The sequence below is a fragment of the Streptomyces sp. FIT100 genome, assembly GCF_024584805.1.
Lineage (GTDB): Bacteria > Actinomycetota > Actinomycetes > Streptomycetales > Streptomycetaceae > Streptomyces.
In genome coordinates, this window is the sequence record NZ_CP075715.1 from 4,915,025 (window position 1) to 5,376,397 (window position 461,373).

400 protein-coding genes, 2 tRNA genes, 6 pseudogenes and 1 riboswitch (2 of these 409 only partly in view) are annotated in these 461,373 nt (G+C 71.1%); of the genes and pseudogenes, 251 read left to right on the forward strand and 157 right to left on the reverse strand.

Annotation, left to right across the window (positions count from 1 at the left end):
• A protein-coding gene (locus KK483_RS22285; protein ID WP_262006970.1) for a hypothetical protein crosses the window boundary here: on the forward strand, positions 1-827 show its 3' portion. 271 nt of this gene lie to the left of the window's left edge; only the last 827 of its 1,098 coding nucleotides appear in the window; the start codon falls outside the window, past its left edge; it ends in the stop codon at positions 825-827.
• On the opposite strand, the gene KK483_RS22290 is transcribed toward KK483_RS22285, so the two are convergent.
• Together KK483_RS22290 and KK483_RS22295 are read right to left on the reverse strand one after the other, a co-directional pair.
• On the reverse strand, positions 814-936 hold the full coding sequence (locus tag KK483_RS22290) for a hypothetical protein (RefSeq protein ID WP_262006971.1): 123 nt from the start codon (positions 934-936) through the stop codon (positions 814-816). The genes KK483_RS22285 and KK483_RS22290 overlap by 14 nt on opposite strands.
• A gap of 248 nt (positions 937-1,184) precedes the next feature.
• Positions 1,185-1,805 (reverse strand): L,D-transpeptidase family protein, encoded by a 621-nt coding sequence (locus KK483_RS22295; RefSeq protein WP_399014499.1) that lies wholly within the window; start codon positions 1,803-1,805, stop codon positions 1,185-1,187.
• Between KK483_RS22295 and KK483_RS35535 the strand changes: the two genes are divergently transcribed.
• Positions 1,804-2,118: a hypothetical protein gene (locus KK483_RS35535; protein WP_399014502.1), complete on the forward strand. Its 315-nt coding sequence runs from the start codon at positions 1,804-1,806 to the stop codon at positions 2,116-2,118. The genes KK483_RS22295 and KK483_RS35535 overlap by 2 nt on opposite strands.
• Positions 2,119-2,262: 144 nt before the next feature.
• Positions 2,263-3,843: a methylmalonyl-CoA mutase gene (locus KK483_RS22300; RefSeq protein WP_262006973.1), complete on the forward strand. Its 1,581-nt coding sequence runs from the start codon at positions 2,263-2,265 to the stop codon at positions 3,841-3,843.
• 13 nt (positions 3,844-3,856) lie between these two features.
• Here KK483_RS22300 and KK483_RS22305 read toward each other — a convergent pair whose 3' ends face one another.
• Positions 3,857-5,272 (reverse strand): FAD-dependent monooxygenase, encoded by a 1,416-nt coding sequence (locus KK483_RS22305; RefSeq protein ID WP_262006975.1) that lies wholly within the window; start codon positions 5,270-5,272, stop codon positions 3,857-3,859.
• 37 nt (positions 5,273-5,309) lie between these two features.
• Here KK483_RS22305 and KK483_RS22310 point away from each other — a divergent pair, with 37 nt between their 5' ends.
• Both KK483_RS22310 and leuE read left to right on the forward strand, forming a co-directional pair.
• Complete coding sequence (locus KK483_RS22310) at positions 5,310-5,948, forward strand: TetR/AcrR family transcriptional regulator C-terminal domain-containing protein (protein WP_262006976.1); 639 nt, start codon at positions 5,310-5,312, stop codon at positions 5,946-5,948.
• Positions 5,949-6,593: 645 nt separating this feature from the next.
• The gene (gene leuE / locus KK483_RS22315; RefSeq protein WP_262006977.1) at positions 6,594-7,259 is read left to right on the forward strand and encodes a leucine efflux protein LeuE; all 666 of its coding nucleotides are present in this window, start codon (positions 6,594-6,596) and stop codon (positions 7,257-7,259) included.
• A 78-nt stretch (positions 7,260-7,337) separates the two neighbouring features.
• On the opposite strand, the gene KK483_RS22320 is transcribed toward leuE, so the two are convergent.
• Entirely contained in the window at positions 7,338-8,711 is a 1,374-nt protein-coding gene (locus KK483_RS22320) for an alpha-2,8-polysialyltransferase family protein (protein WP_262006978.1), read from the reverse strand.
• Entirely contained in the window at positions 8,711-9,712 is a 1,002-nt protein-coding gene (locus tag KK483_RS22325; RefSeq protein WP_262006979.1) for a glycosyltransferase family 2 protein, read from the reverse strand. Before KK483_RS22325 ends, KK483_RS22320 begins: the two co-directional genes overlap by 1 nt.
• Positions 9,713-9,899: 187 nt before the next feature.
• Between KK483_RS22325 and KK483_RS22330 the strand changes: the two genes are divergently transcribed.
• From KK483_RS22330 to KK483_RS22385, 12 genes are all read left to right on the forward strand, one after another.
• Entirely contained in the window at positions 9,900-11,213 is a 1,314-nt protein-coding gene (locus KK483_RS22330) for a DUF6716 putative glycosyltransferase (RefSeq protein ID WP_399014508.1), read from the forward strand.
• Positions 11,214-11,236: 23 nt separating this feature from the next.
• A complete protein-coding gene (locus KK483_RS22335; protein ID WP_262006981.1) occupies positions 11,237-12,628 on the forward strand; it encodes an N-acylneuraminate cytidylyltransferase in 1,392 nt (463 codons plus the stop codon).
• A gap of 11 nt (positions 12,629-12,639) precedes the next feature.
• Positions 12,640-13,560, forward strand: a complete 921-nt coding sequence (locus tag KK483_RS22340) for an N-acetylneuraminate synthase family protein (protein ID WP_262006982.1) — start codon at positions 12,640-12,642, stop codon at positions 13,558-13,560.
• A gap of 5 nt (positions 13,561-13,565) precedes the next feature.
• Positions 13,566-14,693 carry a hypothetical protein gene (locus tag KK483_RS22345; RefSeq protein WP_262006983.1) on the forward strand — a complete coding sequence of 376 codons (1,128 nt, stop codon included), beginning with the start codon at positions 13,566-13,568 and terminating at the stop codon, positions 14,691-14,693.
• A 242-nt stretch (positions 14,694-14,935) separates the two neighbouring features.
• The gene (locus KK483_RS22350) at positions 14,936-16,171 is read left to right on the forward strand and encodes an amidohydrolase (RefSeq protein ID WP_262009638.1); all 1,236 of its coding nucleotides are present in this window, start codon (positions 14,936-14,938) and stop codon (positions 16,169-16,171) included.
• Between the two features lie 149 nt (positions 16,172-16,320).
• Entirely contained in the window at positions 16,321-17,367 is a 1,047-nt protein-coding gene (locus KK483_RS22355) for a BMP family protein (protein WP_262006984.1), read from the forward strand.
• A gap of 177 nt (positions 17,368-17,544) precedes the next feature.
• A complete protein-coding gene (locus tag KK483_RS22360; RefSeq protein WP_399016144.1) occupies positions 17,545-19,185 on the forward strand; it encodes an ABC transporter ATP-binding protein in 1,641 nt (546 codons plus the stop codon).
• Positions 19,182-20,291 (forward strand): ABC transporter permease, encoded by a 1,110-nt coding sequence (locus KK483_RS22365; RefSeq protein ID WP_262006985.1) that lies wholly within the window; start codon positions 19,182-19,184, stop codon positions 20,289-20,291. Before KK483_RS22360 ends, KK483_RS22365 begins: the two co-directional genes overlap by 4 nt.
• Before the next feature lie 121 nt (positions 20,292-20,412).
• Positions 20,413-21,684 (forward strand): ABC transporter permease, encoded by a 1,272-nt coding sequence (locus tag KK483_RS22370; protein ID WP_262006986.1) that lies wholly within the window; start codon positions 20,413-20,415, stop codon positions 21,682-21,684.
• Positions 21,681-22,133, forward strand: coding sequence for a cytidine deaminase (locus tag KK483_RS22375; RefSeq protein ID WP_262006987.1), 453 nt, complete (start codon positions 21,681-21,683; stop codon positions 22,131-22,133). The genes KK483_RS22370 and KK483_RS22375 overlap by 4 nt, the downstream gene beginning before the upstream one ends.
• Before the next feature lie 73 nt (positions 22,134-22,206).
• Positions 22,207-23,484, forward strand: coding sequence for a thymidine phosphorylase (locus tag KK483_RS22380; RefSeq protein WP_262006988.1), 1,278 nt, complete (start codon positions 22,207-22,209; stop codon positions 23,482-23,484).
• 56 nt (positions 23,485-23,540) lie between these two features.
• The gene (locus KK483_RS22385; RefSeq protein ID WP_262006989.1) at positions 23,541-23,948 is read left to right on the forward strand and encodes an STAS domain-containing protein; all 408 of its coding nucleotides are present in this window, start codon (positions 23,541-23,543) and stop codon (positions 23,946-23,948) included.
• Here the strand turns inward: KK483_RS22385 and KK483_RS22390 are convergent.
• From KK483_RS22390 to KK483_RS22400, 3 genes are all read right to left on the reverse strand, one after another.
• On the reverse strand, positions 23,932-24,960 hold the full coding sequence (locus tag KK483_RS22390; protein ID WP_262006990.1) for a sigma-70 family RNA polymerase sigma factor: 1,029 nt from the start codon (positions 24,958-24,960) through the stop codon (positions 23,932-23,934). The two genes, KK483_RS22385 and KK483_RS22390, sit on opposite strands and share 17 nt — an antisense overlap.
• A 68-nt stretch (positions 24,961-25,028) precedes the next feature.
• The gene (locus KK483_RS22395; protein ID WP_262009640.1) at positions 25,029-25,676 is read right to left on the reverse strand and encodes a L,D-transpeptidase family protein; all 648 of its coding nucleotides are present in this window, start codon (positions 25,674-25,676) and stop codon (positions 25,029-25,031) included.
• A gap of 193 nt (positions 25,677-25,869) precedes the next feature.
• Complete coding sequence (locus KK483_RS22400; protein ID WP_262006991.1) at positions 25,870-27,174, reverse strand: MFS transporter; 1,305 nt, start codon at positions 27,172-27,174, stop codon at positions 25,870-25,872.
• Between the two features lie 63 nt (positions 27,175-27,237).
• Here KK483_RS22400 and KK483_RS22405 point away from each other — a divergent pair, with 63 nt between their 5' ends.
• Positions 27,238-28,191 carry a LysR family transcriptional regulator gene (locus tag KK483_RS22405; protein WP_262006992.1) on the forward strand — a complete coding sequence of 318 codons (954 nt, stop codon included), beginning with the start codon at positions 27,238-27,240 and terminating at the stop codon, positions 28,189-28,191.
• Positions 28,192-28,265: 74 nt separating this feature from the next.
• Here the strand turns inward: KK483_RS22405 and KK483_RS22410 are convergent, their stop codons facing one another.
• Positions 28,266-28,940, reverse strand: coding sequence for an alpha/beta hydrolase (locus tag KK483_RS22410; RefSeq protein WP_399016146.1), 675 nt, complete (start codon positions 28,938-28,940; stop codon positions 28,266-28,268).
• Positions 28,941-29,184: 244 nt separating this feature from the next.
• On the reverse strand, positions 29,185-30,423 hold the full coding sequence (locus KK483_RS22415; RefSeq protein ID WP_262006994.1) for a transposase: 1,239 nt from the start codon (positions 30,421-30,423) through the stop codon (positions 29,185-29,187).
• A 251-nt stretch (positions 30,424-30,674) separates the two neighbouring features.
• On the opposite strand from KK483_RS22415, the gene KK483_RS22420 reads away from it, so the two are divergent.
• Complete coding sequence (locus KK483_RS22420) at positions 30,675-31,862, forward strand: adenosine deaminase (RefSeq protein ID WP_262006995.1); 1,188 nt, start codon at positions 30,675-30,677, stop codon at positions 31,860-31,862.
• Between the two features lie 134 nt (positions 31,863-31,996).
• Positions 31,997-32,299 carry a hypothetical protein gene (locus KK483_RS22425; protein ID WP_399014516.1) on the forward strand — a complete coding sequence of 101 codons (303 nt, stop codon included), beginning with the start codon at positions 31,997-31,999 and terminating at the stop codon, positions 32,297-32,299.
• A gap of 141 nt (positions 32,300-32,440) precedes the next feature.
• On the opposite strand, the gene KK483_RS22430 is transcribed toward KK483_RS22425, so the two are convergent.
• The 5 genes from KK483_RS22430 to afsQ1 form a co-directional block, all read right to left on the reverse strand.
• Positions 32,441-32,641, reverse strand: coding sequence for a PspC domain-containing protein (locus tag KK483_RS22430; RefSeq protein WP_262006996.1), 201 nt, complete (start codon positions 32,639-32,641; stop codon positions 32,441-32,443).
• A 91-nt stretch (positions 32,642-32,732) separates the two neighbouring features.
• Complete coding sequence (locus KK483_RS22435; RefSeq protein WP_262006997.1) at positions 32,733-33,359, reverse strand: VanZ family protein; 627 nt, start codon at positions 33,357-33,359, stop codon at positions 32,733-32,735.
• A 502-nt stretch (positions 33,360-33,861) separates the two neighbouring features.
• Entirely contained in the window at positions 33,862-34,569 is a 708-nt protein-coding gene (locus KK483_RS22440) for a hypothetical protein (RefSeq protein WP_399014519.1), read from the reverse strand.
• Positions 34,566-36,200, reverse strand: a complete 1,635-nt coding sequence (locus tag KK483_RS22445; protein ID WP_399014522.1) for a HAMP domain-containing sensor histidine kinase — start codon at positions 36,198-36,200, stop codon at positions 34,566-34,568. Before KK483_RS22445 ends, KK483_RS22440 begins: the two co-directional genes overlap by 4 nt.
• Positions 36,098-36,775 (reverse strand): two-component system response regulator AfsQ1, encoded by a 678-nt coding sequence (gene afsQ1, locus KK483_RS22450; RefSeq protein ID WP_003954923.1) that lies wholly within the window; start codon positions 36,773-36,775, stop codon positions 36,098-36,100. The genes KK483_RS22445 and afsQ1 overlap by 103 nt, the downstream gene beginning before the upstream one ends.
• A 220-nt stretch (positions 36,776-36,995) precedes the next feature.
• Between afsQ1 and KK483_RS22455 the strand changes: the two genes are divergently transcribed.
• From KK483_RS22455 to KK483_RS22475, 5 genes are all read left to right on the forward strand, one after another.
• Positions 36,996-37,814, forward strand: coding sequence for a SigE family RNA polymerase sigma factor (locus tag KK483_RS22455; protein ID WP_262006999.1), 819 nt, complete (start codon positions 36,996-36,998; stop codon positions 37,812-37,814).
• A gap of 149 nt (positions 37,815-37,963) precedes the next feature.
• Positions 37,964-38,149, forward strand: coding sequence for a hypothetical protein (locus tag KK483_RS22460; protein ID WP_262007000.1), 186 nt, complete (start codon positions 37,964-37,966; stop codon positions 38,147-38,149).
• A gap of 19 nt (positions 38,150-38,168) precedes the next feature.
• The gene (gene deoC / locus KK483_RS22465) at positions 38,169-39,116 is read left to right on the forward strand and encodes a deoxyribose-phosphate aldolase (RefSeq protein WP_262007002.1); all 948 of its coding nucleotides are present in this window, start codon (positions 38,169-38,171) and stop codon (positions 39,114-39,116) included.
• Between the two features lie 6 nt (positions 39,117-39,122).
• The gene (locus KK483_RS22470; RefSeq protein ID WP_262007003.1) at positions 39,123-40,556 is read left to right on the forward strand and encodes an aldehyde dehydrogenase family protein; all 1,434 of its coding nucleotides are present in this window, start codon (positions 39,123-39,125) and stop codon (positions 40,554-40,556) included.
• Positions 40,549-41,436: an aldehyde dehydrogenase gene (locus KK483_RS22475; RefSeq protein ID WP_262007004.1), complete on the forward strand. Its 888-nt coding sequence runs from the start codon at positions 40,549-40,551 to the stop codon at positions 41,434-41,436. Before KK483_RS22470 ends, KK483_RS22475 begins: the two co-directional genes overlap by 8 nt.
• A gap of 57 nt (positions 41,437-41,493) precedes the next feature.
• Here KK483_RS22475 and KK483_RS22480 read toward each other — a convergent pair whose 3' ends face one another.
• Positions 41,494-41,847, reverse strand: a complete 354-nt coding sequence (locus tag KK483_RS22480; RefSeq protein WP_262007005.1) for a hypothetical protein — start codon at positions 41,845-41,847, stop codon at positions 41,494-41,496.
• Between the two features lie 86 nt (positions 41,848-41,933).
• Between KK483_RS22480 and KK483_RS22485 the strand changes: the two genes are divergently transcribed.
• From KK483_RS22485 to KK483_RS22495, 3 genes are all read left to right on the forward strand, one after another.
• Positions 41,934-42,653, forward strand: coding sequence for a uridine kinase (locus tag KK483_RS22485; protein ID WP_262007006.1), 720 nt, complete (start codon positions 41,934-41,936; stop codon positions 42,651-42,653).
• A gap of 52 nt (positions 42,654-42,705) precedes the next feature.
• Complete coding sequence (locus tag KK483_RS22490) at positions 42,706-43,437, forward strand: PH domain-containing protein (protein ID WP_262007007.1); 732 nt, start codon at positions 42,706-42,708, stop codon at positions 43,435-43,437.
• A gap of 321 nt (positions 43,438-43,758) precedes the next feature.
• Positions 43,759-44,055: a hypothetical protein gene (locus tag KK483_RS22495; RefSeq protein WP_262007008.1), complete on the forward strand. Its 297-nt coding sequence runs from the start codon at positions 43,759-43,761 to the stop codon at positions 44,053-44,055.
• A gap of 199 nt (positions 44,056-44,254) precedes the next feature.
• On the opposite strand, the gene KK483_RS22500 is transcribed toward KK483_RS22495, so the two are convergent.
• Positions 44,255-45,019: a calcium-binding protein gene (locus KK483_RS22500; RefSeq protein WP_262007009.1), complete on the reverse strand. Its 765-nt coding sequence runs from the start codon at positions 45,017-45,019 to the stop codon at positions 44,255-44,257.
• A 768-nt stretch (positions 45,020-45,787) separates the two neighbouring features.
• Between KK483_RS22500 and pstC the strand changes: the two genes are divergently transcribed.
• The 13 genes and pseudogenes from pstC to KK483_RS22560 all read left to right on the forward strand — a co-directional run bounded on the left by pstC (position 45,788) and on the right by KK483_RS22560 (position 60,224).
• Positions 45,788-46,786, forward strand: coding sequence for a phosphate ABC transporter permease subunit PstC (pstC, locus tag KK483_RS22505; protein ID WP_262007010.1), 999 nt, complete (start codon positions 45,788-45,790; stop codon positions 46,784-46,786).
• A gap of 37 nt (positions 46,787-46,823) precedes the next feature.
• Positions 46,824-48,101 (forward strand): phosphate ABC transporter permease PstA, encoded by a 1,278-nt coding sequence (pstA, locus tag KK483_RS22510; RefSeq protein WP_262007011.1) that lies wholly within the window; start codon positions 46,824-46,826, stop codon positions 48,099-48,101.
• A complete protein-coding gene (locus tag KK483_RS22515; RefSeq protein WP_262007012.1) occupies positions 48,098-49,858 on the forward strand; it encodes a phosphate ABC transporter substrate-binding protein PstS in 1,761 nt (586 codons plus the stop codon). Before pstA ends, KK483_RS22515 begins: the two co-directional genes overlap by 4 nt.
• On the forward strand, positions 49,842-52,304 hold the full coding sequence (locus tag KK483_RS22520) for a hypothetical protein (protein WP_262007013.1): 2,463 nt from the start codon (positions 49,842-49,844) through the stop codon (positions 52,302-52,304). The genes KK483_RS22515 and KK483_RS22520 overlap by 17 nt, the downstream gene beginning before the upstream one ends.
• 160 nt (positions 52,305-52,464) lie before the next feature.
• Positions 52,465-53,451 (forward strand): hypothetical protein, encoded by a 987-nt coding sequence (locus tag KK483_RS22525; RefSeq protein WP_262007014.1) that lies wholly within the window; start codon positions 52,465-52,467, stop codon positions 53,449-53,451.
• Positions 53,452-53,622: 171 nt separating this feature from the next.
• The gene (locus KK483_RS22530; RefSeq protein ID WP_262007015.1) at positions 53,623-55,077 is read left to right on the forward strand and encodes an Ig-like domain-containing protein; all 1,455 of its coding nucleotides are present in this window, start codon (positions 53,623-53,625) and stop codon (positions 55,075-55,077) included.
• A gap of 111 nt (positions 55,078-55,188) precedes the next feature.
• The gene (locus KK483_RS22535) at positions 55,189-56,145 is read left to right on the forward strand and encodes a sortase (RefSeq protein WP_262007016.1); all 957 of its coding nucleotides are present in this window, start codon (positions 55,189-55,191) and stop codon (positions 56,143-56,145) included.
• Between the two features lie 16 nt (positions 56,146-56,161).
• On the forward strand, positions 56,162-56,995 hold the full coding sequence (gene pstB, locus KK483_RS22540; protein ID WP_262007017.1) for a phosphate ABC transporter ATP-binding protein PstB: 834 nt from the start codon (positions 56,162-56,164) through the stop codon (positions 56,993-56,995).
• Positions 56,996-57,683: 688 nt separating this feature from the next.
• The gene (locus tag KK483_RS22545) at positions 57,684-58,064 is read left to right on the forward strand and encodes a hypothetical protein (RefSeq protein ID WP_262007019.1); all 381 of its coding nucleotides are present in this window, start codon (positions 57,684-57,686) and stop codon (positions 58,062-58,064) included.
• 111 nt (positions 58,065-58,175) lie between these two features.
• Entirely contained in the window at positions 58,176-58,793 is a 618-nt protein-coding gene (locus KK483_RS22550; protein ID WP_262007020.1) for a hypothetical protein, read from the forward strand.
• A pseudogene (locus KK483_RS35540) lies at positions 58,714-59,037 on the forward strand (hypothetical protein); the annotation flags it as partial. The gene KK483_RS22550 and the pseudogene KK483_RS35540, both read left to right, overlap by 80 nt.
• Before the next feature lie 42 nt (positions 59,038-59,079).
• Positions 59,080-59,256 (forward strand): hypothetical protein, encoded by a 177-nt coding sequence (locus KK483_RS22555; RefSeq protein ID WP_262007021.1) that lies wholly within the window; start codon positions 59,080-59,082, stop codon positions 59,254-59,256.
• Between the two features lie 308 nt (positions 59,257-59,564).
• Positions 59,565-60,224 (forward strand): bifunctional 2-polyprenyl-6-hydroxyphenol methylase/3-demethylubiquinol 3-O-methyltransferase UbiG, encoded by a 660-nt coding sequence (locus tag KK483_RS22560; RefSeq protein WP_262007022.1) that lies wholly within the window; start codon positions 59,565-59,567, stop codon positions 60,222-60,224.
• 21 nt (positions 60,225-60,245) lie between these two features.
• On the opposite strand, the gene KK483_RS22565 is transcribed toward KK483_RS22560, so the two are convergent.
• Entirely contained in the window at positions 60,246-61,502 is a 1,257-nt protein-coding gene (locus KK483_RS22565; protein ID WP_262007023.1) for an MFS transporter, read from the reverse strand.
• 274 nt (positions 61,503-61,776) lie between these two features.
• Here KK483_RS22565 and KK483_RS22570 point away from each other — a divergent pair.
• From KK483_RS22570 to KK483_RS22585, 4 genes and pseudogenes are all read left to right on the forward strand, one after another.
• A pseudogene (locus KK483_RS22570) lies at positions 61,777-61,881 on the forward strand (DJ-1/PfpI family protein); the annotation flags it as partial.
• 298 nt (positions 61,882-62,179) lie between these two features.
• Positions 62,180-62,917, forward strand: coding sequence for a hypothetical protein (locus tag KK483_RS22575; RefSeq protein ID WP_262007025.1), 738 nt, complete (start codon positions 62,180-62,182; stop codon positions 62,915-62,917).
• A gap of 116 nt (positions 62,918-63,033) precedes the next feature.
• Positions 63,034-63,708, forward strand: a complete 675-nt coding sequence (locus tag KK483_RS22580; protein ID WP_262007027.1) for a response regulator transcription factor — start codon at positions 63,034-63,036, stop codon at positions 63,706-63,708.
• The gene (locus KK483_RS22585) at positions 63,705-65,099 is read left to right on the forward strand and encodes a cell wall metabolism sensor histidine kinase WalK (protein WP_262007028.1); all 1,395 of its coding nucleotides are present in this window, start codon (positions 63,705-63,707) and stop codon (positions 65,097-65,099) included. The genes KK483_RS22580 and KK483_RS22585 overlap by 4 nt, the downstream gene beginning before the upstream one ends.
• 78 nt (positions 65,100-65,177) lie before the next feature.
• On the opposite strand, the gene KK483_RS22590 is transcribed toward KK483_RS22585, so the two are convergent.
• Entirely contained in the window at positions 65,178-65,600 is a 423-nt protein-coding gene (locus tag KK483_RS22590; protein ID WP_262007030.1) for a hypothetical protein, read from the reverse strand.
• Complete coding sequence (locus tag KK483_RS22595) at positions 65,597-66,427, reverse strand: IS5 family transposase (RefSeq protein ID WP_262007031.1); 831 nt, start codon at positions 66,425-66,427, stop codon at positions 65,597-65,599. The genes KK483_RS22590 and KK483_RS22595 overlap by 4 nt, the downstream gene beginning before the upstream one ends.
• 248 nt (positions 66,428-66,675) lie before the next feature.
• Here KK483_RS22595 and KK483_RS22600 point away from each other — a divergent pair, with 248 nt between their 5' ends.
• Both KK483_RS22600 and KK483_RS22605 read left to right on the forward strand, forming a co-directional pair.
• Positions 66,676-67,665 (forward strand): terpene synthase family protein, encoded by a 990-nt coding sequence (locus KK483_RS22600; protein WP_262007032.1) that lies wholly within the window; start codon positions 66,676-66,678, stop codon positions 67,663-67,665.
• A gap of 52 nt (positions 67,666-67,717) precedes the next feature.
• A complete protein-coding gene (locus KK483_RS22605) occupies positions 67,718-69,070 on the forward strand; it encodes a cytochrome P450 (RefSeq protein ID WP_262007033.1) in 1,353 nt (450 codons plus the stop codon).
• A 132-nt stretch (positions 69,071-69,202) separates the two neighbouring features.
• Here the strand turns inward: KK483_RS22605 and KK483_RS22610 are convergent, their stop codons facing one another.
• The 4 genes from KK483_RS22610 to KK483_RS22625 form a co-directional block, all read right to left on the reverse strand.
• A complete protein-coding gene (locus KK483_RS22610; RefSeq protein ID WP_262007034.1) occupies positions 69,203-70,408 on the reverse strand; it encodes a mannosyltransferase family protein in 1,206 nt (401 codons plus the stop codon).
• Positions 70,409-70,713: 305 nt separating this feature from the next.
• Complete coding sequence (locus tag KK483_RS22615) at positions 70,714-72,387, reverse strand: phospho-sugar mutase (protein ID WP_262007035.1); 1,674 nt, start codon at positions 72,385-72,387, stop codon at positions 70,714-70,716.
• 409 nt (positions 72,388-72,796) lie between these two features.
• Positions 72,797-73,609, reverse strand: coding sequence for a purine-nucleoside phosphorylase (locus KK483_RS22620; RefSeq protein WP_262007036.1), 813 nt, complete (start codon positions 73,607-73,609; stop codon positions 72,797-72,799).
• Between the two features lie 285 nt (positions 73,610-73,894).
• Positions 73,895-74,332, reverse strand: coding sequence for a gamma-glutamylcyclotransferase (locus KK483_RS22625; protein ID WP_262007037.1), 438 nt, complete (start codon positions 74,330-74,332; stop codon positions 73,895-73,897).
• Between the two features lie 183 nt (positions 74,333-74,515).
• On the opposite strand from KK483_RS22625, the gene KK483_RS22630 reads away from it, so the two are divergent.
• Both KK483_RS22630 and KK483_RS22635 read left to right on the forward strand, forming a co-directional pair.
• A complete protein-coding gene (locus tag KK483_RS22630) occupies positions 74,516-75,955 on the forward strand; it encodes an NAD(P)H-quinone dehydrogenase (protein ID WP_262007038.1) in 1,440 nt (479 codons plus the stop codon).
• A 166-nt stretch (positions 75,956-76,121) separates the two neighbouring features.
• Positions 76,122-77,069 carry a DeoR/GlpR family DNA-binding transcription regulator gene (locus KK483_RS22635; protein ID WP_262007039.1) on the forward strand — a complete coding sequence of 316 codons (948 nt, stop codon included), beginning with the start codon at positions 76,122-76,124 and terminating at the stop codon, positions 77,067-77,069.
• A gap of 21 nt (positions 77,070-77,090) precedes the next feature.
• Here KK483_RS22635 and KK483_RS22640 read toward each other — a convergent pair whose 3' ends face one another.
• Both KK483_RS22640 and KK483_RS22645 read right to left on the reverse strand, forming a co-directional pair.
• A complete protein-coding gene (locus KK483_RS22640) occupies positions 77,091-77,660 on the reverse strand; it encodes a TetR/AcrR family transcriptional regulator (RefSeq protein WP_262007040.1) in 570 nt (189 codons plus the stop codon).
• A gap of 240 nt (positions 77,661-77,900) precedes the next feature.
• Positions 77,901-79,664 (reverse strand): biotin carboxylase N-terminal domain-containing protein, encoded by a 1,764-nt coding sequence (locus KK483_RS22645; RefSeq protein ID WP_262007041.1) that lies wholly within the window; start codon positions 79,662-79,664, stop codon positions 77,901-77,903.
• 493 nt (positions 79,665-80,157) lie between these two features.
• Here KK483_RS22645 and KK483_RS22650 point away from each other — a divergent pair, with 493 nt between their 5' ends.
• A complete protein-coding gene (locus KK483_RS22650) occupies positions 80,158-80,622 on the forward strand; it encodes a hypothetical protein (RefSeq protein WP_262007042.1) in 465 nt (154 codons plus the stop codon).
• A 53-nt stretch (positions 80,623-80,675) separates the two neighbouring features.
• On the opposite strand, the gene KK483_RS22655 is transcribed toward KK483_RS22650, so the two are convergent.
• The 4 genes from KK483_RS22655 to KK483_RS22670 all read right to left on the reverse strand — a co-directional run bounded on the left by KK483_RS22655 (position 80,676) and on the right by KK483_RS22670 (position 83,479).
• Positions 80,676-81,293 (reverse strand): nucleoside triphosphate pyrophosphatase, encoded by a 618-nt coding sequence (locus tag KK483_RS22655; protein WP_262007043.1) that lies wholly within the window; start codon positions 81,291-81,293, stop codon positions 80,676-80,678.
• A 44-nt stretch (positions 81,294-81,337) separates the two neighbouring features.
• Positions 81,338-81,466: a morphogenic membrane protein MmpB gene (mmpB, locus tag KK483_RS22660; protein WP_262007044.1), complete on the reverse strand. Its 129-nt coding sequence runs from the start codon at positions 81,464-81,466 to the stop codon at positions 81,338-81,340.
• A 142-nt stretch (positions 81,467-81,608) separates the two neighbouring features.
• A complete protein-coding gene (locus KK483_RS22665) occupies positions 81,609-81,821 on the reverse strand; it encodes an acyl-CoA carboxylase epsilon subunit (protein WP_262007045.1) in 213 nt (70 codons plus the stop codon).
• A gap of 47 nt (positions 81,822-81,868) precedes the next feature.
• Entirely contained in the window at positions 81,869-83,479 is a 1,611-nt protein-coding gene (locus KK483_RS22670) for an acyl-CoA carboxylase subunit beta (protein WP_262007046.1), read from the reverse strand.
• Between the two features lie 179 nt (positions 83,480-83,658).
• Here KK483_RS22670 and KK483_RS22675 point away from each other — a divergent pair, with 179 nt between their 5' ends.
• The 5 genes from KK483_RS22675 (at position 83,659) to hutH (ending at position 89,904) form a co-directional block, all read left to right on the forward strand.
• Positions 83,659-84,516 (forward strand): biotin--[acetyl-CoA-carboxylase] ligase, encoded by an 858-nt coding sequence (locus KK483_RS22675; protein WP_262007047.1) that lies wholly within the window; start codon positions 83,659-83,661, stop codon positions 84,514-84,516.
• Positions 84,517-84,655: 139 nt separating this feature from the next.
• On the forward strand, positions 84,656-86,011 hold the full coding sequence (locus KK483_RS22680; protein ID WP_262007048.1) for an adenylate/guanylate cyclase domain-containing protein: 1,356 nt from the start codon (positions 84,656-84,658) through the stop codon (positions 86,009-86,011).
• Positions 86,012-86,271: 260 nt separating this feature from the next.
• Positions 86,272-87,066: an enoyl-CoA hydratase/isomerase family protein gene (locus tag KK483_RS22685; RefSeq protein WP_262007049.1), complete on the forward strand. Its 795-nt coding sequence runs from the start codon at positions 86,272-86,274 to the stop codon at positions 87,064-87,066.
• Positions 87,067-87,096: 30 nt separating this feature from the next.
• On the forward strand, positions 87,097-88,230 hold the full coding sequence (locus tag KK483_RS22690) for a sensor domain-containing diguanylate cyclase (RefSeq protein ID WP_262007050.1): 1,134 nt from the start codon (positions 87,097-87,099) through the stop codon (positions 88,228-88,230).
• Positions 88,231-88,356: 126 nt separating this feature from the next.
• Positions 88,357-89,904, forward strand: coding sequence for a histidine ammonia-lyase (hutH, locus tag KK483_RS22695; protein WP_262009645.1), 1,548 nt, complete (start codon positions 88,357-88,359; stop codon positions 89,902-89,904).
• On the opposite strand, the gene KK483_RS22700 is transcribed toward hutH, so the two are convergent.
• Positions 89,901-90,278 (reverse strand): LAETG motif-containing sortase-dependent surface protein, encoded by a 378-nt coding sequence (locus tag KK483_RS22700; RefSeq protein WP_262007051.1) that lies wholly within the window; start codon positions 90,276-90,278, stop codon positions 89,901-89,903. The two genes, hutH and KK483_RS22700, sit on opposite strands and share 4 nt — an antisense overlap.
• A 121-nt stretch (positions 90,279-90,399) precedes the next feature.
• Here KK483_RS22700 and KK483_RS22705 point away from each other — a divergent pair, with 121 nt between their 5' ends.
• Both KK483_RS22705 and KK483_RS22710 read left to right on the forward strand, forming a co-directional pair.
• On the forward strand, positions 90,400-90,714 hold the full coding sequence (locus KK483_RS22705; protein ID WP_262007052.1) for a hypothetical protein: 315 nt from the start codon (positions 90,400-90,402) through the stop codon (positions 90,712-90,714).
• A gap of 310 nt (positions 90,715-91,024) precedes the next feature.
• Positions 91,025-92,287: an Ig-like domain-containing protein gene (locus KK483_RS22710; protein WP_262007053.1), complete on the forward strand. Its 1,263-nt coding sequence runs from the start codon at positions 91,025-91,027 to the stop codon at positions 92,285-92,287.
• Positions 92,288-92,398: 111 nt separating this feature from the next.
• Here KK483_RS22710 and KK483_RS22715 read toward each other — a convergent pair whose 3' ends face one another.
• Complete coding sequence (locus KK483_RS22715; protein WP_262007054.1) at positions 92,399-93,289, reverse strand: helix-turn-helix transcriptional regulator; 891 nt, start codon at positions 93,287-93,289, stop codon at positions 92,399-92,401.
• A 129-nt stretch (positions 93,290-93,418) separates the two neighbouring features.
• On the opposite strand from KK483_RS22715, the gene KK483_RS22720 reads away from it, so the two are divergent.
• Both KK483_RS22720 and KK483_RS22725 read left to right on the forward strand, forming a co-directional pair.
• On the forward strand, positions 93,419-94,492 hold the full coding sequence (locus KK483_RS22720) for an NAD(P)-dependent alcohol dehydrogenase (protein ID WP_262007055.1): 1,074 nt from the start codon (positions 93,419-93,421) through the stop codon (positions 94,490-94,492).
• Positions 94,493-94,596: 104 nt separating this feature from the next.
• Entirely contained in the window at positions 94,597-94,956 is a 360-nt protein-coding gene (locus KK483_RS22725) for a DUF1330 domain-containing protein (RefSeq protein WP_262007056.1), read from the forward strand.
• 92 nt (positions 94,957-95,048) lie between these two features.
• Here KK483_RS22725 and abc-f read toward each other — a convergent pair whose 3' ends face one another.
• From abc-f to KK483_RS22745, 4 genes are all read right to left on the reverse strand, one after another.
• Complete coding sequence (abc-f, locus tag KK483_RS22730; protein WP_262007057.1) at positions 95,049-96,704, reverse strand: ribosomal protection-like ABC-F family protein; 1,656 nt, start codon at positions 96,702-96,704, stop codon at positions 95,049-95,051.
• 269 nt (positions 96,705-96,973) lie between these two features.
• Positions 96,974-97,807 carry an MBL fold metallo-hydrolase gene (locus tag KK483_RS22735; protein ID WP_262007058.1) on the reverse strand — a complete coding sequence of 278 codons (834 nt, stop codon included), beginning with the start codon at positions 97,805-97,807 and terminating at the stop codon, positions 96,974-96,976.
• 172 nt (positions 97,808-97,979) lie between these two features.
• The gene (locus KK483_RS22740) at positions 97,980-98,615 is read right to left on the reverse strand and encodes a hypothetical protein (RefSeq protein ID WP_262007059.1); all 636 of its coding nucleotides are present in this window, start codon (positions 98,613-98,615) and stop codon (positions 97,980-97,982) included.
• Between the two features lie 302 nt (positions 98,616-98,917).
• Positions 98,918-99,487 (reverse strand): DUF6461 domain-containing protein, encoded by a 570-nt coding sequence (locus KK483_RS22745; protein ID WP_262007060.1) that lies wholly within the window; start codon positions 99,485-99,487, stop codon positions 98,918-98,920.
• A gap of 167 nt (positions 99,488-99,654) precedes the next feature.
• On the opposite strand from KK483_RS22745, the gene msrA (KK483_RS22750) reads away from it, so the two are divergent.
• Complete coding sequence (gene msrA / locus KK483_RS22750; protein ID WP_262007061.1) at positions 99,655-100,167, forward strand: peptide-methionine (S)-S-oxide reductase MsrA; 513 nt, start codon at positions 99,655-99,657, stop codon at positions 100,165-100,167.
• A 447-nt stretch (positions 100,168-100,614) separates the two neighbouring features.
• On the opposite strand, the gene KK483_RS22755 is transcribed toward msrA (KK483_RS22750), so the two are convergent.
• Both KK483_RS22755 and KK483_RS22760 read right to left on the reverse strand, forming a co-directional pair.
• Positions 100,615-101,409, reverse strand: coding sequence for a hypothetical protein (locus tag KK483_RS22755; RefSeq protein ID WP_262007062.1), 795 nt, complete (start codon positions 101,407-101,409; stop codon positions 100,615-100,617).
• Entirely contained in the window at positions 101,406-102,788 is a 1,383-nt protein-coding gene (locus tag KK483_RS22760; RefSeq protein ID WP_262007064.1) for a nitrous oxide reductase family maturation protein NosD, read from the reverse strand. The genes KK483_RS22755 and KK483_RS22760 overlap by 4 nt, the downstream gene beginning before the upstream one ends.
• Positions 102,789-103,137: 349 nt before the next feature.
• On the opposite strand from KK483_RS22760, the gene KK483_RS22765 reads away from it, so the two are divergent.
• Positions 103,138-104,154, forward strand: coding sequence for a Dyp-type peroxidase (locus KK483_RS22765; protein WP_262009646.1), 1,017 nt, complete (start codon positions 103,138-103,140; stop codon positions 104,152-104,154).
• Between the two features lie 86 nt (positions 104,155-104,240).
• Here the strand turns inward: KK483_RS22765 and KK483_RS22770 are convergent, their stop codons facing one another.
• A complete protein-coding gene (locus tag KK483_RS22770) occupies positions 104,241-106,430 on the reverse strand; it encodes an SdrD B-like domain-containing protein (RefSeq protein WP_262007065.1) in 2,190 nt (729 codons plus the stop codon).
• 662 nt (positions 106,431-107,092) lie between these two features.
• On the opposite strand from KK483_RS22770, the gene KK483_RS22775 reads away from it, so the two are divergent.
• From KK483_RS22775 to KK483_RS22790, 4 genes are all read left to right on the forward strand, one after another.
• Positions 107,093-107,959, forward strand: coding sequence for an AraC family transcriptional regulator (locus KK483_RS22775; protein WP_262007066.1), 867 nt, complete (start codon positions 107,093-107,095; stop codon positions 107,957-107,959).
• A 1,015-nt stretch (positions 107,960-108,974) separates the two neighbouring features.
• Positions 108,975-112,619 carry a LamG domain-containing protein gene (locus KK483_RS22780; RefSeq protein WP_313879472.1) on the forward strand — a complete coding sequence of 1,215 codons (3,645 nt, stop codon included), beginning with the start codon at positions 108,975-108,977 and terminating at the stop codon, positions 112,617-112,619.
• 209 nt (positions 112,620-112,828) lie between these two features.
• Complete coding sequence (locus KK483_RS22785) at positions 112,829-119,767, forward strand: polymorphic toxin-type HINT domain-containing protein (RefSeq protein WP_262007067.1); 6,939 nt, start codon at positions 112,829-112,831, stop codon at positions 119,765-119,767.
• A gap of 92 nt (positions 119,768-119,859) precedes the next feature.
• Positions 119,860-120,216 carry an SUKH-3 domain-containing protein gene (locus tag KK483_RS22790; protein WP_262007068.1) on the forward strand — a complete coding sequence of 119 codons (357 nt, stop codon included), beginning with the start codon at positions 119,860-119,862 and terminating at the stop codon, positions 120,214-120,216.
• Between the two features lie 456 nt (positions 120,217-120,672).
• Here the strand turns inward: KK483_RS22790 and KK483_RS22795 are convergent.
• The 5 genes and pseudogenes from KK483_RS22795 to KK483_RS22815 form a co-directional block, all read right to left on the reverse strand.
• Positions 120,673-121,888, reverse strand: a pseudogene (locus KK483_RS22795) (tyrosine-type recombinase/integrase).
• 33 nt (positions 121,889-121,921) lie between these two features.
• Positions 121,922-122,341: pseudogene (gene msrA / locus KK483_RS22800) on the reverse strand (peptide-methionine (S)-S-oxide reductase MsrA); the annotation flags it as partial.
• Between the two features lie 87 nt (positions 122,342-122,428).
• A complete protein-coding gene (locus KK483_RS22805) occupies positions 122,429-123,505 on the reverse strand; it encodes a hypothetical protein (RefSeq protein WP_262007069.1) in 1,077 nt (358 codons plus the stop codon).
• A gap of 77 nt (positions 123,506-123,582) precedes the next feature.
• On the reverse strand, positions 123,583-124,716 hold the full coding sequence (locus KK483_RS22810) for a hypothetical protein (RefSeq protein ID WP_262007070.1): 1,134 nt from the start codon (positions 124,714-124,716) through the stop codon (positions 123,583-123,585).
• Positions 124,717-124,719: 3 nt separating this feature from the next.
• Positions 124,720-126,333, reverse strand: a complete 1,614-nt coding sequence (locus KK483_RS22815) for a M48 family metallopeptidase (protein WP_262007071.1) — start codon at positions 126,331-126,333, stop codon at positions 124,720-124,722.
• A 338-nt stretch (positions 126,334-126,671) separates the two neighbouring features.
• Here KK483_RS22815 and KK483_RS22820 point away from each other — a divergent pair, with 338 nt between their 5' ends.
• The gene (locus KK483_RS22820) at positions 126,672-127,844 is read left to right on the forward strand and encodes an acyltransferase (protein ID WP_262007072.1); all 1,173 of its coding nucleotides are present in this window, start codon (positions 126,672-126,674) and stop codon (positions 127,842-127,844) included.
• 154 nt (positions 127,845-127,998) lie between these two features.
• On the opposite strand, the gene KK483_RS22825 is transcribed toward KK483_RS22820, so the two are convergent.
• On the reverse strand, positions 127,999-129,102 hold the full coding sequence (locus KK483_RS22825) for a hypothetical protein (protein ID WP_262007073.1): 1,104 nt from the start codon (positions 129,100-129,102) through the stop codon (positions 127,999-128,001).
• A 59-nt stretch (positions 129,103-129,161) separates the two neighbouring features.
• Here KK483_RS22825 and KK483_RS22830 point away from each other — a divergent pair, with 59 nt between their 5' ends.
• Positions 129,162-130,343, forward strand: coding sequence for a cystathionine gamma-synthase (locus tag KK483_RS22830; protein ID WP_262007074.1), 1,182 nt, complete (start codon positions 129,162-129,164; stop codon positions 130,341-130,343).
• A 79-nt stretch (positions 130,344-130,422) separates the two neighbouring features.
• On the opposite strand, the gene KK483_RS22835 is transcribed toward KK483_RS22830, so the two are convergent.
• Positions 130,423-130,743, reverse strand: coding sequence for a hypothetical protein (locus KK483_RS22835; protein ID WP_262007075.1), 321 nt, complete (start codon positions 130,741-130,743; stop codon positions 130,423-130,425).
• Entirely contained in the window at positions 130,736-131,617 is an 882-nt protein-coding gene (gene mca, locus KK483_RS22840; protein WP_262007076.1) for a mycothiol conjugate amidase Mca, read from the reverse strand. Before mca ends, KK483_RS22835 begins: the two co-directional genes overlap by 8 nt.
• Before the next feature lie 97 nt (positions 131,618-131,714).
• Here mca and KK483_RS22845 point away from each other — a divergent pair, with 97 nt between their 5' ends.
• Together KK483_RS22845 and greA are read left to right on the forward strand one after the other, a co-directional pair.
• The gene (locus tag KK483_RS22845) at positions 131,715-132,119 is read left to right on the forward strand and encodes a DUF4307 domain-containing protein (protein WP_262007078.1); all 405 of its coding nucleotides are present in this window, start codon (positions 131,715-131,717) and stop codon (positions 132,117-132,119) included.
• A gap of 185 nt (positions 132,120-132,304) precedes the next feature.
• Positions 132,305-132,802, forward strand: a complete 498-nt coding sequence (greA, locus tag KK483_RS22850) for a transcription elongation factor GreA (RefSeq protein WP_262007079.1) — start codon at positions 132,305-132,307, stop codon at positions 132,800-132,802.
• 71 nt (positions 132,803-132,873) lie between these two features.
• On the opposite strand, the gene KK483_RS22855 is transcribed toward greA, so the two are convergent.
• The 3 genes from KK483_RS22855 to ilvA all read right to left on the reverse strand — a co-directional run bounded on the left by KK483_RS22855 (position 132,874) and on the right by ilvA (position 136,495).
• Positions 132,874-133,740 carry an ABC transporter permease gene (locus KK483_RS22855; RefSeq protein WP_262007080.1) on the reverse strand — a complete coding sequence of 289 codons (867 nt, stop codon included), beginning with the start codon at positions 133,738-133,740 and terminating at the stop codon, positions 132,874-132,876.
• A complete protein-coding gene (locus tag KK483_RS22860; RefSeq protein ID WP_262007081.1) occupies positions 133,737-134,747 on the reverse strand; it encodes an ATP-binding cassette domain-containing protein in 1,011 nt (336 codons plus the stop codon). Before KK483_RS22860 ends, KK483_RS22855 begins: the two co-directional genes overlap by 4 nt.
• A 518-nt stretch (positions 134,748-135,265) precedes the next feature.
• Entirely contained in the window at positions 135,266-136,495 is a 1,230-nt protein-coding gene (ilvA, locus tag KK483_RS22865; protein WP_262007082.1) for a threonine ammonia-lyase, read from the reverse strand.
• Between the two features lie 147 nt (positions 136,496-136,642).
• Here ilvA and KK483_RS22870 point away from each other — a divergent pair, with 147 nt between their 5' ends.
• From KK483_RS22870 to KK483_RS22885, 4 genes are all read left to right on the forward strand, one after another.
• Entirely contained in the window at positions 136,643-137,158 is a 516-nt protein-coding gene (locus KK483_RS22870; protein ID WP_262007083.1) for a MarR family winged helix-turn-helix transcriptional regulator, read from the forward strand.
• 111 nt (positions 137,159-137,269) lie between these two features.
• A complete protein-coding gene (locus tag KK483_RS22875) occupies positions 137,270-137,758 on the forward strand; it encodes a sigma factor-like helix-turn-helix DNA-binding protein (protein ID WP_262007084.1) in 489 nt (162 codons plus the stop codon).
• A complete protein-coding gene (locus tag KK483_RS22880) occupies positions 137,755-138,006 on the forward strand; it encodes a hypothetical protein (protein ID WP_262007085.1) in 252 nt (83 codons plus the stop codon). The genes KK483_RS22875 and KK483_RS22880 overlap by 4 nt, the downstream gene beginning before the upstream one ends.
• A 51-nt stretch (positions 138,007-138,057) precedes the next feature.
• A complete protein-coding gene (locus KK483_RS22885) occupies positions 138,058-138,249 on the forward strand; it encodes a DUF1059 domain-containing protein (protein WP_262007086.1) in 192 nt (63 codons plus the stop codon).
• Positions 138,250-139,043: 794 nt separating this feature from the next.
• Here KK483_RS22885 and KK483_RS22890 read toward each other — a convergent pair.
• Positions 139,044-142,271, reverse strand: coding sequence for a tetratricopeptide repeat protein (locus KK483_RS22890; RefSeq protein WP_262007087.1), 3,228 nt, complete (start codon positions 142,269-142,271; stop codon positions 139,044-139,046).
• Positions 142,272-142,565: 294 nt separating this feature from the next.
• Between KK483_RS22890 and KK483_RS22895 the strand changes: the two genes are divergently transcribed.
• The 8 genes from KK483_RS22895 to KK483_RS22930 all read left to right on the forward strand — a co-directional run bounded on the left by KK483_RS22895 (position 142,566) and on the right by KK483_RS22930 (position 155,271).
• The gene (locus KK483_RS22895) at positions 142,566-143,402 is read left to right on the forward strand and encodes an SAM-dependent methyltransferase (protein WP_262007088.1); all 837 of its coding nucleotides are present in this window, start codon (positions 142,566-142,568) and stop codon (positions 143,400-143,402) included.
• A gap of 235 nt (positions 143,403-143,637) precedes the next feature.
• Positions 143,638-144,711: a terpene synthase family protein gene (locus KK483_RS22900; RefSeq protein ID WP_262007089.1), complete on the forward strand. Its 1,074-nt coding sequence runs from the start codon at positions 143,638-143,640 to the stop codon at positions 144,709-144,711.
• Positions 144,708-145,994, forward strand: a complete 1,287-nt coding sequence (locus tag KK483_RS22905) for a cytochrome P450 (RefSeq protein WP_262007090.1) — start codon at positions 144,708-144,710, stop codon at positions 145,992-145,994. Before KK483_RS22900 ends, KK483_RS22905 begins: the two co-directional genes overlap by 4 nt.
• Before the next feature lie 350 nt (positions 145,995-146,344).
• Positions 146,345-148,420 carry a thioredoxin domain-containing protein gene (locus tag KK483_RS22910; protein WP_262007091.1) on the forward strand — a complete coding sequence of 692 codons (2,076 nt, stop codon included), beginning with the start codon at positions 146,345-146,347 and terminating at the stop codon, positions 148,418-148,420.
• A gap of 203 nt (positions 148,421-148,623) precedes the next feature.
• Positions 148,624-149,967 carry a glycosyltransferase gene (locus KK483_RS22915; RefSeq protein ID WP_262007092.1) on the forward strand — a complete coding sequence of 448 codons (1,344 nt, stop codon included), beginning with the start codon at positions 148,624-148,626 and terminating at the stop codon, positions 149,965-149,967.
• Positions 149,964-151,598 carry a glycosyltransferase family 39 protein gene (locus KK483_RS22920; protein ID WP_262007093.1) on the forward strand — a complete coding sequence of 545 codons (1,635 nt, stop codon included), beginning with the start codon at positions 149,964-149,966 and terminating at the stop codon, positions 151,596-151,598. Before KK483_RS22915 ends, KK483_RS22920 begins: the two co-directional genes overlap by 4 nt.
• Positions 151,595-152,824 (forward strand): glycosyltransferase family 2 protein, encoded by a 1,230-nt coding sequence (locus tag KK483_RS22925; protein WP_399014571.1) that lies wholly within the window; start codon positions 151,595-151,597, stop codon positions 152,822-152,824. Before KK483_RS22920 ends, KK483_RS22925 begins: the two co-directional genes overlap by 4 nt.
• Positions 152,821-155,271 carry a galactose oxidase early set domain-containing protein gene (locus KK483_RS22930; protein WP_262007094.1) on the forward strand — a complete coding sequence of 817 codons (2,451 nt, stop codon included), beginning with the start codon at positions 152,821-152,823 and terminating at the stop codon, positions 155,269-155,271. The genes KK483_RS22925 and KK483_RS22930 overlap by 4 nt, the downstream gene beginning before the upstream one ends.
• On the opposite strand, the gene KK483_RS22935 is transcribed toward KK483_RS22930, so the two are convergent.
• Positions 155,261-155,887 carry a TetR/AcrR family transcriptional regulator gene (locus KK483_RS22935; protein WP_262007095.1) on the reverse strand — a complete coding sequence of 209 codons (627 nt, stop codon included), beginning with the start codon at positions 155,885-155,887 and terminating at the stop codon, positions 155,261-155,263. The two genes, KK483_RS22930 and KK483_RS22935, sit on opposite strands and share 11 nt — an antisense overlap.
• A 170-nt stretch (positions 155,888-156,057) precedes the next feature.
• The gene (locus KK483_RS22940; RefSeq protein ID WP_262007096.1) at positions 156,058-156,735 is read right to left on the reverse strand and encodes a hemolysin III family protein; all 678 of its coding nucleotides are present in this window, start codon (positions 156,733-156,735) and stop codon (positions 156,058-156,060) included.
• Positions 156,736-156,970: 235 nt separating this feature from the next.
• Here KK483_RS22940 and KK483_RS22945 point away from each other — a divergent pair, with 235 nt between their 5' ends.
• The gene (locus KK483_RS22945; protein ID WP_262007097.1) at positions 156,971-158,806 is read left to right on the forward strand and encodes a phosphoenolpyruvate carboxykinase (GTP); all 1,836 of its coding nucleotides are present in this window, start codon (positions 156,971-156,973) and stop codon (positions 158,804-158,806) included.
• Positions 158,807-159,202: 396 nt separating this feature from the next.
• Here KK483_RS22945 and KK483_RS22950 read toward each other — a convergent pair whose 3' ends face one another.
• The 5 genes and pseudogenes from KK483_RS22950 to KK483_RS22970 form a co-directional block, all read right to left on the reverse strand.
• Positions 159,203-159,796 (reverse strand): hypothetical protein, encoded by a 594-nt coding sequence (locus KK483_RS22950; protein WP_399016151.1) that lies wholly within the window; start codon positions 159,794-159,796, stop codon positions 159,203-159,205.
• Positions 159,797-159,812: 16 nt separating this feature from the next.
• Positions 159,813-160,613: pseudogene (locus KK483_RS22955) on the reverse strand (VWA domain-containing protein); the annotation flags it as partial.
• Between the two features lie 303 nt (positions 160,614-160,916).
• Entirely contained in the window at positions 160,917-161,303 is a 387-nt protein-coding gene (locus KK483_RS22960; protein ID WP_262007099.1) for a hypothetical protein, read from the reverse strand.
• A gap of 175 nt (positions 161,304-161,478) precedes the next feature.
• Positions 161,479-162,690 (reverse strand): pyridoxal phosphate-dependent aminotransferase, encoded by a 1,212-nt coding sequence (locus KK483_RS22965; RefSeq protein WP_262007100.1) that lies wholly within the window; start codon positions 162,688-162,690, stop codon positions 161,479-161,481.
• Between the two features lie 123 nt (positions 162,691-162,813).
• Positions 162,814-163,170, reverse strand: coding sequence for a septum formation family protein (locus KK483_RS22970; protein WP_262007101.1), 357 nt, complete (start codon positions 163,168-163,170; stop codon positions 162,814-162,816).
• A gap of 303 nt (positions 163,171-163,473) precedes the next feature.
• Between KK483_RS22970 and KK483_RS22975 the strand changes: the two genes are divergently transcribed.
• On the forward strand, positions 163,474-164,682 hold the full coding sequence (locus tag KK483_RS22975; protein WP_262007102.1) for a cytochrome P450: 1,209 nt from the start codon (positions 163,474-163,476) through the stop codon (positions 164,680-164,682).
• Positions 164,683-164,699: 17 nt separating this feature from the next.
• Here the strand turns inward: KK483_RS22975 and KK483_RS22980 are convergent, their stop codons facing one another.
• The 3 genes from KK483_RS22980 to KK483_RS22990 form a co-directional block, all read right to left on the reverse strand.
• Positions 164,700-165,023 (reverse strand): helix-turn-helix domain-containing protein, encoded by a 324-nt coding sequence (locus KK483_RS22980; RefSeq protein WP_262007103.1) that lies wholly within the window; start codon positions 165,021-165,023, stop codon positions 164,700-164,702.
• Positions 165,020-165,400, reverse strand: coding sequence for a type II toxin-antitoxin system RelE/ParE family toxin (locus KK483_RS22985; protein ID WP_262007104.1), 381 nt, complete (start codon positions 165,398-165,400; stop codon positions 165,020-165,022). The genes KK483_RS22980 and KK483_RS22985 overlap by 4 nt, the downstream gene beginning before the upstream one ends.
• A gap of 122 nt (positions 165,401-165,522) precedes the next feature.
• Complete coding sequence (locus tag KK483_RS22990) at positions 165,523-167,031, reverse strand: right-handed parallel beta-helix repeat-containing protein (protein WP_262007105.1); 1,509 nt, start codon at positions 167,029-167,031, stop codon at positions 165,523-165,525.
• Between the two features lie 187 nt (positions 167,032-167,218).
• Between KK483_RS22990 and mptB the strand changes: the two genes are divergently transcribed.
• Together mptB and KK483_RS23000 are read left to right on the forward strand one after the other, a co-directional pair.
• Positions 167,219-168,712, forward strand: a complete 1,494-nt coding sequence (gene mptB, locus KK483_RS22995; protein ID WP_262009649.1) for a polyprenol phosphomannose-dependent alpha 1,6 mannosyltransferase MptB — start codon at positions 167,219-167,221, stop codon at positions 168,710-168,712.
• Positions 168,713-168,936: 224 nt separating this feature from the next.
• Positions 168,937-169,368, forward strand: a complete 432-nt coding sequence (locus KK483_RS23000; RefSeq protein WP_262007106.1) for a hypothetical protein — start codon at positions 168,937-168,939, stop codon at positions 169,366-169,368.
• A gap of 52 nt (positions 169,369-169,420) precedes the next feature.
• Here KK483_RS23000 and KK483_RS23005 read toward each other — a convergent pair whose 3' ends face one another.
• A complete protein-coding gene (locus KK483_RS23005; protein ID WP_262007107.1) occupies positions 169,421-169,927 on the reverse strand; it encodes a DinB family protein in 507 nt (168 codons plus the stop codon).
• 135 nt (positions 169,928-170,062) lie between these two features.
• Between KK483_RS23005 and KK483_RS23010 the strand changes: the two genes are divergently transcribed.
• The 3 genes from KK483_RS23010 (at position 170,063) to KK483_RS23020 (ending at position 173,401) form a co-directional block, all read left to right on the forward strand.
• On the forward strand, positions 170,063-170,548 hold the full coding sequence (locus KK483_RS23010) for a hypothetical protein (RefSeq protein ID WP_262007108.1): 486 nt from the start codon (positions 170,063-170,065) through the stop codon (positions 170,546-170,548).
• Positions 170,545-172,695 (forward strand): bifunctional polysaccharide deacetylase/glycosyltransferase family 2 protein, encoded by a 2,151-nt coding sequence (locus tag KK483_RS23015; RefSeq protein WP_262007109.1) that lies wholly within the window; start codon positions 170,545-170,547, stop codon positions 172,693-172,695. The genes KK483_RS23010 and KK483_RS23015 overlap by 4 nt, the downstream gene beginning before the upstream one ends.
• Before the next feature lie 67 nt (positions 172,696-172,762).
• The gene (locus KK483_RS23020) at positions 172,763-173,401 is read left to right on the forward strand and encodes an alpha-ketoglutarate-dependent dioxygenase AlkB (protein WP_262007110.1); all 639 of its coding nucleotides are present in this window, start codon (positions 172,763-172,765) and stop codon (positions 173,399-173,401) included.
• Between the two features lie 39 nt (positions 173,402-173,440).
• On the opposite strand, the gene KK483_RS23025 is transcribed toward KK483_RS23020, so the two are convergent.
• Entirely contained in the window at positions 173,441-174,106 is a 666-nt protein-coding gene (locus KK483_RS23025) for a nitroreductase (RefSeq protein ID WP_262007111.1), read from the reverse strand.
• 148 nt (positions 174,107-174,254) lie between these two features.
• On the opposite strand from KK483_RS23025, the gene KK483_RS23030 reads away from it, so the two are divergent.
• Positions 174,255-174,905, forward strand: a complete 651-nt coding sequence (locus KK483_RS23030) for an FMN-dependent NADH-azoreductase (protein ID WP_262007112.1) — start codon at positions 174,255-174,257, stop codon at positions 174,903-174,905.
• 78 nt (positions 174,906-174,983) lie between these two features.
• Here KK483_RS23030 and KK483_RS23035 read toward each other — a convergent pair whose 3' ends face one another.
• From KK483_RS23035 to KK483_RS23050, 4 genes are all read right to left on the reverse strand, one after another.
• On the reverse strand, positions 174,984-175,469 hold the full coding sequence (locus tag KK483_RS23035; protein WP_262007113.1) for a MarR family winged helix-turn-helix transcriptional regulator: 486 nt from the start codon (positions 175,467-175,469) through the stop codon (positions 174,984-174,986).
• 61 nt (positions 175,470-175,530) lie between these two features.
• A complete protein-coding gene (locus KK483_RS23040; RefSeq protein ID WP_262007114.1) occupies positions 175,531-176,901 on the reverse strand; it encodes a cytochrome P450 in 1,371 nt (456 codons plus the stop codon).
• Complete coding sequence (locus KK483_RS23045; protein WP_262007115.1) at positions 176,898-177,200, reverse strand: DUF397 domain-containing protein; 303 nt, start codon at positions 177,198-177,200, stop codon at positions 176,898-176,900. The genes KK483_RS23040 and KK483_RS23045 overlap by 4 nt, the downstream gene beginning before the upstream one ends.
• Positions 177,197-177,991 carry a helix-turn-helix transcriptional regulator gene (locus KK483_RS23050; RefSeq protein WP_262007117.1) on the reverse strand — a complete coding sequence of 265 codons (795 nt, stop codon included), beginning with the start codon at positions 177,989-177,991 and terminating at the stop codon, positions 177,197-177,199. The genes KK483_RS23045 and KK483_RS23050 overlap by 4 nt, the downstream gene beginning before the upstream one ends.
• A 99-nt stretch (positions 177,992-178,090) precedes the next feature.
• On the opposite strand from KK483_RS23050, the gene KK483_RS23055 reads away from it, so the two are divergent.
• The gene (locus KK483_RS23055; protein WP_262007118.1) at positions 178,091-179,209 is read left to right on the forward strand and encodes an ATP-binding protein; all 1,119 of its coding nucleotides are present in this window, start codon (positions 178,091-178,093) and stop codon (positions 179,207-179,209) included.
• Positions 179,210-179,257: 48 nt separating this feature from the next.
• On the opposite strand, the gene KK483_RS23060 is transcribed toward KK483_RS23055, so the two are convergent.
• Both KK483_RS23060 and KK483_RS23065 read right to left on the reverse strand, forming a co-directional pair.
• Complete coding sequence (locus KK483_RS23060) at positions 179,258-180,835, reverse strand: amidohydrolase family protein (protein ID WP_313879473.1); 1,578 nt, start codon at positions 180,833-180,835, stop codon at positions 179,258-179,260.
• 23 nt (positions 180,836-180,858) lie between these two features.
• Positions 180,859-182,148 carry an amino acid deaminase gene (locus KK483_RS23065; RefSeq protein ID WP_262007119.1) on the reverse strand — a complete coding sequence of 430 codons (1,290 nt, stop codon included), beginning with the start codon at positions 182,146-182,148 and terminating at the stop codon, positions 180,859-180,861.
• Between the two features lie 157 nt (positions 182,149-182,305).
• Between KK483_RS23065 and KK483_RS23070 the strand changes: the two genes are divergently transcribed.
• The 4 genes from KK483_RS23070 (at position 182,306) to KK483_RS23085 (ending at position 186,298) form a co-directional block, all read left to right on the forward strand.
• Complete coding sequence (locus KK483_RS23070; RefSeq protein WP_399014588.1) at positions 182,306-183,598, forward strand: sugar kinase; 1,293 nt, start codon at positions 182,306-182,308, stop codon at positions 183,596-183,598.
• Positions 183,595-184,344, forward strand: coding sequence for an IclR family transcriptional regulator (locus KK483_RS23075; RefSeq protein WP_262007121.1), 750 nt, complete (start codon positions 183,595-183,597; stop codon positions 184,342-184,344). The genes KK483_RS23070 and KK483_RS23075 overlap by 4 nt, the downstream gene beginning before the upstream one ends.
• A complete protein-coding gene (locus tag KK483_RS23080; protein WP_262007122.1) occupies positions 184,341-184,754 on the forward strand; it encodes a RidA family protein in 414 nt (137 codons plus the stop codon). Before KK483_RS23075 ends, KK483_RS23080 begins: the two co-directional genes overlap by 4 nt.
• Before the next feature lie 98 nt (positions 184,755-184,852).
• Entirely contained in the window at positions 184,853-186,298 is a 1,446-nt protein-coding gene (locus KK483_RS23085; protein ID WP_262007123.1) for a GntP family permease, read from the forward strand.
• A gap of 415 nt (positions 186,299-186,713) precedes the next feature.
• Here the strand turns inward: KK483_RS23085 and KK483_RS23090 are convergent, their stop codons facing one another.
• Both KK483_RS23090 and KK483_RS23095 read right to left on the reverse strand, forming a co-directional pair.
• Complete coding sequence (locus KK483_RS23090; protein WP_262007124.1) at positions 186,714-187,586, reverse strand: TIGR04222 domain-containing membrane protein; 873 nt, start codon at positions 187,584-187,586, stop codon at positions 186,714-186,716.
• A 71-nt stretch (positions 187,587-187,657) separates the two neighbouring features.
• Positions 187,658-189,004 (reverse strand): M14 family metallopeptidase, encoded by a 1,347-nt coding sequence (locus KK483_RS23095; protein WP_262007125.1) that lies wholly within the window; start codon positions 189,002-189,004, stop codon positions 187,658-187,660.
• A gap of 161 nt (positions 189,005-189,165) precedes the next feature.
• On the opposite strand from KK483_RS23095, the gene KK483_RS23100 reads away from it, so the two are divergent.
• Together KK483_RS23100 and KK483_RS23105 are read left to right on the forward strand one after the other, a co-directional pair.
• Positions 189,166-190,440, forward strand: a complete 1,275-nt coding sequence (locus KK483_RS23100) for an Nramp family divalent metal transporter (RefSeq protein WP_262007126.1) — start codon at positions 189,166-189,168, stop codon at positions 190,438-190,440.
• A gap of 58 nt (positions 190,441-190,498) precedes the next feature.
• Positions 190,499-190,930: a hypothetical protein gene (locus tag KK483_RS23105; protein WP_262007127.1), complete on the forward strand. Its 432-nt coding sequence runs from the start codon at positions 190,499-190,501 to the stop codon at positions 190,928-190,930.
• Positions 190,931-190,963: 33 nt separating this feature from the next.
• Here the strand turns inward: KK483_RS23105 and KK483_RS23110 are convergent, their stop codons facing one another.
• Entirely contained in the window at positions 190,964-192,676 is a 1,713-nt protein-coding gene (locus KK483_RS23110; RefSeq protein WP_262007128.1) for a chitinase, read from the reverse strand.
• A 470-nt stretch (positions 192,677-193,146) separates the two neighbouring features.
• Here KK483_RS23110 and KK483_RS23115 point away from each other — a divergent pair, with 470 nt between their 5' ends.
• From KK483_RS23115 to KK483_RS23180, 14 genes are all read left to right on the forward strand, one after another.
• Entirely contained in the window at positions 193,147-194,049 is a 903-nt protein-coding gene (locus tag KK483_RS23115) for a hypothetical protein (protein WP_262007130.1), read from the forward strand.
• 121 nt (positions 194,050-194,170) lie between these two features.
• On the forward strand, positions 194,171-194,890 hold the full coding sequence (gene cpaB, locus KK483_RS23120; protein WP_262007131.1) for a Flp pilus assembly protein CpaB: 720 nt from the start codon (positions 194,171-194,173) through the stop codon (positions 194,888-194,890).
• A gap of 7 nt (positions 194,891-194,897) precedes the next feature.
• Positions 194,898-196,169 carry an AAA family ATPase gene (locus KK483_RS23125; protein ID WP_262007132.1) on the forward strand — a complete coding sequence of 424 codons (1,272 nt, stop codon included), beginning with the start codon at positions 194,898-194,900 and terminating at the stop codon, positions 196,167-196,169.
• A gap of 3 nt (positions 196,170-196,172) precedes the next feature.
• Complete coding sequence (locus tag KK483_RS23130; protein WP_262007133.1) at positions 196,173-196,604, forward strand: TadE family protein; 432 nt, start codon at positions 196,173-196,175, stop codon at positions 196,602-196,604.
• Between the two features lie 5 nt (positions 196,605-196,609).
• Complete coding sequence (locus tag KK483_RS23135; protein WP_313879474.1) at positions 196,610-197,041, forward strand: TadE/TadG family type IV pilus assembly protein; 432 nt, start codon at positions 196,610-196,612, stop codon at positions 197,039-197,041.
• Positions 197,042-197,057: 16 nt separating this feature from the next.
• Positions 197,058-198,395, forward strand: coding sequence for a CpaF family protein (locus tag KK483_RS23140; RefSeq protein ID WP_262007134.1), 1,338 nt, complete (start codon positions 197,058-197,060; stop codon positions 198,393-198,395).
• Positions 198,396-198,406: 11 nt separating this feature from the next.
• Complete coding sequence (locus tag KK483_RS23145) at positions 198,407-199,348, forward strand: type II secretion system F family protein (RefSeq protein ID WP_262007135.1); 942 nt, start codon at positions 198,407-198,409, stop codon at positions 199,346-199,348.
• A gap of 16 nt (positions 199,349-199,364) precedes the next feature.
• Positions 199,365-200,252, forward strand: a complete 888-nt coding sequence (locus KK483_RS23150; RefSeq protein ID WP_399014599.1) for a DUF5936 domain-containing protein — start codon at positions 199,365-199,367, stop codon at positions 200,250-200,252.
• 27 nt (positions 200,253-200,279) lie between these two features.
• Positions 200,280-201,611 carry a sensor histidine kinase gene (locus tag KK483_RS23155; protein WP_399014602.1) on the forward strand — a complete coding sequence of 444 codons (1,332 nt, stop codon included), beginning with the start codon at positions 200,280-200,282 and terminating at the stop codon, positions 201,609-201,611.
• Between the two features lie 46 nt (positions 201,612-201,657).
• Positions 201,658-202,725 (forward strand): response regulator transcription factor, encoded by a 1,068-nt coding sequence (locus KK483_RS23160; RefSeq protein ID WP_262007136.1) that lies wholly within the window; start codon positions 201,658-201,660, stop codon positions 202,723-202,725.
• Positions 202,726-202,955: 230 nt separating this feature from the next.
• Positions 202,956-203,195: a hypothetical protein gene (locus KK483_RS23165; RefSeq protein ID WP_215178435.1), complete on the forward strand. Its 240-nt coding sequence runs from the start codon at positions 202,956-202,958 to the stop codon at positions 203,193-203,195.
• Between the two features lie 5 nt (positions 203,196-203,200).
• Entirely contained in the window at positions 203,201-203,794 is a 594-nt protein-coding gene (locus KK483_RS23170) for a pilus assembly protein TadG-related protein (protein ID WP_262007137.1), read from the forward strand.
• Positions 203,795-203,825: 31 nt separating this feature from the next.
• Positions 203,826-204,404 carry a hypothetical protein gene (locus tag KK483_RS23175; protein ID WP_262007138.1) on the forward strand — a complete coding sequence of 193 codons (579 nt, stop codon included), beginning with the start codon at positions 203,826-203,828 and terminating at the stop codon, positions 204,402-204,404.
• Between the two features lie 8 nt (positions 204,405-204,412).
• On the forward strand, positions 204,413-205,072 hold the full coding sequence (locus KK483_RS23180) for an OmpA family protein (protein WP_399014607.1): 660 nt from the start codon (positions 204,413-204,415) through the stop codon (positions 205,070-205,072).
• A 143-nt stretch (positions 205,073-205,215) separates the two neighbouring features.
• On the opposite strand, the gene KK483_RS23185 is transcribed toward KK483_RS23180, so the two are convergent.
• From KK483_RS23185 to KK483_RS23195, 3 genes are read right to left on the reverse strand one after another with little or no spacing between them, the layout of a single operon-like run.
• Positions 205,216-205,665, reverse strand: a complete 450-nt coding sequence (locus KK483_RS23185) for a DUF3592 domain-containing protein (protein WP_262007139.1) — start codon at positions 205,663-205,665, stop codon at positions 205,216-205,218.
• Between the two features lie 13 nt (positions 205,666-205,678).
• Positions 205,679-206,260 carry a hypothetical protein gene (locus tag KK483_RS23190; protein WP_262007141.1) on the reverse strand — a complete coding sequence of 194 codons (582 nt, stop codon included), beginning with the start codon at positions 206,258-206,260 and terminating at the stop codon, positions 205,679-205,681.
• Between the two features lie 13 nt (positions 206,261-206,273).
• The gene (locus KK483_RS23195) at positions 206,274-208,307 is read right to left on the reverse strand and encodes a hypothetical protein (protein WP_262007142.1); all 2,034 of its coding nucleotides are present in this window, start codon (positions 208,305-208,307) and stop codon (positions 206,274-206,276) included.
• A gap of 609 nt (positions 208,308-208,916) precedes the next feature.
• On the opposite strand from KK483_RS23195, the gene KK483_RS23200 reads away from it, so the two are divergent.
• The 8 genes from KK483_RS23200 (at position 208,917) to KK483_RS23235 (ending at position 216,373) form a co-directional block, all read left to right on the forward strand.
• Complete coding sequence (locus tag KK483_RS23200; protein WP_262007144.1) at positions 208,917-210,215, forward strand: Hint domain-containing protein; 1,299 nt, start codon at positions 208,917-208,919, stop codon at positions 210,213-210,215.
• On the forward strand, positions 210,212-211,048 hold the full coding sequence (locus KK483_RS23205) for a hypothetical protein (RefSeq protein WP_262007145.1): 837 nt from the start codon (positions 210,212-210,214) through the stop codon (positions 211,046-211,048). The genes KK483_RS23200 and KK483_RS23205 overlap by 4 nt, the downstream gene beginning before the upstream one ends.
• Before the next feature lie 40 nt (positions 211,049-211,088).
• A complete protein-coding gene (locus KK483_RS23210; RefSeq protein WP_262007146.1) occupies positions 211,089-211,220 on the forward strand; it encodes a hypothetical protein in 132 nt (43 codons plus the stop codon).
• Positions 211,221-211,251: 31 nt separating this feature from the next.
• Positions 211,252-212,409 (forward strand): hypothetical protein, encoded by a 1,158-nt coding sequence (locus tag KK483_RS23215; protein ID WP_262007148.1) that lies wholly within the window; start codon positions 211,252-211,254, stop codon positions 212,407-212,409.
• 85 nt (positions 212,410-212,494) lie between these two features.
• Positions 212,495-213,307, forward strand: a complete 813-nt coding sequence (locus KK483_RS23220; protein WP_262007149.1) for a hypothetical protein — start codon at positions 212,495-212,497, stop codon at positions 213,305-213,307.
• 230 nt (positions 213,308-213,537) lie between these two features.
• Positions 213,538-215,106 (forward strand): Tox-REase-5 domain-containing protein, encoded by a 1,569-nt coding sequence (locus KK483_RS23225; RefSeq protein WP_262007150.1) that lies wholly within the window; start codon positions 213,538-213,540, stop codon positions 215,104-215,106.
• An 80-nt stretch (positions 215,107-215,186) separates the two neighbouring features.
• Positions 215,187-215,888 carry a hypothetical protein gene (locus KK483_RS23230; RefSeq protein WP_262007151.1) on the forward strand — a complete coding sequence of 234 codons (702 nt, stop codon included), beginning with the start codon at positions 215,187-215,189 and terminating at the stop codon, positions 215,886-215,888.
• Positions 215,885-216,373, forward strand: a complete 489-nt coding sequence (locus tag KK483_RS23235) for a hypothetical protein (protein WP_262007152.1) — start codon at positions 215,885-215,887, stop codon at positions 216,371-216,373. Before KK483_RS23230 ends, KK483_RS23235 begins: the two co-directional genes overlap by 4 nt.
• Before the next feature lie 86 nt (positions 216,374-216,459).
• On the opposite strand, the gene KK483_RS23240 is transcribed toward KK483_RS23235, so the two are convergent.
• Positions 216,460-216,837: a DUF192 domain-containing protein gene (locus tag KK483_RS23240; protein ID WP_262007153.1), complete on the reverse strand. Its 378-nt coding sequence runs from the start codon at positions 216,835-216,837 to the stop codon at positions 216,460-216,462.
• A gap of 104 nt (positions 216,838-216,941) precedes the next feature.
• Here KK483_RS23240 and KK483_RS23245 point away from each other — a divergent pair, with 104 nt between their 5' ends.
• From KK483_RS23245 to KK483_RS23255, 3 genes are all read left to right on the forward strand, one after another.
• A complete protein-coding gene (locus tag KK483_RS23245; RefSeq protein WP_262007154.1) occupies positions 216,942-217,865 on the forward strand; it encodes an A24 family peptidase in 924 nt (307 codons plus the stop codon).
• Between the two features lie 375 nt (positions 217,866-218,240).
• Positions 218,241-220,016, forward strand: a complete 1,776-nt coding sequence (locus KK483_RS23250; RefSeq protein WP_262007155.1) for a DUF2079 domain-containing protein — start codon at positions 218,241-218,243, stop codon at positions 220,014-220,016.
• A 30-nt stretch (positions 220,017-220,046) separates the two neighbouring features.
• Positions 220,047-220,421: a helix-turn-helix domain-containing protein gene (locus KK483_RS23255; RefSeq protein WP_262007157.1), complete on the forward strand. Its 375-nt coding sequence runs from the start codon at positions 220,047-220,049 to the stop codon at positions 220,419-220,421.
• A 243-nt stretch (positions 220,422-220,664) separates the two neighbouring features.
• Here the strand turns inward: KK483_RS23255 and mgrA are convergent, their stop codons facing one another.
• Positions 220,665-221,702, reverse strand: a complete 1,038-nt coding sequence (gene mgrA, locus KK483_RS23260) for an L-glyceraldehyde 3-phosphate reductase (protein WP_262007159.1) — start codon at positions 221,700-221,702, stop codon at positions 220,665-220,667.
• Positions 221,703-221,828: 126 nt separating this feature from the next.
• On the opposite strand from mgrA, the gene KK483_RS23265 reads away from it, so the two are divergent.
• The 4 genes from KK483_RS23265 (at position 221,829) to KK483_RS23280 (ending at position 226,867) form a co-directional block, all read left to right on the forward strand.
• Positions 221,829-222,590 carry an isoprenyl transferase gene (locus tag KK483_RS23265; RefSeq protein ID WP_262009655.1) on the forward strand — a complete coding sequence of 254 codons (762 nt, stop codon included), beginning with the start codon at positions 221,829-221,831 and terminating at the stop codon, positions 222,588-222,590.
• Positions 222,591-222,919: 329 nt separating this feature from the next.
• Positions 222,920-224,242, forward strand: a complete 1,323-nt coding sequence (locus tag KK483_RS23270) for a PhoH family protein (RefSeq protein ID WP_242329589.1) — start codon at positions 222,920-222,922, stop codon at positions 224,240-224,242.
• Between the two features lie 394 nt (positions 224,243-224,636).
• Positions 224,637-225,326, forward strand: a complete 690-nt coding sequence (locus KK483_RS23275; protein WP_262007160.1) for a lytic transglycosylase domain-containing protein — start codon at positions 224,637-224,639, stop codon at positions 225,324-225,326.
• Positions 225,327-225,466: 140 nt separating this feature from the next.
• Positions 225,467-226,867 (forward strand): AI-2E family transporter, encoded by a 1,401-nt coding sequence (locus KK483_RS23280; RefSeq protein ID WP_262007161.1) that lies wholly within the window; start codon positions 225,467-225,469, stop codon positions 226,865-226,867.
• On the opposite strand, the gene KK483_RS23285 is transcribed toward KK483_RS23280, so the two are convergent.
• Entirely contained in the window at positions 226,827-227,504 is a 678-nt protein-coding gene (locus tag KK483_RS23285; protein ID WP_262007162.1) for a Uma2 family endonuclease, read from the reverse strand. The two genes, KK483_RS23280 and KK483_RS23285, sit on opposite strands and share 41 nt — an antisense overlap.
• A gap of 173 nt (positions 227,505-227,677) precedes the next feature.
• On the opposite strand from KK483_RS23285, the gene KK483_RS23290 reads away from it, so the two are divergent.
• Entirely contained in the window at positions 227,678-231,031 is a 3,354-nt protein-coding gene (locus tag KK483_RS23290) for a PQQ-binding-like beta-propeller repeat protein (RefSeq protein WP_262007163.1), read from the forward strand.
• Positions 231,032-231,046: 15 nt separating this feature from the next.
• Positions 231,047-232,369, forward strand: a complete 1,323-nt coding sequence (locus KK483_RS23295; protein ID WP_262007164.1) for a hypothetical protein — start codon at positions 231,047-231,049, stop codon at positions 232,367-232,369.
• Between the two features lie 69 nt (positions 232,370-232,438).
• Here the strand turns inward: KK483_RS23295 and KK483_RS23300 are convergent, their stop codons facing one another.
• Together KK483_RS23300 and KK483_RS23305 are read right to left on the reverse strand one after the other, a co-directional pair.
• A complete protein-coding gene (locus KK483_RS23300; protein ID WP_262007165.1) occupies positions 232,439-232,972 on the reverse strand; it encodes an alkyl hydroperoxide reductase in 534 nt (177 codons plus the stop codon).
• Positions 232,973-232,974: 2 nt separating this feature from the next.
• A complete protein-coding gene (locus tag KK483_RS23305; RefSeq protein ID WP_262007166.1) occupies positions 232,975-233,529 on the reverse strand; it encodes a peroxiredoxin in 555 nt (184 codons plus the stop codon).
• A gap of 140 nt (positions 233,530-233,669) precedes the next feature.
• Between KK483_RS23305 and KK483_RS23310 the strand changes: the two genes are divergently transcribed.
• Positions 233,670-234,647, forward strand: coding sequence for a hydrogen peroxide-inducible genes activator (locus KK483_RS23310; protein ID WP_399014624.1), 978 nt, complete (start codon positions 233,670-233,672; stop codon positions 234,645-234,647).
• Positions 234,648-235,665: 1,018 nt separating this feature from the next.
• Here the strand turns inward: KK483_RS23310 and KK483_RS23315 are convergent.
• The 5 genes from KK483_RS23315 to KK483_RS23335 form a co-directional block, all read right to left on the reverse strand.
• A complete protein-coding gene (locus KK483_RS23315) occupies positions 235,666-237,993 on the reverse strand; it encodes an FtsX-like permease family protein (RefSeq protein WP_262007168.1) in 2,328 nt (775 codons plus the stop codon).
• Positions 237,990-238,676, reverse strand: a complete 687-nt coding sequence (locus KK483_RS23320) for an ABC transporter ATP-binding protein (RefSeq protein ID WP_262007169.1) — start codon at positions 238,674-238,676, stop codon at positions 237,990-237,992. Before KK483_RS23320 ends, KK483_RS23315 begins: the two co-directional genes overlap by 4 nt.
• On the reverse strand, positions 238,673-239,197 hold the full coding sequence (locus tag KK483_RS23325) for a PadR family transcriptional regulator (RefSeq protein ID WP_262007170.1): 525 nt from the start codon (positions 239,195-239,197) through the stop codon (positions 238,673-238,675). The genes KK483_RS23320 and KK483_RS23325 overlap by 4 nt, the downstream gene beginning before the upstream one ends.
• 69 nt (positions 239,198-239,266) lie before the next feature.
• The gene (locus tag KK483_RS23330) at positions 239,267-239,494 is read right to left on the reverse strand and encodes a hypothetical protein (protein ID WP_262007171.1); all 228 of its coding nucleotides are present in this window, start codon (positions 239,492-239,494) and stop codon (positions 239,267-239,269) included.
• Positions 239,491-240,408 carry an SPFH domain-containing protein gene (locus KK483_RS23335; protein ID WP_262007172.1) on the reverse strand — a complete coding sequence of 306 codons (918 nt, stop codon included), beginning with the start codon at positions 240,406-240,408 and terminating at the stop codon, positions 239,491-239,493. Before KK483_RS23335 ends, KK483_RS23330 begins: the two co-directional genes overlap by 4 nt.
• Positions 240,409-240,624: 216 nt before the next feature.
• Between KK483_RS23335 and KK483_RS23340 the strand changes: the two genes are divergently transcribed.
• Positions 240,625-242,922 carry a transglycosylase domain-containing protein gene (locus KK483_RS23340; RefSeq protein WP_262007173.1) on the forward strand — a complete coding sequence of 766 codons (2,298 nt, stop codon included), beginning with the start codon at positions 240,625-240,627 and terminating at the stop codon, positions 242,920-242,922.
• A 73-nt stretch (positions 242,923-242,995) separates the two neighbouring features.
• Here KK483_RS23340 and KK483_RS23345 read toward each other — a convergent pair whose 3' ends face one another.
• From KK483_RS23345 to KK483_RS23360, 4 genes are all read right to left on the reverse strand, one after another.
• The gene (locus tag KK483_RS23345) at positions 242,996-244,459 is read right to left on the reverse strand and encodes a catalase (RefSeq protein WP_262007174.1); all 1,464 of its coding nucleotides are present in this window, start codon (positions 244,457-244,459) and stop codon (positions 242,996-242,998) included.
• 116 nt (positions 244,460-244,575) lie between these two features.
• On the reverse strand, positions 244,576-246,534 hold the full coding sequence (locus KK483_RS23350) for a SpoIIE family protein phosphatase (protein ID WP_262007175.1): 1,959 nt from the start codon (positions 246,532-246,534) through the stop codon (positions 244,576-244,578).
• Positions 246,535-247,025: 491 nt separating this feature from the next.
• Positions 247,026-247,700, reverse strand: a complete 675-nt coding sequence (locus KK483_RS23355) for a DUF402 domain-containing protein (RefSeq protein ID WP_262007176.1) — start codon at positions 247,698-247,700, stop codon at positions 247,026-247,028.
• A gap of 45 nt (positions 247,701-247,745) precedes the next feature.
• Complete coding sequence (locus KK483_RS23360) at positions 247,746-249,161, reverse strand: aspartate ammonia-lyase (RefSeq protein WP_262007177.1); 1,416 nt, start codon at positions 249,159-249,161, stop codon at positions 247,746-247,748.
• A gap of 104 nt (positions 249,162-249,265) precedes the next feature.
• On the opposite strand from KK483_RS23360, the gene KK483_RS23365 reads away from it, so the two are divergent.
• Positions 249,266-250,798: a ricin-type beta-trefoil lectin domain protein gene (locus tag KK483_RS23365; RefSeq protein WP_262007179.1), complete on the forward strand. Its 1,533-nt coding sequence runs from the start codon at positions 249,266-249,268 to the stop codon at positions 250,796-250,798.
• 332 nt (positions 250,799-251,130) lie between these two features.
• Here KK483_RS23365 and KK483_RS23370 read toward each other — a convergent pair whose 3' ends face one another.
• Complete coding sequence (locus KK483_RS23370) at positions 251,131-252,798, reverse strand: fumarate hydratase (RefSeq protein WP_262007180.1); 1,668 nt, start codon at positions 252,796-252,798, stop codon at positions 251,131-251,133.
• 180 nt (positions 252,799-252,978) lie between these two features.
• Between KK483_RS23370 and KK483_RS23375 the strand changes: the two genes are divergently transcribed.
• The gene (locus KK483_RS23375) at positions 252,979-253,770 is read left to right on the forward strand and encodes a DUF1707 domain-containing protein (protein ID WP_399014634.1); all 792 of its coding nucleotides are present in this window, start codon (positions 252,979-252,981) and stop codon (positions 253,768-253,770) included.
• 163 nt (positions 253,771-253,933) lie between these two features.
• Complete coding sequence (locus tag KK483_RS23380) at positions 253,934-254,287, forward strand: WhiB family transcriptional regulator (protein ID WP_262007181.1); 354 nt, start codon at positions 253,934-253,936, stop codon at positions 254,285-254,287.
• A gap of 181 nt (positions 254,288-254,468) precedes the next feature.
• Here the strand turns inward: KK483_RS23380 and glpX are convergent, their stop codons facing one another.
• On the reverse strand, positions 254,469-255,500 hold the full coding sequence (gene glpX, locus KK483_RS23385; RefSeq protein ID WP_262007182.1) for a class II fructose-bisphosphatase: 1,032 nt from the start codon (positions 255,498-255,500) through the stop codon (positions 254,469-254,471).
• A gap of 134 nt (positions 255,501-255,634) precedes the next feature.
• Between glpX and KK483_RS23390 the strand changes: the two genes are divergently transcribed.
• Positions 255,635-256,150 (forward strand): DUF4245 domain-containing protein, encoded by a 516-nt coding sequence (locus tag KK483_RS23390; RefSeq protein WP_399016155.1) that lies wholly within the window; start codon positions 255,635-255,637, stop codon positions 256,148-256,150.
• Positions 256,151-256,358: 208 nt separating this feature from the next.
• Here KK483_RS23390 and KK483_RS23395 read toward each other — a convergent pair whose 3' ends face one another.
• The 4 genes from KK483_RS23395 to KK483_RS23410 all read right to left on the reverse strand — a co-directional run bounded on the left by KK483_RS23395 (position 256,359) and on the right by KK483_RS23410 (position 260,113).
• Positions 256,359-256,949, reverse strand: coding sequence for a malonic semialdehyde reductase (locus tag KK483_RS23395; protein ID WP_262007184.1), 591 nt, complete (start codon positions 256,947-256,949; stop codon positions 256,359-256,361).
• A gap of 152 nt (positions 256,950-257,101) precedes the next feature.
• Complete coding sequence (locus KK483_RS23400) at positions 257,102-257,419, reverse strand: exodeoxyribonuclease VII small subunit (protein ID WP_262007185.1); 318 nt, start codon at positions 257,417-257,419, stop codon at positions 257,102-257,104.
• A gap of 10 nt (positions 257,420-257,429) precedes the next feature.
• A complete protein-coding gene (gene xseA / locus KK483_RS23405) occupies positions 257,430-258,644 on the reverse strand; it encodes an exodeoxyribonuclease VII large subunit (RefSeq protein WP_262007186.1) in 1,215 nt (404 codons plus the stop codon).
• Between the two features lie 59 nt (positions 258,645-258,703).
• Complete coding sequence (locus tag KK483_RS23410; protein WP_262007188.1) at positions 258,704-260,113, reverse strand: APC family permease; 1,410 nt, start codon at positions 260,111-260,113, stop codon at positions 258,704-258,706.
• Positions 260,114-260,217: 104 nt separating this feature from the next.
• Between KK483_RS23410 and KK483_RS23415 the strand changes: the two genes are divergently transcribed.
• Together KK483_RS23415 and ppgK are read left to right on the forward strand one after the other, a co-directional pair.
• The gene (locus KK483_RS23415) at positions 260,218-261,207 is read left to right on the forward strand and encodes a 4-hydroxy-3-methylbut-2-enyl diphosphate reductase (RefSeq protein ID WP_262007189.1); all 990 of its coding nucleotides are present in this window, start codon (positions 260,218-260,220) and stop codon (positions 261,205-261,207) included.
• A 127-nt stretch (positions 261,208-261,334) separates the two neighbouring features.
• Positions 261,335-262,081 carry a polyphosphate--glucose phosphotransferase gene (ppgK, locus tag KK483_RS23420; RefSeq protein WP_262007190.1) on the forward strand — a complete coding sequence of 249 codons (747 nt, stop codon included), beginning with the start codon at positions 261,335-261,337 and terminating at the stop codon, positions 262,079-262,081.
• Positions 262,082-262,306: 225 nt separating this feature from the next.
• On the opposite strand, the gene KK483_RS23425 is transcribed toward ppgK, so the two are convergent.
• On the reverse strand, positions 262,307-263,026 hold the full coding sequence (locus tag KK483_RS23425; RefSeq protein WP_399014641.1) for a DUF6542 domain-containing protein: 720 nt from the start codon (positions 263,024-263,026) through the stop codon (positions 262,307-262,309).
• A 232-nt stretch (positions 263,027-263,258) separates the two neighbouring features.
• On the opposite strand from KK483_RS23425, the gene ychF reads away from it, so the two are divergent.
• From ychF to KK483_RS23450, 5 genes are all read left to right on the forward strand, one after another.
• The gene (gene ychF, locus KK483_RS23430; RefSeq protein WP_262007191.1) at positions 263,259-264,347 is read left to right on the forward strand and encodes a redox-regulated ATPase YchF; all 1,089 of its coding nucleotides are present in this window, start codon (positions 263,259-263,261) and stop codon (positions 264,345-264,347) included.
• A 169-nt stretch (positions 264,348-264,516) separates the two neighbouring features.
• Positions 264,517-264,801 carry a hypothetical protein gene (locus KK483_RS23435; protein ID WP_262007193.1) on the forward strand — a complete coding sequence of 95 codons (285 nt, stop codon included), beginning with the start codon at positions 264,517-264,519 and terminating at the stop codon, positions 264,799-264,801.
• Positions 264,783-265,196 (forward strand): DNA-binding protein, encoded by a 414-nt coding sequence (locus KK483_RS23440; RefSeq protein WP_262007195.1) that lies wholly within the window; start codon positions 264,783-264,785, stop codon positions 265,194-265,196. The genes KK483_RS23435 and KK483_RS23440 overlap by 19 nt, the downstream gene beginning before the upstream one ends.
• 371 nt (positions 265,197-265,567) lie before the next feature.
• Positions 265,568-266,161 (forward strand): ArsR family transcriptional regulator, encoded by a 594-nt coding sequence (locus KK483_RS23445; RefSeq protein ID WP_262007197.1) that lies wholly within the window; start codon positions 265,568-265,570, stop codon positions 266,159-266,161.
• Positions 266,158-266,625 (forward strand): hypothetical protein, encoded by a 468-nt coding sequence (locus KK483_RS23450; protein WP_262007198.1) that lies wholly within the window; start codon positions 266,158-266,160, stop codon positions 266,623-266,625. The genes KK483_RS23445 and KK483_RS23450 overlap by 4 nt, the downstream gene beginning before the upstream one ends.
• Here KK483_RS23450 and KK483_RS23455 read toward each other — a convergent pair.
• Entirely contained in the window at positions 266,619-267,794 is a 1,176-nt protein-coding gene (locus KK483_RS23455) for a threonine synthase (RefSeq protein ID WP_262007199.1), read from the reverse strand. The genes KK483_RS23450 and KK483_RS23455 overlap by 7 nt on opposite strands.
• A 199-nt stretch (positions 267,795-267,993) precedes the next feature.
• Between KK483_RS23455 and KK483_RS23460 the strand changes: the two genes are divergently transcribed.
• Both KK483_RS23460 and KK483_RS23465 read left to right on the forward strand, forming a co-directional pair.
• Positions 267,994-269,574, forward strand: coding sequence for a S8 family peptidase (locus KK483_RS23460; protein ID WP_313879475.1), 1,581 nt, complete (start codon positions 267,994-267,996; stop codon positions 269,572-269,574).
• A 276-nt stretch (positions 269,575-269,850) separates the two neighbouring features.
• A complete protein-coding gene (locus tag KK483_RS23465) occupies positions 269,851-271,077 on the forward strand; it encodes a DUF4190 domain-containing protein (protein WP_262007200.1) in 1,227 nt (408 codons plus the stop codon).
• 107 nt (positions 271,078-271,184) lie between these two features.
• Here KK483_RS23465 and KK483_RS23470 read toward each other — a convergent pair whose 3' ends face one another.
• Complete coding sequence (locus KK483_RS23470; RefSeq protein ID WP_262007201.1) at positions 271,185-272,537, reverse strand: glycoside hydrolase family 18 protein; 1,353 nt, start codon at positions 272,535-272,537, stop codon at positions 271,185-271,187.
• A 250-nt stretch (positions 272,538-272,787) separates the two neighbouring features.
• Between KK483_RS23470 and KK483_RS23475 the strand changes: the two genes are divergently transcribed.
• The 6 genes from KK483_RS23475 to KK483_RS23500 all read left to right on the forward strand — a co-directional run bounded on the left by KK483_RS23475 (position 272,788) and on the right by KK483_RS23500 (position 279,954).
• Positions 272,788-273,540 carry a GntR family transcriptional regulator gene (locus KK483_RS23475; RefSeq protein ID WP_262007202.1) on the forward strand — a complete coding sequence of 251 codons (753 nt, stop codon included), beginning with the start codon at positions 272,788-272,790 and terminating at the stop codon, positions 273,538-273,540.
• Positions 273,541-273,838: 298 nt separating this feature from the next.
• Entirely contained in the window at positions 273,839-275,533 is a 1,695-nt protein-coding gene (locus tag KK483_RS23480; protein ID WP_262007203.1) for a cytosine permease, read from the forward strand.
• Positions 275,534-275,743: 210 nt separating this feature from the next.
• Positions 275,744-275,926, forward strand: a complete 183-nt coding sequence (locus KK483_RS23485; RefSeq protein ID WP_262007204.1) for an SPOR domain-containing protein — start codon at positions 275,744-275,746, stop codon at positions 275,924-275,926.
• 34 nt (positions 275,927-275,960) lie between these two features.
• A complete protein-coding gene (locus tag KK483_RS23490; RefSeq protein WP_262007205.1) occupies positions 275,961-276,401 on the forward strand; it encodes a (deoxy)nucleoside triphosphate pyrophosphohydrolase in 441 nt (146 codons plus the stop codon).
• Between the two features lie 304 nt (positions 276,402-276,705).
• On the forward strand, positions 276,706-277,134 hold the full coding sequence (locus KK483_RS23495) for an ATP-binding protein (RefSeq protein ID WP_262007206.1): 429 nt from the start codon (positions 276,706-276,708) through the stop codon (positions 277,132-277,134).
• 159 nt (positions 277,135-277,293) lie between these two features.
• Positions 277,294-279,954, forward strand: coding sequence for a SpoIIE family protein phosphatase (locus KK483_RS23500; RefSeq protein ID WP_262007207.1), 2,661 nt, complete (start codon positions 277,294-277,296; stop codon positions 279,952-279,954).
• Between the two features lie 38 nt (positions 279,955-279,992).
• Here KK483_RS23500 and KK483_RS23505 read toward each other — a convergent pair whose 3' ends face one another.
• Together KK483_RS23505 and KK483_RS23510 are read right to left on the reverse strand one after the other, a co-directional pair.
• On the reverse strand, positions 279,993-280,703 hold the full coding sequence (locus KK483_RS23505) for a PspA/IM30 family protein (protein ID WP_262007208.1): 711 nt from the start codon (positions 280,701-280,703) through the stop codon (positions 279,993-279,995).
• 32 nt (positions 280,704-280,735) lie between these two features.
• Complete coding sequence (locus tag KK483_RS23510; protein WP_262007209.1) at positions 280,736-282,856, reverse strand: TPM domain-containing protein; 2,121 nt, start codon at positions 282,854-282,856, stop codon at positions 280,736-280,738.
• Positions 282,857-283,092: 236 nt separating this feature from the next.
• Between KK483_RS23510 and KK483_RS23515 the strand changes: the two genes are divergently transcribed.
• Complete coding sequence (locus KK483_RS23515) at positions 283,093-283,998, forward strand: class I SAM-dependent methyltransferase (RefSeq protein WP_262007210.1); 906 nt, start codon at positions 283,093-283,095, stop codon at positions 283,996-283,998.
• Positions 283,999-284,162: 164 nt separating this feature from the next.
• Here the strand turns inward: KK483_RS23515 and KK483_RS23520 are convergent, their stop codons facing one another.
• The 4 genes from KK483_RS23520 to KK483_RS23535 are packed head-to-tail and all read right to left on the reverse strand — an operon-like array spanning position 284,163 to position 287,965.
• The gene (locus tag KK483_RS23520; RefSeq protein WP_262007211.1) at positions 284,163-284,942 is read right to left on the reverse strand and encodes a succinate dehydrogenase/fumarate reductase iron-sulfur subunit; all 780 of its coding nucleotides are present in this window, start codon (positions 284,940-284,942) and stop codon (positions 284,163-284,165) included.
• Entirely contained in the window at positions 284,939-286,873 is a 1,935-nt protein-coding gene (locus tag KK483_RS23525; protein WP_262007212.1) for a fumarate reductase/succinate dehydrogenase flavoprotein subunit, read from the reverse strand. The genes KK483_RS23520 and KK483_RS23525 overlap by 4 nt, the downstream gene beginning before the upstream one ends.
• Before the next feature lie 15 nt (positions 286,874-286,888).
• A complete protein-coding gene (locus KK483_RS23530; RefSeq protein WP_262007213.1) occupies positions 286,889-287,716 on the reverse strand; it encodes a hypothetical protein in 828 nt (275 codons plus the stop codon).
• 18 nt (positions 287,717-287,734) lie between these two features.
• Positions 287,735-287,965: a hypothetical protein gene (locus tag KK483_RS23535; RefSeq protein WP_262007214.1), complete on the reverse strand. Its 231-nt coding sequence runs from the start codon at positions 287,963-287,965 to the stop codon at positions 287,735-287,737.
• Positions 287,966-288,283: 318 nt separating this feature from the next.
• On the opposite strand from KK483_RS23535, the gene KK483_RS23540 reads away from it, so the two are divergent.
• The 19 genes from KK483_RS23540 to KK483_RS23630 all read left to right on the forward strand — a co-directional run bounded on the left by KK483_RS23540 (position 288,284) and on the right by KK483_RS23630 (position 316,056).
• Complete coding sequence (locus tag KK483_RS23540) at positions 288,284-290,851, forward strand: ABC transporter substrate-binding protein (RefSeq protein ID WP_262007215.1); 2,568 nt, start codon at positions 288,284-288,286, stop codon at positions 290,849-290,851.
• A gap of 366 nt (positions 290,852-291,217) precedes the next feature.
• Positions 291,218-293,125, forward strand: a complete 1,908-nt coding sequence (typA, locus tag KK483_RS23545; RefSeq protein ID WP_262007216.1) for a translational GTPase TypA — start codon at positions 291,218-291,220, stop codon at positions 293,123-293,125.
• 449 nt (positions 293,126-293,574) lie between these two features.
• Positions 293,575-295,215: an ABC transporter substrate-binding protein gene (locus KK483_RS23550; RefSeq protein ID WP_262007217.1), complete on the forward strand. Its 1,641-nt coding sequence runs from the start codon at positions 293,575-293,577 to the stop codon at positions 295,213-295,215.
• A 174-nt stretch (positions 295,216-295,389) separates the two neighbouring features.
• Positions 295,390-296,322: an ABC transporter permease gene (locus tag KK483_RS23555; protein WP_262009659.1), complete on the forward strand. Its 933-nt coding sequence runs from the start codon at positions 295,390-295,392 to the stop codon at positions 296,320-296,322.
• A complete protein-coding gene (locus tag KK483_RS23560) occupies positions 296,315-297,268 on the forward strand; it encodes an ABC transporter permease (protein ID WP_262007218.1) in 954 nt (317 codons plus the stop codon). Before KK483_RS23555 ends, KK483_RS23560 begins: the two co-directional genes overlap by 8 nt.
• A 14-nt stretch (positions 297,269-297,282) precedes the next feature.
• Positions 297,283-298,341, forward strand: coding sequence for an ABC transporter ATP-binding protein (locus KK483_RS23565; protein ID WP_262007219.1), 1,059 nt, complete (start codon positions 297,283-297,285; stop codon positions 298,339-298,341).
• On the forward strand, positions 298,334-299,491 hold the full coding sequence (locus KK483_RS23570; RefSeq protein ID WP_262007220.1) for an ABC transporter ATP-binding protein: 1,158 nt from the start codon (positions 298,334-298,336) through the stop codon (positions 299,489-299,491). Before KK483_RS23565 ends, KK483_RS23570 begins: the two co-directional genes overlap by 8 nt.
• A 581-nt stretch (positions 299,492-300,072) precedes the next feature.
• Positions 300,073-301,146 (forward strand): 3-oxoacyl-ACP synthase III family protein, encoded by a 1,074-nt coding sequence (locus KK483_RS23575; RefSeq protein WP_262007221.1) that lies wholly within the window; start codon positions 300,073-300,075, stop codon positions 301,144-301,146.
• A 1-nt stretch (position 301,147) separates the two neighbouring features.
• The gene (locus KK483_RS23580; RefSeq protein WP_262007222.1) at positions 301,148-302,092 is read left to right on the forward strand and encodes a hypothetical protein; all 945 of its coding nucleotides are present in this window, start codon (positions 301,148-301,150) and stop codon (positions 302,090-302,092) included.
• Positions 302,092-304,059, forward strand: a complete 1,968-nt coding sequence (locus tag KK483_RS23585) for a fatty acid CoA ligase family protein (RefSeq protein ID WP_262007223.1) — start codon at positions 302,092-302,094, stop codon at positions 304,057-304,059. The genes KK483_RS23580 and KK483_RS23585 overlap by 1 nt, the downstream gene beginning before the upstream one ends.
• Positions 304,056-305,093 carry an NAD(P)-dependent oxidoreductase gene (locus KK483_RS23590; protein WP_262007224.1) on the forward strand — a complete coding sequence of 346 codons (1,038 nt, stop codon included), beginning with the start codon at positions 304,056-304,058 and terminating at the stop codon, positions 305,091-305,093. The genes KK483_RS23585 and KK483_RS23590 overlap by 4 nt, the downstream gene beginning before the upstream one ends.
• Positions 305,093-308,581 carry a non-ribosomal peptide synthetase gene (locus tag KK483_RS23595; RefSeq protein ID WP_262007225.1) on the forward strand — a complete coding sequence of 1,163 codons (3,489 nt, stop codon included), beginning with the start codon at positions 305,093-305,095 and terminating at the stop codon, positions 308,579-308,581. The genes KK483_RS23590 and KK483_RS23595 overlap by 1 nt, the downstream gene beginning before the upstream one ends.
• Positions 308,578-309,273 (forward strand): formyltransferase family protein, encoded by a 696-nt coding sequence (locus tag KK483_RS23600; protein WP_262007226.1) that lies wholly within the window; start codon positions 308,578-308,580, stop codon positions 309,271-309,273. Before KK483_RS23595 ends, KK483_RS23600 begins: the two co-directional genes overlap by 4 nt.
• 62 nt (positions 309,274-309,335) lie before the next feature.
• Positions 309,336-310,289 (forward strand): GNAT family N-acetyltransferase, encoded by a 954-nt coding sequence (locus KK483_RS23605; RefSeq protein WP_262007227.1) that lies wholly within the window; start codon positions 309,336-309,338, stop codon positions 310,287-310,289.
• Between the two features lie 100 nt (positions 310,290-310,389).
• Positions 310,390-312,015, forward strand: a complete 1,626-nt coding sequence (locus KK483_RS23610; RefSeq protein ID WP_262007228.1) for an ABC transporter substrate-binding protein — start codon at positions 310,390-310,392, stop codon at positions 312,013-312,015.
• Between the two features lie 87 nt (positions 312,016-312,102).
• Entirely contained in the window at positions 312,103-313,026 is a 924-nt protein-coding gene (locus tag KK483_RS23615) for an ABC transporter permease (protein WP_262007229.1), read from the forward strand.
• Complete coding sequence (locus tag KK483_RS23620; protein ID WP_262007230.1) at positions 313,019-314,008, forward strand: ABC transporter permease; 990 nt, start codon at positions 313,019-313,021, stop codon at positions 314,006-314,008. Before KK483_RS23615 ends, KK483_RS23620 begins: the two co-directional genes overlap by 8 nt.
• 13 nt (positions 314,009-314,021) lie before the next feature.
• Complete coding sequence (locus tag KK483_RS23625) at positions 314,022-314,996, forward strand: ABC transporter ATP-binding protein (RefSeq protein ID WP_262007231.1); 975 nt, start codon at positions 314,022-314,024, stop codon at positions 314,994-314,996.
• The gene (locus KK483_RS23630; protein ID WP_313879476.1) at positions 314,989-316,056 is read left to right on the forward strand and encodes an ABC transporter ATP-binding protein; all 1,068 of its coding nucleotides are present in this window, start codon (positions 314,989-314,991) and stop codon (positions 316,054-316,056) included. The genes KK483_RS23625 and KK483_RS23630 overlap by 8 nt, the downstream gene beginning before the upstream one ends.
• Before the next feature lie 28 nt (positions 316,057-316,084).
• Here KK483_RS23630 and KK483_RS23635 read toward each other — a convergent pair whose 3' ends face one another.
• Positions 316,085-316,699, reverse strand: a complete 615-nt coding sequence (locus KK483_RS23635; protein WP_262007233.1) for a GNAT family N-acetyltransferase — start codon at positions 316,697-316,699, stop codon at positions 316,085-316,087.
• On the reverse strand, positions 316,689-318,758 hold the full coding sequence (locus KK483_RS23640; RefSeq protein ID WP_262007234.1) for a penicillin acylase family protein: 2,070 nt from the start codon (positions 318,756-318,758) through the stop codon (positions 316,689-316,691). Before KK483_RS23640 ends, KK483_RS23635 begins: the two co-directional genes overlap by 11 nt.
• Positions 318,759-318,819: 61 nt before the next feature.
• Here KK483_RS23640 and KK483_RS23645 point away from each other — a divergent pair, with 61 nt between their 5' ends.
• On the forward strand, positions 318,820-319,548 hold the full coding sequence (locus KK483_RS23645) for a siderophore-interacting protein (RefSeq protein ID WP_262007236.1): 729 nt from the start codon (positions 318,820-318,822) through the stop codon (positions 319,546-319,548).
• A gap of 843 nt (positions 319,549-320,391) precedes the next feature.
• Here KK483_RS23645 and KK483_RS23650 read toward each other — a convergent pair.
• On the reverse strand, positions 320,392-320,697 hold the full coding sequence (locus KK483_RS23650; protein WP_262007237.1) for a hypothetical protein: 306 nt from the start codon (positions 320,695-320,697) through the stop codon (positions 320,392-320,394).
• A gap of 12 nt (positions 320,698-320,709) precedes the next feature.
• On the opposite strand from KK483_RS23650, the gene KK483_RS23655 reads away from it, so the two are divergent.
• Positions 320,710-321,000, forward strand: a complete 291-nt coding sequence (locus KK483_RS23655) for a hypothetical protein (RefSeq protein ID WP_262007238.1) — start codon at positions 320,710-320,712, stop codon at positions 320,998-321,000.
• Positions 321,001-321,090: 90 nt separating this feature from the next.
• On the opposite strand, the gene KK483_RS23660 is transcribed toward KK483_RS23655, so the two are convergent.
• Positions 321,091-323,241, reverse strand: coding sequence for a S9 family peptidase (locus KK483_RS23660; protein ID WP_262007240.1), 2,151 nt, complete (start codon positions 323,239-323,241; stop codon positions 321,091-321,093).
• 167 nt (positions 323,242-323,408) lie between these two features.
• Here KK483_RS23660 and KK483_RS23665 point away from each other — a divergent pair, with 167 nt between their 5' ends.
• From KK483_RS23665 to pip, 5 genes are all read left to right on the forward strand, one after another.
• Positions 323,409-323,603, forward strand: a complete 195-nt coding sequence (locus KK483_RS23665) for a hypothetical protein (protein ID WP_262007242.1) — start codon at positions 323,409-323,411, stop codon at positions 323,601-323,603.
• A 48-nt stretch (positions 323,604-323,651) separates the two neighbouring features.
• Positions 323,652-324,563 (forward strand): N-acetyl-1-D-myo-inositol-2-amino-2-deoxy-alpha-D-glucopyranoside deacetylase, encoded by a 912-nt coding sequence (gene mshB / locus KK483_RS23670; protein ID WP_262007244.1) that lies wholly within the window; start codon positions 323,652-323,654, stop codon positions 324,561-324,563.
• Positions 324,560-324,961 carry a DUF6113 family protein gene (locus KK483_RS23675; RefSeq protein WP_262007246.1) on the forward strand — a complete coding sequence of 134 codons (402 nt, stop codon included), beginning with the start codon at positions 324,560-324,562 and terminating at the stop codon, positions 324,959-324,961. Before mshB ends, KK483_RS23675 begins: the two co-directional genes overlap by 4 nt.
• Positions 324,962-325,133: 172 nt before the next feature.
• Complete coding sequence (locus KK483_RS23680) at positions 325,134-327,278, forward strand: hypothetical protein (RefSeq protein WP_262007247.1); 2,145 nt, start codon at positions 325,134-325,136, stop codon at positions 327,276-327,278.
• Positions 327,279-327,353: 75 nt separating this feature from the next.
• A complete protein-coding gene (gene pip / locus KK483_RS23685; protein ID WP_262007248.1) occupies positions 327,354-328,352 on the forward strand; it encodes a prolyl aminopeptidase in 999 nt (332 codons plus the stop codon).
• On the opposite strand, the gene KK483_RS23690 is transcribed toward pip, so the two are convergent.
• Entirely contained in the window at positions 328,312-329,154 is an 843-nt protein-coding gene (locus tag KK483_RS23690; protein ID WP_262007249.1) for a transglutaminase-like domain-containing protein, read from the reverse strand. The two genes, pip and KK483_RS23690, sit on opposite strands and share 41 nt — an antisense overlap.
• A gap of 17 nt (positions 329,155-329,171) precedes the next feature.
• On the reverse strand, positions 329,172-330,206 hold the full coding sequence (locus KK483_RS23695) for a GNAT family N-acetyltransferase (protein ID WP_262007251.1): 1,035 nt from the start codon (positions 330,204-330,206) through the stop codon (positions 329,172-329,174).
• A 139-nt stretch (positions 330,207-330,345) separates the two neighbouring features.
• Here KK483_RS23695 and fdxA point away from each other — a divergent pair, with 139 nt between their 5' ends.
• Together fdxA and dapC are read left to right on the forward strand one after the other, a co-directional pair.
• Positions 330,346-330,666: a ferredoxin gene (gene fdxA / locus KK483_RS23700; RefSeq protein WP_242329678.1), complete on the forward strand. Its 321-nt coding sequence runs from the start codon at positions 330,346-330,348 to the stop codon at positions 330,664-330,666.
• Between the two features lie 152 nt (positions 330,667-330,818).
• Positions 330,819-331,937 (forward strand): succinyldiaminopimelate transaminase, encoded by a 1,119-nt coding sequence (dapC, locus tag KK483_RS23705; RefSeq protein ID WP_262007254.1) that lies wholly within the window; start codon positions 330,819-330,821, stop codon positions 331,935-331,937.
• A 124-nt stretch (positions 331,938-332,061) separates the two neighbouring features.
• Here the strand turns inward: dapC and KK483_RS23710 are convergent, their stop codons facing one another.
• Positions 332,062-332,514, reverse strand: a complete 453-nt coding sequence (locus KK483_RS23710; RefSeq protein ID WP_262007256.1) for an ATP-binding protein — start codon at positions 332,512-332,514, stop codon at positions 332,062-332,064.
• Positions 332,515-333,289: 775 nt separating this feature from the next.
• Positions 333,290-334,246: a hypothetical protein gene (locus tag KK483_RS23715; protein ID WP_262007258.1), complete on the reverse strand. Its 957-nt coding sequence runs from the start codon at positions 334,244-334,246 to the stop codon at positions 333,290-333,292.
• Between the two features lie 87 nt (positions 334,247-334,333).
• Here KK483_RS23715 and dapE point away from each other — a divergent pair, with 87 nt between their 5' ends.
• Together dapE and KK483_RS23725 are read left to right on the forward strand one after the other, a co-directional pair.
• Positions 334,334-335,413, forward strand: a complete 1,080-nt coding sequence (gene dapE, locus KK483_RS23720) for a succinyl-diaminopimelate desuccinylase (RefSeq protein WP_262007259.1) — start codon at positions 334,334-334,336, stop codon at positions 335,411-335,413.
• A gap of 175 nt (positions 335,414-335,588) precedes the next feature.
• Complete coding sequence (locus tag KK483_RS23725; RefSeq protein WP_262007260.1) at positions 335,589-336,371, forward strand: TIGR00730 family Rossman fold protein; 783 nt, start codon at positions 335,589-335,591, stop codon at positions 336,369-336,371.
• Between the two features lie 152 nt (positions 336,372-336,523).
• On the opposite strand, the gene folP is transcribed toward KK483_RS23725, so the two are convergent.
• Positions 336,524-337,396 (reverse strand): dihydropteroate synthase, encoded by an 873-nt coding sequence (gene folP, locus KK483_RS23730; protein WP_262009661.1) that lies wholly within the window; start codon positions 337,394-337,396, stop codon positions 336,524-336,526.
• A gap of 169 nt (positions 337,397-337,565) precedes the next feature.
• On the opposite strand from folP, the gene KK483_RS35545 reads away from it, so the two are divergent.
• Positions 337,566-338,108: a DivIVA domain-containing protein gene (locus KK483_RS35545; RefSeq protein ID WP_399014677.1), complete on the forward strand. Its 543-nt coding sequence runs from the start codon at positions 337,566-337,568 to the stop codon at positions 338,106-338,108.
• The gene (locus tag KK483_RS23740) at positions 338,105-338,695 is read left to right on the forward strand and encodes a DNA-3-methyladenine glycosylase I (RefSeq protein ID WP_262007261.1); all 591 of its coding nucleotides are present in this window, start codon (positions 338,105-338,107) and stop codon (positions 338,693-338,695) included. Before KK483_RS35545 ends, KK483_RS23740 begins: the two co-directional genes overlap by 4 nt.
• Before the next feature lie 29 nt (positions 338,696-338,724).
• Here the strand turns inward: KK483_RS23740 and KK483_RS23745 are convergent, their stop codons facing one another.
• The gene (locus tag KK483_RS23745) at positions 338,725-339,525 is read right to left on the reverse strand and encodes an enoyl-CoA hydratase/isomerase family protein (RefSeq protein WP_262007262.1); all 801 of its coding nucleotides are present in this window, start codon (positions 339,523-339,525) and stop codon (positions 338,725-338,727) included.
• Positions 339,526-339,573: 48 nt separating this feature from the next.
• Between KK483_RS23745 and KK483_RS23750 the strand changes: the two genes are divergently transcribed.
• A complete protein-coding gene (locus KK483_RS23750) occupies positions 339,574-339,729 on the forward strand; it encodes a hypothetical protein (protein WP_262007263.1) in 156 nt (51 codons plus the stop codon).
• Between the two features lie 126 nt (positions 339,730-339,855).
• Positions 339,856-340,023: a DUF3117 domain-containing protein gene (locus KK483_RS23755; RefSeq protein WP_003966491.1), complete on the forward strand. Its 168-nt coding sequence runs from the start codon at positions 339,856-339,858 to the stop codon at positions 340,021-340,023.
• A 115-nt stretch (positions 340,024-340,138) separates the two neighbouring features.
• Here KK483_RS23755 and KK483_RS23760 read toward each other — a convergent pair whose 3' ends face one another.
• Entirely contained in the window at positions 340,139-340,804 is a 666-nt protein-coding gene (locus tag KK483_RS23760; protein ID WP_242329689.1) for an O-methyltransferase, read from the reverse strand.
• A 141-nt stretch (positions 340,805-340,945) separates the two neighbouring features.
• Between KK483_RS23760 and sigE the strand changes: the two genes are divergently transcribed.
• The 5 genes from sigE (at position 340,946) to KK483_RS23785 (ending at position 345,809) form a co-directional block, all read left to right on the forward strand.
• Positions 340,946-341,710 carry an RNA polymerase sigma factor SigE gene (gene sigE / locus KK483_RS23765; protein ID WP_262007264.1) on the forward strand — a complete coding sequence of 255 codons (765 nt, stop codon included), beginning with the start codon at positions 340,946-340,948 and terminating at the stop codon, positions 341,708-341,710.
• Positions 341,707-342,573: an anti-sigma factor gene (locus KK483_RS23770; RefSeq protein WP_262007265.1), complete on the forward strand. Its 867-nt coding sequence runs from the start codon at positions 341,707-341,709 to the stop codon at positions 342,571-342,573. Before sigE ends, KK483_RS23770 begins: the two co-directional genes overlap by 4 nt.
• Positions 342,574-342,692: 119 nt before the next feature.
• The gene (locus KK483_RS23775; RefSeq protein ID WP_262007266.1) at positions 342,693-344,387 is read left to right on the forward strand and encodes a S1C family serine protease; all 1,695 of its coding nucleotides are present in this window, start codon (positions 342,693-342,695) and stop codon (positions 344,385-344,387) included.
• Positions 344,388-344,521: 134 nt separating this feature from the next.
• Positions 344,522-344,962 (forward strand): sec-independent translocase, encoded by a 441-nt coding sequence (locus KK483_RS23780; protein ID WP_262007267.1) that lies wholly within the window; start codon positions 344,522-344,524, stop codon positions 344,960-344,962.
• 184 nt (positions 344,963-345,146) lie between these two features.
• Entirely contained in the window at positions 345,147-345,809 is a 663-nt protein-coding gene (locus tag KK483_RS23785; protein ID WP_262007268.1) for a hypothetical protein, read from the forward strand.
• A gap of 105 nt (positions 345,810-345,914) precedes the next feature.
• Here the strand turns inward: KK483_RS23785 and KK483_RS23790 are convergent, their stop codons facing one another.
• The 3 genes from KK483_RS23790 to KK483_RS23800 all read right to left on the reverse strand — a co-directional run bounded on the left by KK483_RS23790 (position 345,915) and on the right by KK483_RS23800 (position 349,038).
• Positions 345,915-347,048: an Mrp/NBP35 family ATP-binding protein gene (locus tag KK483_RS23790; protein WP_262007269.1), complete on the reverse strand. Its 1,134-nt coding sequence runs from the start codon at positions 347,046-347,048 to the stop codon at positions 345,915-345,917.
• A 63-nt stretch (positions 347,049-347,111) separates the two neighbouring features.
• The gene (locus KK483_RS23795) at positions 347,112-347,777 is read right to left on the reverse strand and encodes a DUF1003 domain-containing protein (RefSeq protein ID WP_262007270.1); all 666 of its coding nucleotides are present in this window, start codon (positions 347,775-347,777) and stop codon (positions 347,112-347,114) included.
• The gene (locus KK483_RS23800; protein ID WP_262007271.1) at positions 347,767-349,038 is read right to left on the reverse strand and encodes a magnesium transporter MgtE N-terminal domain-containing protein; all 1,272 of its coding nucleotides are present in this window, start codon (positions 349,036-349,038) and stop codon (positions 347,767-347,769) included. The genes KK483_RS23795 and KK483_RS23800 overlap by 11 nt, the downstream gene beginning before the upstream one ends.
• A gap of 181 nt (positions 349,039-349,219) precedes the next feature.
• Here KK483_RS23800 and KK483_RS23805 point away from each other — a divergent pair, with 181 nt between their 5' ends.
• A complete protein-coding gene (locus KK483_RS23805; RefSeq protein WP_262007272.1) occupies positions 349,220-350,005 on the forward strand; it encodes a hypothetical protein in 786 nt (261 codons plus the stop codon).
• A gap of 155 nt (positions 350,006-350,160) precedes the next feature.
• Here KK483_RS23805 and KK483_RS23810 read toward each other — a convergent pair whose 3' ends face one another.
• Positions 350,161-350,685 carry a hypothetical protein gene (locus KK483_RS23810; RefSeq protein ID WP_399014686.1) on the reverse strand — a complete coding sequence of 175 codons (525 nt, stop codon included), beginning with the start codon at positions 350,683-350,685 and terminating at the stop codon, positions 350,161-350,163.
• A 12-nt stretch (positions 350,686-350,697) separates the two neighbouring features.
• The gene (locus tag KK483_RS23815) at positions 350,698-351,828 is read right to left on the reverse strand and encodes a magnesium and cobalt transport protein CorA (RefSeq protein WP_262007273.1); all 1,131 of its coding nucleotides are present in this window, start codon (positions 351,826-351,828) and stop codon (positions 350,698-350,700) included.
• A gap of 427 nt (positions 351,829-352,255) precedes the next feature.
• Between KK483_RS23815 and KK483_RS23820 the strand changes: the two genes are divergently transcribed.
• On the forward strand, positions 352,256-352,840 hold the full coding sequence (locus KK483_RS23820; RefSeq protein ID WP_262007274.1) for a suppressor of fused domain protein: 585 nt from the start codon (positions 352,256-352,258) through the stop codon (positions 352,838-352,840).
• A gap of 132 nt (positions 352,841-352,972) precedes the next feature.
• On the opposite strand, the gene KK483_RS23825 is transcribed toward KK483_RS23820, so the two are convergent.
• A complete protein-coding gene (locus KK483_RS23825; protein WP_262007275.1) occupies positions 352,973-354,265 on the reverse strand; it encodes an MFS transporter in 1,293 nt (430 codons plus the stop codon).
• Between the two features lie 172 nt (positions 354,266-354,437).
• On the opposite strand from KK483_RS23825, the gene KK483_RS23830 reads away from it, so the two are divergent.
• The 3 genes from KK483_RS23830 to KK483_RS23840 all read left to right on the forward strand — a co-directional run bounded on the left by KK483_RS23830 (position 354,438) and on the right by KK483_RS23840 (position 356,855).
• Positions 354,438-355,076 (forward strand): DUF6758 family protein, encoded by a 639-nt coding sequence (locus KK483_RS23830; RefSeq protein WP_262007276.1) that lies wholly within the window; start codon positions 354,438-354,440, stop codon positions 355,074-355,076.
• A gap of 122 nt (positions 355,077-355,198) precedes the next feature.
• Positions 355,199-356,071 carry a PHP domain-containing protein gene (locus tag KK483_RS23835; RefSeq protein ID WP_262007277.1) on the forward strand — a complete coding sequence of 291 codons (873 nt, stop codon included), beginning with the start codon at positions 355,199-355,201 and terminating at the stop codon, positions 356,069-356,071.
• A gap of 178 nt (positions 356,072-356,249) precedes the next feature.
• The gene (locus KK483_RS23840; protein ID WP_262007278.1) at positions 356,250-356,855 is read left to right on the forward strand and encodes a MarC family protein; all 606 of its coding nucleotides are present in this window, start codon (positions 356,250-356,252) and stop codon (positions 356,853-356,855) included.
• A gap of 108 nt (positions 356,856-356,963) precedes the next feature.
• Here KK483_RS23840 and KK483_RS23845 read toward each other — a convergent pair whose 3' ends face one another.
• A complete protein-coding gene (locus KK483_RS23845) occupies positions 356,964-357,116 on the reverse strand; it encodes a hypothetical protein (RefSeq protein ID WP_262007279.1) in 153 nt (50 codons plus the stop codon).
• Between the two features lie 140 nt (positions 357,117-357,256).
• Between KK483_RS23845 and KK483_RS23850 the strand changes: the two genes are divergently transcribed.
• Positions 357,257-358,153, forward strand: coding sequence for an NYN domain-containing protein (locus KK483_RS23850; protein ID WP_262007280.1), 897 nt, complete (start codon positions 357,257-357,259; stop codon positions 358,151-358,153).
• 6 nt (positions 358,154-358,159) lie between these two features.
• Here the strand turns inward: KK483_RS23850 and KK483_RS23855 are convergent, their stop codons facing one another.
• Together KK483_RS23855 and KK483_RS23860 are read right to left on the reverse strand one after the other, a co-directional pair.
• Entirely contained in the window at positions 358,160-359,011 is an 852-nt protein-coding gene (locus KK483_RS23855; RefSeq protein ID WP_262007281.1) for an alpha/beta fold hydrolase, read from the reverse strand.
• 134 nt (positions 359,012-359,145) lie between these two features.
• Positions 359,146-360,804, reverse strand: a complete 1,659-nt coding sequence (locus tag KK483_RS23860; protein ID WP_262007282.1) for a DEAD/DEAH box helicase — start codon at positions 360,802-360,804, stop codon at positions 359,146-359,148.
• Between the two features lie 462 nt (positions 360,805-361,266).
• Between KK483_RS23860 and KK483_RS23865 the strand changes: the two genes are divergently transcribed.
• Positions 361,267-362,040 (forward strand): ferritin-like fold-containing protein, encoded by a 774-nt coding sequence (locus KK483_RS23865; protein ID WP_399014694.1) that lies wholly within the window; start codon positions 361,267-361,269, stop codon positions 362,038-362,040.
• 51 nt (positions 362,041-362,091) lie between these two features.
• On the opposite strand, the gene KK483_RS23870 is transcribed toward KK483_RS23865, so the two are convergent.
• The 4 genes from KK483_RS23870 to KK483_RS23885 all read right to left on the reverse strand — a co-directional run bounded on the left by KK483_RS23870 (position 362,092) and on the right by KK483_RS23885 (position 364,040).
• A complete protein-coding gene (locus KK483_RS23870) occupies positions 362,092-362,361 on the reverse strand; it encodes a hypothetical protein (protein ID WP_262009664.1) in 270 nt (89 codons plus the stop codon).
• Between the two features lie 219 nt (positions 362,362-362,580).
• The gene (locus KK483_RS23875) at positions 362,581-362,808 is read right to left on the reverse strand and encodes a DUF3107 domain-containing protein (RefSeq protein WP_262007284.1); all 228 of its coding nucleotides are present in this window, start codon (positions 362,806-362,808) and stop codon (positions 362,581-362,583) included.
• Between the two features lie 165 nt (positions 362,809-362,973).
• Positions 362,974-363,627, reverse strand: a complete 654-nt coding sequence (locus KK483_RS23880) for a TetR/AcrR family transcriptional regulator (protein ID WP_262007285.1) — start codon at positions 363,625-363,627, stop codon at positions 362,974-362,976.
• 161 nt (positions 363,628-363,788) lie between these two features.
• Positions 363,789-364,040, reverse strand: a complete 252-nt coding sequence (locus KK483_RS23885; RefSeq protein ID WP_262007286.1) for a hypothetical protein — start codon at positions 364,038-364,040, stop codon at positions 363,789-363,791.
• A gap of 189 nt (positions 364,041-364,229) precedes the next feature.
• Between KK483_RS23885 and KK483_RS23890 the strand changes: the two genes are divergently transcribed.
• From KK483_RS23890 to moeZ, 8 genes and pseudogenes are all read left to right on the forward strand, one after another.
• The gene (locus KK483_RS23890; RefSeq protein WP_262007287.1) at positions 364,230-365,192 is read left to right on the forward strand and encodes an alpha/beta fold hydrolase; all 963 of its coding nucleotides are present in this window, start codon (positions 364,230-364,232) and stop codon (positions 365,190-365,192) included.
• Between the two features lie 8 nt (positions 365,193-365,200).
• Positions 365,201-366,577 carry a DUF3152 domain-containing protein gene (locus tag KK483_RS23895; RefSeq protein WP_262007288.1) on the forward strand — a complete coding sequence of 459 codons (1,377 nt, stop codon included), beginning with the start codon at positions 365,201-365,203 and terminating at the stop codon, positions 366,575-366,577.
• A gap of 31 nt (positions 366,578-366,608) precedes the next feature.
• Positions 366,609-367,112 (forward strand): annotated as a pseudogene (locus KK483_RS23900) (ATP-binding cassette domain-containing protein); the annotation flags it as partial.
• 192 nt (positions 367,113-367,304) lie between these two features.
• On the forward strand, positions 367,305-368,954 hold the full coding sequence (locus KK483_RS23905; RefSeq protein WP_262009665.1) for a DUF3492 domain-containing protein: 1,650 nt from the start codon (positions 367,305-367,307) through the stop codon (positions 368,952-368,954).
• On the forward strand, positions 368,947-370,230 hold the full coding sequence (locus KK483_RS23910) for a hypothetical protein (protein ID WP_262007289.1): 1,284 nt from the start codon (positions 368,947-368,949) through the stop codon (positions 370,228-370,230). The genes KK483_RS23905 and KK483_RS23910 overlap by 8 nt, the downstream gene beginning before the upstream one ends.
• Before the next feature lie 151 nt (positions 370,231-370,381).
• Positions 370,382-371,353 (forward strand): NAD-dependent epimerase/dehydratase family protein, encoded by a 972-nt coding sequence (locus KK483_RS23915; protein WP_262007290.1) that lies wholly within the window; start codon positions 370,382-370,384, stop codon positions 371,351-371,353.
• A complete protein-coding gene (locus KK483_RS23920; protein ID WP_262007291.1) occupies positions 371,341-372,099 on the forward strand; it encodes a spherulation-specific family 4 protein in 759 nt (252 codons plus the stop codon). The genes KK483_RS23915 and KK483_RS23920 overlap by 13 nt, the downstream gene beginning before the upstream one ends.
• Before the next feature lie 63 nt (positions 372,100-372,162).
• Positions 372,163-373,341: an adenylyltransferase/sulfurtransferase MoeZ gene (moeZ, locus tag KK483_RS23925; protein ID WP_262007292.1), complete on the forward strand. Its 1,179-nt coding sequence runs from the start codon at positions 372,163-372,165 to the stop codon at positions 373,339-373,341.
• Positions 373,342-373,435: 94 nt separating this feature from the next.
• Here the strand turns inward: moeZ and KK483_RS23930 are convergent, their stop codons facing one another.
• The 3 genes from KK483_RS23930 to KK483_RS23940 all read right to left on the reverse strand — a co-directional run bounded on the left by KK483_RS23930 (position 373,436) and on the right by KK483_RS23940 (position 379,713).
• On the reverse strand, positions 373,436-374,983 hold the full coding sequence (locus KK483_RS23930; protein ID WP_262007293.1) for an alpha/beta hydrolase: 1,548 nt from the start codon (positions 374,981-374,983) through the stop codon (positions 373,436-373,438).
• A gap of 120 nt (positions 374,984-375,103) precedes the next feature.
• Positions 375,104-376,768: an alpha/beta hydrolase gene (locus tag KK483_RS23935; protein ID WP_262007294.1), complete on the reverse strand. Its 1,665-nt coding sequence runs from the start codon at positions 376,766-376,768 to the stop codon at positions 375,104-375,106.
• Positions 376,769-376,953: 185 nt separating this feature from the next.
• Positions 376,954-379,713: a lysylphosphatidylglycerol synthase transmembrane domain-containing protein gene (locus KK483_RS23940; protein ID WP_262007295.1), complete on the reverse strand. Its 2,760-nt coding sequence runs from the start codon at positions 379,711-379,713 to the stop codon at positions 376,954-376,956.
• A gap of 131 nt (positions 379,714-379,844) precedes the next feature.
• On the opposite strand from KK483_RS23940, the gene KK483_RS23945 reads away from it, so the two are divergent.
• From KK483_RS23945 to nudC, 5 genes are all read left to right on the forward strand, one after another.
• Entirely contained in the window at positions 379,845-380,360 is a 516-nt protein-coding gene (locus KK483_RS23945; protein ID WP_262007296.1) for an MGMT family protein, read from the forward strand.
• A 221-nt stretch (positions 380,361-380,581) separates the two neighbouring features.
• A complete protein-coding gene (locus tag KK483_RS23950; protein ID WP_399014704.1) occupies positions 380,582-384,151 on the forward strand; it encodes an ATP-dependent DNA helicase in 3,570 nt (1,189 codons plus the stop codon).
• Positions 384,152-384,284: 133 nt separating this feature from the next.
• Positions 384,285-387,890 (forward strand): UvrD-helicase domain-containing protein, encoded by a 3,606-nt coding sequence (locus KK483_RS23955; RefSeq protein WP_262007298.1) that lies wholly within the window; start codon positions 384,285-384,287, stop codon positions 387,888-387,890.
• Between the two features lie 89 nt (positions 387,891-387,979).
• The gene (locus KK483_RS23960) at positions 387,980-389,377 is read left to right on the forward strand and encodes a dipeptidase (protein ID WP_262007299.1); all 1,398 of its coding nucleotides are present in this window, start codon (positions 387,980-387,982) and stop codon (positions 389,375-389,377) included.
• Positions 389,378-389,411: 34 nt separating this feature from the next.
• Positions 389,412-390,374, forward strand: coding sequence for an NAD(+) diphosphatase (gene nudC, locus KK483_RS23965; RefSeq protein ID WP_262007300.1), 963 nt, complete (start codon positions 389,412-389,414; stop codon positions 390,372-390,374).
• 9 nt (positions 390,375-390,383) lie between these two features.
• Here nudC and KK483_RS23970 read toward each other — a convergent pair whose 3' ends face one another.
• Entirely contained in the window at positions 390,384-390,626 is a 243-nt protein-coding gene (locus KK483_RS23970) for a mycoredoxin (RefSeq protein ID WP_262007301.1), read from the reverse strand.
• Positions 390,627-390,827: 201 nt separating this feature from the next.
• On the opposite strand from KK483_RS23970, the gene KK483_RS23975 reads away from it, so the two are divergent.
• From KK483_RS23975 to KK483_RS23995, 5 genes are all read left to right on the forward strand, one after another.
• Positions 390,828-393,005, forward strand: a complete 2,178-nt coding sequence (locus KK483_RS23975) for an ATP-dependent DNA helicase UvrD2 (protein WP_262007302.1) — start codon at positions 390,828-390,830, stop codon at positions 393,003-393,005.
• A 165-nt stretch (positions 393,006-393,170) separates the two neighbouring features.
• A complete protein-coding gene (locus KK483_RS23980; protein ID WP_262007303.1) occupies positions 393,171-393,503 on the forward strand; it encodes a hypothetical protein in 333 nt (110 codons plus the stop codon).
• 170 nt (positions 393,504-393,673) lie between these two features.
• Positions 393,674-394,042, forward strand: a complete 369-nt coding sequence (locus tag KK483_RS23985) for a WhiB family transcriptional regulator (protein ID WP_262007304.1) — start codon at positions 393,674-393,676, stop codon at positions 394,040-394,042.
• The gene (locus KK483_RS23990; RefSeq protein ID WP_262007305.1) at positions 394,039-394,365 is read left to right on the forward strand and encodes a hypothetical protein; all 327 of its coding nucleotides are present in this window, start codon (positions 394,039-394,041) and stop codon (positions 394,363-394,365) included. The genes KK483_RS23985 and KK483_RS23990 overlap by 4 nt, the downstream gene beginning before the upstream one ends.
• Before the next feature lie 113 nt (positions 394,366-394,478).
• Positions 394,479-394,676 carry a hypothetical protein gene (locus KK483_RS23995; protein WP_262007306.1) on the forward strand — a complete coding sequence of 66 codons (198 nt, stop codon included), beginning with the start codon at positions 394,479-394,481 and terminating at the stop codon, positions 394,674-394,676.
• 19 nt (positions 394,677-394,695) lie between these two features.
• On the opposite strand, the gene KK483_RS24000 is transcribed toward KK483_RS23995, so the two are convergent.
• Positions 394,696-396,147: an AarF/ABC1/UbiB kinase family protein gene (locus tag KK483_RS24000; RefSeq protein WP_262007307.1), complete on the reverse strand. Its 1,452-nt coding sequence runs from the start codon at positions 396,145-396,147 to the stop codon at positions 394,696-394,698.
• A 42-nt stretch (positions 396,148-396,189) separates the two neighbouring features.
• Positions 396,190-397,341: a ThiF family adenylyltransferase gene (locus KK483_RS24005; RefSeq protein ID WP_262007308.1), complete on the reverse strand. Its 1,152-nt coding sequence runs from the start codon at positions 397,339-397,341 to the stop codon at positions 396,190-396,192.
• 240 nt (positions 397,342-397,581) lie between these two features.
• On the opposite strand from KK483_RS24005, the gene KK483_RS24010 reads away from it, so the two are divergent.
• From KK483_RS24010 to KK483_RS24025, 4 genes are all read left to right on the forward strand, one after another.
• Positions 397,582-398,178 carry a M48 family metallopeptidase gene (locus tag KK483_RS24010; protein ID WP_399014712.1) on the forward strand — a complete coding sequence of 199 codons (597 nt, stop codon included), beginning with the start codon at positions 397,582-397,584 and terminating at the stop codon, positions 398,176-398,178.
• A gap of 110 nt (positions 398,179-398,288) precedes the next feature.
• Positions 398,289-399,821 (forward strand): TerD family protein, encoded by a 1,533-nt coding sequence (locus tag KK483_RS24015; protein ID WP_262007309.1) that lies wholly within the window; start codon positions 398,289-398,291, stop codon positions 399,819-399,821.
• A gap of 8 nt (positions 399,822-399,829) precedes the next feature.
• A complete protein-coding gene (locus KK483_RS24020) occupies positions 399,830-400,507 on the forward strand; it encodes an AIM24 family protein (protein ID WP_262007310.1) in 678 nt (225 codons plus the stop codon).
• An 11-nt stretch (positions 400,508-400,518) separates the two neighbouring features.
• A complete protein-coding gene (locus KK483_RS24025) occupies positions 400,519-401,271 on the forward strand; it encodes an AIM24 family protein (protein ID WP_262007311.1) in 753 nt (250 codons plus the stop codon).
• A gap of 81 nt (positions 401,272-401,352) precedes the next feature.
• Here the strand turns inward: KK483_RS24025 and KK483_RS24030 are convergent, their stop codons facing one another.
• Complete coding sequence (locus KK483_RS24030) at positions 401,353-401,895, reverse strand: NUDIX hydrolase (RefSeq protein ID WP_262007312.1); 543 nt, start codon at positions 401,893-401,895, stop codon at positions 401,353-401,355.
• Positions 401,892-403,358 (reverse strand): zinc-dependent metalloprotease, encoded by a 1,467-nt coding sequence (locus KK483_RS24035; protein WP_262007313.1) that lies wholly within the window; start codon positions 403,356-403,358, stop codon positions 401,892-401,894. Before KK483_RS24035 ends, KK483_RS24030 begins: the two co-directional genes overlap by 4 nt.
• 191 nt (positions 403,359-403,549) lie before the next feature.
• On the opposite strand from KK483_RS24035, the gene KK483_RS24040 reads away from it, so the two are divergent.
• The 4 genes from KK483_RS24040 (at position 403,550) to KK483_RS24055 (ending at position 406,855) form a co-directional block, all read left to right on the forward strand.
• Positions 403,550-404,686 (forward strand): SDR family oxidoreductase, encoded by a 1,137-nt coding sequence (locus tag KK483_RS24040; protein ID WP_262007314.1) that lies wholly within the window; start codon positions 403,550-403,552, stop codon positions 404,684-404,686.
• 143 nt (positions 404,687-404,829) lie between these two features.
• On the forward strand, positions 404,830-405,291 hold the full coding sequence (locus KK483_RS24045) for a molybdenum cofactor biosynthesis protein MoaE (protein WP_262007315.1): 462 nt from the start codon (positions 404,830-404,832) through the stop codon (positions 405,289-405,291).
• Positions 405,292-405,500: 209 nt separating this feature from the next.
• The gene (locus KK483_RS24050) at positions 405,501-405,671 is read left to right on the forward strand and encodes a hypothetical protein (protein ID WP_242329752.1); all 171 of its coding nucleotides are present in this window, start codon (positions 405,501-405,503) and stop codon (positions 405,669-405,671) included.
• Between the two features lie 95 nt (positions 405,672-405,766).
• Entirely contained in the window at positions 405,767-406,855 is a 1,089-nt protein-coding gene (locus KK483_RS24055) for a PDZ domain-containing protein (RefSeq protein WP_262007316.1), read from the forward strand.
• A 149-nt stretch (positions 406,856-407,004) separates the two neighbouring features.
• Here the strand turns inward: KK483_RS24055 and KK483_RS24060 are convergent, their stop codons facing one another.
• Positions 407,005-407,562, reverse strand: a complete 558-nt coding sequence (locus KK483_RS24060) for a PPA1309 family protein (RefSeq protein WP_262007317.1) — start codon at positions 407,560-407,562, stop codon at positions 407,005-407,007.
• Between the two features lie 180 nt (positions 407,563-407,742).
• Here KK483_RS24060 and KK483_RS24065 point away from each other — a divergent pair, with 180 nt between their 5' ends.
• The 4 genes from KK483_RS24065 (at position 407,743) to KK483_RS24080 (ending at position 413,280) form a co-directional block, all read left to right on the forward strand.
• Complete coding sequence (locus KK483_RS24065) at positions 407,743-410,670, forward strand: UPF0182 family protein (RefSeq protein WP_262009667.1); 2,928 nt, start codon at positions 407,743-407,745, stop codon at positions 410,668-410,670.
• Positions 410,671-410,783: 113 nt separating this feature from the next.
• A tRNA-Met gene (locus tag KK483_RS24070) sits at positions 410,784-410,857 on the forward strand.
• Between the two features lie 215 nt (positions 410,858-411,072).
• A complete protein-coding gene (locus KK483_RS24075) occupies positions 411,073-413,142 on the forward strand; it encodes a tetratricopeptide repeat protein (RefSeq protein ID WP_262007318.1) in 2,070 nt (689 codons plus the stop codon).
• Positions 413,143-413,206: 64 nt separating this feature from the next.
• Positions 413,207-413,280 (forward strand) — tRNA-Met (locus tag KK483_RS24080).
• Positions 413,281-413,403: 123 nt separating this feature from the next.
• On the opposite strand, the gene KK483_RS24085 is transcribed toward KK483_RS24080, so the two are convergent.
• Positions 413,404-413,820 (reverse strand): Fur family transcriptional regulator, encoded by a 417-nt coding sequence (locus tag KK483_RS24085; RefSeq protein ID WP_262007319.1) that lies wholly within the window; start codon positions 413,818-413,820, stop codon positions 413,404-413,406.
• Between the two features lie 163 nt (positions 413,821-413,983).
• Between KK483_RS24085 and KK483_RS24090 the strand changes: the two genes are divergently transcribed.
• Positions 413,984-415,435, forward strand: coding sequence for a catalase (locus KK483_RS24090; RefSeq protein WP_262007320.1), 1,452 nt, complete (start codon positions 413,984-413,986; stop codon positions 415,433-415,435).
• Positions 415,436-415,580: 145 nt separating this feature from the next.
• On the opposite strand, the gene KK483_RS24095 is transcribed toward KK483_RS24090, so the two are convergent.
• Together KK483_RS24095 and hisN are read right to left on the reverse strand one after the other, a co-directional pair.
• On the reverse strand, positions 415,581-415,985 hold the full coding sequence (locus KK483_RS24095; protein WP_262007321.1) for a cyclic nucleotide-binding/CBS domain-containing protein: 405 nt from the start codon (positions 415,983-415,985) through the stop codon (positions 415,581-415,583).
• A 132-nt stretch (positions 415,986-416,117) separates the two neighbouring features.
• Entirely contained in the window at positions 416,118-416,918 is an 801-nt protein-coding gene (gene hisN / locus KK483_RS24100) for a histidinol-phosphatase (protein WP_262007322.1), read from the reverse strand.
• 177 nt (positions 416,919-417,095) lie between these two features.
• On the opposite strand from hisN, the gene KK483_RS24105 reads away from it, so the two are divergent.
• Positions 417,096-417,788 carry a TetR/AcrR family transcriptional regulator gene (locus tag KK483_RS24105; RefSeq protein ID WP_262007323.1) on the forward strand — a complete coding sequence of 231 codons (693 nt, stop codon included), beginning with the start codon at positions 417,096-417,098 and terminating at the stop codon, positions 417,786-417,788.
• Here the strand turns inward: KK483_RS24105 and KK483_RS24110 are convergent.
• From KK483_RS24110 to KK483_RS24125, 4 genes are all read right to left on the reverse strand, one after another.
• Complete coding sequence (locus tag KK483_RS24110; RefSeq protein WP_242329761.1) at positions 417,754-418,077, reverse strand: multidrug efflux SMR transporter; 324 nt, start codon at positions 418,075-418,077, stop codon at positions 417,754-417,756. The genes KK483_RS24105 and KK483_RS24110 overlap by 35 nt on opposite strands.
• Positions 418,078-418,268: 191 nt before the next feature.
• The gene (rsgA, locus tag KK483_RS24115; RefSeq protein WP_262007324.1) at positions 418,269-419,279 is read right to left on the reverse strand and encodes a ribosome small subunit-dependent GTPase A; all 1,011 of its coding nucleotides are present in this window, start codon (positions 419,277-419,279) and stop codon (positions 418,269-418,271) included.
• A 16-nt stretch (positions 419,280-419,295) separates the two neighbouring features.
• Positions 419,296-420,645, reverse strand: a complete 1,350-nt coding sequence (gene aroA / locus KK483_RS24120) for a 3-phosphoshikimate 1-carboxyvinyltransferase (protein WP_262007325.1) — start codon at positions 420,643-420,645, stop codon at positions 419,296-419,298.
• A 47-nt stretch (positions 420,646-420,692) separates the two neighbouring features.
• Positions 420,693-421,385 carry a M50 family metallopeptidase gene (locus KK483_RS24125; protein ID WP_262007326.1) on the reverse strand — a complete coding sequence of 231 codons (693 nt, stop codon included), beginning with the start codon at positions 421,383-421,385 and terminating at the stop codon, positions 420,693-420,695.
• Between the two features lie 49 nt (positions 421,386-421,434).
• Between KK483_RS24125 and KK483_RS24130 the strand changes: the two genes are divergently transcribed.
• From KK483_RS24130 to KK483_RS24170, 9 genes are all read left to right on the forward strand, one after another.
• Positions 421,435-422,250 carry an SOS response-associated peptidase gene (locus KK483_RS24130; RefSeq protein ID WP_262007327.1) on the forward strand — a complete coding sequence of 272 codons (816 nt, stop codon included), beginning with the start codon at positions 421,435-421,437 and terminating at the stop codon, positions 422,248-422,250.
• Between the two features lie 192 nt (positions 422,251-422,442).
• Positions 422,443-423,078 carry an alpha/beta family hydrolase gene (locus KK483_RS24135; RefSeq protein WP_262007328.1) on the forward strand — a complete coding sequence of 212 codons (636 nt, stop codon included), beginning with the start codon at positions 422,443-422,445 and terminating at the stop codon, positions 423,076-423,078.
• Positions 423,079-423,487: 409 nt separating this feature from the next.
• A complete protein-coding gene (locus KK483_RS24140) occupies positions 423,488-424,138 on the forward strand; it encodes a sigma-70 family RNA polymerase sigma factor (RefSeq protein ID WP_242329767.1) in 651 nt (216 codons plus the stop codon).
• Positions 424,135-424,452 (forward strand): mycothiol system anti-sigma-R factor, encoded by a 318-nt coding sequence (rsrA, locus tag KK483_RS24145; protein ID WP_262007329.1) that lies wholly within the window; start codon positions 424,135-424,137, stop codon positions 424,450-424,452. Before KK483_RS24140 ends, rsrA begins: the two co-directional genes overlap by 4 nt.
• A gap of 179 nt (positions 424,453-424,631) precedes the next feature.
• Entirely contained in the window at positions 424,632-426,086 is a 1,455-nt protein-coding gene (locus KK483_RS24150; protein WP_262007330.1) for an HD-GYP domain-containing protein, read from the forward strand.
• 11 nt (positions 426,087-426,097) lie between these two features.
• Positions 426,098-427,387: an HD-GYP domain-containing protein gene (locus tag KK483_RS24155; RefSeq protein WP_399014728.1), complete on the forward strand. Its 1,290-nt coding sequence runs from the start codon at positions 426,098-426,100 to the stop codon at positions 427,385-427,387.
• Positions 427,388-427,535: 148 nt separating this feature from the next.
• Positions 427,536-428,516, forward strand: a complete 981-nt coding sequence (locus KK483_RS24160) for a hypothetical protein (protein ID WP_262007331.1) — start codon at positions 427,536-427,538, stop codon at positions 428,514-428,516.
• A 65-nt stretch (positions 428,517-428,581) separates the two neighbouring features.
• Positions 428,582-429,235: a peptide deformylase gene (gene def / locus KK483_RS24165; protein ID WP_262007332.1), complete on the forward strand. Its 654-nt coding sequence runs from the start codon at positions 428,582-428,584 to the stop codon at positions 429,233-429,235.
• Between the two features lie 189 nt (positions 429,236-429,424).
• On the forward strand, positions 429,425-430,162 hold the full coding sequence (locus KK483_RS24170; RefSeq protein WP_262007333.1) for a D-Ala-D-Ala carboxypeptidase family metallohydrolase: 738 nt from the start codon (positions 429,425-429,427) through the stop codon (positions 430,160-430,162).
• A 48-nt stretch (positions 430,163-430,210) separates the two neighbouring features.
• On the opposite strand, the gene KK483_RS24175 is transcribed toward KK483_RS24170, so the two are convergent.
• The 5 genes from KK483_RS24175 to KK483_RS24195 all read right to left on the reverse strand — a co-directional run bounded on the left by KK483_RS24175 (position 430,211) and on the right by KK483_RS24195 (position 437,562).
• Complete coding sequence (locus KK483_RS24175; protein WP_262007334.1) at positions 430,211-431,236, reverse strand: ribonucleotide-diphosphate reductase subunit beta; 1,026 nt, start codon at positions 431,234-431,236, stop codon at positions 430,211-430,213.
• Positions 431,237-431,292: 56 nt separating this feature from the next.
• The gene (locus KK483_RS24180; protein WP_262007335.1) at positions 431,293-433,713 is read right to left on the reverse strand and encodes a ribonucleoside-diphosphate reductase subunit alpha; all 2,421 of its coding nucleotides are present in this window, start codon (positions 433,711-433,713) and stop codon (positions 431,293-431,295) included.
• Between the two features lie 155 nt (positions 433,714-433,868).
• Positions 433,869-433,949, reverse strand: a riboswitch (cobalamin riboswitch).
• A 202-nt stretch (positions 433,950-434,151) separates the two neighbouring features.
• Positions 434,152-434,367 (reverse strand): YbdD/YjiX family protein, encoded by a 216-nt coding sequence (locus KK483_RS24185; RefSeq protein WP_262009669.1) that lies wholly within the window; start codon positions 434,365-434,367, stop codon positions 434,152-434,154.
• Positions 434,368-434,372: 5 nt separating this feature from the next.
• The gene (locus KK483_RS24190; protein ID WP_262007336.1) at positions 434,373-436,589 is read right to left on the reverse strand and encodes a carbon starvation CstA family protein; all 2,217 of its coding nucleotides are present in this window, start codon (positions 436,587-436,589) and stop codon (positions 434,373-434,375) included.
• 205 nt (positions 436,590-436,794) lie between these two features.
• Positions 436,795-437,562 carry a GntR family transcriptional regulator gene (locus tag KK483_RS24195; protein ID WP_262007337.1) on the reverse strand — a complete coding sequence of 256 codons (768 nt, stop codon included), beginning with the start codon at positions 437,560-437,562 and terminating at the stop codon, positions 436,795-436,797.
• Between the two features lie 284 nt (positions 437,563-437,846).
• Here KK483_RS24195 and KK483_RS24200 point away from each other — a divergent pair, with 284 nt between their 5' ends.
• From KK483_RS24200 to KK483_RS24240, 9 genes are all read left to right on the forward strand, one after another.
• Positions 437,847-439,139: an extracellular solute-binding protein gene (locus KK483_RS24200; protein ID WP_262007338.1), complete on the forward strand. Its 1,293-nt coding sequence runs from the start codon at positions 437,847-437,849 to the stop codon at positions 439,137-439,139.
• Between the two features lie 230 nt (positions 439,140-439,369).
• Entirely contained in the window at positions 439,370-440,392 is a 1,023-nt protein-coding gene (locus KK483_RS24205; protein ID WP_262007339.1) for a carbohydrate ABC transporter permease, read from the forward strand.
• Complete coding sequence (locus KK483_RS24210) at positions 440,389-441,258, forward strand: carbohydrate ABC transporter permease (protein WP_399014737.1); 870 nt, start codon at positions 440,389-440,391, stop codon at positions 441,256-441,258. Before KK483_RS24205 ends, KK483_RS24210 begins: the two co-directional genes overlap by 4 nt.
• 6 nt (positions 441,259-441,264) lie before the next feature.
• Positions 441,265-442,809, forward strand: coding sequence for a glycoside hydrolase family 3 protein (locus KK483_RS24215; RefSeq protein WP_262007340.1), 1,545 nt, complete (start codon positions 441,265-441,267; stop codon positions 442,807-442,809).
• A 147-nt stretch (positions 442,810-442,956) separates the two neighbouring features.
• Positions 442,957-443,694: a response regulator transcription factor gene (locus tag KK483_RS24220; protein WP_262007341.1), complete on the forward strand. Its 738-nt coding sequence runs from the start codon at positions 442,957-442,959 to the stop codon at positions 443,692-443,694.
• On the forward strand, positions 443,691-445,250 hold the full coding sequence (locus tag KK483_RS24225) for a HAMP domain-containing sensor histidine kinase (protein WP_262007342.1): 1,560 nt from the start codon (positions 443,691-443,693) through the stop codon (positions 445,248-445,250). Before KK483_RS24220 ends, KK483_RS24225 begins: the two co-directional genes overlap by 4 nt.
• Positions 445,251-445,306: 56 nt before the next feature.
• Complete coding sequence (locus KK483_RS24230) at positions 445,307-445,726, forward strand: hypothetical protein (protein ID WP_262007343.1); 420 nt, start codon at positions 445,307-445,309, stop codon at positions 445,724-445,726.
• A complete protein-coding gene (locus tag KK483_RS24235) occupies positions 445,723-445,905 on the forward strand; it encodes a hypothetical protein (protein WP_262007344.1) in 183 nt (60 codons plus the stop codon). The genes KK483_RS24230 and KK483_RS24235 overlap by 4 nt, the downstream gene beginning before the upstream one ends.
• A gap of 339 nt (positions 445,906-446,244) precedes the next feature.
• Positions 446,245-447,471, forward strand: a complete 1,227-nt coding sequence (locus tag KK483_RS24240; RefSeq protein ID WP_262007345.1) for a CehA/McbA family metallohydrolase — start codon at positions 446,245-446,247, stop codon at positions 447,469-447,471.
• 250 nt (positions 447,472-447,721) lie between these two features.
• Here KK483_RS24240 and nagB read toward each other — a convergent pair whose 3' ends face one another.
• Positions 447,722-448,507, reverse strand: a complete 786-nt coding sequence (nagB, locus tag KK483_RS24245) for a glucosamine-6-phosphate deaminase (protein ID WP_262007346.1) — start codon at positions 448,505-448,507, stop codon at positions 447,722-447,724.
• Positions 448,508-448,669: 162 nt separating this feature from the next.
• Between nagB and KK483_RS24250 the strand changes: the two genes are divergently transcribed.
• Both KK483_RS24250 and KK483_RS24255 read left to right on the forward strand, forming a co-directional pair.
• Positions 448,670-449,749, forward strand: coding sequence for an SIS domain-containing protein (locus KK483_RS24250; RefSeq protein WP_262007347.1), 1,080 nt, complete (start codon positions 448,670-448,672; stop codon positions 449,747-449,749).
• Positions 449,750-450,149: 400 nt separating this feature from the next.
• Positions 450,150-451,616, forward strand: coding sequence for a sensor histidine kinase (locus KK483_RS24255; RefSeq protein WP_262009671.1), 1,467 nt, complete (start codon positions 450,150-450,152; stop codon positions 451,614-451,616).
• Positions 451,617-451,765: 149 nt separating this feature from the next.
• Here the strand turns inward: KK483_RS24255 and KK483_RS24260 are convergent, their stop codons facing one another.
• Positions 451,766-452,023, reverse strand: a complete 258-nt coding sequence (locus KK483_RS24260; RefSeq protein ID WP_003953983.1) for a WhiB family transcriptional regulator — start codon at positions 452,021-452,023, stop codon at positions 451,766-451,768.
• A 317-nt stretch (positions 452,024-452,340) separates the two neighbouring features.
• Positions 452,341-453,309, reverse strand: a complete 969-nt coding sequence (locus KK483_RS24265; RefSeq protein WP_262007348.1) for a diacylglycerol kinase family protein — start codon at positions 453,307-453,309, stop codon at positions 452,341-452,343.
• A gap of 103 nt (positions 453,310-453,412) precedes the next feature.
• Between KK483_RS24265 and KK483_RS24270 the strand changes: the two genes are divergently transcribed.
• Positions 453,413-453,829: a hypothetical protein gene (locus KK483_RS24270; RefSeq protein WP_262007349.1), complete on the forward strand. Its 417-nt coding sequence runs from the start codon at positions 453,413-453,415 to the stop codon at positions 453,827-453,829.
• Between the two features lie 50 nt (positions 453,830-453,879).
• On the opposite strand, the gene KK483_RS24275 is transcribed toward KK483_RS24270, so the two are convergent.
• The 3 genes from KK483_RS24275 to KK483_RS24285 form a co-directional block, all read right to left on the reverse strand.
• On the reverse strand, positions 453,880-454,839 hold the full coding sequence (locus tag KK483_RS24275; protein ID WP_399014744.1) for an RNA polymerase sigma factor SigF: 960 nt from the start codon (positions 454,837-454,839) through the stop codon (positions 453,880-453,882).
• Positions 454,836-455,249 (reverse strand): anti-sigma regulatory factor, encoded by a 414-nt coding sequence (locus KK483_RS24280; protein ID WP_067163834.1) that lies wholly within the window; start codon positions 455,247-455,249, stop codon positions 454,836-454,838. Before KK483_RS24280 ends, KK483_RS24275 begins: the two co-directional genes overlap by 4 nt.
• A 240-nt stretch (positions 455,250-455,489) precedes the next feature.
• Entirely contained in the window at positions 455,490-455,750 is a 261-nt protein-coding gene (locus KK483_RS24285; RefSeq protein WP_262007350.1) for a UBP-type zinc finger domain-containing protein, read from the reverse strand.
• A 47-nt stretch (positions 455,751-455,797) separates the two neighbouring features.
• Here KK483_RS24285 and KK483_RS24290 point away from each other — a divergent pair, with 47 nt between their 5' ends.
• Positions 455,798-457,393 carry a Na+/H+ antiporter gene (locus KK483_RS24290; RefSeq protein ID WP_262007351.1) on the forward strand — a complete coding sequence of 532 codons (1,596 nt, stop codon included), beginning with the start codon at positions 455,798-455,800 and terminating at the stop codon, positions 457,391-457,393.
• Positions 457,394-457,405: 12 nt separating this feature from the next.
• On the opposite strand, the gene KK483_RS24295 is transcribed toward KK483_RS24290, so the two are convergent.
• Positions 457,406-458,317 carry a 1-aminocyclopropane-1-carboxylate deaminase/D-cysteine desulfhydrase gene (locus KK483_RS24295; protein WP_262007352.1) on the reverse strand — a complete coding sequence of 304 codons (912 nt, stop codon included), beginning with the start codon at positions 458,315-458,317 and terminating at the stop codon, positions 457,406-457,408.
• Positions 458,318-458,434: 117 nt separating this feature from the next.
• Complete coding sequence (locus KK483_RS24300) at positions 458,435-459,025, reverse strand: N-acetylmuramoyl-L-alanine amidase (protein ID WP_262007353.1); 591 nt, start codon at positions 459,023-459,025, stop codon at positions 458,435-458,437.
• A 277-nt stretch (positions 459,026-459,302) separates the two neighbouring features.
• Here KK483_RS24300 and KK483_RS24305 point away from each other — a divergent pair, with 277 nt between their 5' ends.
• Positions 459,303-460,745 carry a family 2B encapsulin nanocompartment shell protein gene (locus tag KK483_RS24305; protein ID WP_262007354.1) on the forward strand — a complete coding sequence of 481 codons (1,443 nt, stop codon included), beginning with the start codon at positions 459,303-459,305 and terminating at the stop codon, positions 460,743-460,745.
• A 107-nt stretch (positions 460,746-460,852) separates the two neighbouring features.
• Positions 460,853-461,373, forward strand: partial view of a family 2 encapsulin nanocompartment cargo protein polyprenyl transferase gene (locus KK483_RS24310; RefSeq protein ID WP_262009672.1) — the 5' portion only. Its footprint extends 520 nt past the window's final position; only the first 521 of its 1,041 coding nucleotides appear in the window; the start codon lies at positions 460,853-460,855; its stop codon lies beyond the right edge, outside the window.

Here is a 461,373-nt window from a genome sequence, read left to right on the forward strand (position 1 = left end):
TGCCCCCGTCACCCCCGGCCGACCGGCCCCGCTGGGGCCGGACCATGCGCTGGGGACTGGCCGCCTCGCTGGCCGGGATCGCGGTGGGCGGCGTGGCCGTCGCCGCGGGGACCGGAGTGCTGCCCGCGCCCTTCGGCGACGACCGCGACCCGTCGCCCGCCGCCTCCGTATCGGCCGCCGCCACGCCGGGACCGCCGGCCTCCGGCTCACCGACGGGTCCTGACGGGGCGACGACCCCGGCCGCGCCGCCGAGCGGTACGGGCAGCCCGCCGGCGTCCCCGTCCAGCGGTGCCACCGGGGCGACGGGCGGCTCGGGCCCGGCCGACACGGCCGGCGGCGGCGACGCGCGTGGCGACGAGAAGAGCGGCGACGGCACATGGGACCGCTACGGGAGCGGTGACCGGTACCGCAGGACCCTCGACGCCTGCCGCGACTACCGCAGCGGGCGGCTCGACGAGGAGCGCAGGCGCAAACTGGAGTCCGCGGCCAACGGCCCGGAGCGGATCAAGCGGTTCTGCGACCGGCTGCTCTCCGGCGACGGCTCGGGCGACGACCGCTCGGACGGCGACGGCGCGGACGGCGGCGGTGACCACGACGGCAGCGGCGGCGGTGACGGAGACGGCAGTGGCGGCAGCGGTGGTGACAACAGCGGTGACGGCGACGGTGACGGTGGTGACTGGGGCGCTGCCGCAGGCCCCGGCTTTCCGCTGAGCCCCGTCCGTCCGGTGCTGCCCGTGCTGCCCGTCGTTCCGGACCGCCCGCTGACGCCGCTGCTCGGTCCGGCGTCCGTCTCGCTGACGGTGCCCTCGCCGCTCACGCCTCGCTGACGGCGCCCCGACCGACTCGCCGCGCCGCCTCGAACCCGGCCTCGAACCCGGCCTCGAACCCGGCCTCGAACCCGGCCTCGAACTCTGCCGTGACGACGGCCCTCTTCACGGCCGTTAAGAGGGCGCGCAGACTTTTACGCACCCACCCTGACCTGCGGTTTTCCTCCTTGCTGGAAAAACTTCCGGCCAGGTGTGACGTTTTTCGGCGCTACGGCGCAGTAAGAAGTGAGCCGACTGGTCATCGGCCGCGCCTGAGCCGGGGTTCCCCCCGTACCTACGGCTCGGCGCACATGGCGCGGGCGGGACACGTTCCCCCGGTCCCGCCCGCGCCACTCTCTCTCCCGCTGCCGCCGGTGCTCACCAGTGGACGACGACCTTGTCGCCGACCTGCACCTGGTCGAAGACCGCCGAGATCTTCGCCTTGTCCCGGACGTTGACGCAGCCGTGCGACGCACCGCTGTAGCCGCGGGCCGCGAAGTCCGCCGAGTAGTGCACCGCCTGGCCGCCGCTGAAGAACATCGCGTACGGCATCGGCGTGTGGTAGATCGTCGACGTCCACTTCCGCGCCTTCCAGCCCACGCCGAACGTGCCTTCGCGGGTCGGGGTGTTCTCCGATCCGAAGCGCACGTCCATCGCGGCGACGACCCGGCCGTCGATCATCCAGGCGAGCGTCCTGCTCTCCTTGCTGATGCAGAGCACCCGGCCCGTCATGCACCGCGCGTCGGGCCTGTCCAGCGTGTTGGTGGTCGCGGGCCGCAGCTCGTCCGCGGTCGGCCGGCGCGTCATGCCGAGCAGCGCCGCCCAGGTGGCCTCGTCCACCGAACCGGTCACCGGCAGCCCGCGCCTGCCCTGGAACTCACCGACCGCTTTCGCCGTCATCGAGCCGTAGAACGCGGTGGGCGAGCGGTGGAAGTAGCCGATCTGCCGCAGCCGCGCCTGTAGTTCGCGTACCTGCTCGTTCTCCGTCCCCTCCGCCATGAGCACCCTCGGCGCCGCCGACGGCGTGGCCCCGGGGGCCGTCGGCGACACGGGCGGGGAGGCGGACGCCGACGCCGACGGCGACGCGGGGTCGCTCGGCTTGGCGTCGGAGACGCTGTCGGCCGAAGCGCCGGGCGAGGTGGAGGACGCGGAGCTCGGGGCGCGGTTCTTCCCCGAGGTCCCGTCGTCCTGCACGGCCTGGGCCGAGCAGCCCGCGGCCAGGGCGACGGCCAGTGTGGTCACGAGCGATCTGCGCAAGACGGACGTACGGTTCATAGGTGCCCCCCGGGGTCGTCGTGTGTGTCAGTACTGATGCTTTTCGGCCGTGTTTGGTTGCGAACAGGACGGCGTCCTGTGAGCAAGGTCCCAGCGGCCGGCTCTCCACGCGCCGAACGCCCGCCGCTACAGTCCGTCGCGAATGGGGGTACCACGGAGTAACCAGTGGGAGGCACAGCACATGGCGCGCGAGTCGGAATCGGGTCTGCCCATCGAGCCGGTCTACGGACCGGACTCCCTGGAGGGGTGGGAACCGGCCGAGAAGCTGGGGGCACCGGGTTCGTACCCCTTTACTCGCGGCGTGTATCCCTCGATGTACACCGGTCGGCCCTGGACGATGCGCCAGTACGCCGGTTTCGGCACCGCCGTCGAGTCCAACGCCCGTTACCGTCAACTGATCGAGCACGGCACGACGGGGCTCTCGGTCGCCTTCGACCTTCCCACCCAGATGGGCCACGACAGCGATGCTCCGATCGCGCACGGCGAGGTCGGCAAGGTGGGTGTCGCGATCGACTCGCTCGACGACATGCGGGTCCTGTTCGGCGGGATTCCGCTGGACAAGGTCTCCACCTCGATGACGATCAACGCCCCTGCCGCCCTTCTGCTGTTGCTCTACCAGCTGGTGGGCGAGGAACAGGGCGTGCCCGCCGACAAGCTGACCGGAACCATCCAGAACGATGTGCTCAAGGAGTACATCGCACGCGGAACGTACATCTTCCCGCCGAAGCCGTCATTGCGGCTGATCGCCGACATCTTCAAGTACTGCCAGGCCGAGATCCCGAGGTGGAACACCATCTCGATCTCCGGGTACCACATGGCCGAGGCCGGGGCATCCCCGGCGCAGGAGATCGCTTTCACCCTTGCGGACGGTATCGAGTACGTCCGAACGGCTGTAGCGGCGGGCATGGATGTGGACGACTTCGCCCCCCGGCTGTCCTTCTTCTTCGTGGCGCGCACGACGATCCTGGAGGAGGTCGCGAAGTTCCGCGCCGCGCGGCGGATCTGGGCGCGGGTGATGCGGGACGAGTTCGGGGCGAGGAACCCCAAGTCGATGATGCTGCGCTTCCACACCCAGACCGCGGGCGTGCAGCTGACGGCCCAGCAGCCCGAGGTGAACCTGGTCCGCGTCGCCGTCCAGGGCCTCGCCGCGGTCCTCGGCGGCACCCAGTCGCTGCACACCAACTCCTTCGACGAGGCCATCGCGCTCCCGACGGACAAGTCCGCCCGGCTGGCGCTGCGGACCCAGCAGGTCCTCGCCTACGAGACGGACGTGACGTCGACCGTCGACCCGTTCGCGGGTTCGTACGTCGTGGAGGCGATGACCGACGACGTGGAGGCCGCGGCGCTGGAGCTGATGGAGCGGGTCGAGGACCTGGGCGGCGCGGTCAGCGCCATCGAACAGGGCTTCCAGAAGAACGAGATCGAGCGCAACGCCTACCGGATCGCCCAGGAGACCGACAGCGGCGAGCGCGTCGTGGTCGGCGTCAACCGCTTCGCCCTCGACGAGGAGGAGCCGTACGAGCCGCTGCGCGTCGACCCCGCGATCGAGGCCCAGCAGGCGGAGCGGCTGGCGAAGCTGCGCGCCGGACGCGACGGGGCGGCGGTGGACGCGGCCCTCGCCGCGCTGAAGCGTGCGGCCGCCGGCACGGACAACGTGCTCTACCCGATGAAGGACGCGCTGCGGGCGCGGGCGACCGTCGGCGAGGTGTGCGACGCGCTCCGGGAGGTCTGGGGGACGTACGTGCCGGCGGACGCCTTCTGAGCCATGGGCGGCGTCAGCCGGTGACGCGCGCGAGGTGGTCGACCAGGCCCGTCGCGTCCTCGCCCGCCCAGCCCACGTAGCCGTCGGGTCGGACCAGGAAGAGGCCCTTGCCGTAGGGCTCGTACGGGCCGGTGCGGTGGACGTGCACGAGGCCGGGCAGCCCCGGCGGCAGTTCGGCGTCCGTGCCCACCGCGAGCAGGGTGAAGTGGGGGCCGCGGAAGGCGTCGAAGAGGCGGGAGCCGTCCCGGAGGCGTCCGTCGGGGGCGCGGTCGCCCGCCGTCAGGGCGCCCGCGGCGCCGGTGGAGAGCGGGCCGCCGCGGTAGCCGATGCCGAGCTGCTGGGTGGTGCGGCCGCGCTGCTCCTCGCCGCGGTGGACCCGGGTGGACAGGCCCAGCATCTCGGCCGCGACGGGCCGCCGTTCCTGCTCGTAGGTGTCGAGGAGCGCGGGCGGTGCCCCGTGGCGCAGCACCTGGCCGAGCTTCCAGCCCAGGTTGTAGGCGTCCTGCACGCTGGTGTTGAGGCCCTGGCCGCCGGCGGGGGAGTGGATGTGCGCGGCGTCCCCGGCGAGGAAGACGCGGCCCTCGCGGAACCGGTCGGCGAGGGCGGCGCGCGGCCGGAAGTCCGACACCCAGCGCACCTCGGTGACCTGATCCGCCGTCAGATGGGTGCGGGCGGCGACGACGGCCCGTACCGCCTCGGCCGAGGTGCCGGGGCTCTCCCCGTCGGCGTACTGGGCGACGAGCTGGAAGTCGTCGGTGCCGGGCAGGGGTGCGACGGAGACGAAGCCATGGCCGTCGGCGGGCGGGAACACATGCCAGTTGTCGCGGTCGAGCGCCGGGATGCGGACGTCCGCGACCAGCATCGGCTTCGGGTCGACGGTCTCGCCGGTCATGCCGATGCCCAGCAGACCGCGCACGGTGGAGCGGCCGCCGTCGGCCGCGACCGCGTACCGGGCGAGGACGGTGGTGCCGTCCGACAGGGCGGCGGTCACCAGGTCGGCGTCCTGGCCGAGCCGGGTGAGCCCGGCGCCGAAGGCGACGCGTCCGCCGAGCTCGGTGAGGCGGGCGTGCAGGATCTCCTGGGTGCGCCACTGGGGGAGCAGCCAGGGGCCGGTGTACGGCTCGGCCTCCGACGGCTCGATGCGCGCGAACATCACGTGCTCGCCGACACGTCTGCCGTCCTGCCAGACCGCCCCGGTCGGGGCCGGGCCGCCCGCTGCCCGTACGGCGTCGACGACCCCGAGGTCGTCGAACACCTCCATCGTGCGCGGCTGGATGCCCTTGCCCCGCGAGCCGGGGAAGAGGCCGTCCGCCCGCTCCACGACGAGGGCGGGGACGCCGCGGCGGGCGAGGTCGACGGCGAGGGCGAGGCCGGTGGGGCCGGCGCCGACGATCAGCACGCCGGTTTCCTTAACGCTGTTAAGTTCCATGGCTTCAGCGTGCCCTTAACGGCGTTAAACTGTCAAGGTGGGACCTACGAAGATCGATCGCGCCAAGGTCGCCGAGACCGCGCTGCGGCTGCTGAACGAAGTGGGCCTGGAAGGGCTGACCCTCCGGGCCATCGCCAAGGAGCTCGACGTCAAGGCGCCCGCGCTCTACTGGCACTTCAAGGACAAGCAGGCGCTGCTCGACGAGATGGCGACGGAGATGCTCCGCCGGATGAACGCGGACCTGCCGCAGGAACGCCCCGCGGACTGGCGCGACGGGCTCGCCGACGCGATGCGCGGACTGCGGGCGCATCTGCTGCGCTACCGCGACGGCGCCAAGGTCTACAGCGGTACGCGCTTCACGGACACGAGCTACGCCGGACCGATGGAGGCGCATCTGCGCATGCTGGTCGACCGCGGCTTCACGCCGGGCGCGGCTGCGCGGGCATGGCTGACCGCGTACAGCTACACGATCGGCTACGTGATCGAGGAGCAGGCGATGGGGCCCGACCCGGCCACGGGCGCGGAGGGCTACGACCTGGCCGCGCGCGCCGAGCGCCTCGCGGCGTACCCGCTCGCCGCGGCGGCCGGCGAGGAGCTCTTCCGCGGCCACGACGCCGGCTTCGAGTCCGGGCTCAAGGCGGTGGTAGCGGGCGTCGCGGCGGTACTGCGCCCGTAACCGGCCCGTGACTGCCGGACCCTCCGGGACGGGGCCCCGGGCCCCGTCCCGGGAGAGTGCGGCTTCCGGCGACCGGGCGTCGACGGCTTGGTGTCGGGCTCGGTTCCGCCGGTGGCTTGGTGTCGGGCTTGGCTCCGGGGTGCCAGCTTGGGGGCTGGTCTCCGGGGTTTCGGTTTCGGGCGGTTGGGCGCTGGCGACCGGCACCGGGCGCGGGTCCGGGGTTCCAGTCTGGGGGCTGGTCTCCGGGGTTCGGTCTGGGGCGGGTCGAGTGCCGGCGACTCGGCGCCGGGCGCGGGTCCGCCGGGGGTTCGGTCTCGGGCGGTTGGGCGTCGGTGGCTTGGTGTCGGGCTTGGTTCCGGGGTGCCAGCTTGGGGGCTGGTCTCCGGGGGTTCGGTCTCGGGCGGTTGGGCGCTGGCGACCGGCACCCGGTGCGGGTCCGGGGTTCCGCCCCGGGACCCCGTCGGGGACGCGGCATCCAGTGGTCGTGACGGCGCTCCTGCGCCGGGGTGGTGTTGTTCCGGGGACGCGTCCCGGGCCCTCCGGCAGGCGTCCCCGCCAGGCCGCTGTCTCCCGTACGCGTGGGGGAGATTTCGGGATGTGGAATGCGAGCGCGGAGTGTCGTACCCCTGTGCGAGACTCCGGTCCATGCTGGGTGTGACCGATCTGCCGACCTACCTGGTCGGCCTTGTCCTCATCGTTCTGCTGCCGGGGCCGAACTCGCTGTACGTGCTCTCCGTCGCCGCGCGCCGCGGGGTGCGCACGGGATATACGGCCGCGGCGGGTGTGTGGTGCGGCGACACGGTCCTGATGACGCTGTCGGCCGCCGGAGTGGCCTCGCTGCTCCAGGCGAACGCCGTGCTGTTCGGGATCGTGAAGTTCGCCGGTGCGGGCTATCTGACCTGGCTGGCGATCGGGATGCTGCGGGCCGCGTGGGGCATGTGGCGCAGCCGCCACGAGCGCGCGGCCACCGTGGACGAGACGGCGGCGGCGACGGGCGCCCCCGCCGCCGCCGAGCGGCCGTTCCGGCGCGCCCTGGTGATCAGCCTCTTCAACCCCAAGGCGATCCTCTTCTTCGTCGCCTTCTTCGTGCAGTTCGTCGATCCCGGGTACGCCTACCCGGCGCTCTCCTTCGTCGTGCTCGGCAGCCTCGCCCAGCTGGCCAGCGTCCTCTATCTCACGCTGCTGATATTCACCGGCACGCATCTGGCGTCCGCGTTCCGCCGCCGTAAGCGGCTCTCGGCGGGGGCCACGTCCGCGGCGGGCGCGCTGTTCCTCGGCTTCGCGGTGAAGCTGTCGCTGAGCAGCACCTGACCGGGGCCCGGTGGACCGGCGCCTGGTGGATCGGGGCCCGGCGGTCGCGTCCGGCGACGCCGGGCCCGGGCCCGGACGTCAGCCCAGGGCCACCCGCTTGAGGCGGCGGACGCGGCGGGCAACGCGGCGGACCGCCGCGTTGCGGGGGACGGGGATGCCGCCCGGCAGACCGAGGACCGTCAGGCGCCGGCGCTTGAAGTAGCGCCAGGTGCGGGCGGAGAGATGGGCCGTCAGATAGGACACCGCTGCCTCGCGCAGATCCGGGCGGATCTGCGGCTGCATCGCGAATCCCACGGTCTGTACGAGCCCGGACAGCTCCTCGTCCGCCGTGACCGGAGCGCCCGCCGCGACCGCCGTACCCGGAGCGCCCGGAGCGCCCGCCGCGCCGGAGCCGCCCTCCTCCAGGTCGGGCAGGAGCGCGTCGACGATCGTGAGGGGGACGCGGTTGCTGTTGTGGTACGGGGTGAGCCGGTCCAGCAGCGGCTCGGTGCCGAGCTTCGCGACCGGCAGGCCGTAGAACGTGCTCGCCGTCAGCAGCGCCGTCGAGAAGCACCCGACCACGAGCGCGGGCGTGAGCTCCCGGTACAGCACCTCCGCGAGCACCGGCCGGTCAAGGACGGTCAGTTCCGCGCCGTGCTTCTCCGCCTCCCGCTCCAGCGCCCGCGACCACGCGGCCGGCGCCGTCGGGTGGGGCTTGAAGACGAGGCGCCGGTGGCCGAGCGCGACCGCACCCCGGACCATCCGCAGGTGCAGGTCCTCTTCCTCCTCGGCGCTGATGATCTCCAGCGCCGCCAGGTACTGCCCGAGCAGCAGGGCCGGGGGCTCACCGTCCGGGTCCGCAGGGCCGGGCAGCTCGCCCGCGTCCTGCGCCAGCTCGCCGACCACCTTCGTGAACGCCTCCGTCGGCACGAGCCGCGGCTCCGCCCCGAACTCCCCGAGCAGCAGCGGCCGCAGGCCCGGCACCAGGTCCAGGTGGAGCAGCCGCCGCACCCGCTCGCCGACCAGCGGGTCGATCTTGTTGCGGGTCGGGCCGTAGCTCATCAGCCCGTCCGCGTACACATCGAGCCGCGCGTCCGGGAACAGCTGGGCCAGTGCCAGCGACGGGTTGACCTGGATGGACTCCACGGCCAGTTCGAGCCGGTCGTCGCCGAGCCCCCACAGCGCCCGCAGGTACCGCTCCCACATCGGGACGTCGTCCGGCCGCGGCAGCCAGCCGGCGGGGTGGAACGGGGAGATCGTCTCGTTCCAGGACAGCACGCCGTCGAAGCGGCCGCGCAGCCGCTCGAAGCCCGGGAGCGCGTCGAGGGCGGGCGTGGTCTCCGGGTTCGCCGCGTTGTTGGCGACCAGCAGCAGCCGCCGGTCGGCAGGGCCGAAGCAGCCGCTGTCGAGCGCCGCGGCGAGCGTCGCCGCTCCGTACAGGGTGGAGGCGAAGAAGATCTGGGTCGTACGCATCAGGCCGCGGCCCCCGCGGAAGCCACCGACGGGACCGGCACACCCAGCGGCCTGCGCCGCACCCGGCGCAGCCGGGTCGCCCGCTCGGCGTCCATCGAGCCGACCGCGTCCTTCAGAATGTCCTGCGGCATACGGCGCAAGGCCGCCGCACTCATCGATCGCAATTTCCGGGCCACTGCCGGTTCGAACCTCTCCACCGAGCCGAGATGATGGGAAATGACGGCGCAGTAGGTGCGCACGGCCTTGGGCAGCAATTGATCGGCATCCGGGTCCTTTGCCGTTTCTTCGAGTACCTCGTCGAAGGCCCTGATGAAATCGAGCTGGCGGATGTCACCGATCTGGGTCAGCGACGAGGCGACACCGCGCCGGTAGAACGTACCGAGCAGGCCCACCGCCGCGAAGGATTCCGCCTCGCGGTGCAGCCGCCAGATCCACGGCCGGTCCTCGGCCGTCCGCAGCCCGTCCGTGAAGTGCAGCAGACCCTGGTCGAGCAGGCGCCGCTGGTAGATGCCGGCCCAGGCCATCGGGTAGTCGACGGAGGTCGAGCGGTCGGCGGGCAGGATCGCGTCGCGCGGCCGCAGCACCTCGCCGCGCCGGCCGACCGGGACGCGGTGGATGGCCCGGGAGCGCCCGGTGAACTGGACATGGTCGGTACGGACGAAGTCGACGTCCAGCTCCTCGATCGAGGCGAGCAGTCGCTCCAGGTGGCCGGGGGCCAGCCAGTCGTCGCCGTCGAGGAAGGTCAGGTACGCGCCGCGGGCGGCGTCGAGTCCGGTGTTCCGGGCGGTGGCCAGTCCTCCGTTCTTTTCGTGTCTGAGCAGGACTGTGCCCGGAATCTCCCGTTCCGCCTGCTCCAGGAGTTCCACGGTTCCGTCCGTCGAGCAGTCGTCGACGAGCAGGAACTCGAAGTCTTCGCGCGTGTTCGCGCGCAGACTGCGGAGCGTTTCCGGAGCGTAGGACAAGACGTTGTAGAAGGGCACGATGACGGAGAGCTTGACCACCCGCCGGACGTTAGGCGCAGGCGCGCCATGAACTCTGTCGACAAGGAGGACGACAGGTGAACAGGGTGCGGCGGAATTGTTAAGCGGTACGACTGATAGGCCCTTTCGCCAATCGTCGACTTGCTGTTAACCATCTGTTGCCGTCCCGTTGGGCCATCAACCGGAATGCCTTCCTAACGTCCTGGACGTGCCATCAAGTACCAGCCAGGCGCTGCGCGTCGCCGTGCTCGCCGACTCCGACACCCGGTGGAAGTGGGGGGCGCTCACCGCGCGCCGCATCACCGAGGACGAAGCCGAGCTCACCGGCTTCCTCCTGCGCGGCCGAGCCACCCCCACCGCCCGCCAGCTCGCCGAAGTCGGTGTGGAAGCGGACGATCTACGCGAAGTGACCGGCGTCGAATTCCTCCGCGCGATACGTGACGAGGGCTACGACCTCGTCGTCCTCGCGCTGGTCGGCGGCGCCGTCCAGGCCATGCTGCACGGCCTCGCCGCGCTGCGTATGCCGCGTCGGCCCGTGCTGGTCACCGGCTACGTCGGCGTCGTCTACGAGAAGCTCGCCGACGGTCTGCTGCTCCGCCACGGCGCGGACGTCGTCCTCGCCAACTCCCGCCATGACGCCGACCGCTTCCGCGCGGTCTACGAGGGCGTCGGGGCGGACGCCTCCGCCGTGACCGAGGCGGCGCTGCCCTTCCTCGGCGGCGCCCCGTACGAGCAGGAGGAGGGCCGCGACACCGTCGTCTTCGCGGCCCAGCCGTCCGTACCGGAAAGCCGCGCCGACCGTACGTACCTGCTGCGCAGGCTCGTCGAGCACGCCCGGCTCCACCCCGGCCGCGAGATCCTGCTGAAGCTGCGCTCCAAGCCCGGCGAGCACACCACGCACCTGGAGGAGCTGCCGTACCAGAAGCTGGCGGACAAGCTCCCCGGCGGGCTGCCGGCCAACTTCCGCCTCGTCTACGGACACATGGGCGAGGTCCTCGACCGCACCGACCTGCTGGTCACCGTCTCCTCGACGGCCGCCCTGGAGGCGCTGCACCGCCGCATCCCGACGGTCGTGCTCTCCGACCTCGGCGTGCGCGAGGCGCTCGGCAACCACCACTTCCTCGGCTCGGGTCTGCTCGCCTCCTGGGACCAGCTCGACGCCGGCCACCGGCCGCAGCCGGACGAGGAGTGGCTGGCCCGCCAGGGCGTCGCCGCCGACGGCACCTACGCCACGGCTTTCGACGAGGCGCGCAAGCGGGTCGCCGAACTGCTGGGCCGCCCCGAGCTCCCGCCGGTCGCCCCCTACTACACGACCACCACCGCGCCCGGCTATCTGCCCGGCATCCTCGCCCGCCACCACCTCGCCGCGGACGGCACCCCGCTGCCCGGCGCGGCCGTGGAGAAGGAACCCACCGGCGTGCGCCGACTGGTGCGCGATGCGGTGCGGGGGGCGGCGCGCGGCGCGTACCGCCACGGCGTGCAGCGCGTCGCCCCCGTCATCCGCCGCATGGGCGCACTGTGACCCCTTCGAAGGAGCCCTCCGCCATGTCCACCGTCCTCGCCGTGATCCCCGCAAGGGGCGGCTCCAAGGGCGTGCCCGCGAAGAACCTGGCCCAGGTCGGCGGCGTCCCGCTGGTCGCCCGCGCCGTGCGCGCCTGCCTCGGATCGCGTCTCGTCACCCACGTCGTCGTCTCCACCGACGACGCCGCGATCGCGGGCGCGGCCCGCGCCGCCGGTGCCGAGGTCGTCCAGCGCCCGCCGGCCATCGCGGGCGACACCGCCACCAGCGAGTCCGCGGTGCTCCACGCGATGGACGCCCACGAGGCGATCCACGGCGCCGCGGCCGAGGCGGTGCTGCTCGTCCAGTGCACCAGCCCGTTCCTGACCAGCGCCGACGTCGACGGCGTCGCGTCGGCGGTCGTCGAGGACGGCGCGGACACGGCCGTCACCGTCGCCCCGTTCCACGCCTTCGTCTGGCGCCGCACCTCCGAGGTCACGGAGAGCCCCGAGGACGCCCAGGGCGTCAACCACGACAAGTCCTACCGGCCCCGCCGCCAGGACCGTCCCGAGGACTTCGTGGAGACCGGCGCCGCGTACGCCATGAACGCCGCCGGCTTCCGGGTGCACGGGCACCGTTTCTTCGGGCGTACCGCGCTCGTGGAGACCGACCCGGCCCGCGTCCTGGAGATCGACGACCACCACGAGCTGGCCCGCGCCCGCGCGCTCGCTCCGCTGCTCGACCCTCCCCGGCCGGTCAGGCCGGATGAGCGAGCGGGGTCTGGTGCGTGCAGCTGCAAGACGGAGGAGGAAGTCGACGCGGTGGGGGCACCTCCCGTGCCCGAAGGGCTACGGGGGAGTCGGCGACCGACGACAACGCCGCAGATGCACGTGCCAGGGCACGCGAGCCCGGCAGGACCGACCGGGGAGGGTCGAGACCCCGCGCCCGTGCCCACGCGGTCCGATGTCGACGCCGTCGTGCTCGACTTCGACGGCACCCAGACCGACGACCGCGTCCTGATCGACTCGGACGGCCGCGAGCTCGTCGCCGTGCACCGCGGGGACGGCCTTGGTATCGCCGCGCTCCGCCGCGCCGGTCTGAAGCTGCTGATCCTCTCCACCGAACAGAACCCCGTGGTCGCCGCGCGCGCCCGGAAGCTCAACATCCCCGTTCTGCACGGCATCGACCGCAAGGACCTCGCCCTCAAGGAGTGGTGCGAGGAGAACGCGGTCGAGCCCGAGCGGGTCCTGTACGCCGGGAACGACGTCAACGACCTCCCCTGTTTCGGGCTCGTCGGCTGGCCCGTTGCCGTCGCGAGCGCGCACGACTCCGTGCGCGCCGCAGCCCGCGCCGTCACCACCACCCCAGGTGGCGCCGGCGCGATCCGTGAGATCGCCGCATGGCTCCTCGGTCCCACCCTCAACACCCCGACCCTGTAAGGAATCCCCAGATGAACTCCCGTCTGCGCACCCTCGGCAGCAAGACCGCGGGCCCCGGCCACCCCGTCTACGTCACCGGCGAGATCGGCATCAACCACAACGGCGACCTGAACAACGCCTTCGCGCTGATCGACGCCGCCGCCGAGGCCGGCTGTGACGCGGTCAAGTTCCAGAAGCGCACCCCGGAGATCTGCACCCCGCGCGACCAGTGGGACATCGAGCGCGACACGCCCTGGGGCCGGATGACGTACATCGACTACCGCCACCGCGTCGAGTTCGGCGAGGACGAGTACCGCCAGATCGACGAGCACTGCAAGAAGCGCGGCATCGACTGGTTCGCCTCCCCGTGGGACACCGAGGCCGTCGCCTTCCTGGAGAAGTTCGACGTCCCGGCCCACAAGGTCGCCTCCGCCTCGCTCACCGACGACGAGCTGCTGCGCGCCCTGCGCGCCACCGGCAAGACGGTCATCCTCTCCACCGGCATGTCGACCCCGAAGCAGATCCGCCACGCGGTCGAGGTCCTCGGCAGCGACAACATCCTGCTCTGCCACGCCACGTCGACCTACCCGGCCAAGGCCGAGGAGCTCAACCTGCGCGTGATCAACACCCTGATGCAGGAGTACCCGAACGTCCCGATCGGCTACTCCGGCCACGAGACGGGTCTGCAGACCACGCTCGCCGCCGTCGCCCTCGGTGCCGCCTTCGTCGAGCGCCACATCACCCTCGACCGCGCCATGTGGGGCTCCGACCAGGCCGCCTCCGTCGAGCCGGGCGGTCTGCAGCGCCTCGTCCGCGACATCCGCATCATCGAGGACGCCCTCGGTGACGGCGTCAAGAAGGTGTACGACTCCGAGCTCGCCCCCATGAAGAAGCTCCGCCGCGTCGCGGGCGTCGTCGCGGAGACCGAGCAGACCGAAACCGCCGCGGTCTGACGAGCATGGACCTCGCCTTCGTCGAGAGCCCCGTCCAGCTGCTGAACGTCCTGGAATGGGCCCACAGCAGGCCGGCGGAGCCGCTGCCGGGAGTCCCGGCGCAGCCCGCCGGCCCGGACCCGGACGAGCATGTCCGGGCCGGCCGGACGGGACCGGGCGGGCGCCCGGACGGCGCGGCGGCGATACGGGACCTCACCGTCGTCGTCCTGTCGCCCACCGACCCCATGTCGCGCGGTCAGCTGCGCCGCATGGCCGAGCTCGCCCGCGACGAAGGCTTCAAGGTCCGCTGGCAGGAGGCGCGCGACAACGCGGGCGCGCCCCTGCAGACGATCAGGGAGCTCGTCCCGCTGCTGCGCGCATCGGAGCGGGTCGTCATAGGCGATCCGTTCTCCCGCTATGTGCAGCTGCTGCTCACGCTGGCGGGGACGAAGGACCTGACCGTCGTCGACGACGGCACCGCCACCATGGAGTACGTCTCCCAGGTGGCCAGGGGCGAGCGGCTGGTCCGCTGGCACCGGCGCGGGCGGCGGGGGGCGCGTGAGCTTGTGCTCGCGCCGGTCTCCGCCGTCGCGCGCCGCCGTCTCTCGCCGTCACCCACCCGCGAGGTCGAGGTCTTCACCTCGATGCCCGTGGATCCGCCGGAGGGGATCACGGTCACCGCGAACACGTTCGCCTGGACCCGCTCCCGCTTCGGCCCGCCGCGCCTCACCCGGGGCGCGGACCTCGTCGGCACCTCCCTCGTGGAGACCGGGGTGGTCGACCCCGGGCAGTACGAGGAGGCGGTCGCGGCGCTCGCCGCCGAGCACGGCGCCACCCGCTACTTCGCGCACCGCCGTGAGAGCGCGGACAAGCTGCACAAGCTCGCCGAGCGCACCGGCCTGGAGATCGTCCGGCCCGATCTGCCGCTGGAGCTGATCGCCAGGCGCGGCCCGATAGGGCGTACCGTGCTCAGCTTCCCGTCCACCGTGGTGCACACCCTGCCGCTCGCCCTTGCGGGCACCGGGATCACGATCGCGGTCTGCGACATCGCACCCGAATGGCTCAGGGAGTCGGCGTCGCCGCGGGCCGAGGGCTTCCTGGCGGTGGTCACGGGCACGGCCCGGGACGTCCACCGCATCCCCGCCCCCGCCTGACCGGGACTTCCGCACGGCCCGACGCCGTGCGACCGCGCCCCTGTACGACCGGACCCGGCACCCGCACTGCCGGTGAGTTCCCGTCGTGTCCGCATCGTGGTACAGATCGCGTGAGCTTACCCACACCGGCGCACCGCTATGCATCGTCAGGCGATTTTTCTTACCCTAACGGGCTGAACTTTTGTTGATCTCGAGTTAGTTGGGACTCAAAGGGGCCTACCCTTCAACGGGTGAGCCAGTTGATGTCCCGCGACCCCGACGCCGTTCCCGATCTGGCCGGCGATGCCGGTGCCCTGCTGCCCGGCACGCTGCCCGACGCCCTGCGCGCGGAGCTGATCGCCTTCCGCCGGGACCTGCACATGCACCCCGAGCTCGGCAATCAGGAGTTCCGCACCACCGCCGCGCTCATGACGCGGCTGGAGGCCGCCGGGCTGCGGCCGCAGGTGCTCGCCACCGGCACCGGGCTCATGTGCGACATCGGGACCCCGGACGCCGCGCGCCCCATGCTCGCGATCCGCGCCGACATCGACGCCCTTCCCATCCCGGACACCAAGACCGGCGTGCCCTACCGCTCGACCGTGCCCGACCGCGCCCACGCCTGCGGCCATGACGTGCACACCACCACCGTCCTCGGCGCCGGTCTCGTCCTCGCCGAACTGGACAGGCAGGGTCTGCTGCCCGGCGCCGTACGGCTGATCTTCCAGCCCGCCGAGGAGGTGCTGCCCGGCGGCGCCGCCGACGCCATCGAGTCCGGCGTCCTGGACGGGGTCGGCCGGATCATCGCGGTCCACTGCGACCCCCGGGTCGACGCCGGCCGGATCGGGCTGCGCATCGGAGCCATCACCTCCGCCTGCGACCGGCTGGAGGTCACGCTCGACGGCCCCGGTGGCCACACCGCCCGGCCGCACCTCACCACCGACCTGGTCACCGCCGCCGCCAAGATCGTCACCGAGGTCCCCGCGGTGCTCTCCCGCCGCGTCGACGCCCGCGCCGGGCTCGCCGTCACCTGGGGGCGTATCGAGTCCGGCCACGCCTGCAACGTCATCCCGCAGCACGCCGAGCTCTCCGGCACCGTGCGCTGCCTGGACCTGCACGCCTGGCGCGAGGCCCCCGACCTGGTGCACGCCGCGATCGACGAGGTCGCCACCCTCCACCGCGCCAAGTCGCAGATCAACTACGTGCGCGGGGTCCCGCCCGTCGTCAACGACCCCGCCGTGACCGAGCTGCTGCGCGACGCCCAAGCCGCCCGCCGCGGACCGGATGCGATCGAGGACACCGAGCAGAGCCTCGGCGGCGAGGACTTCTCCTGGTACCTGGAGCACGTTCCGGGCGCCATGGCCCGGCTGGGAGTGCGCCCGCCGGGGTCGGGTGCGAGGCTGGATCTGCACCGGGGGGACTTCGATGTCGACGAGGACGCCATCGCGGTGGGCGTGGAGCTCTTCACCGCCGCGGCCTTGCTCGATGTGCACCGTTCGTAATCGGACAGTTCACCTTTCGTTCGCCGTTCGCGACGATCCGATAACAGCTGTCGAACTCATCTTTACCTGACATCTACGCGCGTTACGATCGCCCGCGAACCCAGCGCCGGAAGTGGCGCTTTCGGACAGGTTTTCAAAGGAGCCTCCCAGTGCGCCGGATCACCAGGATCGCCACCGTGGGCGTCGCGTCCGCGGCTCTCGCACTGTCCGCCACCGCGTGTGGCGGCAAAACGTCTTCCGAGGCCGGCTCGGAGAAGGGCGGCAGGGCCGCCATCGCCTACGACATCGGTGGCCGCGGCGACCAGTCGTTCAACGACGCCGCCTTCGCCGGCCTGGAGAAGGCCGAGAAGGACCTCGGCGTCAAGGGCACCGAGGCCGAGCCCAGCGAGGGCGAGGGCGACCCGGACAAGGTCCAGCGCCTCACGTCGCTGGCCCGCGCCGGCAACAACCCCGTGATCGGTGTCGGCTTCGCCTACGCCCCTGCCATCGCCGAGGTCGCGCCGAAGTTCCCGAACACCACCTTCGGCCTCATCGACGACACCTCGAAGACCGGCAAGAACATCGCCAACCTGGTCTTCAACGAGGAGCAGGGCTCCTACCTGGCCGGCGTCGCCGCCGCCAAGGTGACCAAGTCCAACACCGTCGGCTTCATCGGCGGCGTCGAGACCCCGCTGATCAAGAAGTTCGAGGCGGGCTTCGTCCAGGGCGTCAAGGACACCAACAAGGACGTCAACGTCAAGGTCCAGTACCTGACCCAGCCGCCGGACTTCGGTGGGTTCTCCAAGCCCGACCTGGGCAAGGCCGCCGCGCAGGGCCAGCTCGACGCCGGCGCCGACGTGATCTACGCCGCCGCCGGCCTGGCCGGCTCGGGCTCCATCGAGGCCGCCGCCAAGGCCAAGAAGTGGGCCATCGGCGTCGACTCCGACCAGTACAACCAGGCGGGTCTCGCCGAGTACAAGGACCACATCCTCACCTCGGTGACCAAGGACGTCTCGGACTCCGTGTTCAACCTGATCAAGTCCGTCGAGGACGGCAAGCCGCAGTCCGGCGAGGTCCGCTACGGCCTCGCCAAGGACGGCGTCGGCCTGGCCACCTCGAACCCGGCCTTCACCAAGATGACCGACGTCATCGCCGCGGTCGACAAGGCCAAGGCCGACATCACCGCCGGCAAGATCACGGTCAAGACCGCTCCGTAAGCGAGCGGCCGGAACCAGCGGTACGGGGTCCGGTCGGGTGGCGTGCAGCCGCCCTCCGGGCCCCGGGCCGGATTCCGGTTTCCGCATTTTGCTATTTGGGATCGCTACGCGCGTAGAACACTCTTGGGCGCGATACCTTCGCCCCCACCCCCTGCCCGCGAACGCCCCGGCCCCGCCCTGCCCACACCGCTTCCTGCTTCCCGCTTCTCGCTCCTTTCCCGCCAAGGAGAGTGCGTCATCAACGCGTCCAGTCCGTCATCGCCGCCGGCTGCTGCCGTAGAGCTGCACGGCATCACCAAGCGCTTCCCCGGCGTCGTCGCCAACCACGACATCGACATCACCATCCGCAAGGGCACCGTGCACGCCCTCGTCGGTGAGAACGGTGCCGGCAAGTCGACCCTGATGAAGATCCTCTACGGCATGCAGAAGCCGGACGAGGGCACCATCACCATCGACGGGAAGCAGGTCAGCTTCCACAGCCCGGCCGACGCCATCGCCACCGGCATCGGCATGGTCCACCAGCACTTCATGCTGGCCGACAACCTCACCGTGCTGGAGAACGTCGTCCTCGGCGGCGAGAAGCTCCACGGCATCGGCGCGAAGGCCCGCAGGAAGATCCAGGAGATCTCGGACGCGTACGGGCTGAACATCCGCCCCGACGTCCTGGTCGAACAGCTCGGCGTCGCCGACCGGCAGCGCGTGGAGATCCTCAAGGTCCTCTACCGCGGCGCCCGCACCCTCATCCTCGACGAGCCGACCGCCGTCCTGGTCCCGCAGGAGGTCGACGCGCTCTTCGACAACCTGCGCGAGCTCAAGGCCGAGGGCCTGACCGTCATCTTCATCTCCCACAAGCTGGGCGAGGTGCTGTCCGTCGCCGACGACATCACCGTCATCCGCCGCGGCACCACCGTGGGCACCGCCGACCCGCGCACCACCACGCCCAAGCAGCTCGCCGAGCTGATGGTCGGCAGCGAGCTGCCCTCGCCGGAGACCCGCGAGTCGACGGTCACGGACGTACCGATGCTCCAGGTCGACCAGCTGCACCTCAGCGAGACCGACCCCGACGGCGTCGTGCGCGCGGTCCTCGACCGCATCACCTTCACCATCCACAAGGGCGAGGTCATGGGCATCGCCGGAGTCGAGGGCAACGGCCAGACCGAGCTCATCGAGGCGCTGATGGGCATGCGCGACCCCGACGGCGGCGTCATCACCCTCGACGGCACCGACATCTCGCACGCGCCGACCCGCAAGCGCCGCGAGGACGGCATCGGCTACATCCCCGAGGACCGCCACCGGCACGGCCTGCTGCTGGAGTCCTCGCTCTGGGAGAACCGCATCCTCGGCCATGTCACCGAGCGCCCCAACAGCAAGCGGGGCCTGCTCGACCCCAAGGCCGCCCGCCGGGACACGGAGCGGATCGTGCGCGAGTACGACGTCCGCACCCCCGGCATCGAGGTCACCGCCGCGTCCCTCTCCGGCGGCAACCAGCAGAAGCTGATCGTCGGCCGCGAGATGAGCCACGCACCCAAGCTGCTCATCGCCGCCCACCCCACCCGCGGTGTGGACGTCGGCGCGCAGGCGCAGATCTGGGACCAGATCCGCGAGGCCCGCCGGGAGGGCCTGGCGGTGCTGCTGATCTCCGCCGACCTGGACGAGCTCATCGGGCTCTCCGACACCCTGCGGGTGATGTACCGCGGCCGTCTGGTCGCGGACGCCGACCCCGCCACGATCACCCCGGAGGAGCTGGGCTCGGCCATGACCGGCGCCGCCACCGGCCACCTTGAGCACCACGAGAACGGAACCGGTGAGGGCCGATGAAGAAGTTCGACAAGGACCGGCTGATCCTGGGCTTCGCCGGGCCGGCGCTCGCCCTGGTCGTGGCCTTCCTGCTCACCTCGGTGGTGCTGCTGCTCTCCGACCGCAACCCGGTCGAGCCGTACCAGCTGATGTTCGACACGGCCCAGTACACCGACGTGCAGGTCAACATCATCAACCAGACCGGCACGTACTACCTCGCCGCGCTGGCCGTCGCCATCGGCTTCCGGATGAACCTGTTCAACATCGGCGTCGACGGCCAGTACCGCCTCGCGGCGATGCTCGCCGCCGTCGTCGGTGCCAGCGTCGAGCTGCCCGGGCCGCTGCACGTCCTGCTGATCGTGCTCGTCGCCATGTTCGTCGGTGCCTTCTGGGCCGGCATCGCCGGAATCCTGAAGACCACCCGCGGTGTCAGCGAGGTCGTCTCCACGATCATGCTGAACGCCATCGCGACCAGCCTGATCGCCTGGATGATCCTGCCGGCCAACCTCGGCGTGCAGCCGGAGGGCTCCAACGACCTGACCACCGGCGAGATCGCCGCGTCCGGCTGGGCCCCCGGTGTGGAGCTCGAAGGCGGCACCATCTACGGCTTCACCTTCGTCGCCTTCGCGCTCGGCCTCGTCTACTGGTTCGTGCTCAACCGCACCCGCTTCGGCTTCGACCTGCGCGCCACCGGCGCCAGCGAGTCCGCCGCCCAGGCGAGCGGCGTCGACGCCAAGAAGATGGTCCTCACCGCCATGCTGATCTCCGGCGCGGTCGCCGGACTCGCCGGTATGCCGCTGCTGCTGGGCCAGACCCACACGTACAGCCTGAGCTTCCCGGTCGGTGTCGGCTTCACGGGCATCACCATCGCCCTCCTCGGCCGCAACAACCCGATCGGCATCTTCTTCGCCGCGCTGCTCATCTCCTTCCTGGAGAAGACGTCGGCCGACCTCGACCAGTACGGCTACGAGAAGGAGATCGCCACGATCATGCAGGGCCTGATCGTGATCTCGGTCGTCGTGTCCTACGAGCTCGTCCGCCAGTACGGGCTCCGCCGTCAGCAGCAGAAGGTCGGCGAGGAGCTTGCCGCCCAGGCCCGCATGAAGAAGGAGGACGTGGTCCTGTGAGCGACGCACGCAAGGCCGCCGGGCCGCTGACTACCACGAAAGCCGCACCTCTGCGCCGCGCGGGCGGAGATGGGGGCCCCTCCCAGGCGTCAGCTCTGGGGGAGAACGAGATGAGGACGGCATGAGCGAGTCCACGAGCACTGTTTCGGCCGCGGCGACCGCGCCGAAGATGGGCGGCGGACGCCGCAAGCTGTCCCTGCCCGTCGTCCTGCTGATCATCGCGGGCGGCCTCGCGCTGTTCTCACTGGTCCGCGTCATCAGCGGGGCCAACGACCTCACCTCGGTCGGCCAGGTCTCCGGCGCGCTCCAGCTGGCCGTGCCGATCGGCCTCGCCGGTCTGGGCGGTCTGTGGGCCGAGCGGGCGGGCGTCGTCAACATCGGCCTCGAAGGCATGATGATCCTCGGCACCTGGTTCGGCGCCTGGGCCGGCTACCAGTGGGGCCCCTGGACGGGCGTCCTCATGGGCATCGTCGGCGGTGCGCTCGGCGGTCTGCTGCACGCGATCATCACGGTGACGTTCAACGTGAACCACATCGTCTCCGGTGTGGCCGTCAACATCCTCGCCGTCGGAGTCACCCGCTACCTGTCGAACTTCACCTTCGCCGAGGCCGCCGGCGGCTCCTCCAAGCAGTCCCCGCGCATCGACCGCATCACCGACATCACAGTGCCAGGACTCTCGGACTGGCTGGCCGAACTCCAGGCCAAGCACTGGTTCTTCGTCTCCGACCTGGCCGGTGTGCTGGGCGGTCTGGTCACCAACCTGTCGGTGCTGACCATCCTGGCGATCCTGCTGATCCCCGCCACCTGGTGGATCCTGTGGCGCACCGGCTTCGGCCTGCGGCTGCGGTCCTGCGGTGAGAACCCCGTCGCCGCCGAGTCCCTCGGCGTCAACGTCTACAAGTACAAGTACATCGCCGTCATCGTCTCCGGCGGTCTCGCCGGTCTCGCCGGCGCGTTCCTGGTCATCGTCTCCACCGGCATCTACCAGGAGGGCCAGACCGGAAACCGCGGCTACATCGGCCTCGCCGCGATGATCTTCGGCAACTGGATGCCCGGCGGCATGGCGCTGGGCGCGGGCCTCTTCGGCTTCACCGACAGCCTCAAGCTGCGCGGCGGCGCCGAGAACGTCCACGCGATGCTCCTGCTGCTGGCGATCCTGCTGGCCGCTCTGGTGGTCTGGCAGCTGTACAAGCGCAAGTACTGGCAGGGGGCCATCGCCGCCGCCGTGTCGGCCGGCCTCTTCGTCTGGTACACGCTCACCGAGTCGCTGCCCAGCCAGTTCGTGGACGCCGCGCCCTACGTGACGACGCTGCTCGTCCTGGCGCTGTCCGCGCAGCGGCTGCGCATGCCCAAGGCCGACGGTATGCCCTACAAGAAGGGCCAGGGCAAGTGACGGCCCGCGCCGACTGGGAGGCCCTGCGCGAGGCCGCGCGGGAGGCGATGTCCCATGCCTACGCCCCGTACTCGGGCTACTCGGTCGGCGCGGCGGCCCTCGTCGACGACGGCCGCACGGTCAGCGGCTGCAACGTCGAGAACGCCTCCTACGGCCTGTCGCTGTGCGCCGAGTGCGGGCTCGTCTCCCAGCTCCAGGCCACCGGCGGCGGCCGGCTCACGCACTTCGTCTGCGTGGACGGCAAGGGCGACGTGCTGATGCCCTGCGGGCGCTGCCGCCAACTGCTGTACGAGTTCGGCGGGCCCGGTCTGCTGCTGGAGACCGCGGCGGGCATCCTCCCGCTGTCCGACATGCTTCCCCAGGCATTCGGCCCGGAGAAGCTGGGTCCGGAGAAGCTGGGTCCGGAGAAGCTGGGTCCGGAGAAGCTCGGCCCGGACACGCTCGGTTAGACCCGCGGCCCCTCCGATCCCCCACGGCGGAGGGGCCGCGACATTTTCGTACCTGGAAGGAATCCGGAAACACATGGACGCCATCTCCGTCATCCGCACCAAGCGCGACCGAGGCGAACTCACCCCCGAGCAGATCGACTGGGTCATCGACGCGTATACCCGCGGCGAGGTCGCCGACGAGCAGATGTCCGCGCTGGCCATGGCGATCCTGCTCAACGGCATGAACCGGGCCGAGATCGCCGGCTGGACCGCCGCGATGATCGCGTCCGGCGAGCGCATGGACTTCTCGTCGCTGTCCCGCCCCACCGCCGACAAGCACTCCACCGGCGGCGTCGGCGACAAGATCACCCTTCCGCTGGCGCCGCTCGTGGCCGCCTGCGGCGCGGCCGTGCCGCAGCTCTCCGGCCGCGGGCTCGGTCACACCGGCGGCACCCTCGACAAGCTGGAGTCCATCCCCGGCTGGCGCGCCCTGCTCTCCAACGAGGAGATGCTGGACGTCCTCGACTCCACCGGCGCCGTCATCTGCGCGGCGGGCGACGGCCTGGCCCCCGCCGACAAGAAGCTGTACGCGCTCCGCGATGTCACCGGCACGGTCGAGGCCATCCCGCTGATCGCCTCCTCGATCATGTCGAAGAAGATCGCCGAGGGCACCGGCTCCCTGGTGCTGGACGTCAAGGTCGGCAGCGGCGCCTTCATGAAGACCGTCGAGGACGCCCGGGAGCTCGCCTCCACCATGGTCGGCCTCGGCACCGACCACGGGGTGAGGACCGTCGCCCTGCTCACCGACATGGCGACCCCGCTGGGTCTGACCGCGGGCAACGCCCTTGAGGTGCGCGAGTCGGTCGAGGTGCTGGCGGGCGGCGGCCCGGCGGACGTCGTCGAGCTCACCCTCGCGCTGGCCCGCGAGATGCTCGACGCGGCCGGGATCAAGGACGCCGACCCGGCGAAGGCGCTGGCCGACGGTTCGGCCATGGACGTCTGGCGGCGCATGATCGCGGCCCAGGGCGGCGATCCCGACGCCGCCCTCCCCGTCGCCCGCGAGCAGCACGTCGTGACGGCGCCGCGCTCCGGTGTCCTCACCCGTCTTGACGCGTACGGCGTCGGCGTCGCGGCCTGGCGTCTCGGTGCGGGCCGCGCCCGCAAGGAGGACCCGGTACAGGGGGGTGCGGGCATCGAGCTCCACGCCAAGCCCGGTGACACGGTCACCGCGGGCGCCCCGCTGCTGACGCTCCACACGGACACCCCGGAGAAGTTCGACTACGCCCTCAAGTCCCTGGACGGCGCCTACGACATCGCCCCGGCGGGCACGGCGCACGAGGCGACTCCGGTGGTGCTGGAGCGCATCGCCTGACCGACGGTGTGTGACGACGGCCGATGAGTTCCCCCGGCCTCCTCGGTCTTCTTGATGTGGACAGCCCGCGGGAGCCGATCGTTCTGGAGCTCATCGGCCGGATCAGCCCGGCCGATGTGCCGCTGCTGTGCGCACAATTGCGGCAACAGGCGGTCACCGGCGACGGATCCGGCAGGGCTGCCGGGGCCGACACCGAGGCTGATGCTGACGCCGATACCGATACCGATACCGATACCGATGCCGAAAGCGATGCTGCCGGTGAGGTGATCTGCGACGCCGGCCGGCTCATGGTCGCCGACCTCACCGCCGTCAACGCCATCGCCCGGCTGCGGCTCACGGCCCGTCGGCTCGGCCGGTGCCTGCTGCTGAGGAACGCGGCGCCCGAACTCCTCGCCCTGCTCGACCTCGTCGGGCTCGGCGAGGACGGCCCGGACCGCCCGGCCGTGCTCACTCCTCCGGGCTGACCTCCTCAGGGCTGACCTCCACCGCGTGCCCCTCCCGGTCGAGCCGCCCCGGCAGATCGAACAGCGGGAACCAGCGCTTGGTGTCCAGGAAGAAGTCCATCGCGCCGACCCGGCCGCCCGAGACCTCCAGCACGATGAGCGCCCACGGCTCGTATCCCTCGCCGTCCTGGCTCGGGTGGTAGTGCGCGAACGCCGGCGATCCGTTCGCCACGGCGGGCAGCAGCTTCGAGCCCCGGCAGACCTCGCCGACGCCGAGCATCCAGCCCACGATGTCGTCGTGGCCGCGCAGCCACAGGTCGTACGGCGGCATGGACATCGTCGCGTCCTCGTGGAGCAGCGCGGTCAGCGCCTTCATGTCGTACCCCTCGAAGGCGGCGACATAGCGCTCCAGCAGCTTCTGCTGGTCCTCGTCGAGCGGGTCGGCCGGATCGGACTCGGCCGGCGCGGACTCCGCGAGCGTGGCGCGGGCGCGCTGCAGCGCGCTGTTGACCGAGGCGACCGAGGTGCCCAGCAGCTCGGCGACCTCGGCGGCCTTCCAGGCCAGCACCTCGCGCAGGATCAGCACGGCCCGCTGCTTGGGCGGCAGGTGCTGGAGCGCCGCGACGAACGCCAGCCGGATCGTCTCCCGCTCCACCGTCCGGTCGGCCGGATCGGCCACCGACGGCAGTACCCGCCCGTCCGGCACCGGCTCCAGCCAGGTGATCTCCGGACGGGCGGTGAGCTGAGCCTGCGCCACCGGCGTCGCTGCGGTCAGATCCATCGGGCGGGCCCGGCGGTTGCCCGCGCTCAGCATGTCCAGGCAGACGTTCGTCGCGATGCGGTACAGCCACGAGCGCAGGGACGACCTCCCCTCGAACTTCTCGAAGCTCTTCCAGGCGCGCACCAGCGTGTCCTGGACGGCGTCCTCCGCCTCGAAGGCGGAGCCCAGCATGCGGTAGCAGTAGCCGGTCAGCTCCGTGCGGTACTGCTCCAGCCGGGATTCGAGGTCCTGCGTCGTTGCCAGATCACTCATCGGGTCCACCCCTGTCGCCCATCGGCACCAGCCCTTCGGACGCTACAGGAGGGGACTGACAGCGGGGGTCAGGTTCCCGGCTTGCGGCCGTAGACGAAGACGTCGTCCCCCTTCTTCAGCAGGTTCCAGTACGCCTTCGCGTGGGTCGGGGTCATGTTGACGCAGCCGCCCGAGCCCGGCGGGTTGTACATCGACTTGGTGACCGAGTGGAAGGCGATCCCGCCGTCGAAGAACTGCGAGTACGGCATCCACACCTTGTAGATCGTCGACCAGTGGTTGACGCTCCGGTAGTAGATCTTCTTCGAGCCGGTGCGGGTCTCCGCGCCGTCCCGCCCCGTACGCACCGGCACCGGTCCGTACGTCAGCCGCGAGCCGTCCTGGATCCAGCTGAGCTGCCGGGTCAGGTCGACACAGGCGATCCGGCCCCGGTTGGTCGGGCACGTCCCCGCCTTGTTCGGCGTCTTGCCCGCGGCGCGCTGGGCGATCATCGTGCCCATCGTGCGCCAGGTGACCGGCCCGGCGTAGCCCATCGTCGGCGTGATGCCGTGCTTGGCCTGGAACGCCTTGATCGCCTGGCAGTCCCCCGCCGACTGCCGCCCGTCCACCGGGCGACCCAGGAACTTCTCCACCGCCTTCTGGTGCGGCCCCGTGCTCATGTTGCAGGACGCGGCCTGTGCCGGGGCGGCGCCGAGTGCCAGGGTCAGTGGCACCACCATCCCCGTGATGCCGAGGACGACGCCGCCCCGTCTGCCTATGTTCCCTGTGCGCTGTGTGTGCTGTGTGCGTTCCACGGTCCCAACTCCCCAGTGCCCGCAGAGCGGTTGCTCTGACCATTGGACGCGCGGAGGGGTACCGCTGGTTGTAGGGGAGCGGGAGGAAATTTCCCTGGTGCCGTGGCCCGTGGCGCGGTCAGTGCTGGGGAACGAACCGGCGCTCCTGCGCGCGTGCCGCGTAGGAGCCGACCAGCGTGATCGACACGACGCCGAGGACGGCGAGCAGCCCCAGCAGCACCGTGGCCGCCCAGCCGCCGGAGTGGAACGCGATCGCGCCGAGCGTGCCGCCCGCGCTGCTGCCCAGGTAGTACGCCGACTGGTAGAGCGCCGACGCCTGCGCACGCCCGGTCTTCGCGGTACGGCTCACCGACGAGGAGGCGACCGCGTGGCCCGCGAAGAAGCCCGCCGTGATCAGCACCAGGCCGAGCAGGACCGCGGTGAGCGAGTCCGCCAGGGAGAGCAGCAGGCCCGCCGCCGTCGTGCCGACGGCGAGGTAGAGCGCGCCGCGCCGGCCGAGGCGGCCGACCAGCTTCCCGGCCGCGGCGGAGGAGACCGTACCGACCAGGTAGACGAGGAAGACGGAGCCGGCGACGCCCTGCGGAAGGCTGAAGGGGGCGTCGACGAGGCGGTAGCCGACCACCGTGTAGACCGCGCCGAAGACCGTCATGAACAGCGCGCCGATCCCGTACAGGCGCAGCAGCAGCGGGTCGGCGAGGTGGCCGCGGACGGTCGCCGCCAGCGCGCGCGGGTCCAGCGAACCCGGCGTGAAGTGGCGGGCCTTCGGCAGCAGCAGCCGGAAGGCCACCGTGCACACGACGGCCATCAGGCCGACCGCGGCGAGCCCCGCGCGCCAGCCCCACAGCTGCGTGACCCAGCCGGTGACGACCCGGCCGCTCATACCGCCGATGCTGTTGCCCGCCACGAACAGGCCGATCGCGGCGACGAGCGCCTTCGGCCGTACCTCCTCCGCGAGATAGGCCATCGCCGAGGCCGGGATCCCGGCCAGCGCCGCGCCCTGGACCGCGCGCAGCACGACCAGCCACTCCAGGTTCGGTGCGAGCGGCACCAGCAGCCCGACCAGGGACGCCACCACCAGGGACACCGTCATGAGCCGCACCCGCCCGAAGCGCTCGGAGAGCGCGCTCAGCGGGAGTACGCACAGGGCCAGCGCGCCCGTGGCCGCGGAGACCGTCCAGCTGGCCGCGCTCGCGGTCACGCCGTAGCCGGCGGATACGGCGGGCAGCAGCGCCTGGGTCGAGTAGAGGAGGGCGAAGGTCGCGACGCCCGCGGCGAAGAGCGCGAAGCTCATGCGGCGGTAGCCGGGCAGGCCGGGGGCGAGGCCGTGCCCGGCCGGTCCTGCCGGGCTCGCGGGGTCTTGCTGACGGGACGGCGGAGTGAGGGCACCCACGGTGGTGGGCGCCCCGGTACTTGCGGAAGGCATGTCTTCGACCGTAGGCACATCCTTTTGATGCGTCCAATGCATGGAACGGCTTTAATCGTTCCCATGGCGCATGAATACAGCTCACAGGCGCGCGTGTCACTGAACAGTTACGAAGAAGACATGCGGCTGCTGCTCGCACCGCGCCTCGCGTACTTCGCGGGGGTGGCCCGGCACGAGCACGTGACCAGGGCGGCACAGGAGCTCGCCGTACCGCAGTCGACGCTGTCGCGGGCGATGGTCCGGCTCGAACAGGACCTGGGCGTCGCGCTGTTCACCCGCAAGGGCCGCACGGTGTCGCTGACCGCCGCCGGCCGCACCTTCCTCACCTCCGTCGAGCGGGCCCTCGCCGAGGTCGAACGGGCCGCGGAGTCGGTGCGGGCCGACGCGGACCCCTCCGGGGGCAAGGTCGCCTTCGGCTTCCTCCACACGATGGGCTCCGAGACGGTGCCCGAACTGATCCGCGCCTTCCGCGTCGACCATCCGCGGGTCCGCTTCACGCTCGTGCAGAACTACGGCGAGGCGATGATCGAGCGCCTGCGGGCCGGTGAGCTCGACCTGTGCCTGACCTCGCCGGTGCCGGACGCGCCGGACCTCGTGGCCCGCCGTCTCGACGAGCAGCGGCTGCGGCTGGTCGTCCCCGACGACCACCGCCTCGCCGTGCGCAAGCGGATCCGGCTGGCCGAGGCCGCCGACGAGACCTTCGTGACCCTCGAACCCGGCTACGGCCTGCGCCGCATCACCGACGCGCTGTGCGCCGAAGCCGGTTTCACCCCGCGCGTCGCCTTCGAGGGCGAGGAGGCCGAGACCCTCCGCGGCCTCGTCGCGGCGGGCCTCGGCGTGGCCCTCCTGCCCCCACCGGCCGTCCCCCGCCCGGGCGTCGTCGAACTCACGGTCACGGCGCCGCGTGCCGTCCGCGAGATCGGCGTCGCGTGGCTGGACGGGCACCCGGACACGGCGCCGGTGGCGGCGTTCAAGAAGTTCCTGCTGTCGCGGCGGGGCAAGCTGCTGCCGGACTGATCCGTCCGGCGGCGGGCGCGCGTCCCGCCGCGGCTCACACCGCCCGGCTCCGCCGGAGGGGCCCGCCGCAGGCGTCAGCGTCTGCGACCGAAGCCCGCCGCCAGCGGCATGCGCAGGCCCAGCGGCGGGGGAGCCGCCAGCGCGTCCGCGACAGGGCGGGCGTAGGCGTGCGTGAAGAGGGAACCGAGCACGAAGTCCGCGGCCAGGGCCAGGACTTCGTCCTGGTACTGCCGCAACCCGTGCCCGTCCGTGTGCACCTCGAACCGGCACGTGTCCCGGTTCGTCTGCTTCGCCCGCTCCGCCAGCCGGTACGACAGCTCCGGGTCCGTCCGCGCGTCGTTCGTGCCGTGCACGATCAGCACCCGGCGGCCCGCGAGCTGTTTCACCGGTTCGGGTTGTGCCGCGACATCGTCCTCCGGCAGCCAGGGGGCAAGGGCGAGCACGGAGTTGACGGCGCCGTGCCCCGCGGCGTGCAGGGCGGCGCGGCCGCCCATGCCGTGGCCCGCGAGGCAGACGGGGACGTCCCCGTAGCGGCGTACCGCCTCGTCCGCCGCCCACCGGGCGTCCGCCGCGAGCCGTGCGTCGGGGCCGTTCCAGCCGCGGCCGCGGTAGCGCACGACGTGCGTGACGAGGCCCTCCGCCCGCCCCGCGCGCGCCAGGGAGCGTGCCAGCGGCAGCGCGGCGGCGTGCGAGACCGTCGAGGGGCCGCGGGCGGACTCCGGTTCGCCGTCCGGGAGCAGCAGCACCACCCCGCTCACGGCGCCGGTCGCGGCCCCCCGCACGGGCCGGCCGAGTCCCGCTCGCGCCACTGAGTGGCGCCCTCGAGTGGAGGACGCGACCGCTTCGGCACTGGCACGTGCGCGTCCGGCGTCGTCGGCTGGACGCCCCCACCACTGGAGCAATGCGTTTGCCATGACAGAACAGTCTCAGACACCTCGGTGAACTCCACCTGTCTGGACGGTCACTGTTACGTGTGACGTTCCTCCCCCTCGGTCATGGCCGGGGGATTCCAGCCTCGTGGCTGAGGCTACTGTCCACCGGGTTGCCCCGGCTACCGGTTGGCGATTCACGGACCGGGCAACCCCGAGGTCTCCACGCCCTGTAACCCGTATGTCCACGGGCCAATGTGTTCTGTGCGCCTACGACGTCGGCATGCTCGGCGTATCCGCAGGTGGTGCACACGAAATCCGCTTGGCTCTGACGTGAGTTCGCATCCACCTTTCCGCAGGTCGGGCACGTTTGTGACGTGTACGCGGGCGGGACCTTCCGTACCACCGTGCCGGACTTACGGGCACGGTTGCGGATGGCCAGTTCGAGCCCGTGCCAGCCCTTGTCCAGGATGGCACGATTGAGGCCGGCCTTGGCGCCTACGTTCCTTCCGGGCTCGGCGACGGTGCCCTTGGCAGAGGCGCTCATCTTCTTTGTCGACAGGTCTTCGAGGGCGACGAGTGCGTTGCCGTCGACGATCCTGCAGGCGGTCCTGGCATGGAAATCCCGGCGGCGATTGCGTACTCGGCGCATGATGACCCTCTGCTTGCGTATGCACTCCCGCCGCCTTTTCGAGCCCCGTTCGGTGCGGTTTCTCTGTTTCTCCAGGCGCCGGTAGCGCTCGGCTTCGCCAGGTCTGATGAACTTACGCTCGAAGAGCCGCCCGTCGTCTGTCGCGGCCAGTACGGCCACGCCACGGTCCACCCCTACTCGGCCACGCTCAAGATTCACGGCGGGCGCGGGTGCACCGGTTTCCACGAGAAAGCTGATGTGCCAGCGTTCTCCGTCGCGGGTCATGGTCGCCGATCTGATGGCGCCGCCGAGGGGACGGGTCCAGCGGAAGGTGATCCAGCCGATCTTCGGAAGTCGGGCCTGTGCCCACTTCCTGCTGATCCGCTTCACTGGAATCTTCGACCCCTCGGGAAACCGAAACGAGGGGGACCAACGGGTCTTCGATCTCCATCGGATCATGAACGGGCCGTGCGTCCGGCACGCCACGTCCAAGTCCATGAGTGCCTGCTGCAGACAATGCCCGGGAACGGCCTTCAGCCAGGGGAAGTCCCCTTTCGCCTCGGCCATCTCGCGAGACTGCTCGCGGTAGCCGATCCACTTCCCGCGACGGCGATACTCCCGGCGCTGCTCCAGCGCAGTGTTCCACACTGATCGAATCGCGCCACCGATCTCTTCAGCGAACGTCGCTTGGTCTTCCGTGAGGGCAGCCACGTATTTGCGACCCGTCAGCATGCTCCCCTCCCAGCGACTCGTCCACTCTCGGCGTCCCCGGAGTGCCCCGCGTTCGGCCCGACTGTCAGATCAACGACAGGGGCGAGGAAGGGTCACATGCTCGACTCTTGCTTCTCTGTGTGAATTCCCGACCCGAGCCGCTCGTGGGTAGTGAGGTGCCATGCCCGGTGGAATCATGCATCCCTGGATTGCCGGGGTCGGCGGGGAGCGCCACCAGTGCCCTCTACGCGCGTAGGGATTAGAGTGCGCAGATGACGAGCCAGACCACCCATGTCCCATCCCGGGGCGCCGCCCCCGGGCCCGAGGGGCCCACCGCGGACCAGATCCGCCGTGCCCCGAAGGTGCTCCTCCACGACCACCTCGACGGCGGGCTGCGCCCCGGCACGATCATCGATCTCGCCCGGGAGTCCGGCTATGAAGCCCTTCCCGAGGCGGAGCCCGACAAACTCGGCATCTGGTTCCACGAGGCCGCCGACTCGGGCTCGTTGGAGCGGTACCTGGAAACGTTCGCGCACACCTGCGCCGTCATGCAGACCCGCGAGGCCCTCAAGCGCGTCGCCGTCGAGTGCGCCGAGGACCTCGCCGAGGACGGCGTCGTCTACGCGGAGGTGCGGTACGCCCCCGAGCAGCACCTCGAAGCGGGCCTGACCCTCGAAGAGGTCGTCGAGGCCGTCAACGAGGGCTTCCGGGAAGGCGAGCGGCGCGCCCGCGCGGGCGGCCACCGGATCAGGGTCGGGGCGCTCCTCACGGCCATGCGGCACGCCGCCCGCGCCCTGGAGATCGCCGAACTGGCCAACAACTACCGCGACTCGGGCGTCGTCGGCTTCGACATCGCGGGCGCCGAGGCGGGTTACCCGCCCACCCGCCACCTGGACGCGTTCGAGTACCTCAAGCGCGAGAACAACCACTTCACCATCCACGCGGGCGAGGCGTTCGGGCTGCCGTCGATCTGGCAGGCCCTCCAGTGGTGCGGCGCCGACCGCCTGGGCCACGGGGTCCGCATCATCGACGACATCGAGGTCGCCGCCGACGGCTCGGTGAAGCTCGGCCGGCTCGCCGCGTACGTGCGCGACAAGCGCGTCCCGCTGGAGCTGTGCCCGACGTCGAACCTGCAGACCGGCGCGGCCGCCTCGTACGAGGAGCACCCCATCGGACTGCTGCGGCAGCTGCACTTCCGGGCCACCGTCAACACGGACAACCGGCTGATGAGCAACACCAGCATGAGCCGTGAATTCGAGCTGCTGACCGAGACTTTCGGCTACACGCTCGACGACATGCAGTGGTTCACCGTCAATGCCATGAAGTCCGCGTTCATTCCTTTCGACGAACGCCTCGCGATGATCAACGACGTGATCAAGCCCGGCTACGCGGAGCTGAAATCCGAATGGCTGTTCCGGCAGACCGCCGCGACCAGCGCATCCTCACGCGGCGAGGGCTGAGTGCCGGATCGCGGAAAGGGCCGGGAGCGTCAACTTCCGGTCCTGTCCGTGTCGCGTGAGTGTTTGCGGCGCGGAGCGCGCGCTGGCTAGTTTGCCAATTCCGCTCATATTCCCTCCCCAAGGAAAAGTCGCTGATGAAGCACGCTGCCAAGACCCTCGGTGCCGCCGCGCTCGGCGCTGTCGCACTCGGCGCCGCCGGTGCCGGTACCGCCGCCGCCGCGCCGCAGGCCCCCCAGCTCGGCACCCCGCTCGGGCTGCTCTCCACCCTCCAGGGCCCGGCCGCCACCTCCGCCGCCGGCCAGGCCGCCCAGGGTCTCGGTGCGAACGCGCTGCCTCCGGGCGCCACCGATCAGGTGACCCGCCTCCTCGGTGGTCTGTCCGTGGCCGAGCTCGCGGGCAGCGGCCTGGCGGGCAGCGCACTGCCGCTCGCGCAGTAGCTCCCGACATCACCGCGGTACCCCGACGCACGTGGGGCGCGCACCCGGTCCGGGTGCGCGCCCCACTGTGCTGTCGGTGCTCGGTGCGCGGTGCGCGGTGCTCGACAGCTCCGTGCTGTCACCGCTCCGTCGTGATGGCCTTCACCAGGCCGTCGACGCGGACTTCTCGGCCGGCAGCAGCAGCCACAGCGCCAGGTACAGCAGGAACTGCGGCCCCGGCAGCAGGCACGAGACCAGGAAGATCACGCGCATCGTGGTCGCGGAGGTGCCGAAGCGCCGTGCCAGCGCTGCGCACACTCCGCCGATCATGCGTCCGTCACGGGGGCGGGCAAGTGCGGCCATGGTGGGCTCCTCCGAGTCCGTTGCCGGGAGCCGCTCCTCCGGGCTCCCGATGACTCCATACTCGCGCCGCGAACGGGGACGAAGCGTCGCTCTACGGGGCGATCCCGACCCTGGGAATCGTCGGGGTCGGCCCCTGAGAACCCTTGGCCGTCTGAGCGCCTCCGGCCGTCCGGGACCCCCTGGGCCCCTGCGCCGCGCCGCCCCGCCGCAGGCCCCCCGGCCGCTTCCCCGAACCGGCGTCCGCCGACCGCCGGGCCCGCCTGCGCCGCAGCCGGGCCCGGCCCGCCGGGACGACCGCGAGATGGGCCAGCGCCACGCCCGCCGTGTTCAGCAGCAGCGAGTCCACGTCCACGACCCGCCCGGGCACCCCGGTCTGGAGCAGCTCGATGCCGAGCGACAGCAGCGCTCCCGCCGCGACCGTACGGGCCAGCGAGGCCAGGGGGGAGACGACGAGCCGCCCGCCCGCCATGGGCAGCAGTATCCCGAGCGGGGCGAGCAGGAGCAGTCCCTCGCCGATCCGGCGGGCTGCCTGCACCGGGCCGAGGGCGAGGTCCGCCTTGATACCCGCGAGTGGCTCCAGATTCGCCGCCGTCACCCACATCACGTCGAGGGGGCGGAGCGTCAGCCATCCCACGAGTGCCAGATGCGCGAGGACGAGGACGCCCCCCGCCACGCGGAAGCGGATGGCGGCACTGCCGCCCGAACCTTGACGCTGCACGATCCCCAAGACGATATGACCGGCGGGATCGGTTCCGCCTACCCGCGCGGTGTTGCTCGCTCGGGTCGCCCGTGTGGTGTTGCCCGTGCCGGTTGGCCGTGCGGTGTTGCCCACGAGGTGTTGCCCGTGCCGGTTGGCCGTGCGGTGTTGCCCACGAGGTGTTGCCCGTGCCGGTTGGCCGTGCGGTGTTGCCCACGAGGTGTTGCCCGTGCCGGTTGGCCGTGCGGTGTTGCTCGCGCGGTGTCACCCACGCGGGTCGCCCGTGCGGAGTTGCCCACGCGGGTTGCGCGTGCGGTGGCGCACACGGCCTCGGCCGCTGCCGTTCGGCGAAGCCCCGCAGCGTGCACGCACCGGACCCCGCTCGCCGATCCGGGCCCGATCTGGGCCGATCCGGGCTCGCTCCGGGCCGGGCTGACTCGCTCCGGGCCGATCGCGGCCCGCTCCGGCCCGCTCCAGGCCGGGCGTCCGGCTGCCCGGGCTGATCCGGACGACAGGCCCTACGTCACGCGCCGCCCGCGCCGCCCAGCGGGCCGACCGTCGGCAGCACCGTCTCGGGCCGCTCCTTGGCCGCGTCCGTGCAGCGGTAGCCGCGCGGGGCGTAGTCCCCCGGCCCGCCCAGGACCACCGTCCCGCCGTCGGCCGCGGCCTCGCTCTCCGCGAAGGTGCACACGAGCTGCGCCAGTGCCGCCGGCGGCAGATCCTCCGGCTGCCGGCTGAGCCGCAGGGTGCCCCGGGGGTCGTTCTCCCGTGCCGGCCTTACGGACAGCGGGCTCCGCAGGTTCGTGACGAACCCGGCCTCCCGCTCGGCCGCCGACGGATCCGCGAGCAGCTCGTTCAGCAGCGCCCCGGCGATCAGCCCCCGGTCGCCCGCGGCCTTCTCGGGGAGCGGGACCGTACGGTCCACCGCCACCAGCGCCGACGCGCACAGCAGATACACCCGCACCGGCAGCAGCCCCGGCTGCGCCTGCGCGGCCGTCTCCTTCCCGCCCAGCGAGCAGGGCATCCGCGACGGGGCCTCCCCGGCGTCGACGGGGACGGACGTGGTCCTGATCCCGCAGCCGGCGGCGACGGCCGCCGCGAGCGCGGCCCCGGCGAGCGCCGCACCGGCACGCCGCACCCGGCGCCGCGTGCCCGCGGCCCCGTCCCGGGACGGGGCCCGGTCCTCGTCGTGCCCGCGGGCGGGCGTCCCTGCTTCACGTACGGTCGTCACTGCGCGTCGCCAGCCTCTCCCCGGCCGTTCCGGTCGCCGCCCGCGGGCGTGATGCCCGAGGCGTCGCGCGGCAGGCGCAGCACGAACACCGCACCGCCGTCGCCGTCCGTCGTGTTGGCCGCGCTGATGCCGCCGCCGTGGATCAGGGCGTTCTCCATCGCGATCGACAGGCCCAGGCCGCTGCCCTCCGAACGCGGCCGTGAGGCGCTCGCCTTGTAGAAGCGGTCGAAGACATGCGGCAGCACGTCCTCGGGAATGCCGGGCCCGTGGTCCCTTACCTCGATGACCAGTTCGTCCCCCTGCGCGCCGCCGGAGTCCGTGTGCACCGAGACCCGCACCGGGGAGCCGCCGTGCTTGAGCGCGTTGCCGATCAGATTGGCCAGGATGACGTCGAGCCGGCGCGGGTCCAGCCGGGCCACGATGCCGCGCTCCGCGTCCAGCTCGACCGCGTCCAGCCAGGCCCGCGCGTCGATGCAGGCGGTGACCTGGTCGGCGACGTCGACCTCGTCGAGGACGAGCCGGGCGGTGCCCGCGTCGAAGCGGGTGACCTCCATCAGGTTCTCGACCAGGTCGTTCAGCCGCCGGGTCTCGCTCACCACGAGGGCGACGGCCGGCGCGACCATCGGGTCGAGGCTCTCCTGCTCGTCCTCCAGCACCTCGGTGACCGCGGTCAGCGCGGTCAGCGGGGTCCGCAGCTCGTGCGACATGTCGGCGACGAAGCGGCGGCTCGACTCCTCCCGCGCGCTCATGTCCGCGACCTGCTTCTCCAGCGACTCCGCCGCGCTGTTGAACGTCCGCGACAGTTCCGCCAGTTCGTCCGTGCCCGAGACGTTCAGCCGGGTGTCCAGCTTGCCCTCGCCGAGCTGCCGGGCCGCCTCGCCGAGCCGCCGTACGGGTCTGAGCACCGTCGTCGCGGCGGCCTGCGCCAGCAGCGCGGAGCCGACCAGCGCCAGCGCCGTGGCGATCCCCAGCGACCAGGCGAGCGAGTTGAGGTCCGCCCGCTCCTGCTCCAGCGACTTGAACATGTAGCCCGTCGGCCCGCCGCCGACGATTCTCGTACCGCCCACCAGATAGGGCGTGTTGCCGCGCTGCGTCCGCACCCAGAACAGATGGTCCTTGTCGGCGACCGCGTCACGCAGCGCCCTCGGCACGTCGTCGACCGCGAACCGGTCCGGGTCGGAGGCCCCGACGATCGGCTTGCCCGCCTCGCGCTCCCCGATCAGCACCACGCTGTACCCGGCGGTCCCGGCCGCCATCTGCTCGGCGGTCGTCTGGAGTTCGTCCTGCGTCGGCCGCACGGGCAGGGAGGCGGCCCTGTTCTGCATCTCCTGCCGGAAGTCGTTCAGTGCCGCGTCCTGCGTACGGGTCAGCACCGCCTCGCGGTTGAGCCAGTACGCGATCCCCGACGCCGACACCGCGGCCGTCAGCGCGACCAGCCCGAACACGACGACGAGCCGCAGCCGCAGGCTGCTCAGTCCGAGCCCCGCGAGTATCCCCCTCTTCGCGGGCCCCTTGTCCTCGCCTTCGCTCACTGAGGAGCATCCAGTCTGTAGCCCACGCCACGGACCGTACGGATCAGCGTCGGCGAGGACGGCACGTCCTCGACCTTCGCCCGCAGCCGCTGCACGCACGCGTCCACCAGCCGTGAGTCGCCCAGGTAGTCGTGCTCCCACACGAGCCTGAGCAACTGCTGGCGCGAGAGCGCCTGGCCGGGCCGGCGGCTCAGCTCCAGCAGCAGCCGCAGTTCGGTCGGGGTCAGCTGGAGGTCCTCGCCGTTTTTGGTGACCGTCATCGCGGAGCGGTCGATCACCAGCGAGCCGAACGTCGCCGAGTCCGTCGCCTCGCGCTCACCGCGCCGCAGCACCGCTCTGATCCGGGCGTCCAGCACCCGTCCCTGCACCGGTTTGACCACGTAGTCGTCCGCGCCGGACTCCAGCCCGACCACGACGTCGATGTCGTCGCTGCGCGCGGTCAGCAGGATGATCGGCAGCTGGTCGGTGCGCCTGATGCGCCGGCACACCTCGAAGCCGTCGATGCCGGGCAGCATCACATCCAGCACGATCAGGTCCGGCCGCTGCTCGCGCAGCAGTTTCAGACCGTCCTCGCCGGTGGCCGCGGTGGCCACGCGGTGGCCCTGACGGGACAGCGAGAGCTCGAGGGCCGTGCGGATGGCGTCGTCGTCCTCGATCAGCAACAGGAAAGGCACAGAGGTCATTCTGGCGCATGGGGCAGCCGGAGTTCGACAGTTGCGGGCCGGTCCCGTGCGGACGCGGGTGCCGAAACGGGTGCGGACACGAGTGCGGACGGCCCCCTGTGACACCCCTGTGACAGTCGGCGGACAGTGGCGTGAAGGTGCCCGGGCAGTCTTTTCCCAGCGGCCGGACACCGGCCGACGCCAGCAGACTCCAACCGACGGGGGGCGCGAGATGAACGCACTGCACAGCACGACCTCAAGCGCAGTTGTCACGCGTCTGCACGACGTCACCGTCGGCAGGAGCAGTGAGAAGTCCGGCGCCGTGAACGGGCGGGGGTGCGTTCGCGGCGCCGGGCGCCAGCACAAGCCGTCGCCGCAGCCGTCGTACATGACGGTCATCGACGCGACGTCCGTGCTGCCCGCGCCGGGCACGCCCGGCACGCAGGACACGCAGTTCGAGGGGGGACACGGGGGAAGCGCGTACGGGGAGGCCACGGGGGAGCGGACCGGCCGCTCGGAGGCTGCGGACGCCGAAGCGGCGTTCACCGCCTACGTGCAGGAGCGCCGCGCCTCCCTGTACGCGACCGCGTACCACCTGACCGGTGACCGGTTCGAGGCGGAGGACCTGCTCCAGAGCGCGCTGTTCTCCACGTACCGGGCCTGGGACCGGATCAGCGACAAGGCCGCGGTCGGCGGCTATCTGCGCCGGACGATGACGAACCTGCACATCAGCGCGTGGCGCCGGCGCAAGCTCAACGAGTACCCGACCGAGGAGCTCCCGGAGACGGCGGGCGACACGGACGCGATGCGCGGCACGGAGCTGCGCGCGGTGCTGTGGCAGGCCCTGGCCCGCCTGCCCGAGCTCCAGCGCACGATGCTGGTGCTGCGCTACTACGAGGGCCGGACGGATCCCGAGATCGCGGAGATCCTGGACATCAGTGTCGGCACGGTGAAGTCGAGCATCTGGCGGTCGCTCCGCCGGCTGCGCGAGGACCAGGTCCTCAGCTTCGGCCGTGACGAGGAGGAGTCCTTCGGCGAGCTGGTGGCCTGAGGGCGGCAGTAACGGGGATCCACGGGGGAACGTACGGATCCAAGGGGGATCGCGCGGGCGGACACGGGGGATCGCACGCGGGACACGGGGGAAGACGCGAGGGGCCGGCCGGGACCGAGAGGTCCGGGCCGGCCCTCCGCTCGTTCCGGATGCGGGCGCATGTGACGGGCGCGATCGTGCGGCCGGATGCGACGGATACGCTCGATGCGGCCGATGCGGCCGATGCGGCCGATGCGGCCGATGCGGCCGATGCGGCCGATGCGGCCGATGCGGCCGATGCGGCCGATGCGACCTGGGCGCCGGTCCACCGGGCTGTACAGTCGCTACGCGCGTAGATATGCTCCCCTGGTGACCATGCCCACCATTGCACCTGCATTCGCTGACGTGACCTCGTCCGACAGCGCACTGCGCCGCTTCCTGCACGGGCTCCCCGGTGTCGACGCCGTCGGCCTGGAAGCGCGCGCCGCGTCCCTCGGCACCCGTTCGATCAAGACGACGGCCAAGGCGTACGCCATCGACCTGGCCATCTCGATGATCGACCTGACGACGCTCGAAGGCGCGGACACCCCGGGCAAGGTCCGGGCGCTCGCCGCCAAGGCCGTCAACCCCGATCCGACCGACCGCACGACCCCGAAGACGGCCGCCGTCTGCGTCTACCCCGACATGGTGGCCACCGCGAAGGCCGCGCTCGGCGGGGCCGACGTCAAGGTCGCCTCCGTCGCCACCGCCTTCCCGGCCGGCCGCGCCGCGCTCGACGTGAAGCTCGCGGACACGCGGGACGCCGTCGCCGCCGGGGCCGACGAGATCGACATGGTGATCGACCGGGGCGCTTTCCTCTCCGGCCGCTACATGAAGGTCTTCGAGGAGATCCGCGCCGTCAGGGAAGCCTCCGGTGCCGCCCGTCTGAAGGTCATCTTCGAGACCGGCGAGCTCTCCACGTACGACAACATCCGCCGCGCCTCCTGGCTCGGCATGATGGCCGGGGCCGACTTCATCAAGACGTCGACCGGAAAGGTCGCGGTCAACGCCACCCCGGCGAACACCCTGCTCATGCTCGAAGCCGTCCGCGACTTCCGGGCGCAGACCGGAGTGCAGGTGGGTGTGAAGCCCGCCGGCGGCATCCGCACCAGCAAGGACGCGATCAAGTTCCTGGTGCTGGTCAACGAGACGGCCGGCGCGGACTGGCTGGATAACCACTGGTTCCGTTTCGGCGCGTCCAGCCTGCTCAACGACCTGCTGATGCAGCGCCAGAAGCTGGCGACCGGCCGCTACTCCGGCCCCGACTACGTGACGGTGGACTGATTCACGATGACTGCCTTTGAATACGCACCCGCACCCGAGTCCCGGTCCGTCGTCGACATCGCGCCGTCGTACGGCCTCTTCATCGACGGCGAATTCACCGACGCCGCCGACGGCAAGGTCTTCAAGACCGTCTCCCCGTCCACCGAGGAGGTCCTCTCCGAGGTCGCCCAGGCGGGCGCCGAGGACGTCGACCGCGCCGTGAAGGCGGCCCGCAAGGCGTTCGAGAAGTGGTCGGCGCTGCCCGGCTCGGAGCGCGCCAAGTACCTCTTCCGCATCGCCCGGATCATCCAGGAGCGCAGCCGCGAGCTGGCCGTCCTGGAGACCCTCGACAACGGAAAGCCGATCAAGGAGACCCGCGACGCGGACCTCCCGCTCGTCGCGGCGCACTTCTTCTACTACGCGGGCTGGGCCGACAAGCTCGACCACGCCGGCTACGGCCAGGACCCCCGCCCCCTCGGTGTCGCGGGCCAGGTCATCCCCTGGAACTTCCCGCTCCTCATGCTCGCGTGGAAGATCGCCCCGGCGCTCGCCACCGGCAACACGGTGGTGCTGAAGCCCGCCGAGACGACCCCGCTGTCCGCCCTCTTCTTCGCGGACATCTGCCGCCAGGCGGGCCTGCCGAAGGGTGTCGTCAACATCCTCCCGGGCTACGGGGACACGGGCGCCGCGCTCGTCGAGCACCCGGACGTCAACAAGGTCGCGTTCACCGGCTCCACCGCCGTCGGCAAGGCCATCGCCCGCTCCGTCGCGGGTACGGACAAGAAGCTCACCCTGGAGCTGGGCGGCAAGGGCGCCAACATCGTCTTCGACGACGCCCCGATCGACCAGGCCGTCGAGGGCATCGTCGGCGGCATCTTCTTCAACCAGGGCCAGGTCTGCTGCGCGGGCTCGCGCCTCCTCGTCCAGGAGTCGGTCCAGGACGAGCTGCTCGACTCGCTCAAGCGGCGCCTCACCACGCTCCGCCTCGGCGACCCGCTCGACAAGAACACCGACATCGGCGCGATCAACTCGGCCGAGCAGCTGGCCCGGATCACGGCCCTCGCCGAGACCGGCGAGGCCGAGGGCGCCGAGCGCTGGACCGCCCCGTGCGAGCTGCCCTCCTCCGGCTACTGGTTCGCCCCGACGCTCTTCACGAACGTCACGCAGGCGCACACCATCGCCCGCGACGAGATCTTCGGCCCGGTCCTCTCCGTGCTGACCTTCCGCACGCCGGACGAGGCCGTCGCCAAGGCCAACAACAGCCAGTACGGCCTGTCGGCGGGCATCTGGACGGAGAAGGGCTCCCGCATCCTCGCGGTGGCGAACAAGCTCCGCGCCGGTGTGGTGTGGGCCAACACCTTCAACAAGTTCGACCCGACCTCGCCCTTCGGCGGCTACAAGGAGTCGGGCTTCGGCCGCGAGGGCGGCCGCCACGGTCTGGAGGCCTACCTCGATGTCTGAGCGTCTCAACGTCTTCAAGACCTACAAGCTGTACGTGGGCGGGAAGTTCCCGCGTTCCGAGAGCGGCCGGGTGTACGAGGTGACGGACTCCAAGGGCAAGTGGCTGGCCAACGCGCCGCTCTCCTCCCGCAAGGACGCCCGTGACGCGGTCGTCGCGGCGCGCAAGGCGTTCGGCGCCTGGTCGGGCGCGACGGCGTACAACCGGGGCCAGATCCTCTACCGCGTCGCCGAGATGCTGGAGGGCCGCAAGGACCAGTTCGTCCGGGAGGTCGCCGAGGCCGAGGGCCTGTCGAAGTCCAAGGCGGCCGCCCAGGTCGACGCCGCGATCGACCGCTGGGTCTGGTACGCGGGCTGGACGGACAAGATCGGCCAGATCGTGGGCGGGGCGAACCCGGTCGCGGGCCCGTTCTTCAACCTCTCCACCCCCGAACCGACCGGTGTGGTCACGGTCCTCGCGCCCCAGGAGTCGTCGTTCCTGGGCCTGGTGTCGGTCATCGCCCCGGCGATCGCGACCGGCAACACGGTCGTCGTGGTCGCCTCCGAGAAGGCCCCGCTGCCCGCCCTGTCGCTCGGCGAGGTGCTGGCCACGTCCGACGTGCCCGGCGGTGTCGTCAACGTCCTCTCGGGACGTACGGCCGAACTCGCGGCCCCGCTCGCCGCGCACCAGGACGTCAACGCGATCGACCTGACCGGCGCGGACGAGCAGCTCGCCAAGGAGCTGGAGGTCGCGGCCGCCGACAACCTCAAGCGGGTGCTGCGCCCCCGCGCGGGCGAGGACTGGTCGGCCGACCCCGGTACGGGGCGGATGACCGCGTTCCTGGAGACGAAGACGGTCTGGCACCCCACGGGTTCGCTGGGCGCGTCCGGCTCCGCGTACTGACGTATCGGCGTGTCCGCGGGGGCCCTCAGGCCGATGCCTGAGGGCCCCCGCGGGGCATCAGCCGGGAATTACGCCGCCCAGCAGCGGGCCGGCGACGGGCAGTTCCGACGGACGGCCCAGGGAGCCGGTGAGGGTGCGGGTGTCGAGCGAGCGGAAGTCGGCCACCTGCGTGCTGACGCCGTTGTCGAGCGGGTTGACAGGGGTCCCCGCGAGCGGGTTCAGCGAAAGGGACTTGACCGCGGCGCCCGTGTACCCGATGGCGTCCGTCGTGGGCCCCACGGCTGCCGCCGGGTCGAGGTCGCCCACGTGCGGCGTTTGCGCCGCCTGGGCCGTGCCCCCACCGCCGCCGAGCGCCGCGCCCACCGCGGCGAGGCTGAGGCCGGCGGCCCTCAGCAATGTGTGACGTGCCATCAGCGCCATGAGCATCCTCAATCCTGGCCGGCCACTCCCGCGGCCGCCGAAGTAACCGAATGGACACGAAGCGTAGTTCTGCTGTGATGCTCGATACCAACCGGATCCCCGGGGGGTCCCCCGCAGGGGTCAATGCCTCACACTGGTGTCCCGTGAGTTCCCAACCCCTTCCGACGCGCGTCGTCCTGCTCGCCGGGCCCTCCGGCTCCGGAAAGTCGTCCCTCGCCGCCCGTTCCGGTCTCCCGGTGCTGCGCCTCGACGACTTCTACAAGGAGGGGGACGACCCCACGCTCCCGCTGATGGCGGGCACCACGGCCGTCGACTGGGACTCCCCGGCCTCCTGGGACGCGGACGCGGCGGTCGAGGCGGTCGTGGAGCTGTGCCGCACGGGCCGTACGACCGTGCCCGTGTACGACATCGCCACCAGCTCCCGTACGGGGCGCGAGTCCCTCGACATCGAGCGCACACCGCTCTTCGTGGCCGAGGGCATCTTCGCGGCCGACATCGTCGCCCGCTGCCGGCAGCAGGGCGTCCTCGCCGACGCGCTCTGCCTGCGCGGGCGGCCGTCCACGACCTTCCGCCGCCGGCTGCTGCGCGATCTGCGCGAGGGCCGCAAGTCCGTCCTCTTCCTGCTGCGCCGCGGCTGGCGCCTGATGTGCGCCGAACGCGGCATCGTGGCCCGCCAGACCGCGCTCGGCGCCCACCCCTGCGGCAAGAAGGAGGCCCTCGGCCGCCTCGCCGCGGCGGCGGCGGGCCGCTGCCGCCGCCCCGCGGTCACCTCGGACGCGGTGTCCTCGGGGGCCTGATCGCCCGCACCGCCGGCGGGGCCGGGCGACGGCGTGAGGCAGAATCGGACGCATGACGAGCCCCACCCCCGGCCAGGACCCCGAGCAGCAGCGACCGCGCGCGAAGTCCCAGCGACAGCCGCAGCCGCAGTCGCAGCCCCGGTCGCCGTCGCAGCCGGCGGCGCCGTCGTCGGCCGAGCCGGCGAACGCCGACCGTGTCTTCCGGTCGAACTCCGGGATCGCCACCGGCGTGCTGCTGCTCGCTCTGGTCGCCTGGGTGGGCGGGGACGCGCTCATCCGCGGTCAGGGGCGCGCGCCGTGGCTGGGGCTCGCGGCGATGCTGTTCGTCGTGCCGCTGATCGTCGCCTTCACGCTGCGGCCCGCCGTGTTCGCGGGCGACGACCGGCTCCGTGTCCGCAACCCGTTCCGCACGATCACCATCCCCTGGGCGGCGGTCGCCGATGTGCGAGCCGGGTACTCCAGCGAGGTCTTCACACAGCAGGGCGCGAAGTACCAGCTGTGGGCGATCCCGGTGTCGCTGCGCCGGCGCAAGCGCGCCGCGCGCCGGCAGGCGACCGCCGCACAGGACGATCCCCACGGCCGTACGTCCGTGACGGCGCGCGTCGACGACGCCTCCCGCCTTGCGCCCGCCGACCGGACGGTCGCGGACCTCAGGGACCTCGCCGAGCGCAGCGCCTCCCGGCCGGGCGCACAGGGCGAGCCGCGGGTGCAGTGGGCGTACGAGATCCTCGCCCCGATCGTCGCGGGCCTGGTCTTCCTGGTGGTCCTGCTGGCCACCCGCTGACCGCGGCCAAACCGGAACCAGTTGGTCCGCAGTAAGCCCTTTCGTGTTCGCTTAGTACGCGATGCGTATACCGTCCGTACTTCCACGGACAGTCAACGGACCCTTGGTACCCAAGGGGTAACCGCGGGGCAACGGTCGTATGAAGCATGCTCAGTTGAATTGGTTTAGACCCCAAGCATCACGCGCGTCTCAATAAATTGCTCCTGCCGACACAGTGGGGGTGGGGGCGACATGAAGCAGCCCGGGGAGGGCGGCAGAGCAACCGCTTCCGGCATCAGATGTCTTATTGACATCGATGCCAGGGGTGCCTACGGATGGAGGTTGATCGCCCAGAACGGGCGCATTGTGGCCGTTTCGGCGGAAGTGTTCCATGACTACGCGGCCTGCCGCGACGCGTTCGGGGTGCTCTGCACCGGCCACGCCGACATGGCCGGTGGAGTGCAGCACGCACCGGACGGTACCGGCTGGATGTGGCTGCTGCGGGACGCGGAGGGGGCCGCGACCGCGGTCTCCGGCCGTGCCTACGAGCGTCACTCCACGTGCCGATCTGCATACGAGCGGTTCAGGTCGCTGCTCGACGCGGACGGGGAGGTGCTGTTGTCGATCACTCCGCCGTAACCGGAAGTGCGCCGACGGCTGCATGCCGACACCGGCAAACCCGGATCGGTGATCCGGCCCATCGCCCGGCGGCGGTGGGCCGGACCGTCGGGCCTTCTCCGTGGTAAACGGTGGCGCCGGGCCGGCCATGAGAGGCCGACCCGGCGCCGATTGCGTTGCGTGCCCCAGGGTGTAGGGCTCAGAGGTCGTGGCTCAGAGCTCAGCGCACGTCGACGAAGTCGTCCGCGGAGACCGCGGCCGCGGTGCCGGCCGTACCCGCGTAGGACCAGCGGTAGGAGCCGTCCAGGTACGCGCGGACGGTGGTGGAGACGGTGCCGTCCGCGGCGGTCGGGACGGTCTTGACGGTGAAGTACTCCTCGCAGTCCTCCGGGCGGAACTGCAGCTCGACGGGCTGGCCGGCCTCGGCGCCCGCGTACGCGCCGGTCGCCCAGCTCGCGTGCTGCACACCGCCCGTGACAGTGAGGGTCTTGCCCCACTTCACCGTCTCGGGGGCGGCCTCGGCGGTCACCTGGGTGTCGCGCTGCATGGTGAACGTGGCCGCGTTCTCCAGGAACACCGTGTCGCCGTCGTTGGCGAGGGCGTTGGCGGTGACGTTCCAGGTGCCGGCCAGTGCGTCGTCGGTGAGGGCGGTGCCGGGCTTGAGGTTGAACGTCAGGGTGCACGTGGTGGTGGCGGCGGTCGTCGGCCTGCAGGCAGCCGTCGAACGCACACTGCCGTCCGGGCTGTTGACCGAGCCGTGGTACAGGGTGGCGTTGATCTGCCAGAAACCGGACGGGTCGGTCGCGGTCACATCGACGGTGACGGTTCTGTCGGTCGTGCCGACGACGACGGGCTCGCTGCCGTTGACGGCCACGCTGGTGATGTCGGCGTCGCCGGTCTTCACGTCCGCGTGAGCGGCCGGGACGGCGAGGGCGGAAAGGGCCAGGACGCCGGACGCGGCGACGACAACTGACTTGACACGCATATGAATTCCCCAAGGTGAGTGCCACGGCCTGCCAATAACCCCCCGTCAGGCCCGAATTGACGCGGGCAGCGTACTCATCATGTGGAGAGTTCGGGAAGATTCCCTGTAGGTGGGAAGCAGTCCGAGTCATCCCCGAAAGGGTCGAAGCCGAATATCGGTTACGCCCTCTTTCCGGGCGGCCGAAGGAGAAACTCGGCCGGAATTCCAGACGACTCGGCGGCCACGGATCCGTACCACCCGTGCACCCGTCCGCCGCCCCGTCCGCCGACGCCGCTCGCGGGGCCCGGGCCGCGCACCAGCAATTCTGCACTCGAAGCGCGGATTCGGGTGCCTCCGCTGCCGGTGTCCGAGTCGTTGCGGGCAGAGGTCCCGAGCCGGACCCATGGGCATCCGCAACACCCGGTCCGACGCGCACGGGCTGACATGGTCCGGTCACCCGAGGTTGCCCCTTGGGCACACCTCGTTCACATCTTGGTGCGCCCACGTCAACGATCCGCCAGGACTGTCGCAGCCGTGACGACTGAAACGACGGGTGCGCCGGGAAGTCGGGACACCGGCATCGGACTGCCCGGCCGACCTGGACCGGTCCACCGCCCGCGTGGGCGGTGGACCGGTTGTTGCGTGCCTGCCGCCGGGCGGTGGCCGGACGTTCCCCCCAGGGCGCCCCTCGTTCACAGTGGCTTGCTCGCCGGTACGCCGGATGCCGACAGCTTCTGAGTCGCGCAGGTATTCGCACCGTGCGAATGCGTTGTAGGGGAGGGGACTTCAGTGGCAACCGCGACTGGCGTCGAGGACGCGCCACGCCAACTGCATGCCGACTCGGGCCTGCCTGACCGGCTGTTCAGGGGCACACTGCGGGGTGGCGGGGCCGCCGTTCTGGTGGTCATGCTCCTGGTGGGCGGCTTTCTGACGTACCAGGCACTGCAGGCGCTGAAGGTGGCGAAGTTCGACTTCCTCACCACCGAGGCGTGGGAGCCCAGCTCAGGAAACTTCGGCATCGCCGCTGTACTGACGGGCACGGTGCTGATCGCGACGGTGGCCGTCGTCATCGCCGTACCGCTCGCCACCGGTACCGCCCTGTATATCTCCGAGTACGCGCCCGCCCGCTTCAAGCGGACGCTCATCAGCGTGGTCGACCTGATGGCTGCCGTGCCGTCCGTGGTCTACGGCCTGTGGGGCATGTTCTTCCTGGAGGCATACGCCGTCGACGTGGCCCGCTGGCTGTCGACGTACCTCGGCTGGTTCCCGCCGTTCAAGGTGGTCGGCGCCGATCCCCGCGATCCGCTGGCCGCCGGATCCATCTACACCTCGTCCACCTTCATCGCCGGCATCGTGGTCGCGATGATGGTCGCGCCGATCATCTGCTCCATCATGCGCGAGGTCTTCTCCCAGGCCCCGGTCGGCGAGCGCGAGGGCGCCCTGGCCCTCGGCGCCACCCGCTGGGGCATGATCCAGTCCGTCGTCCTCCCCTTCGGCAAGGGCGGCATGATCGGCGGCACGATGCTGGGCCTTGGCCGGGCGCTCGGCGAGACGATCGCCGTCTTCCTCGTGATCTCGCCGAGCTTCGTCATCCAGCCGCACATCCTGCAGGCCGGGACCAACTCGGTCTCGGCGCTGATCGCCCTGCGCTACGGCGAGGCCAACCCCTTCGACATGTCGGCGCTGATGGCCGCGGGCCTCGCGCTCTTCCTGATGACGCTCGTCGTCAACTTCATCGCTTCGACGATCGTGGCCCGGAGCCGCTCCGGTGAAGCTTCCGATGCCTGATCCCACCATCCAGACAGTGAAAGGGGGCGGCAACCGCATGGGTACGCTCGCCACCGAGTCGATCCCCGGCACGGAACCGGCCGCGGAGTCGAAGGCGGCAACCACCGCCGCCGCCACCAGCTTGCCCGCCGCCGTCAAGAGCATGCGCCCGGAGACGCGCCGCAGCACCTCGGGCCTCCGCGCGACCGACGTGTACGCCGCCGTCGGCGCGGCGGCGGCCTCGCTCAGCATCACCGGCCTGCTGTACACACGACTCACCGGATTCACCGGATTCGTGGGTTTCGTCGTCATCGCGTACGTGCTCTTCATCGGCCTGTACGCGCTGTTGATCTCGTTCGACGAGTCCGGGCCCGCCGTGCGGGACCGCATCGTGTCCGCGTTCGTCCACAGCATGGGCGTGCTCCTGCTGATAGCCCTGGTCTCTGTCGTGCTCTACACGCTGTGGGAGGCCCGGAGGGCACTGCCGCACATGAACTTCTTCATCGAGGACATGACCAATGCCGGGCCACTGGAGCCGCTCTCGGTGGGCGGCATCCGGCACGCCGTCATCGGTACCCTGATCCAGATCGCCCTGGCCCTGGCCGTCACCGTGCCGGCGGGCCTGCTGTGCGCGGTCTTCCTCAACGAGGTCCCGGGACGCTACGCGCGCTTCGTGCGCACCATCGTCGAGGCGATGACCGCGCTGCCGTCCGTCGTGGCCGGCCTGTTCATCTACGCCCTCGCCATCGTGGCTCTCGGCGTGGACAAGTCCGGACTCGCCGCGTCGCTGGCCATCACCGTGATGATGCTGCCGATCGTCATCCGGGCCTCCGACGTGGTCATCCGGCTGGTGCCCGGGACTCTGCGCGAGGCCTCCTACGCACTGGGCGCGCCGCGTTGGCGGACGGCCTGGCACGTGGTCCTGCCGACCGCCCGGTCCGGTCTGACCACCTCAGTGATCCTCGGCACCGCGCGCGGCATCGGCGAGACGTCCCCCGTGCTCCTCACCGCGGGCGTCACCACCGTGACGAACCTCAACCCGCTGTCCGGGCCGATGATCTCCCTGCCACTGGCCACCTTCCAGTTCGTGAAGTCCCCCGAGCAGACCTTCATCGACCGCGGGTTCGGCACGGCCGCCACCCTGCTCCTGCTCGTGCTGGTCCTCTTCGTCATCGCCCGTGTCATCGGTGGACGCGGGCCAGGCCAGCTCACACGACGTCAGCTGCACCGCAAAGTCCTCGGATCGCGCAAGGACCTGCGCCGGATCGAGGGCCGACGCTCCACCGAACAGCTCTCCACCGCACTCGCCCAGGAACCCACGAGGAGTGAGCAGTGACATCCGCAAACGTCCCCACGAGCAGCGGCCCGCCGGGGTGGCGGCAGGCAGGGATCCTGCCGCGCTGGATGCGCGTGCCCGCCCTGGTCACCGGCATCGTCCTGGTGCTGTGCTCGATGCTGGCCGTCGACCCGCCGCGCGCGTACGCCGCGACGTACACCTCGATCAACGGCGTCGGGTCCACCTGGAGCGCCAACGCCATCCAGCAGTGGATCCGCAACGTCTCGCACCAGATGACCGTCACCTACGACGACTCCGGCTCGTCCCGAGGGCGTCAGGAGTTCACCAGCGGCACGGCGGACTTCGGTGTGTCCGAGATCCCCTACGGCCTCGTCGAGAACGGCGTGGTCGAGCCGCGCCCGACGCGAGGCTTCGCCTACATGCCCATCGTGGCGGGCGGTACCTCGTTCATGTACAACCTCAAGGTCGGCGGCAAGCGGGTCACCAACCTGCGGCTGTCCGGTGAGGTCGTCACCAAGATCTTCACAGGGAAGATCACCCGCTGGAACGACGCAGCCATCAAGGCGGACAACCCCAGCCTGAACCTCCCGCCGGTGAAGATCACTCCCGTCTACCGGTCCGACGGCTCCGGTACCACCGCGCAGTTCACCCTGTGGATGTCCAAGCAGTACCCCAGTCTGTGGAACGACTACTGCAAGCGGGCTGGGCGGAAGTCGAACCCCTGTGGTCTGACCTCGTACTACCCCAATGTCAATGGCTCCGGCTTCTACGGCAAGAGCGGCTCGCTGGGTGTGTCCGGGTTCGTGAAGCAGGACCACAACCACGGATCGATCACCTACGTCGAGTACTCCTACGCGCTCAACGAGGGCTTCCCCGTCGTCAAGATGCTCAACAAGAGCAACTACTACGTGGCCCCGACCGCCCAGGCCGTCGCCGTCGGCCTGCTGAAGGCTCGGATCAACACGGACAAGAAGTCGAAGGACTATCTGACCCAGATCCTCGACGGCGTCTACAACAGCAACGACAAGCGTGCCTATCCGCTGTCCAGCTACAGCTACATGATCCTCCCGACGACGACCGAGGGCAGTTTCACCACTGGCAAGGGCCGCTCGCTGAGCGCCTTCTCGTACTACTTCCTGTGCGAGGGGCAACAGCAGATGGCGGAGCTGGGGTACTCGCCACTGCCGATCAACCTGGCCAGGGCGGGGCTTGAGCAGGTCGCGAGGATTCCGGGCTCGGAGAAGCGCAGTGTCAATCTCAAGGGCTGCAACAACCCCACCTTCGCCCCGGACGGTGTGACCAACACCCTGGCCAAGAACGCGCCGAACCCGCCGGAATGTGACAAGAAGGGCGGCCCGACGCAGTGCACCAAGGACGGCAAGCCGGCGCCCAGGAACGGCGGTTCGGCCTCCGGTGGTTCGGGCGGCGCGTCCTCCTCGGGCGGCGCGAACGGTTCGGGCGGCGCGTCCTCCTCGGGTGGCGCGAACGGTTCGGGCGGCGCAACCGGTGGTGCTGACGGAGGGGCCACGGAAGGTGCGACCGGCGGGGCCGACGGAGGCACCGAGGGAGCGGTCATCGACCCGGACACCGGGGAGATCCTCGACTCCGGCACCGATGCCGGCGGCGGCGAGCAGGTCTACGGCACCAACGTCGCGATCGGCGCCGAGTCCACCTTCGGTCTGCGCATGGCGCTGATGCTCCTGTCCGGCGCGATGCTCATCGGCGTCGTCGTGGCCCCGCCCATCGCTTCGCGGTACCTGAACAGCCGAGGGAGGCGTCGTGCGCGCACATCGTAGGGTCCGCCTGATATCGGGGCTCACGGCCCTGCTCGCCGCCGTCGGCCTGGTGGTGCTGCCGCCCACCGGAGGCGCGGGTCAGGCGCGGGCGGCCGAGCTGGAGGATTCGGCGATCACCGTCAACGGCAAGGAGGGGGCGTACGAGGACTTCTCCGGGCTTCGGGTGACGGTTCATCAGACGAAGGGGCTTCGGAGTCAGGGTGTCAAGGTTTCCTGGGAGGGGGGGAAGGAGACGGCAATCGGGTTCCCCGCCAACTACCTGCAAATCATGCAGTGCTGGGGGGATGACCCGGAAGGGCCGGAGCGCGAGCAGTGCCAGTTCGGATCTGCGGAGAAGTCGAACGACGCCCAGTACACGGGCGATCGGATCGTCGGAATGGAAAGCGCTGCAAGTTCGGCTTTCGACCCGAATGAGACCGAGTATCCACACTCGGGAACTGTCGGAGGGTTCGGCTGGGTGCCCTTCCGTCCGGCCACTGGTGAGCCACCGACAACGGCCCCCAACGACGCCACGTACTTCAGCAAGTACACGACCAACGAGCAGCCGTGGCTGAACACCGGTCCCGACGGGACTGGCGAGACCGTCTTCGAGATGCAGACAGCCCTCCAGGCCGCCCACTTGGGCTGCGGGGCCGTGGAGGCGGGCAAGGTGGGGCGGTGCTGGCTCGTCATCGTGCCCCGCGGCGAGTACGAGGCGAGCGGTGCGCACCTGCCCGACTCCCGACTGAAGAGCTCGGCGCTGTCCACGTCCAACTGGGCCAACCGCATGGTGGTCCCTTTGGAGTTCGAGCCCATCGGAACCGCCTGCCCACTGGAGCTTCGTTCGCGCCCCACCTACGGTTCGGAAATGGCCCAGGAGGCCACCGGCTCCTGGCAGGCCGCGCTGTGTGACGCCGAGAACCTCAGCTACAACCACGTCGTCATGAGTGACAGCCAGGCTCGCGTCAAGGCGGCTACCGGCCTCTCCCTCACCCAATTGCCGGTGACCACCGGGGAGGATGAAGCGCCTGTCGTCCACGCGCCCCTGACTGTCTCCGGTCTTGTCGTCGGCTACAGCATCGAATACCCGGGGTCGACGAAGCAGGTCCCGCGGCTGCGGCTCACGGCCAGGCTCGTTGCCAAGCTGCTGACCTACTCGTACCACGAGGACCTGCCCGGACCCAACGGAGTGCCGCGAGAGGGGCTGTCGGAGGGAAATCCTCGCCGTCTGCGTCTGGACCCTGAATTTCTGGACCTTAATCCGGAAATGCGGCAGTGGTCGGAAGTCAATTTGGACGTCGGGATAATGCTGCCCGCGGGGAACTCGGATTATGGGCAAATGTTGTGGAGCTGGTTGCGCAGCGACAAGCAAGCCCGGGAATTCCTGGCCGGTGAGGCGGATCCGTGGGGTATGACGGTGAATCCCTACTATCTGGACCTGCATCTGGACAATGACGAGGAGCGAACCGACTTCCCCAAGGCCGATCAGTACGAGTACCAGCCGCCACGGGGGTGCACGGGACTGAAGATCAGCTTGCTCGATCACCGGCCGTACACGGGAAGTCTGCACAATGCCGCGCTGCGAACGCGCAGGGGCTACAACGGGATGCTGGAAGGAGAAGACTGCACCGCCACGCCGCCCAAGCTCATCGGCAATCCGCAGCGCTCCGGTCAGCGCTTCCAGCTCTCCCTCGTCGACTCTGCGACAGCGGCCCTCTACGGGCTCGGCACCGCGGAGTTGCGCAACGCCAACGGCGAGTGGGTCGCTCCCAGCACCGAGTCGTTCACCAAGGCCGTCGCCGGTATGAAGAAGGGCCCCGAAGGGGTCCTCGATCAGGACCCGGGCCTTGAGACCAAGGGCGCATACCCGCTCACCGCGGTGACCTACGGTGCCGCTTCGACCGGCATGGGTGCCGAACTGCGCACCGAGTACGCGGACCTGATCCGCTACGCGGCAGGCCCGGGGCAGAGTCCGGGCATCGAGCCCGGCCAGCTGCCACCGGGCTATGCCCCGCTCTCCAAGGACCTGCGGGAGCAGGCCGTCAAAGCAGCCGACGAGCTGGCCCGGAAACGGCCGCAGGACAGCGGAGGCTCCACCGCCTCCGGGGGAGCCGGCGGCAGCTCCGGGAACGGCGGCGGGACTTCCGGCAGCGACGCAGGCACCTCGGCGGGAGCGGGCGCAGGCGGACCCGAAGGCGGCTCCACCGGCGGGAACGGGACGGACAGCGCAAGCCCTTCTCCCGCGGCCGGCGGCCCGTCCCCAGGCCCATCGGATCCGGAGAACATCGCGCAGACCGGACCGGCGACTCCGGAGAAGATCCTCGGCATCATCCGCTGGGTGCTGCTGGCAACCCTGATCGCCGGAGTTGCCGGCGCTGTTGCGGGACCGATTCTCATGCGCGTAGGGGTAATGCGCGCCGCGGGGGCCCCTGGGTCTCACTTGGAAGGAAACTCCCCGATGTCTTAGAGGGGTGTTCGTTAACCAAACGACGCCGGGAATTTTGTTGCGGTCACGAAAGCTCCTCGGAATAGTCATGACTGCCCGGCCGACGGGTTTGGGTGCAGAAAAGAATCCAGGATTCTGTGCAGTGTCTCGTTTCTAGTTCCATCCGAATCACGGAGGAAAAATGAACGCGAAGTCCGTCAAGCGCGTGGGTGTCGTCCTCGGCGCCGCAGCTCTGGGTGTCGGCGTCCTCGGCGCCCCCGCGCAGGCCGACCCGACCGGTTTCCGTCCGGTCGTCGCGGTCGGTTCGGACACCACCCAGGAGGTCATGAACGGCATCAGCGCCGCTGGCAGCCTGATCGGTTCCTACGACGCGACCGGCTCGGCGACGATCGACACCCGCTCGGCCGCCGGCGTCTGTGACAGCGTGGCGCGCCCGAACGGCTCCTCGGCCGGTATCAGCGCGCTGGTCGCCGACATCGCCGCCGGCACCAACTGCATCGACGCCGCCCGTTCTTCCCGCGGCCCGAAGGACACGTCCACCAACGACCTGAGCTGGGTCAAGCTCGCCAAGGACGCGGTGACCGTGGCCGTCCGCACGGACAGCGGTCTGATCAACCACAGCTTCACCAAGGCCCAGCTGCAGTCGATCTACCAGTGCAGCACCACCGTGATCAACGTTCCCGGTGTCGGCAACATCACGCTCAACCCGCTGCTCCCGCAGGCCGGTTCCGGTACGCGCACCTACTGGGCCACCGAGATGGGCATCAACGACGTGACGCCGCCCTCCTGCGTCAAGGACACCAACGGTGGCCAGCCGGTCCAGGAGCACGACGGCCGCGCGCTGCTCAACCAGGGCGACCTGATGCCGTTCTCCATCGCTCAGTACATCGCCCAGGTCAATGGTGTCGCCCCGGACCGTCTCGGTGACGCGGACGTCCGTCCCATCGGCGGTGTGGCTCCCTACACCGCGGAGTTCAAGCTGAACACGGCGTTCCCGATCGTCCGTGACGTCTACAACGTCGTCAAGACCACGCGTCTGGGCGAGACGAACATCGCGGCGGCCTTCGTCGGCACCGGCTCCGAGGCCTGCGACTCGGCGGTCATCGAGACCTACGGTTTCGGTCCGCTCGCGGACTGCGGCTCGGTCGCCTTCACCGGCAAGAACTGACGTTGCACCAGCACCGCAACTGAACGTCCGGCCGGGCACCCTCCAGGTGCCCGGCTCCGGGCGTGTCCGCCACCGGCCTTCAGCGGCCGCAGATTCCGCGGTTCTCCAGGGAAGGCGCGGAATCCCACCACGATCCCCTGGGGGGCAGTTGAAATGAAACGCAGACTCCACATGGTCATCCTGGCGGTGATGGCGCTGTTCCTGACCGCGGGAGTGGCGGTCATCACAGCACAGCCGGCAAATGCGGCGTTGGCAGGAACCGTCACGCTGAAGGAGACCAGCGGTAACATCACCGCCAATCCGATGTTCACCGAGGCCACGGTGGACCAAGCGTGCCCCGAAGGTCACCGCGACAAGCTCTACGTATCCGTGCTCAAGCCGGACGGGAAATTGGGGTTCATCTTCAAGAGCATCAGCGGAGGGGATTACGGGCAGGCGCCATTCACATTCCAGGCTCCCACGCTGCCGCCCAATCGCAGAGCGTTCAGTTCGGCCCTTCCCAATCCGGAGAACGGCGTGTACGAGATGCGAGTCACGTGCCAGTCGGCCACTGATCTGACGCCGACAGACGCGGACGACTTGCTCGACCAGACCTTTACCTTCGCGGTTGAAATCGCCAACAACTCCACTTGGCAGGTGAAGGAGGTGGTGGTGCCCGCGGTGGAGACGTCGTCGAATCTCTCGGTGGAGCCGGCCAAGCAGTCGCGCATCGGGCAGAAGTACACGCTGACTGCGACTGTGCAGCCCGCAGACGCGGTGGGATCGTTCCAGTTCAAGGTCGGGGGTAACAACTCAGGCACTCCGGTGCCCGTGGTCGGCGGAGTCGCCTCCCTGGAGGTGACCGCGGCGCCTCTCCCGGGTAATGGCGTGCGGAGTTTGGAATTGGATGCCCTCTTCATCCCGGACGACCCTCTGAAGTTCACCGGCAGTAGTGCGCCGCAGATCGCGGACTACGCGGTCGTCGACCCCGCCTCCCTGGTCGCCCGCGACGAGAACGGCGACAGCGTCGAGCCGAACGCGACTCTCGCACCGAGGCAGAAGGTCAAACTCTCCGTCAAGGGCTTCGGCCCCGAGGAGGAAGTCGCCGTCGCCCTCTCCGGCAGCGAGGCCGCCCTCGACGGCGGCAAGGCCGACAAGCAGGGCACCCTGAACGACTACGAGTTCACCGTGCCCGAGGACGCCGCGGACGGCAACGCCACGCTCTCGTTCACCGGGGCCACCGGCGGCACCAAGGTCGACTTCGCCTTCACCGTCGGTGAGGCGGGCGGCGAGACCGAGGGCGCCACGGAAGGCACGGAAGGCACCACGGAGGGCGAGACCGAGGGCGCCACCGAGGGGGAGACGGAAGGCGCCACTGAGGGCGCGACCGAGGGCGCCACTGAGGGCGCCGTCGCCGGCGGTACCGACGCCGGTGGTGTGGACGTCGGCGGTACCGACACCGGCGGCGCTGCCGACGGCGGCACCGGCGGTAGGGAGGAGAACCCCGGTCCTCTCGCGTCCACCGGTTCCGTGGGCCTGTCCCTCGGCATCCTCGCCGCGCTGCTGCTCGCGGTCGGCGGCTTCGTCGTCTACCACGCGCACCGTTCCGGCCGGCTGCTGAGCTTCGGCCCGACTCCTCGCGACTGAGCAACCCGAACCGCGGGCTGACAGGGGCAACCGGCAACCGCCCCTGTCAGCCCGGTTCGACATCAACCGCGCCACACCAACTGATCGACATCGACCGAGGAGCGCGTCACCGTGACCGTTCTGTCGTCTCCGCCCGAGACCGACGCCGCGGCTGTATGGAAGCCGCCGACGGACGGTTCGCCGGCTGACAAGACCACCGATTCCCCGTCCGAACGCCCGCCGTCCGACCCGGCGTTCGCCATCCCCGGAGCGGCGCTGCTGATCTTCGCGGCACTGCTCCTCGGCTTCGTCGCCAACCTCACCGTCGTCGGGCACCTCCAGCACGCCAGGGCCCAGCAGATCGGCTACGCCGATCTTCGCAAGCAGCTCGCCGAAGGCGTCGCCCCCGTCGGTCAGACCGACATCAACGGCAAGTTGCTGACCCCCGGCGCTCCCGTCGCCATCCTCCGCGCCCCGGCGATCGGCCTGCGTGAGGTGGTCGTTGAGGGTACGACGTCCTCGGTTCTCACCGGCGGGCCCGGCCACAGCCGGAAGTCGGCCCTGCCGGGTCAGCCCGGCACCAGCGTCATCATGGGGCGCCAGTGGGGCTACGGCAGCCCGTTCCAGGCCATCGACCAGCTCAAGCCGGGCAATCGGATCGAGGTGACGACCGGTCAGGGCAAGCACACGTACCAGGTCATCGGCGTCCGGCGGGCCGGCGACCGCGTACCGGTCGCCAAACAGGGCCAGGGCCTGCTCACCCTCGTCACCGCCACCGGCTCCCCGTACACCCCCTCGGGGGTGCTCCGCGTCGACGCCGAGCTGACGTCCGACGTCCAGCAGCGTCCCAGCCGTGTACTCAGCCCTGCCCAGATGAGCAAGGCCGAGGAGGCGCTCGAAGGGGACAACTCCGCGTGGCTGCTGATCCTGCTGTGGAGCCAGCTGCTCCTCGTGGTCGCCGGTGCCGTCACGTGGCTGTACCGCCGCTGGGGCCACTGGCAGACATGGATCGTCGGCCTCCCCGTTCTCACGGCCGTGGGCATCGCCCTCTCCGGCGCCGTAACCCGTCTCCTCCCGAACCTGCTCTGACCCGAGGTGCCCTGACATGACCATCACCGACACCAACGTCTCCACCGTCAAGCTGCCCGCCGTCGGAGCCGCCCGGCCCGCGACGCTCGAAGCCCGCGACATCTCCGCCTGGTTCGGCGACCACAAGGTCCTCGACCGGGTGTCGCTGTCCATGCCCGCACAGAAGGTGTCGGCCCTCATCGGCCCCTCCGGCTGTGGCAAATCGACGTTCCTGCGCATCCTCAACCGGATGCACGAACTGGTCGGCTCCGCCTCCCTCGCCGGGCAGGTGCTGCTCGACGGCGACGACATCTACGACCGCGGCCGCCGCATCACCCACGCGCGCCGCGAGATCGGCATGGTGTTCCAGAAGCCGAACCCCTTCCCGGCGATGTCCATCTACGACAACGTCCTCGCCGGTCTGAAGATGAACGGCATCAAGGCGTCGCGCGCCGACAGGGACGACCTGGTCGAGGAGTGCCTCACCAAGGGCGGCCTCTGGAAGGAGGTCCGCGACCGTCTTCGCCAGCCCGGCGGTGCACTCTCCGGCGGTCAGCAGCAGCGCCTCTGCATCGCCCGTTCGCTGGCCGTGCGCCCGCGCGTGCTGCTGATGGACGAGCCGTGCTCAGCCCTCGACCCGACGTCGACGCGCCGCATCGAGCAGACCATCGGGGAGCTGAAGGGCGAGGTGACCATCGTCATCGTCACCCACAACATGCAGCAGGCCCAGCGCGTCTCGGACCAGTGCGCCTTCTTCCTCGCCGAGCAGGGCACCCCGGGCGTGATCGTCGAGCACGGCCCGACAGAGACCATGTTCAACTCGCCTCAGGATCAAAGGACGTCCGACTACGTCAACGGCCGCTTCGGCTGACGAGCCCGTCCTTGCCGACCCACGGTCACGGTCCTGCTGAATGCCACGGCCGAGGACGGCGGTCGGCTCTTGGGGGTCTTACGACCCCTCGGCAGATGCGTCGCCAAGTCCGTTGAGAGCGACTACGAGTTCGTGACTATCGGGACCTACTGCTTCGGACTCTCCTGAACTGCGGGTCCGTCGCAGCACAAGGCGAGAGCTGACGCCACAGGCACGAATGTCGATCCACCGTCAGGAGAAGAGGGAGGGCGCCGTGGTCCTGCATGCCACACGCCGCAGGGTGAGCGGACCTGGGCGACGGGGCGGCCTCTCACGCCCGCTCGCCGCCGTCGTGGGAGCTGCCGTCGTGGGGTTGCTATCCGCGTGCGCCGGCCCAGGGACTCCCTCCCGCCAGACGAACGCCGACTGGGACCGCCCCTCAAGCGCACCCCCAGCGCCGGGCGCCACCCTTACCGGTGCACCCTCCGCCCCGGCGCCGAAGCCCGCGCCCCAAGGCAGCGCCGCGGGGCGGGGCGCGGCGCGACTCCCTTCGTCCCACGCGCCGACAAAGGCCCCCAAGCACCCGCGGAGCACGACGCCGGAGAGCAGCAAGTCCCTCCCGGCCAAGCCTTCGGCGCCCGGCACTCCAACCACCGCGAAACCTGCCCCCCTCATCTCCCCGGCTCAGAAGTCGACACCCGACCCGAGCGTGACGACCATCCACATCGGCAGGTGGTCCCGCCCGCTGATCCGCGGCGGCCAGGAAGAGGTGGACGCCTGCAGCGCGGCGGTCCTGTTCGAGGGGCCGGTCCCGGGCAAGGAGAACGGGTTCGAGATGAACACCTCGGTGATCGTCGGGCACGACTTCTGCGGATTCGACCACTTCGCCGACCTGCCCGTGGGCACAGAGGTCAGGATCACCGGCCCCAAGGGCGAGCTGAAGTACCGGGTGTACGCCAACTACATCACCCCGGGACAGGGCGGTTCCAACAGCGGTCTCTACTGGGGCGACATCACGTTGCAGAGCTGCCTCGGCCCGGACACCGGATTCAGCTACCTGGAGCGTGTCTCACCGGTAATCCGGCGATGAAGTGCGGCCGTCGCGCTCGACGGCTCGGCGGCCATCGCCGCGCTGAACAACGACATCGCGCTCGGCACGCACTGCCTCGACTTCGCGGGCGTGACGCGAGGGCCGAACAACATGTCCACCAACGACTTGAGCTGGCTCCGGTTCGCCAGGGACGGTGTGACCGTGGCGGTGCGCACGGACAGCGGTCTGGTGGACCACGACTTCACCACGGCCGAGCTGCAGGACATCTACCGGTGCAAGGTCACCACGGTCGACGTGGGCGGTCGCGCCATCGCCGTGAGGCCGCTGCTCCCGGAGGTCGGTTCGGGTACGGGCGCGTACTGGGCTGCGGTGATGGGGATCAGCTCCACCATGCCGCCGTCCTGCGTCGGCGGGGCCGAGGAGCACGACGGCCGTTCGCTGGTCAACGAGGGCGATCTCATGCCGTTCTCGATCCCCCAGTTCATCGCCCAGGTCAACGGCGCCGCGACGAACCGTCTCGGTGCCGCGGACATCCGTCCCGTCGACGGCGTGGACCCGTACACGCAGTCCTTCACCTTCAACACGAGCTTCCCGATCGCCCGTGACGTCTACGTCGTCGTCGAAACGGCCCGGCTGACAGAGACGGCGATCGCCGCGGCGTTCGTCGGCCGCGGCTCGCTCGTCTGCTATGACGCGGCGATCACCGAACTCCACGGCTTCGGCCCGCTCGCCAACTGCGGTTCGGTCGCCTTCACCGGCGAGAGCTGACCGGCTGGGCGGGACCAGGTCAACCAACTGGCGGGTGCCCCGCGCGGGGCGTCCGGCAGTCAGGGCGCCGGTCCCGCCCGTCTGCTGGAATGACCCGCATGAGCATCTTCGTCCGAGCGCGGTTCGACATCCGGGACGGTCAACAGCAGGCGGCTTCGAGGCGCTGGCACTTGCGCTGCGCGACCGGGCCGCCGAGGAGCCCGGGACCCTTGCCTACCGGTGGTTCTCGGCCGGTGACGAGGGCAGTTACCTGGTGCTGGAGGAGTACGCCGACGAGGATGCGGCCATGGCCCACAACGAACGTGCCGCGGATCTGCTGACGCGGGTGGGGCAGTGCGCCGAGATGGTGTACGCGGAGATCTACGGGGACGTCGGGCCCCGGCTCCGCGAGTGGGCCCGGTCGCACCCCCAGGTCACCGCTTACGCAGACTTCCCCGGCCCCGGTCAGGGCGGAGAGGGCTGAGAGACGGCGCTCAGGGCTCAGGCGACCTGGGCGTCCAGTCCAGGGCGTCCAGGGCGGTGCGGGGCCACTCGTGGTCCGCGCCGGGGGGCGATTGCGGTGGGCCGTCGGCCGACTCGTGGCGCAAGCGCCCGGCCCGACCACGGAGTCACCGCGCCGTTCGGTTCCGCATGCGGTCGTGACCGGTCCCGTCGGACCGAACGTGCCGCGACCACGGCGGGAGAGCGGTCGGCGGCTGCCGGCTTCCGGAGCCGTCCACCCTCGGGCTGGCCCCTGGAGACCTGCTGCTCCGAGGTGATGGACTGGGCGCCATGACGACACTGCCGCACCGCGTCCTCGGCGCGCTCGAGCGGTTCAACGCCGCGCACCCCTGGGACCACAACGCCCATTACCACCGGTGGATCCTGCGGCAGGTCCCCCGGCGCTTCGACACCGCCCTTGACGTCGGCTGCGGCAGCGGTGACCTGGCCGGACTCCTGGCCGTACGCGCCGCCGAGGTGCGGGGAATCGACACCGACCCGGCGATCGTGGCCCGGGCGCAGGAGCTGACGTCCCCGGAGGCGCCGGTCACCTTCACCGTCGCGGACGCGCCGACCGGGATCCCGGCCGCCGGTCCGTACGACGTCATCACCTGCGTCGCCACGATCCACCACTTGCCGTTCGGCGATGCCCTCAGAGCCTTCCGGCGCCACTTGGCACCCGGAGGGACCCTGGTGGTCGTCGGCCTGTACCGCGCGCGGACACCCGTGGACCACCTCCTCGGCTACGCGGCCGTTCCGCTCAACGCCGCCACGGGCTGGCTCAAGAACAGGGGCCGTCCGGCGCCGCGTCCGGTCGCGATGACGGCCCGGACCCGGCCGGCGGAGATGAGCTTCCCCGACATCGTCCGCGAAGCCCGCGCCGTGCTGCCCGGGGCGCGGCTGCGGCGTCGGCTGTTCTGGCGCTACTCGCTCGTATGGCACGCCCGTTGAGCAGTGGGGGCGGCCGGCCGGTCATCCCGTGGGCACGGTCGGGTGGTGGGAGCGCGCGGCAGGCGGTGTGACCCGGACGCGGGGGAGCCGGCGCACAGGGGAGACGGCGATGAGGGCGATGGCGCAGCAGAGGGCGATGAGGGTCCCGACCAGCAGGAGGTCGCGGATGGTGAAGAGGGCGCTGACGGGGCCGGCGATGGCCTGGCCGAACGGGGCGGCGAGGATCGAGCCCGCGATCTCGTAGGCCGTCACGCGGTTGAGCCGGTCCTCGGAGATCTGGGTCTGCACGGTGGTGGCCCACTGGACGCCCCAGAACGCCCAGCCGATCCCGCTCACCCCGTACCCGAGCAGGAGCAGCGGCAGGGCGGGGACCAGGGCCGCCGCGAGCGGCATCAGCGGGAACAGGAACATCGCGAGCCCGCCGCCGAGCAGCGGGCGGGACGGGCGGACCCGGATCGCGACCAGGCCGCCGAGTACGCAGCCGGCGCCGAACGCCGCCTCGGCGTACCCGAACGCGGCCTTGCCGTGCGCGTCGATGATGGCGGCGGCGCCGAGCGGGGTGATCGGGCCCCAGACGAAGATGCCCAGGAACCACCAGATCAGGATGACCGACCACATCCAGGACCGGGAACGGAACTCGTCCCAGCCGGTCCGCAGGTTCGCGAGCGTGGAGGCCGAACGGTCCACCACGAACGGGGGCAGCCGCAGCGCCACCAGGCAGACCCCGCTCACCGCGAACGTGGCGGCGACGACCGCAAAGACGGGGGCCACCGAGACGGTGGCGACGAGCGTCCCGGCGAGCGCCGGCCCGGCCATCGTGGAGAGCCCCTGGGCGACGCGCAGCACTCCGTTGGCGTGGTGGGGGTCGGCGGCGACCTGTGGGACCAGGCTGGACACGCCGGGCTGGAACATCGCGGTCGCGGTCCCGCCGAGCGCGGCCACGCCGACGATGAACCACAACGGCGCCCGGCCGACCCAGAAGTAGGCCGCGAGCGCGCCCATGAGCAGGCTCCGGGCCGCGTCCGCTCCGATCATCAGCGGTCTGGGGTGGAAGCGGTCCGCGAACACCCCGCCGAAGACGACGAAGAGCGCGAACGCCCCCATCCAGGCGGCGAGCGCGAACCCGACCGCGCTCACCCCGTACCCGAGCGACAGCATCGCGACCGACAGCGCGACGGGGATCATCGCGTCGCCCAGCATCGACGCGATGCGGGCAGTGAAGTAGAGGCTGAAGTTCCAGGTCCAGAGGCGGGGGCGCGCGAGGTCGGGCGGGACCATTCAGGCTTCCTTCGAGCTGCGAGAAGTCCGTGCTGTGGCCTGGAGCATGCCGTCCGTGACGGTGCGGGCCGCGACACAGGGAGGCGTACGAACCCTCTGCGGGTATGCCCTGGCGGTCAAGCGAATTTCGCGCCCGGCCTCCGTCGCCCCGCGCCCGCGCCCGCAGGGCTTGGCGAGATTCCGTTGGAAGGTGTCAGTCGTGCCACTGGGACGGGCCGCGCCGCGCGCCTAGCGTCGAAGCGGCTCATCCGCTCCGGCCCCCCAAGGACACCGCATGCACGTTCAGATCGTCCTGTTCGACGGTTTCGATCCGCTCGACGCCATCGCCCCCTACGAGGTGCTGTACGCCGGTGCCATGGCCTTCGCCGTGACGGTCGACGGCGAGACCCTCACCGGCACCTCCCGCGCCGGCCGCCTCCCCGCCTCCAAGGTCACCGGCCGACGCCGCACCGCGCCGTAAGGGCCTGCCCCGGCGACAGGGCAATGCCGTCGCCGACGACGAGCGGCTCCCGGTCGGTGAGCTCGCTCGCCACCCGCGGGCCGGGCCCGCAGGTCTGTATGCGCCGGGTTCTGAGGCGTTCCTAAGGTTTCCCGAGAGTTCCGCTGAGCCGTGGATGGTCTGCTCACTGGCGGGCGACGGCAGGAGCCGCGCACCCGCACAGCGAAGGAGAACGAGCATGCGCATGAACGCCCGACGGCTCACGGCGGCGGCGGTGTTCGCCGCGGTGACCGCGTTGACGACCGGGTCGGTGGCCGCGTCCGCTGCCTCGCCGGCCGGGAGCCACGAGGACAAGGGCGACAAGCACAGGCACTGCGTCGTCGTTCCGGGGAAGCTCCGGGAGCTGAACGCCGAGGACCGCGCCAGGATCGAGAAGAAGCTGAAGGAGGCCCGTGCGGAGCGGGGCACGGTGCTCGGCGGGCTGAGCGGTGAGCCGCGTCTGAGGGTCGAGAGGAAGCTGGAGGAGGCGGGCCCGGAGCTTCCCGGGAAGCTCCGTGAGCTGATCGGCGACGAGCGTGCCGGCGTCAAGGGCAAGCTGGAGAAGCTGGACCAGCTGGAGAAGGTGCGCAAGGCGGTCCCGAGGAAGACGGTCCGCGACGGAAAGATCTGCCATGCGGCGGGCCCGGAGAAGGTGGACCGCGGCCGTGTCTCCGACGCGATGGTCAAGAGCCTCGTCTCCCGGCTCGGGGTCGGCGAGGCCGACGCCCGCAAGGCCGTCGACAAGCTGTTCGCGCTCGGCGAGCAGCAGAAGGGCATCGACCCGGAGAGCAAGGAGTTCGCGGCGTTCGCCAAGGAGTTGGGGGTCGCTCCGGAACAGCTCTCCGACGCGCTGAAGGAGGCGCGGAAGGACCTGCGCGAGGACCTGCGGGAAGGTCCGCCGAAGGATCTGCGCGAGCAGCAGCCGAACGGCAGCTGACACCGCTGCCTCGTGACGGCCGGCGCGCGGACCGGGCCACCCGTGTCCCGCCCCGGCCGTCCGTACCCCCCCCGGTCCTTATCGAACCCTGATCCCGCTGCACGGAGACTACGGCCATGCGTGTGATGGTGGTGGACGACGACGCGGCGGTGCGCCTCTCGCTGGCCCGCGCCCTGACCAGGGACGGGTACGAGGTCTCCGAGGCCGCGAACGGAAACGCGGCCATGGAGGTCTTCGCGGGCGCCCGCCCGGACGCCGTCGTGCTCGACGTACTGATGCCCGAGCCGAACGGGCTGGAGGTCTGCCGCCGGATCAGGTCCCGCGGCGATCGCACCCCCATCCTCATGCTCACCGCCCGCGACCTGGTCGAGGACCGGGTGGCCGGGCTGGACGCGGGCGCCGACGACTATCTCGTCAAGCCCTTCGCCCTGGACGAGCTGAGGGCCAGGATCCGCGCCCTGCTGCGGCGCAGCGGTGCAGGGCACGGGGAGGTGATCCGCTTCGCCGACCTCGAGTTCGACGTGGCGGCCTGCCGGGCCCGGCGCGGCGACCGGGTGCTGGAGCTGACCCGGACCGAGTACGCGCTGCTCGAACTCTTCGTACGCAATCCGCGCCGCGTGCTCAGCCGTTCGCTGATCTTCGACGCGGTGTGGGGGTACGACTTCGGCCCCTCGTCCAACGCCCTGTGGGTGTACGTCAGCTATCTGCGCGGCAAGCTGGAGGCCGGGGGCGAGCCCCGGCTCATCCAGACGGTCCGCGGCCTCGGCTACGTCCTGCGGGAGGAGCCGTGAGCCTCGGCAGCCGGGTCGCCCTCGCGGGCGGCGTCGTGGTGTGCGCGGCCCTGGTGCTCGCCTCGCTGGTCATCTACCCCCTGCTCAGCGCCAATCTGCACCGGCAGCACGACAGCACGCTGGTGTCGGCGGCCGACCACGACGCCGGGCAGTTGCTCGACACGCTGATGCGCAGGACGAAGCAGGCGCTGGACGCCCGGCAGCACGACCCCGCGGAGGTCAAGAAGCGGCATCTCACCGAGACGTTCCCCCGCAAGCCGGTGACGGTCGGTCCGACGCTGATGCAGTTCCTGCCCCGGCCCGCCGGCCGGGGGCCCACCTCGGGCTTCATCGCCGTCAGCGAGCGGGACATGCTGGTGGCCGTCGGCAAGACGGGGCCCTACTTCCAGGACGTCGAGTACCAGGGGGAGCGCTACCGGGTCTACACGACGTCGCTGAACGCGGGGGACGGGATCCTGGTGCGGACCGCCGTGCGGCAGTCGGTCGTCGAATCCACCCTCGACGAGCTGAAGGTGCTGCTCGTCGCGATCACCGCCGGCGGCAGCCTGCTCGCCGCGGTCGCCGCCCGGCTCGCCGCGGGGCGGGTGCTGCGTCCCGTGCGCCGGCTCACCGACACCGTCGAGCATGTGACGCAGACCCAGGACCTGACGGCGCGGATCGACGTCCCGGGCCGGGACGAGATCGCCCGGCTCGCCCGGTCCTTCACCGCGATGATGGCCGCGGTCGACGAGTCGGTGAAGGCCCAGCGGCGACTGGTCGCCGACGCGTCCCACGAGCTGCGTACGCCGCTGACCAGTCTGACCACCAACCTCGAACTCCTCGACGAGGCCCGGGGGGTGGCCGACCCGCAGGCCCCGGCGCTGGTCCGCGAGGCCCGCACCCAGGCCGAGGAGCTGAAGCTGCTCGTCAACGACCTGGTGGACCTGGGCCGTTACGGGCACGCACCGGTCCACACCGAGGACACCCGGCTGGATCTGCTGGCCGAGCGGGTGGTGGCCCGTGCCGCGGCCCGCTCTCCCCGTGTCGCCTTCCGTACGGAGCTGTCCGAGTGCCTGGTGCACGCGGACCCCGACGCCCTGGAGCGCGCCGTCGGCAACCTCGTCGACAACGCGGTCAAGTGGAGCCCCGACGGCGGGCGGGTGCTGGTGCGCGTGACGTCCTGCGGTTCGGTGACCGTCACCGACCAGGGGCCGGGCATCCCGGAGGCGGACCTGCCGTACGTCTTCGACCGCTTCTACCGCTCCCCGGCGGCCCGTTCACTGCCCGGCTCGGGGCTCGGCCTCGCCATCGTGCGCCAGGTCGCCGAGACATACGGCGGCGGCGTCGCCGCCGAGCCGCTGGAGCACGGGCACGGCCTGCGGATGCGGATCTCGCTGCCCGCCCTGGTCTGAGAGCGCGGTACGTGATTGATTGCCCGTTTCGCGGTTGAGCTGGGGTGAGGGTTGCTGGTTACCGGTGTGTGCTGGGGCTCAAGTGCTGGGCGGAGCGAACAAGCCGGGTTCGGGCTCGGCGAGGATGCCCCTGGCGACCAGGCGATTCAGCTTGGCGCGGATGCCTTCGGTGTTCTTCGCGATGATCGGCAGGTCGAGGGCCTGGCACACTTCGCGGGCCCGCATCGGCTGGCTGGTGTCGGCGAGAACGGTGAGGATCTGCTGGTAGTCGGGGTGATCGGGGACGTCGGGACGGTCCGGCTCGTCGGCGGACGCGGGGGTGGGCAGGGCCAGGAGGGTCTTGTGGGTGACGTGCGAGTTCTCGCTCTCCGCCTCGAGTTCGGCCGGCTGCGCGGTGAGCTCCTCAAGACGGACGCGGATCTGCCCGGCCTGTTCGGCCAGTTCGCGCTCGCGGATCTCGATGTACTCCAGGACGGCTTTGACCTGCATGTTCCTGCTCATGCGGTCCTCCAGGAGGGAAGGGCGGCGTCGGTGAGGCGGCGGGCCATGACGGAGGTCATCGCCCAGTAGACGCGGGAGCGGGACGAGGTGAGCCGGTGCTCGTAGTCGCGCACCAGGCGGCGGTAGAACATCAAGATCCCATTCGTCTGCTCCACGATCCACCGCTTTGCCTGCGGGACAAAGCCCTGGTCGGTGGGGTTGCGCTCGACGATCTCGACGTCGATGCCGAGCCTGGCGCCGTGGTCGACGACCGACTTCTTGAAGCCTTGGTCGACCAGGGCCTTGGTGACCGTGTCGGTCTGCTCGGCGACGCCGTCGAGGAGAGTGATGCCGGCGGCGTTGTCATGCGCCGAGGCCGGCAGGACGGCGATCGCGATAATCAGCCCTAAAACGTCCACGACCAGGCATCTCTTCCTGCCCGGCACTCCTTTTGCGGCATCCTTGCCGGTCGTGTCGGCTGGAACGCCGACCGCGGCATGGATGCTTTGTGTGTCCATGGCCACCAGGCTCGGGTCGGCTAACCTCCGCTTCTTCTCCCGCAGTTGCCAGCGCATCAGGTCATGGATGGTCTGGTCGGTGCCGTCGTCGCGCCAGAGGTGGAAGTGGTACTTCACCGCGCCGGGCGGCGGCAGGTCGTGGGGCAGGAACTGCCACTGGCAGCCCGTCCGGTTCTGGTACAGGATCGCGTTCACGATCTCCCGCATCTTGTACTTGCCCTGGTGGCCGCTGACCGAGGGGTGCCGGGCCTTCCACGCCGTGATCACCGGTTCGACCAACACCCACTGCTTGTCGGTGAGATCACTCGGAAATGGATTGCGCATGCTCATACCAGAACCCAAGCGGACCCCGAACCGCTGACCGGCAGCGATATGCCAACGTCACACCATCGAGCGAGGGCAAGCCGGACGGAAGATCACGTAGCGCACTCTCAAGGTCGGGGAGCGGTGTGCCGATGGACCGGGTGACGACTACGACCGTTCACTAGCGCATAAACGTTCAACGCGTTCAACGCGTTCAACCCGTTCAGGTGCTCCGGCGGGTCGCGACACGAGCCGGTGATGGTGCCTACTGAAGCATGGACCTCTTCGTACCGTCCTTTTCAACCCCGCACACCGCGCACATCAACCCTCATGCACGGCGAGCACGGGATCACCTCAGGGCATGGTCAAGGCAGATGCGGTTGGTCGGTGACGGGCCGGACGGTGAGGAGTTCGATGCCGTCCTCCTTGACCGCCTCGCCGCATGGACCTATCCCTACGCCGACGAGAACAAGATCCTGCTCATGGCCGACTGGATGGGCTGGTTCTTCGCCTTCGATGACATCCTTGACGACACCGCGGCAGGCAGGAACCAAGACTTCGCCCGCCTAGTCGCGGACAGCATCAACTCCGTGTACACCAGTTCCGGCCGCTGCCCCGCACCACATCCAGACGTTGAGCCATTCCGCGATGCCATGGATGATCTCTGGACCCGCACCACCGCCGACATGCCGGGCCCCTGGTGCCGCCGTCTGGCCACAGACTTGGTGGAGTACCTGAACTCCTACCGCACACATGCCCTCGTCAACGCTCACCGTGTCACTCTTACCGAAGACGCCTACCGGACCCACCGCTTGGCGTCGAGTGCCGTCCTGGTCTCCCTCGATATCGCAGAGGCCGCAACTGGGCACCCCCTCCCGGAATCCCTACTCGTCCACCCGTTCATCCGCATTGCGCGCGAAAGCGCGAACAACGTCGTCTCCTGGGTCAACGACCTCTACTCGGCACCCAAGGAACTGAGCCTGGGCGATCTATGCAACTACGTCGCGGTCTTGCAGTGCCAAGACGACTGTTCTCCCCAAGAGGCCGCCGAGCGGATTGCCATCCGGGTCACACAGCAGACCGAACGTTTCCTGCAAGCCGAGCAGGACATCTACGCACAGCTCATTCCACATGTACCGCCCGCCGAACAATGCGCTCTACGCCTGATGCTCAACGGACTTGCTAGCTGGATGAATGGTAACCCTGCCTGGTCCGCAGAAAGCGCCCGCTACCGCGCCCGCCAGATCCCCGCCAAAACACATTGAAGTAGCAGTACTCGGCAGACTGACACGGGCACACGGCCTAAGGAAGGCACACATGGCTACCGCCACGCGCCTCACCACTCCTCCCACCGCTCCCGGACGCCTGCCGCTGATCGGTCACGCGCTCGCAATGTGGCGGCGCCCCCTGGAGTTCCTCGATTCCCTCACCGCGTATGACCAGATCGTCGCCATCTATCTGGGACCCACACCGACCTACGTCCTCGCCGGACCCGAGGTCGTCGACCGGGTGATGGTCGCCGACGCTGGCCACTTCGCCAAGGGCCGCTCTTTCGAGAAGCTCCGCGACTACCTCGGCGAGGGTCTCGCCACCTCCGAGGGCTCCTACCACCTCCGCCAGCGGCGCCTGATGCAGCCGGCCTTCCATCACCGGCAGATCGATCACTACGCGCGAACCATGGCACGGCTGGCCGACCAACGAGTCGCATCCTGGCAGGCCGAACAGGTCATCGATGTCACCCAGGAGATGTTTGACCTCTCCCTCGCCATCGTCACCTCCACGCTGTTCTCGACCACACTCAACGAGCACATTGCCGCAGACATCCGTCACGACGTGCCCGTCGTGCTCCGCGGCGTGTACAACCGGGCCATCGATCCGACCGGCCTCTGGCAGAAGCTCCCCACTCCTGGCAACCGCCGCCTCACAGCCGCACACGACCGGCTGCGTCAGGCCATCGACCACCTCATCCGCACCCGGCGCGCCGGCCTCCCCACCGAGCAGCCGGACCTGCTGTCGATGCTCCTGCAGGCCCAGGACACCGACAGCGGCAACACCATGACTGACCAACAGGTCTACGACGAACTCATCACATTGCTGGTCGCGGGCACGGAGACAGCGGCAGGAGGGCTGGCTTGGCTCTTCCATGAGCTGGGCCGGAACCCCGCTGTCGACCGAGAACTCCACGAGGAGCTGCGGACAAGGAGCGGGGGGGCGCCTTCATTCGAACAACTCGGCCATCTCCCGTACACGCAACGGGTGGTGGACGAAGCGCTGCGCGTGCGCAACCCCGGAGGCGTCACGCTGCGACGAGCGACCACGGAGGTCGAACTTGCGGGCTACCGGTTTCCGCCGGGTGCTGAGTTCATGTTCAGCGCGCTTGTCCTACACCGGAACCCGCACCACTTCCACGACCCCTTGAGGTTCGACCCCGACCGCTGGCTGCCTGGTCAGAAGGCCGCTCCCCGCGGCGCGTTCCTTCCCTTCGGCGCTGGAAAGCACAGGTGCATCGGCGAAATGTTCGCGCGCGCGGAGATGACCACGGTGGTCGCAGCCCTGGCGAGCCGGTGGCATCTGGAGCCGCTCCCATGGGCGCAGGTACGGGGAGTCATGACATCCACCAACCACCCCGCCAACCTCCTGATGAAAGCTATTCCTCGCGAAGTGAGGTGACGGCGTTGTCCAGTCGTCGATCGTGATCCTGCCTACCAGCAGATCCTCACCGTTCTCGCCGACACCAGCCAACCGCGAAACGGGCAATCACTCACGTACCGCACTCTGAGAGCTCTCCCCCCGCAGGAGCCGTCACGGCGGTCCGGTCCACACCAGCAACTGGTACGCCCCCAGCCACGCCGACATCAGCGCCGCCCCGCCCAGCACCATCACCGCGACCGGCCGCCGCGCCCGCGCGACGGCCGCCGCGATCGGCAGCAGCAGCGGAAACGCGGGCATCAGGAAGCGCGCGCGGGGGAAGTAGACGCCACCGCTGCCGAGGACGACCAGCAGCAGGACGCCGGTGAAGACGACGAGGACCAGGGGCTGGCGGTCCATCAGGCACAGCGCGTACAGGCCCACCGAGACGATCAGGACGAGCGACACCAGGACCAGCCACAGCATGGGGCTCGCGTCGTAGGCGAGGTTCTGGCGGAGCTCCCACAGTGTGCGCCTGCCGCCGTCCCAGGGGTTGCGCCACAGCCTCTGCACGGCGAAGTAGCCGTCCCAGCGCCCCACCCGCTGCCCCACCCAGGCGACGAAGCCGCACCAGCCCAGCGGTGCGATCAGGGCCCCCGCCAATGCACGCCGCTCGCGCGCGCGGACGTACGCCAGCAGCGCGCAGACGGATACGGCCGCGGCGACCGCGATGCCGGTCGGGCGGGTCAGGCCGGCGAGGACCGCCAGCCAGCCCGCCCACAGCCAGCGGCCTTGCAGCGCCGCGAACAGCGACCAGGCCGTCAGGGCCGTGAAGAGGGATTCCGTGTAGCCCATCCACTGGACGATCCCGACCGGCGACGCGCCCCAGAGCAGGGCGAGCACGGTCCCGGTGCGCCGGCCGGCCACGCGGTCGCCGACGGCGAAGATCCCCCAGGCAGCGGCCAGGGACGCGAGCGCGGCGAGCACCAGGGCCACCGATGCCCGGCTGCCCGGTGTCACGGCCGCAGCGGCCTTGATCAGCAGGGGATACAGCGGGAAGAACGCCAGGTTGTTCGAGTCGAGTTCGGTGCCGAGCTCGCGCTGGTAGCCGTGGTCGGCGATGCCGAGGTACCAGTGGGAGTCCCAGGAGGCGGCGAGCGTCGGCCACAGGCCGTGGCCCTGGATGTGCACCCAGCGAGCGAGGACCAGTAGGCCGAGGAGCCGGACCGTGAGATAGCCGCACAGCGCCGGCGTCGCCCGGCCGAGCGCGGTCAGCAGGCGCGCGTGCCGGCCCGGTACGCCGCCGCCTCCCGGGGCCGGGGGCCGACGGGAGGCGGGGACGGTGAGACGGTGGCGGTGGTGCGTCGCGGTCGGTGGCACTGCGGCTGCTCCGGTGGCTCGGCGGGGTACCGGGGTCACCTTCGCCCCGGGGCCTCCGCCGGGCACGGGCCGCTGCGTCAACTGCCGTACGGGATTCACCCGCACGAGTCCATCGGCCGCCAGATGCCGCAGTGGTCGGATGCCGGTGGCCGGATGCTCCCGCGGTCGGATGCCGGTGGCCGGACGCCCGCGCCAGACGTCGGCGGTCGGATGCCGGCGGTCGGATGCTCCCGCGGTCGGATGCCAGTGGTCCGGACGCCCGCGTCGGATGCCGGCGGTCGGACGCCCGCGCCGGACGTCGGCGGTCAGATGCCGGCCGCCTCCGCCAGATCGCGCTTGATCGCCCCGAGGACCTCGGCACCGCGCGCCCGCGCGTCCGCCAGCTCGCTCGGGCCGCCGACCGGAACGACGACCTCCAGGTAGCACTTCAGCTTCGGCTCGGTGCCGCTCGGGCGGACGATGACGCGGGCCTCGAACTCGCCCTCCAGGTAGTAGCGCAGGCCGTCCGTCGGGGGCAGCTGCTCGCTGCCCTTCGTCAGGTCCTGCGCCGAGACGACCCGGAGCCCGGCCAGCAGCGTCGGCGGCCGCTCGCGCAGACGCCGCATCGCGTCCGCGATGACGCCCAGGTCGTCGACGCGCACCGACAGCTGGTCGGTGGCGTGTAGCCCGTGCTCGACCGCGAGGTCGTCCAGCAGGTCCGAGAGCGTACGGCCCTGCTCCTTCAGCTCCGACGCCAGCTCGGCGACGAGCAGGGCGGCCGTGATGCCGTCCTTGTCGCGCACGCCGCCGGGGTCGACGCAGTAGCCGAGCGCCTCCTCGTAGCCGTACCGCAGGCCCTCGACGCGCGAGATCCACTTGAAGCCTGTCAGGGTCTCCTCGTAGCCGAGCCCGGCGGCCTGCGCGATCCGGCCGAGAAGCGACGACGACACGATCGACTCGACGAACGTGCTGTTATCGTCGCGCGCCGAGACCCCCTTGTGCACCAGGTGCGCGGCGAGCAGCGCGCCCACCTCGTCGCCGCGGAGCATCCGCCAGCCGCCCTCGGCACCGTCGTCGGGCACCGCGACGGCGCAGCGGTCGGCGTCCGGGTCGTTGGCGACGACGATGTCCGGCCGGACCTCGCGCGCCTTCGCGAAGGCCAGGTCCATCGCGCCCGGCTCCTCCGGGTTCGGGAACGCGACGGTCGGGAAGTCCGGGTCGGGCTCCGCCTGCTCCGCCACGAGCACCGGCGCCGGGAACCCCGCCCGCTCCCAGGCCGCCAGTACCACGTCCGTGCCGACGCCGTGCAGGGCGGTGTGGACGACCCGGGCGGTGCGCGGCGAACGGGGGCTCAGGACCGCGTCCGTACGCGCCAGATACGCGTCCAGGACCTCGTCCCCGAGGGTCTCCCAGCCGCTCTCCGGGCGCGGTACGTCGTTCAGGTACCGTACGGCGTCGATCTGCGCGGCGATCTCGCCGTCGGCGGGCGGCACGATCTGGGAGCCGTCGCCCAGGTAGACCTTGTAGCCGTTGTCGCGCGGCGGGTTGTGGCTCGCGGTGACCTCGATGCCCGCGACGGCGCCCAGGTACCTGATCGCGTACGCCAGCACGGGCGTCGGCAGCGGCCGCGGCAGCAGCGCGGCGCGCAGGCCGGCGCCGGTCATCACGGCGGCGGTGTCGCGGGCGAAGTCGGCGGACTTGTGGCGGGCGTCGTAGCCGATGACGACGAGGCCGCCGGTGTGGCCCTGCGCCTTGAGGTACGCGGCGAGGCCGGCGGCGGCGCGGATGACCACGGCGCGGTTCATCCGCATCGGGCCCGCGCCGAGCTCACCGCGGAGGCCGGCGGTGCCGAACTGGAGCGTTCCGGCGAAGCGGGCGGCCAGCTCGGCCGTGTCCCCGGCCTCCGCGGACTCGATGAGCCTGCCGAGCTCGTCCCGGGTCTGCGGGTCGGGGTCCTCGGCGAGCCAGGTCTGGGCCTGGGCGATGAGCTCCTGCGCCACGGTGTGCCTTTCTGGTGTCGTTGTCGTCGCCCGCCCCAGCCGGGCGGGGCTGCGTGTGCTTGCCCGCTTGTGCCGGCCCATCACCGGCCCGGGGGCCGGACCACCGGGTTCAGCCATACCCGATGACCGCGCGAGGGGGACGCGGAGGGGTCGTGTTCCGGACGTAGAGGCGGCCGCAACCGGCGCGAAGCGCCGTGAGGACCGACAGTCCGGGATACGGCCCCGGAGCGGCACCGCACCCGGACGGCAGACGACCCGGTGCCGGCCGACCCGCTAGGGGTCACCGCGGTGCGGCCACCGCCGCTCCGGATCCGTACACGGACCACCGCTGGAGGGGGCCGCCCGGCGCGGGGTGCCCTCGTCCGGGGCGGCAGCCTCCGGCGTTTCCGGACGCGGCCCCCGGAGCGCGTCAGATCCGGTCCAGGACCTTGGTCAGCAGGTCGCCCATGCGGGACGCGGAGTCGCGACCGGCCTGGAGGACCTCCTCGTGGTTGAGGGGCTCGCCCGAGAGGCCCGCGGCGAGGTTGGTCACCAGGGAGATGCCGAGCACCTCGGCGCCCGCCTCGCGGGCCGCGATCGCCTCCAGGACGGTGGACATGCCGACGAGGTCGCCGCCCATCACACGGACCATGTTGATCTCGGCCGGGGTCTCGTAGTGCGGGCCGGGGAACTGGACGTACACGCCCTCCTCCAGCGTCGCGTCGACCTCCTTGCACAGGGCGCGCAGCCGCGGCGAGTACAGGTCGGTGAGGTCCACGAAGTTCGCGCCGACGATCGGGGACGCCGCCGTCAGGTTGATGTGGTCGCTGATCAGGACGGGCTGCCCGGGGCGCATGCCCTCGCGCAGGCCGCCGCAGCCGTTCGTCAGGACGACCGTCTTGCAGCCGGCGGCGACGGCGGTGCGCACACCGTGGGCGACGGCGGCGACGCCGCGGCCCTCGTAGTAGTGCGTGCGGCCGAGGAAGACCAGTGCGCGCTTGTCGCCGATCTTGTACGAGCGGATCTTGCCGCCGTGGCCCTCGACGGCCGGCGGCGGGAAGCCGGGCAATTCGGTGGCGGCGAACTCGGCCTCGGGAGCGCCGAGGGCGTCGACGGCCGGCGCCCAGCCGGAGCCCATCACCAGGGCGACGTCGTGGGTCTCGGCACCGGTGAGCTCGCGCAGGCGTGCGGCGGCCTCGGTGGCGGCGGCGTGGGGGTCCGGGTGGCTAACAGAAACGTTCACGGGAAAAGGGTAGCCCGTGAAACCCTACGCGCGTAGATGACGATGCTCACGACTCGGCCACTGATTCCTCGTGGCATCGCACAAGGGGGCGTGCGGAGGGGGCGCAGGGCCGCACCGGAGGCGGGCCGGGCGGCTTCCGGCTTCGGAGCGGGGCCTGGAAGCGGGCTTCGGAGCAGGGCGTCGAGCCCGGTGTCGCGCGCCCGGTGTCGCAGCACGGCGTCGCGCGCCCGGTGTCACAAGCCCGGCGTCGCAGCACGGCGTCGTCGTCCGGCGGCGCGGCCGGTGTCAGCAGGGACGCTTGCGCAGCTCCATCACGTAGTCGTGCGGTGCGCCCGCCGACTCCGCGGCGTCCGCCAGTTCGCCCAGGTAGCGGGCGGAGGGCAGACCGCCCTCGTACCCGTTCAGCACGTACACCCAGGCAGGTTCCTCGCCGTCGAGCGTGTGCACCCGGACCCGCATCCGCCGGTATATGTCGAGCCCGACGCCCTCCCAGCGGTCCATGGAGTCCTCGTCGAGCGGTGCGACGTCGTACAGCGCGACGAAGACCTGGGAGCGCGGCGCCTCCACGATCGTGGCCAGCGCTCCCTCCCAGCCCATCTGCTCGCCGCCGAACGTGAGCCGCCAGCCGCTGAGCCAGCCCGTGCCGCGCAGCGGGGAGTGCGGGGCGCGGCGGGACATCAGCCGCGCGTCGAGGTTGCCGGCGTACGCGGCGTAGAGCGACATGGGATCGAGGGTACGGGAGGGGAGGCACCGGTCGCCCGCCGCGATCCCGCGGGCCGGCCCGGCCGCCCGTTCCGAGCGCCCGTGCCGGGGTGGGCGGTGGCCCCGGCGCGAAGCACCTTGAGGCGTGCGGGACAATGGGTTCGACGGACCACCCGGCAGAGCGAGAGCACGAGGCGTACCCCAGTGACCCGGATCGTGATCATCGGTGGCGGACCCGGCGGATACGAGGCGGCCCTGGTGGGCGCCCAGCTCGGCGCGGAGGTGACCGTCGTGGACTGCGACGGCCTCGGCGGGGCCTCCGTCCTGACCGACTGCGTACCCTCGAAGACACTGATCGCCACCGCCGAGGTGATGACCAACTTCGACTCCTCGCACGAGGAGCTCGGCATCATCGTCGCGGACGACACCCCGCACGTCGAGCAGGCCGCCCGCATCGTCGGCGTGGACCTCGGCAAGGTCAACCGGCGGGTGAAGCGCCTCGCGCTCGCCCAGTCCCACGACATCACCGCCTCCGTCACCCGTGCGGGCGCCCGCGTCATGCGGGGCCGCGGCCGGCTCGACGGGCAGCAGGCCATGGACGGCTCGCGCCAGGTGGTCGTCACCGCGGCGGACGGCAGCGAGGAGCGCCTCACCGCCGACGCCGTGCTGCTCGCGACCGGCGGACACCCGCGCGAGATCCCGGACGCGCAGCCCGACGGGGAGCGCATCCTGAACTGGACGCAGGTGTACGACCTGCACGAGCTGCCCGAAGAGCTGATCGTGGTCGGTTCCGGTGTCACCGGCGCCGAGTTCGCGGGCGCGTACCAGGCGCTCGGTTCCCGGGTCACCCTCGTCTCCTCCCGTGACCGGGTCCTCCCCGGCGAGGACCCGGACGCCGCTGCCGTCCTGGAGGACGTCTTCAGGCGCCGCGGGATGAACGTCATGGCCCGCTCGCGCGCCCAGTCCGCCAAGCGCGTCGGCGACCGGGTCGAGGTGACGCTGGCGGACGGCCGGGTCATCTCCGGTACGCACTGCCTGATGGCCGTCGGCGCGATCCCCAACTCGGCGGGGATGGGGCTCGAGGAGGCCGGGGTCAAGCTCACCGAGTCCGGTCACATCTGGACCGACAAGGTCTCGCGCACGTCGGCGCCTGGGGTGTACGCGGCCGGCGACGTGACCGGCGTCTTCGCGCTGGCGTCGGTGGCGGCCATGCAGGGCCGGATCGCGATGTACCACTTCCTGGGCGACGCGGTGGCGCCGCTGAACCTGAAGACCGTCTCGTCGAACGTCTTCACCGACCCCGAGATCGCCACCGTCGGCTACTCGCAGGCGGACGTGGACGGCGGCGTGATCGACGCACGCGTCGTCAAGCTTCCGCTGCTGCGCAACCCGCGCGCGAAGATGCAGGGCATCCGGGACGGCTTCGTCAAGATCTTCTGCCGCCCCGGCACCGGGATCGTCGTCGGCGGAGTGGTCGTGGCCCCGCGCGCATCGGAACTGATCCACCCCATCTCGATCGCGGTCGACAACAATCTGACGGTTGAACAGATCGCAAATGCTTTCACCGTGTACCCCTCGCTTTCGGGGTCGATCGCGGAGGTCGCGCGGCAGCTGCACACGAGGAAGACGACGAGCCTGGCCTAGCACGGGCCGGACCCGCGGCAATCCCCGGAATCCCCGGCAAGAGGGGGCAATCCCAGGGGCCTGGCGGTGCGTTGCCATATCACGTATCGCCGCACCACGTGCGCAACTTCGCCAATTCGGCGCAAAGTGCTGAAGGATATGGGCCGGTGGGGTTACTGTCAGTTTCGTGTTCGCTGCAGAACGTCGTCAGTTGATCCTCGAAATGGTGCGCGCCAACGGGGCCGTTTCGCTCCGTGAGCTCGCCCGCGTCGTCCAGACCTCCGAAGTGACCGTACGGCGGGACGTGCGTGCACTGGAGGCAGAAGGACTCCTCGACCGCCGGCACGGCGGTGCGGTACTGCCGGGCGGATTCACGCGAGAGTCCGGCTTCCCGCAGAAATCCCATCTCGCGACCGCGGAGAAGACGGCCATCGCCGACGCCGCGGCGTCCCTCGTCGAAGAAGGCGAGGCCATCGTCGTCGGCGCGGGGACGACCACGCAGGAGCTGGCGCGCCGGCTCGCGCGGGTCCCGGGGCTGACCGTGGTCACCAACTCGCTGCTGGTGGCGCAGGCGCTGGCGCATGCGAACCGGGTCGAGGTCGTCATGACCGGCGGGACGCTGCGCGGCTCCAACTACGCGCTCGTGGGCAGCGGGGCGGAGCAGTCGCTCCAGGGGCTCCGGGTCTCGCGGGCCTTCCTCTCCGGCAGCGGGCTGACCGCGGAGCGCGGGCTGTCCACGTCCAACATGCTGTCGGCGAGCGTGGACCGGGCGCTGGTCCAGGCCGCGGCGGAGGTGGTGGTCCTCGCGGACCACACCAAGCTGGGCACGGACACGATGTTCCAGACGGTGCCGACGGATGTGATCACGCGGCTGGTGACCGACGAGCCGCCACCGCATGACGACCGGGCGGCGACGGAGCTCCAGGCGCTTGCGGACCAGGGGGTCCAGATCGCGGTGGCGGGCGCGGGTTCGGGTGCGGGTACGGGCTCCGGGGCGGGGGGTGGTGAGGGCGCCCGCCCTCGCCGTGAGGTCCCGCTCCCGGGCCAGCGCCGCACCCATCCGGCCCTGCGGCCCGCGCCCGCGGCCCTGGACCACCCGGACCGGGCGCGCGTGGCGGACCTCCGCAGGCGCTGACCGCCGCCGGGGGTCCAGGCCTCAGGGGGTGTCCGGTGGACACCCCCTGAGGCCCCGCAGGGTCAGCCGCAGGAGGCGGTCGGGGAGGTCCGGGTCGTCCGGGGCCTGTTCGGCGGCGAGGGCGATGGCGTTGGTGAGCTGCATGAGGTCGCCGATGGAGACGTCCGCCCTGATCGCGCCCGCCTCCTGAGCGCGGGTCAGCAGGCGGGCGCCCGCCTCGCGCAGGGGGATGCTGCACTGGGACAGGGACGCCGACATGAGGGCCCGCGCAACACCCCGGTACTCACCCGCATGGGTGACGACGGCGCGCAGCCACTCCACGAGCGCCCCGCAGGGCTGCTCCGCCGAGGCCAGTTCGCGCGAGCGCTCCAGGAGCGCGGCGAGCGCGTCCTGGAAGACCGCGTTCATCAGGGCGTGGCGGTTCGGGAAGTGGCGGTACAGCGTCCCGATCCCCACCCCCGCCCGGCGGGCGATGTCTTCGAGGGACGCGTCCGTGCCGTTCTCGGCGAACGCCGCGCGCGCCTCGACGAGCAGCCGGTCGTAGTTCCGGCGCGCGTCGGCGCGCATCGGGCGTGCCGTGCTCGTGGTCATGGCACCCAGCATGCCAGTGCCGTACACACGCGTGGGCCCGCCGGGTCTTGGGCCTTGCTTCCGGATCTTGCCGGGCTCGCGTGCCCTGGCACGCACGCTCGCTGCGTCGTAGTCAGTCGCCGACGCTCCGCGTCGACTCCCTCCTCCGTCTTGCGATCGCACGCACCAGACCCCGCTCACTGATCCGGCCTGACCCGGAAGCAAGGCCCACCCGGCGGGCCCACACAAAACGCATCCGCGTCAGTCCTTGATCTCGCAGATGACGGCGCCGGACGTCAGGGAGGCGCCGACCTCCGCGGCGAGGCCCTTGACGGTGCCGGAGCGGTGCGCGTTGAGCGGCTGCTCCATCTTCATCGCTTCGAGGACGACGACGAGATCGCCCTCGTTGACCTGCTGGCCCTCCTCGACGGCGACCTTGACGATCGTGCCCTGCATCGGGGAGGCGAGGGTGTCGCCGGAGGCGGCGGGGCCGGACTTCTTCGCGGCGCGGCGCTTCGGCTTGGCGCCGCCGGCCGCGGCGGTGCGGGCCAGGGTCATACCGAGCGAGGACGGCAGGGAGACCTCAAGCCGCTTGCCGCCGACCTCGACGACGACGGTCTCGCGGCCCGGCTCCTCGTCGGTCTCCTCGCCGACCGGGGCGGCGAAGGGCTTGATCTCGTTGACGAACTCGGTCTCGATCCACCGGGTGTGGACCGTGAACGGGGTGCCGTCGGCCGGGGCGAAGGCGGGGTCGATGACGACCGCGCGGTGGAACGGGATGGCGGTGGCCATGCCCTCGACCTGGAACTCGCCCAGCGCACGGGCGGCGCGCTGGAGCGCCTGCTCGCGCGAGGCGCCGGTGACGATGAGCTTGGCGAGCAGCGAGTCCCAGGCGGGGCCGATGACCGAGCCGGACTCGACGCCCGCGTCCAGGCGGACACCGGGGCCGCTCGGCGCCACGAAGGAGGTCACGGTGCCGGGCGCGGGCAGGAAGTTCCGGCCCGGGTCCTCGCCGTTGATACGGAACTCGAAGGAGTGACCCCTTATCGCCGGGTCGTCGTACCCGAGCTCCTCGCCGTCGGCGATGCGGAACATCTCGCGGACCAGGTCGATGCCGGTGACCTCTTCGGTGACCGGGTGCTCGACCTGGAGGCGGGTGTTGACCTCCAGGAAGGAGATGGTGCCGTCGGTGCCGACGAGGAACTCGACGGTGCCGGCGCCCGCATAGCCCGCCTCGCGCAGGATCGCCTTGGAGGCGCGGTACAGCTCGGCGTTCTGCTCCTCGGACAGGAACGGCGCCGGGGCCTCCTCGACCAGCTTCTGGTGGCGGCGCTGGAGGGAGCAGTCACGGGTGGAGACGACGACGACGTTGCCGTGCTGGTCGGCCAGGCACTGGGTCTCGACGTGGCGGGGCTTGTCGAGGTAGCGCTCGACGAAGCACTCGCCGCGGCCGAAGGCGGCGACGGCCTCGCGCACCGCGGAGTCGTAGAGCTCGGGGACCTCTTCCAGCGTGCGGGCGACCTTCAGGCCGCGGCCGCCGCCGCCGAAGGCGGCCTTGATCGCGATGGGGAGGCCGTGCTCCTTGGCGAAGGCGACGACCTCGTCCGCGCCGGAGACCGGGTCGGGGGTGCCGGCGACGAGGGGGGCGCCGGCGCGCTGGGCGATGTGGCGGGCGGCGACCTTGTCACCGAGGTCGCGGATGGCCTGCGGCGGGGGGCCGATCCAGGTGAGCCCGGCGTCGATGACGGCCTGGGCGAAGTCGGCGTTCTCGGAGAGGAAGCCGTAGCCGGGGTGGATGGCGTCGGCACCCGAGTCGGCCGCTGCCTGGAGGACCTTCGTCATGTCCAGGTAGCTGGCGGCCGGGGTGTCACCGCCCAGGGCGAACGCCTCGTCGGCCGCACGGACGTGCAGTGCGTCACGGTCCGGATCGGCGTAGACGGCTACGCTCGCGATCCCGGCGTCCCGGCATGCACGGGCGACGCGGACAGCGATCTCGCCTCGGTTGGCGATGAGCACCTTGCGCACGATGGCTCCCTCCTTGCTGTGTTGTCCGGGGGGATGCCACCCCCGGTCTGCGGCTACGCCGCGGGCCGGAACCCCGGTCGGACTCACTCGCCACGGCCGGAGCACTCGGCGGGTCACCGCGCCGAAGACTTCGCTCAAACACGCTGAGTTTAGGGACTACCGACACGGCCTTTCGACCCGTTCCCACTCGTGAGCTTGCCCATACGGAGGGTGATCCGGGACGTCCGTGCACCGCGAAACCCCTTGTCGCACCACGGTACGCCGGATTCCTGCTGAGCAGCGTAGCCCCCTCATGTGGTCAAGGTCTCTGCGTGGCGGGTCAGCGGCGCGACACGTTTCTTTGTGGAGTCCCTACGAATGGCCGAATGATTCTTTGCCTGTGTCCGGGCCCTTGTCCGGAGGTTTACCCGTTAGTAGCGTGCGCGGTGTCATTCGTACTGCAGGTAACAGAGGCAACAGTCGCTCGGAACGTGGGAACTGAGGGGTGGGCGCCGTGGCGCGCAGACCGGTGGCCGTGGTGGCCGCGCTCGTGCTCTTCCTGGAAGCCGTCGGGATCGTGGTGATCAACGGGATACTCGCCACCTTCGTCGGCGCCCAGAACATGTCGCTGGACGGGCTCGACCCCGATGCCATGCAGACAGGAACCTGGGTGATGGGCGGCGTCTTCGGCCTCTTCCTCGCCGTGTGCGGGCTGGTCGCGCTGCTCGCCGGCCTGCGCGACCGGGCACCCGGCCGCTTCGGGCGCATCCTGCTGATCTGCTGCGCGGTCACGCACGCGGTGCTGGGCGCGGTCAGCGTGGGCCTGGTCGGCTGGCACGCGTTCGCGTTCATGATGGTGTCGCTGGGGCTGATCGTGCTGACGCTGGTGGCGTACGGGAAGCGGGAGGAGCCGGCCGCGGCGGGCCGGGGCGACGGTCCCGTGCCGGCGGCCGCGGACGGTGGCGCCGCGCCCGCGTAGTACGGCCGCGCCCGCGTAGTAGCGGGTGCGGTGCCATGCGGCTGCGGTGCGGCTCAGGTCCAGAGATCGGTGATCCGGATCCCCAGCTCGCCGAGGAGCCGCCGCAGCAGCGGCAGCGAAAGCCCGATGACATTGCCGTGGTCGCCCTCGATCGAGTCGACGAACGGCGCCGAGCGGCCGTCCAGCGTGAAGGCGCCCGCCACGTGCAGCGGTTCGCCGCTCGCCACGTACGCGGCGATCTCGTCGTCCGTCGGCTCACCGAAGTGCACCGTCGTCGAGGCGGTGGCGGAGGCCCGGCTGCCGGTGGCGGTGTCGATCACGCAGTGACCGGTCCGCAGCACGCCCGCGCGGCCGCGCATGGCCTTCCAGCGGGCGGTGGCCTCCTCCGGGTCGGCCGGCTTGCCGAGGGCCTCGCCGTCCAGCTCCAGCACGGAGTCGCAGCCGATCACCAGCGCCCCCGCGGCCCGGTCCAGGCCCGCGACGGCGGTCGCCTTCGCCTCGGCGAGCACCAGCGCCAGCTCGCCGGGGGTCGGCGCGCTGAGCGCGTCCTCGTCGACCCCGCTGACGATCACCTCGGGGGCGAGCCCGGCCTGCCGGAGCAGTCCGAGGCGGGCGGGGGACGCGGAGGCGAGGACGACGCGGCGGCGCGGCTGATCGGTCATGCGGGCCATGGTAGGCGCCGGAGCGGAGGGTGCGGAGGGCGGTCCGGGAGCGCTCAGTGCAGTCCCACGACGATCATCGCGACGATCATGGCGAGCGCCAGCAGGATGCCCGCGCGGCGCATCATCGCCTGCATGTCCCGCATCTCCTGCGGGGGTTCGTTCTCGGGGTCGGACCAGAGCATGCGTCCGATCGTGCTGCGGCGGGTGTGCGGGGCGCCTGAGTATCCGTACTCAGGGCCCGCGGTGCCGAAGGACTAATTCACGGCACCGCGGGGGTGAACGGAACGCGGCGAGAGGGCCTAGGTGTATTGATCACGAGCGGGCCTAGCCGGGCCAGAACGTGCGCGCCCACGCCCGCGGACCCGGCCGCAGCGCCCGTGCCCGCGCCCGTACGATCCGCGCCGGATCCGACCAGTCCTCCGGCACCCGGGGCGCGCCGGACGCGGCGGAAGCCGTCGCCGCGGCGCGCGCCTGGACCACCGCCAGGGCGGCGGCCAACTCCTCCGGGGTCGGGTTTCCCCGTACGACCTTGATCACAGCGGCTCCTCTCGGCCGGGGGCTTGCAGGCTCGCGGGCCTGCGGGCTTACAGGGGGATGTTGCCGTGCTTCTTCGGGGGGAGGTTTTCCCGCTTCGTGCGCAGTTGACGCAGGCCCCGCACGATATGCGCACGCGTGTCGGACGGCATGACCACCGCGTCGATGTAGCCGCGCTCGGCCGCGATGTACGGGTTGAGGAGCGTGTCCTCGTAGTCCGCGATCAGCCGCGCCCGGGCGGCCTCCTGGTCCTCGGCCGCCGCGATGGTGCGGCGGTGCAGGATGTTGACCGCGCCCTGTGCGCCCATGACCGCGATCTGGGCGGTCGGCCAGGCCAGGTTCAGATCGGCGCCGAGGTGCTTGGAGCCCATGACGTCGTACGCGCCGCCGAACGCCTTCCGCGTGATCACGGTGATCAGGGGGACGGTCGCCTCCGCGTAGGCGTAGATCAGCTTCGCGCCGCGCCGGATGATGCCGCTGTACTCCTGGTCGACGCCCGGGAGGAAGCCGGGCACGTCCACGAAGGTCAGCACCGGGACGTTGAACGCGTCGCAGGTGCGCACGAACCGCGCCGCCTTCTCGCTCGCGTTGATGTCGAGACAGCCGGCGAACTGCATCGGCTGGTTGGCGACGATACCGACAGGGAAGCCCTCGACCCGGCCGAATCCGGTGACGATGTTCGGCGCGAACATCGCCTGCGTCTCCAGGAATTCGCCGTCGTCCAGCGCGTGCTCGATGACGGTGTGCATGTCGTACGGCTGGTTGGCGCTGTCCGGGATCAGCGTGTCCAGCTCGCGGTCCTCGTCCGTGGGCTCGATCGACGCCTCCTCGGGGAAGGCCGGCGGCTCGGAGAGGTTGTTCGACGGCAGATAGGAGAGGAGCGACTTGACGTAGTCGATCGCGTCCTTCTCGTCGCCCGCCATGTGGTGCGCGACACCGGAGGTGGTGTTGTGCGTACGGGCCCCGCCCAACTCCTCGAAGCCGACGTCCTCGCCGGTGACGGTCTTGATCACGTCGGGACCGGTGATGAACATGTGCGAGGTCTGGTCGACCATCACCGTGAAGTCGGTGATCGCCGGGGAGTAGACCGCGCCGCCCGCGCAGGGGCCGACGACCAGCGAGATCTGCGGGATCACACCGGAGGCGTGGGTGTTGCGGCGGAAGATCTCGCCGTACATGCCGAGGGCCATGACGCCCTCCTGGATACGGGCGCCGCCGGAGTCGTTGATCCCGATCACCGGGCAGCCGGTCTTCAGCGCGAAGTCCATCACCTTCATGATCTTCTGGCCGAAGACCTCGCCCAGGGAGCCGCCGAGGACCGTGAAGTCCTGGGAGAACACCGCGACCGGACGGCCGTCGACCATGCCGTAGCCGGTGACGACACCGTCTCCGTAGGGGCGGTTGTGCTCCATGCCGAAGTCGGTGGAACGGTGCCGGGCGAATTCGTCCAGCTCCACGAACGAGCCCTCGTCCAGGAGGAGTTCGATCCGCTCACGGGCCGTCAGCTTGCCCTTGGCGTGCTGCTTCTCGACCGCGCGGGCCGAGCCCGCGTGTGTCGCCTCCTCGACACGGCGCTGGAAATCCGCGAGCTTCCCAGCGGTGGTGTGGCTGCTTCGAGCTGTGGGGAGGGCGGTCTCTTGGGGCTCTGCCGGCTCGGACATCGGGATGCGGCTCCCTGCCTGGTCACGGGGGTGGTGGCGAACGGCTACTGACTCGTAGCGTATCGGCGCGGATACGGTTCGGCAGTGCGGCGTTGGCCACACACCGGCGGAGGGCGAACCGGTGTGGAAACGCGCCGCCGGTTCGCGTCCGCCGGGGGCGAGGGGCCAAGCTGGGCCGCATGACGCCTCCCGCCGCATCCGCAGGACGCTGGTCCGACCTCGACCGCCCGCCCCTCAACGCCCCCGCGCTGCGGCGCGCCCTCGTGCGCCCCGGCGGGCTGTGGACCTCGTTCGACGTCGTCGAGTCGACCGGCTCCACCAACTCCGACCTCGTCGCCCGGGCCGCCGGCCTCCCCGAGGGCGCCGTGCTCGTCGCCGAGGAGCAGACCGCGGGACGCGGCCGTCTCGACCGCGGCTGGAGCGCTCCGGCACGCTCCGGGCTCTTCCTCTCCGTACTCCTCAGGCCGGCCGGAGTGCCGGTCCGGCGGTGGGGCTGGCTGCCGCTGCTCACCGGCGTCGCCGCCGCGACCGGACTGGCCAGGGCCGCGGGCGCTGACCTCACCCTCAAGTGGCCGAACGACCTGCTGGTCAAGGTCGCCGGCGAGCAGCGCAAGACCGGCGGCATCCTCGCCGAGCGCACCGGGGACGACGGCGTCGTCATCGGGCTCGGCATCAACGTCTCGCTGCGCGAGGACGAGCTCCCGGTGCCGGGGGCCGGCTCCCTCGCCCTCGCGAACGCCGTGTCCACCGACCGCGACCCGCTGCTGCGAGCGCTGCTGCGTTCGCTGGAGCACTGGTACGGGCAGTGGCGCGCCGCGAACGGCGACCCGCATCTCTCGCGGCTCCAGGAGACGTACGCGGCGGGCTGCTCGACCCTCGGTCTCACGGTCCGCGCCGAGCTGCCCGGCGACCGGTCGCTCGTCGGCGAGGCGGTCGCGATAGACGGCGACGGCCGGCTCGTGGTGACCACGCCGGACGGCGAGGATCACCCCATCGGGGCGGGCGACATCGTCCACCTGCGGCCGGAGACTCGCTGACCCGGTCGGCCACCGGGACGTGAGCCAGGGCACACCTGTCGTATCGTTGAGGCCGCGCTGGGGGTCCGCGGCATGTGCGGGCCGGCACGGCATGACAGATCGGCAGGACAGTGCGCAGGGAACGGGCAGGAGGCGGCCGGTGACCGTCGACGACACGACTTCCGGTTCCGGCGCGGGCGCTACCGGGGGTTCCGGTGGTGGGTCGGGAACGCCCTCCGGCGGGTCCGGTTCCGGCTCGGGTTCCGGAGGCTCTGGCGGCTCCGGTGGCTCTGGCGGCTCCGGCGGGTCCGGTGGGTCCGGTTCAGGTTCCGGTGGCTCTGGCGGCTCCGGCGGCTCCGGAGGATCCGGTGGGTCCGGGTCCGGCAAGCGGTCGGAGTCCGGCGGCTACCCCACCCCCCACCACGAGGTCGACCACACGGCCGAGCCGACCAAGGACCCGCTGGCCATCCGCCTGGAGCAGCTGATCCTCGGCGCCGACCGCCGCTACACCCCCTTTCAGGCCGCCCGCACGGCCGGTGTCTCCATGGACCTCGCCTCCCGGTTCTGGCGGGCGATGGGCTTCGCCGACATCGGCCAGGCCAAGGCCCTCACCGAGGCCGACGTGCTCGCCCTGCGCCGGCTCGCCGGCCTCGTCGAGGCGGGGCTGCTGAGCGAGCCGATGGCGGTGCAGGTGGCCCGGTCGACCGGCCAGACCACGGCACGGCTCGCCGAGTGGCAGATCGACTCCTTCCTGGAGGGCCTGACCGAGCCGCCCGAGCCCGGGATGACCCGCACCGAGGTCACGTATCCCCTGGTCGAGCTGTTGCTGCCGGAGCTGGAGGAGTTCCTCGTCTACGTGTGGCGGCGCCAGCTCGCCGCCGCGACCGGCCGTGTCGTGCAGGCCGGGGACGACGAGGAGATGGTCGACCGGCGGCTCGCGGTCGGCTTCGCGGACCTCGTCGGCTTCACCCGGCTGACCAGGCGCCTGGAGGAGGAGGAGCTCGGCGAGCTCGTCGAGTCGTTCGAGACGACCTGTGCGGACCTGGTCGCCGCCCACGGCGGCCGGCTGATCAAGACGCTCGGCGACGAGGTGCTGTACGCGGCGGACGACGCGGGTACGGCGGCGGAGATCGCGCTGCGGCTGATCGACACGATGGCGAACGACGAGTCGATGCCCGCGCTGAGGGTCGGGATCGCCTTCGGGACGGTCACGACGCGCATGGGCGACGTCTTCGGCACCACCGTGAACCTGGCGAGCCGGCTCACCTCGATAGCGCCGAAGGACGCGGTCCTGGTGGACGGGGCGTTCGCGGAGGAGCTGTCGCGCACGGGGGACGCGCCGGTCTCGGAGGCGCGGGCGGCGGAGGAGGCGGCCGCGGCCGAGGAGGCCGAGAAGAACGGCGAGGAGCCGGCCGAGCGGCCGAAGTACCGCTTCGCGCTCCAGCCCATGTGGCAGCGGCCGGTGCGCGGACTGGGCGTCGTGGAGCCCTGGCTGCTGACGAGGCGCACCACCTAGGCCCATGTCGTCGAAGTCCCGCCTGCCCCGCGACGCCTGGCACGGCACTCCCCCGTAACCCTTCGGGCACGGGAGGTGCCCCCACGCTGCGTTGTCGAATCGTCCGAGTAGCCCACTGCGAGGACGACTCTCCGCCTTGCGATGCACCGCACCAGCCGCCGCTGGGCCCGCCCCTGCGGGCGGACGGCGCTACTTCGACGACAGGGCCTAGGATCCCCTGGTGAACCATCGTTAACCCGTTGACCAGGAGGGGTGTGCACATGTCCGAGGAGCGCTTCGGGGAATTCGTCGCCGTACGCCGGCACGAGGACGGCCACGTCGCCGAGCTGGTGCTCGACCGGCCCAAGGCGATGAACGCGGTCTCGACGGACATGGCACGGTCGATCGGCGCGGCGTGCCAGGCGCTGGCGGCGGACTCCTCGGTACGGGTGACCGTGCTGACGTCGTCCAACGAGCGCGCCTTCTGCGTGGGCGCCGACCTCAAGGAGCGGAACTCCTTCAGCGACGCGGACCTGGTGCGGCAGCGGCCGACGACCCGTGCGGCGTACACGGGAGTGCTGGAACTGCCGATGCCGACGCTGGCCGCGGTGCACGGTTTCGCGCTCGGCGGCGGGTTCGAGCTGGCGCTCGCCTGCGATGTGATCGTGGCCGACGCCACGGCGGTCGTCGGGCTGCCCGAGGTGTCGGTCGGGGTGATCCCGGGCGGCGGTGGCACACAGCTGCTGCCGCGGCGGGTCGGGGCCGCGCGGGCGGCGGAGCTGGTCTTCACGGCGCGGCGTGTGGAGGCGGGCGAGGCGCGGGAGTTGGGCCTGGTGGACGAGGTCGCCGAGGACGCCCGTACGGCCGCGCTGGAGCTGGCCGCGCGGATCGCCGCGAACTCCCCGGTCGGGCTGCGGGCGGCCAAGCGGGCCATGCGGCTCGGACAGGGGCTCGACCTGCGGGCGGGGCTGGAGGTCGAGGACGCGGCATGGCGGTCGGTGGCCTTCTCCGGGGACCGGGCGGAGGGCGTCGCGGCGTTCAACGAGAAGCGCAAGCCGGTGTGGCCTGGCGAGTGAAATCATCCTGATTGTCCCTAAGCTGGGGTGATGGGTGAGGATGTCCGACTGCGAGCGGTGGTGGCGCTCGCACAGTCGATGGCCGCCGCGCGTACACCGCGGGAGTCGTGGCGCGCGGCGGCGGTGGGCGCGCGCGAGGCGCTGTCCGGGAGCTTCGCCGCGCTGTCGGTCTGGGAGCGGGACCACGGCAGGCTGAAGGTGCTCGTCAACGCGGGGGAACGGGCCGCGGACGAGGAGGAGTTCCCGGACGGCGAGACATATCCGGTGCACCGCTTCCCGGAGATCACGGAGTTCCTGCACGAGCAGTGGGCGGGCGGCGGAGCGCCGCGCGCCTGGGTCGAGACGGCGGACGGCCCGGCGGCCGGCGAACACGGCTACAGCCACCAGCGCGTCGACGCGCTGCGCCGGCGCGGCCGGGGCTGCTGTGTCGTCGCCCCGATCGTGCTGCACGGGCGGGCGTGGGGCGAGCTGTACGTGGCCAGGTCCGCGGGGCGGCCCGTCTTCGACCGCGACGACGCGGACTTCGCGACCGTACTGGCGCAGGTCGTGGCGGCGGGGATCGCGCAGCAGGAGCGGCTCGAGGAGGTGCGGCGGCTCGCCTTCACGGACCCGCTGACCGGCCTTGCCAACCGGCGGGCGGTCGACGTACGCCTCGACGAGGCGCTGGAGCGGCACCGGGCGGAGGGTGCGGTGGTCTCGCTCGTGGTCTGCGACCTCAACGGCCTCAAACGGGTCAACGACACCCTGGGCCACGCGACCGGCGACCGTCTGCTCGAACGTTTCGGCTCTGTGCTCTCGCTGTGCGGGGCGATGCTGCCGGGGGCGCTGGCGGCGCGGCTCGGCGGGGACGAGTTCTGTCTGCTGACGGTGGGGCAGGCGGCGGACGAGGTGGTGAAGGTCGCGGACGAACTCTGCGAGCGGGCGGGCGAGTTGAAGCTGGGGGAGGGGGTGGCGTGCGGGGTGGCCTCGACGGGCGACCCCATCGGGCCGGTGCGCTCGGCCCGCCGCCTCTTCCGCCTCGCGGACGCGGCCCAGTACCGTGCGAAGGCCGCGCGCTCGCGCGGGCCGGTCGTCGCGGGCCGCGACGACACGGTCCTGCCCCTCGCGGACACGCCTCCCTCGACACCCCGGGACCGCCGCCGCTTCCGCGACGCGTCCCGCTGAGTCCGGGGGTGCGGGAACGAGACCGCCCCCGATTGCGGCCACCTGCTCTCGCAGAGGTGTAAGGACCGCCTCCCCGCAGGGATGGTGACAGAGAGGGATTCAATCCGTAGGGTGCTGAATATGGATATGCACACTGTCGTGGTGGGGACCTCCGGCACCACCGTCGAGGACGTCATCGCCGTCGCCCGCGCCACCGCCCGCGTCGAGCTCTCCGAGGACGCCCTCGCCGCCCTCGCCGCCGCCCGGGAGATCGTCGACGCGCTGGCCGCGAAGCCCGAGCCGGTGTACGGGGTGTCCACCGGGTTCGGCGCGCTCGCGACCCGGCACATCGGGCACGAGCTGCGCACCCAGCTGCAGCGCAACATCGTGCGGTCGCACGCCGCCGGCATGGGGCCCCGCGTCGAGCGCGAGGTCGTCCGCGCGCTGATGTTCCTGCGGCTGAAGACCGTCGCGTCCGGGCACACCGGCGTACGGCCCGAGGTCGCGCAGACCATGGCCGACGTGCTCAACGCCGGGATCACGCCCGTCGTGCACGAGTACGGCTCCCTCGGCTGCTCCGGAGACCTCGCCCCGCTGTCGCACTGTGCGCTGACCCTCATGGGGGAGGGCGACGCCGAAGGCCCCGACGGGACCGTACGCCCCGCCGGCGAGCTCCTCGCCGCCCACGGCATCAAGGCCGTCGAACTGCACGAGAAGGAAGGGCTCGCCCTCCTCAACGGCACCGACGGCATGCTCGGCATGCTGATCATGGCCCTCGCCGATCTGCACCGCCTCTACACCTCCGCCGACATCACCGCCGCGCTCTCCCTCGAAGCGCTGCTCGGCACCGACAGCGTCCTCGCGCCCGAGCTGCACGCCATCCGCCCGCACCCGGGCCAGGCCGCCGCCGCCGACAACATGCTGCGTGTCCTCGCGGGCTCCGGGCTCACCGGGCGGCACGCCGACATCACGGGCGACGCGCCCCGCGTCCAGGACGCCTACTCCGTGCGCTGCGCCCCGCAGGTCTCCGGCGCGGGCCGCGACACCCTCGCCCACGCCCAGCTCGTCGCCGAGCGCGAGCTCGCCTCCGCCGTCGACAACCCGGTGGTCCTGCCCGACGGCCGCGTCGAGTCCAACGGCAACTTCCACGGCGCCCCGGTCGCGTACGTCCTCGACTTCCTGGCCATAGCCGCCGCGGACCTCGCGTCGATCGCCGAGCGCCGCACCGACCGGCTCCTCGACAAGAACCGCAGCCACGGCCTGCCGCCCTTCCTCGCGGACGACGCGGGCGTCGACTCGGGCCTGATGATCGCCCAGTACACGCAGGCCGCCCTGGTCAGCGAGATGAAGCGGCTCGCCGTCCCGGCCTCCGTCGACTCGATCCCCTCGTCCGCGATGCAGGAGGACCACGTCTCGATGGGCTGGTCCGCGGCGCGCAAGCTGCGCACCGCCGTCGAGGCGCTCACCCGCGTCGTCGCCGTCGAGCTGTACGCCGCGACCCGCGCCGTCGAGCTGCGTCGGGGCATGGCCCCTGCGCCCGCGACCCGCGCCGCGATCGACGCGCTGCGGGCCGCCGGTGTCGAGGGACCCGGCCCGGACCGCTTCCTCGCGCCCGACCTGGCCGCCGCCGAGGTGTTCGTACGGGAAGGCAGGCTCATCACGGCCGTGGAGCCGGTCACCGGCCCGCTGGCCTAGGCGATGTCCCTGGCGCCCTGGCGGACGGAGAAGGACAGAAAACCCGCGCCGATCGCCAGGAAGACCGCGCCGCCGATCACGTACGGCGTCGTGTCCACGCTGCCCGTCTCGGCAAGGCGCAGCTCCTCGGAGCCGCCTTGCCGGGACGCCGCGGCCGAAGCCGATTCGGAGCCGGAGCCGGAGCCGGAGCCGGAAGCGGAACCGGAGTCGGAGTCGGAGTCGGAAGCGGAGGCTGCGGCCGGCTGCTGAGCGGACGGCGCCGCCTCCGCGGTCTCCGCTTCCGCCGTCGCGTTCGCCGAAGGGACGAACCAGAGCGCACAGAGCAGGGTGCCTGCTGCGGCAGCGGTCAGCAGCGGGCGGCGAGCGACGGACACGGGATCGATCCCCCTTGTGACAGCGGCGACTTGGCCGTGTTCGGTGATGCTGCGGGCGATGCTAATGAAAGGAGCGGGTCGCAGGAAAGTCGCGGTCCCCCCGGGGCCTACCCTCCGTCGTATGACTACTTCTGAGACTTCACGCTATGTGCGGCTCCACGTCGAATTGGTACTGGAGGTCGCGGAACCGGAAGCGCTGACCGACGCCGCCCTCGAACGCATCGCGGCCGACGAGTACATGCAGGACACCGAGCGTGCCCAGGCCGGTTCCGCCGTACGCGAGGACCCCGCCGAGGCCCTCGCCTATCTCGTCGATCCGGTGGACTTCGTGAGCCAGGTGCCGGGCGTCGATCTCGCCCAGGCATCGTGGAGCTGCGAGGAGATCGAGTACGACCCCGAGGCCGAGGAGTGGGACCTCGACGAGGACGAGAACTGACGGCGAGGACGGTCAGGGCTGCGGGACTGCCAGGGCTGCGGACTGTCAGAACTGAGGACTGACGGCGAGGGTCGAGGGCAGAAGCCCGGACATGGGCGGCCGGTCGCGGGCCCGGCCGCCCATGTGTGCTGGAGGTGCAACCGAAGCGGCCGGGCCTGCGTCGTTGACTGGTGGTGCCCGAGTGGTGGGCCCGGTCGCTGCGGGACCGAGTGGTGCCGGATCGAGTGGTGTTTCCCACATCTTCCGCACAGGCGGAAGCGGGCAGGTTGTTATGGATGTTCTGAACAAGAGTTGGCAGGGATCGGCGACGATGGAGAAGCGTGTGATGACGGTCAGCAAGCGGCGCAGGCGTCTCATGCCCGTGTCCGCACTGCTCGGCGGCGTACTTGTGCTCACCGGCTGCAGCAGCGACGCCGACGGTGCGACCGCTGATAGCTCGAAGACGTCGCAGGCCCAGGTCGACGAGGCGGCCGCCAAGGACACCTCGGACGCCCGAATAGTCATCTCGCCCAAGAACGGCGCCACCAACGCGAGCATCAACAACGACGCCAAGGTGACCGTCAGCAAGGGCAAGCTCACCGAGGTCACCATGACCACGGCCGACGGCAAGGCCGTCGAGGGCACCCTCGCCGCGGACGGCACGAGCTGGAAGCCCGACGGCCAGCTGGAGCGCGCCACCGTCTACAAGATCGCCGCCACCGCCAAGGACTCCGAGGGCCGTGAGGCCCACGAGAACTCCTCCTTCACCACCGTCTCGCCCGACAACAGCTTCATCGGGAACTTCACGCCCGAGGACGGCTCCACCGTCGGCGTCGGCATGCCGGTCTCGATCACCTTCAACAAGGCGATCACGGACAAGGCCGCCGTCCAGGGCGGTATCTCCGTCTCCAGCAGCAGCGGCCAGGAGGTCGTCGGCCACTGGTTCGGCGCCCAGCGGCTCGACTTCCGCCCCGACCAGTACTGGCAGGAGGGCTCCACCGTCACGCTGAAGCTGGACCTCGACGGCGTCGAGGGCGCCGACGGCGTCTACGGAGTCCAGCAGAAGACGGTCACCTTCACCATCGGCCGCAACCAGGTCTCCACCGTCGACGTCGCCACCAGGACCATGACGGTCACCCAGGACGGCAAGACGGTCAAGACCATCCCGATCTCCGCCGGCTCGCCCGACAACCCGACCTACAACGGCCAGATGGTGATCTCCGAGAAGTTCAAGGAGACCCGGATGAACGGTGCGACGGTCGGCTTCACGGACGACGACGGCAAGGGCGAGTACGACATCAAGGACGTCCCGCACGCGATGCGGCTGTCCACCTCGGGCACCTTCATCCACGGCAACTACTGGGGCGCCGACTCGATCTTCGGCAGCGCCAACACCAGCCACGGCTGTGTGGGCCTGAACGACGTCAAGGGCGCGGGCGACAAGAACCAGCCCGCCGCCTGGTTCTTCGACAACTCGATCACCGGCGACGTCGTGATCGTCAAGAACTCCAAGGACAAGACGATCGACCCCGACAACGGCCTCAACGGCTGGAACATGAGCTGGGCGGAGTGGACGGCCGGCTCGTCCGCCTGATCCGCGCCTGCACGAGTCACGAGTCGTGAGTCACGACTCACGACGACGGCGGCGGCGGCCACCGGAACACTCCGGTGGCCGCCGCCGTCGTCGTATGCGGCCAGCGTGCGGTCAGCGTGCGGGCGAGGATGAGGTCGAGGGCTCCGTCGGCTCGTCGGTGACCTGGTCGACCCCCCACTGCGCCAGCAGCCCCAGCGACTCCGCCGACGCCGAGCCCGGCTCCGCGTGGTACGTCACGAGCGACAGGTCCTGGTCACCCGGCAGCCGCAACGTCTCGTACGCCAGGGTCAGTTCACCGACCAGCGGATGGTGCAGCCGCTTGATGCCGTGGCCTTTGTCCTGCACCGTGTGCGCGGCCCACAGCCTGCGGAACGTGTCGCTCTTGACCGACAGTTCGCCGACCAGCGCCGAGAGCTGGTGGTCGTCCGGGTCGTAACCCGCGCACAGCCGCAGGATGCTGACCACCTCGACCGCCTTGGACTCCCAGTCGACGTACAACTCCCGGGCACCCGGGTGCAGGAAGACCATCCACGCCATGTTCCGTTCCTCGGGCGGCATCGACGGGAAGTCGCCCAGCAGGGCGCGCGCCATCGTGTTCCACCCGAGGATGTCCAGCCGGCGCCCGACCAGGAACGCGGGCACGCCGGTCATCGCGTCGATCAGCTGCTGGAGCTGCGGCCTCACCCGCTGTGCGGCCCGCGCCGCCGCCCGCTTCTTCTTCTGCGTCGGCTTCGCGAGATGGATCAGATGCTCGCGCTCGGTGTCGGAGAGCCGCAGCGCCCGGGCGATCGCGTCGAGCACCTCGGTCGACACGTTCTGGCCGTTGCCCTGTTCGAGACGGGTGTAGTACGCCACGGACACCCCGGCCAGCTGCGCCAGCTCCTCGCGGCGCAGCCCCGGCACCCGGCGATGGCGGCCGAACACGGGCAGACCGACGTCCTCCGGCTTCAGCCGCGCCCTCCGTGACCGCAGGAATTCGCTGATTTCGGCACGCCTGTCCATGTCGTCAAGTATTAGGCAACCCCTCCGCTTCCCGCGCGGTCCAGCCTGACCTTGCCAGTGGTAGGAACACCGGGTGTACGCACAACAGAGGGCTGGGTAGCCGGCGGGAACACCGGCACGCTCAATGCCATGAGCACGAATGCACCCACCGGTACGACCGGTTCCACCGTTCCCGCCTACGCCGCCCCGGCGGCCGACGCTCCGCTGGAGCGCACGACGATCCGGCGCCGGGCGGTCCGCGAGCACGACGTGCTGATCGAGGTCAAGTACGCCGGTATCTGCCACTCCGACATCCACCAGGCCCGCAACGGCTGGGGCGAGGGCATCTTCCCGATGGTCCCCGGCCATGAGATCGCGGGTGTCGTCACCGAGATCGGCCCCGGCGTGACCAGGTTCGCCGTCGGCGACCGCGTCGGCGTCGGCTGCATGGTCGACTCCTGCCGCGAGTGCGACAACTGCAAGGCCGGACTCCAGCAGTACTGCACCGGTGGCGGCGCCGTCATGACCTACAACGGGGTCGGCAGGGACGGCGAGCCCACCTACGGCGGCTACTCCACGCACATCGTCGTGGACGAGGAGTTCACCGTCCGGATCCCCGACGGGCTGTCGCTGGACGCGGCGGCGCCGCTGCTGTGCGCCGGCATCACCACGTACTCGCCGCTGCGGCAGTGGAACGCCGGCCCGGGAAAGAAGGTCGCCGTCGTCGGCCTCGGCGGGCTCGGCCACATGGCCGTCACGTTCGCCGCCGCGATGGGCGCGGAGGTGACCGTCCTGTCGCAGTCGCTGAAGAAGATGGACGACGGGCTGCGGCTCGGCGCCCAGCACTACCACGCCACCAGCGACGACAGCACGTTCGAGGTGCTCGCGGGCACCTTCGACCTGATCGTCAGCACCGTGTCCGCCCCGCTGCCGCTGGACAGGTTCCTGGCCCTGCTGAAGGCGGACGGGGCGATGGTGAACGTGGGCGCCCCCGAGGAGCCCGTGTCGCTGAACCTCTTCTCCCTGATCATGGGCCGCAAGTCGCTCGCCGGATCGGCCATCGGCGGCATCCCGGAGACCCAGGAGATGCTCGACTTCTGCGCCGAGCACGGCCTGGGCGCGGAGATCGAGGTGATCCGGGCCGACCAGGTCAACGAGGCGTACGAGCGGGTGCTGGCGAGCGACGTGCGGTACCGCTTCGTGATCGACACCGCGACGATCTGACACGGGCCGGCCGGTGCGTGCCTCGTCCGTGAGGGATGCGGGGCGGGCCGGGCCTCATCCCTCACGGACGGATGCCGGGGCCGGGCCGGGGGCATGATCCGTACATGACTGCGTACGCGATCGCCAACCTCGTGCCCCCGGCCCGTCTCGACGACGAGGTACTGGCCTACATGGAGCGCGTCCAGGCCACCTTCGCCCCCTACGGCGGCCGCTTCCTCGTCCACGGCGCCCCGCAGCGCGAGGTGTGCGAGGGGCAGTGGCCGGGCGCGCTGGTGATCGTCGCCTTCCCGTCGATGGACGCCGCCCGCGGCTGGTACGACTCCCCGGCCTACCGGGAGATCCTGCCGCTGCGGACCCGCCACATCGCGGGCGACCTGCTGCTGATCGACGGCGTCCCGGAGGGGTACGAGGCAGCCGCGACGGCGGCGCACCTGCGGGCCGCCCAGGCCGAGCAGGAGGCGTGAGCGCCGTCGGCGGACCCCGCCCCGCCCCGCCGCACACGTCAGCGGATCCGGCCCCGTCCCGCTGTACGTTAGCGGCCCCGCCCCGCTGTACGTCAGCGGCGTCGGCCGGCCCTGAGCTCCAACCGGGGCGCCGCGAACGAGGCCCGGAAGCGGCGGTCGTGGGAGACCACGACCGCCGCGCCCGCGTATGCCGCGAGCGCCTGCTCCAGCTCCTCCACCAGGCTGAGCGCCACATGGTTCGTGGGCTCGTCCAGCACCAGCAGGTCCGCGGGGCGGGTCACAAGCCGTGCCAGCTCCAGCCGCCGCCGCTGGCCGGCCGAGAGCGCGGCCACCGGCACGGCCAGGTCCTCCTCGCGGAACAGCCCGAGGGCCAGCAACTCGTCCCCGTACTCGTCGGCGTGACCGGGCCTGCCCGCCGCGTACGCGGCCAGCAGCGGACGGCGTGACGGCACCGGCGGAAGCTCCTGCGGCAGATAGCCGATCCGGGCCCGGCGCACGACCGTGCCCTCGTCCGGCTCCAGGTCGCCCGCGAGGACGCGCAGCAGCGTGGACTTGCCGGCGCCGTTCGGCCCCGTCACCAGCAGCCGTTCGCCGGCCTTCACGGTCAGCAGCCCGTCCAGACGCAGCCGCTCACCGACGGCGACACCCTCCAGCTCCGCCAGCACGCCCTCGCCCCGGGCCGTCCTGAGCCCGGCCGTGAAGCCGAGCGGCTCGGGCGGTGCGGCCACCGGAGCCTCGCGCAGGCGCACGAGCCGCTGCCGCGCCGCCCTGACCTGCCCGGACAGCTTCGCCTCGTGCGAGCGGCGGTGCTTGCCGAAGCCCTGTCGCGGATCCTTGCCGGTCGCCGCGAGCCGCTGCCCCGCCGCACCCACCAGCTCCTCCGCCCGCGCGACCTCGTCCAGCCACTCCTGGTACTCCTGCTCCCAGCGGCGCCGGGCGCTCGCCTTCGCGGCCCGGTAGCCGCTCCAGCCGTCGCCGTACCGGGTCACCGTCCGCAGGTCGCGGTCGACCTCCAGGATCACGGTCGCGATGCGCTCCAGGAACTCCCGGTCGTGCGTCACCGCCACCACCGTGCCCCGGTGGGACCGCAACCGGTCCTCCAGCCAGGCCGTGGCCTGCCGGTCCAGGTGGTTCGTCGGCTCGTCCAGCAGGAGCAGCTCCGGCGCGGCGGCCAGGACGCAGGCAAGCGCGAGCCGTGACTGCTCGCCGCCGGAGAGCGACCCGAGACGCCGGTCACGGGTGATCCGGGCGAGGCCGAGTCCGTGGAGCGCGGCGTCGACGCGGGCGTCCGCCTCGTAGCCGCCGCGCGCCTCGTACGCGGCCAGCAACTCCCCGTACGCGGTGAGCTCCTCCTCGGTGGACGCCTCGCCGAGGCCGGCCTCGGCCTGCCGGAGGGCCTTCTCCAGGGTCCGTACGTCGGCGAGGGCGGCATCGACCGCGTCCTGCACGGTCGCGTCCGGTGCGAGTTCCAGCACCTGCGCGAGATGGCCGACGCCGCCGGGGAACCGTACGGTGATCTCCCCCTCGTCGGCCGGCTCGGCACCGGCGAGCAGCCGCAGCAGGGTGGACTTCCCGGAGCCGTTCTCGCCGATGACGGCGGCCTTCTCGCCGGGGCGGAGGGTGAGGGAGACGTGTTCGAGGACGGAGCGGTCTCCGTAGGACTTGGACACGTCCTTCATCGCCAGTTGGGCGGACGAGGACGCGAGGGAGGACGAAGGCGAGGACGAGGTGCGGGCGCGGTCGCGCATGGCTCTTTCCCTGACATGACGAGCCCGTGGAAGGGCGGGGTTCTGTCGGACCGGGGGAGGCGACGCCGGGGACCACCCGCGACGACCGGGACGGAGTCGACCGGTCGGCAGGTCAGAGGGTCACGCCGGGTCGGCGGCCGGAATCAGAGAAAGAAGTAGTACGAACCCATGCGCGCCAGTGTAAAGGGCGCAGGGCGGAGAGCGGGAACGGTTTTGTGCGGACCGCCGTTGACGAGGCCGTCCTCGGTGGCCGTCCTAGGCGGGTGCCCTCAGTGGACGTCGTCCTCTTCCGCGTCGAAGTCCCTTTCCGGGTCGAACTCGGTGATCATCAGTTCGAGGGCCGCCTGGTCCGGCCCCACCCAGGGGGCCGTGCCCGCGACCGCGCCGAGTGTGTCGATCATGTGCGTGGTGACGCCCGGCGCAGGCGGCAGATGGGCGGAGAGGATCAGCCCGGGGTTCCGGTCCCGTATCGGCTGGAACGTGCCCAGGAACCTGACGGGGTCGGTGTTCACCACCCACGGGCTGCCCACGGTGGCCCACAGCAGTTGCGCCGCCTCCACGTCCTCGGCGTCGACCTCGCTCACGTCCTCGGCCTCGGCGAGGTCCACGGTGGGCAGGGGACCGCCGAAGCAGTCGGAGCTGAAGCAGGCCCCCGACCGGTCGTCGAAGAAGGCGACGGTCGTGGGGTTGTCGTACAGCGGCGGGCGGAAGCCGGTGAGCGTACGGTCACCGACGTCCAGGGACTGCCCCGGGTTCAGCAGATGCAGCCGGTCGACGGGCAGCGGCCGCTCGCACGACAGATACCCGGCGGTCCCGAAGGTGCAGACCACGCGCGCCTGGGGCGCGGCGGCGAGCAGGGCGTAGATCCCTCCGGTGTGGTCCCGCTCCGGGTTCGTCAGCCAGATCCAGCGCACGTCGGCGGGGTCGAGCACGGACCCGAGCGTGCCCACGAAGTCACGGCCGGGCAGTCCAAGACCGGTGTCGACGACGACGGGCTCAGCGGCCAGCAGCACGAACGCGTTGACCGAGAGATACCCGATTCCGGGCACCGGCAGGCTGTCGCTCAGGACGCCGATGTCGGGGCGGATCCTGTGTACGCGCATGTGTCCATGGTCTGCCCGGCCCCAGGCCCGCGCACCCGCGAACCGGGGTACGAGGGCCCGGGCCCGCGCACCCGGGGTCACGCGCCCGGGCCGCCGCCACAGTCGACGAGGCCCGTGTTGCGCGGGGCGGGCTGAAACCGGCGGTGCCGGGGGCGCCGGGGGTGACGTCCCGTCAGCGCGGCTCGTGGCCTCCCACGGCCGCTTCAGCCGTCCGCCGGAGGAACATCGCACAGCAGACGAGGAACACGGCGAGGCAGCACCACAGTCCGAGGGTCTCGATGAGGATGAGGCTCGTGGTGCCGTCGGTGAAGACGCAGTCGACGGCCGGCGGCAGAAGACTGCGGTCGGTGCTCACGACCTCGCCGGCGGGTGCGGAGTGCAGATGGGCAACCTGCAGGCTGAAGCACTCATTGCGGAGATCGACGGTCGACAGATCCATGAACCGGTCGACCCTGGTGATCCAGATCGCGGCAGCCACCGCGGGCGCCAGGATCACGCCTGCTCTCGCCCAGCGCGGCATGCGCGAGTGAAGCTGCACCGCCCAGGCGACCACGCCGGCCACCAGCAGCGCTGCCCCGATCCATATCAGCCAGCCACCCGCGGCCGTGGGGTGGCTGGCGCCGTACGCCGACGAGTCCGCCCAGTAGCACTCCAGGCGCGGAGGGAACACGTCCACACGGGTGCGGGTCAGCGGGAAGTCGGCGTCGAGCGTGCGCTGACCGCACACCTCCGTGGGGTGCGACACCGCGAATCCGTAGGCGAGGGTGTGCGCGTACCCCAGGGCAACCAGGCCCGTCCCCAGCACCATCCATCCCCGGTGCCGTACCGGATGCCGCCGGTGCTTCCACCCGACGTAGACACACGCCCCGGCCGCCAACCAGACGCACAACACAAGCCATAAGCCCAACCACGCGAGCAAGCCCCGCCTCCTTAGTCTCAAGTCCAGACGGAGGGGGCACACCGGCGGTTCCTGGGATTCCGCCCGGTCACGCGCGGTCCCGCTCAGCGCAGTCGCGCAGGTCAGAGGTGGCAGCGCACCTTGCCGAGGCCGGACGGAACGCGGTGAGAACGGAACGCGGTGAAGGAGGAGCGCGGCCCTGACCACATGGCCTACGGGACAACGCCGGCAAGGAGGGCCTCGGCCTCGACCTCGCGCGCGAGCCCCACCCGGAATTCCCGTTCAGCCAGCACCAGCATGCCGTTCACACCACGAACCGTTCCCGCTGAGCCACCGTCCGAGATCAGCCGGGCCGCCCGCATCGCGGGCAGCAGCCGGTCCGGTTCGGATCCGTATCGGGTCCACGGCATACCCGGGTCGAACGAGCAGACGTCCTCGCCGTGCACGGCGTAGGAGAACCAGGGCACGGTGGCCGTGCTGACCAGGGCCACCATCTCGGCGCCGGCGGAGACCGAGCCGATGACGCCCTCATCGAGCACGTGCGCGCCCCAGCTCTGGATGGCGAAGGCCCAGCCGTCGCACTCGCCTGCACGCAGGACCTCGCCGGCCTCGTCCTCCAGCTCATGCTCTTCGGCCTCCTCGCGCGTCATACGTGAGGCGGCTGGTTCACAGCCCAGCCGGGCGAGCAGCTCTGCGGGCCGCACATCGCGGACAAAGACGACCGAGAATCCATGGGGGTAGCTCTCCGCCAGCCACTGCACACCGTCAGACGACACCGTCATGCCTTTCTGCCACAGGGGGTGGTCAGGCTAGTCGCCGCGGCAGGGCGTCAACACGGGGGTACGGAATCGCTTGGAGCCCTCGTGTGTTGGAGCAGGTGGCAGGGGATGCCGGTGGTGTGTGACCGGGCAGCCCGAGTGACCGACCTGACACATATTGGAGGGCTGCAATGGCCGCGCAGACGCAGAGGGCCGTGCTGGCGGGCGGGTGCTTCTGGGGGATGCAGGATCTGATCCGCCGGCTCCCGGGCGTGACCGCGACACGGGTCGGATACACCGGGGGTGACGTGCCGAACGCGACGTACCGCAACCACGGCACGCACGCGGAGGCCATTGAGATCCTTTTCGACCCCGAGAAGACCGACTTCCGCGCGATTCTGGAGCTCTTCTTCCAGATCCACGACCCGAGCACCAAGAACCGCCAGGGCAACGACATCGGCCTGAGCTACCGCTCGGCGATCTACTACGTGGACGACGAGCAGAAGCGGATCGCCGAGGACACCATCGCGGACGTGGACGCCTCCGGACTGTGGCCGGGCAAGGTCGTCACCGAGGTCGAGCCGGTCGGCCCCTTCTGGGAGGCCGAGCCCGAGCACCAGGACTACCTGGAGCGTTACCCGGACGGCTACACCTGCCACTTCCCGCGCCCGGGATGGCGACTGCCCGCCCGCGCGGAGGGCTGACCGCCCGAGGCGTCCCGGCGACGGCCGCTTCGTACGCAATGCCGGGCCCCGACCGATGCGGTCGGGGCCCGCAGTGCTGACCCAGCATGTTGCGGCGTCCGACGCTCTCCGACACTCCAGTTGGTCTCGACCGGGGTACTCAGCGTGACGCCCGTGCTTGCGCCGATGCCGCGGCGTAGGTGGGAGATCGGCGGCCGCGAGAGCGTGTTGATGCCGTTGCCTGGTCTCGGCCGGTGTGAGGTAGCCGAAGATCTCGTGCTTGCGCAGGCGGCGGTTGCTGAAGGTATCGATGAAGGTGAAGACCTCGGCGCGGGCGGTGGCCCGGTCGGGCCAGGTCCGGGTAGGCCTCGGACTTGCTCGACAGGTGCCCCTCTGGGCTTCGGTGGAATGTCAGCTCTGGTCGGAGTGGAGGACGGCGGTGTCGTCCAGGAGAACGGGTCCGGCAGGTCAGGACGTAGCTCGCGTCGATGTGGGTTTGGGCGAGGTCGCACTCGTCGAGGCGGATGGGGCCGCAAACGTCGCGACCAGCCACTCGGTGCCGCCGCTCAGCCGTGCCGAGAAGCGGCGGAGTCGGCCGTCCGCGTCGATCCAGTAGCGGGTACGGCCTGGAGTGGTGCGGGCCGCCTCTGGGGCGGCCCCTTGAGGTGAGGTGGCGGACGGGCCGGCGAACACCGTGACGGGGACTCCTGCCACTTTCTCAGCACCGAGGCGGCGGGCGCCGCTGTGGAGCAGCAGTTGGGCGTTGTCGGGGCGGTCGGCGGCCAGGTTGAGCAGCAGAAGCAGCGTGGTGTCGATGGCGGACGCCCGGGGTGTGAGCGTGTGTGGGGCCCAGCCGTCGCGGGGCGGGTGTGAGGGCAGGGGGCCGGTCCAGTTGCGTTGTATGGAGACGGTGGTGCGGTTCCAGCGCAGGAGGTGGCGTCCGTGTTCGAGGACGCCGCCGTGGCCCTGGAGGACGGCGAGTCCGTCTCCGCGGCGCCAGTCGAGGCGACCGGTGAGCCGGGCGAAGTGTCCTTGGACGGGGATGTCAGCCGTGACCTGGGCGACACCGTGCCGGTAGTTCGTGAACCGGGTGAGGGCTAGCAGTTCGGCCTGCGGGGTGGTCAGGGCGGGTGCGGTGGTGGCGGTGGCCGGGGCGGACGGCCTGTCCTGGGTGCAGGCCGAGGCGCTGAGGAGCGTCATGAGGGCCAGCGCGATGCCGCAGGCGGGGAGGCACGGCAGGGGGCGGTGCTCTGGCGGCGTCATCGTGTGCCCGCACCGGGGCGGGGGCCCGTGGCGAGCAGGTCCGGGGCGGGGAGAGGTACGCGGTCGACGTGTACGTCGCCGGGCAGGTGGAGGGCGGGTGTGGCGGGTGCGCTGAGAGCCTTCGGGAGTTGTGGCTGGGTGGGAGGTGGGGTGACGTCGAGGAAGGCGATCCCGGCCGGTGGCTCGGCGGTGCGGGTTCGGGGCGCCGCGGCGGAGGACTGGCTGTTTCCCCTGGGGCAGGGTGCGGTGCGGGGGAGGTCTTCGGGAAGGGTGCGGTGCAGAGTGTTGCCGCGCAGGCAGTTGCCCTGACCGGGGGATCGGGCCGAAGCCTGGTAGATGATGTCGACCGAGTTGCCGGACAGGGCGTTGTCCTCCAGCCGGTTGCCCGAGGGAGGTACGTCCTCATGGGACGCGAGCACGATACCGGCGTGTGAGTTGCCGCTGACGCGGTTGCGCAGGACCGCGTTGCGCTGCCCGCCGGCAATGCCGATGCCGATCCCGAAGCCGCCGTCCGCCTGCTCGGGGGTGTCGGGGGCGTTGTTGTCGGAGACCACGTTGCCGACGACCACGGCGCCGGTCTGGGGTACGTAGGCTTCCTGGTAGTCGGTGCCGACGGTCAGGCCGACCCGGTTGCGGGTGAATCGGTTGCGCAGCACCCAGATGGGTCCGCTGGCGTTGGTGCCCTCGTAGCCGACGGCGTTGTGGTCGGCGATGTTGTCCTGCACGAGTACGTGGCAGGGCTTGCACTGGCCCACGTAGAGGCCCGAGTCGGCGCTCCCGGAGGCGTAGTTGCGCTCGATCACGCCGTGCCGGGCGTTGAACGCGTAGATGCCGTACAGGCCGTTGGCGTGAGCGGTGACGTAGCGGACGCGGAAGCCGTCGAGGGGAGGGAAGCGGGCCGGGTCCAGGTGCTGGTAGCCGTCGCTGCCGCGAGCGAGTCCGCCGCTGGCATCGCTCATACCGGTGACCAGGACGCCGTTGAGGAGGTGGTTGCGGACGGTCAGATTCTCCACGGAGACGCCTGCGGCGGTGACCACGATGCCGTTGGAGCGCCTGCCCTGGCCGTCGACGATGACGCGGTTGCGGTCGGTACCCCGCAGCACCACGCGGTCGGTGCGCACCTGCACGCTCTCGTGGTACACGCCGGGCGAGACGAGCACCAGGTCGCCGGGGCGGGCCCGGTCGAGGGCGGCGTTGATGGTCGCCGCCTGCGCCGGCACCCGGATGGTGGCGGGCCGCGCCGAGCGGGCAGGGGCGTCGCCGTCGGTGCTGGTGGATGTTACCGAGCAGCCGGTGCACAGGAGCGAGGCCGCCAGCACGCCACGCAGCGTCGCAGCGCGCCAACGGCCAAGTACCCGGCGGGCGATGAGCGGCATCATGTGCGGTTTCTCCCGATCCGTAAGAGCAGCGGCTTGCGCTTAGAGTACTCGCATGACCACGCATAGTTACCAGCATGGTGGGCCAGGTGCGGAACAGCGGCTGTCGCGGCGACGCAGGGCACTGGTGAAGGGCACGGTGGCCACGGCGGCTGCCGGTATCACCGGATACGCGGTCGGCGCGCGGGGCCGGCCGGCCGCTCCCCCGGACGGTGTGTCCCAGGCAGGAGGGGCTGGTGGCGATGGGGGGAACTCCCGGGCCGGGTCGTCCTGCGCACCGGGGATGGTGGCCGTGTCCGCTCGGGGCAGTCGCCAAGCCGGGGTTGACCGCCCGGTGCAGCCCCAGCAGCACATGGCTCTGTCCGTCTATGACCTGCCCGGAGCCGGACACCCGGACACGCCGGGCAGTGACTTCGTGCGCCGGAGTGCTGGACTTGTCGCCGAGTTGGGCACCCGTGTCCTCACGCTCACCGAGCAGGACGGTGACACTGCCTTGGGCGGACTCCCGCCTGGCGACCTGAGCGTCACCGTAGGGGTGGGTCCACGTGTCGTGGCCGCCGTGGACAGCGGCCTGCCCGGCGCCCGTGAACTGCCCGGATTCGCCCGGGAGGAGATGCCTCACTCGGCCCGGGGCGGTGATCTGATGGTCCAGGTCTGCGCGTCGGACCCGCAGGTGGTGACGCTGGCCGACAGCGCCCTGAGAGCCTGGCTCCAGGAGCACTCGGCGGCGCCGTGCTGGTCGCAGGACGGCTTCCGGCCTCCTGCGCCGCCCGCACGGGCGGGACAGGCAGGGCAGGCAGGACAGCGGGCGCTGGTGCGCAATCTGCTGGGGTTCCTGGACGGCATCGTCGTACCGCGCACCGGACGGGAGTTGGACCAGGAGGTATGGCTGTCGGCCCCGGCCCGGGTGCGGGGCGGCACTGTCTCCGTGGTACGGCGCCTGCGGCTGGACGTGCCGCGTTTCCTCGCCCAGGACCTCGCACAGCAGGAGAGGGCGATCGGGCGGCGTCGCGAGGACGGGGCGCCACTGAGCGGCGGCGGCCCAGACGCGCCCATGGATCTGGGCGCGAAGGCGCCGCAGGGCCGGTACCTGGTCCCCGCCATGGCGCACGCACGCCGTGCCAACCCCAACGGCACGGGCAGCGGTCTCATGCTGCGGCGCGGGTACAGCTACGCCAACGGACCCGAGGACCGCGGGCTGCTGTTCATCTGCTTCCAGCGTGAACTGCGCACCTTCGTGGCGACGCAACAGCGGCTGGACGACGGGGACGAGCTGTCCTCCTTCGCCACGGCCACCGCCTCCGGCACCTTTCTCGTGCTGCCGGGATTCACCGGGACGCGTCTGCTCGGTGCCCCCCTGCTCTCCTGAGCCTGGAAGTGGGCCTGGAGGAAACCAGGGGATCCGGGCCGCCCGTGCCGGGGTGGCCCGGATCCCCCGGCTGACTCAGGCGGCTGTCAGGTACCCGCCCACATCCCGGCGTCCAGGTCATGGTCGACCGAACCGGGAGGGCCGGTCGTCACGTTCGCCACCGCGGTCGGGGCCTGGTTGTTGCCACCGGGCGGCGCGGCGTCCGAGTTGGTCGCCGGGTTACTGCCCGTGGTGGGCGTCCACGCCAGATCGGCGGGTGAGGTGATGTAGGGGGGCAGGTTGCTGACGTCGGCGGTGGTCTTGTCGAACTCCACCGTGTAGTCGGTGTTCGGCAGGAGCCCGTCGCGATGGTCGAAGTAGTACTCGCCCTTGGCGTCGGTCTTCTTCCTCGCGATGACCCGCCCGGCCGGGTCCTTGAGGGTGACGGTCACATCCGGGATACCGAGGGTCTCGTCGTACCTGGCGTTCTGCGAGCCGCCGCCGTCGTCGAGCCAGACCCGGTTGCCGATCTGCACCGGCGGGTCGTCACATAGCAGTTCCAGGTCGCCCAGACCGTGGGCCTTGCCGAAGCCGCCGTCGGTGTCGTAGACAACCCCGAACCCGTCCTGCATCGCGTCACGGTGGCCCGTCGTCCGGTCGAACCACCCGATTCCGCCAGAGTTGATGACGCGGTACGGGTCCAGGACGGTGCTGGCGATCGTGTTCTGCTGCAGCGGGAGTGCGAGCGCGCCCTGCGCCGTCTCCCGATGGCCGCTCCCGGTGTAGTAGGTGTCACCGGTGAACCACTCGTTGCCGCCCTGGGGGCGGGGGCATTCGACGCTGCCCTCCCAGTGGTAGGTGCCGTCGGACTTGCGGCAGACCTTGTTGATGTCACCGCCCGTGATGGTGCTCTCGATGCCTCCGCCGGGGTTGGCGTTGGGGATCACCAGCCCGGACTGGTCGCCGAACCGGTCGCGGAAGCCCAGGACCAGGCTGCCGTCGCGCTCGATCTCGATGTCGCTGAGCATGGGCTGCGGGTAGGCCAGGTACCCCATGGGGAACTGGGCCAGGTTGTCCTGCGTCCATGGCTTCCAGTCACCCGGCGTGGGGTCCTGGGCCGGGTCGCGGGGGAAGTTCAGCGGCTCGTCGACGATGGGTGCGGCACCGAACGTGGTGGTGACGGGGTCGTACGTCCACACCACCGCGCGCAGCTTGGTGGCATCCTGCGTACTCTCGGCGGAGCAGACGCCGCCCACGTACACCACACCGTCGCGCACGCCCAGTCCCATCGGCCGCCAGTCGCCGGGAGGGGAGCAGGCGGAATCCGGGATCTTGACCGGCGGGCGCTTGAAACCGCCGGCCGTGGCCTGCGTCGCGTCATAGGTGTACAGATTCCCGTCGTTCATGTTGACGACGTACAGCTCCGAGCCGTCCGAGGAGATCTCGATGTCGCCGAGGGACTCCTTGCCGGGCCGGTTGGCGAACGGGGCGTCCACCCGATTGCTCTGGTTGTGTCCGGTGGTGCCCGCGTTCGGCACCGTCGCGAACACACTGGTGGCGCCGGTGGTCCTGTCGGTCACGTAGATCGCGCCCTGGCCGCCGGGGCCGTAGTCCGTGTGGCGTTTGGCGTAGGCCCCGGAGAAGAGTCGCTTGTCCTTCTTGCGGTACGCCAGCCCGTAAACAGCGCCGGTGTTCTGGACCGTGGCGATCGGCCTCGGGTTCGTGGTGCTGCCCTGGGTGTCACCGCGGGAGTTGTACGGGAAGGTGACCAGCGTCTTCTCGCCCGGCTTGGTCGCTGCCTGCATACAGGCCGTGACCAGGGTGGGGTTGTCCTGGCAGTAGTCGTCGGGATTCCACACGGCCATGTTGAGCGTGGCGTCCTGGCCGTACGCCATGTCCACGAAGTTGAGATGGGAGGACAGTCCTGTGCCGGCGAACGCCGGTTGCAGGAAGCCGGTGCCGGTGGCCGGGTCGTGCTTGTTCGGCCAGTTGATCAGCTCGACCTTGTACTTCCCTCCGGAGCGCCTCCAGGAGCTGAGGTTGACGGTGATAGTCCCGCTGGGACCGACCGGGTAGGTCTGCGTCTGTCCTGACTGCTCGCTCGTGATGCGAACGGTCGCCCCGGCCAAGGCGGTCTGGATCTGCGGGTCGAGAGTGCCCTTCGCGGCGAACTCCCTGAACACATTGACCGTCAGCGTGCCCTCGCCGGGGTCGGCGGAGGCCGGCATGGCGGGCGCCAGCAGGGCGCTGGTACAAGTCAGTACCAGCATCGCCCGCCAGACGGTTCGTCTGATCATGTAATCCCCATCTCTGCTTGCAGTCGCCATGGAGTGGGGCCCAGAGCGGGTTTCGCTCGGAGTCCCGGTGGCCAGTGGCTTTCGGCAGGAGAGATGTGGGGCGGTCTTGGACGGCAGGCCCCTCGTGAGCCCTGATGAATCGGGCCCCTCGCTGCATCACAGCCACATGCGTAGCGCAGAGTAACAGGAGTGAATACAGATTGTGACGAAAGTGTCGAATGTGGCGCCCTCGGGCGCACCGAATCGGGGTCGGCACCAGCCGGTCCACTTCATCGCTTTCCCGTGATCCACGCCTCGGCCCCCGTGCAGCGCATCTGGCCACCCTTGACCGCCCGGCCGAACGCGATCTGCCTGAGGGCGGGTCAACCGTTTCCCCTCGCCGAAGACTGCCGATGCCCCTCGACGGGCAGCTGGGCCGACTGATTCGCGTCGGCCATTGATTTTCAGAGCCGAGGGAAGTTCTGCCGCCTGGCCGTAGTTCGTCACGTGACGGATCGCGGTGCGGGCCCCGGTACGGCGCCTCGGCCATCCGGCGCTGTGTGATGAGGACACGCGGGACACGCAGCAGGTGGGCTGACCCGACCGCACCGGGCACAGGATGTCGGGTCCGGCACAGTGGGACTTCCCTAGCGTGGAGATCAGTAAGGGAAGGACGGCCAGGAGTGCTGGAGCGGCTGAATGAGGCCATGGACTACGTCGAGGACCACCTCGGTGAGTCCATCGAAACGGCCGAGCTGGCCCGTATCGCCATGACGTCGGAGTATCACTTCCGGCGGATGTTCTCCGCGCTGGCGGGCATCCCGCTCTCCGAGTACGTCCGCCGTCGGCGGCTGACGCTCGCCGGGGCGGAAGTGCTCGCCGGGGAGCGGACGCTGCTCGACGTCGCGGTGCGGTACGGGTACAGCTCGGGCGAGGCGTTCGCGCGTGCCTTTCGCGTCGTGCACGGGGTCGGTCCCGGCGAGGCGCGGCGGACGGGCGCGGCGCTGCACTCCCAGCCGCGGATGTCCTTCCGGCTGATCGTCGAAGGGAGCAGCAGCATGCGGTACCGGGTAGTGGAGAAGGACGGGTTCAGGCTCGTGGGCAGGGGGACACAGGTCCCGTTGGTCTACGAGGGGATGAATCCGGCCATCGTGGAGTTCGTCAAGAGTATCGGCAAGGAGACGCTGGGGCGCTGGGAGGAGTATGCGGCGGGGGAGCCCGGCGGTGTCGTGGCCGCCGTCAGCAACCACTCCGCGGAGGACGCGGAAGGCACCGAACTCGACTATTTCCACGGGGTGGTGAGCGACGCGGCGGTGCCCGGGGCTTCGGAGAGCCTCGACGTCGAGCCGGGGACGTGGGCGGTGTTCGAGTCCTCGGGAGAGTTCCCGCTGGCGGTCCAGTACCTCTGGCGGGATGTGTACACGCAGTGGTTCCCGTCGAACCCGTACCGGAGCCGGCCGGGTCCGTCGCTCTCGCGCACGCGCGTGTCCGAGGACGGTACGCACGCGGACGCGGAGCTGTGGATTCCGGTGGAGCGGGTCGGCGGCTGAAGCCCGGCGCCGGGTAAACCCCGGCGCCGGCTACGGCTTGCGCAGCACCCGCCGTCTTCGTGGAGCCGCTCGTTCTGCTCACGGCTCTGCTGTGGATTGCGGTTCGGCCGGGACATGAGGTGGGGCCGTGCGGGTTCTTCGAGCGTGATCGAGAGGCACATCCGCACGGCCTTGTCTCATCCGTCGCTCTGCGGTCTGTCGCGCCGGCATCTCGGCGCGTTCAAAGTGCTCAGGAACCACGCTCATAGCCGCCATTCCCATGCACCCGATGGCCTCCACAGGTCCCGGACCACCATGTCAAGCTTGCTGTGATCCGGGCATGCAAGTCGCTCCTGACCGGATCAGCTCCGGCCAGCAGCACGCTTGGTGTTGCCGACACATCCGGCGGAAGACGTCAGCCGTCTGTCCTGGCTACGCCGACCCGGCAGGACACACTGGTGCCGCCGCACCTCCCTGACGAGATCAGTGCTTCGCCACGGGAGCCGAAAGACATCGGCAACACGCCACGCGGTTCATCGGACGACGCGAGGACTACGGCGAGATCCACCTGGGCGTGGCCGGCCTGGTCTCCGACCGCGCCGCCGCGCGATGGCCCGCTGAGCAACCCGCCCAGCGGAACACCAGGCTGGTAAACCCGATATCAATCGCGTGGCGCGCGGCACCCCGTAAGCCGCTGTCAGCCCGGCCGCTCCCGTGCAATGACCAGGTGCGTGACACTCCGGTCCGCCCGGAGGACGACGGGTAGGGCTGCATTCCAGCCACCGGGACTGAGCCCTGGCAATACCTGGCACCGTGATCACCTAGTGGTGGTTTTCGCAGATCAGTCCGCTTTGCGGAGGGGCAGCTTCCTGTAGCGCATCGAACATTTGATCGAAACCTATTGCGCAGCTGGCCCATGAGCTCCTACATTCCGCGCATCGATCTTCACGATCGTTGTCTTCTGTTAACGGGTCTGGGGAGGCCCGGAGGGGTGGGGTGGGCTGTGTCTTCGTATCCGCATGCCGTCAGACGCCGTGTGGCGGCGCTCGCGGCGTCGGTGTTGACGGCTGGGCTGCTGACGTCTCCGGCATACGCTGCTGTGAAGGCGGCTCCAGCGGACGCGGGGGCGCTTGCGACGCAGGTCGAGCGTTCCGCTTCTGTACTCGCGGCCGAGTCCGGAGAGCCGGTCGAGGTCGTGTCGGAGCGCACGCCGTATTCGCTCACGATGGCCAACCCGGATGGGACGTTCACTCTCACGCAGTCGACCACTCCACAGCGGGCGAAGGGTGAGGACGGTTCGTGGCAGCCGATCGACACCACACTTGAGCGGCGTGCGAACGGCACCATCGGCCCCAAGTCCGCCGTTGTGGACCTGTCCTTCTCCGGTGGTGGGAGCGGTTCCAGGCTGATCCGTATCGCGAGCGCTCAGGGCGCGGTTGAGCTCGGCTGGCCCGAGGCACTTCCCGAGCCGGCACTCAGCGGCCCGACCGCCACGTACTCGGAGGTTTTCGAGGGTGTCGACCTCCAGCTGACGGCGACGGCCGAGGGCTACCGCGAGGTACTGCTCGTCAAGTCGGCCCAGGCGGCAGCGAATCCGGAGCTGAACGAGATCAAGCTCTCCGTCATGGGTGACGGCCTGACCCTCAGGCCGGGTGCCGGTGGCGGTCTGCGCGCCCTCGACGGTGATGGCAATGCCGTGTTCACCGGTCCGGCGGGGCAGATGTGGGACTCGGCCGGCGACGAAGAGGGCACTCAGTCGCAACTGATGCGTACCGCAGTCGCCGAGTCGGAACCGGCCGGCGGCGACCCGTCCCAGCCGGGCAAGGGCGATGCCAGCGCTGAGCTGCCTGTCGAGGTGAGCGGCGACGCTGTGACGATCAAACCGGACACCGAACTGCTCCGCGGCGCGGAGACGGTCTATCCGGTCTATATCGATCCGCCTCTCGGACTGGGTGCGTCGGAGCGATCGGTGATCTCTTCTGATGGCGACCGTTTCTGGCAATTCAGCGGCGACTACGGCGTCGGCCGCTGCTACCGCGTCGGACCGTGGTACTGCGACGCTGACCACACCAACCGCATGCTCTTCGAGTTTGCGCCGAGCGCGCTCGTCGGGAAGCACATCGTCGGTGCGACGTTCCGGGCGTTCGAGACCTGGTCGTTCTCGTGCACTGCGCACTGGGTCGATCTGTGGCGGACGAACAACATGTCCGAGGCGACACGCTGGCCCGGCCCGTCGAAGCTCGACCTGATGGGAGACGTCAATATCTCGGCCGGCCGTGGTGACAACTGTGCGCCCTCCCAGCCGGATGCATGGGTCGACTTCGTCGACAACGCGTCGGAGACCGACGAGAACCTGACTGCGACCGTGCGGAACTTCGCGGCAGGCAAGTTCTCCCGTCTCACCCTCATGCTCGCTGCCAAGGACGAGGGTGACGCGGACGCCTGGAAGCGCTTCGACGACAACGCCGAACTCCAGGTGTCCTATGTGCCGCGGCCTGGCGTCCCGTCCCATGTGGGGACACTTCCTGGCGACGGGGTCACGTACTACTGCAAGTCCTCGCAGGTCGATCCGCTGATCGTGACGCGCCAGGATCCGATGGTGCAGTCCGTGGTGCAGACGGAGGTGCAGCCGAAGTCGGGTGAGTTCACAGGTTCGCTGCGCACCTACATCACCGTCGACCGTGTCGAGAACGGGAAGTGGGTGGCCTCCTGGGCGGCGACGCTGCCGAGTGTGGGTTACCACCCGGACGGCACGGCGGAGCGGATGCGGATGAATCCGCGGGCGGACAACACGCTGTACCGGATGCGGGCGCTCACCAACTCGTTCTGGACGACCGGGGGCGTGACGTCGAGCATTCCGTCGGCCTGGTCGCCGTACTGCTACTTCAAGATCGACGCGACCGCACCGAAGGAGCCGCAGATCCGGACCACCGGCATCTACTCGGAGTGCACGGCCACGGTCTGTGAGGGCGCCGGGGGGCCGGGCCTGGCCGGAGAGTTCGCGCTCTCACCGAATGCCGGGGACACGGACATCACCGGTTACCGCTGGCGCCTTATCGGCGACGTATCGACGCACGTGGAGTCCGGCGCGGCGGTGACGATCAGGCCGATCCCGCCAATGTCGGGCACCCAGACGCTGACAGCGGAGGCCAAGGATGTACTCAACCGCTGGGGTCCGCCGGCGGAGTTCGCTTTCAAGGTTGCCTCGGCACACGGACCGGTCGGTCGCTGGCACTTCGCGGACGGCACGCCCGGCTCGTCGGTGACGACGGCGGAAGACAGCGCAACCGGCGGGATCCGCCATCCGGCGACGCTGCATCCGGTGGCGGGCAACAAAGCGGCGACATGGTCGTCCATGGCCCGTCGCGGCACGGATGACTACTCACTCGCGCTGAACGATGACGTCATCGATGCTGCCCAGCAGATCGGGTACGCCGACACAGCCTCACCGCCGCTCAACACCATGGAGTCGTTCACGGTCTCGGCATGGGCGCTGCTGACGGATACGACGAAGAACCGCGTGGTGATTTCTGCTCCCGGCACGTACGGGTCCGCGTTCCAGCTCTCCTACTCAGCGTCCGCGAAGAAGTGGGTCTTCGGCCGTGTCGCAGCGGATGTGACGAGTCCCGTGTACGTGAATGCGTCGGCGGCTGTGGCGAACCCGCCCGTAGGGGTCTGGACGCATCTGGCAGGCGTCTTCGACAGCAAGGGCGATGACGACGACAAGAACGACACCATCCAGCTCTTCGTCAACGGCCGTCCGCAAGGGGACCCGGTCGTACTGCATGCCGTGAACGCGAACTACTCGCCGACCGCGTCAGCGGGAGGCATGATGTTCGGCCGGTCGAGGGCCGGAGAGTATTTCTCCGGGCGCGTCGACGAAGTCATCGTGTGGCAGCGTGCCCTGACCTCGGACGAGGTACGTCAGGACAGCGCCCTGACGGAGGACGGCGTACCGGCGACCGAGTTGGTCGGCCACTGGGACGCCACCGCAGCCACGACCGCCACATTGTCCGAACTGACCCCGTACACAGCGGACAACATGACCGGTTCCGCCGGCGGCACCGCTCCGGATCCCGAGAGCGATGCTCTGGTCTTCGACGGCGAGTCGGGGGCCATGACCACACAGGGACCGGTTGTCGACGAGGCCGGGTCGTTCACGGTGACAGCGGCCGTACAGCTGGACAGCGCAAAGCTGGCGGCCAAGCCGGTCGGCTATCGGGCCCAGGTCTTCGGCCAGAAGACGGCAACAGGCTCGGAGTCCTCGTGGGCCATCTGGGTCGAGAAGGTCTCCGAAGGCGGCTACATGTGGCGCTTCGGCCGCACTGCGACAGACACCAACGGCACCGTGACCGATTCGTCGTCGGTGCCGTCCAGCGAACCAGCTGAAACGGACACCTGGGTGCAGGTGACCGGCGTCTTCAACGCAGCCGAAGCCACGGACGACGGGTACGGCAGCACGCATCTCTACGTGACTGAGACCGAGCAGGATCAGCTCGACGGCTTTTCGTTCGATTCGGCTACTCAAGGCAGCGGGGAGCTGGCGGTCGGCCGCGGCTCTGCCAACGGGACCACGGGCCACTACCTGCCTGGTGCCATCGACGAAGTGCGGATCTGGACCGGGGCAATGACCGCTGAGCAGGTCGCCTCCAAGGTATTGGGCTCTCCCGGCGAGGAGTAGCCGCCCTACGAAGGTGAGTGGCGGCATCCCACAGAACAGCCGCCACTCGCACGCCAAGACGACATCCCCGACGTACGCCGCCTTCGCCGCGGCTCCACTCGAGAGCGGAAACCACGTTGTACCGGAGATCAAGAGGTAAGACAGCCGCCCGCCGGGTCGCGGCAATCGTCGGATTCTCCCTGTTGGCGGGGCTGCTGAGTCCGACCGCGATGGCAGCTGAGCCCGAGCCGTTGGGTCTGTCTCAGCCGAAGGCACCGCGCGCGGACAAGGTCGTCCCGTTCACCGGGAAGACAGACAAGAAGCGCGCCGAGGCAATGAGGAAGGGGGCGGCGAACGGACGCAAGGACGCCGCTCGGGCCCGCGCCGACCAGAGCAGGGAGGTGACCTGGCCGAAGGCCGGGAGCGCCACGCTCACTCTGCCGCCCACGGGTACGGCGAGCGCAGCCCCCGGTGCCCTGCCCGTCTCGCTGACCCGTCCTGCAGCCGTCAAGGGAGCCGCCGCGCCCAAGGCATCGTCCACTCTCATGGTCGACGTGCTCGACCAGAAGCGTGTCTCCGAACTCGGGGTCAAGGGCGTAGTCCTCACCGCCACCGCGCCGGCGGCCGGCGGTTCGGCGCAGCTGGGGATCAACTACAAGTCCTTTGCCTCTGCCTACGGAGGCGACTGGGCGGGCCGGCTCCAGCTCGTGCGCCTGCCGGATTGTGCTCTGACCGACCCGGCCGCGGCGAAGTGCCGTGCGCGAACGCCTCTGGAATTCACCAACCAGCGACAGGCGGAAAGGATGGACGCACGGCTGGAGTTCAAGCCGACGGTGAGTTCCCGGACTGCCTCCTCATCCGGGGCAGGTGCCACGGCAGCGGTTCAGACGATGGTGCTGGCGCTCGCGGCCGGTGACCAGTCGGCCTCCGGTGACTACAAGGCGACGCCCCTCTCATCGTCCTCGTCGTGGGAGGCCGGAGGTTCGTCGGGCTCGTTCACCTGGTCGTACCCGCTTCGTGTGCCTCCGTCGGCGGCTGGACCGAGGCCGGATCTGGGGATCTCCTACGACTCCGGGACGGTCGACGGCCGCACGGCATCGACGAACAACCAGGGCAGCCTGATCGGCGAGGGCTTCGACATCACCTCGTCCTATATCGAGCGCAAGTACGGGACGTGTGACGACGACGGCCAGGCAGACAAGTTCGACCTGTGCTGGAAGTACGACAATGCCTCGCTCGTGCTGAACGGGAAGTCCACTGAGCTCGTCAAGGACGACACCAGTGGCAAGTGGAGGCTGAAGAACGACGACGCCTCCACCGTCGAGCGATCCACTGGTGCCGACAACGGCGACGACGACGGCGAGCACTGGACAGTCACCACGGGCAACGGTACCCAGTACGTCTTCGGCCTCAACAAGCTGGACGGTGCGGGAGCCGATGACCGCACCAAGTCCGTCTGGACCGTGCCGGTCTTCGGCGACGACTCCGGTGAGCCTGGCTACGCCGACGGCACCACCTTCTCGGGCCGTGCCAAGGAACAGGCGTGGCGATGGAACCTCGACTACGTTGTCGACACACATGGCAACGCCATGTCGTACTGGTACGAGGCGGAGACCAACAACTACGACCAGCTCGGTGACGACACCACCGGAACGCCGTACACCCGTGGCGGCTACCTGAAGGAGATCCGCTACGGCCAGCGTGCAGGCGCTCTCTTCTCCGGCGCCCCTGCCGCCTCGAACAAGGTCGTCTTCTCCTACGCCGAACGATGCATCGCCACGGGTACCGGCTGTGACGAGCTGATCGAGGACTCCCGCGACAACTGGCCGGATGTGCCATTTGACGCGGTGTGCAAGGACGGCGACAAGTGCACCGGCAACGCCGGCCCGACCTTCTTCACACGCAAGCGGATGACCGCCGTCACCACTTACGCGTGGGACGCACTGGCCGCTACCCCCGCTTTCGTAGCGGTGGATGCCTGGGCCCTGAGCCAGACCTACCTCGACCCCGGCGACACCGGCGATTCCACCGACCAGTCCCTGTGGCTCGACTCGATCCGTCACACCGGCAAGCGCGGGACTGCCATCACCCTGGATCCGGTCACCTTCGACCACGTCTTCCTGGCGAACCGCGTCGACAACTCCACCGACGGCATCCTGCCCCTCTACAAGCCCCGCCTCTACACCGTCACTTCCGAAACCGGCGCGCAGACCATCGTCAACTACCTGCCGGCAGACTGCACCGCCGGCGAGACGATGCCGAAGGTCGACGAGAACACCCGCCGCTGCTACCCCGTCCACTGGAACCCGAACGGGAGCACGGAAGCAGTCCTGGACTGGTTCCACAAGTACCCCGTCCACACGGTTGACACCACCGACCCCAAGGGCGGATCAGAAGCCGTCCAGCACATCTACTCCTACTCCGGCGGCGGAGCCTGGCACTACAACGAGGACCCGTTCGTCAAGGAGAAGGAGCGGACCTGGTCCACCTGGCGCGGCTTCCAGCAGGTCAGCCACCTCACCGGTGCCCCCGGCAAGACCCAGTCCAAGACCGTCACCGTCTATCTGCGAGGAATGAACGGCGACCGGGTCCTGGGGACCGACGGAAAGACGCCGCACCCGACCAACCGCAAGTCCGTCACCGTCACCGGTATCAAAGCGCCTGCCGTCACCGACGCCGACTACTACGCCGGCTTCACCCGTGAATCAGTCACGTACAACGGTGCGACGGGGCCGGAGATCGGTGGCGCCGTCAACGACCCATGGGCCAAGCGAACGGCGACCCAGCACAAGTCGTACGCCGACATCGAGGCGCATTTCGTCCGCACCAACGGCACCCACGCCCGGACCAGTATCACGACGAGTCTTCCGGCACGCGATCGGATCCGCTCCACCGTGACAACGTTCGACGACTACGGCATGGCAGCCACAGTCGAGGACAGGGGCGACGACGGCATCACGGGTGACGAGAAGTGCACCCGCACCTGGTACGCCCGCAACGACGCACTCGGCATCAACAGCCTTGTCTCCCGCACGCGCACGGTCACCAAGCCCTGCGCCACCGCCGACAGCACACTGGATCTGCCCTCAGACGCCGGCCGCGCCGGTGATGTCATATCCGACACCGCCACCGCCTACGACACCACCACCACCACGTGGAGCGCATCCCAGGTGCCCACCAAGGGCGAGGCACGCTGGGCCGGCCGGGTCAAGGCGTACGGCACCGACGACCAGCCGCAGTGGCAGAAGGCAGCCACCACGACCTACGACGATCTCGGGCGAGTTCTCACGGTCAAGGACACCAACGACTCCACCACCGCCACGACGACGTACCTGCCTGCTGATGCCGGCCCGCTCACGAGCACCACGGTCGCCAACGCCAAGGGCCACACCAGCACCACGCTCGTGGACTTCGCCACCGGGGCTGCCCGGAAGGCCACCGATCCCAACGGCGAGATCACCGAGAGCGAGTACGACGCCCTCGGCCGTGTCACCAAGGTGTGGCTGCCCGGTCAGTCGACATCGATCAACGAGCCGCCCAACTACGTCTACGCCTACAGCGTCACCGCCTCCGACCTGCCCTGGGTATCCACCGGCACCCTCAGAGGCAGCGGAGCGGGCTACAACACCACGTATCAGATCTACGACTCACAGCTGCGGCCCCGCCAGACCCAGAGTCCGTCGCCCATGGGCGGAAGCGTGATCTCCCAGACGCTGTACGACGGAAGGGGCCTGGCCGTCTCGGCCCAGGCCGACATCTGGGCCGAATCCACAGAACCGTCGGGAAGCATCGTCGAGACGGCCTCGGGTCAGGCGCCCGTTCAGACCGACTCGATCCACGACGGCGCCGCGCGAGCGGTGCAGGCAACGACCAAGCACTACAACGTCGTCCGCTGGACCACCGAAACCAGCTATACCGGCGATACGGTCACCAGCACTGCCCCTGCCGGCGGCCAGGCGACAGCTGTCGTCACAAACGCCCTCGGTCAGACCACCGAGCGCCGCGAGTACGGCGGCCCGCAGCCGATCGGCACCGACTACACCACAACCGCGTACACCTACACCCCGGCCGGCCAGCAGGCCACTGTGACCGGTCCGGACAACGCGAAGTGGACCTACGGATACGACCTCTTCGGACGCACGACCACGACTGCCGACCCTGACAAGGGCAGCAGCACCACCGAGTACAACGAGCTCGACCAGGCCGTCGCCGCGACGGATGCGCGCGGCAAGAAGCTGGTGTCCGAGTACGACGTCCTCGGCCGCAAGACCGGTCTGTGGGACGGAACCAAGACGGACGCCACCAAACTCGCGGCCTGGACCTTCGACACCCTGGAGAAGGGACAGCAGGACACCGCTGTCCGCTACGACGGCGGCGTGGCGGGCAAGGCATACACGAGCAAAGTCACCAAGTACGACAACCAGTACAGGGTGACAGCCGGCTCCCTGACACTGCCCGACAGTGAGCCACTGGTCACAGCCGGAGTCCCCAAGACGCTGGCCTTCACCACTGCCTACAACCCCGACGGCACCGTCAAGCAGACCGGAAGCCCTGCTGCGGCCGGACTCCCGTCCGAGATCGTCTCCAACACCTACGGAACACTGGGCCAGCAGCAGACAGCCAAGGGCACGACCGGCTATCTCCAGAGCGCGGTGTACTCGCCGCTCGGCGACCTCCGTCAGATCACTCTCGGTACCGACTCCACCTCAACGGCCAACAAGGCACAGGTCAACTACGACTACGAGGCCGGCACCCGACGCCTCACCCGCTCCTACGTCACCGACACGGTGCACAGCTACATGCTGCAGGAACTCAAGTTCACGCAGGACGACGCGGGTAACGTCACGTCGATCTTCGACGCCACCACCCAGGGCGGCGCCAGCAAGCCCGACTACCAGTGCTTCACCTACGACGGCCACCGCCGCGTCACCGAGGCCTGGACCCCGAAGACCGCCGACTGCGCGGCATCCGGGCGGACGGTGACAAACCTCGACGGCGCCGCGCCCTACTGGACCAGCTACACGTACACGGCCTCCGGCCAGCGCAAGACCGAGACCCAGCACACTGGTTCCGGAAGCCAGGCCACCACGTACAACTACGGCACGCCTGACAACCAGCCCCACCCGCTGGCCAGCACCACGGGCGCCAAGGCCGCCACCTACACCTACGACAAGACGGGCAACACCACCAGCCGCCCAGGCACCCAGGCGCAGCAGACCCTGACCTGGAACTCCGAGGGCAAGCTCGTCGGCACCTCCGAGCCCGCCGCGGGCGGAAAGCCCGCGACCGGCACGAGCTACCTGTACGGCGCGGACGGCGAGCTCCTCATCCGCCGCAACACCACCGCAGACGGTGACACGGTCCTCTACCTCGGTGGCACGGAGGTCCGCCTCACCACCAAGGGCACCGCCAAGACCCTCTCCGGCACCCGCTACTACACGGCCGCCGGCCAGACGATCGCGGTCCGTACGGCGACGGTGGGCGTCACCGGCACGAAACTCAACTTCCTTGCCGGAGATCACCACGGCACGTCGAGCCTGGCGATCGACGCCACGACCCTCGCGCCGACCAAGCGCTACACGGCCCCGTTCGGCGCCCCGCGCGGCACCGCCGCCGCGTGGCCGGACGACAAGGCCTTCCTGGGCAAGCCGGCCGACACGACGACCGGCCTGACGCATATCGGGGCGCGCGAATACGACCCCAGTATTGGCCAGTTCATCAGCGTCGACCCGCTGCTGTCCCTCGACCAGCACCAGTCGCTGAACGGCTACAGCTACGCCAACCAGCACCCGGCGACGGCTGCAGACCCGACAGGACTCAAGGAAGACGACGGCTCCGGCGGCCGCGGCCCGACGTTCTACGAAGACGCCCAGTGGGGCACCTGTCCGCCCGGCAGCAGCTGCGGGACCGGCGTTTCCAGCGACCCCGGAGGCGGAGGCGAGGACGGCGGCGGCACCGCAAGTGGCGGTGATGGCGGTGGAGCCAGTGATGAGAATTGTGCTTGGTACAGCAGCTGTGGCTTGGGCGAAGCCTGGGATGCCACGACCGACTGGGTCGTGGAAAACAAGGCGACTATCGCCCAGGTAGTCACCGAAGTCGTGGTCGGCGGACTCTGTATTGGCGCGGCGGCCGGAGCCGGGCTTGCAACCGGAGGCGTTGGCTTCGCTGCCGCGGCTGGATGCGGTGCCCTTGCGGGAGCAGCAGGTGCAGCCGTAGGAAATGCGTTCAACGAGAACGCTGACCACAGCACGGCCGGAATACTCAACGACATGGCCGAGGGGGCCATTTGGGGTGCTGCAGGGGCCGTACTGGGTGCCGGCCTCGGGAAGATCATTGCTAAGTGCCATAGCTTCCTGCCGGGAACAGGTGTCCTGCTCGCCGATGGCACGCACAAAGTCATTGAGGATGTCGAAGTTGGTGACATTGTCGTCACGACAGACACGGAGACCGGTGAAACCACGCAGAAGAAGGTCGCTGAGACGATCACTACGGAGTACGACAAGGACTTCACAGAGATCGTCATATCCGTAGACGGCAAGGACTCCAGCATCGTAGCTACGGACACCCACCCGTTCTGGGTGCCCGATCTCAAGGAATGGGTGAAGGCTGGTGACCTCCGAGTCGGGCAGCTGCTTCGCACCAGCGCCGGGACCCACGTACAGATCACCGAAGTCAGCCACTACACCAAGCACCAGCGCACGCACGACCTCACCATCGCCGACATCCACGCGTACTATGTGCTGGCGGGGGACACGCCGGTCCTCGTTCACAACTGTGGCGACGCTGAACTTCAGAGTGAGCTGACCCAGCTCGGTAAAGCTCGGATCGAAGAGGTCAAGGCCAGCCTTTCTGAAGGTGAAATCCTGCCGGGCGCGTTCAGCGTAGGGCGTGACCGAACCACCGGAATAACTTACTACGGTGAGAGCGGACCGGCCACTGGGCATCACAGTGGTGTGACCTCCCGGCTGCCTAGAGAATCCCAGCTTCCCAACGGTCGCCCGCCAGGCGTGTGCGCAGAAGCACGCATGTGCACTAACGCCCTGAATGGTGGAGCGTCGTTGGGGAACCTAGATATCATCACCCTCAACCAAAAGGGAAAGAAGTTCAAAATGTGCCCCAACTGTCAAGTATGGGTGCCGGACGCGGTCAGGAGTGTGCTCACCGGATGAGCGGATACGATGACGCTTCCCGGCGACAGAGATTGCGTGACGCCTTCCCCGGCGCAACCCGAGTAGACGTTGGGTCAGCTTCTATCGATCATGTGTCCAGGCTCTACGAAGTGGCTGGTTATGGCGTAGGGGTAGAATTGCGCGGATTTCTCGAAGAGTATCGAGAGCTCTCCGTTTCGTGGATGTATCGCGAGATGGAGGTTGGTGTGCAAATTGACGCAGAAGAAGCCCTTTCTTTCTATCCCGGCAACATCCGCATATTTTCTCAGAGAGTGGGGCGTCCTCTGGTCCCCGTTGGCTCCGCGTTCGCGACCGAAGAAGTGGTGCTGATCGCGAGCGATGGAGACGTATTTCTCGCTGGAGATGCCGGAATGCAGTACGTTGGGAACGGATTTATGCAGTCTATGCAGGCTCTGATTTCTGGAACTTGGGACAAGACCTTCTTCTGAAGGGCGTAGTCTCAATCCTGCATGAGGGTGCGACGGTTTGAAGGTCTGCCGGAATTGACCCTCACGCTGAAGCAAGCCGCCGATTATTGCCGTGGTGTTGCGTCAGCCGCCTGATGCTGAACAGGAATGGAAAGCGAGCGGCCCCACCGGTTTCTGGTGGGGCCGCTCGTCTGTGCTGGGGGCGTCTGTCGGGACTGCGCCGGTACTCGTTCACAACTGCGGTACCACTCCGCCCGTCGAAGGTCGCTGTGTCAACCAGGTTGATTTCTGGGACCATGAGGATGGTCAAGTGCAATTTGCGGCGACCGGATTTCTTGACTTCCTGGCGCATGAGGGACTGCGCGTAGGGAGATAGGCCACCAAGGCCCCAGCGCGTTCAGCAGCGGCACCAGCAGCCCTCCGCCGAATTCACGGCGGGGGCTGCTGGGCTGTTTGACGGCAACGCTGACGGCGACGTCAGCGGACGACAGTTGCGGTGGGTGGGTCGTCAGGTCGTCATCGGTGGGGCTGAGGGCGTCGCCGAGGATGGCGATGGCTTGGCGTTGGAGACGGAGGCGTACGTGGGCGTAGACGCCGGCGGTGACGCCGATGTGAGGAGCAGAGTGGCCGTCGAGTGTCGGGAGGTCGTGGAAACGGATGGTCCGGAGCTGCGCGCCGTGGAGGAGTCGGCGCAAGCGGCGGGTGAGGTTGGTGGGGTCGAGCGGTCTATCGGTGGGGGTGGTGAAGACGAGCCCGTTGTCCGTCCAGCTCGTTCCGGCCGCCTGACGCTCTTCCTGCTGTCGTTCCTGGTGGATCTTGAGGGAGCTGATGCAATCGGTGGGGAGGGCGATGCGGCGTTCGGAAGTGAGCGTCTTGGTGTGCAGGACGGTCAGGCCCTGGGTGCGGGAGCGCTGGAGGGAGCGGTGGATGGTGGCGGTGCCGCCGTCCAGATCGAGATCTTCCCAGTGGAGGCCGGGGAGTTCGCCCTTGCGGAGTCCGGTGCGCAGGGCGAGTTCGTACAGGGCGTGCAGACGATCGTTGGCGGCCGCCTGGAGGAACTGTCGGGCCTCGGTGGTGGTGAGGGGCTGGAAGCGTCTGGGGCGGGGTGTGGTCATCTTGACGTTACGGGCGACGTTGCGTGGGAGTTCGTCCTCGCGGACGGCGTGTTCCAGGCGGACTTGAGGACCGCGTGGACGTAGGTCACGGTCAGCGGTGAGAGACGCTCTTCGCAGCACTGGCCGATGGCGCAGCAGGATCGCCGGTTCGTGTCCCGTTCCTGGGTGCAGCACTGGCAGGTGGTGCGGAGTCTGTCGAGGAAGGTACGGACGTCGCGGGAGGGGAGCCGGCGAGCTTCTTGACACCGAGGCCGGGGACGAGGTGGAGGCGGGCGCAGGCGGCGTAGCAGGTGTGGGTGTTCTCGCGGAGATGGTGGACGGCGACGTTCTCCAGCCAGTACGTCAGGTATGCGCTGACGCTGCCCTGCGCGGACGGAAGGGGAACGTCCCGGTGCTGGAGACGATCTTCTCGGTGAGTTGGCCAAGGCCTCCTTGCGAGTGGTGCCGTAAACACGGACGCGCTAGCGGGTGTTGCCCGAGTCGAGGACGTATCCGGCGGCTTCCCAACGGCCGTCCTTGCGCTGGTAGATGGTGCCCTCGCCGTTGGCACGGGCCTTCTTGCGCTTGGGGCCGGTCATCGGGCGGCCTCTTCCAGGCGGCGCTGGACGTGCCTTTCCGGTACGCCTCGCGGGAGAAGTCCGCGGTGGCGGCCTGGGCGGGGGAGTGGGTGTAGATCGCCGAGAGGTACTGGGTGCCGACGTTGTTGCCCTGGCGGAAGCCCTGGGTGGGATGGTGGGACTCCCAGACGACCTTCAGGAACTCCTCGTAGGAGACGACCGCGGGTCGAAGACGACGCGGACGGCCTCCGTGCGGCCGGTCTGGCGGGAGCAGACTTCGTCGTAGGTGGCGTTCGGGATGATGCCGCCCTGGTAGCCGACCAGGGTTGCCCAGACGCCAGGGGTCTGCCCGAACTTGCGCTCGGCGCCCGAGAAGCATTCCAGGCCGAAGTCGGCCGTCTCCGGGCTCGTTTGGCGGCCGCCGAGGGCCTGCTCGGGGGTGGGGAGTTCGGGGAGGCGGCGTGACAGGAACATGCGGTGCTCCCCGGCGTGAGGGTGCGTACGCAGGAACGTACGGACCCGGCCGGGTCTCCGTGCGCGACAGCAGCCTGTCCCGCCGCGTCAGCCCGCCTTGCGGACGGTCAGCTCGCGTGCCGCCACGTACTTCTCGACCGGGTCCGGGAAGTAGAACCACGGGAACGCCCCCGCGTAGCCGTCCACGACGCGGAACTGCTGCAGCGCCTCCGGGTAGCGCTTGAGCCGTACCAGGTACCAGGTGAGCAGCAGGCGCACCTCACGCAGTCGCGGGTGGTCCGGGTCGGCCGTCGCTACGTCGGCCGCCAGGGCGTCGACGAGGGTGGACACCTCCGGTGTGTTGAAGCCGCGTGAGGTGTGGCCGAAAGCCTCGTGCTCGTAGTAACAGATCAGCGGGAAGGCGTGGAAGAGGCTGCCGAGCGGCGCGGACGCGGCCGCGTGTGCCGCGAAGTCGGTGGCCAGTTGCACCGAGCCGCGCCACTTCTGGCACCAGTACTGGAGAGCGTGGTAGTGGGCCTCGTAGTGGTACGGGGCGCGGGCGGTGATACGGGCGAAGAGCGCACGCATCTCGTCGTGCGGACGGCCGAGGGCGATCCCGACCCAGATGTCGATGATCGCGGGCGTCGGGTCGTCGTCCGGGGCCGACTCGGCGGCCCGTGCCACGTCGGCGCGGGCCTGGAACATCAGCCGGTGGAAGCCGTCGAACTGCTCCTGGGTGGTGTCCTTGGCCCGCGCGGCGCCGCGGACCTGTCCGGCGAGGGTGACGGTGCTCTCGGCGCGTACGGCGGCGGCGTCCGGGTCGTCCGGGCGCGCCTTCTCCCAGGTCAGGAGCCAGGGGTCCTCGTCGGCGGCGACGCGGCCCAGCGCGGCGACGTACTGGGAGCGGCGCTGCCAGTCCTTGCCCGTGGCGGCGAGGAGCGCGGCGGCCGGTTCCCAGCCGCCCGTGCGGGCCGTCTCCAGGGCGGTGGTGAGTTCGGGTGCGCGCGGGCCGGCGAGTTTGCCGTCGACCGCCTCCTTGGGCAGGAAGCCGAGTTCGACGGCGCGCGTGTCCGTGACCGGGTCGGCGGTCGCGGGCGCCGTGGCCCGGGAACCGGTGCCGCGGCGGTTCTTCACCCAGAAGTACACGGCGATGGCGATGACGATGAGCGGGAGCAGGCGGGGCATGGATCCGTCCTCCGGAGGACTGGGAAGGGACGAGCTGGTGGCGAGCGGGTCGGCGGGGGCGCGCGGGGCCGGCGATGTCAGTCGCTGGTCGCCGCCCCCGTCGTCCCCGCGGCCTCCGCCGCCCCCGCCACCGCGATGTCCCGCCGCCCGCAGTAGTACTCCGCCGCATCGCTGCGGTACCGCCACGGCAGCGCGCCGACGTAGCCGTCGACCAGCCGGAACTGCTCCACCGACGCCTCGTAGCGGTCCTGGAGCAGCAGGTAGTACGCCAGCAGGTGCCGCGCCTCCGCCAGACGCGGGTGGTCCGGGTCGGCCGCCGCCGTGTCGGCGAGGGCCGCGTCGACGATGGCGTGCATCTCGGGGGTGGTGTCCGCGGCCGTGTCGTCGGACTCGTCGTGCTCGTAGTGGGCGATGAGCGGGAGCACCTTCAGGAGACTGCCCAGGGGCGCCCCGGCCGCCGCGCGGGCGGCGAAGTCGCGGGCGAGCTTCTCCGAGCCGCGCCACTTGGCGCACCAGTACTGCATGGCCGAGTAGTGCGCCTCGTAGAGGTGCGGGGCGCGGGCGGTGAGCTCCGACCAGATGCGGTCCATGGCGGCGTGCGGGTAGCCGAGGCCGAGCGCGGTCCAGATCTCGCTGATGTACGGGGTCGGGTCGTCCGGGTTGAGCGCCGCCGCGCGGGCGTTCTCCTCGCGGGAGCGGGCCAGGGTGCGGTGGAAGCCGTCGAACTGCTCGCCCGCCGTGTACTGGGCGCGCTTCCCGCCGCGGATCCGCCATGCCAGGAACACGGTGCTGCGGGCGCGTACGACCGCCGCGTCCGGGTCGTCCGGGCGCGCGGCCTCCCAGGCGAGCAGCCAGGTGTCCTCCTCGGCGGCGTACTCGGCGAGGCGCCCGCACACGAACGCCCGGAATGCCCAGTTCCGGCCGATCTCCTCCAGGAGGGCGGCGGCCGGTTTCCAGTCGCCCGTCCGGGCCGCGGAAACGGCGGCCGTGACCGCGGCCGGCTCCGGGGAGGCCAGCTTGGTGTTCTGCCGCTCGGGCGGCAGCAGCCCGAGGGCGGCCGCCGCTTCCGGCAGTTCGTACGATCCGTCGCCGTGCATGCCCTCGCGCCAGCCTTCGACGACGGCGGGGACGATGACCTTCAGAAGCCAGATGCCGAGCGCCAGCAGCCCGAGCGCGATGGGGGTGAGGACCACCCAGAGAACGGTCGTCACGGATCAGCCCTCCCGGACCGGCGAGAGCAGGGCGCGCAGCGGCGCGGTGTCGGGGGTGTCGGCGATCGCCGCGTCGACGGCCGCTTCCAGGTCCGCCTCCGTGCCGTCGGGGTTCTTCGGCAGGTGCACGGTGGCCGCATCGGACCACGAGAACTCCCAGCCGAGCCGGTCGTGCGCACCCAGTTCCGCGAGGGCCATGCTGCTCACTCCCTTGCGCAGCGAGGGGCGTACGAACTCGCGGAAGACGCGCCCGCTCGCGGCCGCCGCCTCGTCGGACAGCGGCAGCCGCTGCGCCAGCTGCCACAGGTGCCCGTCGTCGATCACCTTCAGCAGCGCGGGCAGCGTCGGGTGCTCCTTCGTGTACATCGCGAGCGCCCGGTGCACGGGCGTGTCCAGCGTGCTCAGCTGGGCCGACATCGAACCGTCCAGCAGCTCCTGCCAGCCGGCGGTGCGCCGGAAGGCGAGCACCCCCGGGAGGAGAACGGCCTCTTCGAGAGCGACGAGGGTGCGCTCCGGGTCGGTGAGCAGGCCGAGCGCCGCGCCCCGCGCCTCGTCGGTGCGGCCGTCGTCGGGCAGCTCCTCGATCCGGCGTACGCGGTCGGCGATGGGCGGGTGCGAGTCGTACGGCGAGGCCGGCTCGGTCGGCAGCTCGGAGCGCATCGGCATCAGTTCGAGCTCGCGCGCGCTCAGCATCCGGCCGAAGCCGCCGAACACCTCGCCGCGCGGCGGCAGCAGCCGCGCCCCGGCGCCCAGCGTCGCGTAGCGGTCCATGTAGAAGCCGTGGGCGGCGTCGAGTGCCGGGATCTCGCGGAGCGCGGCGGCCGTGGCGTCGCGGCCCGCGATCCGGGCGGCCGCGGCGTCGGCGGCGTACTCCTGGCGGCGGGAGGCGGCGCGGGTGGCGCGGAAGAAGAACTTCGCGTACGCCGTGTAGATCTTCGCCATCGTCCGGTAGGTGATCCCGGCCGTGCCCGTGTCGACCTCCTTGGCCTTCCTGCCCTTGGCGGTCGCCTTCGCGTTCTTCTTCTCCTGGCGCTCCTGCTCCTTGGCGCGCGACGTGTCCGACCGCTCCTCGAAGTGGGCGATGGTGCGCATCACCTGGGTGCGGCCGCGCCAGGTGAGCGCCGCGAGGCGGGTGTCGGAGTTGGAGAAGTGGCCCAGCTCATGGGCGAGTACGGCCTTCAGCTGGCCCTCGCTGAGGCCCTGCATCAGCGGCAGGCCCAGGTAGAGGCGGCGGCGGCCGGGCAACAGGCCGAGGAAGCGGGCGTTCTCCGTCACGGCCGCGTTCACGTCGGCGGTGAGCACGATCTCGGCCGGCGCGCGGGTGCCCACCTGGTCGGCGAGCTCGCGGACCGTCGCCCACAGCCGTGGTTCGTCGGTCTCGGTGACGCCGAGCCCGGCCAGGCCGTCGTCCTTCGGGGCCCGGAGCATGAACATGCCGCGGACGATGGGGACGGCGAGCACGACGCTGACGACGTAGAGCTTCAGATAGACGCTGCCGGGGGTCCAGAGCGTCGCGGCCCAGTCGATCGCGGCGAGCAGGGCGAGCATGAGGACGCCGAGCAGATAGAAGCCGGCGAGCAGGACGACGGCGCGGAAGGCGCGCAGAGTGGTGCCCATCGGGCGGTTCCCCCCACGGGAAAGCGGACATGGCGAGTTCGCGCGTGTGCGTGTGTGTACGTGAGCGCGCGTGTGTGGGGGGACGGTGAGTATCGCGCGACGAAGTCGCAGGTGGCAAGGCGGTTCGCAAGGCGCGGGGCGCCGGTGGCGAAGGCGCGTGCACGTGCGGGCGCGAGCATGCGGGGCCGTCCCGGCACCAGGTCGGGCAGTGGTTCCCGCTCGTTTACGGTCCCTATACTCAGGCGACATTTGCTCGACCAGCAGCTCGACGCAGCTTGACCAGCAGCTTGACGCAGCTCGACCAGCGCAGCTCGACCGACAGAGGGCGATCCGACTCCATGACCCAGCCGACGGCCACAGCACCGCCCTCCCGGCCCGCTCGTCTCGACTCCCTCACCGGACTGCGCTGGTGGGCCGCGTTCGCCGTCTTCGCGCACCACATGACGAACCTGGCACCGCTGCCGATCCACGACGTGGTCGGGTTCGGCAAGTACGGCGTGACGCTCTTCTTCGTCCTGTCGGGCTTCGTCCTGACCTGGTCGGCGCGACCCGGCGTCACGGCGCCCACGTTCTACTGGCGGCGCTTCGCCCGTATCTATCCGGCGCACTTCGTGGCGCTGCTGCTGGCGCTTCCGGTGTTCTACAGCTTCAGCCCCGACCCCGCCCAGGGGTGGGTCAAGCCGGTCAGCGTCGGCATCCTGCTGCTGTCGATTCCCCTGATCCAGGGCTGGTGGCGCGATCCGGTCCTGCTGTACTCGGGCAACCCGGCGGCATGGACGCTCACCTGCGAGTTCTTCTTCTACGCCCTCTTCCCGGCGCTGCACCGCGTCTTCCGGCGGCTGCGGGTCCGCGGGGCGCTGGTGGCCGCGGTGCTCGGCTTCGGCGCGGCCTTCGGATACCGCATCCTCGTGTGGTCCCACCCGGATTCCTGGGCGGCGACGCTACCGCTCCCGGTCGTGCGGCTGAGCGAGTTCGTCATCGGCATCGCCATCGCCCGCGCCATGCTCTCGGGCTGGCGAGTCCGCATCGCGCCGATCTGGGTCTTCCTGGGCTCCGCGGCCCTCGTCGGCTGGCTGACCACGACCGCCGACCGGCCTGCCGGCAGCACCTTCGCGGCCTTCGTCCGGGTCACCCAGGAAGAGTGGATCATCTTCGCCTGTGCGGCGATGATCGCGACCGTCGCCTGGCGCGACCTCACCGGCCGGCGCTCCCTGCTGCGCCGGCGCCCGCTGGTGCTGCTCGGCGAGTGGTCGTACGCCTTCTACCTCGTCCACGCGACCTTCGTGTACACCGCCCGCGATCTGTTCGGGAAGGAGACGGTGGCCTGGTCGAACCTCCAGTGGTACGCGGCCCTGCTCGCCGTCTCGCTCGCCGGGGCCGCCGCCCTGCACTACGCGGTGGAGCGCCCGCTGGAGCGCAGGCTGCGGCTGTGGTGGGACCGCCGCCGGACGGACGGGGCGGCGATTCCGGCGGCGCGGGCCGCGGAGTCGCGCCAGAGCGCCGGCGTCTGAGCGAAGGCCCCACGTCTGAGCGAAGGCCCCACGTCTGAGCGAAGGCCCCACGTCTGAGCGAAGGCCCGCCGCCACCCCCGGCCACCACCCCCGCGCCCCCTGGTCCACCGCCACGCCGCGGTGGTCCCGGGCCGCATCGGGGCCCCGCCTGCCGTCAGTGCAGCAGCGTCGCCGGGCTGCCGCCGTTCGCCTCGTACCCCGCCACCGCCAGCGCCCGGTACACCGCGTACTCCGCCGCCGGATCGCCGCCGTGGGTCCACGGCAGCGCCCCGACGTGGCCGTCCACACGCACCAGTTGGTGCATCGCCTCGGCCCAGCGCTCCATACGGACGAGGAAGAGGACCAGCAGATGCCGCACGTGCGGGAGCACCGGGTCGTCGGGGCGGGCCGAGTGCGTCGCGTGCAGTGCGCCCTCGACGGCCTTGGTCACGACGGCGCTCTCGTAGAAGGCCGCCACCAGGTTGACCTCGGGCAGGTGCTCGTACACGGCGAACAGCGGCAGCCCGGCGAGCAGGGAGCCCTGCGGGGCGCGGGCCGCGGCCGTCGTCGCGAAGTGGTCGGCCTCCTCGCGGGAGCCGTGCCACTTCTCGCACCAGTAGTGCAGGGCGGCCAGGTGCGCGCCCATGTGCGCGGGCGCACGGTCGATGACCTTCGCCCACACCTGGTCGAACTGGTCGTGGGGGTAGCCGAGTCCGCGGGCGACGGCCAGTTCGACGATGTACGGAACGGGGTCGCCGGGGGCCAGCAGCGCCGCCTCGGAGCAGACCGAGCGGGCCTCCTCCAGGATGATCCGGAAGTCGTCCGCCCCGGCCGACGACGAGCGCCACGCCTGCTGCACCAGGAACTCGGCGTGCACGGCCGCGCCGCCCGCGTCCTTCGGCGACTCCGCGCGCCAGGTGCGCAGCCAGGAACCGCCGGTGCCCGGCTGCTGCTGGAGTTCGAGCGACGCCGCGCCCGCGAACGCCTGCACGCGCTGCCAGCGCAGCTCGCCCTCCTTGGGCGTGCCCGCGAGCAGCTGCGAGGCGGCCCGCCAGTCCTGGGTGCGCTGCACGAGGTCGAGGACGTCCAGGAGGTCCTGGTCGGGGCCGGGGAGCCGCAGATCGAGCAGCTCCTGCCGTACGAAGCCGTAGGCCGCGGGGTCCGCGGCGTCGGGCGAGCCGGGGGCGACCTGCCGGATGCCGCCGCCGCGGCGCAGGACGTACGGGCCGATGATCGCGGCGAGCATGCACATCGCGATCAGGAACCAGAGAATCTCCATACCGTCATTGTCCCGGACGGCACGGGGACGGGTGCCGGTCGGGGCTAGGCTCGGGCTTCATGAGCGACCAGCACAGCCACGAGCACAGCCACGAGCACGGCCATGACCACGGCTTCGAGACCACCGCCATCCACGCGGGCAACACCGCGGACCCGCTGACCGGCGCGGTCGTCCCGCCCATCTACCAGGTGTCCACGTACAAGCAGGACGGGGTGGGCGGCCTGCGCGGCGGCTACGAGTACAGCCGCAGCGCCAACCCGACGCGTACCGCGCTGGAGGAGAACCTCGCGGCGCTGGAGGGCGGCCGGCGCGGCCTCGCCTTCGCTTCCGGACTCGCCGCCGAGGACTGCCTGCTGCGCACGCTGCTGGTCCCCGGCGACCACGTGGTCATCCCGAACGACGCGTACGGCGGCACCTTCCGGCTCTTCGCGAAGGTCGTGCAGCGCTGGGGCGTGGAGTACTCCGTCGCCGACACCTCCGACCCGGCGTCGGTACGGGCCGCCCTCACCGACCGCACCAAGGTCATCTGGGTGGAGACCCCGTCGAACCCGCTGCTCGGCATCACCGACATCGCGGCGGTCGCCGGCGTCGCACGGGCGGCGGGGGCGAAGCTCGTCGTCGACAACACCTTCGCCAGCCCCTATCTCCAGCAGCCGCTCGCGCTCGGCGCCGACGTGGTCGTGCACTCCCTGACCAAGTACATGGGCGGCCACTCCGACGTCGTCGGCGGCGCGCTCGTCACCGCCGACGACGCGCTCGGCGAGGAACTGGCGTACCACCAGAACGCGATGGGCGCGGTCGCCGGGCCCTTCGACTCCTGGATCGTGCTGCGCGGCATCAAGACGCTGGCGGTACGGATGGACCGGCACAGCGCGAACGCGGCGCGCATCGCCGAGATGCTCACCAAGCACCCCAAGGTGACCCGGGTCCTCTACCCGGGCCTGCCCGAGCACCCCGGCCACGAGATCGCCGCGAAGCAGATGAAGGACTTCGGCGGCATGGTCTCCTTCCAGGTCGCGGGCGGCGAGGAGGCGGCGGTCGAGGTCTGCGACCGTGCGCGGCTCTTCACGCTCGGGGAGTCCCTGGGCGGCGTGGAGTCCCTCATCGAGCACCCGGGCCGCATGACGCACGCGTCGGTGGCGGGCTCGGCGCTGGAGGTCCCGGCGGACCTGGTCCGGCTGTCCGTCGGCATCGAGTCCGTGGACGACCTGCTCTCGGACCTCAAGCAGGCCCTCGGCTGAGTCGTGCGGCGATGCCCCGGGCGGACGCGCGAAAGCGCCGAACGCCCGGGGGCACCGCGTCACACTGCTGTGCCCGCTCTCAGCCCTTATCGGGAGACCCGGGAGAACCGGGAGACCCGTGAGATGTGGGAGACGCCGGCCCGGGCTTGCCGCCGTCCGCCGTGATGCCCGCGCCGGACATCGCCCCGGCGCCCGCGCCGGCCGCCGGGGCCTCTTCGAAGTTCACCCGCCCCATGTGCCGGTTCATGGACTTCATCAGCATCCACACACCCACGGCGAGCGCCGCGAAGACGAGGAAGCCGAGGACACCCGGGGTCACCTTGTTCTCGTCCAGCTCCTTGGCGGCGAGCGGGACGAGATGGGACATTGCGAGGTTTGCGCCAGCAGTCATGTCAGGCATTGTCGCGGATGCCCGCGAAGAGGTCGCTCTCGGGGAGGGAGGTGTCCACGAGGGACGTGGCGAGCTCGTACTCCTCGGTGGGCCAGACCTCCTTCTGGACGTCCATCGGAACGCGGAACCAGCCGCCCTCGGGGTCGATCTGCGTCGCGTGCGCGATCAGCGCCTTGTCGCGGATCTCGAAGAAGTCGGCGCACGGCACGTACGTCGTCAGGGTCCGCTCGGCGCGCTGGAACTCCTTCCAGCGCTCCAGCCACTCGCCGTACGGCGATTCCAGGCCACGGGCGAGCAGCGCCTCGTGCAGGGCCACCGTGCGGGGCCGGTTGAAGCCCTGGTTGTAGTAGAGCTTCTGCGGCTGGAAGGCCGTGCCGTACTCGGACTCGGGGTACTTCTCGGTGTCGGCCGCACCCTCGAAGGCCACCATCGTGATCTTGTGGGTCATGATGTGGTCCGGGTGCGGGTAGCCGCCGTTCTCGTCGTACGTCGTGATGACCTGCGGCCGGAAGGCGCGGATCTTCCGCACCAGTTCGCCGGCGGCCTTGTCGACGTCCTCAAGGGCGAAGCAGCCCTCGGGGAGCGGGGGCAGCGGGTCGCCCTCGGGCAGGCCGGAGTCGACGAAGCCGAGCCACTCCTGCTCCACGCCGAGGATCTCGCGGGCCTCGTCCATCTCCTTGCGGCGCACCTCGTGGATGTTCTCCTCGATGTACGCGTCGCCCTGGAGCTTCGGGTTGAGGATGGAGCCGCGCTCGCCTCCCGTGCAGGTCACGACCAGCACGTCCACCCCCTCGGAAACATACTTGGCCATCGTTGCCGCGCCCTTGCTCGACTCGTCGTCGGGGTGGGCATGAACGGCCATCAGTCGCAGCTGCTCAGTCAAGACTCGATCCTCGGTGATTCGGGCGTCAGGCAGACTTCTATAGTGACGGAATCGGGAGGCCGAAAATTCCGGCATCTCCGAGTGTGAGAGGACGATCATGACCGCGGTGCGCGAACAGCTTCCCGAGGGTCGCTACGGCCGCTCCGCGGACGAGCGCGCCGACCGCGGACTCAGGATCGTCGGTGCGGTGCTGGGCGTGGGCCTGCTCGCCATGGTGGGCTGGTTCGGCTACGACTACGTGGGCGGCCAGCGGATCAGCGCCGAGATGATCAAGTGGGACGTGACCGCGGACGACCGGGTCGAGGTCCATCTCGAAGTGCGCAAGGACAAGGACGCCAAGGGCTACTGCACCCTGCGCTCCCGCGCCGCGGACGGCGGTGAGGTCGGCCGCAGGGACGTGCGCTTCGACGCCCCCGTGAGCCGTGTCGACCAGGTCGTCACGGTGCGTACGACGGCGAGGGCGACCAGTGCCGAGCTGGCGGGCTGCACGACCGACGGCTGACCGGCGACAGGCAGGGGCCCGACGGCGTCTGTGCGGGGCTGACCTGCATTGACGCATTCTTGAGGTCTTTTGGTCCTCCCCCTTTTCGCCACTCGTTGTTAGGCTCGTGGTTTCGCCCGCTCCTGGAGGCACATGCTTCCGGGTAGGGCGATGCTTTGTATTCCCAGTACCTACGAGGAGCACCTGTGACCCAGACCAGTGAGAACGTCACCTGGCTCACCCAGGAGGCGTACAACCAGCTCAAGGCCGAGCTGGAGTACCTGTCTGGTCCCGCACGCGTCGAGATCGCCAAGAAGATCGAGGCGGCCCGTGAGGAGGGCGACCTGCGGGAGAACGGCGGGTACCACGCGGCCAAGGAGGAGCAGGGCAAGCAGGAGCTCCGTGTGCGCCAGCTGACCCAGCTCCTGGAGAACGCCAAGGTCGGCGAGGCTCCGGCGGACGACGGCACGGTGGCCCCCGGCATGGTCGTGACGGTCGCCTTCGACGGCGACGAGAGCGACACCGAGACCTTCCTGCTGGCCTCGCGCGAGTACGCGTCGAGCGACATCTCGACGTACTCCCCGCAGTCCCCGCTGGGCGCCGGCGTCAACGGCAAGAAGGTCGGCGAGGACGCCGAGTACGAGCTGCCCAACGGCAGGACGGCCATGGTGAGGATCCTCGAGGCCAAGCCGTACCAGGGCTGAGCGCCCGACCGCGGACCGTATACGGAAGGCCCCCGGCACCAGACGGTGCCGGGGGCCTTGCGTCGTACGGGTCAGGCGGCCGAGCGGTACTTGCGCACGGCCAGCGTGCGGAAGACCACCAGGATCAGCAGCGACCAGAGGGCCGAGGCCAGGACCGGGTGCTGCATGGGCCAGGCGTCGGGCGCCTGGAAGCCGGGCGGCAGATTGCCGAACAGCTCACGGCACGCCTGCACGGTCGCGCTGAACGGGTTCCACTCGGCGATGGTCCGCAGGAAGCCCGGCATGTTGTTGGCGTCCACGAAGGCGTTCGAGATGAACGTCAGCGGGAAGAGCCAGATCAGTCCGCCGGAGGTGGCGGCCTCGGGCGTACGGACCGACAGGCCGATCAGCGCGCCGATCCAGGAGAACGCGTACCCGAGGAAGAGCAGCAGCAGGAAGCCGAGCAGCACCTTGCCGATGTTCTCGTGGACCCGCCAGCCGAGCAGCAGCGCGACGACCGCGAGGACGACGAGCGTGAACGCCGTCTGCACGAGGTCGGCGAGCGTGCGGCCGGTGAGCACCGCGCCGCGCGCCATGGGCAGCGACCGGAAGCGGTCGATGAGGCCCTTGTGCATGTCGTCGGCGATGCCCGCGCCGGCGCCCGCCGTGGCGAAGGTGACGGTCTGGGCGAAGATGCCCGCCATCAGGAACTCGCGGTAGGCCTGCGGCGAGATGGAGCCGCCGACCTGGATGGAGCCACCGAAGACGTACGTGAAGAGCACCACGAACATGATCGGCTGGAAGAGCCCGAAGATGATCATCTCCGGGATCCGTGTCATGCGGATGAGGTTGCGCTTGGCGACGACGAGCGAGTCGTTGACCGACTGCACGATGCCGCCGCGCGGGACGGGCGCCGCGAGGGGCGGCCTGTCCGTCGTCTCCTGGACGGTGGCGGTCACTTCACGGCCTCCTTACGGGCCTTCGCGGCCTTGCGATCGCTGACCTCGCCGCCCGCTTCCGCCGTCTCCTCGGCGTGGTGGCCGGTCAGGGAGATGAAGACGTCGTCGAGGGTGGGCCGGCGCAGACCGATGTCGTCGATCTCGATCCCGCGGGTGTCGAGTTCGCGGATGACCTCGGCGAGCAGCTTGGCGCCACCGGTGACCGGGACGGTCAGCCGGCGGGTGTGGTCCTCGACGGTGATCTCGCCCTTGCCGAAGCCGGTGAGCACCTCGCGGGCCGGGGCGATCTCGTCGGGCCGGTGGACGACGACCTCGACGCGCTCGCCGCCGGTGCGGGCCTTGAGCTCGTCGGACGTACCGCGGGCGATGACCTTGCCGTGGTCGATGACGCAGATGTCGTCGGCGAGGTGGTCGGCCTCTTCCAGGTACTGGGTGGTCAGCAGCAGTGTCGTACCGCCGCCGACGAGCTCCTTGATGACCTCCCACAGCGCCTGGCGGTTGCGGGGGTCGAGTCCGGTCGTCGGCTCGTCCATGAACATCACGGGCGGCGAGACGACCAGGGCGGCGGCCAGGTCGAGGCGGCGGCGCATACCGCCGGAGTAGGTCTTGGCGGGGCGGTCCGCGGCCTCGGCGAGATTGAACCGCTCCAGCAGCTCGCCCGCCCGGATCTTCGCCGTCTTGGCGCTCATCTGGTACAGCCGGCCGACCATCTGGAGGTTCTCGCGGCCGGTCAGGTATTCGTCGACCGCGGCGAACTGGCCCGAGAGCCCTATGGACCGGCGGACTTCGTTGGGCTTCTTGAGGACATCGACGCCCGCGACGATCGCCTTGCCGCTGTCGGGTTGGAGAAGGGTGGTCAGTACGCGCACGGCGGTGGTCTTGCCGGCGCCGTTCGGGCCGAGCAGTCCGAGGACGGTGCCCTCGGGGACATCGAGATCAACGCCGTCCAGTGCCCTGACGTCGCCGAAGGTCTTCACCAGACCTTCGGCGTAGATGGCGCCTGGCATGTGGGTTCTCCCAGGGGAAGCTAGGGGTTTGCTCCGGGTGTGTTTCCGCCTCAGCGGCTTGAGCGACACGTGCTTGTCGCGCATCGCGCGCAAGCTTAGGTTTGGGCGGCATCCCGCCGCAGGCGGTTTTACGGCCCGTCGAGACACTATCGCGGGACGACGGTAACGCGATACATCGCGATAGACAACTGCTTTGACGGCGCCGGTTGAAGCGGCCGGTTGAAGAGGACGCCGGCCCGGGCGGAACGCGCTCGGCGGGCGGCAGCCCGCCTCGCCGGGAAGCGGCTCGCCGGGACGGAGTAGCTCGGCGGGACGTCGCTGGGCCGGAGGCAGCTTGCCGGGCAGTAACAGCTCGCTGGGAGGCAGCTCGCCGGGACGCCGCTCGGCGGGAGGCAGCTTGTCGGGACGTCGCTCGGCCGGAAGTAGCTCGGCGGGGATGTCGCTGGGCGAGGCAGCTCGGCGGGGACGTCCTCGGCGGGGATGTCGCTGGGCCGGAGGCAGCTCGGCGGGGACGTCGCTCAGTGGATGACGCGGTACCCGGCGTCCAGCAGTGCCTGCTCGACCTCCGTGCAGTGCTCCGGGCCCTTCGTCTCCAGATGGAGTTCCACCTCGACCTCCGTGAGGCCCAGCCGCGGGTCGGTACGGACATGCCCCACGTCCAGGACGTTCGCGTCCGCCTCCGACAGCACGCCGAGCAGCGTCGCCAGCGCCCCCGGCCGGTCGGCGAGCCGCAGCCGCAGCGACAGATAGCGGCCCCCTGCCGCCATGCCGTGCCGCAGGATCCGCTGCATCAGCAGCGGGTCGACATTGCCGCCGGACAGCACCGCGACCACCGGACCCTGGAACGCCTCCGGGGCGGTCATCAGCGCCGCGACCGGGCTCGCCCCGGCCGGCTCGACCACCAGCTTCGCCCGCTCCAGACAGAGCAGCAGCGCCGAGGAGAGCGCGTCCTCGGAGACCGTACGCACCTCGTCGACCAGTTCCTCGATGATCGCGTACGGGACGTCGCCGGGACGGCCCACCTTGATGCCGTCCGCCATCGTCGCCGGGGCGTCGATCGACACCGGCCGGCCCGCCCGCAGCGAGGGCGGATACGCCGCCGCGCCCTCCGCCTGGACGCCGACGACCTTCACGTCGGGGCGCAGCGCCTTCACCGCGACCGCGATACCGGCCGCGAGCCCGCCCCCGCCGATGCCGACGACGACCGTCCGCACCTCCGGGCACTGTTCGAGGATCTCCAGACCGACCGTGCCCTGCCCGGCGATGATGTCCGGGTGGTCGAAGGGGTGGATGAACACCGCCCCCGTGTCGCGCGCGTACTCCTCCGCCGCGGCCAGCGTCTCGTCCACGACCTGGCCGTACAGCCGCACCTCTGCGCCGTAGTCGCGGGTCGCGGCGACCTTCGGGAGCGGGGCGCCGACCGGCATGAAGACGGTCGAGCGCACGCCCAGCAGAGAGGAGGCGAGGGCGACGCCCTGCGCGTGGTTGCCGGCCGACGCGGCGACGACGCCCGCGGCACGCTCCTCGGGCCGCAGCCCGGAGATCCGTACGTACGCGCCGCGCAGCTTGAACGAACCGGTCCGCTGGAGGTTCTCGCACTTGAGGTGGACCGGCGCCCCCACCTGCCGCGACAGATAGCGGCTGCCCTCCATCGGGGTCAGCCGGGCCACGCCCGAGAGCATCTTCTGCGCCCCGCGCACATCGTCGAGGATCACCGGGTGAAAGGGGCCAGTCGTACGGAAGCTCATGACAGAAGTCTCGCAGCTCAGCGGCGTCGCGGCGGCCCCGCTCACACACTTGTCCACAGGATTCGGCAGGGCCGGTACGCACCAGCCCCCGTCCGCGTACTCTGTCCCCCACCAACCGACCACCGCACGAGAGAGCCCCCCGCAGCCATGCCCACAACTCAGGACATGACGACTGATCTCGACCCCGGTCTCCTCGATGCCCTCCAGCACCAGGTGGCCGTCTTCGCACGCCGAGCCGAGCAGACCCGGCTCGGAGGGGTCGGCCAGGTCCGCAATTCGATGGACCGTGCCGCGTATCTGCTGCTCAACAGGCTTGACCAGGAAGGCCCGATGGGCGTCAAGGCCCTCGCAGCCGGGATGGGCATCGACTCGTCGACCGTCACCCGGCAGGTCGCGCCGCTCGTCGACACCGGCCTGGTCAAGCGCACCTCCCACCCGGAGGACGGCCGCGCGGTCGTGCTCCAGCTGTCGCCGCGCGGCCAGGCCCGCCTGGAAGAGGTCCGCTCCTCGCGGCGCGAGCTCATGAGGCAGGTGACGGACGGCTGGACGGAGGACGAGCGCGAGTCGTTCTGCACCCTGCTCACCCGCTTCAACTCGGCACTGTCGGCGCGCCAGGCCGGGCTGCCGGCGGCCGAGCAGGAGGCGTCCGCCCCGGGGTCCTGACGCGCGCCCCGACCCGGTCCGGCGCCCGGCCCGGCGCGCCCCGGCAGCCGGACGCGACCGAGCGCGTCCGACCTCTTGACCGAGGGCGTCACCCTGGCCTGATATGAGCACGTGAGACAGCGGCGGCAGTCCCCGGTCCGCAGCCGCCGCGCCCATGACTTCGAGGCGTTCGTCGCGGGCGCGGCCGGCCGGCTGCTGCATGCCGCGACGCTCCTGACCGGCGAGCAGCCGCGCCGCAACCCGCGGGCGCAGCAGCTGCTCGTCGCCGCGCTCGCGCACACGTACGCGCAGTGGGATCGGCTGCGCGACGAGGACCCGTACGACGCCACCCGCGCCGAACTCGCCACCCGCTTCGCCCGCACGGCCTGGCGCCTCCACCGGACCTCCGGCGGGCTGCTGGCCCGGCTCACCCCGCAGGAACGGCTGATCCTGGTCCTGCGCCTGTACGAAGGCGTCGCCGAGGAGCAGACCGCGGCGCTCCTGGGTCTCCCCGTCGAGCGGGTACGGGCCATCTGCGCCCGTGCCGTCGCGGCGCTGCGGGCCCCGGCCCCGAACGACACCGGCGCGCGGCCCCGATACCGGGCCGCGGGAGCGTCATGACCAGCCCCGGGCGTCGTGAGGAGGACGTCCGGCGGATGCTGGAGGTCCCGCCCCCGCCGGTCCCCGCCGACCTGCTGGCCCGCGCGACGGGCCGCGGCGACCGACTGCTGCGCCGCCGCCGCGCACTGCGCCGCGCGGGCTGGTTCGTGCTGGCGGCGGCCGTGGTCGCGTTCGCGGTGTGGGCGTCGGTGGCCCAGCCGTGGGTGGTGCCACCGGCGGCGACGACGCCGGAGATCGTGGGCTGGTGAGCGGGCCTAGTCTGGAATGAGGGGCCCAACGCACCAGCACGGGAGGTCGTCATGACCAGGAAAGTCGCCGACTGCCGCAGGTTCCCGAGCGAGACGAACTGCACCCTGACGATCTCGGGTGAGGAAGAGGAAGTCCTGCGGGCCGCGAGCGAGCACGCGGTGTCCGCGCACGGGCACGAGGACAGCGCGGAGCTGCGGGAGCAGCTCCGCGGCATGCTGGAGGACGAAAAGACCCCCGCCTGACCCTGCCTGGGGCGCCGCCCCAGCCCGGGGTGCGGGGCGCCGACCCAGCCCGGGGTGCGGGGTGCCGCCCCGGCTCTGCCCGTGGAGCGCCGCGGCAGTCCTGCCCAGCCGTGCCGGCTCTGCCTGCGGGCTTCGCCCCGGCTCTGCCTGTGGGGCCCGCGGCAGTCCTGCCCGCGAGGCAGCCGTGCTGGCTCTGCCTGCGCGGGCGCCGACCCAGCTCGGGGTGTGGGGCTTCGCCCCGGCTCTGCCTGTGGGGCCCGCGGCAGTCCTGCCCGCGAGGCAGCCGTGCTGGCTCTGCCTGCGCGGGCGCCGACCCAGCCCGGGGTGTGGGGCTCCGCCCCGGCTCTGTCCCTGGGGCCCGCGGCAGTCCTGCCCGCGAGACGGCGTGCCGGCTCTGCCTGCACGGGCTTCGTGCCAGTCCTGCCTGTGGGGCGCCGCGCCGGCTCTGTCTGCGTGGCTCCGTCTCAGCTCTGCCCGGGGGGCGCTGCGGCAGTCCTGCCTGTGGGGAGTCCGCCCCAGCCCTGCACGCGGGGCGGCGCCCCGCACCCCGGTCCGCAGCCGCCGGACGGGCTGCACGTATCCCGGCGGCTCCGCGCCCGCACGGGCCCCGCACCCTGAACGCCGGCTGGCTGGCCGGGCCCCGCTGCGGCGAGGCCGGGGCGCCGACGGGCGGCGAGCGGCGGGCCGACGGGGGCAAGGCCGTCGGCCCCGAAGCGTCGGGCCGGACGTGCCCGCCCCCCGCCAGCGGCAGCAAAGCCGCCCGCAGGCGGCGGGCGCACCGCCGGGCCCGCGCGTCAGCCCCGTGCCGGCTCCACCGGCACACCCATCACCTCGCGGGCGTGGCGGTTCGGCACCATGCCCAGCGACCACGCCTGCCAGCCGTCCTCCAGACGTACCCCGCGCTCCAGGACCAGGGCGAACGCCTCCATGCAGTCCTCCAGCCCGGCGTCGCGCGTCGCATGGCGCTCCTCGCGGAGCGCGGCGAGTTCCTCCTGCGCGACGACCGTGCCGATCTCGATGCCACCCGCGGAGGCGTACGGCAGCAGAGTGCAGCGCAGGAAGCGGGCCCAGTCGCCCCCGCGGCGGTCGTGGTACGAGGCGAAGAGCTCCACCGCCTCGTCGCAGAGGGCGAGCGCCTGGGCGGGGCGGCTGTTGCCGGCGTCGATGACGGCGAGCTCCACACACGTCCACGCCTCGCCGTGCGCCACACCGATGCGGTGGAAGTCCGCCCGGGCGTCGACGAGGAGCTGGCGGGCGAAGCCGGAGTTGCGCAGGTTGCCGGTGCGGTCGGCGCGCTGGTCTCGCGTGGCGCGGCCCGAGTGGTGCCGGGCGCACGCCAGGCCGTACACATCACGCATCCGGGAGAACATGGTGCGCGCCCGCTCCAGTTCCCGTACCGCCTCGTCGCGGTCACCGCGCTCCTCCAGCGCCTGACCCAGGTAGTAGCGGGTCCACGCCTCACCGCGCGCGTCCTCGTTGTCGCGGTGCCGCGACAGCGCCTGGCGCAACTGGTCGACCGCCGGGGACGGATCGCCGTCGACCAGCCGGGCGCGGGCGAGCTGCGTCAGCGCCCACGCCTCGCCCCGGTCGTCGCGCGTGCGCCCGTACTGGTCGAGGGCCTCGCGCAGCTCCGACTGGGCGCGCGGCACATCGCCCATCCGCAGACACACCTGGCCCAGCTGGAAGTGGGTCCACGCCTCGCCGTGCAGGGACTCGCCGCCGCGGTGCAGCGTCAGCGCGGTGGACAGCAGCGTCAGCGCCTCGGCGAGGTTCGCCCGGTCCCGCTCGACCGCCGCCAGCGCGTGCAGCGTCCACGCACGGTCCGCGGCGAGCACGTCGGACGACTGGAGCCCGATCGCCTCCCGCAGCTTCGCCGCCGCCTCGGCGAGATTGCCCTGGTGGTGCAGGGTGATGCCGAGCGAGCACAGGGCGCGTGCGGCACCCGCGTCGTGCTGCGCCTCGCGGTACAGGTCCACGACCGACGTCAGGGTCGTACGGGCCTTGTCGAGCTCGCCGAGCTGGCGGGCCGCGATGCCCGTGCGCCACTGGACCGAGCGGACCAGCAGACCCTGGTCGACGGCCTGCGTCAGCTCGTTGATCTCGCCGAGGCGGTAGAGGTCGCCGCGCAGCAGGCAGTAGTCGCACAGGGCACCCAGCAGATTGAGCACGGCCTGCTGGTCCACGCCCTCCGCGTGCCGCAGCGCCGCCGTGATGAAGCTCGACTCGTCGTCCAGCCAGCGCAGCGCCGCCTCCAGTGAGGAGAAGCCATGGCCCCCGAACTGATCCGCCCGCGTCGACGTCTTGCCGTCGACCAGCCGGATGACGGAGTCGGCGAGCTCCGCGTACGACGTGATCAGCCGCTCCTGCGCGGCGGTGCGGTCACCCGGCTGCTCCTCGTCGGCCAACCGCGCCTGCGCGAACGCCCGTACGACATCGTGCAGCCGGTAGCGCTCCCCGCGCACATGGTCCAGGAGCCCCGCCCGGGCCAGGGCATCCAGCACCCGCTGCCCCTCCGCCTCGTCGGTCGCCAGCAGCGCCGCCGCCGCTGCCGCGCCGAGCGAGGCCCGCCCCGCGAGCGCCAGCCGGCGCAGCAGCCGGCGCGCCTGCTCGGGCTGGTCGGTGTAGCGCAGCCACAGCGCCCGCTCGACCGGGGCCACCGGACCGTACGCGGACAGGTCCGCGGCCAGTTGCTGCGCCGAGCGGGCCCCCAGCGACGAGCCCGCGATCCGCAGCGCCAGCGGCAGCCCGCCGCACAACTCCCGTACGGAGTCGGTCGACTGGGAGTCGTACGGCGCCGGGCCCTCCTGCGACTCCTCAGTCGCGGCCGCCAGCAGCTCCTCCGCGCCCGCCGCGTCCAGCGCCTCCACCGGCAGCTGGTGCACCCACGCCGGAACATCCTCCGGCAGCTCCAGCGGGCCGCGCGCCGTCACCAGAACCAGACTGTCCGAACGCTCCGGGATCAGCGTCCGCACCTGCCCGGCATCGCTCGCGTCGTCCAGGACGACGGTGACCGGCAGCCCGGTCAGATGCTGGTGGTACAGCTCGCTGAGGCGCCGCACCTGCTGGTCCGCCGACGAACGCTCGCGGAAGAGCAACTGCTCGCGCGGGGCGCCCAGCCGGTTGAGCAGATGCAGCAGCGCGTCCCGCGTGGGTAGCGGCGGCCCGCCCGCCGAACCGCCGCGCAGATCGACGATGCACGCCCCCCGGAACTGGTCCTTCAGCTCGTGGGCGGCCCGCAGCGCCAGCGTCGTGCGCCCCGAGCCCGGCTCGCCGTGCAGCACGACCACCGTCGGCTTCGTCTCCGTCGACGCCCGCGCCGCATGCACCCACTGCGCGATCCGCGTCATCGCCTCCCGCCGCCCGGCGAACGGCCCCTGCGGCGCCGGCAGATGGGCGAACGACTGCTCCAGCACACTGCGCCTGCGCGCCGCCTGACTCCGGTCCGCGCCCCGCAGCACCGGACCCGTCGCGGCCTTCTTCACCGGCCGCGCCGCCGTGGACGCCGCCAGCATCCGCTGCTGGTCCAGGAAGGGCCGGATGCCCCGCACCTCCACTGCCGCCAGCCACTGCAGCCGCAGCTGCTCGGGCCCGCCGGGCTGCCCCAGGGCCCCGGCCCTGCGGTGCGCGGCCGGCCAGTGCGCCGCCGTCACCTTGGCCACCGTCGCCGCGGCCCCGGCCACCGCGACGACCGCCCCGGCTCCCAGCGCCGTCCCCGTCGCCGTGCCCAGCGCCATGTCCGCGCCGATCGCCGCCGCCGCGGCAACCGCCGTCACCACCGCGGCAGTCGACGCCCCCTGCGCCCTGAACCGCTCCCCGAGCGACAGCCGCCCGGCCTCGCCCTCCTCCACCGCCCGCAGATACGCCGCGTACTCCTCGCCGGCCCTCCCGGCCATCTCCTCCAGCGCCGCCCGCCCGCGCGCGAGCAACGCCGTCGCATCACCGCGCCCGCCGGACCGCCGTACTTCCTCCTCGACGGCGCGTTCCAACAGCCGCTCGGCTTCCGCCCGATGGCTGTCCCGCATGTGGGTCCCCCTCCGAGAGCTCCGGATCCGGCCTCGTCCGGCGTCAACTGTCGTGTGTAGGTCAAGTGTCCTGCGTGACGCGCTCCGGCGCGAGGGAGTCCGGCGATCAACCCCGGCTGGGGCGGGACGGAGGTGCATCGCCCCTTCGCCGTTGTGCCTAACGCGGGCCTGGAGCCGAGTCACGTCCGCGTTCAACGCATTCAACAAGCTCGGGCCTGTGTTTGGGGTCTCGTTGCCCCGCGAGCAGGGCGTACTGGAGGGGATGTATGTCCCGGCGGCTGGCAGGAGTTCTCGATGTTCGGCGGAGTAGAACAACCTCGGGGCGCCGTGCAACGGACTGGCGACTGGCTGGCGGGCATCCGGGCGGAAGAACACAAGCGGCCCGATCGATTCCTACAGGATCCGTTTGCGGCTCTGCTGGCTGGTCCGGAAGGAATCGCGATGGCCGAGACATTCCGGCGCCTGGGCTTGCCGGTGGAAATCGCCATCATCCGTGGTCGACTGGGTGACGAGGCCCTCCGACGTGCGGTGGCACAGGGCATTTCGCAGGCCGTGAACCTCGGGGCTGGATCGGACACGCGCGCATGGCGGCTCCGCCTTCCCACGGATTTTCGCTACATCGAGGTCGACCTTCCCCATCTCCTGGCTGCGAAAGCGACAACCTTGGAAAGGGCGGCTGGGTCACCGGACTGCATATGGCAGTGTGCCGACGCCGACCTGCGCCGATCGTGGCGCGGTGCCGTGACCGAGTGCGGGTTGCGCCAGGACCGCCCTACCCTGTGGATCATCGAGGGTGTCCTGCCCTACCTTCCTGAAGACGTCTACGCACAACTGGTACGTGAGATAGGAGAGTTGTCCGCGTCAGGCTCGATGGTGGTCGCCGATGCCGTGGACCGCGACTTCCTTACCCACTCCGGCCATCGGGAACTGCTGGACTGGATGCGGTCCCTGGGAATAGAGGTCCACGCACTGGACGACCCGCCCACTGAACTTTCCCATGCCGGCTGGAGCACCGACGCATTCGGCGGTACGGATATAGCTGCAGGGTTCCACCCGCTCCTCCCGGGCGGGCTGCCACCGCGCCTCGCCGTTCCCCAGGTTGGCTATGTGTACCTATGGGCGACGCGTTGATGGTGCGCTGCCGGTTCCGGTCAACCGAACGCCTGCAGCCAGCCCGTACTCGCCTCCGCAGGGCCGTTCGCCCCCAAGGATTTACCGCAGAACAGCGCACGCATCGAGAGTTTCGAACCGACTGAGGAATTGGATCCATCCGCATGGGTCGCCCTCGGGTTCGCCATCGAGTGCTGACCCCTGGCGCATAGTTGGCAAACGCGATTCCCGCACTCGACGTGAAGGCAGGAACCTGATGAAGATTCCACTTCTTGCGTGCCCTTATGAGCCGCGAGTCAGCGCCTACGCGCAACACGTGGAGGACAGTACTAGGTCCTATATCCGGCAACACGGCATCCTTCATTCCAAGCAGGCCCTGTACCACTACGACCACACCGGGTTTGGCCAACTCGCGGCCCGCATCTATCCGGACGCAGGGAAGGACGAGCTGACTCTAATCTCCCGATGGATCGCCATCTGGGCGATTTTCGACGACCAGCTGGAGAAGGTTCCCGACGAGCAGGACCGGGAGGTGCTGAACGCCGTATTCAACACGGCAGAATCGTGGTTCTCGGACCCATTCGATGTTTCATCGGAAACTGCCGAGAGCCCCTTCCGCGCGGCATTGCTCGAAATGCTCGGAGAAATCGCCAAAATGATGTCCAAGGATTGGGTAACAAGGTTCCTCGCTGATGCACGCGACTATCTTGTCGGAGCACGCTGGGAGGCGGGCAACCGATTCATGGCCCGCACCCCGACACTCGATTCCTACACCGTCGCCCGAAGGCGGTTCGGGGGAATAAGGATGGCCATGGATCTGGCAGAGCTCGGTGGCAGGTATGAGCTGCCCAGCGAGGTCCTGGACAGCTCGCCGCTAGTCGAGGCCGTGGACAATCTGGGCGACATCGCGCTCTGGGCCAACGACATATTCTCCCTCACGGTCGATCTGGAGGAGGGCAACGTCAGCAATCTTGTCCTGGTACTCCAGGGGCACTGGGAGGAATCCCTGGAGCAGGCAACCGGCCGGGCGATCGCGATGCTGGAGGACAGGGTTGGAGACCTCCCCACCGCCGAGGTCCGGTTGCGTGACTGGAGCCGCGCTACCGGTCAAGGGCCCACTGTGCAGCGCGACATCGAACGGTACATCGACGGAATGCACACCTGGATCAGTGGGAACGACCATTGGTCGCGAGGAAACGAGCGCTACCGAACCGCCGTCGACCGAGTGTCGGACCTTCAGCCGAACCTGCTTCTCCAGGCGGTGGACCTAACGTCGAGGACACCACAAGCACGCCAAGCACGACCCACGGCACGAGGAGGTGGGCGATGAGCGCTCCTCCGATACCTGACGGCGCACTTCCCGGACTGGGACACCTGGGACGCCTGGCACGAGACCCTCTGGGGTTCATGGAATCTGTCCGCCCGCTGGGACAGGTCGTGCTGATTCGCCTCGGGCGCACCCCCTATTACGTGATCAACGATCCCAGCCTGATCCGACAGGTCCTGGTCACGGATGCAGTGAGGATGCGGAAAGGGGTGCAGTACGAGAAGCTTCGCCCCTTGCTGGGAAACGCTGTCGCGATGACGGCCGGGAGAGAACATCGCGATCGCCGCAGGCGGCTGCAACCGGTCTTCCACCCTGACCGGATCAGGGGCTACTCGGCTCTCATGCACCAGGCTGCTGTGGAGACGGTGGACACCTGGGCACCGGGCGGGACCGTCGACGTGGTGGCCGAGATGCACCGGCTGGCACTGGTCGTGGTATCCCGCGCGCTCTGTTCGGCCGAGTTGAGTGACGAGGCATCGGCGACGATCCAGCGGGATCTTCCCGCTGTGCTCTCCGGGATCACCTGGCGCTCTCTCTTCCCCGGCGGGCTGCTCGAACAGCTTCCGCTGCCCATGAACCGGAGGTTCACTCAAGCCAATCAGCGACTCCTCACCACCATCGAAGGCCTGGTCGCAGCACAACAGGACTACGGCACTGACGGCGGCGACTTGCTCTCCCGACTGCTGCGAGCCGAGGGGGGCCGACTGGGCGCCATGCCGGATACCGCTGCAGTGCGCGATGAGGCCGTCAACCTCCTTTTTGCCGGAACCGAGACCACTGGCAGCGCCCTCGCTTGGCTCTGGTACGCAGTCAGCGAACACCCGAAGATCGAAGAGCGCCTCGCCGAACATGCCTGTGACGGAGACCTCTCCTACGCGGAACGCGTCGCTCGCGAGACACTGAGGCTCTACCCCCCGGCGTGGCTCATCTCCCGTCGCTCCACCGAACCCGTACGGCTCGGCGCATACGAGATCCCTATGGGAGCGTCCATTCTGTTCAGTCCGTACTCCCTGCATCGCGAACCTTCTGTCTTTCCCGACGCGACCTCCTTCGACCCCGACCGGTGGCTGCCAGACCGTGAGCGCGAGATCCCACGGGGGGCATACCTGCCGTTCGGCGCCGGACCGCATAACTGCATCGGAGAGAGGTTCGCACTCCTAGAGATGTCCATCGTGGCAAGCACCATTGCCGCTCGGTACCGGCTTGTGCCGACCGGCCCGGTGAGGAAGAGGGCCCGTGCGACCCTGGCACCCGCAGGTCCAGGTATGCGCCTGAGTCCCAGGTGACGACCTCTCCATGGAGGTATGCGCAGAGAACCGTGCACCAGTGGCGCACCGAGCAACAGATCATCGAGGTCTGCTGCCTGTGCCGAGCGGGCCCAGGAATGCCGCGAACCCCTTGAGAAGACGTGGGCGAAAGTCGCCCCTCTCGACCGGCAGACCGGCGCACTCCGGGACCTGGACCGAGTGTGCCCCGGAAACAGCAGAAGCTAGCGGTCAAGCAACTCTCTCCGCAGTGCCGCCACTCGTCAGCCGGTCCGGCCGCGCGAGCACTGAGCCGGCACCCCTCCGCCCCGATCGTGCGCTGCCCCTGTGGCGCATGGGCGGGGCGCAGCCGGGTGCGCAAGGATGGGGGTATGCCCAACCGACTCGCGCAGGCCACGTCCCCGTACCTCCTCCAGCACGCGGACAACCCCGTTGACTGGTGGCCCTGGGAGGCCGAAGCGTTCGAAGATGCCCGGCGGCGCGATGTCCCCGTGCTCTTGAGCGTCGGCTACAGCGCCTGTCATTGGTGCCACGTCATGGCGCACGAGTCCTTCGAGGACGACGACACCGCTGCGTACATGAACGAGCACTTCGTCAGCGTCAAGGTCGACCGCGAGGAGCGCCCCGACGTCGACGCCGTCTATATGGAGGCCGTGCAGGCCGCCACCGGGCAGGGTGGCTGGCCCATGACCGTCTTCCTCACTCCGGACGCGGAGCCGTTCTACTTCGGTACGTACTTCCCGCCGGCCCCCCGGCACGGCATGCCGTCGTTCCGGCAGGTGCTGGAGGGGGTCGCCGCTGCCTGGGGCGGGCGGCGTGAGGAGGTTGCCGAGGTGGCCGGGAAGATCGTCAGGGAGCTGTCCGGGCGGTCGCTGGCGTTCGGCGGGCAGGGGCAGCCCGGCGAGGAGGAGCTCGCGCAGGCGCTGCTGGGGCTGACCAGGGAGTACGACCCGGGGCACGGCGGGTTCGGCGGGGCGCCGAAGTTCCCGCCGTCGATGGCCGTCGAGTTCCTGCTGCGGCACTACGCGCGCACCGGGGCCGAAGGGGCGCTGCAGATGGCCGCCGACACCTGCGAGGCGATGGCCAGGGGCGGGATCTACGACCAGCTCGGGGGCGGTTTCGCACGGTACTCGGTGGACCGTGAGTGGGTGGTCCCGCACTTCGAGAAGATGCTCTATGACAACGCCCTGCTGTGCCGGGTGTACGCCCATCTGTGGCGGGCGACCGGCAGCGATCTGGCCCGCCGGGTCGCCCTGGAGACCGCGGACTTCATGGTGCGGGAGCTGCGGACGCCCGAGGGCGGGTTCGCCTCCGCGCTCGATGCCGACAGTGCCGTCGAGGACGGACGGGGGCACCCTCAGGCCGAGGGCTCCGGGGAAGGAGCGGGACGGCATGTCGAGGGGGCGTACTACGTCTGGACGCCGGCCCAGCTCGTCGACGTACTGGGCCCGGAGGACGCGGAGTTCGCCGCGCGGCACTTCGGGGTGACCCAGGAGGGGACCTTCGAAGAGGGTGCCTCGGTGCTGCAACTCCCGCAGGATGCGGGTGTGGTGGATGCAGAGCGGCTCGCCGGGATCAGGGCGCGGCTGCTCGCCGCTCGTGAGGAGCGGCCCCGTCCGGGGCGGGACGACAAGATCGTCGCTGCCTGGAACGGGCTGGCGATCGCCGCGCTGGCCGAGGTGGGCGGGTATTTCGACCGGCCGGATCTGGTCGAGCGGGCGACGGAGGCCGCCGATCTGCTCGTGCGGCTGCACATGGACACCGGCGCGCGCCTCGCCCGTACGTCCAAGGACGGGCACGTGGGTGCCAACGCCGGGGTGCTGGAGGACTACGCCGACGTGGCCGAGGGCTTCCTCGCGCTCGCGGCCGTCACGGGTGAGGGAGCATGGCTGGAATTCGCCGGCTTCCTGCTGGACATCGTGCTCGATCAGTTCGTGGGTGAGGAAGGCGCGCTCTACGACACCGCGCACGATGCCGAGCAGTTGATCCGGCGGCCGCAGGACCCGACCGACAATGCCACGCCGTCCGGCTGGACCGCGGCCGCCGGGGCGCTGCTGTCGTACGCGGCGCACACCGGGTCGGAGGCCCATCGTGCCGCCGCCGAGCGGGCGTTGGGGGTCGTGAAGGCGCTCGCGCCGCGCGCGCCCCGGTTCATCGGCTGGGGGCTCGCCGTCGCCGAGGCGCTGCTCGACGGGCCGCGTGAGATCGCCGTCGTGGGGCCGCCGGAGGCCCCGGGCACCCTGGCGCTGCACCGTGCCGCGCTGCTGGGCACCGCGCCCGGTTCGGTGGTCGCCGTGGGGGAGCCGGACAGTGCGGAGTTCCCTCTGCTCGCGGGCCGTCCGCTGGTGGACGGCGGCCCTGCCGCGTACGTCTGCCGGCATTTCGTCTGTGCCGCTCCTGTCACCGAAGTCGAGGCGCTGGGGCGGGAGTTGACGCCTGATACGTGAGGGGTTCCGGAGAAATCCGGTGTCCTGACCGAAACGCGCCATTCATCAAAAGAGGCACGCGGCCGTCACGATTTCTGCCTAGTCTCTTCACCGCTGACTCAGCAGCTGCACATGGGGGACATGTGCAGGGGGGATTCAGGGGGGAAGAGCGCGACGGCGATGCGAGCTGCCGTCGTGGCGGTCACCCCTGTCGAGGGGGGCCAATGGTCACGTCCGACTTCGTCACGTCTGCCTTCATCGCCACGGTCTCGCTGGCGCTCTTCTGGATGGCGGCGTTCACTCTCTGGTGGCAGATGCACGCGTGGCGTACGCCGGAGACGCTCGCGGCGACGCGCTTCCAGAGCCCGGCGGGCGCCGCGGGGCTGTCGTTCTCGCTGCTGCTGCCGGCCCGCCACGAGCAGCTGGTGCTGGAGCACACGATCAGCCGGCTGCTGGAGTCCAGTCATCGCGACTTCGAGATCATCGTCATCGTCGGGCACGACGATCCGGAGACCACCGAGGTCGCCGTGCGGGCGGCGACCCGCGATCCGGACCGGGTGAGGGTCGTCGTCGACACCCACGACACGAAGAACAAACCGAAGGCGCTGAACACGGCCCTTCCGCACTGCCGCGGCGACGTCGTCGGGGTCTTCGACGCCGAGGACCAGGTCCACCCGGAGCTGCTCGCCCATGTCGACCACGCCTTCACCGACACCGGCGCGGACGTCGTCCAGGGCGGGGTCCAGCTGATCAACTTCCACTCCTCCTGGTACGCGCTGCGCAACTGCCTGGAGTACTTCTTCTGGTTCCGCTCCCGGCTCCATCTGCACGCCGCCAAGGGCTTCATCCCGCTCGGCGGCAACACCGTCTTCGTCCGTACCGACGTGCTGCGCGAGGCCGGCGGCTGGGACCCGCAGTGCCTGGCCGAGGACTGCGACCTCGGTGTACGGCTCTCCTCCGCGGGCAAGAAGGTCGTCGTCGCGTACGACGCCGACATGGTCACCCGTGAGGAGACTCCCGGCACGCTGATGTCGCTGCTCAAGCAGCGCACCCGCTGGAACCAGGGCTTCCTCCAGGTCTACCGGAAGAAGGACTGGCAGCAGCTGCCCACGCTGGGGCAGCGGATGCTCGCGCGCTACACGCTGATGACGCCGTTCATGCAGGCGTTCACGGGGCTGGTCATCCCGCTCAACGCGGCGATCGCGATCTTCCTCGACGTGCCCGTGGGGATCGCCTTCATCACCTTCCTGCCGCTGATCACGGCGGTGGTGACCTTCGTCTTCGAGATCGTCGGGCTCCACGACTTCGGTTCGCAGTACGGGCTCCGGGTCCGGCTGCCGCACTACCTCAAGCTCATCGCCGGCGGCCCCTTCTACCAGGTGCTCCTCGCGGGCGCGGCCGTGCGGGCCGTGTGGCGCGAGCAGCGGGGCCAGGGCGAGTGGGAGCTGACCAGCCATGTCGGCGCGCACCTGACCAGTGACTCCCGCGATTCCCGCGATTCCCGCGACTCCCGCGACCCTCGCGACCCTCGCGATTCCCGTGACTCCCGAGAGGACGTCCACGCGTGACCTCGACCCTGACGGCGGCGCCACCCGTGGCGGCCGCCCGCTCTGCCGATCCCGGAAACCGGCCGGCCGTGCGGCCGCCCGTCGTCCGCTTCCGTTCCTCCCGCTCCGATCTGCTGCTCTGCGGGGCGCTGCTGGTGGCGGTCCTGCTGGTGCAGGGCTGGAACATCCAGCACTTCCCGACCCTGAGCGACGACGAGGGCACGTATCTCGCCCAGGCGTGGGCGGTCCAGCAGGGCGAGGGCCTCGCCCACTACACGTACTGGTACGACCATCCGCCGCTCGGCTGGATCCAGCTCGCCGCGCTGACCTGGATCCCCTCGCTGATCGCTCCCGACACGATGACGGTCGCCTCGATGCGGGGCGCGATGCTGCTGGTCAGCGGTGCGAGTGCGGTGCTCCTGTATGTGCTTGCGCGGCGGCTGTGGCTGCCGCGCTGGGCGGCGGCGCTGGCGATGGCGCTCTTCGGCCTCTCGCCGCTGTCCGTCGTCCTCCAGCGGGAGATCTTCCTCGACAACCTCGCAGTGATGTGGATGCTGCTGGCCTTCTGCCTCGCCGCGTCGCCGAGCCGGCACCTGTGGCACCACTTCGCCGCGGGGCTCGCGGCGGCGGTCGGGGTGCTGACGAAGGAGACGATGCTGGTGGTGCTGCCGGCGCTGCTGGTCACGATGTGGCGCTTCAGCCATCGCGACACCCGCAAGTTCGCGGTCACCGGCGCGGTCACGGCGTGCGCGCTGATCGGCTTCTCGTATCCGCTGTTCGCCCTGCTCAAGGGCGAGTTGCTGCCCGGCGAGGGCCATGTGTCGCTCTGGGAGGGCATCACCTACCAGATGAGCCGCGAGGGCTCCGGCTTCATCCTCAGCGAAGGCACCGGCTCGCACGGCGTCTTCGAGTCCTGGCTCTACTACGACCGTGTGCTTCCCCTCGGGGGCCTCGCGGGCGCGGCGCTGCTGCTGGCCACGCTGCGCTGGTCGGTGACCGCGCGGGCGCTCGCCGGTCCCGCGCTCGCCGTCGCGATCCTCGCGGCGGTCGCGCTGCGGCCCTCGGGCTATCTGCCCGCCATGTACGTCATCCAGGCGCTGCCCTTCCTGGCGCTGGTGCTGGCGGGCGGCGCGGCGAGCGTGGCGCACGCGGTGCTGCGGCGGTGGCGGCGGCCGGGGGAGGGGCGCCCGCTGACGCTCGCGCGCCGCACGGTCGCGGTGCTGCTCGCCGTGGGCGCCGCGGCGTACGTCGTCCCGCGCTGGTACGACGGCGTACGCACCGCCGTCACGGCCGACGCCAACGCCCCCTACCGGGCCGCGGCGACGTGGCTGAGGACCGAGGTCGCCGACCCCGCCCGCACCCGGGTCCTCGTCGACGACGCGCTCTGGCTCGATCTCGTCCACGCGGGGTACGAGCCCGGCCTGGGCGCGATCTGGTTCTACAAGGCCGACCTCGACCCGGCGGTGGCCAGGACGATGCCCGGCGGCTGGCGCGACCTCGACTACGTCGTGGCGTCCCCGACGGTACGCCGCGACGCACGCGACCTGCCCAATGTGCGGGCCGCGCTGGAGCATTCGACGCCCGTCGCCACCTTCGGCGAGGGCGAGGACCGCATCGAGATCCGCGAAATCGGGGGAGCTGAGCCGAAGTGACGACTCATCACACACGGGCCGAGGGTCTCGGCGATCCGTCCGGCGGCCTGTCCGCCGGCGCACCCCTGACCGTGCCGGGTGCGCTCCCGGAACCCGCAGGCGTCGCCGAGCCGGCCGTCGTCACCATCGTGATCCCGACCTTCAACGAGTCGGGGAACGTACGCGAGCTGTTGGCACGGCTCACCGAGTCGGTGCCCTCGCGGCTGCCCTGCGAGGTCGTCTTCGTCGACGACTCGACCGACGACACGCCCGCCGTGATCGCCGATGCCGCACGCGACTGCCCGTTCCCGGTGGCCGTCATCCACCGGGACGTGGCCGAGGGCGGGCTGGGCGGTGCCGTCGTCGAGGGGATGAAGGCCGCGGGGTCGGACTGGATCGTCGTGATGGACGCCGATCTCCAGCATCCGCCGGGCCTCGTGCCCGATCTCGTCGCCACCGGCGAGAAGGAGTCCGCCGATCTCGTCGTCGCCAGCCGCTATCTGCCCGGCGGCAGCCGGTCCGGACTCGCCGGCGGGTACCGGATCGCCGTATCGCGCGCTGCGACCCTGCTGACGAAGGGGCTGTTCCCCCGCGCCCTGTACGGGATCAGCGACCCGATGAGCGGCTTCTTCGCGATACGCCGCGCCGCCGTGACCGCCGAGGCGCTGAAGCCGCTGGGCTACAAGATCCTGCTGGAGCTGGCCGTACGCTGCCGGCCCACCGCCGTCGCCGAGGTGCCGTTCGTCTTCCAGGACCGCTTCGCCGGCGAGTCCAAGTCGACGGTGAAGGAAGGCGGGCGCTTCCTGCGGCATCTGGTCGAGCTGCGCACCGCCTCCGCCCCGGCCCGCATGGTCGCCTTCGGGCTGATCGGCCTCACCGGCTTCGTGCCCAATCTGCTCGCGCTGCACGTCCTGGCCGGCGCGGGGCTGCACTATCTGCCCGCCGAGATCGTCGCCAACCAGTTCGGCGTGATGTGGAACTTCCTCCTCATCGAGGTGCTGCTCTTCCGCGACCGGCGCCACCACCGGCACTGGGCGGACCGCATGGGCCGGTTCGCGCTGCTCGCCAACGCCGATCTCGTCCTGCGCATCCCGCTGATCGCCCTGCTCGTGGGCGAGTTCGGGCTCGCGGTGCTGCCCGCCACCACGCTGGCGCTGCTCACCACCTTCGTCCTGCGCTTCGCCGGGACCGAAGCGCTCGTCTACCTGCCGCACCGCAGGAGCCGCACCCCGAGGAGCACCTCATGAAACGCCTTGTGAGACGAAGGAGAAGGACCGCCCTGCTCGCCGTCGCGGCGATGACCGCCGGACTCGTCCTCTCCGCCCAGCAGCCCGCCACCGCCGGCCCGAACCTCGTCAAGAACCCCGGCTTCGAAACCGCCGGCACCGGCACCGGCACCGGCACCGGTATGCCGTCCTGCTGGTCGAAGTCGGGCTGGGGCGACAACGACTTCACCTTCACCACGACCACCGACGCCCACTCCGGCACCGCCGCCATGAAGGTCGAGCTGACCCGCCGCGTCGACGGCGACCGCAAGGCCCTCATCACCGAGTCCGCCGCCTGCGCCCCGCAGGTCGTCCCCGACCGGCAGTACGACCTGTCGTTCTGGTACAGGTCGACGACCCCGGACACCGCCCTCACCCTCTTCCGCCACGACACCACCGCCGGCTGGCAGTACTGGACCGATCTGCGCACCCTCCCGATGGAGGGGGACTGGACCCGCTCCGAGGTCCGTACGCCCGTCATCCCGCCGGGCACGGACCGGATCGCCTGGGGCGTCTCGGTCTTCGGCACCGGCAGCGTCACCACGGACGACTACGTGATGGAGGAGGTCGCGCCGCCCGCGCCCGACCCGGTGTGCACCGGAACGCCGGAGGAGTGCGCCAAGGGCCGGTGGGACGTCATGCCCACGCAGAACCCGGTGCGCTCGATGCACTCGGTGGTGCTGCACAACGGCAAGGTGCTGCTGATCGCGGGCTCCGGCAACGACGAGACGATGTTCGAGGCGGGCACTTTCACCTCCGCCGTGTACGACCCGGTGGCGGGTACGTACGAGAACATCCCCACGCCCGCCGACATGTTCTGCGCCGGCCATGTCCAGCTCTCCGACGGCCGGGTGCTCGTGATGAGCGGCAACAAGGGCTACCCGTCCGCCGACGGCACCATCGGCTATCAGGGCCTGAAGGACTCGTACGTCTTCGACCCGGCGACCGCGACGTACACGCGCACGAACGACATGAACGGCGGTCACTGGTACCCGTCGGCGACGATCCTCGGCAACGGCGACGTCATCTCCTTCGGCGGGCTGAAGGAGGACTCGACGGGCAATGTGACGGCGGAGAAGTTCTCGGCCGCCGAGAACAAGTGGCTGCCGCTGCACCAGGTCAACCAGACCTGGTCGTTCTGGGGCCTGTACCCGTCGATGATCCTGATGCAGGACGGCCGGCTCTTCTACTCCGGCAGCCATGTCTTCGGCAACGGCACCCCGGGCACCGGCGCCTCCGTCTACGACTACGACGCCAACTCCATCACCGACGTCCCGGGCCTGCGGAACAAGGACCAGCGCGACGAGAGCGCCAGCGTCCTGCTGCCCCCGGCGCAGGACCAGCGGGTCCTCACGATCGGCGGCGGCAACAACGAGACCAACCCGGCCGCCAACCGCCTCACCGACCTGATCGACCTCAAGGAGCCGAACCCGCGGTACACGGCGGGCCCGCCGCTCCCGCAGGGCCTCGTCGACCAGGGCCAGGGCAAGCGGCCGCAGACCGGCGACGAGGGCAAGATGTTCGTCTCGGCGGTGCTGCTGCCGGACGGCAAGGTCCTGGAGACCGGCGGCGGACTGCACGACCGCGCCGACCCGGTGTACGAGGCGTCGTTCTTCGACCCGGTGACCAACACGTACGAGCCGGGGCTCGCGGCCGACCCGATCCCGCGGACCTACCACTCGTCGGCGTTCCTGCTGCCCGACGGCCGGGTGATGGCCGTCGGCGACAACCCGGGCAACGGCACGTACAACCACAACGTGTCGGTCTACACACCGCCCTACCTCCTCAAGGGCCCCCGCCCGCGCATCACTTCGGTGATCGACAAGGAGTGGCAGTACGGCGACACCCAGCGGATCACCGTCGACCGGCCCATCGCCAAGGCGGAGCTGATCCGCCCGGCGGCCGTCACGCACTCGTCCGACCCGAACCAGCGGTTCGTGGACCTGCCGATGAGCGTCCTCAGCGACACGACGATCGACCTGAACGTCACCGGCAATCCGAACCTCGCCCCGCCCGGCTGGTACATGCTCTTCGGCGTCGACGCCAACGGGGTGCCGACGGTGGCCGAGTGGGTGCATCTGGGCGGCGGTCCCGCGACGGCTCAGGCCGCGGCCTCGTCGGCCCATGTCCACGACTTCGCGAACGACCTCGCCCAGTCGCCGCGGAGGAACGGCGGGAAGCGGGCGTCGGCCCCGGTCAGTCCGCAGGTCGCGGGCTGCGACCGGCACTACGGCTCGGCGAACGTCTGCGTGCCGCTGGCCTTCCCGGAGCCGGTCAGGGCGACGACGAAGTCCCGGTGCGACTGGCTGGCGGCGCACGGCTACGGCCGGTTGAAGGTCAACGGCAAGGACGACCCGCTGCGGCTCGACCCGGACCGGGACGGCAGGACCTGCGGCAAGGGGGACCTGAAGAGGCAGCTCAGAGGGTGAGACCGCCCTTGAGCGTGTCCAGCGTGCGGTTCACGAGCGCGACCAGGTCGTCCTCCTGGTCGCGCTCGGCCCAGTAGAGCATCGCCTCGCGCAGCGCGCCCATCACCGACGCCGTGAACACCCGGACCTCCAGATCGTCGGGGGCGCGCCCGGCGCGCTCGGCGATCGGACGGGCCAGCAGCTGGGAGGTCTCGGCCATGGTCTCCGCCATCCGGCCCCGGAGCGCGGGGACTTCGGCCATGAGCCTCGTGCGCTCGTACATCTCCCGGGGTTCGTTGCGGAGGATCTCGGCGACCGCGGCGGTGAGGACGATGCGGAGGGATTCCAGCGGCGGCTCGTCGGCGGGCCGTGCCCGCAGCACCTGCTCCATGACCGGGTCGTACTCGTCGGTCAGGACGATGTCCTCCTTGGTGGGGAAGTAGCGGAAGACGGTGGACGGGGAGACCTCGGCCGCCGCCGCGATCTGGTCGATGGTGGTCGCCTCGTACCCCTGCTCGGCGATCAGCCGGTACGTGGCCCGGCGGATCGCCCGCCGGGTCTTCAGCTTCTTGCGCTCACGCAGCCCCATCGGGGGCGGAGGCGCTGCGAGCGGCGGGTGGTGTGCGGAGGCGGCCATGGGTGTCATTGTCGGACACCCGCCGAGGCCCCGGCCATGCCTGGGAGCTCGACCGGCGCCTCCTTCTGATAGTCACCGTCAAGTGATAGTGACTCTCAAAATCTGGAGGGTGTCAATACACCGGAGGGCCCGCGGCTGCTGCCGCGGGCCCTCCGGAAGGGTCGGGCTGCTCAGGCGTGCTGGTAGGCCACGAGCGAGATGCCGACGTAGTGGACGACGAAGGCCGCCAGCGTGAAGGAGTGGAACACCTCGTGGAAGCCGAACCAGCGCGGTGACGGGTTCGGCTTCTTCATGCCGTAGACCACGCCGCCCGCGCTGTAGAGCAGCCCGCCCACGATCACGAGCACGAGCACCGCGATCCCGCCGGTGCGCAGGAAGTTGGGCAGGAAGAAGACGGCGGCCCAGCCCATCGCGATGTAGCACGGCGTGTAGAGCCAGCGCGGGGCGCCGACCCAGAACACCCGGAACGCGATTCCCGCAACCGCTGCCGCCCAGACCGCCCACAAGAGCACACGCCCGGTGGAGTCCGGAAGGAGCAGCAGTGTCAGCGGGGTATAGGTACCGGCGATGATCAGAAAAATGTTCGCGTGGTCGAGCCGGCGCAGGACGGCCGTCGCGCGCGGGCCCCACTCCCCGCGGTGGTAGAGCGCGCTCACGCCGAAGAGCAGGCAGGCCGTGAGCACGTAGACGCCGCAGGCGATCCGGCCGCGCGTCGAGTCCGCGAGCGCGGTGAGCACGATTCCTGCGACGAGCACGGCGGGGAACATCCCCGCGTGCAGCCACCCCCGCAGCCTCGGCTTCAGTGGCGGCGGGTCGATCTCGGTCGCATCGGGCGCGGCTGCTGTCATGACGGCATGCTACCTACGCTTCCGTAGGTAACAGCAGACGTGCGCGACGGAGGCGAACAGGGGATACGAGTGGTAATGCTCACGTGAGAGGTCCTCTGGACATATGGGCACACTCCACGGATGATCAGATGAGTGCGGTCGGCACCGGATGAGCGCCAGTAGATCAGTGCAGTGAAGCATCCGGGTCGCAGCCCCCACGGGGCAACAACCTCAAACCCCTCACTTAGGAGCGATCGTGGCGCGCGAATTCGCGGCTCCCGGCACCACCCCCACCCATCACCAGGAACTGATCGCCTGGGTCGACGAGATCGCAGAGATCACGCAGCCGGACCGGGTGGTCTGGTGCGACGGCTCCGAGGCCGAGTACGACCGGCTGTGCGAGGAACTGGTCGCGAAGGGCACGTTCAGGAAGCTGGACCCGATCAAGCGCCCGAACTCCTACTACGCCGCGTCCGACCCGACCGACGTCGCACGCGTCGAGGACCGCACCTTCATCTGCTCCGAGAACGAGGCGGACGCCGGCCCCACGAACCACTGGAAGGCCCCGGCGGAGATGCGCGACATCTTCACCGGCGAGCAGGGAGTCTTCCGCGGCTCGATGCGCGGCCGGACGATGTACGTCGTCCCGTTCTGCATGGGCCCGCTCGGTTCGCCGCTCTCCGCGCTCGGCGTCGAGATCACCGACTCCGCGTACGTCGCCGTCTCCATGCGCACCATGACCCGCATGGGGCAGACCGTCCTCGACGAGCTCGGCGACGACGGCTTCTTCGTGAAGGCCGTCCACACCCTCGGCGCGCCGCTCGAGCCCGGCCAGGAGGACGTGCCGTGGCCGTGCAACAGCACGAAGTACATCTCGCACTTCCCGGAGACCCGCGAGATCTGGTCCTACGGCTCCGGCTACGGCGGCAACGCGCTGCTCGGCAAGAAGTGCTACGCCCTGCGCATCGCCTCCGTCATGGCCCGCGACGAGGGCTGGCTCGCCGAGCACATGCTCATCCTCAAGCTGACCCCGCCGCAGGGCGAGTCGAAGTACGTCGCCGCCGCCTTCCCCTCCGCCTGCGGCAAGACCAATCTGGCCATGCTGGAGCCGACGGTCTCCGGCTGGAGCGTCGAGACGATCGGCGACGACATCGCCTGGATGCGCTTCGGCGAGGACGGCCGGCTCTACGCGATCAACCCCGAGGCGGGCTTCTTCGGCGTCGCGCCCGGCACCGGTGAGCACACCAACGCCAACGCCATGAAGACGCTGTGGGGCAACTCCGTCTTCACCAACGTCGCGCTGACCGACGAGGGCGACGTGTGGTGGGAGGGCATGACCGAGGAGCTGCCCAAGCACCTCACGGACTGGAAGGGCAACGACTGGACGCCGGACTCCGAGACCCCGGCCGCCCACCCCAACGCCCGCTTCACCGTCCCCGCCGGCCAGTGCCCGATCATCGCGCCCGAGTGGGAGGACCCGAAGGGCGTGCCGATCTCGGCGATCCTCTTCGGCGGCCGCCGCGCCTCCGCCGTCCCGCTGGTGACCGAGTCCTTCGACTGGCAGCACGGCGTCTTCCTCGGCGCGAACGTGGCGAGCGAGAAGACCGCCGCGGCCGAGGGCAAGGTCGGCGAGCTGCGCCGCGACCCGTTCGCGATGCTCCCGTTCTGCGGCTACAACATGGGCGACTACATGGCCCACTGGCTCACGGTCGGCAAGGCTGCGGTCTCGCGGGGGGACGCCGCGAAGCTCCCGAAGATCTACTACGTCAACTGGTTCCGCAAGAACGACGCCGGCAAGTTCGTCTGGCCCGGCTTCGGCGAGAACAGCCGCGTCCTGAAGTGGATCGTCGAGCGCCTGGAGGGCAGGGCCGAGGGCGTGGAGACCCCCATCGGCATCCTCCCGACGAAGGCCGCCCTCGACACCGACGGCCTCGACCTCGCCGAGGAGGACCTGGACTTCCTCCTCAAGGTCGACACCGACATCTGGCGCGAGGAGGCGGCGCTGGTCCCCGAGCACCTCAACACCTTCGGCGACCACACCCCGAAGGAACTCTGGGACGAGTACCGCGCACTCGTCGCCCGCCTGGGCTGACGCGAGTCCCGCTGCCGACAGGGCTGGGGCCCGCCCCCGTACAACGACGTACGGTGGCGGGCCCCAGCCCTTCCCGATGGCTGCCCGGGTCAGCCGAGGGCCTTCTTCTGGTTCCAGCTGTTCGTCACGACCGTGGTGTAGGCACCGATGGCGGACGCTCCGCCACGGTAGTAGCGGACGGATCCGAACTGGTCCTTCAGACGGCGTACGCGTTCCGCGTCTTGTAGTGCCCTGGCACCGGGTGTGCGGGTCCTGGCGGCGTGGTAGGTGGTAGCGCTTCGATGGCCGGTCGAGCGAGATCGCGAAAGAAGGCCGACGCCGCTTGATCTCCTCGGCCTTCTCCGAGGTGGCGCCCGGCCACAGTGGCCGGTTGCCGGTGCCGGGTGCCGCGCGGCTTCACTGCCCCCGCCCGCGTTCCTCCAAGTACCGCGTGTGCGTCTCCTGGCGGCGGGTCTCCTGGTCGCGCAGTGTCGTCGCGATGGATTCCGCCTCGGTGCGCAGTGCGCCGAGCTGGCGTTCCAGGTGGCGTTCCGGGGGCTCCGTGCCCGGGTTGAGGCGGGTCCACCAGCGGGTGCGGGTGTAGGTGTCGACCGACTCCGGGATGTCCTGGCGGATGGCGCGGGAGAGGGCGTGGACCGATTCCGGGTCCGTCGCGAGGGCGTCGGCGACCCAGCCGGGTTCCAGGAGGGCCGTGAGCAGGGTGTCGAGTTCGGTGAGGCGGCCGGCCGCCGCGGGGGGCAGGTCGATCTCGGTCAGGTAGGCGCGCAGGCGGTCGAAGTCGGCGCGGAGTTCGTCGAGTTGTTCGGCGGGGTCGGGGAAGCCGGGGGCCGCCGGGCGTTCGGGCGGGGCGATGAGGGCTCCCGCGCGGTACAGGCCCGCGACGACGACGGGCCAGTACGCGCCCGCCGCGCCCGCGAGGGTCAGGCCGAGGCCGAGGAGGCCGCAGGCGCTGCCCGCCAGGTTCTTCTTCGAGCCGAGGTAGTCGAGCATCCGGCCGCCGCCGGTCCTACTGGTAGCCACGGATCTCCTCGAATGCTCCGTCCAGCGACCCCTTCTGCGCGTCGAAGAGCCGGCCGCCGGTGAGCCCGGCGATCCGTTCGAGCTCCGCGCGGTCGGAGTCCCCGAAGAGGATGGGGAAGACGGGGGTGTCGCGCAGCTGCCCCGGTGGCAGCCCCCGGTAGTACGTCTCGAAGCCCTCGGCGGACGCGCCGGTCGTGTTCTCGCCGTCCGTCATCAGCACGATCGATGTGAACGCGTCCTGGTTGCCGCCCTCGGGCGTCTGCCCCAGGTAGCGGTAGGCGTGCAGCAGGCTCGTGAAGATCGCGGTGTCGCCGTGCGGCGTCAGCTGGTTCACGTCCCGCTCGATGGCCTTGCGCGCCGCCTCGGGGTCGGAGGGGTCGAGCGTGTGCGTGTACAGCGACTTCACATCGGTTCCGAACGGCATCAGCGTCACCTCCTCCCGCTCCCGGAACTCCCCGGTCAGACGCAGCAGCGCCTGCTCCAGTCCTTCCATGCGCTCGCCCTCCATCGACCCGGAGGTGTCGAGGACGTACACCGTGCGCGAGGGCCTGCGCAGCTTGTTCTCGTACGCGTCGAGGAGGCCGTCGGCGACGGACCGGCTGCCGGGGAAGGGGAGCTCGCGCCGCTGGCCGGTGGCGAGCCCGGTGGCCGGACGTACGGAGGCGACGACGGGCCGGCGGAACGTCTTCTCCGTGATCGCCCGCTGCGCCTCCGGCGTCCGCAGGTACTCGGTCAGCGCCCTGCCGGACTCGCGCGCCTCCTGCGGCGCGGACGTGAGCAGCGTGAAGTCTCCGCGCACGGTCTTCGTTGCCGTGCCCTGGTCCTGATTCCGGCCTGCCAGGAAGGCGTACACGACGCCGCCCATCAGCAGCACCGCCAGGACGATTCCCACGATGCGTCTCACGTGGGGAGCGTGCTCTCGGAATCCCACATTCCAGGCGGAGTCGGATGGACGAGAGGTGAAGCGGCGATCCCGGTATGCAACCGGAATCGGCCATTCAATGACGGCCCGTCAACGACGGACTCCGGAGGTGCCGGGCCTCGGTCGGGCACCCGGTCCGCGCGCCTCCGCGGCCCGCGGACCGGGGCGTCAGGGGGCGCCGACCAGCTGCGCGTCGCGCAGGGCGGCGTTGTGCGCGTCCATGCGCTCGGCGGCCAGGATCGCGGCGGCGGTGTCGGCGCGGGACGCGGCGACGACGAGGGCGCGCCCGGCGAGCGCGAGGGCCCGCCGGTGCAGGGCGGCCGGGTCGCCGCCGGTCAGCCCGGCGTGCCGGGCGGGCGGGGTGCCGCGCAGCCGGGCGACCTGCTCGGCGATGCGGTCGGCGGCGGCGTCGAGCCCGAGCTCGTCGGTGACGGCCAGGAGGGCTCCCAGGTGACCGGCGAGCTGGATGTCGAGCTCCTCCTCGCGGGTGCGGTGGGGGAAGTCGGACGCGTCGGCCACCGAGTGGACGGACTTCGAGCGGATCGGTTCGTACATGGCGGGGGCCTCCTCGCACGGTCAGGAGACCATCCTACCTTGGATCCAGTCTAAAGTTATGCCCGATCGGAAAACCGGCCAAGATCCTGGTCCGGCGGCGGGGCTAGGGCGTGTTGCGAAAGTAGCGTCGTCCGCCCGTAGGGCGGGCGCGCAGACGGGACTTTCGCAACACGCCCTAGTGCTGGCTGTATCCGTCCAGGAAGTTACCGATCCGCGTCACCGCGTCCGCGAGATCCTTCGTGTTCGGCAGCGTGACGATCCGGAAGTGATCGGGCTCGTGCCAGTTGAAGCCGGTCCCGTGGACCACCATGATCTTCTCGGACCGCAGCAGGTCGAGCACCATCTGCCGGTCGTCCTTGATCTTGTACACGGCCGGGTCGAGCCGCGGGAAGAGATACAGCGCGCCCTTGGGCTTCACGCAGGTCACGCCCGGGATCCGGGTGAGCAGGTCGTACGCCGTGTCCCGCTGCTCCAGCAGCCGCCCGCCCGGCAGCACCAGGTCCTCGATCGACTGCCGCCCCTGGAGCGCCGCGGCGACCGCGTGCTGGGCCGGCATGTTCGCGCACAGCCGCATGTTCGCCAGGATCGTCAGGCCCTCGATGTACGAGACCGCGTGGCTCTTCGGGCCGCAGACCGCGAGCCAGCCGCTGCGGTAACCCGCCACCCGGTAGTTCTTGGACATCCCGTTGAAGGTCAGGACCATCAGATCGGGCGCGATCGAGGCGGTCGGGGTGTGCGTGGCGCCGTCGTAGAGGATCTTGTCGTAGATCTCGTCCGAGCAGACCACCAGCTGGTGGCGGCGGGCGATCTCGGTCAGCCCGCGCAGCATCTCGTCGTCGTAGACGGCGCCGGTCGGGTTGTTCGGGTTGATGATCACGATCGCCTTGGTCCGATCGGTGATCCTGCGCTCGATGTCCGCGAGATCCGGCATCCAGTCGGCCTGCTCGTCGCACCGGTAGTGCACGGCCGTGCCGCCCGCGAGCGCGACGGCGGCGGTCCACAGCGGATAGTCCGGCGCCGGCACGAGCACCTCGTCGCCGTCGTCGAGCAGCGCCTGCATCGACATCTGGATCAGCTCGGAGACGCCGTTGCCGAGGTAGATGTCCTCGACCGAGAGCGGAATGCCCTTGGTCTCGTAGTGGCTCATGATCGCGCGACGCGCGCTGAGCAGGCCCTTCGCGTCACCGTATCCGTGCGCGTCCCCCACGTTGCGCAGGATGTCCTCGAGGATCGCCGGCGGGCACTCGAACCCGAAGGCCGCGGGGTTGCCGGTGTTGAGCTTGAGGATGCGGTGGCCTGCGGCCTCCAGCCGCATCGCCTCCTCGAGCACCGGACCCCGGATCTCGTAACAGACGTTGGCGAGCTTCGTCGACTGGATCACCTGCATGACGTGAGCTTACGGGTGCCCGGTGAAACCCGCTTCGTGTTTTCGGCCACGCCGGGGACCCCGGGCCGGCGCGAGCCGGGAGGCCGGGGCGCCGACCACGGGGTCAGAGTGTGAACCGGCAGGTCAGGAGGTGACGACGTAACAGGTGAATTCGCCGGTCACCGACGTCTGCGTCGTCTCACCGACCGAGACGTTCACCGACGACGAGCCGGTGAACGCGAACCGTCCCGCGGGCCTGCCGTCGCGCTGCCACTCCTTCGGCGCGGCGGCGTACGCACGGCCGCACTGCTCCTCGGCGAAGTCGTTCCCGTCCTTGGCCGTCTGCTCGCCCGGGAAGGTCCGGTCCACCGCGGTCTGGGCGAACACCCGGATGTCGTGCCGCTCCGCGCAGTCGACGGGTCGTACGACCGCCACGGTGCCGAGCCCCGTGTCGGTGGCGCCGCACCGGCCGCGCTTCAGGGAGGCGACGGGGGCGAGCACCGTGCCGGCGTCCTCGACTCCTGCGCCGTCCTTGCGTGTCCTGCGGTCTTCATCCCCACCCCTTGTCCCCACCCTCGTCCCCACCGGGTGGTCGCCTCGTGCGACCAGGCCATATTTCTCGGCCGCGCCCCCACGTCACCAGCACAAGATGATCACGAGAGGGGGAACAGGTGCCGTTCGGGCCGCTGCCCGTGCGGCCCAATCAGGCGTGCCGTGCGGCGTCGCAGCACGTACAAAACAGGCATGGGGGAAACCACGCGCCGCAGCGCGCTCGTCGTCTTCCTGGAGCTGGAGCCGTAGACCATGTCCGAAACCGGCGAAGCAACCGTCTGCCCGTTCGACTTCAGCGAGGCCCTGGAGTTCGATCCCTCGCTCACGATGCTCATGGCCCGCGAATCCGGCGTCACCCGGATCCGGCTGCCGTACGGCGACGCGGACGCGTGGCTGGTCACGGGCTTCGAAGGGGTGCGGCAGGTGACCACCGACCACCGGTTCAGCCGGGCGGGGATCATGGGGCGCGACTATCCGCGGCTGACGCCGGAGCCGATCGTGTCGCCGGAGTCGATCAACGTGATCGACCCGCCGCGCAGCACCCGTCTGCGCCGGCTGGCCTCGCAGGCGTTCACCAAGCGGCATCTGGACGCGATGCGGCCGGCGATCGAGCGGCTGGTGGACACGCTGCTCGACACGATGGCGGAGCAGGGGCAGCCGGCCGATCTGGCGGCGCACCTGTCGAACCAGCTGCCCCAGCACACCATCTGCGAGCTGCTCGGCATCGCCCCGCAGGACCGGCCCCGCATGCAGGAGTACGCCCACCAGCTGCTCTCCACCAGCCCGGAGAGCCGGAAGGTCGCTGCGGCCGCCAAGGCGGAGCTGCGGGAGTACTTCGGCGGGCTCGTCGCCGAACGCCGCCGCGACCCGGGCGAGGACCTGATCAGCGCCCTGGCCGCGGCCAGGGACGGCGAGGACGCCCTCGACGACCAGGAACTGGCGGTCATGGCGCTGACGCTGATGCTCAGCGGCCACGACACGGCCACCTGCCAGATCAGCAACATCGCCTACGTCCTGCTGACCCGCCCCGAGCTGATGAAGCACCTGCGGAGCCGCCCCGAGACGCTCACGCCCGTCCTGGAGGAGCTGCTGCGCTTCATCCCCTTCCGCAAGGGCGTCGGCATCCCCAGGGTCGCCCTGGAGGACGTGGAGATGGACGGCGTACGGATCCGGGCGGGCGACTTCGTCCATGTGTCCTACCTGACGGCGAACCGCGACCCCGAGCGCTACCCGGACCCCCACACCATCGACCCCGACCGCGCGCCCCAGCCGCACATGACCTTCGGCTGGGGCGGTCACCGCTGCATCGCCGCGCCGCTGGCCATGGCGGAACTGGAGGCGGCGATCGGCCGCCTCCTGGAACGCTTCCCCGAGCTGCGCCTCGCGGTGCCGCCGGAGGAGGTGGTCTGGGACACCGAGACGATCCGGCGCTTCCCGGTCGAGCTGCCGGTCGCCTGGTAGTGCCGCACGGCGCAGCTTCAACCGACCTTGCGCAATTCGCCGTCGTCGAAGACCGCCACCATCATGAGGCTCCCGCCGAGGGCCTTGATGTAGCGTGCCACGACATCGGTGCCGGACACCTGGCCGCTCTCGATCTGTGACACGCGGCCCTTGCTGACACCCATGCGCTCGGCGACCTGCGCCTGTGTGTAGCCGCGCTCCTCTCGCATCTCGACGAGCCGCCAGGCGCGAGCCTCGGTGAGCAGCCGCTCGGCTCCCTGGACGAAGGCGCCGCTTCCGCCCGCGAGCTCTTCTGCCCGCTCGCGGTGGCCACTCGCCGACCACTTGACGTGTCCGCTCACTGTCCCAGCTCCTCCGTACGGGCGGCGATGTACTCCGTGTACCGGCGCTCCGCCATGGGGATCGCCTCGTCGTACCAGGCTTGCCAGCTACCGGCCTTGTTGCCCGCCACCAGCAGGATGGACGAGCGCCACGGGTCGAACATGAAGAGGATGCGTATCTCGCTGCGCCCTGTGGATCCAGGCCGTAGCTCCTTGAGATTGTGCAGGACCGAGCCCTTGATCCGGTCCACCAACGGGCGCCCTTCGGCGGGACCGTTGCACACGAGGATCCAGATGGCCTGATTCACCAGCACGTACGAGATCGGATCGGCCTTCTCCAGGTCGTTGAGCCACTGATCCACCTCGCTGGTCAGGTAGACGTCCCATTGCTCTGACACATCCCTACCTCTCCTGAGTTTAGCAAAAGCTAAACTGCTGTGGGATGGGAGGTCGCGGGTTCGGGACTTGTTCACTCCAATGGGTGTCTGTGGTGTTCCCTCGCGGGGTGAGGGGGGCGGGGCTACCCGTCCTGGTCCGCGCCCAGGTTCGGCGGGTTCGGGATCCGGTTGCCGAAGTAGTCGCGGGTGAGGCCGTCGCCGATCGGGAGGCCCGCGCCGAGGGCCGGGGAACCGGCGCTCAGGCGGACGTCGCGCGGGGTCGTCGGGGAGGCGGAGACGAAGAGCGGGTCGGCGGTGAGGGCGGCGGGGTCGCGGGGCTGGGAGGTGTGCCAGTAGAGGTTGTTCTCGTAGACGCTCCGGGTGTCGATGATCGGGGATCCTGCCGAGGGGGCGCCGACGAAGACGTTGTTGCGGAAGGTGACGCCGGTCGGGCCGTTGTTGGAGACGAGCGCCGTGTCCGCGCGGTCGGTCACGATCGTGTTCGCGTAGATCTGCGTGTCCGTGGTCGGGGCGCAGACGACCGAGACCACGCCGTAAGGAGCCATCGTGTTGCGGTCGTTGACGCTGATGTTGTGGCGGACCCGGTTGCCGTTCGTGGTCATTCCCGCGCCGTTGCAGACCAGCAGGAAGCCGCCTTCGTTGTCGTGGCTGTAGTTGTACTGGTAGACGTTGCGGTTGTTGCCGCCGTCGATGTCGTACGCCATCGAGTCGAGGGTGCCGTGGCCACCCGTCACCTCGTTGTACTGGTAGAGGACGTCGTCCGAGTTCCACGCCCAGATACCGGCGTTGTAGCCGGCCGAGCGCATGTTGAAGCCGTTCACGTAGTTGTGCTCGACGAGCGCGCCCTTCGCCGTCTGGACGACGATGCCGTCGCCGCCGACGTCGTACACCTCGTTGCGGTGGATCCGCAGACCGGTGATCGCCTCCCAGCTCGTGCCGGGTCCGTTCGGGTGCTCGGGCCTGCGGCCCCAGGTGGAGGAGGTGCCGATGCCGGTGCGGTCGGTGCGGCGGACCGTCGAGTCCTCGATGCGCACGCCGTCGAAGCGCGTCGGCACGGCCGAGCCCGTGACGGAGAAGAGGATTCCGCCGCTGGGGTCCGGGTCCTTGAAGTCGGCGCCGTTGACGTCGTGGACGTCCACGCCGTCGACGACGTAGTGGCTGCCGGTGCCGAAGTCCGTGAGGCGGACGAGGAGGCCCGCGCGGCGGTCCGTGGTGGTCGGGGCGCCGGTGTTGGAGATGTCGAGGTTGCGGACCTCCCAGCCCTCGACGTTGAGCAGCAGCACGGCGGCGCGGGCGCCGCCGCCCTCGATACGCGGTTTGGCGCCCTTGCCGTACGCGTCGATCGAGATCGGCTCGGCCGCCGTGCCGGAGCCGGTGGGGGCGAGCACCCCCGCGCAGGTGCGGCCGCGGCGCAGCAGCAGCCGGTCGCCCGGCCCGTAGGCGCGCGACGCCCGGTCGAGGGTGCGCCAGGCCGTGGCGGTGCCGGTGCCCGGGGCGTCGTCGCTGCCGCGCAGACAGTCCACGTAGTACGTGGTGCCGGCCGGCGCGTGCGCGGCGGCGGCGGTCGCGGGCAGGAGTCCGGTCAGGGTCGCGGCGAGCGCCACGAACGTACGCATCAAGGGAATCGCCATGGGCGGGAAGCTATGGCCGGGGCGGTCTCCCGGGCCATGGACGTACGTGCCTGGTGGTTGGACGTAAACGGTACGCTCGGCAACTCGACAATCCGTACGAAACGTCGAGGTGCGGCGACGCGCCGACGCGCAGGATCGGGGTCCGGGATCGGGGTCCAGGATCGGGGTGGAGGTGAACCGCACGCTCATGTGGCCGCGAAGCGCCGCCGGAACACGCCGGCTCGGGGCCGTCGGGTCGCTCGCCGTTGCCGCCGGGGGCATGGCCGCCGGGGCGCTGCCCGCCCGTGACCCCTGGGGCCTGTGGGTGCCGCGGGGATCCGCCACGACCGTCGCCGCGTCGGTCCTCGCGTACGCCGGGCTCACCCTGCTGGTCATGGCCTGGTGGGCGTACCGGGAATCGGCCGCGGAGCAGCGGGTGCGCGACACCGTCGTCACCCTCGGCTGGTGGGTCGCGCCGCTGCTGCTGGCGCCGCCCCTCCACAGCGCCGACGTCTACAGCTACCTCGCCCAGGGCGCGATGGTCCTCGACGGCCACGACGTCTACGCGCACGGGCCGTCGGCCCTCGGCCCCGACTCACTCGGCGCCGACGCCGCGGCGAGCGTCGGCGGGAACTGGACCGACACGCCCGCGCCGTACGGCCCGCTGTTCCTCGTCCTGGCCGAGGCCGTCACCTGGACGACCGGCGGGGCCGTCGTGCCCGGCGTGCTCGGGCTGCGGCTCCTGGCCGTCGGGGCGCTCGCACTGATCGTGTGGTCCGTGCGGCGCCTCGCCGTGGAGTGCGGCACGAGCGAGAGCGGCGCGGTGTGGCTGGCGGCGCTCAACCCCCTGACGCTGATGCACGTCGTGGGCGGCGCGCACAACGACGGACTGATGATCGGGCTCATGCTGACCGGTGTCTGCTGCGCGCTGCGCGGGCGCTGGCTGCTGGGCAGCGCGGCCGTCGCGCTCGCGGCGACGGTCAAGTCACCGGCCGCCGTGGCCCTGTTGTTCATCGGCGTCATCGCCGTACGCCGCGGGGACGGGCCGGTGCTCCGCCGGGTGGCGACGGCGGTGCTCGGGCCGGTCGCGGTCGCGGCGGCCGTCGCGACCGCGGCCACCGTCCTCGGCGGCACGGGCTTCGGCTGGCTGCGCACCCAGGGCGTCGCCGCGGCGATACACACGCCGCTCTCCCTCACCAGCGACCTCGGCCTCGCCGCGGGGTACGCGGCCCGCCTGGTCGCGGGCACGGACCCCTTCGCGGTCAGGAGCGCGGCCCAGAGTCTCGGCCTCGCCGCCGCGCTCGCGGTGATCGCCGTGCTCGCGCTACGGGCGCTGCGCGGGCGGCTCGATCCCGTCCGTGCGCTGGGGCTTTCGCTGCTGGGGCTGGTCGCGCTGTCGCCGATGGTGCAGCCGTGGTACCTGCTGTGGGGGACGGCGGTGGCGGCCGGGGCCACGGCGTGGGCCGACGGCACCGACCGGACCGAGCACAGCGAGTGGACCGACCGGACCGACCGGACCGTGCCGGTCCTGATGGTGCTCTCGGTGGCGCTGGTGTACGAGACGCATCCGTCGGGCCACACGCCTGCCTACGGATTCGTGCTGGCGGGCGTGGCGGCGGCCGTGGCGACCGTGTCCGTCCGCCGGGGCCCGGGGCGACGACCGGAACCCGGCCCCGTCCTCACGGCGGAGCGGGCGTACTGACGGGCGTACTGACGGGCGTACTGAGGGCGTACTGAGGGCGTGCTGGCGGGCGTACTGGCGGGCGTACTGGCGGACGTACTGCCGGGCTGCTGAGCAGAGGCGCGCGCCCGCACACCACCTGCGGGTCTTCGACGGCCGGGTCACCCTGGGCAGCTTCTTGCGGTCGCGGTACGGACGATGCGGGGCGACGCTGTGACTGTCAGGCAACGCGGAAGGTGGCGGCCATGTCGAACACACGCGGCGGGGCCTGGCCGGGCCCGACCGAGCCCCGCAACGAGGACTGGGTGACGGGCGCGCCCTTCTTCGCCGGCTTGGCGCTGGAGCTGAGCGGAACGCTGAGCGTCGCTCTGGGGGCCGCCGGTATCGCGAACGACACCATCTTCAGGGCGGCTCGGTACGTCTACCGGTTCGATCTGACCGCGTGGGGCTGGATCCATGTGGTGATCGGCATCGGGCTGATCGCCGCGGGCCTGGGGGTGCTGGCAGGCAAGAGCTGGGGCAAGTCGGCCGGTATCGCGCTGGGCGCGGTGAGCCTGATCACCCAGTTCCTGTTCATCCCGTACTACCCGTTCTGGTCGATCAGCGTGATGACGCTCGACCTCCTCGCCATCTGGGCGTTGAGCAGGTCGGGCGAGGCCGACTGGCGGGCTCGGTAGGCGGGTCTCCCGCGACGCCGCCCCCTTACACCCGGGGCATCAGGGCGGGCGCTCACAGTCCGACGGTGCCGTCGATGCCTTCCCGGAGGAAGTCCGCGTGGCCGTTGTGCCGCGCGTACTCGTGGATCAGGTGCAGCATCACCAGCCGCAGGGAGACGTCCTCGTCCCACCGCGGGAAGTACCCCGTCACGTCGAGCGATTCGGCCTTCCGCTCGATCCTGCGTGCGTGGGCGATCTCCGCCTCCCAGGCGGCGAACGCCTCCGCGGCCGTCGCGTCCGACGTGTCGAACGCTTCCTGGCGGTCGCCCTTGTCCGACCAGAGGAAGGGGACGTCCTCACGGTCGATGATCCGGCGGAACCAGGTCCGCTCGACCTCCGCCATGTGCCGGACGAGGCCCAGCAGGGAGAGCGTCGACGGAGGCATGGACGCACGGCGCAGTTCGTCGTCGGAGAGGCCCTCGCACTTCATGGCGAGGGTCGCGCGGTGGTAGTCGAGATAGGCGCGCAGCGTCTCGCGCTCGCCGCCGCGCACGGGTGGTGAGGTGCGTTCGTCGGTCACTTCGGCCTCCTCCGTGACGAGCGTTTCCGCGAGGATATCGGCGCGCCGGAAGGGGGCTCGCGCCGAACTCCGAAGAAATGTCCGGTTTATCGCTCTGCTCGATTCGGAACCCCACAGTCCCTACAATCCGCGCCCGTGACACGACAGGAGAACGCGGTGTTCGTCGACGCCTCCGGGCGCAGGCGTCGCCTCATGAGGTATGCGTCCGTCGGCATCGGTGCCGCGTGCGTCTGTTTCGTCGCCGTCGTCCTGGCCGGGTTCTTCGGGGCCGGGCCGGCCGGCGGTCCGCTGCCATGGAGCCAGAGCCGGCAGAAGCCGGCTCCCGCGGCCGACGAGCCGGGCCCGTCCACGGCCGCGCCGGGGGAGTCCGGCGGCGGCGAGCAGGGCGCGGGCCCGGGCCCGGACGCGGGGGCGGCCTCGCTGTCCGCCACCGGCCGCCCGGAAACGTCCGCGCCCGCCGCCACCGGCACCGCGGCGCCCACCGGCCCGGCCGCCACCACCGAGGCCGTCGACGGCGCCACCGCCACGGCCACCGCACCGCCCGGCAACTCCGGCAACGCCCCCCGCCGCAGCCCCGCCGCGGACGGCGCGGGCGGCGCCGAGGGCAAGGGACCGAAATGACCCGGCACGCCGTACGCAGGGATCCCCGCGCCCACTGGGTGCTGCTGACCCTCACCCTGGCCGTCGTCGCCACCGCCCTGCTCTTCAGCGGATACGGGCGCCACGAGATAGCGCCGACCGCCGCGCCCGCCACCCGGTGCCAGGGCGCCCCCGACCCCGGGTTCGAGAGCGGGACCGTTCTGCGGCAGAGCCCCAAGACCGGCGGAATCGCGCCCGGACGGATGGCTTCCGGCACTGTCGCCCTCACCTACGACGGCGGACCCGACCCGGCGTGGACCCCGCGTCTGCTCGACGTGCTGAAGGAGCATGGCGCGAAGGCCACCTTCTTCCTCACCGGCACCGAGGCCGCCGCCCACCCCGACCTGGTCCGCCGGATCAGGGACGAGGGCCACGAGATCGGCTCGCACACCTACACCGACGTCGATCTCGGCGCCGTCTCCGTGCCCCGGGCCCGGCTCGAACTCGCCCTCACCCAGAACATCCTGGCCGGCACCGCCGGCATCGGCACGCCTCTCCTGCGCCTCCCGCACACCTCGGGCCCCGCCTCCTTCTGCGGCGACACGGCCCGTGCCGCGCGCCAGGCCATGATCGACGGCTATGTCCTCGTGACCGCCGACGACCCCGCCGCCGTGGCCGCGGACGGCACCGGCATCCGCCAGTTCACCGGCTCGACGGCGGCCGTCGCCGAGACCGAGCGGCTCCTGACCTCCGACCTGACCTCCGACCTGACCGCCGACCGGGCCGCCGGCCCGGCCTCCGGTCGTGCCGCCGGTCGCACCGACAAGGTCACCTACACCACCGTCGGCGCCGGTCTCGGCCTCGGCCCCACCGGCTACACCGTCTCCGCCGCGGCCGAGTGGAAGGGCGCCGCCGTCGTCCGCGCCCAGCAGGCGTCCCGGGCCTTCGCCGACGCCATGACCTGGTTCCTGCTCGCGGCCGGCATCATCACCGCCGCCCGGCTGGTCATGCTGTTCACCGTCGCCCGCGTGCACGTCAAGCGCGTACGGGCCAGGCGCTCCCGGCGCCGCGGCGCCCCGCGCCGTCCGCCGCTCACCGACCCCGTGTCCGTGATCGTCCCCGCCTACAACGAGGAGGCGGGCATCGAGGCCACGATCCGGTCCCTGCTCGCCTCCACCCACCAGGCCGTCCAGATCATCGTCGTCGACGACGGGTCCACCGACCGGACCTTCGAGATCGCCGACGCCATCGAGGACCGCCGGGTCATGGTGGTCCGCCAGCCCAACTCCGGGAAGGCCGCCGCCCTCAACACCGGCCTCGCCTGGGCCCACTTCGACATCGTCGTGATGATCGACGGCGACACCGTCTTCGAGCCCGACGCCGTCTTCAACCTCATCCAGCCGCTCGCCGACCCCGGCGTCGGCGCGGTCAGCGGCAACACCAAGGTCGGCAACCGGCAGGGCATCCTCGGCCGCTGGCAGCACCTCGAATACGTCATCGGGTTCAACCTCGACCGCCGGATGTTCGACGTCCTCGAATGCATGCCGACCGTGCCGGGCGCGATCGGCGCGTTCCGCCGCGAGGCCGTCGTCGGTGTCGGCGGAGTCAGCGAGGACACCCTGGCCGAGGACACCGACCTGACGATGGCCATCGGCCGGGCCGGCTGGCGCGTGGTCTACGAGGAGTCGGCCGTCGCCTGGACCGAGGCGCCCTCGACCGTGCGGCAGCTGTGGAAGCAGCGCTACCGCTGGTGCTACGGCACCCTCCAGGCCATGTGGAAGCACCGCGGCGCGCTGCTGGAGCGGGGCGCCGGGGGCAAACTGGGCCGCCGCGGGCTGACCTATCTGCTGCTGTTCCAGACGGTCCTGCCGCTCCTCGCCCCGCTGGTCGACGTCTTCGCCCTCTACGGCCTGCTGTTCCAGGGCGCGGGCCGGGCGGCGGCGGTCTGGCTCGCCTTCACCGCCGTGCAGGTCTTCAGCGCGCTGTACGCCCTGCGGCTGGACCGGGAGAGGTTCGAGCCGCTGTGGACGCTGCCGCTCCAGATCTTCGTCTACCGGCAGCTGATGTATCTCGTCGTCGTCCAGTCCGTGGTCACGGCGCTACTCGGCAACCGCCTGCGGTGGCAGCGCATGCAGCGCACCGGCTCGGCCACGGACACCCTGGAGGACCGCCGAGCGGTCAACGCCTGACCGGCGGAGTTTCGGGCCGCGAGAGATCGATCGCTCATGTGTTCGGTTTTCTGGTTACTCTGGATCCATGGCAGGAGTCCATCTGCAGGGTTCGCTCTTCGACCAGACCGACGAGATCCGCCTCGGCCCGCTGGAGGGCGTCCGCCGCACCGTGCTCGGCCGGGGCGCCTGGCTCGACGTCCTGCCCGGCTGGCTCCGCGGCGCCGACGCGCTGTTCGAGGAACTGGCCGGCGGCGTCCCGTGGCGCGCCGAGCGCCGCCAGATGTACGAGCGCGAGGTCGACGTGCCCCGTCTGCTCGCCTACTACGGCGACGGGGACCCGCTGCCGCACCCCGTCCTCGCCGAGGCCCGCGACGCGCTCTCGGCGCACTATGCGGCCGAACTCGGCGAGCCCTTCGTGACCGCCGGGCTCTGCTGCTACCGCGACGGCCACGACAGCGTCGCCTGGCACGGCGACCGCATCGGCCGGGGTGCCCGCGAGGACACGATGGTCGCCATCCTCTCCGTCGGCGACCCCCGTGACCTCGTCCTGCGGCCCCGGAACGGCACCGGCGCCCACGCGCCCGTCCGCAAGGCCCTCGGCCACGGCGACCTCGTCGTCATGGGCGGTTCCTGCCAGCGGACGTGGGAGCACGCGATCCCGAAGACCACCCGCGCGGTGGGCCCCCGGATCAGCATCCAGTACCGCCCCCGCGGCGTGAACTGACCTCGCGTCGCCGACCGGGCGCCGCCAATCCCGGCGCCGCTACCCCCCGATGAACGTGACCGTCTCGTCGAGCGGCGCGCGGCCCGTGCGGGTGTAGTCCACCGCGGGGTCCTCGAACCCGATCGACATGCCGCAGAAGAGCATGAGCTCGTCCGGGGGCGACACGATCTCGGCGACGGTCCTGCGGTATTTCGCCCATGCCATCTGCGGGCAGCTGTGCAGCCCTTCGGCGCGGAGCAGCAGCATCACGGTTTGCAGGTACATGCCAACATCGGACCATTGGGGACTGCCCATGTCGCGGTCGATGTAGCAGAACAGGGCGGCGGGGGCTCCGAAGCAGTCCCAGTTCGCCGAAGCGGCTCTCTGGCGTGCCTCCAGGTCCTCGCGCGGAATGCCGAGTGAGCCGTAGCGCTGCTCGCCGAAGGCGGACCGGCGGTCGTGGTACGGGGACTTCAGCGCGGGCGGGTACTGCTGGTACTCCGGCTCGTCCCAGGCGTCGGCCGTGGCCACGCGCTCGCCGACGCGCTTCCTGAGCTCGGCCAGTGGCGCGCCGGTGAGCACGTAGGCGTGCCAGGGCTGGAGGTTCGATCCGGACGGTGCCCATGTCGCGGCGGAGAGCACGCGCTCCAGCACCTGTCTCGGGACCTCCCGGTCGGTGAATCCGCGTACTGCCCGTCGGCTCGTGACCGCCTCGTAGACGTCCACGATCGCCCACCTCCCACTGCTGCTGGACGTTTCCCATCTCCGTTACACTCGCAACGGTATCATTCGATACTATCTTCAGTGTAACTGTCATCGAGTGCCCATCAGCCCCTGGTTTGCCGCCTCGGGTGCCGCTCTTTGGAGGAAGTCCATGGCCACGCTGCTGCACATCGACTCGTCCGTGTTCCCCGGTGAGGCGTCCTCGTCCCGTTCGGTCGCCGGCGCCTTCCGCAAGGCATGGGAGGAGCAGCACCCGGAGGGCACGGTGATCCATCGCGACCTCGCCGCCGACCCCGTCCCGCACATCACCGCCGCCGCCCACACCGCCTGGTACACCGCCAAGTCCGAGCGCACCCCGGAGCAGTCCGCCGCGTTCGCCGCGCGTGTGGAGCTCATCGAGGAACTGGAGCAGGCGGACGCCGTCCTCATCGGCGCCCCGATGTACAACTTCTCGATCCCGTCGACCCTCAAGGCGTGGCTGGACAACGTGATCCTGGTCGGCCGCACCTCGGGCGAGAGCCACTCGGCCCAGGGCACCCCGGTGGTCGTCGTCGCCAGCCGCGGCGGCTCCTACGCCCCGGGCGCCCCGCGCGAGGGCTGCGAGTTCGTCCTGAACTACCTGGACACCGTCCTCACGGTCAGCCTCGGGCTGGACGTCGAGTTCATCGTCCCGGAGCTCACCATGGCCCCCCGCGTCCCGGCCATGTCCGAACTGATCCCCCTCTACGAGGCATCCCGCGCGCTCGCCCTCACGGACGCCGCCGCCAAGGCCAAGGAACTCGCGGAGCGCCTCGCTGCGTGACCCGCGGGCAGGGCGCCGTGCGACCCCCACCCCCAGGCCGTCACACGGCGCCCTTGTCGCCTGCCCGTCCGGGCACGCTCACGCCCCGCCGCCCGCGGGAAAGGCGAACCGGGTCAGCAGATCCGTCAGTTGCTCGGCCTCGCCTGGCCCCAGTTCGGCGACCAGGTGCTCCGCCAGCGGCTCCGCCGCCACATGGGCCGCGTCGAAGAGCTCGATGCCCTGCGGCGTGATCTCCACCGCCCGCACCCGCCGGTCCCCTGGAACGGCCTTGCGCACGGCAAGGCCTTTGCGCTCCAGATCGTCCACGACCCGCATGATCCCCGCCTTGTCCGACCCCGTCGCCGCCGCCAGGTCCCGCTGCACCGTGGGCCCGCGGTCGACCAGCACGATCAGCACCGCGAAATGCCGCAGCTCGATGCCGAGCGGACGGAGCGCCTCCGTCATGACCGTGGCCGCGCGCCAGTGCGCCTGGCGCAGCAGCAGGCCGAGAGCGAAAGGCGAGGCGTCCCCGGGGCGGTTGGTCGCGCGCGAGGCGGTGGTGGGCTGAGGAGCGTCGGCGGTCATGGGCGCATATTACCGCTCTCCACTCAATCGATACGGTTTCGATTGAAACCAAAGAGGGCGATTAGGCGGCGCCCACGGGGCGCAGCACGCACCGCGCGGGACCGGTCGCGCGCAACGTGATGGCCGCCATGACCGGCACCTCCAGGTCCACGGCCTCCAGCTCGTACTCACGCAGGATCATGGCGAGCGCGAGCACCGACTCCAGCATCGAGAAGTGCTGCCCGATGCAGGCCCGCGGCCCGCCGCCGAACGGGAACCAGGCGTACCGCGGCCGCGCCTTCTCCGCCTCCGGCAGGAACCGGTCCGGATCGAACCGCTCCGGCTCCTCCCAGTACCGCGGATGCCGCTGCGTCACCCACGGCGCCACCACGACGTCCGCCCCCGCCGGGATCGCGTGCCCGCCGATCTCGGTCGCCGCGACCGCACGCCGCCCGATCGCCGGCGCCGCCGGAAACAGCCGCATGGCCTCCTTGAGCACACGCGTGAGGTACGGGAGCGCCTCCAGGTCGTACGCCTCGGGGGTCCGCCCCGCCAGGATGCGTACGGCCTCGTCCCGCGCCCGGGACTGCTCCTCGGGGTGGCGGGCGAGCAGGTGGAGCGCGAACGCGAGCGAGGTCGCCGTCGTCTCGTGCCCGGCGAGCAGGAAGATCAGCACCTGGTCCCGGATCTCGGCGGCGTCGAGGCTGCCGTCCTCCGCGCTCTGCGCCTGCGTGAGCAGAGTGAGCAGGTCGTCGCCTTTCGCCGCGTCACCCTGCGCGCGCCGCTCCTCGATGATCTGGTCGCACACCGCGTACAGGTCGGCCATCGCGGAGGCGTTCCTGCGATTCGAAGGAGTCGGCCAGGTGCGGGGCGGGCTGACGGGTGAGAAGCCGCGCCGGAGCGTGTAGCTCCCGATGACGGGGAAACACCGCTCCACGACAGGAATCGCGGCCTCGACGTCCGTGCCGAAGAGGATGCGGGCCACGGCGCGCAGAGCGAGCCCGGTCATCTCGTCCACCATGTCCACGGTGGCGTCCGGCGCATCGCGCCACCGGGCCAGCAGCGCCGACGTCTCGCCGGTGACGGCGCCGGCGTACCCGTCCACACGGCGGCGGGTGAACAGCGGCTGCACGAGCCGCCGTTGCCGGAGGTAGTCGGCGTCCTGGCTCGTCAGTAGCCCGTTCCCGAACGAATCCCGGATTTCCTGGTAAAAGACGTTGTCCTTGCGGAAGTTGGCCGCATCCGTCGCCAGCACCTGCTGGGCACCCTCGGCCGAGAACACCCCGTACATCGTCATCCGCAGCCCCGGCGGGCCCGCGGTGAACCTGACGACGTCCCCGTACTCGCGGCGGGCGTCGAGATACGTGCCGAGCGCGTCCCGCCTGAGGTCGAGCATCGACCCGAGCAGGGGCAACCCCGAGGGTCCGGGTACGGGTGTGCCCGCCGCCGTCATCCTGTGACACCGTCCAGGAAGCGGGTCCAGGCGGAACCGGCCACGGCGAAACGGGGGCTGTCGTCGCCGAGCTTGGAGTCGCGGACGTGGACGGTGTGGGGGCAGGTGGCGACCTCGATGCAGTCGCCGCCTTGGCTGTCGCTGTAGGAGGACTTGTGCCAGTCGAGGGCGACTTCGATGCAGGCGCTGCCCTCGCTGTCGCTGTAGCTGGACTTGTGCCAGTCGAGGGCGACTTCGACGCAGGCGCCGCCCTGGTCGTCGCTGTAGCTGGACTTGAACCACGTGAGGTGCTCGCTCATAGCTCCTCCGCCACCTTTCTGATGAACTCCACTGAGTCCTCGATACAGAGGGCGTGCATGCGGATCATGCCATGCCGCTGGCTGAGTTCACTGACCTTGGCGGGCTCGGAGTAGAGCGCGCTCGTCGTCTGCACCTCGGAGTAGGCGTAGTGCTCGTGCTCGGAGGTCTCCAGCAGGACGATGGAACCCATGAGTGCCAGGCCGCTACACCGCCCCATCGGCAGTACCTGAATGGAAGTGTTCCGCAGTTTGCCTGCTTCCAAGAGATGTTGGAGCTGGTGCCGCATCGCCTGCTCGCCGCCGACCAACGTCCGCAGCGCCGCCTCGTACACGACGAAGTTGAAGACCGTACTGGTCCTCCGCGTCAGCGCGTCCTGGCGCTGCATCCGCGCCCGGACCCGCTCTTCCACTGTCTCATCGTCCAGCGGTGGGCAGCTCTCGCTGATCAGTGCCTGCGCGTACTCCTCGGTCTGGAGCAGGCCCGGGATGAGCAGCGGCTCGTACCAGTTCAGCGCGATCGCTTCCGCCTCGATCGCCATGTACTCCTGCGACCTCGCCGGAAACGGCTCCGGCTTCAGATACTCCAGTGCCGCCAGTAACTTCCCCTGCGCCCCGCACATCTGGTCCGCGATCTGGAGCAGCCGTGCGCTCGGCTTGCGGCGGCCCTGCTCCATCGACTTGATCGTCTCGTACTCGTAGTTCGCCTCTTTGCCCAGCTCCTCGCGGCTGACCCCCGCCTCCGTGCGCCAGAGCTTGATCTGGTTGCCGCAGTACCGCCAGGTCTCCGTCACGGGCCGCCCTCCCGGTCCTGGTACGCGCGGGGTACAACCACCGTGCGTACTCATGTCGTTACTTCATGAGGCTATTGCAGCGCCAGCAGCGTATGAGCCATGAATCAGCACATCGAGTGGCGGCTGCCCCGGGGCCCGCGCAGTGCGGGCCGCGCCCGCGCGTTTCTGGCCGGGCAGGCGAAGGAATGGAAGCTCCCGGAGGACACCGCGGAGACCGCTGTACTGCTGCTCAGCGAGCTGGTCACGAACGCCTGTCGCCATGCGAAGGTCCCGCCGGGGCGTGAGGTGTGGACGCGGTGCGTGCTCCGGCGGGACGGGGTCCTGCGGGTCGAGGTCTCGGACGCGAGCGACGTGCTGCCGCGTCCGCGTGCCGCCGCGCCGGATGACGAGTCGGGGCGCGGGCTCACGCTCGTGGCCGCGCTCGCCGACGCGTGGGGCGCGTATCCGCGGGAGTGCGGGGTCGGCAAGACGGTGTGGTTCGAGGTGGGAGCGGGTGTCACCGGCGACGGCGTGCGCGATCACGGCGGGTGTGCTGCGCTTGATGGTGTGGAGGAGGAGGAGCCCATGTCCGAAACGACGCGATCTTCCCGGCACCAGAGCGGCATGCGGGGCGCCCGCTACGGCGAGGTGCTGCTCATCTCGCCGAGCGAGGACGGCGGACTCAAAGCGGCCGTCTACAACACCTTCGGCCTCAACGACTGCCCGCTGGACAAGTGGAACGCGCTCGACGCGCGCGCCCTCGCCGAGGAGTTCCAGGTGCCGGTGGTGTTCCTGAACGGGCCCCGCTTCTGGACGATCGACGAGGTCACGACGTACGTGTGGGGGGACGTCGAGAAGTTCGACGGCCTGGAGGCCCGCTGGGCGGCCGAGGTCCGGATCCCGCCGGAGATCGACGTCACCGGGGCGTCGGCCAAGAAGCACTACGTCGAGACCACGGTGGCGCGGGACACCGAGTACGTCCTGGCCGCGGGCAAGCCCGTGTACGCGCTGGTCGCCCCCGGGGACCGGACGTACGTGCTCCAGGCGTACTCGCACACGGTGGACCCCGGCCAGACGATCGACTCGCTGGCCACGCTCGGTGACCGGCTCCGGTTGCCGGAGGGCTGGCGGTTCCGGGTCGGTACGCCCGACGAGGACCTGCACGTGCGGACGGTCGACAAGAAGGCCACCGTCCTCCAGGACGAGCTGGAGAACACCTACATGCTCCACGTCCGGTGAGCCGTCAGCGTCAGCGTCACCGCCACCGCCGCCGTCACCGCCGCCGCGTCACGTCCGGCGGATCGCCCGCCCGGCCAGTACGTCCGTGCGCTTCCCCTCCTCGATGACGAAGCTGCCGTCGATCAGGACGTGCGGGATGCCGGTCGGGAGCGTGCGGGGCGCCTCGAAGGTCGAACCGGCCGCGACCGTGTCCGGGTCGAAGAGGACGAGGTCGGCGCGGTAGCCCTCGCGTACGAGACCCCGGTCGGCGAGCCGGAGCCGGGCGGCCGGGCGCGAGGTGAGGTGCGCGACGGTCTCCTCCAGGGACAGGACGCCGAGTTCGCGGGCGTAGTGGCCGAGGTAGTGCGGGAAGGTGCCGTAGGCGCGCGGGTGCGGCTTGACGCCCTGGAGGATGCCGTCGGAGCCGCCCGTGTGGACGCGGTGGCGCATGATCGCGCGGACGTTCTCCTCGTGGCCGACGTGCTGGAGGATCGTCGAGCCGAGGCGGTCGTCGAGCAGCAGCCGGCGGGCGGTGGTCCAGCCGTCCAGGCGGCGGCCCACGAACTCCGCCAGCGCCGGATCGGCGACGCCGGAGATCTCGATCGTGTCCCACTCCATCGGCACGCCGTGGCAGCCGTCGGAGCCGATGACCTCCAGGTGGTGGCGGATCTTCTCGGCCGTCCCGTCGTCCCGCAGCCGGGCCATGACCGCCTCCGGCCCGCCCTCGCTCGCCCAGCTCGGCAGCAGCGCGACGAGGGTCGTGCAGCCGGGGGTGTACGGATAGGTGTCGAGGGAGATGTCGGCGCCCGCGTCGAGCGCCTCGTCGAGCAGGGTGAGCAGCTCGGGGGCGCGGCCCTTGTTCACGCCGAAGTTCATGGTGGCGTGGGCGAGATGGAGGGCGCAGCCGGCGTCTCGGGTGAGGCCGACCATCTCCTCGTACGCCTCCAGGGCGCCTGCGCCGTAGGAGCGGTGGTGCGGGCAGTAGTAGCCGCCGTACGAGGCCACCACCCGGCACAGCTCGGTGAGTTCGGCGTCGCCCGCGTACATGCCGGGGGTGTAGGTCAGGCCGGAGGACATGCCGACGGCGCCCTGCTCCATGCCCTCGGCGACGAGCTGCTTCATGCGCGCGAGCTCTTCAGGGGTGGCCGCGCGGTCGTCCCAGCCGACGGCGAGCATCCGCACCGTTCCCTGGGGGATCAGATAGGCCGCGTTGACGGCGATGCCCCGGCCGCCGTGGGAGCGGTCGAGCCGGTCCAGGTACTCGCCGACGGTCCGCCAGTCGAAGTCGATGTCCGAACCGTCGCCGTTCCAGCCGGTGATGGCCCTGCGGACCTCGGCGAGGGTGCGGTCGTCGACGGGCGCGTACGACAGCCCGTCCTGGCCGAGGACCTCCAGGGTCACGCCCTGGGCCGCCTTGGCGCTGTGGTCGGGGTCGCGGAGCAGCGCGAGGTCGCTGTGCGCGTGCATGTCGATGAAGCCGGGGGAGAGGGCGAGGCCGGCGGCGTCGAGGAGGCGGCGGCCGGTGAGGCGTTCGCCGCCTTCGCGGGATATCGCGGTGATGCGGCCGTCCGTGACGCCGACGTCGGCGCGGTACGAGGCGGCGCCGGTGCCGTCGACGACGCGTGCGCCGCGGATGACGAGGTCCATCTCAGAGCTCCTGTCCGCGCGTGTCAGAAGAAGGTGCGGACGTAGTCGGTGACCGTGCCGTCCGCCTCCGCCACCGGGATCAGCTGCCACTTGTCGAACGACGTGCACGGGTGCGACAGGCCCATCCCGACCCAGTCGCCGACGTCGAGCTCAGCCTCGTCGTCCGTGCGGATCCACGCGTGCTGGTCGGACAGTCCGGTGACGGTGATGCCGGTGGCGGGGCGGACGGCGCCGGTGCGCGGGTCGCGGACCACCTGGGCCTCTGGCAGGTCGAGGTCGTACGCGGCGTCGCGCTTGCCCGCGTTGGCGAACGCCTGGTGCGGGGTCGGGCGGGAGACGACCTGGGCCCAGAGGCGGAAGGCGGGCTCCAGCGCACCCTCCTCGGGGACGCGGTTGAAGGGGGTGAGGTGCTTGTAGTGGCCGTCGTCGTGGGAGACGTACGCGCCCGAGCGCAGCAGCTTCAGCACCGGTCGGGACAGCTCCGGGATCTCGGCGAAGACGTCGGCGACGGCGTCGAACCAGGCGCTGCCGCCCGCGCTGACGACGATCTCGTCCGTGTCGGCGAACCGGCCGTCCTTGTCGTAGGAGGCGGCGAGCGCCACGAGGCGGCGCAGCCAGTCCCGCACCCGCTCGGACGTGGCGTCCGGGACCTCGCCCTCGTAGCCGGCGACGCCGACGAGGCGCAGGGTGGGGGCCGCGGCGACCGCGTCGGCGACGGCCGTGCAGTCGGCCTCGCCGCGGGCGCCGGTGCGGGCGGTGTCACCCGCGCCGAGCTCGACCACGACGTCCAGGGGGCGGGACGGGGCGGCGGCGGAGAGGGCCTCGTCCATCAGCTCGACGCCGCGCACCGAGTCGACGTAGCAGACGAAGCGGAACTCCGGGTCGCGGTCGAGCTCGGCCGCGAGCCAGCGCAGGGCGACGGGGTCGACGAGCTCGTTCGCGAGGAAGACGCGCTGGATGGCGTGCGCGCGGTAGACACGGACCTGGTGCGGGACCGCGGCGGTGATGCCCCAGGCGCCGCGCTCCAGCTGGCGGGCGAAGAGCTGCGGGGACATGGAGGTCTTGCCGTGCGGGGCGAAGGCGAGGCCGTGGCGCTCCGCGTAGGTCTCCAGCAGGGCGAGATTGTGCTCCAGGGACTCCGCGGAGAGTGCGAGCACGGGTGTGGTGAAACCACCGGTGAAGAGGTTGCGCCGCTGGGCGGCCAGCTCACCGACGGTGAGGCCCTCCGCGTCCGGGGGGAGCGCCTTGAAGCGGTGGTCGACGGTCTCGCGATCGAGCTGTGCGAGGCCGGCGACGGGGTTCTCGGCGGGCATGGTGGGCCTCCTCCACACGGGCGTGCTGCGATGAGATCGCCTCGGATTGCAGCATGTGCAACGGTCATTGCGTATAGCGCTTAACGCTGTCTAACATCCGAGCCGACACCGGGTCAATGGACCCACACGACCTGTGAGGAGCGCCAGAGTGACCGTCGTGACCGGAACCGCAGCCGTGGAGGACGGCGGCGTCCTCGACGCCGTCTGCCTCGGCGAGTCCATGGTCACGTTCCTGCCGTCACGGCCCGGCCGCCTCGCCGACGTGCCGTCCTTCGCGCGCACCATCGGCGGCGCCGAGTCGAACGTGGCGTGCGCGCTGGCCGCGGCGGGGCACTCCGTGAAGTGGGTCAGCCGGGTCGGGGCCGACGGCTTCGGCGACCACCTGATCGCGGCGGTGGCGGCGTACGGCGTCGACACCTCCGCCGTCCGGCGCGACCCGGGACGACCCACGGGCATCTACTTCCGCACCGCCACCGACCGGGCGACCGACGCGCACGAAGTCCTCTACTACCGGGCCGGATCCGCCGCGTCCGCGATGTCCCCGGCGAACGTGACGCACGAGGACCTCGGCGCCGCACGCGTCCTCCATGTCTCCGGCATCACCGCCGCCCTGTCGCCCGACTGCCTCGCCCTGATGCGCGCCCTCACCGCGCCGCGCGCCGGGCGGCCGCTCGTCTCCTTCGACGTCAACCACCGGCCGGGACTGTGGCGCGACGACCCCGCCGTGCTGCTGGAGCTCGCGCGCGGGGCGGACCTCGTCTTCGTCGGCGAGGACGAGGCGGAGGACGCGTGGGGCGTGTGCGGCGGCCCCGCCGCGATCCGGGACGCGCTGCCGGAGCCGGCGGTGCTGGTCGTGAAGCAGGGGGCGAAGGGCGCGGTGGCGTTCAGCCGCTGCGTGGAGCCTTTCCCCACCCCGCCCCTTCCCGCAGTGTCGATGTGCGGCTCCGCCGCGTGGGGGGCAAGCCCCCAGCCCCCCACTGGGGCTCCGCCCCCGAACCCCCGCCGGGGCGCTGCCCCGGACCCCGCGCCTCAAACGCCGGCGAGGCTGAGTGTTCCAGCCCCTCCGGCGTTTGAGGAGCGGGGGTACGGGGGCGGAGCCCCCGAAACCGGCGTCCGGGGCGGAGCCCCGGCGGGGGCTGGGGCGGAGCCCCAGTGCACCTTCGTCCCCGCCCCCCGCGTCGACGTCGTCGCCCCCGTCGGCGCAGGCGACGCCTTCGCCGCCGGGTTCCTCTCGGGCACCCTGCGGGGGCTGCCCATGCGGGAACGGCTGCGGCACGGGCACCTCATGGCCGCCGCCGCCCTCACCGTCCCCGGCGACCTCGGCGCGCCGCCCCCCACCGCGTACGCCGACCGCCTCGCCGCCCTCGGCGACGCCGCCTGGGAGACACTTCACCTCGGCCCCGGCTGGACGGCAGCCGCGCAGGCCACGGAGGAGGTACGCACCCCATGAGCCAGACCGTCGACCGCGCCCTGAGCATCCTGCCGCTGCTCGCCCAGGGGCCCGCGGACCTGGGACAGGTCGCCGACCGCCTCGGCGTCCACAAGTCCACCGCCCTCCGCCTCCTGCGCACCCTCCACGAGCACGGCCTCGTCTACCGGCAGCAGGACCAGCGCTACCGCCTCGGCGCCCGCCTCTTCGCCCTCGCCCAGGAAGCCGTCGAGAACCTCGACGTCCGCGAGATCGCCCACCCCCACCTCGTCGCCCTCAACGAGCAGTGCGGCCACACGGTCCACCTCGCCGTCCACGAGGAGAACGAGGTCCTCTACATCGACAAGGTCGAGAGCCGCTACCCGGTGCGGATGTACTCCCGTATCGGCAAGCCCGTCGCGATCACCGTCGCCGCCGTGGCCAAGCTCCTCCTCGCCGACCTCCCCGAGGCCGAGCGCCACGCCGTGGCCGAGAAGCTCGACTACCCCATGTACACGCCCCGTTCGATCCCCAACGCCGCCGCGTTCCTCAAGGAACTGGCGACCGTACGCGAACAGGGCTGGGCCACCGACCTCGGCGGCCACGAGGAGTCCATCAACTGCGTCGCGGCCCCCATCCGCGGCACGGACGGCCGGGTCGTCGCCGCCATGTCGGTCTCCGCGCCGAACGTCGTCGTCACCGCCGACGAACTCCTCACCCTCCTCCCCCTGGTGCGCCGCACCGCCGACGCGATCACCCGCGAATACTCAGGCAAGGACCACGTATGACGACCGAGAAGACCGCGATCACCCCCGCCACCCACACCACCCCGCCCGCGAAGTTCTCCCACGGCGTCCGCAAGGGCAACATCCTCCAGGTCGCCGGACAGGTCGGCTTCCTCCCTGCCGTCGAGGGCCAGGCCCCGACCGTCGCGGGCCCGACCCTGCGCGAGCAGACCCTCCAGACCCTCGCCAACGTCAAGGCGATCCTGGAGGAGGGCGGCGCGAGCTGGGACGACGTGATGATGATCCGCGTCTACCTCACCGACACCGCCCACTTCGCCGAGATGAACGAGATCTACAACACCTACTTCGAGGAGCAGGGCCTGGGGCAGGCCCCCGCCGCCCGCACGACGGTCTACGTCGGCCTCCCCGCCGGGCTGCTCATCGAGATCGACGCCCTGGCCGTCCTCGGCTGATTCCCCTGAACCACCCGCTGCCGTACGGCACGGCGCCCACCGCAGGGGCGCCGTGCCGCGCTCCCCCCTACCCAGAACCCACCGACCGAGGTCCCCCCATGCCACCTGCCGCGCCACCCCACACCGGAGGACTGCTCCTCCTCATCGACGGCACCGCCGGACTGCTCACCGTCGCCGCCCTCGGCATCGCGCTCCTCCTCTTCCTGATCATCAAGGTCAGGCTCCAGCCGTTCGTCGCGCTGCTCGCCGTCTCGATCGCGGTCGGCCTCGCCGCCGGCCTCTCCGTCACCGAACTCTTCGGCACCGTCCAGAAGTCCGCCGCCGTCTCGGTCATCGAGACCGGCATGGGCGGCATCCTCGGCCATGTCGCGATCATCATCGGCCTGGGCACCATGCTCGGCGCGATACTCGAGGTCAGCGGTGGCGCAGAGGTGCTGAGCTCCCGCCTCCTCGGCCTCTTCGGCGAGAAGCGCGCCCCGCTGGCCATGGGCCTCACCGGCCTCATCTTCGGCATCCCGGTCTTCTTCGACGTCGGCATCTTCGTCCTCGCGCCGATCGTCTACGCCGCCGCCAAGCGCTCCGGCAAGTCGATCGTGCTGTACGCGATGCCGCTCCTCGCGGGCCTGTCGATGACCCACGCCTTCCTGCCGCCGCACCCGGGGCCGGTCGCCGCCGCGGGCCTGCTCCACGTCTCGCTCGGCTGGGTCATCCTCATGGGCGTCGTCGTCGGCATCCCGGCCGTCATCGCCGCCTGGGTGTACGCCTCCTGGATCGGCAAGCGGCTCTTCGTCCCCGTACCGGAGGACATGCTCGAAGCCGCCGAGGACGCCAAGGCGGCCGTCGCGGCCGAACGCAGGAGCTCCGCCACCGAGGCGCCGGTCTCCCTCGGCACGGTCCTGTTCATCATCGGCACGCCGCTGGTGCTCATCCTCGCCGCGACGTTCTCGTCCATCGCGCTCGACGAGTCGACCCTGCGCTCGGTCATCGAGTTCTTCGGCAGCCCCTTCGTCGCCCTGACGATCGCGCTCGTGCTGGCGTACCTCCTGCTGGGCGTCCGCCGCGGCTGGTCCCGCAAGTCCCTGGAGTCGGTCTCGACCCAGTCGCTGAAGCCGGTCGGCAACATCCTGCTCGTCGTCGGCGCGGGCGGAGTCTTCGGCGCCGTGCTCAAGGCGAGCGGCGTCGCCCAGGCGCTCTCGGACACCTTCAACGACGTGGGCCTGCCCGTCATCGTGCTGGCCTACCTGATCTCCCTCGTCCTGCGGGTCGCCCAGGGCTCGGCCACGGTCGCGATCGTCACCACGGCGGGCATCGTGCTCCCCCTGGTCGAGGGCGGCGACCACTCGCAGGCGTTCCTCGCCCTGGTCATCATGGCGATCTCGGCCGGCTCGATCTTCGCGTCGCACGTCAACGACGGCGGATTCTGGATCGTCGCGCAGTACTTCGGCATATCCGAGCGGGACACCCTCAAGTCCTGGACGGTGCTGGAGTCGGTCCTGTCGGTGGCGGGCTTCGCGGTGGCGGCGGCGTTGAGTCTGGCCGTCTGAGACGTGACACGTGCGGCGTCCGGGGCGCCGGGCCCACCGGCCCCCTGGGCCCACCGGCCCCCTGGGCCCACCGGCCCCCTGGGCCCACCGGCCCCCGGGTGCGGCGGCGGTACGCGTGCCGCCGCCGCACCCGAGCGGGTCCCCCGGTCAGTCGAAGAGGCCCTCGACGATCTCCTCGGCCGCCTCGCCGCCGATCTCCTCGGCCGCCTCTTCCACGATCTCCTCGAAGATCTCCTCGAAGATGTCGTCCATGTGCTGAACCCTCCCTGACTGACTCGGTGTTGTGCGTTGCGCCTGCTCAACGCGGCTTCCCGGAGGGGAGTTCCCGCACGTCGCCCCCGCAGGGACGACTGCCGGTGAAAGGTTGGTGTCGCCGAGTCGTACGGCGCGAGGACGCCGTTCGACGCGCCGTCCCTCAACCGCCGCAGCCGCCCCCGCAACCCCCGCATCCACCCGAGTTGCTGCCGCCGCTGGGGTCGATACGGCGCCGGACCTTGGCGTCCGAGATGGCCTTCGTACCGCGCAGGGCGACACCGAGGCCGTTCGCCTCCGTGCCGAGGTGCAGCGCGGTGGCGTCATCACCGGCTCCCCGGTCGAGGGCCGCCCAATGGGAGCCGTTGCGGGTCTCGTACTCCGCCCGCAGCCACTTCAGTGCCGACCGCCCCGCCGGAGTGAGCCGCCCGAGGCGGCCGAAGGCGTGCTGCGCGGCGAAGCCGGCGGCGGCGAGGAGGGCGAGCGGGAGGTACGGGGCGTACGGGTCGGGGGCTGCGGTGATCGCGACGAGCAGGGCGGCGACGCAGAGGAGGCCGTGTCCCAGGGACAGCCGTTTCCAGCGCCGGGTGGTCTCCTCGTCCCACAGGAACGAGTCCGCCACCAGTCGCGACGTCAGCCGCTCCACCGCCGCGGACGCCACCAGCGCCTCATGGGCCTTCGCGGTGGAGAAGGTGGCGCCGAGACCTTCGCGCAGCAGGGCCCGTTCGGCGTCCGTCCGGTCCGGGCCGCCGTCCCGAGGGGGCTGCACCGTGTGGCCGCGCCTCGTGGACACGATCCGGCCCGCGGCGTGCAGCCGGAAGAGCACGGTGTGGGTGAGGCGTTGCGTCCCGCCCGCGAGGAGCGCGACGGCGAGCGGATCGCCGGGCGGCGGCACGGCCGACCGGTTCGCGTGCTCCGCTTCGGCCCGGCGCCGGAGCCTGATCAGCACGGCCAGCGAGGCGCCGAGCGACAGCGCCGCCACCGCCGTGCCCATGCCCATGCCCATGCCCATGTCCATGTCCATGATGATCGCCATGTGGCACTCCCCCGTCGTGGCACACGAGTGTGTTGTGCCACGACGGGAGAGGTCTCAACCGTGCCCGCCGGTCACGAGCAGTACTGCTGCTCCTTGCCGATCGACCGGTACATGCAGTCCGCGTTCTCCAGCAGTTGGAGCACCGCGTCCCGGTTGCGGCTCGTCTCGCGCTCGATCACCTCGTCGGGCGGGTAGAAACCGCCGCCGCCGAAGCCCGCCGGGTACATCTCGAAGGTGTAGGCGAAGATCTTCTGGTTGCCCCACAGCCAGTCGTCGATCGACCCGTCCGTGATGTAGAGGTCGCTGGCCTGCTCCGGCGTGTAGCCGTTGCTCGCGGCCATCTTCCCGCCCACGGACGCGAAGGCGTCGCGGTCGTCCTGGGTCATCCCGGGGGCGGTGTCGGCCGTCGTGTAGCCGTACGGCCACAGGACCAGCTCGCTGTAGGTGTGGAAGTCGATGCCGGCCGTGATCTGCTGCTCGCCGCCGACGACACGGGAGCGCACGAAGTCGGCGACGACCCTCACCTCGGGCGCGGACTCCGCGGCCGGACCGCGGTAGGTCTCGGAACTCGTGGAGCCCGAAGAGCCGCCGCAGCAGCCCCACTTGAAGTTCCAGTTGCGGTTCAGGTCGGTACCGACGTAGGAGGAACCGGAGTTGGGCTGGCGGTTCTTGCGCCAGCTGCGGTAAGAGCCGGTGGCGATGTCGTACTCGCCGCCGTCCGGGTTGAGGTCCGGCACGATCCAGATCTCGCGGCCGTCGACGGCGTTCGTGACGCGGGAGTCGGTGCCGTAGTCGTCGCCGAGCTCGCGCAGCAGATAGAGCGCCATCTCGACGGTGAGGTGCTCGCGGGCGTGCTGGTGGTGGGTGAAGAGGACCTCGGGCTCGTTCTCGTCGGTGGCGACGTTGTCGCTGATCTTGATGGCAACGATGTCCCGGCCCTGGTAGGACTTGCCGATCACGCGCTTGCTCATGATCGCCGGGTGGGCCGCGATGCGCTGGTCGATCTCCGCGTTCATCTCCGCGTAGTTGTGGTAGCGGGAGTCGGCGGACGGGAAGTCGAACGGTTTCACTGCGGCGCCGGCCGCCGTGCGCGAGGGCGGTGCGGGCAGTGCTTCGAGCACATGGCCGAGGGCGCGGAGCCGCTTCGCCTGGGCCGTGTCGGCGCTGACGACGATCGCGTGGGCGTCGGCCTCGTCGATCGAGACGCCCGCCGCGGCGATGGCGGTGCGCTCGGCGACGGTGGACGGGCCGTGGATCTCGTACTGCCGGATCGTCTCTTCGGCGGGCGCCGGCGCGGCCTTTGCCGGTGCGGGTGAGGCGGTCGCCGTGAACGGGACGGCCACGGCGAGGGCGAGCAGGGCCGCCAGGGTGACGGGCCTCCTGCCGTTCCTGCCGCTGCCGCGTATGCGAAGTCGCATGCTGTCTCCTGGGTAGGGAGTGTGGGGGTGGCTGAATGCGACGTGCGGGTGTTGAGGGTGTGACGGGCACATGGTCGGGGTATGGCATGCCCCGGTCAAGGGCGACCTTCGGCCATACGTACGACAACTGCTCGACGGCGAGCGGAAAGGCGGCCGCAACCATGACGGACACCACCGAGGAAGAAGCAGGCACGCCGGTCTCCCGGCCCCGCAAGTCGAGCTGGCGCTACATCGGCCCGGGCATCGTCGTCGCCGCGACCGGCGTCGGCGCCGGCGACCTCGTCGCGACCCTGATCGCGGGCAGCAAGTTCGGCTACACCCTGCTCTGGGCCGCGGTCATCGGCTGCCTCGTCAAGATCTCCCTCGCCGAGGCCGCCGGCCGCTGGCACCTCGCCACCGGCCGCACCCTCTTCGACGGCTGGCGCAGCCTAGGCTCCTGGACCACGGTCTACTTCGCCGTGTACGTCACCGTCTGGGGCTTCGTCTACGGCGCCGCGGCGATGTCGTCCAGCGCACTGCCGCTCGCCGCGCTCTTCCCCGACTCGATGGACCTGAAGTGGTGGGGCGTGCTGTGCGGCCTCGTCGGCCTGGTCTTCGTCTGGTTCAACCGCTACGCCGTCTTCGAGAAGGTCATGACGGTGCTTGTCGGCGTGATGTTCGTGGTCACCGTCTATCTCGCCGTCCGCGTCACCCCGAACCTCGGCGACGCCCTCGCCGGCCTGGTGCCCGTCCTGCCGGACGACTCCCTCATCTACACCCTGGGCCTGATCGGCGGCGTCGGCGGCACCATCACGCTGGCCGCGTACGGGTACTGGGTCAATGCCAAGGGCTGGCACAACACCAGCTGGATGAAGGTCATGCGGCTCGACAACCGCGTCGCCTACATCACCACCGGCATCTTCGTCGTCGCGATGCTCTTCGTCGGCGCGGAGCTGCTGCACTCCGCCGGGATCGCGCTCGCCAAGGGCGACAAGGGCCTCCTCGACCTCGCCGACATCCTCGCCGACCGCTACGGCACGGCGACGGCCAAGCTCTTCCTCGTCGGCTTCTTCGCCACGTCCTTCACCTCGCTGATCGGCGTCTGGCACGGCGTGAGCCTGATGTTCGCGGACTTCGTCTCCCACTACCGCCCGTCCATCGCCCCCGCGGGCACACCCCGCGACAAGACGCCGGCCTTCCGGGCCTATCTGCTGTGGCTGACCTTCCCGCCGATCGCGCTGCTCTTCCTGGACCAGCCGTTCGGGCTCGTGATCGTGTACGGAGTCATCGGCGCCTTCTTCATGCCGTTCCTCGCGCTGACCCTGGTCTGGCTGCTCAACTCGTCCCGCACACCGCGCGAATGGCGCAACGGCATGCTGAGCAACGTGATGCTGGCGGCGGCGGGGCTGCTGTTCGTGGTCCTGTGCGTGCAGCAGGTGCGGGAGCTGCCCTGGTAGGGCCGGGGGCCCGGGGGCCCGGGGGCCCGGGGCGGCGGCTCCAGTCATACTTGCCCGCATGACCTACGGCGGCCACCCGGACCAGCACCAGCACCCCCAGGCGCCACCGGGCTTCGGTCCCCCGATCCCCGTACCGCCGTCGTACGGCGCGCCGCCGCCGCAACAGGCGCCGATCGGACCGGAGTTCATCGCGCACGACCGCCACAACTCCGTCATCGTCGATGCGACGGGTGTGGCCCTGGAGATCCAGGGCCACACCCTGGAGTTCCCGTGGCCGGCGATCTCCACCGTGCACTTCGCCCCGGGACCGTTCGGCACGGTCCTCATGGTGGCCGTCGCCCATCCCGGCGGCATGCTCTACGAGTGCCGGATCACCGCCCGCAAGCAGGCTGTCCTCCAGCAGTGGCTCGCCGAGCTCGGGCCCGTACTCCACCACTACCTGCAAGCCCTGCACCACCCGGCGAACCCGAACCGCCCACCGGCCCGGTAGGCCGGTGGGCGGTCGACGAGGGACCCGCTGCCGCTACGGCAGGTTGTGGACGTGCGGTCCCACCGCGTTGGACCAGGCGTTCCCGGCCGCCGCGTCCCAGTTGGTGGACCAGGTCATCGCCCCGCGCAGGGTCGGGTACGTACGCGAGGGCCTGAAGGAGCCGCAGTTCGTGCCCCGGGTGAGGCAGTCGAGCGCGTTCTTCACGATCTGCGGGTCGACGTAGCCACTGCCCGCGCCCGACGGGGACGCCGGGACGCCGAGGCCCACCTGGGACGGGTCGAGTCCGCCCTCCAGCTGGATGCAGGCGAGGGCGGTGAGGAAGTTCACCGAACCCTGCGAGTAGACCTGGCCGTCGCAGCCCAGCATCGAACCGCTGTTGTAGTACTGCATGTTGACCACCGTGAGGATGTCCTTCACGGCGAGCGCGGTCTTGAAGTACTCGGTGCCGGTGTTCTGCATGTCGAGGGTCTGCGGGGCCATCGTCAGGACCATCGAGGAACCCGCCTTCTGCGAGAGCTGCCGCAGCGCCTTCGTCAGATAGGTGGAGTTGATCCCGTGCTCCAGGTCGATGTCGACGCCGCTGAAGCCGTAGCTCTGCATCAGGGCGTAGGCGCTGTTCGCGAAGGCCGTCGCGGAGGCGTCGCTGTTGATGGTGACGTTGCCGCGCTCACCGCCGATGGACAGGATCACGGACTTGCCGGCGCTCTTCTTCGCCGCGATGTCGCTCTTGAACTCGTCGACCGAGCCGTAGCCGACCGCCGGGTCCAGGTTGAAGGTGATCTCACCCGGTGTCGCCGTCGAGTCGGCGAACGACACCGCGATGATGTCGTACTGCGACTGGACGTCCCGCAGCTTCTGCACGGTCGCGCCGTTGTTGAAGTTCTGCCAGTAGCCGGTCAGGGCGTGCTTCGGCACCAGCGGGTTCGGGTTGCCGCCGCCGGACGACGTCGTACCGGTCACGGCGGCCGACTTCGCCGACTCACCGGCCGCGTTGGTCGCGCTCACCTGGAACTGGTACGAGGTCGACGCGGCCAGCCCCGTCACGGTCGCCGAGGTCCCGGTCACCGACTGCACCTGGGTGCCGTTGCGGTACACCCTGTACCCCGTGGCGCCGGAGGAGCCGCTCCAGCTCAGCGCGACCGACGACGAGGTCACCGCCCCGACGGCCAGCCCGCCGGGCGTGGGCGGCACCACGGGATCGGGGTCGCCGCCACCGCCGCCGTCCGGCCCGAAGACCGAGATGTCGTCGGCGTGGTAGGCGGCCTGCCCGTACCACCCGTGCGTGTACACGGTCACCGACGTCGTGGCGGCCCCGGTGGTGAAGCCGGTGGTCAGCTGCGTCCACCCGGTGCCCCCGGGTGTCCAGGTCGACACGTCGCTCGTACCGGTGCCGCTCGCCCCGAGATACACGTACGAGCCCTGCACCCAGGCGCTCAGCTGGTACGTCGAGTTGGGCTTCACAGCCACGGTCTGCGAGCACTTCGCGTTGTCCTGCCCCGAGGGCGTCCCCTTGAGCGCGGCACCCCCGCCGTGCACGGGCGACGACACGGTCACCCCGCTCCCGCCCGTGCACGTCCAGTTGGCCAGCCCGGACTCGAACCCTGCGTTCTTGGCGTTGTTCACATCGGCGGCAAGGGCCGTCCCGGCCCCGCCGACCAGCCCGAGCCCGGCACCCATGGCCAGCGCCAGGACTCCGCCGAGCCACCTTCTCCGTCTGCGTGTGCCTGTGCGTGTCGTGCGGTCCACTTGCTGCCTCCGGTGGGGAGTCGGGGAGGAGGGCGTACATCAGGAGGTGCTTCGGGAGGTGCTTCGGGAGGTGCTTCACGAGGTACTGCGGGACGTACGGAACGGTGGCCACCGCTGGGCGTCCAAGTTGGTCCAGACCAATCGGGATGTCAAGACCTCTGGCAGAGGTGGGGGGTGGGTCGTATACGAGAGAGCCCGGACCGGGCGCCGCCGGATCGCGGGAGGTCCTGGCCAACCGGAATGCCCGGCGGGCCACGGCAGAGGCTGCCCGCTAATTCATCGAAGTAATACAGGAGTTAACTACCGGAGGACTTCGTCCGGCTTTGACTGTGTGCAAGTCGTGAGCGTTGCCGGACAGCGATCAGAAAGGTGTTCTCTGCAACGTAGGACGTGGATAAAGTGCAGAGGCAGGAGCACGAGCAGAGATCACTGCAGCGGCCGGGCGACCGGCGGCTGGAGCCGAACGGGGAATGAGCGTGCCGACCGCCATTGCTGTCACCAGCGCTGACCTGGTGCTGCCGCCAACGGATCAGCAGACGCCCACAGCGGCGCTGTTGCAGCCGCCGGACGTGCAGCCACTGGACGCCGCACTCGCCGACATGCAGGTCCTGCTGGAGCAGCACGGCTACGTCGTGGCGCTCTACCCCGCCTCGCTCCCCGCCGCCCACGAACGCAGACTGCACACCGTCCGCTCGGTCCTGGAGAGCGACCGCATCGCGCTGATGAAGCTCGATCTGCCGCCGCTCGGCATCGCCGTGCTCGTCCGGCAGTTGCGCCAGCTGTCCATCTGCGACTTCAGCGCCGGAGTCGTGGCGTCGGCCGCACGGCTGCTCTCGCACTACGTCTACGCGGGGGCTCTGCTGAACTCGGTCGCCCGGCTCGACCGGGTGCCCGTCAGCCTCAAGTCGCACGCCAAGTCATGGGTTCCCGGCTCCCAGTTCGGCGTGCTCGCCAATCCCTCCCCGCAGCTGATCAAGATCGGTGGCGGCGACGGTCTGCTCGCGGGCCCCGAGTTCGGCACGCACCTGCTCGTCGCGCAAGGGCAGATCCAGAGTGACTGGGTGACCACGACCCTCGCCCCTGCCTGGCGTGCGCAGGCAGTACACGAGACAGCCCTCCCCGCCGATTCGGCGCGGTGGTGGGGGACCGCGAAGATGATCGAATTTGCCGCCTATCTCCCGGACATCTCCATCGTCTATCAGCTGGTCGCGTCCGTGCGGCGGGAAATGTGCTCCTGGTGCGGAATGGAACTCATCGGTGATCGCTGCGGGTTCTGTTCGGCACCTCTCGCGCCCCCCGGCCCACATGGCGAGAACCAAACGCACGCGCCAGGTGTCCTGAACCACGGAACACCTATGCACCACGGGTCGTAGCCCATGCGGCGTTCGGGCCGGTGGCGGGATGACCCGGCTCCGGCCCGGGCCCGCACCGCACCGCTTCGCACCGCACTGTCCGCTCCCACCGTCCCCGTCTCCCCACGAGGTTGTCCCACCCATGAATTCACGGCAGCGCCGCGGCGTCATTCTTCTCCTCCTGTCCGTCCTCTGCGCCTTCGGCGCGTTCGTCGGCGTGCTCTCGGTGATCAGTGATGTGAATTCGAAGGTCGGGCCCGAGGTCGACGCCTACCGTGTCAAGGCGGACGTGGCCCCCTACACAGCGCTCCAGGCAGGCCAGTTCGAGAAGGTCAAGATGCCGAAGCGCTGGCTCTCGCAGAACGCGGTGACCGACATATCCACGGTCGACGGCAAGATCGCCGTGACACAGCTGCGCAAGGGCTCGCTGCTCCAGGACGACATGATCGTCAAACGGCCCGAACTGGAGGCCGGCGAGCAGGAGATCGCCATCATGATCGACGCGGCCACCGGTGTCGCGGGCAAGATCACCCCGGGTGACACGGTCAACATCTTCGCCACCTTCGACGACGAGGGGAAGGACGGGGGCGAGGTCGCCGAGTCCCGCATCATCGTCGCCAACGCCAAGGTCATCGACGTCGGCAGGCTGACCGCGCTGGAACCCAAGGGGGACGACCGGGACCGCGCGGCCACCGAGGCCGTGCCGATCACCTTCGCGCTGAACACCACGGACGCCCAGCGCGTCGCCTACGCCGAGTCCTTCGCCGTGCACGTACGCCTCGCACTGCTCGCCAAGGGGAGCCCCACCACCCTTCGGCCGGGTGACGGCCAATACACCCTCGACGAGGACAGGAACAAGTGAGGGCCGAATGAGCACCAGAATCCTCCCGGCCGTCGGCGACGCCGATGCCGCCCGGTCCGTCACCACCCTGCTCAGCCAGCTCCCCGAGGCGGAGCCGGCCGGGCCGGTCGGCGACTCGACCTCACTGCTCGACACGCTCGCGCGGCTGGCCGCCGAATCGCTCGACGAGCTCCCCGAGGTCGTGCTGGTCCACGAGCGGATCGGGCCCGTTCCGGCGCTGGAGCTGATCCGGGAGGTGGCCCTGCGCTTTCCGTCGGTCGGGGTCGTTCTGGTCACCGCGGACGCGAGTCCCGGGCTCTACTCGGCGGCCATGGACTCGGGCGCGCGAGGTCTGGTCGGGCTTCCGCTCTCGTACGAGGAACTGGCCCAGCGTGTCCAGGCCGCCGCCTCCTGGTCCGTCGGAGTGCGCCGCCATCTCGGCCAGGGCGGCGACGTGTTCACCGGGCCGGGCGGCACCGTCGTGACCGTGTCCGGCGCCAAGGGCGGCGTCGGCACGACGCTCACGGCGGTCCAGCTCGCCCTGGCGGCCCGGGCCTCCGGGATGAACACCGCGCTCGCCGACATGGACCTCCAGTCCGGCGACGTCGCGAGCTACCTGGACGTCCAGTTCCGCCGCTCCATAGTCGACCTCGCCGGCATCCAGGACATCTCCCCGCGCGTTCTCCAGGACGCCCTCTTCAGCCATCCGACGGGGATCGGACTGCTGCTGGCCCCCGGTGAGGGCGAGCGCGGCGAAGAGGTCAGCGACAGGTCCGTACGCCAGATCGTGAGCGCGCTGCGCAACCGCTACGACGTCGTGGTCGTCGACTGCGGTACCCAGATGAACGGCGCCAACGCCGCGGCCATCGAAATGGCCGACATCACTGTGCTGGTGACCACCCCGGACGTGGTCGCGGTGCGCGCCGCCAAGCGGATGGTCCGGCTCTGGGACCGGCTGCAGATCCGCAAGGGGGAGGAGACGGTCACGCTCGTCAACCGCTTCATCCGCAACACCGAGATACAGCCGCCGCTGGTGGAGCGGATCACGGGAACACGGGTCGCCCGGACCGTCGTCCCGGCCAACTTCAAGGAGCTGCAGGCCGCGGTCGACGCCGGCCGGATGCAGGACCTGGAGAGCAAGTCCACCGTGAAGCAGGCGCTGTGGGGTCTGGCGGGCGAGCTCGGCATAGTCAAGGCCCCCGAGGGCAGTGAGAAGGCCGGCAGGTTCCGCAACGACCGGGGCTCCATCGGCATGCGACGCCGACGAGGCGGCCGATCCGGATTCGAGGGGGAGAGTTGACCGATGCGCCTGTTGAGCGCACCACCTGCCGCCTGTGCGGCGACACGGGGCCGTTACGGGCGCCGGGGACCGGACCGCGACCGGGGCCAGGTCGCGGTGGAGTTCCTCGGCATGTTCCCGCTGATCATCATCGTCTGCGTCCTGCTGTGGCAGTGCGCCTTGCTCGGCTACACGTACATCCTCGCGGGGAACGCGGCGGACGAGGGCGCGCGGACGGGGGCGGTGGCCGGGTTCCAGCGCGACCAGGAGTGCCGGGAGGCCGTCGAGAGCCAACTGGGCTCGTGGCTCGACGGCTCGGACGTCGACTGCCGCACCGACGCCGTCGACGGGCTCTACAGGGCGGACGTCGAGCTGAAGGTGCCCATCCTCTTCCCCGGAACCGTGAGCTTCCCCTTCACGGTGACGGGCGACGCCGCGTTCGTCGAGGAGGGCTGAGCGCCGTGCACCCATTCATCCGCGACCGACGCGAACGACGCGGGGGACGCCGCCGGCACCACCTGCGCGGCCGGCACCACCTGCGCGACCGGGGCCTCGTGGCGCTGGAGTTCGCGGGCTTCCTGCCGTTGCTGCTGATCCTCGGCCTCTGCGCCATCCAGCTCGGCGTCGCCGCCTACACCGCATCGCAGGCCGGCACCGCCTCCCGCGCCGGAGCGCGCGCCGAGACCGACGACGACTTCCGGACCCAGGGCGAATACACGGCCCGGCAGGCCGTCAGCGGCTGGCTGCAGGACGACTTCCAGGAGTTCGACTACACCCCGCAGACCGGCAGCCGGGAGGTGACGGTGACCGTCAAGATCAAGATCCCCTCGCTGCTCCCGGGCATCGCCGACTGGGGCGAAGCCGAGCGCAGCTCCACCATGCCCGCCGACTGACCGAGGAGTTACGCACATGAGCCTGCGGGCACGCATCAGCGCCCCCGAGGAACGGGGAGGAGGACGGGACGACGGTCACCTTGTGGCCACGTACCGCGCCAAGCTCCTCGAGGAGATCGACCTCGCGGAGATGTCGGCGCTCGCTGCGGCGGAGCGGCGGGCACGGCTGGAGCGCGTGCTCGGCCACATCATCAGCCGGGAGGGCCCCGTCCTCTCCGCGACCGAACGGTCGCAGCTGATCCGCCGCGTCGTCGACGAGGCGCTCGGCCTCGGCGTGCTCGAACCCCTCCTGGAGGACGCGTCCATCACCGAGATCATGGTGAACGGACCCGACCAGATCTTCGTCGAGCGAGGTGGCCGGGTCGAGCTGCTCCCGATGCGCTTCGCCTCGAACGAGCAACTGATGCAGACCATCGAGCGGATCGTCTCCACCGTCAACCGCCGCGTCGACGAGTCGAACCCGATGGTCGACGCCCGGCTGCCGTCCGGCGAGCGTGTGAACGTCATCATCCCGCCCCTGTCGCTCTCCGGCGCCACGCTCACGATCCGGCGCTTCCCCCGTGCCTTCACCCTGCGCGAGATGATCGGCTTCGGCTCGCTGGACGAGCCGATGCTCTATCTGCTCTCCGCGCTCGTCCAGTCCAAGCTCAACATCATCGTCTCCGGCGCCACCGGCACCGGTAAGACCACGCTGCTCAACGCACTCTCCGGGCTGATCCCCGAGGGGGAGCGCGTCATCACCATCGAGGACTCCGCCGAACTCCAGCTCCAGCAGCAGCATGTGATCCGGCTGGAGTCCCGCCCGCCGAACGTCGAGGGCAAGGGCCAGATCACCATCCGCGACCTGGTCCGCAACTCCCTGCGTATGCGCCCCGACCGCATCGTCGTGGGTGAGGTCCGCGGTGGCGAGACGCTTGACATGCTCCAGGCAATGTCGACCGGTCACGACGGCTCGCTCGCGACCGTCCACGCGAACAACGCCGAAGACGCGATCATGCGCCTGCAGACCCTGGCCTCCATGTCCGAGGTGAAGATCCCCTTCGAGGCGCTGCGCGACCAGATCAACAGCGCCGTCGACTGCATCGTCCAGCTCACCCGCCACGCCGACGGCGCACGCAAGATCACCGAGATCGCCCTGCTCGACTCGCGCGGAGGGGAGCCGTTCCGGCTGGCGACCGTCGCCCGCTTCGACGCCCAGCCGATGGCCGCCGACGGACGGGTTCGCGGCGCGTTCCAGTACTTCCCGCTGCCGCGGCGGGTCGCCGACCGCCTCTTCATGGCAAGCCAGCCCGTCCCGCAGGCATTCGGCGTCGCCGCCCACGCAGACCAGCTCGCCACCCGAGAGGCCAAGTAGGAAGAGCCGCCATGACCAATCTCGCTCTGCTGACGATCGGCGCCACGCTGCTGTTCTGCGTGCTCGGAGTCATGGGCGTCCACGCCTGGTCCTCCGGCCGGGCCCAGCGCCAGGCGCTCGTCGACCGGCTCTCCCAGACGGGCCAGCTGGAGGGGTTCACGGGGCGGCGCCGGCGCTTCCGCGGCATCGACCAGCGGCTGCGCCGCACCGACCTCGGCAAGAGGATCGAGTTCCGGCTCGCCGCCACCGGTCTCGACATCACACCCGGAGAGTTCTTCGTCTACATGGTGGCGGGAATCGTCGGCCTCTGGTTCGTCGCGCAGGCCGTGTTCTCCGCCTTCTTCGGCCCCATCGCCGGGCTCCTGGGCATCTGGGCCGCCTTCGGCTTCCTCAACTGGCAGCGCAACAAACGCATCGAGAAGTTCATCAACCAGCTGCCCGAACTCTCCCGCATCCTCGCCAACGCCACCCAGGCCGGACTCGCCCTGCGCACGGCCCTGTCGATGGCAGCGGAGGAGCTGGAAGCACCGGCCGGAGAGGAGCTGGGACGGGTCGCCGACAAGCTGGCGGTCGGCCACTCCATCGACGACGCCCTCGGCGAGCTGGCCCAGCGGCTGCCCTCGCGCGAACTCGTCGTACTCGTCACCACCCTGGTCCTGTCGAACCGGGCCGGCGGCACCGTCGTCGGCTCGCTGCGCAACCTCACCGAGACCCTGGAGGAGCGCAAGGAGACCCGGCGCGAGGTCCGCACCCAGCTCTCGCAGGTCAACATGACCGCTTACGCGGTCCCGGCCATGGGGCTCGGCGCACTCCTGCTGCTCGACCGGGTGATGCCCGGTGCCATCGACCGGATGACCGCCTCCTTCATCGGGCAGGCCGCGGTCGTCGCCGCACTCGTTCTCTACGGCGTCGGCGTCTTCGTCATCCGCCGGCTGTCAAAGATCGACGTCTGAGGGGGAGGGCACAGCAATGATCGGACTCGCTCTCGCCCTGGTGCTCGCACTCTGCGTGGCCGGAGCCTTCCACGGGATCCGGATGTACCGGGCCGACGCCAAGCTCCCCGGCGACCTCGCCGTCGCCCTGGAGGTCGGTGCCACCCGCACCACCGCCGTCGGCTCGGCCGTCGACCGCCTGGGCATGCGCTACGCCCCGGCCATCCTGCGCATGATGGGCCCGGCCCGGGTCAACAAGGTCCGCCGCAAGATCGACCTCGCGGGCAACCCCGGTGGCCTCACCATCGACCGCTATGCCGCACGCCGGGCCGTCTACGGCTTCCTCGGGCTCTTCGGCGCCTTCGCGATGCTCCTGCGCGGCCAGGCGTTCCTCGCCCTCTTCATGATCGCCTTCGGTGTCTTCTGGGTCGAGATCGGCATCGTGGCCGCCATCCGGCAGCGCAAGGACCAGATCGAGCGAACCCTTCCGGACTTCCTCGACGTCCTCGCCGTCGTCGTCAGCGCCGGCCTCGGCTTCCGGGAGGCACTGGAGCGCGTCGCCGAGAAGTACGAAGGTCCCTGGGCCGACGAACTGCGCATCACCCTGCGCCAGATGGACATGGGCGTCAGCCGCCGCCAGGCGTTCGACGAGCTGCGCAAGCGCAACGACTCGGAGCAGGTGGCCCAGTTCGTCACCGCCCTCCAGCAGGGCGAGGAACTCGGCGCACCGATCGTCGACACCCTCATCCAGATCGCCAACGACATGCGCCGCACGGACGCGCAGAACGCCCGCCGACGGGCCGCCAAAGCCGTCCCGAAAGCCACGCTCACCATCACGTCGATCATGGTCCCGGCCACCATGATCCTGCTCGTCGCGGCCTTCGTGTACGGCGCCAACGCCGACTTCAGTTCGATCGGGGGCTGAAACCGTGACTGCGGAGGGGGAACAGCAGTGGCGCTCCACATCGGGAGGATAACGGGGGGCCTCGGACCGGCCTCGCTGGCCCGAGCCGCGGACAACCCGGACCGCCTGCCGACCCTGGCCATCCAGGTCAACGCCCTCCAGGCGCTGTGCCGCCAGGTGTTCGGCTTCCGACTCGCGATGATCGCACTCGCCGCGCCGCTCGCTCTGGGCGCGGCGAGCAGCGGGCCGGCCACCTACCTCGTCGCATCGGGCGTGCTGGTCACCTTCATGGTCTCGTACGTGCTCTTCCGCGACTGGGAGCGGTTCGGGCCCCTGCTGCTGCGCCACCCGGCGCTGCTCGCCGTCGACGCCCTGTTCGGCTCCGTCCTCCTCATCACCGCCGGCCCCGAAAGCACCCTCGGATACGTCACGGTCTGCACCCCGCTGCTGGCCGGGCTCGTCTACGGCTGGCGCGGCGCCGGCATCTTCGCCTGTCTCCAGGCGCTGATCCTCTTCGCCGTGTACGGGGCCTACGGGGACGCCGAGGCGACCGTACGCAACTCCCTGCTGCTGCCCGGATTCTGCGTCGTGGCCGGCGCGGTCGGCGTGACCCTGCGCAACCTGCTGCTGCGCTTCGGCACCGCGAGCCAAGCCCTCACCGAGGCCCGCGCACGCCTCGCCGTCAACGAGGCGGTCGGCGGGGAGCGCGCCCGGCTCGCCCGGGAGATGCACGACTCGGTCGCCAAGACGCTGCACGGGCTCGCCCTGGCCGCCGACGGCCTGGCGTCCTCGGCCGACCGGATGGACCCGCTCACCGTCCGGCACCAGGCCGAGCTGGTCGCCCGGTCCGCCCGCCGCGCCGCCGCCGAGTCCCGGGAACTGCTCAGCGACCTCCGCAGGCAGGGCGACCTCCAGGCGTCCGGAATGGACCTCGCCGAGGAACTCTCCGCCCGCGTGGCCGACTTCGGGCGGCGCACCGGCATCACGGCACGGTTCCGCCGCACGGGAGCCGCGCCCGTCCCACCGGTCCCGTACGCCGTCGCCCGCCAGATGCTCACGGTCGCCTCGGAGGCGCTGGAGAACACCCACCGGCACGCCCACGCGACCCAGGTGGCCGTCGAGACGGGAATCGTCGACGGAGCGCTGCGCGTGAGCGTCCTCGACGACGGACGCGGCCTGCCGCCCGGTACCACGCTCGACGAACTCCGCAGAGCCGGGCACTTCGGGCTCGTGGGGATGGTCGAGCGCGCCGCCGGAATCGGCGCGCGGATCCGGATCGGCCGCGGCCGCACGGCATCGGGCACCGAGGTGCGCCTGGACCTGCCCGTCGCCGCGATCCTGCCCGCAGACCCGACCGCTACGGCTCACGCGGACCACTGACCCCCGCCCACCCCCACATCCCCACCACTTGAGAGGAGGCCGCACGATGCCGGACGAGATCTCCCGGACATCGGGGCAGCAGTTCATCACCCCGCATGTCTCGCAGCACACGTCGTCCCATACGGCTCCGCCCCACTCGGAGCAGACGCCGCACACCTCGCACACGTCACACACCGCGCACCCGTCCGCGCACGTTCCCGTCCCCCAGTCGGCCCCGACCGTTCCGCTGCGGGTCGTCATCGCCGACGACAACCCCGTGGTCAGGGCCGGTCTGACGGTGCTGCTCGGCGGACGCGACGACATCCAGGTCGTTGCCGAGGCCGCCGACGGCCAGCAGGCACTGGAAGCGGCCCACCAGCACCGGCCGGACGTGATCCTGCTCGACGTCCGCATGCCCGGGGTGGACGGCATCTCGGCGCTGCCCTACCTGGTGCAGGCGGCCCCCGTGATGATGCTGACCTACAGCCGCGAGAGCGACATCGTGCACGAGGCCCTCAGGCTGGGCGCCGGCGGATACCTCGTCCACGGCGAGTTCACGGCGGACCAGCTCGTCGCCGCCGTACGCGATGTGAAGGAGGGCCGCGCCCACTTCACCGCCACCGCCGCGAACGCGCTCCTCGCCCAGTTCCGGGGCGGCCCCGGCGCCGGACCCGGCCCTGGCCCCGGCCCCGCGCCCGGCGGGCATCACCTGCCGGACGGTCTCGGTGCGGCGTATCAGGTTCCACCGCAGCCCGCCGTGCCGCCCCAGCCGATTGTCTCGACTTCATGGAACCCGAGCGAAAGTGCTTCGCATCTGCAATCGAATGTGGCACAGTCGTCGGGACGGTTCGGACCCGCCCCGGGCATCCAGCCGGCCGTGCCCCAACCCGCCCGCAACAAGGACGAGTTCGGGCTGAGCTCACGGGAGGTGGAGGTGATGGACCTGATCGCGTCGGGCATGAGCAATCAGCAGATCGCCGCCACCTGCTTCATCAGTGAGAAGACGGTCAAGAACCACATCAATCGCATCTTCGCAAAGCTTCACAGTGCGAGCAGGAGCGAGGCCATCGCGGTCTGGCTGGGCACGGCACACACAGGCACCGGTCCCGAGAGGGGAGCACCCGGCCGTGGCTGAACGGGGGGAGACCGGGATGGGCCGAAGGGCCCATCCCCCGACGGGCAGGGCCCAAGTCCCGCTTTGGGCCTGGGAATGGGCCCTGGGACCCTCTTCTGGGTCCGCCCTTCCGGCGTACGTTTCTCATGTCGAAAGCGGCACCGGCCAGGAGGAAGCCGGTAACGCAGAAGACACCGAAGAGACTTACGCGTCGGCCGGCAAACGGTCGGCCGAACCCGGAGGGGAACACCATGTCGAACGACACTCTGCTCAAGGCCGCCGTCGACACCCAGGTCCGCGTCAACGGCTGGAAGAACACCGTCATCAGCCGTATGACGGACCGCGAGCGCTCCAAGGGCCAGACCGCGCTGGAGTACCTGGGCATCATCATGGTGGTCGTCGTGATCATCGGTGCGATCGTCGGTACCGGTATCGGTGGCAAGATCACCACGAAGATCAACGAGCAGATCGACAAGATCAAGGCCGGCTGAGCCGCTTGCCGAACCGCACAACGAAGGATCAAGGGCAGGCCTTCCCCATCTATGTAGTGATGGTGGCGGGCCTGCTCTTCCTCGCGTTCGCCTTCTTCGCAGTCGGCCAGGCGTCCGCGTCCCGCAACAGTGCACAGGGCGCGGCGGACGCCGCGGCTCTGGCAGCAGCTCAGGATGCCCGGGACAAGCTCACCGGGGCGTGGCTGAACGACCACCTCACCGACCCGACCACATGGCAGGACATCTTCGACGGCAAGCTCGGGCTGGACGACCCCTCGTGTCCGGCCGCAACGACGTTCGCCGACAAGAACGATGCCGACGTCGAGCTCTGCGATCAGATCTGGCTGCCCGAACTGGGCTACGAAGTCCATGTGAGGACCCAGCAACCGATCGGTGAGTCGATCATTCCCGGAACCGAGAGCGAGTTCGGGACGGCCAGTGCCAAGGCCGTGGTCAAGCCACTGTGCACCTTCGAGCTCCCCGACGACCTCGAACTCCTCCCCACACTCACGTGCAAGAGCGGGAGCTGGGACCTCGAGGACAGCCTCACGGACCTGCCCGACGCGAAGGACCTCTTCGACGTCCAGTTGGTTGACTGATCAGCGAACGACGAGTAAAGGAACTCCATTCATGAGCATTCGGCACATCCTGAAGGCCCGCAGGGGGGCGGCTGCAGTTGTGGTGACTGCCACCTTGGCCCTCACCGTGGCCGGCTGCGGCGGGGACACCGAGAAGAACCCGGAGAAGAGTACGTCGGCCAGGCCGGGCGCGGGGAACAGCGATTCCGGCCAGGTCGTCCCGGACACGAGTACCACCCTGGCCACGGTCAAGGGGCCCAAGGACATCGACCTCGTCATCAACACCGTCAAGCGCGAGTCGGGCGGCTTCGTCACGGTCAACGGCCAGATGAAGAACAACGGTTCGGCGGCCTTCTACGACATGTCCCCGTGGCGCGGCACCGAGCAGGAGGTCCTCGGCGGCGGCATCTCGGTCGCCGGCGCGACCCTCATCGACAAGGCCGGCAAGAAGCGCTACTACATCCTTCGCGACACCGATGGCCGCTGCCTCTGCACCTCCGGCCTCGACAAGATCGATCCGGGGAAGTCGATCCCGGTCTTCTTCCAGTTCCCGGCGCCGCCGGAGTCGACCACCGAGGTCGACTTCCAGCTGCCGACGTTCTCGACCGTCGCGGTCAAGATCTCCGGGTGAGCGCGACCATGAACACCACTCGAATGCGCATGCCATCCCGCCTCGTCCTGAGCGCCGTCGCTGCCACGGTCGCGTTCACGGGCGCGAGCGTCCTGACGGCTGGCCACGCCCATGCCGACGAGACACCGAGCGTCCCGCCCGGCACCGAAGCCTCGGCGGAGCCCCCCGTGGAGGTCGACGCCAGCTCTCCCGGGCTGAAGATGGTGGACGGAGCCACCCTCGCACCCGCGAAGGTGCTGGACATCAAATCCGTCGTCGAGTCCCAAGGCGGCGAGGAGCGCCGTGAGGACTCCAACGAGACCGTGAAGTTCGCCCTCCAGGCCGAAGTCCTCTTCGGCAAGGACAGCGCGAAGCTCTCCACCGCGGCGAATGCCCGTATCGCGGCGATCGCCGAGGAGGTCAAGAAGCAGGACGCCAAGCGGGTCCGAGTCTTCGGCTTCACCGACAACCTCGGTTCCTCGGCACACGGCGACGTGCTGTCCAAGCAGCGCGCCGACGCCGTGCACAAGGTGCTGCAGCAGGAGCTGAGCGCGGCGGGGATCACCTTCGAGATCCGCGGCTACGGCGAGCAGTACCCGATCGCCGACAACAGCTCCGAGGAAGGCCGCAAGAAGAACCGCCGGGTGGAGGTCTCCTTCCCGCGCGGCGGGGGCGGCTCCGAGGGCTGACGCCCAGGATTGGGGCCCGGTGGCGCGACCCGGTCGCGCCACCGGGCCCTTGCCGTTGCCGGCCGTCCGGCCGTCCTGGCGTCCTGGCGTCCTCGCGCCCCTGGCCGTCCTGACGGTCCACGGGCCCCGTCAGGTCACCGCCCTCACACCCACCCCCGCACCGCCACGAACCCGTACAGCAGCCCCAGCGCGAACACCCCAAGACCCGCCGCGAACGCCGCAGGCAGCAGCACCGGGCCCCAGGCGCCCGGGCCTGCCACCGTGGCGTGGGTGGACGGGGCGGCCGGGTCGTAGGAGACGCGGACCGGGGCGCCCGGCTGGAAGCCGAAGGGGCCGGGGGCGGTGTCCGTGAACTCGATGTCGCGGCCGTCGGGGGTGCGGAAGGTGAAGACGTACTCGGTGGCGTAGCGGTTCTCCATGCCCGGGCCGCGGTCGACCGTGCGGCGTTCGGCGCAGCGGCCCTCGGTGTGCTCGCCGTGGCGGACGAGCCGGAGCACGCGGTGCAGCCGGAGGGCGGAGCGGACCGCGAAGGCGCCGAAGAGGAGGCCGAGGAGGAGCAGGAGCGTGGCTCCGCCGCCGGGAAGGATCTGCATGATGCCGCTGCCTCTACTTGACGGTGATCGACTCCACGAACGTATCGAGTTCGTCCTCGCTGAGGGAGCCCTTCACGGCGTTGATCCGTACGAGGAAGGGCACGCCCTTCGAGTCGACGCCCGCGACCATGACCCCGGTCATGCGGGTGCCCTTCTCGGGGGTGCGCTCCTCGCCGCTCGACGTGAACTCGTAGTCGATACGGCGCGCCTGCCGGGCGCTGTCCTCGCCGCCGAGGCGTACGTCGCTGCTGTCCTGCCGGGTGGCCCCGATGCCGATGACCGCGCCGGCGGCCGTCGCGGCCTCCTCGGCGTCGTCGACGCCCGTCGCGAAGTCCAGCTGGACGGAGACCATGCCGGTGCGCAGCCCGCCCTCCTCCTTGAGCGCGACGGCGGCGTTGTGCTTGCTGCGCTCGGCGGCGGGCTGTTCCGCGTAGCCGTCGTCCTCTGGGTAGCCGACGGAGAGGCTCCTGGTGTCGAGCGTGCCCCAGCCGTCAGGGAGGGCCGCGGCGTCCGCGCCGCCGCCGCAGCCGGTCAGCAGGGTCGCGGTGAGGGCGGCGGCCGCCACTGCGCCGCTCAGCGTCCGAAGGTGCGTCATCGTCCTTACGTCCTTACTTCGCGCAGTAGCTGTAGGGCAGGGAAGTGCGCTTGTCGCCCTGCGGGGCGCCGAGGAACCTGGCGTTCGTGAGCGTCTCCTTCTTCTGCTCGCTCGACACGGAGAACCCGAGGCTCATACCCAGCGAGACCTCGAAGCCGAACTCCTGGGCGTCGATCTCCCCGTGGTAGTCGAGGGTGCTCGACAGACCGTCCTGGAACATCAGCTGATCGAAGGGGTCGTTCCCCTCCGGCTTCTGCTCAAGCGACTTGTCGCCGAACATGTACTCGAACGGTGCGGTGTTGTTCCCCGACCCGTCGAGCCACTGCTCTGCGACGGCACGCTTGTCCTCGGTCATCTGGTCGGTCTCCTTGCCGAAGACGATCGAGTTGGTCTGCACCTCGATGCCGGTCGGCCCGGAGGAGTCCGTCACGCCGCCCTTGCCGCCCCGCTTCTCGTCCTTCTTCTTCCCGTTGTCGCCGCCGACCTCGGTCTTGTCGGAGGTCTGCGTCCCCTCGAACGTCTTCGTCATGTCGATACGGACCAGCTTGCCGGTCTTCTGATCGCGCGTGACCGTGATCGCGCCGGTGTACGAGTCCTTCGCCCCGGCCGTGCCGCCGAGCGGACCGGCCTCACCGCTCACCTTGCCCTCGATCTCGAGCTTGGCGGTGTACGTGTACGACTCGTTGCCGTTCACGTCGTCCTTGGTGATGGTCACATCGGGCGAGAACTTGGCCTTGCCGCCGAGCTTGGCCCCGAGCCTGGTGTCGTCACCGGCCTTGATGCCGAGGCCGCCGTCCGCCTGGGCGTAGAGGCCGATGGTCGAGTAGGAGATCTTCTTGTCGCCGATCTGCCTCTCGATGGCCTCCTTCTTCTCGGCCCACTCCTTCGCCGCGTACCAGTTGCCGCCTCCGTACGCGCCGCTGTGGGTCATCGAGGTCTCCCACATCTTCATCTCCTCGATGTCCTCGCGCATCCGCTCGGCGTCCGCCTCGCTCTTGAAGACCCAGGTGTCGCCGTTCGTCACCTTGATCCCGCCGCCGAGGTCCACATCGGCCTTGCCGAGCTTGCCCAGCTTGACACCGGGTGTGCTCGCGTTGACCCCCGCCGACGCGGCGTCGGTGAACGTCATGTAGACGAGCTTGTCGTCGCCGTCGACCTTGCCGTCACCGTTCACATCGGTGTTCGCCTGGGAGACCTTCTGCTGGAAGCCGTACTCCTCGCCCCACTCGAACCAGCCGATCTTCACCTTGCCGCCCGCCGTGTCCGAAATGCTCGACACCTGGCAGAGCTTCGGCTCGTAGTCCGCGTCGGTCTTGGGCCTCGCGGTGCCGTCGGGGCCGGTGACGCAGTTCCCGCCGCCCGAGCCGGTGAGGGACGCGATGGCGCACTGGATACGGGCACCGACGCGGCCGCCGATGCCGGCGGCGGAGACCGCGAGGATCACGGCGACGACCACGACGACGACGCCGAGGTACTCCAGGGCGGTGGCACCGTGGTCGCGCCAGGTGTACGGGTACGCCGCCGGGGTGCGGTTGTCCCCTCCGCGCCCTTCCAGCAGCCGGTCCAGGGCGATGCCGATCGCCGCGCCGGTGGCGAGGGCCACGACGGGCATGAGGAGGCCCTCGGTCGACAGGAAGCGCCAGGAGACGGCGTAGCCGTAGCCGAGCGCGGCGAGGGGCACGGTGAGCGTGGCGAACAGCCGGACCGGGCGGGAGTCGCGCTGCGGTTCGGGAAGGACGCGGGCGGCGACCAGGACGGTCAGTACGGTGGTCACGATGCCGGGGACGTGGAGCAACGCCAGCCGCCACCCGAAGACTTCGAGCCGGTCGGTGGTGGCGAGGGGCTCGAGCAGGGCCTTGGCGAAGAGCAGTCCGCAGGCGAAGTACACGATGACGGCCGCCGCCCAGCTGCGTATCAGCGCGAAGAACAGCTCCGAGCCGCCCCCCGGGCCGTGCCGCCCCGGGGGGCCGTACCCGCCGCGCCCGTACCCGCGACCGTACCCGCGTCCGCGTCCGCGTCCGCTGCCCCATGCCCCGCCACCGCTCACGGCCCTCACCTCTTCCGTCTCCGTAGCCCTCGCTGCCCGTCCGCGCTGCCTGCGCGCGGCGTGAGCGTACGAGCGGACGGCACCCTCTGACGTGGGTCCACGGCCCCAATCCCGGGCCCATCGATGACGGAACCCCAACTGCCCTGTCCCACAGCGGAATCTGGGACCGAAAGTGGGCCCTCGGGCCCACGACCCCTGGTGCGGAGGCGGGTTAGCTTCGCGGGTATGTCTGCTACGGGGGTTGCTCGGCGCGTACGACGGCGGATTCACGGGGTGATGCCTCGTACCGGGGTGCGGTTGTTGGGGCTTCGGTGTCGTGGGGGTCGTGGGGATCGTGGTCAGGGTGCGTTGGAGTACCTGGGTCTTGTGTTGGTGGTTGTGGCGATCGTCGGTGCGTTGGTGGCGACGGGGGTCGGTGCGGAGCTGACGCGGAAGATCGTGGCGCAGGTGGAGTGCATCGGTGGCGGTTCGTGCGAGAGCGGTGACGGTGGGGATCCCCGGGCCGATGACGCTGGTGATGGGCGGCCTGTCTCCGACGATGACGGCGGTGGCGATGGCGATGGCGCTGATACGCGGAAGTCTCCGGAGCAGTTGGAGTACGAGAAGGCGTTGAAGGAGCTTCAGGAGGCGCAGGCGGCGGAGAGGTCGGATTCCGATAAGGCGAAGGAGGCGGCCAAGGAGCTGGCCAAGATCCTTGCTGATGAGTTGGGGATCACTGATGCGTTCAAGTGCATTACCGAGGGGGATATGGGGGCGTGCACGGAGACGCTCATCAATATTCTGACGAGTTTGATCGGTGGTGCGGTCGGGAAGCTGGCGGCGAAGTACGGGGCGCCGTGGAAGTGGAAGAAGGCGTATGAGCTCATTCAGAAGCTCAAGAAGCACGGCGGTGATCTGTACGACGGCCTGACCGGGCTCATCAAGAACCGCAAACGTGTAAAGGACGCCGAGAAGGCGCTCGACGACGCGAAGAAGAAGTACGACCCCGACAAGCAGAAGCCGGACGAGAAGAAGCCCGAGGACAAGCCGGCGACCTGCCCGGTCAGCCACAGCTTCCCCCCTGGTACGCGGGCCCTGCTGGCCGGTGGCCTGTCCGTCCCGATCGAGTCGATCCGCATCGGCGACCAGGTCGTCGCCACCGAACCGGTCAGCGGGCTGACGACCCTGCGCACGGTGACACGTACCTTCACCACGTACGACGACAAGGACTTCACCCGGCTGAGCACGGGTGCGGGTACGGTCACCGCGACGGATACGCACCCCTTCTGGCTCACCGACGAGGGCCGCTGGGCCGACGCCGGAGAGATCGAGCCCGGAGACAGCCTGCGCCTGCTCGGCGGCGCCCCGCTCAAGGTCACGTCCGTGACCCGATTCACGCAGCGGCAGACCACACACGACCTGGAAGTCGGTGGTCTCCACTCGTACTACGTGGGCTTCGGCCCGGCCTACGCGCTCGTGCACAACAACGAGTGCGAGTGGCCCGCGGGCGACAACGTGAAGGGTCCCGCCGCCGGCAAGGTCCTCAAGCGGCCGCACTGGAGGCACACCGTCAAGGGCGCGGCGAAGGGGGAGGTGAAGGAGAAGAACACCGTCATCCTGGAGGAGACACGCGCCAAGGTCGACGAGGACATCAAGGCCATCGCCGAGGGCAGGGCCGAGCTCCTCCCGGACGGCAACACCTACCGCGTCAACGGTCGCACGTACGAGGTGAAGGGCAACGGTACGGTTTTCCCGAAGGACGGCCCCGGCTTCGTCAATCTCGACCGTCACGAGTACGCGGCGCTGCAGCTGATCGCCAAGGGGGACCCGGGTTCCCTCAAGCAGTTGGAGATGAACCCGAGGTTCAAGAACAACCCCGCGGCCGTCGCCAAGGCCAGGGCGGTCTGGGAAGGAACGTACAAAGAGTGATCGCGAACCTGTTGACCAGCCGGCGCTTCGAGTCGTCCGCGCTCGCCGCAGCGCTCGCGGATGTGGTCGGAGTGCCGGCGGACCAGGTGGACGTCTGTCACGCGGACGCCGACCAGGAGCACCGCGAGTGGGAGGCTGCCGTCCTGTGCACGTACCACTACGTGCGCGGTGACGTCGTGATGAGCCTCGATGTCCAGGTGCGGGACGACGTCGACGGCCCGGCGGGTGAGGCCGAGCTGGCAGCGGCCTTCGCCGAGCGGACGGGGGCGGGGGTGGTCTACCCGGACGACCGGATCGATCCGGAGACCTTCTGGCTGGCGGACCCCGGCGGCACGGTGACCCGTGCCCGGCTGGTCGCCTCGGAGGATGCGTACGACGGGGAGCATGAGCCACCGAGGTACACCGTCGATGCGGTCGAGGCGCCGTCGACGGCCTTTCCCGACGCCGAGGTGACCCCGCTCGCCGAGATCCTGCGCGAGGTGCCGATCCCCACCCCGGTCGCCGCCGCGGTCGGTCTCGACACGCCAGCTGCGGTGTCGCTGACGATCTGGGAGCGGATGGTGCAGCGGATGGCCGGGGACTGGCCGCCGTCCGGCCGTTATCTGCCCGAGCTGTACGCCGAGGACATCGCGGCGCGGGATCACCTTGAGCGGGAGACCGCCGCAAGCCCGGAGCAGGAGCGCGAGGTGCTGCTGGCCGCTACCGCCGAGGTCGACTCACTCTTCCGCAGCCTCACGGAGGAGGGCCCGGGAGCGGCATCGGCCGGTGTCGGATGGTGGCGGTCGCGACGGCCGCGGCGGCTGCCCTGGCCGGACACGGGCAATGACGGGTGATCTTGCCGGTGCTGAGCAGCCGGTGCGACGGGACGGAGCCGTGAACGACATCCGGGCCCGCACGGAGGACGACGGCGGCGCCCTGACGGGCGGGCTCACCCGGTCGGGGACGGCGGTCAGGGACCGCGGCTGGTGGTGGCTTCGCCGCCCGGTCCGGGTGCCCTGGAAGTAGGGCTCCGGGCGGCGCGGCCATAATCGAGCGCATGCCCCACCAGCCCCACACCTCGGCCCCCCACCTGCGCAGCGCCCCCGGAGCCCCGGGGCCTTCCGACGCCGCGCCCGCGCTCCTCGGGTACGCGGGGGTGCGGCTGGCCGGCATGGCGATCCTCGCGGTCTGGGCGGCGGTCGCGGGAGTGGACGGGCTGCACCGGCTCAAGGGGCGCTGGGACGCGGTCTGGTATGTCCGGATCGCGGAGAACGGATACGGGTACGAGGTCCGGCTCCCCGACGGCAGCGTCCACTCCGACCTTGCCTTCTTCCCCCTGCTGCCCGCGCTGGAGCGGGGCCTCTCCGCGGTGCTGCCCGGCGTCGGAGCCGCGACCGCCGGGCTGGTCGTCGCGTGGGCGGCGGCGTTCGCGGCCGCCTGGGGGATCTACGCGGTCGGCGCACACATCGCCGGGCGGCGGGCCGGGGTGCTGCTCGCGGTGCTCTGGGGGGTGTATCCGACGGCGTTCGTGCAGTCGATGGCGTACACGGAGACGCTGTTCACCGCCCTCGCCGCCTGGTCGCTGTACGCCGTGCTGACCGGGCGCTGGATCACCGCCGGTGCGCTGTGCGCGCTCGCCGGGCTCACCCGGCCCTCGGCCGCCGCGCTCGTCGCCGCCCTCGGGATCACGGCGGTCGTGGGCCTGATCCGCGACCGGCGGCTGCCGTGGCGGACGGTCGCTGGCGTGGTGCTCGCGCCGCTGGGGTGGCTCGGCTACGTGGTCTTCGTGGCCGTACGCGAAGGCAGCCCCACCGCCTACTTCGAGGTCCAGGCCGCCTGGGGCAACAACATCGACGGCGGGGTCGCCCTCGCCCGCTTCGTCGGGGAGCAGCTGACCGGTGCCCACCCGCTCGCCGGTGTCGGACTGCTCGCCGCGCTCGGGCTGCTGGGCTGGGTGGTGTGGCTGTGCGTGCGGCAGCGGCAGCCGCTGCCGGTGCTCGTGTACACGATCGGCATCGTCGTGATCTCGCTGATCGGGGCCGCGTACTTCGGCTCGCGACCGCGGCTGATCATGCCGGCGTTCCCGCTCCTGCTGCCCGCCGCGGTGGCGCTCGCGCGGCTGCGGCAGCGCACGGCCACGGCGGTGGTGGCGCTGCTCGCCGTCGCGTCGGGGGCGTACGGCGCGTTCACGCTCCTCGGCTCCGGGCCTCCGTGACGCCGGATTGGGTCCCTGGGCCCATGCGCCGTGCAGCGGGCCGTTGTTAGCGTCCGACGACGGGTCATGAGGGGATGGGAGCGGGATGAGCACGCGGACCGCGGGTACGGCACGGCGCATCGTGATGGCCGCGGTGGCCGCCACGCTGACGATGGGACTGGCCACCGCCTGCGGGGGCGACGACGAGGGCAAGAGCGGCGCGAAGAAGCCCGGCAAGGACGTTGCGTCCGCGACGCCGGAGGCCACCCCGTCGAGCGGTGTGCCGCCGGAGGCCACCGACCCCGCCGTGACGCCCGTCCCCGAACCGCCGAGCACCGGCCGGACCCTCACCCAGGCGGAGCTGACGCGGGCCGTCCTCGCCACCGGTGACGTACCGAACTATGTGGTGACGCCGATGCAGGGCGGCGATGAGCCGGGCACGGAGCAGGCGGACAAGCCGGAGTGCCGGCCGCTCGCCGCCGTCATCAACGGCGCCCCTGAGCCCGCCGCGAGCGCCACCGTGTACCGCACGATCGTGGACGGGCGTGAAGAGGGCAACGAGCGGCAGACGGTCGTCACCGAGATCCTCACCTCCCACGCGAACGGCGCGGCGGACGCCGTCCTCACGTCGGTCCGTACCGCCGTCGAGGCGTGTGCCGCAGGCTTCACCACCCACGGCGGAGAGAGCGGCGGCTCGACCTACTCCGAGGTGAGGAAGCTGACCGCGCCGCGTGTGGGCGACGACGCGATCGCCTATCAGGTGACCGGTGCGATGGGCGGCGCCAAGGTGCCGCTGGTGTTCCACGTCGTACGCCGGGGGGCGACGGTCGCCACCTTCTACGCCGCCAACTTCATCGACGCGCGGACACCCGAGATCCCCGCGCTCCTGGTCCAGAAGCAGTCGGCGAAACTCCCGTAACGCCAAGGGTGGTTGGGCCCCGATTGGGGTCCACGGGCCCATGACCGTACGCACTCGGGAACGCTAGCGTCGCGAACATGTCAGCACTGGGGGTTCTGCGGCGTTTCCGTCGGCGCGTGCGAGCGCTGATGCCTCGTACCGGGGTGCGGTTGTTGGGGCTTCGGTGTCGTGGGGGTCGTGGGGATCGTGGTCAGGGTGCGTTGGAGTACCTGGGTCTTGTGTTGGTGGTTGTGGCGATCGTCGGTGCGTTGGTGGCGACGGGGGTCGGTGCGGAGCTGACGCGGAAGATCGTGGCGCAGGTGGAGTGCATCGGTGGCGGTTCGTGCGAGAGCGGTGACGGTGAGGGCGGGGGTGGGGATTCCCAGGCCGGCGACGACGGTGATGGGCGGCCTGTCTCCGACGACGATGACGGCGGCGGTGGCGCTGATACGCGGAAGTCTCCGGAGCAGGTCGAGTACGAGAAGGCGTTGAAGGAGCTTCAGGACGCGCAGGCGGCGGAGAGGTCGGATTCCGATAAGGCGAAGGAGGCGGCCAAGGAGCTGGCCAAGATCCTTGCTGATGAGTTGGGGATCACTGATGCGTTCAAGTGCATTACCGAGGGGGATATGGGGGCGTGCACGGAGACGCTCATCAATATTCTGACGAGTTTGATCGGTGGTGCGGTCGGGAAGCTGGCGGCGAAGTACGGGGCGCCGTGGAAGTGGAAGAAGGCGTATGAGCTCATTCAGAAGCTCAAGAAGCACGGCGGTGATCTGTACGACGGCCTGACCGGGCTCATCAAGAACCGCAAACGCGTCAAACAGGCCCAGGACCGCCTGGAGAAGGCCCTCAAGAAGTGCGAGGAGCACAGCTTCCTGCCGGGCACGGGCGTGCTGCTGGCATCAGGCGCGCGTGCCCCGATCGAAAGCGTCCGCAAGGGCGATCTGGTCCTGGTCACCGACCCCGCGACCGGGCTGACCTCGACCAGGCCCGTCAAGGAGACCATCACCACGGAGCGGGACAAGGACTTCACCCGGCTCACCGTGCGCGTGAACGGGCGGACCGGCGCGGTCACGGCCACCGACACGCACCCGTTCTGGATGCCGGACAAGGGTCGCTGGGTCGACGCGGGCGACATCCGCTCCGGGGACCGGCTCCGCAACCCGAGCGGCGGGCACCTGCTCGTCACCGGCGTGCACCGGTACGAGCAGCGGCAGCGCACGCACGACCTGACGATCCAGGACATCCCCACGTACTACGTGGTCATCGGCGGCTCGGCCGTTCTCGTCCATAACAACGACAACCCCGTCAAGTGCCACATCAGCCAGCCGATGGACCCGAACGACCCGCGGCATCCGAGCAACTGGAAGAAGCCGTCCTGGCACAAGGACCTCAAGGAGCCGAAGCTCGGCGACAAGGACGCGGGCGACGGCGCCTGGGCCTCGCGCAAGCGCAACCCTCCGGAGAACCCGGCGACCGAGTCGTGGCAGCGCTACCAGGAGCAGATCTCCGGGGTGAAGCGCGGCAGTGAGTACGTCGTCAAGAACCCCAAGGGCAAGGACGTCGAGTTCGACGGCTGGGACTCCAACCGGCAGACCTATCTCGAGGCCAAGAACGGCTACGCTGACTCGGTCACCAAGGACGGCGAGCTGAACGCCACGACCAAGCAGCGGTTCCTGGAGGAGGCCGAGCGGCAGCTCTCGGTCGCGGGCGGCAAGCCCGTGGAGTGGCACTTCTCCAACGCCGAGGTGGCCAAGGCCGCGAAGAAGGCGTTCAAGGACCTGCCGATCAAGGTGATGCACACGGCGGTGAAGCAGTAGGTGAAGCAGCAGATGCAGCAGCAGGTGCAGCAGCAACTACATCAACTGCATCAGCAGGCGGAGCAAGAGGACGGTGCACGATGCTCGATCTGACCGTTCGCGGGCTGTGGGGTCCGCGCGAGGAGGACGTCGACCAGCTCGCCTCCCGGTTGTCCGCGCTGCTCGGGCGGCTGGCGGAGCTGGCGCCCGAGGTCTTCTCGGGATGGCGGGGGACGGACTCCGACGCGGCGTCGCTCGCCTCGTTCATCGAGGCGGCCGACACACAGGACGACGACGACCGGGTCAACTGGATCGCGATCCTGGAGGCGGAGCAGGAGGGCATGCCCAAGGCCACCGTCACCATGCGGGCCGGCGGCACCTCGCCCTGGGTGCCGCTCAGCCTGAACGTCCAGCTGAAGTCCCGGACCCTCGAAGAAGCGGCGGTCCCGGTCGCCGCCCGGCTGCCCGAGGTGCTGCTCGCCGTGGCGGACACCTGGGACGCGGACTGGGGGGACGTGCACGACGACGATCTGTTCTTCGAGGTGGAGGACGCGTTCGACCTCGCGGGCACGGACCCGCGGGCCGGCCGTGCGGTGCTCCTCTCCGCACGCCGGGCGGCCCAGGTGCCCGAGGAACTGCCGGGGCGCCGGCTGCCCACGGCGCACGGCGGCCTCGTCATCGCCTTCGGCGGCCCGGAGGGGCAGGCGCCGGACGCCGCGTCGGTGATCGCGGCCACCGAGACCCTGCGGAAGGCGGGGGCCCTCGAACCGCTGCCCCGCCCGGCGGACCGGGCCACCTGGTGAGCGCGCACCTCGTCGCCGTGGACGCCCTCCTGGCCCGGCCGTTCGGGCAGTCGTGGGAGCACGACGTGCGCTGGCGCAAGAGCGGCGACGACTTCTACGTCCTCCCGCTCCACGTGAGCCGCGACTTCCGCGACCCCGGCGACGACCCGGACGTGATGCGCAGGACCGACGCCGAGCTGACGGGCGAACTCGACCGGCTCAGCGAGGCGCTCGACCGCCGCTGGGGCGCCCACCGGCCGCGGTCCATGTACGACGTCTACGTCGCGTACACGAACGGGGAACCGCTGCCCCCGCTGCTGCGGGCGCTCGCGTCCTCGGGGTTCTTCGGGGACCTGCGGGTGTGGCGCACCGGCGACGGGCGATGGCTGGTCGCGGGCGTCGGACAGGAGGACGAGGAGGAGCCCATGGTGCTCTTCGCGGGACTGACCGGTTCGGCCGAGGGGTTCGATGCCGAGGGGTTCGAAGCCGAGGGCCGCACGGGCTGACGGATCCGTTCCGCTGCCCTCGCCGTCGTACTGCCGGGTCCGCGCCGGCGCCCTCCGCCGCCTCGACGCCGCGTCTCGATCGCGAGCTACGTCTCGATCGCGAGCGGCACGCCCGGCCGCAGACCCCAGCGCTCCATCGCTCCCGCCTCCGCCTCCAGCACATGGCGGGCGCGCAGCCGCAGCATGCCCAGTCGGCCCGGCCTCATGGTGCGGACGTCGATGACGCGCAACGCCTTGTCCAGATAGGCGACATCGATGGCGAAGCGCATCCGGAAGGTGTGCACGCTGTTGCACGGGGTCAGCATGATCGCACCGTCGATCCCGTCCCGGCCGAGCAGTCCGCGCGTCCGCGAGCGGTACGAGGCCGCTATCACCAGCTCGACGGCCATCCCGTCGCCGTCGCCCTCGCCGTCGCCGTCGCCCGGGACCCTCAACACACCCTTGCCGTCACGCCAGATGCCCATGGGCGTAGACCGTAGCGGTCACCGTCCGGCTCTGGGCCCTGGACTGCGGAGAGTGGGCCCCAGGGCCCATGACCGGGGCGGGCGAGGGGCCTAGGGTCGGGCGCGTGGAGTACGGGTACGCGTACGACGTCGCGCTCATCGTCATCGCCGCCGCCTGGGGGGCCGGGGCGGGCGCCCTCGTGCCGCGCGCCGCGTACCGGCTGTCCGTCGAGCCGGACGAGGCATGGCGGCACGCGTGCCCGGCCGGGCACCCGATCACCGGGCCCGCATGTGGCTGGCTGGGTGCGGCGCGGTGCGCGAGCTGCACGGTGTCGGCCCCGGCCGCGACAGCCGCCGCCGGACAGCCCGCCGCCGGACAGGCATCCGGCGCACCGGATTCCGGCGGACCGGACCCCGTCGGACCGGACCCTCTCGGACCGGCATCCGCGGGAGAGGCCCCCGCCGGAGCGGCCGTGCAGGACCCCGCCGAGGGCATGGCCCCTGTGCCATACCGGCCGTCCCTGCTCGTCCCCGCCGTCACCGGGCTCGTCTGCGCCGCCCTCGCCGCGGCCGCCGGGCCGCGGCCCGAAGCCGCCGTATGGGTGCTGCTCGCGCCCGTCGCCGTCCTGCTCGCGCTCGTCGACCGCAACGTCCACCGGCTGCCGGACCAGCTGACGCTGCCGCTCGCCGCAGCGGCCGCCGTACTGCTCGGCGGTGCCGCGCTGGTGCCGGGGGCCGCCGGGTCCTGGCCGGCCGCGCTGCTGGGCGGGCTGGCGCTCGGGGGCGCGTACTTCGTGCTCTTCCTCATCAACCCCAACGGCATGGGCTTCGGCGATGTGAAGCTCGCGGTCCCGCTCGGTGTCGTGCTCGGCTGGTACGGCTGGGGGGTGCTCTTCGCGGGCGCCTTCGCCGGCTTTCTGCTCGGAGCGGCGTACGGGCTGGGGCTGGTGCTGCTGCGCAGGGCCGGGCGCAAGTCGGCGATCCCGTTCGGGCCGTTCATGATCTCGGGTGCACTGCTCGGGCTGCTGCTGGGGGCGCTGGCGGCCTAGGGAGTGTCTTCACAGTGGCGTCGTCCGCCCGGAGGGCGGGCCCGGCGGCGTCTGGTGCGTGCGATCGCAAGGCGGAGGAGGGAGTCCATGCGGTGGGGGCACCTCCCGTGCCCGAAGGGCCACGGGGGCCATAGGCGACCGACGACAACGCGGCGTGGGGGCACCTCCCGTGCCCGAAGGGCTACGGGGGTGGGGGCACCTCCCAGGCGCGAGCTCTGGGGGAGCGTGCCAGGCGTCGCCGGGCAGACGGGACTTTGAAGACACGACCTAGACACGACCGAGCCGTCGGGGAACGGGGGCCGGGGAGCGCCACGTGGGGGAGATCCCCGGGCAGGTGGGCAGCAGCGCCGCATCCGCCCTCTAACATGCGGGCGTATGCGGACATTTTCTGACAATGCGGCGGTCGTCGATGCGCATACACAGACGAAGGCACGGACGAAGACGCAAGCTCCGGACCCGCCCGCCGCTCTCCGCACCTTCCTGCCCTGGGGCTGGGCGGGGGTCCTGTTCCTCCTGTACGCGACCGTCGCCGTACGCCGTCACCAGCTCCTGCGCACCACCGGGTACGACCTCGGCATCTTCGAACAGGCCGTACGCGCCTACGCACAACTGCGCGCCCCCGTCGTCCCCTTGCGAGGAGAGGGCTTCAACCTCCTCGGCGACCACTTCCATCCCCTGATCGCCGTCCTCGCCCCCTTCTACCGGCTCTGGCCGTCCCCGGTCTGCCTGCTCGTCGCCCAGGCGGCGCTGCTCGCCGTCGCCGTCGTACCGCTCGCCCGCTGGGCCGCCCGCGTCCTCGGGCGGCGCGCCGCGCATGTCGTCGCCTTCGGGTACGGCGCAAGCTGGGGCATCGCCTCGGCCGCGGCCTTCGACTTCCACGAGGTCGCGCTCGCCGTGCCGCTGCTCGCCTTCGCGCTCGAAGCGCTCGGCCGCGGGCGGTGGCGGCGGGCGGTGGCCTGGGGAGCGCCGCTGCTGCTGGTCAAGGAGGACCTCGGGCTGACGCTCGCGGCGCTCGGCGCGTACGTGGCGTGGAAGGGCCCACGGAGGCTCGGGATCGCGACCGCCGTGGCCGGCGTCGCCGGCAGCCTGATCGAGATCAAGCTGCTGCTTCCGGCGTTCAACCCGGGAGGCGGCTACGCGCACGGCGGCAATCTCGCCGACGCGCACGGCTCGCTCCTCGCCGACCTCGCCTTCATGCCGCTCGACGCCCTCCGGCCCGACGTCAAGGCGATGACCCTCGTCCTCGTCTTCGCGCCGAGCGCGCTCATCGCCCTGAGGTCGCCGCTCGCGCTGCTCGCCGTACCGACGCTGGCCTGGCGGATGCTGTCGGAGAACAGCTTCCACTGGGGCACCGCCTTCCACTACAGCGCCGTCCTGATGCCGATCGTCTTCGCGGGCCTCATCGACGCGCTCGGCCGCCACCGCGACGAGGCCGCCACCGCGCCCGGCACCGTCGCCACCCCCGGCAGTACTGGCACCCCCACCGAGCCGGGTACCCCCACCGCGCCCGGCACTGGCGCCCCGACGCCCGCCCACGCCGCCGCGGCCGACGCGCCCGCCGCCGACGTGCGGACCGCGGACCCGTCGGCCGGCCGGAGGCCGGGACCCCGGCCCCCGGCCCTGCGGCGCTGGGCCGCCCGGGCCCAGGGCGCCCGTGGACCGGCGGCCCGCCATGTCCGGGCCTCGCTCGCCACCGTCTTCGCCGTGACCGTCGTCATGCTGCCGTCCTTCCCGCTGGCCCAGCTCGCCCAGCGCGCCACCTGGCACACGACACGCCACATCGAGGCCGCCCACGCCCTGCTGCGGCAGATCCCGGACGGCGCGACCGTGGCCGCCTCGAACCGGCTCGCACCCCAGCTCACGTCGCGCTGCCAGGTGGTGATCTTCCCGACCTGGCCGGTGGAGGGGCGGCTCTACGAGTACGACAGGAAGCGGCTGCCCCGCCCCACGGCGGAGTGGATCATCCATGACCGCCGGGCCCCGGAGGCATGGCCGTACCGGACCGGCCACTGGCCCTACCCGCCCGAGCAGCAGCTGGCGGAGCTGGAGGAGGCGCAGCGTTCGTACGGCTACGAGGTCGTCGCCGAGCGCGACGGCGTCACGCTCCTGCACCGCACCGCCGCCGGGACGGGAGTACGGTCGAAAAGGTAAGTGTCGGGCCGGTCCGAGGAGTTGGCGACTGTGGCGCAGGGTAAGACCTCCTACACCTGCGGCCTCGACGCGGCGGTCGACGTCGTCGGCGGCAAGTGGAAGCCGATGATCCTCTGGGCGCTGCACGAGGGCACCCACCGCTTCGGCGAGCTGCGGCGGCAGGTGTCCGGAGTGAGCGAGAAGATGCTGATCCAGCAGCTCCGCGAGCTGGAGGCGGACGGGATCGTGCACCGCGAGGTGTACCGGGAGGTGCCGCCCCGGGTCGAGTACTCGCTGACCGAGCCGGGCCGCGCCCTGAACGCGGCGCTGCTGCCGCTGGGCCGGTGGGGCGACGACTACATGGACCGGATCCTGGCCCACAAGGCGCGGGCCGCCTGCGAGCCCGCCGGGGCGTCAACCCGATGACCGGTGGACCGGGTCGCCCGTGGGGATTAGTCACCCGCACGGACCTGTACTGCTCCGTCTACGCCGGAGGCGGTATTTCCGGGGCTTTTCCGCCTCCGTACCGCAGTCCGGTGAATTCGGAGAGTAGTTGTGGCCTGTCGTGGCACGCAGCATCACTTACGAAGGGTTATGGTGGAAACCCCCCCCTCGGGCCGGTCCGTATCCCCCCCACGGACCGGCCCGTTTTCTGTTCCCGGGGCGGACTCAGCCGCGGGCGGCCCAGATGTTCGTCCCCGCCGTGTCCACCGCGAAGGTGTCGATCTCCTTCAGGTCCTCCTCGGAGAGCGGCGCTCCGGAGAGCGCGGCGACGTTCTCCTCCAGCTGCCGCACACTGCTCGCGCCGATCAGCGCGGAGGTCATCCGCTCGTCGCGCAGCACCCAGTTCAGCGCGAGCTGGGCCAGCGACTGGCCACGGCGCTGCGCGATCCCGTTCAGCCCGTTCAGCCGTTGGAGCACGTCGTCGGAGAGCAGGTTCGGGTCGAGGGACTTGCCCTGCGTCGCCCGTGAGCCCTCCGGGATGCCGGTCAGGTACTTGTTCGTGAGCAGACCCTGGGCGAGCGGCGCGAAGGAGATGCAGCCCATGCCGGCCGCCTCCAGGGTGTCGAGGAGCGCGTCCTCCTCGGTCCATCGGTTGATCATCGAGTAGGACGGCTGGTGGATGAGGGCCGGAACGCCCATTTCCTTCAGCAGCCGGGCCGCCTCGGCGGTCTGCTCCGCGTTGTAGGAGGACACGCCCACGTAGAGCGCCTTGCCCTGCTGGACGGCGGACGCGAGCGCGCCCATCGTCTCCTCCAGCGGGGTGTGCGGGTCGAAGCGGTGCGAGTAGAAGATGTCGACGTAGTCGAGGCCCATGCGCTTCAGGGACGCGTCGAGCGAGGACGTCAGGTACTTGCGCGAGCCCCACTCGCCGTAGGGGCCGGGGTGCATCAGGTAACCCGCCTTGGTGGAGACGATCAGCTCGTCCCGGTACGCCGTGAAGTCCTGGGCGAAGATCTTCCCGAAGTTCACCTCGGCCGAGCCGGGGGGCGGGCCGTAGTTGTTCGCCAGGTCGAAGTGGGTGACGCCCAGGTCGAAGGCGCGGCGCAGGATCGCGCGCTGCGAGTCCAGGGCGCGGTCGTCGCCGAAGTTGTGCCAGAGGCCCAGGGAGATCGCGGGGAGCCTGAGCCCGCTGCGGCCGGTGCGGCGGTATTCCATGGAGTCGTAGCGGCTGTCGGCGGCGCGGTAGTACAGGGAATCGTTCACGCTTCCCTGCTTATCACGGACTTGTGACAGACCGGGTTGGGTGGCCGTGGCCGGTCCGCAGTAGTGTGACGGCTCCGGGGGGCATGGTCTGGCGTGTGCCCGGACGGAACCGAGAGGGTGGACACAGTGAACTTGCGCGACCTGGTGTACGGGCTCTACGCACGCCGGGTGGAGGGCCGCCTGGACCACGCCCAGGTGCCCAAGCACATCGGCGTCATCCTGGACGGCAACCGCCGCTGGGCGAAGGCGTCCGGCGGCACGACCGAGCAGGGTCACAAGGCGGGTGCCAACAAGATCCATGAGCTCCTCGGCTGGTGTGCCGAGACCGACGTCGAGGTCGTCACGCTCTGGATGCTGTCCACCGACAATCTGGACCGGCCCGAGGAGGAGCTCGTCCCGCTCCTCGGCATCATCGAGGACGCGGTGCGCGGACTGGCGGCGGACGGCCGCTGGCGGGTCCACCACGTCGGCACGCTCGACCTGCTGCCCGCCAGGACGCAGTCCGTCCTGAAGGAGGCCGAGCAGACGACGGACGGAGTCGACGGGATACTCGTCAACGTCGCCGTCGGCTACGGAGGCCGGCAGGAGATCGCGGACGCGGTCCGCTCGCTGCTGACCGAGCACGCGTCCAAGGGGACGACCTTCGAGGAGCTCGCCGAGATCGTCGACACGGACCTGATCGCCTCGCACCTCTACACCCGGGGCCAGCCCGATCCCGATCTGGTCATCCGCACCAGCGGCGAGCAGCGGCTGTCGGGCTTCATGCTCTGGCAGAGCGCCCATTCGGAGTACTACTTCTGCGAGGTTTTCTGGCCGGCCCTCCGCAAGGTCGACTTCCTCCGCGCGCTGCGCGACTACGCGGCCCGGCACCGGCGCTACGGCGCCTGACGGGGCGCGGCCCGGCCGCTCCCCTGACCACCCGCCCGGGCGTGGTCATCGCCTGTTCATCGACGCGTCGTCATATGCCATGGCATGGCCGCGCTTGTTCGAGGGAATATCCCTTCCAGGTCGACATCCGGACAACCAGTCCGGATGCCGTTCTACAGCGAGTGGCACCGAGCCGCTCGCCCGGGAGGCCCTTTGCGCCAGGACGACCGTGCGGTCAGCACGGAAGGATCGGAGGGCCGGTGCCCGGCCCGTGCAACGCGGCCGGAGACCGGTCCCACTGCCCGCGACGCCGTCGCACCCCGATCTCAGCCGAGGGGGTACGTCCTTCCGTGGTGAACAGCACAAAGCGCCGCATGCCCGACAGGCGCACCTACGTTCTCGACACCAGCGTCCTGCTGGCCGACCCGAACGCCTTGTCACGCTTCGACGAGCACGAAGTCGTGCTCCCGATCGTCGTGGTCACGGAGCTGGAGGCCAAAAGGCACCATCCGGAGCTCGGTTACTTCGCCCGGCAGGCGCTGCGCCTGCTGGACGACTACCGGGTCCGGTTCGGCCGGCTGGACGCCCCCATCCCCATGGGCGACCTCGGCGGCACGCTGCGGGTCGAGCTCAACCACTCGGACCCGGGCGTCCTCCCCGCCGGCTACCGGCTGGGGGACAACGACTCACGGATTCTCGCGGTCGCCCGCAACCTCCAGGCCGAGGGGTACGACGTCACCGTCGTCTCCAAGGACCTCCCCCTCCGCATCAAGGCGTCGTCCGTCGGCCTCCTCGCCGAGGAGTACCGTGCGGAGCTCGCCATCACGGACTCCGGTTGGACCGGAATGTCCGAACTGGCGCTCTCCGCCGAGCAGGTGGACATCCTCTATGAAGAGGAGACGCTGTACGTCCCGGAGGCCGCCGAGTTCCCCGTCCACACCGGACTGGTGCTCCAGTCCGAGCGCGGCAAGGCGCTCGGCCGCATCACCGCCGAGGGCAACGTGCGCCTCGTCCGGGGCGACCGCGAGGCTTTCGGCATCCGCGGCCGCAGCGCCGAGCAGCGCATCGCCCTCGATCTGCTGCTCGACCCGGACGTCGGGATCGTCTCGATGGGCGGCCGGGCCGGAACCGGCAAGTCCGCGCTGGCGCTCTGCGCGGGCCTGGAGGCGGTCCTGGAGCGCCGCCAGCACCAGAAGGTGATGGTCTTCCGGCCGCTGTACGCGGTCGGCGGGCAGGAGCTCGGCTATCTGCCGGGCACCGAGGCCGAGAAGATGAGCCCGTGGGCCCAGGCCGTCTTCGACACGCTCTCCGCCGTCGCCGGCCGCGAGGTCATCGAGGAGGTCCTCGGCCGCGGCATGCTGGAAGTCCTGCCGCTCACCCATATCCGAGGGCGGTCGCTGCACGACGCGTTCGTCATCGTCGACGAGGCCCAGTCCCTGGAGCGGAACGTCCTCCTGACCGTTCTGTCCCGTATCGGGGCCAATTCCCGGGTTGTTCTGACCCATGATGTGGCGCAAAGGGATAATTTGCGGGTCGGCCGGTACGACGGAGTCGTCGCCGTCGTCGAGAAGTTGAAGGGCCATCCACTGTTCGCCCATGTGACGCTCACGCGTTCCGAGCGTTCGCAGATCGCCGCCCTCGTGACCGAAATGCTGGAGGACGGACCGATCTGATACGGCTTGGCCTGTAGGAAAGTTGGCGCCGCCCGGCGAAGCCCAGGAGCTTAGCCGGGCGGCGTCGTGCCGTGCGGGGGTTTCCGTAAAACCCCTGGCCCAAACGGCATGTGAGCTTTCCCACGCAACGAGGAATTGCCTTGCGCCGTCGCCGTCCGGCAGAGTCTTGCTTCCGTCAGGCCCCGCATACGGCACACACGCATCTCCAGGGATGTGGCTCCACACAACTCAACAGCCGCCGCCGTATGCCGCCCGAGCACCACGCGGCGCTCCTCGCAAGGGAGTTGCCCACCGGGCCCGTGCCCCCCGTGACCTAGCAAGTTGGGGTGCCAGTGCCAGGGGCACGATTGCGCCCGCGAGGTCACCCGTGCGGGCGATGCTGGAAGGAAATCGTGTGAGCCGGATCTCGGTCCGGGGATTCGCGGTGGCGTCCGCCACTGCGGTCACCACTGTCGGCGCTGTCGTGGGCGTGGCTTCGGGCACCCCGCAGCCCTCGAACGACTTCGAGGCGGCTGCCGCCGACGCGACGCTCCTCGCAGACATCCCCGTCGGACAGCAGGCCCAGGTTCAGGTCGCGTCGCTGACGCAGCAGGCCGACGCACAGGCCGCTGCCGCGGACGCGGCTGCGAAGAAGTCCGCCGAGGAGGCGGCCCGTATCCAGGCCGCCAAGGACGCCAAGGCGAAGAAGCAGGCCGCCGAGGAAGCCGCCGAGCGCGCTGCCGAGGAAGAGGCCGAGCGTGCCAGCCGCGAGGCCGCCCGCGATGCCTCCAGCTTCGCGACCCAGTCGTCCTACAGCGTCGCCGAGGTTCAGGCGATCGCCCGGCAGATGATCCCGGGCGACCAGTTCCAGTGCTTCAGCAACATCGTGGACCACGAGTCCAGCTGGAACTACCAGGCGTCGAACCCGTCGTCCGGTGCCTACGGTCTCGTCCAGGCCCTCCCGGGCTCCAAGATGGCCTCCGCGGGTGCCGACTGGCAGACCAACCCCGCCACCCAGATAAAGTGGGGCCTCAACTACATGAACGACCGCTACGGCAGCCCCTGCGGTGCCTGGTCGTTCTGGCAGGCCAACCACTGGTACTAGGCCGCCGCCGGGCCCGCACCGGGCCCACCCGCCAGATCCGCCGATCCGGCGCTCAACGTCGCGGAGCCCCTCGCCGTCCTACGGTGAGGGGCTTCGTGCGTGTACGGTCGGGGCGGACCCGGGGGGAGAGGAAAAGCGACATGTCGAAAACGCCAGGGTGGCTCGGCCGGCTGGGTGCCGGTCTGTCCCGGATCGGGGCACGGTGGGAGGAACGCCGTGCCGAGGCCGCGCGCAACGGCAACCACTACGGGAACGGCAACGGAACCGGCTACGGCAACGGAACCGACTACGGGAACGGAACCGGCTACGGCGAGGCCGAGGGTGAGCACGGAGCCGCCCAGCCGCCCGACCGCGTGCCGCCGCCACCCGCCTACGCGCCCGCCGTCCCGTCCAGGCCCGACCCGGTCGCGGCCATTCCCTGGGGCATGAGGGTCGCGGCCGAGGCCGGCTGGAGGCTGCTCGTCCTCGCCGGCACCCTCTGGGTGCTGATGCGCGTCATCAGCGCCGTTCAGCTGGTCGTGCTCGCCTTCGTCGCCGCACTGCTCATCACCGCGCTGCTCCAGCCCACGGTGGCCCGCCTCAGGAGGCTCGGACTGCCCCGCGGGTTCGCCACCGCCGTCACCGCGATCCTCGGCTTCGTCATCATGGGACTGGTCGGCTGGTTCGTGGTGTGGCAGGTGCTGGACAACCTGGACAACCTCGCCGACCGGGTCAAGGACGGCATCGACGAGCTGAAACGCTGGCTGCTCAACAGCCCGTTCCACGTGACCGAGCAGCAGATCAACGACATCGCGCAGAACCTCCAGGACACCATCGGCACCAACACCCAGGAGATCACCTCCGCCGGACTCCAGGGCGTGGGCGTGATGGTCGAGATCCTCACCGGGATACTGCTCGCGATGTTCTCGACCCTCTTCCTGCTCTACGACGGGAAGCGGATCTGGCAGTGGACGCTGAAGCTCGTCCCCGCCCAGGCCCGGCCCGGTGTAGCGGGGGCGGGGCCGCGCGCCTGGCGGACCCTGACCGCGTATGTGCGGGGCACGGTGATCGTGGCCCTCATCGACGCCATCTTCATCGGGCTCGGCATCTACTTCCTCGACGTCCCGCTGGCCGTGCCGCTCGCCGTCTTCATCTTCCTCTTCGCCTTCATCCCCCTGGTCGGCGCCGTGGTCTCCGGGGCCCTCGCGGTCGTGGTCGCGCTCGTCACGCAAGGCGTGTTCACCGCGCTGATGGTGCTGGCCGTGGTCCTGGCCGTGCAGCAGATCGAGGGCCACGTCCTCCAGCCGTTCATCCTCGGCCGCGCGGTGCGGGTCCATCCGCTCGCCGTCGTCCTCGCGGTCGCCGCGGGCGGTCTGACGGCCGGTATCGGCGGCGCGGTGGTGGCGGTGCCGCTGGTGGCGGTGACCAACACGGTCGTCGGCTATCTCCGCGCGTACGGGCAGGGCCGCGTGAGCCGCATCGGGCCGGCGCCGCACGGGGCGACGGTGATCGACGTGGCGCCTACTCCACCGCCGGTTGCTCCGGGGAAGGGTCAGGAGTAGCGGCCGCCCGGGGCTTGCGCTCGCCTGCTCGCAGAAGCTCGGTGACATCAAGGGTGACCTTGGCGCCGATCGAGTCCGGCAGGGTGACCTGGTGGCCCCGGGCGTGGAGCGTGTGGTTCTCGTACTTGGCCTCGCCGGGCAGGGGGTCCGTCAGCAGGTGGATCCGGTCGTTCCTGCGGTCGACGATCACGTAGACCGGGATGGCTGCGTCCGCGTACGCGGCGACCTTGTTCTTGAGGTCGCTGTTGTAGTTGCTGGACGTGACTTCCAGAACGAGGCGGAAGCAGGCCGGGTCGTAGCAGTTGTTCTCGATGAGATGGTCGTCGAAATCGGCGTCCACCACGACGAGGTCGGGGATCGCGTAGTCCTCGGGCCCTGTAGGCAGCCACAGCCCGATGGCCTGGAGGACTTCGGTCTCCGCGTCGTCCAGGCCGGCCGTGATGAAGGGGCGCATGAGCTTGGTCAGTGCCCGGGCGTGAGGGCCGTCCGCAGGTGGGGCCACGGTGATAACGCCTCCGATGATCTCGACGCGGTAGCCGGGGTGCTGCTCCATCAGCTCGTTGGCTGTTTCGAGCAGGGTCGGCGGCTCGTCGTCGCAAGGGTCGTAAGGCGTGTGCTCGACTGCTGCGGCGGACATGGCGCCTCCTGATGGCTGGTGTCGAGAGCATCATCGTATGCCGGTCCGCCGCTGCCCGTCCGGTCCGCAACCCTGCGCTCGAACGAGTGAACGCTGAACGCTCGCGGTCGGTTTGATGACATCCGGGCACTACCGACCGGTAACCGGACGGTCGGATGCCTAGCGTCCGCCCCATGACACACATACGCACAGCAGCCGGGCTCACCCTCGCGCTGCTGTTCCTCGTGCTGGGCATCGGCGCCCAGCCCGCGTTCGCGCACGTCTCGCGCGAGCACGCCGAACTCGTGGTCGCGACCGGTGACGACGTCACCAGCGGCCGGCTCATCGTGCACCACGACGTGGTCACCCCCGAGCAGGCCGGGGCCTGGGCGGCCGGGCTGCTCGGGGCCGGGTGCCCGGTGACCGGTTCGGGCGTGCCCGGCGACAACGGCGGAGTGCCCGGCGGCGTCGTCGTCGAGCTGGCCTGGAGCTGCCACGTCGACGCGCTCGACCTCGGCCCGCTCATGGACAAGGGCGGACTGACCCAGGTCGTCGTCGAGTTCGACGGCACGGCGGCCGACGCCACCGCGGCCACCCCGCTCGTCGACGCCGACGGCGTCCACGCGCCGCCGGCGTTCCCCTGGACCACCGTTCTCGCCGTGGCGCTCGGCACGGCGGCGGCCGCCGCACTGCTGATCGCGGCCCGCCGCCTGCGCCGCTCCACGCGGCGGTTCCAGGCCGCGGCCGCGGGCGCCCTCGCCCTGTCCTTCCTCGCACCCCAGGCAGCCGTGGCCGACGAGGCCACCGAGCCCGCCGCCACCGCCACCGTCGAGGGCACCGTCTTCAAGGACGCCAACGGCAATGGAAAGCGGGACCGCGGCGAGCGGCCCATGCCCGGCGTCGACGTCACCGACGGCGCCGCGTGGACCACGACCGGCCCGGACGGCTCCTACCGGCTGGCGATCGACCCGACGCGGCGCGAGACCGACCTCGTCAGCATCGTCTCGCCCGACGGCTACACGCCCGCCCTGCGCAAGGACTGGGTCCCGCAGTTCTTCCGCAAGGTCTCCGAAACCGGCGGCACGGGCGTCGACTTCGCGCTCGTCCCCGACCGCAACGCCGCCGACCCCACCGAGAAGTGGGTCATGAACTCCGACCCCGAGGTCGGCAACCGCACCGACGACGAGGCCCGCCGCATCCTGCCCCAGTGGACCGGCCAGGTCCGGGCGATGTCCGAGGTCGACGGCGCGACGATGCAGATCGCCACCGGCGACCTCACCGTCACGGACTACGCGGCCGAGCCGCGCCGCCAGGGCGGCTACGACCTGTTCAGCAAGGGCCTGGAGGAGGGCCGCCTCGGCCACCCCTTCTACCCGGTGATGGGCAACCACGACTTCGGCGGCACGGCGGCCTCCCAGGGCTACGCCGGCAGCATGGAGTACTACCGCCGCAACCTCGGCCCCGAGTGGTACAGCTTCGACCGCAACGGCCGCCACATCGTCGTCCTGGAGGACAACTACGACGCCGGCGGGCTGAAGCCGCAGCTGGAGTGGCTCCGCCAGGACCTCGCCCGGCACGCCGTCGGCAAGCAGGTCTTCGTCTTCGCGCACCGCTCGCTGTTCACCCAGTGGGGTCCGGGCGCGGGTATGCAGCCCACCATCGACGAACTCGCCAAGTACGACGTCCGGATGGTCGCCGCCGGCCACAACCAGCAGGCGGAGTTCCGCCGTGGCGCCTTCCAGCGGTCCGTCGAGATCAACAACCAGGGCACGTACGGCATCGACGGCGCCCGCCCCGACTACAAGGTCCTCGACTTCGGCGGCATCACCGACGATCCGCGCACGCACCGCAACGAGGACACCGGCCATGTGACCGGCATCCACCGGCAGTTCGACATCGACGACGACGCGGCACTGGTGAGCCCGGCGGACGGCAGCGTGCACGGCCGCAGGGCCGGCGTGCCCGTCGAGGTCTACGCGGAGGACGACGGCCGTACGCCTGCCAAGGCGACCCTGACCGTCCGCGACAGCCGCGGACACGTCGTGGAGCGCGAGGACGTCCGCTTCGGTAAGGGCGCCGCCAGGCCCGGCATCGAGAACTGCTACACCCCGCCCGGCGGCAAGCCCGAGCCCTGCCCCGAGCCGCGCGGCGCTTGGACCCGGGCGAGCGGCACCCTGGACGGGCTGCGGCCCGGCACGTACACCGCCGAATCGGTCGCGTACGACACCCGGGGCGTGAAGTTCCCGGTCGTCAGGAACACCTTCCGGGTCGTGGACGACTCCGCGCTCGGCAGGCCGAGGACCGGTCAGGACTGGCTGCGGCAGGGCGGCGACGAGGCCGGCAGGTCCGCGAGCGGCGACGAGCCCGGCGCGCTGCTCGACCTCAAGTGGGCCCGCCACACCGGCGAGCAGTTCAACCTCAACGGCTCGGTGGTCGCGGACGGAAAGCTCATCGTCTCCTCGCGCGCCTTCGACTCGCCGTACAGCATGATGCTCGCCTACGACATCGCCTCCGGGCGTGAGCTGTGGCGTACGTACCTGGACGGCGACGCCGAGTCGGCGCCGACGCTCCACGGCGGCAAGGTCTATCTGACGACCGGCGTCGGCCGGATCTACGCCCTGGACGCGGCCACCGGCCGTATCGCCTGGCAGTCGATCGACCGCGAGGAGACCCACGGGGACACCGTGCGCCGCTACGGACGTGCGGGCGGACCGGTCAGCGTCTTCTCATTGACCGGGGGCGACCGGAAGGTCGCCGTCTACCAGGATGCGTACACGGTCCGCTGTCGCGACGCCGAGACCGGCGGGATGCTGCCCGGCGGCTTCGGGGCGTCCTTCTCGTGGGGCCAGGCGCACAGCACGGCCGTGCGCGAGCCCGGCTCCAACACCGCGTACCTGCACTCCATGTCGAGCAACACCGTCATCGCCATGGACCTCGCGACCTGCACCCAGCTGTGGGTGAAGGACACCGCGGGCGACATCGACAGCCACTCGTCCCCGGCGCTCACCGACCCGGCCACGGGCCAGGCACCGCAGCTGGTGACGCACACGGCGTACGGCACCCGCGGTCACGACCCCAAGACGGGCACCGTGGTCTGGGAGTCCAAGCTCGGCGGCGGCAGCACCTGCGAGCCGGGGCGCGCCCCGCTCACCGGCCCGGCCGTGTGGGGCACCACCGCCTATGTCGCGGGCCGTGACGGTGTCGTACGCGCCTACGACACGGCGTCCGCCGACCCGTCGAAGCCGGTGTGGGAGACCAAGGCCGGATACCTTGCGGGCGAGAGCCCGTTGGACGACAAGTGGCGGGCCGCAGCGGGCTGTTCGGTCGGGGACGGTTCCCCGACGATGCACCCGCTGGTGACGAAGGACCGGGTGTACGTCGGGACCTGGGACGGCCGGCTGCTCGTCCTGGACCGGGCGACCGGCAGGCAGACCGCCGCGTACAACCTCGGCGCGGGGGTGGCCTCGGCCCTCTCCGTCAGCGGTGACTGGGTCTTCGCCCTCACGGACGACGGCACGGTCCACGCGCTGGCCGCGCGCCGGAAGTAGAGGGGAAGCACCACCGTGCGAGCACTGCGCACCGGGGTGCTGCTCCTGCTGGCCGCCGTCCCCGCGCTGCTCTTCGGCAGCGCGGGGACGGCGCAGGCGCACCCCTTCGGAACCCCGCCCGTCGTGAAGATCGAGGCGGCGGGCACCTCGGTCGAGGCAACCTGGTCCGCGCAACGCGACGATGTCGCCGTGCTGGAGAGGGAGTCCGGCGGCGACACGGCGGGCTATCTGCGCGAGCACATCGCCGTACGCCAGGACGGCCGCGCCTGCCCGGTCGACCGGGCGGCGGGGTTGACGCTCCGCTTCGTCTGCCCGCGGGACGTGGACCGGATCGAGCTGACGGTCACGGCGCTGACGGACGTCAACACCGCCTACCGCACACTGTCGGTGACGGACGCGGGCGAGGGCGGGCTGCACACGGCCGGGGAGCCGACGCGGACGCTGGGCCTCGGCCCGGCGGCGGCGGGGAACGGAGCGGCGTCCCCGGCCTGGACGTGGTCCTGGACCACCGACCTGACGTCGCTGCTCGACCACGGAGCCGCCCTGCCGGTGGCGCTGCTGGTGGCGGCGGCCGTGGGCGCGCTGCACGCGTGCGCGCCGGGCCACGGGAAGTCGCTGGCGGCCGGGTATCTCGTGGGCGCCCACGGCAGACCGCGCGACGCGGTGTGGCTCGGCGGGATCGTCGCCGTGATGCACACGCTCTCGGTCGCGGCCCTGGCGGTCGGCTGGTGGCTGGCGGCGAACAGCACGCCGGACATGGCGGCGCTGGCGGGGTGGTTGCAGCTGGTCGCGGCGCTGGTGGTGGCGGGGGTGGGCGTGAGCCTGCTGCGGCGGCACCTGCGCCACCGCAAGCACCATCACCACCACGACCGTCGTCACCACGGCCACGATCACGACCACGACCGCGATCACGACCATCACCGTGATCACCATCACGGGCACAGTCATGGCAACGGGCACGGGCATGATCACGGGCACAGTCACCACATCCCGGACGCGCCCTCGCTGCTCACCTGGCGCGGCCTCGTGCTGCTCGGCGCATCGGGCGGGCTGCTGCCCTCCCCGTCGGCGTTCCTCGTGCTGCTCACGGGTCTGCTGACCGGCGAGGTCGGCAGCGCCCTCGCGATGGTCGCCGCCTTCGGCGTCGGCATGGCGCTGACGCTCACCGGTGTCGGCCTGGTCGTGCTGCGCGGCCGTGACGCGCTGCTGGACCGCGTCTCGCGTTCGGCGGCCCTGCGTACGTGGAGCCTGCGCGTTCCGCTCTTCGCCGCCTCCGCGGTGGTGGCCGGAGGGACGGTGGCCTCGGCCGTGGCCGCGGGTCATCTCCTCGCGCCGTAACGCGCGTACGCGTACGAGAAGGGCGCCCCTGCCGTGCAGGGGCGCCCTCATCGCACTGATGCCGTGTCGTCAGCCGGCCAGAACGGCCTCGGCCTCAAGCGTCGTGCCGACCGCCTGGATCACCGAAGCGATCTTGAAGGCTTCCTGGATGACATCGCGCTCGACGCCCGCCTTGCGCAGGACCTGCTCGTGCGAGTCGAGGCACTGGCCGCAGCCGTTGATCGCGGAGACCGCGAGCGACCACAGCTCGAAGTCGGTCTTCTCGACGCCCGGGTTGCCGATGACGTTCATCCGCAGGCCCGCGCGCAGCGTCCCGTACTCCGGGTCCGACAGCAGGTGCCGGGTCCGGTAGAAGACGTTGTTCATCGCCATGATCGCTGCGGCGGACTTGGCGGCGGTGTACGCCTCGGCCGAGAGGTTCGCCTTGGCCTCGGGCTCCAGCTCGCGCAGCACGATCGGCGAGCGCGAGGCGATCGCGCAGGCGAGGACCGTGCCCCACAGCTGCTGCTGCGGCAGTTCGCTGTTGCCGATCACCGAACCGAGGTTCAGCTTCAGGTCCTTGGCGTAGTCCGGCAGCGCGGACTTCAGCTCATCGAGGGCCATGCTCACTCACCGGCCAGCAGCTTGACCGCGTCGAGGGTGTTCTCGCCCTTGGTCCAGTTGCAGGGGCACAGCTCGTCGGTCTGCAGGGCGTCGAGGACCCGCAGGACCTCCTTGGGGTTACGGCCGACGGAGCCGGCGGTCACCATCGTGAACTGGATCTCGTTGTTCGGGTCCACGATGAAGACGGCGCGCTGGGCGAAGCCGTCCTCGCCCTCGATGCCGAGGTCGCGCATGAGCTCGTGCTTGGAGTCGGCCAGCATCGGGAAGGGCAGGTCACGAAGGTCGTCGTGGTCCTTGCGCCAGGCGTGGTGGACGAACTCGGAGTCGCCGGAGAAGCCGAGGATCTGGGCGTCGCGGTCGGCGAACTCGTCGTTCAGCTTGCCGAACGCGGCGATCTCGGTGGGGCAGACGAAGGTGAAGTCCTTGGGCCACGCGAAGACCACCTTCCACTTGCCCTCGTAGGACTTGTGGGTGATCTGCTCGAACTCCTTGCCGCTCTCCAGCGAGACGCAGGCGGTCAGCTCGAACGTGGGGAACTGGTCACCGACAGTGAGCACGCGCTCTCCTTGCACATCGGAAAACCCCTCGTGAGGGCTTCCTGGGGGTTGGACGGAGCTCCACCCTGGCACAGAGTGCATTGATCGCGGAAATAGCTAGAATGGGTCGCCGTGATCGGAGGTGGTTATCAGTGGCGGCGATGAATACGGTGAATACGGTGACCCGGGGCAAGCAGACCGGCCGGCAATCCGGTAAACAGCCCAGCCTGGCGCAGCTGCGCGCCTTCGCTGCCGTGGCCGAGCATCTGCACTTCCGGGACGCCGCGGCCGCCATCGGGATGAGCCAGCCCGCGCTCTCCGGGGCCGTGTCGGCGCTGGAGGAGGCACTGGGTGTCCAGCTGCTGGAGCGTACGACGCGGAAGGTGCTGCTGTCGCCCGCCGGGGAACGGCTCGCGGTCCGGGCCAAGGCCGTCCTCGACGCGGTGGGCGAGCTGATGGAGGAGGCCGAGGCGGTGCGGGCGCCGTTCACCGGGGTGCTGCGGCTGGGGGTGATCCCGACCGTGGCGCCGTACCTGCTGCCGAGCGTGCTGCGGCTGGTCCACGAGCGGTACCCCGAACTCGACCTCCAGGTCCACGAGGAGCAGACCTCCTCCCTGCTGGAGGGGCTGTCCGGGGGGCGGCTCGACCTGCTGCTGCTCGCGGTGCCGCTGGGGGTGCCCGGGGTGACCGAACTGCCGCTGTTCGACGAGGACTTCGTCCTCGTCACACCGGAGGAGCACTGGCTCGGGGACCGCCAGGACGTTCCGCGCGAGGCGCTGAAGGAGCTCCCGCTGCTGCTGCTCGACGAGGGGCACTGTCTGCGCGACCAGGCCCTCGACATCTGCCGCGAGGCGGGCCGTACGGAGGGCGCCCCGGTCACCACGACGGCGGCCGGCCTGTCCACGCTGGTCCAGCTGGTGGCGGGCGGGCTCGGGGTGACGCTGCTGCCGCGAACGGCGGTCGCGGTCGAGACGGGCCGCGATCCGGCCCTGACGACGGCCTACTTCGCCGACCCGGCCCCCGTGCGCCGCGTCGCCCTGGCCATGCGCGCGGGCGCGGCCCGCCAGGACGAGTTCGAGGAGTTCGCATCGGCGCTACGGGGTGCGCTGCGGGGCTTGCCGGTACGGCTGGCAGGCTGACGGGCCTGCTCCCCCCGCCCCGCCCTTTCCCGCCCCGGGGCTCCGCCCCAGCCCCCGCCGGGGCGTCTGCCACGGATTCCGGTTCCGGGGCTCTGCCCCAGCCCTGCCGGGGCCCGGAGCAGGCCCGTTCTGGGGTCTGTCCCGGCTCCCGCCTGGGGTCTGCCCGGACCCGGCGGGGGCTTCGCCCTCAGCCCTGCCGGGATCTGCCCGGACCTGGCGAGGGCTTCGCCCCGGGCCCGCCAACGGGCTTCCGTAGCCTGTGGTTTCGGGGGCTTCGTCCCTGGCCCCGCGGAGGTGTCTGCCGCGAATCCTGGTTCCGGGGGCCTGCCCCAGCCCTGCCGGGGCCCGGAGCAGGCCCGTTCTGGGGTCTGTCCCGGCTCCCGCCTGGGGTCTGCCCGGACCTGGCGGGGGCTTCGCCCCCAGCCCCCGCCGGTGCGTCTGCCGCGGCCCGTGGTTCCGGGCTCTTCCGCAGGTCCCTGCCGGGGTCTGCCTCGGATCCCGCCGGGGGTCCGCCAGGGGCCTGGCTTTGAAGGCTTCACCTCAGCCTTCTCGGGGCTCGGCCCCTGGCCCGGCCGAGGTGTCTGCCGCGAATCCTGGTTCCGGAGGTCTGCCCCAGACCTGCCGGAGCCGTTCCAGGCCGCTGCTGGGATCTGCTCCGGACCTGGCGGGGGCTTCGCCCAGGGCCCGCCAACGGACTTCCGTGGACTGTGGTTTCGGGGCTTCGCCCCAGGCCCCGCGGAGGTGTCTGCCGCGGATTTTGGCTCCGGGGGTTCTGCCTCAGACCTGCCGGGCCGTGCCAGGCCGCTGCCGGGATCTGCCCTGGCTCCCGCCGGGGTCTGCCCCGGACCTGGCGGGGCTTCGCCCCAGGGCTCGCCAACGGGCTTTCCTGGCCCGTGGTTTCGGGGGCTCGGCCTCAGGTCTCACCGGGGGAGGGGTTGCCCAGGCTCCCGCCGGGGGTCTGCCCCGGGGGCCGGGCGGGGCGCCGGGCGGCTCGGTCGGCCGGCACCCCCGCGGTGCGTTACTCCGTACGCAGACCCTCCGGGCGCATCAGGCGCCACAGCGGCGGGAGGCTCAGCAGGGTCACCACCAGGACCACCCCTGCCCCGATCCCGGCCATCGCCGCGACCGGCACCCAGTCGACCCCCACCGGAACGTCCGCCATCTTCAGCAGGACCGCGCCCAGGCCCAGGCCGACCGCCGTGGACAGGGCCAGGCCGAGGGCGATCGGGATGGCCGTCTGCCAGAGCACCGACAGGCTCAGGGTCGAGCGGCGCGTGCCGAATGCGACGAGGGCGGAGAGCAGCTTCTTGCGCTCTCGCAGCTGCTCCAGCTGCGAGACGAGCAGACTCGCACCGATCAGCAGCAGCACGCACGTCGCTCCGACGAACAGCCCGGTACGGATCGACGCGAAGCGTCCGGACTGCTCGGACGACCGGAGCTGGGCCACGGTCAGCAGCGGGTCGGCGCGGACCACGGCCGTACGCGCGTGCTCGATCGCGTCCGGCACGGACGGGTCGGTCTGGACGTAGATCGACGCGAACCGGTTCGTGCCGAGGCCCTTGGGCGCCGCGCCCGGCGTGGCGAGGATGCCGCTGCGCTCCGTACCGCTGGGGTCGGGGCGGCTCTCGGCCTCCTTGGCGTTCGCGGGCAGGGTCCACGCGACCGCCGCCGAGCCGCCGTCGTTGTAGATGTTGCCGGTGTACAGCTTCCGGCCGGGCTTCGCGATCGCCTGCGTGCCGGCGTCGTCGTATCCGCCGCGCAGGACGAAGGTGTCGCCGTCGGTGCAGGAGGGCAGGTGTGCGACCTCGCGAAGGGCGGCGCAGCTGCCGATGGTGAGCGTGGTCGCCTTGCCGGGGTCGGGCGCCTCGGCGGCGACGTCGGTCATCGCCAGCATTGTCGTCCTGGCGACACCCTTGGCCGCGCCGATCTGCCGGGCGATCGCCTCGGCCCGTCCGGCGGACGCGCTGCCGCCCGGGATGATCGCGGAGAACGACGCCCGGGCCGGGTCCTGCCCGGTCACCCTGGTGTAGTCCCCTTCCACGCCCGAGAACAGCATCTGCAGCGCGATCGCCCCGGCCACCGCCACGGCGATGCCGTTGACCAGCCGGGCCGCGGCTCCGCTGCTCAACTGGAGCCGTCGGGCGGCCAGTTGCCAGGAGACCGAGCCGCCGCCGAGCCGGGCGACGACCGTCTCGACCAGCCACGGCAGCAGCGCCGTGATGCCGACCAGGATGAGGACGACACCGCTGATCACCCGCCACTGGCTGAACTCGCCCGCGTTCCTGCCCTGCCCGATCATCGGGAAGAGCGCGGCGAGTCCGGCGAGCGGCACCAGCAGCCGCCACCAGATCCGGCGCCGCGCGGGCCTCGCCGTACGGACGACACCGAGCGGCTCGATCACCACGCCGCGCAGCGCGAACAGCGTCACGCCGACCGCCGCGGCCGGCACGGCGAGGGCGACGAGCACGGCCAGCCACGGCGTCGGGGCGAGATCACCGGGGAAGACGCTCAGGCGGTACAGATCGACCCCGGCGGCCAGCTCGCGCGCCGCCAGGAAGAACCCGGCGCCCAGCACCAGCCCGGCCGTGGAACCGGCCAGGGCCTCGCCCGCCGCGATGCGCCGCACCATCCGGCCGTCGGCGCCGACCAGCCGCAGCGCCGCCAGCCGCCGGTCGCGGCGCTCGCCGCCGAAGCGGACGGCGGCCGCGATGAAGACGGCGACGGGCATCAGCAGGGCCACGAAGACCAGCACGATGAGGAGGGTGAGTACGGGGTCGAGGGCCTCCGGCTTCGCGGAGTTGTCGAAGCCGGTGATCCGCGGTGTCGTTCCGCTGCCCTTGAGGGCCTCGTTGGTCTCGTAATAGGCGAGTTCGCGGGGGCCGACCAGCCCCTCGTCGCCGATGATCGCGGTGACCTTCCCCGGCAGGCGCTCGCGCAGCAGGGCGCCTGCCGGGGACTTCAGCAGGGCGTCGAGCGCGGGCGAGACGGCCATCTCGCCGGGGGCGGGGAAGCGGGACAGGCCCGGCGGGACCGGTGCGTCAGGGCCCTCGGGCAGGACCCGTCGGCCGTAGATCTCCTTGTCGCGGAACTGCGTGTCGGCCAGGTCGATGAGCAGGGTGTCGCGCCCGGGCTTCTCGGCGGTGGGCGCGGTGTGCGTGCTCCGTGCGTCCCCGCGGGCGTCGCGCGCGGCGAGCGCGCTCGGGATCGCGGTCGTGACGAGCAGCAGCGCCACGCCCAGGCCGACCCCGACGCCCGTGAGGAGCGTACGGGTCCAGCCCTCACGGCCGCCGCTCACCGCGAACCTGGCGCCCATGAGGAGATCGCGGATCCAGGTACGAGCGGTCACAGGGCGCGCTCCATGTCCCGGGACTTCCCGTCGCGCACGACGATCTCGCGGTCCGAGTACGCGGCGACGCGGGCCTCGTGGGTGACGAGGACGACGGCGGCGTTGGTGGACCGGGCGGCCTCGGTGAGCAGCTGCATCACGCGCTCGCCGTTGAACGAGTCGAGCGCGCCGGTCGGTTCGTCGGCGAAGAGCACGCGCGGGCCGGTGACGAGGGAGCGGGCGACCGCGACGCGCTGGCCCTGTCCGCCGGAGACCTCGCCGGGCCGCTTGGCCGCGAGCTGGTCGACCTCCAGGCGCCGCATCCACTCCAGGGCGGTGCGCTCGGCGTCCTTGCGCCGTGTGCCGTTCAGGCGGAGCGGCAGGGCGACGTTCTCGACGCAGGTCAGTTCGGGCACGAGCTGGCCGAACTGGAAGACGAAGCCGAACTCGCCGCGGCGCAGGGCGCTGCGCTCGGCGTCGTTCATCGCCGAGAGCTCACGGCCGCCGTAGGTGATGGTGCCCGAGTCGGGGGTGACGATCCCGGCGAGGCAGTGCAGCAGCGTCGACTTGCCGGAGCCGGACGGGCCCATGACGGCGACGACCTCGCCAGGGTGGATGGAGAAATCGGCCCCGTCGAGGGCCTTGGTGGGTCCGTACGCCTTGTGGAGGCCGTCGGCGGTGAGCAGGGAACCGGCGGGGGTCACTTGACGACCTCCTTCGCGAGCGCGTCGAGCCGGGCCGCGGTCAGTTCCAGCCAGCGCAGGTCGGCTTCGAGGTGGAAGAGCGCGTGGTCGCATATGAGCTGGTCGGCGAGGTCGCCGCGGCGCTTGCGGTCGGTGAGGATGCGCATCAGCCGCAGATGCTCCGAGCGCTGGGTGTCGAGCAGCTCGGCGGCGCCGCGCCCGGTGAGCAGGGCGAGGACGACCTTGGTGTAGAGGGTCGACTGGAGGTACGGCTCCGGCTTCTCGGGCGTGCCCAGCCACCGGGCGACGTCGGTGACGCCGGCCTCGGTGATCGCGTACCGCTTGCGCTCGGGGCCGCCGCCGGGCTCGATGCCGTCGACCTCGACGAGGCCGTTCTTCAGCAGGCGGGACATGGTCGAGTAGACCTGGCCGTAGGCGAGTGGCCGGTCGTGGCCGAACTTCTCGTCGAAGGCGCGCTTGAGGTCGTAGCCGTGCCGGGGGCCGGACTCCAGGAGTCCGAGGAGTGTGTGACCGATGGACATACCGAAGACTGTACACCGTGGGTATACATGCGATGTATACCCACGGTGCTGAGTGAAGGTCCCGCCGGATCACCGAGGGTCCGGCGGTTCCTTCGGGGGCCGCCCCCGGCGGGGGATCGGGCGGGTCGAGGCCGGCAGCCGGCCCGCCTCGGCCAGCGCACGGCGGAGCAGGAACTCGATCTGGGCGTTCGCGCTGCGCAGTTCGTCGGAGGCCCAGCGGGCCAGCGCCTCGTGGACGGCGGGGTCCAGTCGCAGCAGCACCTGCTTGCGCTCGGGCGGCGGGGGAGGGGGTGTCACTGGTAGAGCGTGCCCGTGTTGAGGACCGGCTGGGCCGCGCGGTCGCCGCACAACACCACCATCAGGTTCGACACCATCGCCGCCTTGCGTTCCTCGTCCAGCTCCACGAGGCCCTGCTCCCCGATCCGGGCCAGCGCCGCCTCGACCATGCCGACCGCGCCGTCCACGATCTGCCGGCGCGCCGCGACCACGGCGCCGGCCTGCTGGCGCTGGAGCATCGCGGAGGCGATCTCCGGGGCGTAGGCGAGGTGGGTGAAGCGGGACTCGATGATGCGGACGCCCGCAGCGGCCACCCGCGCGTGGAGCTCGGCCGCCAGCTTCTCGGTGATCTCCTCCGCGTTCTCGCGCAGCGACAGCCCGTCCTCGTCGTGGGAGTCGTACGGGTACTCGATCGCGATGTGCCGCACGGCGGCCTCGGTCTGGGTGGAGACGAACTCCACGAAGTCGTCCACCTCGAACGTCGCCTGCGCGGTGTCCTCGACCTTCCAGACCACGACCGCGGCGAGCTCGATCGGGTTGCCGTACGCGTCGTTGACCTTCAGGACCGCCGTCTCGTGGTTCCGCACCCGGGTGGAGATCTTCATGCGCGAGGTCAGCGGGTTCACCCAGCGCAGCCCGTCGGTGCGGATCGTGCCCCGGTAGCGCCCGAAGAGCTGGACCACGCGGGCCTCGCCCGGCGCCACCATGTTCAGCCCGCACATCGCGAAGACCGCGGTGATCGCGAGCACGATGCCGCCGATGATGAGCCCCGCCTTCGCGCCCGCCGACTCCGCTGTGGCGCCGGTCACGATCAGCAGCACTCCGGCCGCGACCCCGGCGAGGCCCAGCAGCAGCGCGAGGCCGCCGCCGATGCTGTGCGCCGCGAACTCCCTTACCTGCCCGTTGTCCTGTGGAGATGCACTGGTGTCGGACATGGTGGTCCCCCGTTCCGTGAGCTAGCAATGTGATTACACATTATCGCAATTCGCAACCTTGTCCACTCCTCGTGAGTCGGTTCCCTAGAGGTGGGTGCTGATTCTCACGTCCGGAAAAGAGCTGATCGGTTGCCGTTTGTCCCGACGAACGGTGTTAGCTTTCTGAGCTGATCTGATCGACGACGAGCGATGTACGAAGAGCGGAGCGACGGAGCGATGGGCCGAGCGGAAGCGCGACGAGCCCGGCAGCGCGGTGCGCGCCGGGCGAACAAAGCGGGAGGCATACGGCGCTTCTTCACCTGGAAGAAGCTGCTGGGCTCGTTCTTCGTTCTGTGCCTGCTCGGCATGGGCGCGTTCGTCGTGGCGTATCTGCTCGTGCCGGTGCCCGAGGCCAACGCCCAGGCAGAGATGCAGAGCAACGTCTACAAGTACGAGGACGGCAAGATCCTCACCCGCACCGGCACGGTCAACCGGGAGATCGTCGGGCTGGAGAAGATCCCGAAGGACGTCCAGATGACGTTCGTCGCGGCCGAGAACAAGACCTTCTTCCAGGACGCCGGCGTCGACCTGAAGGGCACCGCCCGCGGTCTGCTCAACACCGTCACCGGCAAGGGCAAGCAGGGTGGTTCGACCATCACCCAGCAGTACGTCAAGAACTACTACCTGAACCAGGACCAGACGGTCAGCCGCAAGCTCAAGGAACTGGTCATCTCCCTCAAGGTGGACCGGGAGAAGAGCAAGAACGAGATCCTCGCCGGGTACATCAACACCAGCTACTACGGGCGCGGTGCCTACGGCATCCAGGCCGCCGCCCAGGCGTACTACCGCAAGGACGCCAAGGACCTGACCGTCGCGGAGGGCGCCTACCTCGCCGCGCTGCTCCAGGCCCCGAGCCAGTACGACTGGGCGGTCGCGACCGACACCGGCAAGAAGCTCGTCACCGAGCGCTGGACCTACGTCCTGAACAACATGGTCGGCGAGAACTGGCTGGACGCCTCCACCCGCGCCGGCCTCAAGTTCCCCGTCCCCAAGGCCCCGAAGGCCGCCCCCGGCATGGAGGGCCAGACGGGCTACCTCGTCGAGGCCGCCAACGCCGAACTGGAGCGCCAGGGCATCAGTGAGGACCGGATCAAGGCCGGCGGCTGGACCATCACGCTCAACATCGACGAGAAGCGGCAGAAGGAGCTGACCCGGGCCGTCGACGACCAGCTGGAGGCCAAGCTCGACCGCAAGAGCGACAAGCGCGACGCGACCGTGCAGGCCGGTGCCGTCTCCGTGGACCCGAAGACCGGTCATGTCGTCGCCCTGTACGGCGGTGTCGGCGCGACGGAACACTGGCTGTCCAACGCGACCCGCCGCGACTACCAGCCCGCTTCGACGTTCAAGCCCGTCGTGCTCGCCACCGCCCTGGACAACGGCTCGGAGACCCAGGACGGTGAGACGATCGGTCTCAACACGATCTACGACGGCACCAGCAAGCGCCCTGTCGAGGGAAGCGAGACCCCCTTCGACCCGGAGAACGAGGACGACCGGGACTACGGCCGGGTCACCGTCCAGAAGGCCACGAACAGCTCGATCAACTCGGTCTACGCCCAGATGATCGTGGACGTGGGCCCGCCCAAGGTGAAGCAGACCGCGCTCGACCTGGGGATGAAGGACGGCAAGGGCTGGCCCGCGGACCGGCCCGCGATGTCGCTCGGCACGATGGGCGCCTCGCCCTGGGACATGGCCGGTGTGTACGCCACCCTCGACAACCACGGCAAGAAGACGACGCCGACGATCGTCAAGTCCGCCGAGCACCGGGACGACAAGCCCGACATCCCCGACCCGATCGGCGACCAGGTCATCAGCCGCGAGGCCGCCGACACGGTGACCCAGGCGATGACGGGCGTCGTCGCGAACGGCTCCGGCCGCAATGCGCTCGGCGACTACCACGCGGCCGGCAAGACCGGTACGTCGGAGAACAACCGCTCGGCCTGGTTCGTGGGCTACACCCCCGAACTCGTCACCGCGGTCAGCCTCTTCGGTGAGAAGGCGGACGGTTCCGGCCAGGTCACCCTGACCGACACCGTCAACCCCGGCCGCGCCAACGGCGGCGGCGTCCCCGCGCAGATCTGGAAGCAGTACACGACCGGCGCCCTCGACGGCGGCTCCGACACGAAGTTCGACCTGGAGCTCCTCGAACCGGTGCAGCAGCTGCCGACGCAGACCCCGACGCAGGAGCCGACCAGGACCGAGAAGCCGAAGGGCCCGGACGACAAGCCGACGAAGACCGACAAGCCGGACGACAAGCCGACGCGGACGCCGGACGGCACCCCGACCGGCCCCCCGCCGACTCGCCCCGGTGACTCCTCCGGCACCGACGAGGGCACCACGGACGGCAATACGACCGACGGCAGTACGACGGACGGGAACACGACCGACGGCAGCACCACGGACGGGAACACAACCGACGGCAGCACCACGGAAGGCTCGACGGACGGCGCCACCGGCGAGCGTCCGGTGAAGCCGTAGGGGGGCCGGTGGCGACCCGACAGGCGGAGAGGGGCCCGGCGCATCGGCGCCGGGCCCCTCTCGCGCGTCCGGTTCAGCCTCCGTTGACCTCCTTGGAGATCCGGTCGCCGATCTCCTTGTCGATGTTGCGCCAGTACTGCACCGCGCGGTCCAGCACCGGCCTGCTGACTCCCTGCTTGAGGTGACCGCTGACGTTGGACACCAGCCGGTCGCGGGCCGCGTCGTCCAGGACCTTGCGGACCATCGTGCCCGGCTGGCCCCAGTCGTCGTCCTCGCTGTGCAGCTCGTACGCCTCGCGGACCATCTCGCCGGCCGCGGCCCAGCCCGCGGGATCGCCGAAGCGCCCGAAGTCGGCGGCCGGACCGCCGTAGGAGTTCGGTGCGTACGGCATCGACGCGTTCGACGGCGTGTACCGCATGGGGCCGTCCTTGGCGTACGAGTTCACCGCCGCGTGCGGCCGGTTGGGCGGCAGCTGCGTGTAGTTGGGCCCGATCCGGTAGCGGTGGGTGTCCGGGTACGAGAAGAGGCGGCCGAGCAGCATCTTGTCCGGTGACGGGCCGACGCCCGGCACCATGTTCGACGGCTCGAAGGCGGCCTGCTCGATATGGATGAAGTAGTCCTCCGGATTCCGGTCCAGCACCATCCGTCCGACGTCGATCAGCGGGTAGTCGCCGTGCGGCCACACCTTGGTCAGGTCGAACGGGTTGAACCGGTAGTCCGCCGCGTCCTCGAACGGCATGATCTGGACCTTCAGGGTCCACGACGGTGCGTTCCCGGACTCGATCGCTTCGTACAGGTCACGCCGGTGCTTGTCCGCGTCGGAACCGGCCAGCTCGTCGGCCTCGGCCTGGGTGAGGAAGTCGATGCCCTGGTCGGTCTTGAAGTGGTACTTCACCCAGAACCGCTCGCCCGCGCCGTTGATCCACATGTACGTGTGCGAGCCGTAGCCGTTCATGTGCCGGTACGTCTTCGGGATGCCCCGGTCGCCCATCAGCCAGGTGACCTGGTGTGCGGACTCGGGGGACAGAGTCCAGAAGTCCCACTGCATGTCGTTGCTGCGCAGCCCGGTGGCCGGGTGGCGCTTCTGCGACCGGATGAAGTCCTGGAACTTGATCGTGTCCCGGACGAAGAAGACCGGCGTGTTGTTGCCCACCAGATCGTAGTTGCCGTGCTCGGTGTAGAACTTGAGCGCGAATCCGCGGGGGTCCCGCCAGGTGTCCGGGGAGCCCTGCTCACCCGCGACCGTCGAGAAGCGGGCCAGCATCTCGGTGCGTTTGCCCCGCTGGAAGAGGTCGGCCTTGGTGAACTGGCCGACGTCGTTGGTGACTTCGAAGAAGCCGTATGCACCCGAACCCTTCGCGTGCACCACCCGCTCGGGGACCCGTTCCCGGTTGAACTGGGCCATCTTCTCGATCAGGTAGTGGTCCTGGAGCAGGATCGGGCCGTCCGACCCCACGGTGAGCGAGTGCTCGTCGCTCTCCACGGGGATCCCGGCGTTGTTCGTCGTGTACGGGGCCTTCGGGGGTGACTCGGTCACGAGCGTCCTCCCATCCATCGAAGGGAATGTGGTCGCATCGGCCGTGTGCCCCAGTCAACTCCTCACATGCGAAGTCGGCAACTTTTGGACCCGGTCCAGTTTTGGCCCCGTTCGGGTTACGTGTGGGTGGGCAGCTCGAACCAGACCACCTTGCCGGTCGACAGCCGGGTCGCGCCCCACCGTCTGGCCAGCCGGTTCACCAGGAACAGGCCGCGTCCGCCCTCGTCGGTGTCGCGCGCCCGGCGCTGCCGCGGCAGTTGCGGAGAGTCGTCGCCGACCTCGCAGCGCAGCACGTCGGTGCGCAGCAGCCGCAGCGTCACCGGCCGCTCCGCGTACCGCACGGCGTTGGTGACCACCTCGCTGATCAGCAGCTCCACCGAATCGGACAGCTCCTCCAGGTCCCAGCGGGCCAGCGCCCGGCGGGCGAGCCGGCGGGCCCGGCCCGGGGCCTGCTCCTCCGGCTCCAGGAACCAGTACGCGACATCACTCGGCGCGATCCCGTCGAAACGGGCCGCGAGCAGGGCGATGTCGTCGTCCCGGTCGCCCGGACCGAGCATGTCCAGGACGTCGTCGCAGAGCGCCTCCAGCGGCGGCGAATGGTCGGGACCGGTGAGCTGCGCGGTCGCGGCGAGCCGCTCCCGCAGCTGCTCGATCCCGGTCCACACGTCCCGCAGCCGGGACTCGACCAGACCGTCGGTGTAGAGGAGCAGCGTCGCCCCGGCGGGCGCGTCCAGCTCGACGGCCTCGAAGTCGACGCCGCCGACGCCGATCGGCGCGCCCGGCGGCACCCGCAGCACCTCGGCGCGGCCGCCGAGATGCAGGAGTATCGGTGGGGGATGGCCGGCGTTGGCGATCGTGATCCGGTGCGAGACCGGGTCGTACACGGCGTACATGCAGGTCGCCATGCGGTCCGTGCCCAGCCGCTGCGCCTGCTCGTCCAGGTGGTGCAGCACCTCCTGCGGCGGCAGGTCCAGACCCGCGAGGGTCTGCGCGGTCGTCCGCAGCTGGCCCATGATCGCGGCCGAGGTCATCGAGTGGCCCATGACGTCGCCGACGACCAGCGCGACCCGGCTGCCGGGCAGCGGGATCGCGTCGTACCAGTCGCCGCCGACGCGGGCGGTCTCCGCGGCCGGGAGATAGCGCGAGGCGAGCCGCACACCGGTCGGCTGCGGCAGGCCCTCGGGGAGCATCGTGCGCTGGAGCTCGTCCGCGATGTACGCCTCGCGGCCGTACAGCACCGCCTTGTCGATACCGAGCGCCGTATGGGTCGCCAGCTGGGCGGCCACCAGCAGATCGTTCGGCTCGAAGGCCGGCCGGTCCGGGCGGCGCAGGAAGATCGCGGCACCGATGACACGCCGGCGGCCCCGCAGCGGGGCGAGGATCGCCCGGTGCCCGGTCGGTACGGTCTTGCCGTCGCCGAGCAGCTCAGGCAGGGCGGCCCGGGCGGCGGCCGAGTCGCCGAAGACCGGCCGCACCCCGCGCAGCACCTCGGCGAGCGCGCTGCCCGCCTGCACCTCGCACAGCTCCGCGGCCGGCATGTCGACCTGCGCGCTGAGCACCGGCATCTGCGCGGAGGTCAGCAGCGCGCCGTCGGTGTCCTCGTCGGTTAAACGCAGCCGGTCCGTGCGGCGCAGCCGCAGCACGAACGGCGCGACCGGCCGCTCGTCGCCGACCGGGAGCGGATCGCGCAGATAGACGAGGATCGCGTCCGAGAACGTCGGCACGGTGGCCCGGCACAGCCCGAGCACGATCTCGTCCAGGTCGATCCCGCGCGCGATACGTCTGGTCGCGGCCCCCACGAAGCGGAGCCGGTCGCCCTCGCGGCGTGCGACCCCCGAGGGGTCCTGCGGCGCACCCGCGGGCGCCGCACCCGCTGCCGCCGCGACCGGCGGCGAGGCCGGCGCGGCGGGCACGGGCGGTGCCGGGGGCACGGGCGGTGCGGGCGGCTGGGCAGGCACGCCGCCCGCCGCCGACTTGGGGGCGTGCGCAGCCGCCTCCTGCCGTGGCCGGGTGCGCTCCTGCGGCCGGGCAGCGAGCGGCTGCCGGCCTTCGTGGGAGGTGGGATGCTCCGTCACGCGTGGGGTTCCGTCCGTCCGGGCCGGTGGTGCGAGGCGAGGGCCTGTCCTGCCGATCCTGCCGATCCTGCCGGTCCTGGCATGACCGGCATGCTCGGTCCGACCGGGCGGGCAGGTCTCAGGGTCCGCCCAGCCGGTCTCGCCGGCCTGGTCGGCCGGACGGGCCCGGGTGCCGCTGTGCGCGTCCTGGGGCGGTGACGATCGCGGCCGCGCATCCGCACGCACCGCGGCTCCCGGGGCCCGCGGACGGTGGTTCCGCCAGTGGTCCGGGACGGCGCCGCTCCTGGACGGTCGATAGAGCCCATACCCAATCCGGGCATGGCATCGACAAGTTGAGGGAGATCCGGGCGCACATCGAGCACGGTTTGCTCCCCCTCGTGATGACTTGCGGTCAGTTTCGGTACGGCGCCGGGTCGTTGAAACGACTCGACCTTGCGGAGGACGATCCTACGTTTGAACCCGGGGGGCGCATCAAGGGTCTCACGGCGTCGTCATGCGGAGGTGCGCACCGGGGTGCGGTCCCAGTCGGCGGGCAGCTCAGGGACCGGCCAGCGCGGATCGGGCCGCCAGTCCTCCCAGCCGTCCGAGAACGGCGCCCCCCAGGCACGGATCACCCGCACGGCCGACTCCCCGGCCTCCCGCACCCGACGCGCCTGCCCCGCGTCCATCAGCCCGGCGCGCTGCGCCTCGGCGAACTCGTCCTCGTCCAGCCACCGCCAGTTGCGGTCCGGGCCCACCGCGATGTCGAGGAAGTGGTCCTGCGAATCGACCCCGCCGGACCAGCGGGCGCGCGGCTCCTCAAGGTTCACGTACCAGTTCTTGAACCGCCAGCCCGGCTCCCAGAACAGCCACACCGACCACGGCTCGGCGGGCCTGGCCAGCTTCAGCACGCCCGTGCCGAACCAGCGTGCGCGCACGGTGGTCCGCGGCGCGGTGTAGCGCGTGGCGAGCGGCTCCTGCTGCACCGGCGTGCCGTCGGCCAGCACCGGCTTCACGCACTCGGTGCCCGGCGCCATCCAGACGGCCAGAAGTTCGGCACTGTCCTCGACGACGGTCACGGGCCGGCAGATGTGCACATCGCCCGAGGCGTTGCCGCGGTAGCGCCAGAGGATGTGATCCCCCGGCGCCCAGCGCCGTGATTGCGGGACAGCCGCCGATCCTGTCATGAGCAGATCTTAGAGGCGCTCCCGGGCGGGGCGCTGCGGCGCAGGTCACGGACGGGTCATACGCAGCACGTCCAGCGCTTCGTCGAGCTGCTCCAGGGTCAGGTCCCCGCGCTCCACATAGCCCGACTCCAGCACCACCTCGCGGATCGTCCTGCGCTCCGCGAGCGACTTCTTGGCGACCTTGGCCGCCTCCTCGTACCCGATGTACTTGTTCAGCGGGGTGACGACCGACGGTGAGGACTCGGCGTACTCGCGGGCCCGTTCCGCGTCGGCGGTGATGCCGTCGACCGTGCGGTCCGCGAGCAGCCGGGACGCGGCCGCGAGCAGGCGTACGGACTCCAGCAGGTTCCGGGCCATGACGGGCAGCATCACGTTCAGCTCGAAGTTGCCGGCGGCTCCGGCCACGGCGACCGTCGTGTCGTTGCCGGTCACCTGCGCCGCCACCATCAGCACCGCCTCGGGGACGACCGGGTTGACCTTCCCGGGCATGATCGAGGAGCCGGGCTGGAGGTCGGGCAGGCTGATCTCGGCGAGGCCGGTGCGCGGACCGCTCGCCATCCAGCGCAGATCGTTCGCGATCTTGGTGAGGGAGACCGCGATCGTGCGGAGCTGGCCCGACGTCTCCACGAGGCCGTCACGCGCGCCCTGCGCCTCGAAGTGGTCGCGCGCCTCGGTGAGCGGCAGCCCCGTGGTCCCCGCGACCTCGGCGATGACGGCGGCGGAGAAGCCGGGCGGGGTGTTGATGCCGGTGCCGACGGCGGTGCCGCCGAGGGGCAGTTCGGCCAGCCGGGGCAGGGACGCCCGGACCCGCTCGATCCCGTACCGGACCTGCGCGGCGTACCCCCCGAACTCCTGGCCCAGGGTGACGGGCGTCGCGTCCATCAGGTGCGTACGCCCCGACTTGACGACGCCCGCGAACTCGGCCTCCTTGCGCTGCAGCGCGGCGGCCAGATGCTCAAGGGACGGGATCAGGTCCCTGGTCACGGCGGCGGTCGCGGCGATGTGGATCGACGAGGGGAAGACGTCGTTGGACGACTGCGAGGCGTTGACGTGGTCGTTGGGGTGGACGGGGCGGCCGAGCCGCTCGCTCGCCAGCGTCGCCAGGACCTCGTTCGCGTTCATGTTGGAGGACGTGCCGGAGCCGGTCTGGAAGACGTCGACCGGGAAGTGCTCGTCCCAGCGGCCGTCGGCGACCTCGGCCGCCGCCTCCTGGATCGCCGTCGCGACGTCCTCGTCGAGCACCCCCAGCTCCGCGTTGACCTTGGCGGCGGCCGCCTTGATCCGGGCGAGGGCCTCGATATGGGCGCGTTCCAGCCGTGTGCCCGAGATGGGGAAGTTCTCCACGGCCCGCTGGGTCTGGGCGCGCCATTTGGCGTGTGCCGGCACCCTCACCTCGCCCATGGAGTCGTGCTCGACCCGGTAATCCCGCTGGTCGCCCGCGTTGTCGTGCGTATCGGACATCTCCGAACCTCCTGAAAAAGGTGAGCACTTGTCTTGTTCTGTGTATTCCCCCTTGCGCTACCTGCCAGTAAAAACCGTCGGTAACACGACACCGGGGAGGCGCAATGAGGCGCACTGGACGAAGACTCCGCCGCACGGTCGCGGCAGCCGCGGCCCTGGCGGCGACTCTCGGCACCATGGCAGCCACCACCCCCGAGCGGGCGCAGGACACGGCACGCTCGGCCGCATCCGTATCGTCGGTACCCCTTCCGCCGGAGCTGGAGCGGATCCGCGCCGCCGAGGCGACGGCCCTCTACGGCGACCCCGCCGAGCGGCCGTTCGACCAGCGCAGGACCGGCCTGATCTCGCTCGGCGACAGCGAGATCTCCGGCGAGGGCGTGGGCACGTACGAACCCGGGACGGACGGCCCGGACAACTGGTGCCACCGCTCGCCCGACGCCGCCATCCACCGCACCGGCATCGGCGCCGACGTGACGTACAACGTCTCCTGCTCGGGCGCGTACAGCGGAAACATCCGCATCGGCGGCTCCAAGCAGTACGCCGACGAACTGGTCCAGAGCGACAGCCTCGCCATCAAGGCCCGCAACACCAGGATCGAGATGGTGCTCCTGGTGGCCGGGGCCAACGACGACCTCCAGTTCGGCCCCGTGATGACCGACTGCGTCACCCGCTGGTTCCTGATCCAGGGCCCGTGCGCGCCGGTCTACGCGGGCGGCTGGCAGGCCCGTGTCGACGCGCTCGTGCCCAAGGTCGAGCAGACCGTGCGCGACCTGCGGACGGTCATGCGCGGCGCCGGATACGCCGACGGCGACTACAGGCTCGTCGTGATGGGCTACCCGAGCCCCATCGGCCCGGACTTCCCCGACAACCCCGGTTTCCCGGGCAAGCTGATCTGCGGCGGCACGGGCTACGACTCGGACACCGTCTGGGGCCGCAACACCGCCGTCCCCGCCTTCGAGCGCGGCATGCGGCGCGTCGCCAGGTCGACGGGCGCGGTCTACCTCGACAACTCGCGGCTCTTCCACGGCCACGAGGTGTGCATGGAGGACGCCTGGGCGCGCGGGCTGTGGATCGAGCTCTCCAACCCCTTCCCGCCCGACTCCAACTCCGTCCGCCAGTCCTTCCACCCGAACGCGCGGGGCCACGCCGCCTTCGCCTCCTGCCTCACCCAGCTCCACGACTCCGGGCTGAGCGAGGCGAGTTGCGCCGATCCCGCGTCCACGGGCAAGCCCGTGCTGTACCCCTTCGCCTGGGACGACGCGTACAAGCCGCTGAGGAACGAGTCGACGGGCAACTGCGTCGACGTCGACTCGGCCGTCACCCGCAACGGGACCGCGGTGCTGGGCTGGGACTGCCACGGCGGCCGCAACCAGGGCTGGTGGTACGACCCCGAGCGCCGCTCCGTGCACACCGAACTCACCCAGGACCGCTGCCTCGACGTCCCCCGCGGCGACTACCGCGCCGGCGCGGCGCTCGTCGTGTGGAACTGCCACGGCGCGGCCAACCAGCAGTTCGTCCGGCAGTCCGGCACGCTGCGCCCGGCGTCCGCGACGGGTCTGTGCCTGACCCAGGCCGCGGCGAGGCAGCCCCTGCGGCTCCAGGCGTGCGACGGCTCTGCGAGCCAGCGCTTCGCGTAGCACCGCCGTCCCGGCCGGGGGTCCGGGAGGCTCGCCTCCCGGACCCCGCTACGCCGGTCCCGACCCCCGCACCGGGACCGTGCCCCCTGTTGCTGCCGGCCTCACAGGCTTCGGTCGGCGTGCCGGTCTGTGTCCGGTGGGTGGGTGGCCTCCCGGGGCCCTGTTACGCGAGTCCGGGTCCGCGCACGGGGATCGTGGTGAACGTCGGCGCCGGTGCCGGATCCTGGCCCCCTTTTTCTGCCGGCCTCGCATTGTTCGGCCCTGGGGGGCCTCGCAAGCTTCGGTCGGCGTGCCGGTCTGTGTCCGGTGGGTGGGTGGCCTTGCGGGCCCTGTTACGCGAGTCCGGGTCCCCGCACGGGGATCGTGGTGAAGGTCGGCGCCGGTGCCGGATCCTGGAAGAAGTCGTTGCCCTTGTCGTCCACGACGATGAACGCGGGGAAGTCCTCGACCTCGATCTTCCAGACCGCCTCCATGCCGAGCTCCTCGTACTCGACGACCTCGACCTGCTTGATGCAGTCCTGCGCCAGGCGGGCGGCGGGGCCGCCGATCGAGCCCAGGTAGAAGCCGCCGTGCGCGCCGCACGCGTCCGTGACCTGCTTGCTGCGGTTGCCCTTGGCCAGCATGACCTTGGAGCCGCCCGCCGCCTGGAACTGCTCGACGTACGAGTCCATCCGGCCGGCCGTCGTCGGGCCGAAGGAGCCGGACGCGTAACCCTCCGGGGTCTTCGCCGGGCCGGCGTAGTAGACCGGGTGGTCCTTCAGGTACTGCGGCATCTCCTCACCCGCGTCAAGGCGCTCCTTGATCTTGGCGTGAGCGATGTCGCGCGCCACGACCAGCGGGCCGGAGAGCGACAGCCGGGTCTTGACCGGGTACTTGGTCAGTTCGGCGAGGATGTCGTCCATCGGCTGGTTGAGGTCGATCTTGACGACGTCGCTCTCCGGCTCCAGGTGCTCGTCCGTCGTCTCGGGCAGGAAGCGCGCCGGGTCCGTCTCCAGCTGCTCCAGGAAGACGCCCTCGGCGGTGATCTTCGCGACCGCCTGCCGGTCGGCCGAGCAGGAGACGGCGATCGCGACCGGGCAGGACGCGCCGTGCCGCGGCAGCCGCACCACGCGCACGTCGTGGCAGAAGTACTTGCCGCCGAACTGCGCGCCGATCCCGATCTTCTGCGTCAGCTCGAAGACCTTCTCCTCCAGCTCCTTGTCGCGGAAGCCGTGGCCGAGGACCGAGCCCTCGTCGGGCAGCTCGTCCAGGTAGTGCGCGGAGGCGTACTTCGCGGTCTTCAGCGCGTACTCGGCCGAGGTGCCGCCGACGACGATCGCCAGGTGGTACGGCGGGCAGGCGGCCGTGCCGAGCGAACGGATCTTCTCCTCCAGGAACTTCATCATGGAGGACTCGTTCAGGACCGCCTTCGTCTCCTGGTAGAGGAAGGACTTGTTGGCCGAGCCGCCGCCCTTGGCCATGAAGAGGAACTTGTACGCGCCGCCGTCCGTCGCGTACAGCTCGATCTGCGCGGGCAGGTTCGAGCCGGTGTTCTTCTCCTCCCACATGGTCAGCGGGGCCATCTGCGAGTAGCGCAGGTTGAGCTTGGTGTACGCGTCGTAGATGCCCCTGCTCAGGGCCTCTTCGTCGGCGCCCGCCGTGAGCACGTTCTGGCCGCGCTTGCCCATGACGATCGCGGTGCCGGTGTCCTGGCACATGGGCAGGACACCCGCGGCGGCGATGTTCGCGTTCTTCAGCAGGTCCAGCGCCACGAACTTGTCGTTGGACGACGCCTCGGGGTCGTCGATGATCCTGCGCAGCTGCGCGAGGTGCTCGGGGCGGAGGTAGTGCTGGATGTCGTGGATCGCCTCTTCGGCGAGCTTGCGCAGCGCCTCCAGCTCGACCTTGAGGAACGTACGGCCGTCGGCGTCGAAGGTGGAGACACCCTCGGCGGTCACCAGGCGGTAGGGCGTGGTGTCCTCTCCCAGGGGGAGCAGATCGGTGTACTCGAATTCCGGCATTGCGGCCATTCCTCACTCGGCAGACAGCGCGGCGCCGCCTCCGTTGGCGGCGCGCCCATAAGCGTAAGACGGCATGCGTGATCCGGTCTTGTGAGGTAAGGCTCAGTTGCCGCGGGCTCGCACGAGCCTGTCGTGCTGTCGTACTAGTCGCGATCTATCGCGTTTCGCTAGGCTGAGTGCGTGGACCTCGAAAAGCAGCCCGAGAAACAGCCTCAGAAGCCTGCAGCCCAAGCCCCGGTGGCCCCGGTGGCCGCGGCGCCGGTCGCCCAGGCCCCGGTGGCCGCGGCGCCGGTCGCCCAGGCCCCGGTGGCCGCGGCGCCGGCCGCCCAGGCCCCGGTCGCCGAAGGCGCCATCCGTGCCTCCGACGCCGACCGCGACCGGATCGCGGACATCCTCCGCGACGCCCTGGCCGAGGGCCGTATCGACGCCGAGGAGCACTCGGAGCGGATCGACGCGGTCTACCGCGCCAGGACGGTCGGCGAGCTGGAGCCGATCGTGCGCGACCTGCCCGTCGCCGGGCAGCCCCGCCCGGAGCCGGCGCCGCACGCCGCGCCGTACGCGTACGGACCCGAGGTGCCGGACGGTCCGGTGGAGAGCCTCGTCGCCGTGTTCTCCAGCTCCACCCGCAAGGGCCGCTGGCGTGTGGGCCCCCGGACCAACGCCTTCGCCCTCTTCGGGAACGTCGAGATCGACCTGACCGAGGCGATGTTCGGGCAGCGGCTCACGGTCGTCAACGCGACGTCGATCTTCGGGAACGTCGAGGTGCGCGTGCCGGAGAACATCTCGCTGCGCGGCAGCGGGACCGGGGTCTTCGGCAACTTCGAGGTCGTCACGCTGGAGGCCGCCGACCCCGAGGCCCCGGTCGTCGTGGTCAACGGCTATTCCGTTTTCGGCAACGTCGAGGCCAAGCCCAAGCGGGGCAAGCGCATCGCCGACCTCCACGCCCGTATGCGCAAGCACCTGGGGCATTGACGCACGGGCGGCGTCCGGCCGGGGCGCGGGCCCTCCTGTCCGCATGCGACGGCCGTCATTCCGGTACCCGGAAGCGTGCAGCACTCAGTGCATAGGCCCGCGCACAGCGGGTAGGGCTTGGTGCATCGTCTCTCGCTCGCGAAGCCGTCGTCAGGAGTAGACCGTGCTGCAACTGCCGCATCAGCCCTTGCAGGTAGCCGCCGTTCCGACCCAGCGCACCCCTGCTCGGGAAGATCAGGACAGTCCCTGGCACACGGAGGCGGTGTGCCGCCGGGACGAAGCCGGACTGTTCTTCGCACCGTCCAAGGAACCGACGGCCGCCCGGCTGTCCCGCGAAGAGGCCGCCAAGCGCGTCTGTGCCCGCTGCCCGGTCATGATCGAGTGCCGCGAGCACGCCCTGCTCCAGCCCGAGCCGTACGGAGTGTGGGGCGGGCTCACCGCCGCCGAGCGCCGTGTGGTCCTGGCCCGCCGCAGGCGGCGCGAGACGGAGCTGAAGAAGTCGGCGTCGGCGGCCTGACACACCCGCGGACCATACGTGCACCGCACCGCGGTGTACGTACGGGAAGGGGCGCCCCCACCGCACATGGGGGCGCCCCTCTTTGTTTGTTTGCGGCTCGGTTCACGCGCGGAGGTCCTGAGGAACGAAGGACCGAGCACGATCGACCGTCCAGCTCACTCGCCGGGGCGAGCAGCGCGGCCTACTGCGCGCGGTCGAAGTCGATCTGGCTGTATGCGCGCAGCTTCGAGAGCCGGTGCGTCGAGTCGATCTGGCGGATCGTGCCCGACTTGGAGCGCATCACCAGCGACTGGGTGGTCGCCGTCTCGGCGCGGTAGCGCACGCCGCGCAGCAGCTCGCCGTCGGTGATGCCGGTCGCGACGAAGAACACGTTGTCGCCGCTGACCAGGTCGTTCATGAACAGGACCCGGTCGAGGTCGTGGCCGGCGTCGAGCGCCCGCTGCCGCTCCGCGTCGTCCTTGGGCCAGAGCTTGCCCTGGATCGTGCCGCCGAGGCACTTGATCGCGCAGGCGGTGATGATGCCCTCCGGCGTACCGCCGACGCCCATCAGCATGTCGACGCCGGTGCCCTCGCGCACGGCCATGATCGCGCCCGCGACATCGCCGTCCGAGATGAACTTGATCCGGGCGCCGGTCTCGCGGATCTCCTTGACGATGCCCTCGTGGCGGGGGCGGTCCAGGATGACGACGGTGACGTCCTCGGGCGCGGAGTTCTTCGCCTTGGCGACGCGGCGGATGTTCACCGACACCGGGGCGTTGATGTCGACGAAGTCGGCGGCCTCGGGCCCGGTGACCAGCTTGTCCATGTAGAAGACCGCGGACGGGTCGAACATGGTGCCGCGGTCGGCGGCCGCGAGGACGGCGATGGCGTTGGGCATGCCCTTGGCCGTGAGGGTCGTACCGTCGATCGGGTCCACGGCGATGTCGCACTCCGCGCCGGTCCCGTCGCCGATCCGCTCCCCGTTGAACAGCATCGGGGCTTCGTCCTTCTCGCCCTCGCCGATGACGACCACGCCGTTCATGGAGACGGTGCTGACGAGGGTCCGCATGGCCTTGACGGCGGCGCCGTCCGCGCCGTTCTTGTCGCCACGCCCGACCCACCGGCCCGCGGCCATGGCGGCGGCCTCGGTGACCCGTACGAGCTCGAGGGCGAGGTTGCGATCGGGGGCCTCGGGCGAGACCTCCAGCTGGGACGGCAAGTTGTGCTCGGTCATCGGAGCGCACCTTTCTGTACGACGACGGCCGGAAAAGAGAGGGTGCTGCGACTCTATCGGTACGTCGACAAAATGAGCAGAGGGGCCCACGTTTGAGCAGACAACCTTGATGCGACCATAGTGCGGTGGCAGGTATGCGAGGCAAGCAGACGGTACGCGGAATGGTCCAGTCGTTGGCGGTGGTCCTGGCCGCCGCTTTCGTGGTCTACCTCTTCGTTCCGCACGACGACTCCGGCGACCCGGTGCGGGCGGTGGACTACCGCGTCGAACTGGTGACGGCGCGCCGCGCGGCGCCGTACCCGGTGGCCGCTCCCACGGGTCTGCCCGCGGACTGGAAGCCGACCTCCGTCTCGTACAAGCGCCAGAGCGGCAACGCGTGGCACCTCGGCTTCCTCGACCCGGACGGTCAGTACGTCGCGATCGAGCAGTCCACGGCGCCGGCGGGGAAGTACGTCCCGAAGGTCACCCAGCAGGCCACGAGGACCGACGCCACCGAGCAGGTGGGCGGCGCGACCTGGCAGCGCTGGGAAGGCCCGAAGTACGACGCGCTCGTGCGCACGGATGAGGGCTCGACGACGGTCGTCACGGGCACCGCGTCGTTCGCGCGGCTCGCGGAGATGGCGGCGGCGCTGGAGTCGACGACCTCCTGAAACGAACGACGAGGCCGCCGCACCCGAATCGGGTGCGGCGGCCTCGCTGTGCAGGGAGGGGCAGACGGGGGCGACCCCCGGACCCCCGGCAGGGGGCCGGGTCGGGTCAGACCGTGGTGATGACGTCCTCGTACCCCAGTCGCGGCGAACGCGGACTGTGTCTTCCCGGGGGGCGACCCCCGGACCCCCGGCAGGAGGCCGGGTCGGGTCAGACCGTGGTGATGACGTCCTCGTACTCCAGTCGCGGCGAACGCGGGAACCACGCGTCGGTGCCCGGCTTGCCGATGTTGACGACCATCAGCGGGGTGTGGTCGTCGTCCAGGAACTCCTTCTGGACGCCCGCGAAGTCGAGGCCGGTCATCGGGCCGGCGGCCAGGCCGGCGGCGCGGACGCCGACGATGAAGTAGCCGGCCTGCAGCGCGGCGTTCAGCGCGGCGGACCGCTCACGCGTCGGGCGCTCGGCGAAGAACGCGTCCTTGGCCTGCGGGAAGTGCGGGAACAGCTCCGGCAGCTCCTCGTGGAACTCGTTGTCCGCGGCGAGGATCGCGACCAGCGGCGCCGTGGCGGTCTTCGCCTGGTTGCCCTCCGCCATGTGCTTCACCAGGCGCTCGCGGGCCTCGGGGGTGCGGACGAGCACGACACGCAGCGGCGACTGGTTGAAGGCCGTCGGGCCGTACTTGACCAGGTCGTAGATCGCCTGGACCTGCTCGTCGGTCACCGGCTCGTCGGTGAACGTGTTGGCGGTGCGGGCCTCGCGGAAGAGGAGGTCCTGGGCGGCGGCGTCAAGAACGAGGGACATGCGTACCTTCCGGGTGGTGCAGTGGATCAAGCCTGTGACCTCACCGTACGCCGGAGTGTGTGAACCTTCAACTAAATCCGGCGCCTGGTGAGACGGTTCACACAACTTTCAACCAACTTCGCCAGGGATCCGTTTATGCCGCCCGGGGCGGCTCAGGGCGCGGCCTCGCCCTCGTCCGCGACCCCGTCGCCCTCGCGCACACCGCCACGCCCCGCGGCCTCGCCCGCGTCCCGCTCGGCCAGCGCCGCATCCAGCCTGGCCCGGGCGCCGTCCAGCCAGCGGCGGCAGACCTTCGCCAGCTCCTCGCCGCGCTCCCAGAGCGCGAGGGACTCCTCCAGCGTCGTGCCGCCCGCCTCCAGCCGGCGGACGACCTCGATCAGCTCGTCCCGCGCCTGCTCGTACCCGATCGCGCCGACCGCCCCGGCCGCGCCGATCGCATTCGCCGAGGTCTCGTCCGTCTTCGCCGTCATGTGATCCACCCTATGCGTGAGGTCCGACAGTGACCCCGAACTCGCCTTCCGCGACCCTGGCCCGCAGTGTCTCGCCCGCCGAGACCTCCTCGGCGGCCCGCACGACCGAGCCGTCCGCGCGCTGCAGCACCGCATACCCCCGCTCCAGGGTCGCCGCGGGCGACAGGGCGACGACCCGCGCATGCGTGTGGCCGAGCTCGGAGTCGGCGCGGTCGAGCAGATGCCCGAGCACCCGGCGGCTGCGCGCGGCCAGCGCGTCCGTCTCCTGCCCGCGCTCCTCCACCATCCGGTGCGGATGCTCCATGACCCGCCGGTGCAGCGCGTGCGCCAGTCCGCGCTCCTCGCGGTCCAGCAGCCCCCGTACGGACCGCAGCGCGCGGTCGCGCAGCGCCTGCACCCGGTCCAGCTCCTCGCCGACGTCGGGGACGACCTTCTTCGCCGCGTCGGTCGGGGTCGAGGCGCGCAGATCCGCGACCAGATCGAGCAGGGGCGAGTCCGGCTCGTGCCCGATCGCGGACACCACCGGCGTACGGCAGTCGGCCACCGCCCGCACCAACTGCTCGTCCGAGAACGGCAGCAGGTCCTCCACGCTGCCTCCGCCGCGCGCGACGATGATCACGTCCACGTCCGGCTGCTCGTCCAGCTCCTTCACCGCCTGGACGACCTGGGACACGGCCCGCACGCCCTGCACGGCCACGTTGCGCACCTCGAAGCGGACGGCCGGCCACCGCCGCCGCGCGTTCTCCAGCACGTCGCGCTCGGCCGCGGACGCCCGGCCGCAGACGAGCCCGATCAGCTGCGGCAGGAAGGGCAGGGGCCGCTTGCGGTCGAGCGCGAAGAGCCCCTCCGCGCCCAGGGTCCGCTTGAGCTGCTCAAGTCGTGCCAGCAGCTCGCCGATGCCGACCGGCCTTATCTCGGCGGCGCGCAGGGACAGCTGCCCGCGCGGGGCGTACCACTCGGGCTTGGCGTGCACGACGACCCGCGCGCCCTCGGAGACGGCGTCCGCGACCGCGTCGAACACCTGGCGGTAGCAGGTGACGCTCACCGAGATGTCGTACGACGGATCGCGCAGCGTCAGGAACACGACGCCCGCCCCGGGCCTGCGGGACAGCTGGGTGATCTGCCCCTCCACCCACACCGCCCCGAGCCGGTCGATCCAGCCCCCGATGAGCCGTGACACCTCGCCGACGGGCAGGGGAGCTTCGGCAGACGTATTGAGACCCATGCACGCGAGCGTATCGGCAGGGACCGACAGGACCAGGGCCCGCGGCCGACGACGCCGGGCTACACGGGCCCCGGCTCCGCCTCTTGCCGTCCCCGCTGCACCATCAGCACCAGCAGCCCTACCGCCAGCCAGATCGCGCCGACCACCTGCGCCGTGTGCGACGCCTCCACGATCACCGCGACCGTCACCGCCGCACCCGCCACCGGGATCAGCAGATGCCGCCACCAGCTCGGCGGCCCCGCCATCCGCCGCACCACGAACCACCCCACCACGCTCGCGTGCAGCAGGGTGAACGCCGTCAGCGCCCCGACGTCGACGACCGACACCAGCTTGTCCAGCCCGTCGTCGCGCCGCGCCGCCCACACCGCCGCGACCAGCGTCACCACGGCGGAGAGGAGCAGCGCCACGCGCGGCACGCCCGAGTCGGTACGGGACAGCACATGCGGCAGCCGCCGGCCGCGGGCCATCGCGAAGAGCAGCCGGCCCGCGGCCGCCTGCCCCGCCAGCGCCGCGAACGCCGCGCCGATCGCCTTGCTCACCGCCACCAGATCGTGCAGCCAGGTGCCGACGGAGGTGTCCACGGCGTCGTAGAACGCGGACCCCTGGGTCTTGGGGTCCGCCGCCAGCGCCGCAGACGAGACCGGTTCGAGCAGCGCCACCAGATACGTCTGCGCCACGAACAGCGTGCCCGCCAGCCCCAGGCAGAACAGCACCGCCCGCGCCACCTGCCGTGATCCGCCCGTCACCTCCTCGGCGAACGAGGCGATCGCGTCGAAGCCGAGGTATGAGAGCACCGCCACCGACACCGCGCCGAGGACCGCGCTCAGCGCGAAGTCCCCGTCGCCGGTGAGCGGCGACAGCCAGCCGCGCCGCGGCCCGTCCTGCGCCAGGACCGCGACCGCCGACACCAGGAAGACCGCGAGGACGATGATCTCCATGGCCAGCACCGCGAGGCCGACGCGGGCCGCGGCCCGTACGCCCCACAGGTTCAGCAGCGTGGTCACCACGACCGCAAGCGCGGTCCACACCCATCGGTCCACCCCTGGGACCAGCGCTTCCATCGCGATCCCGGAGAACAGATAGGCGACGGCCGGGATCAGCAGATAGTCGAGCATCGCCATCCACCCGGCGATGAACCCCGGTCCCTCGCCGAGCCCCTTGCGCGCGTACGCGAAGACCGATCCGGCCAGCGGGGCCACCCGCACCATCTGCGCGTAGCTGTACGCGGTGAAGCCCATCGCGATCGTCGCGACGACGTACACGAGGGCGACCGCTCCGTGCGATTTCGCGTCGAGGGTGCCGAAGACACCGACCGGTGCCATGGGGGCGATGAAGAGCAGTCCGTAGACGACCAGATCCCGGACCCCGAGACTCCGGCGCAGCTGGCTGTGTGTGTCCCCGCCTCCGCCCCCGTCCGCGCCCGACGCCGTCCCGGTGCCCGCGCCGGCACCGGTGCCGGTCCCCGTCATGGCGGCCTCCGTCCTCGTACGTACCGGATTGATACCGGGGTGATCACATACGCACCAGTCTCAGCCCTGTGGGCGATCGTTGGCGTGTTCGGCGCGCCCTTACGATGGGGGGCATGACTGCAACGAACGCCCGCCGCGTCCTGCTCGCCGCTCCCCGTGGCTACTGCGCGGGCGTGGACCGTGCCGTGATCGCCGTGGAGAAGGCCCTGGAGCAGTACGGCGCTCCGGTCTACGTCCGCCACGAGATCGTCCACAACAAGTACGTCGTCCAGACCCTGGAGAAGAAGGGCGCGATCTTCGTCGAGGCCACGACGGAGGTCCCCGAGGGGTCCATCGTGATGTTCTCGGCGCACGGCGTCGCGCCGATCGTCCACGAGGAGGCCGCCGAGCGGAAGCTCGCGACCATCGACGCCACCTGCCCCCTGGTGACCAAGGTCCACAAGGAAGCCGTGCGGTACGCCCGCGAGGACTTCGACATCCTCCTCATCGGCCACGAGGGCCACGAGGAGGTCATCGGCACCACCGGTGAGGCCCCGGACCACATCACGCTCGTCGACGGCCCGGAAGACGTGGAGAAGGTGGAGGTCCGCGACCCGTCGAAGGTCGTCTGGCTCTCCCAGACCACGCTGTCGGTCGACGAGACGATGGAGACCGTCGACAAGCTGAAGACCAAGTTCCCGCTGCTGGTCTCGCCGCCCAGCGACGACATCTGCTACGCCACGCAGAACCGCCAGATCGCCGTCAAGCAGATGGGCGCGGAAGCCGAGCTGGTCATCGTCGTCGGCTCGCAGAACTCCTCGAACTCCAAGCGGCTCGTCGAGGTCGCGCTGGGCGCCGGCTCCCGGGACGCGCATCTGGTCGACTTCGCGGACGAGATCGACGAGGCATGGCTGGAGGGGGTGACGACGGTCGGCGTCACGTCGGGCGCGTCCGTTCCCGAGGTGCTCGTCGAGCAGGTCCTGGAGTGGCTGGCGCAGCGCGGTTTCGAGGACGTGGAGATCGTCAAGGCGGCCGAGGAGTCGATCACCTTCTCGCTGCCGAAGGAGCTCCGCCGCGATCTGCGGGCCGAGGCGGCCGCACTTACGGAGGACTGAGACCCTCACGGAGGACTGAGACCCTCACGGAGGCCTGAGACCCTCACGGAGGCCTGAGCCCCTCCGAGTGCCCGCTAGTACCCCGCTCGGGGAGTGACGGTCAGCGGTTCCTCGTAACGTTGGGTCCATGAACGTCTTCGGAGTGGACATCGGCGGGTCGGGGATCAAGGGTGCGCCCGTGGACCTGGACCGCGGCGACCTTGCAGAGCCCCGCCACAAAGTACTCACCCCGCACCCGGCCACGCCCGACGGCGTGGCCGAGTGCGTTGCCGAGGTGATCGAGCACTTCGGCTGGTCGGGCCCGGTCGGGACGACCTTCCCCGGCGTGGTCACCGGCTCGGTGATCCGCACGGCCGCGAATGTCGACAAGAGCTGGATCGACGTGGATGGCGGCAAGCTGCTGGGCGACCGGTTGGGCCTGCCCGTGACCGTGCTGAACGACGCGGACGCGGCGGGGGTCGCCGAGATGACCTTCGGCGCGGGCCGCGGCCGCAAGGGCGCGGTCATGCTGCTGACGTTCGGCACGGGGATCGGCAGCGCGCTCTTCATCGACGGCAAGCTCGTGCCGAACACGGAGCTGGGCCATCTGGAGCTGCACGGCCACGAGGCGGAGAAGCACGCGTCGACCAAGGCGAAGGACGACGAGGAGCTGAGCTGGGAGCACTGGGCGCACCGGGTGCAGAAGTACCTGGTGCACCTGGAGATGCTCTTCTCGCCCGAGCTCTTCATCATCGGCGGCGGAGTGAGCCGCAAGGCGGACAGGTTCCTGCCGCTGATCAAGCATGTGCGCGCGGAGATGGTCCCGGCGGAACTGCAGAACAACGCGGGGATCGTGGGAGCGGCGATGGCAGCGATGGCGGCGGGGTCCGACTGAGCCGGGGCGGGTGCGGGGGTGCCGCTGTGCCTGGTGCCGGGCGCCTGGTGCTTGTGCACCCCGGCGCGCCCGGTGCCGGGGTCCCACAGGCTGCCGCGTGCCGGGGTGCTGGCATGCCTGGCGCCGGGGTGCCATCGGCTGCCGCCTCGGCGCTCGGCGCTCGGCGCTCGGCGCCTCGGCAGTCCGGCGGCCGGGGTTGAGGCTGGGCCGGGCCCGTCATCCGGTCTAGCGGCGGGCTCCGCCGGGCCTGCGCTTGGTCTGGCCGGGCCCCCTGCCGGCCGGCCGGGGGCCGTTGCTCGGTCCGGCCGACACCCCGGTCGGCCGGCGGCCCGGCGGGCGATCGGGCCGGCGGTTCGTCCGGCGCTGCATCATCAGGCGCACCTTCCGTACGCAGGTGATGAGCCCGGCGATGAGCGTGCCTCCGTACAGCCAGCCGGCGTTCACGGCCAGCACGGTCACCACCGCCATGATCTGGCCGCCGAGGCCGCCGAGCCCGCCTGAGATCGGGACGCTGCCGACGGCGAACGCGATGGGCACACTGATCGGCGCGGTGACCAGGTCGGCGCTGCGCACCGAGAGGGCGGTCAGGGCGCTGAGCAGCAGGAAGAACACGCCGTACACGATCGTCGAGCCGTCGAACAGCAGCTGGTCGAGCATGCCGACGAGGAGCATCGCGGCGCACGAGAAGAGCCCGGCGCCGAGTCCGGTCAGCCGGGCGTCGGGGAGCCTGCGCAGGGCCTGGACCACCGGGGGCACGGGAGGCTCGGAACGCCCGGGATCCCGGGACTGGCCCTTCTGGCCTCCCTTGCCCGTGCCGCCGGCCCGGTCGGGGCTGCCGGGCCGTGCGGCGACCCGGTACACCGCGCCCTCCACGAGCGGCGCCTGACCGGCGAGGGGGGCCTGCGGCCGCGGCCGCTGCTGCGAGGGACCTGTCCTTTGCTCCACGGAACCAACGTAGGTTGCATTGAGTGAGTGTTCCGCCACAGGACACGCCCTTTGGGTGACCTTGGCCGTGAGTTCGACGTGATCCCGCCCTTCGCGGTGCCGTCGCGGTGCCTCGGGGGCCGCTGCCGGTTCCCGTCGTCGGGCCTGCCGGCACGCCCGTAAACTGAGGGATCGGCCCACCCGGGGCCGGGCCCCCGGCCCTCAGCCAGTCCTCACCCAGGAAGTCGCCAACGTGTCGCTCACGATCGGAATCGTCGGACTGCCGAATGTCGGCAAGTCGACCCTGTTCAACGCCCTGACCAAGAACGACGTGCTGGCGGCCAACTACCCGTTCGCCACCATCGAGCCCAACGTGGGCGTGGTCGGCGTTCCTGACGCCCGGCTCACCAAGCTGGCCGAGATCTTCGGCTCCCAGCGCATCCTCCCCGCGACCGTCGACTTCGTCGACATCGCCGGCATCGTCCGCGGCGCGAGCGAGGGCGAGGGCCTCGGCAACAAGTTCCTGGCGAACATCCGCGAGTCCGACGCGATCTGCCAGGTCATCCGGGCCTTCAAGGACGAGAACGTCGTCCATGTCGACGGCAAGGTCTCGCCCAAGGACGACATCGAGACGATCAACACCGAGCTGATCCTCGCCGACCTCCAGACCATCGAGAAGGTCCTCCCGCGCCTCCAGAAGGAGTCCCGGATCAAGAAGGACGTGGCTCCGAAGGTCGCGGCGGTCGAGGCCGCCCAGGCCATCCTGGAGGAGGGCAGCACCCTCTTCTCGCAGGGCATCCTCCAGGGCTCCGAGAAGGCCGCCCTCCTGCACGACCTGCACCTGCTCACCACGAAGCCCTTCCTCTACGTCTTCAACGTCGACGAGGACGAGCTGGTCGACGAGGACTTCAAGAACGAGCAGCGCGCCCTCGTCGCCCCCGCCGAGGCGATCTTCCTCAACGCCAAGCTCGAGGCCGACCTCGCCGAACTCGACGAGGAGGACGCCATGGAACTCCTCCAGTCCGTCGGCGCCGACGAGCCGGGCCTGGCGACGCTCGCCCGCGTCGGCTTCGACACCCTCGGCCTCCAGACCTACCTCACGGCAGGCCCCAAGGAGTCCCGCGCCTGGACCATCAAGAAGGGCGCCACGGCCCCCGAGGCCGCCGGTGTGATCCACACCGACTTCCAGAAGGGCTTCATCAAGGCCGAGGTCATCTCCTTCGCCGACCTCGTCGAAACGGGCTCGGTCGCCGACGCCCGCTCGGCGGGCAAGGCGCGCATGGAGGGCAAGGACTACGTGATGCAGGACGGCGACGTGGTGGAGTTCCGCTTCAACGTCTGATGTGTGACGTACCGTCGTTTCGCTGATCTGGCAAACATACAGGTCAGAAGGGGTCCGACTCTTCGGGGTCGGGCCCTTTGCGTATTCCCGTACTGGGATGCATGCCGCTCTGTGCTTGGCAGCGGGATGGGCTGTGGCGCTTTTCCTACTCGTTTGACACACTCGGGCTATGGGTGAGACGACGTACAGCATCGGGGAAGGGCCGGCGACGCGGGTGAGCCTGTCGCTGCCGGAAGGGACCGCGGAGGCGATCCGGGCGCGGGTGGGTAAGCGGGAGTTCTCCGCGTTCATTGCTGAGGCGGTGGAGCGTGAGCTGCGAGGGCAGATCCTTGACGAGTATCTGGCGGACTACGAGAACCGCAAGGGACCGGTCTCCGAGCAGGCTCGCCAGCGAGCGCGGCAGGTATTCGACGAGGTGTTCGCCGAGGAGGGTGAGTGGCCCGCCGCAAGCTGAGTCACGAGGGGACGCTGGTCCTGGACAGCGAAGGGCTCTCGAAGCTACTCGCCGATGACGAGCAGGTGCTGGCGTTGGTTGCTGAGGCGCGCTCGCGCGGCATGGAGGTCGTGATCAGCGCACTCACCATCATCGAGGTCGTCCATGCCCGCACGAACAAGTCTCGCCTGAAGTGGGTGCTCTCCGGGCTGCGAGTGGTTGCGGTGGGCGACGAGGAGGCGAGGGCGGCCTCGGATCTGCTGATGGAAACCGGTTTGCACGGGCACAAGTACGCGATCGATGCCGCGGTCGCCGAGGCCGCGCTGCGACAGCATCGCCCTGTGGTCATGCTGACCTCTGATATCGACGACATGGTCAAGCTGTGCGGCGATCGCGTCCGGCTCGTGGCGGTGTGATCTGCGGTTGGTCGAGGGTGGTTCTGAGGGACGCCGCGTCAGCATGTACACCGCGACCGGAGATCGGGGCCCTGCCCACCGCAGATCAGTCCATGAGGTGGTAGGTGCTACGCGCGGTGGTCGAAGAGGCTGTTGCGGGACCTCCGTGAACGTCTCTGGTTGCGGTCTAGTCCGGAGGACCTCGTACCCGCAGTGGACACGAGGCGCAGTTGTTCAGGGTGAGGATGAGCCAGGGGCCGGGTTCTGGAGAGTTCAAACCCTCCGCGCGCCCGAGCCGATATGCGGGCCGCTCACGGCAGGCACCCATCCTCTCCGGTGAGCGGTCCGATGCTCACTGTTACTTTCATTGGGCGCTTGATATCCTGCGTCCAATGAAAGTCTCGCCGAGTCTGCTCCCCATCCTTCGGTCCCGTATGCAGGGCGAGCTCCTCGCGCTGCTCCTGCTGCACCCGGAGCGCGAGTACAGCATCACCGAACTTGCCGCCGAAGTCGGTGTGACGCCCACGGCTGTCCTGCGGGAGGTCGACCGGTTGGCCGGCGGTGGGATTCTCGTGGATCGGCGGGTGGGGCGCAGTCGCCTCGTCAAGGCCCGTACGGATACTCCGCTGTACCCTCCGCTGAGTGAGCTCATGGCCGTCTCCTTCGGCCCCGTACCCGTGCTCATCGATGTGCTGGCGGGGCTCGAAGGTGTGGAGCGGGCCTATATCTACGGTTCCTGGGCCGCCCGGTACAACGGGGAGCCGGGGCCGCCGCCCGCCGATGTGGATGTACTCGTCGTGGGGGCCCCCGATGCCGACGCGCTCTTCGACCTTGCCGAGGAGGCGTCCCGACGTCTGCGTCGTGAGGTCAACGTCCATCGGGTCTCCGTCGGAGCGTGGGAGGCGGCCCCTACGGATGATCCGTTCCTCACCAGCGTTCGGGAACGTCCGCTGGTCCGACTGAACCTTGAACCGGAGGCGCTGTGACGCGCTGGAACCAAGGCCGGTCGACGGTCGACGCGCTCATCGGCAGTGGCCGGCTCGAACACGTACCCGCTTCCCGGCAGGCCGCCGAGGCGGAACTGGTCCGGGCCCGTACGCATGTCGGCTCCGCGCGGCAGTTGGCGGCCACGGACCCGGAGGGCGCATACACGCTGGCCTATGACGCCGCGCGCAGAGCCTTGGCCGCGGTGTTGCAGAACCAGGGATTGCGCGCGACGAGTCGTGGTGGCCATCTCGGCGTCTACGAGGCCGTGAGGGCTCAGCTCGACCCGCCGCTCGGGTCCGTACTGCGCCCCTTCAACCGCATGCGAGCCCGGCGCAACGAGGTCGAGTACCGGTCGACGGAGGCCCCCACCGTGACGCCGGACGAGGTCGCGGCCGACTTGACGAAGGTCGAGGCGCTCATCGAGCTCGCGGAGAAGTCGATCCCGAACATGCCGCGCTATTGAGGCGACCTCGTTCGCCCGGACTGATCCGGTGCCGAGGCCGGTGCCGAGGCCGAGGCCAGGCCAGACTTCAGGCCCGCCCCGCACAGGGGCAGTACGGTGCTGCGGCCGTCGAGGCCGTGGGCTTCGACCGCCGCCCAGCACGCAACGCCCGTGGACTCGACGTAGAGTCCTCGGGCGGCGAGGTCCCGCTGGGCGGCGCGGAACTGGTTCTCCGTCACCGTCAGGAAGGTGCCGCCGGTCGCGCGGACCGCAGTGAGGATCTGGCGGGCACGGGGCGGGTGGGGGATGGCGATGCCCTCGGCGAGTGTGCGGGCGGTGAAGTCCGGCCGGCCGGCTCCGTCGGCGAGCACGTCGTCCGCGCCCGCACGGAACGCGAAGGCGAGCGGTGCGACGGCCGCGGCCTGGACCGCGATCAGGGCGGGGCGAGTGCCGATCAGGCCGTGTCCGTACAGCTCGTCGATCGCGAGCGCCGCGCCGAGCAACAGCGTTCCGTTGCCGACGGGGACGACAAGCGTCTCGGGCAGCCGGCCGCCGAGGTCCTCCCAGATCTCGTACACATAGGTCTTCGTGCCGTGCAGGAAGTACGGGTTGAAGACGTGTGAGGCGTAGAACACCCCGTCCTCGTCGGCGGCCGCGCGCGCGGCCCGCGCCGTGGCCTCGCGGTCCCCGGGCACGATCTCCAGGTGCGCGCCGTGTGCACCGATCTGCTCCACCTTCTTCGGGGACGTGCCGGCGGGAACGTATACCGTGCAGTCGAGACCGGCGCGTGCGCAGTACGCCGCGATCGACGTGCCCGCGTTGCCGCTGCTGTCGGCGATCACCCGCCGGGGCTTCAATTGCCGTGCCAGCTCGGCGAGCAGCACCGAGCCACGGTCCTTGAAGGACAGCGTCGGCATCAGGAAGTCGAGTTTGGCCGTGACCGTGTCGGTGAGCGGGACGAGCGGCGTGCGGCCTTCGCCGAGTGAGACCGAACCACAGGCCCCCGCGGCGGGCAGCGGCAGGGCCTCCTCGTAGCGCCACAGCGAATTGACGCGTCCGGAAAGGGAGTTGCCCGCCACCGCGGACGCGGCGAAGTTCAGATCCCAAGGGCCGTGGCACTCGGGGCAGTGCCAGGTGAGCGACTCGACAGGGGAACGTACGCCGCACATTGGACAGTGGTATTCGGTCATGTGATCCAGGATGGCAGTTGTGTGGCGCACGTGTTACGCGGCCGCCGAAGCTCTTGTGGGATTCCTATGGATCCGTCAATCTTTCGGACGGCAGCGGCATGGAAACCTCACGGACGCCCGGGCGACTTCCGGGGTTCGTTGTCATGCCCCTGCCGAAATCCCCCACAGCAGCGCACCACCGATGAGGAGGATCCCTCACATGTTCGTGATGCGTAACTCGCGGCGAAGACTGTCCGCGGCCAGCGCCATAGCCGTCGCCGCACTCGCCTTCGGCGCCGCGTCCGCCCTTCCCGCCACGGCCAGTGCCGCCGAGGCCGCTCCGGAAGGCGTCATCGAGAACGCGGGCGCACCCGGCGCCATCGCCGGCAGCTACATCGTCACCCTCGACGAGTCCGCCGCCGACGCCGGCTCCAAGGCGGGCAAGGCGCTCGCCGCAGAATACGGAGCGAAGATCAAGAAGACGTACAACGCCGCCCTCAACGGCTACGCCGTGGAGCTCTCCGAGGCGCAGGCCAAGAAGTTCGCCGCGGACCCGGCCGTCGAGTCCGTCGTGCAGAACCGTGTCTTCACGATCTCCGGCACCCAGCCGAACCCGCCGTCCTGGGGCCTGGACCGCATCGACCAGAAGGCGCTCCCGCTCAACCAGAGCTACACCTACCCCGATTCCGCGGGTGAGGGCGTCACTGCGTACATCATCGACACCGGTGTGCGGATCACCCACGGTGACTTCGGCGGCCGGGCCTCGTACGGCTACGACGCCATCGACAACGACAACACGGCGCAGGACGGCAACGGCCACGGCACGCACGTCGCCGCCACCGTCGCGGGATCCTCCTACGGTGTCGCCAAGAAGGCCAGGGTCGTCGGCGTCCGCGTGCTCAACAACGCCGGCTCCGGAACCACCGCGCAGGTCGTCGCGGGCATCGACTGGGTGACGCAGAACGCCGTCAAGCCGGCCGTCGCCAACATGAGCCTCGGCGGAGGTATCGACACCGCCCTCGACACCGCCGTGCGCAACTCCATAGCCTCCGGCGTCACCTACGCCATCGCCGCCGGCAACGACAGCTCCAACGCGTCCAACACCTCGCCCGCCCGCGTCACCGAGGCGATCACCGTCGGCTCGACCACGAACACGGACGCGCGCTCCAGCTTCTCCAACTACGGCAGCGTCCTGGACATCTTCGCCCCCGGCTCCTCCATCACCTCCGCCTGGAACACCAGCGACAGCGCCACGAACACCATCTCCGGTACGTCGATGGCGACCCCGCACGTCGCCGGCGCGGCCGCGCTCTACCTCGCCGACAACCGCACCGCCACCCCCGCGCAGGTCTCCACCGCCCTGACCTCGGCCGCCACCACCGGCGTCGTGGGCAACCCGGGCTCCGGCTCCCCGAACCGCCTGCTCTACGTCGGCGGCGGCTCGACCACTCCGCCCGGCCCGCGGTTCGAGAACACCGCGGACTACGCGATCAACGACAACTCCACCGTCGAGTCCCCCGTCACCGTCAGCGGCGTCTCAGGCAACGCCCCGGCGGCCCTTCAGGTGCCGGTCAGCATCGTGCACACCTATATCGGTGACCTCCAGGTCCAGCTCATCGCCCCCGACGGCACCGCCTACACCCTGAAGGGCTACGGCACCGGCGGCAGCTCCGACAACATCAACACCACGTACACGGTCAACGCCTCGTCCGAGGCCGCGAACGGCACGTGGAAGCTGCGGGTCAGTGACAACGCGAACTACGACGTCGGGAGGATCGACTCCTGGGCGCTTCAGTTCTGACCCACTGAACCCAGCGCTGAACGAACGGCGCTGAACGAAGGGGCGGTCGCGGGGAGCGGCCGCCCCTTCCTCGCGTAGTCCGGCGTCGGACAGGCGAGCGGGGCAGGCCGCCCGCCGCCGAGAAGTCGGTGTCGCGCCCATCTCGTCGCAGAACGCCGTCCACCGTGCGGTGAGCCGGTTCACCGCACGGACAGAACTCGCTGTCGGTCGCATGGCACCCCCCGTATGATCCGCTGAACCCACGCACATGTTCGCATGATCTTCACAAGGAGTGCCGTGCCTGTGGACAACTCACGGCAGGGGTGGACGCCGCCGGACGCGTCCGGTCAGGAGCGGCCGCAGCCTTCCCCCGGGCACCCGCAGCCGTACCCCGGGCAGCAGTCCGGCCCGTACCCGCCGTACCCGCCCTACCACCCGTACGGGATGCCCCAGCCGCCGTACGGGATGCCGCCCCGGCCGGCCACCAACGGCTTCGCGATCGGCGCTCTCGTCGCCGGCATCGTGTGCTGTCTGCCACCGCTCGGTCTCGTGCTCGGGCTGATCGCCCTCGTGCAGATCAGGAAGAAGGGCGAGGAGGGGCGGGGGCTCGCGATCGCGGGCGCGGTGCTCTCCGTCATCAGCACGATGCTCGTGACGGTCGCGCTCGCCACGGGCGGGGTCGGGGCCGCCTGGGACGGCTTCCGCGAGGCCGCGGAGCGCAACGCCCAAGAGGGCTCCGCGTTCGATCTGCGGACCGGCCAGTGCTTCAACTCACCCGACGGACTGCCGGAGGAAGAGGAGACCGCGTTCGTCGACGTCGTATCGTGCACGGCGCCGCATGACGCCGAGGTATCGGGCACGTACACGCTCCACGAGTTCGACAGCTGGCCGGGCGAGTCGGCCATCGACTCCCTCGCGACCGAGAAGTGCGACGAGGTCAACAACGCCTACACGCTGGACTGGTGGGCCGTCCCGGACAACGCGGAGACGGGCTACTACATGCCGACCCGGGACAGTTGGCGGTTCGGCGACCGGACCGTCACCTGCACGTTCGGGGCCATCGAGGGCAAGCTGACGGCGTCCGTGCGCAGCGACAGCACCACTCTGGCCCCCGAGCAGCTCGCCTACCTGGAGACGGAGGCGGCGGTCGAGGAAGTGGTCTTCGAGGAGTCCGCGGACGAGTTCGGCGACGATCCGCAAGCCGCCCGCGCGTGGGCACGGCAGGTGTCGAAGGAACTGGCCGCGCAGGCGCGGGCGCTGCGCGAGGAGCCCTGGCCGGACAAGACCGCGGGTGCGGCCGCCGTGCGCCGTGCGATGGAGTTCGACACGGCCGGTGGCCACTGGGCGCGTGCCGCCGGGGCCAGGGACGAGAGCACCTTCTGGGAGCACCGCTACGCCGCCGAGGGGTCGCTTTTGCTGACGACCGAGATCGCCGTCCGGTCCGCTCTCGGTCTCCCCTCCGAGCCGCCCGACTGGCTGGTCGAGGAGGACGAGGCCGCCGACCCGGAGTGGGAGGAGTTGTGAGGTGAGGGTCAGGAGTTGTGAGGTGAGGTGACGTGAGGGCCAGGTGAGGTGGGGTGCGGGAACGAGGCCCCGGCCGGGTCGGCCGGGGCCCCATAGGGCCGTGCGGCTCAGTGCCTCGGCTTCAGGCCCTTGTCGATCGCCGTGATCAGCTCTCCGTCCGGTGTGTCCCCGTCCAGGGACCAGACCATCGCGCCCCCGAGCCCGCGGTCGCGGATGTACGCGGTCTTGGTGCGCAGCACCTGTGGGTCGTCGTACGTCCACAGCGTGGTGCCGTCGAACAGCCAGGCGTGACCGCCCCGCCGGTCGCGGTGGAGCGTGTACGTGCCCGTGTCGGCGAGCTTCTTCAGGGCCTTGTAGTCCTCGTATCCCGCGGCCCAGGTGGCGGGCGCGGGTCCGGTTGCCGGCTGCCCGAGACCGTCGCCTCCGCCGCTGACGCCGGTCCACCCCTGGCCGTAGAACGGCATGCCCATCACCAGCTTGCGGGCCGGTGCGCCGCGGCGCAGCCAGTCGCCCACGGTCTGGTCGACGCTGAAGTCGCCGCGGGCGAAGAGAGCGGACTGCTGCGCCGTCGTCTTCTCGCCGGAGACGTGGAAGTCGTACCCCTGGAGGGTCACGAAGTCCAGGTCCCGCATGATCTTCGGGACCTCGAAACCGGCGTCGATCTTCGCCGGGGCGGTCGGGACGAACGCCGTGAGTTCGTAGTGCTTGTGCTTCTTCAGGGTGCGTTCGTACGCGTCGAGCTGGGTGCGGAACTCCCGTACCAGGGCGGTGAAGTTCTGCTTGTCCTCGGGGCGGAACACGGTGTCGGCGTCGCCCGCCGAACCGGGCCACTCCCAGTCGAGGTCGATGCCGTCGAAGACGCCGGCCGCCGCGCCGGCACCGCCGCGGGCGCCGTCGACGGGGAGATTGCCCTTGAGGTAGAGGTCGATGCAGGAAGAGACGAATGCCTTGCGGGAGGCGGGAGTTCTGGCCGCGTCGGAGAAGTTGGTGGACCAGCTCCATCCGCCGAGGGAGATGAGCACCTTGAGGCCGGGGTGCTTGGCCTTGAGCTCGCGCAGCTGGTTGAAGTTGCCCGCGAGCGGCTGCTCCGCCGTGTCGGCGACGCCGTCGACCGAGCCGGCGGCGTCCAGCGGACGGACGTAGTCCGCCCAGGCGTCGGCCTCGCCGGGGACATTGCCGGTGAAGCACTTGCCGTCCGGACTGACGTTTCCGAAGGCGTAGTTGATGTGGGTGAGCTTGGCGGCGGTGCCGCTGGCGTCCAGATCCTTGACCTGGAAGTTGCGTCCGTAGACGCCCCATTGGGTGAAGTAGCCGACGCGCTTGTACGCGTGGTGCCCGTACGCCTGGTGGTGGCCGCCGCCGTCCGCCGTGGCGGCAGGCGCGAGGGCGGCGGGGAGCGCGGCGAGGAGCGAGAACGAGGCGGCGGCGATGGTCAGCCGGGCAAGGGTTCTTCGGCGCATATGGCTCATTCCTGTGCGTTGTTCGCTGTCCGGAGCTTGCTGCCGTGCGCGGTACGAACCAGAAGCTATTGGTCTGGACCATTGCGGTCAAGGATTCGATGCACGCTCGTCCGAAGGTCGCCCCTATACCTGCGGTAAGACCCTGCGTAAAGAGCGGTCATCACTTCGGGTGAAACCCTGGCCCACGCTTGCGGAGGGCAACCGACGGTTGCCAGTCTGTAGCTGTCTGTCAACCTGTTGGGAGTGGCCAGTGACCTTCGGTGAGCAGCCCGCCTATCTGCGTGTCGCGAGCGACCTCCGCCGGAAAATCGTCAGCGGGTCGCTGCCCCCGCACACCCGCCTCCCCTCGCAGGCCCGCATTCGCGAGGAGTACGGGGTCTCGGACACCGTCGCGCTGGAGGCGCGCAAGGTGCTGATGGCAGAGGGGCTGGTCGAGGGCCGCTCGGGCTCCGGCACCTATGTGCGCGAGCGGCCGGTGCCGCGCCGGATCGCCCGGTCCGGCTACCGGACGGCGACCGGGGCCAGCCCGTTCCGGCAGGAGCAGGCGGCGGAGGGCACGCGCGGCACCTGGGAGTCCAGCAGCGAGCAGGTGGACGCGAGCGCCGTCATCGCCGCGCGGCTCGGGATCTCCGCGGGGGAGCGGGTGATGCGCACGCGGTACGTCTTCCGGGACGCCGGCGAGGCGATGATGCTCTCGACCTCCTGGGAGCCGCTCGCGATCACCGGCCGCACACCCGTGATGCTGCCCGAGGAGGGCCCGCTCGGCGGCTGCGGCGTGGTCGAGCGGATGGGGGCGATCGACGTCGTCGTGGACAACGTGGCCGAAGAGGTCGGCGCGCGGCCGGGGCTGGCGGAGGAGCTCCTGGCGCTGGGCGGCGTCCCGGGTCATGTGGTCATGGTGATCCAGCGGACGTACTACGCGTCGGGGCGCGCGGTGGAGACCGCGGACGTGGTGGTCCCGGCCGATCGCTACCGGATCGCGTACCACCTGCCGGTGCGGTGACCGAGGCGGGCACGGTGACCGGGGCGGCCACGGTGGCCACAGTGACCGAGGCGGCCACAGTGACCAGGGCGGCCACAGTGACCGAGGTGGCCGATGCGCCCCCTGCGTATGCCTCTGCACATCCCCTCCGGCGAGGTCACCGCTGGCCGAACACGCCTGTCCGCCCGGTGTGATGACGAGTTAACGCTGATCCCGGTCGCTTAACGCCCGGGCAATCACGGGCTGCGCCGAGTTGTCATGACCGGCTCCTACTTTGCTCGTTCGTACCCGCAATCCGGTCGGACGACAGGAAACCCTCATGACGGATACGGTCACCCGTGACACCGAGGCGGCGACGCCGTCGCCCAAGCGCAGCTATGCGAAGCTCGCCGCCGACGAGAGCCGCGAGGACTACTCGCTCCGCTACGCCCCGCACTCCTTCAGACGCTGGTCGCCCTCGACGGTCGCGGGCACGGCGCTCGGCGGGATCGCCTATCTGGCCGACTTCGCGATCGGTGCGTCGATCGTCTTCGCCTACGGTTTCACCAGCGGGCTCGCCTCGATCCTCACCGCCGCAGTGATCATCTTCCTGACGGGCATTCCGATCGCCCGGGCCTGTGCGACCTCCGGCCTGGACATGGACCTCGTCACGCGCGGCGCCGGCTTCGGCTACTTCGGCTCGACCCTGACCTCCCTCATCTATGCCTCCTTCACCTTCATCTTCTTCGCCCTCGAAGGCTCGATCATGGCCCAGGCCATGCACCAGGCCGTCGGACTGCCGCTGGAGATCGGCTATCTGGTCACGACGCTGATCGTCATCCCGATCGTGTTCAAGGGCATGGGCGCGCTCGCCAAGGTGCAGGCATGGACCCAGCCGGTCTGGATCGTCGGGATGGTCCTGCCGTTCGTGGTGCTTGCCTTCGAAGCGCCCGACGCATGGGGCGCGTTCGCGTCGTTCGGCGGCACGGAGGGGGCGGGTTCGGGCTTCTCGTGGAACGGCTTCGGGCTCGGCACCGGCGTGGCCCTGTCGCTGATCGCCCAGATCGGCGAGCAGGCCGACTACCTCCGCTTCATGCCGGCCAGGACCGAGCAGAACAGGCGTCGTTGGAACCTCGCCGTGCTGGCGGCGGGGCCCGGCTGGGTGATCATCGGCGCGGTGAAGCAGCTCGGTGGCGCCTTCCTCGCCTTCGTCGCACTGGAGGCGGTGGGCACGACGCATGCGCTGGAGCCGATCGCCCCGCAGCTCGAGGCGCTCAAGCCCTGGCTCGGCTCGGTGGCCCTGCCGGCCGCGGCGCTCTTCGTGATCGTCTCGCAGATCAAGATCAATGTGACCAACGCCTACAGCGGTTCGCTGTCCTGGTCCAACTTCTTCTCCCGCATCACCCACAGGCACCCGGGCCGGGTCTGGTACATCTTCCTCAACCTCGCCATCGCACTGACGCTGATGGAGATGAACATGTTCGCCGCGCTCGGCAAGCTGCTGGGCTTCTACTCGAACGTGGGCATCGCCTGGATCGCCGCCGTCGCCGCCGACCTCGTCATCAACAAGCACATCGGCCTCAGCCCGCCGTACATCGAGTTCAAGCGCGCCTATCTGTACGCCGTCAACCCGGCCGGCTTCGGCGCCATGGTCATCGCCTCGACCGTCTCGATCCTCGCCTTCTTCGGCGCCTTCGGGCAGTACGCCGAAGCCTTCTCCACCTTCATCGCGGCCGGACTGGCGCTGGTCCTTTGCCCGTTGATCGCCTGGGGGACGAAGGGCAGGTACTACCTGGCCCGTCCGAACCCCGTGAACGGCCCGGACGCCGTCGTCGAGGACGTCACCGCCACCCACACCTGCGCGGTCTGCGAGACGGCCTACGAGCTGCCGGACATCGCCGACTGCCCGGTCCGGTCAGGGCCGATCTGCTCGCTGTGCTGCTCTCTCGACGCGGACTGCGGCGACATCTGCCGCAAGGACCCCGGGGCCGCCGGGCCGGTACTGATGCCGGTGCCGACCGTACGCACGGGCTGACGTCCGCCGACGGTCGGCGGCTACGGCCGGCAAGGGGGCGCAGCCAGCCATGCGCGCCCCCCTCCGGTGTCAGGGTTACTGGCCGGAAGCGTATCTCTTTGTGAAAACCCGTATCCGCTGAGTAAATGTCAGGCGTAAGCTCAGGCATATGCAGACTGCGGTTTCCTGGCGATCGTTAGAGATATGCGGGTCGGCGGCGGGAGGGGCGCGATGAGCGACGGCGTTGCGGAGCTGCCCTGGCTGGTGATCCGTCAGGACGACAACGGCAACCGCTATCGCGTCGGCAGGTACGCCACCGAGGACGAGGCCCGGAAGGTCGCCGCCGGGCTCGACGCCCGCGGCCACAAGCAGCTCTACTGGGTGGAACACCTCGGGCAGACCGCCTCCTCCTGAGGCCGGGCCTCCCCGGCGGGTTACGCTCCGGCGCATGACAGATCGCGTGACCGCCAGGGTCGTGGTGGCCGGGGCCGTGTACGACCAGGGGCGCCTGCTCGCCGCACGCCGGAGCGCCCCGCCCGCGCTGGCGGGCGGTTGGGAGCTGCCGGGCGGAAAGCTGGAGCCCGGCGAGACCCCCGAGCAGGCGCTCGTGCGGGAGCTGCGCGAGGAGCTCGGCGTCGAGGCGGAGCCGGTCGAGCGAGTGCCGGGGGAGTGGCCGCTGGGCCCCGGCTATGTGCTCCAGGTGTGGACGGCCCGGCTGGTCTCCGGCGAGCCGCGCCCGCTGGAGGACCACGACGAGCTGCGCTGGCTGGCCGCCGATGAACTGGACTCGGTGGAGTGGCTCCCCCAGGACCGTCCGGCGGTCGAGGCCGCGGCGCGGCGGATCGCTCCGGGGCCGTCCGGCTCCGGCGGGGTCGCCGGACACCGCTGAGCCGCCGCGCCCGCGCCCGCGCCCGCGCCCGCGCCCGCACCCGCACCCGCAGCGGCGCCGGGGCTTCCAGGGTTGGGCGGGGTTTCCCAGGTGCGCCGGGGTCGTGACGCCGGGCTCGTGGCGCCGGGCTCGTGGCGCCGCCAGGGACCGCCGTGCCCCGCGGCAGGGCGTGTGCCGCTGATCGCCTCGCTCGTTCGTGCCACCATGCACCCTCTTGGCGATAGTCCGCACCGAATATCGGGTATGTCCCCGATTGACCCCATGGAAGTGGACATGCGTCTGCGGCAGCGGCTGGTTCTGGGAAGTGATCGGAGTGATCGACACCGACGGTGACGTCGCCGAGTGGACCTTCCCCGCCGAGCCCGACGCCGTGCGCACCGCACGCCATGTCGTCCGTGACGCCCTGCGGGCCTGGGAGCTGGACACCTCGCTCGGTGATCTGACGGTGCTGCTGGTCAGCGAGCTCGTGACCAACTCCCTTCGGTACACATCGGGCCCCATCGGGGTCCGTCTCGTCCGGCTGAATCTCGACGGTGCCTCCCCGCCGCCCGTCCCCGCACTGCTGGTGGAGGTGTCCGATCCGCTGCCGGATCCGCCCCGCGAGCGTCCCGCCGGACCCGACGACGAAGGCGGGCGCGGGATCCAGCTCGTGGCCTGCGCGGCCAGACGATGGGGCACTCGCCGAGGCCGAAGCGGCAAGACCGTGTGGTTCGAGCTGCCTCTGCCTGGTTAGGAGTGTGAAGGGACAACGATCACCGCGCTGATCACCGCGTTCTCGGCTCAAAATGAACGAGACCGCTCTGTGATCGTGAACGCCGTGTCGCCAGGGGCCGTAGTGCTGAATACTGCGGGCATGGCCGGTCCGGTGCGGTGAGCTGGAGGGGACGGTCGCGTGAGCGAGATACCTGAGACGGCGAGCGGCGTGGTCTGGCAGAGCAGTCCGCCCGGTTCGATCTACGACTACATCAAGGTCGCGTCTTTCTCGATCGGCCCCGACGGGCTGGTCGACCAGTGGAGTCGGCGTGCCGTCGAGCAGTTCGGCATAGAGTCCGCCGATGTGCGGGGCAAGGACCCGGTCGAGGTCTTCATGCCCGCCGAGCTGCGCTCCCGGGGTCATCGCAAGGTCGCCGAGATCCTCGACGGCAAGGAGTGGACCGGACTAGTCCCCTTCCGGGTGCCCGGTGAGGGCGGCGCCCACGGGCTGGCCGAGGTCTATGTCATGCCGAGCGAGACGCAGGCCGGTGAGCGGGCCGCGCTCTGCATCGTCGTCGACGTCCGCGCCCTGCGCGGGATCGAGACGGATCTTGCTGCTTCGCAGGCGATTTTCGGCCAATCTCCTTTTGGCTTCCTCCTGTTCGGCCCCGACCTCACCGTCGTACGCGCCAATCAACGCTTCGCCACCGTCTTCGGCGGTGCGGCCGCGGACCACCGTGGCCGCACCGTCCACGACTACCTCTCCCGGCCCGAGGCCGAGCGGATGACGGCGGCGCTCCGGCGGGCCCTGGAGACCGGGGAAGCCGTCACCGACCTCCAGATCGTCGGAACCGTGCCCGGCAGCACCGAGCGCCGCCACTGGTCCGTCAACCTCTACCGGGTGCACAGCGGAACAGGCCGTCCGATCGGGGTCGCCGGGCTCGCCACCGATGTCACCCGCCGTCAGATCGCCGCCCGCGAGGCCGCCAGCGCGCGCCGCAACCTCGCGCTCCTCAACGAGGCCAGCGCCCGGATCGGCAACTCCCTCGACCTGGAGACCACCGCACGCGAACTCCTCGACGTCGCGGTGCCCGGCTTCTGCGACCTCGCCTCCGTCGACCTCTACCAGGGGCTGCTCACCGGCGACGAGGCCCCGCCCGGACGCTGGGGCTCCGCCCACTCCGAGGGGTACGGCGGCGGCAGCGCCGAGCTGCGCCGCGTCGCCTTCGCCAGCGCCGTCTCCGACGCCCTGCCGATCCACGGAACCGACGCCTCCGGCGGAGTGGGCGCAGTGGGCGCCGTCGGCGGGACCGGAGCGGGCACGCAGGCGACCCCCGGCGTCGGCGCCGTCCACCGCTATCCCTTCAGCTCGCCCTGCGCCGTCGCCCTGCGCACCGCTCGCGTGCAGGCCATCCCCAGCGAGGACGGCAGCCTCGTCCAGTCCACCCTCGCCGTGCCGATGGTGGCGCACGACACCGTCGTCGGGCTCGTCCAGTTCTCCCGGACCAAGGGCAGCGAACCCTTCGGGGAACGCGACCGGGCGCTCGCCGTCGAGCTCGCCGCACGCGCCGCGGTCTGCATCGACAACGCCCGCCTCTACCGCCGCGAGCACGAGCGGGCGCTGATCCTCCAGCGCAGCCTCCTGCCACCCGGCGACCCCGAGGCCGCCGGTCTCGACATCGCCTGCCGCTATCTGCCGGGCAACACCGCAACCGAGGTCGGCGGCGACTGGTTCGACGTCATCGAACTCCCCGGCCACCGCACCGCACTCGTCGTCGGGGACGTCATGGGCCGCGGGCTGCGCGCCGCCGTCGCCATGGGCGAACTGCGCACTGCCGTACGGACCTTGGCGCTGCTGGACCTGGAGCCCGCGGAGGTGCTCTCCGCGCTCGACGAGATCGCCCGCGGCCTCGGCATGCCCAGCGGCGCCCAGCAGGCGTCCCGCGTCGCCCACAAGTCCCGCGGACCGGAGCTCTCCGAGGTCTATCTGGCGACCTGTGTCTACGCCGTCTACGACCCGGTCACCAGGCGCTGCACCTTCGCCAACGCCGGCCATCTGCCGCCCGTCCTCGTCGAGCCCGGCGAGGAGGCGCTGCTGCTCGACGTGCCGCCCGGGATGCCGCTCGGCGTCGGCGGCGAACCCTTCGAGGAGGTCCAGGTCGAACTGCCGGAGGGCGCACTGCTCGCCCTCTACACGGACGGCCTCGTCGAATCCCGGGACCATCCGCTCGACGAGGGGCTCGGCGCCTTCCGCAGGGCGCTCACCGAACCGGTCCGTCCGTCGCCGCAGGACCCCCACCACCCCGGCACGACGGCGGTGCGCGCCGACCCCGCCCAGTCGCTGGAAGACGTCTGCGACCACGTCCTCAGCACCCTGGACACCCGGCACGGCGAGGACGACATCGCCCTGCTGATGGCCCGGATCCAGGGAATGCCGACCGAGGCCGTGGGCGACTGGCGGCTGCCGCGGGAACCCCGCTCGGTGGGCCGCGCCCGCGAACTCGCCCGCGCCCAGCTGGTCGCCTGGGAGCTCGAAGCGCTCGTGGACACGGTCGAGCTGCTCGTCAGCGAGCTCGTCACCAACGCGCTGCGCTACGGGGAGGGCGAGATCCGGCTGCGGCTGCTGCGTGACCGCACCCTCGTCTGCGAGGTGTGGGACGCCGGACTCGTGCAGCCCCGGAGGCGGCGCGCCCGGGACACCGACGAGGGCGGGCGCGGTCTGCAGCTCGTCGGGCTGCTGAGCGCCGCGTGGGGCTCGCGCCGCACTCCGCGCGGCAAGACGGTCTGGTTCGAACTCGCCCTGCCGGACGGGGACTCGGCGGCCGAGCCGACCGTGGACCAGCTGCTCAGCATGTTCTGATCCGGGGCCCGGCGGCACGGTCTGCCGGGGCCGCCCTGTCAGGCGGACTTGAGGGCCGCCAGGCGCGCCTCGATCTCCGCGCTGTCGCCGAGGGCGTCCAGTTGCTCGAACTGGGCGTCCAGCGACGAGGCGGCGAGCTCCTCCTTGCCCATCGCCTTCGCCTCCTCGCGGCGCACCTTGTCCTCGAAGCGGTTCAGGTCGCTCGTCGGGTCCAGCACATTGATGTTCTTCACCGCGTCCATCATCTGGTTCTGCGCCTGGGCGGACCTGGCCCTGGCCACCAGCTCGTCCCGCTTCGCCTGCAACTCGCCGAGCTTGGCCTTCATCTGGTCCAGGCCGGACTTGAGCTTGTCCACGACCTGGGTCTGTGCGGCGATCGTCGGCTCCGCCGTCTTCGCCTCCCGCTCCGACTGCAACTGCCGCTGGAGCGCCACCTTCGCGAGATTGTCGAACGTGTCGGCCTCCTCGCCCTTCCCGGCCGTCCGCAGCTCGTCGGCCTTCCGGCTCGCCGCCAGCGCCTTGCCGCCCCACTCCCCGGCAGCCTCGACGTCCTCCTTGTGGTCCTGCTCCATCAGGCGCAGATTGCCGATGGTGCTCGCGACGGCCTGCTCCGCCTCCGCGATGTTGTTCGTGTAATCCCTGATCAGCTGGTCGAGCATCTTCTGGGGATCCTCGGCCTGGTCCAGGAGCGCGTTGATGTTGGCCTTCGCCAGCTGGGCGACTCGGCCGAGAATGGTCTGCTTGGTCATGGCATTTCTCCTTGCCTAGGAAGACAACCGCGTCAGAAACGGCCACCGCCGCCCAGTCGGCCGCGCGTGCCGCCGCCGCCGAAACTGCCAGGACCGCCGCCGAAACCGCCGCCCCCCATACCCCCGCCCCTACCTCCGCCGAAGCCTCCGCCCCCTCTGTGCCCGCCTCCGCCGCCGAACAGGCCGCCGAGGATGATCCCGCCGAGCACGGCGCCGCCGAGCCCGCCTCCACCTCCTTGTGCACCGCCCGGCCCGAAGGGGTTCCCGTACGACCGGACGTCCCGCTCCGCGAGGCTCTGCGCCTCCCGTGCGAGCGCGTCCGCCTGCTGCACCTCGATCAGCGCACCCTGCGCCTCGTCCACCTCCGCGAGCTCCCGCGACCGCTCCAGCCGCCGCTGCGCCTCTGCCAGGCGGGTCCGGGCGTGGGCCCCGACCGCTCCGCGATGGGTCATGACGAAGTCCTCCGCCGCGCCGATCGTCGAGCTCGCGGTGAGGGTGGCCTGGGCCAGCAGCGCCCGGGAGCGCCGTGCCCCCTCCTCGCGCTCCCGTGCGCCCGCCAGGGCCTCGTCCAGGGCCGAGTCCGCCTCCTCGACCCGGCGCAGTGTGTCGATCGGGTCGTACGGCCCGGCCTCGACGGTGCGCCGGACCTCGGCCACCACCGTCTCCGCGCGGGCGATCCGGCCCTGAAGATCTGCTGTGGACACCCCCTGCGCCGTGCCCTTCAGCAGCCCGCGCGCGTCTGCCAGGTCCGTCTCCGTCTCGGTGAGGGCGCCCGGCAGCTTTCCCGCCGCCTCCGCGAGCTCCTGCGCACGCCGGTCGACCGCGTCGATGAGCCGGCCCGCCTGGTCGACCGCGCCCTCCGTGGCGCGGATGTGCACCGCCGCCGCGGCGTTGTCGCCCGTCCCGGTGGACTGCCGTGCCTGCTCCAGTGTGGTGGACGCGAAGAGCAGCCGCTCCTTCGCCTGCGCCACGTCGTTCAGGACGGGTGCGGCGGCCGAGTCCGCGTACCGCTCGCGCATGACCGTGAGCGTCGCCTCCGCCGTGCCGACCCGTCCGTTCAGCTCCTGGTAGGCGGATTCGGCCGCGGCGAGGGCCTGGGGTGCGTTCTCCTCCATCGCGCGCAGCCGGTCGAAGTCCTCCGTCTCCGCGTCCAGCCGCCGATCGGCCTCCGTGCAGCGGGCGACGATCTCGTCCAGCATGCGCCGCCGGGTCGCGTCGTCCTCCGGAAACGCGTCGTCGAGGGCCTGCCGCAGCCGGAAGGCCGTCGTCAGCTCTCCCTGCGCGTGCGCCACGGCCTCCGTGAAGGGCTTCGCGGCCTCCTCGCCGAACTGCGCCGTCGCGAACCCGAGTTCCTCCCTGCTGGTGCGCAGGGCGTCGTCCGTCTGCACGAGCAGGTGCTTGGCCTGTGCGTCCAGCAGGTCCAGATCGGGCAGCTCCTTCGCCTGCCCCGGTGCCGGAGCGGGCTCCTGCGGCCGGCCCCAGCCCTGCCCGCCGCGCGGGGTCGTACCGCTCGTGGCCCGGCGCCTGCGCCGGCTGTAGGCGTACGCCGCCACGGCGCCGGCCCCGCCCAGCACGGCCACCGGCAGGATCAGATCGGTGCCGGAGGCGCTCTCCTCGCCGCCGCCCGGGTCGGCGGCTCCGGGGGTGATGGTGGGCGTCGGGACCGGCCGCCCGGCGAGGACGGCGTCGTAGCCGTTCGCGGCGCCGATGGCGGCGCCCGCCCAGTCGTTCTTCCGCAGCGCCGGCTCGATCGCCGTCTGCGCGACGTCCTCGAGCTGCGTCTGCGTGAGCCGGCCGGACGGATCGGCCGTGTACGCGTACTGCCGGTCGCGGGTGGCGACCGCGAGCAGTACGTCGTTGCTGCCGAGGCCGTTCTTGGCCGCGGTCGCGTCGGCCCAGCTCTGTGCCGAGCGGCCGGAGAAGTCGCGCACGTACACGACGAACAGCTGGATGCGCTGGTCGTCGTAGAGCCGGTCGAGGGCCTGGGTGACCTGGCCCTTCTGGTCGCCGAGCGCGTCGACGCGGTCGGTGATCTGGCCCTCGCGGGAGAGCTGGACCGGATCCTCGGCCTGTGCGCCCTGGGCAGCGGGCACGATGAGCCACCATGCCGCCACCAGCACGGCGAGCAGGACCCGGGTGGCGATTCGTGTCACGTTTGGGAGGCTATGTCCGCCACCCGGCCTTCGCGACCGGACGACTCCCCGGCCCGGCCACCCTGACCGTCGAATCCCCGGAATTCAGAATTCCCCGGGTTCCCCTCCTGGGTATCGCCTAGGAGGCGGCTGTGTCCTAGCCTTCGGGGACCGGAGTCCCACGTCGCCCGAGAGGGCGCCGGGCTCCGCCCCGTCGACCTTCCCCCGTTCGCCCCCTCCCAGGGAATTACGGAGCTATGCGACCACTGCTGACCAGCACTGCGGCCCGAAAAGCGCTGCGCCCGATCGCCGACCTCATCGACCAGCGCATCGCGAGAGGCGTCCGGGCCGCCAACAGCGAACTGCTCGGCGAGCTCGCGGCACTGCGGAGACGACAGCGGTCCATGGAACTGCTGCTCGACAGCACCGGGCGCGGGAACCCCCGGATGCCCATCCCGGCGCACCTGGAGAAACTGATCTCCGAGATCGTGCGCACGACGGGAGACGACGCCGCCAACGCGGAGCGCAACGTGGCGCAGGCGTACCGCACGCTCGTCGCCATGGAGGCCCTCGGCGTCGGCCGCGTGGCGGGCGGCACCATGAACATCTGCGGCAAGCTGGCCACCGTCCCGCTGCTCGACCCGCCGAACGACGAGATCCTGGAGATCGGCACCCTCTACGGGATGTTCTCCGCAGCACTGCTGCGCATGATGGAGCGCGCCGGGCGCGACCCGCACCTCACCATCGTGGACCCGCTCGGCGGCTCCCAGCTCCAGCCCGGCGCCTTCATGCCCCCCGACCCCACCGGTACGCCGGTCGGTGAGCCCGCCGTGCGCAGCAACCTCGCCCTGGCCGGAGCCGCCGGCGCCGCCGCCCGCGTCCAGCAGGGCTTCTCCGAGGACCCCGCCGTCCGCGCGGCCGTCTCCGACCGCAGCTACGGGGTCGTCATCGTGGACGGCGACCACTCCGAGGCGGGCGTCACCGCCGACCTCGACTGGGTGGAGCAGATCATCGCCCCGGGCGGCATCGTCGTCCTGGACGACTACGGCGACACCAAGTGGCCGGGCGTCCGGGACGCGGTGGAGAAGCACCTCGCGGGCGACAGCCGGCTGACGTTCCTCGGCCGGACGGCGACGTCCGGCTACCTCCGCGCCGAGAAGTAGCGGGCCGCAGCGGCCGGGACGTACGAGAAGCGGTGGAAGGGACCGGCAGGACCCTTCCACCGCGGTCCCGAGGACCGGGCTGCGCCCGGCCAGGCAAGTGTGCCGGGCCGGGCGCAGCCGTCTGCCGCAGCCGTCTGCCGCGGTCGTCTGTCGCGGTCGTGCCGTCAGGAATCCGTCGGAGTGCGCCGCCGGATCTTGCTGCCCAGCCACACCAGCGGGTCGTACTTGCGGTCCACCGCCCGCTCCTTCAGCGGGATCAGGGCGTTGTCCGTGATCTTGATCTGCTCGGGGCAGACCTCGGTGCAGCACTTGGTGATGTTGCAGTAGCCCAGACCGTGCTCGTCCTGGGCCGTGCGCTTGCGGTCGAGGCCGGTCTCGGCGGCCGCGTCCAGGGGATGCATGTCCAGCTCGGCGACGCGCATCAGGAAGCGGGGGCCGGCGAAGGCCGTCTTGTTCTCCTCGTGGTCACGCACCACATGGCAGGTGTCCTGGCACAGGAAGCACTCGATGCACTTGCGGAACTCCTGCGAGCGGTCCACATCGACCTGCTGCATGCGGTACTCGCCCGCGGCGAGCCCCGGCGGCGGGACGAACGACGGCACCTCACGCGCCTTCGCGTAGTTGAAGGACACGTCGGTGACGAGGTCGCGCATCACCGGGAAGGCCCGCAGCGGCGTGACCGTGATCGTCTCCTCGCGGGAGAAGACCGACATCCGGGTCATGCACATCAGCCGCGGACGGCCGTTGATCTCGGCGCTGCACGAGCCGCACTTGCCCGCCTTGCAGTTCCAGCGCACCGCGAGATCGGGGGCCTGGGTGGCCTGGAGCCGGTGGATGATGTCGAGGACGACCTCCCCGTCGTGGACCTCGACCGTGAAGTCCCGGAGATCGCCCCCGTCCTGGTCACCCCGCCAGACCCTGAACCGAGCGTCGTACGTGCTCATTCGTACAGCTCCTCTTCGGCGAGGTACTTGACCAGCTCCTCCTTTTCGAAAAGAGCGAGCAGGTCGGGGCGGATGGGGTCGGTGGTCTTGCGTACGAGATCGATCTGGCCGCGGGCCGGGTCGGCGGTCGCCAGGCCGCCCGTGGGGTCCGCGAGCCGGCACAGCAGATTGATCCGGCGCCAGTCGCGCTCCATGCCGGGGCAGTCCTCGCGGGTGTGACCGCCGCGGCTCTCGGTGCGCTCCAGGGCGGAGCGGGCGATGCACTCGCTGACCAGCAGCATGTTCCGCAGGTCCAGCGAGAGGTGCCAGCCGGGGTTGAACTGCCGGTGGCCCTCGACCCCGGCCCGCCGGGCGCGGACGCGGAGATCGGCCAGCTTCCGCAGCGCCTGCATCATCTCGCTCTCCCGCCGGATGATGCCCACCAGGTCGTTCATGGCCTGCTGGAGCTCCTGGTGGAGGGTGTACGGATTCTCCGGCGCCGCGCCCGGCTCCGGACCCTCCGCGCTGAACGGACGCAGTGCCTCCGCCGCCGCGGTGTCGATCTGGGCCTCGTCCACGAGCGGCCGCGCCGCACCCGCGGTCCCGGCCGCGTACTCGGCGGCGTGCCAGCCGGCCCGCCGGCCGAAGACCAGCAGATCGGAGAGGGAGTTGCCGCCAAGGCGGTTGGAGCCGTGCATTCCGCCGGCGACCTCGCCGGCCGCGTAGAGCCCCGGGACGCCGACCGCGGCGGCGCTGTCCGAGTCGACGGCGATGCCGCCCATCACGTAGTGACAGGTCGGCCCGACCTCCATGGCCTCGGCCGTGATGTCCACGTCCGCCAGCTCCTTGAACTGGTGGTACATGGACGGCAGCCGGCGCCGGATGACCTCGGCCGGCATCCGCGTCGAGACGTCGAGGAAGACGCCGCCGTGCGGGGAGCCGCGGCCCGCCTTCACCTCGGCGTTGATCGCGCGGGCGACCTCGTCGCGGGGGAGCAGCTCGGGCGGGCGCCGGTTGTTGTCCGGGTCCTCGTACCAGCGGTCGCCCTCGTCCTCCGACTCCGCGTACTTCTCCTTGAAGACGTCCGGGACGTAGTCGAACATGAACCGCTTGCCGTCGCTGTTGCGCAGCACCCCTCCGTCGCCACGCACCGACTCGGTGACGAGGATCCCCTTCACCGACGGCGGCCAGACCATCCCGGTCGGATGGAACTGCACGAACTCCATGTTGAGCAGGGGCGCGCCGGCGAGGAGCGCCAGCGCGTGGCCGTCGCCCGTGTACTCCCACGAGTTCGAGGTCACCTTGAAGGACTTGCCGATGCCGCCGGTGGCCAGGACGACCGCGGGGGCCTCGAGGACGAAGAAGCGGCCGGACTCGCGCTCGTAGCAGAAGGCGCCGCTGACCTTGTTGCCCTCCTTCAGCACGCGCGTGACCGTGCACTCCTGGAAGACCTTCAGCCGGGCCTCGTAGTCCCCGAACTCGCGCTTGTCCTCCTGCTGCAGTGCCACGATCTTCTGCTGGAGGGTACGGATCAGCTCAAGGCCGGTCCGGTCGCCGACGTGCGCGAGCCGCGGGTACTCGTGGCCGCCGAAGTTGCGCTGCGAGATCCTCCCGTCCTTGGTGCGGTCGAAGAGTGCGCCCCAGGTCTCCAGCTCCCAGACCCGCTCGGGGGCCTCCTGGGCGTGCAGCTCCGCCATCCGCCACTGGTTGAGGAACTTCCCGCCGCGCATGGTGTCGCGGAAGTGCACCTGCCAGTTGTCGTGCGGGTTCGCATTGGCCATGGAGGCAGCGATTCCGCCCTCCGCCATCACCGTATGGGCCTTGCCGAAGAGCGACTTGCAGATCACGGCGGTACGGGCGCCCCGCTCGCGCGCCTCGATGGCGGCGCGCAGGCCGGCTCCGCCCGCGCCCACCACGACGACGTCCCACTGCTGGCGTTCCAGCTCGGTCATCAGAAGGCACCTTCCCTAGAAGAAGCGCGGATCGTCGAAGGCGCCGCTGGCCAGCAGATACACATAGAAGTCGGCGAGCGCCACGCTGATCAGGGACGCCCAGGCGAGGAGCATGTGACGCTCGTTCAGCTTGCTGACCCAGCCCCAGAGCCGGTAGCGCACCGGGTGCTTGGAGAAGTGCTTCAGCCGGCCGCCCATGATGTGCCGGCAGGAGTGGCAGGAGAGCGTGTACGCCCAGATCAGCACGATGTTGACGAGGAAGACCAGGGTGCCGAGGCCCATGTGGCCCCAGGCGTAGTGCTCGTCGCGGAAGGCGAGCACGGTGTCGTAGGTGAGGATGCCCGCGACCGGCAGCGCCGCATAGAAGAAGTAGCGGTGGATGTTCTGCAGGATCAGCGGGAAGCGGGTCTCGCCCGTGTACGTCGTGTGCGGCTCGGCGACCGCGCAGGCCGGCGGCGAGGCCCAGAAGCCCCGGTAGTAGGCCTTGCGGTAGTAGTAGCAGGTCAGCCGGAAGCCGAGCGGGAAGATCAGGATCAGCAGCGCGGGGGAGAGCCCCCACCAACTGCCGAAGATCTCCCAGTTGGGCCCGCCCTTCATCGGCTCGCAGTTCTCCGCGAGACAGGGCGAGTAGAACGGCGAGACGTACGGCGCGGCGTAGTAGTCGCTGTTCGCGAAGGCCCGCCAGGTCGAGTAGACGATGAAGGCGAGCAGACCGGCGGCGGTGGCGGCGGGCGCCAGCCACCAGCGGTCGGTCCTGAGGTGGCGGGGGGTGATGGCGGCGCGGGTGGCGCCGTGTACGCCTGTGTCGGTGGGTGAGGTGTGGGATTCGGTGCCTGTGGCCAACGAGGTCTCCGAGGTCTCCTAGGGCGCGTGCCGGTCGCGCACACCCAGGCCCTCGTCGTCCGAATCCGTCCACAGCGAACTGTCGTACGGGGTGTCGGGAATGGTGACCAGACCTTCGGGACTGCGGGCCGACTGGGCACGGGGGGTGTCCTCGCGCGATTGCGTGAGGCTCCGCTCCAGCCGCTCGACCGTTCGGGCCAGGTCGTCGAGACGGCGCTTGACGTCCGTCAGTTCGTCCTGCAGGGACATGTATTGCCCTCACTTCCGCGGTCGCGGGTGGCATGCGGGGTCTGGGGGTCTCTCCCCCAGAGGGCTCTTTGTGCGCCTGCGAGTGTCGCGCGTCACATCCCTTGTTGTGAAGGCGTGTGCACCGATTCCCGCGCGCGTCACCCGTTAGGGGGCATCCCCGGTCGGCCGCATGGGTGGGTTCGTGCGGTCGCTCCGCCGTGTCGGCCGCTCGTCCTGCTCGCCGTGCCCTTCAGTGTAGGCGCAATAGGTGTGATCATCCCTAAATCCGCGAACCAGGACATTTCCGTATTTCCGCACCAGGACGAAGAGGTACAGCCCATGCCCCACGCCGTCGCCTCACGCCGGAGGACCCTGCGCTCCGCCGCCCTCCTCACCAGCGGTGTGCTCGCGCTGCCCGTGCTGGCCGGCTGCAGCACGGCGGAGCGCGAGGAGGCCGACGCCAAGCCGGTCCCGGCGGACATCGGCCCGGCCGGCCGCGACCTGGTCGAGGACGGCGGCACCGTGCGGTGGGCCGTCGACGCCATGCCCGCCACGCTCAACGCCTTCCAGGCCGACGCCGACGCCGCCACCTCCCGTATCACCGGAGCCGCGCTGCCGTCCCTCTTCACGCTCGACGACCGCGGCCGTCCGCACCGCAACCCCGACTTCCTGGAGTCGGCCGAGACCGTCACGCGCGAGCCCAAGCACGTCGTCGTCTACAAGCTCAACCAGCAGGCGGTCTGGAGCGACGGCCGGGAGATCGGGGCGCCCGACTTCGTCGCCCAGTGGAAGGCGCTCAGCGGCAAGGACACGGCGTACTGGACCGCGCGCAACGCCGGGTACGACCGGATCGAGAAGATCGAGCGCGGCGCGAGCGACCTGGAGGTGCGGGTCACCTTCGCGAAGCCGTACGCCGACTGGCAGTCGCTGTTCAGCCCGCTCTACCCGAAGGAGGTGATGGGCAGCGCGGACACCTTCAACGACGGCGCCAGGTCCGAGCTGCCGCTCACCTCCGGGCCCTTCAAGCTCCAGGACCTCGACCGCAAGGCCGGCACCGCGACCCTCGTGCGCAACCCCCGCTGGTGGGGGGAGCGCGCCAAGCTCGAATCGATCGTGCTGCGCGCCGTGCCGCTCGACGAACGAGCCGCCGCCCTCGCCACGGGCACCGTCGACATGGCCGAGATCGACAAGAGCGTCGCGGACCGCATCGCCCTGGCGGTGAAGAACGGCAAGGACACGGCGGCAGGGGGGCCCGGCGCCGGTGCAGGTGCCGGTGCCGGCGGTGAGGCGGTCTTGCCGTCCGCGTCGTCAGGGTCGTCAGGGTCGTCCGCGCTCAGGTCGCGGGCGAAGGAGTTCGGCTCCGACGAGGACCAGGCCGAGGCCGCCCTGCTCGCCCGGGGGCAGAACCGGGCCGCGCTCGCCGGGTACGCCACCGAGCAGAAGGCCCTGCGCGCCTTCGTCGTCCGCAAGACGCTGGAGCCCGCCTACACCCAGCTGGCGCTGAACGGTGAGTCCGGGCCGCTCGCCGACGAGCGGGTACGGCGCGCCGTGGCCCGCGCGCTCAACCGCAAGGAGCTCGCGGAGACCGTACTGAAGCCGCTGGGGCTTCCCGCGCAACCGGTCGGCAGCCATCTCGCGCTCGCCGGGCAGGCCGTGTACGCCGACAACAGCGGTGCGCTCGGCGATCAGGACACCGAGGAGGCCCAGGCGTTGCTCGCGGACGCGGGCTGGACGCCGGAGGGCGCGGGCAAGGCGGCGACGGACGGGACCAAGGCGGGAGCGGAGAGGGACACGGACGCGGACGAGTCCGGAAGCGGGAGTCCGGCGGCGGCGACCCCGGGCAGCCCCGGGGAGTCCGCGGCGAGCGGCTCACCGCGGATCCCGCAGCCGCAGGGTCCGGCAGTCAAGAGCCCTGCTGCCGAGAGCCCGGCCGTGAAGAGCCCCGCCGTGAAGAGCCCGGCGGCCAAGAGCCCGGGCGCCCCGAGTCCGGCGGCCCCGAGCACCGCCGTGAAGAGCCCGCAGGTGCAGAGCCCCGCCGCCGCGGGCCCCGAGGGCCGGAGCCCGGTCGCTCTCGGCGGTGCGGAGGCCGACACCGCCTCCGACGAGGGCCTCTACGTCGTCAGCGACGGCAAGCCCGGCGACGCCGGTCCCGGTCGTGAGGCCGGCTGGAACGTCCTCGCCCCCGCCCGGGCCGCCGCCCTCCAGAGCGCGGCGCTGCGCCGCCAGGCCGACATCCTCGACGCCTCGTACACCGCCCCGCGCGACGACAAGCCCGACGCGGACGAGAAGGGAGGCGTCCCCGGCGCCTACGCCCCGGTCGGCACCCGCGCCCCCGCCCCCGCCGCGGCGGAGTCGAAGCGCGCGGCCCGCGGCCCGCTCGGCAAGGACGGGCAGCCGCTCTCGCTCCGCTTCGTCCTCCCCTCAGGGCCCGGCTCCGAAGCCCTGCGCACGGTGGGCAACCGGATCGCGCGCATGCTGGACCGGGTCGGCATCCGCACGGAGATCACCAAGGTCGCCGACGAGAGCTTCTTCAAGGACCACATCGCCTCCGGCGACTACGACCTCGCCCTCTACTCCTGGCCGGCCACCGCCTTCCCGGCGACCGACGCCCGGCCGATCTTCGCCAAGCCCGTGCCCGCGAGCGACGGCTCGCTGCTGGTGGAGCAGAACTACACCCGGGTGGGCACGGACCACATCGACCAGCTCTTCGCCGAGGCGATCGGCGAGCTGGACGAGAAGCAGGCCCGGGAGCTGATGAAGCAGGCCGACGCCCGGATCTGGGCGGCCGCCGGTTCCATTCCCCTCTATCAGCGCCCGCAGCTGGTCGCGGTGAAGGGCGAGCTCGTGAACGCGGGCGCGTTCGGCTTCGCCACACCCCGTTACCAGGACATCGGCTTCAAGCGGTAGAAAACCCCGGCAAGCGCGATAAACCCGAAGATCGCCGAGCAATCGGGGGCCGAAGGGGGTGGGGCCGACCCCGGGCACCCGGGGTCGGCCCCACCCGGCCCGCCCCGAGGGCCGGGCGAAGCTCAGAACCAGCTCAAGTCACTTGCCCGCCGGAGCCCCCGGCGGGCAAGGTCGTTTCTGCCCTTGACCCGGGCGCACGACATCCCCATACCCCTGTGCTCCACCCCCGGCCACCCTCGGATCGGGCCGGGAAGCCTCTTGCGCGGCAGCCCCGTACCATAGGACACAGCCGTGGCGCGTCCGCCCGGCGGGCGTACGAGCAACGAGACGCCGCATCCCACGATCCGAGAGAAGCGCAAGCCACCCATGCCCACGCGCCAGGACATCCGCAACGTCGCCATCGTCGCCCACGTAGACCACGGCAAGACGACCATCGTCGACGCCATGCTGAAGCAGGCCGGTGCCTTCGCCGCGCACCAGCTCGACTCCGTCGACGACCGCGTCATGGACTCGAACGACCTGGAGCGTGAGAAGGGCATCACGATCCTCGCCAAGAACACGGCGGTGAAGTACCACCCCAAGGACGGCGGGGCCCCGATCACGATCAACATCATCGACACCCCCGGCCACGCCGACTTCGGTGGCGAGGTCGAGCGCGGTCTGTCGATGGTCGACGGTGTCGTGCTGCTGGTGGACGCCTCCGAGGGCCCGCTGCCGCAGACCCGCTTCGTGCTGCGCAAGGCCCTTCAGCGCCGGATGCCCGTCATCCTCTGCATCAACAAGACGGACCGCCCGGACTCCCGGATCGACGAGGTCGTCAACGAGACCTACGACCTCTTCCTCGACCTGGACGCCGACGAGGACCAGATCGAGTTCCCGATCGTCTACGCCTGCGGCCGCGACGGCGTCGCCTCGCTGACCAAGCCGGAGGACGGCACGGTCCCCGCCGACTCCACCAATCTGGAGCCGTTCTTCTCCACGATCCTGGAGCACATCCCGGCCCCGACGTACGACGACGCCGCCCCGCTGCAGGCGCACGTCACCAACCTCGACGCCGACAACTTCCTCGGCCGTATCGCGCTGCTCCGCGTCGAGGAGGGCGAGCTGCGCAAGGGCCAGACCGTCGCCTGGATCAAGCGGGACGGCACGATCTCCAACGTCCGCATCACCGAGCTGATGATGACCGAGGCGCTCACCCGCAAGCCCGCCGAGGTGGCGGGCCCCGGTGACATCTGTGCCGTCGCCGGTATCCCCGACATCATGATCGGTGAGACGCTGGCCGACCCGGAGAACCCGGTCGCGCTGCCGCTCATCACGGTCGACGAGCCGGCGATCTCCATGACCATCGGCACCAACACCTCGCCGCTGGTCGGCCGTGGCGGCAGCGGTAAGGGCGCCGACAACAAGGCCGCGGTCAAGGACCGCAAGGTCACCGCCCGCCAGGTCAAGGACCGCCTCGACCGCGAGCTGATCGGCAACGTCTCGCTCCGCGTCCTGGACACCGAGCGCCCCGACGCCTGGGAGGTGCAGGGCCGAGGCGAGCTGGCGCTCGCGATCCTGGTCGAGCAGATGCGCCGGGAGGGCTTCGAGCTGACCATCGGCAAGCCGCAGGTCGTCACGCAGGAGATCGACGGCAAGGTGCACGAGCCGGTCGAGCGCATGACGATCGACGTTCCCGAGGAGCACATGGGCGCCGTCACCCAGCTCATGGGTGTCCGCAAGGGCCGGATGGACAACATGTCGAACCACGGCTCCGGCTGGGTCCGCATGGAGTTCGTGGTCCCGTCCCGCGGCCTCATCGGCTTCCGTACGGAGTTCCTCACCAACACCCGTGGTACGGGTATCGCGCACTCGATCCACGAGGGCCACGAGCCGTGGTTCGGCACCCTGGCGACCCGCAACAACGGCTCGCTGGTCGCCGACCGCGCCGGTGCGGTCACCGCCTTTGCGATGACCAACCTGCAGGAGCGCGGCGTTCTGTTCACCGACCCCGGCACCGAGGTGTACGAGGGCATGATCGTCGGCGAGAACTCGCGCTCCGACGACATGGACGTGAACATCACCAAGGAGAAGAAGCTCACCAACATGCGCTCGGCCTCGGCCGATTCCTTCGAGGCGATCGTCCCGCCGCGCAAGCTCTCCCTGGAGCAGTCCCTGGAGTTCTGCCGCGACGACGAGTGCGTCGAGGTGACCCCGGAGGCGGTCCGCATCCGCAAGGTGAACCTGGACGCCCGTGAGCGCGCCCGCGCCGCGTCGCGCGCCAAGCACGGCTGACGAAGGTCAATTTCAGGTCAACTCGAGCGCCTGAGGCCCGGCCCCCTGCACAATGCGGGGCCGGGCCTTCCGTCATGCGCGGCCGGACCCTTCGTCAACTTCATTTAGGTCCTTGGTCCCGACCTTTGCGTCCGTATATCGAACTGCGGTCACCGGAACATGTGTTAACGGTCCGTTTCGTGGCTGTCTGTCTGGGCTCGTTTTGTCCGGATTTCGGTCCGGGCGTATCTACCGATGTTGTCAAAACGAGACCCTTTAAGTGTGGTTTACAGCCCTCGTCTCCTTAATAGTTGGCTCCATTGAGCTCGGGTCAATGGGTCACGCGCTGTGGGGAGCGCCGACTCACGAGCACACTCGGGGTACTGGACGAGCACGCTGTCAGGGGTGTCAGCGCGCGTAGAACGGTGCCCTTCTTGTAGTGATCTACGTGGACTCATGAGGAGGAACCCATGCGCGGTGCCAAGAGCGCCAAGTGGGTAGCGGGCGCGATCGTCGTCGCCCTGGCAGCGACCGCCTGTGGCGGGGGCAGTGACAGCGGCACCGATGCCAAGGGTGAGGTCGACCCGAACGGCATCTTCTCCATCGAGCTGGGTGAGCCGGAGAAGCTCCTGCACACCGGTGACACGATGGAGTCCAACGGCTCCGCCGTGATGGACGGACTGTTCTCGCGGCTGGTCGACTACAAGGCCGACGGCTCGCTGGAGATGATCAACGCCGAGTCGGTCGAGAGCACCGACTCCAAGACGTGGACCGTCAAGCTCAAGAAGGGCTGGACCTTCCACGACGGCACCCCGGTGACCGCCAAGTCCTACGTGGACGCGTGGAACTGGAACGCCAACGTCACCAACGCCCAGGGCCTGGCGTCCTGGTTCGCGGACATCGTGGGCTTCGAGGCGGTGCACCCGGAGAAGGAAGGCGCCAAGCCGACCGCCGAGGCGATGACCGGCCTGAAGGTCGTCGATGACACCACCTTCACGGTCGAGCTGAAGGCGCCGGTTCCGTCCTTCGGGCACAAGATGGCGTACGTCGTCTTCGCGCCGCTGGCGGCGTCCTTCTACAAGGACCCGAAGGCCGCCGGTGAGAAGCCGGTCGGCAACGGTCCCTACAAGTTCGAGAGCTGGGACCACAAGAAGCAGATCAAGATCGTCCGCTACGACGACTACAAGGGCCCGAACAAGGCCAAGAACGGCGGTGTGGTCTTCAAGAACTACACCACCCTCGAGGCCGCGTACGAGGACCTCAAGTCCGGCAACGTGGACGTCCTGCGCCAGATCGCCCCGAAGGACCTGCCGGTCTACCGCCAGGACCTCGGCGACCGCGCCGTGGACCAGCCCTACTCCGCCATCCAGACGATGGCCATCGCCTTCTACGCCGACCAGTGGAAGAAGCCGAAGCAGGTCGACCCGAAGGTCATCCAGGGTCTGTCGATGGCCATCGACCGCAACACCATCACCAAGACGGTGCTGCAGGGCACGCGTGAGCCGGCCACCGGCTGGGTCGCCAAGGGCGTCGTGGGCTACCAGCCCAACGCCGCGGGCGACGTCACCACGTTCAACCCGGCCAAGGCCAAGGAGCTGATCAAGGCCGGCGGCGGTGTCCCGGGCAACGCCATCAGCATCCAGTTCAACGCGGACGGCGGCCACAAGGAGTGGGTCGACGCGGTCTGCAACAGCATCACGCAGTCCACCGGCGTCAAGTGCACCGGTGACAGCAAGCCGGACTTCCAGGCCGACCTGACCGCTCGCAAGAGCAAGCAGGTCAAGTCGATCTACCGCTCCGGCTGGGTGCTCGACTACCCGGTCAACGCCAACTTCATCAGCGACCTGTTCCGCACGGGCGCGGCGGGCAACCAGGGTGACTTCAGCAGCAAGGAGCTGGACGCCAAGATCGCGGCTGCCGACTCGGCCGCCACGCTCGACGAGTCGGTGAAGCAGTACCAGGCCATCGAGAAGAACGACCTGGTCAAGTACATGCCGTCGATCCCGCTCTGGTACTACAAGGTCAACGCGGGCTACTCGGAGAATGTCTCCGGCGTTCAGTACGCCCAGGACGGCGACCCGATCCTGACCGGCGTCGAGGTCCGGAAGTAATCACCCAAGCGTAGTCCGCAAGCCGAGTGCGGGGCCGACTGGCGATCCGTCAGCCCCGCCCGGTGCCTTACGCAGTGGCTGGGGGGCCCTTCCACGACATCCGCGTACCCACGGGGGCGCCGGTGTCGCGGGAGGGCCTGTCGGCTGCCGCAGTCACATCTCAACGGAGGCATGATGGGGCGCTATGTCGTACGACGACTGCTCCAGATGATCCCGGTCTTCCTCGGGACAACCGCTCTGATCTTCTTCATGGTCTACAGCCTGCCCGGCGACCCCGTGGCGGGTCTGTTCGGCGACAAGGGCGTGGACCCCGCGACACTCGCCGCGAAGAGAAAGGAGCTGGGGCTGGATCTGCCGATCTGGCAGCAGTACTGGAACTACATGACGAACATCGTCCTGCACTTCGACTTCGGCAACCAGATCCGCAACGGTCGCCCGGTCACGGAGGTGCTGGGTGACGCGTTCCCCATCACTCTGCAGCTCGCCGCACTGGCCTTCGCCTTCGAGCTGATCTTCGGCATCGGCCTCGGCGTCATCGCCGGTCTGAAGGCCGGCCGCCTGGCGGACAACGCCATCCTGATCTTCACCCTGCTGATCATCTCGATCCCGGTCTTCGTGCTCGGCTTCATCATCAAGATGGTCTTCGCCTTCCAGCTGAACTGGATCGCACCGAACGTCGGGGTCGAGCCACAAATGTCGGAGCTGATCGCGCCGGCCATTGTGCTCGGCGGTCTCTCCCTCGCCTACGTGGCCCGGCTCACCCGGACCTCCATGGCGGAGAACCTGCGCGCCGACTACATGCGTACGGCCATCGCCAAGGGCCTGCCGAAGCGCCGGGTCATCGGCGTCCACCTGATGCGCAACTCGATGATCCCCGTCGTCACCTTTCTCGGCACCGACATCGGTGCCCTGATGGGCGGCGCGGTCGTCACCGAGGGCATCTTCAACATCAAGGGCGTCGGCGGCGTCATCTACGAGTCGATCTCGCGGCGCGAGGGCACCACCATCGTCGGCCTCGTCACGATCCTGGTGCTCGTCTACCTCGTCACCAGCCTGCTCATCGACCTGCTGTACGCGGTCCTGGACCCGAGGATCCGTTATGCCTGACGTGACCAAGACCGCTGCCGCCGTCGAGGACGCCGTCGCACCGCCCTCCGCGGCGGAGCCCGCGCCCCGGCAGAAGCAGGACAAGGCCCGCAGCCTCTGGGGCGACGCCTGGCACGACCTGCGCCGCAACCCGTACTTCCTGGTCTCGTCCGTGCTGATCTTCTTCCTGCTGGTGCTCACCGCCTTCCCCGGCTGGTTCACCAGCGCCTCGCCGACCGCCGGTGACCTCGCCAACCACTACATCGGCAAGCCGGAACTCAGCAAGATCGGCTCCGAGGGCTGGCTCGGCTACGACATCCAGGGCCGGTCCGTCTACGCACGCCTGATCTACGGCACCCGCGCCTCGGTGATCGTCGGTATCTGCGTCACCCTGATCGTCACCATCGTCGGCGGCACCATGGGCATGATCGCCGGCTACTTCGGCGGCATCGTGGACGCGGTCCTCTCCCGGATCACCGACATCTTCTTCGGCATCCCCTTCCTGCTCGGCGCCATGGTCGTCCTGCAGTCCTTCACCGAGCGCACCATCTGGGTGGTCGTCTTCGCCCTCGCGTTCCTCGGCTGGACCCAGATCACCCGCGTCATGCGCGGTGCCGTGATCACCGTCAAGCAGGCGGACTACGTCCACGCCGCCAAGGCGCTGGGCGCCGGGACGGTCCGGATCCTGTTCCGGCACATCCTGCCGAACGCCATGGCCCCGGTGATCGTCGTCGCGACCATCGCGCTCGGCGGCTACATCTCGGCCGAGGCGACCCTGTCCTACCTGGGTCTGGGTCTCGCGTCGCCCATCGTCTCCTGGGGCGTCGACGTCTCCGCCGGTGTCCAGCAGATCCGTACGTCGCAGCACATCCTGCTGTACCCGTCGATCATGCTGAGCATCACCGTTCTGGCGTTCATCATGCTCGGCGAAGCCGTCCGCAACGCCCTCGACCCCAAGCTGCGCTGAGGAGGGCGTAACTCGTGACCATCATCGACAAAACCGCGCCCGTCCCCGCGCCGCGCGAGGGCGACGAGCAGGGCGGTCCGCTGCTCGAAGTCCGCGACCTGCACGTGGAGTTCCACACCCGCGACGGTGTGGCCAAGGCGGTCAACGGCGTCAACTACTCCGTGAACGCCGGTGAGACGCTCGCCGTGCTGGGCGAGTCCGGCTCGGGCAAGTCCGTCACCGCCCAGGCGATCATGGGCATCCTCGACATGCCGCCCGGCAGGATCCCGCAGGGCGAGATCCTCTTCCGCGGCGAGGACATGCTCAAGATGTCCTACGAGGAGCGCCGGAGGATCCGCGGCCGGAAGATCGCGATGATCTTCCAGGACGCGCTCTCCTCGCTCAACCCGGTGCTCACCGTGGGCTACCAGCTCGGCGAGATGTTCCGGGTGCACCACGGGCTGTCCAAGAAGGACGCCAGAGCCAAGTCCATCGAGCTGATGGACAAGGTCAAGATCCCGGCCGCCGCGGCCCGGGTCGGCGACTACCCGCACCAGTTCTCCGGCGGTATGCGCCAGCGCATCATGATCGCCATGGCGCTGGCGCTGGAGCCGGACCTGATCATCGCCGATGAGCCCACGACGGCGCTCGACGTGACCGTCCAGGCGCAGGTGATGGACCTGCTCGCGGAGCTCCAGCGCGAGTACAACATGGGCCTGATCCTGATCACCCACGACCTCGGCGTGGTCGCCGACGTCGCGGACAAGATCGCCGTGATGTACGCGGGCCGGATCGTCGAGCAGGCGCCGGTGCACGAGCTGTACAAGCGCCCGGCGCACCCGTACACGCGGGGTCTGCTCGACTCGATCCCGCGCCTGGACCAGAAGGGCCAGGAGCTGTACGCGATCAAGGGCCTGCCGCCCAACCTGCTGCGGGTGCCGACCGGTTGCGCGTTCAACCCGCGCTGCCCCAAGGCCGACGACATCTGCCGCACGGACGTCCCGGCCCTGCACCCGGTGAGCGAGCAGGACGGCACCGAGCTGCCCGGCCGCGGAAGCGCGTGCCACTTCTGGAAGGAGACGATCCATGGCTGAGCTCAGCAAGAACGACGAGGCTGTGGACGCCGTGGACGCGACCCCGAACGTCACCGACGTCGAGACGGTCGACGCGGCCACCGAGGCGGAGGCCGTAGCCGCCATCGAGGCTCCCGTCGAGCGCGGCGAGCCGATCCTGCAGGTGCGGAACCTGGTCAAGCACTTCCCGCTGACCCAGGGCATCCTCTTCAAGAAGCAGGTCGGCGCGGTCAAGGCCGTGGACGGGATCTCCTTCGACCTCTACCAGGGCGAGACGCTCGGCATCGTCGGCGAGTCCGGCTGCGGCAAGTCGACCGTCGCCAAGCTGCTGATGTCGCTGGAGTCGGCGACGGCCGGCGAGGTCTTCTACAAGGGCCAGGACATCACCCGGCTGTCCGGGCGTGCGCTGAAGGCGGTCCGCAGGAACATCCAGATGGTGTTCCAGGACCCGTACACCTCGCTGAACCCGCGGATGACGGTCGGCGACATCATCGGCGAGCCCTTCGACATCCACCCCGAGGTGGCCCCGAAGGGCGACCGGCGCCGCAAGGTGCAGGAGCTGCTCGACGTCGTCGGCCTCAACCCGGAGTACATCAACCGGTACCCGCACCAGTTCTCCGGCGGTCAGCGCCAGCGCATCGGCATCGCCCGCGGCCTCGCGCTCAACCCGGAGATCATCATCTGCGACGAGCCCGTCTCGGCGCTGGACGTGTCCGTGCAGGCACAGGTCATCAACCTGATGGAGAAGCTCCAGGACGAGTTCAACCTGTCCTACGTCTTCATCGCGCACGACCTGTCGATCGTCCGGCACATCTCCGACCGGGTCGGCGTCATGTACCTCGGCAAGATGGCCGAGATCGGTACGGACACGCAGATCTACGACCACCCGACGCACCCCTACACCCAGGCGCTGCTGTCGGCGGTCCCGGTGCCCGACCCGGAGGCCCGCGAGGGCCGCGAGCGGATCATCCTCACCGGCGACGTCCCGTCCCCGGCGAACCCGCCGTCCGGCTGCCGCTTCCGCACCCGCTGCTGGAAGGCCGAGGACAGGTGCGCCACCGAGATGCCGCTGCTTGCGGTCCCGGAGCGGTTCGCCGGCCAGGACACCCCGGCCGCGCACGAGTCGGCGTGCCACTTCGCCGAGGAGAAGGACGTCGTCCACGCGGTCTGACCGCCGCCCGCGCGCGTACGCCGTGAAGGCGCCCGGAACCCCTGCGGTTCCGGGCGCCTTCGGCGTTTTCGCCGGGGACGGGCGATCGTCTCCGCCGCGGCCACGTCGGCCATGACGCAAAGGCCGAAACACGGGAAATGCGCCGAGCAGGCCGAAAAGATGGGCTGTTCGCGGGGGAGGGTGGACCGCGCGCAGTGGCGTAGGAGCCGCCGAATCATCTCCGAGCCGGTGCTGTCGCACCGCTCTATTCAGCCAAAATGCGTTCCGGTATCCCGCAGGCATTCGCCACTATTGAGCGCTACTTTCCGGCCATTGCCCATGGCAATGCCTATCGATAAAGAGTGGTGATCATCACAGGGGTTCGGTGTGAGGTGACGCTGAGTGGTGCGCTAACGTCGTCAAGGGCACACCCGATGTCGGGAAAATCCGCGAATCGAGCTACATCCCATCAGCGATCCCATCAGCAAGGAAGCTGATGAAGGAGCTGAATTCCTCGAAGGCGTCCACAAGACGCGAATGCGGCACGAGCAGAGATTGTCCGGCACCCTTTCGCTTTCCCCTGTTCGGGGTGTGCCGTTTGAATGAGAAACCATCAGGAGCGGTTTGTGCACAACAGTCGATTAGAATCCCTCGGCGCCTATCTCCCCTCGGCGGTCATGAGCACTCCCGAACTGCTCGGCCGTTTGGGGAAGGTGCCGCCTTTCGACCTCTTCAGGATCACCGGAATTTCCGAGCGCCGCGTCGCGGATGACACCTCCGACAGCCCCGAGGACTGTCTGACGATGGCGATCGCGGCGGCCCGTGACTGTCTGGACCGGTCGCGCTACTCTCCACAGGAGATCGACATCGTGATCTCCTGCTCGATCAGCCGCACGACGGACGGCCGCCGCCTCCAGTTCGAGCCCTCGTTCGCCCATCGTGTCGCTGAGGAGCTCGGTGCGCACAGCGCCATTCGCTTCGACGTCTCCAACGCCTGCGCGGGCATGATGACCGGCGTCTATCTGCTCGACCGGATGATCCGCTCCGGTGAAGTGCGCAACGGGCTGGTGGTCAGCGGGGAGCACATCACTCCGATCGCGTTCACCGCGGCGCGCGAGATGGAGGACAGCCGGGACCCGCAGTTCGCGTCGCTCTCCGTCGGCGACTCGGCCGTTTCGGTGGTCGTCGACCGGGCCGTCGACGATGCGGACGTCATCCACGACATCGAACTGATGACCTGCGCGGAGTATGCGCAGCTGTGCCTCGGAATGCCCAGTGACGAGACCGGCGACCTGGCCATGTACACCAACAACAAGGAGATGCACGCCCAGGACCGCCTCTCGCTGTGGCCGGCGTTCCACCGCGACAGGCTGGCCGCCGACGGCCGCCGGTTCGCCGACGAGGGATACGACTTCGTCATCCACCACCAGGTCGGCAGCAGATTCGTCGACGTCATGAGCCAGGTGGGCGAAAGCGCCTTCGAGACCCCGATGCCGCAGTCGCTCTCGGTCGTCGAGGAGTTCGCCAACACCGCGACCACCTCCCACTATCTGGTGCTGCGCCAGGCGCTTGCGGAACGCCGCATACCCAAGGGCTCCAAGGTCCTCATGGTGCCGGCCGCCTCGGGTGTGGTGACCGGCTTCCTGTCCGCGACCGTCTCTTCCCTGGAGGTCTGACATGGCCACCGTCATCACCGCCGCGGCGCTCAGCCCGGCCGAGGGCACGGGCAGCTCGATCGAGTACGCGGCGTCGGCCGGCGCGGAATGTCTCCGGCAGGCGGGGCTGACCCCCGCGGACGTGGACGTGCTCATCAACACCGGGGTCTACCGCGACTCCAACATCGTCGAACCATCCGTGGCCGCGCTCATCCAGAAGCGCATCGGCATCAACCCGGACTATCTGCACGCGGCCGACAAACGGGCCGCGTTCTCCTTCGACCTGATGAACGGCGCCTGCGGTGTGCTCAACGCCGTGCAGGCCGCCGGTTCGCTGCTGGCCACGGGCAGCGCCCGGCGGGTGCTGGTGGTCTCGGCCGACACCCACCCTTCGACGGACCCGGGCAGGGCCGGCACCGGCGCGTTCCCCTACGCGAGCACGGGTGCGGCGTTGCTGCTGGAACACCGCGACGACGGCCGGGGCTTCGGCCGGGTGCATCACCGGTCGCTGCCGGGTGCGCATGGCGTCAACGGGTACCTTCCGCTGGACGAGGCCGGCTCCGATGGACGCGCGCACATCGTCGTCGACCGCGACAGCGGCGTACTGGAGAGGATGCTCGATCTGGCGGTCGACTCGGTGCGCGGCTGCCTCGCGGCCGAGGAGGGCGTGGACGGTGCCAGGACACCGACGGCCTTGGAACGTACGCTGCTGATCACCTCCCAGCCGTCCGCCGACTTCGCGACCCGTCTCGCCAAGCGCCTCGGCCTGGCCTCCGACGCCGCGGTCACCGTCGAAGGAGTCGCCGGCGATCCGCACACCTCGGCGCTCACCCACGCCTTCCGGCAGGCCCAGGACGCAGGCCGGCTGGACGGCCACGGCCGGCTCCTTTTCGTCGCCGTCGGCGCAGGGCTGACCTCGGCGGCATCGCTCTACCGGCTGACCGGCGACGACAGGGCGGAGCGCTGATGCCGGGCACCGGTGCCACGAGCGGGCTGAGCCAGAACGCGTCCCTGGCGGAACTGCTCGCCCGGCACGCCGCATGGACACCCGGCAAGACGGCTGTCGTCCACCCCGCCGCCCGGCGCGACCGCGTCGGCCGGTCCGGCTACCGCTCCCTCGACTACGCCGAGTTCGCCGCGAAGGTCTCCGACTGCGCCGCCGGGCTGAAGGAGCACGGTGTCGGCCGCGGGACCCGCACCGCCCTGCTGGTGACTCCCGGCTCCGATCTGCTGATCCTGGTCTTCGCGCTGATGCACGTCGGCGCGGTCCCGGTGGTGGTCGATCCCGGTATGGGCCCCGGCCGCATGCTGGAATGCGTCGAGCGCGTGGGCGTCCAGGCGTTCATCGGCGTACCGTCCGCGCACCTGCTGCGGCGTCTGCGCCCGCGAGCCTTCGCCGGGGTCCGGTCCGTGATCAAGGTCGGCCGTGGGAGCGGCGGACTCGACGCGTTGGCCGGCCTCGGCGCGCGACTGCCGCAGTCGGCGCCGCTGAAGGCCGGTCCCGACGAACTCGCGCTGATCGGCCACACCACAGGAAGCACCGGCCCGGCCAAGCCGGTCGAGATCACCTTCGGCATGCTGCGCGCCATGGCGCACGGCGTGGAACGGGCCCATTTCACCGCCGACATGACCACCTCCCTGGTCACACTGCCGCTGATGGGGGTGTTCGACCTCGCGGCGGGCCGTACCGTGGTGGTGCCGAGGATGAACATGGGCCGGGTCGGTGCCGCGGACCCCGCGGTGCTGACGGACGCGATCCGGCGCTTCGACGTCAACGCCATGTTCGCCTCCCCCGCCCTGCTGGGCCCGCTCTCCGCATATCTGGCGCGGACCCGCACCGCTGTCCCTTCGCTGCGCCAGGTCGTCTCCGGCGGCGCCCCCGTGAGCCCCGGACTGATGAGCGCGCTGCGTGACTCACTGCCCCGTGAGGCCCGGGTGTTCAGCACCTACGGGTCGACCGAGGCCCTGCCGATGACACTCATCGAGAGCCGGGAGGCCCTCTCCGCACCGGCCGACGGCCCGGCACAGGGACTGGGCGTCTGTGTAGGACGGCCGGCACCCGGCACCGCGGTCCGTGTCATCGGGGTCAGCGACGGCCCCGTCCCCCGCTGGACGCCCCGGCTGCCGCTGCCGGCCGGGGAGATCGGCGAGATCGTGGTCAGCGGCGAGGCGGTCAGCCCGCGCTACTTCCAGTCGGACCGGGCCGACGCCGAGCACAAGATCCGCGACGGCGAGCGCCGTTGGCATCGCACCGGCGATGTCGGCTGGATCGACGGTGAGGGACGGCTCTGGTTCTGCGGGCGCAAGAGCCAGCGTGTCCGCGCCGTCGGCGGCGATCTGCACACGGTGCGCTGCGAAGGAGTCTTTGCCGCCCATCCGCAGGTGAGGCGTGCGGCGCTGGTGGGCTTCGGCCCCGAGGGCGGACAGCGGCCCGTGCTGTGCGTGGAACTCGCGCCCGGCACCGACCGGCAGCAATGGCCGAGGATCGAGGACGAGTTGCGTGCCATGGGCGCGAACAACCCGGTGACCAAACCGATCTCCGACTTCCTGCCGCACCGCGCGTTCCCCGTGGACATCCGCCACAACGCCAAGATCCGCCGTGAGCTGCTGGCCGGCTGGGCCGAGGACCGGCTCACCGGACACCGCCGCCCGACCGCCGCCGACCGGGCGCTGCGCGCCGTTCCGCTGCTCGGCTGGGCCTACCTGGCCGTCTGGCCGCTGCTGCCCTGGGACCACGGGGCGCTCACCGCCCTGTGGTGGGCCGATGCCTTCCTGAGCGTCGTCGTCCACGCGGCCCAGATCCCGTTCGCACTGCGCACGGAGCGCGAACTCGCGACCGGGCGCACGCACCTGCGGACAGCCGCCCTCACCATGCTGCTGGGCGCGGCGTGGTGGCGCCGGCGCGGGCGTGCCACGAAGCGGGCTGCCGCGTGAAAGTACTGGTGACAGGCGCCTCCGGGTTCCTGGGCAGCCATATCGTCGACGCCTGCGCAGGCGCTGGTGACGAGGTCCGCGTCCTCGTACGGGAGCGGAGCGACCTGCGGTATCTCCGCACCGTTCCCGGGGTCGAGTTCGTCTACGGGGATCTGCGCGACACCGCCTCGGTGCGCCGGGCGGTGGACGGCGTCGACGCGGTGCACCACAGCGCGGCGCGGGTCACCGACAGGGGTACGCGACGGCAGTTCTGGGACGAGAACGTCGTGGGCACGGAGCGCCTCGTGACGGCTGCCCGGGAGGCCGGGGCGCGGCGCTTCGTATTCATCAGCAGCCCCAGCGCGCTGATGGCCGTCCGCGGCGGCGACCGGCTCGGCATCGACGAGAGCGAGCCGTACCCGGCGCGTCATCTCCATCACTACTCCGAGACCAAGGCCGCCGCTGAGCGCCTGGTACTGGCCGCGGACGGCGCGGACTTCACCACCGTCGCGCTGCGCCCGCGGGCCGTGTGGGGACCGCGTGACCACTCCGGTTTCATGCCGCGGCTGATCGCGAAGATGATGACAGGCAGTCTGCCCGACCTCTCCGGTGGCCGGAAGGTGTACGCCTCGCTGTGCTACTGCGAGAACGCCGCCGACGCCTGTGTGCGGGCGGCCCGCGCCGAAGGAGTCGGCGGGCGTGCGTACTTCATCGCAGACGACGAACCGGTGGACGTCTGGAGCATGCTCGCCCTCCTCGCGGAGCGGTTCGGTGGCAGGCCGCCCACCGGACAGGTCCCGCGCGGTCTGCTGCGGGCGCTCGCGTTCACGGCGGACATGGTGTGGAAACTGCCGCCGCTGGCCCGGCGCTCCGCGCCGCCCCTGTCCCGGTACAGCCTGGCCCTGCTGACCCGTTCGGCGACGTACGACACATCGGCCGCACGCAGGGATCTGGCCCCGCCGCCGGTGGACCACGACACCGGGATGGTGAGGCTCCACGCATGGATCGAGAGCATCGGCGGCGTCGACGAATTCATCAGGAAAGTGAGGCAGTGATGTCCGCGCAGGATGCCGCCACGGACACCGGGAGCGGCGGCAGGGACGTGTTCCACCGGCCCGTGGCCCCCACCGAGTGGTCCTATCTGGCCGCCGCCCGGCGGGGTGGGCTGCTGGTGATCCAGCTCGTGGTCGAGGGGGACGGCGCGGTCGACGCCCTGGCCCTGAGCCGGGCTGTCGCCGCGGCCTCGCAGTCCTGCCCCGGCGCGCGACTGGTGCGCCGTGGCCGAACGTGGGTCGACGGTGGAGATCCGGCCAGGGTCGTGGTGGTCGACGGAAGGCACTTCGACCGTACGAAGCTCACGGGAGTGCCGGGACTCACCGTCCCGCTGGACGGGGCGGAGGGCCGCCCGAACTGCGAGGTGCTGCTGCTCACCGGCGAACCCGGCACCGTCGTCTTCCGCGCCTCCCACGCGGTGATGGACTTCAAGGGCGTCGCGATGTGGGCGGCCGAGGTGTTCCGCGTTCTGCGCGACGAGCCGCCGCACGGGGCGACGGGCACGCTGGCCGACCACACATTGCTCGACATGGTCGGACGGACGGGGCAGCGGCCACCACTCCGGCTCGATCAGCGCTCGCCGCTCGGGGGCCGGCCGGGGAACGACCGGGTGTGGCGGCGGCGTACGCCGGCCGGCCGGCACCCGGCGCTGGCAGCGAAGGTGGCGGCCGCGGTCGCCGGGGCCGTACCGGGCCCGACGGCCCGGATCATGGTCCCGGTGGACCTGAGGCGCCATGCCCCCGAGGCGGCGTCCACGGCGAACCTGGCGCTGCCCGTGTTCCTCGACATCCCGGCCGGAGAGGGCGCGGACACGGTCCACCGGAGGCTGCTCGGCGCGCTGGCCTCCCGGCGGGAACTGGCGGCCGGGGCCGAGGCGGCGCTGGCCCGCCTGCCCTTGCCCGCCGCCGCGGCACTGCTCGGCGCCTCGCGCGCCGCGGCCACGGCACGGCACCGGTATCTCGCCTCGGCCATCGTGTCGAACGGAGGACGGCTGGCCCCGGCGGACTACAGCACCGGGGAGTTCACCGCGACCAGCGTGTACGCCCTCCCGGTGCACGCGCCCCTGGTGCCGGTCAGCATCGCCCTGCTGGAACTCCCCGACCGCACCGAACTGGTGGTCTCCGCCCAGGGTGCCGAGGACGCCGGCGCGCGGTGCGAGGACCTGCTGGACCGTGTCGAGTCGGCGCTCGGCAGCGCCACGCCGGCGGCGCGCGCCACCCCGATCGGACCGCCGAGGGAGTGTCTTCACAGCAGCGTCGTCCGCCCGAAGGGCGGGCCCGGCGGTGTCTGGTGCGTGCGATCGCAGGGCGGAGGAGGGGGAGTCCATGCGGTGGGGGCACCTCCCGCGCCCGAAGGGTCACGGGGGACATCGGCGACCGACGACAACGCGGCGTGGGGGCACCTCCCGTGCCCGAAGGGCTACGGGGGTGGGGGCACCTCCCAGGCGCGAGCTCTGGGGGAGGGTGCCGGACACCACGGGGCAGACGGGACTTCGAAGACACGACCTACGGCGCCCGGGGCGGCAGAACTGCTGCTCGCTCCCGGTCCAGGAGGTCTTCCGCCCCTCGACACCACGGTGGTGCAGCTGCTGCGTGCGCGGGCAGCCCGCCGACCGGACGCGGCCGCAGTGCTCGGCGAGGGATTGCGCTGGTCGTACGCGGATCTCGACCGCCGTTCCGACGCGGTCGCCGCCCGACTGCTTGCCCGTGGCGTCGGCCGAGGGGAGGTCGTCGGTGTCCTGGCGGACCGCTCCGCCCTCGGCCTTGCCGGGGTCTGGGGAGTCCTCAAGGCGGGTGCGGCCTTCATGCCCATCGACGTACGCAATCCGGTGCAGCGGGTCGAAGAGCTGCTGGCCGACGCGAAGGCACGCTTCTGCCTCAGGGAGACGGCCCCGCCCGGAAGGACGGAGCGCAGCGGCTGCACGACGCTGCTCCTCGAAGACGCGGCACGAGACGAACCGGCACTGGACGAGGCACAGCGTGCCGCGCTCATGGCCGCCGCTCCCGGCCCGGACGATCTGGCGTACGTCATCCACACCTCGGGTTCCACGGGTAGGCCCAAGGGCGTGCAGACCGAGCACCGCAGCCTGGCCAACGTCGTCGGCTGGGCAGCACCCGTCATGCGGTGCGACGAGGAGACCCGGGCCGCGTACTCCTTCTCGCCCGGCTTCGACTTCTCGATCCTCCAGATCTTCCCGCCTCTGGTGCACGGGGGCGCCGTCGTCCCCGTGCCCGGCGAGCTCGACCACGTCAAGCTGCGGGAGATGCTCTCCGGACGGAGGATCAACACCCTCGGGCTGACACCCACCCATCTCGACCTCGCCGCACGCCTCGGCATCCGGCCCACGGGCATCCGGGCGCTCCAGGTCGGCGGCGAGACCCTCACCGCGGCGGGCAGCCGCCGGGCCCGTGACGCCTTCGGACCGGACTGTCTCTTCGTCAACATCTACGGGCCCACCGAGACAACGGTGGCCTGCACCATCGCTGTCATCGACGGCTCCGACGAAGGGGACGGCGGCACCGGACGCCCGTCCGCCCCGATCGGCGTTCCCGTGCACCGGACTTCCGTCGCGGTGCTGGACCAGCAGGGAAACGAGGTCCCGGACGGCGAGCCGGGCGAACTCCATGTGACCGGTGTCCAGCTCGCCCGCGGCTACCTCGGCCGCCCCGACCTGACGGCCGACCGGTTCGTCCACCTCCCGGACGGCCGGCGTGCCTACCGCACCGGCGACCTGGTGCTCCGCCTTCCCGACGGCCGGCTGGAGCACACGGGCAGGATCGACACCCAGATCAAGATCCGCGGCCACCGGGTCGAGCCGGCCGAGGTCGAGGCGGCGCTCACCGCCCTGCCGAGCATCGGACAGTGCGCGGTGGTGGCCCGTCCTCGGCCCGGCAGCGGCGTGCTGGCGCTGTGCGCCTTCGTGGTCCCGGCCGGGGACGCCGGAGGCGGAATCGACGAGGCCGCGGTACGGGAGCGTCTGGCGCAGTCGTTGCCGCCGCATCTGGTGCCGTCGTCGGTGCGTACGCTGCCCCGGCTCCCGGAGACCGCCGGCGGCAAGACGGACCGCCGCGCGTTGCCGAACCCCTTCGCCCCCGCGGCCGCGGACCAGGGGCGGTCCGTGGTCACGGAGGGCCCGGCCATGCCGCGGGCAGCGGTCGTGCATGTCCCGACCCCCCACGCTGAGGGCGTTGAGGACGGTGAGGACAGTGAGGGCGTTGAGGTCAGTCCGGGTCCCGGCGTCGCGGCGGTGACGGCACGCATATGGGCGCGCGTCCTGCGGTGTGACGCCGCCGACCTCGGGTCCTCGTCCGACTTCCACGCGCTGGGCGGCGATTCGCTCGCCGTGCTGGAGATGCTGGCCGCACTCGGTGAGGAACTACTGGGCGAATCGTCTGCGCAGCAGTTCCTGGACAGGCTCGGGCCGTTCAACGAGAAGCTGACGCTCGGCCGGGTCGTCGAGACCGTCGAGGCCCTGCGGGACGTGTCGTGATCTTCGTCGGAGAAGGCGCGCTGCTCTGGCGCGCGGTACAGCACACGCTCGACAGCGGCCTGCCCGTGGACCTGGTCTGCGGGCCGGCCGCCTCCAGCCCGCCGGCCTCGGCCAGGCCCGATGTCCCCGTCCTGGCCGTCACGGACATCAACGCCGTTGCCGGGGAGCTGGTGGCCGCCTGCACGGACGGGGTCGTCTGGTCGCTCAACAACAGGATGATCTTCCGCGCGCCGGTGCTGTCCACCGGGCTGCGCGTCCTCAACGTCCATCACGGCCCGCTGCCCGCCTACCGAGGGCTGCCAGAAGTCGCCCTGGTGTACGCGATATTGCGGGGCGAGCGGGAGTTCGCCGCGACACTCCACCAGGTGGACGCGGGCATCGACACCGGACCGACGCTGGCCGCCGCCCCCTATCCGATCGGCCCGCACGAGCCGTACCACGCGGTGCTGCGGCGAGGCACGCAAGCCTGCCACGGGCTCTTCGAGCGCTGTCTGCCCCGCATCGCGGCCGACCCTGTCTGGACGGGCGAGCCGGGCCGGACCGCCACGACCACCGCCGGTGACGGCTATTTCGGCCGTGAGGCGCTGGCGGGCCTGCGCCGGTACCGCGATCACCCGTCCTTCGCCCGCGCGACCGACCTCGGTTTCCTGGCCGGATTCCTGCCCGAGCTGACCGCGGTTCTGCGCCACTGAGCGAGGAGCGAGCCGCTGAAAAGCCGTTGCTGCCACCCGCGCCGTGGCGCCAGGGTGCCCCCATGGATCCGACCTCCGTCACGCTGCGCCCCGCGACCCCCGCCGACGCGCCCGCCGTCCACCGGCTGCTCAACGACATCGACACGATCGAGATCGGGCATCCCGAGACCGACCTCCACATGGTCGAGAACGACATCGCAGGGAACGACACCTGGCTCGCCGAGGAGGACGGGAAGCCCGTCGCCTTCGGCATGGTCTGGGAGGAGACCGGCGAGCCCGTGGACGACCTGGCACCCGGAACGGCGCGGGTCGGCGGCGATCTGTACGCGCTGCCCGGGCGGACCGCCGAGACCGCGGCGCTGCTCGCGGCCGTGGAGGGCAGGGCCGCCGGGTTGGCGGCGGACGCGGGGGCCGAGCGCGCCCTCGTCCACCTGGGGCTGTCCACCGCCACGACGGTGGACACGGCACAGCTGGAGTCGCGCGGCTGGCGGCCCGTACGCCGGTACAACGTGCTGACGCGCGAGGTCGACGATGCGCTCACGCCGCCCGGGCTCCCCGCCGGGACCGGCCTTCGCGTGTGCCGGACGGAGCACGAGCGCAGGCTCGTCCACGCGCTCCTGGAGGAGGCGTTCGCCGAGCACTACGACCACCAGACGCGCACGTACGAGCAGTGGCTGGAGCGGAGAGAACTGCGGGGCCCCGTCGACTGGTCCCTGGTGTGGATCGCCCGGGTCGAGGGCGTCGGCGACGCCGCCGCGCTGTTCGGGAGCGACAACCGCGACGCGATGGGCTGGGTGGGCGCGCTCGGGGTGCTCCGCGAGGCCCGTGGCCGCGGGATCGGCGAGCTCCTGCTGCGCCGGGCGTTCGCCGAGTTCGCGGGCCGCGGCCGGACGACCGTGGGGCTCGCGGTCGACACCGGCAACACCACGGGCGCGCTGCGGCTGTACGAGCGCTGCGGCATGTCCGTGCACTACGCCGCCGACACCTGGGAGCTGACGGTGGACCGGAAGGGCTGAGCGCCGTCCGGGCAAGTCCCGGCGTTGCGATCGTGCGATATGTGTACTTCTGGGGTGATATTGGGGTTCCTGTAATGCCCTGGATCCCAGGAGGCACTCCATGCGCCGAACCGCGCACAGCACGTGGGCCGCCTGCGCCGCCGCCGTCGCCCTCGCGGCGACGGGCTGCGGCGGCGGGGGCGACGGCGGCGGCGGGGCCGACGGCATCGTCAGCTCCTCCTGGGGTGACCCGCCCAATCCGCTGGAGCCCGCGAACACCAACGAGGTCCAGGGCGGCAAGGTCCTCGACATGGTCTTCCGCGGTCTCAAGCGCTACGACCCGAAGACCGGCGAGGCACAGAACATGCTCGCCGAGAAGATCGAGACCGCCGACTCCACCACCTTCACCGTCACGCTCAAGGACGGCTGGACCTTCTCCAACGGAGAGAAGGTCACCGCCCAGTCCTTCGTCGACGCCTGGAACTACGGCGCCCACCTCAAGAACAACCAGCGCAACGCCTACTTCTTCGGCTACATCGAGGGCTACGACCAGGTCCACCCCGAATCCGGCGAGCCCACCGCCGAGACCATGAGCGGACTGAAGGTCACCGGCCCGCTCACCTTCACGGTCAAGCTCACCCAGAAGTTCTCCACCTGGCCCGAGACCCTCGGCTACCCCGCCTTCGCGCCGCTGCCCAAGGCGTTCTTCACCGACCGCTCCGGCTGGCTGGCCAAGCCCGTGGGCAACGGTCCCTACGCGGTCGACTCGTACGCCCGGGGCTCCCAGATGTCCCTGCGCCGCTGGGACCAGTACCCCGGCGACGACAAGGCGAAGAACGGCGGCATCGACCTCAAGGTCTACACCGACAACAACACGGCCTACACCGATCTGATGGCCGGCAACCTCGACCTCGTCGACGACGTCCCGGCCGCCCAGCTCAAGAACGTCAAGGCCGACCTCGGCGACCGCTACATCAACACCCCCGCCGGGATCATCCAGACCATCGCCTTCCCCTACTACGACGCGGCCTGGAACAAGCCGGGCCAGGAGAAGGTCCGCAAGGGCCTGTCCATGGCGATCAACCGGCAGCAGATCACCGACACGATCTTCCAGAAGACCCGCACCCCCGCCAGGGACTGGACCTCACCGGTGCTCGGCGCGGACGGCGGCTACGACCCCGAGCTGTGCGGCGACTCCTGCACCTACAACCCGGCCGAGGCGAAGAAGCTGGTCGCGGAGGGCGGCGGGCTCCCCGGCGGCCAGCTGAAGATCACGTACAACGCCGACAGCGGCTCGCACAAGGAGTGGATCGACGCCGTCTGCAACTCCATCAACAACGCGCTCGGCAACGACCGGGCCTGCGTCGGCGGCCCGGTCGGCACCTTCGCCGACTTCCGCAACCAGATCACCCAGTCCAAGCTGGCCGGCCCCTTCCGGGCGGGCTGGCAGATGGACTACCCGCTCATCCAGAACTTCCTCCAGCCGCTCTACTACACCAACGCCTCGTCCAACGACGGCAAGTGGAGCAACCCCGAGTTCGACCGGCTCGTCGACGAGGCCAACGCCGAGTCCGACACGGCGAAGGCCGTCGAGACCTTCCAGCGTGCCGAGGAGGTCGTACGGGACCAGATGGCCGCGATCCCGCTCTGGTACCAGAACGGCAGCGCCGGCTACTCGGAGCGGATCGGCAACGTGACGCTGAACCAGTTCAGCGTCCCCGTCTACGAGGAGATCACGGTCAGCTGACCCCGCTGCCCCCGTCCCGATGACCCCTCCGGCCAGCCGGCCCGCCACCCCCGCTGACGCACCCCGTCCAGGCCCCAGGAGCCCCTCATGGGACGCTATGTGATCCGGCGTCTGCTGCAGATGATCCCCGTCTTCGTCGGCGCCACTCTGCTGATCTTCCTGATGGTGAACGTGATGGGCGACCCCATCGCGGGCCTGTGCGGCGACCGGCAGTGCGACCCCGCGACCGCCGCCCGGCTGCGCCAGGAGTTCGGCCTCGACAAGCCGGTCTGGCAGCAATACCTGACCTACATGGGCAACGTCTTCACCGGTGACTTCGGCACCGCCTTCAACGGACAGCCCGTCACCGAGCTGATGGCCACGGCCTTCCCCGTCACCATCCGGCTCACCCTGGTCGCGATCGTCTTCGAGATCGTCATCGGCATCACCCTCGGCGTGCTCACGGGCCTGCGGCGCGGCCGCCCCGTCGACACCTCCGTGCTGCTGCTGACCCTGGTCGTCATCTCCGTCCCCACCTTCGTCACCGGTCTGCTGCTCCAACTGCTGCTCGGCGTCGAATGGGGATGGATCCGGCCGTCCGTCTCGCCCGAGGCGCCGCTCGGCGAACTGATCGTCCCCGGTCTCGTCCTCGCCTCCGTGTCGCTCGCCTACGTCACCCGGCTGACCAGGACCTCCATCGCCGAGAACCGGCGCGCCGACTACGTCCGCACCGCCATCGCCAAGGGACTGCCCCGCCGCCGCGTGATCGGCCGCCATCTGCTGCGCAACTCGCTCATCCCCGTCGTCACCTTCATCGGGGCGGACATCGGCGCCCTGATGGGCGGCGCCATCGTCACCGAGCGGATCTTCAACATCCACGGCGTCGGCTACCAGCTGTACCAGGGCATCCTGCGCCAGAACACCCAGACCGTCGTCGGATTCGTCACCGTCCTCGTGCTGGTCTTCCTCCTGGTGAACCTGATCGTCGACCTGCTGTACGCCGTGCTCGACCCGAGGATCCGCTATGCCTGAGCCCCAGTACGAGGACGGGCAGGCCATCGCCCCCACCGGCGCCGGCGGCGGGTCCGACCTCGCCATGAGCGAGGCCGAGACCCTGGAGAAGGCGCCCGGCGCCGGTCCGCTCGGCACCGGACCGGGGCCGGCGGACAAGCCCCGCAGCCTCTGGTCCGACGCCTGGCACGATCTGCGCCGCAACCCCGTCTTCATCGTCTCGGGCCTGATCATCGTCTTCCTGGTGCTCATCTCGATCTGGCCCTCGCTGATCGCCTCCGGCAACCCGCTCGACTGCGACCTCGCCAAGGCCCAGGAGGGCTCCCAGCCCGGCCACCCCTTCGGCTTCGACGGCCAGGGCTGCGACGTCTACACCCGCACCGTGTACGGCGCCCGCAACTCCGTCACCGTCGGCGTCTGCGCGACCCTCGGCGTGGCCCTGCTCGGATCCGTACTCGGCGGCCTCGCCGGATACTTCGGCGCACTGCCGGACTCCCTGCTGTCCCGGCTCACCGACGTCTTCTTCGCCATCCCCGTCGTCCTCGGCGGCCTCGTCCTGCTCTCCGTCGTCACCAGCAACACCGTCTGGCCGGTGATCGGGTTCATGGTGCTGCTCGGCTGGCCACAGCTCTCCCGCATCGCCAGAGGCTCGGTGATCACCGCCAAACAGAACGACTACGTCCAGGCCGCCCGGGCCCTCGGCGCCTCCCACCCCCGGCTGCTGCTGCGCCACATCGCGCCCAACGCCGTCGCGCCGGTCATCGTCGTCGCGACCATCGCCCTCGGCACCTACATCGCGCTGGAGGCCACCCTGTCGTTCCTCGGCGTCGGGCTGCGCCCGCCCAACGTCTCCTGGGGCATCGACATCTCGGCCGCGTCGCCGTACATCCGCAACGCACCGCACATGCTGCTCTGGCCGGCCGGAGCGCTCGCCGTCACCGTGCTCGCGTTCATCATGCTCGGCGACGCGGTGCGCGACGCCCTCGACCCGAAACTGCGCTGAGGAGCCCGCCGCCATGCTGCTCGACGTACGCGATCTGCACGTGGAGTTCCGTACCCGCGACGGGATCGCCAAGGCCGTCAACGGGGTCTCGTACGCGGTCGACGCGGGCGAGACGCTCGCCGTCCTCGGCGAGTCCGGCTCCGGGAAGTCCGTCACGGCGCAGGCCGTCATGGGCATCCTCGACGCCCCGCCCGGCCGGATCACCGGCGGCGAGGTCCTCTTCCAGGGCCGGGACCTGCTGCGGCTCGGTGAGCGCGAGCGGCGCAAGGTGCGCGGCGCCGGAATGGCGATGATCTTCCAGGACGCCCTCTCGGCTCTCAACCCGGTGCTGACCGTGGGCGACCAGCTCGCCGAGATGTTCACCGTGCACCGCGGTATGTCCCGCAAGGACGCGCGGGCGAAGGCCGTCGAGCTGATGGACCGGGTCCGCATCCCGGCGGCCAAGGAGCGGCTCGGCCAGTACCCGCACCAGTTCAGCGGCGGAATGCGCCAGCGCATCATGATCGCCATGGCGCTGGCCCTGGAACCGGCCCTGATCATCGCCGACGAACCGACCACGGCGCTGGACGTCACCGTCCAGGCCCAGGTGATGGACCTGCTCGCGGAGCTCCAGCGCGAACTGGGCATGGGCCTCGTCCTCATCACCCACGACCTCGGCGTCGTCGCGGACGTCGCCGACCGGATCGCCGTGATGTACGCGGGCCGGATCGTCGAGACCGCCCCCGTCCACGACCTCTACAAGGCGCCCGCCCACCCGTACACCCGCGGACTGCTCGACTCCATCCCGCGCTTGGACGGCAAGGGCCGGGAGCTGTACGCGATCAAGGGCCTCCCGCCCAACCTCCTGCACATCCCGTCCGGCTGCGCCTTCCATCCGCGCTGCCCGATGGCCCAGGACGTGTGCACGACCGACGAGCCCGACCTCTTCGACGTGCGCCGGGACCGCGGCAGCGCCTGCTTCTTCTACCGGGAGTGCCTCCGTGGCTGAGCCGATCATCGAGGCCCGCGGCCTGTACAAGCACTATCCGCTCACCCGGGGGATCGTCCTCCGCAAGCAGGTGGGTGCGGTCAGGGCGGTCGACGGCGTCGACCTCGACCTGTTCCCCGGCGAGACGTTGGGCATCGTCGGCGAGTCCGGCTGCGGCAAGTCCACCCTCGCCAGACTGCTGGTGAGCCTGGAGCGGCCGACGCGCGGGGAGATCCGTTACAAGGGCGAGGACATCACCCGGCTCTCCGGGCGTGCGCTCAAGGCCGTGCGGCGCAACATCCAGATGGTGTTCCAGGACCCGTACACCTCGCTGAACCCGCGGATGACGGTCGGCGACATCATCGGGGAGCCGTACGAGATCCATCCGGAGGTGGCACCGAAGGGCTCGCGGCGGCAGAAGGTGCAGGAGCTGCTCGACGTCGTCGGCCTCAACCCGGAGTACGTGAACCGCTATCCGCACCAGTTCTCCGGCGGTCAGCGCCAGCGCATCGGCATCGCGCGCGGTCTCGCGCTGCGGCCGGAGGTCATCGTCGCGGACGAGCCGGTCTCGGCGCTCGACGTCTCCGTGCAGGCGCAGGTCGTCAACCTGATGGAGAGGCTCCAGGACGAGTTCGCCCTCTCGTACGTCTTCATCGCGCACGACCTGTCGATCGTCCGGCACATCTCCGACCGGGTGGGCGTGATGTACCTGGGGCGGATCGTGGAGACCGGGAAGGACGCCGAGATCTACGACCATCCGACGCACCCCTACACCCAGGCGCTGCTGTCGGCGGTCCCCGTGCCCGACCCGGACGCGCGCGAGCACCGGGAGCGGATCATCCTCACCGGGGACGTGCCCTCGCCGACGGACATCCCCTCCGGCTGCCGGTTCCGCACCCGCTGCTGGAAGGCACGGGAGCGATGCGCCCTGGAGGTGCCGGAGCTGGCGGTTCCGGCAGTCTTCCGGCTCACCGACGGGCCCGCGAAGCACGACTCGGCCTGCCACTTCGCCGAGCAGAAGCACGTGGTGCCGGGGGAGGGGGAGCTGGGCGGCCCCGGACAGGGAACCGCCCAGCACTAGAGGGTCCGTCGGATCGGTTCGCGCGGCGTCAGATCAGTTCGCGCGTCTCCGCCGTCTCGCGGTGGAGGATGGCCAGCCGGGCCCTCTTCTCCGGGAGGAAGACCTCCGGGAGGTCGATCTCGGGCAGCACGATCTCGGGCCCGATCTCGAAGCCGGTACGGGCCAGCCGCTCGACCGCCTTGGCGTTGCGGATGTCCGGCTCGGCAACGATTCTCCGCACCGACGGGTCCGCCAGGACGCAGACGACGAGCACGGACAGCATCGCTGCCGTGAAACCGGGGCGCGGCGCGCCCTGCGGGGGCCCGACCATCAGGTGGACACCGACGTCGCCCGGCTCGGTGGCGTAGCACTCGCTGACCCGGTCGGCCTCCGGGTCGTACGTCTGGAAGAGCATGACCGGCCGGCCCTCGCACTCGATCAGCCATGCGTGGTGGGTCGTCAGCCCGTCCATGTGCCGGTAGATCTCCAGGACCTCTTCGCGCGTCGCCTCGCCCATGCCCCAGAAGCGGGCGCGCTCCTGGGTGACCCAGGAGTGGATCGTGTCGACGTCGCGCTCCGGATCCAGGCGGCGGACCCGCACCGTCCCGAAACCGTCGAGGGCCTGCTCGTGCACGGCCCGGTCCTGCGAGGCGTCAGTGGTCATGCTGTCTCTCCTTGGCGAGCTTGTCGAAGTCGGTGACGACGGGCGCCAGGGCGCCGCGCAGCCACAGCGGCAGCTGGTCGCGGTGGTGGGCGTCGCCCGGGATGCCCCGGGCGCCCAGCGGGACCACCCAGAGGCTGTCCTCGCGCCGGGCGAGGTCCCATACGTAGCGGGCGGACGGGCCGCGCGCGCCGTGGTCGGTGAGGCCGGGGACGCTGGACGTGGCCAGCACGCAGTCGTGGTCGCCGGCCATCCCCGGCCACTCCTCGCCGGAGCCGTCGGCCGCGGGCAGAGCCTGCCAGGGCGCGAGCCGGTGCAGGTCGCCCCAGGTGGCCTCCGGCGGTGCGGCGGCGACCTCCTCCAGGGCCTGCCGCACGACGTCGGTCCGGTCGATGCCCGGCAGCAGCCGCGTCGTCAGCAGCCCTTCCAGCGCGTAGCCGGTCTTCACGACGAGCGCGAGCCAGGGCCGGAAGACGGCGGGATACGGCAGCGGCCCGGCGAGCGCGGCGAGCTCCGGGTGCGCGACGAGCCGCCGTACGACGGCGTGCCGCACCGCGGCGTAGGCGGCGGCGACGGTGCTGTCCGCGTCCATCCGGCGGTCCCAGCCCAGCAGCCGCTCGCGCAGCCCGGCGGCTTCGGGGGCGAGCCCGTCGAGACCGGCGATCAGCTCCAGCAGTGGGGCGGCGGAGGCGAGATGGGTGTCCATGTGCACGGCCGCCATGTCCGGGGCGGTCCAGCCCTTCGACTCCCGCAGCAGCTCGGCGATGCGGTCCGCGCGGTGCGGGGGCGCGAACTCGACGCCGAGCGGCCCGGCGAGACGGCGCTCGTTGGCCATGACGGCGAAGTCCTCGACCTCGGCGCGGGGCATCGGCTCGTGCCAGCCCCGCCACTCGTGCGCAGGCTCCCACGCGGGCACGATCCGCAGCCCGTTGTCGTCGTGCCGCAGCGGTACGCGCCCGGCGGTGCGGTGCAGCAGCCCGCCGGCGGTGTCCGCGGCCTGGACGACGTTCACGGGCTCGACCCAGCGGTCGAAGGCCCGGTCGACGTCGGCGACGCTCCGGGCGCGCAGCAGCGCGGGGATCGCGGCGAAGCCGAGCTCGGCGGTGACGCGCGGGATGTAACGCAGGCTGATGGCCTCCGCGATGCCGTCGCCCTCCGGCGCGGCGCCGATGATCACCGGGCCGCGTTCCGTCTCGACGATCTCGACGGTGACGGGCTCGGCGCCCGAGACCTCGACGGTCTCGGTGTGGTGGGAGGCCGGGCGCCAGCCGTCGGGGCCGAGCGCTTCGAGCCCTCCGGGCGCCCGGCGCAGCCGCTCCCGGTACACGTCCTGGTAGTCGGCCATGGCGTTGGTGATCGCCCAGGCGACGCTGCCCGTGTGGGCGAAGTGGGGGACACCGGGGACCCCGGGGAAGGCCAGGCCCACGACGTCGTACTCGGGGCAGACCAGATGGACCTGCTGGTAGACGCCGGGGTCCTCGATGAAGCGGTGCGGGTCGCCCGCGATGATCGGGGCGCCGCTGGCGGTGCGGTCCGCGGTGACCAGCCAGCCGTTGGAGCCCGCCGTCGCCGGGCCGTCCACCGCGAAGAGGTCGATCGCCTCGTCGCCGAGGCGCGTGGCGACCTCCTCGCGCCACAGCTTGGTCGGGAAGCCCGCGAAGAGGATGTGGGTGGTGAGCCAGATCGACAGCGGCGTCCAGGGGTCCCACTCCCCGGGCGCGAGACCGCACCTCGCGAACTCGGGCGCCGCCGCCGCGCCTTCCGCGAGGCCGGCGCGCACCCCGTCGACGTACGCCGCCACCCACGCGCGCGTCTCGGCGTCCAGCGCCTCGTAGCAGCGCCGCGCGGTGTCGTCGAGCCGCGCCTGCCGGGCGAAGCGGTCCCAGACGACGGCCTCCTCACCCAGGAAGGCGGCCGTCGTGCCCCGCGCCCGGTGCCGCTCGATCTCCAGCTGCCAGGCCCGGTCGACCGCCGCGTTGTGCCCCTGGGCGAAGGCGAGTTCGTTCGCGCTGCCCGCGCGCAGATGGGGGATGCCCCAGCTGTCCCGGTAGACCTCGGTCACCCGGTCCTCCTTTAGGTTAGGCTGACCTAACCTTAACCGGCGCGATGGGGAGGAGAGCACGGTGGGGCATGGCTGGGAGGGCGTCGTCCTCAAGTTGTTTCGGGGCAAGGACTTCGCATTCACGGTGACCGGCGCCGAGCAGGTCACCGAGCGGTACCGGCGGGTCCACCTCGCCGACGGCGGCATGCTCGGCGCGACCGGGGTGCACCCGACGATGTGGGTGCGGCTCTGGTTCGACAGTGCGGGCAAACCGCATCAGCGCGCCTACACCCTAGTGGACCCCGACCCGGAGGCCGGCACCTTCAGCCTGGAGTTCGCGCTGCACGACGGGTGCGCGAGCGACTGGGCGCGGAAGGCCGGTCCCGGCGACACCATCGAGGCGACCCTCCAGGGCACCGGCTTCACCGTCCCCGACCCGCTGCCGTCCCGGCTGTTCGTGATCGGCGACCCGGCGTCGCTGCCCGCAATCAACTCCCTGCTCGGCTCGATGCCGGAAACCCCGGCGACCGTCTGGTTCGAGACCCCGCACGAGTCCGATGCCGAGCTGCCGCTCCGCGCCGGCGCCCCGCACCACGAGGTGCGCCATGTGCCGCGCCGCGACGAGGGCGCGCACCTGGTCGCGGAGGTCCGGGCCGCGCTTCCGGGTCTGCTCGGGGACGACCCGGCACAGGCGTACGTCTGGATAGCCTGCGACACCGCGACCACCCGCACCCTGACATCGTACGTCCGCAAGGAGCTCGGCCTGCCCAAGGACCGGGTCCACTCGCTGGGCTACTGGCGGTCGTTCTAGTCGCGGTATTTGTTCCGGAATCTCGTTAACGCTCAGGCAACTTCGCCGAAGCGGCTCCGATATACGAACGCGTCACCCTGATCTCCGTACGGCCGTGCGGGTGCCGTTCGGACCGGCCGGGACGCGTCATGTCGCCCCGGCCGGTCGTCTTTTCCTTCCTTCCTCGTTGCCGCCGCCCGGGTGGAATCTCGCGTCCCGACGGGTGCGGCTCCCGCTCGTCGCTTGCGCTGCGCTGAGGAATATGACGGACACACATGCGAATCGGGGCGTGCCGTAACGCGCACAACTGCAGTGTGTTCACTTCACGTTCCGCGAGGAAGGCATCTGGTGAGTCGTAAAACGATCCGTAATTCCCGCGTGAGAACAGCCGCATTGGTTTCGGCGAGCACGCTCGCCCTGGCGCTCAACGTCGTTCCGAGTACCGCGGCTTTCGCAGACGCCATCCAGAGGGCTGGTCACGGGCACAGCCTTGGACTGCCCGGTCCGAACGGCGTCACGTCCGCCGACCGCGACGATGACCGCGACCGCGGGCCGAAGGGGGACCGTGGGCCCAAGGGAGACCGCGGGTCGAAGGGGGACCGGGGCAAGGTCGGGCCGCAGGGCCCGCAGGGTGTCCCGGGTTCCCAGGGACCGCAGGGCGACATCGGTGTCGGTACGCAGGGCCCACAGGGCGACGTCGGCGCGCAAGGCCCACAGGGCCCGGAGGGCGACGGCGTCGGTGAGCAGGGTCCGCAGGGAACGCAGGGGGTTCCGGGTGCGACCGGCGCCCAGGGGCCGCAGGGCGACATCGGTGTGGGTGTGCAGGGGCCGCAGGGTCCCCGGCACGACCGGTGCGGCAGGCCCTCAGGGCGACCCGGGTGCGACCGGCGCCCAGGGGCCGCAGGGTGACATCGGCGTGGTGTGCAGGGTCCGCAGGGCGACGCCGGTGCTGATGGTGCGACCGGCGCGCAGGGTCCGCAGGGTGACGCGGGTCCGCAGGGTGCTACCGGTGGGACCGGTGCGCAGGGTGTGCAAGGCGAGACTGGTGCTCAGGGCACGCAGGGTGACACCGGTGCGCAGGGCGCGCAGGGTGCCACCGGTGCCACTGGTGCGCAGGGCGTGCAAGGTGACACCGGTGCTCAGGGCACGCAGGGCACCGCCGGTGCGCAAGGCGCGCAGGGTGTGCAGGGCAGCACCGGTGTGCAGGGTCCGCAGGGTTTCCAGGGCGACCAGGCCGCTCTCGTCGGCTACATCAACATCGACCAGACTCCGGCGGCCAACGAGTCGAGCGTCGAGTGTGAGGAGGGTGACCTCGCCACCGGAGGGGGCTTCGACCCTGCGACCGACTCGACCGTCGACTACGACGGGCCGATCCCCGCGGTCCAGGGTGCCGAGCCCACCGGGTGGCAGGTCACGAGCGAGTCGGCGAACGTCCTTACCGCTTACGTCGTCTGTCTCGACCGGACGCCGTAGACGGGACGACACGGTCGAGCGAAGCACAGGGCGAGACCCCGGGGCAGCACATGCCCCGGGGTCTCGCCCTGTCGGCGCCCGGTGGACGCGTTACGCCATGCCCAACGCCCGCTTCAGGAAGTCCACTTGTAGAAGCAGCAGGTTCTCCGCCACCTGCTCCTGCGGAGTCATGTGCGTCACTCCACTGAGCGGCAGCAGTTCATGGGGGCGCCCGGCCGCCAGCAGGGCCGAGGACAGGCGGAGGCTGTGGGCCATCACCACATTGTCGTCTGCGAGGCCATGGATGATCATCAGCGGCCTCGTCGGCTCCACCGCCCCGCTCAGACCGTCGTCCGTGACGAGCGAGTTCGCCGCGTACACCTCAGGGTGGTCACCCGGCAGGCCGAGATACCGCTCCGTGTAATGGGTGTCGTACAGCCGCCAGTCCGTCACCGGTGCCCCCGCGACCCCCGCGTGGAAGACGTCCGGCCGCCGCAGCACCGCCAGCGCGGCCAGATAGCCGCCGTACGACCAGCCCCGGATCGCCACCCGGCCGAGATCCAGCGGGTACCGCCCGGCCAGGTCCCGCAGCGCGTCGATCTGGTCGTCCAGGGTCAGCGTGAAGTCGTCCTTGACCGCCTTCTCCCAGGCCGGCGAGCGGCCCGGCGTGCCGCGCCCGTCCGCGACGACCACCGCGAAGCCCTGGTCCGCGAACCACTGGGAGGTGAGATGCGGATTGTGTGCCGCGACCACACGCTGACCGTGCGGCCCGCCGTACGGGTCCAGCAGCACGGGGAGTGCACCGTCCGACTCCGTGTACCCGGTCGGCAGCAGCACGGCGCACGGAATGCGCCGTGCGCCACCCTCGGTGAAGGTCACCCGGGCCGACAGCACCGCACGCTCCGCGTGCGAGGCGATCACCGCGACCTGCTTGCCCTCCCGCAGCACCTGCACCGTCGTCCCGCCCACCTCCGGCCGCGCCGACGCCAGCACCGTCACCGCCCCCGACCGTACGGCCGAGTGCACCCCCGCGCCCTCGGAGACCCGCTCGAAGCCCAGCTCGTTGACCCGGTACACATGGATCTCGCCGGTCTCGGGCAGCTCCGCTTCCTCACCCGCCGACGCCGAGATCAGGACATCCGAATCGCCGATGTCCAGCACCGCCCGCACATGCAACTGCGCCCCGGTCAGCGGCCGGTCACCCACCGCCAGGACCCGCGCGCCGCCCTCGTCCGCGACCCGCACCAGCCGCCCGTCCGGGGCCCAGGCGGGCGCCCCGGCCGCCGGCTCCACCCACACCGGGTCCTCGTCCACGTGCACCGTGCGCGTCGCACCCGTCTCCTCGTCCACCGCGAGATGGAGCGCCGTGCGCTGGTCCCGGGTCTGGACGAGCAGCAGCGGCGCCCCCGACGTCGACCAGTGCACACGCGCGAGGTACGGATACCGCTCCCGGTCCCAGACGACCTCGGTCCGCGCCCCGTCGAGCCCCACCAGACAGAGCCGCACCTCCGCGTTGGCCGTCCCCGCCGCCGGGTACGCGACCGGCGCCGGCTCCCGGTCCGGATGCGCCGGGTCCGCCATCCACCAGCGCTGTACGGGCTCCTCGTCGACGCGCGCCACCAGCAGCCGGTCGCTGCCGGGCCCCCACCAGAACCCGCGCGTCCGGCCCATCTCCTCCGCCGCCAGGAACTCCGCGACGCCGTAGGTCGTCCGCGCGTTCTCCGGCTCGGCCAGGGCCCGGTCCCCGTCGCCCTCCGCGCCGATCACCCGCAGCGCGCCCTTCGCCGCGTACGCCACGAACCGCCCGTCCGGCGACGGCCGCGGGTCGATCACCGGCCCCGCCGCGGGCAGTTCACGCGCCGTCCCGGCCCGCAGCTCCGCCGTGAACAGCCGCCCCGACAGCGCGAAGGCCGCCAACTCCGCCTCGCTGTCCACGGCGTAGCCCACGATGCCGCCGGACCCCTCACGGCTGCGCTCCCGGCGCGCCCGCTCCTCGGCCGGCAACTCCTCCTCGGCGCCGCCCAGCAGCGCCTCGGGATCCGCGGCGACCCGCTCGCGCACCTCCCCTTCGAGGTCCAGCACCCACAGCCCGTGGGCCCGCTCCGTCCCTGACGGGGAGCGCAGGAACACCACCCGGGAGCCGTCCGGCGACACCGTGAACGCACGCGGTGCGCCCAGCATGAAGCGCTGCGTTCTGGCGTACTGGCGGGGGAAGGAGAGCGGGGCCGGTGCCGGGTGGGACTGCTGCTGCCTGGAGGTCATGTGGCCGAATCTAGTGCCGTGCGCCCCCGTGTGCTGCCGTGCTCCGATCAATGCGTGCGAGCGGATAGTTATGATCCGTACCGCCAGGTGGGTATGAACCTCCCGGCACAGGCAGGCTGACCGTTTCCGACCGTGTTTCTGTCGACCATCTGTGGAGGTGAACCGCCGTGGCACTCTCGATTTCGGCGGTGGTGCTGCTGGCGATCATCGTCTTCCTGCTCGTCAAGAAAGCGGGACTGAAGGCCGGGCACGCAGCCGTGTGCATGCTGCTCGGCTTCTATCTGGCCAGCTCGTCCATCGCGCCCACGATCAGCGAGCTGACCACGAACGTGGCGGGCATGATCGGCGGCATCAAGTTCTAGGGGCTTCCGCTTCCGGGACCGGTCGCGCGGCCTCGTAGGCTGGGGGCCATGACGGACCCGGACCTGCCGGCCCGTCGTCTGCTGCTGGTGCACGCGCACCCCGACGACGAGTCGATCAACAATGGCGCCACCATGGCGCGGTACGCCGCCGAGGGCGTCCATGTCACGCTCGTGACGTGCACCCTCGGCGAAGAGGGCGAGGTCATCCCGCCCGAGCTCGCCCATCTCGCCGCCGACAAGGAGGACCGGCTCGGTCCGCACCGGATCGGCGAACTGGCCGCCGCCATGGCCGAGCTGGGCGTCTCGGACCACCGCTTCCTCGGCGGCCCCGGCCGCTTCCGCGACTCCGGGATGATGGGCCTGTCCCAGAACCGGCGCCCCGGTGCCTTCTGGAGCACGGACGTCGACGAGGCCGCCCCGTACCTCGTCGAGGTGATCCGCACGGTACGGCCGCAGGTCCTCGTCACGTACGACCCCAACGGCGGCTACGGCCACCCCGACCACATCCAGGCGCACCGTGTCGCGATGCGGGCGGCCGAACTCGCCGCCGAGCCGGCGTTCCGCCGCGATCTCGGCAGCCCCCACACCATCGCCAAGATCTACTGGAACCGGGTGCCGCGCTCAGTCGCCGAGGAGGGCTTCGCACGCCTGCGGGCCATGGCGGCCGAATCCGGGACGGCCGTGGCATTCCCCGGCATCGCGGAAGTCGGCGACATTCCCGGCGTCGTGGACGACTCGGAGATCACCGCCGGGATCGACGGCACCGCGTACACCGGCCGGAAGGCGGCGGCGATGCGCGCCCACGCCACCCAGATCGCGGTCGACGGCCCCTTCTTCGCGCTGTCGAACGACCTCGGCCAGCCCCTGTTCACCAGCGAGTACTACCAGTTGGTCCGTGGCGAATCCGGCGCACCCGCCGGTGAGCGTGAGAGCGACCTGTTCGAGGGAGTGGCGTCATGACCGAGCCCGGAGCGTGGCTGACGGGTTCCCCGAGACCCGGACGGATCGCCGCCTACCTCGGCCTCGCCGTCCTCGGCTTCGTGGTGGGGACCGCCGGCTCGCTGGTCCAAACCGCCTGGTTCCCGGGCGGGTTGCTGCTGGCGCTGCTCGGTACGGCGGGGGCGTTCTACGGCGGACTGCGCACCGCCGGCACCCAGCTGGGCGTCCTCGCCCCCGCGGGTGGCTGGATCGTGGCGGTGCTGCTGCTGAGCGCGGGGCGCCCGGAGGGCGACGGTCTTTTCGCGGGTGGTCTCGGCGAGATCGTCTTCCTGCTGGGCGGAATGGCCGTGGCTGTGATCTGCGCCACGATGACGCGGTTGCCGCAATCGGGCGCCTCCGACGGCCGACTTGGCACGTGACGTGTCCTGTCTCAGGCCGAAATGACCACGCACACCTGGGCCGGTGCGGAACCCCGCTTCCCCCAGTCGCGGGGTGCGGACCGGCGGCGGCCAGTATGGTGGTGCGCGCCGCCGAGCCGCCCGCAGTGGTACCAGAAAGAACGGGCGGCGGAGCCAATCGGGAGAACCTGCTTTGAGTCGTGAAACTGAGAGTTCGTCCTCCGGCCCGCAGGGCCGGGGCGGAGCCGCGTACCCCTCGGGGACACCGCCGTACGGATCCCGCCAGTATCCGTCGCTGCACCCCACGCAGGACGCTCCGGACGAGAGAGCCGAGCCTGCGGCCTCTCCGCAGCCGGACGAGCCCAAGACCGAGACCACGCTGACCACGCGCATCCGGATCAACATCCCGGGTTCGCGGCCGATTCCGCCGGTCGTCATGCGTACGCCGATGAGCGACATCGACGCGCGCAAGAACGCGGGCGGCCCGAACGGTGCGCCCGGCACGGGCGGTGCCGGCGGTGCGAACGGCCGCGAGGGCGAGCGGGCGGCGGAGCGCACCGGCGCCACGCCGCGGCCCTCGGGAGTCACGGACGCACCGGCCGCGCGGGGTGGCGCCGGTCCGCGCGCGGAGGTGCCGCCGCCCGCGGCGGAGAAGCCGGCCGAGGAGAAGACCAGCGACTGGTTCGCGCCGCGCAAGGCGCCGGCCCCTGCACCGGCCGCGCCGCCCGCCCCTTCGGCGCCGTCCGCTCCCGTTCCGGGTCCGGCGGCCGCTCCCGACGGGCCGAATCCGCATGCCGGTCCCGGCGGACCGGGTGGTCCGGGTGCGCCCGGTGGTCCCCGCGGGCCGCGTCCCGGTGGCTCGCTGAGCGACCTCGCGGCCCAGGCGGACGCGCCGGGTGTCGGCCGCGGCACGCCGCCGTTCGGTGTGCGCCCGCCCGGCGCCCAGGGCCGGCCGGGACCCACCGGCCCCACGACGGGTCCGGCCAGCGGCAGTTCGCCGTTCGCCCCCGGGGCCGGTGGCGGTGTGCCGCAGATGAGCGACGACACGGCCGTGCTGACCCCGCAGAAGCACGCGGGTCCGGGCTCGGGCATGGGCATGGGCCAGGGACCGGGTCCCTCGGCCCCTGGCGGCAATGTCTCGGGTGACACGCTCACGAGCGGCATCCCGGTGGTTCCCTCCCCGGAGCACCGTTCGCCGTTCGCGCCCCTCGTACCGGGCCAGAGCGGCCCGGACGCGGCACCTTGGCCGCCCTCCGGCCCCGGCGACTTCTCGGCGCCGGACTTCCCCGGCCCGGCCACGCCGGCGCACGTCGCGCCCGGCCCGTCGCCGTCCCCTTCCCCGGCCGCGCCGGGGCCCGGGGCCTCGTCGTCCTCCCGTTCCGCCGCCAAGAAGGGCCGGTCCAAGCTGGTCCTGGCCGGCGCGGGCGTGTTCGGCGTGCTCGTCGTCGCGTACGGCGCGGGCCTGCTGCTGAACCACTCCGAGGTCCCCAAGGGCACCACAGTCCTCGGCGTCGACATCGGCGGCGGCACGAAGGCGGACGCGGTCGCCACGCTCGAATCGGCGCTGGGCGAGCGGACCAAGGCCCCCCTCCAGCTCACGGTGGACGGCAAGAAGGCCCAGCTGGCCCCGGACAAGGCGGGTCTCAGCCTGGACAGCCAGGCCACCGTCCGCGACGCCGCCGGCAGCGACTACAACCCGGTCTCCGTCATCGGCACCCTCTTCGGCGGCGAGCGGGAGACCCAGCCGGTCATCCCGGTCGACGAGGAGAAGCTGCAGGTCGCCCTCGCCGACCTGGCGGGCACCTCCGGCACGGCCAGCGAGGGCACGATCCGCTTCGAGCCCAACAAGGTCATCGCCGTACCGGGCAAGGCCGGCAAGGCCCTGGACATCGGTCAGTCGACGATCTCGGTCAGGGACGCGTACCGCGCCCAGGTCGAGACCGGCACGACGAACGTGGTCGAGCTGCCGGTCGGCACCCGCGAGCCCACCATCACCAAGGCCGAACTGGACCGGGCGATGAAGGAGTTCGCCGAGCCCGCGATGTCCGGCCTGGTCACGATCAAGGCGGGCGGCAAGGAGATCCAGTTCGGCCCGGCGCGCTCGCTCCCGAAGATCCTTTCCATGAAGGCGATCGACGGCCGGCTCGTCGAGGTCTACAACAAGCAGGCCATCGACGAACTGCTGGACGGCGCCTTCGACGGGATCACGATCACCAAGGGCGACGGCAAGGAGTACCCGGTCTCGGCCGACGACGTCGCCTCCGCGATGCAGAAGGCGCTCCTCGGCAAGACCCCGGCCGAGCGCACCCAGACGATCGAACTCAACCCCCAGGGCTGAGACACCGGCCGCCCCGGAGCCCCCCGCCCGAACCTCGGGCGGGGGGCTCTCGCCGCGAGTGGAGGAGTACGAGAAGTGGATCACCTGTACCCGCCGATCGAACCCTACGAGACCGGGATGCTCGACGTCGGCGACGGCAACCTCGTGTACTGGGAAGTCTGCGGCAATCCCGAGGGCAAAGCCGCGCTCGTCGTCCACGGCGGACCGGGATCGGGGTGCGGGACCGTTGCGCGCAGGCACTTCGACCCGGACCGGTACCGGATCGTCCTGTTCGACCAGCGGGGATGCGGCAGCAGCACACCGCACGCGAGCGACCCCTCGACGGACATGAGCCACAACACCACCCGGCATCTGATCGCCGACATGGAGCTGCTGCGGGAGCACCTGGACGTCGGCAAATGGCTGCTGTACGGCGGCTCGTGGGGCTCCACGCTGATCCTGGCCTACGCCGAGCAGCACCCGGAGCGCGTCTCCGAGATCGTCATCACCGGCGTCACCACCACCCGCCGCTCCGAGAGCGACTGGCTCTACCGAGGCGTCGGCCGCTTCTTCCCCGAGCAGTGGGACCGTTTCCTCGCCGGCGCCCCCGGAACACCGCGCGACGGCGACCTCGTCGCGGCCTACGCCGCCCTGGCCGGGCACGCCGACCCCGCGGTCAGGGCCAAGGCCACGGCCGACTGGTGCGCCTGGGAGGACGCCGTCGTGTCCGCGGAGACGAAGGGCGCCTCCAACCCGTACAGCGACAGGCCCTCGGCGGCCCGACTCGCCCTGGTGCGCATCTGCTCCCACTACTTCTCCCACGGCGCATGGCTGGAAGAAGGCGCCCTGCTGCGCGACGCCCACCGCCTGGCGGGCATTCCGGGCGTGCTGGTCCACGGCCGGCTCGACATGGCCGGTCCGCTGCACACCGCCTGGGAGCTCTGCCGCGCCTGGCCCGATGCCGAGCTGATCGTCGTGGAGGACTCGGGGCACATGGGGAACGACACCGCACGCGGCCATGCGCTCGCGGCGCTGAACCGCTTTGCCGACGGCGTCAGTTCAGCATCGAACGCGCCGCGCGGGCCCGGCGTCTGATCGTCGCGGCCGTCGCGGGTTCCACCGCCGCGAGGATGTCGGCGTACGCGTCCATCTCCGAAGCCCCCGTGAGGAAGTCGCCGCGCTGCACCAGCAGCTGGGCGCGCTCGAAGCGGAGGCGGGCGGGGTGGGAGGGGAGGAGGAGGGAGAGGTCGATCGCCCACAGGGCGACGTCCGAGCGCTCCGGGCGCGCGGCGGACCAGGCGCGGATGTTGTTGAGGATGCGCAGGACGATCTGCAGCGGGGTCGCCGGGACCAGCATCGAGGGGTCGAGAGGCGCGCCTGTCGCGCCCACGACGAGGAGCTCGGCGTCCGCGCCCGTCAGCAGGCTGCCGCCCGCGAAGGGGTCGGCCAGCACCGGGCGCCCGGGGTCGCCGAAGCCGACGACGAAGTGGCCCGGGAGGGCGATGCCGTAGACGGGAGCACCGGCCCGGCGGGCGACCTCCAGCCAGACGACGGAGAGCAGGATGGGCAGCCCACGGCGGCGCCGGAGCACCTCGTGGAGCAGGGAGGACTCCAGGCGCTGGTAGCAGCCGGGCGTGCCGCGGAAGCCGCAGCGCTCGCCGAGGAGCGCGGCCAGGGCCGCGACCCAGGACTCCGGCTCCCCGGCGCCGTACGGCAGCAGCCCCGCAAGCCGGTCCAGTTCGATCTGGGCGGCGTCCAGGCCCGCCTCGTCCAGTGCCGGGTCGGCCTCCGCACCCACCAGCAGGCACAGCGTCGCGAGGTCGGGCCGTTCGGAGCGGGCCTCCTCGGCGAACCGGCGCCTCCACCGCGTGGCCTCCGGGTGGTGTGGGGGGTGCATATGCGTCTCGTACCCGCTCAGGAAGATCGGGAGTAGCGGAGGGGGTGCCGGAAATGGTGGTAGTGGTGATGGACGGCGAAGCCCATCCCCTCGTACAGCGCCCGCGCCGCGTCGTTGTCCGACTCGACCTGGAGCCAGGCGGCCGAGGCCCCCTCGTCCAGGGCGCGGCGCGCAAGCGCCGTCATCACGGCTGTCGCCAGGCCCTGCCTGCGGGACGCGGGGTCCACCTCCACCGCCATGAAGCCCGCCCAGCGGCCGTCCACCACACAACGGCCGATCGCCGCGGGGACCTCCGATGCGCCAGGTATGGTCGCGAACCACACGGACGGGCCGCTGGACAGGACCTGCACCATATGAGGGCCAGGGCCAGGGCCAGGGCCAGGGGCAGCGGACCGCTGGTAGCGCCGTAGCCACGCCTCGTCGACGGACCGCCCCAGCCGCACCCGCTCCACGTCCGCGTCCAGGTCGCCGACGGGCGCGAGCGCGCCGATGCGCAGCTCAGCCGACACCTCCCGCTCCCAGCCGTGCCGTTCCAGCTCCGCGCAGAGCGCCTCCTGCGTGTCCGCCGCCCCCGTCGCGGTCTGGACGTACGCCGGAAGCTCGCGCTCCGCGTACCACTCCCGGACCCGTGTCAGGGCCTCGTCCAGCGGCAGCCCCGGGTCCCCGAGCGGCAGCGCCGAGTTCGCCCGCCGGGTGAAGCCGGACGACGCGCGCAGCAGCCAGTCGCCGAGCGGCTCGCTCTCCACCGGCTGCCAGGCCCGGGCCGACACCCGCGCCAGCTCCTCGTAGGGGGCCGCGGGACCGCGTCTGCGGGCCGGCGCGGAGGGCACAACCTTGCCCGCGACCAGCGACGATTCCGGGATGCGGACGGTTTCCCCGGTCCTTCGTGTGATCAGCAGCACAGCATCGTCCCAGGATGTGAGAACGCCGACCGTGTCCGTGAACGTTTCCGACCCGGTCCCGGGTTCGGCGCGTCGGCGTACCGAAACACGTTTTCCCACGTCAGACGGGGTGATTCGGACCTCCAGACGTCCGCCCGCAGTGAATTCCACAGCTCAGTCCTCCCCTCCTGTTCGGATCATCCCCAGGAACGGAGATACTAGGTGCGGGCATCGACGACGCCGCGCTCCCGCGCAGCCCCGCGGCGAGCCGCAGACCGGACGCCGCGCCCTACCGAGGAGGAACGACAGCGTGACCTACGTCATCGCGCAGCCTTGTGTCGACGTCAAGGACAAGGCATGCATCGAGGAGTGCCCCGTCGACTGCATCTACGAGGGCCAGCGGTCCTTGTACATCCACCCGGACGAGTGCGTCGACTGTGGTGCTTGTGAGCCGGTCTGCCCGGTCGAGGCGATCTTCTACGAGGACGACACTCCTGAGGAGTGGAAGGACTACTACAAGGCGAACGTCGAGTTCTTCGACGAGCTCGGTTCGCCCGGTGGCGCCTCCAAGCTGGGCCTGATCGAGCGCGACCACCCCTTCGTCGCCGCTCTGCCGCCGCAGAACGGCTGATCGCGCGACCTCGGTCCCGTACGGTGCGTCCGCCGTGCGGGGCCGTGGCGTTTCGGCCGGGGCGTCCCGGCCGCCACGTCCTGGCCGCCGCGTCCCGGCCGCCGCGTTTCGGTCGTGGCGTTTCGTACGCACGAGAAAGTGAGCCCCCGCCCGTGAGTGCAGTCTCTTCGCGCCTCCCCGTCTTCCCGTGGGACAAGCTGGAGCCGTACAAGGCGACCGCTGCCGCCCACCCGGACGGCATCGTGGACCTGTCCGTCGGCACCCCCGTCGACCCGGTCCCTGCCCTGATCCGGCAGGCCCTCGTCGCGGCCGCGGACTCGCCGGGCTATCCGACGGTGTGGGGGACCGCCGCGCTGCGTGACGCGATCGTCGGCTGGTGCGAGCGCAGGCTCGGCGCGGTGTCCTTCACGCACACGAACGTGCTGCCGGTGGTGGGCTCCAAGGAACTGGTCGCCTGGCTGCCGACCCAGCTGGGCCTGGGGCCCGGCGACAAGGTCGCCTATCCGCGGCTGGCGTACCCCACGTACGAGGTCGGCGCCCGACTGTGCGGGGCGACGCCCGTCGTGTACGACACGGAGGCATTCGCTGCTGACGCCGCGGGCGCCGGGCTCGACCCCTCCGGGCTGAAGCTGCTCTGGCTGAACTCCCCGTCGAACCCGACCGGTCGGGTCATCGCCAAGGACGAGCTGACCCGGATCGTGGCCTGGGCGCGCGAGCACGGTGTGCTCGTCTTCAGCGACGAGTGCTACCTGGAGCTGGGCTGGGAGGCCGAGCCCGTCTCCGTCCTGCACCCGGACGTCTGCGGTGGCACGTACGAGGGCATCGTGTCCGTCCACTCGCTCTCCAAGCGCTCGAACCTGGCGGGGTACCGCGCCGCGTTCATCGCGGGGGACGCGGCCGTGCTGGGCGAGCTGCTCCAGATCCGCAAGCACGGCGGCATGATGACGCCCGCACCGGTGCAGGCGGCGACGGTCGCGGCGCTCGGCGACGACGTGCATGTGGCGGAGCAGCGGGCGCGGTACGCGGCGCGGCGGGAGGCCCTCCGTGAGGCGCTGCTGAAGCACGGCTTCCGGATCGAGCACAGCGAGGCGAGCCTCTATCTGTGGGCGACCCGCGGCGAGCCCTGCTGGGAGACCGTCGGGCACATGGCCGAGCTGGGCGTTCTCGTGGCCCCGGGGGACTTCTACGGGGCTGCGGGCGAGCGGTTCGTGCGGGTGGCCTTCACGGCGACGGACGAGCGCGTGGAGGCGGCGGTGAAGCGCCTCGGCTGAGGCGGGGCGGCGCGCGGGCCGTAGCAGGCCGTAGCAGGCCGTACGGAGGGGTCCTGGGGAGTTACGCACCCCCCAGGACCCCTCCGCGTACCGCTGCCGGGCTGCTACCGGGCTGCCGACCGGCTCACCGGCCGAGCGTCGTGCCGGTGGGCAGCAGCGCGCCCGCGTCCGGGATGCCGCCGGCGGTCAGCGACTCGGCGGACGGCGCGGCGTGCTGGGTCGCCGTCGCGGTGGTGTCGCCCAGCAGGGTGGCGGCGCTGCCGGCCGTGTCGCCGGCCGTGTCCTGCGCGGCGGGGATACCGGTGCCGGCCGCCTGGCGGACGGTGTCGCTCGTGGCCGGCAGACCGCCGACGAGCGTGCCACCCGCCTCGTTCGCCAGGCCGGACGCCTGCCGCGTGGCGGTGTCCGCGGTGTCGCCGACGACGGCGCCGTCGACCTGGGTCAGGCCGCCGCCCAGGTTCTGGGTGGGCGCAAGGTCCACGGCACTTGCGGAGCCGGCCGCACCGACCACGGGAGCTGCACCGGCTGCGACGAGCAGCGCGGCACGGGCGATCCGGCGGGTCAGGGGGAGGGACATGATGCTCCTTCGACGAGAGAACGTTGGTGTTGCCTGTCCGGCGGTCGGACGCAGTGACAACCGCCTTTGGGCCCGTGATGGTTGCGGTGGCCGAAGGTAAAGAATTGGCAATGCATCGCATTATCTGCTGTGGACAAAAACGGGCGAACATTGCGGGGACGGGCAGGGTGCTGAACCGTCACTTCCCTTTCGGACCAGGGGAATTGGCGACTTTCGTCGAACGGGTCCGAACGGCCCGGAGAAACATCGCCCGCTGAGGCAACGGGGCCCACTGATGAGTGAATCGGCGGGTGCGTGTGCGATACGGAATGTGACGGCGACTGCGGTCGCGGGACCCTGCGGAAACCCCGTCGCGCGCCGGGCGGGATTCGCGGATGTGCCGGAGGGCCTAGGAGTGTCCGGTGGGTCATGCTGGGCTCGCGACGCCCTGCGGCTCCGTCTCCCGCGTTGTCGTCGGTCGCCGACTCCCCCGTAGCCCTTCGGGCACGGGAGGGGCCCCCACCGCGTTGTCTCCCTGCTCCCTCTTGGATCCGAAGCCCCATGATCCGCTCGCTGATCCAGCCTGTTCCATCGGACGGGCCCTAGGTCGTGTCCATGCGGTGGGGCACCTCCCGTGCCCGAAGGGCCACGGGGGTGGCGCACCTCCCAGGTGCAAGCTCTGGGGGGGGCATGCCAGGCGTCGCGGGGCAGACGGGGCTGTGAAGACTCCGTCCTCCGCTTTGCGATCGCACGCGCCAGACGCCGCCGGGCCCGCCCTTCGGGCGGAAGACGCTCCCTAGCGGGCGGCGACGCGGATCGTGACCTCGCCCGTGCCCGCTTCCGACTCCGCCGCGCGCCAGCCCTCGTCCGCCTCGTTCGCGCTCCACGCGCGCCCGGCGTACGAGACCTCCTCGATGTTCAGCGCGGCCGCCTGGGCGACCGCCCAGTGCGCCAGCTCCCAGCCGCGCTGCGAACCCGAGGCGGAGGCCGCGTCCTTGCCCCTGCCCGCGCCCGTCGGCGCGGCTACGGGGAGGGCCAGCTCGGACGACCCCTCCACACGGGCGGGCAGCACGCCCTTGCCGAAGGAGCGCGTCAGCTCGGAGCGCACCTTCGCCAGGTCGCCCGGGCCCGTCTGGCGCCCGCCCGAGCAGGTCAGCGCCGCGGAGGCGCGGCCGGTGAGCGCGGCGGAGAGGAGCGAGGCGTCCGGCTCGTGCTTCGCGTACGCCTGCGGGAAGCCGCTGCGCTGCACGCGCTGGGCCGCCTCGGTCAGCGGCAGCCGCGAGTAGCCGGGCACCTTGGCGAGGTGGTCGTAGAACTGCCCGGCGGAGTACACCGGGTCGAGGATCTGCTGCGGGGTTCCCCAGCCCATGGAAGGGCGCTGCTGGAAGAGACCGAGCGAATCGCGGTCGCCGTGCCGGATGTTGCGCAGCGCCGACTCCTGGAGCGCCGTCGCCAGCGCGATGGTGACCGCCCGTTCCGGCATCCCGCGCGTGGTGCCGACGGCCGAGATCGTGGCGGCGTTGGCGGCCATCTCGGGCGTGAGCTCGTACTGCGTACCGGAGCCGGAGCCGGAGCCGGAGCCGGAGCCCGATCCGGAGCCCGAGCCTTCGGTCGCACGCACGACGCACCGAGGCGCCCCGCCGCCGCTCAGGTACTGCACCGCCACATACGCGACGAGGGCCAGCAGCACGATGAGCGCGGCCGCGATGCGCAGTGGGCGGCCGCGCCGAGCGGGGGAGGCGGTCTCGGTCACGCCGCCCACCGTACCGGCCCGCGCCCCCACCTCTCCAAGTGCTGGTGGGGGGCGGGGCCGCGCGGCGCGGACGCTAGGGTCGTGGGCATGTCCGACACCGCGCTCGATCTCACCCTGGACGGCCCGGCGCTGACCGCCCGGCTCGTCGACTTCCCCTCCGTCAGCGGCAATGAGAAGGCCCTCGCCGACGCGATCGAGGAGGCGCTGCGCGCCCTGCCGCACCTCAGGGTCGACCGGCACGGCAACAACGTCGTCGCCCGCACCGACCTGGGGCGCGCCGAGCGGGTCGTCCTCGCCGGGCACATCGACACGGTGCCGATCGCCGACAACGTCCCCTCCCGGCTGGACGAGAACGGCATCCTGTGGGGCTGCGGCACCTCGGACATGAAGTCGGGCGTCGCCGTCCAGCTGAGGATCGCCGCGACCGTCCCTGAACCCAACCGCGACCTCACCTTCGTCTTCTACGACAACGAAGAGGTCGCTGCACACCTCAACGGTCTCGGGCATGTGGCCGACGCCCACCCCGACTGGCTGAAGGGTGACTTCGCCGTCCTGCTGGAGCCGTCCGACGGACAGGTCGAAGGCGGCTGCCAGGGCACGCTCCGCGTTCATCTCCGTACGGCCGGTGAGCGCGCACACTCCGCGCGCAGCTGGATGGGCTCCAACGCCATTCACGCGGTCGGCCCGATCCTCGCCCGTCTGGCCGACTACGAGCCGCGCCGCCCGGTGATCGACGGGCTCGAGTACCACGAGGGGCTCAACGCCGTCGGTATCGAGGGCGGCGTCGCCACGAACGTCATCCCCGACGAGTGCACCGTCGTGGTCAACTACCGCTACGCGCCGGACCGCAGCATGGCGGAGGCGGAGGCCCACGTCCGCGAGGTCTTCGCGGACTGCGGAGTCGCCGAGTTCATCGTGGACGACCACACGGGCGGGGCGTTGCCCGGGCTGTCGCACCCGGCGGCGGCCGCGTTCATGGCGGCGGTCGGCGGCACGGCGCAGCCGAAGTTCGGCTGGACCGACGTCTCACGGTTCAGCGCGCTCGGGGTCCCCGCCGTGAACTACGGACCCGGCGACCCCATCTTCGCCCACAAGCGGGACGAGCACGTCGCCGTCGACAAGATCACGCACTGCGAGCGGCGGCTCCGGGACTGGCTCACCTCGTAGGCCGGTCGTGGAGCCGCCGCACGAGCCGTCGCGGCGCGGGCAGGCCCGCGCCAACCGGCGCCGCGGAGCCGTCACCGCCTGACCTCTCACTGTCCGACCTCCGGAATTTCGCTCCCGTCCACCTCTCTCGACCTACCCTGACCTGGAACGAGCACCGCACCGGAGGGAGCAGGTCATGGGCAGTCCCGAGGAAGCACGGCGGCCGGAGGAGCAGCGACTGGGCCCGGTGGTCCGCCGCAGGGAGCAGATCCAGCCCGGCACCACGGACCAGCGCCTGCTGGACACCGAGGGCGACTCCGAGTGGGTGCACACCGATCCCTGGCGGGTCATGCGCATCCAGTCGGAGTTCGTGGAGGGTTTCGGCGCCCTCGCCGAACTGCCCAGCGCCATCAGCGTCTTCGGCTCCGCGCGCACCGCTCCCGGCAGCTCGGAGTACGACGCGGGCATCCGCATCGGCAGGGCGCTCGCCGATGCCGGCTTCGCCGTGATCACCGGTGGCGGACCGGGCGCGATGGAAGCGGCCAACAAGGGCGCGCGCGAGGCCAAGGGCATCTCCGTCGGGCTCGGCATCGAGCTGCCGTTCGAGCAGGGGCTGAACCCGCACGTCGACATCGGCGTGAACTTCCGCTACTTCTTCGTCCGCAAGACGATGTTCGTGAAGTACGCGCAGGGCTTCGTCGTGCTCCCCGGCGGCCTCGGCACCCTGGACGAGCTCTTCGAGGCCCTCACGCTCGTCCAGACCCGCAAGGTCACCCGCTTCCCGATCGTGCTCTTCGGCACGGCGTACTGGTCCGGCCTCGTCGACTGGCTGCGTGACACGGTCGTCGCGCAGGGCAAGGCGTCCCAGCGCGACCTGCTGCTCTTCCACGTGACGGACGACGTGGACGAGGCGGTCGCCCTGGTCACCAAGGAGACCGGCCCGCCGGCCCCGGTCTCCTTCGAGGGCTACGAGGCATAGGCGCGGCGGGACGGCGGCCCGGGCGCCCCGCCCGGGCCCCGGTCAGGCCCCGTCCGGGTTCCGCCCGGGCCCCGGTCAGGCCCCGTCCGGGTTCCGCCCGGGCCCCGGTCAGGCCCTGCCCGGGTCGCGCCCGGACCCTGGTCAGGTCCCGGTCAGGCCAGGCCGCGACGGGCCACCGCCGGGGCGCGGTGGCCCGCGATGGACGCCACCATGTCCAGCACCTGGCGGGTCTCGGCCACCTCGTGCACGCGGTACACCCGCGCCCCCAGCCACGCCGACACCGCGGTCGTCGCGAGCGTGCCGATGACCCGTTCCTTCACCGGCCGGTCGAGCGTCTCGCCGACGAAGTCCTTGTTCGACAGGGAGACCAGCACCGGCCAGCCCGTCTCGGCCATCTCACCGAGCCGCCGGGTCGCCTCCAGCGAGTGCCGGGTGTTCTTCCCGAAGTCATGACCCGGGTCGATCAGGATCGCGTCGCGGCGCACCCCCAGCTCCGCCGCCCGCTCGGCCAGCCCCTTCGTCACCCGCAGGATGTCCGCCATGACGTCGTCGTAGGCGATCCGGTGCGGGCGCGTGCGCGGCTCGGCGCCGCCCGCGTGCGTGCACACCAGGCCCACCCCGTACCGCGCCGCCACCTCGGCCAGCTTCGGATCGACGCCGCCCCACGCGTCGTTCAGCAGGTCCGCGCCCGCCTCGCAGACGGCCGCGCCCACGTCGTGCCGCCAGGTGTCGACGCTGATCACCACGTCCGGGAAGCGCCGGCGCACCTCGGCGACGAAGCCGACCGTGCGGCGTGCCTCCTCCTGGGCGGTCACCTCCTCGCCGGGTCCCGCCTTCACGCCGCCGATGTCGATGATGGCGGCGCCCTCCGACACCGCCTGCTCGACGCGGGCGAGTGCGGGCTCGTCGCGGAACGTCGCGCCCTGGTCGTAGAAGGAGTCCGGGGTCCGGTTCACGATCGCCATGATCACCGGCTCGTGCGCGTCGAATTCGCGTCGTCCCAGCCGCAGAGTCCCGCTGCGCATCCCCTGCATCCCCTGCATGCCCTGATTCCTCCTCGCGATCCGTCACCTGCGACCTTAGGCCCTGTGCGGTCGATCCTGCCGGGCTGATCGACCGCACAGGGCCTCACCGTCAGTGGGGCATGGCACGATCGGCAGCGGACGGTATTCCAGCTCCGGGGAGAGGCACGCTGTGTTCTGGTTCTTGCTGATCGCGATGGTCGTGGTGGTCGCCGCGGTCACCCTCGCGGTGGTCGGCGGCGGTGAGAGCGCGGTTCTGACGGAAGCGGCGCCGGAGCGGCTGGTGGACCCGCTGCCGGTGACGCGCCCGGTGGGCCGCGCCGATGTCGAGGCGCTGCGGCTGCCGGTCACGCCGAGGGGCTATCGCATGGCGGACGTCGACGATGTGCTCGATCGGCTCGGCGCGGAGCTCGCGGAGCGGGACGCGAGGATCGCCGAATTGGAGGCGGCGCTGGCCGGGCGGCAGGCGAGGGAGGTCGGCCCGCCGGAGCTGTTCGACGACCGCCCGGGCGGTCTCTTCGAGAAGCGGCCGGGAGGGGCGGTCGACGAGCGGCCTTTCCAGGGCCCGGCCCGGAGCTCCGCCGAGGGCCCCGATGACGAGCGCGGACACGAGCACGAGCACGAGCGCGAGCACGGGCACGACGGCGAGTACGGCCCCGAGCAGGAGCAGGAGCAGGAGCAGGAGCAGGAGCAGGAGCAGGAGCAGGAGCGATGAGCAGCAGTGCGATCGCCGGCCCGGACGGGCGGCTCCGCTGCCCCTGGGGCCTGTCGACCGAGGACTACGTGGCGTACCACGACGAGGAGTGGGGCCGCCCGGTCCACGGCGACGACGCCCTGTTCGAGCGGCTCAGCCTGGAGGCGTTCCAGTCCGGGCTGTCGTGGATCACGATCCTGCGCCGCCGCCACACCTTCCGGCTGGCCTTCGCCGACTTCAAGATCGCGGCGGTCGCGGCGTTCAGCGACGCCGACAAGGAGCGCCTGCTCGCCGATCCGGGGATCATCCGCAACCGCGCCAAGATCGAGGCGACCCTCGCCAACGCCCGGGTGCTCGCGGAGTGGCCGGCCGGGGAGCTGGACACGCTGATCTGGTCGTACGCACCGGACGCGGCCACCCGCCCGGCGCCGCGCGTCCTCGCGGACGTCCCGGCGGTCACGGACGAGTCCACCGCCCTGTCGAAGGCCCTGAAGAAGCGCGGCCTGCGCTTCATCGGCCCCACGACGGCGTACGCGCTGATGCAGGCGTGCGGACTCGTGGACGACCACCTGGCGGACTGCGTCGCCCGCCGGGCGGTCGCCTCCTGAGCCAGGGGCGTCGTTCGGATCGGACGGGATCAGCGCCCCAGGTACGTCGGCTTCTCCTTGGCCAGGAACGCCTGGACCGCGATCCCGTGGTCCGCCGAAGCGCCGGCCCGGGTCTGGAGCTCGTCCTCCTTCTCCAGCGTCTCCGCGAGCGAGTGGTCGGCCCCGTAGGCCAGGGACTCCTTGATCGCCGCGTAGGCGAGGGTCGGACCCTCCGCCAGGGCCCGGGCGACGGCGGCGGCCTCGGCGGCGAGCTCGTCGGCGGGCACGAGCCGGTTCGCGATGCCCAGGTCGTACGCCTCCTGGGCGGAGACCGACCGGGGGAAGAGCAGCAGATCGGCGGCGCGGCTCGCACCGACCAGCCGGGGCAGCGTCCACGAGACGCCCGAGTCGGCGGTCAGCGCCACCCCGGCGAACGAGGTGGTGAACTTCGCCGTGTCGGCGACCACCCGGTAGTCCGCCGCCAGTGCGAATCCGAGACCGGCGCCCGCCGCGACCCCGTTGACGCCGGCGACGACCGGCTTCGGCATCTCCGTGAGGGCCCGCACGATCGGGTTGTAGTGCTCGCGCACGGTGTTCATCGTGGCCCCGGAGCCCGACTCCCGGTCGGCCGCGAGGAGCTCGATGTGCTCCTTGAGGTCCTGGCCCACGCAGAAGGCGCGCCCCGTCGCGGTCAGCAGGACCGCCCGTACGGACGCATCCGCCGCCGCGGCCCGCACGCTGTCCCGCAGTGCCTCCTTGGCCTCGACGTTCATCGCGTTCATGGCCTCGGGCCGGTTGATCGTGATGGTCGCGAGTCCGTCCTTCACCTCGTACAGCACGGTGTCGGCCATGTCAGGTCCCCTCTGCGGCTCGGGCGATGCGATCGTGTCGAGGCCAGCATGGCGGAGATCGCGGAGGCCGGACATACGCGCCGGTATGTGACCTGCGTCAAAGAATTGTGCTTCATGCGTATGAGCGCGGTGGCGAAGTATCGCAGGCGGATCGCCGAATTGAGTGGTTTTGCGAAAGCGCGTTGCGCAAGCGATGCCGACTGATGTTGGTCATCGGGTCCCGCCATGCGGGATAATGGCTGGGAAGCAATGTGTTCGATGCCGGTGACCTGTGCCCATCCGGTGGGCCCGTCGGCTGACGATGAGCTGGTTTCAGGAAGGGGAACGAGCATGGCGGCCATGAAGCCGCGGACGGGCGACGGCCCGCTCGAGGTGACCAAGGAGGGGCGGGGCATCGTCATGCGCGTTCCGCTCGAAGGCGGCGGTCGGCTTGTCGTCGAGCTGACTCCGGACGAGGCCGACGCGCTCGGCGACGCCCTCAAGAAGGTCGTCGGCTGACGCGACGAGCGTCGAGCGACACACCTTTCCGCTTTTGCGCACCGCCCCGGCACGGCAGGACCGTGCCGGGGCGGTGGCGTGCCTGCGGCCGTTCTCCGGTCCCGCGTTCCCCGGATCAGCCTCGGCGTACCGCGCACAGCAGGCCGTCGCCCACCGGCAGCAGTGACGGCAGCAGCCCCTGGCTCTCCCGCACCGCCCGCAGCAGCTCGCGCACCCGCAGCACCTCCGCGGGCTGGGCCGCCGAATCGACCGTGCGGCCGTCGAAGAAGACGCCCTCGAAGCAGACGAGCCCACCGGGCCGCAGCAGGCGCAACGATTCAGCGAGATAGTCCAGGGACTCCAGCCGGTCACCGTCGCAGAAGACGAGGTCGTACCCCCCGTCCGCGAGCCGGGGCAGTACGTCGAGGGCGCGCCCGGGGATGAAGCGCGCCCGGTTCCCCGCGAACCCGGCGGCGCGGAACGCCTGCCGTGCGAACTGCTGGCGCTCCGGCTCCGGGTCGACGGTCGTCAGCACGCCGTCGGGCCGCATGCCCTGCAGCAGATAGATCCCGGAGACACCCGTGCCGGTGCCGATCTCCGCCACCGCCTTGGCGTCCGCCGTCGCGGCCAGCAGTCGCAGCGCGGCGCCGGTTCCTGGCGACACCGAGGGCAGCGCTGCTTCCCGGGACCGCTCGCGGGCCCAGCGCAGTGCTTCGTCCTCGGCGACAAAGGCGTCGGCGAACGCCCAGCTCGTCTGCCGGTTGGCGGTAATGACGCTCTCCTGTCCCCGTAGTTGGCGCAACGGTGACTGTATCCGCTGCGACCGGGAACCCGCAGATGGGACCGGGCGTTATGGAGAGACGGGAAGGAATACGCGGGCGACCGCCGACTGTCCCCAAATTCGCGTAAAGATTCTTATCCGGAGCTAACGGGCGAGGTGGCTATGGTAGGGGCTCCACTGGACACCACCAGAGCCGACAGGGGAGGTGCGGCTGCGCCTGTGGACCGGAGGGGGGTGCTGAGGCGCCTCCTCGGGTCGGCGGGTGAGCCGAAATCCGTGACCGACACCGCTGACGCCCGTTCCAGCCAGGCCGACTCCGTACCCACCGCGACGTTCGCACCGGATGCGGAATCGCAGGCGTGGACCCCTCCCAGCTGGGAGGACATCGTCAGCACGCACAGCGCTCGCGTCTATCGCCTCGCGTACCGTCTGACCGGGAACCAGCACGATGCGGAGGACCTCACCCAGGAGGTCTTCGTCCGTGTCTTCCGCTCCCTGTCGACGTATACGCCGGGGACGTTCGAGGGCTGGCTGCACCGCATCACGACCAACCTCTTCCTGGACATGGTCCGCCGCAAGCAGCGGATCCGTTTCGACGCGCTCGGCGACGACGCGGCCGAGCGGCTGCCCAGCCGTGAGCCGTCCCCGCAGCAGGTCTTCCACGACACGCACTTCGACGCCGATGTGCAGCAGGCGCTGGACACGCTCGCGCCCGAGTTCCGCGCGGCCGTCGTCCTCTGCGACATCGAGGGGCTGTCCTACGAGGAGATCGCCGCGACGCTCGGTGTGAAGCTCGGCACCGTCCGCAGTCGCATCCACCGCGGCCGCTCCCACCTGCGCAAGGCCCTGCAGCACCGCTCTCCCGAGGCGCGTGCCGAGCAGCGCGCGCCGGCGGTGGCGGTGGCCGGGGAGGGCGGTCGCGCGTGAGCACCATCGGCCCGACCCCTGCTGAGCAGCACCTGGGGGACCGGCTCGCCGCCCTGATCGACGGCGAGCTGAAGCACGACGTGCGCGACCGGGTGCTCGCGCATCTGGCGACCTGTCCCAAATGCAAGGCCGAGGCCGACGCACAGCGCCGGCTGAAGAGCGTGTTCGCGGCGACCGCCCCGCCGCCGCCGTCCGAAGGGTTCCTCGCGCGCCTGCAGGGCTTGCCCGGCGGGCCGCCCGGAGGGCAGCCCGCCGCAGACGACGACAGCAGCAGCGGTCCCTTCGGCAGGGGAGGTCTGGGCCGAGGACGCTTCGGCGACGGCGTCTTCGGCATGACGGCGGAGGACTTCGGATACGTTCCGGCGCGGCACGGGCTGCCCGGCGGCGCTCCCGGGTCCGGGTTCCGCATCCATGACGTGGGACGGGCCGAGGCGGAGCGCTCGGTCTGGCGCGGACGCCGGTTCGCGCTCACGGCGGCGAGCGCCGTGTCCTTCGCCGCGATCGCGCTCGGCGGGACGCTTCCGCTCGCCGCGCCGGGCGATTCGGCCGCCCGCGGCGAGCAGCGGGGAAACAATGTCACGCCGATGCGGAGCACGACCCCCTCCGCCGTGTCGACTGGCGGAGACACCGGCCGCCGGCGTGGCGGTGCGGGCGGCGAGCAGGCCATGGGTGCGCTCCAGCAGCCGCTGGCGCAGACACAGCCGCCGGCCGCGCAGCCCTTCGCCGCGTCGAGCCTGCTCCCGGGCGTGCCATCGCCTCTGATACGGCCGACGGGCTCGGCGTTCCAGCTCGCGATCGCCTCCGGTCCTGCACCGACGGCCACGCCCCATCCGACCCGGCTCGCATCCCCGACGGGGCGCTGACGCCAGGACGCCGGCGCGGGCGCCGGGCGACCGCACGGTAGGACGCCTCCCGCAAACCTGATTGAATCCAGGGAGGGGTGCCCGGCGGGGCGCGCAGACCGGCCAGTTGCGGGGAGAGCATGGAGAACGGGAAGCAGACGGGTCCCAAGTCGACGTGGTGGAGCCGGCCGCACCCCACGTCCCCGGACCCGGGGCCCGCCCCGGCCGCCCCGATGGATGTGGCACCCGACGCGCCCGCCGTCCGGGACGACGAACCGTCCGAGTACACGCTGGCCGCACCGGCCCCCGCATCCCCCGGCACACCGTCCCCGGCCGAGACCGAGACCGAGACCGAGACACAGACCGAGACCGAGGCGGACGGCGGCGCCACGGCCCCGCACGGCGGCGGCGCACAGCCGCTCCACGAGCCCGACGAGTACCGGACTCCGCCCTACGGCGGTCCGGGGCCCTGGGCGCCCGCACCGCCCGTGCAGCGCCCCGTGGGCACACCGGCGCACGGGACCCCCGTACCGCCGCAGCCGCCCGCCGGCAACGGATCCGCCGCGCCCGCGCCCGTACCGGCGCCTGTATCGGCTCCCGTGCTGCCTCCCGCGCCCGCGCAGTGGACCCAGTACGACCCCTGGAGCGCCCCCGGCGCGGCGGCGGCCTTCCCCGGCGCGGCAACGGCACTGAGCCATCCCGGCGCACCGGCGAAGAAGAGGTCCCGGCGCGGGCTCGCCCTCACCGGCGCCCTGCTCCTCGCGCTCGTCACCGGCGTTCTCGGCGGCGGCATCGGCGCGTACCTGGAGCGCAACGGCGGCATCACCTCCCTGGAGCTTCCCCAGGCCGGCCCCGAGGCCGCGGGCCGCGCCCCCGACAGCGTCGCGGGCATCGCCGCCAGCGCCCTCCCCAGCGTCGTGACGCTCCATGTCAGCGGCACCACCGCGCAGGGCACGGGCACGGGCTTCGTCCTCGACCAGCAGGGCCACATCCTCACCAACAACCATGTCGTCGACCCGGCCGGCAGCTCCGGCGACATCACCGTCACCTTCAGCGGCGGCGAGACCGCCCGCGCGACCCTCGTCGGCAAGGACAGCGGCTACGACCTCGCCGTCGTCAAGGTCACCGGGGTCTCGAACCTCAAGCCGCTGCCCCTCGGCAACTCCGACAACGTCCAGGTCGGCGACCCGGTCGTGGCCATCGGCGCCCCCTTCGACCTGCAGAACACCGTCACCGCCGGAATCATCAGCGCCAAGGAGCGCCCCATCACCGCGGGCGGCGAGAAGGGCGACGGCAGCGACGTCAGCTATGTCGACGCGCTCCAGACCGACGCGCCGATAAACCCCGGCAACTCCGGCGGCCCGCTCGTCGACTCCAAGGCTCGTGTCATTGGCATCAACAGCGCCATCCGCGCCGCCGACACCGGCGCCGGCCCCGACGGGGGCGGCGGTCAGGCAGGCTCGATAGGTCTCGGCTTCGCGATCCCCATCAACCAGGGCAAGCGCGTCGCCGAGGAGCTGATCAACACGGGCAAGGCCACCCACCCGGTCATCGGCGTCAGTCTCGACATGAAGTACACGGGCGACGGTGCCCGGGTCGGCGAGAAGGGCCGGGACGACACGCCGTCCGTCACCGCGGGCGGCCCCGCCGCCAAGGCGGGCATCCGCTCCGGCGACGTCATCACCAAGGTCGACGGCCAGCGCGTGCACAGCGGCGAGGAGCTCATCGTCAAGATCCGCGCGCACCGGCCCGGCGACCGCCTGGAGCTGACTATCCTCCGCGGCGGCAAGGAGCAGACCAGGACGCTGACGCTCGGCTCGTCCAGCGGCACGTGACGGACATCCTGAGGGAGCCTGAAGTGACCCCGGAGGTACCGTCCGGACAGATTCGGCGGGTACCGTGGAGCGGACCCTGACAACCATGACCAGCTTCCACGACGGCGGGCACGCGGAACACAAGGAGCAGCAAGGTGTTCAATGACATAGGCGCACTCGAGCTCGTGACGCTCGTGGTCCTTGCCGTGCTCGTTTTCGGCCCGGACAAGCTGCCGAAGGTCATCCAGGACGTCTCGCGCTTCGTCCGCAAGGTCAGGGAATTCTCCGACAACGCGAAGCACGACATCCGCAGCGAACTGGGCCCGGAATTCAAGGACTTCGAGTTCGAGGACCTCAACCCGAAGACCTTCATCCGCAAGCAGCTGTCGGAGAACGACGATCTCAAGGAGATCCGCAGCAGCTTCGACCTCAAGAAGGAAATGAACGAGGTCGCGGACGCGGTCAACGGCAAGGAGCCGACGCCCTCCGTGCCGGCGACCGTCAACGGCTCGCCCGGCAGCGGTCCTGATCTGCTGAAGAAGCGCGAAACCCCCGGTCAGGGCGAGCGTCCCCCGTTCGACGCGGACGCCACCTGAGCCGAGTTGCCCCGGTCGTCCTCGATGTTCCGGACGTCCCGATCCGGCCACACCTGACCACACCCGGGCGCCATCAATCCCAACGAGCCGGTGCGAGGTGGCTATCCTCCATCTGTCCGGAACGAGGCGCCCGCGGGGGGCGGGCCGTTGCCGGACCTGGAAGATCGAGGAGGCGGCCGGACAGATGGAGACGACGAGTCGGGTAGGGGCGCAGAGCGCGGCCGGCACATCCGCTGCTGAGGAGGTGCCCGTAGCCCGGCGCAGGGTCGACGGCTATCTGCGGGCACAGTTCCCCTGGTACGGACTGGACGAGGCGTTCACCGGGCCGCGCTGGCTGATGCAGGTCGGCACGGCCGCGGACGGCACGGTGCAGCACGGCTCGCTGGGCCATGGTGACGAGCCGTCGATAAAGTCCGACGCCGCCGGCACCGAGAAGGAACGGTTCGCGGCCGTCGTGACGGTCGCCGCGAGCCCGGTGCGGCGCAGCGGGGACGGCACGGGGGTCCTGGAGGCCACGACAGTGTCCTCCGCGGCCTGGCTGGCCGGCTCGGGGCTGCTGGCGTACACCTGGCCCGCGCTGCTCGACCACTCGCTGCGCGACGACTGGCTGGACCAGCAGACCGAGACGGCGTTCGCGCTCGCGGACGACCTGGAAGGCGCGGCGTGGTCCGCGCTGTCGCTGCCCGTGGACGGGGTGCCGATGCCGTTCCACTACCGGGAGTCCGAGTTCGGCTGGGTGCTTGCGGGATCCGCGCAGAACGGCGTGCACATCGGCGCGTACGGGCGGGGAATGAGCGCGTACGGGCTGGGCTTCTCGATCGTGCGGGACCTGGCCCCGTACGCCTAGGGCCTCTGCCTGGGGGCCGATGCCTGGGCCTACGCCGAAGGGGCACCGCCGATGCCGGCTGTGCCCCTTCGTGCCCCGTAGCGCCTGCTCAGAACTTGCGCCTGCTCAGAACTTGTTCCTCGGCGTGATGCCCAGGCTCAGGCCCGCAAGGCCGCGCTGGCGGCCGCCGAGCTTGCCGGCGATGGAGCGGAGCGCCGCGCCCGCAGGCGAGTCCGGGTCGGTCAGGACGACCGGCCTGCCCTCGTCGCCGCCCTCGCGCAGCCGCACGTCGATCGGGATCTGGCCCAGCACCGGCACCGTGGCACCCGTCGTCCTGGTCAGGCCGTCGGCGACCAGCTGGCCGCCGCCCGTGCCGAAGACATCGACCATCTCGTCGCAGTGCGGGCACGGCAGGCCCGACATGTTCTCGACGACGCCGACGATCTTCTGGTGGGTCTGTACGGCGATGGAGCCGGCCCGCTCCGCGACCTCGGCCGCGGCCTGCTGCGGGGTGGTCACGACCAGGATCTCGGCGTTCGGCACCAGCTGGGCGACGGAGATCGCGATGTCACCGGTGCCCGGCGGCAGGTCGAGCAGCAGCACGTCCAGGTCGCCCCAGTAGACATCCGCGAGGAACTGCTGGAGCGCGCGGTGCAGCATCGGGCCGCGCCACACCACCGGGGCGTTGCCCGGGGTGAACATGCCGATCGAGATGACCTTCACACCGTTCGCCGACGGCGGCATGATCATGTTCTCGACCTGGGTCGGACGGCCGTCCGCGCCCAGCATCCGCGGCACGCTGTGGCCGTAGATGTCGGCGTCCACGACACCGACCTTCAGCCCGTCGGCGGCCATCGCGGCCGCCAGGTTCACGGTCACGGAGGACTTGCCGACACCGCCCTTGCCCGACGCCACCGCGTACACCCGGGTGAGTGAGCCGGGCTTGGCGAAGGGCACCTCGCGCTCGGCGCCGCCGCCACGCAGTGAGGCCGCGAGCTCACGCCGCTGCTCGTCGCTCATCACGTCCAGTGCCACGTCGACACGGGTGACGCCCTCGACCCGGGAGACGGCTTCGGTCACGCGCTGGGTGATGGTCTCGCGCATCGGACAGCCGGAGACGGTGAGATAGACCGTGACGGCGACCGCGCCGTCGTCCCCGATCTCGACCGATTTGACCATGCCGAGATCGGTGATCGGCTTGTTGATCTCGGGGTCGTTCACCGTCGACAGCGCCTCGCGCACCGCGTCTTCCGTAGCCATACGGACGATGGTACGGCGCCTCATCCCGCCCCGGGGCCGTCCGGGGCCGTCCGGAGACGTCCGTCAGCGGTCGCCTTCGTCACGTCTCCTGGCCGCCTCCGGCGGGAATACGGCAGGACGGTCCGCCAGCTCCTTCAGCAGGTCCTCGAACTCCGAACGGATCCAGTCACGGGTCGCGACCTCGCCGAGCCCCATCCGCAGCGACGCGATCTCCCGGGTCAGGTACTCGGTGTCCGCGATGGACCGCGCGTTCTGCGCCCGGTCCTGCTCCAGGTTGACCCGGTCACGGTCGTCCTGGCGGTTCTGGGCCAGCAGGATCAGCGGGGCGGCGTAGGACGCCTGGAGCGACAGGGCCAGCGTCAGGAAGATGAACGGGTACTCGTCGAAGCGCAGCGGGGCCGGCGCGAAGATGTTCCACAGGACCCAGATGACGATCGTCAGGGTCATCCAGACGAGGAACCGGCCCGTGCCCAGGAAGCGGGCGATCCGCTCGGAGAACCGCCCGAAGGCTTCGGGGTCGTAGTCGGGCAGGACCTTGCGCCTCGGCGCGCGCGGCTGGTCGAGCCGGATCCGCGGCGGGCCGCCCGTCAGCCGCTCCAGTTCCCGCTCCCGCTCACGCTCGCGTTCCTTCTCCCGCTCCCACTCGCGTTCGCGTTCCCGTTCCCGTTCGCGCTCCCTGCCCTCGCGGCCGCCCCCGCCGCGCTCCGAGAGGCCGTACTCACTGCCCATGGGTCGCCTCCGTCCCTTCGAACTCGGCCTCCCGCCAGTCCTCCGGCAGCAGATGGTCCAGTACGTCGTCCACGGTCACCGCGCCCAGCAGCGACCCGCTGTCGTCCACGACCGGCGCGGCGACCATGTTGTACGCGGCGAGATAACTGGTCACCGCCGGCAGCGGGGTGTCCGGTGCGAGCGGCGGCAGATCGGTCTCGACGATCGAGCTGACGAGGGTGAACGGCGGGTCCCGCAGCAGCCGCTGGAAGTGCACCGTGCCCAGGTACTTGCCGGTCGGTGTCTCGTCGGGCGGCCGGCAGACGTAGCACTGCGCCGCGAGCGCGGGCGAGAGGTCCTGCTGGCGCACCCGGGCCAGCGCGTCCGCGACCGTCGCGTCAGGGCGCAGCACGATGGGCTCGGTCGTCATCAGCCCGCCCGCGGTCCGCTCCTCGTACGACATCAGGCGGCGCACGTCGGCCGCGTCGTCCGGGCGCATCAGTGTGAGCAGCCGCTCCTTGTCCTCCTCGGGCAGCTCGGACAGGAGATCGGCCGCGTCGTCCGGGTCCATGGCCTCCAGCACGTCGGCCGCCCGCTCCTCCTTGAGCTTGCCGAGGATCTCGATCTGCTCGTCCTCGGGCAACTCCTCCAGCACGTCGGCGAGCCGCTCGTCGTGCAGGGCGGCGGCGACCTCCACGCGGCGCTTGGGGGAGAGGTGGTGCAGGGCGCTGGCGAGGTCGGCCGGGCGCAGCCGCTCGAAGGTGGCGAGCAGGCTCTCCGCGCCCTGCCCGTCCTCCTCCAGCGAGAAGCCGGTGACCGCCGACCACTCGACGGTCAGCGCCTCGCCCTTGCGGCGCAGCGCCCCGCCCTTCCCCTTGCGTACGAAGACCTTGTCGATCTCCCAGTCGCGGCGGGCGGGCAGCTGCTGGATGGCGACGTCCAGGACGGTGACCTCCTCGTCCGTGGCGACGAGACGGACCCGCCGGTCGAGCAGCTCGCCGAGAACGAGGCGCTCGGTCGGGCGCTGCTCGAAGCGCCGCATGTTGACGACGCCGGTGGTGATGACCTGGCCGGACTCGACGCCGGTCACCCGGGTCATGGGGAGGAAGATCCGGCGGCGGCTGACCACCTCGACGACGATGCCGAGGAGCCTGGGCGGGCGGCGGCCGACGCGGAGCATGGCCACGAGGTCGCGCACACGTCCGACCTGGTCGCCGTTGGGGTCGAAGACCGGGACACCGGCCAGGTGCGAGACAAAGATCCGGGGGGCGCCTGCAGGCATGCTCCGCGCCTCCTCCGTGCCATGAAATGCCCAGAAATGCCGCTGTTCAACGGCTTCAGGCTAGCCCGTGCGGATCCATACTGCCCGTGAGATCCGTCCGTACGGCTCCCTGCTGACAAGGCGATGGGCACAGGTACGCTGCGGTCTTGCCACCCCCACCTGTACGAGAGGCAGGGCGCTCGTGACCGCTCTCCCCCCGGCCACTGCCGTGGCCCGGGCCCGTCGTGCCGCGCTCCCCGTCGCGCTCTGTCTGGGACTGGCCGCGGCCCTCACCGCCTGTGCCGGCGAGGATCCCGACGCGGGCACGAACGGCGTGGGCAAGCTGGAGGCGACCGAGATCGAGGCGAAGGCCAAGGCGGCGACGGACGCGGCACAGGCGGTACGGCTCTCCGGGACGCTGGTCTCCAAGGGCGGCACGTACAAGCTGAACATGCAGCTGAAGAAGAGCGGCGGCATCGGCTCGGTCACCTCGAAGAACTCGACCTTCGAGCTGCTGCGGGTCGGCGACGCGCTCTATCTGAAGGCCGACGCGGACTTCTGGGCGCACACCGACTCCGACGGCAAGGGGGCGTCCAAGCCGCCGACCGAGGAGGACACCGCCGCGGCGGACAAGCTCGACGACAAGTACGTCAAGGTCCCGGAGGACGACCCCTCGTACAAGCAGCTGCGCGGCTTCACCGAGATGGACGTGCTGCTGGACGGGCTGCTCGGGCTGCACGGGAAGCGCAGCAAGGGCGACCGCGACACGATCGGCGGCATCCGCACGGTCAAGGTGCTGGGCGCGGAGGGCGGCGGCGGCACGCTCGACGTCTCGCTGCAGGGCACGCCCTTTCCGGTGCAGTTCGCCCGGGCGGGCGGGGCGGGGGTGCTGACGCTGGCGGACTGGAACGAGGACTTCGAGCTGGAGGCGCCGACGAAGGACGCGACGGTCGACTACGGTCGCGAGCTCCCCCGCACCAACGACTGACGCCTCTCTCCGGGGCTCCGCCCCGGCCCCGCTGACGGGGGCGCTGCCCCCGAACCCCCGCGCCTCAATCGCCGGCGGGGCTGGTTGTGGGCCCCTGGGCCCCTAGGCCCCAGACCCCCTGGGCTCCGATCGCCGGGCGGGCTGCGGGCAGGGGGTCAGGAGGGGCGTCGGCGGCGGCGGAGGAGGAGGCGAGGGAGGGCTGCGGGGATCGGGTGGCGGGTGGTCGCCGGGGTGGGGAGCGGGACCGCGGACAGGGAGTCGTCCGGGAGCTCCGTGGTCGACTCGCGCGGCTCCAGCCGCAGCACCCGGCACTCGCGCGCCCAGCGCTCCGTCATGTGCTCGCCGTCCGGCGCGTTCAGCCGCTTGCCCTTCAGCTCGGCGACCGCGGCCTCCCAGGTCTCCGAGCCGGGCGCCGGCTCCGTCACCGCGGCCGTCCAGGCGACCAGCCGGCCGCCCTTGTCCTTACTGCGTACGGTCACCTCGGCGGTGGAGCCGTTCGCCAGACCGGGCAGCGGCTGCTCGCCGGGGCCGTCGCCGACGACGTACGCCGCACCGTCGTGCCAGGCGTGCCACAGTGCCCGGGCGGGGCCGGCGGTGCCACGGACCCAGATGAGGCCCGACTTCTTGGTGGCCTCCTCGACGAGGGCCCGGCCGAGCAGCGCGTCATGCACGTCGTTCATGCCCGCAGCCTATTAGAGCCAGCCGTTGCGCTTCAGCGTGCGGTGAATGGTGAGACAGACGGCGACGATGCCGACGAGCACCATCGGGTAGCCGTATCTCCAGTGCAGCTCGGGCATGTGGTCGAAGTTCATGCCGTAGACGCCGCAGACCGCCGTCGGCACGGCGATGATCGCCGCCCACGATGTGATCTTGCGCATGTCCTCGTTCTGCGCGACCGTCGCCTGCGCCAGATTGGCCTGGAGGATCGAGTTCAGCAGTTCGTCGAAGCCGATGACCTGCTCCTGCACCCGGGCCAGGTGGTCGGCGACGTCGCGGAAGTACTTCTGGATGTCCGGGTCGACCAGCCGCATCGGCCGCTCGCTCAGCAGCTGCATCGGCCGCAGCAGCGGCATCACGGCCCGCTTGAACTCCAGCACTTCCCGCTTGAGCTGGTAGATCCGCCCGGTGTCCGTGCCGCGTGTGCTGCCCTTCGAGGGCGCCGAGAAGACGTCGATCTCGATCTCGTCGATGTCGTCCTGGACGGCGTCCGCGACCGCGATGTACCCGTCCACGACATGGTCGGCGATGGCGTGCAGCACGGCCGAGGGGCCCTTGGCGAGCAACTCGGGGTCGTCCTGGAGCCGGTGGCGCAGATTGCGCAGCGAGCCCTGGCCGCCGTGGCGCACGGTGATCACGAAGTCGGGCCCGGTGAAGCACATGACCTCGCCGGTCTCGACGACTTCGCTGGTCGCCGTCAGTTCGGCGTGCTCGACGTAGTGGATGGTCTTGAAGACGGTGAAGAGCGTGTCGTCGTAGCGCTCCAGCTTGGGCCGCTGGTGGGCGTGGACGGCGTCCTCCACGGCGAGCGGGTGGAGCCCGAACTCGGCGGCGATGCCCGCGAACTCCTCCTCCGTCGGCTCGTGGAGCCCGATCCATGCGAAGCCGCCGCCCTCGCGCACCCGCAGCATCGCCTCGTGCGGGGTCTGGCAGGCGGTGTCGGACACGCGCTTGCCGTCGCGGTAGACGGCGCAGTCGACGACCGCGCTGGAGGCGGAGGGGTCGCGGGTGGCGTCGTACGCGCCGTACAGGCCGCCGCTGTACGGCGCGCTGTTCTTGCGCAGCGTGGGGCGGACCGCTTCGCGCAGGTCACGGATCATCGACATGGCAGGCTCCTTCACGGAGAGGCCGCCGTGCGAGGCGTGGCGCAGCCCGGAATGGGGACGTGTACGTCGGTACGTCCGCAAAGCGGGCGGCACCGCGGGACGCGGTGACGGCGTTCGCTACAGACAGTCAGGCAAAACGTGCGTGCTCTTCCGACCTGCGCGGTGCCATGGAACTGACGGTGCGGGAGACCCTCAGCGAGTCGGGGCCGAGGGGAGGATTCGCGCGGAAGAGCGGCTGGTACTGCACGGTCGACTTCGATCCACCGCAGCCCCACCTCCTCCGGCCGGTCCCCCGTGGGGGATGTCCTGTCGTCGGGACTCGAAAGCCACGCTTCTGCGTGCTGGCCCAACAGGCGGCCAAGCCTATCAGCCGACTGCGGGTCAATCCCGTTCTTTGCCCCTTCCTGACGCGATCTATGCTCGCGGGATGGGAGAAGTTCTTGCTCTGGTCGAGGCCCGGTTGCGCACGGCGTTCGGTGAGCCCGACGCTCGCGCGGCGGTGACGTTTCTCGGCACGGACCGGATGGAGGTGCTCCGTTTCATCGACGGAGACATCGTCCGCTACGCCACGCTGGGCATGTCCGGGCAGCCGATGAACGACCCTCAGGACGTCCTCGCCGACCCCGTGAAGGGGCCCCGTGCGGAGCTGCTCCTGTCGGTCAGGGCCGGGCTCGCCGACACCGACAAGGTACTCCGCCCGCTCGCGGTCCTGGCGTCGTCTCCGCAGGTCGAGGGCGTGATCGTGGCACCGGGCAACTCCATGGACGTCGGTGCGCCGCTGTGGCCGCAGGCGCCGTTCTCCTCCGTCCTGGTCGCCGGGTCCGGCGGACTGGTGGAGGACCTGGAGCTGGACGATCCGATGGACCCGGTGCGCTTCCTGCCGCTGCTGCCGATGACGGCGAACGAGGCCGCGTGGAAGCGCGTGCACGGTGCGGCTGCGCTCCAGGAGCGGTGGCTGAAGCACGGTACGGACCTCCGTGATCCGCTGCGCAGGTCGGTGTCCCTGACGTGACGTCAGTCCTCGTGCGCATGGCGTGAAGTGACGTATCTCATGGCCGAGTTGGCCGAAGCCGGCCTCGTCGGCCTCGTCGGCCTCGTCGGCCGCGTCGGCCGCGTCGGCCGGCCGGGGTGGTCCGCGCCGGTGTCAGTCGGCGAAGACCACGGCCCCGTCCCGCGCGGCCCCGTCCCGTGCGACGGCGGCCGGCTGCCGTTCCGCCGTCCCGTGCGTCAGTGAAGCCCGCCGCGCCCACACGATCGCCGCCCCGGCCGCCGCCGCGACACCCGCGGCCACGAACGGCAGATGGACGTCGCTCCACTCCTCGATCTTCGGCGCCAGATACGGGGCCGCGGCCGCCGCGAACCAGCGGACGAAGTTGTAGCCCGCGCTCGCCACCGGACGCGGGGCGTCCGAGACGCCGAGCGCCAGCTCCGTGAAGACGGTGTTGTTCACACCGATGAGGGCACCGGACAGGACCGTGCAGACGACGGCCGCGGTGCGGTCCCCGTAGCCGAGCACCACCACGTCCGCCGCGAGCAGCAGCAGCGAGCCGACCAGCACCCGGGTCGATCCGTACCGCTGCTGGAGCCGCGGCGCGACCAGCACCGAGAAGACCGCGAGCAGCAGGCCCCAGGCGAAGAAGACCGCCCCCGACCGGTACGGCGACATGTCCAGCACGAACGGCGTGAAGGCCAGCACCGTGAAGAAGGCGTAGTTGTAGAAGAACGCCGACGCCGCGGTGGTGGCGAGACCGCCGTGGCCGAGCGCCTTCAGCGGGTCGAGCAGCGAGGTCTTGCGGGCGGGCGTCGGCTGTCCCCTGAGGAAGGCGGCGATGCAGAGGAAGCCCACCGCCATCAGCGCGGCGGTGCCGAAGAACGGGTAGCGCCAGTTCGCGTCGCCCAGGAGAGCGCCGAGCAGCGGGCCGCAGGCCATGCCGAGGCCGAGCGCCGACTCGTACAGCAGGATCGCCGCGGCGCTGCCCCCGGCCGCCGCGCCGACGATGACCGCGAGCGCCGTCGAGACGAAGAGCGCGTTGCCGAGGCCCCAGCCGGCACGGAAGCCGACGAGTTCGCCGACGGAGCCTGACGTGCCGGAGAGCGCGGCGAAGACGACGACCAGCGCGAGGCCCGCGAGCAGGGTCCTGCGGCCGCCGATCCGGCTGGAGACGTAGCCGGTGACCAGCATGGCCACCGCGGTGATCAGGAAGTACGAGGTGAACAGCAGCGAGACCTGACTCGGCGTGGTGTCCAGGCCCTTGGCGATGGACGGCAGGATCGGATCGACGAGGCCGATGCCCATGAAGGCGACGACGGAGGCGCCGGCCGTGGCCCAGACGGCCTTGGGCTGGCGCAGGATGCCCGGGGTCGCGGACCCTCCGGTTCCGCTCCCGGTTGCGCCTCCGGTTTCGCCTCCGGCTTCGAACGGGTCCTCTGCGCGCATGGCTGCTCCTCTGCTTCTCCCGCTGGATCGGTGCGCCATGCAAATAATAAGTTAGACATTCTAATGAATGCAACATACATCCAGTTTCCCCTGGTGAACGCGGGTGAAAGCGGCGTGCCGGGCGGGTGATCGTCCTTGACGCGGCGCCGGGCGGGTAGGACCGTTGAGCGCTATGAGGGGCGAACCCAGTTGCCCGAAGTGCGGTGGCCGGGTCAGGGCGCCCGGTCTCTTCGCCGACACGTGGCAGTGCGATGTGCACGGATCCGTGCACCCGCTGCAGCCGGTGATCCCGCCCAGCGTCGAAGCCCTCAGCGTCGTGGTGGCCCGCGCCCAGGTGCCGGTGTGGATGCCCTGGCCGCTCCCGGTCGGCTGGCTGTTCACCGGCGTCGCGTACGCCGGTGACGACCGCAGCGGTGGCCGCGCCACCGCCGTCGCCTGCTCCGGGCCCGGACCTCTCGGCGGGGTGGGGGAGTTGCTGCTGGTCGCCGAGGAGCTCGGGGTCGGCCTCGGTGCCCGGTTCGCGGGCATCGACGGGCCGGATCCGGGACCGCACATGACCGTCGACAAACCACCCCAGGCCAAGGTGCTCGCCGCGGGCCGGCCGACGCCGCTGTGGCACGTCAACGACGCCCCGGAGGACCGCGCCGTCTTCGCGGGCGAGGCGATGGGGCTGTGGCTGTGGGCGATCGTCTGGCCCGAGTCGACGGGCCTGCTGATGTACGACGAGCTGATACTCACCGATCTGCGGGACGCGGGCTCGGAGGTGGACCTGCTGCCGTGCGGGGCGCTGTCCCCGCGGCTGCTGTCCTGACGGCGACGCGGCGGTCACGGCTGCGGTGAGGGCTTTCACGTGATGCGGCGGTCCGGGTGATGTTCGATCCCCCGTTAGGATTGGACGTCCCCTGTCCGCCCCGAGCCCTGGAGCCGTACGCCGTGCGCATCGATCTGCACACCCACTCCACGGCATCGGACGGTACGGACACCCCGGCCGGGCTGGTCCGCAACGCGGCGGCCGCCGGGCTCGACGTCGTCGCGCTCACCGACCACGACACCGTCGCCGGTCACGCCGAGGCGATCGCCGCGCTGCCGGGTCTCGACCGTCCGCTCACCCTCGTCACCGGCGCCGAACTGTCCTGCCGCGTCGAGGGCGTGGGCCTGCACATGCTGGCGTACCTCTTCGACCCCGACGAGCCCGAGCTGGCGCGCGAGCGCGAGCTGGTCAGGGACGATCGCGTACCGCGCGCCCGCGCCATGGTGGTCAAGCTCCAGGAACTCGGTGTGCCCATCGACTGGGCTCGGGTCGCGGTGATCGCGGGCGACGGCTCGGTCGGCCGGCCGCACATAGCAGAGGCGCTGGTCGAACTCGGCGTCGTGCCCGATGTCTCCGCCGCCTTCACGCCCGACTGGCTGGCGAACGGCGGGCGTGCGTACGTCGAGAAGCACGAGCTCGACCCGTTCGAGGCGATCCGCCTGGTCAAGGCGGCCGGGGGCGTCACGATCTTCGCCCACCCGCTCGCCGTCAAGCGTGGCGAGGTCGTGCCCGAGGAGGCCATCGCCCGGCTCGCCGCGGCGGGCCTCGACGGCATCGAGGTCGACCACATGGACCACGACGAGCCGGCGCGCGCCCGGCTGCGCGGACTCGCCGCCGACCTCGGTCTGCTGCCCACCGGCTCCAGCGACTACCACGGCAGCCGCAAGACCTGCCGGCTCGGCGACTTCACGACCGACCCGGAGATCTACGGCGAGATCACGCGCCGCGCGACCGGCGCGTTCCCGGTCCCGGGCACGGGCGGAACATCCCGCTAGGCCGGCCCTCCGGACCGGGTCCTCGACCGGGATCCGGTCGCGCCCTCCCTGCGTCCTGCCTCCCCGGGCCCCTGGGCCCCTGCGCGTCCGCTGCGCCGCGCCCGGCGGAGCTGCGAAGCTCCAGGCCGGTCCGGCGCTCCTCTGCACCCCACACCCCAACACCCCGCAAGGCATCACTGTGTTCGACGTCGCCGTCTTCGGCTCCCTCTTCCTGACCCTCTTCGTGATCATGGATCCGCCCGGGATCACCCCGATCTTCCTCGCCCTGACCTCCGGCCGCCCCGTCAAGGTCCAGCGCCGGATGGCCTGGCAGGCCGTTGCCGTCGCCTTCGGCGTCATCGCCGTCTTCGGCATCCTGGGCCAGCAGATCCTCGACTATCTCCATGTCTCCGTGCCCGCCCTGATGATCGCGGGCGGTCTGCTCCTGCTGCTCATCGCGCTCGACCTGCTGACCGGCAAGACCGACGAGCCCAAGCAGACGAAGGACGTCAACGTGGCGCTCGTACCGCTCGGCATGCCGCTGCTGGCCGGGCCGGGCGCGATCGTCTCGGTGATCCTCGCGGTGCAGCACGCCGGCAGCGTCGAGGCGCAGATCTCGGTGTGGGCGGCGATCGTCGCGATGCACGTCGTGCTGTGGCTGACGATGCGCTACTCGCTGCTGATCATCCGGGTCATCAAGGACGGCGGTGTCGTCCTGGTGACCAGGCTCGCGGGCATGATGCTGTCCGCGATCGCCGTGCAGCAGATCATCAACGGCGTGACGCAGGTGATCCAGGGCGCCTGAGCCCACTCCGCGGGTCCAGGGCGCCTGAGCCCACTCCGCGGTACCGGCCCCGGACAGCACTTCGCCCCCGTACGATCGTGACCGTACGGGGGCGAAGTGCAGCTGTGGTTACGAGGCCGAGGTCCCGGCCGGCCGGATGTAGATACGCTGGCCGATCGCCGCGGCCTGCTGGACCATCCGGTTGACGGAGGCGGCGTCCACAACGGTGCAGTCCACGGCGGTGCCGTCGACGTCGTCGAGTCGCATGATCTCGAAGCGCATTAAAGGCTTCTCCCTTCTGTCCGTCTCTGTTCCATACGTTCCAACGGGATGCAGGGGGCAAACATTCCCTACGCTAAGGAAATTTTTTGGATGTCTAACTACTGGCGGGTAGAGCCCGGCCTGCTCACAATGGGTTTCGTATGAACGACGACGAGCTCACCAGCGTCAGCGCCCGCCTGGAGCGCACCAACGAGCTGCTCCAGCGCATGCTCGCCGAGGTCGCGAAGACCCCGTCCACGCATGCCATCTTCGTCGACGCCGGTTACGTCTATGCTGCGGCCGGGTTGCTTGTGGCGGGTACCGAGGACCGGCGCTCCTTCGATCTTGACGCCGAAGGGCTGATCGAGGCGTTCATCGACACGGCCCGCACGATCTTCGCGGACAGCCGGCTGCTGCGCGTCTACTGGTACGACGGTGCCAGGCGCCGTATCCACACCACCGAGCAGCAGTCCATCGCCGACCTCCCGGACGTCAAGGTCCGCCTCGGCAACCTCAACGCCAACAACCAGCAGAAGGGCGTCGACTCCCTCATCCGCTCCGACCTGGAGTCGCTCGCCCGGCACCGTGCGATCAGCGACGCGGCGCTCGTCGGCGGCGACGAGGACCTGGTCCCCGCCGTCGAGGCCGCCCAGGGGTACGGCGCGCGCGTGCACCTCTGGGGCATCGAGTCCGCCGAGGGCGGCAACCAGGCGGAGCCGCTGCTCTGGGAGGCCGACAGCCGGCGCACCTTCGACCTGGACTTCTGCCGGCCGTACGTCACGCGGCGGCCCGTCACCACCTACGAGGAGGACACCGCCCCGCCGTCCCGTGACGACGTGCGCTTCGTCGGCGCGCAGATCGCCGCGACCTGGCTCGCGGAGCGCGGCCGTGCGTCGATGGAGGAGCTGCTGCCCGGACATCCGTATCTGCCGGGACCGGTGGACCAGGATCTGCTCGTCGAGGCGGAGAAGCTGCTCCAGCACTCGCTGCGGGGCTACGCGCCGCTGCGGCGTGCCCTGCGGGACGGCTTCTGGCAGCACCTGCAGGGCCAGCTCTGATCGTCGTCAGTCCGCGTACTGGTTCCAGAAGGCGGTGAGCGCTCCGGCCGTCTCCCGCGGCCGGTCCGTGTTCGGCGAATGCTCGGCGCCCTCGATGACCGTGCGGTGCGCGCCCAGGCGCTGTGCCATGTCGTCGAGCAGCGGCACGGGCCAGGTGTCGTCCCGCTCGCCCGACAGCACGTGCTTGGGCAGCGGTACGGCGGCGAGTTCGCCGACCCGGTCCGGCTCCACGGTCAACTGCCGTCCGGCGGCGAGGAGCTGGGCGGGGTTGTGGCGCAGCCAGCGCCGCCGCAGGTCCTCCCGGCCCTGCCCGTTCGGCTCCGCCTCCTCCGGGGGGTCCAGGGCCCGCATGGCGTCCCAGACCTCGGCCATGTCCATCGCGACGAGCGCGTCGCTCAGCAGCTCGACCTTGCTCCGCTGCCCGGGGCTGATGCGGGCGGGCCCCGACGAGATGAGCGTCAGCGTGCGAAACGACGCCGCGTCGGTGAGCACCGTCGCACGGGCGATCTGGCCGCCGAGCGAGTGCCCGACGAGATGCACCGGCCCGCCGACGGCGACGGCCTGCGCGAGTACGTCCTGCGCCAGCTCGCCCTGGGCGTACGCCTCCTGGGCGTCGGGCCCCTCGCTCTCGTACTGCCCGCGCCCGTCGACGGCCACGGCCCGGTACCCCGCGGCGGTCAGGGGCTCCAGCATCGCGATGAAGTCCTCCTTGCTCCCGGTGTAGCCCGGCAGCAGCAACGCGGTGCCGCGCACCGCCCCGCCCGGCAGGGCGTCCAGCACGGCGAAGTCGCCGCGTGAGGTCTCGAGCATGCGGGCGCGGGCACAGGCAGGGGGCACGAAGGTGGGCGGCCGACTCATGCGACGAGGCTACCCGGGGGCTCGGGAGGAGCCCGTCGGGGTTCCGTCGGGGCGGAGTGCCCGAGGGGGCGAGGACACGGCCGAGGGCCCGCCCCCTCAGGGGGACGGGCCCTCGGATCGTGCTCGGCGGAGGCTCAGGACTCCGGCTGGGTCGCGGCCTTCGCGGCGCTGGAGCGGGTGCGCCGGCGACGGGGCTTGGCCGGCTCGTCCGCGGCTGCCTCCACAGCCTCAACGGCCTCTACGGCTTCTACGGTCTCCGCGGCCTTGACGGCGCCGGAGCGGGTGCGCCGGCGGCGCGGCTTGGCGGGCTCGTCCGCGACCGTCTCCACGGGCTCGACCGCCTCGGCGGTCCGGACGGCTGCCGTCTCGGCGGTCTCGACCGCCGCGCCCGCACCCGCGCGGGTGCGCCGGCGACGCCGCGGCGTGCGCGGAGCCTCGTCGGCCGTCTCCTCCACCGGCGTGACCGCAGCCGTCTCCGCGGCTGCCGTCTCGTCCAGCGGCGTGCCGCCGCGCGTACGGCGACGCTGGCGCGGCGTGCGCGCCGGACGCTCAGCCTGATCGGCGGGCTTCGTACGCGACGCGGAACGCGCCCCGCGGCCGCCCGTCTCGCCGAGGTCCTCCAGCTCCTCCGCCTCCAGACCGGCGCGGGTGCGCTCGGCGCGGGGCAGGACGCCCTTCGTGCCGGCCGGGATGCCGAGCTCCTCGAAGAGGTGCTCGGAGGTGGAGTACGTCTCGACCGGGTCGTTGAAGTCCAGGTCCAGCGCCTTGTTGATCAGCTGCCAGCGCGGGATGTCGTCCCAGTCGACCAGCGTGACGGCCGTACCCGTCGCACCCGCGCGGCCGGTGCGGCCGATGCGGTGCAGGTACGTTTTCTCGTCCTCGGGTGACTGGTAGTTGATGACGTGCGTGACACCCTCGACGTCGATGCCGCGCGCGGCGACATCGGTGCAGACGAGCACGTCGACCTTGCCGTTGCGGAACGCGCGCAGCGCCTGCTCGCGCGCGCCCTGGCCCAGGTCGCCGTGGACCGCGCCGGAGGCGAAGCCACGCCGGGCGAGCTGCTCGGCGATGTCCGCGGCCGTGCGCTTCGTACGGCAGAAGATCATGGCGAGCCCGCGGCCCTCGGCCTGGAGGATGCGGGAGACCATCTCGGGCTTGTCCATCGAGTGGGCCCGGTAGACGCGCTGTGTGATGTTCGCGACGGTCGCGCCCTGGTCGTCCGGCGAGGTCGCGCGGATGTGCGTGGGCTGCGACATGTAGCGGCGGGCGAGGCCGATGACCGCACCCGGCATGGTCGCCGAGAACAGCATGGTCTGGCGCCTGGCCGGCAGCAGCTGGATGATCTTCTCGACGTCGGGCAGGAAGCCCAGGTCGAGCATCTCGTCGGCCTCGTCGAGGACGAGCGCCTTCACGTGCGACAGGTTCAGCTTCTTCTGGCCGGCCAGGTCGAGCAGGCGCCCGGGGGTGCCGACGACGACGTCGACGCCCTTCTTCAGGGCCTCGACCTGGGGCTCGTAGGCGCGGCCGCCGTAGATCGCGAGCACGCGGACGTTACGCACCTTGCCGGCCGTCAGCAGGTCGTTGGTGACCTGCGTGCACAGCTCGCGGGTGGGGACGACGACCAGCGCCTGCGGGGTGTCGGTCAGCTGCTCGGGCTTGGCCCGGCCCGCCTCGACGTCGACGGGGACGGTGACGCGCTCCAGCAGCGGAAGGCCGAAACCGAGGGTCTTGCCCGTGCCGGTCTTGGCCTGGCCGATGACATCCGTGCCGGAGAGGGCGACGGGGAGGGTCATCTCCTGGATGGGGAAGGGGGACGTGATGCCGACGGCCTCGAGGGCTTCGGCGGTCTCGGGAAGGATCCCGAGGTCTCGGAAAGTCTTGATCTGCGTAGTCAGGGTGTTGCCTCTTCTGTGAGACGCGGCGCGAGGCGAACGCTGGGGGTCGTACCGCACCTTTGGTACTGGTGGCCGACCGTGGATTGGCCGGAAGGCGCGGGACCACTGCCGTCGCTCGAGCGCTCGTGCCGCTGAGGGCCCCTCGTATGGCGAAATGTGCCATGAGGGCTGTCGGGTCGGAGCCGATCGGGCCACCGACCGGGCATCCTCATTCATAAGGCCCGCCAAAATATTCGGCAGGCTTAATACCACTGTACCCCGGAATCGCGCAGGTGCGTCGGGCGAATTCCTGGGAGTCGTGTCGTGGCGGGTGCTGACCAGGCCCTTCCGAGGCCGGGAGGGCGGGCTATTGTGCGCTTCATGGAGACGTCTGACAACGCCAACGCCCACGCTCACGCCGCCTCGCCGACCCCCGCGGCCGACGCCGCGGAGGAGTTCACCGGGATCGCCGCCCAGGACTGGGCTGCGGCCTCCGCCGACCCCCAGTACCGCGCCGCGGTCGTCGATCTGCTGGGCGCGCTCGCGTACGGAGAGCTGGCGGCCTTCGAGCGGCTGGCCGAGGACGCGAAGCTCGCGCCGACGCTGGCGGACAAGGCGGAGCTGGCGAAGATGGCCTCCGCCGAGTTCCACCACTTCGAGCAGTTGCGGAACCGGCTGACCGCGATCGAGACCGAGCCGACGAAGGCGATGGAGCCGTTCGCCGCGGCGCTGGACGAGTTCCACCGCCAGACGGCCCCGTCCGACTGGCTGGAGGGCCTGGTCAAGGCGTACGTCGGCGACTCGATCGCCAGCGACTTCTACCGCGAGGTCGCGGTACGGCTGGACTCCGACTCCCGCCAGCTGGTGCTGGCGGTGCTGGACGACACGGGGCACGGCAACTTCGCCGTCGAGAAGGTGCGCGCCGCGATCGAGGCCGACCCGCGGGTCGGCGGCCGGCTCGCGCTGTGGGCGCGCCGGCTGATGGGCGAGGCGCTGTCGCAGGCGCAGCGGGTCGTCGCGGAGCGGGACGCCCTGTCGACGATGCTCGTGGGCGGGGTCGCCGACGGCTTCGACCTGGCGGCCGTGGGCGAGATGTTCACCCGGATCACGAAGGCGCACACCAAGCGGATGGCCGCGCTGGGTCTCGCGGCCTGATCCGTCGGTGCGTGGTGCGTCGGTGCGTGGTGCGTCGGTGCGTGGCCCGCGTCAGGCAGCGGCTGATCGCCGCAGCCGGCGGGCCTCCGGACGGATCAGCAGCGACAGCGTGACACCGCCGACGAACAGCGCCCCCAGCAGGGTGCCGAGGACGTATCCGCTGCCGAGCGCCGTGTGCGTCAGATACGCCCCGAAGAGCGCGCCGAGCGTCCCCGTCCCGTAGACCACACGGGGCGCCGGAAGCCGGTCCGGAAGCCGTCGTACGGCTGCCCAGGAGAGAGCGATTCCGAGCAGGGCGGAGCCGAGCGCTTCCAGGATCACCACGGATCACCTCATGGACGCCGTGCGGGCATATCGGGTCGTAGCCCGTCCTACCCGGACCTGCCCGAACGCAACCCTCCCCGGCGCCCGGCCGGCGGGCGGCGGGGCGCCGGAGGTCCGGGCGGGTACGCGAAGGGCCCGGCGGAAGTGATTCCGCCGGGCCCTTCGCGTGAAGAAGGGGTCTCCAGGTACGTGAAGCCCGGTCCCGCAGTCCAGGTCCTACACCGCGCCGAAGCCGACGCGGCGCGTGGCCGGCTCGCCGATTTCGACGTACGCGACCCGGTCGGCCGGTACCAGCACCTTGCGGCCCTTGTCGTCCGTCAGGCTGAGCAGCTGCGCCTTACCGGCGAGCGCGTCGGCCACGGCCTGCTCGACCTCCTCGGCGGTCTGGCCGCTCTCCAGAACAATCTCCCGGGGCGCGTGCTGCACGCCGATCTTGACCTCCACGGCTATGTCCCTCCGAACGGTCAGCGATGCGCGGTCAGCCGCGCCGTACGCAGCACACATTAGCCCGGTGAGGGGAGGCCGGTCGGCCCGGCCGTGCACGCCCGCAGCGAACAGCCGCAGCGAACGGCCGCAGGGAACAGGCTCGCGGAAGGGCGTCGCGCCCCGTCAGTGGTCGTCGGCGTGGCCCTCGGTCGAGTGCAGCGGGAAGCCGGCGATGCCCCGCCACGCCAGCGACGTGAGGAGCTGCACCGCGTTGTCGCGCGGGATCCCGGACTCGCTGGACAGCCAGTAGCGGGCCACGACCTGGGCCACCCCGCCCAGGCCGACCGCGAGCAGCATGGACTCGTCCTTGGACAGCGCGGTGTCCTCGGCGATGACGTCCGAGATCGCCTCCGCGCACTGCAGGGCGACCCGCTCGACGCGCTCGCGCACCGCGGGCTCGTTCGTCAGGTCGGACTCGAAGACGAGCCGGAACGCGCCGCCCTCGTCCTCCACGTACGCGAAGTACGCGTCCATCGTCGCCGCGACCCGCAGCTTGTTGTCCGACGTCGACGCCAGCGCGCTCCGGACCGCCTGGAGCAGCGACTCGCAGTGCTGGTCGAGCAGGGCCAGATAGAGCTCCAGCTTCCCGGGGAAGTGCTGGTACAGCACCGGCTTGCTGACGCCGGCCCGCTCCGCGATGTCGTCCATCGCCGCGGAGTGGTAGCCCTGGGCGACGAATACTTCCTGGGCCGCGCCCAGCAGCTGGTTGCGTCGGGCACGGCGCGGCAGGCGCGTGCCTCGCGGGCGCGCCGCCTCTGTCTGCTCGATGGCTGTCACGCCGCCTCCCACGTTCGATGTCACCGGCACAGTGTCCTGTGCCACAGCTTTCCGCCGCGTCCGCCATCGTACTTTTGGGTAACCATGGTGTGCGCGGTGCGAGCGCAGAATTTCACGTACCGGACGCGGGCGGTAGCCGGGGCCGCCTCCGAAACCGGCGATCAGCGGTAGTCGTCCTCGTCGAGCGCGACGACCCGCGCCTGCTCCGCGGCGTCCGCCTCGTTCGCGGCGCCCGTGTCGATGCCCGTCGGGCGTTCATCCTTCTCCTGCTGCAGCTCTCTGTGCTGCTCGGCGGCGTCGGCCTGGGGAACTTCCTCGTCGAGGTCGTTCAGTTCGTCGAGTTCGTCGACAGCGGTTGCCTGGCCCTGATCGTCCTCTGCGAAGGTTTCCGGGTCCGTCGGATCGACAGCCATCGGGATCCCTTTCCTGTTGCTCTGCGTCCGTGCAGCAGGGGCCGGGGCGAGTGCCCTTGTCCTAAGAGCGTAGGAGTTCCGCCTCCCGGACGCTATGCGTGAGCCGTCCCGTAAGCCATGCGGTGTGCTGTGCGGTGTGTGACGGCGAACACAGGTTTCACCGCGTGATCGTCTCGTAACATTGCCCCCATGTCTTCGACCGAGCTGCCGGAAACCCGCACCGCCGCCCCGGCTCCGCGGGCCCGTGCCGTACGGGTCGCGGCGGGCGAGGAACTGCGCTCCGTCACGCTGCCGGGGTTGACGCTGACCGTGCGCGCCCGGCTCCCTGCCACCACCGGACTGCCTCCCGCGCTGTTCGTCCACGGCCTCGGCGGTTCCTCGCAGAACTGGACCGCGGTGATGCGGCTCCTCGAGGACCGGATCGACGGGGAAGCCGTCGACCTGCCCGGCTTCGGGGACTCCCCGCCGCCCGACGACGGCAACTACTCGATCACGGGACACGCCCGGGCCGTCATCAGGATGCTCGACGCCGGCGGCCGCGCCCCCGTCCATCTCGTCGGGAACTCGCTCGGCGGCGCCGTCTGCACGCGCGTGGCGGCGGTCCGCCCCGATCTGGTGCGCACGCTCACCCTGATCTCGCCCGCCCTGCCCGAGCTGCGCGTCCAGCGCTCCGTCCTGCCGACGGCGCTGCTGGGGGTGCCGGGGGTCGCCCGGCTGTTCAGCCGTATGACGAAGGACTGGACGGCGGAGATGCGGGTCCGTGGCGTGGTGGCGCTCTGCTACGGAGACCCCGGCATGGTCTCCGAGGAGGGATTCCGCGACGCCGTCGAGGAGATGGAGCGCCGGCTGGAGCTCCCGTACTTCTGGGACGCGATGGCCCGCACCTCCCGTGGGATCGTCGACGCCTACACGCTGGGCGGGCAGCACGGGCTGTGGCGGCAGGCGGAGCGCGTCCTCGCGCCGACCCTGCTGGTGTACGGCTGCCGGGACCAGCTCGTCTCGTACCGGATGGCGCGCAGAGCCGCACAGGCGTTCCGGGACTCAAGACTTCTGACCCTGCCGGACGCGGGGCACGTCGCCATGATGGAGTATCCCGAGACGGTCGCCCAGGCCGTACGGGAACTACTCGACGACGACAGCGGTAGGAGCTGATCCGGGGCGTGGGACGACACAGCCGCAAAGGCCCCGCACCCAAGGCCGCCGACCACAGCAACGCCACTACGACCACGACCGTGAACGCGCCCGCGGGCGGCGGCCGGCGCAGGCGGCCCGCCGACGCCGAGCAGCACACGGGCGCGGAGGGCTACGGGACACCGCCGCACGGCACACCGGCCTACGGCGCGCCCCCGTACGGGACTCCGGCGTACGGCACCCCCGCCCATGGCGTTCCGCAGGTGCGCGGCGGCCACCCCGAGCAGCACGAGCCGGGCGGAGGCTGGGGCAGGCCGGGGTACGGCGCCCCCCGCGGCCAGACCACGGCCACGACGGGCCAGATCCCGGTCGTGCCCTCGTCCGGGTCGGCGCGGCCGGGTCCGCCGGCCGGCGCCGGGGCCCGGATCCCGGGCCCGCGGCGCGAGTTCGTGGAGGCGTTCGACGCCCCCGAGGGACAGCGGGCGCAGGGCGCACAGCAGCCGCGGATGCAGACGCGGACGCAGACGACGGGCACGGATGCCGGGCCGTCCGAGCTGTCTGAGCCGTCCGACGACCCCGCCGCACCGGCCAAACCGCCCAGGGGCCGCACGTTCACCGGGATCGCCGCCGCCGCCGTCACCACCGTGCTCGCCGTCGTCGTCGCGGGACAGGTCACCGGTGCGGGCCCCGACACCATCGCCACCCAGACCGCCGACGGGACCGAGCGCGGCGCAGAGGACGACACCTCGCGCTCCGAGCTGCGGCCCGCCCCGCCGCAGGCGCCGGCCGCCCCGGCTGCGCCGCCCACGTACGCGCAGCTGATGAGCCGGCAGTTCCCGCTCGACCCGGAGCTGCGCGGCTCCGGGAAGTTCGAGGCCGTGCCGGGCTTCGACAAGGCCCCGGGCAAGGGGCGGAAGATCCGCTACCGGGTCGATGTCGAGAAGGATCTCGGCCTGGACGGCAAGCTGTTTGCGGAGGCCGTCCAGAAGACCCTGAACGACGACCGGAGCTGGGCCCACGCCGGCGCCATGACCTTCGAGCGGATCTCGTCCGGCGAGCCGGAGTTCGTCATCACGCTGGCGAGCCCGGGGACCACGGCGACCTGGTGCGCCAAGTCCGGCCTCGACACCACCGTCGACAACGTCTCCTGCGACTCGGCCTCCACCGACCGCGTGATGATCAACGCGTTCCGCTGGGCGCAGGGCTCGGAGACGTACGGCGCCAAGGCGATGCTCACCTACCGTCAGATGCTCATCAACCACGAGATCGGGCATCGTCTCGGCCACAGCCATGTGACGTGCAGGACGCCCGGCGCCCTCGCTCCGGTGATGCAGCAGCAGACGAAGTCGCTCGACATCGACGGAATCAAGTGCCGCCCCAACCCCTGGGTGTTTCCCGGCAGTTGAGCCGCGTTTTCCCTCTCGTCCCGGAATCCGGGACGGCCGTCGCGCGGCGGGTCGGCGCGACGAGGCCGGGATCCGGGCGCGCGTACGGGACCTGCTGGAACGGGTCGGTCTCGACCCGGACCGGTACGACCGCTATCCGCACGAGTTCAGCGGAGGGCAGCGCCGGCGCGTCGGCATCGCCCGCGCGCTCGCCGCCGAGCCACGGCTCATCGTCTGCGACGAGCCCGTCTCCGCGCTCGACGTGACGACGCAGGCCCAGGTCGTGAACCTGCTCGCGGAGCTCCAGCGGGAGCTCGGCCTCGCGCTCGTCTTCATCGCGCACGACCTCGCGGTCGTGCGCCGGGTCAGCGACCGCGTCGCGGTCATGCGGCACGGCCGGATCGTCGAACAGGGCACGGTCGCCGAGGTGTACGGAACGCCCCGCCACCCGTACACGGCGGAACTGCTCGCGGCCGTGCCCGTGTTGGACCCCGGCCTCGCGGCGGCGCGCAGGAGCACCCGCAGCGGCACCGGCAGGGAACTGGCCCCTGCTTGACGGAACGTAACGGAAACAGTTCGTAGCGCGACCGAACGCTACGGCGCCGGGAAAGTTACGTGCATTCACCCCTTCCGGTGGCGCGACGGACAACCGTCCATCGCGCCACCGGCATATCCGCATAACGTCGTCCCGCCGCTCGGCCGCCGGACCAGAGGCGGCCGGCCACTAGGGAGATCGGGGGTGACACTCGTGCGGATCGGACTGCTCACGGATGGTGGTTATCCGTATGCGACGGGTGAGTCCAGACTCTGGTGCGACCGGCTCGTGCGCGGGCTCGCGCACCACGAATTCGACGTCTACGGGCTCAGCCGCAGCGCCCAGCAGGAGGACCACGGCTGGATCGCGCTGCCGCCCCAGGTGCGGCGCGTGCGCACGGCGCCCCTCTGGGCGCCGGAGGACGACGGCCGGGGCCACGGGCGGCGCGAACGGAAGCGGTTCGCCGCCCACTTCGGGGAGCTGGCCGCGGCGGTCTGCGGCAGCGGGGACGAGAGCGGGTTCGCCACCGGGCTGTACGGGCTGGCCGAGCTGGCCCGGGAGCACGGCGGGCTGTACGCCGCGCTCCGTTCCGAACTCGCCGTGCGCACCCTGGAGTCCGCCTGCCGCGCGCCCGGCGCACGCCGGGTCGTGGGCACCGCCACCGTGCCCGACTACCTCGCCTTCACGGACCAGTTGGAGCGGGCGCTGCGCCCGCTGTCGCTGGACTGGTACGGGAGCGACTCGCTGGGCGCCGTCGACCTGTGCCACGCCGCGTCGGGCGGGCCGGCCGCGCTGCCGGGGCTGCTGGCCAAACGCTTCTTCGGTGTGCCTCTGCTGCTCACGGAGTACGGGGTGCAACTGCGGGCGCACTACCTCGCGGCCGGCGAGGGCGATGTCGCCAGTGCGCCGGTGCGCGCCCTGCTCGCCGCGTTCCACGGACTGCTGGCCGCCGAGGTGTACCGGCAGGCGTCCGTCATCACCCCCGGCAACACCCACGCCCGGCGCTGGCAGGAGAAGTGCGGTGCCGACCCGGCCAGGCTGCGGACGGTCTACCCCGGTATGGAGTCGGACCGCTTCACGGCGGTGGGGGAGGGCGAGGTCGACGGGGATCCGCACACGCTCGTCTGGGTCGGGCGGATCGAACCCGCCAAGGACCTGATCGCGCTGCTGCACGCCTTCGCCGAAGTGCGCCGGGAGGAGCCGGACGCCCGGCTGCGGATCCTCGGCGCGCCCGTGCAGGGCCCGGATTCGACCACGTACCTCGCCCACTGCCGCGCACTCGCCGCGCAGCTCTTCCCCGACGAGGCGGACGGCGCGCACGCGATCGGCGACAACCCCGTCTCCTTCGAGGAGATCGGCGGCCCCGAGGCACCGGAACTCGCCGACGCGTACGCCGCGGGCGCGGTCGTCGTCCTGTCCAGCGTCGTCGAGGGCTTCCCCATCAGCCTCGTCGAGGCGATGTTCTGCGGACGCGCGACCGTCTCCACCGACGTCGGCGCGGTCGTCGAAGTCATCGGCGGCACGGGGCTCGTGGTGCCCCCGCGCAACCCGCGGGCGCTCGCCGACGCCTGCCTCGCGCTGCTGCGCGACCCCGAGCGCCGTGAACGGCTCGGTGCGGCGGCGCGTGCGCGGGCGCTCGAACTCTTCACCGTCGAGCAGAATCTCGCGGCATTTCGCGGCATTTACCTGGAGCTCCTCTCCCACTCCCACCGCCTCGCGGTCCGCGACGACGCCGAGCTCCTCCCCTTCGCCACCCCGGCGGAGGCCCACGTCCCGGGCCACTGGACCGGCCACCGCACCGGCCCCACCTGGGCATCCACCCCGCTGGCCGGCACGGCCGCCCCAGGAGCCCCCGATGCCTGAAACAACCCCTGCCGAACGCCCGCCCACGCTGCCATCCACGCTGGCGCCCACGCACCCGCGCGCGACCGCACCCGCCGAAGAGCGGCCCCCGAAGGCCGAGGAATCGGCTGCGGGTGATTCCGTCATCGCGGCGGGTGGTGACAAGCGGGCGCGCTCCGGGAACCGGCGCAGCGGGGGGCGGGCGGCGGACAGGAAGAAGCCGTCCGGTCCGCGGCGCGGGCCCGCCGACCCCGTGAAGGCGCTCATGCACCGGCACCGGGAGCTGTGCGAACGGGCCGTCGACCCGCTGGAGATCGCCGCCGGGCTTGAGGCGCACGGCGTGACCGACCGGACCGCGGCGCGGTTCCGGCACCGGGACGTGTTCTCGCTCGCCGAGGAGCTGTACGCGCGAGTTCCCCGCGGGGAGGCGGCCCCAGCGCCCGCCGCTGAGGAACGCCCCGGCGCGCGCCCCGGCGCACAGCTCCTACGCGCGCTGCTCCCGGGCGCCGTCGCCGCCGTCGCCGCCGTGGCCTGGCACTTCACCAGCGGCGGGGTGCGCACCGGCGTCGGCGCGGCCGCGGCAGCAGCGCTGGCGGGGGCGCTCGCGTACAGCCTCAGACGCGGGCCGCTCCGCGCCGCGGGGCGCACGGTCGGCTCCGCACGTCTGTCGGTGTGCTGGCTGCTCGCATACGCCGTGGTCGGCGGCGGGCTGCTGGAACAGCTCACCCGCGGCGGCCCGGAGGACCCCCCGGCGCAGACATGGGAAGTCCCCTGGCCCTCGGCGCCCGGCTCGCTCCTCGTCCTCGCCCTCGCCGTCGCCCCCGCGCTCTGGAGCGCCCAGCTCTTCTCCGTACAGGCCCGCCGCAGGCTCCGCGGCAGCCGCGGGCTGGAGGAGTTCGCGGCCGGCGCGCGCCCCCTCCTGCTGGCGGCCGTCGCGCTGTACGCCGCCGCCCTCACCGCCGTCACCGCACTGGTCGGCATCGTCGTGAGCGTGGACCCCGCCCCCGTCATCGCCGTCGGGCTGCTGCTCTTCCTCGCCCGGCTGCTCACCGCCCACGGGTTCCCCGGTCCCGCCGCCGCCGGCCTCGCCGCCGCCGCGGCCGTCGAGGCACTCGCCCTGGCCGGCCTCCTCGGTGGCCGCCTGCCCGGCTGCGCCTTCCTGGCCCGCCCCGTCGAGACCGCCACCGCGGCCTGGGGCGCCGGCGCCGTACCGGCCATCGCCTGCGGCGCGGCCGCCCTGGGGCTGCTGGTCCACGCGACCGCCGCCCTCTCCCGGGCCTCGGCCCACACCTCATGACTCCCCCCACGCCCCACCGCCCCCCACGCACTCCCGCGGAGCCGACGCCGCGGGCCCGCCCTTACGACACATCGAGCAACACCCCTGAGGAGACGCACGACATGAAGCCGCACCACCCAGCACCGGCCCGTCGGCCCCGAGGAGCCGCGCTATGAGGGTGCTACTGCTCGGAGCCAACGGTTTCCTCGGCCGCTTCGTCGCCGACCGTCTGCTGGCCGACCCGGCCGTGCACCTCACCGCCCTGGGGCGCGGTGACGACGCGGACGTACGCTTCGACCTCGCAGGCGGCAGCCCGGGTGCCCTGACCCGGTTCCTGGACGCCGTCCACCCCGGGGTCGTCATCAACTGCGCCGGCGCGACCCGCGGGGGTGCCCGCGACCTCACCCGGCACAACACGGTGGCCGTCGCCACCGTCTGCGAGGCCCTGCGCCGCAGTGGCTGCGACGCCCGTCTCGTCCAGCTCGGCTGCGCCTCCGAGTACGGGCCCTCGCAGCCCGGCTCGTCCACGGCCGAGGACGCGGTGCCCCGCCCCGGCGGGCCGTACGGCGTCTCCAAACTCGCCGCGACCGAGCTGGTGCTCGGCTCCGGACTGGACGCCGTCGTGCTGCGGGTCTTCTCGCCCGTCGGCCCCGGCACCCCCGCCGGATCGCCGCTCGGCCGGCTCGCCGAGGCGATGCGCCGCGCCATGCAGGCCGGCGACGGCGAGCTGAAGCTGAGCGGCCTCGGCGTCCAGCGCGACTTCGTCGACGTACGGGATGTGGCGCGGGCCGTCCACGCCGCATCCCTCTCCGCCGCCCAGGGCGTCGTCAACATCGGCACCGGCCGGGCCGTACGGCTGCGTGACGCCGCCGCCGTGCTCGCCAGGGTCGCCGGATACGCGGGCGCGCTCCACGAACTGGACGGGCCCCCCGGCCGCCTCGGCCACGGGCCCATCGGGGCCCCCCGCGGCCCCGAGTCCCTCACCGAACACCTCGGGGCTGCCCCTTACCCCTACCCGGACGGCTGCGGCAGCTGGCAGCAGGCGGATGTGCGCACCGCCCGCGACCGGCTCGGCTGGCGGCCCCGGATCAACCTGGAGGAGTCCCTCGCGGACATCTGGATGGAGGCGGCGTGTCGCATCTGACCACCACAAGAACCACTCTCTCCGCCACCGGTGCCGAGAAGCTCGGCTTCGGTGTCCCCGGCTACGCCCACCCGCTGCTCGCCCCCGCCGAGTGGGCAGAGCTGACCCGCCCGGGCACCCCGCTGCACTGGGCCGTGCTCAACGTCGCGGACGGCGGCCCCGGCGCCCGGCCCGACCCGCACTGCCTGGAGGCCGCGGGCAGGCTCGCCAACGCCGGGATCCGGGTGCTGGGCCATCTCGACCTCGACCACGGTGCCCGTCCCTTCGGCGAGATCGTCTCGGACGCCCACCACTACCTCGACTGGTACCGGGTCGGTGGCTTCCTCCTCGACCACTGCCCGGTCGAGCGCGCGGACCTGGCCGGGGTGCGGCGGGTGACCGCCACGCTGGAGGCCATCCTCGACGACGGCCATGTGGTCCTGGGCCACGGTGCCCACCCGTATCCGGGCTATGCGGAAGTGGCCGACCAACTGGTTACTTTCTCCGGCGCCTGGGCCGACTACCGCTGGTCGCAGGTGGCCGAGTGGACGGCGGACTATCCGCCCGAGCACTTCGCCCATTTCGTGCACGGTGTGCCGCGGACGCATCTGGACGAGGCCATGCGGATCGCCCGCTGGCAGGGCGCCGGCACGATCTTCTTCACCGACCGGGTCGCCAGGGGGGCGGGGCAAAACGGAGCATTTGACTCCTTGCCCGGCTACTGGGACGAAATCGTCTCGCGGATTGGACCGGGTGTCTCGGAATGAGGAGGCGCGTGGCAGTGTTGACGCCAGAACAACCGTACTGACGTAACGACCAACGGAGTCCCCGTGTCGCTGCCACCCCTGGTCGAGCCGGCTGCCGAGCTCACCGTAGACGAGGTCCGCAGGTACTCCCGCCACCTGATCATCCCGGATGTCGGGATGGACGGGCAGAAGCGGCTGAAGAACGCCAAGGTGCTCTGTGTGGGCGCCGGTGGCCTCGGCTCGCCGGCCCTGATGTACCTGGCCGCGGCCGGCGTCGGCACCCTCGGCATCGTGGAGTTCGACGAGGTCGACGAGTCGAACCTGCAGCGCCAGATCATCCACAGCCAGGCGGACATCGGCCGCTCCAAGGCCGAGTCCGCACGCGACAGCGTCAAGGGCATCAACCCGTACGTCAACGTGGTCCTTCACGAAGAGCGGCTCGAGGCCGAGAACGTGATGGACATCTTCAGCCAGTACGACCTGATCGTCGACGGCACGGACAACTTCGCCACCCGCTACCTGGTGAACGACGCCTGCGTGCTGCTGAACAAGCCGTACGTGTGGGGTTCGATCTACCGCTTCGACGGTCAGGCCTCCGTCTTCTGGTCCGAGCACGGTCCCTGCTACCGCTGCCTCTACCCGGAGCCCCCGCCGCCGGGCATGGTGCCCTCCTGCGCCGAGGGCGGCGTGCTGGGCGTGCTCTGCGCGTCCATCGGCTCCATCCAGGTCAACGAGGCCATCAAGCTGCTCGCCGGCATCGGCGAGCCGCTGGTCGGCCGACTGATGATCTACGACGCCCTGGAGATGCAGTACCGCCAGGTCAAGGTCCGCAAGGACCCGAACTGCGCGGTCTGCGGCGAGAACCCGACCGTCACCGAGCTCATCGACTACGAGGCGTTCTGCGGCGTCGTGTCCGAGGAGGCCCAGGAGGCGGCGCTCGGCTCGACGATCACTCCCAAGCAGCTCAAGGAGTGGATCGACGACGGCGAGAACATCGACATCATCGACGTCCGTGAGCCGAACGAGTACGAGATCGTCTCCATCCCCGGCGCGCGGCTGATCCCGAAGAACGAGTTCCTGATGGGCAACGCCCTCCAGGACCTGCCGCAGGACAAGAAGATCGTCCTGCACTGCAAGACGGGTGTCCGCAGTGCGGAAGTCCTCGCGGTGCTCAAGTCCGCGGGCTTCGCGGACGCGGTGCACGTCGGCGGTGGCGTGATCGGCTGGGTCAACCAGATCGAGCCGGACAAGCCGGTCTACTAGACCCGGGCCGAACCCGAGCCCGTCACCCTGGCTGACCCGTCACTCTGGCTGAGGGGAAGGGACCGGACCCGAAAGGGCCGGTCCCTTCCGCGTACTAACCACAGGTGCTGCCGTCCTCCGGCACCTTGCCATCCAGCAGATAGCTGTCCACGAGCTCCGTCACGCACCGGTTGTGCGGGCTGTAACCGCCGTGCCCCTCGCCCTTGTTGGTGAGCAGCACACCGACGCCCTCGCCCAGCTCGTCCGCCATGCGCCGGGCGCCCTCGTACGGTGTCGCCGGGTCGCCCGTCGTGCCGACGACCAGGATAGGATCCGCCCCCTTCGCACTCGCCTCCGGTGTCACCCGCTCGCCCGGCACCGGCCACTTCGCGCACCAGCCCGCGGTGTCCCACGCCAGGAACTCGCCGAACACCGGGGATATTCGCCGGAACTCCGGCAGCAGCGCCTTCGCCTGCGCGGGCGTCGGCCGCTGCCGGTCGTCGACGCAGGAGATCGCCCGCTGGGAGTGGCTCTGTGTGTCGTAACGGCCTTTCTGGTCACGGTCGTTGTACATGTCGGCGAGCGCGAGCAGCTTCGTGCCACGGCCGCGCTGCTCGGCCTCCGCCAGGCCCTCGGTGAGTTCGTCCCACAGGCCCGTGGAGTAGAGCGACATGGCGATGCCGGTGAGGGCGAGGCTCTCGGTGAGCCGGCGGCCGTCGCCGGCGGGCAGTGGCCGCGCGTCGATCCGCTCCAGCAACCCGACTATCCGCTGCGAACCCGCCGCCGGCTCCTCGCCCCTGCTCGTCAGGTAGTTGTCCAGGGCCCGTTGGAAGCCGGTGGTCTGATTGCGGGCGTGGCCTATGGCATCGGCCGTCGGGTCGACGACGGCGTCCAGCACCGTCCGTCCCACGTTCCGGGGAAAGAGGTGGGCGTAGGTGCCGCCGAGCTCCGTGCCGTAGGAGATGCCGAAGTAGTTGAGCTTGCGGTCGCCCAGCACATGGCGGATGAGATCCATGTCCCGGGCCGCGTCCGATGTGCCCACATGAGCCAGGACCGGGCCCGAGCGCGCGGCGCAGCCCGCCCCGAAGCTCTCGGCGTCCTCGAAGTAGACCGCCTCCTCGGCGGGGGTGTCGGGGGTGAGGTCGACACGGCTCGCCGCCACTTCCTGCTCCCGGTCGCTCCGGCACACCACGCCCGAGCTCCGCGCAACCCCGCGGGGGTCGAAACTCACCAGGTCGTAGCGCGAGTTGAGCTTCTCGTACTCCGGGGCGAAGCCCGGCAGGCCGTCGACGCCCGAGCCGCCGGGTCCGCCGAAGTTGAAGAGCAGGGAGCCCAGGCGTCTGTCCTGGTCCCGCGCCGGGCGCCGGATCAGCGCGAGGGACAGCGTCGCGCCGTCGGGGGCCTCGTAGTCGAGCGGGACCTTCACCTCCGCACAGGTCCAGCCGCCGCCCTCGCAGGGCTGCCAGTCGGGCCGCTGCTCCAGCAGCGCGCCGGGCAGGTGCTGTGCCGCGTCGCCCTCGCGCACCGGAGGCGGCGCCGCCCGTGTGCCCCCTCCGGCAGCCGTGCCCGTGCCCATGCCCACATCGCACCCCGTGAGCACGGCCGTCGCCGCCAGCGCCAGCGCGACGACCGCCGCCGACGTCCTGTTCCCTCGCACCGTCATTCCAGCCCCCCCGACAGATCACCGAAAGATCGCTCGGCACATCATCCGACCGATGCGAGAACATCCTAGGAGCCACCACTGACAGTGACCGTCCGAGCGGTGCGGAGCCGGCGCCGGGCGTCACTCGCAGACGGTCCCGGCGGGCGGCACCCGGCCTTCGAGGAGGTAGCCGTCCACGTTCTTCTGCACACAGGCGCTGCCGCTGCCGTACGCCCCGTGCCCCTCGCCGCGGTACGTCATCTCGACGCCGACGCCCTGGCCCAGCGCCTCCGCCATCGCCTTGGCACCCGCGTACGGCGTGGCGGGGTCACCGGTGTTGCCGATGACGAGGATCGGGGGCGCCCCCGGCGCCGAGACGTCGGGGTGCTCCCACTTCCCGGGCACCGGCCACTCCGAGCAGCCCATCAGGCCCCAGCCGAGGTACTCGCCGAAGAGGGGTGACGCCTTGCGGAATTCGGGGAGCCTGGCCTTCGTCTGCGCCAGCGAGTACCGCTCCTTGTAGTCGACGCAGTTGACGGCGGCGTTGGCGGACTGGATGTTGCTGTAGTCGCCGTCCCTGTTCCTTCCGTTCAACGCGTCCGAGAGCGCGAGCAGCAGTGCGCCGTTGCCGCCGTCGGCCTCGTCGAGCCCCTGCTCCAGATACGGCCAGGTCTCCTTGGAGTAGAGGGCCTCCGCGATGCCGTTCGTGGCCTGCGTCTGGGTGAGCTTGCGGTCGCCGGTGGCCGGGATCGGCTTCTTCTCGAGCCGCGCGAGCAGATCGAGGACGAACTGCTGGATCTCCTCGGGCGTGCTGCCCGGCAGCTGGCACTCGTCACCGCGCGCGACGCAGTCCGCCGCGAAGTTGTCGAACGCCAGCTGGAAGCCCTTGGCCTGGCCGAGCGAGCCCTGCACGGAGTCGCTGTTCGGGTCGACGACGGCGTCGAAGACGGCCCGGCCGACCTTCTCGGGGAACAGGTGCGCGTAGACGCCGCCGAGTTCGGTGCCGTACGAGAAGCCCACGTAGTGGAGCTTGTCGTCGCCGAGCACCTGCCGCATCAGGTCCATGTCGCGGGCGGCGTTCGTCGTGCCGACGTACGGCAGGTCCGCGCCGGAGTGCTCCTCGCAGCCCGAGGCGTAGCTGCGGAGCCGGTCCACGTACGCCTTCTCCTCCGCGGCGTCGTCGGGCGTGGCGTCCTGCGCGTAGTACTCGTCCAGCTGCTGGTTGTCGGCGCACTCGACGGCCTGGCTGCGGCCCACGCCGCGCGGGTCGAAGCTCACGAGGTCGTAGCGTTCGCGCAGCTTCTCGTAGTCCTTGGCCGCGGCGGGGAGCGTGCTGACCCCGGAGCCGCCGGGTCCGCCGAAGTTGAAGATGAGGGAGCCGATGCGATTGGCCTGGTCGCGGGCCTTTCCACGGATCAGCGCCAATTCGATCGTCTCCCCGTCCGGGTCGGCGTAGTCGCGCGGGACCTCCATGAAGGAGCACTCCCACGTCGTCCCGCCGGGCAGTGGCGAGGGCGCGGGACCCCCGCCCTCCGCCTCCGAGGGGGGCGGGCACGGCCGCCAGTCCAGCTTCTGGGCGGTGAAGTCGCGCTCCTGCTGCCCTTCGCCCGCGTCGGAGCCCGAGCAGCCGGCCGTGACCAGGACCGCGGCGGCGGCCGCGGCGGCGAGTACGGTACCGGCCCGCCGGGCGGCGGCCGCGCGCCGTGCGTCCGGTGCGTCCGGTGCGTCCGGTGCGTCCGGTGCGTCCGGTGCATCCGGGGTGTCCGGACCGGGGGAGTCGGTCGGCGCGGGCGAGGAGGTGGGCATGAGCCCATCCTGCGCGGTGCGGGGGCGGTCCGCCTCCCGACGGTGCGTGGGCGGGCCGCGCGGGTGCACGGGGCCGGGCGGACCCCTGTCCGTGCCACCCGTGCCACCCGTGACGCCCCCGACCGAAGCCGCGGCGCCCCGACGCCGCGAAGCCGCGAGCGAGCCCTTCCGCCCGGGCCGTGTCCTTAGAGCGCGCCCTTCCGCGTGAGCTGGTTGAAGCACACCCACCCCGGCAGGACCGGCAGCCACAGCGTCAGCAGCCGGTACAGCAGCACCGCCGGCGCCGCGATCTCCGCCGGCAGACCGACGGCGATCAGGCCGAGCGTCAGAGCGCCCTCGACCGCGCCCACACCGCCCGGGGTCGGCGCCGCCGACCCCAGGGCGCTGCCGGCGAGGAAGACGACGGCGATGCTGGCGTAGCTGAGCTGCTGGTTGCCGTTGTCGAAGGCCCGGATCGAGGCGTCCAGGCACATCACGAAGGTGCCGCTCAGGAGCAGCATCCCGCCGATGCCCGTGAGCAGCTTCACCGGCCGCTGCAGCACGTCCAGCATGCGCGGCACGACACCCGCGAACAGCGACCGCAGCCGGGTCGCCACGAACTTCCGCAGGAACGGGATCGCGGTCACCACCAGCACCAGCACGGCCACGGTCAGCAGACCCGCGATGACCGTCCTCGACGGGGTCAGCGACGACGTCTTCTCCGTGCCCGTCAGATAGCCGAAGGAGAGCAGCAGCAGGATGTGCGCGCCGAGCCCGAAGAGCTGCGAGGCGCCGACGCTCGCCACCGCGAGCCCGGGGCGTACGCCGGAGCGCTGGAGGAAGCGGGTGTTGAGGGCGACACCGCCGACCGCCGCCGGGGCGACGATCTTCACGAACGAGCTCGCGATCTGTGCCACGACCGTCCGAAGGAAGGAGACCCGCTCCGGCACGAAGCCGAGCAGGCTCATCGCCGCCGCGACGTAGCTGATCGCCGAGAAGAGGACCGCGGCCGCCACCCAGCCCCAGTGCGCCTGGCTGACGACGGTGAGGTCGGTCCTGGTGAGCTGGGAGAGCAGGAAGTACGCGGCGAAGGCCCCGGCGATCAGACTGACCAGGGTGCGCGGCTTGATCCGCTCCAGCCGCACCGGCTCCACCGGCGCCTGCGGCCTGATGAGCAGCACCTGCCGGCGGATCTGGGCGAGCAGATCCTCCTCGCGGGCCTCGTCCAGCGCTTCGTCCAGCGCCCGTTTCTCGGCCTGCTTCTCCGCGCGCTGCGACTTCCGGGCCGCCTTCCGGCCCTGGTCGGCAACCCCGTCGGCCACCGGCTCCTGGGCCCTGGCCTGCCGGGCCTCCTCGGCCGCGGACAGCACCGTGTCGCGCTCGCGCTGCGAACGCTCCCGGGCGAGCCGCCGCAGCGTCGCGCGCGTGGAGCGGCTGAGCGCGATGGGCTGGAGCAGCGGCAGGCAGTCCGCGACCGCGTCCGGGCCCAGTACCTCGACCGCCGCCGCGACCGCACGCTCGGCCCCGACCCGCAGTCCGAACGTGGTCAGCAGTTGTGCGATGTCCATCCGGAGGACCACGTCACCGGCCGCGATCTCCCCGCCGCGCAGATCGGTCAGCACCACCTTGCCGGAACGATCCACCAGGATCGCGTCGCCCGTGAGCCTGCGGTGCGCGATACGCCGCGACTGCAGCGCCCGCACCTGCCGGAACGCGCCGAGCACCACGTCGTCCGTGATCTCCTCGTCGGGCAGCGAGTCCAGCGAGTGGCCGCCGAGGTGCTCGTAGACCAGCATCACGGCGTCCGGGCCGAGCTCCGACGTGGCGATCAGCTTCGGCGCGTTGGCCCCGGCGGCGATCGCGGCGTACGCGAGCAGCGCCTCCTGCTCCAGGGCCTGGCGCAGCGACTGGATGGAGCGCCGGGTGGTGATCGCGCGCAGCGTGAGCCGGCGCCAGACCCGGTAGAAGTAGCCCTGCGCCTGCTGCTCGCGGTCGACGACGGTGACATCGAGCGGAGGGCCGTCCTCCAGGGTCACGAGGTAGCGGCGGCCGCGGTCCCCGTGGTCGGCCGACTCGGGCACGTCCTCCGCCCGCATCGCCGTCACCGGGCGGAAACCGACATGGCGCAGGCCCGCCAGCAGGGTCTGGCCGGTCGGACGCACGTTCGGTGAGCCGACGGCGTACAGCGTGCCGTACGCGACCGTCCAGCCGATCAGCACGGTGAGGATGATCGAGAACGGAGTCGTGTAGCCCGCGACGAGCATCGCGAAGGCGTCGAGGAGCAGCACGCCCCACAGCGCCACGCGCCAGCGCGGGCGGCGGGCCATGCCGACGGCCGTCATATAGGCGATGACCGGGGCGAGATAGCCGTGGACGGGGTCGGTGAGTCCGCCGCCCGTCTGCGGCTGGGTCAGCGCGTCCTGGATCTGGCTCGGCGCGGCCTCGGCGACCCAGAGGTCGGTGGCGAGGGTCACGCCGTGGGCGAGCACGGCCGCGAGGACGCCGTCCGCGATCCGCAGACCGTCCCGCTTGATCAGCCGCTCGATCGCGAAGGCGACCGGAACGAGCAGCACGGCGATGCTGGAGACCAGACCGGCGAGCTTGACCAGCACGTCCGGGGCCTGACCGGTGCCCTTGGAGATGTCCGACTCGAGGCCGGTCGTGGTGCCGTGCGCGAAGGCGGCGACGCCGAGTACGACGACGACCGCCAGAATTCCGGCGAGCAGCCGCGTCAGGTCGGAGGGACGGTGCACCCGGGCGGGGAGAAGGGGCTCGTCGCCGGAGACACGTTCGGTGGAGGCGGAGGTGTCTGCGTCGCCGTCCGCAACGGTGCCCTCGGCAGGGTGGTCGTGAGCAGCGTCTTCAGCACTGTCCTTCGCGGTGTCCTCGGTGTCCTTCTCCGGGGCGGTGTCCGCTTCCGGGCGCGACTCGGAACCGGAGGTGCTCGCCGCTGCCGCAGGCTGCACGCCCCGCTCCTTCGCCGTCTCGGTCTCTTCTTGATCTCGTATCACCAGTCACCGCCCGGATGATGGTGGCATGTCGCACTGACAGTGGGGGCCATCAGGGTGCCTGCCCGCTGTCGGTGCCATGGTGCAGGATGGGCCGGATGAGCGATGAGGTGCCGGAACTGCCGGAGTACGCGGAGCGGGTCCTGGACGTCGCCGAGCGTATCCCGCCGGGCCGGGTCATGACCTACGGAGATGTGGCGGAGTGGCTCGGCGAGGGGGGACCGCGCCAGGTCGGCCGCGTCATGGCGCTGTACGGGGGCGCGGTGCCGTGGTGGCGCGTGGTGCGCGCCGACGGGGTGCTGCTGCCCGGCCACGAGCTGAGCGCGCTCGACCACTACCGAGTGGAGGGCACTCCGCTGCGGGAGGCCGCCAGGAGCGCGGAGGACCATGTGCCCCGCCTGGACATGCGACGGGCGCGCTGGGACGGCGTGGCGGGCCCGGGGCACGACGGGCGCGACGCCGACGGGAGCGAAGCGGACGCCGCCGCGCCGCTCACTCCCCTGGGCGACGCCGACGGGATACGTGACGCCGACGGGATGGGCGACGCGTACGCGATACGCGGCGGCGGGGACGCGACGGTCCGGGACGCGGGAGCTCACACCTGACAGCTTCCGCCATTCGACGGTGCGATGGGGCGTCCGGCGCCCGCGAGCAGCCCCCGGCAGCGTCGGGACCGGAGTCGCTGCGCCCGGGGAGCCGCCTGGCGTAGCGTCGTCGGGGCCCGTGCCACCACCCGCATCGGCGCCTTCGTACCCATTCGGCCCGCGCTTCCGCGCCGGCCCCGGCTCTCTCACCACAAGCACACCCCCCAGGACCGGCGATCCACGTGAGTTCCTCCTCTTCCACCGGGCGTACACCGCACCGTCGGGTACGGCAGGGGGTCCCCCCGCGCCCGCAGGGGCGCAGGGAGGGGACTCCGGGCGCGTACCGGCTGGTGCGTACCGCGCCGGGCCCGGTGGATCCCCCTCTCCTGGACGCGTCCCAGCGCGCAGTGGTTGACCATGAACGGGGACCTCTGCTCGTGCTCGCCGGGCCGGGCACCGGGAAGACGACGACGCTGGTCGAGGCGGTGGCGGCACGGATCGCGCAGGGCGCGGAGCCGGAGCGGCTGCTGGTCCTGACGTTCAGCCGCAAGGCGGCGGTGGAGCTGCGCGACCGGATGGCGCTGCGGCTGGGAGGGGAGCGGGCACCGCAGGCGACCACCTTCCACTCGTACTGCTACGCGGTGGTCCGCGCGCACCAGGACGCGGACCTCTTCGCCGAACCGCTGCGGTTGCTGTCGGGACCCGAGCAGGACGTGGCGGTCCGTGACCTGCTGGCCGGCCAGCTCGACCTGGAGCGCGAGGGGCGCGCGGGGGCGCGCTGGCCCAGCGAGCTCCGGGCCTGTCTCACCACGCGCGGGTTCGCGGACGAGGTCCGTGCCGTCCTCGCCCGCAGCCGTGAGCTGGGCCTCGGCCCGGAGGCGCTGGCGGCGTTCGCGCGGCGTACGGGGCGTCCGGACTGGCACGCGGCCGCGGCGTTCCTGGCGGAGTACCTGGACGTCCTGGACCTCCAGGGCGTCCTCGACTACGCGGAACTGGTCCACCGCGCGGCGCTGCTCGCCGAGGCGGCGGGGTCCGGCGACCGGCTCGCCGCGCGCTACGACGCGGTCTTCGTCGACGAGTACCAGGACACCGACCCGGCCCAGGTACGGCTGCTGCGGGCGCTCGCCGGAGGCGGCCGGACGCTCGTCGCCTTCGGCGACCCCGACCAGTCGATCTACGCGTTCCGGGGCGCGGATGTGAACGGCATCCTCGACTTCCCCGACGCCTTCCCGCGCACCGACGGGCGTCCGGCGCCGGTCGCCGTCCTGACGGCGTCGCGCCGCTCGGGGGCCGCGCTGCTCGCGGCGACCCGGCTGCTCACCCAGCGCATGCCGCTCACCCGGCTGCCCGCGGAGAAGGTCCGCGCCCACCGTGAGCTGAAGGCGGTCCGCGCGGGCGGCCGCGTCGAGGTCTGCACGTACCCGACCGCCTCCACCGAGCTCGACAACATCGCGGACCTCCTCCGCCGCGCTCATCTCGAGGACGGCGTCCCCTGGAACGACATGGCCGTCCTCGTCCGCGCCGGCAACCGCAGCCTCCCCACGCTCCGCCGCGCCCTGACCGCCGCCGGAGTTCCCGTCGAAACGGACGGCGACGACGTCCCCCTGCGTCACGAACCCGCGGTCACCCCCCTGCTGGCCGCCCTCAGAGCGGCCGCCACTCCACTGACGCCGGGCGGCGTCGCCCCGAAGGTGCCCGCAGCACGGGTCGCCGAGGTCGCCGAGGTCGCCGAGGACACCGGGACGCCCGCGGTACCGGGCGAGCAGGGGGCTTCCGGCGCCCAGGCGCAGCCTGAGAGTCCCGGCCATGCTGACCGTCCCGACGGCCCCGACCATGCCGACGGCCCTGACGGCCCTGACGGCCCTGACGGCCCTGACGGCCCTGACGGCCCTCACGGTCCTGACGGCCCCGACCATGTCGATCACGCCGGCCATCCCGACCACCTCGACCCCGAGACCGCCCTCGCCCTCCTCACCTCGCCCCTCGGCGGGATGGACACCGCCGACCTGCGCCGCCTCGGCCGGGCGCTCCGGGACGAGGAGCGGGCCGCCGGGAACAGGATCCCGCCGCCCTCGGACACCCTCATCGCCCGCGCCCTCGCCGAACCCGAGCGGCTCACGGCACACGACCCCGCGTACGCCCGCCGCGCCCAGCACCTCGGCGTGCTCCTGCGCAAGGCGCGTGAACTCCTCGACGGCGGCGGCACCGCCGAAGAGGCCCTGTGGGAGCTCTGGAACGGAACCTCCTGGCCGCAGCGCCTCCAGCGCTCCTCCCTCCGCGGCGGCGCCGCGGGGCGCAACGCCGACCGCGACCTCGACGCCGTCTGCGCCCTGTTCGAGACCGCGGCCCGCGCGGAGGAACGCACCGGCGGCCGCGGCGCCCTCAACTTCCTGGAGGAGGTCGAGGCCCAGGACATCGCCGCCGACACCCTCAGCCGCCGCAGCGCCCGCCCCGCCGCCGTACGCCTCATGACCGCCCACCGTTCCAAGGGCCTCGAATGGGGCCTGGTGGTCCTCGCCGGCGTACAGGAAGGGCTCTGGCCGGACCTGCGCCGCCGAGGCTCCCTCCTGGAAGCGGACCGCATCGGCCGCGACGGCCTCGCCGAACCGCTCACCCCCGGCGCCCTCCTCGCCGAGGAGCGCCGCCTGTTCTACGTCGCCGCCACCCGCGCGCGCCACCGCCTCGTGGTCACCGCCGTCAAGGCACCGGCCGACGACGGCGACCAGCCCTCCCGCTTCCTCACCGAACTGGGCACCGAGCCCCGGGACGTCACCGGCCGCCCCCGGCGCCCTCTCGCCGTCGCCCCCCTCGTCGCCGAACTCCGCGCCACCACCGTCGACCCGAACGCGTCCGAAGAGCTGCGCGACGCCGCCGCCCGGCGCCTCGCCCGCCTCGCCGCGCTCACCGACGACGAGGGCCAGCCACTCGTCCCCGCAGCGCACCCGTACCGCTGGTGGGGCCTGAACGAACCGACCCACAACGCGGTTCCCCTCCGCGACCGCGACCTGCCCCTGGCGCTCTCCCCGAGCTCCCTGGAGAAGCTCGCCAACACCTGTGCGCTCCAGTGGTTCCTGGGACGTGAGGTCAAGGCCGACGCCCCGGCCACCGCCGCCCAGGGGTTCGGCAACGTCGTCCACGTACTCGCCGACGAGGTCGCGGCCGGCCGTACACCCGCCGACCTCGCCGTCCTCATGGAGCGCCTCGACTCCGTCTGGGACGCGCTCGCGTTCGACGCCCCCTGGAAGTCCCGGCAGGAGAAGGAGAACGCGCGCGTCGCCCTGGAACGCTTCCTGCGGTGGCACGTCATGGACCGCGGCGGCCGCACGCCCGCCGCCACCGAGCACGAGTTCGACGTGACCCTCGACGCGGGTCCGTACGAAGTACGGATCCGCGGTTCCATGGACCGCGTCGAGCAGGACGAGCAGGGCCGCGCGTATGTCGTCGACTTCAAGACCGGCAAGGCACCCGTGAGCCGGGACGAGGTCGCCCACCACCCCCAGCTGGCCGTCTACCAGCTCGCCGTCCGCGAAGGCGCGGTCGACGACGTGTTCGACGGCCGCCGCCCCGAACCCGGCGGCGCCGAACTCGTACAACTGCGCCAGGCCGCCCCCCAGAAGGAGGGCGGCGACGCCCTGCCGAAGATCCAGGCCCAGGATGCCCTCGCCGGCGACTGGGTCGGCGACCTGCTCGCCACGGCCGCCGGCCGCGTGCTCGACGAGCGCTTCACCCCCACCACCGGGACGCACTGCGGTCAGTGCGCCTTCCGTGCCTCGTGCAGCGCACAGCCCGAGGGCAGGCACGTCGTCGACTGAGCACGTCGTCGACCGAGACGGAGACCGGGACGGAGACCGGGACGGGGGACGGGGACGGAGACCGGGACGGGGGACGGGGACGGAGACCGGACGGCCCCGGGCGCTGTCAGTGGCGGCCGTTAGCCTCTCTGGCGTGTCCGCACACATCACCGACCCCGAGCAGCTCAAGGAGCTCCTCGGCATTCCGTTCACCCCGGAGCAGACGGCCTGCATCACGGCGCCGCCCGCCCCGCAGGTCATCGTGGCCGGGGCAGGGTCGGGCAAGACGACGGTGATGGCCGCCCGCGTGGTGTGGCTCGTGGGCACGGGCCAGGTCGCCCCCGAGCAGGTCCTCGGACTGACCTTCACCAACAAGGCGGCCGGCGAGCTCGCGGAGCGCGTCCGCATCGCGCTCGTCCGGGCCGGGGTCACCGACCCGGACACGATCGACCCGGACAACCCCCCGGGCGAGCCGCGCATCTCCACGTACCACGCATTCGCCGGACAGCTCCTCACCGACCACGGCCTGCGCATCGGCCTGGAGCCCACCTCGCGGCTGCTCGCGGACGCCACCCGCTTCCAGCTCGCCGCCCGCGTGCTGCGCGAGGCCCCGGGGCCGTACCCGGCACTGACGAAGTCCTTCCCCTCCCTGGTCAGCGATCTGCTCGCGCTCGACGCCGAGCTGGCCGAGCATCTCGTCACCCCCGAGCGGCTCGCCGCCCACGACACCGGGCTGCTGCGCGCCCTGGAGTCGGCCACGCTCACCAACGCCGACCTGCGCAAGGTCCCCGAGGCCGCCGCGGCCCGCAGCGAGCTGCTCGACCTCGTCGTCCGCTACCGGACCGCCAAACGCGCCCGTGACCTCCTCGACTTCGGCGACCAGATCGCCCTCTCCGCCGAGCTCGCCCTCACCCGCCCCGAGGCGGGCCGCATCCTGCGCGACGAATTCCGTGTCGTCCTGCTCGACGAGTACCAGGACACGTCCGTCGCGCAGCGGCTGCTGCTCTCCGGGCTCTTCGGCGGGGGCACGGGCCACGCCGTCACGGCGGTCGGCGACCCCTGCCAGGCGATCTACGGCTGGCGCGGCGCCTCCGTCGCCAACCTGGACGACTTCCCGGAGCACTTCCCGTACCGGGACGGCAGACCCGCCACCCGCTTCTCGCTCAGCGAGAACCGCCGCAGCGGCGGCCGCCTCCTCGACCTCGCCAACGGCCTCGCCGAGCCGCTGCGCGCCATGCACGAGGGCGTGGAGGCGCTGCGGCCCGCACCCGGCGCCGAGCGCGACGGCTCCGTACGGATCGCACTGCTGCCCACCCACGCCGAGGAGATCGCGTGGCTCGCCGACTCGATCGCCCATCTCGTCCGCACCGGCAGGGAACCGGGCGAGATCGCCGTCCTGTGCCGTACGGCGGCGGACTTCGCCGGGATCCAGGGCGCCCTCGTCGCCCGCGACATCCCCGTCGAGGTCGTCGGCCTCTCCGGACTGCTCCATCTGCCCGAGGTCGCCGACCTGGTCGCCGTCTGCGACGTCCTCCAGGACCCGGGGGCCAACGCCTCGCTCGTACGGCTTCTCACCGGCCCCCGGTGGCGCATCGGCCCGCGCGACCTCGCCCTGCTCGGCCGCCGCGCCAGGCTCCTCGTCCACCGGCCGCGTGACGACGACGGCACGGACCCCGACGAGCGCCTCGCCGCGGCCGTCGAGGGCACGGACCCCGCCGAGGTGGTCTCCCTCGCCGACGCGCTCGACACCTTCCTGGAGCCGGCCGGATCGGACGACGGCCTGCCGTTCTCCGCCGAGGCCCGTGTCCGCTTCGCCCGCCTCGCCCAGGAGCTGCGCGACCTGCGCCGCTCCCTCGCCGATCCGCTGATGGACGTGCTGCACCGGGTGCTCGCCACCACCGGCCTGGAGGTCGAACTCTCCGCGTCCCCGCACGCCCTCGCGGCCCGCCGCCGCGAGACCCTCGCCAATTTCCTCGACATCGCGGCCTCGTTCGCCTCACTGGACGGCGAGGCCACGCTGCTCGCCTTCCTCGGCTTCCTGCGCACCGCCGAGCAGTACGAGAAGGGCCTGGACAACGCTCTCCCCGGAGGGGAGAACACGGTGAAGGTGCTCACCGCCCACAAGTCCAAGGGACTCGAATGGGACGTCGTCGCGGTGCCCGGACTGGTCGCCGGCCAGTTCCCGAGCACCCGTTCCCGCGAGTCCTGGACGGCCCAGGCCAAGGTGCTGCCGCATGCGCTGCGCGGCGACGCCGAGACCCTCCCGGACATCACGGGATGGGACGCGAGGAGCATGAAGGCGTTCAAGGAAGAGATGAGGGACCACCAGCACACGGAGGAACTCCGCCTGGGCTATGTGACCTTCACCCGCCCCCGCTCCCTCCTGCTCGGCTCGGCCCACTGGTGGGGGCCGTCCCAGAAGCGCCGACGCGGTCCGTCCGCCTTCCTCCAGGCCCTGTACGACCACTGCGCGGCGGGCTTCGGCGAGATCGAGGCATGGGCCGACGAGCCGGAGGAGGACGCGGAGAACCCGGCGCTCCACGAGGCCGCCGCGGAGCACGCCTGGCCGCTGCCGCTGGACCCGACGGCGATGTCCCGCCGCCGCGCGGCCGCGGACCTGGTGCTCGCGCACCTGAACACGGATCCGGGGACAACACCGCAGACCGGATCGCGGACCGGACCGCAGAAGGCACCGGAGGCCGTCCCGGAGGCCGTTTCGGACGGCGGCGAACCGTGGCCGCAGGAGGACCGGGCCCACCGGACGGGACACGCCCAGGACATCGACGAGCCATGGCCGGACGAGCCCTGGCCTGAGGAGTCGTCGCCCGACGAGCCGTGGGCCGACGAGCCGTGGGCCGACGAGCCGTGGCCGGAGGACCCGGATGACGTCGGCATCGCCGACGTCGAGCCGGACGGATCTCACGAGCCGGACGGATCTCATGAGGCGGATGGGCCCCACGAGCAGGACGAGCCCGCCGACAAGGGGAGCGCCCTCTGTCTCCCCGCCCAACGCCGCCCCTCGCGCCTCACCCCCGAGGACACCCGCACCATCGCCTCCTGGGACCGCGATCTCGAAGCCCTCACCGGTGAGCTGCGCCGCGCCCGCGCCGCCGTGCGCGACGTCCCCGTACCTCCGGCGCTGTCCGCCTCCCAGCTGCTGCGGCTCGCCGCCGACCCGGACGGTTTCGCACAGGAGCTGGCGCGCCCGATGCCGCGCCCCCCGCAGCGGGCCGCGCGCCGGGGCACGCGGTTCCACGCCTGGGTGGAGTCGAGGTTCGAGGAGGTGCCGCTGCCCATGCTCGGGCCGGACGAGTTGCCGGGCCGCGACCCGGACGACCCGGACGAGGCGGAGATCGCCGACGAGCGCGATCTCGCCGCGCTCAAGGCCGCCTTCGAGCGCACCCCGTACGCCCGCCGCGCGCCCTTCCGGGTGGAGGTGCCGGTCCAGCTCACCCTTGCGGGCCGGATCATCAGGGGCCGGATCGACGCCGTCTACCGCGACGGGGCCACGGGTGCGTTCGAGATCGTCGACTGGAAGACCAGCCGGGGCCGCGACGCGGACCCGCTCCAGCTCGCCGTCTACCGGCTGGCCTGGGCAGAGCAGCACGGCATTCCGCCGGAATCGGTCGCCGCGGCCTTCCTGTACGTACGGACAGGGGAGATCGTCCGTCCCGACGGCCTGCCGGACCGCGCGGGCCTGGAGCGCATCCTCCTCGACGATCCGAACGCCGAGGATGCGCGCGTCGAGGACGCGCGCTGAGGACGCGCGCGCCGGGGACCGGAGCGGCGAGGATCCCGGCGACCGGGCGCCGGGCGAACCCGCTCCCGGCTCCGGATAGGCTCAAAGGCATGAGCGACACCCCGGACAGCGCCGTCCGCACGTACATAGCGCAGCACCGCGCCGCCTTCCTCGACGACCTCGCCGAGTGGCTGCGCATCCCGTCCGTGTCGGCACAGCCGGAGCACGCCGCGGACGTACGGCGCAGCGCCGAGTGGCTGGCCGGGAAGCTCAAGGAGACCGGCTTCCCGGCCACCGAGGTCTGGGAGACCGCCGGCGCCCCGGCCGTCTTCGCCGAGTGGCCGTCCGGCGACCCGGACGCCCCGACGGTCCTCGTCTACGGACACCACGACGTCCAGCCCGCCGCCCGCGAGGACGGCTGGCACACGGACCCGTTCGAGCCCGTCGTCACGGACGGCCGGATGTACGCGCGGGGCGCGGCCGACGACAAGGGCCAGGTCTTTTTCCACACCCTGGGGGTGCGCGCCCACCTCGCCGCCACCGGCCGCACCGCCCCCGCCGTCAACCTGAAGCTCCTCGTCGAGGGTGAGGAGGAGTCCGGTTCACCCCACTTCCGCGCCCTCGTGGAGCGGAACGCGGACCGCCTCGCCGCCGACGCCGTGATCGTTTCCGACACCGGTATGTGGTCCGAGACCACCCCCACCGTCTGCACCGGGATGCGCGGCCTCGCCGAGTGCGAGATCGAGCTGCACGGCCCGGACCAGGACATCCACTCGGGTTCCTTCGGCGGAGCCGTGCCCAACCCGGCCACCGTCGCCGCCCGTCTCGCCGGCGCCCTGCACGACGAGAACGAGCGCGTCGCGATCCCCGGCTTCTACGACGGCATCGCGGAGCTGACCCCCGCCGAGCGCGAGCTCCTCGCCGAACTGCCCTTCGACGAGTCCGAGTGGCTGCGTACGGCGGCGTCGCGCGCGACGCTCGGCGAGGCCGGCTACTCCACCCTGGAGCGCGTCTGGGCCCGGCCGACCGCCGAGGTCAACGGCATCGGCGGCGGCTACCAGGGCCCCGGCGGAAAGACGATCATCCCCGCGTCCGCCCGGCTGAAGCTCTCCTTCCGCCTGGTGTCGGGCCAGGACACGGACCGCGTCGAGGAGCTGATCCGCAGCTGGGTCGCCTCGCTCGTCCCGGCCGGCATCAGGCACGCGATCACCTTCGGCGGAGCGACCCGCCCCTGTCTGACACCCCTGGACCACCCCGCGCTCCAGGCGGTCGCCCGGTCCATGAGCCGTGCCTTCGACGGGGAGAAGATCCGCTTCACCCGTGAGGGCGGTTCCGGACCGGCCGCCGACCTCCAGGACGTGCTCGGTGCGCCCGTGCTGTTCCTGGGTATCTCCGTACCGTCCGACGGCTGGCACGCGCCCAACGAGAAAGTCGAACTGGCACTGCTGCTCAAGGGTGTCGAGACCACCGCCCACCTGTGGGGCGAACTCGCCCGCGCCCTTCGCTGAACAGACACCCACCCCGGGGGAGTTGGAAGTACCTGTGAGCACCTTCAATCACATCGCCGACACCGCCCACGGCGATGCGCGTCCGATCGGCCTCACCGCGCCGAGCGGCATCGACCGCGCGGCGCACCACCGACTCGACGAGGCATGGCTGGCGGCGGCGTGGAGCCACCCGAGCACCCGGGTGTTCGTGGTCTCCGGCGGACAGGTGCTCATCGACGACACCCCCGACGGGGGCACCGAGCTCGTCACCACCCCCGCCTTCGAGGCCCCGCCGACCGAGACCCACCGGTACTTCCTGGGCACCGACGAGGACGGTGTCAGCTACTTCGCCCTGCAGAAGGACACACTGCCCGGGCGCATGGACCAGTCCGCGCGCCCCGCCGGGCTGCGCGAAGCCGGACTGCTCCTCTCCCCGCGCGACGCGGGCCTCATGGTGCACGCGGTCGCCCTGGAGAACTGGCAGCGGCTCCACCGCTTCTGCTCCCGCTGCGGCGAGCGCACGGTCATCGCGGCCGCGGGACACATCCGCCGCTGCCCGGCCTGCGGCGCCGAGCACTACCCGCGCACCGACCCGGCCGTGATCATGCTGGTCACGGACGAGGAGGACCGGGCGCTCCTGGGCCGCCAGGTGCACTGGCCCGAGGGCCGCTTCTCGACGCTCGCCGGTTTCGTCGAACCCGGCGAGTCCATCGAGCAGTCCGTGATCCGCGAGGTCCACGAGGAGGCGGGCGTCCGGGTCGGCGAGGTCGAGTACGTCGCCAGCCAGCCCTGGCCGTTCCCGTACAGCCTCATGCTGGGCTTCATGGCCCGCGCCACCTCGTCGGAGATCACCGTGGACGGCGAGGAGATCCACGAGGCGCGCTGGTTCTCACGAGACGACCTGCGCGCCGCGTTCGAGTCCGGTGAGGTGCTGCCGCCCTACGGGATCTCGATCGCGGCCCGCCTCATCGAGCTCTGGTACGGCAAGCCGCTCCCCAAGCCCGGCTCGGCCGCATGAGCCCCGGCCTCAGGCGCCGATCTTCTGCTTGACCTGCGCCAGCGAGGGGTTGGTCAGCGTCGAGCCGTCGGCGAAGAGGACGGTGGGAACCGTCTGGTTGCCACCGTTGGCCTTCTCGACGAAGGCCGCGGACTGCGGGTCCTCCTCGATGTTGACCTCGACGTACGAGATCCCTTCCCGCTCGAGCTGGCTCTTCAGCCGCCGGCAGTAGCCGCACCAGGTCGTGCTGTACATCGTCAGAGATCCCTGCATCTTCTTCTCCGCTCCTCTGGCTCAGGGGTGCCCCACAGGGGCGTCCGGAGAAAGAACGTACGCGATCCCGTTCCCATTCCCGTATTCCCGGACGGGCAGGGCGGCTGCGCGAGGCGATCGGCACCTGCATTTGTACGACCGGTCCTGTCCCCCTGTGGACAACGGTCCCGGTGATCTCGTGGAACCTGGCAGCATGGCGGGGTGACAGCAGCAACGCACTCCACTCTCTTCCCTCAGGTCCCCGTGTCCGCGGACGCGGTGCTCGACGGGCTCGACCCCGAGCAGCGCGAGGTCGCGACCGCGCTCGCCGGGCCGGTGTGCGTCCTGGCCGGCGCCGGTACGGGCAAGACGCGGGCGATCACCCATCGCATCGCCTACGGAGTGCGCGCCGGGATACTCCAGCCGGCGAGTGTGCTGGCCGTCACGTTCACCAACCGTGCCGCGGGGGAGATGCGCGGGCGGCTGCGGCAGCTGGGTGCGGGCGGAGTGCAGGCCCGCACGTTCCACTCGGCCGCCCTGCGCCAGCTCCAGTACTTCTGGCCGAAAGCCGTCGGCGGCGAGCTGCCGAGGCTGCTGGAGCGGAAGATCCAGCTGGTGGCCGAGGCCGCCGCACGCTGCCGGTTCCGGCTCGACCGCAATGAGCTCAGGGATGTGACCAGCGAGATCGAGTGGGCCAAGGTCACCCAGACGGTGCCGGCCGACTATCCGGCGGCGGTTGCCAAGTCGCTGCGGGACGCCCCCCGGGACCCCGCGGAGATCGGCCAGATCTACGCGATGTACGAGCAGCTGAAGCGCGACCGCTCGGTGATCGACTTCGAGGACGTCCTGCTCCTCACGGTCGGCATCCTCCAGGACCGCCACGACATCGCCGAGCAGATCCGCCGCCAGTACCAGCACTTCGTGGTGGACGAGTACCAGGACGTGTCGCCCCTCCAGCAGCGGCTGCTCGACCTCTGGCTCGGCGACCGCGACAGCCTGTGCGTCGTCGGCGATGCCAGCCAGACGATCTACTCCTTCACCGGAGCCACCCCCGACCACCTGCTGAACTTCCGCACCCGCCACCCCAGCGCCACGGTGGTGAAGCTGGTCCGTGACTACCGCTCGACCCCCCAGGTCGTCCATCTGGCCAACGGACTGCTCGGCCAGGCCCGCGGCCGCGCCGCCGAGCACCGGCTGGAACTGATCTCGCAGCGCGATCCCGGCCCCGACCCGGCCTATACGGAGTACGCGGACGAGCCCGCGGAGGCCGAAGGCACCGCCCGGCGGATCCGGGACCTGATCGCGGCCGGTGTCCCGGCCGGTGAGATCGCGGTGCTCTACCGGGTCAACGCGCAGTCCGAGGTCTATGAGCAGGCCCTCGCCGACGCGGGCGTGCCGTACCAGCTGCGCGGCGCCGAGCGCTTCTTCGAGCGTGCGGAGGTCCGGGAGGCGGGGGTCGCCCTGCGCGGCGCCGCCCGGGCAGGGGGGAACGACCCCCTGCTGGACGACGCCGGGGACCTGGCGTCGCAGGTGCGCGCCGTGCTCTCGACGAAGGGCTGGACGACCGAGCCCCCGGCCGGTTCCGGCGCGGTCCGGGACCGCTGGGAGTCCCTGGCATCCCTGGTCCGGCTCGCCGAGGACTTCGCTCGGGTCAAGCCGGAGGCGACCCTCGGCGATCTCGTCGCGGAGCTCGACGAGCGGGCGGCCGCCCAGCACGCCCCGACCGTCCAGGGCGTCACGCTCGCGTCGCTCCACTCGGCGAAGGGCCTGGAGTGGGATGCCGTGTTCCTGGTCGGCCTCACCGAGGGCATGATGCCGATCACCTACGCGAAGACCGACGAGCAGGTCGAGGAGGAGCGTCGGCTGCTGTATGTGGGCGTCACCCGCGCCCGGCTGCATCTGTCGCTCTCCTGGGCGCTGTCCCGGTCGCCCGGCGGCCGGGCCTCCCGTCGCCCCACCCGCTTCCTGGCCGGACTGCGGCCGGGCTCCACCGCGCCCGGAGCGGGTCGTGCGGGTGGTGCGGGAGGCATCGAGCGTGGCGCCGCCGGCGGCCGGCGCAAGCGACGCGGTCCGGTGGTGTGCCGGGTCTGCGGGAAGACGCTCACCGATGCCGGCGAGATGAAGCTGATGCGGTGTGAGGACTGCCCCTCGGACATGGACGAGGCGCTGTACGAGCGGCTGCGTGAGTGGCGCTCGGAGCAGGCGAAGGAGCTGGGCCAGCCGGCGTACTGCGTCTTCACCGACAAGACCCTGATGGCGATCGCCGAGGCCGTGCCCGGAAGCGAGGGCGAGCTCGCCGGGATCTCCGGCGTCGGCGGGCGCAAGCTGGAGCGGTTCGGCACCGATGTCCTGGCCATCTGTGCAGGCCAGGAGGGTGACGGGGGTGACGAGGAGGACTGATGCAAACTCGTCGAAAAAATAGTTTGCGCCCGCCCCAGTCATCCCCATAGGTTCTTAACCACGGGAACAGGCGCTTCTCTGAAGCCCTGTTGTCGTGCTGTACTTATCCGAATACGCGTGATCGGCCCCGGCCGGTCCCAGAGACGCCGAGAGGAGGCGATTCCAGTGATCAGCATCAACACCAGCTTCATCCGCACCGCCGTCAAAATGACCGATCGCTCGGTCGTCTCCGCCTGCTCGCTCGGCCTCTCCGGTTCGGCGTTCATTGGCACCGGTCTGTCCGGCTTCGCGGCCGTCCGTCCGGTCTCCCTTCCTGCGGGTCTGCCCGTCCGGGAGCGCAATGAGCGACCGACCAAGGCACTGGAAGCAGGAGTAGCGGCGGCAGAGGCGAAGGCCTACGCCATCGCGGCGGCCAGTGCCGGCAGCAAGAAGCAGACGACGCAGCACCACACGATGTGGGCCTTCCGTGGGCTCGAACCCTGGAGTGATCCAGCCTGATCCAGAATCAGGCCGGCGCCTTCAGGGCCGCGGAACCCCACCCGGGATCCGCGGCCCTTCTGTTTTCCCCGATGAGGAAACGGAGCGAAGGGGCCTCGGGACCAGCAAGACCCGGTACCAGCCGAAGCCCGGTCAACAGACCGGACAGACCAGACGAGGAAAACACCACCGTGCAACTCGAAGCGCACGCCCCGTCCGTACCGCCTTCCGAAACGATCCCCCCGCCCGGCCTCACGGAGGACTCCACCTTGACCCCGCTCACCGCGCTGACCGCGCTCGACGACGCCATCGAGAACCTCGGCGTGCCCGTCCCCTGCCGCTCCAACGACCCGGAGGTCTTCTTCGCGGAGTCGCCGGCCGATGTCGAGTACGCCAAGTCCCTCTGCCGGACCTGCCCGCTGATCGAGGCCTGCCTCGCCGGCGCCAAGGAACGGCGTGAGCCGTGGGGCGTCTGGGGCGGAGAGCTCTTCGTCCAGGGCGTCGTCGTCGCCCGGAAGCGGCCGCGTGGTCGCCCGCGCAAGAACCCGGTCGCGGCATGAACGCCGTCGGCACCATCGACCGTCCCCTCACGCACGATCCCCAGAAGCAGGCCCCGATGACCTCTTCCGCCAGCGAGCCGTCCGGCTCCGCCAGCACCCCAGCCACCACCACCTTCGACGCGAACACCTCGCGTCAGAACAGGACCCGTGAGATGCAACTCATCCCAGAAGCCCTGGCTCGTGCGCATATGCACGAGCGCCTGCGGGAAGCCGAGTCGGAACGCCAGGCCGCGCGCCTGGTAGCCGCCCGGCGGATGCAGCGCCGCGCCGAGCGCGTGTCGCTGCGGGCCCGCCGCGCGCTGGCCATGGCCGTCATGAACTGAGCCAGGCCCTCAGGCACCACGCACAGCTCCCACCGCGGGGGCCGGTCCGAACCGACCGGCCCCCGCGGTGCGTTGTCCCTGCCCGTCGGCCCGGGTGGGGTTATCGTCACGAGGTGGACCAGCACACTCATCACCCAGTCCAGCCGGGTGCCGAGAACGTCGTGTGTTCCCGGTGCGGCAAGGTCGCCGAGGGCGCTCCACCGACCTGGACGTGCTCCGTGGAGAACGGCCGGCGCCACTACTTCTGCGACGACTGCGCCCGCGCCAACATCAGGGCCATCGAGGGGCGGCTCGACTCCGCCTGGTGGTGATGGTGGCCGAGGCGACCGGTCAGGCCTCCACGACCAGGTCGTCCCTGTCCGTCTCGCCGGCTTCCGCGAGCTCCCTCGCCTCCCTCGCCTCCTCCGCCCCCTCGGCCTCGTCCGTCTCCGCCAGGAAGCCCGGCAGCCAGGACTCCAGCTCATCGCGGAGCCGCACTGTCGCGTTCAGCTGGCAGAGCACGCCGATGGTGCTCAGCGTCACCCGATGGATCAGCAGATACGCGGGCGGCAGATTGAGCTGCTTTCCCAACTGGTGTGCGGGGGAGCGGGGGTCGGCGATCCGCGCCGCCTGGCTGCGCATCCAGCTCCGGGTGAAGGTGAACGTGTCGGCCTCGGCCGGCTCGATGATCGGCAGCAGATAGTCGAGCACCGCGTCGGGGTCGAGAGCGATCGACTCCTTGACGAATCCCTCCTCGCACAGCAGTCCGTAGACCGCATCGGCCTCGCCTGCCAGGGTCATCCGCAAGGACTCCCCGATGGTCCCGGGCAGTCCGCCGGGGAGCCGGTCGACCGTGCCGAAGTCCAGCACGCCGAGCCGCCAGCCCTCGCCGCCCTGCTCGCCCTCCTCACCGCTGTCCTCGTCGGCCGGGGGCAGCAGCCGGAAGTTCCCCGGGTGCGGATCCGCATGGAGCAGACCCGTGCGTGCGGGGCCGGCGAAGAGGAAGCGGGCCAGCAGCTGCCCCGCTCGGTCCCGCTGCTCCTGGGTGCCGTCGCTGATCACCTCGGCGAGCGGTATGCCGTCGATCCATTCGGTCACCAGCACCTGGTCGCCCTGGTGGACCACGTCCGGCACGACCACATCCGGATCGCCGTCGAACTCCGCCGCATGCTCCTGCTGGGCCTGCGCCTCCAGTCCGTAGTCCAGCTCCTCCGAGACCCGGTCCCGCAGTTCGGTGATGAGGGGCTTGATGTCCATCCCCGGAATCAGCGGGCCCAGCAGCCGGGCGAACCGGCTCAGCTGGGAGAGGTCCGACAGCAGCGCCTCACCGGCGCCCGGGTACTGCACCTTCACCGCGACCTCGCGCCCGTCGTGCCAGACCGCGCGGTGGACCTGTCCGATCGAGGCGGCGGCAGCGGGCTTGTCCTCGAACTCCAGGAAGAGGTCTCGCCAGTCCTCGCCCAGCCGCTCCCTCAGCACCTCATGGACCGTGCTCGTCGGCATCGGGGGCGCGGCGTCCTGGAGCCTGGTCAGCGCGGCGCGGTACGGGCCCGCGATCTCCTCCGGCAAGGCCGACTCGAAGACGGACATGGCCTGCCCGAACTTCATCGCGCCGCCCTTGAGCTCGCCGAGCACCTTGAACAGCTGCTCCGCCGTCCGCTGTTGCAGCTCTCGCGCGACGATCTCCGCTGACTTGCCACCGATCCGCTTGCCCAGGCCCCAGGTGGCACGCCCGGCGAAGCCGAGGGGAAGAGCGGCCAACTTGGCGGTACGAGTGACCGCCTTCCGGGGAAGATCAGACATGGCGCCCCTCCAGATCCCAGACTGCCGTGTCGCGTGCGGCGGTTACCCGGCCATTGTGTCCTGCGGCGTCCCGGCCCCCGAGGCGCGCTCCCCCTCAGTCTGCCCAGCGGCACCGCAGGTACAGTCGTGATGAGCCCTGATCGGCGAGGAAGCCCAGTCGAGCAGCGGCAGTGACGCCTCCCACCGTGCTCCTGTGCTCGCCGGCAGCTCACCGTCCAGGAACGCCAGCGCATGGGCCGCGGCCAGCCCCGCGACCGCGGTGGCGAGCCCCAGATCACAGGGCCCCGCGGTGATGCCACGGTGGCCGGAGCGCCACTGCGCCAGCATCCGCGGCCACGCAGGGTCCCGCTCGGCCCTGGCCAGGTCCAGACATCCGGCGCAGGCGCTGCCGCCGGGCAGCACCAGCGGTCCGACCACGCCGGTGGCCTCCACAACCCCCGCATAGAGATGGGGAGTACCGGTGGCGATCCACTGCCCGGAGGCTGCCGAATCGGGAGCGTAGGCCGCGAGGCCGTCCCGAGGCGCGATGATCACCAGGGAGAGCGGGGGCTCGTCCAGAGGCGGCCCGCCGGGTGGCCGTCGTGGCGTCCGGGGCACCTTGCCCGGGGCGGACCGCCGCACCAGCTGCCCCGCCGCGGTGGCGCGGCGCTCGCCCACCGCATCGGCGGTAAGCCCGCCGGGCGCCACGTCCCAGGGCTCCGTCAGACCTCCGTCCAACACCTCCACCGTGCCCACACCCGAGGCGGCCAGCACCGCCGCGACCGCCGCCCCGACCCTGCCCGCACCCCGGATCTGCACCCGCATCGCGCTCCGGGCGGCCAACCGGGCCATTGCGCCGCCTGGTTCCGGATGGACGACGGAGAGTGAGGCCAGGTCCGGGCGCAGCCGGTCGAGCGCGCCGGCCCGCTGCCGTAACGCATCGGCCGCTGCCCCGCCGCCCGTCGCGTCGTCGACCAGGCCCGCCTTCGTCAACCGTCCGAGCAGCGTGTCCACCTGGCCCTCGGGCAGCCCCATGGACCTGGCCTCCTCCCGGAGCAGGGGCATTCCCCGTGTCCCGTCGAACAGCGACATCAGACTCCCGGTCGCCGTGTCCACCGGTCCGACCACGACCGCATGCGCGGGTGTCGCGCCGAACTGCACATACTGGCGGTCCCGCCAGGCGCGCCGCAGCGCCGGTTTCACCATCGGATGCATTTCCGCCCCCCTGTCGGGTCCGCTCGTTCGGACCTCGTTCCGCTTCCGTTTCCACGCGCCGCTCTTCCGCGTCGTGTGGATCTTTCTCGCATCAGAATGCACGGACCCGGCAGCGTGCCCGGAAAGTTATCCACAGGCATCGGGTATTAGTCGTTCAAATGGTGCGAGCCGTCGAATGGATCACGCGTGAACCGACCCGGAGGCGGGACTTCCTCCACTGACAGCGGGTAACGTCGGGGCGTGTCCGCCGACCGACCGCACAGCGCCGAAAGCCAGCAGCGCAGCGTGACCCGACTCACCTCCCGCTCCTCCGCGACGAGCGCTGTCGAGGTCCGCAGAAGCGCCCGGCGCAGCAGAACGGTCTCCGCGTACCGGGAGGGCGACCGCACCATCGTGCTCATCCCGGCCCGCATGTCCGAGGCGGAGGAGCAGCGCTGGGTGACCGTGATGCTCGACAAGCTCGCGGCCCAGGAGAGCAAGCGCACCCTCGGGGACGCGGAACTGACAGAGCGCGCAGAGCGGTTGTCCGAGCAGTACTTCGACGGCCGCGCCAGGCCCACGTCGGTGCGCTGGGTGACCAATCAGAACACCCGCTGGGGGTCCTGCACCCCGGCTGAGGGCAGCATCCGCCTGTCCCACCGGCTCCAGGGCATGCCGGAGTACGTCGTCGACTACGTGCTGGTCCACGAGCTGGCCCATCTGCTGGTCCCGGGGCACGGGCCGCGCTTCTGGCGGCTCCTGGAGGCGTATCCGCGCACCGAGCGGGCTCGCGGCTACCTCGAAGGCGTGGTCGCGGCGGACCGCCTTCCCCATCTCCCCACCGCGCGCGGAGAGTGAGTCCGGCCGGTCTGTACCGATTCCGTCCCGGCTTGGCTCATTGTCGTTCGCAGCGGTTAGCCTGGCGCGACGTATTCAGAGTTCGTCGGGATGGGGGACGGTCGTTACGCATGGCCAGGGAATTCCAACGAGGCCACAAGGCCAAGATCAGTGATCTGACTCCGGGGACCGATCTGTATGTGGGCGTGCAGATCGCGGCGCCCGGACTGACCTTCGACATCAGCTGCTTCGGCCTCGACGCCGGTGAACAGCTCTCGGACGACCGGTATTTCATCTTCTTCAACCAGCCGAAGTCGCCCGAGGAGTCCATCCAGCTGCTCGGCGCGCAGGCGGGTGACACCGAGTCGTTCCGGGTCACGCTGGACCGCATCCCCACGAGCATCCACAGGCTCTCGTTCACCGCGACCATCGACGGCGCCGGCCAGATGTCGCAGATCGGTCCCGGGTACATCCGGATCGTGGCGGGCGGTGAGGAGGTCGTGCGGTACGCCTTCTCCGGCTCCGAGTTCTCCACCGAACGCGCGGTGATGCTCGGCGACTTCTACCTCAAGGACGTGTGGCGGTTCGCCGCCGTCGGCCAGGGCTTCGACGGGGGCCTGGACGCGCTCCTGAAGAACTTCGGCGGCGAGGTCGCCGAGGAGGAGCCCGCCGCGCAGCAGCCGCAGCCGGCCCTGCAGGCCGCGCCCGGGTTCGCTCCGCCCGCGCAGGCGGCCCCACCGGCGCCCGCACCCGCCACCGCTCCCGCGTTCGGTGCGCCGGCCGCCCCGGTGCCCGCGCCCACAACTGCGCCTGCGCCTGCTCCCGTGAGTCCGCAGATGTACTCGGCGCCGACCATCCCCGCACCGATGACCCCACCCGACGCCGTGCCCGCGCCCTTCGCCCCCCAGCCGCCCGGCGCTCAGACCCCGCCCGGAATACCCGGCCCGCCCGGTGTGCCGGGCCAGCCCTTCGGCGGCGTCCAGGCGCCGGGGCCCGTTCCCGCCGAGGCCGGACTGCGCGTCGTCCTCACCAAGTACGCCGAGGTGGCCGTCGGCGACCGGTGGACCGAGCAGAACCCCCAGCAGGTGCGGGCCACCCTCACCAAGGGGCAGTCCATCCTCGCCAAGCAGGGCAGCATGGTCGCCTACCAGGGAGACATCGACTTCGCCCACAAGGGCTCCGGACTGCTCGGCAAGCTCACCGGCCAGCTCACCGGCCAGGGCATGGCCCTGATGCGCTGCTCGGGCGACGGGGAGGTGTTCCTCGCCGACGAGGCCAGCCGGCTCTTCGTCATCCGCCTCCAGGGCGAGCAGCTCTACACCAGCGCCCATGGCGTCCTGGCCTTCGACGAGTCCCTGGACACCGAGATACGCCGGATCGAGGGCGCGGGACTGCCCGGCGGCGGGTTCTTCTCGATGCTCTTCTCCGGCACCGGCGCCGTCGTCGTGAAGACGCGCGGCATCCCGGTCGTCCTCCCCGTCGGCCCCGCCACGTACGTCGACGGCAGCGCCGTGATCGCATGGTCGGCCGGTGCCCAGGCCGTCACCACGGCCGCGCTGCGGCTGCGCCGCTCCGGCTACGCGAGCAGCCAGTCGGAGGCGATCAACCTCCAGTTCCGGGGCGCCCCGGGCAACTTCGTCGTCGTCCAGCCCTTCGAGGTGTGAGGCAGGCCATGGATACGCACACGCTCACGGCCCACCGCCCCGCGCCCACCGGCGTCCGGATGGCCGTGCACAGCGCCAAGACGCTCAAGGTCACGATGGTCACGGGCCAGGACCTGATAGCCAAGTCGGGCTCGATGATCGCGTACGACGGCTATGTGCAGTTCGACGCGCCCCCCGGCACGCTGCGCCGTACCGCCGAGGCGATGGTCACCGGCGAGGGCGGCAAACTGATGCTCTGCCGTGGCGACGGCGACCTCTACCTCGCCGACTACGGCGCGGATGTCGTCGTGGTCCATCTCGCCGACGAGGCGCTCTCGGTCAACGGCGCGACCCTGCTCGCCTGCGACGCCTCCCTTCAGCTCTCGATCGAGCCGGTCAAGGGCATCGCCAAGCTGTCCGGGTCCGGGCTGACGAACCTCGTCATCCGCGGCACCGGCTGGGTCGCCCTCGTCAGCCGGGGCATTCCGACCGTGCTCGACTGCGCCGAGCGCGAGACGTACGTCGACCCGGACGCGCTCGTCGCCTGGACCACCGGCCTCGAGATGAAGGCGCGGCGCACGGTCAAGGCGAGCGCCCTGATCGGCCGGGGCAGCGGCGAGGCGCTGCAGATCGGCTTCAAGGGCCAGGGTTTCGTCGTCGTCCAGCCCAGCGAGGACACCGGCGACCGATTCAAGATCCGGGGCTGAGAGGAGCACCCATGCACAGCACACTCTTCGCGCACGTCCCGGTGGAGTCCACCGAGCGCTACACGCTCCAGAACCCGCAGCTGCTCAAGGTCGACGTGAACCGGGGCAGCGGTGCGATCCTCGCCCGCCAGGGCGCGATGGTCGCGTTCGAGGGCCAGATCGACTTCGAGAGCCAGTACCGCAACCGCGGCTGGCGCAACGTCGAGCGGATGACCAACGAGCGTCTCGAACTGATGCGCTGCAAAGGGAACGGCTACGTCTACCTGGCCAACTTCGCGCAGCACATCCACATCATGGAGGCCGGCAGGGGCATCACGGTCGACAGTTCCTCGGTGCTCGCGCTCGACGGGACGCTCGGCGTCGGCATCGTCGCCGTGGACAGCGCCGTCGGGGTCGCCTCGGCGGGTGCGTACAACCTGGAGCTGACCGGTGCCGGCAAGGTGGCCCTGCTGACCTCGGGCGAGCCCCTGGTCCTGGAGGTCACCCCGCAGCGCAACATCTGCGCCGACGCCGACGCGGTGATCGCCTGGTCGACCTCACTGCACACCCAGATGCAGGCGCCGACCTCCACCTCCGCCGTCTGGCGGCGCAGGGGCTCGACCGGCGAGGGTTGGGAGATGCAGTTCCAGGGCAGCGGACACGTCCTCGTCCAACCCAGCGAACTGCTGCCCCCGCAGCACCTGCGCAGCTCGGGCCTCCTCGGCCAGTTCGGCATGGGCGGCGGTGGCCTGCGCGGCAACTCCCTGGGCGGCAGCCGCAACTGACGGTCGTACGACTGCACGAAGGGGGCGGCCCCGCGCCCGGCGGGACCGCCCCCTTCGCAGGTCACAGAAGCGTACGGACGGTCAGAGCCTGGCCCGGGTGGCATCGAGCAGCCGGACGACAGACGCGTCGGCCACGGCCGCGACCTCGTCGTAGGCGAACCAGCGCAGATCCAGCGATTCCTCGCTGATCGCCTCCACCGCGCCGGCCGGAGCCAGCGCCGCGTACTGCACGTCGAGGTGCCAGTGACAGGGCGACGGGATCGCATGCCGGTCCAGCGTCACCGGGCCGCCCGGCAGCAGCGCGAGCCCCGCAATCCCGGACTCCTCCGCCGCTTCACGAAGCGCCGCATCCGCGAGCGTGGCATCCCCCGGCTCGCAGTGGCCGCCCATCTGCAGCCACATGCCCAGCTTCCTGTGGAGCGTCAGCAGCACCCGGCCGCGGGACGGGTCCACGACCAGCGCGCTGGCCGTCAGATGCCCGGCACCGCACGCCTTCCACATACCGTCGGGATGCGCCGCAAGGTGATCCAGATACGTCTGGCGCAGCGACTCCTGGCCCTCGCCCCCGCCGCTGTCGCCCTCGTACTCCTTCAGGACGCGGACCGCGTCGTCGTACAGGCTCACTTGTCGCTGTCGCCCTCGTCGTCCTTGTTGCCCCGGTCGTTCTCGTCGCTCTTGGCGTCCCGCGCGTCGTCCCGGCCCTTGGCCGCATCGCCGAGCATCTTGTCGATCTCCGAGAAGTCGAGGTGCTCGCGGTGCACGAAGCCGTCCGGGTCGTCCAGGTCGGACGCGGTCGGCAGCATGTCCGGGTGCGCCCAGAGGCCGTCACGGCCGTCGAGCCCACGGGCGTCGGTCAGCGAGGCCCACAGCCGGGAGGCATCCCTCAGCCGGCGCGGACGCAGCTGGAGACCGATGAGCGTGGCGAACGTCTGCTCGGCCGGGCCGCCGGAGGCGCGGCGGCGGCGCAGCGTCTCGCGCAGCGCGGCCGCGGAGGTCAGCCGGTCCTTCGCGGCGTCGTGCACGACCGCGTCCACCCAGCCCTCGACCAGCGCGAGCGCGGTCTCCAGCCTGGCGAGCGCCGCCTTCTGCTCCGCGGTCTCCTCGGGCTGGAACATTCCCTGCTGGAGTGCCTCCTGCAGCTGCTCGGGGTGCGTCGGGTCGAACTGGCCGACCACGTCCTCCAGCTTCGTCGTGTCGACCTTGATCCCGCGTGCGTATCCCTCGACGGCGCCGAACAGGTGCGAGCGCAGCCACGGCACGTGGGCGAAGAGCCGCTGGTGGGCGGCCTCGCGCAGGGCCAGATAGAGCCGCACCTCGTCCTTGGGGACGCCCAGGTCCTTGCCGAACGCCTCCACGTTCAGCGGGAGGAGGGCGGCCTTGCCGGCCGGGCCCAGCGGAAGGCCGATGTCGGTCGAGCCGACGACCTCGCCCGCGAGCACACCGATGGCCTGTCCGATCTGCTGGCCGAACATGGCGCCGCCCATGGAGCGCATCATGCCGATCAGCGGGCCGGCCATCGCCTGCATCTCCTCGGGCAGCACATCGCCCATGGCCGTACCCACGCGCTCGGCGACCGGGTCGACGAGCTTCTGCCACGCCGGCAGGGTCGCCTCGACCCACTCCGCGCGGCTCCACGCCACGGCGGTGCCCGCCCCCGAGGGCAGGGGCGTCGCGCCGTCCAGCCACAGGTCGGCGAGGCGCAGGGCCTCCTCGACCGCGTGCCGCTCGGCCGGCCCGACGCTCGCGTCCTTCGTGCCGTCCGGAGTGCCCTGGGAGACCGTCTGGCGGGCGATCTGCTTCGCCATGTCCCAGTTGACCGGACCACCCTCATAGCTCAGCATCTGGCCGAGCTGCTGGAAGGCCGCACCGAGGTCGGTGGGGTTCATCGAACCGAACATCGCGGCGAACGGGTTCTCCCCGCCGCCCGGACCACCGGCGCCGGGGAAGCCGAATCCCCCGAAGGGGTTGGCCGCGCCGCCCTGGCCTCCGGAACCCTGCCCACCTCCAGCGGGGTCCTTCTTCTTGCCCTCGTCGCCGTTCTCCGGCTCCTCCGGCGGAAGGCCGAATCCGAATGGGGTGTCACTCACGGGTTTCCTCGGCTCGTAGGGCCGCCGGCTTCCTGCCGGCGGCGACTGCCCGACAACACCACCAGCGTAGACATCCGGGCCCCACATGGGCTCAGTGCTCCACCGGCGGACTGGCTGCGGCAGGATGGACGCCACCTGGTCCGTACGTGTCATCCCGCGTACGTACTGAAGACAACCGCTGGAGACGCCCGGTGAGTTCCCCAGATCCGCAGGTTCGCGCGGCACACGGTGCTGACGTTCGCCACAGGCGAAACCACTCGGCCTCGGCCGCGGGGCGCGGCCCCGTGGTCGCGGTCACCGGCGCCGCCTCGGGCGTCGGGGCGCTGCTGACGGCACGCCTTGCCGCGTCCGACGAGATCAAGCAGGTCATCGCCATCGACGAGCGGCGCGGCGACGTCGCCGAGGCGCACTGGCACATCCTCGACGTCCGCGACCCCGCGATCGCCGAGAAGCTGCGCGGCGCCGACGTCGTCGTCCACCTCGCGCTCGACCTGGACCTGGAGACCGACTCGGCGGCTCGTACCGCGTACAACGTGCGCGGCACCCAGACCGTGCTCACCGCCGCGGCCGCCGCGGGCGTCCACCGGGTCGTCCTGTGCACGTCGGCGATGGTCTACGGAGCGCTTCCCGACAACGACATCCCGCTCTCCGAGGACGCGGAGCTGCGCGCGACGGCCGAGGCCACGGGGGTCGGGGACCTGCTGGAGATCGAGCGCCTGGGCCGCCGCGCACCCCGCGCGCACCCCGGCCTCAACGTGACGGTGGTACGGCCGGCGATCCTGGTGGGCGGTACGGACACGGCCCTCACCCGCTACTTCGAGTCGCCGCGCCTCCTCGTGGTCGCCGGCTCCCGCCCCACCTGGCAGTTCTGCCATGTCGAGGACCTGGTGAGCGCCCTGGAGTACGCGGCCCTGGAGAAGGCCGAAGGCGAGTTCGTGGTCGGCTGCGACGGCTGGCTCGAGCAGGAGGAGGTCGAGGAGCTCAGCGGCATCCGGCGCATGGAGCTCCCCTCCGCGGTGGCGCTCGGCGCGGCGGCCCGGCTGCACCGGATCGGGCTCACGCCGTCCCCGGCGGGCGATCTCGCGTACACGATGCACCCCTGGGTGGTCAGCGTCGGAAGGCTGCACGACGCCGGCTGGCGCCCGCAGTGGACCAACGAGGAGGTGCTCGCCGCGCTCCTGGAGGAGGTCGAGGGCCGGCACACCGTCGCGGGCCGTCGGCTGGGCCGCAAGGACGCCACGGCCGCGGCGGGTGCGGCGGGTGCGACGGTCGCACTGCTCGGTACGGCGGCACTGGTGCGGCGGGCCCGCAGGCGGCGCGGACTGTAGCGCCGCAGTGCGTCCGGGGACATCGGGGCACCCGGGGACCGGTGCGACCGCGGCAGCCTCTGTAGGAGGCTCCAGACGCGGCCCCGCCCGCCCGGTGGAAAGCGCTATTCCGCGTTGTCAGCAGCGTGCGGCACGATGGGGCCATGGCCCACACGAACACCCACCCCGGCGAGCAGGCGGCAGCGGATCCGATCCGGCTGCTGGATATCCGCGACACCCCGCTCTCGGTCGACGAGGTCTTCCGCGCCGTCGGTGACGCGGCGGCCGGTGGCACGGCGCTCTTCGTCGGCACGGTGCGCAACCACGACGGCGGCGCCGACGTCGACACCCTCGGCTATTCGTGCCACCCCACCGCCGAGGCGGAGCTGCGCCGCATCGCGGAGAAGGTGGTGGCGGAGTACCCGGTGCGCGCCCTGGCCGCCATCCACCGTGTGGGTGACCTGGAAGTGGGCGATCTCGCGGTGGTCGTCGCCGTTTCGTGCCCGCATCGTGGTGAGGCGTTCGAGGCGTGCCGGAAGCTGATCGACGATCTCAAGCACGAGGTCCCGATCTGGAAGCACCAGCGGTTCTCGGACGGTACGGAGGAGTGGGTCGGCGCCTGCTGAGGGAAGCCCCTTGAGGGAAGCCTCCTGAGGGAAACCTCTGGGGAGCCATCCCGCGCGCAGTGACCCCTTCGTTGACCCGAATGGGGGGCAAACGCGGTCCGATTTGCGTAACCGGCACCCTGGCACCAGCGTTGAACCGACGGATGGTTAATCTGCTGATCGTTCAGTGTTGCAGCGGTTGCCTCAGCTCATGGGGTCGGGAGGTCGGGATGGCGGCACTTGCCTGGTTGCTTATTCCGCTCTTCGCCGCCGTCGGGGCGGCGATATGGGGAAGCTGGGCCTCGCGCAATCGCACTACGGGGGACGTCGCCGAGCTCGCCGGTTATGCACGCTTCCGCGATGCGATGGAGAAGTCGCACTCCGGCACGGACGCCGCCTGACCCGCATGGTGAGGGGTCATGGCCCGTGCGGGCCCGGGCCCCGTACGGCCCGGCCCGACGGGTGCACTGACGGACCAGTCCCGTACTGTCGTTCCATGCCACGCCGCACAGCGACGATGCTCGCCTCCACCCTGATTCTCATCGTGCTGCTCTGCGTGGGCGTCCTGACGACGCCGCCCTATTCCGAGATGTCGCCCGGGCCGACGGTGAACACGCTCGGTGAGTCCGGTGGCGAGCCGGTGCTCCAGATCTCCGGTCGCAAGACCTATCCGACGTCCGGGCATCTCAACATGACGACGGTCCGGGTCACCGGTGCCGACTACAAGATGAATATCGCCGAGGTCGTCTACGGCTGGCTGGCCCACGACAACGTGGTGGTGCCCCACGACACCCTCTATCCGGACGGCAAGACGGAAGAGCAGTCCAACCAGGAGAACGCCGAGGAGTTCAGCCAGTCCCAGGAGAGCGCCAAGGTGGCGGCGCTGCGGGAGCTGGGGATCCCGGTGCGGACCCGCGTGGTCGTCTCCTCCGTCCGCAAGGACAGCCCGGCGCAGGGCAGGCTGCACGCGGGCGATGTGATCAAGGCCGTGGACGGCGCTCCGGTCAAGGCGCCGGACGACGTCGCGAAGGCCGTCACCAAGCACGAGCCCGGTGGCAAGGTCGTCTTCTCCGTCGTCCCGGCGAAGGAAGCGGCCGCGGCGGAGAAGGCGGGCAAGGAGCCGAGCGGCGCCCAGGACGTGAGCCTGACCACGGTGAAGGCGGGCGACGGCGACCGGGCGATCGTCGGGATCACGGCGGGTACGGATCACACGTTCCCGTTCAGCATCGATATCAAGCTGGCCGACGTGGGCGGCCCGAGCGCCGGACTGATGTTCGCCCTCGGCATCGTCGACAAGCTCACCCCGGCCGATCTGACCGGCGGCAAGTTCGTCGCGGGCACCGGCACGATCGACGAGACGGGGGCCGTCGGACCGATCGGCGGCATCGAGATGAAGCTCGTCGGCGCGCGGAACGCGGGTGCGGAGTACTTCCTGACGCCCAGCGACAACTGCAAGGCCGCGGCATCCGACATCCCCGACGGTCTCACGCTCGTCAAGGTCGGCACGATCGACGACGCCACGAAGGCCCTGGAGAAGATCCGCGGCGGTGACACCGCGGGGCTTCCCAGCTGCTCCACCGGCTGACCGCCCGCCCGGGGCCGCGGACGAAGGCGACGGGCAAGGGCGACCGGCGAGGGGGCGCACCGCATCAGCGGGGCGCCCCCTCGCCGTGCATGGCTGCGTCCGGCGTCTGGCGTCCGGTGCCCAGCACCCCGGCCCGGCGGCGTAACCGGCTACGCCTCGAACGTCGCCGACAGCGCCTCGGCCAGCCCCGGCACCAGGTCGGAGCCGGTGAGCACCTCCGTGGGGGAGTCCTTCTCGCGCAGCCGCAGCGCCGACTCGCGCGCGCCGTCGCGCAGGACCGCCACCGTCATCCGGACCTCCTGCCGGTCCGGGTGTTTCGCGACCCACTTCGCCAGAGCGGCCTCGTCGAGACCGTCCGGTACGGATGCCTCCGCCGACGGCGGCAGCATCAGCCGCTCCACCGTCAGTGCGCAGCCCGCCACCGCGTCGGGCCAGGCGATCGTCGCGAGGAACTCGTCCAGCGCGGTGCCGGATGGGATCTCGTCCTGTTCGACGGGGGTGAGCGGCGCGGCGGCGTCCGCTTCGTCGAGACCGAGCTGGGCGGCGAGGCCCGGCTCCTGGGCGCGCAGCTGCGCGGTGTCGACCAGGGCGAAGAGCCTGGCCGGCTGGTCCCAGCCGAGGCCGGACGCGTACTCGTCGATTTCGAGCACCGCTCGCGTGAGCGGGCTCGCGGCCATCGGGGGGCCTGAGGGGGAATCGTTGGACATGGTCAATATCCTGCCTCCTTCGGGCCCGGAGTCGGGAACTAGGTAAAGCCTCAGTAAGTTGCATGAGTGGGCTCTACGATCGCTGGGCCTGCTTTACCCGCAGTGTGCATCCGTGTGGTGCACGCTCAACCGCACGCTTTACACGACCGCGAACTCGAGGGGCGCACGTTGGCTTTCCAGATGCCGGACCGCGGCGGAGGCCCTAGCGGGCCACGGATGAGAGTCGGCCGGCCGACCCGGCGCGTCCGCACCCTGCTCATGACCCTGGGTGTGCTGGCCGTCCTGGCCATGGCCTTCGTCATGTTCGCCGGGTTCTGGACCGACTGGCTCTGGTACCGCTCGGTGAAGTACTCGTCGGTGTTCACCACCACGCTCTGGACCAAGATCGGTCTCTTCGCGGTCTTCGGGCTGCTGATGGCGGGGATCGTCGGGCTGAACATCTGGCTGGCGCACCGGCTGCGGCCGCCGCTGAGCGCGATGTCGCTCGAGCAGCAGAGCCTCGACCGGTACCGGATGGGCATCGCCCCGTACAAGAAGTGGGTGCTCCTCGCGATCACCGCGCTGGTCGGGCTGATCGCCGGAGCCTCCGCCTCCACCCAGTGGCGCACCTGGCTGATGTGGGTCAACGGAGTGCCGTTCGGCACGAAGGACCCCCAGTTCCAGATGGACGTGGCCTTCTACGCGTTCGATCTGCCCTGGTACCGGTTCCTGCTCGGCTTCGGCTTCGCCGCCGCCGTGCTCTCGCTGATCGCCGCCGCACTCACGCACTATTTGTACGGCGGGCTGCGCATCACCAGCCCGGGCGCGCGGGCGACCGCTGCCGCCACCGGCCATCTCTCCGTGCTGCTCGGCTTCTTCGTCGCGCTCAAGGCCATCGCCTACTGGCTCGACCGGTACGGCCTGGCCGTGAAGTCCAGCGACTTCAAGGCGACCGGCAACTGGACCGGCCTGAGGTACGTCGACGCCAACGCCTATCTGCCGGCGAAGACGATCCTCTTCTGCATCGCCGTCATCTGCGCCCTGCTGTTCTTCGCGACGCTGTGGCGCCGCACCTGGCAGCTGCCGGTGATCGGCTTCGGCCTGATGGTGCTCTCGGCGATCCTGATCGGCGGCCTCTACCCGGCCATCGTGCAGAAGTTCCAGGTCCAGCCGAACGAGCAGGCCAAGGAAGCGCCGTATATCCAGAAGAACATCGACGCGACGCGCAAGGCGTACGGCATCGACAAGACCAAGGCCGAGAACTACTCGGGCAAGGGCGATCCGAAGCGCAAGACGGAGCAGCGCGAGCAGTCCACATCGGCGGCCAGCTACCGGCTGATGGACTCGAACATCGTCTCGCCCGCGTTCCAGCAGCTCCAGCAGGAGCGCAAGTACTACCAGTTCCCCGCGACGCTGGACGTCGACCGGTACACCGGCCCCGACGGAAAGCCCCAGGACACGGTCATCGGTCTGCGCGAGCTCAACATCAAGGGCATCCCCAAGCGCAACTGGATCAACGACCACTTCACCTACACCCACGGCTACGGCGCGATCGCGGCCAAGGGCACCAGCGCGGTGACGGACCCGGACAAGGGCACCGTCGGCGCCCCCGACTTCACGGAGTCCGGACTGCCGACCACCGGTCAGCTCGGGGAGTACCAGCAGCGGATCTACTACGGCGAGAAGACCGAGCAGTACTCGATCGTGGGCGGCCCGCAGAAGGAGCTCGACTACGAGAAGAACGGTGAGGAGACCACCAGCTACAAGGGCAACAGCGGGGTCAGCCTCTCCAACACGTTCAACCGCGCCGCCTACGCGGTGGCGTTCAGCGAGCCGCAGATCCTCTACTCGGGAGCGATCGGCGACGGCTCGCGGATCCTCTACAACCGGACGCCCAAGGAGCGCGTCGAGGCGGTGGCCCCCTGGCTCACCATCGACGGCGACGCCTACCCGGCGGTGGTCGACGGCCGCATCAAGTGGATCGTCGACGCCTACACGACCTCGGACGGCTACCCGTACGCATCGCGTACGACGCTGGGCGAGACGACGGCCGACTCGCTGACCGACACCCAGCGGGCCGTCGTCGCGCAGCAGAACCAGGTCAACTACATCCGCAACTCGGTGAAGGCCACCGTCGACGCGTACGACGGCACGGTCGACCTGTACCAGTGGGACACCGAGGACCCGGTCCTGAAGACCTGGATGAAGGCGTTCCCCGGCACGGTGAAGGCCAAGAGCGACATCGCGCCCGAGCTCAAGTCCCATCTGCGGTACCCGCAGGACATGTTCAAGGTCCAGCGCGAGCTGCTCACGCGGTACCACGTGACCGACCCCGACCAGTTCTACAGCGGCAGTGACGCCTGGCAGGTGCCGGACGACCCGACGAACAAGGACACCAGTGCGGTCCCGCCGTACTACCTGAGCCTCAAGATGCCGGGGGAGTCGGCGCAGAAGTTCTCGCTGACGACGACGTTCACCCCCAGCGGGCGCCCCAACCTCGGTGCGTTCATGGCGGTCGACGCCGACGCGAACAGCGAGGGGTACGGGGCGATCAGGCTCCTGAGAGTCACCTCGACCGTGCCTGGGCCGTCCCAGGTGCAGAGCGAGTTGAACAGTGTGCCCGAAGTCGCCACCTTCGTCCGTGACCTGAGAGGCACGGACTCGGAGATCGACTACGGAAACCTGCTCACGGTGCCGCTGGACGGCGGGTTCCTCTACGTCGAGCCGGTGTACGCGCGCGGTGGCGCGGCGAACTATCCGCTGCTGAAGAAGGTGGCCGTCTCCTACGGCGGCAAGCCGGTCTTCAAGGACAGCCTGGCGGAGGCGCTGAACGCGGTCTTCGGGGTCGACGGCGCCGAGCAGCCGCCGCCCACGACGACGCCACCGCCGCCGGGTGACACGACGCAGCCGCCGGCCACCGGGGACGCGGCGCTGAAGCAGGCCATCGCGGACGCCCAGAAGGCGTACGAGGAGGGCCAGGCCGCGCTCCAGAAGAACGACTGGGCGGCGTACGGCAAGGCTCAGGCGGATCTGCAGGCGGCGCTGGAGCGGGCGGCAGCGGCGCAGTCGCAGCCCCGGTCGGAGACGGAGCCGGAGGCACCGGCCGAGTCGCCACCGCCGGGAGACTGACCCCGGGCGCGGACCCGAGGTCTCCGGCCGATCGGCCGGGATCTCCGGCCCGGCGGCTGAACGGCCGCCGGGCGGAGGTCACCCCACGTCGTGATACGGTTGCATCACAACGACGCGGGGTGGAGCAGCTCGGTAGCTCGCTGGGCTCATAACCCAGAGGTCGCAGGTTCAAATCCTGTCCCCGCTACTGAAGACGAGGGCCCGGATCCATCAGGATCCGGGCCCTCGTCGTGTGCGGGCGAGGCGTCCGGGGGAAGTGGGCACCGGCCGCGGCGAGTTGAGGGGGGCGCGTTGGGGTGACGCGTGTTTGACTTATCTCTCTGTGGGCATGTCGACAAAACGCTGAAGTGACCTCACTGGCTGCGGTATACCAGGTGTACGCGGGTTGCAGGTGGTGCGACGATGGATTTTATGGGGGACAGGGCAACTCTGTTGGATACGGGGCGGTTTGCGCAGCGGCATACCGGGACCACCGCGGGTGTGGTGGATCTCGATGCCATGGATGCGGCAGGCGCCCTGGGAATCGTCGTGCCGTTCGACCGTGTGGGGCCCGCGGAGACCGTCGAGCCCGAGGACCCGGCCGAGCCCGAGGACCCGGCCGAGGCCGGGGAGGTCATCGCCGACGCGATCGGGTCCGCCGGCGCGGTGGAGTCCGCCGAGGCGGAGAGCGAGGACCGGCACCGCCGTGCCGCCGAGTCCGGCGACGTCGCGTCCATGAGCGTCCTCGGGGCGCTGCTGCTGCGCCGCGGCGACCTCGACGGCGCGGAGCCGCATCTGCGCGCCGCGACCGCCGAGGGCGACCGCGCGGCCGCGAACAACCTGGGCGTGCTGCTCCACCAGCGCGGATACGCCGACGAGGCCGCCGGCTGGTGGCGCATCGCCGCCGTCGCGGGCTCCGCGCCCGCGGCCCACGCCCTGGGGCGTCACTTCCGGGAGCGCGGCGACGAGCCGGCCGCCGAGTACTGGCTGCGCCAGTCCGCCGAGCAGGGGCACGCGCTCGGCGCGTACGCACTCGCCGATCTGCTGGAGCACCGCAGTGAGCCCGGCGTGGAGCGGTGGATGCGCGCGGCGGCGGAGCAGGGCCACAGGGAGGCGGCCTACCGTCTGGCCCGCGCACTCGAGCGCGCCGCCGCGGCCGCCGACCTCCGTGCCGACCGTCCGCAGGGTGCGCCCGGCGCCGGCGCGAGCGCGGGCGCGGCCGCGGGCGTACGCGGGACCGCCGGACGGGAAGGGCGAGAGACGGGGGCGGGGCACTCGGACCGGCTCTGGCGGGAGGCCGAGCAGTGGTTCCGGCAGGCTGCCGCGCGAGGGCACCGGCGGGCCGCGCTGCACCTCGGGGTCATCCTGGAGCGTCGTGGCGAGCTCAAGGAGGCCGGGCGCTGGTACCTGACGGCCGCCAAGGACGGCGAGGCCCGTGCCGCCTGCGCGCTCGGGTTCCTGCTGCGTGACGCGGGCGACGAGGAGAGCGCCGCCGTGTGGTGGCTGCGGGCCGCCCAGGACGGTGACGGCAACGCCGCGAACGCCCTCGGCGCGCTGCACGCCGCCCGCGGGGAGCAGCAGACCGCCGAGCGCTGGTACCGCGCCGCGATGGACGCGGGCGACGTCAACGGCGCGTACAACCTCGGCCTGCTCTGCGCGGCCCAGGACCGTACGCCCCAGGCCGAGCAGTGGTACCGGCGCGCCGCGTACGCCGGGCACCGCGAGGCCGCCAACGCGCTCGCCGTGCTGCTGCTGCAGGCCGGCGACGCGACCGGCGCCGAGCCCTGGTTCTCCAAGGCGGCGGAGGCGGGCAGCGTGGACGCCGCGTTCAACATGGGCATCCTGCACGCCGGCCGGGACGACGACGGCAAGGCGCTGCGCTGGTACGAGCGCGCGGCCGCGGCCGGGCACACCGAGGCCGCGCTCCAGGTCGGGATGGCCCGCCTGCGGGACGGGGACGAGCGGGAGGCGGAGCGCCATCTGCGGTGCGCGGCGGGCGGCGGCAACGCCGAGGCGGCGTTCCGGCTCGCGACGGTGCTCGACGCGCGCCAGGCTCCGCCCGGGCCGCCGGCGCTCGGCGAGCCCGTGACCGGGAAGAGCGAGTGCGAGGAGTGGTACGAGCGGGCGGCCGAGCAGGGGCACCGCCGTGCCCAGGTGCGCGTCGGCATGCTCGCCGCCGCCCGCGGCGACCTCGGGGACGCCGCGCGCTGGTACCGGGAGGCGGCCGAGGCGGGGAGCCGCAACGGCGCGTTCAACCTCGGGCTGCTGCTCGCCCGCGAGGGCAACGAGCGCGAGGCGGCGCTCTGGTGGGCGCGGGCGGCCCGCGCGGGCCACGGGCGTGCCGCCCTTCGGCTGGCTCTGCTCGCCGCGCGCCGCGGTGAGCTTGCCGAGGGGCAGCGGTGGTGCGCCCGGGCGGTGGAGCTCGGCCCTGCGGAGGTCGCGGAGCGGGCGGCGGCGCTGCGGGAGGCGCTCCTCCAGGAGCTCACAGCGTGACGGAAGGGCTAACGGTTGTCGATTTGCGCTGGTCCACACGGTGACGTACTGTTGGGCTCACCGACGCGGGGTGGAGCAGCTCGGTAGCTCGCTGGGCTCATAACCCAGAGGTCGCAGGTTCAAATCCTGTCCCCGCTACTGAAGCCCGAAGGCCCGGATCCTGATGGATCCGGGCCTTCGGCATGTGTGCGCTCATGTGGCGACCAGTGGGTGGACGGGAGGGCGCACGTCCGCGCCCACCGGTCGACAGGGCTCCGGGAGCTATGCGCTCGCGCAGTGGGGGCAGATCCCCCGGTACGTGACCTCGACGTCGGAGATCGTGAAGCCGAAGCGCTCCGTGTCCGGGAGGTCCGCGAGCGGGTTGCCCGCCGGGTGGACGTCGCGGATCGCGCCGCAGCGGGCGCAGACCAGGTGCTGGTGGGGCCGGTGCGCGTTCGGGTCGTACCGCTTGGCGCGGCGGTCCGTCGCGACCTCCAGGACCTCGCCCAGCGAGACCAGCTCACCCAGCGTGTTGTACACCGTCGCCCGCGAGATCTCCGGCAGCCGCTCGACGGCACGCGCGTGCACCTCGTCGGCGGTCATATGGACGTGCTCACCGTCGAGGACCTCGGCCACGACGCGCCGCTGCGCGGTCATACGCCAACCGCGTCCGCGCAGTCGTTCCAACAGGTCACTCATGCGTATCAGCCTAACAGTCGTGGGGACCAGGTCCCGAACAGGTGTGAGTTTGGATAGCAACTTGACTTAGACAAAGTCCATCGTAGGATCGAGTACGGCATTCGCCAAGGGACAGGACTTGCACGCAATGGCGCAGGATTCGCCGCATTCGCAGGAGGCGCACGTGACCCAGGGACCGCTCACCACGGAGGCCGGCGCACCGGTCGCCGACAACCAGAACAGCGAGACCGCGGGTGTCGGCGGTCCTGTGCTGGTCCAGGACCAGCTGCTGCTCGAAAAGCTCGCGCACTTCAACCGTGAGCGCATCCCGGAGCGCGTCGTCCACGCCCGGGGCGCCGGCGCCTACGGCACCTTCACCGTGACCGCCGACGTCACCGCGTACACCCGCGCGAAGTTCCTCTCCGAGGTCGGCAAGCGGACCGAGACCTTCCTGCGCTTCTCCACCGTCGCGGGCAACCTCGGTGCGGCCGACGCGGTCCGCGACCCGCGCGGCTGGGCGCTGAAGTTCTACACCGAGGAGGGCAACTACGACCTCGTCGGCAACAACACCCCGGTGTTCTTCATCAAGGACGCCATCAAGTTCCCCGACTTCATCCACACCCAGAAGCGCGACCCGTACACCGGCTCGCAGGAGGCCGACAACGTCTGGGACTTCTGGGGGCTGAGCCCCGAGTCGACCCACCAGGTGACATGGCTCTTCGGTGACCGCGGCATCCCCGCCTCGTACCGCCACATGAACGGCTACGGCTCGCACACGTACCAGTGGAACAACGAGGCCGGTGAGGTCTTCTGGGTCAAGTACCACTTCAAGACCGACCAGGGCATCAGGAACCTCACCCAGGCCGAGGCCGACAAGCTGGCCGGCGAGGACCCGGACAGCCACCAGCGCGACCTGCGCGAGGCCATCGAGCGCGGCGACTTCCCGACCTGGACCGTGCAGGTCCAGATCATGCCTGCGGCGGAGGCGGCGGATTACCGCTTCAACCCCTTCGACCTCACCAAGGTGTGGCCGCACGAGGACTACCCGCCGATCGAGATCGGCAAGCTGGAGCTCAACCGCAACCCGGAGAACATCTTCGCGGAGGTCGAGCAGTCCGTCTTCAGCCCCGCGCACTTCGTGCCGGGCATCGGCCCGTCTCCGGACAAGATGCTCCAGGGCCGCCTCTTCGCCTACGGCGACGCGCACCGCTACCGCGTCGGCATCAACGCCGACCACCTGCCGGTGAACCGTCCGCACGCCACCGTGGCGCGGACCAACTCCCGTGACGGCTTCCTGTACGACGGCCGCCACAAGGGCGCCAAGAACTACGAGCCGAACAGCTTCGGCGGCCCGTTCCAGACGGACAGGCCCCTGTGGCAGCCGGTGGCCGTCTCCGGCGCGACCGGCGACCACGCGGCCCCGGCGCACTCCGAGGACGACGACTTCGTCCAGGCGGGCAACCTCTACCGCCTGATGTCCGAGGGCGAGAAGGGTCGTCTGATCGAGAACCTGGCGGGGTTCATCGCCCGGGTCTCGCGTGACGACATCGCCGAGCGTGCGATCGACAACTTCCGTAGGGCGGACGGGGACTTCGGCAAGCGGCTGGAGGCCGCGGTCCAGGCCCTGCGAGGCTGAGGCCCCCCTGCGCGGCCGGCCGCCACCGCTCTCGCGGAGGCGGCCGGCCGCCGTCGGGGTCACCGATCGGCGATTGCCCGCCGAGGGTGATGGGGCCGGGTTCACGCAACCCGGCCCCCGCGTCGTTCGGCCCGCGAGCCTCGTCTCAGCCCGTGAGCGTCGACGCCGCGCGGTGCCTGGCCGGTGTCCAGCAGCGGATGATGTCGCGTACGGAGACGATGCCGACGGGCCCGTGGGCATCGAGGACGATGAGATGGCGGAAGCCGCCGTGCGTCATGGCCTCCGCGGCTTCCTCCAGCGTCCAGGACGGTGCGGCGAAGACGACGTCGGTGGTGGTGTGGGCGCCTGCGGTTTCGCGGTCGGGGTCCTGGCCCGCGCCGAGCGCGTTCAGGACATCGCGCTCGGTGAGGATCCCGAGACCACTGGTGTCGGGATCGAGGACGACGGCCGCCCCGACACGGCGCGCGGCCATGAGCCGCGCGGCCTGTCGGAGGGTGTGTGCGGGGCCGATGGTGAGGACCACCGTGCTCATGGCGTCACGGACGAGCATGGATGGAGCCACCTCCTTGGTGAACCGTTCAACGAGAAGCGATTCACAAGTTCACAAGTGGGGGGACTCCCAGAGTTGCAGTGATGCGCGGTATCAACAAGGGGCCGTGCACGGCCTACCGGGCGCGAGCGCTCAGTAGCGCTGGTTCAAGTAGCCCAGCAGTTCCTCGTGCAGCAGTCCGTTCGACGCCGCCGCGTTGCCGCTGTGCGGCCCCGGTGCCCCGTCCAGGCCGGTGAACAGGCCGCCCGCCTCCTGGACCACGATCGCGGTCGCCGCCATGTCCCAGAGCGACAGCTCCGGTTCCGCGCAGATGTCCACCGAGCCCTCGGCGACCATCATGTACGGCCAGAAGTCGCCGTACGCGCGCGTGCGCCAGACCTCGCGGGTCAGGTCCAGGAAGCCGTCGAGCCGGCCCCGCTCCTCCCAGCCGCTCAGTGAGGAGTACGCGAACGAAGCGTCGGAGAGCCGGGAGACGTTCGAGACGTGCAGCCGTGTCGCGGATGTCAGGCTGCGGCCGCTGTAGGCGCCCGCGCCCTTCGCCGCCCACCAGCGGCGGCCGAGCGCCGGGGCCGAGACGACGCCGACGACCGGCTGGTAGCCGCCCTCGCCGGCCTCCATCAGGGAGATCAGCGTCGCCCAGACGGGGACCCCGCGGACGTAGTTCTTGGTGCCGTCGATCGGGTCGATGACCCAGCGCCGGGGGCCCGTGCCCTCGATGCCGTACTCCTCGCCGAGGATCGCGTCGCGGGGCCGGGCGCGCTGGAGCTGGGAGCGGATCAGCTCCTCGGCCGCCTTGTCGGCCTCGCTCACCGGAGTCATGTCCGGCTTGGTCTCGACCTTGAGGTCGAGCGCCTTGAACCGGTCCATCGTCGCCGCGTCGGCGGCGTCCGCGAGGACATGGGCGAGACGCAGATCATCGTGATAGTCGGCCATGGTCGAACTCTATCGCCGGGTCCAGTACACCGGTTCGGCCGACCACCCCGTGCGCGAGGTGCGGGGGTGGCCGAAGACCGCCGGTGGTATTGACAGCGCGTGGTCACCCGTCAACTCTGTGCGCAGAGCCACAGGGCGCCGGAGGCCCGCCCTGGCGGCCCGGCTCGGGAGGCAACGATGCCCACAGCGCGCGAAGCCCTGCTGCACGCCGCTCTCACCGCGCTCTCCGCCCTGCCCTGGTCCGGGATCCGGATGGTCGACATCGCCTCCGCGGCCGGGGTCTCGCGGCAGACCCTCTACAACGAGTTCGGCAGCAAGGACGGCCTCGCCCGAGCCCTCGTGCGCCGCGAGGCCGACGCGTACCTGCACGGTGTGGACCGGCTCCTGCACGCGGACAGGACCGCGGGGTGCGCCGAGCGCCTGGTGGCGGTCGCCGAGTGGACCGTGGGCGAGGCGCGCGGCAGGCCGCTGCTGCGTGCCCTGCTCACCGGCTGCTGGGGGGAGCGGCTGCCGGCCCCGCGGCCCGGGCACCTCGCCGGGCGGTCCGGGGTGCCCGCGCAGCGCCGTGCGGATGCGGGGCACCCCGCCCCCGCCGAGCTGGCCGCGGCGGTACGGGACCGTTCGCTCGCCGTGCTGGAGCAGGACACCCGCGGCAACCGCCCGAGCGCGAAGGACGCGAAGGAGGAGACAGCCGCGCTCGCGCACCGCTGTGAACTGGCCGTGCGGCTCGCACTGTCCTACGTCGTCGCGCCCACGCCCGAGGGGGTCGGTCAGCTGGTGCGCGCGGCCCTCGGCGGGTCGGCATCCGGCGGGGCGCCCGTGGGCGGGACGGCCGTCAGTGGGCAGGGCTCGAGAGCTGCAGGCCGATGACGCCCGCGATCACCAGCATGATCGAGACGATCTTCAGGGTGGAGGCCACCTCGCCGAGGAAGATTATCCCGTAGATCGCCGTGCCCGAGGCGCCGATCCCGGTCCACACCGCGTACGCGGGACCGATCTCGAGTCTCTTCAGGGACAGGGTCAGCAGCCCGAAGCTGCTCATGGCGAAGACGGCGAACGCGATGGTCGGCCAGAGCCGGGTGAAGCCGTGCGACAGCTTCAGACAGATCGCGAACCCCGTTTCCAGGAGTCCGGCAACCACTACGAGCAGCCACGCCATGGTCAGTGCCTCCCGCGTCCCCAGTCTCGCGTCCAGTGACTGCTTCGTCTCGCTTGGTGCGATTATGCACTTACCAGTGGCGGTCGCCCGCAAACGTGCGCGGCTCGATCGCCTGCGCGTCGCCTGTGCGTCGCCTGTGTACGGCCTGCGCATTGCTCACGCGGCGCGCACGCGTCGCCCGCGGCGCCGTCTCAGTCGCCCTCGCGCCGCTCGCGGGTGGCCAGCAGTCGTCTCAGTGAGTAGAGACGCGCCGGATCGGCGTTTCCCTGAGCCACGTACTCGTCCAGCGCGCAGTCCGGCTCGTCGTGCGAGCAGGCGCGCGGACAGCCCTCCGTGCCCGGTTCGAGATCGGGGAAGGCGTGAATGACCCGGGACGGGTCGACGTGGTGCAGCCCGAACGAGCGCACGCCCGGGGTGTCGATCACCCAGCCGTCGTCGCCCGCGAGGGGCAGCGCGAGCGCCGAGGTGGTGGTGTGCCTGCCGCGGCCCGTGACCGCGTTCACGACGCCCGTGCTGCGCCACCGGTCCTTCGGGACAAGGGCGTTGACCAGGGTCGTCTTGCCGACGCCCGAGTGGCCGACGAACGCGGTGGTCCGGCCCTTGAGGTGTTCGAAGACCCGGTCGGCCGCGACGCCGCCCACGAACTCGTCGCGGGTGGTGACGACATGGGGGATGCCGAGCGCGCCGTAGAGCTCCAGCAGCTTCTCCGCGGGGGCCAGATCGGACTTGGTCAGCACAAGCAGCGGCTCGAGACCGCCGGCGTAGGCCGCGACGAGACAGCGGTCGATCAGCCGGGGCCGCGGCTCGGGGTCGGCGAGGGCAGTGACGATGGCCAGCTGGTCGGCGTTGGCGACGACGACGCGCTCGTAGGGGTCGTCGTCGTCGGCCGTGCGCCGCAGGACCGACGACCGCTCCTCGATGCGGACGATACGGGCGAGCGTGTCCTTCTTGCCGGAGAGGTCACCGACCAGGCTGACCCGGTCGCCGACGACGGCCGCCTTGCGGCCAAGTTCGCGGGCCTTCATCGCCATGACGGTGCGGTCGTCGACGAGGCAGGTGAGCCTGCCCCGGTCGACGGTGAGGACCATCCCCTCCGCCGCGTCCTCGTGCTTCGGGCGGATGTTCGTACGGGGGCGGTTGCCCTTGCGGTTGGGGCGGACCCTGACGTCGTCCTCGTCCGTGTGCTTGCCGTAGCGGCGCATCTCGTGCCGTCCCCGCTCAGTTGCCCGCGAGCATGTCGGTCCACATCCTCGGGAAGTCGGGCAGGGTCTTGGCCGTCGTCGCCACGTTCTCGATCTCGACACCCTCGACGGCGAGACCGATGATCGAGCCGGCCGTCGCCATGCGGTGGTCGTCGTACGTGTGGAACACCCCGCCGTGCAGCGGGCGGGGCCGGATGTGCAGACCGTCCTCGGTCTCGGTCACATCGCCGCCGAGTTCGTTGATCTCCTTGGTGAGCGCGGCCAGCCGGTCCGTCTCGTGGAGGCGCAGATGGGCGACGCCGCGCAGCGTCGAGGGGGAGTCGGCGAGGGCGGCGACCGCCGCGATGCCCGGGGTCAGCTCGCCGACCTCGCCCAGGTCGACGTCGATGCCGTGGATCCGGCCCGTGCCCGTGAAGGTCAGTCCGGCGTCCGTGAGCTCGCAGGAACCGCCCATCTCGGTGAAGATCCCGCGCAGTGCGTCACCGGGCTGGGTGGTGCGCTCGGGCCAGTCGGGGACCGTGACCCGGCCGCCCGTCACCAGCGCGGCCGCGAGGAACGGCTGGGCGTTGGACAGGTCCGGCTCGACGGTCAGGTCGCGGCCGAGCAGGGCGCCGCTGCGCACCCGCCACACGTTCGGCTCGCCGCCCGTCTCCGGCTCGTCGACCTGCGCGCCGACCGTGCGGAGCATGTCGACGGTCATCCGGATGTGCGGCATCGACGGCAGCGTCGAGCCCACATGCCGCACCTCCACGCCCTGGTTGAAGCGCGGTGCCGAGAGCAGCAGGGCGGAGACGAACTGCGACGAGGATGAGGCGTCGATCTCCACCGGGCCGCCGTCCAGCGCCCCGCCGCCGTGCACGGTCATCGGGAGGGCGCCCCGGCTGTCGTCGTCGATCCGGGCGCCCAGCGCACGCAGCGCGTCGATCACAGCGCCGAGCGGACGCTCGTACGAGCGGGGGTCGCCGTCGAAGCGGACGGGGCCGTCGGCGAGGGCGGCGACCGGCGGCAGGAAGCGCATCACCGTGCCGGCGTTGCCGACGTCGACCGTGGCGGGGCCGTGCAGCCCGGCCGGGATGATCCGCCATGCCTCGCCGCTGTCGGGGCCGCCGGTGGCGGTGGAGCTGGAGGAGACCTGCTCCTCGATGCCGACGCCCATGGCCCGCAGCGCCTCGGCCATCAGCACCGTGTCCCGGGAGCGCAGCGGGCGGCGCAGCCAGCCCGGCTCGGCGGCCAGCGCCGCGAGGACCAGCGCGCGGTTCGTGACCGACTTGGATCCGGGCACGGTGACCGTCGCGTCGACGGGCCCGCTCGCATGAGGGGCGGGCCAGAGGTCAGGGTGCTCGGGGTGCACGGGGGTGTCGGTCATGGCCCTTACTTTAGTGGCCCGGGGCAGCCAGGGCCGATCCCCGGCGGTCACAGACCGAGCAGCCAGCGGCCGCCCCCGATCAGCGAGCACAGCGACACGGCATGGAAGAGGAAGAACCACATCGCGGCAGGCACGTGCGTCAGCCGCGCCAGCTGGTCGGCGTCCGAGTCGGGCGCCCCTCCGCGGCGCCGCTTGGCCTGGAGCTCGAAGGCCGGGCGTACGCCGCCGAGCAGCAGGAACCACACCGCCGCGTAGGCGAAAGCCGCCTGTACGGCCGGCTCGGTCAGCCACGACACCAGCAGGAACGCCGTGCCCGTGAGGATCACGGTGAGCGCCCCGTACGCGTTGCGGATCATCACGAGCATCGCGACCAGCAGGGCCGTCGCCACCCACAGCAGCAGCGTGATGCGGTGGTCCGCGAGCAGCCAGGCGCCGCCGAGGCCGAGCAGCGGCGGGGCCGTGTAGCCCGCGGCCGCGGTGAGGATCATGCCGAGGCCGGTCGGCCTGCCGCGGCTGACGGTGAGGCCGCTGGTGTCGGAGTGCAGCCGGATGCCCTGCAACTGCCGGCCGGTGACCAGGGCGATCAGCCCGTGGCCGCCCTCGTGGGCGATGGTGATCGCGTTGCGGGACAGCCGCCATATCGCGTGCGGGACGACCGCGACGAGCGCGAGCGCGGCCGTGCCGGCGACCAGCCACAGCTCGGGCGCGGGCTGGGTGCCGAAGACTTCGGGTGTGGCCATGTCCGGGGTGGCTCCTCGGGAGGGTCGGGGTCGTGGCAGTGTGGCACTTATGTGCGGACGGTATGCAGCGAGTCGCAGGCCCGAGGACCTGACCGGACTGTTCCATGTCGAGAAGTGGGAGCCCGCGGAGACCCTGGCCCCCGACTGGAACGTGGCCCCGACGAAGGAGGTCTACGCGGTACTCGAACGTCCTCTGAAGGACGCGGATGACCGCAGTCCGGTTCGTCAGCTGCGGAAACTCAGGTGGGGACTCGTCCCGTCCTTCGCCAAGACGCCCGAGGGCGCGGCCCGGATGATCAACGCCCGCGCGGAGACCGTCCACGAGAAGCCCTCGTTCCGCAAGCCCTTCCTCGCCCGCCGCTGCATCCTGCCCGCCGACGGCTACTACGAGTGGGTCACCGGCTCCGACGAGCGGCAGCTGGAGGTGGAGGGGAAGAGGAAGCGGCCCCGCAAGCAGCCGTACTTCGTCACCCCGGCCGACGGCTCGGTCTTCGCGATGGCGGGGCTCTACGAGTTCTGGCGCGACAGGACGCTGCCCGCGGACCACCCGCAGTCCTGGTGGGTCACCTGCTCGGTGATCACCACGGAGGCGGAGACGAGCCCGCTCGCCGTCGCGCCCGCCGACGGCCCGCACACCCTGTCCGACATCCATCCGCGGATGCCGCTGATGCTGACGGAGGACCGCTGGGACGCCTGGCTCGACCCGGCCCGTACGGACCCCGACGAGGTGAGGGCGCTGCTCGCGCCGCCGCCGCCCGGTCTGATGCGGGCGTACCCGGTGGCCACCGCGGTCTCCAACGTCCGCAACAACGGGCCGGAGCTGGTGGAGGAGCTGGAGGCCCCCGAGGTGGGCACGCTGTTCTGACGCCTGCGCCGTTTCCTCCCGCACGTCGCATGCCTGCGGCACCGTGCTGCGCACCCCCGGCACCCCCCGGCCCCCCGGCCCCCCCCGGCGTCCCCGGCGTCCCCGGCCCCCCGGCATCCTCGGCACTCCCGGCTCCTGCGGTGCCTCCGGCACGTCCGCCGCTCGCGCTGTGCAGGGTGTGACACTGCTGATGTGACAGAGAGCGAGATCGTCGAGACCCCCGCGGGTGACGCCCGCATCACCTGGCACCCCGCGACCGGCCGGGCCCGGCTCGTGCTGGCCGTCAGCCATGGCGCGGGCGGCGGCATCCACGCCCGCGACCTCCAGGCCCTCGCCGCCGAGCTGCCCGCCGCGGGGGTGACCGTCGCCCTCGTGGAGCAGCCCTGGCGGGTGGCGGGCAAGCAGGTCGCGCCCGCGCCGAAGACCCTCGACACCGGCTGGCGCGGGCTGTGGCCCGCACTGGAGAAGAAGGGCCTGCCCGTCGTGGCGGGCGGGCGCAGCGCCGGGGCGCGCGTGGCCTGCCGTACGGCGCGCGAGCTGGGCGCCCGCGCCGTGCTCGCCCTGAGCTTCCCGCTCCACCCGCCGGGCCGGCCCGAGAAGTCCCGGGCGGACGAACTGCTCGGCGCCGGGGTGCCCGTCCTCGTCGTCCAGGGAGGCAACGACCCCTTCGGGAAGCCGGAGGAGTTCCCCGACGGCGCGTACGAGCTGATCGAGGTGGACGCCGCCGATCACGGACTCTCCGTGCCCAAGCGGGCGGCGCTGACCCAGGAGGAGGCGCTGGCCGCGGTCGTCGGGGGCGTACGGAAGTGGATCACGTCCCTGTGCTGACTGCCCTCCGCGGGACAGCGCCTCTGCTGACTGCCCTCCGCGGGACAGCGCCTCTGCGGGCTGCCCTCCGCGGGGCAGTGCCTCTGCGGACGGCCCTCTGCGGGACAGCCCTGTGCGCATGGCCCCTACGCGCATAGCCCCCTGGGAATAGCGGACCGGCGGATCGCTGTTGTGCCGGACGTCAGCACAGCAGGAGTGTGGAGAGGAAGTCCGTCGCATGGGTTCGACCATCTGCCCCAGCCGCTCGCGCGCCTCCGATCTGGTGGGGATGGCCCCGGCCGGAGACTGGGGGAGGACGGTCCTTCCCGCGGCCAGGACCGGCGCCCTTGGGGCGGCGGGCGGAGCGGTTGGTCGTCTATCCTCCGATTCGAGCGGGTCCGGTCTCGGTCCCGCCCCAGCGTTGGAGGAGGTGGGTCCGGTCACTGGGACCGACGACGGCCGCACGACCGAAGAAACGGCCGCCGAGCGCAACGCACGATTCGAGCGGGACGCCCTCGGCTACCTCGACCAGATGTACTCGGCCGCGCTGCGCATGACGCGCAACCCGGCGGACGCCGAGGATCTCGTACAGGAGACGTACGCGAAGGCGTACGGGTCCTTCCACCAGTTCCGGGAGGGCACCAACCTCAAGGCCTGGATGTACCGCATCCTCACCAACACCTTCATCAACTCGTACCGCAAGAAGCAGCGCGAGCCGCAGCGCAGCGCCGCCGAGGAGATCGAGGACTGGCAGCTCGCGCGCGCCGAGTCGCACATGTCGACGGGCCTGCGCTCCGCCGAGTCCCAGGCGCTCGACCACCTGCCGGACTCCGATGTCAAGGAAGCCCTCCAGGCGATCCCGGAGGAATTCCGCATTGCGGTCTATCTCGCGGATGTAGAGGGCTTTGCCTACAAGGAGATCGCGGACATCATGGGAACTCCCATCGGTACGGTGATGTCCCGACTGCACCGGGGCCGCCGCCAGTTGCGCGGAATGCTGGAGGACTACGCCCGTGACCGCGGGCTGGTTCCCGCAGGCGCCGGGGAGTCGACGAACGATCGGAAAGGCTCGGGCTCATGAGCTGCGGAGAGCCGCACGAGACGGATTGCGAAGAGGTTCTCGACCATCTCTACGAGTTCCTCGACCGTGAGATGCCCGATGCCGACTGCACCAAGTTCGAGACGCACTTCGAGGAGTGCTCGCCGTGCCTGGAGAAGTACGGTCTGGAGCAGGCAGTGAAGAAGCTCGTCAAGCGCTGCTGCGGCCATGACGACGTGCCCGTGGACCTGCGGGCCAAGGTCATGGGCCGGATCGAGCTGATCAGGTCGGGCCAGGCGGTGCCGGACCACGATGTGACGGCGGCCGGGGCGGACGTGCCGAGCGCGGCGGAGTAGGCCGGCCGCATGGCGACGTGACGAGGGGCGCACCGAAAGGTGCGCCCCTCACGCGTGTCACCCGATGGTGCTAATCGGTCGTATCCGGCCGCCCTGGATCATCCAACTCGCTAGCCTGACCCTCTATTTGAGAGTTGTACGGAGCTGTTCGGGGGCGGCCGAGGAAGGGCTGACGGCGGGTGAGAGGCATTCCGGGCGGGGCACGCGCATTGATTCTCTGCGCCGTGGTGTGCGCCGCTGCGTGCGCGCTCCCCGCGCTGCTTCCCGGAGCTCGGGTCCCCTGGGGCACGGTCGCCCTGATCGCGGCGGTCTACGCGGTGTGCGAGCTGCCCGCCCGCGGCCCCTTCCTCGGACGGTTCCTCGGCGGATCCGTGCCGCTGAGCGCCGGCTCCTTCTTCCCCGTACTGCTGGCCGCGGCCCTGCTGCTGCCGCCCGCCGCGGCGGCGCTGGCCGCGGTGCCGGGCGCGGTCGTCGCCGGGGTCGAGCAGCGCCCGGCGGGCCCCCGGCGGCTCTGGCGGGCCGCGCAGCTCGCCCTCGCCGCCTGGGCCGCCGCCTGGGCCGCCGTGCGCTGCGGCGGTCTCGGCGCCGCCCCTGACTTTCCGCGGGCGCTGCTGCCGGCCGGGGCGGCCGCGCTGGCGTTCTGCCTGGTGCTGACCGCGCTGGACGGGGCGATCCTGGCCACGGCCGAACGGCTGCCGCCGCGTGCGGCCTGGGGCGGGCCGCTGTCGCGCTCGCTCGCCCCGCACACCGCCCACGGGCTGGCCGGGCTGATGATGGCCGTTCTCTGGCGCAGCCCGTACGGGCCGCTGTCCGCGCTGTTCGTCCTGCTGCCGATGTACATCTCGTGCTGGGTCTTCACCCAGTACCACCGCGAGCAGCACGCCCACCGGTCCACGATCCGCGCCCTCGTCCAGGCCGTCGACATCAAGGACAGGTACACGCGCGGGCACAGCGAGCGGGTGGGGCGGGCCTCCGTGCTGATCGCGAGCGAGCTGGGCATGGACGAGGAGCGGCTGGAGGTCCTGCGCTTCGCCGGGATCCTCCACGACGTCGGCAAGCTCGGCGTCCCCACGCGCGTGCTGCGCAAGGACGGTCCGCTCACCCCCGAGGAGCGGCGGGTGATCGAGCTCCACCCGGAGTACGGGCACGAGATGGTGCGCGGCATCGGCTTCCTCGGCGAGGCCAGGGCGGCGATCCTGCACCACCACGAACGGCTCGACGGCAGCGGCTATCCGTACGGTCTCGCCGGCCGCCAGATCCCCGAGTTCGCCCGCGTCGTCGCCGTCGCCGACGCCTTCGACGCGATGACCTCGACCCGCTCCTACCGGCGGGCACGCCCGGTCGCGACGGCGGTCGAGGAGCTGAAGCGCTGCTCGGGCACCCAGTTCGACCCCCAGGTGGTGCGCGCTCTCGTCCGGGCCCTGGCCCGCCACGGCTGGCAGAGCGAGGTCACCGCGGACGAACCCCCGCCGCCGGGCGCACCCCCGTCGCACCGGGGCGCGTCGGGCGTGCCGGCGCCCGCCCCGGCGGACGGCCTCCGTGGTGCGCACGAGCCCCGTGTGCCGCGTGTGGCCGAGGCCGTCACCGGGGCGCGGGCCGCACGCGAGGGCATCGGCCGACGGCGGGACGGGTGACCGGGCGGCGCGTGCCGGCCACCGTCACCCTCGTGTACGGCGCGGCCGGCACGCTGACCGCGGCGGGGCTCGCATGGACGGGGTGGACCGGGGTCGACGAGCCCGGCATCGCGCTGGCGTTCGGCGTGCTCATCGCCGTCGGAGAGCTGGCCCGCTGGGGCGCCTCCCGCGAGGAGCGGGAGCCCGCGCCGCTCGGTTCGGCGGGGGCGCTGGCATACGCGCTGCTCGGCGAGAGCGCCGGCCGTACGACCACCCACGGCGTCCTCCAGGTCGTCGCGGTCGTCGTGGCGGGCGCGCTCGTCGGCACCGTGCCGCACATCGCCCGCGGCCGCGGCCCCGCGCTCGACCATGTCGCCAGACGGGTGCTCACCGTCGCCTTCGCCGCCGTCTGCTTCCAGCCGCTGCACAACTCGGTCGCGAGTCAGGGCGAGTTGGCGGACCGGATCGGCATGGGCCCCTACGGGCCGTTCTACGCGCTGTATCTGCTGCTGGTGCTCCTGCTCACCGCGCTCTGCGACGCCGTGCTGGCCTCGCTGATGCTGCGCGCCCGCACTCGCTACCCGTACGGCCCGCTGCTCCGCGACGAGCTGCGCTCGCTCCTCGGCATCGGCTCCGCCGTCTGCGCTACCGGAGCCGTCATGGCGCTCGGCACCGCCGTCGCCGGGCTCTGGGCGCTGCCGGTCTTCTGTGTGCCGCTGCTGCTGACCCAGCTGTCCTTCCGCCGGTACGCGGCTGTCCGCACCACCTACCGCCAGACCATCGCCTCACTCGCCCGGGCGACCGAGATCGCGGGGTACACCCCGCACGGCCACGCCCGCCGCGTCGCCGTGCTCAGCACCGCCGTCGGCCGCGAGCTGGGGCTCTCCGGTCCCGAGCTGACCGTTCTGGAGTACGCGGCGCTCATGCACGACATCGGGCAGCTCTCCCTGGTCGACCCCGTACCGGAGGGCGCCACCGCTCTGCTCCCGGGCGCCGAGCAGCGCCGGATCGCCCTGCTCGGCGGGGCCGTGGTCCGCCAGACCGGTGTCCCGGCCGCCGTCGCCGTCATCGTCGAGCGGCAGGCGGACCCGTACCGCGAGCAGCCGCTGCCCGCCCGTATCGTCCGCGCCGTCAACGCGTACGACGATCTCAGCGGAGACAGCGCCACGGGCGCGCTCGGCGCCCTGGAGCAGCTCCGGCTCGGGACCGCGCACGACTACCAGCCGGAGGTCGTGGAGTCGCTGGCCCGCGTGCTGTCCAGGGGTGTTCCGGCCCCCGGAGGGCGGTCTGGGCCCCTGCCCGCCTGGGTAACCCATGGGTAATGAGCGGGCGTCCGACCGGGCATGGTTGGATGCGATTGACGGCAGATACAAGAGACACAGCGACCAAGACATCGACCAAGACATCGACAAAGACACAGGCAGACATGTGTCCGGGGGAACTGACCCGAGCGACCGGCAGGCGGGAATCGTGAGGATCTTCGGGAAGGTACGGCATCGGCCCTCCGCCTCGTGGCGGCAGGCCACCGACCGCGCGTTCACGCTGATCGGTGACGGCCGGTACGAGGACGCGGGCGCGCTGCTGACCCGCGCGGCGGACCTGGAGCCCTGGCTTTCGGAGTCCTGGTTCAATCTCGCCCTGCTGCACAAGTTCCGGCACGACTGGGAGCAGGCGCGCGCCGCCGGACTGCGTGCCGTCGCGCTGCTCGACAAGGAGACCGGCGCCCCCGACTGGTGGAACGTCGGCATCGCCGCCACCGCCCTGCAGGACTGGCCGCTGGCCCGCCGCGCCTGGCAGGCGTACGGCCTGAAGGTGCCGGGCCAGGCCGCCGCGGGCGGGGAGCCCGTCGGCATGGAGCTGGGCAGCGCCGCCGTACGCCTGTCGCCCGAGGGCGAGGCGGAAGTGGTCTGGGGCCGCAGGCTCGACCCGGCCCGGATAGAGGTGCTGTCGATCCCGCTGCCGTCGTCCGGCCGCCGCTGGGGCGAAGTCGTGCTCCACGACGGCGTACCGCACGGCGAGCGCACCACCGCCGCGGGCCACAGCTTCCCCGTCTTCGACGAGATCGAGCTCTGGGCGCCGTCGCCCGTGCCCACCTGGGTGGTGCTGCTGGAGGCCGCCGCCGAGGACGACCGGGACTCGCTGGAGCAGCTCGCCGCGGACGCCGGGTTCGCGGCGGAGGACTGGTCCTCGTCGGTGCGGCTGCTGTGCCGGGCCTGTTCCGAGAGCCGGATGCCGAGCGCCGAGGGCGACGGCGAGCATCTCGACCCGCACGACCACAGCGAGCCCGGCCATCCCGGGCCGCTCGGGCACCGCACGGCCGGGGACCTGTGGGTGCCGGAGCGCGAATGCGGGATCGCCGCGCCCGCCGCGCTGGTGCGCGGGCTGCTGGACAGCTGGGTCGCGGACAGTCCGGACACCCGCGAGTGGCGTGATCTCGAAGAGGTCTGCTGACCACTCCGCCATGGCCGTAGGCTGTATGGGTCACCGAGACGGTTTTGAGGAAGGCATACGGCGGAATGGCGCAGCAGGAGACGGACGAGCAGGTCAACGAGGTCAGTGCCGACGAGGTCAATGACGGCTTCGTCGTCGACACGGAGGACTGCGAGGAGCGTGAGCGGACCTACCGCGAGCGCGGCACGGCCCGTCCCATCACCGTCGTGGGCAACCCGGTCCTCCACAAGGAGTGCAAGGACGTCACCGAGTTCGGCGACGAGCTCGCGGCGCTGATCGACGACATGTTCGCCAGCCAGCGGGCGGCGGAGGGCGTGGGTCTGGCCGCCAACCAGATCGGTGTGGACCTCAAGGTCTTCGTCTACGACTGCCCGGACGACGAGGGCGTGCGGCACACCGGAGTCGTCTGCAACCCGGTGCTCCAGGAGCTGCCGCCGGAGCGCCGCCTGCTCGACGACTCGAACGAGGGGTGCCTGTCCGTGCCGACGGCCTACGCCTCGCTCGCCCGCCCCGACTACGCCGAGGTGCACGGTCAGGACGCCGAGGGCAACCCGATCAAGGTGCGTGGCACCGGCTACTTCGCCCGCTGCCTCCAGCACGAGACGGACCACCTGTACGGCTACCTGTACATCGACCGGCTGTCGAAGCGGGACCGCAAGGACGCGCTGCGGCAGATGGCGGAGGGCACGCCGCGGTACGAGACCGTTCCGAACGACTGACGCCCGGCGCCCGCGGCGCCCGCGTTCGCGCCCCGTACCGTTGACCGGTGCGGGGCGCTGCCGTTACCTGCGGCGGTCCGCCAAAGGGCGGACAAATGACGGCAGTCCCGGCCCTGTTGACGCGCGTCGAGCGCCCCGCCAGTCTCGGGCGTGCACTCCCTCATCCGGTGGACCCGCCATGGAGGAACGATGCCCAGACGCGCCGCACGACTCCTGCTGTCCCTTGTCATGCTCATGGCTGCATCGCTCGGCGGGGTGGTGGCCACGGCCGGCACCGCCCACGCCGACGGCTGCTACACCTGGTCCCGCACCCTCTCCCAGGGCGCCTCCGGCGCCGACGTCACCGAACTCCAGATCCGCGTCGCCGGCTACCCCGGCTCCGGCGCGGTCCTCGCGATCGACGGCGACTACGGCCCGGCGACCGCCGCCGCGGTCACGCGCTTCCAGTCCGCGTACGGGCTCGCCGCCGACGGCATCGCGGGCCCCGCGACCTTCAGCAAGCTCTACGCCCTCCAGGACGACGACTGCACCCCGATCCACTTCACCTACGCCGAGCTGAACGACTGCAACACCACCTGGGCGGGCGGCGCGGTGAGCGCGGCCACCGCGAAGTCCAACGCGCTGCGCACCATGTGGAAGCTGGAGGCCATGCGGCACGCGCTCGGCGACCAGCCCATCACCGTGACCAGCGGCTTCCGTTCGCACGCCTGCAACGACGCGGTCGGCGGCGCATCGAGCAGCCGCCATCTGTACGGTGACGCCGCCGACCTCGGCGCCGGCCCGCACTCCTTGTGCAAGCTCGCCCAGCAGGCCCGCAACCACGGCTTCAACGGGATCCTCGGCCCGGGCTACCCGGACCACAACGACCACACCCACCTCGACCACCGCCCGAGCCGCTTCTGGTCCGCCCCGAGCTGCGGCATCTGAGCACCGCCGTGCTCCGGGACCGGTGGTCCGGTCCCGGAGCACGGGAGGTCAGAAGTCCTCGTCCAGATCGACGGAGCCCTCGACCGCCACCTGGTAGGCCGAGGGGCGGCGCTCGAAGAAGTTCGTCAGCTCCTGGACGCCCTGGAGCTCCATGAAAGAGAACGGGTTCTGCGAGCCGTAGACCGGGGGGAAGCCGAGCCGGGTGAGCCGCTGGTCGGCGACGCACTCCAGGTACTCGCGCATCGACTCGGTGTTCATGCCCGGAAGCCCGTCACCGCACAGATCGCGGCCGAACTGGAGCTCCGCGGCCACGGCCTCCTTGAGCATGTCGGTGACCTGCTGCCGGAGCTCGTCGTCGAAGAGGTCGGGCTCCTCCTTGCGGACCGTGTCCACGACCTCGAACGCGAAGTTCATGTGCATGGTCTCGTCCCGGAACACCCAGTTGGTGCCCGTGGCCAGGCCGTGCAGCAGACCGCGCGAGCGGAACCAGTACACGTACGCGAAGGCCCCGTAGAAGAACAGCCCCTCGATGCACGCCGCGAAGCAGATCAGGTTCAGCAGGAACCGGCGGCGGTCGGACCTCGTCTCCAGGCGGTCGATCTTCTCGACCCCCTCTTCTCCGTCCAGAGCAGCCATCCAGCGGAAGCAGAACTGGGCCTTCTCCCGGATGGACGGGATGTTCTCGACGGCGTCGAAGGCCGCGGTGCGGTCCTCCGGATCGGGGAGGTAGGTGTCCAGCAGCGTCAGATAGAACTGGACGTGCACGGCCTCCTCGAAGAGCTGCCGCGACAGATACAGCCGCGCCTCGGGGGAGTTGATGTGCTTGTAGAGCGTCAGCACCAGGTTGTTGGCGACGATCGAGTCACCGGTCGCGAAGAAGGCGACCAGGCGGCCGATCAGATGCTGCTCACCCGGGGTGAGCTTGGCGAGGTCGGCCACGTCGGAGTGGAGGTCGACCTCCTCCACGGTCCACGTGTTCTTGATGGCGTCCCGGTAGCGGTCGTAGAAGTCCGGGTAGCGCATGGGGCGCAGGGTCAGTTCGAAGCCCGGGTCGAGCAGGTTCTTCTCGGTCATAGCAGTCGGCGCGGGGCGCCGTCCTCCAGAGGGTGATGTGCGGGTGGCGGGGGAAGTCACTGGCAGGCTTCGCAGGACTCCGGGTTCTCCAGGGAGCAGGCGATGGCCTCGGCGTCGGGGGCCGGCTGCTGGCCGGGAACGGGCACGGGCGCGGGGGCGGGCGCGGGCGCGGAGACCGCGGTGCTGCCGGACGCCGCACGCGCGATCCGCGTCGCGGGCCGGGACCGCAGGTAGTACGTCGTCTTCAGGCCCTGCTTCCAGGCGTACGCGTACATCGAGCTGAGCTTGCCGATGGTCGGCGTCTCCATGAAGAGGTTCAGCGACTGCGACTGGTCCAGGAACGGGGTACGGGCCGCCGCCATGTCGATCAGACCGCGCTGCGGGATCTCCCAGGCCGTGCGGTAGAGCTCGCGCACCTCCGCCGGGATCCAGTTCAGGCCCTGCACCGAGCCGCTGGAGTCGCGCAGCGCCTCGCGGGTCTGCGCGTCCCACACGCCGAGCTGCTTCAGCTCGTCCACCAGATAGGAGTTGACCTGGAGGAACTCGCCGGAGAGCGTCTCGCGCTTGAAGAGGTTGGAGACCTGCGGCTCGATGCACTCGTACACGCCCGCGATCGACGCGATGGTCGCGGTCGGCGCGATGGCGAGGAGCAGCGCGTTGCGCATACCGGTCGTGGCGACCCGCTCGCGCAGAGCGGCCCAGCGCTCGGGCCAGTTGAGCTCCACGTCGTAGTGGTCGGGGTGCAGGACCCCGACCGCGGTGCGGGTCTGCTCCCAGGCCGGCAGCGGGCCGCTCCGCTCGGCGAGGTCGCACGACGCCTCGTACGCGGCCAGCATGATCCGCTCGGCGATGCGCGTCGACAGGGCCTTCGCCTCCGCCGAGTCGAAGGGCAGCCGCAGCCTGAAGAAGACGTCCTGGAGACCCATCGCGCCGAGGCCCACCGGACGCCACCTGGCGTTGGAGCGGCCGGCCTGCCCGGTCGGGTAGAAGTTGATGTCGACGACGCGGTCGAGGAAGGTCACGGCGGTGCGCACGGTCTCGTCCAGGCGCGACCAGTCGATGTCCCCGTCCGGGGTGACGAACGCGCCCAGGTTGACCGAGCCGAGGTTGCACACGGCCGTCTCGTCGTCGTTCGTGACCTCGATGATCTCGGTGCAGAGATTGGAGGAGTGGACGACCGTGCCGGGCTCGGCGGTCTGGTTCGCGGTCCGGTTGGAGGCGTCCTTGAAGGTCATCCAGCCGTTGCCGGTCTGCGCGAGCGTCCGCATCATCCGGCCGTACAGCTCACGCGCCGGGATCGTCCTGCGGGCGAGCCCGGCGGCCTCCGCCGCGCGGTAGGCGGCGTCGAAGGCGTCGCCCCACAGGTCGACGAGCTCGGGCACGTCGGCGGGCGAGAACAGCGACCAGTCGGCGTCCGCGTTGACGCGCCGCATGAACTCGTCCGGGATCCAGTGCGCCAGGTTGAGGTTGTGCGTACGCCGCGCCTCCTCGCCCGTGTTGTCGCGCAGCTCCAGGAACTCCTCGATGTCCGCGTGCCAGGTCTCCAGGTAGACACAGGCGGCGCCCTTGCGCCGGCCGCCCTGGTTCACCGCGGCGACGGAGGAGTCGAGGGTCCGCAGGAACGGGACGATGCCGTTGGAGTGGCCGTTGGTGCCGCGGATCAGCGAACCCCGGGAGCGGATGCGGGAGTACGAGAGACCGATGCCGCCCGCGTGCTTCGACAGCCGCGCGACCTGGTGGTAGCGGTCGTAGATGGAGTCCAGCTCGTCCAGCGGGGAGTCCAGCAGATAGCAGGACGACATCTGGGGGTGGCGGGTGCCGGAGTTGAAGAGGGTCGGGGACGACGGCAGATAGTCGAGCCGGCTCATCAGCCCGTACAGCGCGGCGACTTCGTCGAGCGCGCGGAGGCCCCTCTGCTCATCGGACGCGGTGTCCTCGGCGAGACCGGCGGCGACGCGCAGCATGAACTGCTGCGGGGTCTCGATCACCTTGCGGGTGATCGGGTGCCGGAGGAGATAGCGGCTGTACAGGGTGCGCAGGCCGAAGTAGCCGAAGCGGTCGTCGGCCGCGGGGTCGACGAGCGCGTCCAGACGGGCCGCGTGGGTCCGTACGAACGCGGCCGTGCGGTCCGCGATCAGGCCCTCGCGGTGGCCGACGGCGATGGATCCGGAGAAGGCGGCCGCCCCCTGTGTGGCCGCCTCCTCCGAGATGGTGAGGGTGAGCAGCCGGGCCGCGAGCCGCGAGTACGCCGGGTCCTCGGCGATCAGCCCCGCGGCCGCCTCGGTCGCGAGCTCCCTCAGCTCCGCCTCGTCCGAGCCCGCGTGCCGGCCGCGGAGCGCGGCGGCGGCGACCCGGCCCGGGTCGGTGTCGGGGAGATCGGCGGTGAGCTCGGTCAGGGTCCGCAGCAGCGCGGTCCCTGGCCCGTCGGCTCCTTCTGCCTGCCGCGTTGAAGCAGGATCGGGCGGCGCGATGGTCACGGGGTGCTCTCCCTCGCTCGGCTCGGGGCCGGCGGGGCGCTGGAGGCACGGCGGACGCCCCCAGGGGAGGCGGATGCGCCGCGTCCAACGGCCTTTTCCGCGAGGCCCGGACGTCATGGGCACCCGGTCCGGACGGTCCGGGCGCGCTGTCGGCAGGTCCTCGGACTGGCGGGTGTGCACGCGGGTACGCACCGGCTCACCGTTGCGGGACAGTTCCGGATTCGCACCGGATTCCCCTGCGGCGACAGCGAGATGAGCATACATGTGGGGGCGACCTGCTGCGGCACCCCCCACATGTTGTGTCGCGACGGTTTTCCGCCTCGGGCCGTACGCCGGCGTGCGGTGTGCCCGTGGGTACGGCAACGGGCCGCCGCCTTCCCCCGGACGGCGGCGGCCCGTCACCGTGCTGCTCGGCAGCGGTGACTCAGCAGTCGCGGCTCAGCAGCAGCGGAACCCCTTCCGGGGGTCCGCCTCCCGCTCGTCCATGCGGCTGCGCTCGAACTCGCGGCGCGACATCACCTTCGCGCCGGGGGCGTGCGCCCTGGCGTGGGCGACGTAGCGGTCGTAGACCGACTCGCCCGACACCTCGCGCACGTACCAGCGGACCCAGTCCACCGCGCGCCGCACGCCGCTCACCCCTGCCCTGCCCGCCACGGTGCTCACGCCGAGCCCGTGCCGCTGCCGGTGGTCCCGGTCCCGGCCCCGGACCCGGCCGCGGTGGCGAATCCCGCCGCCGCCAGCTCCGCCTTCTCCTCCTTGGTCGGGATCAGACCGGCCGGGGCGACGATCTTCGACTCCACGTACGGGACCTCGGTGAGGCGGGCGCTCTCCGGGGCGCGGATCGCCTTCACACAGACCCAGGCCGCGTCCACGAGGACCACCACGATCAGGACGGCGAAGAAGGCGGCGAGGACGCCGTCGACGGTCGAGTTGGTGACGACCGTGCTCATGTCGTCCATCGACTTCGCGGGCGGCAGCACCTGACCCGCGTCGATGCCCGCCTGGTACTTGTCCCGCTGGGCGAAGAAGCCCACCTTCGGGTCGTCGGAGAAGACCTTCTGCCAGCTCGCGGTCAGGGTGACCGCGGCGTCCCAGGCGAGCGGAACGGCCGTCACCCAAGCCCACTTGAGCCGTCCCGACTTGACCAGCAGCGTGGTGCACACGGCGAGTGCGACGGCCGCCAGCAGCTGGTTGGCGATGCCGAAGAGCGGGAAGAGCTGGTTGATGCCGCCGAGCGGGTCGTGCACGCCGACCCAGAGGAAGTAGCCCCAGCAGCCGACGACGACCGCGCTCGCGAACCAGACGCCCGGCTTCCAGCTGACCTCCTTCATCGGCTTGTAGAGATTGCCCAGCGTGTCCTGGAGCATGAAGCGCCCCACCCTGGTGCCCGCGTCGACCGTGGTGAGGATGAAGAGCGCCTCGAACATGATCGCGAAGTGGTACCAGAACGCCTTCATCCCGGCGCCGCCGATCACGGCCGAGAAGATCTCGGACATGCCGAGCGCGAAGGTCGGCGCACCACCGGTGCGCGAGAGCAGGCTGGCCTCCTCGACATCCTTGGCGGCCTGGGTCAGCTGCTCGGGGCTGATGGTGAAGCCGAGGTTCGCGACCGCCTGGGACGCGGAGTCCACCGTCGTACCGAGCACACCGGCGGGGGAGTTGATCGCGAAGTACAGACCCGGGTCGAGGATGCAGGCGCAGATCATCGCCATGACCGCGACGAACGACTCGGTCAGCATCGCGCCGTAGCCGATCATCCGGATCTGGGTCTCCTTCTGGATCATCTTCGGGGTGGTGCCCGAGGAGACCAGGGAGTGGAAGCCGGAGAGCGCGCCACAGGCGATGGTGATGAAGACGAACGGGAAGAGCGAGCCCGCGAAGACCGGTCCCTGCCCGTTGCCCGCGAACTCGGTGACCGCCGGCATCTTCAGCGCCGGCGTGGCGATCACCACGCCCACCGCGAGCAGCACGATCGTGCCGACCTTCATGAAGGTGGAGAGGTAGTCGCGCGGCGCGAGCAGCAGCCACACCGGAAGCACGGAGGCGAGGAATCCGTACACCACCATCCAGATGACCAGCGTGCCCGGCTCCAGCGTGAAGAAGTCGGCGAGCGAGGAGTCGGCGACCCAGCCGCCCGCGACGATCGCGAGCAGCAGCAGCGCGACGCCGATGACCGAGACCTCGGTGACCCTGCCGGGTCGGAGCGTGCGCAGGTAGACGCCCATGAAGAGCGCGATCGGGATCGTCATGCCGATGGAGAAGACGCCCCACGGCGAGTGCGCCAGCGCGTTGACGATCACCAGTGCCAGCACGGCGAGCAGGATGATCATGATGGCGAAGACCGCGACGAGCGCCGCGGCGCCGCCGAACGGGCCGATCTCGTCACGCGCCATCTGGCCGAGCGAACGGCCGTTGCGGCGCGTGGAGAAGAAGAGCGTCACCATGTCCTGGACGGCACCGGCGAAGATCACGCCGACGATGATCCAGATGGTGCCCGGCAGATATCCCATCTGGGCGGCCAGCACCGGTCCGACCAGCGGCCCCGCCCCGGCGATCGCCGCGAAGTGGTGGCCGAAGAGCACCCGGCGGTCCGTCGGGTGGAAGTCGACACCGTTGTCAAGGCGTTCGGCGGGGGTGGCCCGCGTCTTGTCGGCCTTGAGCACGCGGTACTGGATGAAGCGCGCGTAGAACCGGTACGCGATGGCGTAGGAGCCGAGAGCGGCCGCGAGCATCCAGACGGCCGAGATCTCCTCGCCGCGGGAGAGGGCCAGTACGCTCCAGCCGACCCCGCCCACCAGGGCGACGAGCACCCAGATCGCGATCGACCGCGGACTCATTCTCTGCCGGGTAGCGTTCGATGGTGCAGGCTCGGCCATGGTGTGGCTCCCGTCCCCTCGTGATCACCTGTAGTGCGCAGGAAATCTAGGGGACCGTTCCACCAGCGTCACCCCCCGTCCGTATTTCGGTACGACAACGATGGTGTGACGTGGTGCAACCGTCTGCTATGGAGCTACTCCATATGGCTGGTTTGGGCACCGCGGGGGCGGGGCAGCCCGCCGGCCGCCGCCGGCGAGGTGCCGCTCAGTTCTCCTCGGGCCGCTGGAGCCGCGCCACGAACTTGTAGCGGTCGCCCCGGTACACCGACCGCACCCACTCCACCGGTTCGCCGTCCTTGTCCAGCGAGTGGCGCGAGAGCATCAGCATCGGTAGGCCCACGTCGGTCCCCAGCAGCCCGGCCTCGCGCGGGGTGGCCAGCGAGGTCTCGATCGTCTCCTCGGCCTCGGCGAGATGGACGTCGTACACCTCGGCCAGCGCCGTGTACAGCGACGTGTACTTGACCAGCGACCGGCGTAGCGCGGGGAAGCGCTTGGCCGACAGATGCGTCGTCTCGATCGCCATCGGCTCGCCGCTCGCCAGCCGGAGCCGTTCGATCCGCAGTACGCGTCCGCCGGGCGAGATGTCGAGCAGCCCGGCGAGGGTGTCGTCGGCTGTGACGTATCCGATGTCCAGCAGTTGAGACGTGGGCTCCAGGCCCTGCGCCTTCATGTCCTCGGTGTACGAGGTCAGCTGGAGCGCCTGCGAGACCTTGGGCTTCGCGACGAACGTGCCCTTGCCCTGGATGCGTTCGAGCCGGCCCTCGACGACCAGCTCCTGGAGCGCCTGTCTGACGGTCGTGCGCGAGGTGTCGAACTCGGCCGCGAGCGTGCGCTCGGGAGGCACGGGCGTGCCGGGCGGCAGCGTCTCGGTCATGTCGAGCAAGTGCCGCTTGAGCCGGTAGTACTTGGGTACGCGCGCGGTACGGGTCGCCGTCCCGTTCTCGGCCTCGGTGCCGCCCCCGTCCGCGGTCATGGCCCGCCTCCCCGACTCTCGTGCTGCTGCCGTCACCGGCTCCTCCGTCTGTTGCGGCTCACATCGTGGCACGGCGGGTCGTCGCCCTGCCGCAGGTGTCGGTCCGATAACGGACGCGAGAGCCCTTCTTATACACCCTTGACACCCCTAAAGGTCTAGGCCAAGCTCCCGGGTACTGGTCTAAACCATTAAAGACCAGGCCCAGCCCCACGAGCAGTACTCGGCGCATGTCTCCGTATGTCATCGCGGTGGGCGGGGGGTTGCAGCATCCTGAGGAGGGTGGCGTGAAGCGCAAGCTCATCGCGGCGATCGGCGTCGCGGGCATGATGGTCGGCATTGCGGCGTGTGGCTCCGGCAGCGACAAGGGCGGGGAAGGCAAGAGCGACGCCGGGGGCGACAAGACCCTCACCGTCTGGGTCATGGACGGTTCCGCCCCCGAGGCCTGGATCGCCGAGGTCAACAAGGAGTTCGAGGCCAAGCACAAGGGCGTCAAGGTCAAGGTCGAGGTCCAGCAGTGGAACGGCATCCAGGAGAAGGTCACCACGGCCCTCTCCGAGGACGCCCCGCCGGACGTCCTTGAGCTCGGCAACACCCAGACCGCCGGCTACGCCGTCACCGGTGGCCTCGCCGACCTCACCGAGGACAAGGCCGAACTGGGCTACGACGGCTGGAACAAGGGCATGCTGACCTCCAACGAGTTGGACGGCAAGCTCTATTCGGCCCCCTGGTACGCCACGAACCGCGCCGTCATCTACGACAAGGCCATCTTCAAGAAGGCCGGGGTGACCCCGCCGAAGACCCGTGACGAGTGGATCGCGGGCCTGAAGAAGATCAAGGCGTCCGACTCGAAGGTCCAGCCGATCTATCTGCCCGGCCAGAGCTGGTACGTGTACGCCGGTTTCGTCTGGGACGAGGGCGGCGACCTCGCGGTCAAGGACGGCGACAAGTGGAAGGGCAGCCTGGCCTCCCCCGAGGCCGTCGCCGGGATGAACTTCTACAAGGAGCTGCAGTCCTACTCGACCGCTCCGAAGGACAAGGACGAGGCGACCCCGCAGCAGTCCACGGACGTCGTCCCCAAGGGCGGTGTCGCGTCCTGGATCGGTCTCGGCTGGGAGGCCGGCGGCGCGATCGACGCGATGAAGAAGGCCGGCAAGACCGCCGACTTCGGCTACTTCCCGATCCCGGGCAAGACCGCCGACAAGCCCGGCTCCGTCTTCTTCGGCGGCTCGAACCTCGCCGTCGCCGAGCGCTCCGCCAACAAGGACCTGGCCAAGGAGTGGCTGGCCCTGGCCGCCGGCAAGGACCACATGGCCAAGTACGCCGAGGCGACCGTGGGCGCCCTGCTGCCGAACAACGACAGCGCGCAGTTCGCGCCGCCGGCCGGCTCCTTCGCCGAGGCGATGGTGAAGTCCGCGCCCGCCGGTGCGATCACCCCGGTCACCCCGGGCTGGGCGAACGTCGAGACCGCGCCCAACCCGATCAAGGACTACATGACCAAGGTGCTCAAGGGTGAGGACGCCAAGAAGGCCGGCGAAGAGGCCGACAAGGTGATCACCGAGCGGATCAACCAGGAGTAGTCCGCCGTCGCCCGGCGGTGCGGCCGGCGCCCCAGCGCACCGACCGCACCGCCGGGCCTTCGCAACGACCAGCGGCCCGCCTCGTCGCGGGCCGCGGCCGATGGGCACGGGAGCCCCTGGACAGAACCTCGGCCCCGTCCGGCCGATCCTGCCGGGCTCGCGTGCCCCGGCACGCTCGCCGATCCGGCTTGATCGACCGGACAGGACCAAGAACCGCGAGGAAGAGGACCATGACCGTGGACTCCCAGGGAGCAGTGAGCACCGCTCCTCCGGACGCGCCCCGGGGGGCGGCAGGGACGGCGAACACCCCGCCACCGCCTTCCGGAACGAAGGACGTTCTCCAGCCCCCTCGCGGCAGACGCGTGCTGCCCGCCGGACTGCTGCCGTACCTGCTGGTGGGGCCCGCGGTGCTCAGCATGGTGGTCCTGCTGGTCTATCCGCTGGTCCGGAACGTGATCCTCTCCTTCCAGCAGGTCAACCGGAAGGAACTGATCACCCGCAAACCCGAGTGGATCGGGTTCGACAACTACAGCGAGCTGCTGGGCGATCCGGACTTCTGGACGGTCGTCGTGCGCAGCGTCGGGTTCACCGCCGCCAACGTCGTCGTCATCATGGGGCTCGGCACCCTCATCGGACTGCTCCTCAACCGGCTCGGCAAGAAGATGCGGCTGGTGCTCTCGATGTCGCTGGTCCTCGCCTGGGCCATGCCGATCGTCGCGTCCGTCACCGTCTTCCGCTGGCTCTTCGACGAGCAGTTCGGCGTCATGAACTGGCTGATGCGCACGCTCGGCTTCAGCGGCTACGAGCAGCACAACTGGTTCGAGACCGGACTGTCCACCCTCACCATCGTGACGGTCCTGGTGGCCTGGGGCTCGATCCCGTTCGTCGCCCTCAACATGTACGCCGGTCTCACCACCATCGGGACCGAGCTGTACGAGGCGGCGCGGATGGACGGCGCGGGAGGCTGGCGGACCTTCTGGTCGGTGGTCTACCCGAACCTGAAGCCCTTCTTCATGATCACCACGTTCCTGGAGATCATCTGGGTCTTCAAGGCCTTCACCCAGGTGTACGCCATGAACGCCGGCGGGCCCGACCGTGAGTCCGAGACGCTTCCCGTGTTCGCGTACATCACCGGACCGGGCCAGGGCCACTACGGCCTCGCCGCCGCGATCTCGGTGCTCACCATCGTCATGCTGATCGCAGCCATGTCCTTCTACTTCCGTCTGATCCTGAAGCAGGAGGAGCAGCAGTGACCGCCACCTCCCCGAGCCCGGCCGCCCCCCTGCGCCGCAGGAAGCCGCTGCGGCCCGGCGTGATCGCCAAGAACGCGGGCGCGCTCGTCATCGCCGGACTGTTCCTCTTCCCCGTCTACTGGATGGCCGCCTCCTCGCTGAAGCCGCAGAGCGAGATCCTCAGCAAGGACCCGGTCTTCTTCTTCGTCCCGACGGCCGAGAACTACACGAACGCCACCGGCGTCGACCTGTTCTGGACGTACGTCACCAACAGCCTCACGGTGACCGTCGGCGCCGTGCTGCTCGCCCTGGTGATCGCCCTGGCCGCGAGCTTCGCGATGGCGCGGATGAGGTTCCGCGGCCGCAAGGGCCTGGTCCTCGCGGTGATGATGGCGCAGATGGCCCCGTGGGAGGTCATGGTCATCGTGATGTACATGATCGCCCGCGACATGGACACGCTGAACAGCATCCCGCTGCTCACGGCGATCTACTTCGTCATGGTGCTGCCCTTCACCATCTGGACGCTGCGGGGCTTCATCGCCGCCGTCCCGGTGGAGCTGGAGGAGGCCGCGCTCATCGACGGCTGCAACCGGGGCCAGGCGTTCATCAAGGTGATCTTCCCGCTCCTCGCGCCCGGGCTGATGTCGACCTCGCTCTTCGGCTTCATCACCGCCTGGAACGAGTTCGCCATGATCCTGATCCTCAACAAGGACAAGGAAGCGCAGACCCTGCCGCTGTGGCTGACGCAGTTCCAGACGGCCTTCGGCGACGACTGGGGCGCCACCATGGCCGCCTCCACGCTCTTCGCCCTGCCCGTGCTCATCGTCTTCGTCTTCCTCCAGCGCCGGGCCGTGGGTGGCATGACCGCCGGCGCGGTGAAGGGATAACGCCCCATGACGACGCTCGCCCATCGCAACGACACGCTCACGCGTGACGCACTCGCCGTCCTCCAGCCCGGCTTCGTCGGCACCACCGCGCCCGAGTGGCTGCTGCGCCGGATCGGTGAAGGGCTCTCCTCCGTCGGCCTGTTCGGCCGCAACATCGCCTCGCCCGAGCAGCTCGCCGCGCTCACCGCGCAGTTGCGGGCCGAGCGGGACGACGTCCTCGTCGCCATCGACGAGGAGGGCGGGGACGTCACCCGCCTCGAGGTGCGCACCGGCTCCTCCTTCCCCGGCAACTACGCGCTCGGCTCGGTCGACGACGTCGCGCTGACGCGGGCCGTGGCGGCGGAGCTCGGCCGGCGGCTCGCCGCCTGCGGGGTCGATCTGAACTGGGCCCCTTCGGCGGATGTCAACTCAAACCCCAATAATCCGGTCATCGGGGTGCGTTCCTTCGGCGCAGACCCGCAGCTGGTCGCCCGCCACACCGCCGCGTACGTCGAGGGACTCCAGTCCGCCGGGGTCGCTGCATGCGCCAAGCATTTCCCTGGACACGGGGACACCGCGGTCGACTCGCACCACTCCCTGCCCCGCATCGATGTGGACTTGGCCACGTTGCACGCCCGTGAGCTGGTGCCTTTCCGCGCGGCCGTCGCAGCGGGTTCCAAGTCGGTCATGAGCGCGCATATCCTGCTACCCGCGCTCGACCCGGACCGCCCGGCGACCCTGAGCCCGCAGATCCTCACCGGTCTGCTGCGCCGGGAACTGGGCTTCGACGGACTCGTCGTCACGGACGGCATGGAGATGCAGGCCATCTCCGCGACGTACGGAATCGAGCGCGGCAGTGTCCTCGCGATCGCGGCCGGTGCCGACGCGATCTGTGTCGGCGGCGGCCTGGCCGACGAGGACACCGTGCTGCGGCTGCGCGACGCGCTGGTCACCGCGGTGCGCGAGGGCGAGCTGCCCGAGGAACGACTGGCCGACGCGGCCGCGCGCGTGCGCGCGCTCGCGGACTGGACCAGGGAGGCCAGGGGGGCGGCATCGGAGCCGGGCGCGGCTTCACAGGAGGGGACCGCGCCCGGCACCGGCACCGGCACCGGCAGCGGCACCGGCAGCGACATCGGACTCACCGCCGCCCGCCGCGCGGTCCGCGTCACACCGGGGGAGCGCGACTTCGGGCCGCTGACCTCGGCGCCGTACGTCGCCGCTTTCACCGCCGTCGCCAACATCGCCGTCGGGGACGAGACCCCCTGGGGCGTCGCGGCGGAACTGGCCCGGCTGCTCCCGGGCACCCAGACGGGCTCGTACGCGGACGCCGCCGTCGACGACGTGCTGCTGGCCGCGGGCGACCGCCGGATCGTCGCCGTCGTCCGCGACGTCCACCGGCACACCTGGATGGCCCAGTCCCTGGACGCGCTCATCGCGGCCCGCCCCGACACGATCGTGGTCGAGATGGGCATCGACCAGGCCCCGCCGCGCGGCGCGCTGCACGTCGCCACCTTCGGCGCGGCACGGGTCTGCGGCCAGGCCGCGGCCGAGGCGGTCTGCGCGCGTTCGTAGGTCCCGGCTCCCGGCTCGCCCCTTGCCTGCCGTTCCCCGGCGTTCCCTGCCGTCGCTGCTGTTCCGATCCGACCGTGCTGCCTACACTCGGGCCGGTCCGCCACCGGAGCGGCGGGGCAGCGGGGCGGCAGGGACAGGAGCGGGCGGATGGGCGCGGACGGCGGTGCCGGACGGGGACGTGTGCTGGTCGTCGACGACGATCCGGCGATCCGGCGCTCGCTGGAGCGCGGGCTGCGGCTCGCCGGCTTCGCCGTCGTCCTCGCCGACGGCGGAGGGCCCGCCCTCGACCGGGTGCGCCGGGAGCCGCCCGCCGACGTCGTCGTGCTGGACATCTCGATGCCCGACGTCTCCGGCATCGAGGTCTGCCGGACCCTGCGCGACGAAGGCAACGACGTACCCGTACTGATGCTGTCGGCGCTGGACGAGACGGCCGACCGGATCGCCGGACTCCAGGCGGGCGGCGACGACTACCTGGTCAAGCCGTTCGCGCTGCAGGAACTGGTGCTGCGGCTGGAGGCACTGCTGCGGCGGCGGCCGCCCAAGGACACGGACGCCGTACGCGTCGGACCGCTCGTGCTGGATCCGGCGGCCCGCGAGGCGCGGTACGCGGGGGAGCCGCTGACGCTGACCCGGCGCGAGTTCGAGCTGCTGGAGGTCCTCGCGCGCAACGCGGGGATCGTCCTGACCCGGGACCGGCTGCTCGACCGCGTCTGGGGGTACGACTTCGAGGTGCGCACGGACGCCGTCGACACCTTCGTCAGCTATCTGCGGCGCAAGCTGGAGAGCGGCGGCCGCCCCCGGTGCATCCACACAGTGCGGGGAGTCGGCTTCGTCCTGCGCTGCGATGGCCAAGGGGACGGCCCGGGGCAGGAGCACCGCGGATGAAACTGTCCACGCGCATCGCGCTCGCCGTCGGCATCACCGTTCCCGTGCTGGTCCTGGCGGCCGGCTGGCTGCTGCTCCAGCTGTTCGCGCGCGATCTGCACGCCCAGCAGGACGCCCACCTGAGGCAGCGGGCGGCCCAGGTCTCGGCTGACGCCCGCCGGCTGCTGCGGGTCACCGCCGCCGACCGGCCCGCCGCCGTCGAGCAGGCGCGCGAGCGGCAGCTGTACGCCACCGCCCTGGACGTCGGCATCCGGCTGACCGGGCCCGAGGGCACCGTCTCGGGCGGGCCCCAGCCCAGCGCCTCCGTACCCCTCCCGAAGCGCACGCCGAGGCCCGTGACGGTCGAGGAGGGGAACACCGACTGGCGCGTTCTGGCGGTTCGGGTGCGGGGAGCGCGGCCGGGCACCGACGGCACCCTGTGGCTGTTCTCGCCTGACACCGTCAGCCAGGACCAACTGCGGCTCGTCCGCAGGCGCGTGGTGTCCGTGGCCCTCTTCGCCGCCCCGGTCTCCGGACTGCTCGGCCTCGCCGTCGCCTCCCGTGCCTCCCGCCCGCTGCGCAGGCTCCAGCAGCGCACCAGCGGACTCGACCCGAGGGCCAGCGCCGCGCGGCTGGACCACGAGCCGACCGGCGTCACCGAGGTCGACGACCTCGCCGCGACCCTACGGACCGTGCTCGCGCGCTACGACGAGCAGGCCGCCAGGACCACGGGCGCCCTGGACACCGCCCGCTCCTTCGCGTCCGCCGCCGCGCACGAGCTGCGTACACCACTGATGAGCATGCAGACCAACCTGGAGATCCTCACCGACCACCCCGACCTGGACCCGCGGGACCGCACCGAGGTCCTGGAGGACCTGCGCAGCGAGCACACGCGCATGCTCGGGCTGCTGGTCATGCTGCGCGAGCTCGGCCGGGGCGACCTGGTGGAGGCGGACGCCTTCGGTCCGGTGGACCTCGCCGAGGTGGTCGACGCCTCGGTCGCCGACGCCCGGCGCAGACACCCCGACGCAGAGATCGGCCTGCCCGCGATGGCCCGGCTGACCGTCCACGGCTGGGAGCCCGGGCTGCGTACGCTCGTCGACAACCTCCTGGCCAACGCCGTCGTCCACGGGCGGAGCCCGGACGGGCGGGCCCGGATCGAGGTGGGACTGCGGCAGGGCGGCCACGCCTCGGCGCCCGTCGCGGTGCTGACCGTGGACGACCGGGGGCCCGGCATCCCACCGGAGCGGCGCGCCACCGTCTTCGAGCGCTTCCGGCGCGGACCGGAGAGCCCGGGCTCCGGGCTCGGTCTCACGCTCGTCGCGCAGCAGACAGCGCTGCACGGGGGCGCCGTACGGATCCTGGACGGGGCGTCCGGGGCGTCCGGGGCGTCCGGGGCGTCCGGGCCGTCCGGACCGTCCGGACCGTCCGCGCCGTCCGCGCCGTCCGGCGGTGGCACCCGGTTCGAGGTCCGGCTGCCGGTGCGGGGTGAGACCGTGCCGTCGCTGCCGGCCGAGCGGGACTGGCTGATCGGGACGGCCCGCCGCCCACAGGGTTTCCACAAAGTCGGCTCCTAACTTCTGGCCAGGCGCGGGCACCTGGGCCGCGCGCCCTGCTCAGGAGGTACACCGTCATGAGGACCGTGAAGACCGCCACCCTGGCTCTGACCACCGTCGCGGCGCTGCTCACCACGGCCGGCGCGGCAGCGGCCGACACCGTGCCGTCGCCCGGCACCACCCCGACCGGCGACGGCGCGAAGGCGCTGTGCAAGCGGGTCCCGAAGATCGAACAGCGACTGGAGCGGGTCCTGGACCGGCTGGGCGGCGACGCGACGCGGCCGGGGTCCATCAGCCGACTGGAGAAGCGCGTCGAGAACGCGAAGAAGGCCGGTCACACCGAGATCGAGACCTACCTCACCAACAAGCTCACCTTCCGCCGCTCGCTCGTTCCCACGCTGGAGCAGCGTCAGACGGACCTGGCGTCGGTGAAGACATGGTGCGAGGCGAACGCCGACGGGACCACCAACGGGACCACCAACGGGACCACCAAGTGAGGCCCCGCCTCAGCCTCGCGGCCGCCGTGCTCTGCCTCGCCGCCGCCCTCACGGCCTGCAGCCCCGCCGGGGGCTCGGCGTCCACGTCTCCCGACGAGGTCGCCGAGATGCAGAAGCTGGTGGACTCGGCGGAGTCGGCCGCGACGCAGGCCGAATCGGCGGTGGCGGAGGACGACTGAGCCCGCGGGGCCGGCGGGTTGCGGCTGCCCCCGGTGAGCGGTGGGGCGAGGCCGCCCCTCCGCGGCTCGGCTCCTCGGGGTCGGTGGCCTTGCTCTTGCCGCTGCGTCACCGGCACCGGCCGCTGACCTCCGTGCCGCTGACCTCCGTGCCGCCGACCCCCGTAGGGACGGCCCTGCACGGCCCCGCCCCGGGGAGCGTCGTCGGGTGCGCTCCGTCCCCGCCCACAGCCGCCCGCCCGCCCGCGCCGGGACGCCAACCCCCGGCAGGGTGTGCGACGTTCACCCCTTGGGCACCCCGCATTCCGGGCATGCTCCTGCCAATCCGCTGCACTGGTCCGCATGAGTGGACACCACGCTGACGAAGCGCACGCGCACTCCCACGGTCCGAGCCGCCGCTCCTTGCTCGCCGGTGCGGGCGGCCTGCTGATAGCCGCCGCCGTACCCGGTTCCGCCTTCGCGGCGGAGACCCGTACCGCGTCGGGCACCGCCCCGGCGCCCCGGGCCGGGGCCGGCCGCGACTCCCTGGTCACCCAGGGGACCCAACTGGTCCATGCCGACCTCCACAACCACACGCTGATGTCGGACGGCGACGGCGATCCCGCGCTGGCCTTCGCCTCGATGCGCGACGCCGGGCTCGACGTCGCCGCGCTCACCGACCACACCACGCTCTTCGCCATCAACGGACTGACCCAGAGCGAGTGGGACCGCACCCGCCAGCTCGCGGACGCCGCGGACGACCCGGGCGCGTACACCGCGATCCGCGGCTTCGAGTGGTCCCACCCGCTCATCGGCCACGCCAACGTGTGGTTCACGGACCAGTTCGTCGACCTGGGCGGGGCCGGCTCGATGAGCTCGCTCTACAGCTGGCTCGGCAGCCGGGACGGCGTCGCGGGCTTCAACCACCCCGGGCGCGAGACCGGCCGGTTCGACAACTTCGCGTACGTGCCGGCCGCGCGCGAGAAGATGGTCAGCGTCGAGATGTTCAACCGCGGCGACGACTACCTCTTCGACGGCTGGGCGGACCGCCAGTCCTCGCACCTCAACGCCTGCCTCAACGCCGGCTGGCGCACCGGCATCACCGGCGTGAGCGACCACCACGGCACCGCGTGGGGCACGGCCGAGGGAGTGGGCCGCGCCGGGCTCTGGGTCACCGAGAACACCCGTGCCGGGGTCCTCGAAGCCCTGCGTGCCCGCCGCTTCTTCGCCACCCGGTACTCGGGCCTGCGCCTCGACGCCACCGCGAACGGCGTCCAGATGGGCGGCGTCCTGTCGCTCGTCTCCGGCGACGTCCGCTTCGCCGTGGACCTCGACCGCGGCGCCGACTGGGTGGGCAAGCCCCTCAACATCCAGGTGCTGCGCCCCGGCACGGACGCGCCGGTCGTGGCCGACGTCATCGAGACCACGTCCGGCAGCCTGACCGAGTTCACCGTCCCGCTCGACGTCGAGGACGGCACATGGGTCGTGCTGCGGGTCTCCGACCCCTCGCAGCCGAACGGGCAGCCCGGTCCGGCAGGCCACCCCTGCAACGACCTCGGTGTCGCCTATTCGAGCCCCTGGTGGCTCTAGGGCGTGTTGCGAAAGTCCCGTCTGCGCGGCGGCGTCTGGCACGCACGCTCGCGGCGTTGTCGGTCGTCGGCGCAGCCCGCTGCGCTCTCCTTCCTCCGCCTTGCGATCGCACGCACCAGACGCCGCCGCGCCCGCCCTACGGGCGGACGACGCTACTTTCGCAACACGCCCTAGGCCGTGTCTTCCGGATCTCCCCGGGCTGATCCGGAAGATCAGCCCGAGCCGTGAGCCGGCCCCGGCCTGGCGGTGCCTACAGGCCCTGCCAGGCCGGCTTGTTCGCGTACGTGTGCCGGAAGTAGTCCGCGAGCTTCAGCTTCGACGCCGCGGCCTCGTCCACGACCACCGTCGCGTGCGGGTGCAACTGAAGCGCCGATGCCGGTACGAACGCCGCCACCGGCCCCTCCACAGTGGCGGCCACCGCCTCGGCCTTGCCCTCGCCCGTCGCCAGCAGCACCAGGTGGCGCGCCTCCAGGATCGTCCCGATCCCCTGCGTGATCACGTGATGCGGCACCTGGGCGATGTCCCCGTCGAAGAAGCGCGCGTTGTCCACCCGGGTCTGCTGCGTCAGCGTCTTGATCCGCGTGCGCGAGACGAGCGACGAGCACGGCTCGTTGAAGCCGATGTGCCCGTCCGTGCCGATCCCGAGCAGCTGGAGGTCCACGCCGCCCGCCCCGGCAAGCGCCGCGTCGTACGCCTCGCACGCGCCCTGCACGTCCTGCGCCGACCCGTCGGGGCCCATGAAGGCGTCCGGGCTCAGCCCGAGCGGCTCGACGACCTCGCGCAGCACGACCGAGCGGTACGACTCGGGGTGCCCGGCCGGCAGGCCTACGTACTCGTCCAACTGCGCGATCCGGGCGCGCGAGGCGTCGACCTCGCCCGCGCGCACCTTCCCGGCGAGCGCCTCGTAGACGGGCAGCGGAGTCGATCCGGTGGCCACCCCGAGCAGCGCGTCGGGCTTGCGGCGGAGGAGTTCCGCGATGCCCTGGGCGATGAGCTCTCCGCCAGCCTTGGCGTCGGGGACGATGACAACTTCCACGCTGGGCCTGCCGATCGGTCGATGTGTCGGTGGTATAGACCAATCTAGCAGAACGGGGGTGGCGCGGAGGTGAATCCCGGCTGGCGGGGGTGCGGCCGTCCGTGGTCGACTGAGCCGGAGAACGGCGCCCGGACCGTATGGGACGTATGGGAGGCACCAGGCATGTCCGCCACGACGGCCGCCGACAACGGCGGGCACAGCGAGCAGCCGGGACGGATCATGTCCGCCGAGATGGCGGAGCAGCCCGCGGTGCTGCGCCGGATCCTCGACAGGGGCGCGCCGAGGATCCGTGAGACCGCCGCCGCGATCGCCGGCCGCAGGCCCCGCTTCGTCCTCCTCACGGCGCGCGGCACGTCCGACAACGCCGCCCTGTACGCCAAGTACCTGCTGGAGATCAGGCTCGGGCTGCCGTGCGGGCTCGCTTCCATGTCGACGACGACGGCCTACGGCGCGAAGCCGGACCTCACCGACGTGCTCGTGATCACCGTCAGCCAGTCCGGCGGCTCACCCGACCTGGTGGCCTCCACGAAGGCCGCCCGGGACGCGGGGGCGATCACCGTCGCGGTGACGAACAACCCCGACTCGCCGCTCGCGGCGGTCTCCGAGTGCCATGTCGACATCCTCGCCGGGCCCGAGAAGGCGCTGCCCGCGACCAAGACGTACACGGCGTCCCTGCTCGCGCTCTACCTCTTCGTCGAGGGGCTGCGGGGCGGCGACGGCGCGGCCGCGCAGGTCCTGCCGGAGCTCGCCGAGCAGGTCCTGTCCCGCCGCGACGAGGTGCGGGGCCTCGCCTCGCGCTACCGCTTCGCCGAGCGCATGGTCATCACCTCCCGCGGCTACGGCTATCCGACGGCCAAGGAAGCGGCGTTGAAGCTCATGGAGACGAGCTACATCCCCGCGCTCTCCTACTCCGGGGCCGATCTGCTGCACGGGCCGCTGGCCATGGTCGACAACATCTCGCCGGTGATCGCGGTCGTCACGGACGGCCGCGGCGGCGAGGCCCTCCAGCCCGTCCTCGATCGCCTGCGCGGCCGGGGCGCCGACCTCTTCGTGGTCGGTCCGCAGCGCCAGGTGGAGGCGGCGTCGGCCGGGTTCGCGCTGCCGACGGAAGGGGTCGCGGAGGAGGTCCAGCCGATCCTGGAGATCCTGCCGCTCCAGCTGCTGGCGTACGAGATCACGATCGCCCGCGGCCAGGACCCGGACGCGCCCCGCGCCCTCGCGAAGGTCACCGAGACGCACTGAGACGCACTGCGAGGCATTGAGACGCACCGCGACGCACCGCGGCGCATTGAACGGCGAACTCCGAAGAGGCCGAGGAGACCAGGGGGCCCGGAAAACCCGCGGGCCGCGGCGCCGGGACGGGACCCTCAGCCCGTCCGGCACCGCAGCCCGGAGTTGCTCGGCCGGCAGGTGTGCGGTCCCGCGCGGCCGTGGGAGGCAGCGGCGCAGTCAGGGCAGAGAGCGCCGGGTACCTCGGTCCACCCTCCTGTGCGGGGAGGGCGGAGGCTCGATATCATCATTGTGGACTAGACCATTCTGGTCTGTCCATCCATACGTGTGCACGGATTTCCGGCCTCATCCTGCCCCACGGAGGCCCGTCACGTCAGGTGCATCACGAAGGTACGCTCACAACGTGCCCTCCATGAACGACCTCGTACGCCAGCACACCGCCCTCAGCGAGTCCGACCTCGAGTGGCTGCATCTGCTGGTCTCGGAGTGGCAGCTGCTCTCCGACCTCTCCTTCGCCGACCTCGTCCTCTGGGTCCCCACCCTCGACGGCACCCGCTATGTCTCGGTGGCGCAGATGCGGCCGAACACGGGCCCCACCTCCTATCAGGACGACATGGTCGGCCATTTGGTTCCCCGCGGCCGCCGCCCGCTGCTCGACGCCGCCCTCGACGAGGGCCGGATCGTGCGCGAGGGCGACCCCGAGTGGCGCGAGGAGGTGCCGGTACGGGTCGAGTCCATCCCCGTGCGCCGCGAGGGCCGCGTCCTCGGCGTCATCGCCCGCAACACCAACCTGCTCACCGTGCGCACCCCGTCCCGGCTGGAGCTCACCTACCTCCAGTCCGCGTCCGACCTCGCCCAGATGATCGCCGCCGGAGCCTTCCCCTTCCCGGGGCAACAAGTCGACATGGACGCATCCCCGCGGGCCGGGGACGGGCTGATCCGCCTCGACGCCGACGGCGTGGTGCAGTACGCGTCCCCCAACGCCCTCTCCGCGTACCACCGGCTCGGACTCGCTGCCGACCTCGTCGGCCAGCACCTCGGCCAGATCACCGCCGAACTCGCCCCGTCCCGCGGCCCGGTCGACGAGGCCCTGGTGAAACTCGCCAGCGGATACGCGCCACGCGAGGCAGAGGTCGAGGGCAACGGCGGTGTCATCCAGCTGCGCGCCATCCCGCTCAAGCCCAAGGGTCCGCGTATCGGTTCGCTCATCCTCCTGCGCGACGTCACCGAACTCCGCCGCCGGGAACGTGAGTTGATCACCAAGGACGCCACCATCCGGGAGATCCACCACCGGGTGAAGAACAACCTCCAGACGGTGGCCGCCCTGTTGCGCCTCCAGGCCCGCCGGATGGACTCCGTACGCGGCCGCGAAGCGCTCAACGAGGCCGTCCGCCGCGTCGGCTCGATCGCGATCGTCCACGAGACGCTCTCCCAGAACCTCGACGAGCGCGTCGAGTTCGACGAGATCGCCGACCGCGTCCTGGCGATGGTCGCGGAGATCTCCCCGGGCAAGGTCGAGTGCCGGCGCACCGGCCGCTGCGGAATCCTCGACGCCGAGGTCGCCACCCCGCTCTCCATGGTGCTGACGGAGGTGCTCCAGAACGCGCTGGAGCACGCCTTCGCCCCGGGGGAACACGGCACGGTCGAGGTCGCCGCGATGCGCGGCGGCCCGCGCGGCGACGAGCGGCTGCTGCTCACCGTCCAGGACGACGGCCGCGGGCTGCCGAAGGGCTTCGACCCGCAGCAGGCCGGCAATCTGGGCCTGCAGATCGTCAGAACGCTGGTCGTGGGCGAGTTGAGCGGCACCTTCGACATGAAGCCCGCCCCGGGGCGCGGTACGCGCGTCGTGCTCGACATCCCCGTACGGAGCCAGAAGTAGCCGTGCAGTGCACAGCAGCGAGCCCCGGACCGTTTCGAAACGGTCCGGGGCTCGAACGCTGTGAGTTACTGCTGCGCGCTGCGGCTCGGGGGCGGTGAGTGCGTACTCGCCGTACGCGCCGCCGGGCTCGGGCTCGTAAGCAGGTGGCGTCAGGCGCTGGCGTTGCGCGCCCGGTTGCGAGCGGCGCGGCGCTTCATCGCGCGGCGCTCGTCCTCGCTGAGGCCACCCCAGACGCCGGAGTCCTGGCCGGACTCGAGCGCCCACTGCAGACACTGCTCCATGACGGGGCAGCGGCGGCAGACGGCCTTGGCTTCCTCGATCTGCAGCAGCGCAGGACCGGTGTTGCCGATGGGGAAGAACAGCTCGGGGTCTTCCTCGCGGCAAACGGCGTTGTGACGCCAGTCCATGGCTGCTACCTCTCTTGGTATTACGTGCAGGTTGCTTGTGAATGTGAACGCTTTCACGAATCCCTCGACAAGGGAAGGGCCAACGCCCAGATGAACTGGTGCGGTCCAGGTTTCGAGGAGGGGTTCTGGCTTTCAGTGGAGGCCGGTTCTGCGGGCCGTCCCGATCGCCATGTAGAGATTCGCAAACCTCGGCTGCGGATACAACCCCTTCCGGGAAGTTTTTTTTGATTCCTTGGTGTCGACTAGATCACAGCCGTACTTCCATGGGGTGGATCCGCGCCTAAACGTTCGACTACAAGGACTTTCGGCCCTTCCACTCACACAATCACACGCAGTGCACGGCGTACGCCTGTGAACGTCACGCTCGTGCGCAGTCCGAGGTGGTCACCGTCCATCTGGAACGGCAGTGGAGCCTTCGAATGCAAGGTGAAGTCGGTGAGGTCATGCAGTGACACTGCGTGTCTGCCGCGGGGGCCCCGCTCGGGCGTCGACGTCAGCATCTGAGTCGCATAACGGGCGAGCGCGGGGGCCGAAAGCCGGCTCAGCGCGAAGAGGTCCAGAGCGGTGTCGAACGAGGCTCTGGGGGAGGCGTACACCGGGCGATTGCCCAGGTAGGTCCAGGGGGAGGCGTTGCAGACTATCGACAGCACCAGGTTCTTCACCGGGTCCTCGCCCGGCCGCTCCAGGGTGATCGCTCCGCGCCGGCGATGCGGGTCGCCGAAGAACTGGCGGGCGGCCTGGCGTATGTACAGCGCGTGGGTCGACGTCCTGCCGCGCTCACGCTGCTGTTCGACCCGGCCGACGACGCCGGCGTCGAAGCCGAACCCGGCGCAGAAGGTGAACCAGCGCGGCGGCGTCGCCTCGTCCTCCGTGCCCGGCGTGCCGGACGCCAGACCGAGACCGACGGTCCGCTCGCGGCGGTGGCTCAGCGCGTCCAGGATCGCGCCGGTCGCCTCGACCGCGTCGTTCGGCAGCCCGAGGGCGCGGGCGAAGACATTGGTGGAGCCGCCGGGGACGACCGCGAGACGGGGGAGCGCCTCCGGGTCGGGGCCGGAGTGCAGCAGGCCGTTGACGACCTCGTTGACCGTGCCGTCGCCGCCCAGGGCGACCACCAGGTCCATGTCGTCCGACTCGGCCGCGCGCCGGGCGAGGTCGCGGGCGTGACCGCGGTACTCCGTGGTGACGGCCTCCAGCTTCATCTCGCTGGCGAGGGCGTGGATGAGCACGTCACGGGTGCGGGCACTGGTGGTGGTTGCTGCCGGATTGACCACGAGAAGTGCGCGCATGGCCGCCAGGGTACCTACCGCGGGGTACCGGGCCCAGCCCCGGGCCCGCCAGCCCGGGCCCTCGGGGCCCGAGCTCTCGGGGCCCGGCGGCTACCCTGCTGGGGTGAGCAGTGCTGAGCAGACCCCCGAGCCCCGTCCGACCCGTCTGACCGCCGCGGCGGCCGTGTGCGGGCTGGAGGCCCTCGCCCTCCTCGCCGGCGGCCTCTACATGCTGGTGGGCGGTCTCACGGGCGATCCCGAGAGCACCTCCCAGGCCGAGACGGGCGGCATCACGCTCATCGTGCTCGGAATCATCCCGCTGCTCGCCGCGCGCGGCCTGCTGCTCCGCCGCTCCTGGAGCCGCGGCCCGGCGATCATCACGCAGCTGATGGCCCTGCCGGTCGCCTGGACCCTCCTGCGGTCCTCCGGCTCGCTCCTGATCCCCGCGGGCATCGCCCTCGCGGTGGTGGCGGTGACGGGCCTGGTCCTCCTGCTCAACCCGGCCACGACGACGGCCCTGGGCATCCGCCCCCGCGCATAGACACGCCGAGGGCCCACCCGGGCCGTGCCGGGCGGGCCCTGAAAGGCGCCCTACTCCTCCACGAGGAGCTTCTCGCGGAGCTGGGCCAGGGTGCGGGCCAGGAGGCGCGAGACGTGCATCTGGGAGATGCCGACCTCCTGCGCGATCTGCGACTGGGTCATGTTGCCGAAGAAGCGAAGGAGGAGGATCCGCTTCTCTCGCGGCGGCAGATCCTCCAGCAGCGGCTTCAGCGACTCCCGGTACTCGACGCCCTCCAGCGCCTCGTCCTCCGCGCCCAGCGTGTCGGCGACCGCGGGGGACTCGTCGTCCGTGTCGGGGACGTCCAGCGAGAGAGTCGAATACGCGTTCGCCGACTCCAGGCCCTCCAGGACCTCCTCCTCGGAGATCCCGAGGCGCTCGGCCAGCTCGTGCACCGTCGGCGAGCGGCCGTGCTGCTGGGACAGCTCCGCCGTCGCCGTCGTGAGCGAGAGCCGCAGCTCCTGGAGGCGCCGCGGCACCCGCACCGCCCAGCCCTTGTCCCGGAAGTGGCGCTTGATCTCGCCGACGACCGTCGGGGTCGCGTACGTCGAGAACTCGACACCGCGCTCCGGGTCGAACCGGTCCACCGACTTGATCAGCCCGATCGTCGCGACCTGGGTCAGATCGTCCAGGGGCTCGCCCCGGTTCCGGAACCGCCGCGCCAGGTGCTCGACCAGCGGCAGATGCATCCGCACCAGCTGATTGCGCAGCTCCGCGCGCTCCGGCGCCCCCTCCGGAAGTTTGCGCAGCTCGATGAACATCGACCGCGCCTCGCTCCGGTCACTCGCATCGTGGTGCTCGTGCTGCTCGCTCATATGGGCCGCCCGCTCTGCCTGCGCCTGCTCCGCCGAGGCCGAAAGACCATCACGTTCATCCACCGCCGGATGCGGTCTGGCCTGCTGCTCCGGGATGCCCGCCGGTGCGTACACCGGCTCCGCCGGAGCCGCACGCCCGCGCTCCTCGTCCCGCACCGGACCGTCCTCGTCCCTCACGCCGGCCCGGGTCCCGCGCCGCGCTGTTTGTACAGGCTGATGGAGACCGTACGGTCGTCCGCGACGGAGGAGTCCACCTTGCCGGCCAGTGCCGACAGCACCGTCCAGGCGAAGGTGTCGCGCTCCGGCGCGCGCCCGTCGGTCGTGGGGGCCGAGACCGTGACCTCCAGGGAGTCGTCGACGAGCCGGAAGACGCAGCTGAGGACGGATCCCGGGACGGCCTGCTGCAGCAGGATCGCGCAGGCCTCGTCGACCGCGATGCGCAGGTCCTCGATCTCGTCGAGGGTGAAGTCCAAGCGCGCCGCGAGTCCGGCGGTGGCCGTACGCAGCACGGACAGGTAGGCACCCGCAGCGGGCAGCCGGACTTCCACGAAGTCCTGATTCCCGGGCTCGCCTGCGATCTGGGACACCCTCACCTCCAAGGTGGCACAAGGTCGATCGAGGCCCCGGGAGCGCTCCCGGAGCCGATTGCTGCGCGTCGGTGCGCAGCCAGTACCTGGACTGGCGACGCTATCGCGATCCATGGTGCCGTGTCGCCGGGGCCCCTACCCAGCTCTGTCACTCATGGTAAGCACATGGGCACGCACAGTGGCTAGAGGTCTGCGGACTCCAATTGAGAACAATCGGCGGAGGGTTGACGTACCCAGACGTCAGACGATCGAACCGTCCACGAAACACCACCGCCAGCTCTCTCCGGGCTCCAGGGTCCGCATCACCGGATGCCCCGTCCCCTCGGCGTGCCGGGAGGCGTGCCGGTGCGCGGAGGAATCGCAGCATCCCACGTGCCCGCAGGTCAGACAGATCCGCAACTGCACCGGATGCGTGCCGTCCGCCAGACAATCGCGGCACGTCTCACTCAGCTGTGCGGGCTCCGGGTGCGGCAGGTCGAGAACATGCGGGCACTCGCTCATGATGGCCAGGTTACGACGCCTGTGCCGGACGCGAGGGTCGGGGAGACATGGACGCACTGCAACTGATCGCGCTGATCGCGGCGAGCGCGGTGATCGCCGGGGTGGCCCGCAGGACCGCGGTGCCCGCCCCGCTGCTGCTCGTCGCCGCCGGGCTGATCGCCTCGTACGTACCGGGTGTGCCGGCCTACACCCTCGATCCCCACATCGTGCTGCCGCTCATCCTGCCCCCGCTGCTGCACCTCGCCGCTCTGGACAGCTCGTACCTGGACCTGCGGGCCAACATCCGGCCCGTGGCCCTGCTGTCCGTCGGATACGTGCTCTTCGCGACCTTCGCCGTCGGCTGGCTCGCCTATCTGCTCGTCCCCGACCTGCCGCTGACCGCAGCGCTGGTGCTCGGCGCCGTCGTGGCCCCGCCCGACGCCGTCGCGGCCACCGCCATCGCCCGCCGGCTCGGCCTGCCGCACCGCATCACCACGATCCTCCAGGGCGAGTCCCTGGTGAACGACGCGACCGCGATCACCGCCTACCGGGTGGCGCTGGCCGCGGTCGTCGGCGAGGGCGTCAGCTGGCTGGGCGGCATCGGCGAATTCCTGCTGGCCGCGGTCGGCGGCGTCGCCGTCGGGCTGGTCCTGATGGTGCCCATCCACTGGCTGCGCACGCACCTGAGGGACGCGCTGCTCCAGAACACCCTGTCGCTGCTCATCCCCTTCGTCGCCTACGCGGCCGCCGAGCGCGTCCACGCCTCCGGAGTGCTCGCCGTGGTGGTCGTCGCGCTCTTCCTCGGCCACCGCGCCTGGCAGGTGGACTTCGCGACCCGGCTGCAGGAGGCGGCCGTCTGGAAGATGGTCGCCTTCATCCTGGAGTCCGCGGTCTTCGCCCTGATCGGGCTCCAGCTGCCGTACATCGTCCGGAAGCTCGGCATGTACGGGGTGGGGGAGGCCGCCCTGTACGCCGCAGGGGTCTTCGCCGCCGTGGTCCTCGTGCGGTACGTCTGGGTCTTCCCCGCGGCCTTCCTGCCGCGGCTGATGTCGCGCCGGATCAGGGAGCGCGAGCCGAACGTCACCTGGAGGACGCCCATGATCATCAGCTGGGCCGGGATGCGGGGCGTGGTCTCCCTGGCGATCGCCTTCTCCATCCCGCCCACCCTGGCGAACGGAGAACCCTTCCCGGCCCTCAACCTGGTGCTGTTCCTGACGTTCACCACGGTGATCGGGACCCTGGTCGTGCAGGGACTCACTCTGCCCGCGCTGATCCGCGTGCTGAAGCTGCCGCAGCCCGACCCGCAGGCGCTCACACTGGCGGAGGCGCAGGCCCAGAACCAGGCGTCCAGCGCGGCAGAGGAGCGGCTGGAGACACTGCTCGCCGAGGAGCGCAACGCCCTGCCGGGGCCGCTCGTCGACCGGCTGCGCACCGCACTTGAGCGCCGCAGGAACGCCCCCTGGGAGCGGCTGGGGGCGGTCAACCCGCTCACCGGTGAGTCCGCCGACGCCATCTACCGGCGGCTCGCGCGCGAGATGATCGCGGCCGAGCGGGAGGTCTTCGTGCGGCTGCGCGACGAACGGCGGATCGACGACGAGATGATGCGCACGCTGCTGCGCCGGCTGGACCTGGAGGAGGCGGCCGCCTACCGGGCATCGGACTGAGCCCGCGGGCGGTCACCCGCTGCCGGTGACGACCGCCGCGAGGGCCGTCCCCGGCGGGAAGGCGCCTTCGCCGGCGAGGGCGACGAGCCCGTACAGCATTTTGGCGACATAGAGACGTTCCACGGGCAGTCCGTGCCGCGCCTCGAAGTCCTCGGCGAAGGCGTCGAGCACGGGGTCCGTGCGGGCGTAGCCGCCGAAGTGGAAGCGGTCGTCCAGCGACCAGTCGCCCGCCGGGCCGCCGAAGGCGTCCTGCTGAAGGTCCCGCACGTCATCGGCGAGGAAGCCGCCCTTGAGCACGGCGATACCGAGCGCACGCTGCCCCGGGGCGAGCTCGGCGGCGAGCCCGGCCAGCGTCCCGCCCGTCCCACAGGCCACGGCGACCACGTCGGCCACGCCGTGCAGTTCGCGCCCGAGCTCCACGCAGCCCCGTACGGCAGCCGTGTTGCTACCGCCCTCCGGGACGACGTAGCAGTCGCGGTACTCGCTCGGCAGATCGGCCGACAGTCCGGTCAGCAGTTCGGTCAGCACCTGCGGATCGGCCTTGCGGCGGTACGTCGCGCGGTCCACGAAACGCAGCCGCATCCCGTCCGCCGCGCACCGGGCGAGCGAGGGGTTCAGCGGCCGTCCCGCGAGTTCCTCGCCGCGTACGACCCCGATGGTGGGGAAACCGAGCAGCCGGCCCGCGGCGGCGGTGGCCCGCAGATGGTTGGAGTACGCCCCGCCGAAGGTCAGGACCGGGCGTCCGGCCGCGGCCGCCAGGTTTGGCGCGAGCTTGCGCCATTTGTTGCCCGGAAGATCCGGGTGGATCAGATCGTCGCGCTTGAGCAGCAGCCGTACGCCGTGCCGGGTGAAGCGCTCGTCCTCGACCGGCTCCACGGGGGAGGGGAGCCGGGGGCGCAGGTCGGCGAGGTCGAACGCGTTCACCCGGACATTGTCACCCGGGGCCCGCCGTCCGGATCTTGGTGGGCCGATCCGGACGAGGAGCCCCCTGCGTCACTTCACCCGCTGCGTCAGCTGCTACGTCAGCCGCTGCGTCAGCCGTTACTTCAGCCGTTCCTCGATGCGCGCGCGCATCGACGCCATGGTGAAGCCGCGCGGGTCGATCTTGCCGGGCTGCCACTCCAGGTGGCCGATCACGGAGCGCTGGTTCCACCCGTGGCGGCGGCAGACCGCCGCGGCGGCCTTCTCGATGGCCTCCAGCTGGACCGCCGGCCACGGGTCCTTGCCGTCGCCGAGGTTCTCGCACTCGAAGCCGTAGAAGTGGCGGTTCCCGTCGGTGTTGGCCTCGTCGTCCGGGGGCAGGCCCCGCTCGGCGATGACGGCGCGCAGGACGTCGTCGTCGCCGAGACCTGCGTGGTTGGCGCGGCCGTAACCGACCAGATGGACCTTGCCGTCCTTGGCGATGACGCCGTGACAGAGGGGCCCGGGGAGGGAGGCATAGCCGTCGCGGCAGATGCGGACGGTGTTCGCGGTGCCCTTGGTGACGGTGTGATGGATCATCACGCCGTGTACGGGACCCCAAGGGCCCTTGTGATTGCGGTTGTGCGTACGCCAGTCGCCGACTTCGACGACCGTGAGCCCCTCGTCGCGCAGGGCGTCGAGGAAGCTGCTCGCGGACATGGGTGGGGACATGGCCGACTCCTTCGTGTGGGGTGGGGTGGTGCCGGGGCGGTACGAGCCGGAACGGCCCGTACCGGATGTGTACCCAACCCCGTTGACCACCCGCCGTGTTCGCACCGTATGCGATGCGATCCGGACAGCCGAAGGCGTGATGACCCCCGGCGCGCGGAGGCGTGCCTCCTGCCCCGCCCGGCACCGACTAGTCCCACTCATTTGTGTAATGGCGAGCCCACTCACCGTGCTGGAAGGCTCTTCCTCGCAGGTCAACCCATGATCGTGAGGGAGTCTCATGTCGGTTGGTTCGGTCGGTTCGGTTGGTCCGGTCGGTGACGAGGCGCGCGAGGACGGACGGGACCGGGCGCTGCCGCAGCAGAGTCTCGGTACGGCCGCCGCGCGGAACCTGGCGACCACCACCAAGTCGGCGCCGCAGATGCAGGAGATCACCTCCAGGTGGCTGCTGCGGATGCTGCCCTGGGTCCAGGTCCAGGGCGGCGCGTACCGGGTCAACCGGCGGCTCAGCCACTCGGTGGGCGACGGGCGCGTCACCTTCGTCCAGACCGGAGGCCAGGTCCAGGTCATCCCCGCCGAGCTCGGGGAGCTGCCGTCCCTGCGCGGATACGGCGACGAGGCGGTCCTGGCCGAACTGGCCCAGCGCTGCCGCCAGGTGGAGTTCGCCCCCGGTGACGTGCTCGCCGCCGAGGGGGAGCCGGCCGACCGGGTCCTCCTCCTCGCGCACGGCCGCGTGGAGCAGATCGGCGCGGGGCCCTACGGGGACGAGGCGGTGCTCGGAGTCCTCGCCGACGGCGCGCACTTCGGCGACCGGTCGCTCGTCGACGGCGCCGTCGTATGGGAGTGGACGGCGCGGGCGGCCACCGCCTGTGTCGTGCTGGAGCTGACCCGGCAGGACGTGCTCACCCTCGCCGACCGCGCCGAGTCGCTCGGCGCCCATCTCCTCTCGCTTCGGTCGCTGCCGCACCAGCGGACCAACAAGTACGGCGAGGCCGCCATCGACCTGTCCGCGGGCCACGTCGGCGAAGCCGTCGTTCCGCACACCTATGTGGACTACGAGGCGGCCCCCCGCGAATACGAACTGAGCGTCGCCCAGACCGTGCTGAAGGTCCACAGCCGGGTGGCGGACCTCTACAACCAGCCGATGAACCAGACGGAGCAGCAGCTGCGGCTGACCGTCGAGGCCCTGCGCGAGCGCCAGGAGGACGAGCTCATCAACAACCGGGAGTTCGGGCTCCTGGCCAACTGCGACTACGGGCAGCGGCTCCAGCCGCACGACGGCGTTCCCGGGCCGGACGACATGGACGAACTGCTGTCGCGGCGGCGCGGCTCCAAGCTCTTCCTGGCCCATCCGCGCGCCATCGCGGCCTTCGGCCGAGAGTGCAGCAGGCGCGGGATCTACCCGGACACGGTGGACATCGGCGGCCACCGCATCCCCGCCTGGCGCGGAGTCCCCATCTTCCCGTGCAACAAGATCCCGGTCTCCGACGCCAGGACCACCTCGATCCTGTGCATGCGTACGGGCGAGGACGACCAGGGCGTCGTCGGCCTGCGGCAGAGCGGCATCCCCGACGAGATCGAGCCGAGCCTCTCGGTCCGCTTCATGGGCATCGATGAGCAGGCGATCATCTCGTACCTGGTCACGGCCTACTACTCGGCCGCGGTCCTCGTCCCCGACGCCCTCGGCGTACTGGAGAACGTCGAGGTCAGCCGCTGGCGCTGACCGGTCGGCCGGCGCCTGCGCCGGCCCTCCGAACCGGCGGGGCGGCCGCGGCCCATGCCGGCGGCCGCCCCGCCCCACCGCCTTTCGCAGAGGAAGAGACCGTGACCATGACCAGCACCGACGCCGCCACCGACGGCCACGAGGCCGCGGTACTCCTGGAGCGCACCCGCACGGCCGTGAACCCCCGGCTGCGCGACACCGTCGAGTCGCTGCCCGGCTCCATACGCCGCGTGGCGATGTACCACTTCGGCTGGGAGCACGCCGACGGCACCCCGGCCGCCGGTTCCGCCGGAAAGGCGATCAGGCCCGCCCTCGTGCTCGCCGCCACGAGAGCGTTGGGCGGGGATCCGCCCCAGGCCGTGCGGGCCGCGGCGGCCGTCGAGCTCGCCCACAACTTCACGCTGCTCCACGACGACGTGATCGACGCGGACCCGACCCGCCGTCATCGGCCCACCGCCTGGGCCGTGTTCGGCACTCCCGACGCCATCGTCGCCGGCGACGCGATGCTCGCGCTCGCCCTGAGGCTGCTCGCGGAGGACCGCCACCCGGCGTCCGCCGCCGCCTCGGCCCGGCTCGCCGCCTGCGTCATCGAGCTCTGCGCCGGACAGCAGGCGGACTGCGCCTTCGA

Excerpts from the sequence above, each read along its gene's own strand:
- KK483_RS35535 (WP_399014502.1), top strand. The coding sequence starts at position 1,804 with ATGAGCACCCTCGGCGCCGCCGACGGCGTGGCCCCGGGGGCCGTCGGC.
- KK483_RS22295 (WP_399014499.1), bottom strand. The coding sequence starts at position 1,805 with ATGGCGGAGGGGACGGAGAACGAGCAGGTACGCGAACTACAGGCGCGG.
- KK483_RS22300 (WP_262006973.1), top strand. The coding sequence starts at position 2,263 with ATGGCGCGCGAGTCGGAATCGGGTCTGCCCATCGAGCCGGTCTACGGA.
- KK483_RS22305 (WP_262006975.1), bottom strand. The coding sequence starts at position 5,272 with ATGGAACTTAACAGCGTTAAGGAAACCGGCGTGCTGATCGTCGGCGCC.
- leuE (WP_262006977.1), top strand. The coding sequence starts at position 6,594 with ATGCTGGGTGTGACCGATCTGCCGACCTACCTGGTCGGCCTTGTCCTC.
- KK483_RS22320 (WP_262006978.1), bottom strand. The coding sequence starts at position 8,711 with ATGCGTACGACCCAGATCTTCTTCGCCTCCACCCTGTACGGAGCGGCG.
- KK483_RS22335 (WP_262006981.1), top strand. The coding sequence starts at position 11,237 with ATGTCCACCGTCCTCGCCGTGATCCCCGCAAGGGGCGGCTCCAAGGGC.
- KK483_RS22340 (WP_262006982.1), top strand. The coding sequence starts at position 12,640 with ATGAACTCCCGTCTGCGCACCCTCGGCAGCAAGACCGCGGGCCCCGGC.
- KK483_RS22345 (WP_262006983.1), top strand. The coding sequence starts at position 13,566 with ATGGACCTCGCCTTCGTCGAGAGCCCCGTCCAGCTGCTGAACGTCCTG.
- KK483_RS22350 (WP_262009638.1), top strand. The coding sequence starts at position 14,936 with ATGTCCCGCGACCCCGACGCCGTTCCCGATCTGGCCGGCGATGCCGGT.
- KK483_RS22365 (WP_262006985.1), top strand. The coding sequence starts at position 19,182 with ATGAAGAAGTTCGACAAGGACCGGCTGATCCTGGGCTTCGCCGGGCCG.
- KK483_RS22370 (WP_262006986.1), top strand. The coding sequence starts at position 20,413 with ATGAGCGAGTCCACGAGCACTGTTTCGGCCGCGGCGACCGCGCCGAAG.
- KK483_RS22380 (WP_262006988.1), top strand. The coding sequence starts at position 22,207 with ATGGACGCCATCTCCGTCATCCGCACCAAGCGCGACCGAGGCGAACTC.
- KK483_RS22390 (WP_262006990.1), bottom strand. The coding sequence starts at position 24,960 with ATGAGTGATCTGGCAACGACGCAGGACCTCGAATCCCGGCTGGAGCAG.
- KK483_RS22395 (WP_262009640.1), bottom strand. The coding sequence starts at position 25,676 with ATGGTGGTGCCACTGACCCTGGCACTCGGCGCCGCCCCGGCACAGGCC.
- KK483_RS22400 (WP_262006991.1), bottom strand. The coding sequence starts at position 27,174 with ATGCCTTCCGCAAGTACCGGGGCGCCCACCACCGTGGGTGCCCTCACT.
- KK483_RS22405 (WP_262006992.1), top strand. The coding sequence starts at position 27,238 with ATGGCGCATGAATACAGCTCACAGGCGCGCGTGTCACTGAACAGTTAC.
- KK483_RS22415 (WP_262006994.1), bottom strand. The coding sequence starts at position 30,423 with ATGCTGACGGGTCGCAAATACGTGGCTGCCCTCACGGAAGACCAAGCG.
- KK483_RS22420 (WP_262006995.1), top strand. The coding sequence starts at position 30,675 with ATGACGAGCCAGACCACCCATGTCCCATCCCGGGGCGCCGCCCCCGGG.
- KK483_RS22425 (WP_399014516.1), top strand. The coding sequence starts at position 31,997 with ATGAAGCACGCTGCCAAGACCCTCGGTGCCGCCGCGCTCGGCGCTGTC.
- KK483_RS22430 (WP_262006996.1), bottom strand. The coding sequence starts at position 32,641 with ATGGCCGCACTTGCCCGCCCCCGTGACGGACGCATGATCGGCGGAGTG.
- KK483_RS22455 (WP_262006999.1), top strand. The coding sequence starts at position 36,996 with ATGAACGCACTGCACAGCACGACCTCAAGCGCAGTTGTCACGCGTCTG.
- KK483_RS22460 (WP_262007000.1), top strand. The coding sequence starts at position 37,964 with ATGCGGGCGCATGTGACGGGCGCGATCGTGCGGCCGGATGCGACGGAT.
- deoC (WP_262007002.1), top strand. The coding sequence starts at position 38,169 with ATGCCCACCATTGCACCTGCATTCGCTGACGTGACCTCGTCCGACAGC.
- KK483_RS22470 (WP_262007003.1), top strand. The coding sequence starts at position 39,123 with ATGACTGCCTTTGAATACGCACCCGCACCCGAGTCCCGGTCCGTCGTC.
- KK483_RS22475 (WP_262007004.1), top strand. The coding sequence starts at position 40,549 with ATGTCTGAGCGTCTCAACGTCTTCAAGACCTACAAGCTGTACGTGGGC.
- KK483_RS22480 (WP_262007005.1), bottom strand. The coding sequence starts at position 41,847 with ATGGCACGTCACACATTGCTGAGGGCCGCCGGCCTCAGCCTCGCCGCG.
- KK483_RS22485 (WP_262007006.1), top strand. The coding sequence starts at position 41,934 with ATGCTCGATACCAACCGGATCCCCGGGGGGTCCCCCGCAGGGGTCAAT.
- KK483_RS22490 (WP_262007007.1), top strand. The coding sequence starts at position 42,706 with ATGACGAGCCCCACCCCCGGCCAGGACCCCGAGCAGCAGCGACCGCGC.
- KK483_RS22500 (WP_262007009.1), bottom strand. The coding sequence starts at position 45,019 with ATGCGTGTCAAGTCAGTTGTCGTCGCCGCGTCCGGCGTCCTGGCCCTT.
- pstA (WP_262007011.1), top strand. The coding sequence starts at position 46,824 with ATGGGTACGCTCGCCACCGAGTCGATCCCCGGCACGGAACCGGCCGCG.
- KK483_RS22525 (WP_262007014.1), top strand. The coding sequence starts at position 52,465 with ATGAACGCGAAGTCCGTCAAGCGCGTGGGTGTCGTCCTCGGCGCCGCA.
- KK483_RS22530 (WP_262007015.1), top strand. The coding sequence starts at position 53,623 with ATGGTCATCCTGGCGGTGATGGCGCTGTTCCTGACCGCGGGAGTGGCG.
- pstB (WP_262007017.1), top strand. The coding sequence starts at position 56,162 with ATGACCATCACCGACACCAACGTCTCCACCGTCAAGCTGCCCGCCGTC.
- KK483_RS22550 (WP_262007020.1), top strand. The coding sequence starts at position 58,176 with ATGTCCACCAACGACTTGAGCTGGCTCCGGTTCGCCAGGGACGGTGTG.
- KK483_RS22555 (WP_262007021.1), top strand. The coding sequence starts at position 59,080 with ATGGCCCACAACGAACGTGCCGCGGATCTGCTGACGCGGGTGGGGCAG.
- KK483_RS22560 (WP_262007022.1), top strand. The coding sequence starts at position 59,565 with ATGACGACACTGCCGCACCGCGTCCTCGGCGCGCTCGAGCGGTTCAAC.
- KK483_RS22565 (WP_262007023.1), bottom strand. The coding sequence starts at position 61,502 with ATGGTCCCGCCCGACCTCGCGCGCCCCCGCCTCTGGACCTGGAACTTC.
- KK483_RS22575 (WP_262007025.1), top strand. The coding sequence starts at position 62,180 with ATGCGCATGAACGCCCGACGGCTCACGGCGGCGGCGGTGTTCGCCGCG.
- KK483_RS22580 (WP_262007027.1), top strand. The coding sequence starts at position 63,034 with ATGCGTGTGATGGTGGTGGACGACGACGCGGCGGTGCGCCTCTCGCTG.
- KK483_RS22590 (WP_262007030.1), bottom strand. The coding sequence starts at position 65,600 with ATGAGCAGGAACATGCAGGTCAAAGCCGTCCTGGAGTACATCGAGATC.
- KK483_RS22595 (WP_262007031.1), bottom strand. The coding sequence starts at position 66,427 with ATGAGCATGCGCAATCCATTTCCGAGTGATCTCACCGACAAGCAGTGG.
- KK483_RS22600 (WP_262007032.1), top strand. The coding sequence starts at position 66,676 with ATGGACCTCTTCGTACCGTCCTTTTCAACCCCGCACACCGCGCACATC.
- KK483_RS22605 (WP_262007033.1), top strand. The coding sequence starts at position 67,718 with ATGGCTACCGCCACGCGCCTCACCACTCCTCCCACCGCTCCCGGACGC.
- KK483_RS22625 (WP_262007037.1), bottom strand. The coding sequence starts at position 74,332 with ATGTCGCTCTACGCCGCGTACGCCGGCAACCTCGACGCGCGGCTGATG.
- KK483_RS22640 (WP_262007040.1), bottom strand. The coding sequence starts at position 77,660 with ATGACCACGAGCACGGCACGCCCGATGCGCGCCGACGCGCGCCGGAAC.
- KK483_RS22655 (WP_262007043.1), bottom strand. The coding sequence starts at position 81,293 with ATGGCCCGCATGACCGATCAGCCGCGCCGCCGCGTCGTCCTCGCCTCC.
- mmpB (WP_262007044.1), bottom strand. The coding sequence starts at position 81,466 with ATGCTCTGGTCCGACCCCGAGAACGAACCCCCGCAGGAGATGCGGGAC.
- KK483_RS22670 (WP_262007046.1), bottom strand. The coding sequence starts at position 83,479 with ATGTCCGAGCCGGCAGAGCCCCAAGAGACCGCCCTCCCCACAGCTCGA.
- KK483_RS22675 (WP_262007047.1), top strand. The coding sequence starts at position 83,659 with ATGACGCCTCCCGCCGCATCCGCAGGACGCTGGTCCGACCTCGACCGC.
- KK483_RS22685 (WP_262007049.1), top strand. The coding sequence starts at position 86,272 with ATGTCCGAGGAGCGCTTCGGGGAATTCGTCGCCGTACGCCGGCACGAG.
- KK483_RS22690 (WP_262007050.1), top strand. The coding sequence starts at position 87,097 with ATGGGTGAGGATGTCCGACTGCGAGCGGTGGTGGCGCTCGCACAGTCG.
- hutH (WP_262009645.1), top strand. The coding sequence starts at position 88,357 with ATGCACACTGTCGTGGTGGGGACCTCCGGCACCACCGTCGAGGACGTC.
- KK483_RS22705 (WP_262007052.1), top strand. The coding sequence starts at position 90,400 with ATGACTACTTCTGAGACTTCACGCTATGTGCGGCTCCACGTCGAATTG.
- KK483_RS22710 (WP_262007053.1), top strand. The coding sequence starts at position 91,025 with ATGGAGAAGCGTGTGATGACGGTCAGCAAGCGGCGCAGGCGTCTCATG.
- KK483_RS22715 (WP_262007054.1), bottom strand. The coding sequence starts at position 93,289 with ATGGACAGGCGTGCCGAAATCAGCGAATTCCTGCGGTCACGGAGGGCG.
- KK483_RS22720 (WP_262007055.1), top strand. The coding sequence starts at position 93,419 with ATGAGCACGAATGCACCCACCGGTACGACCGGTTCCACCGTTCCCGCC.
- KK483_RS22725 (WP_262007056.1), top strand. The coding sequence starts at position 94,597 with ATGACTGCGTACGCGATCGCCAACCTCGTGCCCCCGGCCCGTCTCGAC.
- abc-f (WP_262007057.1), bottom strand. The coding sequence starts at position 96,704 with ATGCGCGACCGCGCCCGCACCTCGTCCTCGCCTTCGTCCTCCCTCGCG.
- KK483_RS22735 (WP_262007058.1), bottom strand. The coding sequence starts at position 97,807 with ATGCGCGTACACAGGATCCGCCCCGACATCGGCGTCCTGAGCGACAGC.
- KK483_RS22740 (WP_262007059.1), bottom strand. The coding sequence starts at position 98,615 with ATGGTGCTGGGGACGGGCCTGGTTGCCCTGGGGTACGCGCACACCCTC.
- KK483_RS22745 (WP_262007060.1), bottom strand. The coding sequence starts at position 99,487 with ATGACGGTGTCGTCTGACGGTGTGCAGTGGCTGGCGGAGAGCTACCCC.
- msrA (WP_262007061.1), top strand. The coding sequence starts at position 99,655 with ATGGCCGCGCAGACGCAGAGGGCCGTGCTGGCGGGCGGGTGCTTCTGG.
- KK483_RS22755 (WP_262007062.1), bottom strand. The coding sequence starts at position 101,409 with ATGACGCCGCCAGAGCACCGCCCCCTGCCGTGCCTCCCCGCCTGCGGC.
- KK483_RS22760 (WP_262007064.1), bottom strand. The coding sequence starts at position 102,788 with ATGATGCCGCTCATCGCCCGCCGGGTACTTGGCCGTTGGCGCGCTGCG.
- KK483_RS22765 (WP_262009646.1), top strand. The coding sequence starts at position 103,138 with ATGGCTCTGTCCGTCTATGACCTGCCCGGAGCCGGACACCCGGACACG.
- KK483_RS22770 (WP_262007065.1), bottom strand. The coding sequence starts at position 106,430 with ATGATCAGACGAACCGTCTGGCGGGCGATGCTGGTACTGACTTGTACC.
- KK483_RS22785 (WP_262007067.1), top strand. The coding sequence starts at position 112,829 with ATGGCAGCTGAGCCCGAGCCGTTGGGTCTGTCTCAGCCGAAGGCACCG.
- KK483_RS22805 (WP_262007069.1), bottom strand. The coding sequence starts at position 123,505 with ATGCCCCGCCTGCTCCCGCTCATCGTCATCGCCATCGCCGTGTACTTC.
- KK483_RS22815 (WP_262007071.1), bottom strand. The coding sequence starts at position 126,333 with ATGGGCACCACTCTGCGCGCCTTCCGCGCCGTCGTCCTGCTCGCCGGC.
- KK483_RS22820 (WP_262007072.1), top strand. The coding sequence starts at position 126,672 with ATGACCCAGCCGACGGCCACAGCACCGCCCTCCCGGCCCGCTCGTCTC.
- KK483_RS22825 (WP_262007073.1), bottom strand. The coding sequence starts at position 129,102 with ATGGAGATTCTCTGGTTCCTGATCGCGATGTGCATGCTCGCCGCGATC.
- KK483_RS22830 (WP_262007074.1), top strand. The coding sequence starts at position 129,162 with ATGAGCGACCAGCACAGCCACGAGCACAGCCACGAGCACGGCCATGAC.
- KK483_RS22835 (WP_262007075.1), bottom strand. The coding sequence starts at position 130,743 with ATGCCTGACATGACTGCTGGCGCAAACCTCGCAATGTCCCATCTCGTC.
- KK483_RS22845 (WP_262007078.1), top strand. The coding sequence starts at position 131,715 with ATGACCGCGGTGCGCGAACAGCTTCCCGAGGGTCGCTACGGCCGCTCC.
- KK483_RS22860 (WP_262007081.1), bottom strand. The coding sequence starts at position 134,747 with ATGCCAGGCGCCATCTACGCCGAAGGTCTGGTGAAGACCTTCGGCGAC.
- ilvA (WP_262007082.1), bottom strand. The coding sequence starts at position 136,495 with ATGAGCTTCCGTACGACTGGCCCCTTTCACCCGGTGATCCTCGACGAT.
- KK483_RS22870 (WP_262007083.1), top strand. The coding sequence starts at position 136,643 with ATGCCCACAACTCAGGACATGACGACTGATCTCGACCCCGGTCTCCTC.
- KK483_RS22880 (WP_262007085.1), top strand. The coding sequence starts at position 137,755 with ATGACCAGCCCCGGGCGTCGTGAGGAGGACGTCCGGCGGATGCTGGAG.
- KK483_RS22885 (WP_262007086.1), top strand. The coding sequence starts at position 138,058 with ATGACCAGGAAAGTCGCCGACTGCCGCAGGTTCCCGAGCGAGACGAAC.
- KK483_RS22890 (WP_262007087.1), bottom strand. The coding sequence starts at position 142,271 with ATGCGGGACAGCCATCGGGCGGAAGCCGAGCGGCTGTTGGAACGCGCC.
- KK483_RS22895 (WP_262007088.1), top strand. The coding sequence starts at position 142,566 with ATGTTCGGCGGAGTAGAACAACCTCGGGGCGCCGTGCAACGGACTGGC.
- KK483_RS22900 (WP_262007089.1), top strand. The coding sequence starts at position 143,638 with ATGAAGATTCCACTTCTTGCGTGCCCTTATGAGCCGCGAGTCAGCGCC.
- KK483_RS22905 (WP_262007090.1), top strand. The coding sequence starts at position 144,708 with ATGAGCGCTCCTCCGATACCTGACGGCGCACTTCCCGGACTGGGACAC.
- KK483_RS22910 (WP_262007091.1), top strand. The coding sequence starts at position 146,345 with ATGCCCAACCGACTCGCGCAGGCCACGTCCCCGTACCTCCTCCAGCAC.
- KK483_RS22915 (WP_262007092.1), top strand. The coding sequence starts at position 148,624 with ATGGTCACGTCCGACTTCGTCACGTCTGCCTTCATCGCCACGGTCTCG.
- KK483_RS22930 (WP_262007094.1), top strand. The coding sequence starts at position 152,821 with ATGAAACGCCTTGTGAGACGAAGGAGAAGGACCGCCCTGCTCGCCGTC.
- KK483_RS22935 (WP_262007095.1), bottom strand. The coding sequence starts at position 155,887 with ATGGCCGCCTCCGCACACCACCCGCCGCTCGCAGCGCCTCCGCCCCCG.
- KK483_RS22940 (WP_262007096.1), bottom strand. The coding sequence starts at position 156,735 with ATGACAGCAGCCGCGCCCGATGCGACCGAGATCGACCCGCCGCCACTG.
- KK483_RS22950 (WP_399016151.1), bottom strand. The coding sequence starts at position 159,796 with ATGCTCGACTACCTCGGCTCGAAGAAGAACCTGGCGGGCAGCGCCTGC.
- KK483_RS22960 (WP_262007099.1), bottom strand. The coding sequence starts at position 161,303 with ATGTACGAACCGATCCGCTCGAAGTCCGTCCACTCGGTGGCCGACGCG.
- KK483_RS22965 (WP_262007100.1), bottom strand. The coding sequence starts at position 162,690 with ATGCAGGTGATCCAGTCGACGAAGCTCGCCAACGTCTGTTACGAGATC.
- KK483_RS22975 (WP_262007102.1), top strand. The coding sequence starts at position 163,474 with ATGTCCGAAACCGGCGAAGCAACCGTCTGCCCGTTCGACTTCAGCGAG.
- KK483_RS22990 (WP_262007105.1), bottom strand. The coding sequence starts at position 167,031 with ATGGCGATTCCCTTGATGCGTACGTTCGTGGCGCTCGCCGCGACCCTG.
- mptB (WP_262009649.1), top strand. The coding sequence starts at position 167,219 with ATGTGGCCGCGAAGCGCCGCCGGAACACGCCGGCTCGGGGCCGTCGGG.
- KK483_RS23000 (WP_262007106.1), top strand. The coding sequence starts at position 168,937 with ATGTCGAACACACGCGGCGGGGCCTGGCCGGGCCCGACCGAGCCCCGC.
- KK483_RS23015 (WP_262007109.1), top strand. The coding sequence starts at position 170,545 with ATGACCCGGCACGCCGTACGCAGGGATCCCCGCGCCCACTGGGTGCTG.
- KK483_RS23020 (WP_262007110.1), top strand. The coding sequence starts at position 172,763 with ATGGCAGGAGTCCATCTGCAGGGTTCGCTCTTCGACCAGACCGACGAG.
- KK483_RS23030 (WP_262007112.1), top strand. The coding sequence starts at position 174,255 with ATGGCCACGCTGCTGCACATCGACTCGTCCGTGTTCCCCGGTGAGGCG.
- KK483_RS23035 (WP_262007113.1), bottom strand. The coding sequence starts at position 175,469 with ATGACCGCCGACGCTCCTCAGCCCACCACCGCCTCGCGCGCGACCAAC.
- KK483_RS23040 (WP_262007114.1), bottom strand. The coding sequence starts at position 176,901 with ATGACGGCGGCGGGCACACCCGTACCCGGACCCTCGGGGTTGCCCCTG.
- KK483_RS23045 (WP_262007115.1), bottom strand. The coding sequence starts at position 177,200 with ATGAGCGAGCACCTCACGTGGTTCAAGTCCAGCTACAGCGACGACCAG.
- KK483_RS23055 (WP_262007118.1), top strand. The coding sequence starts at position 178,091 with ATGAATCAGCACATCGAGTGGCGGCTGCCCCGGGGCCCGCGCAGTGCG.
- KK483_RS23060 (WP_313879473.1), bottom strand. The coding sequence starts at position 180,835 with ATGGACCTCGTCATCCGCGGCGCACGCGTCGTCGACGGCACCGGCGCC.
- KK483_RS23065 (WP_262007119.1), bottom strand. The coding sequence starts at position 182,148 with ATGCCCGCCGAGAACCCCGTCGCCGGCCTCGCACAGCTCGATCGCGAG.
- KK483_RS23075 (WP_262007121.1), top strand. The coding sequence starts at position 183,595 with ATGAGCCAGACCGTCGACCGCGCCCTGAGCATCCTGCCGCTGCTCGCC.
- KK483_RS23080 (WP_262007122.1), top strand. The coding sequence starts at position 184,341 with ATGACGACCGAGAAGACCGCGATCACCCCCGCCACCCACACCACCCCG.
- KK483_RS23085 (WP_262007123.1), top strand. The coding sequence starts at position 184,853 with ATGCCACCTGCCGCGCCACCCCACACCGGAGGACTGCTCCTCCTCATC.
- KK483_RS23090 (WP_262007124.1), bottom strand. The coding sequence starts at position 187,586 with ATGGCGATCATCATGGACATGGACATGGGCATGGGCATGGGCATGGGC.
- KK483_RS23095 (WP_262007125.1), bottom strand. The coding sequence starts at position 189,004 with ATGCGACTTCGCATACGCGGCAGCGGCAGGAACGGCAGGAGGCCCGTC.
- KK483_RS23100 (WP_262007126.1), top strand. The coding sequence starts at position 189,166 with ATGACGGACACCACCGAGGAAGAAGCAGGCACGCCGGTCTCCCGGCCC.
- KK483_RS23105 (WP_262007127.1), top strand. The coding sequence starts at position 190,499 with ATGACCTACGGCGGCCACCCGGACCAGCACCAGCACCCCCAGGCGCCA.
- KK483_RS23115 (WP_262007130.1), top strand. The coding sequence starts at position 193,147 with ATGAGCGTGCCGACCGCCATTGCTGTCACCAGCGCTGACCTGGTGCTG.
- cpaB (WP_262007131.1), top strand. The coding sequence starts at position 194,171 with ATGAATTCACGGCAGCGCCGCGGCGTCATTCTTCTCCTCCTGTCCGTC.
- KK483_RS23125 (WP_262007132.1), top strand. The coding sequence starts at position 194,898 with ATGAGCACCAGAATCCTCCCGGCCGTCGGCGACGCCGATGCCGCCCGG.
- KK483_RS23130 (WP_262007133.1), top strand. The coding sequence starts at position 196,173 with ATGCGCCTGTTGAGCGCACCACCTGCCGCCTGTGCGGCGACACGGGGC.
- KK483_RS23140 (WP_262007134.1), top strand. The coding sequence starts at position 197,058 with ATGAGCCTGCGGGCACGCATCAGCGCCCCCGAGGAACGGGGAGGAGGA.
- KK483_RS23145 (WP_262007135.1), top strand. The coding sequence starts at position 198,407 with ATGACCAATCTCGCTCTGCTGACGATCGGCGCCACGCTGCTGTTCTGC.
- KK483_RS23150 (WP_399014599.1), top strand. The coding sequence starts at position 199,365 with ATGATCGGACTCGCTCTCGCCCTGGTGCTCGCACTCTGCGTGGCCGGA.
- KK483_RS23160 (WP_262007136.1), top strand. The coding sequence starts at position 201,658 with ATGCCGGACGAGATCTCCCGGACATCGGGGCAGCAGTTCATCACCCCG.
- KK483_RS23165 (WP_215178435.1), top strand. The coding sequence starts at position 202,956 with ATGTCGAACGACACTCTGCTCAAGGCCGCCGTCGACACCCAGGTCCGC.
- KK483_RS23175 (WP_262007138.1), top strand. The coding sequence starts at position 203,826 with ATGAGCATTCGGCACATCCTGAAGGCCCGCAGGGGGGCGGCTGCAGTT.
- KK483_RS23180 (WP_399014607.1), top strand. The coding sequence starts at position 204,413 with ATGAACACCACTCGAATGCGCATGCCATCCCGCCTCGTCCTGAGCGCC.
- KK483_RS23185 (WP_262007139.1), bottom strand. The coding sequence starts at position 205,665 with ATGCAGATCCTTCCCGGCGGCGGAGCCACGCTCCTGCTCCTCCTCGGC.
- KK483_RS23190 (WP_262007141.1), bottom strand. The coding sequence starts at position 206,260 with ATGACGCACCTTCGGACGCTGAGCGGCGCAGTGGCGGCCGCCGCCCTC.
- KK483_RS23215 (WP_262007148.1), top strand. The coding sequence starts at position 211,252 with ATGCCCCACCAGCCCCACACCTCGGCCCCCCACCTGCGCAGCGCCCCC.
- KK483_RS23220 (WP_262007149.1), top strand. The coding sequence starts at position 212,495 with ATGAGCACGCGGACCGCGGGTACGGCACGGCGCATCGTGATGGCCGCG.
- KK483_RS23230 (WP_262007151.1), top strand. The coding sequence starts at position 215,187 with ATGCTCGATCTGACCGTTCGCGGGCTGTGGGGTCCGCGCGAGGAGGAC.
- KK483_RS23240 (WP_262007153.1), bottom strand. The coding sequence starts at position 216,837 with ATGGGCATCTGGCGTGACGGCAAGGGTGTGTTGAGGGTCCCGGGCGAC.
- KK483_RS23250 (WP_262007155.1), top strand. The coding sequence starts at position 218,241 with ATGCGGACATTTTCTGACAATGCGGCGGTCGTCGATGCGCATACACAG.
- KK483_RS23280 (WP_262007161.1), top strand. The coding sequence starts at position 225,467 with ATGTCGAAAACGCCAGGGTGGCTCGGCCGGCTGGGTGCCGGTCTGTCC.
- KK483_RS23285 (WP_262007162.1), bottom strand. The coding sequence starts at position 227,504 with ATGTCCGCCGCAGCAGTCGAGCACACGCCTTACGACCCTTGCGACGAC.
- KK483_RS23290 (WP_262007163.1), top strand. The coding sequence starts at position 227,678 with ATGACACACATACGCACAGCAGCCGGGCTCACCCTCGCGCTGCTGTTC.
- KK483_RS23300 (WP_262007165.1), bottom strand. The coding sequence starts at position 232,972 with ATGGCCCTCGATGAGCTGAAGTCCGCGCTGCCGGACTACGCCAAGGAC.
- KK483_RS23310 (WP_399014624.1), top strand. The coding sequence starts at position 233,670 with ATGAATACGGTGAATACGGTGACCCGGGGCAAGCAGACCGGCCGGCAA.
- KK483_RS23325 (WP_262007170.1), bottom strand. The coding sequence starts at position 239,197 with ATGTCCATCGGTCACACACTCCTCGGACTCCTGGAGTCCGGCCCCCGG.
- KK483_RS23335 (WP_262007172.1), bottom strand. The coding sequence starts at position 240,408 with ATGTCCGACACCAGTGCATCTCCACAGGACAACGGGCAGGTAAGGGAG.
- KK483_RS23340 (WP_262007173.1), top strand. The coding sequence starts at position 240,625 with ATGGGCCGAGCGGAAGCGCGACGAGCCCGGCAGCGCGGTGCGCGCCGG.
- KK483_RS23355 (WP_262007176.1), bottom strand. The coding sequence starts at position 247,700 with ATGACAGGATCGGCGGCTGTCCCGCAATCACGGCGCTGGGCGCCGGGG.
- KK483_RS23360 (WP_262007177.1), bottom strand. The coding sequence starts at position 249,161 with ATGTCCGATACGCACGACAACGCGGGCGACCAGCGGGATTACCGGGTC.
- KK483_RS23365 (WP_262007179.1), top strand. The coding sequence starts at position 249,266 with ATGAGGCGCACTGGACGAAGACTCCGCCGCACGGTCGCGGCAGCCGCG.
- KK483_RS23370 (WP_262007180.1), bottom strand. The coding sequence starts at position 252,798 with ATGCCGGAATTCGAGTACACCGATCTGCTCCCCCTGGGAGAGGACACC.
- glpX (WP_262007182.1), bottom strand. The coding sequence starts at position 255,500 with ATGACCGAGCACAACTTGCCGTCCCAGCTGGAGGTCTCGCCCGAGGCC.
- KK483_RS23390 (WP_399016155.1), top strand. The coding sequence starts at position 255,635 with ATGCGAGGCAAGCAGACGGTACGCGGAATGGTCCAGTCGTTGGCGGTG.
- KK483_RS23395 (WP_262007184.1), bottom strand. The coding sequence starts at position 256,949 with ATGTCCCTCGTTCTTGACGCCGCCGCCCAGGACCTCCTCTTCCGCGAG.
- KK483_RS23400 (WP_262007185.1), bottom strand. The coding sequence starts at position 257,419 with ATGACGGCGAAGACGGACGAGACCTCGGCGAATGCGATCGGCGCGGCC.
- xseA (WP_262007186.1), bottom strand. The coding sequence starts at position 258,644 with ATGGGTCTCAATACGTCTGCCGAAGCTCCCCTGCCCGTCGGCGAGGTG.
- KK483_RS23410 (WP_262007188.1), bottom strand. The coding sequence starts at position 260,113 with ATGACGGGGACCGGCACCGGTGCCGGCGCGGGCACCGGGACGGCGTCG.
- KK483_RS23415 (WP_262007189.1), top strand. The coding sequence starts at position 260,218 with ATGGGGGGCATGACTGCAACGAACGCCCGCCGCGTCCTGCTCGCCGCT.
- ppgK (WP_262007190.1), top strand. The coding sequence starts at position 261,335 with ATGAACGTCTTCGGAGTGGACATCGGCGGGTCGGGGATCAAGGGTGCG.
- KK483_RS23435 (WP_262007193.1), top strand. The coding sequence starts at position 264,517 with ATGGGTGAGACGACGTACAGCATCGGGGAAGGGCCGGCGACGCGGGTG.
- KK483_RS23445 (WP_262007197.1), top strand. The coding sequence starts at position 265,568 with ATGAAAGTCTCGCCGAGTCTGCTCCCCATCCTTCGGTCCCGTATGCAG.
- KK483_RS23455 (WP_262007199.1), bottom strand. The coding sequence starts at position 267,794 with ATGACCGAATACCACTGTCCAATGTGCGGCGTACGTTCCCCTGTCGAG.
- KK483_RS23460 (WP_313879475.1), top strand. The coding sequence starts at position 267,994 with ATGTTCGTGATGCGTAACTCGCGGCGAAGACTGTCCGCGGCCAGCGCC.
- KK483_RS23470 (WP_262007201.1), bottom strand. The coding sequence starts at position 272,537 with ATGCGCCGAAGAACCCTTGCCCGGCTGACCATCGCCGCCGCCTCGTTC.
- KK483_RS23480 (WP_262007203.1), top strand. The coding sequence starts at position 273,839 with ATGACGGATACGGTCACCCGTGACACCGAGGCGGCGACGCCGTCGCCC.
- KK483_RS23485 (WP_262007204.1), top strand. The coding sequence starts at position 275,744 with ATGAGCGACGGCGTTGCGGAGCTGCCCTGGCTGGTGATCCGTCAGGAC.
- KK483_RS23490 (WP_262007205.1), top strand. The coding sequence starts at position 275,961 with ATGACAGATCGCGTGACCGCCAGGGTCGTGGTGGCCGGGGCCGTGTAC.
- KK483_RS23505 (WP_262007208.1), bottom strand. The coding sequence starts at position 280,703 with ATGACCAAGCAGACCATTCTCGGCCGAGTCGCCCAGCTGGCGAAGGCC.
- KK483_RS23515 (WP_262007210.1), top strand. The coding sequence starts at position 283,093 with ATGCGACCACTGCTGACCAGCACTGCGGCCCGAAAAGCGCTGCGCCCG.
- KK483_RS23520 (WP_262007211.1), bottom strand. The coding sequence starts at position 284,942 with ATGAGCACGTACGACGCTCGGTTCAGGGTCTGGCGGGGTGACCAGGAC.
- KK483_RS23525 (WP_262007212.1), bottom strand. The coding sequence starts at position 286,873 with ATGACCGAGCTGGAACGCCAGCAGTGGGACGTCGTCGTGGTGGGCGCG.
- KK483_RS23535 (WP_262007214.1), bottom strand. The coding sequence starts at position 287,965 with ATGTCCCTGCAGGACGAACTGACGGACGTCAAGCGCCGTCTCGACGAC.
- KK483_RS23540 (WP_262007215.1), top strand. The coding sequence starts at position 288,284 with ATGCCCCACGCCGTCGCCTCACGCCGGAGGACCCTGCGCTCCGCCGCC.
- typA (WP_262007216.1), top strand. The coding sequence starts at position 291,218 with ATGCCCACGCGCCAGGACATCCGCAACGTCGCCATCGTCGCCCACGTA.
- KK483_RS23550 (WP_262007217.1), top strand. The coding sequence starts at position 293,575 with ATGCGCGGTGCCAAGAGCGCCAAGTGGGTAGCGGGCGCGATCGTCGTC.
- KK483_RS23555 (WP_262009659.1), top strand. The coding sequence starts at position 295,390 with ATGGGGCGCTATGTCGTACGACGACTGCTCCAGATGATCCCGGTCTTC.
- KK483_RS23560 (WP_262007218.1), top strand. The coding sequence starts at position 296,315 with ATGCCTGACGTGACCAAGACCGCTGCCGCCGTCGAGGACGCCGTCGCA.
- KK483_RS23570 (WP_262007220.1), top strand. The coding sequence starts at position 298,334 with ATGGCTGAGCTCAGCAAGAACGACGAGGCTGTGGACGCCGTGGACGCG.
- KK483_RS23575 (WP_262007221.1), top strand. The coding sequence starts at position 300,073 with ATGAGAAACCATCAGGAGCGGTTTGTGCACAACAGTCGATTAGAATCC.
- KK483_RS23580 (WP_262007222.1), top strand. The coding sequence starts at position 301,148 with ATGGCCACCGTCATCACCGCCGCGGCGCTCAGCCCGGCCGAGGGCACG.
- KK483_RS23585 (WP_262007223.1), top strand. The coding sequence starts at position 302,092 with ATGCCGGGCACCGGTGCCACGAGCGGGCTGAGCCAGAACGCGTCCCTG.
- KK483_RS23595 (WP_262007225.1), top strand. The coding sequence starts at position 305,093 with ATGTCCGCGCAGGATGCCGCCACGGACACCGGGAGCGGCGGCAGGGAC.
- KK483_RS23605 (WP_262007227.1), top strand. The coding sequence starts at position 309,336 with ATGGATCCGACCTCCGTCACGCTGCGCCCCGCGACCCCCGCCGACGCG.
- KK483_RS23610 (WP_262007228.1), top strand. The coding sequence starts at position 310,390 with ATGCGCCGAACCGCGCACAGCACGTGGGCCGCCTGCGCCGCCGCCGTC.
- KK483_RS23615 (WP_262007229.1), top strand. The coding sequence starts at position 312,103 with ATGGGACGCTATGTGATCCGGCGTCTGCTGCAGATGATCCCCGTCTTC.
- KK483_RS23620 (WP_262007230.1), top strand. The coding sequence starts at position 313,019 with ATGCCTGAGCCCCAGTACGAGGACGGGCAGGCCATCGCCCCCACCGGC.
- KK483_RS23625 (WP_262007231.1), top strand. The coding sequence starts at position 314,022 with ATGCTGCTCGACGTACGCGATCTGCACGTGGAGTTCCGTACCCGCGAC.
- KK483_RS23635 (WP_262007233.1), bottom strand. The coding sequence starts at position 316,699 with ATGACCACTGACGCCTCGCAGGACCGGGCCGTGCACGAGCAGGCCCTC.
- KK483_RS23660 (WP_262007240.1), bottom strand. The coding sequence starts at position 323,241 with ATGACCTCCAGGCAGCAGCAGTCCCACCCGGCACCGGCCCCGCTCTCC.
- mshB (WP_262007244.1), top strand. The coding sequence starts at position 323,652 with ATGACGGACCCGGACCTGCCGGCCCGTCGTCTGCTGCTGGTGCACGCG.
- KK483_RS23675 (WP_262007246.1), top strand. The coding sequence starts at position 324,560 with ATGACCGAGCCCGGAGCGTGGCTGACGGGTTCCCCGAGACCCGGACGG.
- KK483_RS23690 (WP_262007249.1), bottom strand. The coding sequence starts at position 329,154 with ATGCACCCCCCACACCACCCGGAGGCCACGCGGTGGAGGCGCCGGTTC.
- KK483_RS23710 (WP_262007256.1), bottom strand. The coding sequence starts at position 332,514 with ATGTCCCTCCCCCTGACCCGCCGGATCGCCCGTGCCGCGCTGCTCGTC.
- dapE (WP_262007259.1), top strand. The coding sequence starts at position 334,334 with ATGTCCGACACCGCGCTCGATCTCACCCTGGACGGCCCGGCGCTGACC.
- KK483_RS23725 (WP_262007260.1), top strand. The coding sequence starts at position 335,589 with ATGGGCAGTCCCGAGGAAGCACGGCGGCCGGAGGAGCAGCGACTGGGC.
- folP (WP_262009661.1), bottom strand. The coding sequence starts at position 337,396 with ATGCGCAGCGGGACTCTGCGGCTGGGACGACGCGAATTCGACGCGCAC.
- KK483_RS23740 (WP_262007261.1), top strand. The coding sequence starts at position 338,105 with ATGAGCAGCAGTGCGATCGCCGGCCCGGACGGGCGGCTCCGCTGCCCC.
- KK483_RS23745 (WP_262007262.1), bottom strand. The coding sequence starts at position 339,525 with ATGGCCGACACCGTGCTGTACGAGGTGAAGGACGGACTCGCGACCATC.
- KK483_RS23750 (WP_262007263.1), top strand. The coding sequence starts at position 339,574 with ATGGCGGAGATCGCGGAGGCCGGACATACGCGCCGGTATGTGACCTGC.
- KK483_RS23755 (WP_003966491.1), top strand. The coding sequence starts at position 339,856 with ATGGCGGCCATGAAGCCGCGGACGGGCGACGGCCCGCTCGAGGTGACC.
- sigE (WP_262007264.1), top strand. The coding sequence starts at position 340,946 with ATGGTAGGGGCTCCACTGGACACCACCAGAGCCGACAGGGGAGGTGCG.
- KK483_RS23775 (WP_262007266.1), top strand. The coding sequence starts at position 342,693 with ATGGAGAACGGGAAGCAGACGGGTCCCAAGTCGACGTGGTGGAGCCGG.
- KK483_RS23785 (WP_262007268.1), top strand. The coding sequence starts at position 345,147 with ATGGAGACGACGAGTCGGGTAGGGGCGCAGAGCGCGGCCGGCACATCC.
- KK483_RS23790 (WP_262007269.1), bottom strand. The coding sequence starts at position 347,048 with ATGGCTACGGAAGACGCGGTGCGCGAGGCGCTGTCGACGGTGAACGAC.
- KK483_RS23795 (WP_262007270.1), bottom strand. The coding sequence starts at position 347,777 with ATGGGCAGTGAGTACGGCCTCTCGGAGCGCGGCGGGGGCGGCCGCGAG.
- KK483_RS23800 (WP_262007271.1), bottom strand. The coding sequence starts at position 349,038 with ATGCCTGCAGGCGCCCCCCGGATCTTTGTCTCGCACCTGGCCGGTGTC.
- KK483_RS23810 (WP_399014686.1), bottom strand. The coding sequence starts at position 350,685 with ATGAACGACGTGCATGACGCGCTGCTCGGCCGGGCCCTCGTCGAGGAG.
- KK483_RS23815 (WP_262007273.1), bottom strand. The coding sequence starts at position 351,828 with ATGTCGATGATCCGTGACCTGCGCGAAGCGGTCCGCCCCACGCTGCGC.
- KK483_RS23820 (WP_262007274.1), top strand. The coding sequence starts at position 352,256 with ATGGGAGAAGTTCTTGCTCTGGTCGAGGCCCGGTTGCGCACGGCGTTC.
- KK483_RS23825 (WP_262007275.1), bottom strand. The coding sequence starts at position 354,265 with ATGCGCGCAGAGGACCCGTTCGAAGCCGGAGGCGAAACCGGAGGCGCA.
- KK483_RS23830 (WP_262007276.1), top strand. The coding sequence starts at position 354,438 with ATGAGGGGCGAACCCAGTTGCCCGAAGTGCGGTGGCCGGGTCAGGGCG.
- KK483_RS23845 (WP_262007279.1), bottom strand. The coding sequence starts at position 357,116 with ATGCGCTTCGAGATCATGCGACTCGACGACGTCGACGGCACCGCCGTG.
- KK483_RS23850 (WP_262007280.1), top strand. The coding sequence starts at position 357,257 with ATGAACGACGACGAGCTCACCAGCGTCAGCGCCCGCCTGGAGCGCACC.
- KK483_RS23855 (WP_262007281.1), bottom strand. The coding sequence starts at position 359,011 with ATGAGTCGGCCGCCCACCTTCGTGCCCCCTGCCTGTGCCCGCGCCCGC.
- KK483_RS23860 (WP_262007282.1), bottom strand. The coding sequence starts at position 360,804 with ATGACCCTCCCCGTCGCCCTCTCCGGCACGGATGTCATCGGCCAGGCC.
- KK483_RS23865 (WP_399014694.1), top strand. The coding sequence starts at position 361,267 with ATGGAGACGTCTGACAACGCCAACGCCCACGCTCACGCCGCCTCGCCG.
- KK483_RS23885 (WP_262007286.1), bottom strand. The coding sequence starts at position 364,040 with ATGGCTGTCGATCCGACGGACCCGGAAACCTTCGCAGAGGACGATCAG.
- KK483_RS23890 (WP_262007287.1), top strand. The coding sequence starts at position 364,230 with ATGTCTTCGACCGAGCTGCCGGAAACCCGCACCGCCGCCCCGGCTCCG.
- KK483_RS23910 (WP_262007289.1), top strand. The coding sequence starts at position 368,947 with ATGCCTGAAACAACCCCTGCCGAACGCCCGCCCACGCTGCCATCCACG.
- KK483_RS23915 (WP_262007290.1), top strand. The coding sequence starts at position 370,382 with ATGAGGGTGCTACTGCTCGGAGCCAACGGTTTCCTCGGCCGCTTCGTC.
- KK483_RS23930 (WP_262007293.1), bottom strand. The coding sequence starts at position 374,983 with ATGACGGTGCGAGGGAACAGGACGTCGGCGGCGGTCGTCGCGCTGGCG.
- KK483_RS23935 (WP_262007294.1), bottom strand. The coding sequence starts at position 376,768 with ATGCCCACCTCCTCGCCCGCGCCGACCGACTCCCCCGGTCCGGACACC.
- KK483_RS23945 (WP_262007296.1), top strand. The coding sequence starts at position 379,845 with ATGGGCCGGATGAGCGATGAGGTGCCGGAACTGCCGGAGTACGCGGAG.
- KK483_RS23960 (WP_262007299.1), top strand. The coding sequence starts at position 387,980 with ATGAGCGACACCCCGGACAGCGCCGTCCGCACGTACATAGCGCAGCAC.
- KK483_RS23970 (WP_262007301.1), bottom strand. The coding sequence starts at position 390,626 with ATGCAGGGATCTCTGACGATGTACAGCACGACCTGGTGCGGCTACTGC.
- KK483_RS23990 (WP_262007305.1), top strand. The coding sequence starts at position 394,039 with ATGAACGCCGTCGGCACCATCGACCGTCCCCTCACGCACGATCCCCAG.
- KK483_RS24000 (WP_262007307.1), bottom strand. The coding sequence starts at position 396,147 with ATGTCTGATCTTCCCCGGAAGGCGGTCACTCGTACCGCCAAGTTGGCC.
- KK483_RS24005 (WP_262007308.1), bottom strand. The coding sequence starts at position 397,341 with ATGCATCCGATGGTGAAACCGGCGCTGCGGCGCGCCTGGCGGGACCGC.
- KK483_RS24015 (WP_262007309.1), top strand. The coding sequence starts at position 398,289 with ATGGCCAGGGAATTCCAACGAGGCCACAAGGCCAAGATCAGTGATCTG.
- KK483_RS24020 (WP_262007310.1), top strand. The coding sequence starts at position 399,830 with ATGGATACGCACACGCTCACGGCCCACCGCCCCGCGCCCACCGGCGTC.
- KK483_RS24025 (WP_262007311.1), top strand. The coding sequence starts at position 400,519 with ATGCACAGCACACTCTTCGCGCACGTCCCGGTGGAGTCCACCGAGCGC.
- KK483_RS24045 (WP_262007315.1), top strand. The coding sequence starts at position 404,830 with ATGGCCCACACGAACACCCACCCCGGCGAGCAGGCGGCAGCGGATCCG.
- KK483_RS24050 (WP_242329752.1), top strand. The coding sequence starts at position 405,501 with ATGGCGGCACTTGCCTGGTTGCTTATTCCGCTCTTCGCCGCCGTCGGG.
- KK483_RS24055 (WP_262007316.1), top strand. The coding sequence starts at position 405,767 with ATGCCACGCCGCACAGCGACGATGCTCGCCTCCACCCTGATTCTCATC.
- KK483_RS24060 (WP_262007317.1), bottom strand. The coding sequence starts at position 407,562 with ATGTCCAACGATTCCCCCTCAGGCCCCCCGATGGCCGCGAGCCCGCTC.
- KK483_RS24065 (WP_262009667.1), top strand. The coding sequence starts at position 407,743 with ATGCCGGACCGCGGCGGAGGCCCTAGCGGGCCACGGATGAGAGTCGGC.
- KK483_RS24075 (WP_262007318.1), top strand. The coding sequence starts at position 411,073 with ATGGATTTTATGGGGGACAGGGCAACTCTGTTGGATACGGGGCGGTTT.
- KK483_RS24085 (WP_262007319.1), bottom strand. The coding sequence starts at position 413,820 with ATGAGTGACCTGTTGGAACGACTGCGCGGACGCGGTTGGCGTATGACC.
- KK483_RS24095 (WP_262007321.1), bottom strand. The coding sequence starts at position 415,985 with ATGCTCGTCCGTGACGCCATGAGCACGGTGGTCCTCACCATCGGCCCC.
- hisN (WP_262007322.1), bottom strand. The coding sequence starts at position 416,918 with ATGGCCGACTATCACGATGATCTGCGTCTCGCCCATGTCCTCGCGGAC.
- KK483_RS24105 (WP_262007323.1), top strand. The coding sequence starts at position 417,096 with ATGCCCACAGCGCGCGAAGCCCTGCTGCACGCCGCTCTCACCGCGCTC.
- KK483_RS24110 (WP_242329761.1), bottom strand. The coding sequence starts at position 418,077 with ATGGCGTGGCTGCTCGTAGTGGTTGCCGGACTCCTGGAAACGGGGTTC.
- rsgA (WP_262007324.1), bottom strand. The coding sequence starts at position 419,279 with ATGCGCCGCTACGGCAAGCACACGGACGAGGACGACGTCAGGGTCCGC.
- aroA (WP_262007325.1), bottom strand. The coding sequence starts at position 420,645 with ATGACCGACACCCCCGTGCACCCCGAGCACCCTGACCTCTGGCCCGCC.
- KK483_RS24125 (WP_262007326.1), bottom strand. The coding sequence starts at position 421,385 with ATGGCCACACCCGAAGTCTTCGGCACCCAGCCCGCGCCCGAGCTGTGG.
- KK483_RS24130 (WP_262007327.1), top strand. The coding sequence starts at position 421,435 with ATGTGCGGACGGTATGCAGCGAGTCGCAGGCCCGAGGACCTGACCGGA.
- rsrA (WP_262007329.1), top strand. The coding sequence starts at position 424,135 with ATGAGCTGCGGAGAGCCGCACGAGACGGATTGCGAAGAGGTTCTCGAC.
- def (WP_262007332.1), top strand. The coding sequence starts at position 428,582 with ATGGCGCAGCAGGAGACGGACGAGCAGGTCAACGAGGTCAGTGCCGAC.
- KK483_RS24170 (WP_262007333.1), top strand. The coding sequence starts at position 429,425 with ATGCCCAGACGCGCCGCACGACTCCTGCTGTCCCTTGTCATGCTCATG.
- KK483_RS24175 (WP_262007334.1), bottom strand. The coding sequence starts at position 431,236 with ATGACCGAGAAGAACCTGCTCGACCCGGGCTTCGAACTGACCCTGCGC.
- KK483_RS24190 (WP_262007336.1), bottom strand. The coding sequence starts at position 436,589 with ATGGCCGAGCCTGCACCATCGAACGCTACCCGGCAGAGAATGAGTCCG.
- KK483_RS24195 (WP_262007337.1), bottom strand. The coding sequence starts at position 437,562 with ATGACCGCGGACGGGGGCGGCACCGAGGCCGAGAACGGGACGGCGACC.
- KK483_RS24205 (WP_262007339.1), top strand. The coding sequence starts at position 439,370 with ATGACCGTGGACTCCCAGGGAGCAGTGAGCACCGCTCCTCCGGACGCG.
- KK483_RS24215 (WP_262007340.1), top strand. The coding sequence starts at position 441,265 with ATGACGACGCTCGCCCATCGCAACGACACGCTCACGCGTGACGCACTC.
- KK483_RS24220 (WP_262007341.1), top strand. The coding sequence starts at position 442,957 with ATGGGCGCGGACGGCGGTGCCGGACGGGGACGTGTGCTGGTCGTCGAC.
- KK483_RS24225 (WP_262007342.1), top strand. The coding sequence starts at position 443,691 with ATGAAACTGTCCACGCGCATCGCGCTCGCCGTCGGCATCACCGTTCCC.
- KK483_RS24230 (WP_262007343.1), top strand. The coding sequence starts at position 445,307 with ATGAGGACCGTGAAGACCGCCACCCTGGCTCTGACCACCGTCGCGGCG.
- KK483_RS24240 (WP_262007345.1), top strand. The coding sequence starts at position 446,245 with ATGAGTGGACACCACGCTGACGAAGCGCACGCGCACTCCCACGGTCCG.
- KK483_RS24250 (WP_262007347.1), top strand. The coding sequence starts at position 448,670 with ATGTCCGCCACGACGGCCGCCGACAACGGCGGGCACAGCGAGCAGCCG.
- KK483_RS24255 (WP_262009671.1), top strand. The coding sequence starts at position 450,150 with ATGAACGACCTCGTACGCCAGCACACCGCCCTCAGCGAGTCCGACCTC.
- KK483_RS24260 (WP_003953983.1), bottom strand. The coding sequence starts at position 452,023 with ATGGACTGGCGTCACAACGCCGTTTGCCGCGAGGAAGACCCCGAGCTG.
- KK483_RS24265 (WP_262007348.1), bottom strand. The coding sequence starts at position 453,309 with ATGCGCGCACTTCTCGTGGTCAATCCGGCAGCAACCACCACCAGTGCC.
- KK483_RS24285 (WP_262007350.1), bottom strand. The coding sequence starts at position 455,750 with ATGAGCGAGTGCCCGCATGTTCTCGACCTGCCGCACCCGGAGCCCGCA.
- KK483_RS24290 (WP_262007351.1), top strand. The coding sequence starts at position 455,798 with ATGGACGCACTGCAACTGATCGCGCTGATCGCGGCGAGCGCGGTGATC.
- KK483_RS24300 (WP_262007353.1), bottom strand. The coding sequence starts at position 459,025 with ATGTCCCCACCCATGTCCGCGAGCAGCTTCCTCGACGCCCTGCGCGAC.
- KK483_RS24305 (WP_262007354.1), top strand. The coding sequence starts at position 459,303 with ATGTCGGTTGGTTCGGTCGGTTCGGTTGGTCCGGTCGGTGACGAGGCG.